The organism is Micropruina sp. (assembly GCF_047602385.1).
GTDB lineage: Bacteria > Actinomycetota > Actinomycetes > Propionibacteriales > Propionibacteriaceae > Micropruina.
In genome coordinates this window covers 516,182-973,257 of record NZ_JASGHL010000001.1, presented here as the reverse complement: position 1 = coordinate 973,257, position 457,076 = coordinate 516,182, and the positions used below count along the sequence as shown (strand labels likewise).

At 68.5% G+C, this 457,076-nt stretch carries 424 protein-coding genes, 9 tRNA genes and 4 pseudogenes (2 of these 437 running past the window's edge); 227 read left to right on the top strand and 210 right to left on the bottom strand.

Going from position 1 to position 457,076, the window contains the following annotated elements:
* Window positions 1-336, top strand: partial view of a hypothetical protein gene (locus QM711_RS04545; protein ID WP_415096673.1) — the 3' portion only. Its footprint begins 168 nt before the window's first position; 336 of the gene's 504 nt are visible here — the last part of the coding sequence; its start codon lies off the left edge, out of view; its stop codon occupies window positions 334-336.
* Window positions 337-372: 36 nt separating this feature from the next.
* Window positions 373-445: transfer RNA gene (locus QM711_RS04540), tRNA-Asn, on the top strand.
* Between the two features lie 98 nt (window positions 446-543).
* Here the strand turns inward: QM711_RS04540 and QM711_RS04535 are convergent.
* On the bottom strand, window positions 544-960 hold the full coding sequence (locus QM711_RS04535) for a DUF3806 domain-containing protein (protein ID WP_415096671.1): 417 nt from the start codon (window positions 958-960) through the stop codon (window positions 544-546).
* Between the two features lie 119 nt (window positions 961-1,079).
* Here QM711_RS04535 and QM711_RS04530 point away from each other — a divergent pair, with 119 nt between their 5' ends.
* Window positions 1,080-1,676, top strand: a complete 597-nt coding sequence (locus tag QM711_RS04530; RefSeq protein ID WP_415096669.1) for a peptidoglycan-binding protein — start codon at window positions 1,080-1,082, stop codon at window positions 1,674-1,676.
* A gap of 11 nt (window positions 1,677-1,687) precedes the next feature.
* On the opposite strand, the gene QM711_RS04525 is transcribed toward QM711_RS04530, so the two are convergent.
* From QM711_RS04525 to QM711_RS04515, 3 genes are read right to left on the bottom strand one after another with little or no spacing between them, the layout of a single operon-like run.
* A complete protein-coding gene (locus QM711_RS04525) occupies window positions 1,688-2,512 on the bottom strand; it encodes a hydrolase (protein WP_415096667.1) in 825 nt (274 codons plus the stop codon).
* Between the two features lie 11 nt (window positions 2,513-2,523).
* A complete protein-coding gene (locus QM711_RS04520; RefSeq protein ID WP_415096665.1) occupies window positions 2,524-3,192 on the bottom strand; it encodes a response regulator in 669 nt (222 codons plus the stop codon).
* Window positions 3,193-3,229: 37 nt separating this feature from the next.
* Window positions 3,230-4,426 (bottom strand): sensor histidine kinase, encoded by a 1,197-nt coding sequence (locus QM711_RS04515; RefSeq protein ID WP_415096663.1) that lies wholly within the window; start codon window positions 4,424-4,426, stop codon window positions 3,230-3,232.
* A gap of 130 nt (window positions 4,427-4,556) precedes the next feature.
* On the opposite strand from QM711_RS04515, the gene QM711_RS04510 reads away from it, so the two are divergent.
* Both QM711_RS04510 and QM711_RS04505 read left to right on the top strand, forming a co-directional pair.
* Window positions 4,557-5,258, top strand: a complete 702-nt coding sequence (locus tag QM711_RS04510) for an ABC transporter ATP-binding protein (protein WP_415096661.1) — start codon at window positions 4,557-4,559, stop codon at window positions 5,256-5,258.
* On the top strand, window positions 5,258-6,637 hold the full coding sequence (locus QM711_RS04505; RefSeq protein ID WP_415096659.1) for a hypothetical protein: 1,380 nt from the start codon (window positions 5,258-5,260) through the stop codon (window positions 6,635-6,637). Before QM711_RS04510 ends, QM711_RS04505 begins: the two co-directional genes overlap by 1 nt.
* A 120-nt stretch (window positions 6,638-6,757) precedes the next feature.
* Here the strand turns inward: QM711_RS04505 and QM711_RS04500 are convergent, their stop codons facing one another.
* Window positions 6,758-7,393 (bottom strand): DUF1345 domain-containing protein, encoded by a 636-nt coding sequence (locus tag QM711_RS04500; protein WP_415096657.1) that lies wholly within the window; start codon window positions 7,391-7,393, stop codon window positions 6,758-6,760.
* A gap of 37 nt (window positions 7,394-7,430) precedes the next feature.
* On the opposite strand from QM711_RS04500, the gene QM711_RS04495 reads away from it, so the two are divergent.
* The 3 genes from QM711_RS04495 (at window position 7,431) to QM711_RS04485 (ending at window position 10,446) form a co-directional block, all read left to right on the top strand.
* Window positions 7,431-7,925, top strand: coding sequence for a hypothetical protein (locus QM711_RS04495; protein WP_415096655.1), 495 nt, complete (start codon window positions 7,431-7,433; stop codon window positions 7,923-7,925).
* On the top strand, window positions 7,894-9,456 hold the full coding sequence (locus tag QM711_RS04490) for an MGDG synthase family glycosyltransferase (protein ID WP_415096653.1): 1,563 nt from the start codon (window positions 7,894-7,896) through the stop codon (window positions 9,454-9,456). The genes QM711_RS04495 and QM711_RS04490 overlap by 32 nt, the downstream gene beginning before the upstream one ends.
* A gap of 141 nt (window positions 9,457-9,597) precedes the next feature.
* Complete coding sequence (locus QM711_RS04485) at window positions 9,598-10,446, top strand: SDR family oxidoreductase (protein ID WP_415096651.1); 849 nt, start codon at window positions 9,598-9,600, stop codon at window positions 10,444-10,446.
* Between the two features lie 300 nt (window positions 10,447-10,746).
* Here QM711_RS04485 and QM711_RS04480 read toward each other — a convergent pair whose 3' ends face one another.
* The 4 genes from QM711_RS04480 to QM711_RS04465 all read right to left on the bottom strand — a co-directional run bounded on the left by QM711_RS04480 (window position 10,747) and on the right by QM711_RS04465 (window position 15,814).
* Window positions 10,747-12,030 (bottom strand): DJ-1/PfpI family protein, encoded by a 1,284-nt coding sequence (locus QM711_RS04480; protein WP_415096649.1) that lies wholly within the window; start codon window positions 12,028-12,030, stop codon window positions 10,747-10,749.
* A complete protein-coding gene (locus QM711_RS04475; RefSeq protein ID WP_415096647.1) occupies window positions 12,027-13,022 on the bottom strand; it encodes an alpha/beta fold hydrolase in 996 nt (331 codons plus the stop codon). Before QM711_RS04475 ends, QM711_RS04480 begins: the two co-directional genes overlap by 4 nt.
* A 93-nt stretch (window positions 13,023-13,115) precedes the next feature.
* Entirely contained in the window at window positions 13,116-13,703 is a 588-nt protein-coding gene (locus QM711_RS04470; protein WP_415096645.1) for a TetR/AcrR family transcriptional regulator, read from the bottom strand.
* A 188-nt stretch (window positions 13,704-13,891) separates the two neighbouring features.
* Entirely contained in the window at window positions 13,892-15,814 is a 1,923-nt protein-coding gene (locus tag QM711_RS04465) for a heavy metal translocating P-type ATPase (protein WP_415096890.1), read from the bottom strand.
* A gap of 469 nt (window positions 15,815-16,283) precedes the next feature.
* Between QM711_RS04465 and QM711_RS04460 the strand changes: the two genes are divergently transcribed.
* On the top strand, window positions 16,284-17,630 hold the full coding sequence (locus tag QM711_RS04460) for a DUF2254 domain-containing protein (protein ID WP_415096643.1): 1,347 nt from the start codon (window positions 16,284-16,286) through the stop codon (window positions 17,628-17,630).
* A 130-nt stretch (window positions 17,631-17,760) separates the two neighbouring features.
* Here the strand turns inward: QM711_RS04460 and QM711_RS04455 are convergent, their stop codons facing one another.
* Window positions 17,761-18,366, bottom strand: coding sequence for a DNA-3-methyladenine glycosylase I (locus tag QM711_RS04455; protein WP_415096641.1), 606 nt, complete (start codon window positions 18,364-18,366; stop codon window positions 17,761-17,763).
* Between the two features lie 349 nt (window positions 18,367-18,715).
* Between QM711_RS04455 and QM711_RS04450 the strand changes: the two genes are divergently transcribed.
* The 3 genes from QM711_RS04450 (at window position 18,716) to QM711_RS04440 (ending at window position 22,222) form a co-directional block, all read left to right on the top strand.
* Window positions 18,716-19,042 carry a hypothetical protein gene (locus QM711_RS04450; RefSeq protein WP_415096639.1) on the top strand — a complete coding sequence of 109 codons (327 nt, stop codon included), beginning with the start codon at window positions 18,716-18,718 and terminating at the stop codon, window positions 19,040-19,042.
* Between the two features lie 1,552 nt (window positions 19,043-20,594).
* Window positions 20,595-21,626: a hypothetical protein gene (locus QM711_RS04445; protein WP_415096637.1), complete on the top strand. Its 1,032-nt coding sequence runs from the start codon at window positions 20,595-20,597 to the stop codon at window positions 21,624-21,626.
* A gap of 5 nt (window positions 21,627-21,631) precedes the next feature.
* On the top strand, window positions 21,632-22,222 hold the full coding sequence (locus QM711_RS04440; protein WP_415096888.1) for an HD domain-containing protein: 591 nt from the start codon (window positions 21,632-21,634) through the stop codon (window positions 22,220-22,222).
* An 80-nt stretch (window positions 22,223-22,302) separates the two neighbouring features.
* On the opposite strand, the gene QM711_RS04435 is transcribed toward QM711_RS04440, so the two are convergent.
* Complete coding sequence (locus QM711_RS04435; RefSeq protein ID WP_415096635.1) at window positions 22,303-23,613, bottom strand: ISL3 family transposase; 1,311 nt, start codon at window positions 23,611-23,613, stop codon at window positions 22,303-22,305.
* 187 nt (window positions 23,614-23,800) lie between these two features.
* Here QM711_RS04435 and dprA point away from each other — a divergent pair, with 187 nt between their 5' ends.
* A complete protein-coding gene (dprA, locus tag QM711_RS04430; protein WP_415096633.1) occupies window positions 23,801-24,799 on the top strand; it encodes a DNA-processing protein DprA in 999 nt (332 codons plus the stop codon).
* 33 nt (window positions 24,800-24,832) lie between these two features.
* Here the strand turns inward: dprA and QM711_RS04425 are convergent, their stop codons facing one another.
* On the bottom strand, window positions 24,833-25,201 hold the full coding sequence (locus tag QM711_RS04425) for a sulfate permease (protein WP_415096631.1): 369 nt from the start codon (window positions 25,199-25,201) through the stop codon (window positions 24,833-24,835).
* Between the two features lie 64 nt (window positions 25,202-25,265).
* On the opposite strand from QM711_RS04425, the gene QM711_RS04420 reads away from it, so the two are divergent.
* The 5 genes from QM711_RS04420 (at window position 25,266) to QM711_RS04400 (ending at window position 30,684) form a co-directional block, all read left to right on the top strand.
* Window positions 25,266-26,554 (top strand): IS3 family transposase gene (locus QM711_RS04420; RefSeq protein ID WP_415096629.1). Its coding sequence is split into 2 segments (ribosomal slippage): window positions 25,266-25,539 and window positions 25,539-26,554, totalling 1,290 coding nucleotides; the frame shifts between segments, so codons are not numbered across the junction.
* A 265-nt stretch (window positions 26,555-26,819) separates the two neighbouring features.
* On the top strand, window positions 26,820-27,293 hold the full coding sequence (locus tag QM711_RS04415) for a hypothetical protein (protein ID WP_415096627.1): 474 nt from the start codon (window positions 26,820-26,822) through the stop codon (window positions 27,291-27,293).
* A gap of 507 nt (window positions 27,294-27,800) precedes the next feature.
* Window positions 27,801-29,270, top strand: coding sequence for an AAA family ATPase (locus tag QM711_RS04410; protein ID WP_415096625.1), 1,470 nt, complete (start codon window positions 27,801-27,803; stop codon window positions 29,268-29,270).
* Window positions 29,271-29,484: 214 nt separating this feature from the next.
* The gene (locus tag QM711_RS04405) at window positions 29,485-30,108 is read left to right on the top strand and encodes an HNH endonuclease (protein ID WP_415096623.1); all 624 of its coding nucleotides are present in this window, start codon (window positions 29,485-29,487) and stop codon (window positions 30,106-30,108) included.
* A 324-nt stretch (window positions 30,109-30,432) separates the two neighbouring features.
* Window positions 30,433-30,684 carry a hypothetical protein gene (locus QM711_RS04400; RefSeq protein WP_415096621.1) on the top strand — a complete coding sequence of 84 codons (252 nt, stop codon included), beginning with the start codon at window positions 30,433-30,435 and terminating at the stop codon, window positions 30,682-30,684.
* A gap of 1,331 nt (window positions 30,685-32,015) precedes the next feature.
* Here the strand turns inward: QM711_RS04400 and QM711_RS04395 are convergent.
* Window positions 32,016-33,461 (bottom strand): hypothetical protein, encoded by a 1,446-nt coding sequence (locus tag QM711_RS04395; protein WP_415096619.1) that lies wholly within the window; start codon window positions 33,459-33,461, stop codon window positions 32,016-32,018.
* The gene (locus QM711_RS04390) at window positions 33,458-34,069 is read right to left on the bottom strand and encodes a hypothetical protein (protein WP_415096617.1); all 612 of its coding nucleotides are present in this window, start codon (window positions 34,067-34,069) and stop codon (window positions 33,458-33,460) included. The genes QM711_RS04395 and QM711_RS04390 overlap by 4 nt, the downstream gene beginning before the upstream one ends.
* Window positions 34,070-34,390: 321 nt before the next feature.
* Between QM711_RS04390 and QM711_RS04385 the strand changes: the two genes are divergently transcribed.
* The 7 genes from QM711_RS04385 to QM711_RS04355 all read left to right on the top strand — a co-directional run bounded on the left by QM711_RS04385 (window position 34,391) and on the right by QM711_RS04355 (window position 40,016).
* The gene (locus tag QM711_RS04385; RefSeq protein WP_415096615.1) at window positions 34,391-34,729 is read left to right on the top strand and encodes a hypothetical protein; all 339 of its coding nucleotides are present in this window, start codon (window positions 34,391-34,393) and stop codon (window positions 34,727-34,729) included.
* A gap of 17 nt (window positions 34,730-34,746) precedes the next feature.
* Window positions 34,747-35,508, top strand: coding sequence for a hypothetical protein (locus tag QM711_RS04380; RefSeq protein ID WP_415096613.1), 762 nt, complete (start codon window positions 34,747-34,749; stop codon window positions 35,506-35,508).
* Window positions 35,509-35,943: 435 nt separating this feature from the next.
* Window positions 35,944-36,123, top strand: coding sequence for a hypothetical protein (locus QM711_RS04375; RefSeq protein WP_415096611.1), 180 nt, complete (start codon window positions 35,944-35,946; stop codon window positions 36,121-36,123).
* Window positions 36,110-37,168 carry an ArdC family protein gene (locus QM711_RS04370; protein ID WP_415096609.1) on the top strand — a complete coding sequence of 353 codons (1,059 nt, stop codon included), beginning with the start codon at window positions 36,110-36,112 and terminating at the stop codon, window positions 37,166-37,168. The genes QM711_RS04375 and QM711_RS04370 overlap by 14 nt, the downstream gene beginning before the upstream one ends.
* Window positions 37,165-37,446, top strand: coding sequence for a hypothetical protein (locus QM711_RS04365; protein ID WP_415096607.1), 282 nt, complete (start codon window positions 37,165-37,167; stop codon window positions 37,444-37,446). The genes QM711_RS04370 and QM711_RS04365 overlap by 4 nt, the downstream gene beginning before the upstream one ends.
* Entirely contained in the window at window positions 37,446-38,708 is a 1,263-nt protein-coding gene (locus tag QM711_RS04360; RefSeq protein WP_415096605.1) for a hypothetical protein, read from the top strand. The genes QM711_RS04365 and QM711_RS04360 overlap by 1 nt, the downstream gene beginning before the upstream one ends.
* A gap of 207 nt (window positions 38,709-38,915) precedes the next feature.
* Window positions 38,916-40,016, top strand: a complete 1,101-nt coding sequence (locus QM711_RS04355) for a PDDEXK nuclease domain-containing protein (RefSeq protein ID WP_415096603.1) — start codon at window positions 38,916-38,918, stop codon at window positions 40,014-40,016.
* Window positions 40,017-40,299: 283 nt separating this feature from the next.
* On the opposite strand, the gene QM711_RS04350 is transcribed toward QM711_RS04355, so the two are convergent.
* Both QM711_RS04350 and orn read right to left on the bottom strand, forming a co-directional pair.
* Window positions 40,300-40,372, bottom strand: a tRNA-His gene (locus tag QM711_RS04350).
* A gap of 255 nt (window positions 40,373-40,627) precedes the next feature.
* Window positions 40,628-41,257 (bottom strand): oligoribonuclease, encoded by a 630-nt coding sequence (gene orn, locus QM711_RS04345; protein WP_415096601.1) that lies wholly within the window; start codon window positions 41,255-41,257, stop codon window positions 40,628-40,630.
* A gap of 113 nt (window positions 41,258-41,370) precedes the next feature.
* Here orn and ppk2 (QM711_RS04340) point away from each other — a divergent pair, with 113 nt between their 5' ends.
* The gene (gene ppk2 / locus QM711_RS04340; protein ID WP_415096599.1) at window positions 41,371-42,294 is read left to right on the top strand and encodes a polyphosphate kinase 2; all 924 of its coding nucleotides are present in this window, start codon (window positions 41,371-41,373) and stop codon (window positions 42,292-42,294) included.
* 22 nt (window positions 42,295-42,316) lie between these two features.
* Here ppk2 (QM711_RS04340) and QM711_RS04335 read toward each other — a convergent pair whose 3' ends face one another.
* A complete protein-coding gene (locus QM711_RS04335) occupies window positions 42,317-42,709 on the bottom strand; it encodes a hypothetical protein (RefSeq protein ID WP_415096597.1) in 393 nt (130 codons plus the stop codon).
* A gap of 58 nt (window positions 42,710-42,767) precedes the next feature.
* Here QM711_RS04335 and QM711_RS04330 point away from each other — a divergent pair, with 58 nt between their 5' ends.
* Window positions 42,768-43,166, top strand: a complete 399-nt coding sequence (locus tag QM711_RS04330; protein WP_415096595.1) for a helix-turn-helix transcriptional regulator — start codon at window positions 42,768-42,770, stop codon at window positions 43,164-43,166.
* A gap of 21 nt (window positions 43,167-43,187) precedes the next feature.
* On the opposite strand, the gene QM711_RS04325 is transcribed toward QM711_RS04330, so the two are convergent.
* Window positions 43,188-44,375, bottom strand: a complete 1,188-nt coding sequence (locus tag QM711_RS04325) for an MFS transporter (protein WP_415096593.1) — start codon at window positions 44,373-44,375, stop codon at window positions 43,188-43,190.
* 217 nt (window positions 44,376-44,592) lie between these two features.
* Between QM711_RS04325 and QM711_RS04320 the strand changes: the two genes are divergently transcribed.
* Window positions 44,593-44,665 (top strand) — tRNA-Arg (locus tag QM711_RS04320).
* Window positions 44,666-44,680: 15 nt separating this feature from the next.
* Here the strand turns inward: QM711_RS04320 and QM711_RS04315 are convergent.
* Window positions 44,681-45,472: an ABC transporter permease gene (locus tag QM711_RS04315; RefSeq protein ID WP_415096591.1), complete on the bottom strand. Its 792-nt coding sequence runs from the start codon at window positions 45,470-45,472 to the stop codon at window positions 44,681-44,683.
* Entirely contained in the window at window positions 45,469-46,533 is a 1,065-nt protein-coding gene (locus tag QM711_RS04310; protein WP_415096589.1) for an ATP-binding cassette domain-containing protein, read from the bottom strand. The genes QM711_RS04315 and QM711_RS04310 overlap by 4 nt, the downstream gene beginning before the upstream one ends.
* A 61-nt stretch (window positions 46,534-46,594) precedes the next feature.
* Here QM711_RS04310 and QM711_RS04305 point away from each other — a divergent pair, with 61 nt between their 5' ends.
* From QM711_RS04305 to QM711_RS04295, 3 genes are all read left to right on the top strand, one after another.
* A complete protein-coding gene (locus QM711_RS04305) occupies window positions 46,595-47,596 on the top strand; it encodes a helix-turn-helix transcriptional regulator (protein ID WP_415096587.1) in 1,002 nt (333 codons plus the stop codon).
* Window positions 47,597-47,726: 130 nt separating this feature from the next.
* Window positions 47,727-48,719, top strand: coding sequence for an oxidoreductase (locus QM711_RS04300; RefSeq protein ID WP_415096585.1), 993 nt, complete (start codon window positions 47,727-47,729; stop codon window positions 48,717-48,719).
* Window positions 48,716-49,375, top strand: coding sequence for a DUF998 domain-containing protein (locus tag QM711_RS04295; protein ID WP_415096583.1), 660 nt, complete (start codon window positions 48,716-48,718; stop codon window positions 49,373-49,375). Before QM711_RS04300 ends, QM711_RS04295 begins: the two co-directional genes overlap by 4 nt.
* Window positions 49,376-49,383: 8 nt before the next feature.
* On the opposite strand, the gene QM711_RS04290 is transcribed toward QM711_RS04295, so the two are convergent.
* Window positions 49,384-49,734 (bottom strand): hypothetical protein, encoded by a 351-nt coding sequence (locus QM711_RS04290; protein WP_415096581.1) that lies wholly within the window; start codon window positions 49,732-49,734, stop codon window positions 49,384-49,386.
* Between the two features lie 76 nt (window positions 49,735-49,810).
* On the opposite strand from QM711_RS04290, the gene QM711_RS04285 reads away from it, so the two are divergent.
* The 4 genes from QM711_RS04285 (at window position 49,811) to QM711_RS04270 (ending at window position 55,296) form a co-directional block, all read left to right on the top strand.
* Window positions 49,811-51,229 (top strand): PrsW family intramembrane metalloprotease, encoded by a 1,419-nt coding sequence (locus QM711_RS04285; protein WP_415096579.1) that lies wholly within the window; start codon window positions 49,811-49,813, stop codon window positions 51,227-51,229.
* Window positions 51,230-51,237: 8 nt separating this feature from the next.
* Window positions 51,238-53,085 (top strand): ABC transporter, encoded by a 1,848-nt coding sequence (locus QM711_RS04280; protein WP_415096577.1) that lies wholly within the window; start codon window positions 51,238-51,240, stop codon window positions 53,083-53,085.
* Window positions 53,082-54,668, top strand: a complete 1,587-nt coding sequence (locus QM711_RS04275) for an ABC transporter (protein WP_415096575.1) — start codon at window positions 53,082-53,084, stop codon at window positions 54,666-54,668. Before QM711_RS04280 ends, QM711_RS04275 begins: the two co-directional genes overlap by 4 nt.
* Window positions 54,669-54,822: 154 nt before the next feature.
* Window positions 54,823-55,296 (top strand): single-stranded DNA-binding protein, encoded by a 474-nt coding sequence (locus QM711_RS04270; protein ID WP_415096573.1) that lies wholly within the window; start codon window positions 54,823-54,825, stop codon window positions 55,294-55,296.
* A gap of 10 nt (window positions 55,297-55,306) precedes the next feature.
* On the opposite strand, the gene ettA is transcribed toward QM711_RS04270, so the two are convergent.
* The 3 genes from ettA to QM711_RS04255 form a co-directional block, all read right to left on the bottom strand.
* Window positions 55,307-56,989 (bottom strand): energy-dependent translational throttle protein EttA, encoded by a 1,683-nt coding sequence (ettA, locus tag QM711_RS04265; RefSeq protein ID WP_415096571.1) that lies wholly within the window; start codon window positions 56,987-56,989, stop codon window positions 55,307-55,309.
* 90 nt (window positions 56,990-57,079) lie between these two features.
* Window positions 57,080-59,824: an FAD-binding and (Fe-S)-binding domain-containing protein gene (locus QM711_RS04260; RefSeq protein WP_415096569.1), complete on the bottom strand. Its 2,745-nt coding sequence runs from the start codon at window positions 59,822-59,824 to the stop codon at window positions 57,080-57,082.
* 4 nt (window positions 59,825-59,828) lie between these two features.
* Entirely contained in the window at window positions 59,829-60,290 is a 462-nt protein-coding gene (locus tag QM711_RS04255) for a MarR family winged helix-turn-helix transcriptional regulator (protein ID WP_415096567.1), read from the bottom strand.
* A gap of 259 nt (window positions 60,291-60,549) precedes the next feature.
* On the opposite strand from QM711_RS04255, the gene QM711_RS04250 reads away from it, so the two are divergent.
* On the top strand, window positions 60,550-62,367 hold the full coding sequence (locus QM711_RS04250) for an AMP-dependent synthetase/ligase (RefSeq protein WP_415096565.1): 1,818 nt from the start codon (window positions 60,550-60,552) through the stop codon (window positions 62,365-62,367).
* Window positions 62,364-63,230, top strand: coding sequence for an acyl-CoA thioesterase (locus QM711_RS04245; protein ID WP_415096563.1), 867 nt, complete (start codon window positions 62,364-62,366; stop codon window positions 63,228-63,230). The genes QM711_RS04250 and QM711_RS04245 overlap by 4 nt, the downstream gene beginning before the upstream one ends.
* A 93-nt stretch (window positions 63,231-63,323) precedes the next feature.
* On the opposite strand, the gene QM711_RS04240 is transcribed toward QM711_RS04245, so the two are convergent.
* A complete protein-coding gene (locus QM711_RS04240) occupies window positions 63,324-63,767 on the bottom strand; it encodes a hypothetical protein (protein ID WP_415096561.1) in 444 nt (147 codons plus the stop codon).
* Between the two features lie 61 nt (window positions 63,768-63,828).
* Window positions 63,829-65,277, bottom strand: coding sequence for an NADP-dependent phosphogluconate dehydrogenase (gene gndA, locus QM711_RS04235; RefSeq protein WP_415096560.1), 1,449 nt, complete (start codon window positions 65,275-65,277; stop codon window positions 63,829-63,831).
* 164 nt (window positions 65,278-65,441) lie between these two features.
* On the opposite strand from gndA, the gene QM711_RS04230 reads away from it, so the two are divergent.
* Both QM711_RS04230 and QM711_RS04225 read left to right on the top strand, forming a co-directional pair.
* Entirely contained in the window at window positions 65,442-66,803 is a 1,362-nt protein-coding gene (locus tag QM711_RS04230) for a mannitol dehydrogenase family protein (RefSeq protein WP_415096558.1), read from the top strand.
* Window position 66,804: 1 nt separating this feature from the next.
* Window positions 66,805-68,331 (top strand): gluconokinase, encoded by a 1,527-nt coding sequence (locus QM711_RS04225; protein ID WP_415096556.1) that lies wholly within the window; start codon window positions 66,805-66,807, stop codon window positions 68,329-68,331.
* A gap of 147 nt (window positions 68,332-68,478) precedes the next feature.
* On the opposite strand, the gene QM711_RS04220 is transcribed toward QM711_RS04225, so the two are convergent.
* From QM711_RS04220 to pyrR, 4 genes are all read right to left on the bottom strand, one after another.
* Entirely contained in the window at window positions 68,479-68,781 is a 303-nt protein-coding gene (locus tag QM711_RS04220; RefSeq protein WP_415096554.1) for a GIY-YIG nuclease family protein, read from the bottom strand.
* A gap of 102 nt (window positions 68,782-68,883) precedes the next feature.
* Window positions 68,884-70,152 (bottom strand): dihydroorotase, encoded by a 1,269-nt coding sequence (locus QM711_RS04215; RefSeq protein ID WP_415096552.1) that lies wholly within the window; start codon window positions 70,150-70,152, stop codon window positions 68,884-68,886.
* Window positions 70,149-71,090, bottom strand: a complete 942-nt coding sequence (locus tag QM711_RS04210) for an aspartate carbamoyltransferase catalytic subunit (protein ID WP_415096550.1) — start codon at window positions 71,088-71,090, stop codon at window positions 70,149-70,151. Before QM711_RS04210 ends, QM711_RS04215 begins: the two co-directional genes overlap by 4 nt.
* The gene (gene pyrR / locus QM711_RS04205; RefSeq protein WP_415096548.1) at window positions 71,090-71,635 is read right to left on the bottom strand and encodes a bifunctional pyr operon transcriptional regulator/uracil phosphoribosyltransferase PyrR; all 546 of its coding nucleotides are present in this window, start codon (window positions 71,633-71,635) and stop codon (window positions 71,090-71,092) included. Before pyrR ends, QM711_RS04210 begins: the two co-directional genes overlap by 1 nt.
* Window positions 71,636-71,878: 243 nt before the next feature.
* On the opposite strand from pyrR, the gene QM711_RS04200 reads away from it, so the two are divergent.
* On the top strand, window positions 71,879-72,988 hold the full coding sequence (locus QM711_RS04200; protein ID WP_415096546.1) for a glycerophosphodiester phosphodiesterase: 1,110 nt from the start codon (window positions 71,879-71,881) through the stop codon (window positions 72,986-72,988).
* A 103-nt stretch (window positions 72,989-73,091) separates the two neighbouring features.
* The gene (locus tag QM711_RS04195) at window positions 73,092-73,283 is read left to right on the top strand and encodes a hypothetical protein (protein WP_415096544.1); all 192 of its coding nucleotides are present in this window, start codon (window positions 73,092-73,094) and stop codon (window positions 73,281-73,283) included.
* A gap of 24 nt (window positions 73,284-73,307) precedes the next feature.
* Here the strand turns inward: QM711_RS04195 and QM711_RS04190 are convergent, their stop codons facing one another.
* From QM711_RS04190 to QM711_RS04180, 3 genes are all read right to left on the bottom strand, one after another.
* Window positions 73,308-73,514, bottom strand: coding sequence for a cold-shock protein (locus QM711_RS04190; RefSeq protein WP_415096542.1), 207 nt, complete (start codon window positions 73,512-73,514; stop codon window positions 73,308-73,310).
* Window positions 73,515-73,612: 98 nt separating this feature from the next.
* Window positions 73,613-76,246: an aminopeptidase N gene (gene pepN, locus QM711_RS04185; protein WP_415096540.1), complete on the bottom strand. Its 2,634-nt coding sequence runs from the start codon at window positions 76,244-76,246 to the stop codon at window positions 73,613-73,615.
* A gap of 70 nt (window positions 76,247-76,316) precedes the next feature.
* Window positions 76,317-77,732: an FGGY-family carbohydrate kinase gene (locus QM711_RS04180; protein ID WP_415096538.1), complete on the bottom strand. Its 1,416-nt coding sequence runs from the start codon at window positions 77,730-77,732 to the stop codon at window positions 76,317-76,319.
* Window positions 77,733-77,883: 151 nt separating this feature from the next.
* Between QM711_RS04180 and QM711_RS04175 the strand changes: the two genes are divergently transcribed.
* Genes QM711_RS04175 through QM711_RS04160 form a run of 4 tightly spaced genes read left to right on the top strand, consistent with a single transcriptional unit; the run spans window position 77,884 to window position 81,312 of the window.
* A complete protein-coding gene (locus QM711_RS04175; RefSeq protein ID WP_415096536.1) occupies window positions 77,884-78,483 on the top strand; it encodes a DsbA family protein in 600 nt (199 codons plus the stop codon).
* Between the two features lie 50 nt (window positions 78,484-78,533).
* Window positions 78,534-78,989, top strand: coding sequence for a ribose-5-phosphate isomerase (locus QM711_RS04170; RefSeq protein WP_415096534.1), 456 nt, complete (start codon window positions 78,534-78,536; stop codon window positions 78,987-78,989).
* 25 nt (window positions 78,990-79,014) lie between these two features.
* The gene (locus QM711_RS04165; RefSeq protein ID WP_415096532.1) at window positions 79,015-79,833 is read left to right on the top strand and encodes an Fpg/Nei family DNA glycosylase; all 819 of its coding nucleotides are present in this window, start codon (window positions 79,015-79,017) and stop codon (window positions 79,831-79,833) included.
* Between the two features lie 6 nt (window positions 79,834-79,839).
* A complete protein-coding gene (locus tag QM711_RS04160; protein WP_415096530.1) occupies window positions 79,840-81,312 on the top strand; it encodes a hypothetical protein in 1,473 nt (490 codons plus the stop codon).
* Here the strand turns inward: QM711_RS04160 and QM711_RS04155 are convergent.
* Together QM711_RS04155 and QM711_RS04150 are read right to left on the bottom strand one after the other, a co-directional pair.
* A complete protein-coding gene (locus QM711_RS04155) occupies window positions 81,301-82,596 on the bottom strand; it encodes a threonine/serine ThrE exporter family protein (protein WP_415096528.1) in 1,296 nt (431 codons plus the stop codon). The two genes, QM711_RS04160 and QM711_RS04155, sit on opposite strands and share 12 nt — an antisense overlap.
* Before the next feature lie 97 nt (window positions 82,597-82,693).
* On the bottom strand, window positions 82,694-84,745 hold the full coding sequence (locus tag QM711_RS04150; RefSeq protein WP_415096526.1) for an alpha/beta fold hydrolase: 2,052 nt from the start codon (window positions 84,743-84,745) through the stop codon (window positions 82,694-82,696).
* A 109-nt stretch (window positions 84,746-84,854) separates the two neighbouring features.
* Here QM711_RS04150 and QM711_RS04145 point away from each other — a divergent pair.
* From QM711_RS04145 to QM711_RS04135, 3 genes are all read left to right on the top strand, one after another.
* Window positions 84,855-84,930: transfer RNA gene (locus tag QM711_RS04145), tRNA-Pro, on the top strand.
* Between the two features lie 209 nt (window positions 84,931-85,139).
* The gene (locus tag QM711_RS04140; RefSeq protein WP_415096524.1) at window positions 85,140-86,279 is read left to right on the top strand and encodes a tyrosine-type recombinase/integrase; all 1,140 of its coding nucleotides are present in this window, start codon (window positions 85,140-85,142) and stop codon (window positions 86,277-86,279) included.
* Window positions 86,280-86,475: 196 nt separating this feature from the next.
* On the top strand, window positions 86,476-86,664 hold the full coding sequence (locus tag QM711_RS04135; RefSeq protein WP_415096522.1) for a helix-turn-helix transcriptional regulator: 189 nt from the start codon (window positions 86,476-86,478) through the stop codon (window positions 86,662-86,664).
* Between the two features lie 359 nt (window positions 86,665-87,023).
* On the opposite strand, the gene QM711_RS04130 is transcribed toward QM711_RS04135, so the two are convergent.
* Together QM711_RS04130 and QM711_RS04125 are read right to left on the bottom strand one after the other, a co-directional pair.
* On the bottom strand, window positions 87,024-88,118 hold the full coding sequence (locus QM711_RS04130) for a BsuBI/PstI family type II restriction endonuclease (protein WP_415096520.1): 1,095 nt from the start codon (window positions 88,116-88,118) through the stop codon (window positions 87,024-87,026).
* Window positions 88,115-89,581, bottom strand: coding sequence for an Eco57I restriction-modification methylase domain-containing protein (locus QM711_RS04125; RefSeq protein ID WP_415096518.1), 1,467 nt, complete (start codon window positions 89,579-89,581; stop codon window positions 88,115-88,117). Before QM711_RS04125 ends, QM711_RS04130 begins: the two co-directional genes overlap by 4 nt.
* 523 nt (window positions 89,582-90,104) lie before the next feature.
* On the opposite strand from QM711_RS04125, the gene QM711_RS04120 reads away from it, so the two are divergent.
* The gene (locus QM711_RS04120) at window positions 90,105-90,422 is read left to right on the top strand and encodes a hypothetical protein (RefSeq protein WP_415096516.1); all 318 of its coding nucleotides are present in this window, start codon (window positions 90,105-90,107) and stop codon (window positions 90,420-90,422) included.
* Window positions 90,423-90,469: 47 nt separating this feature from the next.
* On the opposite strand, the gene QM711_RS04115 is transcribed toward QM711_RS04120, so the two are convergent.
* Window positions 90,470-91,774, bottom strand: a complete 1,305-nt coding sequence (locus QM711_RS04115) for a hypothetical protein (protein WP_415096514.1) — start codon at window positions 91,772-91,774, stop codon at window positions 90,470-90,472.
* Window positions 91,771-92,058: a hypothetical protein gene (locus QM711_RS04110; protein ID WP_415096512.1), complete on the bottom strand. Its 288-nt coding sequence runs from the start codon at window positions 92,056-92,058 to the stop codon at window positions 91,771-91,773. The genes QM711_RS04115 and QM711_RS04110 overlap by 4 nt, the downstream gene beginning before the upstream one ends.
* Window positions 92,059-92,381: 323 nt before the next feature.
* Here QM711_RS04110 and QM711_RS04105 point away from each other — a divergent pair, with 323 nt between their 5' ends.
* From QM711_RS04105 to QM711_RS04045, 13 genes are all read left to right on the top strand, one after another.
* A complete protein-coding gene (locus QM711_RS04105; protein WP_415096510.1) occupies window positions 92,382-93,131 on the top strand; it encodes a hypothetical protein in 750 nt (249 codons plus the stop codon).
* 560 nt (window positions 93,132-93,691) lie between these two features.
* Window positions 93,692-94,042 carry a hypothetical protein gene (locus QM711_RS04100; RefSeq protein WP_415096508.1) on the top strand — a complete coding sequence of 117 codons (351 nt, stop codon included), beginning with the start codon at window positions 93,692-93,694 and terminating at the stop codon, window positions 94,040-94,042.
* A 125-nt stretch (window positions 94,043-94,167) separates the two neighbouring features.
* Window positions 94,168-94,845 (top strand): hypothetical protein, encoded by a 678-nt coding sequence (locus QM711_RS04095; RefSeq protein ID WP_415096506.1) that lies wholly within the window; start codon window positions 94,168-94,170, stop codon window positions 94,843-94,845.
* Between the two features lie 26 nt (window positions 94,846-94,871).
* A complete protein-coding gene (locus tag QM711_RS04090) occupies window positions 94,872-95,534 on the top strand; it encodes an SAF domain-containing protein (protein WP_415096504.1) in 663 nt (220 codons plus the stop codon).
* A 12-nt stretch (window positions 95,535-95,546) separates the two neighbouring features.
* Window positions 95,547-96,377, top strand: a complete 831-nt coding sequence (locus QM711_RS04085) for a hypothetical protein (protein WP_415096502.1) — start codon at window positions 95,547-95,549, stop codon at window positions 96,375-96,377.
* On the top strand, window positions 96,374-97,918 hold the full coding sequence (locus QM711_RS04080; RefSeq protein ID WP_415096500.1) for a CpaF family protein: 1,545 nt from the start codon (window positions 96,374-96,376) through the stop codon (window positions 97,916-97,918). Before QM711_RS04085 ends, QM711_RS04080 begins: the two co-directional genes overlap by 4 nt.
* A gap of 137 nt (window positions 97,919-98,055) precedes the next feature.
* Entirely contained in the window at window positions 98,056-98,787 is a 732-nt protein-coding gene (locus tag QM711_RS04075; protein ID WP_415096498.1) for a type II secretion system F family protein, read from the top strand.
* Complete coding sequence (locus QM711_RS04070) at window positions 98,784-99,680, top strand: type II secretion system F family protein (RefSeq protein WP_415096496.1); 897 nt, start codon at window positions 98,784-98,786, stop codon at window positions 99,678-99,680. The genes QM711_RS04075 and QM711_RS04070 overlap by 4 nt, the downstream gene beginning before the upstream one ends.
* A gap of 41 nt (window positions 99,681-99,721) precedes the next feature.
* Entirely contained in the window at window positions 99,722-99,901 is a 180-nt protein-coding gene (locus QM711_RS04065) for a hypothetical protein (RefSeq protein ID WP_415096494.1), read from the top strand.
* Between the two features lie 91 nt (window positions 99,902-99,992).
* Window positions 99,993-100,337, top strand: coding sequence for a TadE/TadG family type IV pilus assembly protein (locus tag QM711_RS04060; protein ID WP_415096492.1), 345 nt, complete (start codon window positions 99,993-99,995; stop codon window positions 100,335-100,337).
* On the top strand, window positions 100,334-100,774 hold the full coding sequence (locus QM711_RS04055) for a TadE/TadG family type IV pilus assembly protein (protein WP_415096490.1): 441 nt from the start codon (window positions 100,334-100,336) through the stop codon (window positions 100,772-100,774). The genes QM711_RS04060 and QM711_RS04055 overlap by 4 nt, the downstream gene beginning before the upstream one ends.
* Window positions 100,771-101,220 (top strand): pilus assembly protein, encoded by a 450-nt coding sequence (locus tag QM711_RS04050; RefSeq protein WP_415096488.1) that lies wholly within the window; start codon window positions 100,771-100,773, stop codon window positions 101,218-101,220. The genes QM711_RS04055 and QM711_RS04050 overlap by 4 nt, the downstream gene beginning before the upstream one ends.
* On the top strand, window positions 101,217-104,192 hold the full coding sequence (locus tag QM711_RS04045; RefSeq protein ID WP_415096486.1) for a LysM peptidoglycan-binding domain-containing protein: 2,976 nt from the start codon (window positions 101,217-101,219) through the stop codon (window positions 104,190-104,192). The genes QM711_RS04050 and QM711_RS04045 overlap by 4 nt, the downstream gene beginning before the upstream one ends.
* Before the next feature lie 21 nt (window positions 104,193-104,213).
* Here QM711_RS04045 and QM711_RS04040 read toward each other — a convergent pair whose 3' ends face one another.
* From QM711_RS04040 to QM711_RS04030, 3 genes are all read right to left on the bottom strand, one after another.
* Window positions 104,214-105,224 (bottom strand): Gfo/Idh/MocA family protein, encoded by a 1,011-nt coding sequence (locus tag QM711_RS04040; RefSeq protein ID WP_415096484.1) that lies wholly within the window; start codon window positions 105,222-105,224, stop codon window positions 104,214-104,216.
* Window positions 105,225-105,226: 2 nt separating this feature from the next.
* Window positions 105,227-105,796 (bottom strand): hypothetical protein, encoded by a 570-nt coding sequence (locus tag QM711_RS04035; protein ID WP_415096482.1) that lies wholly within the window; start codon window positions 105,794-105,796, stop codon window positions 105,227-105,229.
* A gap of 352 nt (window positions 105,797-106,148) precedes the next feature.
* Window positions 106,149-106,823, bottom strand: a complete 675-nt coding sequence (locus QM711_RS04030) for a class I SAM-dependent methyltransferase (RefSeq protein ID WP_415096480.1) — start codon at window positions 106,821-106,823, stop codon at window positions 106,149-106,151.
* Between the two features lie 710 nt (window positions 106,824-107,533).
* On the opposite strand from QM711_RS04030, the gene QM711_RS04025 reads away from it, so the two are divergent.
* From QM711_RS04025 to QM711_RS03950, 16 genes are all read left to right on the top strand, one after another.
* Window positions 107,534-108,295: a hypothetical protein gene (locus QM711_RS04025; RefSeq protein ID WP_415096478.1), complete on the top strand. Its 762-nt coding sequence runs from the start codon at window positions 107,534-107,536 to the stop codon at window positions 108,293-108,295.
* A 217-nt stretch (window positions 108,296-108,512) separates the two neighbouring features.
* On the top strand, window positions 108,513-109,373 hold the full coding sequence (locus tag QM711_RS04020; protein WP_415096476.1) for a hypothetical protein: 861 nt from the start codon (window positions 108,513-108,515) through the stop codon (window positions 109,371-109,373).
* Window positions 109,370-109,756: a hypothetical protein gene (locus QM711_RS04015; RefSeq protein WP_415096474.1), complete on the top strand. Its 387-nt coding sequence runs from the start codon at window positions 109,370-109,372 to the stop codon at window positions 109,754-109,756. Before QM711_RS04020 ends, QM711_RS04015 begins: the two co-directional genes overlap by 4 nt.
* Before the next feature lie 128 nt (window positions 109,757-109,884).
* Window positions 109,885-110,619, top strand: coding sequence for a hypothetical protein (locus QM711_RS04010; RefSeq protein ID WP_415096472.1), 735 nt, complete (start codon window positions 109,885-109,887; stop codon window positions 110,617-110,619).
* A 4-nt stretch (window positions 110,620-110,623) separates the two neighbouring features.
* The gene (locus tag QM711_RS04005; RefSeq protein ID WP_415096470.1) at window positions 110,624-112,138 is read left to right on the top strand and encodes a hypothetical protein; all 1,515 of its coding nucleotides are present in this window, start codon (window positions 110,624-110,626) and stop codon (window positions 112,136-112,138) included.
* Between the two features lie 25 nt (window positions 112,139-112,163).
* On the top strand, window positions 112,164-113,672 hold the full coding sequence (locus tag QM711_RS04000; protein ID WP_415096468.1) for an SCO6880 family protein: 1,509 nt from the start codon (window positions 112,164-112,166) through the stop codon (window positions 113,670-113,672).
* A 188-nt stretch (window positions 113,673-113,860) separates the two neighbouring features.
* Window positions 113,861-115,177, top strand: a complete 1,317-nt coding sequence (locus QM711_RS03995; protein WP_415096466.1) for an ATP-binding protein — start codon at window positions 113,861-113,863, stop codon at window positions 115,175-115,177.
* 851 nt (window positions 115,178-116,028) lie between these two features.
* A complete protein-coding gene (locus tag QM711_RS03990) occupies window positions 116,029-117,135 on the top strand; it encodes a lytic transglycosylase domain-containing protein (RefSeq protein WP_415096464.1) in 1,107 nt (368 codons plus the stop codon).
* Between the two features lie 28 nt (window positions 117,136-117,163).
* Complete coding sequence (locus tag QM711_RS03985; RefSeq protein ID WP_415096462.1) at window positions 117,164-117,655, top strand: hypothetical protein; 492 nt, start codon at window positions 117,164-117,166, stop codon at window positions 117,653-117,655.
* Between the two features lie 93 nt (window positions 117,656-117,748).
* Window positions 117,749-119,143, top strand: a complete 1,395-nt coding sequence (locus QM711_RS03980) for a hypothetical protein (protein WP_415096459.1) — start codon at window positions 117,749-117,751, stop codon at window positions 119,141-119,143.
* Window positions 119,144-119,301: 158 nt separating this feature from the next.
* Entirely contained in the window at window positions 119,302-120,387 is a 1,086-nt protein-coding gene (locus QM711_RS03975; RefSeq protein WP_415096457.1) for a DUF4192 domain-containing protein, read from the top strand.
* Window positions 120,388-120,427: 40 nt separating this feature from the next.
* Window positions 120,428-121,849 carry a type IV secretory system conjugative DNA transfer family protein gene (locus tag QM711_RS03970; protein ID WP_415096455.1) on the top strand — a complete coding sequence of 474 codons (1,422 nt, stop codon included), beginning with the start codon at window positions 120,428-120,430 and terminating at the stop codon, window positions 121,847-121,849.
* The gene (locus tag QM711_RS03965) at window positions 121,846-122,493 is read left to right on the top strand and encodes a hypothetical protein (protein WP_415096453.1); all 648 of its coding nucleotides are present in this window, start codon (window positions 121,846-121,848) and stop codon (window positions 122,491-122,493) included. The genes QM711_RS03970 and QM711_RS03965 overlap by 4 nt, the downstream gene beginning before the upstream one ends.
* 138 nt (window positions 122,494-122,631) lie before the next feature.
* The gene (locus QM711_RS03960; protein ID WP_415096451.1) at window positions 122,632-123,558 is read left to right on the top strand and encodes a DNA-processing protein DprA; all 927 of its coding nucleotides are present in this window, start codon (window positions 122,632-122,634) and stop codon (window positions 123,556-123,558) included.
* A 2-nt stretch (window positions 123,559-123,560) separates the two neighbouring features.
* Window positions 123,561-124,328: a phosphoribosyltransferase gene (locus tag QM711_RS03955; RefSeq protein WP_415096449.1), complete on the top strand. Its 768-nt coding sequence runs from the start codon at window positions 123,561-123,563 to the stop codon at window positions 124,326-124,328.
* Between the two features lie 213 nt (window positions 124,329-124,541).
* Complete coding sequence (locus QM711_RS03950; RefSeq protein ID WP_415096447.1) at window positions 124,542-125,351, top strand: NPCBM/NEW2 domain-containing protein; 810 nt, start codon at window positions 124,542-124,544, stop codon at window positions 125,349-125,351.
* 370 nt (window positions 125,352-125,721) lie between these two features.
* Here QM711_RS03950 and QM711_RS03945 read toward each other — a convergent pair whose 3' ends face one another.
* Window positions 125,722-126,159: a hypothetical protein gene (locus QM711_RS03945; protein WP_415096445.1), complete on the bottom strand. Its 438-nt coding sequence runs from the start codon at window positions 126,157-126,159 to the stop codon at window positions 125,722-125,724.
* A gap of 451 nt (window positions 126,160-126,610) precedes the next feature.
* On the opposite strand from QM711_RS03945, the gene QM711_RS03940 reads away from it, so the two are divergent.
* Complete coding sequence (locus QM711_RS03940; protein WP_415096443.1) at window positions 126,611-126,874, top strand: hypothetical protein; 264 nt, start codon at window positions 126,611-126,613, stop codon at window positions 126,872-126,874.
* Window positions 126,871-129,561 carry a hypothetical protein gene (locus QM711_RS03935; RefSeq protein ID WP_415096441.1) on the top strand — a complete coding sequence of 897 codons (2,691 nt, stop codon included), beginning with the start codon at window positions 126,871-126,873 and terminating at the stop codon, window positions 129,559-129,561. Before QM711_RS03940 ends, QM711_RS03935 begins: the two co-directional genes overlap by 4 nt.
* 115 nt (window positions 129,562-129,676) lie before the next feature.
* On the opposite strand, the gene mobF is transcribed toward QM711_RS03935, so the two are convergent.
* The gene (mobF, locus tag QM711_RS03930; protein WP_415096439.1) at window positions 129,677-135,529 is read right to left on the bottom strand and encodes a MobF family relaxase; all 5,853 of its coding nucleotides are present in this window, start codon (window positions 135,527-135,529) and stop codon (window positions 129,677-129,679) included.
* On the opposite strand from mobF, the gene QM711_RS03925 reads away from it, so the two are divergent.
* Both QM711_RS03925 and QM711_RS03920 read left to right on the top strand, forming a co-directional pair.
* Window positions 135,522-135,827, top strand: coding sequence for a hypothetical protein (locus tag QM711_RS03925; protein WP_415096437.1), 306 nt, complete (start codon window positions 135,522-135,524; stop codon window positions 135,825-135,827). The two genes, mobF and QM711_RS03925, sit on opposite strands and share 8 nt — an antisense overlap.
* 30 nt (window positions 135,828-135,857) lie before the next feature.
* Window positions 135,858-136,646 (top strand): hypothetical protein, encoded by a 789-nt coding sequence (locus QM711_RS03920; RefSeq protein ID WP_415096435.1) that lies wholly within the window; start codon window positions 135,858-135,860, stop codon window positions 136,644-136,646.
* A gap of 661 nt (window positions 136,647-137,307) precedes the next feature.
* Here the strand turns inward: QM711_RS03920 and QM711_RS03915 are convergent.
* Window positions 137,308-138,405, bottom strand: a complete 1,098-nt coding sequence (locus tag QM711_RS03915) for a LacI family DNA-binding transcriptional regulator (RefSeq protein WP_415096433.1) — start codon at window positions 138,403-138,405, stop codon at window positions 137,308-137,310.
* A gap of 180 nt (window positions 138,406-138,585) precedes the next feature.
* Between QM711_RS03915 and QM711_RS03910 the strand changes: the two genes are divergently transcribed.
* From QM711_RS03910 to QM711_RS03890, 5 genes are all read left to right on the top strand, one after another.
* Complete coding sequence (locus QM711_RS03910; protein ID WP_415096431.1) at window positions 138,586-139,602, top strand: hypothetical protein; 1,017 nt, start codon at window positions 138,586-138,588, stop codon at window positions 139,600-139,602.
* Between the two features lie 61 nt (window positions 139,603-139,663).
* Complete coding sequence (locus QM711_RS03905) at window positions 139,664-140,992, top strand: sugar ABC transporter substrate-binding protein (protein ID WP_415096429.1); 1,329 nt, start codon at window positions 139,664-139,666, stop codon at window positions 140,990-140,992.
* 150 nt (window positions 140,993-141,142) lie between these two features.
* Window positions 141,143-142,012: a carbohydrate ABC transporter permease gene (locus QM711_RS03900; RefSeq protein WP_415096427.1), complete on the top strand. Its 870-nt coding sequence runs from the start codon at window positions 141,143-141,145 to the stop codon at window positions 142,010-142,012.
* Entirely contained in the window at window positions 142,009-142,860 is an 852-nt protein-coding gene (locus QM711_RS03895) for a carbohydrate ABC transporter permease (RefSeq protein WP_415096425.1), read from the top strand. The genes QM711_RS03900 and QM711_RS03895 overlap by 4 nt, the downstream gene beginning before the upstream one ends.
* Before the next feature lie 96 nt (window positions 142,861-142,956).
* Window positions 142,957-145,119 carry an alpha-galactosidase gene (locus tag QM711_RS03890; RefSeq protein ID WP_415096423.1) on the top strand — a complete coding sequence of 721 codons (2,163 nt, stop codon included), beginning with the start codon at window positions 142,957-142,959 and terminating at the stop codon, window positions 145,117-145,119.
* A 580-nt stretch (window positions 145,120-145,699) separates the two neighbouring features.
* Here the strand turns inward: QM711_RS03890 and QM711_RS03885 are convergent.
* Entirely contained in the window at window positions 145,700-146,755 is a 1,056-nt protein-coding gene (locus tag QM711_RS03885) for an aldo/keto reductase (protein ID WP_415096421.1), read from the bottom strand.
* A 102-nt stretch (window positions 146,756-146,857) separates the two neighbouring features.
* Here QM711_RS03885 and QM711_RS03880 point away from each other — a divergent pair, with 102 nt between their 5' ends.
* Both QM711_RS03880 and QM711_RS03875 read left to right on the top strand, forming a co-directional pair.
* Window positions 146,858-147,343, top strand: a complete 486-nt coding sequence (locus QM711_RS03880; protein ID WP_415096419.1) for a winged helix-turn-helix transcriptional regulator — start codon at window positions 146,858-146,860, stop codon at window positions 147,341-147,343.
* A complete protein-coding gene (locus QM711_RS03875) occupies window positions 147,343-148,647 on the top strand; it encodes an MFS transporter (RefSeq protein WP_415096417.1) in 1,305 nt (434 codons plus the stop codon). The genes QM711_RS03880 and QM711_RS03875 overlap by 1 nt, the downstream gene beginning before the upstream one ends.
* A gap of 39 nt (window positions 148,648-148,686) precedes the next feature.
* Here QM711_RS03875 and QM711_RS03870 read toward each other — a convergent pair whose 3' ends face one another.
* Entirely contained in the window at window positions 148,687-149,289 is a 603-nt protein-coding gene (locus tag QM711_RS03870) for a TetR/AcrR family transcriptional regulator (protein WP_415096415.1), read from the bottom strand.
* Between the two features lie 168 nt (window positions 149,290-149,457).
* Between QM711_RS03870 and QM711_RS03865 the strand changes: the two genes are divergently transcribed.
* The gene (locus QM711_RS03865; protein ID WP_415096413.1) at window positions 149,458-150,534 is read left to right on the top strand and encodes an alkene reductase; all 1,077 of its coding nucleotides are present in this window, start codon (window positions 149,458-149,460) and stop codon (window positions 150,532-150,534) included.
* A 118-nt stretch (window positions 150,535-150,652) separates the two neighbouring features.
* Window positions 150,653-151,363, top strand: coding sequence for an SDR family oxidoreductase (locus QM711_RS03860; RefSeq protein ID WP_415096411.1), 711 nt, complete (start codon window positions 150,653-150,655; stop codon window positions 151,361-151,363).
* Window positions 151,364-151,490: 127 nt separating this feature from the next.
* On the opposite strand, the gene QM711_RS03855 is transcribed toward QM711_RS03860, so the two are convergent.
* Window positions 151,491-151,763 (bottom strand): hypothetical protein, encoded by a 273-nt coding sequence (locus QM711_RS03855; RefSeq protein ID WP_415096409.1) that lies wholly within the window; start codon window positions 151,761-151,763, stop codon window positions 151,491-151,493.
* 275 nt (window positions 151,764-152,038) lie between these two features.
* The gene (locus tag QM711_RS03850) at window positions 152,039-152,830 is read right to left on the bottom strand and encodes a MerR family transcriptional regulator (RefSeq protein WP_415096407.1); all 792 of its coding nucleotides are present in this window, start codon (window positions 152,828-152,830) and stop codon (window positions 152,039-152,041) included.
* Between the two features lie 219 nt (window positions 152,831-153,049).
* On the opposite strand from QM711_RS03850, the gene QM711_RS03845 reads away from it, so the two are divergent.
* Window positions 153,050-153,997, top strand: a complete 948-nt coding sequence (locus QM711_RS03845; RefSeq protein ID WP_415096405.1) for an AAA family ATPase — start codon at window positions 153,050-153,052, stop codon at window positions 153,995-153,997.
* A gap of 156 nt (window positions 153,998-154,153) precedes the next feature.
* On the opposite strand, the gene QM711_RS03840 is transcribed toward QM711_RS03845, so the two are convergent.
* Window positions 154,154-154,681, bottom strand: a complete 528-nt coding sequence (locus QM711_RS03840) for a hypothetical protein (protein WP_415096403.1) — start codon at window positions 154,679-154,681, stop codon at window positions 154,154-154,156.
* Entirely contained in the window at window positions 154,678-154,998 is a 321-nt protein-coding gene (locus tag QM711_RS03835; RefSeq protein WP_415096401.1) for a PadR family transcriptional regulator, read from the bottom strand. The genes QM711_RS03840 and QM711_RS03835 overlap by 4 nt, the downstream gene beginning before the upstream one ends.
* 637 nt (window positions 154,999-155,635) lie before the next feature.
* Here QM711_RS03835 and QM711_RS03830 point away from each other — a divergent pair.
* The 5 genes from QM711_RS03830 to QM711_RS03810 all read left to right on the top strand — a co-directional run bounded on the left by QM711_RS03830 (window position 155,636) and on the right by QM711_RS03810 (window position 159,448).
* On the top strand, window positions 155,636-155,788 hold the full coding sequence (locus QM711_RS03830; protein ID WP_415096399.1) for a hypothetical protein: 153 nt from the start codon (window positions 155,636-155,638) through the stop codon (window positions 155,786-155,788).
* A 600-nt stretch (window positions 155,789-156,388) separates the two neighbouring features.
* A complete protein-coding gene (locus QM711_RS03825) occupies window positions 156,389-157,240 on the top strand; it encodes an alpha/beta fold hydrolase (protein WP_415096397.1) in 852 nt (283 codons plus the stop codon).
* A gap of 49 nt (window positions 157,241-157,289) precedes the next feature.
* Window positions 157,290-158,285, top strand: a complete 996-nt coding sequence (locus QM711_RS03820; RefSeq protein WP_415096395.1) for an NADP-dependent oxidoreductase — start codon at window positions 157,290-157,292, stop codon at window positions 158,283-158,285.
* Between the two features lie 57 nt (window positions 158,286-158,342).
* Window positions 158,343-159,209, top strand: a complete 867-nt coding sequence (locus QM711_RS03815) for an alpha/beta fold hydrolase (RefSeq protein WP_415096393.1) — start codon at window positions 158,343-158,345, stop codon at window positions 159,207-159,209.
* Between the two features lie 26 nt (window positions 159,210-159,235).
* Window positions 159,236-159,448 carry a hypothetical protein gene (locus tag QM711_RS03810; RefSeq protein ID WP_415096391.1) on the top strand — a complete coding sequence of 71 codons (213 nt, stop codon included), beginning with the start codon at window positions 159,236-159,238 and terminating at the stop codon, window positions 159,446-159,448.
* 207 nt (window positions 159,449-159,655) lie between these two features.
* Here QM711_RS03810 and QM711_RS03805 read toward each other — a convergent pair whose 3' ends face one another.
* The 7 genes from QM711_RS03805 to QM711_RS03775 form a co-directional block, all read right to left on the bottom strand.
* Window positions 159,656-159,967 (bottom strand): histone-like nucleoid-structuring protein Lsr2, encoded by a 312-nt coding sequence (locus tag QM711_RS03805; protein WP_415096389.1) that lies wholly within the window; start codon window positions 159,965-159,967, stop codon window positions 159,656-159,658.
* A 320-nt stretch (window positions 159,968-160,287) separates the two neighbouring features.
* Window positions 160,288-160,476: a hypothetical protein gene (locus QM711_RS03800; RefSeq protein ID WP_415096387.1), complete on the bottom strand. Its 189-nt coding sequence runs from the start codon at window positions 160,474-160,476 to the stop codon at window positions 160,288-160,290.
* 72 nt (window positions 160,477-160,548) lie between these two features.
* A complete protein-coding gene (locus QM711_RS03795; protein ID WP_415096385.1) occupies window positions 160,549-160,692 on the bottom strand; it encodes a hypothetical protein in 144 nt (47 codons plus the stop codon).
* Window positions 160,693-160,727: 35 nt separating this feature from the next.
* Window positions 160,728-161,273: a hypothetical protein gene (locus QM711_RS03790; RefSeq protein WP_415096383.1), complete on the bottom strand. Its 546-nt coding sequence runs from the start codon at window positions 161,271-161,273 to the stop codon at window positions 160,728-160,730.
* Between the two features lie 40 nt (window positions 161,274-161,313).
* The gene (locus QM711_RS03785; protein ID WP_415096381.1) at window positions 161,314-162,255 is read right to left on the bottom strand and encodes a hypothetical protein; all 942 of its coding nucleotides are present in this window, start codon (window positions 162,253-162,255) and stop codon (window positions 161,314-161,316) included.
* Complete coding sequence (locus QM711_RS03780; RefSeq protein ID WP_415096379.1) at window positions 162,252-163,187, bottom strand: hypothetical protein; 936 nt, start codon at window positions 163,185-163,187, stop codon at window positions 162,252-162,254. Before QM711_RS03780 ends, QM711_RS03785 begins: the two co-directional genes overlap by 4 nt.
* An 887-nt stretch (window positions 163,188-164,074) precedes the next feature.
* Window positions 164,075-164,290 carry a type II toxin-antitoxin system Phd/YefM family antitoxin gene (locus tag QM711_RS03775; protein ID WP_415096377.1) on the bottom strand — a complete coding sequence of 72 codons (216 nt, stop codon included), beginning with the start codon at window positions 164,288-164,290 and terminating at the stop codon, window positions 164,075-164,077.
* Window positions 164,291-164,429: 139 nt separating this feature from the next.
* Here QM711_RS03775 and QM711_RS03770 point away from each other — a divergent pair, with 139 nt between their 5' ends.
* Both QM711_RS03770 and QM711_RS03765 read left to right on the top strand, forming a co-directional pair.
* Window positions 164,430-164,609 carry a helix-turn-helix domain-containing protein gene (locus QM711_RS03770; protein ID WP_415096375.1) on the top strand — a complete coding sequence of 60 codons (180 nt, stop codon included), beginning with the start codon at window positions 164,430-164,432 and terminating at the stop codon, window positions 164,607-164,609.
* Window positions 164,610-164,792: 183 nt separating this feature from the next.
* Window positions 164,793-165,986 carry an ATP-binding protein gene (locus tag QM711_RS03765; protein WP_415096373.1) on the top strand — a complete coding sequence of 398 codons (1,194 nt, stop codon included), beginning with the start codon at window positions 164,793-164,795 and terminating at the stop codon, window positions 165,984-165,986.
* A 61-nt stretch (window positions 165,987-166,047) separates the two neighbouring features.
* Here QM711_RS03765 and QM711_RS03760 read toward each other — a convergent pair whose 3' ends face one another.
* A complete protein-coding gene (locus tag QM711_RS03760; protein ID WP_415096371.1) occupies window positions 166,048-166,530 on the bottom strand; it encodes a hypothetical protein in 483 nt (160 codons plus the stop codon).
* A 450-nt stretch (window positions 166,531-166,980) separates the two neighbouring features.
* Here QM711_RS03760 and QM711_RS03755 point away from each other — a divergent pair, with 450 nt between their 5' ends.
* Window positions 166,981-167,340, top strand: a complete 360-nt coding sequence (locus QM711_RS03755; protein WP_415096369.1) for a hypothetical protein — start codon at window positions 166,981-166,983, stop codon at window positions 167,338-167,340.
* On the opposite strand, the gene QM711_RS03750 is transcribed toward QM711_RS03755, so the two are convergent.
* Window positions 167,324-167,686, bottom strand: coding sequence for a hypothetical protein (locus tag QM711_RS03750; RefSeq protein ID WP_415096367.1), 363 nt, complete (start codon window positions 167,684-167,686; stop codon window positions 167,324-167,326). The two genes, QM711_RS03755 and QM711_RS03750, sit on opposite strands and share 17 nt — an antisense overlap.
* Window positions 167,687-167,874: 188 nt before the next feature.
* Between QM711_RS03750 and QM711_RS03745 the strand changes: the two genes are divergently transcribed.
* A complete protein-coding gene (locus QM711_RS03745; RefSeq protein WP_415096365.1) occupies window positions 167,875-168,471 on the top strand; it encodes a TetR/AcrR family transcriptional regulator in 597 nt (198 codons plus the stop codon).
* Window positions 168,468-169,076, top strand: coding sequence for a class I SAM-dependent methyltransferase (locus QM711_RS03740; RefSeq protein WP_415096363.1), 609 nt, complete (start codon window positions 168,468-168,470; stop codon window positions 169,074-169,076). The genes QM711_RS03745 and QM711_RS03740 overlap by 4 nt, the downstream gene beginning before the upstream one ends.
* Before the next feature lie 181 nt (window positions 169,077-169,257).
* Here the strand turns inward: QM711_RS03740 and QM711_RS03735 are convergent, their stop codons facing one another.
* Window positions 169,258-169,584, bottom strand: a complete 327-nt coding sequence (locus tag QM711_RS03735) for a hypothetical protein (RefSeq protein WP_415096361.1) — start codon at window positions 169,582-169,584, stop codon at window positions 169,258-169,260.
* A 201-nt stretch (window positions 169,585-169,785) separates the two neighbouring features.
* On the opposite strand from QM711_RS03735, the gene QM711_RS03730 reads away from it, so the two are divergent.
* A complete protein-coding gene (locus QM711_RS03730; protein WP_415096360.1) occupies window positions 169,786-170,514 on the top strand; it encodes a DinB family protein in 729 nt (242 codons plus the stop codon).
* 3 nt (window positions 170,515-170,517) lie between these two features.
* On the opposite strand, the gene QM711_RS03725 is transcribed toward QM711_RS03730, so the two are convergent.
* Window positions 170,518-171,381, bottom strand: a complete 864-nt coding sequence (locus tag QM711_RS03725; RefSeq protein WP_415096359.1) for a GNAT family N-acetyltransferase — start codon at window positions 171,379-171,381, stop codon at window positions 170,518-170,520.
* Between the two features lie 70 nt (window positions 171,382-171,451).
* Here QM711_RS03725 and QM711_RS03720 point away from each other — a divergent pair, with 70 nt between their 5' ends.
* Window positions 171,452-171,763 carry a hypothetical protein gene (locus QM711_RS03720; protein ID WP_415096358.1) on the top strand — a complete coding sequence of 104 codons (312 nt, stop codon included), beginning with the start codon at window positions 171,452-171,454 and terminating at the stop codon, window positions 171,761-171,763.
* 112 nt (window positions 171,764-171,875) lie between these two features.
* On the opposite strand, the gene QM711_RS03715 is transcribed toward QM711_RS03720, so the two are convergent.
* The 3 genes from QM711_RS03715 to QM711_RS03705 form a co-directional block, all read right to left on the bottom strand.
* A complete protein-coding gene (locus QM711_RS03715; RefSeq protein ID WP_415096357.1) occupies window positions 171,876-172,208 on the bottom strand; it encodes a hypothetical protein in 333 nt (110 codons plus the stop codon).
* Between the two features lies 1 nt (window position 172,209).
* Window positions 172,210-172,875: an AAA family ATPase gene (locus QM711_RS03710; RefSeq protein WP_415096356.1), complete on the bottom strand. Its 666-nt coding sequence runs from the start codon at window positions 172,873-172,875 to the stop codon at window positions 172,210-172,212.
* Between the two features lie 89 nt (window positions 172,876-172,964).
* Entirely contained in the window at window positions 172,965-174,665 is a 1,701-nt protein-coding gene (locus QM711_RS03705; protein ID WP_415096355.1) for a glycoside hydrolase family 13 protein, read from the bottom strand.
* A 159-nt stretch (window positions 174,666-174,824) separates the two neighbouring features.
* Between QM711_RS03705 and QM711_RS03700 the strand changes: the two genes are divergently transcribed.
* From QM711_RS03700 to QM711_RS03690, 3 genes are all read left to right on the top strand, one after another.
* A complete protein-coding gene (locus tag QM711_RS03700) occupies window positions 174,825-175,901 on the top strand; it encodes an ATP-dependent DNA ligase (protein ID WP_415096354.1) in 1,077 nt (358 codons plus the stop codon).
* Window positions 175,902-175,971: 70 nt separating this feature from the next.
* Window positions 175,972-176,868 carry a polyphosphate kinase 2 family protein gene (locus QM711_RS03695; protein WP_415096353.1) on the top strand — a complete coding sequence of 299 codons (897 nt, stop codon included), beginning with the start codon at window positions 175,972-175,974 and terminating at the stop codon, window positions 176,866-176,868.
* A gap of 161 nt (window positions 176,869-177,029) precedes the next feature.
* Window positions 177,030-177,173 carry a GPGG-motif small membrane protein gene (locus QM711_RS03690; RefSeq protein WP_415096352.1) on the top strand — a complete coding sequence of 48 codons (144 nt, stop codon included), beginning with the start codon at window positions 177,030-177,032 and terminating at the stop codon, window positions 177,171-177,173.
* Between the two features lie 246 nt (window positions 177,174-177,419).
* Here QM711_RS03690 and QM711_RS03685 read toward each other — a convergent pair whose 3' ends face one another.
* The 3 genes from QM711_RS03685 to QM711_RS03675 all read right to left on the bottom strand — a co-directional run bounded on the left by QM711_RS03685 (window position 177,420) and on the right by QM711_RS03675 (window position 182,299).
* Window positions 177,420-178,214, bottom strand: a complete 795-nt coding sequence (locus QM711_RS03685) for a sirohydrochlorin chelatase (RefSeq protein ID WP_415096351.1) — start codon at window positions 178,212-178,214, stop codon at window positions 177,420-177,422.
* 274 nt (window positions 178,215-178,488) lie between these two features.
* On the bottom strand, window positions 178,489-182,031 hold the full coding sequence (locus QM711_RS03680) for a PKD domain-containing protein (protein WP_415096350.1): 3,543 nt from the start codon (window positions 182,029-182,031) through the stop codon (window positions 178,489-178,491).
* A gap of 196 nt (window positions 182,032-182,227) precedes the next feature.
* Window positions 182,228-182,299: transfer RNA gene (locus QM711_RS03675), tRNA-Val, on the bottom strand.
* A gap of 146 nt (window positions 182,300-182,445) precedes the next feature.
* On the opposite strand from QM711_RS03675, the gene QM711_RS03670 reads away from it, so the two are divergent.
* From QM711_RS03670 to QM711_RS03660, 3 genes are all read left to right on the top strand, one after another.
* A tRNA-Gly gene (locus QM711_RS03670) sits at window positions 182,446-182,518 on the top strand.
* 42 nt (window positions 182,519-182,560) lie between these two features.
* Window positions 182,561-182,631, top strand: a tRNA-Cys gene (locus tag QM711_RS03665).
* Window position 182,632: 1 nt separating this feature from the next.
* A tRNA-Val gene (locus QM711_RS03660) sits at window positions 182,633-182,708 on the top strand.
* Window positions 182,709-182,874: 166 nt separating this feature from the next.
* On the opposite strand, the gene QM711_RS03655 is transcribed toward QM711_RS03660, so the two are convergent.
* A complete protein-coding gene (locus QM711_RS03655) occupies window positions 182,875-185,115 on the bottom strand; it encodes a right-handed parallel beta-helix repeat-containing protein (RefSeq protein ID WP_415096349.1) in 2,241 nt (746 codons plus the stop codon).
* Between the two features lie 360 nt (window positions 185,116-185,475).
* A complete protein-coding gene (locus QM711_RS03650) occupies window positions 185,476-185,703 on the bottom strand; it encodes a hypothetical protein (RefSeq protein ID WP_415096348.1) in 228 nt (75 codons plus the stop codon).
* 416 nt (window positions 185,704-186,119) lie between these two features.
* On the opposite strand from QM711_RS03650, the gene thrS reads away from it, so the two are divergent.
* The 18 genes from thrS to QM711_RS03560 all read left to right on the top strand — a co-directional run bounded on the left by thrS (window position 186,120) and on the right by QM711_RS03560 (window position 205,319).
* Entirely contained in the window at window positions 186,120-188,141 is a 2,022-nt protein-coding gene (thrS, locus tag QM711_RS03645; protein WP_415096347.1) for a threonine--tRNA ligase, read from the top strand.
* A 119-nt stretch (window positions 188,142-188,260) separates the two neighbouring features.
* Window positions 188,261-188,803, top strand: coding sequence for an HIT family protein (locus tag QM711_RS03640; protein ID WP_415096346.1), 543 nt, complete (start codon window positions 188,261-188,263; stop codon window positions 188,801-188,803).
* 87 nt (window positions 188,804-188,890) lie between these two features.
* Complete coding sequence (locus tag QM711_RS03635) at window positions 188,891-189,529, top strand: CDP-alcohol phosphatidyltransferase family protein (RefSeq protein WP_415096345.1); 639 nt, start codon at window positions 188,891-188,893, stop codon at window positions 189,527-189,529.
* On the top strand, window positions 189,526-190,341 hold the full coding sequence (locus QM711_RS03630; protein WP_415096344.1) for a DUF881 domain-containing protein: 816 nt from the start codon (window positions 189,526-189,528) through the stop codon (window positions 190,339-190,341). The genes QM711_RS03635 and QM711_RS03630 overlap by 4 nt, the downstream gene beginning before the upstream one ends.
* A gap of 12 nt (window positions 190,342-190,353) precedes the next feature.
* On the top strand, window positions 190,354-190,686 hold the full coding sequence (locus tag QM711_RS03625) for a small basic family protein (protein WP_415096343.1): 333 nt from the start codon (window positions 190,354-190,356) through the stop codon (window positions 190,684-190,686).
* Window positions 190,679-191,434 (top strand): DUF881 domain-containing protein, encoded by a 756-nt coding sequence (locus QM711_RS03620; RefSeq protein ID WP_415096342.1) that lies wholly within the window; start codon window positions 190,679-190,681, stop codon window positions 191,432-191,434. Before QM711_RS03625 ends, QM711_RS03620 begins: the two co-directional genes overlap by 8 nt.
* A gap of 97 nt (window positions 191,435-191,531) precedes the next feature.
* Window positions 191,532-191,912, top strand: coding sequence for a glycine cleavage system protein GcvH (gene gcvH / locus QM711_RS03615; RefSeq protein ID WP_415096341.1), 381 nt, complete (start codon window positions 191,532-191,534; stop codon window positions 191,910-191,912).
* Window positions 191,913-191,994: 82 nt separating this feature from the next.
* Entirely contained in the window at window positions 191,995-192,492 is a 498-nt protein-coding gene (locus QM711_RS03610) for an FHA domain-containing protein (RefSeq protein ID WP_415096340.1), read from the top strand.
* 5 nt (window positions 192,493-192,497) lie between these two features.
* Window positions 192,498-193,196 carry a MerR family transcriptional regulator gene (locus tag QM711_RS03605; RefSeq protein WP_415096339.1) on the top strand — a complete coding sequence of 233 codons (699 nt, stop codon included), beginning with the start codon at window positions 192,498-192,500 and terminating at the stop codon, window positions 193,194-193,196.
* Window positions 193,197-193,217: 21 nt separating this feature from the next.
* Window positions 193,218-193,691, top strand: a complete 474-nt coding sequence (locus QM711_RS03600; RefSeq protein ID WP_415096338.1) for a bifunctional nuclease family protein — start codon at window positions 193,218-193,220, stop codon at window positions 193,689-193,691.
* 143 nt (window positions 193,692-193,834) lie between these two features.
* Window positions 193,835-194,422, top strand: a complete 588-nt coding sequence (locus QM711_RS03595; protein ID WP_415096337.1) for a MerR family transcriptional regulator — start codon at window positions 193,835-193,837, stop codon at window positions 194,420-194,422.
* A gap of 300 nt (window positions 194,423-194,722) precedes the next feature.
* The gene (gene gcvP, locus QM711_RS03590) at window positions 194,723-197,575 is read left to right on the top strand and encodes an aminomethyl-transferring glycine dehydrogenase (protein ID WP_415096336.1); all 2,853 of its coding nucleotides are present in this window, start codon (window positions 194,723-194,725) and stop codon (window positions 197,573-197,575) included.
* A 76-nt stretch (window positions 197,576-197,651) separates the two neighbouring features.
* Window positions 197,652-198,731 carry a YhjD/YihY/BrkB family envelope integrity protein gene (locus QM711_RS03585; RefSeq protein WP_415096335.1) on the top strand — a complete coding sequence of 360 codons (1,080 nt, stop codon included), beginning with the start codon at window positions 197,652-197,654 and terminating at the stop codon, window positions 198,729-198,731.
* Window positions 198,728-199,888: a pyridoxal phosphate-dependent aminotransferase gene (locus QM711_RS03580; protein WP_415096334.1), complete on the top strand. Its 1,161-nt coding sequence runs from the start codon at window positions 198,728-198,730 to the stop codon at window positions 199,886-199,888. The genes QM711_RS03585 and QM711_RS03580 overlap by 4 nt, the downstream gene beginning before the upstream one ends.
* Window positions 199,889-199,963: 75 nt before the next feature.
* The gene (locus tag QM711_RS03575) at window positions 199,964-200,884 is read left to right on the top strand and encodes a LysR family transcriptional regulator (protein ID WP_415096333.1); all 921 of its coding nucleotides are present in this window, start codon (window positions 199,964-199,966) and stop codon (window positions 200,882-200,884) included.
* A gap of 236 nt (window positions 200,885-201,120) precedes the next feature.
* On the top strand, window positions 201,121-202,476 hold the full coding sequence (locus QM711_RS03570; RefSeq protein ID WP_415096332.1) for an MFS transporter: 1,356 nt from the start codon (window positions 201,121-201,123) through the stop codon (window positions 202,474-202,476).
* A gap of 48 nt (window positions 202,477-202,524) precedes the next feature.
* A complete protein-coding gene (locus QM711_RS03565) occupies window positions 202,525-203,844 on the top strand; it encodes a M20 family metallo-hydrolase (protein WP_415096331.1) in 1,320 nt (439 codons plus the stop codon).
* On the top strand, window positions 203,841-205,319 hold the full coding sequence (locus tag QM711_RS03560) for an amidase (protein WP_415096330.1): 1,479 nt from the start codon (window positions 203,841-203,843) through the stop codon (window positions 205,317-205,319). The genes QM711_RS03565 and QM711_RS03560 overlap by 4 nt, the downstream gene beginning before the upstream one ends.
* 27 nt (window positions 205,320-205,346) lie before the next feature.
* Here QM711_RS03560 and ybaK read toward each other — a convergent pair whose 3' ends face one another.
* On the bottom strand, window positions 205,347-205,841 hold the full coding sequence (gene ybaK / locus QM711_RS03555) for a Cys-tRNA(Pro) deacylase (protein ID WP_415096329.1): 495 nt from the start codon (window positions 205,839-205,841) through the stop codon (window positions 205,347-205,349).
* 42 nt (window positions 205,842-205,883) lie between these two features.
* Between ybaK and QM711_RS03550 the strand changes: the two genes are divergently transcribed.
* Entirely contained in the window at window positions 205,884-207,287 is a 1,404-nt protein-coding gene (locus QM711_RS03550; RefSeq protein WP_415096328.1) for a pyridoxal-dependent decarboxylase, read from the top strand.
* 139 nt (window positions 207,288-207,426) lie between these two features.
* Here the strand turns inward: QM711_RS03550 and QM711_RS03545 are convergent, their stop codons facing one another.
* Window positions 207,427-207,798 (bottom strand): FKBP-type peptidyl-prolyl cis-trans isomerase, encoded by a 372-nt coding sequence (locus QM711_RS03545; protein WP_415096327.1) that lies wholly within the window; start codon window positions 207,796-207,798, stop codon window positions 207,427-207,429.
* A 90-nt stretch (window positions 207,799-207,888) separates the two neighbouring features.
* Between QM711_RS03545 and hisD the strand changes: the two genes are divergently transcribed.
* From hisD to QM711_RS03505, 8 genes are all read left to right on the top strand, one after another.
* The gene (gene hisD, locus QM711_RS03540; RefSeq protein ID WP_415096326.1) at window positions 207,889-209,205 is read left to right on the top strand and encodes a histidinol dehydrogenase; all 1,317 of its coding nucleotides are present in this window, start codon (window positions 207,889-207,891) and stop codon (window positions 209,203-209,205) included.
* A complete protein-coding gene (locus QM711_RS03535; RefSeq protein ID WP_415096325.1) occupies window positions 209,202-210,296 on the top strand; it encodes a histidinol-phosphate transaminase in 1,095 nt (364 codons plus the stop codon). Before hisD ends, QM711_RS03535 begins: the two co-directional genes overlap by 4 nt.
* The gene (gene hisB, locus QM711_RS03530; RefSeq protein WP_415096324.1) at window positions 210,293-210,907 is read left to right on the top strand and encodes an imidazoleglycerol-phosphate dehydratase HisB; all 615 of its coding nucleotides are present in this window, start codon (window positions 210,293-210,295) and stop codon (window positions 210,905-210,907) included. Before QM711_RS03535 ends, hisB begins: the two co-directional genes overlap by 4 nt.
* The gene (hisH, locus tag QM711_RS03525; RefSeq protein WP_415096886.1) at window positions 210,907-211,530 is read left to right on the top strand and encodes an imidazole glycerol phosphate synthase subunit HisH; all 624 of its coding nucleotides are present in this window, start codon (window positions 210,907-210,909) and stop codon (window positions 211,528-211,530) included. The genes hisB and hisH overlap by 1 nt, the downstream gene beginning before the upstream one ends.
* 329 nt (window positions 211,531-211,859) lie before the next feature.
* On the top strand, window positions 211,860-212,861 hold the full coding sequence (locus tag QM711_RS03520) for a serine hydrolase domain-containing protein (protein ID WP_415096323.1): 1,002 nt from the start codon (window positions 211,860-211,862) through the stop codon (window positions 212,859-212,861).
* Window positions 212,862-213,118: 257 nt separating this feature from the next.
* On the top strand, window positions 213,119-213,703 hold the full coding sequence (locus QM711_RS03515) for an ArsR/SmtB family transcription factor (RefSeq protein ID WP_415096322.1): 585 nt from the start codon (window positions 213,119-213,121) through the stop codon (window positions 213,701-213,703).
* Window positions 213,696-214,376 carry an SRPBCC family protein gene (locus tag QM711_RS03510; protein ID WP_415096321.1) on the top strand — a complete coding sequence of 227 codons (681 nt, stop codon included), beginning with the start codon at window positions 213,696-213,698 and terminating at the stop codon, window positions 214,374-214,376. The genes QM711_RS03515 and QM711_RS03510 overlap by 8 nt, the downstream gene beginning before the upstream one ends.
* Before the next feature lie 31 nt (window positions 214,377-214,407).
* Window positions 214,408-215,604 carry a cysteine desulfurase-like protein gene (locus QM711_RS03505; protein ID WP_415096320.1) on the top strand — a complete coding sequence of 399 codons (1,197 nt, stop codon included), beginning with the start codon at window positions 214,408-214,410 and terminating at the stop codon, window positions 215,602-215,604.
* A gap of 9 nt (window positions 215,605-215,613) precedes the next feature.
* Here QM711_RS03505 and QM711_RS03500 read toward each other — a convergent pair whose 3' ends face one another.
* Window positions 215,614-216,708, bottom strand: coding sequence for a glycosyltransferase (locus QM711_RS03500; protein WP_415096319.1), 1,095 nt, complete (start codon window positions 216,706-216,708; stop codon window positions 215,614-215,616).
* Between the two features lie 134 nt (window positions 216,709-216,842).
* Here QM711_RS03500 and priA point away from each other — a divergent pair, with 134 nt between their 5' ends.
* From priA to lgt, 4 genes are read left to right on the top strand one after another with little or no spacing between them, the layout of a single operon-like run.
* Window positions 216,843-217,568 carry a bifunctional 1-(5-phosphoribosyl)-5-((5-phosphoribosylamino)methylideneamino)imidazole-4-carboxamide isomerase/phosphoribosylanthranilate isomerase PriA gene (gene priA, locus QM711_RS03495; RefSeq protein ID WP_415096318.1) on the top strand — a complete coding sequence of 242 codons (726 nt, stop codon included), beginning with the start codon at window positions 216,843-216,845 and terminating at the stop codon, window positions 217,566-217,568.
* 54 nt (window positions 217,569-217,622) lie between these two features.
* Window positions 217,623-218,636, top strand: coding sequence for a hypothetical protein (locus QM711_RS03490; protein ID WP_415096317.1), 1,014 nt, complete (start codon window positions 217,623-217,625; stop codon window positions 218,634-218,636).
* Window positions 218,633-219,397 (top strand): YebC/PmpR family DNA-binding transcriptional regulator, encoded by a 765-nt coding sequence (locus QM711_RS03485; protein WP_415096316.1) that lies wholly within the window; start codon window positions 218,633-218,635, stop codon window positions 219,395-219,397. The genes QM711_RS03490 and QM711_RS03485 overlap by 4 nt, the downstream gene beginning before the upstream one ends.
* A gap of 4 nt (window positions 219,398-219,401) precedes the next feature.
* Window positions 219,402-220,355, top strand: coding sequence for a prolipoprotein diacylglyceryl transferase (lgt, locus tag QM711_RS03480; protein WP_415096315.1), 954 nt, complete (start codon window positions 219,402-219,404; stop codon window positions 220,353-220,355).
* Window positions 220,356-220,403: 48 nt separating this feature from the next.
* Here the strand turns inward: lgt and QM711_RS03475 are convergent, their stop codons facing one another.
* The gene (locus QM711_RS03475; protein WP_415096314.1) at window positions 220,404-221,441 is read right to left on the bottom strand and encodes a hypothetical protein; all 1,038 of its coding nucleotides are present in this window, start codon (window positions 221,439-221,441) and stop codon (window positions 220,404-220,406) included.
* 200 nt (window positions 221,442-221,641) lie between these two features.
* Here QM711_RS03475 and gltB point away from each other — a divergent pair, with 200 nt between their 5' ends.
* Genes gltB through QM711_RS03450 form a run of 5 tightly spaced genes read left to right on the top strand, consistent with a single transcriptional unit; the run spans window position 221,642 to window position 228,874 of the window.
* Window positions 221,642-226,162 carry a glutamate synthase large subunit gene (gene gltB / locus QM711_RS03470; RefSeq protein ID WP_415096313.1) on the top strand — a complete coding sequence of 1,507 codons (4,521 nt, stop codon included), beginning with the start codon at window positions 221,642-221,644 and terminating at the stop codon, window positions 226,160-226,162.
* Complete coding sequence (locus tag QM711_RS03465; protein WP_415096312.1) at window positions 226,155-227,627, top strand: glutamate synthase subunit beta; 1,473 nt, start codon at window positions 226,155-226,157, stop codon at window positions 227,625-227,627. Before gltB ends, QM711_RS03465 begins: the two co-directional genes overlap by 8 nt.
* Window positions 227,628-227,634: 7 nt before the next feature.
* Complete coding sequence (locus tag QM711_RS03460; protein WP_415096311.1) at window positions 227,635-228,210, top strand: SgcJ/EcaC family oxidoreductase; 576 nt, start codon at window positions 227,635-227,637, stop codon at window positions 228,208-228,210.
* A gap of 38 nt (window positions 228,211-228,248) precedes the next feature.
* Window positions 228,249-228,494: a type II toxin-antitoxin system Phd/YefM family antitoxin gene (locus QM711_RS03455; RefSeq protein WP_415096310.1), complete on the top strand. Its 246-nt coding sequence runs from the start codon at window positions 228,249-228,251 to the stop codon at window positions 228,492-228,494.
* Window positions 228,491-228,874 carry a type II toxin-antitoxin system VapC family toxin gene (locus QM711_RS03450; RefSeq protein WP_415096309.1) on the top strand — a complete coding sequence of 128 codons (384 nt, stop codon included), beginning with the start codon at window positions 228,491-228,493 and terminating at the stop codon, window positions 228,872-228,874. The genes QM711_RS03455 and QM711_RS03450 overlap by 4 nt, the downstream gene beginning before the upstream one ends.
* On the opposite strand, the gene QM711_RS03445 is transcribed toward QM711_RS03450, so the two are convergent.
* Genes QM711_RS03445 through rocF form a run of 3 tightly spaced genes read right to left on the bottom strand, consistent with a single transcriptional unit; the run spans window position 228,840 to window position 232,038 of the window.
* Window positions 228,840-230,204: a lyase family protein gene (locus QM711_RS03445; RefSeq protein ID WP_415096308.1), complete on the bottom strand. Its 1,365-nt coding sequence runs from the start codon at window positions 230,202-230,204 to the stop codon at window positions 228,840-228,842. The two genes, QM711_RS03450 and QM711_RS03445, sit on opposite strands and share 35 nt — an antisense overlap.
* Before the next feature lie 33 nt (window positions 230,205-230,237).
* Complete coding sequence (locus tag QM711_RS03440; RefSeq protein ID WP_415096307.1) at window positions 230,238-231,128, bottom strand: 3-methyladenine DNA glycosylase; 891 nt, start codon at window positions 231,126-231,128, stop codon at window positions 230,238-230,240.
* The gene (gene rocF / locus QM711_RS03435) at window positions 231,109-232,038 is read right to left on the bottom strand and encodes an arginase (protein WP_415096306.1); all 930 of its coding nucleotides are present in this window, start codon (window positions 232,036-232,038) and stop codon (window positions 231,109-231,111) included. The genes QM711_RS03440 and rocF overlap by 20 nt, the downstream gene beginning before the upstream one ends.
* 137 nt (window positions 232,039-232,175) lie before the next feature.
* Here rocF and QM711_RS03430 point away from each other — a divergent pair, with 137 nt between their 5' ends.
* The 4 genes from QM711_RS03430 (at window position 232,176) to QM711_RS03415 (ending at window position 236,528) form a co-directional block, all read left to right on the top strand.
* Window positions 232,176-232,700, top strand: a complete 525-nt coding sequence (locus tag QM711_RS03430) for a DUF1697 domain-containing protein (RefSeq protein WP_415096305.1) — start codon at window positions 232,176-232,178, stop codon at window positions 232,698-232,700.
* Window positions 232,701-232,734: 34 nt separating this feature from the next.
* Window positions 232,735-233,718, top strand: a complete 984-nt coding sequence (locus QM711_RS03425) for a squalene cyclase (protein ID WP_415096304.1) — start codon at window positions 232,735-232,737, stop codon at window positions 233,716-233,718.
* Window positions 233,715-234,842: a trans-sulfuration enzyme family protein gene (locus QM711_RS03420; RefSeq protein ID WP_415096303.1), complete on the top strand. Its 1,128-nt coding sequence runs from the start codon at window positions 233,715-233,717 to the stop codon at window positions 234,840-234,842. The genes QM711_RS03425 and QM711_RS03420 overlap by 4 nt, the downstream gene beginning before the upstream one ends.
* Before the next feature lie 114 nt (window positions 234,843-234,956).
* Entirely contained in the window at window positions 234,957-236,528 is a 1,572-nt protein-coding gene (locus QM711_RS03415) for a hypothetical protein (protein ID WP_415096302.1), read from the top strand.
* An 87-nt stretch (window positions 236,529-236,615) separates the two neighbouring features.
* On the opposite strand, the gene QM711_RS03410 is transcribed toward QM711_RS03415, so the two are convergent.
* The 6 genes from QM711_RS03410 to gabT are packed head-to-tail and all read right to left on the bottom strand — an operon-like array spanning window position 236,616 to window position 244,641.
* Complete coding sequence (locus QM711_RS03410) at window positions 236,616-237,983, bottom strand: NAD-dependent succinate-semialdehyde dehydrogenase (RefSeq protein WP_415096301.1); 1,368 nt, start codon at window positions 237,981-237,983, stop codon at window positions 236,616-236,618.
* A 21-nt stretch (window positions 237,984-238,004) separates the two neighbouring features.
* Window positions 238,005-239,468, bottom strand: coding sequence for an NAD-dependent succinate-semialdehyde dehydrogenase (locus tag QM711_RS03405; protein ID WP_415096300.1), 1,464 nt, complete (start codon window positions 239,466-239,468; stop codon window positions 238,005-238,007).
* Entirely contained in the window at window positions 239,465-241,009 is a 1,545-nt protein-coding gene (locus QM711_RS03400; protein WP_415096299.1) for an APC family permease, read from the bottom strand. Before QM711_RS03400 ends, QM711_RS03405 begins: the two co-directional genes overlap by 4 nt.
* Entirely contained in the window at window positions 241,006-241,893 is an 888-nt protein-coding gene (locus QM711_RS03395; protein WP_415096298.1) for a universal stress protein, read from the bottom strand. Before QM711_RS03395 ends, QM711_RS03400 begins: the two co-directional genes overlap by 4 nt.
* A complete protein-coding gene (locus QM711_RS03390; RefSeq protein WP_415096884.1) occupies window positions 241,890-243,275 on the bottom strand; it encodes a flavin monoamine oxidase family protein in 1,386 nt (461 codons plus the stop codon). Before QM711_RS03390 ends, QM711_RS03395 begins: the two co-directional genes overlap by 4 nt.
* 10 nt (window positions 243,276-243,285) lie before the next feature.
* Window positions 243,286-244,641, bottom strand: coding sequence for a 4-aminobutyrate--2-oxoglutarate transaminase (gene gabT / locus QM711_RS03385; RefSeq protein WP_415096297.1), 1,356 nt, complete (start codon window positions 244,639-244,641; stop codon window positions 243,286-243,288).
* Between the two features lie 141 nt (window positions 244,642-244,782).
* Here gabT and QM711_RS03380 point away from each other — a divergent pair, with 141 nt between their 5' ends.
* The 4 genes from QM711_RS03380 (at window position 244,783) to QM711_RS03365 (ending at window position 251,491) form a co-directional block, all read left to right on the top strand.
* Complete coding sequence (locus QM711_RS03380; RefSeq protein ID WP_415096296.1) at window positions 244,783-246,303, top strand: PucR family transcriptional regulator ligand-binding domain-containing protein; 1,521 nt, start codon at window positions 244,783-244,785, stop codon at window positions 246,301-246,303.
* 127 nt (window positions 246,304-246,430) lie between these two features.
* Window positions 246,431-249,946 carry a DNA polymerase III subunit alpha gene (gene dnaE / locus QM711_RS03375; protein ID WP_415096295.1) on the top strand — a complete coding sequence of 1,172 codons (3,516 nt, stop codon included), beginning with the start codon at window positions 246,431-246,433 and terminating at the stop codon, window positions 249,944-249,946.
* A gap of 16 nt (window positions 249,947-249,962) precedes the next feature.
* Window positions 249,963-250,610, top strand: coding sequence for a hypothetical protein (locus QM711_RS03370; protein ID WP_415096294.1), 648 nt, complete (start codon window positions 249,963-249,965; stop codon window positions 250,608-250,610).
* On the top strand, window positions 250,607-251,491 hold the full coding sequence (locus QM711_RS03365) for a CHAD domain-containing protein (protein ID WP_415096293.1): 885 nt from the start codon (window positions 250,607-250,609) through the stop codon (window positions 251,489-251,491). Before QM711_RS03370 ends, QM711_RS03365 begins: the two co-directional genes overlap by 4 nt.
* 17 nt (window positions 251,492-251,508) lie before the next feature.
* Here the strand turns inward: QM711_RS03365 and QM711_RS03360 are convergent, their stop codons facing one another.
* On the bottom strand, window positions 251,509-252,735 hold the full coding sequence (locus tag QM711_RS03360; protein WP_415096292.1) for a pyrophosphate--fructose-6-phosphate 1-phosphotransferase: 1,227 nt from the start codon (window positions 252,733-252,735) through the stop codon (window positions 251,509-251,511).
* A gap of 120 nt (window positions 252,736-252,855) precedes the next feature.
* Here QM711_RS03360 and QM711_RS03355 point away from each other — a divergent pair, with 120 nt between their 5' ends.
* The gene (locus tag QM711_RS03355) at window positions 252,856-253,257 is read left to right on the top strand and encodes a hypothetical protein (RefSeq protein ID WP_415096291.1); all 402 of its coding nucleotides are present in this window, start codon (window positions 252,856-252,858) and stop codon (window positions 253,255-253,257) included.
* Window positions 253,258-253,262: 5 nt separating this feature from the next.
* On the opposite strand, the gene QM711_RS03350 is transcribed toward QM711_RS03355, so the two are convergent.
* Entirely contained in the window at window positions 253,263-254,396 is a 1,134-nt protein-coding gene (locus QM711_RS03350; RefSeq protein WP_415096290.1) for a MalY/PatB family protein, read from the bottom strand.
* A gap of 63 nt (window positions 254,397-254,459) precedes the next feature.
* Between QM711_RS03350 and QM711_RS03345 the strand changes: the two genes are divergently transcribed.
* On the top strand, window positions 254,460-255,083 hold the full coding sequence (locus tag QM711_RS03345) for an L-threonylcarbamoyladenylate synthase (protein WP_415096289.1): 624 nt from the start codon (window positions 254,460-254,462) through the stop codon (window positions 255,081-255,083).
* Here the strand turns inward: QM711_RS03345 and QM711_RS03340 are convergent.
* The 3 genes from QM711_RS03340 to QM711_RS03330 form a co-directional block, all read right to left on the bottom strand.
* Entirely contained in the window at window positions 255,080-255,754 is a 675-nt protein-coding gene (locus QM711_RS03340) for a DNA-binding response regulator (protein ID WP_415096288.1), read from the bottom strand. The two genes, QM711_RS03345 and QM711_RS03340, sit on opposite strands and share 4 nt — an antisense overlap.
* 77 nt (window positions 255,755-255,831) lie before the next feature.
* Window positions 255,832-256,704 carry a polyphosphate kinase 2 gene (gene ppk2, locus QM711_RS03335; protein WP_415096287.1) on the bottom strand — a complete coding sequence of 291 codons (873 nt, stop codon included), beginning with the start codon at window positions 256,702-256,704 and terminating at the stop codon, window positions 255,832-255,834.
* 39 nt (window positions 256,705-256,743) lie between these two features.
* Window positions 256,744-258,207 (bottom strand): MDR family MFS transporter, encoded by a 1,464-nt coding sequence (locus QM711_RS03330; protein ID WP_415096286.1) that lies wholly within the window; start codon window positions 258,205-258,207, stop codon window positions 256,744-256,746.
* A gap of 127 nt (window positions 258,208-258,334) precedes the next feature.
* Here QM711_RS03330 and QM711_RS03325 point away from each other — a divergent pair, with 127 nt between their 5' ends.
* The 3 genes from QM711_RS03325 to QM711_RS03315 all read left to right on the top strand — a co-directional run bounded on the left by QM711_RS03325 (window position 258,335) and on the right by QM711_RS03315 (window position 260,585).
* On the top strand, window positions 258,335-258,733 hold the full coding sequence (locus tag QM711_RS03325) for a VOC family protein (RefSeq protein WP_415096285.1): 399 nt from the start codon (window positions 258,335-258,337) through the stop codon (window positions 258,731-258,733).
* Between the two features lie 179 nt (window positions 258,734-258,912).
* A complete protein-coding gene (locus tag QM711_RS03320; RefSeq protein ID WP_341727854.1) occupies window positions 258,913-259,182 on the top strand; it encodes a GlsB/YeaQ/YmgE family stress response membrane protein in 270 nt (89 codons plus the stop codon).
* A 68-nt stretch (window positions 259,183-259,250) separates the two neighbouring features.
* Complete coding sequence (locus tag QM711_RS03315) at window positions 259,251-260,585, top strand: dihydrolipoyl dehydrogenase family protein (RefSeq protein WP_415096284.1); 1,335 nt, start codon at window positions 259,251-259,253, stop codon at window positions 260,583-260,585.
* A 7-nt stretch (window positions 260,586-260,592) separates the two neighbouring features.
* On the opposite strand, the gene QM711_RS03310 is transcribed toward QM711_RS03315, so the two are convergent.
* Window positions 260,593-261,639, bottom strand: coding sequence for an ABC transporter substrate-binding protein (locus tag QM711_RS03310; protein ID WP_415096283.1), 1,047 nt, complete (start codon window positions 261,637-261,639; stop codon window positions 260,593-260,595).
* Between the two features lie 87 nt (window positions 261,640-261,726).
* On the opposite strand from QM711_RS03310, the gene QM711_RS03305 reads away from it, so the two are divergent.
* From QM711_RS03305 to QM711_RS03295, 3 genes are read left to right on the top strand one after another with little or no spacing between them, the layout of a single operon-like run.
* A complete protein-coding gene (locus tag QM711_RS03305) occupies window positions 261,727-262,746 on the top strand; it encodes a FecCD family ABC transporter permease (RefSeq protein WP_415096282.1) in 1,020 nt (339 codons plus the stop codon).
* On the top strand, window positions 262,743-263,777 hold the full coding sequence (locus QM711_RS03300) for a FecCD family ABC transporter permease (protein WP_415096281.1): 1,035 nt from the start codon (window positions 262,743-262,745) through the stop codon (window positions 263,775-263,777). The genes QM711_RS03305 and QM711_RS03300 overlap by 4 nt, the downstream gene beginning before the upstream one ends.
* A complete protein-coding gene (locus QM711_RS03295) occupies window positions 263,777-264,589 on the top strand; it encodes an ABC transporter ATP-binding protein (protein WP_415096280.1) in 813 nt (270 codons plus the stop codon). The genes QM711_RS03300 and QM711_RS03295 overlap by 1 nt, the downstream gene beginning before the upstream one ends.
* Here QM711_RS03295 and QM711_RS03290 read toward each other — a convergent pair.
* From QM711_RS03290 to QM711_RS03280, 3 genes are all read right to left on the bottom strand, one after another.
* Window positions 264,579-264,923, bottom strand: coding sequence for a tetratricopeptide repeat protein (locus tag QM711_RS03290; protein ID WP_415096279.1), 345 nt, complete (start codon window positions 264,921-264,923; stop codon window positions 264,579-264,581). The genes QM711_RS03295 and QM711_RS03290 overlap by 11 nt on opposite strands.
* A gap of 6 nt (window positions 264,924-264,929) precedes the next feature.
* The gene (locus tag QM711_RS03285) at window positions 264,930-265,946 is read right to left on the bottom strand and encodes an LLM class flavin-dependent oxidoreductase (protein ID WP_415096278.1); all 1,017 of its coding nucleotides are present in this window, start codon (window positions 265,944-265,946) and stop codon (window positions 264,930-264,932) included.
* A gap of 65 nt (window positions 265,947-266,011) precedes the next feature.
* On the bottom strand, window positions 266,012-266,209 hold the full coding sequence (locus QM711_RS03280) for a hypothetical protein (protein ID WP_415096277.1): 198 nt from the start codon (window positions 266,207-266,209) through the stop codon (window positions 266,012-266,014).
* A 41-nt stretch (window positions 266,210-266,250) separates the two neighbouring features.
* Between QM711_RS03280 and QM711_RS03275 the strand changes: the two genes are divergently transcribed.
* From QM711_RS03275 to QM711_RS03265, 3 genes are read left to right on the top strand one after another with little or no spacing between them, the layout of a single operon-like run.
* Window positions 266,251-266,403, top strand: a complete 153-nt coding sequence (locus QM711_RS03275; RefSeq protein ID WP_415096276.1) for a hypothetical protein — start codon at window positions 266,251-266,253, stop codon at window positions 266,401-266,403.
* Between the two features lie 38 nt (window positions 266,404-266,441).
* A complete protein-coding gene (locus tag QM711_RS03270; RefSeq protein WP_415096275.1) occupies window positions 266,442-266,993 on the top strand; it encodes a GNAT family N-acetyltransferase in 552 nt (183 codons plus the stop codon).
* The gene (locus QM711_RS03265) at window positions 266,990-267,604 is read left to right on the top strand and encodes a M23 family metallopeptidase (RefSeq protein ID WP_415096274.1); all 615 of its coding nucleotides are present in this window, start codon (window positions 266,990-266,992) and stop codon (window positions 267,602-267,604) included. The genes QM711_RS03270 and QM711_RS03265 overlap by 4 nt, the downstream gene beginning before the upstream one ends.
* 25 nt (window positions 267,605-267,629) lie before the next feature.
* On the opposite strand, the gene QM711_RS03260 is transcribed toward QM711_RS03265, so the two are convergent.
* From QM711_RS03260 to lpdA, 6 genes are all read right to left on the bottom strand, one after another.
* Window positions 267,630-268,058, bottom strand: a complete 429-nt coding sequence (locus tag QM711_RS03260) for a PIN domain-containing protein (RefSeq protein ID WP_415096273.1) — start codon at window positions 268,056-268,058, stop codon at window positions 267,630-267,632.
* A complete protein-coding gene (locus QM711_RS03255; protein ID WP_415096272.1) occupies window positions 268,055-268,267 on the bottom strand; it encodes a hypothetical protein in 213 nt (70 codons plus the stop codon). Before QM711_RS03255 ends, QM711_RS03260 begins: the two co-directional genes overlap by 4 nt.
* A gap of 216 nt (window positions 268,268-268,483) precedes the next feature.
* Window positions 268,484-270,004: a glucose-6-phosphate dehydrogenase gene (gene zwf / locus QM711_RS03250; protein ID WP_415096271.1), complete on the bottom strand. Its 1,521-nt coding sequence runs from the start codon at window positions 270,002-270,004 to the stop codon at window positions 268,484-268,486.
* A gap of 130 nt (window positions 270,005-270,134) precedes the next feature.
* Window positions 270,135-270,596 carry a VOC family protein gene (locus QM711_RS03245; RefSeq protein WP_415096270.1) on the bottom strand — a complete coding sequence of 154 codons (462 nt, stop codon included), beginning with the start codon at window positions 270,594-270,596 and terminating at the stop codon, window positions 270,135-270,137.
* Window positions 270,597-270,650: 54 nt separating this feature from the next.
* A complete protein-coding gene (locus QM711_RS03240; protein WP_415096269.1) occupies window positions 270,651-271,625 on the bottom strand; it encodes a hypothetical protein in 975 nt (324 codons plus the stop codon).
* Between the two features lie 59 nt (window positions 271,626-271,684).
* The gene (gene lpdA, locus QM711_RS03235) at window positions 271,685-273,082 is read right to left on the bottom strand and encodes a dihydrolipoyl dehydrogenase (protein ID WP_415096268.1); all 1,398 of its coding nucleotides are present in this window, start codon (window positions 273,080-273,082) and stop codon (window positions 271,685-271,687) included.
* A gap of 115 nt (window positions 273,083-273,197) precedes the next feature.
* Between lpdA and QM711_RS03230 the strand changes: the two genes are divergently transcribed.
* The gene (locus QM711_RS03230) at window positions 273,198-274,718 is read left to right on the top strand and encodes a helix-turn-helix domain-containing protein (RefSeq protein ID WP_415096882.1); all 1,521 of its coding nucleotides are present in this window, start codon (window positions 273,198-273,200) and stop codon (window positions 274,716-274,718) included.
* Window positions 274,719-274,721: 3 nt separating this feature from the next.
* Here the strand turns inward: QM711_RS03230 and pdxY are convergent, their stop codons facing one another.
* Both pdxY and QM711_RS03220 read right to left on the bottom strand, forming a co-directional pair.
* On the bottom strand, window positions 274,722-275,576 hold the full coding sequence (gene pdxY, locus QM711_RS03225) for a pyridoxal kinase PdxY (RefSeq protein ID WP_415096267.1): 855 nt from the start codon (window positions 275,574-275,576) through the stop codon (window positions 274,722-274,724).
* Window positions 275,577-275,636: 60 nt separating this feature from the next.
* Window positions 275,637-275,942 carry a GatB/YqeY domain-containing protein gene (locus QM711_RS03220; RefSeq protein WP_415096266.1) on the bottom strand — a complete coding sequence of 102 codons (306 nt, stop codon included), beginning with the start codon at window positions 275,940-275,942 and terminating at the stop codon, window positions 275,637-275,639.
* 46 nt (window positions 275,943-275,988) lie between these two features.
* On the opposite strand from QM711_RS03220, the gene QM711_RS03215 reads away from it, so the two are divergent.
* From QM711_RS03215 to QM711_RS03205, 3 genes are all read left to right on the top strand, one after another.
* Entirely contained in the window at window positions 275,989-276,771 is a 783-nt protein-coding gene (locus QM711_RS03215) for a glycerophosphodiester phosphodiesterase family protein (RefSeq protein ID WP_415096265.1), read from the top strand.
* Entirely contained in the window at window positions 276,771-278,120 is a 1,350-nt protein-coding gene (locus QM711_RS03210) for an MFS transporter (RefSeq protein WP_415096264.1), read from the top strand. Before QM711_RS03215 ends, QM711_RS03210 begins: the two co-directional genes overlap by 1 nt.
* Window positions 278,121-278,193: 73 nt before the next feature.
* A complete protein-coding gene (locus tag QM711_RS03205) occupies window positions 278,194-278,523 on the top strand; it encodes an RNA polymerase-binding protein RbpA (protein WP_415096263.1) in 330 nt (109 codons plus the stop codon).
* A gap of 34 nt (window positions 278,524-278,557) precedes the next feature.
* Here QM711_RS03205 and QM711_RS03200 read toward each other — a convergent pair whose 3' ends face one another.
* The 3 genes and pseudogenes from QM711_RS03200 to QM711_RS03190 all read right to left on the bottom strand — a co-directional run bounded on the left by QM711_RS03200 (window position 278,558) and on the right by QM711_RS03190 (window position 280,980).
* A complete protein-coding gene (locus QM711_RS03200; RefSeq protein WP_415096262.1) occupies window positions 278,558-279,118 on the bottom strand; it encodes an FxsA family protein in 561 nt (186 codons plus the stop codon).
* Between the two features lie 182 nt (window positions 279,119-279,300).
* Window positions 279,301-280,078 (bottom strand): annotated as a pseudogene (locus QM711_RS03195) (polyprenol monophosphomannose synthase); the annotation flags it as partial.
* Between the two features lie 44 nt (window positions 280,079-280,122).
* A complete protein-coding gene (locus QM711_RS03190) occupies window positions 280,123-280,980 on the bottom strand; it encodes an alpha/beta fold hydrolase (RefSeq protein WP_415096261.1) in 858 nt (285 codons plus the stop codon).
* A gap of 22 nt (window positions 280,981-281,002) precedes the next feature.
* Here QM711_RS03190 and QM711_RS03185 point away from each other — a divergent pair.
* Window positions 281,003-281,203 (top strand): annotated as a pseudogene (locus QM711_RS03185) (TetR family transcriptional regulator); the annotation flags it as partial.
* 381 nt (window positions 281,204-281,584) lie between these two features.
* Here QM711_RS03185 and lnt read toward each other — a convergent pair.
* Together lnt and QM711_RS03175 are read right to left on the bottom strand one after the other, a co-directional pair.
* Window positions 281,585-283,108 (bottom strand): apolipoprotein N-acyltransferase, encoded by a 1,524-nt coding sequence (gene lnt / locus QM711_RS03180; protein ID WP_415096260.1) that lies wholly within the window; start codon window positions 283,106-283,108, stop codon window positions 281,585-281,587.
* Window positions 283,109-283,133: 25 nt separating this feature from the next.
* On the bottom strand, window positions 283,134-283,571 hold the full coding sequence (locus QM711_RS03175; protein WP_415096259.1) for an Lrp/AsnC family transcriptional regulator: 438 nt from the start codon (window positions 283,569-283,571) through the stop codon (window positions 283,134-283,136).
* Window positions 283,572-283,596: 25 nt separating this feature from the next.
* Between QM711_RS03175 and QM711_RS03170 the strand changes: the two genes are divergently transcribed.
* Both QM711_RS03170 and QM711_RS03165 read left to right on the top strand, forming a co-directional pair.
* Window positions 283,597-284,511: a 5'-3' exonuclease gene (locus QM711_RS03170; protein ID WP_415096258.1), complete on the top strand. Its 915-nt coding sequence runs from the start codon at window positions 283,597-283,599 to the stop codon at window positions 284,509-284,511.
* A gap of 232 nt (window positions 284,512-284,743) precedes the next feature.
* The gene (locus QM711_RS03165; RefSeq protein ID WP_415096257.1) at window positions 284,744-285,184 is read left to right on the top strand and encodes an HNH endonuclease; all 441 of its coding nucleotides are present in this window, start codon (window positions 284,744-284,746) and stop codon (window positions 285,182-285,184) included.
* Between the two features lie 5 nt (window positions 285,185-285,189).
* Here the strand turns inward: QM711_RS03165 and metW are convergent, their stop codons facing one another.
* Genes metW through thpR form a run of 4 tightly spaced genes read right to left on the bottom strand, consistent with a single transcriptional unit; the run spans window position 285,190 to window position 288,827 of the window.
* Window positions 285,190-285,786, bottom strand: a complete 597-nt coding sequence (gene metW / locus QM711_RS03160) for a methionine biosynthesis protein MetW (RefSeq protein WP_415096256.1) — start codon at window positions 285,784-285,786, stop codon at window positions 285,190-285,192.
* Window positions 285,783-286,922 carry a homoserine O-acetyltransferase MetX gene (gene metX, locus QM711_RS03155; RefSeq protein WP_415096255.1) on the bottom strand — a complete coding sequence of 380 codons (1,140 nt, stop codon included), beginning with the start codon at window positions 286,920-286,922 and terminating at the stop codon, window positions 285,783-285,785. Before metX ends, metW begins: the two co-directional genes overlap by 4 nt.
* A 4-nt stretch (window positions 286,923-286,926) precedes the next feature.
* Window positions 286,927-288,207, bottom strand: coding sequence for an O-acetylhomoserine aminocarboxypropyltransferase/cysteine synthase family protein (locus tag QM711_RS03150; protein ID WP_415096254.1), 1,281 nt, complete (start codon window positions 288,205-288,207; stop codon window positions 286,927-286,929).
* A 53-nt stretch (window positions 288,208-288,260) separates the two neighbouring features.
* The gene (thpR, locus tag QM711_RS03145) at window positions 288,261-288,827 is read right to left on the bottom strand and encodes an RNA 2',3'-cyclic phosphodiesterase (protein ID WP_415096253.1); all 567 of its coding nucleotides are present in this window, start codon (window positions 288,825-288,827) and stop codon (window positions 288,261-288,263) included.
* Between the two features lie 72 nt (window positions 288,828-288,899).
* Between thpR and QM711_RS03140 the strand changes: the two genes are divergently transcribed.
* The 6 genes from QM711_RS03140 to QM711_RS03115 all read left to right on the top strand — a co-directional run bounded on the left by QM711_RS03140 (window position 288,900) and on the right by QM711_RS03115 (window position 294,817).
* Entirely contained in the window at window positions 288,900-289,367 is a 468-nt protein-coding gene (locus tag QM711_RS03140; RefSeq protein WP_415096252.1) for a GatB/YqeY domain-containing protein, read from the top strand.
* Window positions 289,368-289,373: 6 nt separating this feature from the next.
* A complete protein-coding gene (locus QM711_RS03135; protein ID WP_415096251.1) occupies window positions 289,374-289,565 on the top strand; it encodes a hypothetical protein in 192 nt (63 codons plus the stop codon).
* Window positions 289,566-289,641: 76 nt separating this feature from the next.
* The gene (locus QM711_RS03130; protein WP_415096250.1) at window positions 289,642-290,916 is read left to right on the top strand and encodes a hypothetical protein; all 1,275 of its coding nucleotides are present in this window, start codon (window positions 289,642-289,644) and stop codon (window positions 290,914-290,916) included.
* A gap of 23 nt (window positions 290,917-290,939) precedes the next feature.
* A complete protein-coding gene (locus tag QM711_RS03125) occupies window positions 290,940-291,617 on the top strand; it encodes a hypothetical protein (protein WP_415096249.1) in 678 nt (225 codons plus the stop codon).
* Between the two features lie 1,653 nt (window positions 291,618-293,270).
* Window positions 293,271-293,558 carry a helix-turn-helix domain-containing protein gene (locus tag QM711_RS03120; protein ID WP_415096248.1) on the top strand — a complete coding sequence of 96 codons (288 nt, stop codon included), beginning with the start codon at window positions 293,271-293,273 and terminating at the stop codon, window positions 293,556-293,558.
* A 350-nt stretch (window positions 293,559-293,908) separates the two neighbouring features.
* Window positions 293,909-294,817, top strand: coding sequence for a cation diffusion facilitator family transporter (locus tag QM711_RS03115; protein ID WP_415096247.1), 909 nt, complete (start codon window positions 293,909-293,911; stop codon window positions 294,815-294,817).
* A 19-nt stretch (window positions 294,818-294,836) separates the two neighbouring features.
* Here the strand turns inward: QM711_RS03115 and QM711_RS03110 are convergent, their stop codons facing one another.
* Genes QM711_RS03110 through QM711_RS03095 form a run of 4 tightly spaced genes read right to left on the bottom strand, consistent with a single transcriptional unit; the run spans window position 294,837 to window position 298,756 of the window.
* Window positions 294,837-295,844, bottom strand: a complete 1,008-nt coding sequence (locus QM711_RS03110) for an ABC transporter substrate-binding protein (protein ID WP_415096246.1) — start codon at window positions 295,842-295,844, stop codon at window positions 294,837-294,839.
* Window positions 295,845-295,860: 16 nt separating this feature from the next.
* Complete coding sequence (locus tag QM711_RS03105) at window positions 295,861-296,685, bottom strand: ABC transporter ATP-binding protein (protein WP_415096245.1); 825 nt, start codon at window positions 296,683-296,685, stop codon at window positions 295,861-295,863.
* Window positions 296,682-297,740, bottom strand: a complete 1,059-nt coding sequence (locus tag QM711_RS03100; RefSeq protein ID WP_415096244.1) for a FecCD family ABC transporter permease — start codon at window positions 297,738-297,740, stop codon at window positions 296,682-296,684. Before QM711_RS03100 ends, QM711_RS03105 begins: the two co-directional genes overlap by 4 nt.
* Entirely contained in the window at window positions 297,737-298,756 is a 1,020-nt protein-coding gene (locus tag QM711_RS03095; RefSeq protein ID WP_415096243.1) for a FecCD family ABC transporter permease, read from the bottom strand. The genes QM711_RS03100 and QM711_RS03095 overlap by 4 nt, the downstream gene beginning before the upstream one ends.
* Window positions 298,757-298,794: 38 nt before the next feature.
* On the opposite strand from QM711_RS03095, the gene QM711_RS03090 reads away from it, so the two are divergent.
* Window positions 298,795-299,595, top strand: a complete 801-nt coding sequence (locus tag QM711_RS03090; RefSeq protein WP_415096242.1) for a siderophore-interacting protein — start codon at window positions 298,795-298,797, stop codon at window positions 299,593-299,595.
* 4 nt (window positions 299,596-299,599) lie between these two features.
* Here QM711_RS03090 and ppgK read toward each other — a convergent pair whose 3' ends face one another.
* Window positions 299,600-300,352: a polyphosphate--glucose phosphotransferase gene (ppgK, locus tag QM711_RS03085; protein WP_415096241.1), complete on the bottom strand. Its 753-nt coding sequence runs from the start codon at window positions 300,350-300,352 to the stop codon at window positions 299,600-299,602.
* 112 nt (window positions 300,353-300,464) lie between these two features.
* Between ppgK and QM711_RS03080 the strand changes: the two genes are divergently transcribed.
* Both QM711_RS03080 and QM711_RS03075 read left to right on the top strand, forming a co-directional pair.
* Entirely contained in the window at window positions 300,465-301,865 is a 1,401-nt protein-coding gene (locus QM711_RS03080; protein WP_415096240.1) for a sugar porter family MFS transporter, read from the top strand.
* Window positions 301,866-301,904: 39 nt separating this feature from the next.
* Window positions 301,905-303,572 carry a DEAD/DEAH box helicase gene (locus tag QM711_RS03075; RefSeq protein ID WP_415096239.1) on the top strand — a complete coding sequence of 556 codons (1,668 nt, stop codon included), beginning with the start codon at window positions 301,905-301,907 and terminating at the stop codon, window positions 303,570-303,572.
* Window positions 303,573-303,585: 13 nt separating this feature from the next.
* Here the strand turns inward: QM711_RS03075 and QM711_RS03070 are convergent, their stop codons facing one another.
* Window positions 303,586-304,590 carry an alpha/beta hydrolase gene (locus QM711_RS03070; RefSeq protein ID WP_415096238.1) on the bottom strand — a complete coding sequence of 335 codons (1,005 nt, stop codon included), beginning with the start codon at window positions 304,588-304,590 and terminating at the stop codon, window positions 303,586-303,588.
* Window positions 304,591-304,710: 120 nt separating this feature from the next.
* Here QM711_RS03070 and QM711_RS03065 point away from each other — a divergent pair, with 120 nt between their 5' ends.
* Window positions 304,711-305,097, top strand: coding sequence for a PLDc N-terminal domain-containing protein (locus tag QM711_RS03065; RefSeq protein ID WP_415096237.1), 387 nt, complete (start codon window positions 304,711-304,713; stop codon window positions 305,095-305,097).
* 3 nt (window positions 305,098-305,100) lie between these two features.
* On the opposite strand, the gene QM711_RS03060 is transcribed toward QM711_RS03065, so the two are convergent.
* Window positions 305,101-305,976, bottom strand: coding sequence for a helix-turn-helix domain-containing protein (locus QM711_RS03060; protein WP_415096236.1), 876 nt, complete (start codon window positions 305,974-305,976; stop codon window positions 305,101-305,103).
* Window positions 305,977-306,069: 93 nt separating this feature from the next.
* Between QM711_RS03060 and QM711_RS03055 the strand changes: the two genes are divergently transcribed.
* Both QM711_RS03055 and QM711_RS03050 read left to right on the top strand, forming a co-directional pair.
* Window positions 306,070-306,714, top strand: coding sequence for a DsbA family oxidoreductase (locus QM711_RS03055; protein WP_415096235.1), 645 nt, complete (start codon window positions 306,070-306,072; stop codon window positions 306,712-306,714).
* 271 nt (window positions 306,715-306,985) lie between these two features.
* On the top strand, window positions 306,986-308,191 hold the full coding sequence (locus QM711_RS03050; protein WP_415096234.1) for an RtcB family protein: 1,206 nt from the start codon (window positions 306,986-306,988) through the stop codon (window positions 308,189-308,191).
* Here the strand turns inward: QM711_RS03050 and QM711_RS03045 are convergent, their stop codons facing one another.
* Together QM711_RS03045 and QM711_RS03040 are read right to left on the bottom strand one after the other, a co-directional pair.
* Window positions 308,192-308,779: a TetR/AcrR family transcriptional regulator gene (locus QM711_RS03045; RefSeq protein ID WP_415096233.1), complete on the bottom strand. Its 588-nt coding sequence runs from the start codon at window positions 308,777-308,779 to the stop codon at window positions 308,192-308,194. It abuts the gene before it with no gap.
* Complete coding sequence (locus QM711_RS03040) at window positions 308,776-311,355, bottom strand: DHA2 family efflux MFS transporter permease subunit (protein WP_415096232.1); 2,580 nt, start codon at window positions 311,353-311,355, stop codon at window positions 308,776-308,778. The genes QM711_RS03045 and QM711_RS03040 overlap by 4 nt, the downstream gene beginning before the upstream one ends.
* A gap of 206 nt (window positions 311,356-311,561) precedes the next feature.
* Here QM711_RS03040 and QM711_RS03035 point away from each other — a divergent pair, with 206 nt between their 5' ends.
* A complete protein-coding gene (locus tag QM711_RS03035; RefSeq protein ID WP_415096231.1) occupies window positions 311,562-313,010 on the top strand; it encodes an AMP-binding protein in 1,449 nt (482 codons plus the stop codon).
* Here the strand turns inward: QM711_RS03035 and QM711_RS03030 are convergent.
* Window positions 313,007-313,585, bottom strand: coding sequence for a TetR/AcrR family transcriptional regulator (locus QM711_RS03030; RefSeq protein WP_415096230.1), 579 nt, complete (start codon window positions 313,583-313,585; stop codon window positions 313,007-313,009). The two genes, QM711_RS03035 and QM711_RS03030, sit on opposite strands and share 4 nt — an antisense overlap.
* Before the next feature lie 77 nt (window positions 313,586-313,662).
* Here QM711_RS03030 and QM711_RS03025 point away from each other — a divergent pair, with 77 nt between their 5' ends.
* The 5 genes from QM711_RS03025 to QM711_RS03005 are packed head-to-tail and all read left to right on the top strand — an operon-like array spanning window position 313,663 to window position 316,382.
* Window positions 313,663-314,235, top strand: coding sequence for a dihydrofolate reductase family protein (locus QM711_RS03025; RefSeq protein ID WP_415096229.1), 573 nt, complete (start codon window positions 313,663-313,665; stop codon window positions 314,233-314,235).
* 47 nt (window positions 314,236-314,282) lie between these two features.
* Window positions 314,283-314,903 carry a dihydrofolate reductase family protein gene (locus QM711_RS03020; RefSeq protein ID WP_415096228.1) on the top strand — a complete coding sequence of 207 codons (621 nt, stop codon included), beginning with the start codon at window positions 314,283-314,285 and terminating at the stop codon, window positions 314,901-314,903.
* A gap of 2 nt (window positions 314,904-314,905) precedes the next feature.
* Window positions 314,906-315,403, top strand: coding sequence for a barstar family protein (locus QM711_RS03015; protein ID WP_415096227.1), 498 nt, complete (start codon window positions 314,906-314,908; stop codon window positions 315,401-315,403).
* Window positions 315,400-315,921 carry a hypothetical protein gene (locus QM711_RS03010; protein ID WP_415096226.1) on the top strand — a complete coding sequence of 174 codons (522 nt, stop codon included), beginning with the start codon at window positions 315,400-315,402 and terminating at the stop codon, window positions 315,919-315,921. The genes QM711_RS03015 and QM711_RS03010 overlap by 4 nt, the downstream gene beginning before the upstream one ends.
* Complete coding sequence (locus tag QM711_RS03005) at window positions 315,906-316,382, top strand: hypothetical protein (protein ID WP_415096225.1); 477 nt, start codon at window positions 315,906-315,908, stop codon at window positions 316,380-316,382. Before QM711_RS03010 ends, QM711_RS03005 begins: the two co-directional genes overlap by 16 nt.
* On the opposite strand, the gene QM711_RS03000 is transcribed toward QM711_RS03005, so the two are convergent.
* The gene (locus QM711_RS03000; RefSeq protein ID WP_415096224.1) at window positions 316,377-316,808 is read right to left on the bottom strand and encodes a type II toxin-antitoxin system VapC family toxin; all 432 of its coding nucleotides are present in this window, start codon (window positions 316,806-316,808) and stop codon (window positions 316,377-316,379) included. The genes QM711_RS03005 and QM711_RS03000 overlap by 6 nt on opposite strands.
* Complete coding sequence (locus QM711_RS02995) at window positions 316,805-317,038, bottom strand: hypothetical protein (protein WP_415096223.1); 234 nt, start codon at window positions 317,036-317,038, stop codon at window positions 316,805-316,807. The genes QM711_RS03000 and QM711_RS02995 overlap by 4 nt, the downstream gene beginning before the upstream one ends.
* Window positions 317,039-317,186: 148 nt before the next feature.
* On the opposite strand from QM711_RS02995, the gene QM711_RS02990 reads away from it, so the two are divergent.
* The 3 genes from QM711_RS02990 to QM711_RS02980 are packed head-to-tail and all read left to right on the top strand — an operon-like array spanning window position 317,187 to window position 319,934.
* Window positions 317,187-318,203 carry a helix-turn-helix domain-containing protein gene (locus QM711_RS02990; RefSeq protein ID WP_415096222.1) on the top strand — a complete coding sequence of 339 codons (1,017 nt, stop codon included), beginning with the start codon at window positions 317,187-317,189 and terminating at the stop codon, window positions 318,201-318,203.
* Between the two features lie 42 nt (window positions 318,204-318,245).
* Complete coding sequence (locus QM711_RS02985) at window positions 318,246-319,094, top strand: alpha/beta hydrolase (protein WP_415096221.1); 849 nt, start codon at window positions 318,246-318,248, stop codon at window positions 319,092-319,094.
* A gap of 15 nt (window positions 319,095-319,109) precedes the next feature.
* Window positions 319,110-319,934 carry an alpha/beta fold hydrolase gene (locus QM711_RS02980; RefSeq protein WP_415096220.1) on the top strand — a complete coding sequence of 275 codons (825 nt, stop codon included), beginning with the start codon at window positions 319,110-319,112 and terminating at the stop codon, window positions 319,932-319,934.
* 18 nt (window positions 319,935-319,952) lie between these two features.
* Here the strand turns inward: QM711_RS02980 and QM711_RS02975 are convergent, their stop codons facing one another.
* The 3 genes from QM711_RS02975 to QM711_RS02965 form a co-directional block, all read right to left on the bottom strand.
* Window positions 319,953-320,852, bottom strand: coding sequence for a zinc-binding dehydrogenase (locus QM711_RS02975; protein ID WP_415096219.1), 900 nt, complete (start codon window positions 320,850-320,852; stop codon window positions 319,953-319,955).
* A 149-nt stretch (window positions 320,853-321,001) separates the two neighbouring features.
* Window positions 321,002-323,404: a transketolase-like TK C-terminal-containing protein gene (locus tag QM711_RS02970; protein ID WP_415096218.1), complete on the bottom strand. Its 2,403-nt coding sequence runs from the start codon at window positions 323,402-323,404 to the stop codon at window positions 321,002-321,004.
* A 17-nt stretch (window positions 323,405-323,421) separates the two neighbouring features.
* Window positions 323,422-324,615 carry a trans-sulfuration enzyme family protein gene (locus QM711_RS02965; RefSeq protein WP_415096217.1) on the bottom strand — a complete coding sequence of 398 codons (1,194 nt, stop codon included), beginning with the start codon at window positions 324,613-324,615 and terminating at the stop codon, window positions 323,422-323,424.
* Between the two features lie 92 nt (window positions 324,616-324,707).
* On the opposite strand from QM711_RS02965, the gene QM711_RS02960 reads away from it, so the two are divergent.
* Complete coding sequence (locus tag QM711_RS02960) at window positions 324,708-325,247, top strand: Lrp/AsnC family transcriptional regulator (RefSeq protein ID WP_415096216.1); 540 nt, start codon at window positions 324,708-324,710, stop codon at window positions 325,245-325,247.
* Here the strand turns inward: QM711_RS02960 and QM711_RS02955 are convergent.
* Window positions 325,199-325,552: a DUF5997 family protein gene (locus QM711_RS02955; RefSeq protein WP_415096215.1), complete on the bottom strand. Its 354-nt coding sequence runs from the start codon at window positions 325,550-325,552 to the stop codon at window positions 325,199-325,201. The two genes, QM711_RS02960 and QM711_RS02955, sit on opposite strands and share 49 nt — an antisense overlap.
* A gap of 38 nt (window positions 325,553-325,590) precedes the next feature.
* Here QM711_RS02955 and QM711_RS02950 point away from each other — a divergent pair, with 38 nt between their 5' ends.
* Window positions 325,591-326,214: a LysR substrate-binding domain-containing protein gene (locus QM711_RS02950; RefSeq protein WP_415096214.1), complete on the top strand. Its 624-nt coding sequence runs from the start codon at window positions 325,591-325,593 to the stop codon at window positions 326,212-326,214.
* An 11-nt stretch (window positions 326,215-326,225) separates the two neighbouring features.
* On the opposite strand, the gene QM711_RS02945 is transcribed toward QM711_RS02950, so the two are convergent.
* The 6 genes from QM711_RS02945 to QM711_RS02920 form a co-directional block, all read right to left on the bottom strand.
* A complete protein-coding gene (locus QM711_RS02945; protein WP_415096213.1) occupies window positions 326,226-327,239 on the bottom strand; it encodes a TolB family protein in 1,014 nt (337 codons plus the stop codon).
* Between the two features lie 13 nt (window positions 327,240-327,252).
* The gene (locus QM711_RS02940; RefSeq protein ID WP_415096212.1) at window positions 327,253-327,834 is read right to left on the bottom strand and encodes a hypothetical protein; all 582 of its coding nucleotides are present in this window, start codon (window positions 327,832-327,834) and stop codon (window positions 327,253-327,255) included.
* A 107-nt stretch (window positions 327,835-327,941) separates the two neighbouring features.
* The gene (locus QM711_RS02935; RefSeq protein ID WP_415096211.1) at window positions 327,942-328,607 is read right to left on the bottom strand and encodes a response regulator transcription factor; all 666 of its coding nucleotides are present in this window, start codon (window positions 328,605-328,607) and stop codon (window positions 327,942-327,944) included.
* On the bottom strand, window positions 328,604-330,367 hold the full coding sequence (locus tag QM711_RS02930) for a sensor histidine kinase (RefSeq protein ID WP_415096210.1): 1,764 nt from the start codon (window positions 330,365-330,367) through the stop codon (window positions 328,604-328,606). The genes QM711_RS02935 and QM711_RS02930 overlap by 4 nt, the downstream gene beginning before the upstream one ends.
* Window positions 330,368-330,510: 143 nt before the next feature.
* Window positions 330,511-330,921 carry a hypothetical protein gene (locus tag QM711_RS02925; RefSeq protein ID WP_415096209.1) on the bottom strand — a complete coding sequence of 137 codons (411 nt, stop codon included), beginning with the start codon at window positions 330,919-330,921 and terminating at the stop codon, window positions 330,511-330,513.
* A 68-nt stretch (window positions 330,922-330,989) separates the two neighbouring features.
* A complete protein-coding gene (locus tag QM711_RS02920) occupies window positions 330,990-332,681 on the bottom strand; it encodes an FGGY-family carbohydrate kinase (protein ID WP_415096208.1) in 1,692 nt (563 codons plus the stop codon).
* A gap of 183 nt (window positions 332,682-332,864) precedes the next feature.
* Here QM711_RS02920 and QM711_RS02915 point away from each other — a divergent pair, with 183 nt between their 5' ends.
* Window positions 332,865-333,881 carry a LacI family DNA-binding transcriptional regulator gene (locus QM711_RS02915; protein WP_415096207.1) on the top strand — a complete coding sequence of 339 codons (1,017 nt, stop codon included), beginning with the start codon at window positions 332,865-332,867 and terminating at the stop codon, window positions 333,879-333,881.
* 110 nt (window positions 333,882-333,991) lie between these two features.
* Complete coding sequence (locus QM711_RS02910; protein ID WP_415096206.1) at window positions 333,992-335,611, top strand: alpha-amylase family glycosyl hydrolase; 1,620 nt, start codon at window positions 333,992-333,994, stop codon at window positions 335,609-335,611.
* 43 nt (window positions 335,612-335,654) lie between these two features.
* Here the strand turns inward: QM711_RS02910 and QM711_RS02905 are convergent, their stop codons facing one another.
* The 4 genes from QM711_RS02905 to QM711_RS02890 form a co-directional block, all read right to left on the bottom strand.
* Window positions 335,655-336,095, bottom strand: coding sequence for a universal stress protein (locus QM711_RS02905; RefSeq protein WP_415096205.1), 441 nt, complete (start codon window positions 336,093-336,095; stop codon window positions 335,655-335,657).
* A 44-nt stretch (window positions 336,096-336,139) separates the two neighbouring features.
* Window positions 336,140-338,044 (bottom strand): MFS transporter, encoded by a 1,905-nt coding sequence (locus QM711_RS02900; protein ID WP_415096204.1) that lies wholly within the window; start codon window positions 338,042-338,044, stop codon window positions 336,140-336,142.
* Between the two features lie 257 nt (window positions 338,045-338,301).
* Entirely contained in the window at window positions 338,302-339,291 is a 990-nt protein-coding gene (locus tag QM711_RS02895; RefSeq protein WP_415096203.1) for a Gfo/Idh/MocA family protein, read from the bottom strand.
* Between the two features lie 552 nt (window positions 339,292-339,843).
* Window positions 339,844-339,917 (bottom strand) — tRNA-Pro (locus QM711_RS02890).
* 117 nt (window positions 339,918-340,034) lie between these two features.
* On the opposite strand from QM711_RS02890, the gene QM711_RS02885 reads away from it, so the two are divergent.
* Window positions 340,035-341,201 (top strand): glycerophosphoryl diester phosphodiesterase membrane domain-containing protein, encoded by a 1,167-nt coding sequence (locus QM711_RS02885; RefSeq protein ID WP_415096202.1) that lies wholly within the window; start codon window positions 340,035-340,037, stop codon window positions 341,199-341,201.
* Here QM711_RS02885 and der read toward each other — a convergent pair whose 3' ends face one another.
* From der to QM711_RS02865, 4 genes are read right to left on the bottom strand one after another with little or no spacing between them, the layout of a single operon-like run.
* Window positions 341,202-342,539: a ribosome biogenesis GTPase Der gene (der, locus tag QM711_RS02880; RefSeq protein WP_415096201.1), complete on the bottom strand. Its 1,338-nt coding sequence runs from the start codon at window positions 342,537-342,539 to the stop codon at window positions 341,202-341,204.
* Window positions 342,536-343,240 carry a (d)CMP kinase gene (cmk, locus tag QM711_RS02875; RefSeq protein WP_415096200.1) on the bottom strand — a complete coding sequence of 235 codons (705 nt, stop codon included), beginning with the start codon at window positions 343,238-343,240 and terminating at the stop codon, window positions 342,536-342,538. The genes der and cmk overlap by 4 nt, the downstream gene beginning before the upstream one ends.
* 5 nt (window positions 343,241-343,245) lie before the next feature.
* Entirely contained in the window at window positions 343,246-344,325 is a 1,080-nt protein-coding gene (locus tag QM711_RS02870; RefSeq protein WP_415096199.1) for a prephenate dehydrogenase, read from the bottom strand.
* Window positions 344,322-344,504, bottom strand: coding sequence for a ubiquitin-like protein Pup (locus tag QM711_RS02865; RefSeq protein WP_415096198.1), 183 nt, complete (start codon window positions 344,502-344,504; stop codon window positions 344,322-344,324). Before QM711_RS02865 ends, QM711_RS02870 begins: the two co-directional genes overlap by 4 nt.
* Before the next feature lie 685 nt (window positions 344,505-345,189).
* On the opposite strand from QM711_RS02865, the gene QM711_RS02860 reads away from it, so the two are divergent.
* From QM711_RS02860 to QM711_RS02840, 5 genes are read left to right on the top strand one after another with little or no spacing between them, the layout of a single operon-like run.
* The gene (locus QM711_RS02860) at window positions 345,190-348,102 is read left to right on the top strand and encodes a hypothetical protein (protein WP_415096197.1); all 2,913 of its coding nucleotides are present in this window, start codon (window positions 345,190-345,192) and stop codon (window positions 348,100-348,102) included.
* A complete protein-coding gene (locus QM711_RS02855) occupies window positions 348,099-351,602 on the top strand; it encodes a DUF6603 domain-containing protein (RefSeq protein WP_415096196.1) in 3,504 nt (1,167 codons plus the stop codon). The genes QM711_RS02860 and QM711_RS02855 overlap by 4 nt, the downstream gene beginning before the upstream one ends.
* Window positions 351,599-354,442: a hypothetical protein gene (locus QM711_RS02850; protein ID WP_415096195.1), complete on the top strand. Its 2,844-nt coding sequence runs from the start codon at window positions 351,599-351,601 to the stop codon at window positions 354,440-354,442. The genes QM711_RS02855 and QM711_RS02850 overlap by 4 nt, the downstream gene beginning before the upstream one ends.
* Window positions 354,439-358,545, top strand: coding sequence for a hypothetical protein (locus tag QM711_RS02845; RefSeq protein ID WP_415096194.1), 4,107 nt, complete (start codon window positions 354,439-354,441; stop codon window positions 358,543-358,545). Before QM711_RS02850 ends, QM711_RS02845 begins: the two co-directional genes overlap by 4 nt.
* A 1-nt stretch (window position 358,546) precedes the next feature.
* Window positions 358,547-360,292, top strand: a complete 1,746-nt coding sequence (locus QM711_RS02840) for a hypothetical protein (RefSeq protein ID WP_415096193.1) — start codon at window positions 358,547-358,549, stop codon at window positions 360,290-360,292.
* A 162-nt stretch (window positions 360,293-360,454) separates the two neighbouring features.
* On the opposite strand, the gene QM711_RS02835 is transcribed toward QM711_RS02840, so the two are convergent.
* The 3 genes from QM711_RS02835 to QM711_RS02825 form a co-directional block, all read right to left on the bottom strand.
* Window positions 360,455-361,174 carry a DUF4386 domain-containing protein gene (locus QM711_RS02835; protein WP_415096192.1) on the bottom strand — a complete coding sequence of 240 codons (720 nt, stop codon included), beginning with the start codon at window positions 361,172-361,174 and terminating at the stop codon, window positions 360,455-360,457.
* 2 nt (window positions 361,175-361,176) lie between these two features.
* Complete coding sequence (locus QM711_RS02830) at window positions 361,177-361,446, bottom strand: hypothetical protein (protein WP_415096191.1); 270 nt, start codon at window positions 361,444-361,446, stop codon at window positions 361,177-361,179.
* 123 nt (window positions 361,447-361,569) lie between these two features.
* Window positions 361,570-364,275 carry a LuxR C-terminal-related transcriptional regulator gene (locus QM711_RS02825; protein WP_415096190.1) on the bottom strand — a complete coding sequence of 902 codons (2,706 nt, stop codon included), beginning with the start codon at window positions 364,273-364,275 and terminating at the stop codon, window positions 361,570-361,572.
* 174 nt (window positions 364,276-364,449) lie between these two features.
* Here QM711_RS02825 and QM711_RS02820 point away from each other — a divergent pair, with 174 nt between their 5' ends.
* Window positions 364,450-364,836, top strand: a complete 387-nt coding sequence (locus tag QM711_RS02820; RefSeq protein ID WP_415096189.1) for a hypothetical protein — start codon at window positions 364,450-364,452, stop codon at window positions 364,834-364,836.
* A 187-nt stretch (window positions 364,837-365,023) separates the two neighbouring features.
* Window positions 365,024-365,554, top strand: coding sequence for an acyl-CoA thioesterase (locus QM711_RS02815; protein WP_415096880.1), 531 nt, complete (start codon window positions 365,024-365,026; stop codon window positions 365,552-365,554).
* Between the two features lie 141 nt (window positions 365,555-365,695).
* On the opposite strand, the pseudogene QM711_RS02810 reads toward QM711_RS02815, so the two are convergent.
* Window positions 365,696-366,928, bottom strand: a pseudogene (locus QM711_RS02810) (proteasome accessory factor PafA2 family protein); the annotation flags it as partial.
* A gap of 23 nt (window positions 366,929-366,951) precedes the next feature.
* Between QM711_RS02810 and QM711_RS02805 the strand changes: the two are divergent.
* Window positions 366,952-367,296 (top strand): DUF3054 domain-containing protein, encoded by a 345-nt coding sequence (locus QM711_RS02805; RefSeq protein WP_415096188.1) that lies wholly within the window; start codon window positions 366,952-366,954, stop codon window positions 367,294-367,296.
* On the opposite strand, the gene QM711_RS02800 is transcribed toward QM711_RS02805, so the two are convergent.
* The 5 genes and pseudogenes from QM711_RS02800 to QM711_RS02780 all read right to left on the bottom strand — a co-directional run bounded on the left by QM711_RS02800 (window position 367,293) and on the right by QM711_RS02780 (window position 372,874).
* The gene (locus tag QM711_RS02800; protein ID WP_415096187.1) at window positions 367,293-368,540 is read right to left on the bottom strand and encodes a type II toxin-antitoxin system HipA family toxin; all 1,248 of its coding nucleotides are present in this window, start codon (window positions 368,538-368,540) and stop codon (window positions 367,293-367,295) included. The two genes, QM711_RS02805 and QM711_RS02800, sit on opposite strands and share 4 nt — an antisense overlap.
* A gap of 2 nt (window positions 368,541-368,542) precedes the next feature.
* Window positions 368,543-368,800: a helix-turn-helix domain-containing protein gene (locus QM711_RS02795; protein ID WP_415096186.1), complete on the bottom strand. Its 258-nt coding sequence runs from the start codon at window positions 368,798-368,800 to the stop codon at window positions 368,543-368,545.
* 92 nt (window positions 368,801-368,892) lie between these two features.
* Complete coding sequence (arc, locus tag QM711_RS02790) at window positions 368,893-370,482, bottom strand: proteasome ATPase (protein ID WP_415096185.1); 1,590 nt, start codon at window positions 370,480-370,482, stop codon at window positions 368,893-368,895.
* Window positions 370,483-370,484: 2 nt separating this feature from the next.
* Window positions 370,485-371,366 (bottom strand): annotated as a pseudogene (locus QM711_RS02785) (tRNA (adenine-N1)-methyltransferase); the annotation flags it as partial.
* A gap of 14 nt (window positions 371,367-371,380) precedes the next feature.
* A complete protein-coding gene (locus QM711_RS02780; RefSeq protein ID WP_415096184.1) occupies window positions 371,381-372,874 on the bottom strand; it encodes an ABC transporter substrate-binding protein in 1,494 nt (497 codons plus the stop codon).
* A 94-nt stretch (window positions 372,875-372,968) separates the two neighbouring features.
* On the opposite strand from QM711_RS02780, the gene metH reads away from it, so the two are divergent.
* The 3 genes from metH to QM711_RS02765 all read left to right on the top strand — a co-directional run bounded on the left by metH (window position 372,969) and on the right by QM711_RS02765 (window position 378,132).
* Window positions 372,969-376,754 (top strand): methionine synthase, encoded by a 3,786-nt coding sequence (gene metH, locus QM711_RS02775; RefSeq protein ID WP_415096183.1) that lies wholly within the window; start codon window positions 372,969-372,971, stop codon window positions 376,752-376,754.
* Window positions 376,755-376,906: 152 nt separating this feature from the next.
* Window positions 376,907-377,761 carry a PAC2 family protein gene (locus tag QM711_RS02770; protein WP_415096182.1) on the top strand — a complete coding sequence of 285 codons (855 nt, stop codon included), beginning with the start codon at window positions 376,907-376,909 and terminating at the stop codon, window positions 377,759-377,761.
* A gap of 5 nt (window positions 377,762-377,766) precedes the next feature.
* Window positions 377,767-378,132 carry an iron chaperone gene (locus QM711_RS02765; protein ID WP_415096181.1) on the top strand — a complete coding sequence of 122 codons (366 nt, stop codon included), beginning with the start codon at window positions 377,767-377,769 and terminating at the stop codon, window positions 378,130-378,132.
* Here the strand turns inward: QM711_RS02765 and QM711_RS02760 are convergent.
* From QM711_RS02760 to QM711_RS02730, 7 genes are all read right to left on the bottom strand, one after another.
* Window positions 378,129-378,956 carry an aminodeoxychorismate lyase gene (locus tag QM711_RS02760; protein WP_415096180.1) on the bottom strand — a complete coding sequence of 276 codons (828 nt, stop codon included), beginning with the start codon at window positions 378,954-378,956 and terminating at the stop codon, window positions 378,129-378,131. The genes QM711_RS02765 and QM711_RS02760 overlap by 4 nt on opposite strands.
* 30 nt (window positions 378,957-378,986) lie before the next feature.
* Window positions 378,987-379,652: a ribulose-phosphate 3-epimerase gene (rpe, locus tag QM711_RS02755; protein WP_415096179.1), complete on the bottom strand. Its 666-nt coding sequence runs from the start codon at window positions 379,650-379,652 to the stop codon at window positions 378,987-378,989.
* 10 nt (window positions 379,653-379,662) lie between these two features.
* Window positions 379,663-380,949 (bottom strand): RsmB/NOP family class I SAM-dependent RNA methyltransferase, encoded by a 1,287-nt coding sequence (locus QM711_RS02750; protein WP_415096878.1) that lies wholly within the window; start codon window positions 380,947-380,949, stop codon window positions 379,663-379,665.
* A 116-nt stretch (window positions 380,950-381,065) separates the two neighbouring features.
* Window positions 381,066-381,986 (bottom strand): methionyl-tRNA formyltransferase, encoded by a 921-nt coding sequence (fmt, locus tag QM711_RS02745; protein WP_415096178.1) that lies wholly within the window; start codon window positions 381,984-381,986, stop codon window positions 381,066-381,068.
* A 60-nt stretch (window positions 381,987-382,046) separates the two neighbouring features.
* Window positions 382,047-382,775: a hypothetical protein gene (locus tag QM711_RS02740; protein WP_415096177.1), complete on the bottom strand. Its 729-nt coding sequence runs from the start codon at window positions 382,773-382,775 to the stop codon at window positions 382,047-382,049.
* Window positions 382,776-382,900: 125 nt separating this feature from the next.
* A complete protein-coding gene (locus QM711_RS02735; protein ID WP_415096176.1) occupies window positions 382,901-383,485 on the bottom strand; it encodes a hypothetical protein in 585 nt (194 codons plus the stop codon).
* Between the two features lie 118 nt (window positions 383,486-383,603).
* Window positions 383,604-385,550: a primosome assembly protein PriA gene (locus QM711_RS02730; protein WP_415096175.1), complete on the bottom strand. Its 1,947-nt coding sequence runs from the start codon at window positions 385,548-385,550 to the stop codon at window positions 383,604-383,606.
* A gap of 86 nt (window positions 385,551-385,636) precedes the next feature.
* Here QM711_RS02730 and pip point away from each other — a divergent pair, with 86 nt between their 5' ends.
* The gene (pip, locus tag QM711_RS02725) at window positions 385,637-386,581 is read left to right on the top strand and encodes a prolyl aminopeptidase (RefSeq protein WP_415096174.1); all 945 of its coding nucleotides are present in this window, start codon (window positions 385,637-385,639) and stop codon (window positions 386,579-386,581) included.
* Window positions 386,582-386,728: 147 nt separating this feature from the next.
* Here the strand turns inward: pip and metK are convergent, their stop codons facing one another.
* The 11 genes from metK to QM711_RS02670 form a co-directional block, all read right to left on the bottom strand.
* A complete protein-coding gene (gene metK, locus QM711_RS02720) occupies window positions 386,729-387,919 on the bottom strand; it encodes a methionine adenosyltransferase (protein ID WP_415096173.1) in 1,191 nt (396 codons plus the stop codon).
* Entirely contained in the window at window positions 387,916-389,136 is a 1,221-nt protein-coding gene (gene coaBC / locus QM711_RS02715; protein WP_415096172.1) for a bifunctional phosphopantothenoylcysteine decarboxylase/phosphopantothenate--cysteine ligase CoaBC, read from the bottom strand. The genes metK and coaBC overlap by 4 nt, the downstream gene beginning before the upstream one ends.
* 7 nt (window positions 389,137-389,143) lie before the next feature.
* Window positions 389,144-389,482 (bottom strand): DNA-directed RNA polymerase subunit omega, encoded by a 339-nt coding sequence (rpoZ, locus tag QM711_RS02710; RefSeq protein ID WP_415096171.1) that lies wholly within the window; start codon window positions 389,480-389,482, stop codon window positions 389,144-389,146.
* A gap of 99 nt (window positions 389,483-389,581) precedes the next feature.
* Window positions 389,582-390,133, bottom strand: coding sequence for a guanylate kinase (gene gmk, locus QM711_RS02705; protein ID WP_415096170.1), 552 nt, complete (start codon window positions 390,131-390,133; stop codon window positions 389,582-389,584).
* Window positions 390,123-390,440 carry an integration host factor, actinobacterial type gene (gene mihF, locus QM711_RS02700; RefSeq protein ID WP_415096169.1) on the bottom strand — a complete coding sequence of 106 codons (318 nt, stop codon included), beginning with the start codon at window positions 390,438-390,440 and terminating at the stop codon, window positions 390,123-390,125. Before mihF ends, gmk begins: the two co-directional genes overlap by 11 nt.
* Before the next feature lie 83 nt (window positions 390,441-390,523).
* A complete protein-coding gene (gene pyrF, locus QM711_RS02695; RefSeq protein ID WP_415096168.1) occupies window positions 390,524-391,327 on the bottom strand; it encodes an orotidine-5'-phosphate decarboxylase in 804 nt (267 codons plus the stop codon).
* Window positions 391,324-392,394: a quinone-dependent dihydroorotate dehydrogenase gene (locus QM711_RS02690; protein ID WP_415096167.1), complete on the bottom strand. Its 1,071-nt coding sequence runs from the start codon at window positions 392,392-392,394 to the stop codon at window positions 391,324-391,326. The genes pyrF and QM711_RS02690 overlap by 4 nt, the downstream gene beginning before the upstream one ends.
* Complete coding sequence (carB, locus tag QM711_RS02685) at window positions 392,391-395,723, bottom strand: carbamoyl-phosphate synthase large subunit (RefSeq protein ID WP_415096166.1); 3,333 nt, start codon at window positions 395,721-395,723, stop codon at window positions 392,391-392,393. The genes QM711_RS02690 and carB overlap by 4 nt, the downstream gene beginning before the upstream one ends.
* On the bottom strand, window positions 395,723-396,910 hold the full coding sequence (gene carA, locus QM711_RS02680) for a glutamine-hydrolyzing carbamoyl-phosphate synthase small subunit (RefSeq protein ID WP_415096165.1): 1,188 nt from the start codon (window positions 396,908-396,910) through the stop codon (window positions 395,723-395,725). The genes carB and carA overlap by 1 nt, the downstream gene beginning before the upstream one ends.
* Before the next feature lie 412 nt (window positions 396,911-397,322).
* Window positions 397,323-397,499, bottom strand: coding sequence for a hypothetical protein (locus QM711_RS02675; RefSeq protein ID WP_415096164.1), 177 nt, complete (start codon window positions 397,497-397,499; stop codon window positions 397,323-397,325).
* Between the two features lie 17 nt (window positions 397,500-397,516).
* Window positions 397,517-398,197 (bottom strand): DUF433 domain-containing protein, encoded by a 681-nt coding sequence (locus tag QM711_RS02670; RefSeq protein ID WP_415096163.1) that lies wholly within the window; start codon window positions 398,195-398,197, stop codon window positions 397,517-397,519.
* A 161-nt stretch (window positions 398,198-398,358) separates the two neighbouring features.
* Here QM711_RS02670 and QM711_RS02665 point away from each other — a divergent pair, with 161 nt between their 5' ends.
* From QM711_RS02665 to QM711_RS02655, 3 genes are read left to right on the top strand one after another with little or no spacing between them, the layout of a single operon-like run.
* Window positions 398,359-398,589 (top strand): hypothetical protein, encoded by a 231-nt coding sequence (locus QM711_RS02665; RefSeq protein ID WP_415096162.1) that lies wholly within the window; start codon window positions 398,359-398,361, stop codon window positions 398,587-398,589.
* A gap of 3 nt (window positions 398,590-398,592) precedes the next feature.
* Window positions 398,593-398,997, top strand: a complete 405-nt coding sequence (locus QM711_RS02660; RefSeq protein WP_415096161.1) for a type II toxin-antitoxin system VapC family toxin — start codon at window positions 398,593-398,595, stop codon at window positions 398,995-398,997.
* A 51-nt stretch (window positions 398,998-399,048) separates the two neighbouring features.
* Window positions 399,049-400,071: a GNAT family N-acetyltransferase gene (locus QM711_RS02655; protein WP_415096160.1), complete on the top strand. Its 1,023-nt coding sequence runs from the start codon at window positions 399,049-399,051 to the stop codon at window positions 400,069-400,071.
* Window positions 400,072-400,099: 28 nt separating this feature from the next.
* On the opposite strand, the gene QM711_RS02650 is transcribed toward QM711_RS02655, so the two are convergent.
* Window positions 400,100-400,849, bottom strand: coding sequence for a hemerythrin domain-containing protein (locus QM711_RS02650; protein ID WP_415096159.1), 750 nt, complete (start codon window positions 400,847-400,849; stop codon window positions 400,100-400,102).
* Between the two features lie 52 nt (window positions 400,850-400,901).
* On the opposite strand from QM711_RS02650, the gene QM711_RS02645 reads away from it, so the two are divergent.
* Complete coding sequence (locus QM711_RS02645; protein WP_415096158.1) at window positions 400,902-401,567, top strand: TetR/AcrR family transcriptional regulator; 666 nt, start codon at window positions 400,902-400,904, stop codon at window positions 401,565-401,567.
* Here QM711_RS02645 and nusB read toward each other — a convergent pair whose 3' ends face one another.
* Both nusB and efp read right to left on the bottom strand, forming a co-directional pair.
* Window positions 401,568-402,077 (bottom strand): transcription antitermination factor NusB, encoded by a 510-nt coding sequence (nusB, locus tag QM711_RS02640; RefSeq protein WP_415096157.1) that lies wholly within the window; start codon window positions 402,075-402,077, stop codon window positions 401,568-401,570.
* 7 nt (window positions 402,078-402,084) lie between these two features.
* The gene (efp, locus tag QM711_RS02635) at window positions 402,085-402,642 is read right to left on the bottom strand and encodes an elongation factor P (protein WP_415096156.1); all 558 of its coding nucleotides are present in this window, start codon (window positions 402,640-402,642) and stop codon (window positions 402,085-402,087) included.
* 114 nt (window positions 402,643-402,756) lie between these two features.
* Between efp and QM711_RS02630 the strand changes: the two genes are divergently transcribed.
* Window positions 402,757-403,278 carry a hypothetical protein gene (locus QM711_RS02630; RefSeq protein WP_415096155.1) on the top strand — a complete coding sequence of 174 codons (522 nt, stop codon included), beginning with the start codon at window positions 402,757-402,759 and terminating at the stop codon, window positions 403,276-403,278.
* A 205-nt stretch (window positions 403,279-403,483) separates the two neighbouring features.
* Here QM711_RS02630 and QM711_RS02625 read toward each other — a convergent pair whose 3' ends face one another.
* The 11 genes from QM711_RS02625 to QM711_RS02575 form a co-directional block, all read right to left on the bottom strand.
* On the bottom strand, window positions 403,484-404,200 hold the full coding sequence (locus QM711_RS02625) for an FMN-binding negative transcriptional regulator (RefSeq protein WP_415096154.1): 717 nt from the start codon (window positions 404,198-404,200) through the stop codon (window positions 403,484-403,486).
* On the bottom strand, window positions 404,200-405,297 hold the full coding sequence (aroB, locus tag QM711_RS02620) for a 3-dehydroquinate synthase (protein WP_415096153.1): 1,098 nt from the start codon (window positions 405,295-405,297) through the stop codon (window positions 404,200-404,202). The genes QM711_RS02625 and aroB overlap by 1 nt, the downstream gene beginning before the upstream one ends.
* Window positions 405,294-405,809 (bottom strand): shikimate kinase, encoded by a 516-nt coding sequence (locus QM711_RS02615; RefSeq protein WP_415096152.1) that lies wholly within the window; start codon window positions 405,807-405,809, stop codon window positions 405,294-405,296. The genes aroB and QM711_RS02615 overlap by 4 nt, the downstream gene beginning before the upstream one ends.
* On the bottom strand, window positions 405,806-406,993 hold the full coding sequence (gene aroC / locus QM711_RS02610; RefSeq protein ID WP_415096151.1) for a chorismate synthase: 1,188 nt from the start codon (window positions 406,991-406,993) through the stop codon (window positions 405,806-405,808). Before aroC ends, QM711_RS02615 begins: the two co-directional genes overlap by 4 nt.
* 13 nt (window positions 406,994-407,006) lie before the next feature.
* The gene (locus QM711_RS02605; protein ID WP_415096150.1) at window positions 407,007-407,834 is read right to left on the bottom strand and encodes a shikimate dehydrogenase family protein; all 828 of its coding nucleotides are present in this window, start codon (window positions 407,832-407,834) and stop codon (window positions 407,007-407,009) included.
* Window positions 407,831-408,973: an endolytic transglycosylase MltG gene (mltG, locus tag QM711_RS02600; protein ID WP_415096149.1), complete on the bottom strand. Its 1,143-nt coding sequence runs from the start codon at window positions 408,971-408,973 to the stop codon at window positions 407,831-407,833. Before mltG ends, QM711_RS02605 begins: the two co-directional genes overlap by 4 nt.
* Window positions 408,974-408,994: 21 nt before the next feature.
* On the bottom strand, window positions 408,995-409,420 hold the full coding sequence (gene ruvX, locus QM711_RS02595) for a Holliday junction resolvase RuvX (protein ID WP_415096876.1): 426 nt from the start codon (window positions 409,418-409,420) through the stop codon (window positions 408,995-408,997).
* 155 nt (window positions 409,421-409,575) lie between these two features.
* Window positions 409,576-412,233: an alanine--tRNA ligase gene (gene alaS, locus QM711_RS02590; protein WP_415096148.1), complete on the bottom strand. Its 2,658-nt coding sequence runs from the start codon at window positions 412,231-412,233 to the stop codon at window positions 409,576-409,578.
* 45 nt (window positions 412,234-412,278) lie between these two features.
* On the bottom strand, window positions 412,279-412,557 hold the full coding sequence (locus QM711_RS02585) for a DUF6167 family protein (RefSeq protein ID WP_415096147.1): 279 nt from the start codon (window positions 412,555-412,557) through the stop codon (window positions 412,279-412,281).
* Complete coding sequence (locus QM711_RS02580) at window positions 412,557-412,937, bottom strand: DUF948 domain-containing protein (protein ID WP_415096146.1); 381 nt, start codon at window positions 412,935-412,937, stop codon at window positions 412,557-412,559. The genes QM711_RS02585 and QM711_RS02580 overlap by 1 nt, the downstream gene beginning before the upstream one ends.
* A 76-nt stretch (window positions 412,938-413,013) precedes the next feature.
* The gene (locus QM711_RS02575; protein WP_415096145.1) at window positions 413,014-414,378 is read right to left on the bottom strand and encodes a cryptochrome/photolyase family protein; all 1,365 of its coding nucleotides are present in this window, start codon (window positions 414,376-414,378) and stop codon (window positions 413,014-413,016) included.
* Between the two features lie 338 nt (window positions 414,379-414,716).
* Here QM711_RS02575 and QM711_RS02570 point away from each other — a divergent pair, with 338 nt between their 5' ends.
* Window positions 414,717-416,027, top strand: coding sequence for a 6-phospho-beta-glucosidase (locus QM711_RS02570; protein ID WP_415096144.1), 1,311 nt, complete (start codon window positions 414,717-414,719; stop codon window positions 416,025-416,027).
* A gap of 50 nt (window positions 416,028-416,077) precedes the next feature.
* On the opposite strand, the gene QM711_RS02565 is transcribed toward QM711_RS02570, so the two are convergent.
* Window positions 416,078-417,436 (bottom strand): replication-associated recombination protein A, encoded by a 1,359-nt coding sequence (locus QM711_RS02565; protein ID WP_415096143.1) that lies wholly within the window; start codon window positions 417,434-417,436, stop codon window positions 416,078-416,080.
* A 237-nt stretch (window positions 417,437-417,673) separates the two neighbouring features.
* Here QM711_RS02565 and QM711_RS02560 point away from each other — a divergent pair, with 237 nt between their 5' ends.
* Entirely contained in the window at window positions 417,674-418,399 is a 726-nt protein-coding gene (locus QM711_RS02560) for a PadR family transcriptional regulator (protein ID WP_415096142.1), read from the top strand.
* A gap of 195 nt (window positions 418,400-418,594) precedes the next feature.
* On the opposite strand, the gene aspS is transcribed toward QM711_RS02560, so the two are convergent.
* Window positions 418,595-420,385 (bottom strand): aspartate--tRNA ligase, encoded by a 1,791-nt coding sequence (gene aspS, locus QM711_RS02555; RefSeq protein WP_415096141.1) that lies wholly within the window; start codon window positions 420,383-420,385, stop codon window positions 418,595-418,597.
* A 188-nt stretch (window positions 420,386-420,573) separates the two neighbouring features.
* Here aspS and QM711_RS02550 point away from each other — a divergent pair, with 188 nt between their 5' ends.
* A complete protein-coding gene (locus QM711_RS02550; RefSeq protein ID WP_415096140.1) occupies window positions 420,574-421,818 on the top strand; it encodes a trans-sulfuration enzyme family protein in 1,245 nt (414 codons plus the stop codon).
* On the opposite strand, the gene QM711_RS02545 is transcribed toward QM711_RS02550, so the two are convergent.
* From QM711_RS02545 to QM711_RS02525, 5 genes are read right to left on the bottom strand one after another with little or no spacing between them, the layout of a single operon-like run.
* Window positions 421,803-422,429: an alpha-ketoglutarate-dependent dioxygenase AlkB gene (locus tag QM711_RS02545; protein ID WP_415096139.1), complete on the bottom strand. Its 627-nt coding sequence runs from the start codon at window positions 422,427-422,429 to the stop codon at window positions 421,803-421,805. The two genes, QM711_RS02550 and QM711_RS02545, sit on opposite strands and share 16 nt — an antisense overlap.
* 37 nt (window positions 422,430-422,466) lie before the next feature.
* Window positions 422,467-422,865, bottom strand: coding sequence for a VOC family protein (locus QM711_RS02540; protein ID WP_415096138.1), 399 nt, complete (start codon window positions 422,863-422,865; stop codon window positions 422,467-422,469).
* Window positions 422,816-423,721 carry a helix-turn-helix domain-containing protein gene (locus tag QM711_RS02535; RefSeq protein ID WP_415096137.1) on the bottom strand — a complete coding sequence of 302 codons (906 nt, stop codon included), beginning with the start codon at window positions 423,719-423,721 and terminating at the stop codon, window positions 422,816-422,818. Before QM711_RS02535 ends, QM711_RS02540 begins: the two co-directional genes overlap by 50 nt.
* A 39-nt stretch (window positions 423,722-423,760) precedes the next feature.
* Complete coding sequence (gene hisS / locus QM711_RS02530; RefSeq protein WP_415096136.1) at window positions 423,761-425,095, bottom strand: histidine--tRNA ligase; 1,335 nt, start codon at window positions 425,093-425,095, stop codon at window positions 423,761-423,763.
* Window positions 425,092-425,790: an MBL fold metallo-hydrolase gene (locus QM711_RS02525; protein WP_415096135.1), complete on the bottom strand. Its 699-nt coding sequence runs from the start codon at window positions 425,788-425,790 to the stop codon at window positions 425,092-425,094. Before QM711_RS02525 ends, hisS begins: the two co-directional genes overlap by 4 nt.
* A 90-nt stretch (window positions 425,791-425,880) precedes the next feature.
* Here QM711_RS02525 and QM711_RS02520 point away from each other — a divergent pair, with 90 nt between their 5' ends.
* Both QM711_RS02520 and QM711_RS02515 read left to right on the top strand, forming a co-directional pair.
* Window positions 425,881-427,122, top strand: a complete 1,242-nt coding sequence (locus QM711_RS02520; RefSeq protein ID WP_415096134.1) for a DUF349 domain-containing protein — start codon at window positions 425,881-425,883, stop codon at window positions 427,120-427,122.
* A gap of 5 nt (window positions 427,123-427,127) precedes the next feature.
* Window positions 427,128-428,114: an isochorismatase family protein gene (locus QM711_RS02515; protein WP_415096133.1), complete on the top strand. Its 987-nt coding sequence runs from the start codon at window positions 427,128-427,130 to the stop codon at window positions 428,112-428,114.
* A gap of 31 nt (window positions 428,115-428,145) precedes the next feature.
* Here QM711_RS02515 and QM711_RS02510 read toward each other — a convergent pair whose 3' ends face one another.
* From QM711_RS02510 to trpB, 11 genes are all read right to left on the bottom strand, one after another.
* Complete coding sequence (locus tag QM711_RS02510) at window positions 428,146-430,359, bottom strand: RelA/SpoT family protein (protein WP_415096873.1); 2,214 nt, start codon at window positions 430,357-430,359, stop codon at window positions 428,146-428,148.
* Between the two features lie 240 nt (window positions 430,360-430,599).
* Window positions 430,600-431,136, bottom strand: a complete 537-nt coding sequence (locus tag QM711_RS02505; RefSeq protein WP_415096132.1) for an adenine phosphoribosyltransferase — start codon at window positions 431,134-431,136, stop codon at window positions 430,600-430,602.
* Window positions 431,137-431,139: 3 nt separating this feature from the next.
* Window positions 431,140-432,363 (bottom strand): protein translocase subunit SecF, encoded by a 1,224-nt coding sequence (gene secF, locus QM711_RS02500; RefSeq protein ID WP_415096131.1) that lies wholly within the window; start codon window positions 432,361-432,363, stop codon window positions 431,140-431,142.
* Entirely contained in the window at window positions 432,363-433,946 is a 1,584-nt protein-coding gene (gene secD / locus QM711_RS02495) for a protein translocase subunit SecD (RefSeq protein WP_415096871.1), read from the bottom strand. The genes secF and secD overlap by 1 nt, the downstream gene beginning before the upstream one ends.
* Before the next feature lie 105 nt (window positions 433,947-434,051).
* Window positions 434,052-434,501, bottom strand: coding sequence for a preprotein translocase subunit YajC (gene yajC / locus QM711_RS02490; protein WP_415096130.1), 450 nt, complete (start codon window positions 434,499-434,501; stop codon window positions 434,052-434,054).
* 404 nt (window positions 434,502-434,905) lie between these two features.
* Window positions 434,906-435,922, bottom strand: coding sequence for a Holliday junction branch migration DNA helicase RuvB (gene ruvB, locus QM711_RS02485; protein ID WP_415096869.1), 1,017 nt, complete (start codon window positions 435,920-435,922; stop codon window positions 434,906-434,908).
* A gap of 35 nt (window positions 435,923-435,957) precedes the next feature.
* Window positions 435,958-436,563: a Holliday junction branch migration protein RuvA gene (gene ruvA, locus QM711_RS02480; protein ID WP_415096129.1), complete on the bottom strand. Its 606-nt coding sequence runs from the start codon at window positions 436,561-436,563 to the stop codon at window positions 435,958-435,960.
* Window positions 436,560-437,084, bottom strand: coding sequence for a crossover junction endodeoxyribonuclease RuvC (ruvC, locus tag QM711_RS02475; RefSeq protein WP_415096867.1), 525 nt, complete (start codon window positions 437,082-437,084; stop codon window positions 436,560-436,562). Before ruvC ends, ruvA begins: the two co-directional genes overlap by 4 nt.
* 99 nt (window positions 437,085-437,183) lie before the next feature.
* The gene (locus QM711_RS02470; protein ID WP_415096128.1) at window positions 437,184-437,816 is read right to left on the bottom strand and encodes an SCO family protein; all 633 of its coding nucleotides are present in this window, start codon (window positions 437,814-437,816) and stop codon (window positions 437,184-437,186) included.
* Window positions 437,813-438,634, bottom strand: coding sequence for a tryptophan synthase subunit alpha (gene trpA, locus QM711_RS02465; protein WP_415096127.1), 822 nt, complete (start codon window positions 438,632-438,634; stop codon window positions 437,813-437,815). The genes QM711_RS02470 and trpA overlap by 4 nt, the downstream gene beginning before the upstream one ends.
* Window positions 438,631-439,872, bottom strand: coding sequence for a tryptophan synthase subunit beta (trpB, locus tag QM711_RS02460; protein ID WP_415096126.1), 1,242 nt, complete (start codon window positions 439,870-439,872; stop codon window positions 438,631-438,633). The genes trpA and trpB overlap by 4 nt, the downstream gene beginning before the upstream one ends.
* Before the next feature lie 113 nt (window positions 439,873-439,985).
* On the opposite strand from trpB, the gene QM711_RS02455 reads away from it, so the two are divergent.
* On the top strand, window positions 439,986-440,417 hold the full coding sequence (locus QM711_RS02455; protein ID WP_415096125.1) for a DUF3237 family protein: 432 nt from the start codon (window positions 439,986-439,988) through the stop codon (window positions 440,415-440,417).
* On the opposite strand, the gene QM711_RS02450 is transcribed toward QM711_RS02455, so the two are convergent.
* The 6 genes from QM711_RS02450 to hisI all read right to left on the bottom strand — a co-directional run bounded on the left by QM711_RS02450 (window position 440,404) and on the right by hisI (window position 444,459).
* On the bottom strand, window positions 440,404-440,796 hold the full coding sequence (locus QM711_RS02450) for a DUF1801 domain-containing protein (protein ID WP_415096124.1): 393 nt from the start codon (window positions 440,794-440,796) through the stop codon (window positions 440,404-440,406). The genes QM711_RS02455 and QM711_RS02450 overlap by 14 nt on opposite strands.
* Before the next feature lie 182 nt (window positions 440,797-440,978).
* A complete protein-coding gene (gene trpC, locus QM711_RS02445; RefSeq protein WP_415096123.1) occupies window positions 440,979-441,809 on the bottom strand; it encodes an indole-3-glycerol phosphate synthase TrpC in 831 nt (276 codons plus the stop codon).
* A 2-nt stretch (window positions 441,810-441,811) separates the two neighbouring features.
* Window positions 441,812-442,021 (bottom strand): HGxxPAAW family protein, encoded by a 210-nt coding sequence (locus tag QM711_RS02440; RefSeq protein ID WP_415096122.1) that lies wholly within the window; start codon window positions 442,019-442,021, stop codon window positions 441,812-441,814.
* A 35-nt stretch (window positions 442,022-442,056) separates the two neighbouring features.
* Complete coding sequence (locus QM711_RS02435; protein ID WP_415096121.1) at window positions 442,057-442,581, bottom strand: hypothetical protein; 525 nt, start codon at window positions 442,579-442,581, stop codon at window positions 442,057-442,059.
* Window position 442,582: 1 nt separating this feature from the next.
* Entirely contained in the window at window positions 442,583-444,112 is a 1,530-nt protein-coding gene (locus QM711_RS02430) for an anthranilate synthase component I (RefSeq protein ID WP_415096120.1), read from the bottom strand.
* Window positions 444,109-444,459, bottom strand: a complete 351-nt coding sequence (hisI, locus tag QM711_RS02425; RefSeq protein WP_415096119.1) for a phosphoribosyl-AMP cyclohydrolase — start codon at window positions 444,457-444,459, stop codon at window positions 444,109-444,111. Before hisI ends, QM711_RS02430 begins: the two co-directional genes overlap by 4 nt.
* Before the next feature lie 38 nt (window positions 444,460-444,497).
* On the opposite strand from hisI, the gene QM711_RS02420 reads away from it, so the two are divergent.
* The gene (locus QM711_RS02420) at window positions 444,498-445,130 is read left to right on the top strand and encodes a TIGR03085 family metal-binding protein (protein ID WP_415096118.1); all 633 of its coding nucleotides are present in this window, start codon (window positions 444,498-444,500) and stop codon (window positions 445,128-445,130) included.
* Between the two features lie 1,109 nt (window positions 445,131-446,239).
* Here the strand turns inward: QM711_RS02420 and QM711_RS02415 are convergent.
* The 3 genes from QM711_RS02415 to QM711_RS02405 form a co-directional block, all read right to left on the bottom strand.
* On the bottom strand, window positions 446,240-446,680 hold the full coding sequence (locus QM711_RS02415) for a hypothetical protein (RefSeq protein WP_415096117.1): 441 nt from the start codon (window positions 446,678-446,680) through the stop codon (window positions 446,240-446,242).
* Between the two features lie 1,204 nt (window positions 446,681-447,884).
* Window positions 447,885-448,253, bottom strand: coding sequence for a hypothetical protein (locus QM711_RS02410; RefSeq protein ID WP_415096116.1), 369 nt, complete (start codon window positions 448,251-448,253; stop codon window positions 447,885-447,887).
* Window positions 448,254-448,568: 315 nt separating this feature from the next.
* Window positions 448,569-449,003: a hypothetical protein gene (locus tag QM711_RS02405; protein WP_415096115.1), complete on the bottom strand. Its 435-nt coding sequence runs from the start codon at window positions 449,001-449,003 to the stop codon at window positions 448,569-448,571.
* Between the two features lie 90 nt (window positions 449,004-449,093).
* Here QM711_RS02405 and serC point away from each other — a divergent pair, with 90 nt between their 5' ends.
* From serC to QM711_RS02385, 4 genes are all read left to right on the top strand, one after another.
* The gene (gene serC, locus QM711_RS02400; RefSeq protein WP_415096114.1) at window positions 449,094-450,173 is read left to right on the top strand and encodes a 3-phosphoserine/phosphohydroxythreonine transaminase; all 1,080 of its coding nucleotides are present in this window, start codon (window positions 449,094-449,096) and stop codon (window positions 450,171-450,173) included.
* A 15-nt stretch (window positions 450,174-450,188) separates the two neighbouring features.
* On the top strand, window positions 450,189-451,358 hold the full coding sequence (locus QM711_RS02395; protein ID WP_415096113.1) for a phosphoglycerate dehydrogenase: 1,170 nt from the start codon (window positions 450,189-450,191) through the stop codon (window positions 451,356-451,358).
* Window positions 451,359-451,430: 72 nt separating this feature from the next.
* A complete protein-coding gene (locus QM711_RS02390) occupies window positions 451,431-451,970 on the top strand; it encodes a ferritin (protein ID WP_415096112.1) in 540 nt (179 codons plus the stop codon).
* A 217-nt stretch (window positions 451,971-452,187) separates the two neighbouring features.
* Window positions 452,188-452,796 carry a hypothetical protein gene (locus QM711_RS02385; protein WP_415096111.1) on the top strand — a complete coding sequence of 203 codons (609 nt, stop codon included), beginning with the start codon at window positions 452,188-452,190 and terminating at the stop codon, window positions 452,794-452,796.
* A 129-nt stretch (window positions 452,797-452,925) separates the two neighbouring features.
* On the opposite strand, the gene QM711_RS02380 is transcribed toward QM711_RS02385, so the two are convergent.
* Window positions 452,926-453,066 (bottom strand): hypothetical protein, encoded by a 141-nt coding sequence (locus tag QM711_RS02380; RefSeq protein ID WP_415096866.1) that lies wholly within the window; start codon window positions 453,064-453,066, stop codon window positions 452,926-452,928.
* A gap of 485 nt (window positions 453,067-453,551) precedes the next feature.
* On the opposite strand from QM711_RS02380, the gene QM711_RS02375 reads away from it, so the two are divergent.
* Window positions 453,552-454,367 (top strand): inositol monophosphatase family protein, encoded by an 816-nt coding sequence (locus QM711_RS02375; protein ID WP_415096110.1) that lies wholly within the window; start codon window positions 453,552-453,554, stop codon window positions 454,365-454,367.
* Between the two features lie 194 nt (window positions 454,368-454,561).
* Here the strand turns inward: QM711_RS02375 and gatB are convergent, their stop codons facing one another.
* Window positions 454,562-456,040: an Asp-tRNA(Asn)/Glu-tRNA(Gln) amidotransferase subunit GatB gene (gene gatB, locus QM711_RS02370; RefSeq protein WP_415096109.1), complete on the bottom strand. Its 1,479-nt coding sequence runs from the start codon at window positions 456,038-456,040 to the stop codon at window positions 454,562-454,564.
* A gap of 5 nt (window positions 456,041-456,045) precedes the next feature.
* Window positions 456,046-457,076, bottom strand: the 3' portion of a protein-coding gene (gene gatA / locus QM711_RS02365) for an Asp-tRNA(Asn)/Glu-tRNA(Gln) amidotransferase subunit GatA (protein WP_415096107.1). 481 nt of this gene lie beyond the right edge of the window; only the last 1,031 of its 1,512 coding nucleotides appear in the window; its start codon lies beyond the right edge, outside the window; its stop codon occupies window positions 456,046-456,048.

Here is a 457,076-nt window from a genome sequence, read left to right as displayed (position 1 = left end):
GGCTGGCACGAGATCGCCGCCGGCGGCTGGGACGCCGAGACCGCGATGCTGCGCTGGCGGCTCGACGACGGCAGTGAACAGCACGTCCTGCTGGAGGGCCCGGGTTCGCTGCCCGAACTGTTCCGCGAGCGGGTGGACGCCAGCATCGTCGTCCGCGAGAAGGTCGAATTGCACCGGGGGCGGACGGCGACGATCGTGGCCCGACGCAGGCTGGACGGTACCCCGTCCCCGCTGCTCTGGACGGTGATCCGGCAGGGCGGCAGCTTCGACGCCGACCAGTCCGCGCACGCCGACGGTGAGCTGGCGCGGCTGCAAGCCGAATACGACATCAGCTGATCGTTCTGCTAACGTTTCTTCTCGCGTGCCACGCGATCCCCTGTAGCTCAATTGGCAGAGCGTCGGACTGTTAATCCGTAGGTTCCTGGTTCGAGTCCAGGCGGGGGAGCGGTAAAGGTCCTTGTGAGATCCGGTTTCCGGAATCCTGCGAGGACCATTTCTGTTGCCCGCCCCAGATCGGCTGCAACGATCTGGGGCGGGACTTCCTCATTCGGGATCCCGGGCCGCCATGCTCAGGGCCCAGTCGCAGAACGGCACCACCCAGTTCCGCTCGCGCTGCTCCCAGCGCTTGGCCACCGAGGACTGCGGGAACAGGGTGTAGCTGGTGCCCGGATTGTGCAGGCACAGGTCGGAGCCCAGCTCGTCGGTGACGATCCGCCACTCGAAGCCGCCCGCCGAGCGGAGATGCTCGCCGAGGACCGCCGCAACCAGGTTCACCACATCGTTGCCGATCTCGGGCGGCTGGCTCCCGCTCTCGACCGCGGCAACCGCACCGTCGAACAACCCGCCGATCGAACGCGGGTCGTCCGGTGTGGCACCCATCGCCCGTCCGCGTGTGGTCAGTTCGGTCAGCCACGCCTGTTCGGCGGCGGTCAACTCGCTGTAGGTCTGTTGTCCTTCCATGCCGTCCACCCTGGCACATCGTGGCGTTCCCACTCCGTCCGCGTGCATCAACGCGGATGCATCCGCATCGGTCAGGTGTGAGACCGCGGATGACCATCCGCACGGCAGAGGGAGGAACCATGGCGACAAGCCAGAACGGATGGACCGTTCAGAACACGAAAGCGGAGATGTGGCCCCACCCGAAGGTGGGGCCGATCCTGGGCGGCCCGGTGTGGGTGGTACTGACCGCCTTTCTGCACCGCTACGAAGCCGAGATCGAGCCGATCGGCAGATCGTCCGGCTGCTACAACAAGCGCCACATCGCCGGCAGTGCGAAGTGGAGCAACCATGCCTCGGCGACCGCGGTCGACCTGAACTGGAACCGGCATCCGGTGGGTGGGCAAGACACCGGCTACTCGGCTCAGCAGGTCAGTGCACTCACCGCGCTGCTGAAGGCGTTCCCGGTGCTGCGCTGGGGCGGGCCGGCGTTCAACGACCCGATGCACTACGAGATCAAGCCAGGGGCGTCCCGCGCCCAGGTGAGGAAGCTGGCCACCAAGCTGCTGCAGAAGCAGCTTCGGCTCCGCGGCTTCGAGTTGGACGTGGACGGCGTCCGGGGGCCGGCGACCGCCGCCGCGCTGCTGAAGTTCCAGAAGGCCCAGGGTCTCGAGGCGGACGGCGTGGACGGGCCCAAGACCTGGGCGGCGCTGCTCTCGGCCGAATCGGTTGCGGCCTGAGTGGGGACCGCTCAGATCAGGTCGTCGTGTGCGCCGCTGATCCAGGCCAGGTAGCGCTCGGCGGAGAACCGGACGATCGCGGCGGCGTCGTCGGACAGGCGTCCGGCGACGTTGTCGTAGAGCCTCCGGTAGGGGTGCCGGTCGAATCCGGCCACTATCCGGCGGACACCCAGCGGTGACATCGGGATCGCGTTGGGATAGCTGCGCAGGAAGGTCACGTTGCCGTCCGGACGCACGGCGCAGGCATCGCCGGCCAGCAGCACCCCGGCGCCGTCGGCACCGGTCCAGTGCGCGATGGTCTGGCCGGGGAAGTGGCCGCCGACCTGGCTGGCCCGGATGCCGGGCACAGGTTCGAACGGGTCGTCCCAGGTGACGATCGCCGGGTCGGCGCGCTGCACCCAGCGTGCGTCCTTGGCCGCCACATAGACCGGGACGCCGCCGAGCGCGTGGCTCCAGGCCACCTGCGAGCCGTACATATGCGGATGGCTGGCCATGATGGCTGCGACGCCGCCGAGTCCGCGCAGCAGCTCCAGCGCCGTCGGGTCGACCAGGGAGGGCACGTCGAACAACAGGTTGCCGCCCGTGCCGGTGGCCAGCAGTGCAGTCTGGCCGATGCCGATCTTCGGTTCGGGGCGGAATCCCCACAGGCCCGGCTCGAGCTCGGTGACCTCGAGCCGGTAGCCGTCGCGGACCAGGTCAACGCTGGTGGCCCAGGCCGGTCCGGACGGCAGCACGTACTGCCGCTCGTCGGTGCAGATGGCGCAGGCCGGCGGCGGTTCGGCGGCGATCGCCTGCTCGACGCCACAGGTGCGGCAAATCCATTCGGTCGCGGTCATCGCAGTTCCTTTCAGCGGACGCCGTTGAGGTAGGCGAGCACGGCCCGCACCCGGCGGTTGTCCTGGTTGGGGCCGAGATCGAGCTTGGCGAAGATGTTCGCCACGTGCTTGGCCACCGCGGCCGGGGTGATCACCAGCTGGCCGGCGATCTGCTGGTTGGCGGCCCCCTTGGCCATCAGCGACAGCACCTCCAGTTCGCGCGGGGTGAGCCGGCCCAGCCGTGGATCGGTCCGGCGGGCGTTGAGCAGCTGGGCGACCACCTCGGGGTCCATCACCACTTCGCCGGCGGCGACCAGTTCGGCCGACCGCATGAAGTCGGCCACCCGTCCGACCCGTTCCTTGAGCAGGTAGCCGACACCGCCGGCCGCGTTGGTCTCGAGCAGGGTGGCGGCGTAGGCGGGGGCCACGTACTGGCTGACGATCAGCATCGGCAGTCCGGGATGAGCCGCCCGTAACTGCACCGCCGCCCGCAGTCCGTCGTCGGTCATGGTGGGTGGCATCCGGACGTCGGTGATCACCAGATCGGGCAGGCCGTCCGGGCTGTCGGCGAGCCGGTTGCACTGGGCGATCAACTCGGGCGCGTCCCCGGCCTCGGCGGCCACGGTGTGCCCGGCGCGCTCGAGCAGGCCGACCAGGCCGGCCCGGATCAGCGCGGCATCGTCGGCCACCAGGATGCGCATTCACGTCCCTCTCGTTCGTCGATCACCGTAACGCTGTTCAGCGCCCCGGATGCGGGAAGCTGGCCCGGATGATGGTCGGGCCGCCCGCCGGACTGCTCACCCAGCAGCCGCCGCCGAAGGCCTGGACCCGCTCGATCATGCCGCTCAGACCGTGCCCGGGGCGGACCACCGCGCCACCGCGTCCGTCGTCGTAGACCTCGACCTGGAGTTGGTCGGACTGGGCCACCCGGACCGTCATCGTGGTCGCCTGGGCGTGCTTGACGGCGTTGGTGAACGCCTCGCTGACCAAGTAGTACGCGGCCAGGGCGAGCTGCTCGGGCGGTTCCCGCAGGCCGGTGATGGTGACGCTGACCGGCACCGGCTGGCGTCCGGCCAACTCGCGGACGGCGTCCGCCAGCCCACGGTCGGTGAGGATCTGCGGATGGATCCCGCGGACCGTGTCGCGCAGCGAAGTCATCGCGGCCTCCATCGACGAATGGGCCGACGCCAGCGCCTCGCGGACCGCTTCCGGACGGCCGCCCTCCAGGGCGTACTCGGCCTCGCCGAGTTTCATCCCGAGCAGCACCAGGTGTTGCTGGGCGCCGTCGTGCAGATCGCGTTCGATCCGGCGCCGTTCGGCGGCGAAGACGTCCACCAGTTCGCGGCGGGACGTGGTGAGCTGGTCGACCTGCTCGCGCAGTTCGGCCTTCGGCCGGATCAGGTCCTCGATCAGGATCGCCTGCACGCTGGCCAGCGCCCAGGCCACGTACAGCCCGGCGATCAGGATCACCAGCAACCCGAGCAGGGCCAGCAGCGCGTCGCTGGTCACCGGCTGGCCGATCCGGCTGACCAGTGCCGACGTGATCCCGAGCACCAGGGTCACCAGGAAGGCGCCGGGTAGCAGATCGACGAGCCCGAACAACACCGCGATACCCCACACCGCCAGGTTGCCCTCGCGCAGGCCGGTGGTGTCCCAGGGATGCCGGAGCGGTCCGCTCGGCAGCGGACCGGGCCGGTGCAGGCGCAACAGCCGCAGCCGGTAGGCCTCCATGTTCGCGGTGGCCCAGGCGACCAGCGGCAGCACCAGCAGCCCGAGGATGCCGGCGATCAACGCCAGCCCGCCGCCGACGATCGCGGTGGCACAGTAGGCCACCGCGCCCCAGCCGAGCGGGCTGACCAGCATCCGCAGCGGGTTCGGCGGCGGCTTCAGCCGAGAACGCACCGCCGCCTCGTGGGACGGGCTCGGTTCGGTCACGCTGCCACCCTAGAAGCGTTCGGACGCCGATGGCAGGGTGCCACGACCACCGGCCGGTAGTGCTGGCACTACCCGGCGGACACCGGGCAGCGCCCGTGAACCGGCGGCGTCCACCCGGTTGGCTGGAGTCATGACAGCGAACCAGCAGCGGCCGGCACTCCGGGCCCAGCAGATCAGCAAATCCTTCGGCGACGTCCGGGCCCTCGACCGGGTCAGCCTCGACATCCCGGCCGGCCAGTCGGTGTCGGTGATGGGGCCGTCCGGATCGGGCAAGTCGACCCTGCTGCACTGCCTGGCCGGCATCCTGCGTCCCGACGACGGCGACGTCAGCCTCGGCGACGAACCCGTCTCGCTGGCCTCGGACGCCGCTCGCAGCCGAATCCGGCTGGCCCGGATGGGTTTCGTGTTCCAGGACGGCCAACTGCTGCCCGAATTGACCGCCCTGGAGAACGTCGCGCTGCCGTTGCTGCTGCTCGGACGCCCTCGCGCCGAGGCGTTCCGGCGGGCCGGCGAGTGTCTGCAATGGCTGGGCCTGGCCGGGCTGGAGGCCCGGCGTCCGGGGCAGCTCTCCGGTGGCCAGGCGCACCGGGTGGCGATCGCCCGAGCCCTGGTCGGTCAGCCGGACGTCGTCCTCGCCGACGAGCCGACGGGTGCGCTCGACCAGGCCACCGGCGCCGAGGTGATGCGGGTGCTGACCGCCGCGGTTGCGGCCGTCGGCGCCAGCCTGGTCGTCGTCACCCATGACGCCGGGGTTGCCGAGTGGTGCCAGCGGCACGTCGAGATCGTCGACGGCCGGGTCAGCAACGACTTCTTCACCCGGAGCGCCGCCTGATGAACCAGTTCCGTGTTGCCCCGCTGCTGCTGCGCGGTCGGATCCGTTCCGGCAGCGGCCTGATCGATCTGCTCGCCGTGCTCGCGTTCACCGTCAGCAGTTGGCTGTTGCTCTCGGTGCTCGCCGGCGTGCACGCCTTCGTCGAGCGCCAACTCCACCCGCCGGCGGCGTTCCTGGCCGCGCTCGCCGGGCACCCCGAATACGGGGCGGCACAGTTGCCGGTGTGGACGCTGCTGGCGGCCTGCGCCGGCGTCCTGCTGATCGTGCCGCTGGTCACCTTGGGCGCGGCCGCCGCCCGGATGGGCGCGCTGGGACGGGACCAGCGGCTCGCCACACTGCGGCTGCTCGGCATCACCGGCGGCCAGGCGACCGGGCTGAGCGCCGCGGAGACCATGCTGGCGGCGCTGGCCGGCGGCCTGCTCGGCGTCGGCGGCTACCTGCTCACCCTGCCGGTCTGGGCGGCGATCAGCTTCCAGGCCGCACCGTTGAGCGCGGCGGAGATGCTGCTGCCGGCCTGGGCGATCGCGGCGACGATCGCCGGACTGGTGCTGCTGGCCGGTCTCAGTTCGGTGACCGGGCTGCTGCAGCTCTCCATCTCGCCGCTGGGGGTGGCTCGCCGGGCACCCCGTCCGGCGCTGCGGTTGTGGCGGCTGTTGGTGTTGCCGCTGGCGATCGTCGACTGGCTGCTCCTCGCCCCGCTGCTGAACCTGGCGCATGAGTTGGTCTATTCGGCGGTGGTGATCCTGATCGTGCTGGCCCTGTTCATGGGCGTGATCAACCTGGTCGGACCGTGGCTGCTGCAGCTGCTCGGGCTGCTCTTCACCCGCTCCGGACGGCCGCAGGTGCTGCTCGCCGGACGCCGGCTGCTGGCCGACCCGAAAGGTGCCTGGCGCTCGGTATCCGGTCTGGCCTTCGTCGGCTTCACCGGCGGTGCCCTGGTCAGCCTGCCCGATTTCAGTGCCTACAGCGACGACCCGCTGCTGCGGATCCTGGCCGAGGACGTCCGCACCGGCACCTATCTGACCCTGGGGATCGCCTTCGTGGTGGCGGCCACGTCCACCCTGCTGAACCAGGCGTCCGCCGTCCTGGACCAGCGCCGCGAACTGCGCCAGCTGGCCAACCTGGGGGTGCCCCGGCGGCTGCACGACCGCACCCGGTTGGTCGAGGTGGTCGCCCCGGCAGCGCTCAGCGCGCTCGGTTCCGGCGGCCTGGCCATCCTGTTCTTCGCCCAGTTGCCGAGCATGAACGCGACACCGATCGGGCCGATGCTGTTCGCGGCGTCCCTGCTCGCCGGGATCGCGCTGGTCTGGGCGGCGGGGGAGGCCTGCCGTCCGATGCTGCGGACCGCGCTGGCCGGCGTCGGCGTCCGGGCTGAGTGAGAGTGGACCGAAAGAACCGTCCCCTCGGTCCACCCGGTATGCCGGGGACGGTGCTTTCGGTCCAGGTGGTACGGAGGGAGGGTTCTTTCGGTCCACCGATCCGCCCCGGTTCCGGACTGCTCAACCGGACGACGAGGCGAGTTGCACGACCAGATTGATGGTGCAGGCGAGCACCACCGCACCCAGCAGATAGGAGAGCAGCGCATGCCGCAGTGCCGCCCGGCGCACCGCCCGGGTCTGCAGAGTGGTGTCCGAGACCTGGTAGGTCATGCCGAGGGTGAAAGCGAGGTAGGCGAAGTCGTGGTAGTCGGGCTGGTCGCCACCGAAATCAATGGCCTTGTTCGTCGCGTCGGCGTAGTACAGGCGTCCGTAGTGCACGGTGTAGAGGGTGTGCACCAGCACCCAGGAGCAGGCGACCACGATCGCGCCGAGGATCGACTCGACCGGCACCTGCTGACCCGACCGCGCACCCATCAGCAGGAAGGCCACCCCCGCCACGCTGGCCAGCGAAGCGAGACTGAGGATGATGACGCTGCCGCCGTGCCCGGGATCCTCCGCGGTCGCGTGCTGCCTGGTCTGGTCAGGATCGAACCGCAGTATCGCGAGCAACGTCCACCCGACATAGGTCAGCGACAAACCGATCCAGCCGGCGGCGAGGGCGGCATCGGCATTCAACACGCCCCACGACGCCGCGGTGGCGACCGCACCGACAGCGGCGGCGACGCTGGTCCGCACCCAGGCCGGTTGGAGCTTCATGCCGGTAGTCAACCACGGCCGGGCAGTACCCTGAGGCATGGACCTGAGCAGCTTCTACTCGCTGATGGCGGTCACCTGCTTCACCCTGGTGGGGTTGTGGTGGACGGTGGTCGAGCGGCACCCCGAGTGGAAGGTCGACCGCACTCGCAGACGCCTGGCCGGCGGGGTCTACCTATCCTTCCTGCTGCCCGGGCTGATGAGCATGTTCGCCCAGGTGGACACCGGCAATCCGCTGATCTGGCGCACCAGCTTCACCGCCGCCGCCCTGATCGGCATCGTCAACACCGTCCAGCTGCTCGGGGTGGACGACGCGGCGCAGCGCGGGCCATTCCGTCGGTTCCGCGGGCTGGTGGCCCTGATCTATGCGGTGATCGCGGTTATCGGACTGTTCCCGGCGGTGTCGTCGGTGGCCGACTGGACGCCGCTGCAGGCGGCAGCGCTCGCGTTGATCCTGCTTGTCGTGCTGGCGCACGGATTGGCCTGGGAGTTCATGATGGAACATGACGAGCCGAGCAATGCGGCGTCCGACTGAGTCGGAGCGGACGGGTCAGGGCATCGCCGTCCGCTGGCGGAACTGGCTGAGCCGCTCGTCCTCGCCCGAGGCGGCCGAGCAGGCTGTCCCGGCGCCCCACCGGCCCGGCGGGCTGCGCACCCTGATCCTGGCCGCCGGGGTCGGTGCGGGGCACAATCAGGCCGGCAGCGCCATTGAGGACGCGCTGGCCCGGATTCCCGACGTCGCCCAAGTGCTGCGGATCGACATTCTGGAAACCACCAACGAGGCCTTCCAGAAGCTCTACGACGACGGCTATTTCGCGTTGGTCGCCGAGGCGCCGTGGGTGGTCGGCTGGGGTTACGACAGCCAGGATTCGCCGTTCAAGCTGGCCCCGCTGGTGCAGTGGTGGGACCAGCTGAACACCACCGCCGTGGTGCGCCGGATCCGCGCCTACGACCCCGACCTGGTGATCTGCACGCATTTCCTGCCGGCCCGGCTGGTGGCGCTGATGCTCGCCCGCCGGCAGTTGCGGGCGTCGCTGAGCGTTGTCACGACCGACTACGACTTCCAGGGGCTCTGGCTCACCTCACCGTTCAACCACTTCTTCGTGGCCCGCGAGGAGGCGCACGAGCACATGGTCAGCCTCGGTGTGCCGCGGGACCGGGTGATGGCGTCCGGGATCCCGGTGCGGCCCGGGCTGGCCGACCCGGTGGACGCCGCGGCCGTCCGGAAGCGGTTCCATCTGGACCCGAGGCTGCCGGTCGTACTGATCTCGGCGGGGGCGTCCGGCGGCGGCTACACGCTGAACATCGTCCGGCAGGTGTGCCGCAGCGAGCAGGCCTTCCAGGCGGTCGTGGTGTGCGGGCGCAACGAGACCCTGCGCCGGCAGGTCGAGGACGCCGTGCGCGACTCGGCCGAGAAATTCCGGGTGCTCGGCTACACCACCGAGATGGCCGACCTGATGCGGGTCGCCAGCCTGTTCGTGGGCAAGCCGGGCGGGTTGTCGTCGTCGGAGTGCATGGCCGCCGGGCTGCCGATGGTGATCATCAACCCGATCCCCGGCCAAGAGGTCCGCAACGCCGACTTCCTGGTCGAGGAGGGCGCCGCGGTGCGCTGCAACTACGCGACCACCGTGGGCTACAAGATCGACTCACTGCTGGCCGATCCCGACCGGCTGCGGGCGATGGCGGACAACGCGCGCCGGATCGGACGCCCCCAGGCCGGCCGGACGGTGGCCAAGGGGTCGCTGGAGGTGCTCACCCAGCCGCTGTGGATCAGCCGCGAGGCGCAGAAGGCGATGCTGCAAGCCAGCGAGGAGGGCATCCCGGCGGCCGACCTGCCCGAGGAACGACGGTTGCGGACGCTGACCGATCCGGCGACCGGCGCGTCGCTGGCCGTGGTCACCCGCGCCCAGCTGCAGCCGCTCGGGGTGACCGCTTGGTCGACCTCGGTGCGGGTCACCCGCAAGTCGCTGCGGGCGCTGCTGTGGCAGCCGGACAATCTGGACGTGGTGGTCACCTGCCGCTGGCTGCTCGGCGAGGAGCGCTCCCGGCTGTTCGGTCTCGGCTGAGGAAGTGCTGGTCGTCGTTGGTCGAGCTTGTCGAGACACGTCTGGCAAGGGATTTCGACAGGCTCAACCAGTGAAACCCCGTATTGATCAGCGCTTCCCCAAGGGTTCCTCGGCTCGGCGATGGCTGCCATCATGGCGTCCATGACCCCTTCGCCGACACCTCTGGGCATCACCGGATCGACCGGCCATCTCGGTGGCCGGATCGCGCGTCGGCTGGCCGATCGTGGCGTCGGGCAGCGGCTGCTGGTCCGCGACCCGTCCCGGGCGCCCGAGTTGCCGGACACCACCGTCGCAAGGGCCGACTTCTCGGACGCCGAGGCCGTCGCCGCAGCACTGACCGGCATCGACACGGTGCTGATGGTCTCGGTGACCGAGGGCCTGGACCGGCTCGCCCAGCACCGGTCGTTCGTAGACGCCGCGGCCAAAGCCGGGGTGCGGCACCTGGTCTACATCTCCTTCTACGGAGCGGCCCCGGACGCCACCTTCACCCTGGCCCGGGACCACTACGACACCGAGCAGCACATCCGTGCCAGCGGGATGGCCTGGACCTTCCTCCGCGACAACCTCTACGCCGACCTGCTGCCCTGGCTGGCCGGCGTCGACGGGGTGATCCGCGGACCGGCCGGCGACGGACGGGCGGCCACAGTCGCCCAGGATGACATCGCCGACGCCGCGGTGGCTGTCCTGCTCGATCCCGCGGCCCACGCCGGGCAGGTGTATTCCCTGACCGGACCGGAATCCCTCACCCTGGACGAGGTCGCCGCCACCATCGCCGCGGCCACCGGACGGCAGATCAGCTACCACCGCGAAACCGTGCCGGAGGCCTACGAATCGCGAGCCGGCTACAACGCCCCGGACTGGCAGCTGGACGCCTGGGTGTCCACCTACACCGCGATCGCGTCCGGAGAACTGGCCGGCGTCACCGACGACGTCGAGCGGCTCACCGGTCACCCGGCGACCACCCTCGCCGAGGTGTTGAGTAGAACCTGATCACGCTCGCAGCGGAGATCTGAGGCCGCCCGGGTTGGACGCGCGGGTTACGTAACGTTCAAGCGGAGTGGGCTGCACCTCGTCATGGCGTGGTCGGGCGTGAGGCGACGCTCGTCCCCTGCCGGAGACCGCCGACCGATGAGCGTGGTGGGACGAGCAGCGCCCCGGGCGAGACGAGGTGCAGCCCACTCCGCGGCGCGAGACTTACCACGCGGCGGCGCGGACGCCGTGCTGCGCGGCAGTAGATGCGGTGCAGCCCACTCCGCGGCGCGAGACTTACCACGCCGGAGCGGGTCAGAATCAACTGCGCTTGGCCCGACGCCGCCGCCGAAGCAGGTACGGCAGGCTTCCCGCCGCGATGGCGACGAGTGCCCCGGCGGCGAGCAGCATCGGCGTCCGCCAGATGGCCGCGACCGACGGTGCCTGCGGGCTGACCCGGTCGAGTGGGTACTCCAGCATCTTCGCCACCGACTGCACGACGGCGGGGGAGGTGTCCCGGCTGAGCTGCTCGAAGGCGGCGTCGAACCCGCCGCGTCCGGTGTGGCTGCGCAGCTGACCGGCGACCAGCCCGGCGCGGTCCACGGACGGGTCGGCGACCGCGGTGCGCAGGGTGAGGCCGTGCCGGGTGACCACCGTCCCGGTCGACGACGTCGCGATCGCGCCCGCTGCCTGCGAGTAGCTGTACACCTCGAACAGTGCCGCCGCGTCGATCTCACCGACCCCGTCCCGGAGCTGTATGTCGATCGCCGGCCGTCCCCAGGGCAGCACCAGGTTGGCCAGCACGCCGAGATCGTCGGCGCCGAACCTCTGTGCTGGGATCGCCGTGGTCTGACCGGGCTGCCAGCCCGGGTAGTCGATCAGGCGGCCTACCCGTTCGGCTTCGGTGGCCCCGGCCAGGTCGGCGAGCACCCGCAGCGCCCCGGGGATCCCGGAGCTGACCGCCGCGGTGGTGGTGATCCGGCCGTCCTGGACGTAGCGGACGCCGTCCGTCCACCGCACCTGCGGACGGCTGCCGCGCAGCGCCCCCAGCCGCGACCAGTGCGACGTCGCCCGATGCCCGTCGAGAATCCCGGACGCGGCCAGCAGGCGGGCGCCCGCGCAGACGCCGAGCACCCGCGCGCCGCGACCGTAGGCGCCGGCCACGAAGTCGCGAGCGGCTGCCTCCTCGGTGCCGTCCGGGCGCTCCACCGCGGGCACCACAATCAGGTCGGGCGACGCAAGGGTGCCGTTGCCGACTTCGGCGAAGGTGTGGTCGGGCACGAGAGCGAGACCGCTGCCGAGGGACGCCGGAGCCGTCGAAGCAGCGACTGTGTAGACCGACACCGCCGGCGAACTCGCGAAGACCTCGAATGGGGCCAGCGCGTCGGCGGTGTCGGTACCCGAGGCGCCCAGGACGACGGCGACGGTGATCGCGGCACCGGCGGGCCGCGTGGTGCGCGGGGACCGGCCGGCGGCGTCCGGTGTGGGCGAGGCGGCGGTTGCGGAGACGATGCCAGCCGCCAGCAGGCCGGCCACGGCGACGATCGAGAGAGACCCGGCGAGGGCGGCGCGGCCCACGCCCCGGATGAGCGCCATCGTGGTCATCGCGCCGTCCGTCCGGTAGGCACCTCGCGGGCGACGAAGGCGGCGATCGAACGGCCCAGCAGCGGCGCCTGAGTCCAGTGCAGGTAGTGCTCACCGGGAACGATCCGGATCTCGTGCTGCCGGACCCCGGCCAGTTCACGTTCATGGCGGGGCAGCCAACTCGGGTCGCCGGCGACTTTGTCACCGGCGAGGAACTCGAGCACCGGGATGTCGGACGGGAACGGCCGGGCGGCGGTCCGGGTCAGGCTGGCGGCGAGATGCGCCTCTTCGTCGGCGAGTGAGCGGTTGCCGTAGTTCCAGCGCGCCAGGGTCAGCATGCGGCTCCGTTCGTCCTCGGTGTAGGCGGTGCCGGACGGCAGGATCAGCTCCGGTGCCAGCGTCAGCACCCAGCGGGGGAGCCCGGTCCAGGCGAGCAGTCCGGCGGTGGGCGTCCAGCCGACCTCGAGCGTCGAGGCCGACGCCGGCGTGGGATCGATGCCGATCAGCGCCGACACTTCGCCGGGATAGGCCTGGGCGTAGTAGCGGGCGTAGACGCCGCCGATCGAGTGGCCGGCCAGGACCACCGGAGGTCGCACCCCTACCTGCTGCAGCGCCTCGTGCAGTTCGGTGGTGATGTTCTCGACGCTGCGGTCACCGACGTCGAGGTCGCTGGCGCCGTAGCCGAACCCCTCGACCACGATCACGTCGAAGCCGCCGAGTTCGCGGATGAGCGGTGCGAAGTCGGCCGCGGGCGCCGGGGTGCCAAGGCCGCTGAGCAGCACCAGGGACGGCCCGTGCCCGCCGCTGCGGTACACGTTGACCGCTCCGGACGGCAGCGTCACCCGCTGTCCGTAGCCGCTCAACTCGGCTCGCTCGCGGTTGGTCAGCGCCAGGTGTGCCGCGGCGGAGGCGAGGGTGACGAACAGCGCAGCGGCCAGCGCCCAGCCGGCCCAGCGCACGGTGGTGCGGACGGCCAGCCGCCGGTTCGCGGCCGGTGAGGTGCGGAGTGTCATGGCGACCCCGATCTAGTTAAACCGTACTGGTCTGTACGAGATAACTAAACCATACAACTATGTACGAGATAGTCAAGACTGAACCGGTGAACGTCAGCCGGCGACCGGGCGCAGCAGCGCGCGGATGCTCTCGGTGAGGTTCGCTTCGACCTCTGGCTGGGTGATGTGGCCCGCCTGGAGTTCGCTGGCGGCGCCGTGCAGCACCGAGAAGAAGCAGCCCACCTGCCAGCTGAGTGGCTGGTCGGCGCGGAACGCGCCCTCGCGTCGACCTCGCTCCAGCAGGCCGGTGACCCGAGCGCGCGGCTTGTCGTGGCTGGCCTGCAACTCAGCGGGCATGGCGTGGCCCACGATGCCGCGCAGCGTGCTGAGTTCGGACAGCAGGTGCCAGGAGGCGGCGATCAGCGCGTCCAGCGCCTGCCAGGGATCGCCCCGCAGGTCGAGTCCGCTCAGGGTGCGTTCGATCCGCGCCATGCTGTGGTGCAGCAGCGCGCCGAGCAGGTCGTCACGGGAGGCGAAATGGCTGTACAGCGTGACTCGGCCCACCCCCGCCGCCTTGGCGATCTCGGTGAGGCTGGCCCGCGGGTCGGCCGAAAGTTGGCGTGCGGCCGCGTCCAGAATGGCGTTGCGGTTCCGGATCGAATCCGAACGCACGGCCCGCTCGCGCGGCTTGGTGGTTGCCATCAACCTCACCCCTTAGCTCGAACGTCAGTGTACGGGTTTGGGTGGGATTGCTCGGTCGATGGCTAGGCGTTCCGCGGCTTGTTCTGAAATCGACCCCAGAGTGGTGCAGGCGAAGGGGAGGTCCAAGGCGTGACCACTCGCCTCGGGCGCCCACTCTGGGGTCGATTTCGGACTGATCGCGGATACCCCTACGAACCGACGGGCTTCGGCGCCAGGTCGAGCCGGCGCAGCAGCTGCGCATTGGCCGCGACCACGATCGTGGACGCCGACATCAGCAGCGCGCCCACCGCCATCGGCATGCTGATCCCGATCGGGGCCAGCACCCCGGCGGCGAGCGGCACGGTGACCAGGTTGTAGCCGGCCGCCCACCACAGGTTCTGCCGCATGGTTCGGTAGCTGGCCCGGGACAGATCGATCACCGACAGCACCGATCGCGGGTCGTCGCCGGCCAGCACGACGCCGGCCGACCCGATGGCCACGTCGGTGCCTGCGCCGATGGCCAGCCCGACATCGGCCTGGGCCAGCGCGGGCGCGTCGTTCACCCCGTCGCCGACCATCGCGACCTTGGCCCCGGCGTTCTGCAGCCGGACGATCTCGGACGCCTTGTCCTCTGGCCGTACCTCGGCGATCACCGTGTCGATGCCGAGCTCGCGTCCGACCTGATCGGCGACCGCGCGGGCGTCCCCGGTCAGCATCACCACCGACACGCCTCGGTCGTGCAGTTCCTGAACCGCAAGCCGCGACTCGGGCCGGATCTCGTCGGCCAGGTCGAGCCGTCCGATCACCCGGCCGTCGCGCAGCACGTGCAGCACGATCGTGCCGCCGTCCGGCTGCGGCTGGTTGATGGCGGACGTCCCGGCCTCGGCCAGCAGTCGCGGACCACCCACCCGGACCGTGGAGCCGTTCACGCTGGCCGAAACGCCTAGTGCGGGCGCCGAGCGGAAGCCTGAACTCCCCGGAATCGACAGCCCACGCTGTTCCGCGGCACGGACGATCGCCCGGGCCAGCGGATGCTCGCTGTCGGACTCGGCGGCAGCGGCCAGGGCCAGCACCTCGTCCGAACTGACCCCGGCACCGGGCGCCACAGTCACCTCGACCAGCGCCGGTTCGCCCTTGGTCAGCGTCCCGGTCTTGTCGAACACCACGGTGCTGACCTCGCGCATCGACTCCAACGCCAGCCGGTCGGTGATCAGGACGCCGGCGCGCGCCGCCCGCTCGGTGGCGATCGCCACGACCAGCGGGATCGCCAAGCCCAGCGCGTGCGGGCAGGCGATCACCAGCACGGTGATGGCGCGCAGCACGGCGTCGTCCGGATAGCCGAGCGCCGCCCAGACGATCGCGGTCAGCGCCGCCGTGCCGAGCGCGAACCAGAACAGCCAGCCGGCCGCCCGGTCCGCCAGTCGCTGCGCCCGCGAACTGGACGCCTGGGCCTGCGCCACCAGTCGCTGAATGCCCGCCAAGGTGGTGTCGTCGCCGGTCGCGGTCACCTCGACCCGCAGGGATGAATCGGTGGAGACCGTGCCCGCGGCCACCCGGTCACCGACGGTGCGCCGAACCGTCCGGGACTCGCCCGTGACCATGGATTCGTCCAGCTCCGCTTCGCCGTCGACGATGCGACCGTCCGCCGGCACGCTCGCTCCGGGCCGGACCAGCACGATGTCGCCGACGGTCAACTCGGACGGCGACACGGTGACGATGTCGTCGCCGCGGACCACCTCGGCCTGATCGGGCAGCAGGGCGGCCAGCGAGTCCAGTGCGCTGGTGGTCTGGGCCAGTGAGCGCATCTCGACCCAGTGGCCGAGCAGCATGATCACGATCAGCAGCGCCAGCTCCCACCAGAACTCCAGCGAGTGATCCAGCAGGCCGAGAGTTGCACCCCAGCTGGCTCCGAACGCGACGGTGATCGCGAGGCCGACCAGCAGCATCATGCCGGGCTGGCGTCCGCGGATCTCGTCGACCGCGCCAGTCAGGAACGGACGCCCGCCAAAGATGTACATCACCGTGCCGAGAACCGGCGCGCCCCAGGCCAGCAGGCCGCCCGGAACCGGATAGCCGACCAGCATGGCGAACATGGGGGAGAGCGCCACCACCGGGACGGCGAGCGCGAGCATCACCCAGAACAGCCGCCGAAAATGCTCCGCGTGCCCGGCGTGGCCGCCATGGCCCGAGTGATCTGCGTGATCCCCGTGATCTCCGTGGTGGGAGTGATCTCCGTGGTCTGCGTTATCTCCGTGGTGCGAGTGATCTGTGTGGTGGCCGGGATCCGGATGGCTTGCGTGATCCTGCGCCGACGGCTCGTCGTAGCTGGTGCTGGGGGCCCCACCGGGGGCGGGATCGTCGGTGCGACCGGGTGTCAAGTGATTCGTCATGATGCCTCCTGTATACCCCCTAGGGGTATCTGAGACAACCGCTCTCGCGCCGGCGATATTCCGCTGAACCAGATCCGATCGTCCGGTGACCCGCCAACGACTCCGCACCCGAATGCCTGATTCGGTCGACATCGCCCATTCGCAGCGCTACCTTGTGCGACAGATCGGTGAACGCATGGGAAACCGGTGGTGAAGGAAAGGTGTCGGGCAGATGACGGTCACCGGAATGATGTCGGACCAGCGAAAAGAAACGCTGAGCGGATCGCTGTGGTTCGTCCCGCTGGTGATGACCGTGTGTGCGCTGGCGCTCGGCGCGCTGCTCGCCGAAGTCAAGCTGCCCGAGAATGGCCCGCTCAGCCCGGTGCTCTATCACGGCGGTGCCGAGGATGCCCGACGGCTGCTGTTGAGCGTCGCGACCGCGACCGTGGGCGTGTTCGCCCTTGTCGTCGGCCTCACCCTGGTGGCCCTCCAGGTCGCCGGCAACCGGTACTCGCCGCGGCTGGTTCGCTCGTTTCTGCGCGACCGGCCAACCCAGATAGTGTTCGGCCTGTTCATCGCCACTTTCGCCTACAACGCGGCCGGCCTTTACACGGTGGGAGCGCAAGACAACTACCCGCGGCTCGCGGTCACCATGGGCATCGTCCTGCTGTTCGCGTGCATCGCCGCACTGGTCTACTACGTCGATCGAGTCGCGCACAGCCTGCAAACTCATAGCCTGCTGAATTCGGTCGGAATGGCCGCCCGGCGCGCAGTGCTGGCTCAGCCGCCGGGAATCGGACGATCGGCGGGAATGTCCGGCCTGGACGGCGTGCCCTGGGATGAGCCGCCGGTCGGAGCCATCCAGTTGCTGGCGCCTCGATCGGGCTACGTGCAGCGGCTGCAGATGGATGCCCTGATGCGCGCGGCGCTGGCCGAGGACGCGGTGATCCAGCTGGTCCCGGGGATCGGTGGTCATGTGGTTCAGGGCACCCCGCTGGCGTGGGTCTGCCCGGCCAACGGCGGCGTCGTCCGGCCCGAGCCGCTGTCCCGTGCAGTGAATCGGGCGATCACCATTGGCTCCGGACGCAGCAGTCACAACGATGTGGCCCTGGGCGCGATTCAGATGGTCGACATGGCGTTGCTGTCGATGCATGTCTTCGACTACCACACCGTCGAGCAGTCCTGTGCGGAACTGGGGGTGCTGTTGGGCAGGATCGCTGGGGTGCCGCTCGGCCCCGAGGCAGTGATCGACTCGACTCGCACGATCAGGGTGCTGGTGCCCGGGCTCTACTTCCAGGACTATCTGGAACTCGCCTGTGGTGAGATCCGGCGCAAGGGCAGCTCGGAGCCGGTGGTCCTGCTCGCCCTGGTGAAGCAACTCCGCGCCGCCGGCGCGACGGCGACTCCGCAGCGGCTGGTCATGGTGCGTCGCGAGCTCAAACTCGTCCGGGCATCCGCGCGAGCAGACATTCGTGAGCCGCACGATCTCGAACGGGTGCTGCGCGAGGTCGATCGGACGTTGTTGCTGATCGGGGCCGGACAGCCCGAGCGGCCCGCCGTCCAGCTCGCGGATCAATAGGTCGTCCCAGCTGTCGACCCGGGACGTGCTGATCGACGTTGGTCGAGACTCAACGGGTTTTCGACAAGCTCAACCAGCGAAACCTCGCGTTGATCGGCACTTCCTTCCGCGTTGATCGCGATGTTGCTGACTACCTGAGAACGGGACTCCGGGTGCCGCGCGGAGCCGGAGCGCGCCAGCATCCTTGGAGGTGGTCGTCGACCATGCCGGCGGACTGCATGAGCGCGTACATCGTGGTCGGGCCGACGAACCGGAAGCCGCGCCCGCGGAGTGCCTTGCTCATCGCCACCGATTCCGGGGTGGTCGCGGGGACGTCGGCGAAGGATCGCGGCAGTGGTCGCGGCGGTGGCGCGAATGACCACAACAGAGCGTCGAGGTCACCCTCGGCCATCGCGGTGACCAGGCGAGCGTTGGAGATGGTGGCTTCGATCTTCGCCCGGTTGCGCACGATCCCGGCGTCCGCCATCAGTCGTGTGACCTCAGCGTCGCCGAACGCCGCGACCGTCGCGGGGTCGAAGCCGGCGAAGGCTGCGCGGAACCGCGGCCGCTTGCGCAGAATGGTGATCCAGGACAATCCGGCCTGGAAGCCTTCGAGGCTCAGCTTCTCGAAGAGTGCCCGGTCGCCGTGCAACGGCGTCCCCCACTCGTCGTCGTGGTAGCGCCGGTACTCCACATCGTCGCCGACCCAGCCGCAGCGCGCGCGTCCATCGGGCCCGATCCGAAGGTCGTCGATCACCGGCTCAGGATAGGACCCGCGGGCTTCGTGAGCCGCGCCCGGACAGAGCCTGGCGATGTCGACGAAGCCTCAACCCGCCATGTGCTGGACAAAAGAAACCCGCTCCGACTTAGCTGCCTAGTCGGAGCGGGTTTCGCTCAGAGTGCCTAAGTAGCACGTTCGGCAACTCCGCCTCCAAGACAAAAACCCTGGTCAACCGCCTGTTGCGAGGCGTTTACAAGGTCTCTCAACGGCCCCAGAGTAGCACTCCGAGGGATGATCGGGGCCCGTCGTGAGGACTATCGAGACGGCTCAAACTTTTCTCACCGCCTCCGAGGTGGACCAGCTTGTCGGTGACTACCTTGCTGGGATGAGTGTCAAGTCCCTGGCCGAACGGTACGGCGTCCATCGTGCCACGGTGTTCTCCCACCTCCGCCGCCGCAACGTGCCGAGCCGCCGCCCAGGGCTCGGTCCCGACGAGAAGGCGGAGGCTGTGCGCCTCGCCCGAGCGGGCGTCTCGATGCGGGCGATCAGTCGCCGGATGGGCGTTGACCGCAAGGCAATCCGCGTCGCCCTGGTTGAGGCGGGGCTTCTACCCGCGTCGGCGGCCGATCAGCAACCAGAGGAGGCGCGGCAGACCGATGACTCTACCGCTGCATCCCCCTTCGTCCCACTGCCCACGGCGCGGCCCCGCTAGGCTGTCTAGCAACATCCGGTCAGGGCGAAGTTGGGAGATGTCGAACGACGTCACAGAGAGAGGTGCCACATGGGGCGAGGACCTTCGAAGGCGTTCGACAACGACGGCTACCTACCACCTGACCGCGCGCTACCCAGTCAGCGGCCTCCAAACCTCCACGCGCGATTTAGGCGCGCAGACGCCGAGCGAGTCTTAGTTGCGGAACGTACTCGAATGGGTGCCGATGCTCGCGGGTGCCGGTCGTCACTTCGGCAGTTGGAAATTCAGACGCTCCTTCACCTTCCGTCTCCTGGTGTCGGGGATTGGCGCGACGCACGCCGGAGTTACGCTGAGGTCCGCGATGCGGTCCGGCATCGTGCGTCTCTGATCTCGGAGTTCCGAGCAGATGTGCGCACCAGGGCCGATCTGCTGCGGATCTCAGCCGAGATGCGAGTGACGCGGTCCGGTATTGAGACGACAGATGGGCGCCATATACCAGTCCAGGTGCGCCCGGTGATGGCATCGACAGGATATCTCTATCAAGCTAAGTTGCACTATCTGCTTTCCCCGAGAGCCGACATGGTTCAAGAATGGGGGCTTTTTGAAGAGAACTGTGACTATCCACTCTTGTATCTGGGATTCACTTCGACTGATCCGCGAGTTCTCTCGCTGATTGAATACTCGGGTGCCCCGCCGCTCACTCTGGCGCGAGCAGTCTCGATTGTTAATCTCCCGAAGAATGCTTTCTCATTTGCCATTGCGCAGATATCGAATCAAATGCGACTCGCTGACGACCGAGTCTCCGGTCTCGTAACTGCGGTAAATCCCTACCTCGGCTTTACAGCAGCGAGCGTCCTCGCTGGCGGCTTTCGTCCCACCGTGCTACGACCGGTGACCTATTGGTATGACGAGCACGGATCGTTCACAACGCGTCGGTTTCGAAGCGACGCTTCCAGGCGAACACGTCGAAGAATGCCACCCAACATTCAGTTCTATCGGAGTCTTGAGAAGGTCAAGGCGGTTGCCGCGGGGCCAGGCCCATGGGATTTGCCATACGTTCCCGATCGCTCAAGTAGCGTCACGGTGGAGCCAGACGGATTTCGCGCACTCGTCGAGGAGATTGCCAACACGGAGCGGCGAAGGGTGTCGCCACACTGGACGAACCGGACGAAGCATCCTGACTTCATCGGCTTGTCCCCTCAGAACGGGTCAGCTGGTCAGTGTGGTGTCACGAGTGTCCACGTCGCACGCGCGCTCCTTCACCGAATTCCGACCGTGGAAATCCGCTACTGCTATGGCGACCTAGTGTCAAGGGCCGAGGGCATTGACGGAATTCACCGTCACTGCTGGCTGCGTGCGTCCGCTGCTGGGGTTGATTTGGTCGTTGATTGCACGCCAGACCAGCCTGGTGGAGTGCCGGGACGTGATGTCCTTGTGTCGACCGACGCCGAGTTGCGGGAGATGGGTCTGCACTATGCAGCCAGGACGGTGAGAACCGTTGACGCTCTCGTTTCTGATCGTGTGTGGCCCCGATACCTTACGCTAGCCGACTCGCTAATGAATGGAGCCTGAAGTGCTGGTTCTCTACTCGTCTGATGCGCGACCACGGTACGTCAACGACATTGCGACGGCACTAGCCATGCCTAACGGGGCGCGCTTCCACTTTCGGTACCAGGCGCGATATCTTTCGCCTGAAGTTCAGCGGATGCTGGGCGAGAACTCGCTGATCGGTTCGGTCGCATTGATTTGCTTCATCGGAAATAGAAACAACACGACCGCCGAGGAGTTTCTACTTCCGGTCCGACTAGCGAAGGTCACGGCAGTCGAGAAGATAGGTGACGCCTACGTCTTTACGCTCCAGGCTTCGGGATACCCCGACCTGGGGCAATGGCCACGATCTCGTGACGAAATTGTCGAGCGCGGGTCGAGCGCCGTGCGGCAAGGCATATCGAACAACCATGACGAGTACTACGCGGCCTACTGGGACTCATCGGGTTCTCTTGGTTCGAAGTCAAGCAAAGGTACCGAAGGTTGGGCGGGAGTGACCGAACGCCTGCTTCTCCTGGAAACGTTCGCGCAGACCTACTTGTTGCGGCTTGAACTCACAGATTCCAAAGGATCACCTATGCAGGTCAGCGCTGACGAAACTGGGTGGCTATCTTTCGACCCCCGGCGCAGTTACAGGGTTCGGGCGTGGTTCTATGGAAACAGTGTCGACTTTGGAAATCGGACAATCAAGTTGGAGACCGACGGCGAAGTGCTGTCGTCTATTTCGGACCAGCGATACGTCGTTAGGTCGCGGTACGACCAAGTCGACTTCTGGTTCACCCCGAAGGCTTCGGATCAACCGAAGCGCACTCTGCTGCGAGTGGTCAGTTCGCCTGCGAGTCCGTCCGATCCGTCGGACATTCCAACGGAGGTTGAGTTGCGGTGTCTCGTAACTAGGCCGCTCGCGCCCCGAATGCTGCTGGCGCTGATCGCCGGCGCATCCGCAACCGCGGTTGCAGCCCCAGGCCTTCTTGGAGACGCGGTACCCATCGAGTGGCGGCTTCTGATCGCGGGCGTGGGCGCGCTTGGCGTCGCAGTAGCAGCAGGCTTGCGGTGAGCCTGATGACTGACTGGTCTTCGGAGGTTCGCCATCTCACTCAGATGCTCGTTGTACCGTTGATGCAGACGCAGCGTCACAACGTCGTTCCGGGCATAGAACGGCATGAGTCAGTAGCCGAGCATAGCTTCCATGTCGCTTGCACCGTTTCTCAACTATTGCGGCACTTTCCTGAGTTGGATGGATATAGAGCGTTGAGGATGGCGCTCCAGCATGACTTCGCGGAATCGATCACTGGGGACGTGTCAGTTTATGCTTCCGCTCGCGATCGAAGCCAGAAGGCATCCGAAGAGGCTGCCGCGCTTCGGACCCTGACAGACTGGTCCATAACGACAGGGGTCTGTATCGCACCCCTCGCTCAATACGTCGATCACGACTGCCGTGAGGCGGGATTTGTGTGCGCCGTTGACAAGATCGTCCCTTACTTTCTCGTCCTAGCAGGCGACGGGCACCACGCTCGTCCGTCGCTCAGTCAGTATGCGGAGACTCGCAAACGCGCTCGAGGGCGGATTACGCGCTGTTTTAATCGGCTCCTCCCGATTTTTGATGAAGTGTCGGAACTCGTTGCGGCGCGTGTAGAGTCAGAAGTTCGCTAACCCTCTGACTGTTGCGGGTGGCGAGCAACGGCTCCGGTCTTGGCGACGGCGTATGGCGATCGTTAGCAGATTTATCTGGCTCATCGCAAACGAGGGTGTAGGTGGGGTCTGAAGCCTCCGGCTTCGAGCTGGGACCGCGCGATGTAGTGCGTCAGGTTGCGGAAGCCCAGCGCGGAGCCGCGGAGGTGTTCGAGGCGGCCGTTGATGGCTTCCGTCGGGCCGTTCGAGGTGCCGGGGCGGTCGAAGAACGCGAGCACGTCGGCGGCGCGCTGCTTCAGCGTCCGGCCAAGACGACGTAGTTCCTTCAGTTGGCCGGGGACACCGGACCGTAGCGACGCGATCACTGCCTGCATCATGGTCTTCGCCTTGTTCTTGTCGGGTTCGCGGTAGGCGGCGACGATGCGCTGGTAGATGCCCCAGGTCGCCTCGACCTCGACGTGCTCCTCGACCGCGAACAGCGCTTCCAGCCGGGCGCGTTGCTTGTCGGTGAGCAGGTCCGCGCCGGTGTGCGGGGTGCGGCGGGCACCGTAGAGCGGGTCGCCGGAGCGGCCGCGATGGCCGAGGGTGTTCTGTTGCACGCGTTGCCGGCACCGGTCGACGGCGTCGCCGGCGAGGCGGACCACGTGGAACGGGTCCATGACGGGGACCGCGCCGGGCAGCTCTTCTGCGGCGGCGGTCTTGAACCCGGTGAACCCGTCCATCGCGACCACCGAGATGCCGTCCCGCCACGCCGGGGGCCTGCCGGCGAGCCAGGTCTTGAACGCGGCCTTAGAGCGTCCCTCGACCATGTCCAGCAGCCGCGCCGACCCCGTCTTATCCCGGGCGGGGGTGAGGTCGATGATCACCGTGACGTACCGATCGCCCCGACGCGTGTGCCGCCAGACGTGCTCGTCGACACCGATCACCGCGACCCCGTCGAACCGGCGCGGGTCGTCGATCAGGCGCCCGCGGCCCTCGGCGAGGATCGCGCTGTTCGCGGTGTGCCAGGACACCCCCAGCCCGGCGGCGGCGCGGGACACGGTGAGGTGATCGATCACGATCGCCTCCAGCGCCCAGCGCAGCCCGCCGCGGGAGATCTTCGCCCGAGGAGGCGCCGCCGCGCTCACGTCCTCCCGCCAGCTGCGCCCGTACCCCTCGCAGCGCCACCGGCGCACCCGGACCAGCAACGTCGTGGGCCGGTGCCCGAACGGCTCATGCGCCAGACGCCGAGCGACCGTGCCGCGAGAGATCGCCTCCGCCCCGCAGCCACGACACCATGGATCCGGCTCCGTCACGCGACACTCGATCACCGCTCGCTCCGGGTCGAGATGCTGCCCGACGGCAGTGAGGCCGAGCTCGTCGAGGCGACAGAACGTCGTCAGATCGGGGGTCGCGAAGGTAGCGTGGTGCACGTCGAGGTCTTCCGGATGGGCAGTGTGAGAACTTCCATCATCGGAAGACCTCGACCCTCATCCAGACACCGCCACGCTCACCCGCCTACACCGCCAACTGCGAAGAGCCATTTATCTGCGGAGGAAGACAAGTCCCTGCGCGGGGTGAGGCGCACCTCTTCGGCAACGACACGGGGAGGAACCGACGATGACTGGCCTGAGTGATGCCGCGAAGGACGAACGCACCGCGCGCATCGTGTTGTCCATGCTCGTTGAGCCGAACGATCCGGTGACCAGCCGACTCTTGGCTCGGGTCGGGGCGGTGGAGGTGCTCCGGCTTGCCGAGCGCAACGGTGAGGTCACTGGCCTCGACTCTGTGAATGCGCAGGTCTGGCGTGACCATTTCAACGCGTCGGAGGCGCGGAGCATCACGGAGCGGCTCAACCAGATTCAGCGGTCAGGAGTCCGAGCGCTGATCCCCGGCGACGCTCATTGGCCCGGTGCCCTCAACGACCTGGGGGACGCTGCGCCGTACGTGCTGTGGGTTCGCGGCGCATCCTCCTTCCTGTCTCGTCCGCTGCCCGACTTCGTGACGATCACCGGAGCGCGGGCGTCTACCTCGTACGGGGATCATGTGGCTCGCGAGCTCGCTGCCTCCGTCGCTGCCAATGAGCGAGTCGTCGTTGCCGGAGGTGCCTACGGGATCGAAGGAGCTGCGCATCAGGCTGCTCTCGCAGCGGGCGGCGACACGATTGCCGTCCTAGCCAACGGCGTTGACCGTCCTTACCCTGCTGGGCACCGTGACCTTCTCGACCGCGTGGCCGATGTTGGAGTGCTTGTCAGCGAGGTTCCGCCAGGTGCTGTTCCGACCCGGCATCGCTTCATCGCTCGGGCACGCTTGATGGCTGCGCTCTCGTCGACGACGGTCCTTGTCGAGGCCGGCTTCCGCTCGGGCTCGCTGGCGGTGGCGCATTGCGCCTCGGAGCTGGGTCGAGGAGTGGGAGCAGTTCCGGGGCCGGTGACGAGCGCAGCGAGTGCGGGGCCGCACAGGCTGTTGCAGACCGGCGTGGCGTCGCTTGTGACCAACGCTGCGGACCTTGCGAGTCTCGTGGAACACGAGGGCTTGCGTCCTGCGTCGGCGTTGCGAGCCGGGCTTGCCGGGGATCAGGTTCGTCGACCCGCATCCGAGCCCACGCGGACTCTGTAAGAGCCACACGTTTCGGAAAGCCGGTGCCGAAGGTCAGTGCTCGCTGCGAGCAAGTTCAGGCAGAGCTGGCGCGTCGTCACTCTCGCGCTGGCGCCGTGCGCGGCGTTCGCGAGCACGGACCTTCACGAGCATCACAAGACTCACTGGACCGAAGAGCGCCATTCTGAGCGCGCTCCATAGGCAGACCAGCACGACGAGGTGCAGCCGCCCAGGGCCACCGCTGTCGATGAGCGCGGTGCACCAGTGGGCGACGACGAGGTAGGGAACGGCCAGGAGCATCGCCGGGATGCCCCACTTGAGTCCCTGCCTGGTGCGGAGCAGATCAAGGACAATGTTGCTCGGCATGTAGCGCCGGAGGAAGTATCGGACCTCGACGCTCGCTGTCCACAGTAGGCGGATCATGATGGGCTCCTTGAACCGACCCAGGTTTGGTGCCGCATCCTTTTGAGTTGATTGGATGTTCATCATGCCGAAGAAGATTGATGCTGTGTTGCGTGAGCGCGCTGTCCGGCTCGTGCGCGAGCACCGGGCCGAGTACCCCTCGAACGCGAAGGCCATCGTGGCCGTCGCCCGCCAGGAAGGCGTCGGGGCGGAGTCGCTGCGGCGGTGGGTGGTGCAGGCCGATATCGACGCCGGTGACCGGGACGGGCAGACCAGCGAGGAACATGCCGAGATCCGCCGCCTCAAGTCGGAGAATCGGAAGCTGCGCGAGGACGTGGCGATCTTGAAAGCGGCGACGACTTTCTTCGTGGGGGAACTCGACCCCCGCAACCGTTGATCATGGGTTTCATCGATCGGATGAGGGCCGAGGGGCACGCGGTCGAGTCGATCATCCGCGTTCTGCGAGAGCAGGGCGTGAAGGTCGCCGCGCGCACCTATCGGGCGTGGCGGCAAGGCCGCATATCGATCCGGACCGTCACCGACGCGCAGGTCGTCGACGCCGTCCGTGACGCGACCTGGACCACGGTCATCGATGCCGAGGGGGTGGAGCGTCGGAAGATGACGCCGGAGGGCCTGTATGGGCGCAAGAAGATGACCGCGTTCATCCGACGCACCGCGATCGCTGACGCCTCACGCGGCGCCGTGGATCGTGCGATGCGGGCCCTGGGCCTGTCCGGGGTGACGCGTGCGAAGGCGATCCGCACGACGATCCAGGCGAAGGACGGGATCCGCGCCGGGGACTTGCTGAACCGGGACTTCACCGCCCCGCGGCCGGATCACACCTGGGTCACCGACTTCACATACGTCAGAACGTGGGCGGGCTGGGTGTATGTCGCGTTCATCCTCGACGTGTTCTCCCAACGCATCGTGGCCTGGCACGCGCAGACCACCAAGCACGTCGATCTGGTCATGATCCCGCTGCGAATGGCGCTGTGGGAACGCGACCGGCAAGGCCACCCTGTAGGCCCGAAGCAGCTCCGGCATCACAGCGATGCGGGCTCTCAATACACATCGATTGTGCTGACCGAGCACCTCGCGCTGGAGCAGATCGCACCGTCGATCGGATCGGTCGGCGACGCCTACGATAACGCCCTGATGGAGACGATCAACGGCCTCTACAAGGCCGAGTGCGTGCGTACGACGATCTTCCACGACGGCCCGTACAAGACCATCGCGGACGTCGAGTACGCGACCGCCGGCTGGGTCGACTGGTACAACAACCGCAGGCTTCACGGTAGCCTCGGAATGGTCAACCCCGACGAATACGAGGCGACCTACTACGCGGCCCTCACCAAAGAGCCGCAACCCGCATAGAAGCGGCAAAGAACCTGGGTCGGTTCAGGACCGGCGACGTGCCAATGTCTGCCGTGGCGCTTGGGGGTGAGGCCAACGGGGTTACCGGGGAGGTGGTGCAGGTGGCGCGGAGACGGGCTCGGGAGGTTGCGGCCGTCGCGGATGAGGTTGTTGGCAGAGTGGGAGGCCTGGCTGGACCATCTCGCGGTGGTCGTTCCGCGAAGCACTTCGAGCGAACTGTCAGGGCCGAGCCACACAAACCTCGGTGAACCGTCACACTGGGTGCGTGGACACCACCCTCATCGGAGTAGTCATCGGCGGGCTCATTGGGGTCGCAAGCACGCTCGTCGCGCAGATCCTGGCTAGGCGCCACAGGCGGAGCGATCTCCTTCGGGAGGCGGCGGCTAGCTTCATTCGGACCACTCATGCGAAATTCTACGCTGACCAGAGGGTCCACCTCGCGGTGTTTTCGCTAATGGATGCTAGGAGAGACGCGGATATCTCAGAAAGTGTTCTATCCGAGCGCGAGAGAGCTGAACGAGATGCGACGAAGGAGTACAATAGTTACGTTGATTCGGCGCATAATACTCTGGCTGAGATTGAGTTGCTCGAACCGCGTCTCAAGGTAGCGGGATACAAGCTTATCGAAGCCTCGCAGATCCCAGCGAACTCTGAACGAGGGACCTACTCCAGGGATCAACAGGCCTCCCTCGCAACGGCCCGGGCGAACTTCATCAAGTGCGTCCGCCGCTATATTTAGTCGCGTCTCAAATCGGTACAAAAGAGGGTGTTCGCGCGGTCCAATGTGGCGGGCGCATGGTCTGCAAGCATGCTCGCCGTAGGAGAATCTGGCGGAGGGCTGTCACGTATCGAGCCGATGGGTGGACGTAGGTTGCCTTATCGCCCGCACCCGGACAGACCGCGCTCGGAGGGTCGATGTCGCGGCAAAGGGAGCTACTGGCGCTCGCATACTGACTCAACAAGCCCGAGCGTCGTAGTCGGAGAGGCCGCCTTGGCGAGATGACACGGTCGGCTAGCGCCGTCGCGCGAGGCGTGAGCCATATGGCTCACGACCGTGCACCCCGCGGTAGGCGCCGGTTACGCGGGTTCTGGCTGGGTTCCAATATCGGCTGCGGTCGCAGGCGCGGCACCGGAAGCAACCCCAGTTGTGGGACGATGCCTCTGACGTGCAGCGCGGCAACGCACCAGCACTGAGTGCAGCAGCCCGTCTGGGTGGGTCACGTGCCGGCGGGAAGGGTGTGGACTGATGCGGGTCAGGGTCATCGGCGCAGGCGTACGGGCAGGCGACGAACCAGACTCCTTCGTGCTCGAGCATGATCGGTGGAACGACTGGTGGAAGTATCAGACCCAGTACTGGGTCACCTATGTCGACGAGCGCCGACAGAGTGTCGAAATAGGCCAGGTGAAGATCGCGCAGTACCACCAGGCCGAGGCGGCCCCGATCTTGCCTGAGACCTTCACGGGCCGGCCAGACGGTATCTTCTCGGTTGGTCAGGATGTCTCCTACTACGAGAATCTTCGCGCACTGGGCCAGGAAAGGTCGTCCTGGCTCCTCGCCACTCTGGGCGATATCGCCGTGGACACGGACGTCCGGCGGATGGTCCTCGGCCTGGACGTAACGACGCAGTCGCTCCTTCGAAATGTCCCGCTCGAGACTGTGCGTGGTCAGTTCGCCCGCATTGCTAAAGGCGGCGCCCGACTCACTGAGTACAACTTTCGCTACAAGCGAGCCGCTACCTCGGAGAAAGGTGGAGTGGAGCTGTCTTTTAAGGTCGCACCGGAGTCACGCCCGCCCTCGAACATTCATGTCATCATAGGTCGCAACGGTGCCGGCAAGAGCACGCTCCTGGGCGATATCCTGGCCGCCTTCCGCCAACGCACGAACTTGGGTGCCAAGATCGCGTCTGTGGTAAGCGTCTCGTTTAGCGCCTTCGACTCCTTCGGCACGGAGGGCCTCCGAGGGGACAGCAGTGTCAGGCCCGCCCGCTACATCGGACTCAAGAGACCGAGGATGGATCCAGACGGCCCGCAGGACCTGAAGTCCGATGTCGATCTTGCCGAAGAGCTCCGAGAATCGTTGCAGGAATGCGTGCACGGGGCCCGCAAGGAACGCCTGATCCGGGCCATTGAGATCCTGGAGAACGATCCCATCTTTGCCGAGGCGGGCCTCAGGAACATGCTGAAACGCCCCGTCGTCGAGGTTGACGCGGTCGCGGACCCATACCGCCGCCTCAGTTCGGGACACAAGATCGTCCTTCTCACTACCACCCGGCTAGTGGAGACGATTGAGGAGAAGACCTTGGTCCTCATCGATGAGCCCGAGGCGCACCTTCACCCGCCACTTCTCAGCGCTTTCGTACGAGCTCTTAGTGATCTCCTCTCCAATCGAAATGGATTGGCTATAGTGGCAACTCATTCGCCAGTTGTTCTCCAAGAGGTGCCTAGCAACTGCGTGTGGAAAGTGTCGCGGTCTGGGAGGGAGACGAGTGTGACGCGCCCCAGCTTGGAGACCTTCGGGGAGAATGTCGGAACGCTCACCCACGAAGTCTTTGGGCTTGAGGTTCGCGGAACCGGGTTCTACCAAATGCTCTCCGAGATCGCGCTGGACTCCTTCGACTACAACACAGCGCTCGCCGAGCTTGGCTACCACCTCGGCCAGGAGGGCCGAGCCATACTGCGCGCCCAAATGCTCCTCGCACGCAGACAGGAAGCCTAGGTAGAACATGTGGAGCCTGGGACCCCCTGAGCTGACTACTTGGGAAGTTGTCGAAGCGTGCTCTGCGGGCTCTTCGGCACTCAGTCGCCGCCTGCGCCTCGCGGTGCGTTCTATGGAAGCCAACTCCACTCGCCTGAAGAATGCAGCCGAGAATTGTGAGTGCTGGACACTCAGTCCGGCAGACTTCCCACTCGCAGGTGCCAGCGATGGGGACGTGAAAAAGGCATATGACAACCGTCTCGTGGCCGGTCGTGGGCGCCACCTCTACGACAAGATCCTCGTCGCGGCCCTGAGGCGCCAATGCCCCTACTGCGAGTACGGCATGGTGAGCACGCTTGATCACTTCCTGCCGAAGTCGGCTTTTGGCGCACTGGCGCTCGAGCCATGGAACCTAGTACCCGCCTGCAAGGACTGCAACCACTCGCTCGGTGCGGGAAGCGCCGACGACGCGTCGACGGAACTCATTCACCCCTTTGTTTGGGCAGACCAAGAGACTTGGCTCGCGGCAAGCATCATGGACGGCGACGAAGCAGTCGCTGAGTACCGAGTTGAGAAGCCTCTGGCATGGTCCGATGAGACCTTCAGCCGCGTTCAGTCCCACTTCTCGCGCCTCAAACTCAAGACCCGGTATGCCGAGATCTCAGCTGGCGCCATCCACGAGATCACCCATAGCCTGCAGCACCTTCGTGCCGTTGGACAGCCGGAGGTCATCGGGGTTCATCTTGCGGAGTTGGCTGATGCGCAACGCCTTGCGCGCGGACCAAACCACTGGCGAACCGCGCTTCTCGCGGCTCTGGCGGTCGACGAGTGGTACTGGCGGTCGTGGATCTGGAACTGAACGTCCTTGGCGTGTTCAAAGGCCTAGCTATCAATCGGTGGACCATCCTAGAGTTCGTCCGCCATCGCAGTGCGTGTCCTGGTTGTGCTCGCTGAGATTCTGCTGAGTGTCCAGCACCGCAAGCGCGATTGCCGCTTCGTGTCCGGCCAAGCGAACCGCATCGTACGTGTGATCGCTCTCTGGGTCACGTTGAATGCATAACCCTCATCCCGAGGCTTACCTACGTGCTCAAAAGGTGGCCCGAGGCGGGGGCGATAGCTTAGTATATGTAGTGTCCGATATCCGTTCTCGTTCGAGCACCTGCACCGCTACCCTTGCCGGCCGATGAAGTCGCAGGAGTTGCGCTTGATCGGATATCGACGCCGCTCGAGTGAGCTGCTTGCGGATGCTGCGAGGGCGATGGGCCGTATCGATCTGGCCTCCAGCGATGTGACGCCGGGACAGGTTTGGGCGGCAGTTCTGGACTATTTCCGCGTGCTGGACTTTGACGATGGCCGTCGCCGTGTGCTGGATCGCCGATCTGCAGCAACTGCGAACGTCCTTGAGAACGGCACGCGATTCAGCGGCGAGTCGTAGCCGCTTGTCACCCGCATCCCAGAGTCGACTCCTGACGATTGAGATCGCACTTGCCCGGCGTGAGGAGGCCCTCCGGATCCACCGGCAGACATGCATGCCTGAGGTGCTGTGGGCGCGGCAGCTCGCGGCGTTCGAGAGTGACTTGGCGACGACTGCTCGCGCGCGGTCGGGGACCTGAGGTCCGTCATGTTCCTCCAGACCGCGAACCGAGATCTAGATAGGGCGGACGAAAGGCTGGAGAGGCCAGGCGCTCCCCTTCCCCCGGGGGGATTATATGGCTGCGGCTGGGGCCGTGCTCGCGGCGATCGAAGCCGCGGTCGTAGAGTTTACTCTTGAAATGAGCACGGCCAGCGAGTGGCCGCGCTTCTAGGCGCTGGCAGACTCCGCGGGTCGGGCACGGAACATGGCGCTTGACCTGAGCGAGAGACAAGGGAGCAGCCGCGATAAGGGATAGAGTACGCCAGATCCGCCCAGCGGCTGTTCAGTCCGATACACAACCACGGCCGGTTGCTGCAGAACGTCCGCGCGCTAGCGATAACCATGGTCAGTTGTTCAGCCGACATCCTTGTGCATGACGCGACCTTCGCTGGCCGGGCGGCACCAGTTCGATTGATTGGGTATGTGCCCGCAGCCACGCGCTTGCTTGAGTGAAGATGCTCGCGCGTCGGTTCACGGTCGATCATTGGACCATCGCCACCGCGGCAACCACAAGAGGACGCCCGGCTCGCCTCTCGCCTCACTAACTCGTCCCGATACCGCCGAAAAGCCTCGCGGTTCCCGCACCGCGCGACCATCGGATGTCTCTTGCGAAGGACCCCAGCACGCTGGGACGTAGTTCGATGGCAGGACGTCGGCCTCTCAATCTGACAATGCCGATGCGATTCCGTCGCCCGCTAGCCAATGGACTAGCAGTTCGATATGACAGTGATGATCGAACGATCTTCGCTCCGTGCTCTCTACCTGCCTGATGTGTAGGTTAGGTGACCGGGGCTTCGGTGGGTGTGACGTAGGTGATGGTGATGCCGGCGGCTAGGAGTTGGTAGAAAGGCCTTGGCGATGGCTGCTCCGGGTCGTCGGGTGTAGTTGGAGTCATCGCAGTGCAGCATTTGTGGATCGTGCCGGCCGGTTCAGATGTGTCGGCGCGGGACCGAATATTCGATCAGGTGTGGAATGACGTCTCGACGATCCGTCCGGGGAGATCGCCACGCGCTCGTGGCAAGCACTGTACTCGACGCACGGTCGGCCGGCGCTGCGGTCAAAGTCAGAGCAGACGCCGGCTGGCACGCGCCGGTTCGCCCCGATGCATGACAACGACTGTGCGCCTGCGGCAGCTACTCGTCGAAGGGGAGCGTCTCGGGTTCGTTGTCGGGCGGATCGGTGGCGTCTCGCCGGTCGCTGATGTCGAGGAACCTGACAAGCCCGCTGCCGTCGCCTGCGGGTAAAGGTACGAGAAGCCCAATCGTGGCAGTGAGGAGATCGGCGATGAGGTTCTCCGTTCGAGTGACACCGGTACCGGTGCGCTGAGGCACGTCGACAGATACCCGGCCGCTGGGCGTGATGACCGTTGCACGGTCGACACTTGCGGAGGGGTGGGCGCTGGTCGTCGTCCGCACGAAGTCGCTGTCGGTGGTGCCATTGTCAGCACTGAGATTGATGTGGTTTCCGCCAACGCTAACGCTGACGGCGGCGACGCTGACGCTGTTAGTGCGTTCCACGAATTCATGCACAGTGAGGCCGGGCCCGGGTGGGGCGATGCGTGGTTCGAGCTCCTCCTTGGTGCGGGTGACAAACGCGTGGAATCCCGGTCCGCGTAGGGTAACCGCTGGGGGAGTTTCCCGCACGGGCAGGTCGACGCCCCAGTGGAGCGCGGGAGGTTCGTCACCGTCGATGAGGCGCATATCAAGGACAAGGCAGGCGCGTCCTCGCAACACGTCGAGGTTGCGGTTTACAAGGTGCTGGAAGTTGTCGAGCGCGGCCATGTTCGCACGGGCAAGCGTGGCGAGCTGATCGAGAGTCAATCCCCGTCCCACGCCTCGCCAGAACGCCGGCTCGGCGGTGTCCATGAACTGAAGCAGGTAACCGAGGGACAGGTCGCTGATGTCGGAGGACAGGTCCGCCTCACCGGGGTACTGATCGAGTCGGGCGCCGCCGCCCTCCCACACGGCTTGCACAACACGGGTTAGGCGTTTGGCCTGGTCAGTGGAGAAGTAGTCGCCGATGGTTGCGAGCGCGTGGCGCGTGGCGTCGACCTTGCCAGCGGTGGCGGAGTCGAAACCGGTGCGTAGGCTATCGGCGAGTCTCCCCGCCTCATTGCGGGCGAGAACGGCGCCGCGCCCCCCGTGGGCGAGGGAGTTGCGCAGCATGCGGTCTGTGGCCGCGGGCACCGGACGTTCGGTGAGTTCCTCCACGGCCGCCGGGCCGGTCAGCAGCACGTCAGCACGGCGAGCACGTTCGTCGAGATGGTTGCTCTCGACCGCCTTCGCCGGCGGGGTGGACAGTCCGAAGACGAGGGGGTCGACACGGTCCAGCTGGTCGATGTCTCTGCCGAGCTCGGGCACGTTATCGGTGAATCGGAGGAACACGGGCCGTTCGGCTCTTCCCCAGGACATGACCATGTCCGGCGCGTATGTGTGGTTGAAGTAGCTGGTCAGGGTGAGCTTGGCGGACGGGTCGAACGCGGCGAGGGCGCTGGCGACGGTCTCCTTCACCCGGTGCTCCGATTGCCTTGGGTCTCGATCGAGCAGCGCGTCCTCCACCAGCTGTTCGAGCCCATTCATGACCCCGCCGCCTTCCGCATTTCGTGGGCGTGGATGAGGCCTAAATGCTCGACCGCGGGCACAAGTGTTTCTTGCTTGTCGCTGAGGATGAGCAGCCAGAGCCGTTCCGCGACCGCCGCGCACGCCGCGTCGTCCACCGCCGCCTCTGGGTCCGTGCCTGCCGGAAAGATGCGGGCCGCGTGGGCGATGACGGCCCCGCGGACCTCGGTCGCGGTCGTAAGCGACGACCACCGGGTCGTCCCGTGCGGTGTCCACGACAACCACATGAAGTGATCGGTGTACTTGGGCTCCTGCAGATACGCTACGTAGCATTTCGCGAGAAATGCCTTGTAGTTCTGGTTGAGGCTCGATGATGTGGAGTGCTTCTTGACCTCGGCGTAAAACAACTCGCCGTCGACGCTGCCGTACCTTAGCTTCCCACCGAGGTCGAACGAGAACGACTGACCTCCCTCGGGCCAACCGAAGGTGAGCTTCTCTCGCGCGCCCTTGTCTGGGTTTACCCAGCATGCGTCGACGCGCGATGTGGACTCAAGCCACTGCTTGGCGCGACGGGCGCCGTCCCGGCCCAACTCGTGGAGGGCTTCCCCATGTATGGGCGTCTTCCCCATGAACCGGACCCTACAGGTCACCCCGCTTGCGACCGCAGCTACACGCGGGATCAGATCCACGCACCGCCCACTCATGTGGGAACCCTAAGAAGGGGCGCCGACATTTCACCGGGTCGGGTGAGGCGTTGGGCGCCGTAGTAGCGGTGATGAACCCGTGAGCACCCGGTGGGTGGTGATCTCGACGGGGTGGCGTTGAACTCTGGACCCCGCAGTGACCATTTCCGTCACCGGTGTTGGCACAGAGCTGGTCCTGTCCTGATCTCGCGCCCGGGTGGCCTAGGGAGGTGAGTAAGAACGCCGGGGACAGTTGGAGGTGGCGAGGTGGCGCAGTCGGTGCGGCAGGAGGCGCGGCGGCGGGTTCGGGAGGCTGCGGCGCTGCGGAAGCGGTCATTGGTCGAGCGGGAGGCGCGGCTGAACGACCTCGCAGTGGAGGTTGTCACCGCGGTTGCCGCGCGGGATCGGGCAGTCTCTTTGGCGGCCGAGGCCGTAGGCAAGCTGCTCGGAGAGCGGGTGCCTCTCGATGAGATCGGCCAGCGTTGCGGACTCCCGACTAAAGAGCTTGCCCGGTTGAAGCGGATCCACCTCAGTTCGGGCCTCCTCGGAGACTCCAGTCAGTCGCAAGGTGAAGCCCCCACATTCGCTCGGGGCGAGCTGCCATGAGGTGGCGATGGGTGTGGTTGCGTTCGCAGATCACCGCTGGCGTGGTGAGCGGCTTGATCTGGCTGATTGTGGATGGCCTGGCTCCTGGCCTGTTGGTCAGCCTTCTGTCGGCTGTGATCGTGACCGTCGCGGGGTGGCGCTCCGGCTTGATGGTGCGGTGCCGTTCCGGGGCCCGTAGGGCCACGGATGATGAGGCGGCGATCTTGTTGCGGGCGCTGGTCCCTGTTGCTGGCTTGCGGGGACGGAACCAGCCGCTCGTGTGGGTGGGCGATCGACTCAGCTGTGACGTCCGTGCGTTCGATGAGCGGACGCTCGTGGTGAGCGCGCGGTTGGTCGACTTGGTCCGGCACGGACGGATCGCAGACCTCGCCGTGTGTGAACTCGTTCTCCGAGCGTTCGCGCTGGCACCTGTGCGACGGTCACGGCTGGTGGCCGCGGTTCAACTGTTCTGCTTGCCGCGGGCAGCGCTGGCCTTCGTCGCGCGTCCGGCCGGCCTGCTCGCTGGCAGGTTGCGGCCGCTGGCCTGGGTGTTCGCCTTGCTGGCTGCGGGCGATCTGTATCGGCGTGGTGAGTGGTTCCCGATGGTGCTGCTGGCCCTGGTGGCGATCGCGACGGTGACGACGCCACGCTTCGACCGGGCCTGGGCGATACGCCGTCAGGCGATGGCCGAGGAGGCGGTCCGGCGGCACCTTCCCTGTCAGACCTCCGATCAGTTGCGAAGCGGTACCGACCGCGCGATCGCGGCGTCTCCGAAGTCCACCCGGGAAGGGGGTTCGTGATGAGTGTGAATCATGCCGGGCTGCGGGCCTGGGCGCAGGGCCTGTATCCGTTGGAGGCTGCGGTCGAGTTATTGGTCGGGTTTGCCGGTGGCCGGTTCGCGACACCCGGCCATCCGTGGATTCAGCCGTCTGATCAGCCTGGACGGTGGTGGCTGGACCCGTCCCGGATCAGCGACGACACGATCGGTGCCCTGTCCGGGGGTGAGCAGCGGGTGCTGCGCATGGTGTCTTCCCTGGCCGGCGGGGATCCGGTTGACCTGTCCGAGAACCTGTCTGGTCTGGATCGTCCCACGACCGGGCTGGTGCTGGCGGCGGTCGCGCACGCCGCGGGCAGCCACGAGCATGCCGACATTCGTATCGACCGGGAGCGGGGCGTGTCGGTGCTGCACGGACGGTTGCCGTCCCTTCACCCCTGGCCCATGGAAGGAGACCCCCATGACACAGAACTCGATCGAGCCGTTCCAGCCCGTCCTGCCGGACCTGCCGCTGCTGCGGGAGGAACTGTTGGCCGAGATCGAGCAGGCCGCCCGGGACGGGGCATCGGCTACTGAACTGGCCGACCTGCGCCGGCACTACGACCAATCGCGGCCCAAGGGCGACCATGAGCCGCCGTAGCCTGAACGAGCAGCAGCAGGAGGCAGCGGACCAGGCCCGCCGCGAAACGGTGGAGCACCTGCACAGGCAGTTGGCGGAGCACATCGGGTCGTTGGACAACCGGGCCGAGTGGGAGCAGTACCTCACCTTTGCCCGCAGCTTCCACCAGTACAGCTTCGGGAACCGGCTGCTGATCATGCTCCAGGCACCCGACGCGACCGCGGTCGCCGGATACCGGGCCTGGCAAGCGAAGGGCTACCAGGTGCGCCGCGGCGAGAGGGCGATCCGGGTGCTCGGTCCGGTTACGCGACGGGAGCCGGTTCTGGATGCGGCTGGGAATCCGCTGTTCGACGCTGACGGGAAGCCGCGTGAGGTGCGGCGACTGGTCGGCGTCAAGCCGGTGGCGGTGTTCGACATTGCGCAAACCGACGGACTCGCACCGCCGGAGCATCCTGTCCCGGTGTTGCTCACCGGGCAGGCGCCACCCGGGCTGTGGGACAGCCTCGCCACGCTCGTTGCCGACCATGGGTTCCGGTTGGAACGTGGCGACTGCGGGGGCGCGAACGGCCTCACCCTCTACAGCGAGCGTGTCGTCAGGGTGCGCGCCGATGTGGACGACGCGCAGGCGGTCAAGTCGCTGGCACACGAGTTGGGGCACGTCCTGATCACCCCCGACGGGGCTGACGGCGGGTGCCGCGGATTGCGGGAGGTGGAGGCCGAGTCGGTCGCCTACATGGTCACCCAAGCGCACGGGCTCGACTCGGGGCAGTACACGTTCCGCTACGTCACCGGCTGGGCCACCCAAGCCGCCAGCGACCAAACCCCGGAGCAGGTCGTCCGCGCCACCGGGCAACGTGTCATCGAGGCCGCCGATCTGATCCTCGCCCACACCCAGCCCGACGCCGTCCGAACGGCAGGGGAGGCGCAGTACGCAATGGAAGCCGACATCGCCCGAACCATCAACACAGGCTGGGCGACGACCGGCGCCGCCGACATCTCCGGGGTCACCCACGACCGGATGCGACCCCGCCGGGCGCCGGATCGTGTGCTGGCGGTCCGGCGATGACGGCCGCCCGGGTCCTTGCGCTGGCGCTCGGGCATGTCCGCAACGCCACCTGGCAACTCCTCAACGACCCGAGCGGCGATCTCGTTCTCGGCCTGGCCTGCCTGGACATCGAAGACCTGCTCAACCCCGACGACATCGACCCCGCCATCGCACCCCTCGGACGGGATGCGGCCAGGTCCCTGGCCGAGGCACGGACCCTCCTCGGTCAGATCCCGGACCAGGTGTCGCCCGCCGGCTGGGCCGCGCTGCTGGCGCTCACGGTGCGAATCGGTGCGTGATGACCGCCACCGTCGCCGACCTCCTCCGGGTGCTCGATCGACAGGTTCGAGATCTCGGGACGGCGACCGAGCGCGACACGGCCAGCGCCCACGTCGCCGGCTGGATGAGGCTCGCCACCACCACCCGGCACGCGATCGCCCTGCTACCGCTGGGTGGACGCTCCGCCCAGGTGAAAGCTGGCCTACGGACCGTCCTCGACCCACTCGTCCACGGACCGCGAGACCCGCTGACCAACCCGATGCCGGCACCCGGTCTGATCCGAACGTCCCGGACGATGGGGGCGATCGCCGACGTCCTCGCCGAACACCTCCAAGGTGGTGGCTGGGGCGACCAGATCGGGACCGAGGCGATCAAGCTCGAAACCAGTCTGCTGTCAGCAGTCCATGTGGTCGCTCGCTGGTCCCGCGCGGTCACTTCGTCCCAACGATTCCCGGGCACCACCGGCACGTTCCCGGCACAACTGTCCGACCTCATCGTCGTCACCGAACCATTCGCCCTCGTCCCCCCCGACCGGCGCTCCAGCCTGCTGGAAGGCCTCCGGCTCCCGAACCCGGCCGCGCCCGGTCTCGAAGGCGCCGTCACCCGGTGGGCCGCCGAAGCGACGCTGGTGTTGCAGGAGCGCTACCGGGTCAGCGGTTGGGCGATGCAATCCATCGCCGGCAACCTCGCCCTCCTCAGCCAAACCGCTGGCCGCGCCGCAGTCCGTGCCGGAGCGGCAGGTGACATCACCGCGGCCCAGGCCGACAACATGGCCGGCTGGTTCGTCGAAGCGGCCCGGCACTGGCGCACCGCATCCGCGTGGCCTCCGCACCTGCGCCTCGCTGGCCGAACGCCCACCCTGCGCCAACTCGGCATTAATGTGCGCGACGCCTGCGGCGCCGACCCCACCCTGCGCGAACTCGGAGCCCCCATGATGGCCGCGGCGCGGCTATCGCTGCTGCATGCCTCAGTGATGGACGAACTGGCTGCCAGACGCCAACTGTGGGTCCACACCGTCCGAACTGACTACCGCGGCGACCACATTGAAGCCTGGGTCCGCGAACCGCCCGGAGCCGCCGAAAGCTGGCCGCTGGTCCAGGCAGCCCGGTACGGCAACCAGGCTCTCGATCGTGCAATCACCGAGCTAGCCCGAACAACGCGGAGCGAGCCTCCGCTGAGCGAAGGCTGGCCACCCGACCGCTCCGTCGACGGCCTGAGTCCCCGGCGGGAGCCGGCGCTCCGTCGTCCGCCCCAGCGTCCCCAGGTAGAGGTTCGACGATGAACACCCAGACCTGGCAGCCTCGGCGCCTGAGTCCATGCGCACGCGGGAGGCCATCGATTTGCCCTCAATCCGGAATGCCGCGAGTGCGAGTTGACAAGGTTGGGTGCCGTGCTGCGGTGGCGAAGCTCCCTTCGGAATGCCAGCGGCGCTTGTCCGCGTGGGATGCCGTGCGACGCGGGTGCGGCGGGTTGAGCAGGAGGTGGGACTGTGGCTGAGTTGTCGAAGCGGGTTCCTCCGCAACCCGTGGAGGAAGTGCCGGAAGGCTACGAGCGCTGGCTGGCGGATGTTGCGGCGCGGGTGCGTTCTACCCAGGTGCGGATCGCGCGCGGAGCGAACGCGGAGATGATCCGGCTCTACTGGTCGATCGGCCGCGACATCCTGGACCGACGGGACCGTCAGGGCTGGGGCGCCAGGGTGATCGAGCGCCTCTCGTCCGATCTGCAGCGTGAGTTCCCCGGGCGGATGGGATTCTCCGTCACCAACCTGAACTACATGCGAGCCATGGTTGCGGCGTGGCCAAGTGCGGATGCGATTCCTCCACGATTCGTGGAGGAATTGCCGTGGGGCCACGTCCGTGCCCTCCTGGACGGACTGGAGGATGTGGGTGACCGGCAGTGGTACGCGCGAATGGCGATCGAGCAGGGATGGTCACGTGACGTTCTTCGGTTTCAGATCCAGAACAGACTGCGGTCGCGGGCAGGAGTCGCACCGTCGAACTTCGCCGACGTCCTGCCGCCTCAGGAGTCCGATCTGGCTCAGCAGCTGACCAAGGACCCATACCTGTTCGACGTCGCGGCGCTGACCGAACGCCTCTCCGAGCACGATCTGGAACAGTCGCTGATGGACCGTCTGCAACACACTCTTCTTGAGCTTGGACGTGGCATGGCTCTTGCCGGCCGGCAGGTGAGGCTCACAGTGGACGGGGTGGACCGGTTCGTCGATTTGCTGCTGTTCCACGTCGAGCAGTTGCGGTACGTGGTGATCGAACTCAAGATCAGCGAGTTCGAACCGGAGCACATGGGTCAACTCAGCACCTATGTCGCCATGGTCGACGACCTGGTTCGCAACAGGAAGATCCACGCGCCCACCGTGGGACTGGTTCTCTGTACCGGTAAGCGAGAGTCCACCGTCCGCTACGCGTTGGCCGGCGCTGGCTCGCCAGTGGCAGTGGCGCAGTGGCAGGCGCTTCCCACGGAGGCGCGCGCGGCATTGCCCACCGCAGAGGAACTGCAGACGGTCGTACATGCGGAACTGGCTCATCAGATGGCCGTTCTGGATCCATCGACCGCGTTCTCGGACACCGACTGAGCCTCACGGCCGCCAAGCCTCGCTGGCGCGGGGCCGAATGTGGGGGCGCGCCGCATGCCCCGCTCCATTGCTGTCACCTCCGAACGGCCGGGGTGGCGCACTGCGGGGTCAGCCGGTCGAACAGGTGCGAAGGGTCGGCACCGCCGGTGTGCGAGAAGCCGCATTGACTGCGCTCGTTGATGGGGGTTGTCCTGTGGACTCAAACAGACGCCGACGTTGCACGTATGTTGCATGAAGAAACCCGCCCTGACTGATTCACCTAGTCAGAGCGGGTTACATTCGGGGTGAGTAACGGGACTCGAACCCGCGACATCCTGGACCACAACCAGGTGCTCTACCAGCTGAGCTATACCCACCATGTCGTGACGCACGCGTCACAGCCAGGACAGTCTAGGACACCGGGCTCGCGGGGCGCCAATCGCGGGCCGGCGTCCGAGGCGTCCGTCAGATGGCGCGCGATCCGAGGTCGGACGCCGCTTGCCACGCTGCGATGGTCCCGGGATGACGCACCATTTCGCGGACTTGGGGGGTGCTGGGTCTCGACAGGCTCGACCGGCGAGGTCAGGCCCGGGAGGCGACCGGCGTTCGTCACTGGATCGCGGGTACCGGCCTCAGTCGCTCTCGTCCTGCACAGTGGTCGCGCTCAATGCACCTTGATGGACGGCAGCGATCCGGCGCAGGTCGGCGGTGGACGGGCCGGGCTGCGGCACGAAGATCGCCTCGCGGTAGTACCGGAGTTCCTCGATCGACTCGCGGATGTCGGCGAGCGCCCGGTGGTTCCCGGATTTGGCAGGGGTGTTGTAGTAGGCCCGCGGGTACCACCGCCGGGCCAGTTCCTTGATGCTGGAGACGTCCACGTTGCGGTAGTGCACGTGCGATTCGAGGGCGGGCATGTCGCGGGCGAGGAAGGCCCGGTCGGTGCCGATGGTGTTACCGGCCAGCGGCGCGGTCCGGGCGTTGGGGACCTGGCTGCGGATGTAGTCGAGCACCTGCTGTTCGGCGTCCTCGGTGGTCAGGCCGGCATCCAGCTCGTCCAGTAGGCCGGACTTGGCGTGCATCTCGCGGACGAAGTCGGTCATCTGGGCGAGCGCCGCGGCGGTGGGCTTGACCACCACGTCCACGCCGTCGCCGAGGACGTTGAGGTCCCCGTCGGTGACCAGCGCGGCCACCTCGATCAGGACGTCCCTGGTGAGGTCGAGCCCGGTCATTTCGCAATCGATCCACACCAGAAGGTCAGCCACGGCCCACACTCTAACCGTCCGGCGATGTCTGCCACGTCTGCGGCGTGGCAGACCACTGGACGGCCGCGCCGGAAGCAATAGGCTGGTGGCACGCCGACCCGGGAGGACCCCCAATGACGATGGACCTGGACGCGATCCAGCCTGATGCCGACGACAATCTTCGTGAGTTCATCGACAAATTGGTTGCCGCCGGGTACACGGTTGCCGACAGCCAGAGCGCGGATCCGGAACTGATCGATCCGGGCGGCCGGGCGGTCGAGACCTGGCGCGAGGACTACCCCTACGACGAGTTGATGAGCCGCGACGAGTATGAGCAGGAGAAGTACCTGCTGCAGGTCGAGTTGCTGAAGTTCCAGTACCACGGCCAGGACAACGGGCTGAAGCACATCATCGTCTTCGAGGGCCGCGACGCCGCCGGCAAGGGCGGCACCATCAAGCGGTTCATCGAGCATCTCAACCCCCGCGCGGCGCGGGTGGTGGCGCTGAACAAGCCGTCCAGCACCGAGTTGGGCGAGTGGTACTTCCAGCGCTACATCCGGCGCTTCCCGACCAGCGGCGAGATCGTGTTGTTCGACCGCTCCTGGTACAACCGCGGCGGAGTCGAGCGGGTGATGGGTTTCTGCAGCGACGACCAGTACGAGACCTTCATGCAGCATGCCCCGAAGTTCGAGCGGATGCTGATCGAGTCCGGCATCCACATCACCAAATTCTGGTTCTCGGTGACCCGTCGCGAGCAGCGGACGCGGTTTGCCATCCGGCAGATCGACCCGGTGCGGCGCTGGAAGCTGTCCCCGATGGACCTGGAGTCGCTGGACAAGTGGGAGGCCTACTCGGCGGCCAAGGAGGCGATGTTCGCCCGCACCGACACCAAGCACGCGCCGTGGACGACGATCCGCAGCAACGACAAGAAGCGCGCCCGGATCAACGCCATGCGGGCGTTCCTCAACCAGTTCGACTACGAAGGCAAGGACACCTCGGTGGTGCACGACCCCGATCCGCTGATCGTGCGGCGCGGCCGGGAGTCCTACGACGACTGAGCCCCGCGTTCCCCGCGGCTGCTCAGTGCGGCTCCAGCGGGGTGGTGACTGCGATCGTCCAGCCCTGGTCGTCGCCGACCAATTGGTAGGCGTTGGTCTCGATGTCCACGACGGCGCCCGCGGCGTCCAGGTTCTCCAGATCGGCGAGACCGACCCAAAGCCCGTCGCTGTCGTAGGCGGGTCGTAGGTTGGTGATCCGGACGGCCAGGATCCCGCGGGCGTGATAGGCCGGGCCGTTGGCCGCGAAGAAGGCCCGGGTCTGGTCCGCCGAGGTGACGGCTTGGCGTCCCTGCCGGGTGAGGGCCAGCGCCGGATAGGAGTAGCAGTCGGCCAGGGCGTCCAGGTCGATGACCGAGAGTGCCTGGGCGTAGCTGTCGAACAGGGCGGTGACGGTGCTGCGATCGATGGTGGTCATGCCCACCACGCTAGAGTTCAACCCCGTCGCGCCGGTGTCGGGATTGAGAGGAACCGGTATGCCTGCTCAGCGTCTCGGGGCGGCGTCCCGCGACCCGCATTTGACTCTGCGGCGGGTCGAGCGGCAGCAGCGGATCGTTGAACTCCTGGTGGCCCGCGCCGAGCGGGTCACCGTGGTTTGGCTCGCCGACCGGCTGGGTGTGGCGCAGCGCACCGTGGAACGCGACGTCGCCCGGTTGCGCGAGTCCGGCGTCCCGATCGAGTCCAGGGCCGGACGCCGGGGCGGGCTGCGCCTTGCGGCGCAGGCCGCGGTTCATCGACTCGAACTGGAGACGGCCGAGGTGGCCGCCCTGCTGGCCAGCCTGGCGGCGCTCGGGCCAACCGCCACCGACTCCGCCGCGTCCGCGACCCGCAAGCTGGCGGCCTGCCTGCGGGCCGATGTCCCGCCCCGTGGGTGACGGTCTCGCCGGCGACGCGGCTCAGCGGCCTTGGATGGACGGCTCGCGCACCCAGAGCCACAGCCAGCCGGCACCGGTCAGGCCGATGGCGCCGATCGCGAGGGCTGCGGCACCCAGCGGTGCGAGCGCCGCGATCGCGGTGATCAGCAGCGGCCCGGCCGCTTGGCCGATGCCGGTGGTGAGCCGCCAGCCGGCCAGGAACTGCGGACGGCCGACGGCGGGCGAGGCGTCCGACCCGATGGTCATCACCACGCCCGCGGAGATGCCGTTGCCGAGCCCGAGCGCCGCGGCGAACAGGGCCACCGCGACAACTGAGTGCGCCAGTGGCAGCAGCGCGAAGCACAGGCTCATGATCACCATGGACGGCACCGACACCCAGCGCCGTCCGAACCGGTCCATCACCGAACCGCCCAGGTAGAACAGCGTCATGTCGATGCCGGAGGAGAGCGCGAAGATCAGGCTGGTGGCGGCGGCGTCCAGGCCGACCTGCTCACACCACAGCGGCAGCAGGGCGTCCCGCGAGGTGCGGACCAGCATCAGCGCCGCGGCACCGACGCCGGCGGTGGCGTAGGTGTGGGCGTGCCGGCGCAGCACCTGCGCGAGCCGGACCGGCTCGTCCGGCGGGTGCTCGGGCGTGGGCAGTTCGGGCAGCGCCATCGTCACGGTGGCGGCGAGCAGGCTGGTGCCGGCGGCGACCAGGTAGGCGGCCTGCAAGCCCCAGACGGTGACCACGGCCGCACCCATCAGTGGCCCGAGCAGCGAGCCGATCCGGAACACCCCACCCAGGGTGGACAGGGCGCGAGCCCGGTATTCCAGCCCGACCGCGACAGTCAGATAGGACTGCCGAGCCAGGCTGAGCATCGCCCCGGACAGCCCGGTGACGAAGACCGCTCCGGCCAGCACCCAGGTGTTCGGCGCGAACGCGCAGACCAGCAGGCAGCCGATGTCCACCACCATCGCTCCGACCAGCGACTTCTTCTCGCCGAACCGGTCGGCGATGACCCCCGCCGGCAGTGCGCCGATCAGGGTGCCGATGCCCATCAGCGCAACCACCAGCGCTGCCTCGGCCACCGAGGCACCCAGCGCGCGAGCGGTCAGCGGCACCAGCGGCGCGATGGCGCCGAAGCCGATGAACGAGACCGCCGTCGGCAGGTAGATCACCACCGCCAGTCGGCGCCAGGACGCCCCGCCATCGCTGTTCAATGCCACCCGGGCAACCTATCCGGAGCTCGATCTGCAGCCGTAGTCGCTGAGGGTGGACCGTTCGTCGGTTTGGATGGCTCAGTCCTCGAGGCGTCGCCGGTTGGGCCTGTCGAGACCCACAACGTCACGTTGACAAGGGTTTCGACAAGCTCAACCAGCGGTGGCCGGGCCTGACCGAGGTGATCCGTGACCAGCAAGCTACGAGATACGCTGAGCTCGGCTAGCGCCCGTAGCTCAGTGGATAGAGCAGGAGCCTTCTAATCTCTTGGTCGCAGGTTCGAATCCTGCCGGGCGCGCCGGTCAGTTGCTGCTCAACTGCTCTTGCGGATCGCCCGGACGCCGATCGCCAGCCCGAGGGCCGCCAGAGCGAGAGCGGCCACCCAGCCCCAGACGACCGCGATCGCTGCGACGTCGCCGGCGAGCAGGGCGCGTTCGGCCTGCACCACCCAGTTGATCGGATTGACCGACGCGACGGCCTGCATCCAACCGGGAGCCGCGTCGAGTGGCAGCAGCATGCCGGACAGGATCAGCAGCGGGAAGATCAGGGTCTGCTGCACACCCCAGAACAGCCACTCCCGGTCCTTGGTCTTCAGCGCGAGGGTGTACGACAGGGCGCCGAGGCCGACGCCGAACACGGCGAGCAGGACCAGCCCGACCAGCAACCCGAGCGGGTGGATGGTGAACCCGAACGGCCAGGCGATCAGCACGATCAGCACCGCCTGCGCCACGATCGGCGCGATCTCCTTCAGTGCCCGTCCGATCAGTAGCGACGAGCGGGCCAGTGGCGCGACCAGGGTGCGCTCGTGCGAGCCGGTCATCATCTCGTACTGCAGGTTCGAACCGGTGGCACCGGTGCCGAACAGCACGATCATCACCAGCACGCCCGGCACGAACCATTGCAGTGTCTCGCCGACCGGCACGCCGGACGTCCCGATCAGCAGCGGCGCGAACAGGCCGAGGAAGACCAGCGGCTGGACCAGGCTGAAGATCAGCGTGAACGGGTCGCGGACTACCGGTTTCAGTTCGCGGACCAGCACATTCCAGGTGTCCCGGGCCGGGTTCGCGTGCACCGCGGTGTCGAAGCTGTCGTTCGTCGTGGTCATCGGCTGGCTCCCGTCGTCTCGGCCGTCACCGGGACGGCTCCGGACGCCTCGGCCGAGGCGTCCGTGGTGTCGTGGTCTTCGTCGGACTCGCCCTCGCCGGCCTCGCGCAGGGTGCGTCCGGTCAGGGTGAGGAATACGTCGTCCAGCGTGGGCGGCACACCCGTGGCGGTGCGCACGGCGATGCCCGCCGCGTCGAGTGCGCGGACGGCGGCCGGCAGCAGGGCGTCGCCGTCCGGCGCGGTCACGGTGACGGACGCCGGGTCGGCGGGCCGTACCGGGCGGTCGGTGAGCCGCTGGACGATCGCGACCGCCGCGGCGGCGTCCGATTCGCTGGCGAAGCCGAGGGTGATGACGTCGCCGGCGAGGTTCGCCTTCAACCTGGCGGCGGTGTCGTCGGCGATCACCCGGCCCTTGTCCATCACCATCACTCGTTCGGCGTAGCGGTCGGCCTCTTCGAGGTAGTGGGTGGTGAGGAAGATCGTGGTGCCGTGACTGCTCCGCAGGTCGAGGATGTGCTGCCACAGATTCGCCCGGCTCTGCGGGTCGAGGCCGGTGGACGGCTCGTCGAGGAACAGCAGCGGCGGAGCATGCATGAGGCCGAGGGCGACGTCGAGGCGGCGCTTCTGCCCACCGGAGAGCTGCTGCACCGAGCGGTTCGCGAAGCCGGCCAGGTCGAGCGACTCGATGAGTTCGTCGGCGCGGGCCTTCGAGGCGGCCTTCGTCATGCCGTAGAACGCGCCCTGGCTGAGCAGTTCGTCACGAGCCCGCTGGGCGAAACTGCCACTCGTCAGCTGCCCGACGTAGCCGATCCGGGCGCGCACCTCGGCGGGTTGGCCGAGGATGTCGAAACCGACGACGCTGGCCGATCCCGAGGTCGGCGGAATCAGCGTGGTCAGCATCCGCAGGCTGGTGGACTTGCCGGCGCCGTTGGGTCCGAGAAACGCGACCAGTTCGCCGCGGCCGACCGCGAAGCTCAGCTCGGTGACCGCCTCGACGGTCTTCTTGCGGACGGTGAAGTGCTTGGTCAGGCCGTGCGCTTCGATGATGGGTTCATTCGCCATGGCTCCAAGGTAGGATCGATCGCGGACAGATCATGTCCGTGATTTCGGGCAATCTTGAAGCATGTCCGACACCACCACCCGGGCGCTCGCGCTGCTGAACCTGCTCCAGACCCACCGGCACTGGCCGGGTTCCGAGCTGGCCGGACGCCTCGGCGTGACCGAACGGACGGTGCGTCGCGATGTCGAGCGGCTCCGCGAACTGGGCTACCGGATCGAGTCCACGCCCGGGGTCGCCGGCGGCTACCGGCTGGAGGCGGGCAGCGCGGTGCCGCCGCTGCTGCTCACCGACGAAGAGGCGGTGGCGATGGCGATCGGGCTGCGGGTGGCGGCGTCCCAGCGGCTGGTCAGCGGGCCCGAGACCACCGTCACCGCGCTGGCAAAGCTCGAACAGGTGCTGCCAGCGCCGTTGCGCCGCCGGGTGGAAGCGCTTGCCGAAACGGTGCAGCCGGCCGGGCTGAACGCGGGGGCGGCGGTCTCCAGCGACGTCCTCGGCGAATTGGCGCTGGCGACCCGGGACCACGAGCGGGTGCGTTTCACCTACACCGCGGCCTCCGGTGAGCGGACCCGGCGCCGGGTCGAGCCGCATGCGCTGGCGCCCGCCGAGCGGCATTGGTACCTGCTCTGCTGGGACCTGGGCAAGGACGACTGGCGCACCTTCCGGGTCGACCGGCTGGCGGACATCGAGCACACCACCGTGCTCTTCACGCCGAAGCCGCTGACCCCGGAAGAGGTCGAGGACTTCATTCTGGTGGCCCGCTCGTGGGTCCGGCAGGCGATCGAGGCGGACGCCGTGCTGACCCTGCCACTGGCCGAGATGAAGGGCCACTTCGGCCAGTGGGGCCAGGGCGCCGAGGCCGAGGACGACACCCACACCCGTTGGCCGGTGGGCGGCAGCGACTTCCGCGAGACGATGTACGGGTTGTCCTGGATCCCGGCCGGTGTCGAGTACAGCACCGACCTGGCCGAGCCGGCACGTGCCGAGCTGCGGGAGGTGCTCTCCCGGATGCTGCGGGCACTGGACGCCCCGCCGCCGCCGCCTCGACCGACAGCTACCGCTGGTTGAGCTGGTCGAAGCCCGGGGGAGCGCGCGTTCAGCTCTCGACCAGCGCGACTCACGACGCCGGTCACACTGAAACCGCGCCCTTGCGCGCGAAACCCTGGCGGCCGGGCTTGGGACGTGCTGGGCTGGGGAGATGCAGCTATTGGTCCTCGGTGGCACCGCGTTCCTCGGCGGAGAGGTGGCTCGCCAGGCGGTCGACCGGGGCTGGGCGGTCACCTGTGCGGCCCGCGGCCGCTCCGGGTCGTTTCCGGACGGCGTCCGGGCAATCACCTTAGACCGTGACACCGACCACGGACTCGGGCAGCTGGCCGGCCAGCCCTGGGACGCGGTGGTCGACCTGTCCCGCCAGCCCGGTCAGGTGCGACGGGCCGTCCGGGACCTGACGGCGCGGCACTGGGTGTTCGTGTCGACCGCCAATGTTTACGCCGACCAGGCCACCCGGGGACAGGACGAGTCCGCCGAGCTGCTACCGCCGCTGCCGTCCGCGACGATGACTCAGCCGGCCGACTACGGGCCGGCCAAGGTCGCCTGCGAGCGGATCATCGCCGGCACCGACAGTTGGACGATCGCCCGGGCCGGGCTGATCGCCGGTCCCGGGGACGGCTCGGGGCGGCTGGGCTACTGGCCATGGCGGTTCGCGCGGGACCGGACGGCGCCCGTCCTGGTCCCCGCCGATGACGACCAGCCCGTCCAGGTGATCGACGTGCGTGATCTGGCCGGGTGGTTGCTGGACTGCGCCGCCGGGCGGACCGGTGGGGTCTTCAATGCCTGTGGCACGCCGACGAACCTCGGTGCGGTGCTGGCGGCCGCTCGGAGGGTCGCCGGCCACACTGGTCCGGTCCTCAGGGCATCGGCCGGGTGGCTGGCCGCACACCGGGTGACCGCCTGGATGGGGGAGCGCAGCCTGCCGCTCTGGCTCGGCGGCGACCATGGCCTGTGGGGCTTCCAGGATCACCGCAACGATCGCGCCATCGAGGCCGGGCTGACCCTGCGGCCGCTGGCCGATACCCTGCGGGACACCATGGACTGGGAGACCGGTGAGCGTGCAGAGCCGAGGGCTGCGGGGATCGCCGACGCCGACCACGACGAGCTGGTCGCGGAACTCGGAGCCGAGGTCGATCGATGACCGGCCACCCGCCACCGGACCGGACGCCGCTGCGCTGGGCCGGACTGCTGGCCGGCCCGGTGTTCGTGGTGTCGTTCCTGATCCAGGGGGCGGTGCGGCCGGGCTATGACCCGCTGCGGCACCCGGTCAGCGCGCTCAGCCTGAGTCCGGGCGGATGGGTGCAGATGCTCACCTTCTGGGTGAGCGGCCTGCTGGTGGTGCTGTTCGCGATCGGGCTGCGCGGCGGCGGCCATGGCCGGGCGGTCCCGATCCTGATCGCTCTGGTCGGTGCCGGGCTGTTCGCGGCCGGCTTCTTCGCCTGCGATCCGATCAGCGGCTACCCGCCCGGCTCGCCCATCCCCGCGCCCCGGACCACGCACGGGATCGTCCACGACATGGTCTCCACGCCGGTGTTCACCGCGTTGCCGGCGGCGATGATCGTGCTGGCCCGCCGCTGGGCCAAGGCCGGACGCCGGGGCTGGGCCACCGCGTCCGGAGTGGCGGCGCCCGCGCTCTTCGCCTGTTTCGTGCTGGCCGCAACCGGTTTCGCCCAGAACCCGGTGCTGATGCCCTATGCCGGGCTGTGGCAACGGCTGTCGCTGATCATCGGCCTGGGCTGGCTGGCCGTCGTCGGGTTCGTGCCGCCGGCGCACCGGCGTCCGGACGCCGCCGGCTGACCTCGAAGTCAGCCGGCGGTCTCGTCCAACAGCTGCAGCAGGTCGTGGGCGGCCAGCTCGACCTTCTTGTGGTGCCATTCGGCGGCACGGTAGACACAGGCGATCAGCGCGCTGCGGTGCACCCGCCGGAAGTCGCCCACCACGAAGGCGTAGCGAGCCTTGGTCTGGTCGTTGGCGCCGGCGGTGAGTCCCAGATGCCAGGCGGCATAGTCGTCCCAGGAGTGGTTCTCGAGGTAGGTGTTCTCCCGGGCCGCATCGGGCTGCACGTCGCCCCACTCGCTGTCCAGCACGTACTGCCTGGCCTTGATCAGCTTCTCGACGTGCGCGACCGCGTCCTCGTTGAGTGTGTAGGTAGCCATGTGCGACCCTACCTCGGCTCGCCGCCGGACAGCCCGCGCGACGGGTGCGTCACACCCGCCCGGTAGTCTTGCCGGCATGTCGACGGACACCATCGCCCGGCATCGCCGGTGGCTCAACGGCATTCCGTCGCAGCCGGAGATGTCCGCTCCGCTGCCCAAGCGCATCCTGACCAATCCGTGGACCTGGATCGGCCTGGTCTTCAGCGCCGTCTACACCGCCTGCCTGTGGGCGCAGTACGCGATGATGACGGCCGACATCCCGGTTCGCGACGGCGTGGTGCCCGGGATCAATCATTCGGCGATCCGCGACGCGTTCTGGTACGCGATGCCGACCCTGATCTTCTGGATCGTGCTGTTCGTGATCGCCGACCGGTTCCGGCCGCAGCGGTTGTTGCTGTGGTACCTGACCCTCGGCTGGGGTGCGGCGGTGGCGACCTTCGTCTCCCTGCACATCAACACCTGGGCCGCCAAGCAGCTGTCGATCGGCGGCGACGGCGACCCCACCACGGGGGCCAGGGCGGCGATCTACATCGCGCCGTTCGTCGAAGAGGCGGCGAAGGCGACGGTGCTGTTCTGGATCGCGATCCTGGTGCGCTACCAGGTGGTCACCAAGCTCAACGGGATCGCGCTGGCCGGACTGTCCGCGGCGGGCTTCGCCTTCACCGAGAACATCATGTATTACGCCCGGGCGATCATGTACTCGAGCGTGCAGATCAACACCGGCGATGCCGAGTCGGCGGTGCACGAGATCGTCTGGCTGCGCGGCTTCTGGACGGCGTTCGGGCACCCGTTGTTCACCATGATGACGGGACTCGGACTGCTGGTGGCGCTGCGCACGCACAGCAAGGTGATCCGGGTGCTGGCACCGCTGATCGGCTACCTGCTGGCCGCGCTGCTGCACATGATGTTCAACTCCCAGGCCACCTTCGCCCAGGGCACCATGCGCTATGTCATCTACTTCGCGGTCGCCTTGCCGCTGGTGGCGTCGGCGACCATCTACGCCGTCCGTCAGCTGTTCGCCGAGAGCCGCAAGATCCGCGCCCGGCTCACCGACTACGTCCGGATGGGCTGGCTGCAGCCTGCTGATCCGGAGACCACCTCGCGGGTCCGGCGCCGGTCGTGGGCCTTGATGGTCGCCGCGACCCGCGGCTGGACCGTGCTTCGCGCCACCCTGAGCCTGCAGCGGACCCTGACCGAGCTGGCCTACCTGCGGGACGCCGAGGTGAAGGGTGTGATCGACGCGTCCGGGCAGGCCCGCGCCACCGAGCTGCTCTACCAGGCGCGGTCGCTGCGCGGCCTCGCCATTGACGATCCGCGCGGCCAGCGGCTGAGCCTGCCGACCCTGCGCAAGCAGCCGGCGGTGGACTATCCGCCGCCCAACTACCCCGGACCCGCCGGTCTGGGCGGGAACTGGCCCGCCGGACCAGGCTCTGCGCCACTAGGATCGCAGCAGTATTCGAGGGTGGACCCGACCTGGGGGCCGCCCCCCGGGTGAGGAGAGGCATGAGCGCTGGCCGATTGGCGAGTTCGCTCAGGCTGCTCGCGGACGCCCTCGACCACGCCCGGTTGCCGCTCGACCTTCCCGGGCGGGACGCGGCCGCCATCCTGCGCCGCGATCTGACGGCTCAACTCAGCGACTACCTGCTACCCCGGCTGGAGCGGATCGATGCCCCGCTGCTGACGGTGATCGGCGGGTCCACCGGAGCCGGCAAGTCCACCCTGGTCAACTCGATGATCGGCCGCACGGTGAGCCGTCCGGGCGTGATCCGGCCGACCACCCGCTCGCCGGTCCTGGTCCACCACCCCGACGACGCGCACTGGTTCGGGCCCGACCGCATCCTGCCCGGACTGGCTCGCAGCCTGCAGGCGGCCGACGACGTGCGGACTTTGCAGCTGGTCGCCGAGCCGTCGCTGCCGCCCGGGCTGGCCATCCTGGACGCGCCCGACATCGATTCGGTGGTGGCAGAGAACCGGGCGCTCGCGTCCCAGCTGCTGGGTGCCGCCGACTTGTGGCTGTTCGTCACCACGGCCGCCCGCTACGCCGACGCGGTCCCCTGGGAGTACCTGCGTTCGGCGGCCGACCGGAGCGCCGCGCTGGCGGTGGTGCTGCAACGGGTGCCGCCCGCCGCGATGACCGAGGTGCCCGCCCACCTGGGCCAGTTGATGGCCGACCGCGGACTGGGTGACTCACCGCTGTTCGCCGTACCCGAGACCGTCACCGACGACGAAGGACTGCTCCCGGACGCCGCCGTCGCACCGATCCGGGACTGGCTGGCGGCGTTGGCCGACGACACCCGGACGCGGGCGAGCGTGGTGCTGCAAACCCTGCAGGGCGCGATCGCGGCGCAATGCCGGACCGCTCCCGAGGTGGCCCGGGCGGTCGACGAACAGAGCGCCGCCGTCGCTCAGCTACGGGCCGACGCCGAGGCCGCCTACCGCGAGGGTGTCCGCACGGTCGGCGTTCAGACTGCCGACGGAACGCTGCTCCGCGGCGAGGTGCTGGCCCGCTGGCACGACTTCGTCGGCACCGGCGAGTTCTTCCGGGCGGTGGAGCAGAAGATCGGCTGGCTGCGCGACCGGCTACTGGCCTCGCTGCGCGGGGAACCGAAGCAGGCCGGGGACGTGAAACTCGCGGTCGAGTCGGGGATGGAGATCCTGATCCGGGAAGAGGGCGAAGCCGCCGCCGAGCGGGCGGCGACCGGATGGGAGAACGACCCTGCTGGACGGCAGCTGCTGGCCGCGGTCCCCGGCGACGCGTTGCGCCGCGGTTCGCCCGACTTCCCCGGGCAGGTGGCGCTGGCGATCCGGAACTGGCAAGCCGACGTCCTGGAGCTGGTCAGTGGCGAGGGCGGTTCGAAGAAGTCCCGGGCCAGGTTCCTGGCGCTGGGCACCAACGGGGTCGGGGTGGCCCTGATGATGGTGGTGTTCTCGGCCACCGGCGGCGTCACCGGGGTCGAGGTCGGGGTCGCCGGCGGGACCGCGGTGCTGGCTCAGCGGGTGCTCGAGGCGGTCTTCGGCGAGGACGCCGTGCGACGGCTGGCGAAGCGGGCCAAGCAGGATCTGGACGCCCGGGTGGAAGCCCTGATGGCGTCCGAACTGGCCCGCTACGAGGCCGTGCTCGACCAGGTAGGCGTCCGGGACGAGGCGGCGGACGAGATCCGGGCCGCGGTCGCGGCGGTGGACGCCGCCCGCGGAGCGGATGATCCGCTCGGCTCCGAGGTGGCCGAACTGACGGGCGCGCCGGGCTCGGCACGGCAGCTGCCGACGCGTCCGGGGCTGCCCGCGGGAGCCGCCGACGGTGACGTGGTGGAGGCGGTCGTGATCACCGACGAGGAGGGTGAGCGCCGGTGACCCGGACGCTGGCCCAGCGCGTCCGCGCGCTCGATGAGGCCGTCGAACTGAGCCGTGATCGATCGTCCGCCGAGGTGGTCGCCGACGCGACGGCAGTGCTGAAGCGCGCCGGCGAACGGGGCGCGTTCGCCGGTGACCACACGGTCGTCGCGCTGGCCGGGGCGACCGGATCGGGCAAGTCGACCTCGTTCAACGCGATCAGCGGCACCCAATTCGCCGCCACCGGCGTGCGGCGTCCGACCACGTCCACCGCGATGGCGGTGGCCTGGGGGACCGAGCTGCCCGGCGAACTGCTGGACTGGCTGGACGTGCCGCGGCGGCACCTGGTGCCTGCCCGACGCAGCGCCTTCGCGAACCTGGTGCTGCTCGACCTGCCCGACCACGACTCGACCGAGGCCGCCCACCGGATGACGGTCGACCGGCTGGTGCCGCTGGTCGACATGCTGATCTGGGTCGTCGACCCGCAGAAGTATGCTGACGCCGCGCTGCACGAGCGGTACCTGCGGCCGCTGGCGCCGTACGCCGAAGTGATGCTGGTGGTGCTCAACCAGTCCGATCGGCTGCGTTCCGACGAACTCGCCGAGGCGATGGCGGACCTGCGCCGGCTGTTGGACGCGGAGGGACTGCAGCAGGCCCGGTTGATGTCGATGTCGGCGCTGCAGGGCGACGGCGTGGCCGAGCTGCGTCGGCTGCTGGCCGAGGCGGTGTCCGACAAGGCCGCGGTGAGTGCCCGGATCGCCGCCGACGTCACCGTCGCGGCTGGACGGCTGGGCGACGAACTCGGCGCCACCACGCCGGTGCTGGACCGGCGCAGGCGCGAACCGCTGGTGCAGGCGCTGGCCGAGGCGAGCGGCGTCGTCCTCGCGGTCGACGGTGTGCGGGACGCCTGGAAGCTGCGCGGCGGCCTGGCGACCGGCTGGCCGTTCGTGAACTGGGTGGCCAGGTTCAAACCCGATCCGCTGCGGGCGCTCCGGCTCGACCAGAGCAACCGCCGGCTCGCGCCGACCGCGATCAGCCGGACCTCCCTGCCCACTGCCGGGCCGGTGCAGCGGGCTCGCCTGGACCGTGGCCTGCGTGAGCTGGTGGACGCCGCCAGCACCGGTCTGCCACGCGGTTGGGCCGCTGCGGTGAACCGGGCGGCTCGCGGTCATGAGGCGCTGCTGATGGACCGGTTGGACACCACCATCGCCGGCACCGATCTGGAACTGGACCGGGGGACCGGCTGGTGGTCGGTGGTCCGCGCCCTGCAGTGGGTACTGATGGCCGCCGTGGTGGCTGGTGGGCTGTGGACCCTGTTCATGATGTTCGCGCCGGCACTGGGTCTGGGCGGGCTGCCCACGGTGTACTGGTGGAACTGGCCGGCCCAGTTCGTGCTGCTGGCCGGTGGCGTGGTGGGCGGTCTGGTGCTGGCCGGGTTGTCGTCGCTCGGGGTCACGATCGGTGCCAGGGGCAAGGCCCGCCGGGTCGAGCGGATCCTGCACCAAGCGGTCGGAAGGGTCACCGACGCCGAACTGATCGCGCCCGTCGAAGAGGAACTCGACCGGCACCGCCGGGCGGTCGCCGCCGTAGCCAACGCCCGGTAGCAGGCTCGTGGGCCGAGCGTGTCGCGACCTTCGGCGACAGGCTTCTCCGCGGGGTCGAGACCGCGTCCGAATTCGTTCGCAGCGATTTTGAACACTTTCGGCGTCAGGTGCACACACTGATGGCGACGACACCTACAGCCTTCAGGAGGCACTCATGGACGCCACCATCACCGTCACCGGAAACGTCGGCAGCGACATCGACGTCCGCACCGACGACACCAACGAGTGGGCCTACGCCGCGTTCCGGCTGGCCTGCACCCCGCGGTTCGTCCGCAACGGCACCTGGCGCGACGGCGAGACCACCTGGCTCAACGTCAACTGCCGCAACCGGATGCTGTCGCTGAACGTGCAGGCCAGCGTGAACAAAGGCGACCCGTTGATCGTCACCGGGCGGCTCTCCACCTGGAGCTGGACGAACTCCGAGACCGGCGAGATCCGCGAGCGGCTCGTGCTCGAGGCGATCGCCGTCGGGCACGACCTCAGCCGCGGCACGACCGCCTTCCGCAAGACCGAGCGGCCCGCGCAGCAGCCGCCGGTCGACGACCCGGGGGTGTTCAAGGACCTGGAGGACTCCGGCGGCCCCGATGTTCCGGCGGGCGGCGTCCAGGGTGAGCCTGCGGCAGCCTGACCCGGGCGGATCAGTCCCGGGTGAGCCGGCGGTGCTTGCTGGCGTGCGGGCGGGCGGCATCGGCGCCGAGCCGGGCCACCTTGTTCACCTCGTAGTCGGCGAAGTTGCCCTCGTACCAGAACCAGTTCGCCTCATTGGCGTCGGTGCCCTCCCAGGCCAGGATGTGGGTCGCCACCCGGTCGAGGAACCAGCGGTCGTGGGAGATCACCACGGCGCAGCCGGGGAACTCGAGCAGGGCGTCCTCCAGCGACTGCAGGGTCTCGACGTCCAGATCGTTGGTCGGTTCGTCGAGCAGCAGCAGGTTGCCGCCCATCTTCAGCGTCAGCGCCAGGTTCAACCGGTTCCGCTCACCGCCGGACAGGACGCCGGCCAGCTTCTGCTGGTCGGGGCCCTTGAACCCGAAGGAGGCGACATAGGCACGCGACGGCATCTCGAAGCTGCCGACCTTGATGTGATCGAGCCCGTCGGAAACGACCTCCCAGACGTTCTTCGACGAGTCGATCCCGCCGCGGGACTGGTCCACGTACGAGATCTGGACGGTCTTGCCGACCTCGAGGCTGCCGGCGTCCGGTTCCTCCTCGTCGACGATCATCTTGAACAGCGTGGTCTTGCCGACGCCGTTGGGTCCGATGATCCCGACGATTCCGGCCCGGGGCAGGGTGAACGACAGATTGTCGATCAGCACCCTGTCCCCGAAGCCCTTGACCAGCTTGCTGGCATCCAGCACGTCGGAGCCGAGTCGCGGGCCGGGCGGAATGTTGATCTCGGACAGGTCGACCTGACGCCGACGTTCGGCCTCGGCGGCGAGTTCCTCGTAGCGGGCCAGCCGGGCCTTGTTCTTGGCCTGCCGAGCCTTCGGGTTGGCCCGCACCCACTCGAGTTCCTTCTCCAGGATCTTGGCGCGCTTGGCGTCCTTCTTGCCCTCGATCTGCAGCCGCTGGCGCTTGGTCTCCAGATAGGTGGAGTAGTTGCCCTCGTAGGGATGCAGCCGGCCGCGGTCGATCTCGCAGATCCACTCGGCCACGTTGTCCAGGAAGTACCGGTCGTGGGTGACGGCCAGCACGGCGCCCGGGTAGGTCTTCAGGTGTCCCTCGAGCCAGTTGACGCTCTCGGCGTCCAGGTGGTTGGTGGGCTCGTCGAGCAGCAGCAGGTCGGGCTGTTGCAGCAGCAGCTTGCACAGCGCCACCCGGCGCCGTTCACCGCCGGACAGCACGTCGACCACGGTGTCGCCGGGCGGGCACTGCAGGGCGTCCATCGCCTGGGCGAGCTGGGAGTCCAGGTCCCAGGCGTTGCGGTGCTCGATCTCGGTCTGCAGCTTGTCCATCTCGGCCAGGAGCGCGTCGAAGTCGGCGTCCGGCTCCGCCATCTCCATGCCGACCTGGTTGTAACGGTCGACCATCCCCTTGGTCTCCGCGACGGCTTCCTCGATGTTCTCGAGGACGGTCTTTCCCTCGGTGAGCGGCGGCTCCTGCAGCAGGATGCCGACCGTGGCGTCCTTCTTCAAGAAGACGTCGCCGTTGTCGGGCTGGAGCAGACCGGCCATCAGCTTGAGCATGGTCGACTTGCCGGCGCCGTTGGGTCCGACGACGCCGATCTTGGCGCCCTCGAAGAACGACATGGTGACGTTGTCGAGCACCAGCTTCTCGCCCAGCTTCTTGCGGGCGTTGTGCATGGTGAACACGAACTCGGGCATACGGAACCTCGTCGGAGAAAGAGGGATTGGAACAGATCGCCCACGAGTATATCGAGCGGACGCGGCTGCCCGGCCGCGAGCCGGCCCGGCTCAGCGCGGTGGGTCTTCCAACAGCTCGGCCAGGGTGAGGGCACGGCGTCCGGTCAGGTCGGCGAGCTGGGTCCGGCACGAGAAGCCGTCGGCGAGCACCAGGGCGTCGGACGGGGCGGCGTCCACGGCCGGCAGCAGGTGCAGCCCGGCGACCGCGACCGACACCTCGTAGTGACCGCGTTCGACGCCGAAGTTGCCGGCCAGCCCGCAGCAGCCGGTCACCGTGACGAGATCGGCACCGGTGGCGCGCAGCAGGGCGGCATCCGGCGTCCAGTCGAGGACGGCTGCGTGGTGGCAGTGCGGCTGCGCCACGATTGTGCGGCCGGCCAGCCGCGGCGGGGTCCAGCCTGGAGTCCGGCTGAGCAGTTCGGCCAGGGTGTGGGTCCCGGCGGCCACCCGCGCCACCCGGGCGTCATCGACCAGTTCGGACGCCTCGTCGCGCCACACCGCCACGCAGGACGGCTCGACGCCGACGACCGGCACCCCGGCGTCCACCAGCGGGCTGAGCAGATCGAGCGCGCGGCTGAGTCTCCTGCCCGCCGCGTCCAGCTGACCGGTGGTGATCCAGGTGAGCCCGCAACACGCGCCGGCCGGCACCAGCTCGGGGCGGTAGCCCGCGGCGGCCAACACCCGAAGAGTCGCCGCCAGCTGGCCGCCTTCGAAGCCGCGGCTGAACGAGTCGGCCCACACCGCCACCCGGCCGAGCGGCGCCGGAGCGGCCGCGGTCCGCCCCGGCGACAAGAGCGCGTCGACAGGGTCGCGACGCAGAGCCGGCAGGCTGCGCCGGGCATCCACTCCGGCCAGCCGGAGCACGGCCGTCCGCAGCAGCGGAGCGGTCAGCACCGCATCGGCGAACCGGGCCAGCCCAGGCACGGCCGCAACCAGCCGCGTCCAGCGGGGCAGCCAGCCCAGGGTGTAATGGCTCAGCGGCCGCAGCCGTCCGGCGTAGGCGCGGTCGAGCACCCGTGCCTTGTCGCGGGCCAGGTCGACCCCGGTCGGGCATTCGGTGGCGCACGCCTTGCAGGCCAGGCACAGGTCGAGCGCGGTGACCACCTCGGGTGAGCGCGGCGAATCGATCAGCGAGCCGTTGGCGAGTTCCTGCAGCACCCGGGCGCGGCCCCGGGTCGAGTCCTGCTCGCGGCGGGTGACCTGGTACGAGGGGCACATCGCATCGGCGGCGCCGGACGCCACGCAGCGGCCGACTCCGGTGCAGCGGTGCACATCGGCAATCGCCCGCGACAGTGGGTGCGGCACGGCCGCCAGCCGAAGATCGACATCGAGACGGGCCGGCTCGACCAGCACGCCCGGGTTGAGCAAGTTGTCCGGATCGAACAGCCGTTTCACGGCGGCGAAGACGGCGAGCGCGGCTGGGGAGTACATCCGTGGCAACAGTTCCGAGCGTGCCCGCCCGTCCCCGTGCTCGCCCGACATCGACCCGCCGTACGAGGCGGCCAGGTCGGCGGCCTCTTCGACGAATCGGCGGTAGCCGGCGCTGCCACCCCGGCTGCCGAGTGGGAAGTCGATCCGGCAGTGCACACAGCCCTCGCCGAAGTGTCCGTACGGCAGGCCGCGCAACCCGTGCGCGGCGAGTAGCGCCTCGAACGCACGCAGGTAGTCACCGAGCCGCTCCGGTGGCACCGCCGCGTCCTCCCAGCCGGGATGCGCGGGCTGGTCGAAGGCGACGCCGGCGAAACCCGCGGCGTCGGTCCGCAGCCGCCACCAGGCCGCCGCCTCCGTCGGGTCGGCAATGACAGCACCACGGGCGGCGGGCAGGCGGGCCAGCTCCGCCGCCGCTTCGCTCAGCGCTGCCCGGTCCTCGCCGGCCAGCTCGGCGAACAGCCATCCCTGTCCGGGGGGCAACGGCCGCGCGGGCGTGCCGCGGGCAGCCAGCACCGGAGCCACGATCCGGGCGTCCAGCCCCTCGCAGGCGCGCGGCCCGAACCGCAGCACCTGCGGCATCGCATCGGCGGCCGCGGCCAGTGAGTCGAAGCCGAGCACCACGAGCGCGGTGTGCCGGGGCGCCCGGGCCAGCCGGACCGCCGCTCGCCGCACCACGGCCAGGGTGCCTTCGGAGCCGACCAGGAAACGGGCGACGTCGAAGCCCTTCTCGGGCAGCAGGTGCTCCAGCGAGTAGCCCGACACCTGCCGGGGGAAGCGACCGAATTCGGTCCGGATCACTCCCAGATTGGCGGCGACCAGTTCGCGCAAGGCCCGCAGGGTGGCCGATGGGTGGTCTCCGCCGTCCGTGCCTGCCGGCAGCTCGATGCGTTCGCCGGTTCCGGTGATCACGTCCAGCCCGGCGACCATGTCGCTGGTCCGGCCGTAGCCGAGCGCCCGCGGGCCGCACGCGTTGTTGCCGATCATGCCGCCGACGGTGCACCGCGACGCTGTGGAGGGATCCGGGCCGAGCAGCCAGCCGTGTGGCAGGCCGGCCAGGGTCAGCTCGGCGTGCACCACACCCGGCTGGACGACGGCGAGTCCGGACGCCGCGTCCAGCGACTCGATCCGGTTCAGCCGCCGGGTGTCGATGACCAGGCCGGGGCCGACCGCGTTGCCCGCGCACGACGTCCCGGCGCCGCGCATGGTGATCGGCAGCCGTTGCGCGAGGGCGGTGTCGACGGCGGCGTCCAGGCCGTCCAGGTCGGGCGGCACGAAGACGGCCTGGGGGACGACCCGGTACAGCGAGGCGTCCGAAGAGTAGAGCGCGCGGCTCAGCGTGGATCGATCAAAGGCGGGGCGGCCCACCCGCTCAGTCTGCCACCTGCAGGACGGCGGACATCGCCCGGCCAAGCGCCTCGTAATCGGCGGGTTCGACGGCGTCGACCAGGGCCAGCCGCACCGAGGCCACATGATTCGGTGCGGCCGACTTCAGCAGGGTCAGCCCGGCCGCGGTCAGCACTGCGATCACCCCGCGGCGATCGTTGGCGCAGCTCTTGCGCAGGATCAGACCCTTGGCCTCCATCCGGGCCACCGTGTGGGTCAGCCGAGAGCGGGACTGCCGAACTCGCTCGGCCAGTTCCGACATGCGCATTTCGAGCTGGTCGGCTTCGGAAAGATTCACCAGGATCTCGTATTCGCCCAGGTCGAGGCCGAACGGGCGCAACTCCGCGTCGAGCCGCTCGTTGATCCTGCTCACCCCGGCCAGATAGGCACGCCAGATCACCTGCTGCTCGGCGGTCAGCCACTGCACGGGCTCGGGAGTCGCGGTCACCGGGCAATCGTAACACTGCTCGTTGAACCGTAAACCGAAATCGCGGGGATCGCCGGGATCTGCCCTTTGACTAGGGAGGATCCGATCCTTGTCGAAGGCTCAGAGGTGCCGGTCCCCGATCGGGTCCGGTGCCTGTGGCCAGGTTCCGGCTGCGCGGTCACTCGATGGCAGGCTGCGGCTCGGCGGGCCGTGCCGGTAGGGGTTCCGCCCTAGAATGGCGGAAATTCGGCAACGAGGCCGTGCTGAGACGGGAGTGACAGTGAACGCCAAGGCAGAAGCCATCCTGAACGGAAAACCCACATCGGTCGGCGCGCTGCTGGACTGGCGAGTCGCGCAGACCCCCGACACCGAGGCCTTCCGCTACCCCGACGGCAATGACGTCTGGCAATCGCTCACCTGGTCGCAAACCCACGCGCGGGTTGAGGAGATCGCCGCTGGGCTGCTTTCCTTCGGCCTCGGGCCCGAGGACCGGGTCGCCATCGCTGCCACCACGCGGCTGGAGTGGATCCTGGCCGACCTGGCGATCGGTGCGATCGGCGCCGCGACCACCACCATCTACCCCAACACCGCCCCCGACGACTTCCAGTACATAGTCGGGCACTCGGCCTCCCGGGTGCTGATCGCCGAGAATGCCGAGCAGGCCGCAAAGCTCGACACCACCGAGCCCGGCGTTCGAGCGGTGGTGTTGATCGACGGCGAGGGCGACGGCGAGCGCACCCTGTCCTGGGGTCAGCTGATCGGCCGTGGCAAGCAGCGACTCGACGACGAGCCGGGCTGCGTCGCTTCCGCTCGGGAGGGGGTCGGCCTGGACAGCCTCGCCACCTTGATCTACACCTCCGGCACAACCGGACGTCCCAAGGGAGTCGAACTCACCCAGCGCAACTGGATCTACGAAGGCTTCGCCGTCGATGAGTTGGATTTGATCGACTTCAACGACCTGCAATACCTGTGGCTGCCCTTGTCGCACGTCTTCGGGAAGTGTCTGCTGGCGATTCAGCTGGCGATCGGGTTCGCCTCGGCGGTGGACGGCCGGGTCGACCGGATCGTGGCGAACCTGGGGTCCACCCGGCCCACCTTCATGTGCGGGGCGCCGCGGATCTTCGAGAAGGTCCGGGCGACCGTGCTGTCGTCGAATTCGACCGGCGTGAAAGGCGCCATCGCGCGCTGGGCGTTCTCCGTCGGCAAGGCAACCCATGACCATCGACTGGCCGGCCGGGCGCTGCCGCCGCTGCTCGGGCTGCAATACCGGGTGGCCGACAAGCTCGTCTTCCACAAATTGCGCGAACGGCTGGGCGGCCGGATGCGGTTCATGGTGTCGGGGTCGGCAAAACTCAACGTCAAGGTCCAAGGGTGGTTCTACTCCGCCGGCCTGATCATCGTCGAGGGCTACGGGCTGACCGAGACCACCGCGTTCTCGTTCGTGAACCTGCCCCGCGAGCCGCTGTTCGGCAGTGTCGGCAAGGTCGCGCCGGGCTCGCAGGTGCGGATCGCCGAGGACGGCGAGGTGCTGCTGCAGGGCCCCGGGGTGATGCGCGGCTATCACGCCGCGGACGAGTTGACCGCGGAGGCGATCGTCGATGGCTGGTTCCACACCGGCGACATCGGCGAGTTGGACGCCGACGGAAACCTCACCCTGACCGACCGCAAGAAGGACCTGATGAAGACCTCCGGCGGCAAGTACGTGGCGCCGCAGAAAGTGGAGGGTGCGCTCATCGCGGCCATCCCGTTCGTCAGCCAGGCGGTCGCCGTCGGGGACGGGCGCAAATACGTGACGGCCCTGCTGACCCTGGACGCCGACAACCTCAAGCGCTGGGCCGCGGTGAACGGCATGGCGGACGCCGACTACGCCCAGGTGGCTGCCAGCGACCAGGCCCAGCAAGCCGTGCAGGCGTTCGTGGACCGCGCCAATGCGAGCCTGGAGCGCTGGGAGACGGTGAAGAAGTTCGTCATCCTGCCCCAGGAGTTCAGCGTGGACTCGGGTGAGGTGACACCCAGCATGAAGATCCGCCGGGCTGCCATCGCCAAACGCTACGCCGACGAGATCGACTCGATGTACGAGCGCGAGCCCGACGAGTGAGCCCCGCCGCGGTCATCCCGGTTCCGCTGCGCTGGGTCGATCTCGACGCCCAGGGTCATGTCAACAACGCGGTCATCGCCGACTACCTGCAGGAGGCCCGCGTCCGCTTCCTACTTGGAGGCGACAACGCCGCGTTGCTCGGCCACGGGACCCTCGTGGTCGGGCATCAAGTCGAGTATCTCGCCCCGGTGGAGTTCCGCAACGAGCCCGTCGAGGTGCGGCTCTGGGTCGGTGAGGTCGGCGCGTCCCGGTTCACCATCGGCTACGAGGTGGTCCAGGGCGGCGTGGTCGCCGCGCGTGCTCGCACCCTGCTGTGCATCTTCGACTTCGACGCCGGCCGTCCGCGCCGGATGACCGCCGAGGAACGCGGCTGGTTCCTGGCCCAGGCCAGCCCGTTGCAGACGCTTCGGCCGCTGGGCCGGTGGCGGCCCGGAGAGAGCGCCCACTGCGCGCCGCTGACCGTCCGCTGGACCGACCTGGACGCTTACGGGCACGTCAACAACGTCCGCTTCTTCGACTTCGTGGCTGAGGCCAGGGTGCAGATGTCGAGTTCGGCGGATCCCGCGGGCAACCGGATGTCGGCGGCGGCGCAAGCGGGCTACCTGTGGATGGTGGTGCGCCAGGACGTCGACTACCTGGCCCAGCTCGACCACCGGCTGGAGCCGTACCAGACCCGGGTCGCGGTCGCCGACATGGGGCGCACGTCCATGACCCTGGTCGCCGAAGTCATCGACCCGCTCGCGGGCACGGTGCACGCCCGAGCCACCACCGTGCTGGTCTGCGGCGACCGGACCGGCCGTCCGGTCCCGGTGCCGGACGAACTTCGGCATGGAATGGAACTCTGGCCGGCCGTTCCCGCCTGACCGCATGGCCGGCGGAGCCTCAGGCGAGAGAGCAGGCCGCGGTCTTCATCACCAGCAGACCCAGGACGTCCGGGTTGCCGTTGACGGCCTTGTTCACGGCAGATACGAGATCCTGGGCCAGTGCCCGCTGCCCGACCGTCGGGTTTGTTCCGGCTGCCGCCTGGATGGCGTTTTCTTGGTGAGCAGGCCCCAGCTCAGACTCTTCTTCTCCGCGAGAACGTCACTGAGAATCGAGCCTGCCAGATCGCAGGCCGCACCACGTGCCTGCGCCGGGATCGACTCATAGCGGGCGCGCAGCGTCTGGGTATTGACCACCGGCTTCGTCCGCCAGCCCCGGCCCACCTCGTCGGCCGAACTCCCGGTCCTGCTGGCTTCCCAGCTCGCCAGTCTTTCCACGTCGTCCCGCGATGCGGCGGTCGCGCGGGCGACATCGTCCACCCAGCCGCTGAGCCGAGCGCCCGTGCCGGCACACCCCGCCAGGGCGAGTGCCCCGACGGTTGCGAGCGCGATCACGGCGCCGCGAATTCCCCCGACCATGCGCGCACGCTAGCGAACACGGGCGCGGATGGACAGGGCCGCAATCGTGCGAGGCGCGCCGTCAGTGGGTGTCTTCGGCCTCGATCTCGGAGCGGTCTCCCGACCACAGGGTGTGGAAGGTGCCCTCCTTGTCGATCCGTCGATAGGTGTGCGAGCCGAAGAAGTCGCGCAGTCCTTGGGTGAGTGCCGCGTTGGTGCGGTCGGCGCGGACCAGGTCGTAGTAGGACAACGCCGAGCTGAAGCCGGGGATCGGGACGCCGGCCTCGGCCGCCCGGGCCACCACCCGGCGCCAGGCGCCGTTGCTGGCACCGAGTTCGGCGCTGATCGAAGGTGCCTCGAGCAGGGTCTCCAGGTTGCCGGCGGCGTACTCGTTGGAGATCCGGTCCAGCAGCTTGGCGCGGATGATGCAACCGGCGCGCCAGATCCGGGCGCAGGCGGCCACGTCGATGTCCCAGCCGTACTCCTGGCCCGCCACCTTGATCAGGTGCAGGCCTTGGGCGTAGGCGATCACCTTGGCGCACCACAGCGCCTGCCGGACGTCGGCGATGAACGCCTCCCGGTCCTCGGCCGCGATCGCGCCGTCGGGGCCCTGCAGCGCGGCCTGTGCGGCTGCCCGCAGCGAGGGGCTGCTGGACGCGGCCCGGGCGAACACCGCTTCCGCGATCGCGGCGACCGGGACGCCCAGGTTGAGCGACTCCTGCACCGTCCAGGTGCCGGTGCCCTTCATGCCGGCGGCGTCCACGATGACATCGATCAGCGGCTTGCCGGTCGCGGCGTCCACCTGCCGCAGCACCTCCGCCGTGATCTCGATCAGATAGGAGTCGAGGTCGCCGGTGTTCCACTGGGCGAACACATCGGCCGCCTCCGCGGCGGACAGGCCGGCGGCCTTGAGCAGGTCGTAGGCCTCGCCGATGAACTGCATGTCGGCGTACTCGATGCCGTTGTGCACCATCTTGACGAAATGGCCGGCGCCGTCGGTGCCGATCCAGGTGCAGCACGGCTCGCCCTCGTACTGGGCCGAGATCTTCTCCAGGATCGGGCCGATGTGGGCGTAGGAGTCCTTCGGCCCGCCCGGCATCATCGCCGGCCCGAGCAGCGCGCCGGTCTCGCCGCCGGAGATGCCGCAGCCGATGAAGTTGAAACCCAGTTCGGAGAGCTTCTTCTCCCGGCGCCGGGTGTCCGGGAAGTAGGTGTTGCCGCCGTCCACGACGATGTCGCCCTGGTCGAGATGGGGCAGCAGCGAGTCGATGGTGGCGTCCGTGGCAGGCCCGGCCTTCACCATCATGATGATCCGGCGTGGCTTCTCCAGCGAGTCGACGAACTCTTCGACGCTCTCCGAGCCGACGAACTCCGCCTCGGGGTGAGCGGTCAGCACCGCCTCGGTCTTGGCGTAGGTGCGATTGAAGATTGCGGTCTTGAAGCCTTTGCTGGCGAAGTTCCGGGCCAGGTTGGAGCCCATCACCGCCATGCCCACGACGCCGATCTGCGCGCTGCCCGTCTTGTCGCTCATCTGTTTCCTCACTGTCGGGAGTCCTCAGCGAATCATTCCACCAGAACGGCCGCCACGCGTGGGAGAACCAGACGCCGCCCGTGGACACGAGCCCGCAAGTCCTGGGCAGATCCGCTGCACCGTCGTCTAGGCTCATACTCCGGCCAACAGAAAGGCAGGGCACCGTGGCCCGTCGACTCTCGCGCGACCAGGACGGCCGCCCCGCGGCCCCGGTGCGGATCGTCCACCTGGGGCTGGGCAACTTCTTCCGGGCCCATCAGGCCTGGTACACCGAGGGCGCCAGCGACGCCGATCAGTGGGGGATCGCGGCGTTCTCGGGTGGTTCACTTGGCATCGGGGCAGAACTGGCCCGGCAGGAGAACCTGTACACCCTGGTCAGCGTCGGACCCGAGCACAACGACTACCAGGTGATCGGCTCCGTCACGGCGACCCACAGCGGCACCGATGTTGACGCCCTGCTGACCTATCTCGCTGATCCACAGCTGAGCGTGGTCACGATGACCATCACCGAAGCCGGCTATCTGCGCAACGAGCACGGTCGGCTGGATCTCGAACACCCGGACGTCGCGGCCGACACCGTCGCGCTTGAGGCCGGCAACCTGCATGCGGTGCGGACGGCCCCCGGCAAGCTGATCGCCGGTCTGGCCGAACGTCGGCGGGCGAACGCGGGGCCGATCACGCTGGTCTGCTGCGACACGATGCCCGACAACGGCACCGTGGTGTCGGTGGTGTTGGGCGACCTGGCGCGCCGTGCCGTCCCCGATCTGGTCGACTATCTGGACGACGAGGTCGGATTCATCACCACCCTGGTCGACCGGACCACGCCGCGCGCCACCGACGCCGTCCGCCAGGCCGTCCTGGACGAGCAGGGCGTCGACGACCAGGCAGCACTGGCCACCGAGCCGTTCAGCGAATGGGTGCTGTCCGGTGACTTCAAGGGGCCGCGTCCGGCCTGGGAGAGCGCGGGCGCCGAGCTCGTCGACGACATCGCCCCGTACGAACTGCGCCGACTCTGGCTGTTGAACGGGGCCCGTTCGCTGATGGCCTACGGGGCCACGATCAGAGGACACCAGACGGTCGCCGAGGCCATCGCGGACCCGGTCGTCAAAGGCTGGGTCGAGGAATGGTGGGACGTCGCGCAACGACAGCTCTCGCTCGGTACCGACGCCCTCGACGGCTACCGCGCGGCGCTGCTGGAGCGATTCGGCAACGCCCGGATGCGGGACCAGCTGAACCGGATCGCGGCCGACGGCGCGCAGAAGATCCCCGTGCGGATCGTGGCCGCCCTGGTCGCCGACCGGAAGGCCGGCAATAGCCCGCTGGGAGCTGAACGGGCGGTGGCTGCCTGGACGCTGCATCTGCGGGGGCTCGGTGCGCCGTTCAACGACGCACGCGGCGACACCGTGCGGGCGTTCGGCCAAGGCACGCTGGAGCATTCGGTGGACCGGGTCTGCGAGTTCCTGGAGATCACCGACCGCGACTCCCGCGCCAGCATTCTGGCGCTGGCTACCCGGATGGCGGCCTGAGGTGGGAGCCGCGCCTGCCGATGCCCGGGTGGTGATCGGCCTCGATGTCGGCACCACGGCCGCCAAGGTCTCGGCCTTCGCGCTGGGCGGTGACTGGCGGGTGAGCGTCGGCAACGAGTATCCGCTGCAGCAGCCGCAACCCGGCTGGGAGGTGCAGGAACCCGAGGTGATGTGGCGGGCGCTGCGCGAGGGCCTGGCCGAGATCGCGGGCGAGGTCGGCGCGGCGTCCGTGGTCGGCGTCGGAGTGTCGACCGCACTGCACGGACTGATCGGCCTGGACGCGGAGTACCGCCCGCTCACCCCGCTGCTGACCTGGGCCGACTCGCGGGCCGCCGAACAGGCGATGCGGCTGCGGGACACCGAACTGGGACGCCGCCTGCACCGGACGTCGGGGACGCCCGTGCACTCGATGTCGCACCTCACCAAGCTGCTCTGGTTCGCCGAGCACGACCCGGAAACGGCTTCGGCGGTGCGCTGGTGGGTGGGGCTGAAGGACTACATCCTGTGGCAACTGACCGGCGAGCTGGTCACCGAGGTCTCGCATGCCTCAGGCACCGGGTTGCTCGACCTGAGTACGCGGGACTGGAACGAAGAAGCGCTTCAGGTGACCGGGGTGAGGCGCGAGCAACTGCCGCCGGTGCGGCCGACCACCGAGGCGTTTCCGCTACTGCCGGCGCTGGCCGCTGCGGTCGGGCTGCCCGAAGGCACCCGGGTCGTGCTGGGTGCCGGCGACGGTCCGCTGGGCAACCTCGGGGTGGGGGCTCTGGAGCCCGGCGTGGTCGGGCTGTCGCTCGGTACCTCCGGCGCGGTGCGGATGGTCACCGATCGCCCCTACGTCGACGAGGCCGGCAAGCTGTTCTGCTACAACCTGGCCAACGATGCCTGGGTGATCGGCGGGGCGATCAGCAACGGCGGCATCGTGGTGCGCTGGGGCGGGGATGTGTTCGGCGCCGACTTCGCCGACGAGCCCGGCGGCAACCCGGACGGCATGCTGCTCGACCTGGCCCGCGACGTCCCGATCGGAGCCGAAGGGCTGATCGCGCTGCCGTTCCTGATGGCCGAGCGGGCACCGCTGTGGAACCCGACGATTCCGGGCGCCTTCCTTGGCGTCCGGCGTAGTCATACCCGGGAATACTTCGTCCGGGCGGCGGTCGAGGGGGTCGCCCTGATGCTCTCCACGATCGTCGACGAACTCGACCGGGTCAGCCCGGTGAGGCAGATCCGCGCCACTGGGGGAGTGTTCCGGTCGACGGTGTGGCGCGAGGTTCTCGCCGCGGCACTCGGCAAGCCGTTGGTGGTCACCGACGGAGCGGACGGCACCGCGCTCGGCGCGGCGGCGCTGGCCCTGTACGGCCTGGGCGAGGCGGCGTCCCTGCGCGATGCGCTGATCGCGCTGGGCGCAGACCCCGACGCCGGGTCCGACGAACTGATTCCCGACCCCGACGATGTCGCTGCCTACCGAGCCGTCCGCGCCGGAATCCCGGCGCTGCTGGCCCGCTACGACGAGGTCCGAAACCTGTTCTCCTAAGCCTGATTTTCGCTGGTCGAGCTTGTCGAGACCCCGAGCTTGTCCAATGACCGTTGGTCGAGCTTGTCGAGACCTCCATGTCGGGCGACCTGGTTTCGGCAAGCTCAACCACCGCCGGTCGAGCTTGTCGAGACCCATTCGCAAAGCCTACTTCGGTTCAGGGCGTCCCGTACGTCCTCGTGCCAACTCAGGAAGGTCGCTGAACCGCCCTTCGATCAGGGCAATCCGCTTGGCCCGTCCCCAACCTTGGACCTGCTGTTCCATCTGAGACGCCTCGCCCACGTTGTCGAACTCAGCTGCCCAGACCATTCGCGCCGGGAGCCGGCCAGAACGCCGTGTGTATGCAGCGCCGTCGCCGCGTTGGTGCGGTTCGAGGCGCCGATCGAGGTCGGTCGTGCTACCCACGTAGAAGGATCCGTCCGCGCATTCAAGGATGTATGTCCACGCCACTCTGACAGTCTGCGTCGGATAGGCGCGCCTGCGGAGGTTATCCACAAGGCACTTCGCTCCGGTGGCGAGAGGTCTCGACAAGCTCGACCAGCGAGGCGTGTTTCAGCGGCGGTAGGTGAGGCGTCCGGCCCAGACGGTCGCGATGACCGGGTCGGGCAGGTCGCGGCCGTGGTAGGGGTTGTTGCGCGACTTGGACGCCGACGCGTCGCGATCGACGACGGCGCGTGCGGACGGGTCGACCAGGACCAGGTTCGCCGGCTCACCGACGACGATCGGACGGCCCTGGGTCGCCGTCCGGGACAGCCGGGCCGGGGCGTAGGACATCCGCTCCACCAGGGTCGGCCAATCCAGGCGTCCGGTGTTGATCATCACCTCGAGCACCACCGCCAGGGACTGCTCGAGGCCGAGCATGCCGGGCAGCGCGATGTCGAAGGGGTGGTCCTTGTCCTGGCGGGCGTGCGGCGCGTGATCGGTGCCGACCATGTCGATGGTGCCGTCGGCGAGCGCCTCGCGGACCGCCTCGATGTGCTCGTCGGTGCGCAGCGGCGGGTTCACCTTGAAGGTGGTGTCGTAGCTCTCCACCTCGCGGGTGGCCAGGTACAGGTGGTGCGGGGTGACCTCGGCGGTCACGTTCACGCCGCGCGCCTTCGCCCAGCGGATCACCTCGACGCCCTCGGCGGTGGAGACGTGGCAGATGTGCAGCCGGCCGCCGGCGAGCTGCGCCAGCTCCACGTCGCGGGCGATGATCGCCGACTCGGCCTGGGCCGGCCAGCCGGGCAGACCCAGCCGTCCGGAGATCTCGGATTCGTGGCAGCAGGCGCCGGTGCCGGCCAGCCGGGTGTCCTGGGCGTGCTGGGCGATCACCCCGTCGAACGTCTTCGCGTAGGTGAGCGCCCGGCGCATCACCAGCGAGTCCATCACGCATTTGCCGTCGTCGGAGAACATCCGGACGCCGGCGGCCGAACGGCTCATCAGGCCCATCTCGGACAGCTCGTCGCCGGCCAGGCCCTTGGTCACCGAGCCGACCACGATCACCTCGGCGCTCGCGGTGCGCCCGGCCAGCGCTTTCAGGTACTCGGCCGCCTCGGCGGAATCGGTCACCGGATCCAGGTTCGCCATCGCATGGACGGCGGTATAGCCACCGCGGGCGGCGGCCAGGGTGCCGGTGGCGATGGTCTCGGCGTCCTCGCGTCCGGGCTCCCGCAGGTGAGTGTGCGAATCGACCAGGCCGGGCAGCGCAAGAAGGCCGTCGGCGTCGATCCGTTCGGCGTCCGTCACGTCGGCGGCCGGCACGAACACCCCGTCGCGCACACCCAGGTCACCGGTCGTGCCGTCGGCCAGGGCGGCGCCGGTGATCAGCAGGTCTCTCATTCGGGGCTTCCTCCCAGCAGGTGGTACAGCACGCTCATCCGCACCGAGACCCCGGCGGTGACCTGGTCGAGGATCAGCGAGTTGGCGGCGTCGGCGGCCTCCGACGAGATCTCCAGGCCGCGGTTCATCGGACCCGGGTGACAGATCGCGGCACCGGGCCGCAGCCGGGCCAGTCGCTCCGGGGTGAGCCCGTACAGCTCGGTGTATTCCCTAGCCGTGGGGAAGAAGCCGCCGTGCATCCGTTCCCGCTGCACCCGCAGCATCATCACCGCATCGGACGCCTCGAGCGCCGCATCCAGGTCGTCGGTCACCTCGCAACCCCAGTGCTCGACACCGGTCGGCAGCAGCGTCGGGGGAGCGACCAGGATCACCTTCGAGCCCAGGGTGCGTTGCAGCAGCACGTTGGAACGGACCACCCGGCTGTGCAGCAGATCGCCGACGATGGCGATCGTCTTGCCCTCGAAGTCGCTGTCAGCGGCCGATTCTCCAAGCTTCCTGAAGTGCCGCCGCATGGCGAAGGCGTCCAGCAGCGCCTGGGTGGGGTGCTCGTGGGTGCCGTCGCCGGCGTTGATCACGTGCGCCTTCACCCAGCCGGCCGCCTGGGCGACCGCGCCGGAGGAGCCGTGCCGGATCACGAAGCAATCGGTGCCCATCGCGTCCAAGGTGAGCATGGTGTCCCGCAGCGACTCGCCTTTGGAGGTCGACGAGCCCTTGCCGGTGACGTTGATGGTGTCGGCGGACATCCACTTGCCGGCCATCTCGAAGCTGGTCCGGGTGCGGGTGGAGTCCTCGAAGAACATATTGATCACGGTGCGTCCGCGCAGCGTGGGCAGTTTCTTGATCGCCCGGCCCTGAATGGTGTGCAGCTCTTCGGCGACGTTCAGGATCGAGGTGATCTCGGCCAGGCTCAGGTCGCCGGCGCTCAACAGGTGTCGCATCAGACCTCCATCAGGCTGATCGTGACCGAGTCCGCCTCGTCGATCTCGGCGAGCCGGACGTTCACCCGCGCGTCGGGCGGGACCTGGACCTGTTTGCCGACGTGATCGGCCTGGATCGGCAGCTGCCGGTGTCCGCGGTCGATCAGCACTGCCAGCTGGACGATCCGGGGGCGTCCGACATCCTTCAGCGCGTCCAGTGAGGCGGCGATGGTGCGTCCGGTGAACAAGACGTCGTCGACCAGCACCACGGTCTGGTCGTCGACGGAGCGGGGGATCGAGGTGCGGCCGACCGCACGGGTGGGTTGTCGGCGCAGATCGTCGCGGTACATGGTGACGTCGAGTTCGCCGACACCGACCTCGACGCCTTCGATGCTGCGGATCGCGTCGGCCAGCCGGCGGGCGAGCAGCACGCCGCGGGTCGGGATGCCGAGCAACACCAGATCGTCGCTGCCGGCGTTGGCTTCGACGATCTCATGGGCCATCCGGGCCACGGCGCGTGCGATGTGATGGCCGTCCCACGTGATGTGGGCGGGTTTCTTGGTCACGCAGAAGCTCCTGCTAGGCAATCTGGGCTGGGCCAGCGGTCAACGTCGGACAACCGGACCGGAGTCACTCTATCGAGAGTTGCCCGGACCGTGACCGGCGGCCGTGCTCAACGGCCCGATCTGTTCACCGGAAAGGGGTTGCCGATGTCCGGCGGGGGATGGCTGGATGGACACGCCGGGCTGTGCCCGGTGACGCCCCGGAGCACCCCAGCGCGCGGCGTCCGTTCGAGCAAAGGAGCCCGCATGTTCCCGTTTCGCAGCACGTTGGTGGCTCTCGCCACCGGCCTTGTCGCGACCGGTCTGATCACCAGTCCGGCGTCGCCGGCATCGGCCGCTGACCGCGCCAAACATCACCAGGATGCGGTGGTGATCGCCCATCGCGGGGCGTCCGGCTACCGTCCCGAGCACACCCTGGCCGGATACCGCCTGGCGGTGCAGCAGTGTGCCGACTACATCGAGCCCGACGTGGTGACCACGAAGGACGGCGTCCTGGTCGATCGCCATGAACCGGAGATCGGCGGCACCACCGATGTGGCCGATCACCCCGAGTTCGCCGGACGCAAGACCACCAAGCTGCTCGACGGCAAGCCGGTGACCGGCTGGTTCACCGAGGACTTCACGCTGGCCGAGTTGCGAACCCTGCGTGCGGTCGAGCGGCTTCCCGACCTCCGCCCGCAGAACACCGCCTACAACGGCCGCTACCAGGTGCCCACGCTGAACGAGGTGCTCAAATTCGCGGCGAAGGCGCGGACCTGCTCGGGTAAGCGGGTGGGGGTGATTCCCGAGATCAAGCACTCGACCTACTTCCGGCAGCAGGGTTTCGACCTGGAGCCGAAGGTGGTTCGGTTGCTGCACCGTTACGGCTTCGACAGCCGACGCGACCCGGCCGTCATCCAGAGCTTCGAAGTCGGCAATCTCCAGCGGCTCAGCCGGATGACCCGGGTGCGGCTGGTCCAGCTGATCGATTGCTCCGGGGGCCCCTATGACCGGACCGCTGCCGGACGTCCGATCAGCTACGCCGAGCTGGTCACGCCGCGCGGGCTGCGGGCGATCAGTCGCTACGCCGATCAGGTCGGGCTCTGCAAGGACGTGATGATTCCGCGTCGGGCCGATGGCACCCTGGGCGCACCGACACCGGTGATCCGGGACGCCCACCGCGCCGGGCTGACCGTGGTCGGCTGGACCTTCCGACGAGAGAACAACTTCCTGCCCACCGAGTTCCGCAGCAGCAGCGATCCGGCCGGCATCGGCAACCTGGTGGGTGAGATCCGGACGTTCTTGCGTGCCGGCATGGATCAGTTCTTCACCGACAATCCCGATCTCGGGGTGGCAGCCGCTCGCTCCCGGCGCTGAACCGGCCCAGGTCGTCCGGGCGGGGGGACTCGTCCGGACGGCGGCCGCCGTTCCAGCGGGTCAGGTCGTGACGTGGCTGGCTTGGTGCAATACCCTGTGACCCATGTTCGGACTGATCCCGCTCAAGACCCTGCCGGGCTGGCCCGAGGCCACCGACCCCACGGTCATCGAATCGTTGACCGTGCTGCTGGGCATCCCGGTGGCGCTGGCACTGGTCATCCTGGTGCTCGGGATGGCACCCAGCTGGTTCGGTGCCGATCGCAGCGAGAAGGCGGTCGCCCGCAAGGACGGCTGACGCCGCCGCGCCGGTCGGCGAAGGTCAGTTCAGGACGGTGATGTTCGCCGCCTGCATGCCCTTCGGGCCCTGCTGGGTGTCGAACGAGACCCGGTCGCCCTCGTTGAGCGAGCGGAAGCCGGTGGCCTTGATGGCCGAGAAGTGGGCGAAGATGTCGGCCGAACCGTCGTCGGGCGCGATGAAGCCGAAGCCCTTGTCGCTGTTGAACCACTTGACGATACCGGTGGCCATGGTGCTTCTCCTTCTGTCGGACAGCGGCGGATCCGCGGTCACGCAACATTCCTGTGCAGCTGAATGGAGCGTCTGCGTGACGCCGAACAACCGACGGCTCAGGCTATCACCCGGGCGCCGCCGGATTGATCGGAATCCGGCTGGCGAAGCGTCCCGCCGGCCCGGCCGGGCTCGGCGTCGCCGGAGGCCGCCTCGCGGCACCGCAGCGCCCGGACCACGTCGTCGCGTCGTTCGCTGACCATCCGTCGCACCGAGTCGGTCAGCTCGGTCTCAGCCATCCATTCATCGATCCGGGCCACCAGCGCATGGTCACCGAAGGGACGCGGGAAGAGCAGTTCCCCGACGTTCTTGCGGATCGCCAGTGACCGCTGGCCCCAGCCGTTGCGCTGCGCCGCGATGTCGCCCATCACCTCGAACCAGGCATCCACATAGGGCTTCAGCACGACCTCCTGATCGGGTGCCCAGAAGTAGGCGCAGATCTGGGTGTGGGTGGCGTTGGTTACCGAGGCGTCCTCGATCGCCAGCCGCCAGGCTTCCGCCTTCCCCTCGTCGTCGGGACGCGCGGCACGTGCCCCGGCGGCCTTCTCGGCACCGGTGGCGGTGTTGTCGCGGGCCAGTTCGGCGGCGATGTCCGCGTCGTCCAGACCGCCGAGCTGGGCGAGCTGGGTGACGAATCGCCAGCGCAGATCGGTGTCGACGATCAAGCCCGCCGGGACTTCCTCGCCGGCCAGCCAGGCTCGCAGCAGGTCGGCGCCGGCCGGTGTGGTCAGTGAGGTGGCCAGCGCGCGGACCAACGCGAGTTGGTGGTCGGAGCCGGGTTCGGCGTCCTTGAGCAGCCGGACCAGCCCGGCCGTCCACCGGGAGGCGACGCCGGGGCGCTGATGGGTCGGCGTGTAGTAGCGGACGGCGGTCTCGGCCTGGGCGAGCACGGCGGTGACCGCGGTCAGGTCGGTCTCGACGGCGACCCCGCGAACCACCAGGTCGACGTAGTCGGACGCGGTCAGCTGGGCGTCGCGGCACATATCCCAGGTGGCACCCCACAGCAGTGCTCGGGCGACCGGGTCGCGGAACTCATGGATCCGGTCGACCACGACGTCCAGCCCGAGGTCGATCCGGATCTTCGCGTACGACAGGTCGCCGTCGTTGAGCAGCACCACCGCCGGCGCCGGGACGCCGACCAGTGCCGGCACCTCGGTGCGTTCGCCGTCGATGTCGAGTTCGACGCGGTGCACCCGCTCGATGCCTTCGTCGGTCGGGTCGTAGCAGCCGATTCCGATCCGGTGCCGGCGCAGCGTCGGCCACTGATCGGTGGCGTGCTGGACGACGGCGAACCGGGTGAACCGGCCGCGCTCGTCCAGTTCGAAATCGCTGGTCAGCGTGTTGACCCCGGCGGTCTGCAGCCATTGACCGGTGAAGAAGGCGAGGTCGCGTCCGGACGACTCCTCGAGCGCCCGCAGCAGGTCGGAGAGCTGGGTGTTGCCCCAGGCGTGCCGGGCGAAGTAGGTCCGCACTCCGGCCAGGAACGGTTCGATGCCGACGAACGCGACCAGCTGGCGCAGCGCGGAGGCACCCTTGGCGTAGGTGATGCCGTCGAAGTTGAGTTCGACCGCCTCGAGATCGACCATGTCGGCGGCGATCGGGTGGGTGGACGGCAGCTGATCCTGCCGGTAGGCCCAGGTCTTGCGCTGGTTGCAGAAGGTGGCCCACGGGTCCTCACCGCCGTGAACCTTGCGGATCTCGTCCTGGGCGAAATGGGAGGCCCACTCGGCGAACGACTCGTTGAGCCACAGGTCGTCCCACCAGGTCATGGTGACCAGGTCGCCGAACCACATGTGGGCGAGTTCATGCAGGATCGTGTTGTCCCGGCTCTCGTAGGACGCCGAGGTCACCCGGGAGCGGTACAGGTACTCGTCGCGAATGGTGACGCAGCCGGCGTTCTCCATCGCGCCGGCGTTGAACTCGGGCACGAACACCTGGGCGTAGTCGGTGAACGGGTAGGGCTCGCCGAAATGCTCCTCGAACACGTCGAAGCCGCGGGCGGTGGTGGCGAACAGCCGGTCGGCGTCCAGGTAGGGAACCATCGAGGCGCGACAGGACAGCGAGAACGGGATCTCGGCCTCGCGTCCGGCATAACTGGAGCGCACGGTATGGAAGTCGCCGGCGACCAGCGCGGTGATGTAGGTGGAGACCTGCGGGGTCGCCGCGAACTCCCAGCGGCCGAGGTCGCCGGTGACCACCGGCTGCACCTCGGGTGAGTTCGACAGCACCGTCCAGTGCGCCGGGGCGATCACCGCGAACTCGAAGGATGCCTTCAGGTCGGGCTGGTCGAAGCAGGCGTAGACGCGCCGGGCGTCCGCAACCTCAAGCTGGGTGTAGCAGTAGACGCGGGAGTCGGCCGGGTCGACGAAGCGGTGCAGCCCCTCACCGGTGTTGCTGTACCGGCAGACCGCGGTGACGGCTAGCGCGTGCTCGCCCTCGGCGACCTCGAAAGCGAGGCGTTCGCCGTTGAACCCGGCGGTGTCGAGCGCGACGCCGTCCAGGGTGGCATCGATGATCGAGTCGGCGATCAGGTCGACGAATGTGCTGCCCCCGGCCGAACGGAAGGCGATCGTGGAGGTCGAGGTGAAGGTGACCGGCGAGCCGGTGAGGTCGACCGTGACCTGGTAGCGGGAGGTGGTCAGCAGTCGCGAGCGTGCATGGGCTTCGTCGCGGGTGATGTTCGCCGGGTACATGGTCCTCCAGGTTGCGAGTCGCGCCAGTCGGTCACAGTACTCCAGCTGACCGACAGCATTCCGGGTGGCTTCACGTGCCGTGCCGCAATGCGTGCGCCGAGGCGATGAATGCGGGCATCCGGTCGTGGTAGCGAGCCTGCTCCGGTGGCAGCGGGGCGACCGGGTCGGCGGCCAGCGGACGCGGATCGTCGAGACCGGCGCGCTGCAGGGCGAGTAGCGCGGCTCCGGTGGCCACCGGTTCATCGGCGGTGGTCAGCGTCGTCGGGACGTCGGCGAGGGTGGCCTTGATCCGTGGCCACAACGGGGTCCGGCGCAGCGGGTGGCCGCTGAGCGTGAGTCGCGCGAGCGGGCGTCCAGCCAGTTGCGCCTGGGTTTCCAGCACCCACTGGGCCTGATAGCCGAGCGCCTCGATCGCGGCCAGGCCGAGGTGTGCGGGGTCGCCGACGGTGCGGAACCGAGCCTTCGGGTCGGGGTCGGGGCACTGGCGTCCGGACGGGTAGGGCAACAGCCAGGAGTCGGTGGCCAGGGTTGCTTCGTCGGCGTCCGCGAGCAAAGCGGAGACGTCGCCGCTGGTGTGCCGGTCGGCGAGCCACTGCAGGAACCCGCCGGCGGATCCGGTACCGGCCAGCAGGGCCTCGGTGTCGCCGTCCGTGGTGCGGACCACACTCATCCCGTGGGCGCGGACCGACGGCCGGTCGCTCACCCCGCCGACCAAGTGCAGCATCGCCTCCGCGGTACCCACCGAGTCGGCCACCTGCCCCACCGTCCGGACGCCGGACGCCCACGCCGCCACCTGATGATCGTGGCCGGCGACCACCACCGGCGTCCCGGGCCGCAGGCCGGGGACGGCTGCGTGGCGGCGGAGCCTGGACGGCGGATCGTGGGGGAGCCCGACCCGCGGCAGCAGCGCCGGATCGAGGCAGACCTCGGTCAGGATCTCGGGGTCGAAGGTCCTGGTGAGCGGCTGACCGCCGGCCGGCAGCCGGTATGCCAAGGTACGGCCGGCCAGGGTGTGGTCGGTGCGCAGTTCGCCGGTCAGGGCCAGGTGCACCGCATCTGCGACGCCGGCCCAATGCCGCATCGCGGCGAAGGTATCCGGGTGTTGTGCTCGCAGCCACAACCAGGTGGCGAGCGCCGGCTTCGGCCCGGGCCGGACGCCGGTGGCGGAGAACAGCGCGTCAGCCCCGATCCGGCCGGCAACTGCCTGGATCTCGGTGTCGTCGCGGGCGTCCCGCCAGGACAGCAGCGGGGTGAGCGCCCTGCCGTCGGCGCCAAGCGGATAGCCGGATTCGGCCATCGACGCAATGCCGATCACGTCCACGGGCCCGGCCTTTGACGCGGCCGTGAGGCCAGTGACAACCGTAGCCAGCAGCTCATCGAGCCGATCGGGCGTTGGCTTGCTGATGACGACGGTGCTCACCCCGTGCTGCACCCGAACCACTTTGGTGTTGCTGGTCCCGATGTCGATTCCGACGGCCGCCGTCATGTGACCCATCGTCCCGCGCGGCCGTGGAGGTGGCCAGAGGTTGACCGGCCAGGCGGAGTCAGTTGAGTACCCAACAGGCAGCGCTCAGGCGGGCCTGCCAGCAAGCGAGCGAGTGACGATGGTGTCGTCGGCCGCCACTACCGTGGGGCGCATGACGCAACGTGTGGACATGTGGTTCGACTCGGCCTGCCCTTGGGCATGGATGACCTCCCGCTGGCTCCTCGAGGTCGAGAAAGTCCGCGATGTCGAGGTGTACTTCCATGTGATGAGCCTTTCGGTGCTCAACGAGGGCCGCGATCTGGACGAGGGTTACAGCCGGCTGATGGTTCGGGCCCGGCCGCCGGCCCGGGTGGCCCTGGCGGTGCAACGTGAGCACCCCGAGAAGCTGCGGGACTTCTACACCGCGATGGGCACGCTGGTGCATCCGGGTGGACGGGAGCTGTCCGACGAGGCGACCGCTGAGGCCCTGGCCCAGGCGGGCCTCCCGGCGTCGCTGGTCGAGGCCGGCCACACCGATGCCGCCGACGACGACCTCGAGCGCTCGCATCACGAGGGGATGGACCCAGTGGGCAACGAGGTGGGCACTCCGGTGGTCCACATCAACGGGATGGCGCTGTTCGGTCCGGTCATCTCACCGGCGCCTAAGGGCGAGCAGGCGGGTGACCTGTTCGACGGCTTCGTCAAGCTGACCGCCTACCCGGGGTTCTTCGAGGCCAAGCGCACCCGCACCGTCGGACCGATCTTCGACTGAGTCGGACGCTCGATCGTCACCCGGCTAGGGCGTTCGGCTATCTTGACGGGATGCGCGTACACATCGCGGCCGACCACGCGGCCTACGACCTGAAAGAGTTCCTGATCAAGGAGCTCTCCGGCGCCGGCTACGAGCTGGTCGACCACGGCGCGCATTCCTACGACGCCACCGACGACTACCCGGTCTACATAGTCCCGTGCGCAGAGGCGGTTGCCGCCGACCCCGACAGCCTCGGCATTGTTCTCGGCGGCTCCGGCAATGGGGAACAGATCGCGGCCAACAAGGTCAAGGGCGTGCGGGCCGGGCTGGCCTACAACACGACCACGGCCCGGCTGGCCCGCGAGCACAACGACGCCCGGATCGTCGCCCTCGGCGGCCGGATGCAGTCGCTGAGCGAGGCGCTGGAGATGGTCAAGGTGTTCCTGGCGACGCCGTTCTCGGGGGATCCCAGGCACGCCCGCCGGCTCGCCATGCTGGACGAGTACGAAGCACGCCACAGTCGCTGACCGGCGTCCGCGCGGAGAGGGGCCAATGCCCGAGGGACATGTGATCCACCGGCTCGCCGAGGGGCTGACCGAACGCTTCGGCGAGCACGAGGTGCGGGTGAGCAGCCCGCAGGGCCGGTTCGCCGACGAGGCCGCCGTCCTGGACGGCAGCGTGCTGACCGGCGCCGAGGCGTACGGCAAGCACCTGTTCGTCGACTTCGGTCCCGACCGGGTGGTGCACATTCACCTGGGCCTGATCGGCAAGCTCTGGTTGCTGGACGGCCCGCCGACCTCGCCCGCCGGCCCGGACACACTGCGGCTGCTGATCGCGCGCGGCGTCCACCGGGCCGAGTTGCGGGGTCCGCAGTGGTGCCGGCTGATCTCCGATGAGACGCGCGCCGAGGTAATGGCCGCGGCCGGCGACGACCCGATCCGGCCCGAATGCACCGGTGAGAAGGCCTGGGCGAAGATCACCCGCTCGGGCCGCAGCATCGCGTCCCTGCTGATGGACCAGGCGGTCACCGCGGGAGTCGGCAACATCTATCGCGCCGAGGTGCTGTTCCGGCATCGGATCAACCCGTTCAAGGAGGGCCGGACGATCTCGCGCCGCACCTGGAACGCGGTCTGGGCCGACCTGGTGGTGTTGCTGCGGCTCGGGGTCAAGGACGGCCGGATCGACACCGTCCGCGATGAGCATCTGCCGGAGGCGATGGGACGCGCACCCCGGGTCGACCGGCACGGCGGCGAGGTGTACGTCTACCGCCGCGCCGGGCTGCCCTGTCTGGTCTGCGCCACCCCGGTGCGCACCCAGGTGTTCGAGAGCCGCAATCTGTACTGGTGCCCACGCTGCCAGCGACGGCGCTGACCTCCGATGATGCGCTGGGGTGCGTTCGCGATCCGGGTCCGCGACGACGGCACCGGTTTCGACCTGCTGCACGGCGCGGACGTGTGGGCCCAGTTCGACCTCGACCACCTGCAGCCGACCGGCCGGTTCACCGACGACGCTGACGAGGTCGAGCACGGCTTCACCCTTGGCGGCGCCACGTGTGCGGTCCGGCACGCCGTGGGCGACGCCTGGACGGTGCGCTGGGCGTTGCGCGCCGGCGACCCGGTGCGCGGGGACGGTTCTCTCGGTCCAGTTCCGGTACGTGGGGACGGTTCTTTCGGTCCATCCACGGCGGAGTCGCGGGAGCGGCCGCGACTGCGAATGCGCCCCGGACCAGGCTGTGCGGTTTGGGTCTGGGCGGCCGGCGCTGAGGGTCTGATCGCGATCGCGCCGTCCCGACGCGGCGCGCCGGTCGTGGGCCTGCGGCTCACCCAGGGCTGGCTGAAGGACGCCGGCGACGGCTTCGCGCTGGCGCCGCCGGATCTCACCCTGACCCCCGGACGCCGCTGGGTCGGCACCCTGCGCGCTGATCTCTACCCCAGCATGGACGCCTTCGGGGCTCGGCTGCCCGGGTGGCTCGCGCCGCTCGAGCTCAGCGTCGGTGAGCCTTGGGAGTTCCGCGAACCCGATCACGCGCTGGTGGTCTCACCGCCGGCAAGTGCACGCCCCGACGGGGACGCCGTCCAGGTATTCGGCGATGCCGGACGCGCCGCCGTGACGGTGCATTCGCCGCGCGGACTGACCGCGCTCACCGTCTCGTTCGCACCGATGCTCGACACCGCGCTGGCAGCCGGGGCGTCCGCGGTGTTGCGCGGCGTGGTGCCGACGACGCCGGCCGGGGCGTTCGTGGTTGCCGAGGCACTCGGCCGGGCGCTGATCAGCGAACCGTCGGCAGCGGAGCGACTGCTCGACGCCTTCGACTGGAGTCAGGACACCGATCTGCTGGCGATCGCCACCGGCATCGTCCGCGGTCAGCGCTCCGGCAACGTCCGGATGGTGCGAGCGGCGCTGCGCAAGCTGGGCATGGTGCATCCGCAGCCCGGCTACGGCCGGGTCGTGATGGCGGCGTGGCTGGCCGGTCTCGCGCTGGGGGAGGATTCGAGCCAGGAGGCGCTCGCTCTGCTCTCGCGTCCGAGCCACTCGCCCTGGGTCGCGCTGGAACTGAACGTGCTCAACCTGCGCAGCCACGAGGTGTCCGGCGGCTCATTCCACGGTTTGATCAACGCGCTCGGCGGCGACCTGCCCGGTGAACCCGTCGGTCTGGACGCCGTCCGCCAGGCGCAACTGATCGGGCTGCTGCAGCTGTGCCCGGACGAGTGGCCGATGTCCCGGGCCGCGGACGGCTGCGCCACGAAGAACTCGCGCCGGCTGCTGGCCGCGGCCTCGGCGTCCGGGTTCTCCGACGCCGACGACCTGGCGGTGCTGGCCTGGCTGGCGCTCGGTCAATCACTGGTGTGAGCGGGTGAAGGTCCATTCGGGGTCGGTGAGCATCCGGGCTCCGGAGAGGCCGGCCACCATCGCCACCACGACGAGAGCGGTGGAGACCCCCGACTCGATCGCGGCATTGATATCGGTCCGGTCGAAATAGATCAGCGTCCGCAGCGCGGACGATCCGGGAATGACCACCAACAGCGTCGGCACGGTCATGATGATCTTGGTCATCGAGAACCAGCGGGCGGCAAGACCGCAGCCGAGACCCATCACGACACACGCGGCGAAGGTTGCGACATGCGGCTTCACGCCGTTGTCGAGAAGCAGTTGGCGGACCAGGTTCCCGCTGATCGCGACCACCCCGGACGCCACCGCTGTCCACAGCGGCGCGTTGAACATGGTCGCCCAGCCGAACACCGCCAGGAAACTGGCTGCCACGATCGCACCCCAGACCAGCACCGGCGGTCCGTCGAGGCGGGCCACCGGATCGGGGGAGATGCCGGTGACCGAGGCCACCAGCCAGACCCCGATGGCGATGGCCAGCACGACCATGGCGGCATACGTCATCCGTGGCACGCCGGTGTCGAGGTCGAGCCGGGTCAGGTCGAGGCCGGCGGTGACCATCGGGAAGCCGGGAATCAGGAAGATCGACGCGCAGACGAAGCCGGCGGCGAAGCGGTCACTGGGTGTGCCGGTGGCGAGCGTGATGAGTTGGGCGACGCCGACGTACAGAGCGGACGCGAGCGCGGCGGACGTGAGCACGACGGCCAACTGGTTGACCTGCAGCCGGGTGAGCAGACGATGCAGGCCGTAGGCGATCGCCGAGGCGGGCAGCACCGCCAGGACCTCCCGCCAGCCCCCGTTGGCAAGGATCCCGACCGACGCACAGGCGACGGCGACCAGTGTCACCAACAGCCAGGCCGGGTAACAGAGCGGACGCTGTTCGATCCGGTCGAGTCGCTGCTCGATCTGCTCGGCAGATGCATGGGCGGGCAGGTCGTGGCTGAGCTGATGCAGCCGGGCGATCCGCTCGGCGTTGACACCCGGACGGGTCTCGCCCAGGTGGGTGCGGTAGACCCCCCGGCGTCCCACGGTGAGCACGATCTGAGTGAAAGTGACCTGGGCATCGAGTTGTTGAATGCCTACGGACCGGGCCACCGCAGCCATCACCTCGCGCACCCGCAACCCGCTGGTGCCGGCGCCGAGCATCAGGACGCCGGCGCGCAGCACCACCCGGGAACGGCGGACCAGGTCAGTCGGTTCGAGGCGGTCCTCGTCCGTCGCCTGGTGGTCGGTCGGTTGCTCCACCATGCCTCCACGCTATGGCCACCCGCGGTCGAGGCTCCGAATGATCACGGTTCGAGTTCTGGGTCGCCGAACCAGACTTCGAGCGGTCGGCGGAGCTTCGTCAGCCGAGCAACTCCGGATACGCCCGGGCCTCACCCAGCACCTGCTCGGCCAGGAACGCCGACACCGTGCCGTACCAGATCGCCGCATGCTGCGGACTGAGCACCCAGTGGTTCTCGTCGGGAAAGTAGAGGAAGCGGTGCGGGGTGCGGCCGTCGGCGTCCAGGGCGAGTTGCGAGCGGCTGAGCAGTTCCCACCACAGCCGCAGCCCCTCGCCGATCGGCACCCGGTAGTCGCGGTCGCCGTGCACCACCAGCATCGGCGTCCGGATCTGCTCGACGAAGGCGTGCGGCGAATGCTCCCGCTGCATCGTCTCGCCGACCTCGCGTTCCCAGTAGAAGGCGTAGTCGGTGGTGGGTCCGAACTGATCGAGGGACCACAAAGAGGCGTGCGTCACGATGGCCCGGAAGCGGTCGGTGTGACCGGCCACCCAGTTGGCCATGTATCCGCCGAACGAGCCGCCCATCGCAGCGGTGCGGGACGCGTCGATGTCGTCGCGAGCGACGGCGGCGTCGGTGATCGCCATCAGGTCGGTGAACGGCTCCGCACCCCAACGCGCCCAGCCGCGAGCGATGAACGCCTCGCCGTAGCCGGTCGACAGCGCCGGGTCCGGCAACAGCACGGCATAGCCCTGAGCCACCATCAGCCACGGACACCAGCGCCAGCTCCAGGCGTTCCAGGACCCCAGCGGGCCGCCGTGGACCCACAGCAGCAGCGGGACGGGGTGGTCGGACGCGGCGTCCGCGGGCAGCGCGAGCCAGCCGCGGACTGTGCTGCCGTCGGCGACGGTGGTGGTGATCTCGGTGAGCCTGCCGGGCAGGTCCGGGGCCGCTGCCGGATTCCGCAGCAGTTCGGACGCGACCGGGGCGCCGGTGGCGCGGGCGGCGTCCAGGTCGATGCGCACCACCTCGGACGGCGCCAGGTACGAACTGCGCAGCGCATAGACCCAGCGGCCGTCGCGGGAGACCTGCGGGTCGGTGAAGCTGGCATCGTCGCTGGTCAGCTGGGTCACGGAATCGGCATTGAGGTCGAGCAGGAACACCGGACCGCGTCCGTTGTCGTCCGCGGTCAGGATGACGCCGCTGCCGTCCGGCAGCCAGGCCTGACCGGTGGGCCAGCGGTCCCAGTCGGCCGCGACCCGATGGCTGTCGCCGCTGTCGAGATCGAGCAGATGCAGCTCCTGGCGGGCCGACCGCTCGGGACTGGCCAGCGGAGCCCGGGTGAACAGCAGCCGGGTGCCGTCGGGCGAGATGAGCGGGGCGCACGCGTCGGCGTCCGGATCGTCGAGGAGAGTGGTGGCGGCGCCGTCGGCCAACTCGATGCGCACCAGACGCTCGCGGGTGTGCCCGGCGGTGCTGGTGCGCGCCTCGGTCAGCACGGCGAAGCTGCCGTCCGCAGACAGGTCGAAATCCTCCAGGTGTCGAGCGGTGGCGGTCGGCGTGAGATCGACCAGGGCGAGTCGCGCAGAACTGTCGGCCGCGTCCGCTTCTGGCAGGTCGGCGGCCATCAGATGGACGGCGCCCGGCCCCAGATCCTGGTCCCAGTGCCGAATCGGGTAGCCACTGTGCAGGATCGCGCTGACCGACCGGTCCTTGCGTTCCTTGCGGCGGCGGTCGTCGTCGGCTTCGTCGGTGGACGCATCCAGGCGTGCAGCGGCGACGAGCAGCTGGTCGCCGTGGGTGAGCAACCTGCCGTAGCCGCCGAGGCGGTTCCCGACCAGGCGGGCCTCGCCTCCGGCGTCCGGCAGCAGCCAGAGCGCTGCGGGCACCTCTTCGTCCTCGTCGGCGTCCGGGTCGGGACGCGCGGAGGTGAACAGCAGCTCGCCCGAGTCGGTGAAGGTCGCGGACGCCTCACCCTTGCGCGACCGGGTCAGCCGGCGGGCGGGTTCGACTCCGGCCGGATCGACCTGCCACAGCGCGCTGCGGTACTGGGTCCGCTTGGCGTTGAGCGTGGACACCGTCGTGACCAGCCGCGTCCCATCGGGGGAAAGGGCGAGTCCGGAACAACGGGGAAGTGCGAGGTAGGCATCAATGTCGTGGAAGGGGGTCGCCATCCACCGACCCTAATACGACTACAGGCCGGACGCCCCGCGCCGGCGGTTTCCCTCCGGTCGTCGCGCTGTCCTACACTCGACGAGGTCGTCCGCGCGAGCGGTGACCGAACGGGGCGTAGCGTAGTGGCTAGCGCGCCTGCTTTGGGAGCAGGAGATCGCAGGTTCGAGTCCTGTCGCCCCGACCATTTCCGCAACCCCGAATGCACTAGGCTTTACGCCTCCGCCACTAGGGCTTTCGTGTTCGGGTCGATGTGGTCACAACTGGCCAGATGTTGCCAGATTGGGGCCTAGTTAGGCCCCAGATAGCCCCCACGTTTCCGTTCTTGGGGCCTACGAGCGTCCGGGGCCGATGCGTCTGCTCCTTACGGGGGTAGGCGACCGGAGGAGAGTGGCAATGGAACGAGGGCGGCGCACGTTCGGGACGATCGAACGCCGGCGCGGAGCTTTCAGAGCCCGGTACTTCGGCCCGGACCGGGTCCGCTATGAGGCGCCGCGTGCCTTCACCGCACGTCTTGATGCCGAGCACTGGCTGGCGGAAACCCAACGCGAGATCTCCCGAGGGAACTGGAAGCCCCCGCAGCCCGTCCAACCTGGTGGTGCCGACCTGGAGACCCTGGCCGGCTACGCCCGACACTGCCTGGCCGAGCGTGATCTGACACCGCGAACCCGCGAAGAGTACGACAAGCTGTTAGAGAACCTGATCCTGCCCACGCTGGGCAAGCTGCAGCTAGGGCGCATCCAGCCTGACCGTGTCCGGCGGTGGTACTCGACCGTGCTGTCCGGAGATCGACCAACTCAACGCAAGCACGCGTACGCGCTGTTGCGATCGATCTTGCGGGAGGCTGAGGACGAAGGCCTGATCGATCGCAACCCATGTCGAGTGCGCAACGCCGGCCGGGTGAAAAGGACTCGGGACATCGAGCCGGCGACACCTGATGAGTTGGAGCGGGTGCTTGAGCTGCCTCTACGGCAGGCCTTGCCGGTGCTGCTGGCGGGATGGTGCGGGCTGCGGGCGGGTGAGGTGCGTGCACTGCGCCGTCGCGACCTTGACCTCGGCAAGGGTGTCGTCAGGGTGCGGCAGGCGGTGACCCGCACCAAGGGACAGATTCATGTGGGTCAGCCCAAGACCCCGGCGTCGGTTCGCGAGGTGGGTATTCCACCGCACCTACTGCCATACCTTGAGAAGCACATTCGGACTCTGCCGATGACAGGTCGCGAAGGCTTCCTCTTCCCCGGGCGGAATGGAACCTCACCGATGTCCGAGAAGGCGCTGCGATACGCGTACCACCAGGCTCGTACAGCCATGGGCCGTCCGGACCTGACCTTTCACGACATGCGCCACAGCGCAGCTTCCCTAGCTGGGATGACCGGGGCCACGACGGCCGAACTCAAGGCCATGATGGGACACTCCACAGCGAGCATGGTCGAGCGCTATCAACACGCGACCCAGGCGGCTCGCGCCCGGCTTGCCCGAAACATGAGCAAACTCGCAACAGATGCGCGGAGTCAACGGAAGCGCAGCCGAAACCGCTAGCCGCAGGGGTTGCCGGGCTCCGCCGACTCTTGGCGTGCGGATCGCCCCACGCTGGTGCGCTTCTCCCTGCAGGAGTCTCCGCGGGATCGGCATCGGCCTGCTCCGAGTTGGTCGGTTGGGTGCGCGATGCACCACGATCGCAGTTCCGTCCGGGCTATCTCAAGCGGGCTGCATACGGAAGTAAAGGAGGACGGACATGGCACAGCAGTACGAGACGCTCACGCAGGCCGCCGAGCGGACCGGTATCAGCCAGCGAACCTTGCGTCGGCGGATCGCCGCTGGCGACCTGCCTGCCTTCGTATCTGGCCGCCGGATCCTGAGAGTCCGCCCGCAGGATGTTGATGAGCTGCTTCGACCGCTGTTCACGTGCGGTCGTACGGCATAGATGAAGCGTGCGCCCGCCAATGTCAACCCGCTCATGTCCGCGGCGCTGCTGAACAAGCCGGCGGAGGTTCCCGCATGGGCGGAGGAAGATCGAGGCCGAGTGTCACGAAGTTGGCGTGACCGGGAATATGGATTCGGGGCATCTTCGAGCCGGTCCATGAGTGCGGAGATCATCGTAGATCGGCGGCAATGCGCCAACGGGGCGCTCCCTGGTTCACGAGGACGTTGGCCGACAGTCTCGTGCACCTTGTGCGCGCCTTTCTCTGCCGTGCACGCGACGGCGCCACTGCCGTAGTCTTCCGTGCTGACGGTGACCTTGGCCGCATCGCTCGGGGCCTAGCGAGTGTCGGCTGGCATGGGCTATGGGGACCGAGGGTGCACGGACGGCCAGTAGAGATCCCATCTGAGTGCGTGGTCGGGTTCGTCTACGAACCAGGCAAGGGTGCCGGCGCCAAGATCCTTCAAGCGCCGGCGAGCAGGCGCGGCTCCCCGCGATTGGAACGCGGTCAGAAACCGGCAGTCGTCTGTGTCGATTCCTTGTCCTTCCGCCCAGGTCAGCAGATCTCGGCGCCGGCTGTCGGTGATCGGTCCATCGCTTGCCACAGCCTCAATGATCCAGAACTCCACAGGGTCGGCGCCCAAGTCTGCGATGAGGGCATCAGGCAGGATGTTGTTTACGTCGAGTGAGAGCCCAATGGACGTGAGCACGGCGTGATCGCTTACAAGAAGCTTCGCCCCAGGCTCGCTGATGGTTAGGACTACAGGCTGCTGTAGAGCTCGGGGTGCCCAAACCTCCACCACATTCTTGATGATGAGCGAAGAAAGACCCGGTTCGAGAGTCCGGACTGTGCCATCAGGGAGTACGACCTGAACCGCCTGACGGGCCTTGTGAAGAAGGTGGGCTTGCTGTGCTCTGAGTCGCTGGCCTGGAGCCATATGCCTCGCGATCCAGGCATCAACGGCTGTGTTCAGGGCATCACCTTGCAGCCCAGGGTCGAATAAATCAGCGAAGTGCTGCTCGAGTGCCCAGGTCGGTTTGCTTGAGGAGGTTGGCAGACCGGCCAGGCGTCGCATTGCTCCGAGCTCGTTCCATTTCTTAAAGGTCTCGTCGCGAAGTGTCTCTCGGCTGGTGTCTCGATACTTGGGCTCATGATGCTCGCCCCACTCAGTGAGCAGAGACTGGAGCGCAGCCTGCCCCTTCAATGCAGACCTGCGCCACGCCGCCCGGTCGGCATCGGTCGTGTGAAATGCGAGAACCGATTCCTGTTGCCACAGCACGGTGGTAGGTCGCGCCCAGACTGTGGGTGCTTCGTCGTCGACGACCGCCCCGGCATATATCAGCGCGGAGATTGCCCATCCTGCCTGAGCGCTGGACAGAACCGTGTCGAAAGCGGAACGTGGAAACAATGCAGCAAGTCGGCGCTCGGCCTCGGCTGGATCGATGAGAGGTCTCATCGCACGGAGCCTCTGTAGTGGTCGGCAACCGCCCGCTCGAGATCGTGTCCGTTCAACTTCTCCCATCGAGCCAGCGTGTCGGTATCAGGCAGTGGTAGTGATTCGAGCTCGAACGCGGATAGCGCGACTGACCCGGAAATGCATCGCGCGACGGCATCCATGGTCTTTGTGGCGAGTAGATCGGCCAAGAGGCGCTGGGAGATCATCGGCCGGCCTGCCGGACGTAGAACGTTGACGTGGTTCTCGATCACTACCCTGCCGCCCCAAGCCTTCAACGTGGGCTCGTCAAGGTTTGCAGACACCAGGCGTCTCTGCTGTTCAGGTGCGGTGGTGCGCTGAACCAGGATGGCGGGCTCCGCGAGTGCCAAAACTCGCTGGTCGCTTTGGGAATTTAGGCGAATGGTGCGCAGGTTCTGGCGGAGCTCGGTGGGTTTGACTACACCACTGACGAGATCTGAGGCCCAAACAACCGGAACACCGCCGTCGGGGGCCAAATCTTCTTTTCGTCGATTCCAGACAAGGGGCCCTGTCGATGCTCGCCATCCGGCATCGCGAATCGTCAGAGGCATGCTTCGTGCTGAGACGGCGATAGCGGCTAGGTCGGAGCGCCGTGGAATGAGCCAGGGCTTGGCACCCAACGGTGTGTCGACGGTGGCTATTTCGGTCCGGCTGAAGCCAAGGCTGGCAACCGTGGTGCGTCGGGTTCGCCTGCGACCGAAGACGGCAAGGCAGGTTTCTTGCAGCACGGAGGTAAATACTCCGGAGCGTTCCTCAACGAATGTCACAGACTGCAGCCTGAGACGGGAGGAGAGCCGGCCACGCAAGGGCGCAAAGTATCGCCCTGACGTGAAAGAGGTTGGGACGAGAGCACCCATCACGCCCGCGGGGTCCAGCTGATCGTCGGCGGCTGCCATGAATATCCCGTAGAGGTTGGCGTGACCGTAAAGGACATCGCTGAACCGTTCGCGATCTGCCTCGCTCAATCGGACCCGGCCATACGGTGGGTTCATCACGATCGCGCTGGCCGGGGAGCTTGGCGTCGCTAGGCCATCACCAGTTCGGGCCAGCGCAGGGATCGGACGTCGGTTAGCTTGAGGAACCTTCGCCAGTAGCGGCATGAGCTCGGCTGCCATGACCACGTTCGCGACCCACACTGCCGCGGGGTCTGTGTCAACTCCTTCAATCAAGCTGGGCAGGCCGGCCAGAACCATCCGCGGATCGACGTCGCGGCTCCCGTGCAGATGTTCCCGCAAGGCAGGGAGCAGCAGCGCGCCGGCGCCGCAGGCAGGGTCTCGCACAAGGCCACCCAAGGGTTGAGGTGCGCGGCCATGGCCGAGCGCAGTACGCGTCATCCGCCACAATTGATCCGCCAAGTGCCAGGGCGTGTAGTGCCGTCCATGCCTTGCCCTTGTGGCCGGAGATAGCGCGGAGACGTATGCCTGCCCGACCTCCTCGGCAGTCATCGGCCCCCACTTCTCTTCAAGTGGGGGAAGGTGGGGGATCGGCGCTGGTGGCAGAGAGTCGATCGCCTGTGCGACATCCACCCACTTCCCAGTCAGTCCGTACCGTGCAGCACGGGCCGACCACCAGGCCGGGATCGCCGCGATCACCGCCGTAGCCGTCGGAGTCAACTCCGCGGCGGGATCTGCGGACGCAATCTCACGTCGCGATCCCCGTGGACCGAGTTCACGGGCGTGAATCGGATCGGCTGTGGGGACCATGGTCTGAACATAGCTTGTGCTGCCCCCATTCATGTGAACGCTCGGCGGGGAGCTTTTGAAGGTCGCGCTAGGTCGGTCGGCAAGGTCGCATCATGGGTCTGCTTCACTCGTGGGACCAGGTCGTCGCGCCCCGCCCGAGCTGGGCGCGAGCCGCCCGTGCCCGTCGGGGGCATGCCCGACAGCTCGAAGGCTGTCCCTCGGACTGGCGGTGGCGACGGAGTGCGCTGCTAATATCGAACATGTATTCGATTCAAGGAGGTGTGCAGTGTCGCCTGTTTCAAGGACTGCGCCCGAGGGTCCGACCGTTGCCGCCCGCAGGCTGCCGTCGCTGACTGAGCGATCGCGCTGGGAGGTTGTCTACGGCTGCGAAGCAACGGGCTGGGCAGTGATCGGCTGGGTCGAGGAACGAGCGCTTGGCCGTGCCAAGAGCAGGTTCTACTTCGCCACGGGTATTCATCCCGTCACAGGGAAGCACTACCGACTCGAAGGCAGCACAGACTTCGATGAGCGTGTGAACGTCGTAGGTGACTTCCATATCGATCCGATGACCAGTCGTCAGCACCTCGGCCTGGACGGCCGGTAGTCACTCCGGCTTCCGTGTTACGGAACCTAGCTGGGGCGCCGCTGCGCCTATGGAGCGAAGTGCGGTGTCGGTCGGTGCCCGCTGAGAGTCGCCGGCTCAGCCAGAGACAGAGAATCGCGTGAGAAGGCGCGGGTGGTCTCCCACGTTGGGGCGGGGCGCGACTCGGGACTCACGTGCTGGAGTTGCTCGTGGAGGTGCCAACTCTGATTCCTTGCTTCGACCACCGCGTGGGTTGCCTGCGTCGAGAGAGATGCCATTGGGGCAACGGTTGGTATTGAAGCTGGCGTCGGCAGCCAGTGCAGTCCAGTGAGTTGATCATTGAGGCTGAGGTATCCAGACGGTATGTCCCTTCTCTCAATCCACAGGCTGGGTTGGCCTTTGACCAGCGCGGCACAACGCTCGGTGTGGGCTTGCGCGGCCGCGTACGCGTGATTGAGGAGACGGCCGACGAGGCCGAGCCTTTGGGCAGGCTCGTGCGTCAGGTGGGCGGGGGTGCTGGCGAGCTGCTCTGGCTGCAGGATGCTGGCGAGTGTCGAGCGTAGCTGTCGGGAGATCATCCTGAGTTCCGAGCTGCGTCCGCCAAGGCGAAGCGACTGCGGCCAGTCGGCGGCCTGCACCCATAGTTGAGCGGCGACCCTACTCGGAGGGGCAGCCGTTGGATTGAGTGCGGACTCAATACGGGCGGCGGCGGTGGAGATCAGCGCGATGTCTATCGCCACGGTCTGGATGGCGAGGCTGGTCACTGCCGTGTCGCTGCTGATGGTGCGCGTGGCGCTGAGCCGCCATGCGCTGGCAACGCCATCGACTGTTGGTTCGCCGACGCACGGAGGCTTCCAGTGGTGCAGGTAGCTGTCGCCTCTCGCGACTGCGTCGTGGGTGGCGAACTGCGCAATCCTGGCCAAGTCTCGAGCGAGGCGAGCCGTGCCCGGCGCGTCGGGCGCGCGGGTTCTGAGTGACAGGTTTGCGAGCCGGGCCAAGACTGACTTGATGTCATCCGCGACGGCCTGGCCCGCGCGGTCGACGACAGGCAGGTCGGGGCGTGGTGCCGTGCCGAGTAGGTCAGCGAGCACACCCAACGTTTCGGCGACCTCGCTCAGTTGTCGGTGGCGGGAGAGGGGAGGAGGTAGTGGGAGGCCGCCGCCACGCCTTGCCCGGTCGTGCGAGAGCGGCTTCAGCTCGACCTCGCTCGCCGGCGTGCGAAGGTGACCGAAGCACCGAAGAGCAGCATCAGCCACCGGTGCCCACGCCCGGGCAAGCTCATGCCACGCCGGATCCGGTCCGTGGCAGCTCTGGGCGTAGGAGTCGCTCTGGCGCTGAAGGCGGTGGAGGAGATCCGCCACGGTGCCAGTCATCGATGTGAGGTTCGAGCCAGCTCCGACAGCCGCGTGCCGAGACGGGTCAGGAAAGGGTCCTCGTCGCGCTGTAGCTCATCGGCAGCCTGGTGGATGAGGGCGCGGTGGTCGGTGTCCAGGCTGGACATGGGGGAGTTGAGTGCGCCCTCCTCCAGTTGGCCTTCGAGTTCGACTAGTCGACTCGCCGCGAGCAGTGCTCGGTCCGAGCGTGCTGCGTGGCGCAAGCACTCCCGCCGAAGCTGCGCGATCTTCCCGGCCATCGCCAGATGGTCTGTCTGGAACACGGCTATCCCTTCCACGTGGTCACTGCTTCCCTATGCGTCCTGCAGCGATGTACCTGGACGCGCTTACGCGGGCGACGTGGGGACATCGGTTTGCGTCGGCAGGGGACATCGGCCATGGGGTCCCCGCGCCGGACCGCTAGCGGCCGATCTAGGTCCTGTGGCGACGCCGGGTTGGCGGACATGGGGGACATGTCCATGGCAAGGGGTTACACGGAATCTGTGGACAACTTCTTGCTCCGTCGTCGCAGTTCTGGGGACATCTGCGGTGACACCTGATCAGTGGGCTTTCGTGAGCTGAACAGCTACGAAAGGACGGCCCCGACATGAGCGTGCAAGACGCACTCGGTATCAGCCCAGACGCGGTTGACCGGATCATCCGAGACCGCTGGCCCGCATGGGCAGCGGCCCATCCGAAGCTCCCCTCCCAGGTCGACTCGTGTGCACAACTCCATCGATGGATCCGATCCAGCGCCTCCTGCGACGCCGATGATGTGTTGCGGATCATGGCGATGAGGGCGCACATTGATGACTACGACGATCGGGACGCAGCCGCAGTTCTTGCGTTCGTCATGCTTCCGGCCGCCGCACTGATTGCTCACAAGCTGCGTTCGATGGACCGCGAAATCGACGCCCATGTAGCAGCGCACCTGTGGATCCAGGCAAGGACGACGCCCTGGCGATCCCGTGGACGAATCGCCATCGGCCTGCGCTGGCGGGTCTGGCGCTACGTCGTCCAAGAGCTGTCACCGCCCGAGGGCATCGACGGTGTAGTGCCAGACATCGCCAGCCTGGTGAGGCCGCAGTCGGACGATCAGCGCTGCCCGGACGACGAAATCTCGGACCTCGTCACCGTCGCGCGTCGCAGTGGTGATCTGACAAACGACGACATCCTGCTCCTGATGGCCGTCCTGGACGCTTCCTCGGCAGCGGTTCCGGACAAGGCGCGGGGTGCGGCGCTCCTCGGCGATCGGGTGTCGGATGCGGTCGCGCCTCTGCACGGCACGAGCCCACGCAGCGTTCGACGGCGAACCCGGTCATGCATCGAGACGCTCCGCAGACTCGCCTCCGCCTGAGGCCGACGACTGTCGATAAAGTGGCGGTATCAGTTTGTGAGATCCACGGCGAGTCGACTTGACAAGCATATTGTCGACGGAACCTAGTCCAAGGTGGTTGCGCTCCGTGAGGCTCGCTTGAAGAGCGAGCAAGGACCTCGGCGGTGACCGCCCCAATCAGGAGGCAGCCGATGTTGATGCCATCCACGCAGCGCGGCAGGCGAGGGTCGCCCGCCAGGCTGCGCCGCCCATCCCTGCTGCAGACGCTGTCCGGATCTCGTGGGCCGACGTCCATAAGGCACTGAGGAGGCAAAGTGGGCGTTCACCGACGGATCATTTGCGCGGCACTCGCCCTGTGCGTCTGCCTGGCCTCCGGATGCTCGCCGACACCCTCGCCCTCGAGTGGTCCCACAGCCTCTGGCTCAGGGTCGGAGACCACCAACCCAGGTGCATCCACGCCCGCTCCCAGTCCGTCGTCCACCTTGAGCGCGAATCAAGTCGCTGCGGTCGCCGCGCTGAATGGATACACGCGCGTCTCCAACGAGATCGGCGCAGATCCGTCCAAGTTCTCCGCAGCGGAAATGACGAAGACCCTCAGTAGGTACGTCGGCGGAGACATGCTGGAGGCGAGCACGAGCGATTTCATGCGCTTGAGGGGCCAGCGGTACCGCGTGCTGGGGCTGATCAGGCTCAAGTCCACCGAGGTTGGCCGGGAGCACGACACCGGGGATTCGCGGGGCATCGAGGTGGTTGTGACGGCTTGTCAGGATCAGACCGAGGTTCGAGTGGTGGATAGGACCGGCAATGTCGTCGAGGCGGAACAGCGCGGCATCCCGGACTTCCTCCTGCGTCAGTACACCGTCCTGAAGCCTGAAGGGACGACCCAGTGGCGGATCTATGGAATGGAGACCGTCAAGGGGGCGTGCGGATGATTGTGTTCCGCAGGGGCGCACTGGCTGGCGTCCTATGTGCCTCCCTCGCCTTGGGGATGCCCACGGCGGCTCGTGCGGATGACAACACGGGCTGCGGGCAACGTACGGAGGCCTGCAAGATCGTGGTGAAGATCAAGAAGATCGTCGGCGGCTCTAGCAAGCCGGCCAAGAAGGTCGAGGGCGGCGGGTCGGAGAAGTCGTCGTTGCCGACCTGTGAGGATCTGAATCGTCGCGGGGGTTTGACCGCGCCGCCGCCTGGTGCGGATCGTGCTGAGTGGGTCCAGGTTTCATGCATTGAGGGCGGGCTCCCTATCACCCTTTGGGCGCGGCGGACCCAGGCCCAGGTGGATCCCAGTCAGATTGCTCAAACGTTGCTTGCCCGGCTGCAGCTCCGGCGCATCTCAATCGGGATGACGCCGAAAGGGCCGGATGCGATGGCGCTGGTGGGCCTTCCGGTGTGGCTTTGGGTGGCCGACCCGACGCGGACAAGCTGGGGGCCGGCCACGATCTCTGCGGGCGGAGTCACATTGACTGCCCGTGTCGACTCCGTGACCTGGTCGCTGGGAGACGGGACCGTGTTGTCGTGTGGCAAGGGATCGGTGTGGAAGCGAGGGATGGGCGCCAAGCCGTCTCCAACGTGCGGCCATACCTACACCAGGCGGGGTGTTTACCCGGTGTCTGCCACGACGCATTGGGTGGCGCGATGGTCAGGACATGGCCAGGCCGGGACTGTCCGGCTTGATCTGGTCAGTTCGCGGCGGTTGGAAGTCGGCGAGGTTCAGGTGAATGGGACCGGCGGATGAAGCACGCAGTAGGTGAAGGGCGGGTCATGAGCACGATGACCGAAACGACAGATCAGTCGACGAACACGACCCCGCCGGCCGTCGTGGCCGGCGCAGTGAAGCTCCGACGGCGACCACTGCTCATGGTCGTGGCAGCGGCCCTGATCGTGGCTGGCGGCGGGCTCGGTGCGCTGCTGTGGTCGTCGGCCACCACGAATGCCGAGGTGGTCATAGTGCGGGCCAGCGTTGAACGTGGCGAGGTCATTGCCGCGGAGGATCTGGCGACAGTGCGGGTCACGCTGGATCCCGCGCTCCAAACGGTGCCGGGCAGTGGACTGCCCGACGTCGTGGGCAAGCGGGCGGCCGCCGACCTAAGTGTCGGCACGCTCCTTGCGCCAAGCCAAGTCACCGACATGGTTGTGCCGGCGACAGGCGAGTCGATGGTGGGCATCGCGGTCGCACCGGGCCTGCTGCCGTCGGAGCCTCTTCGACCTGGTGACGCGGTCCGTTTGGTCCAGACACCCGGTGCGGGTGGCGAGGTCACGGGCAAGGCGGCGCCGTTCGCGATCGACGCCACCGTTGTCAGCGTGACTCAAGGCGATGCCCAGACGATCGTGAATGTCGTGCTGCCGTCGACGAAGGCGCCGGATCTCGCAGCTCGTGCCGCGACCGGAAAGATCGCCGTCGTCCTCGACTCGCGGGTGCGTTGAGGGAGGCCACCGATGGCACTGATCAGTCTCGTTTCAGCAGCGGGATCCCCCGGGGTCACGGCGACCGCTTTGGGTCTGGCGCTGACGTGGCCGCGCCCGGTGTTGCTGGTCGAGGCGGATCCCACCGGCGGGTCGGGAATCCTGGCTGGCTACTTCCGCGGCTTGCGCGATCACCCGGGTCTGGTGGATCTCGTGATGGCGGACCGCAGCGGTCTGCTCGCCGACACATTGCCGCGGATCCTGTTACGAGTCGACGGGACTGATGTGTCGATCCTGGTGGGATCCAAGTCACATGATCAGGCGCCCGGTCTGAGCCGGTTGTGGGAGCCACTGATGGGCCTGCTGCTGGAGTTGAGCGCATCCGGTCAGGACGTCGTCGTGGACGCCGGTCGTCTCGGGCTGGTGTCTTGGCCGCGTCCACTGGTGGCGCACAGCGATCTAACCCTGTTGGTGAGCCGCTCGAATCTGGTGAGCCTGGTGGCCGCCCGCTCATGGGCCGCGACGCTTGCTGACGATGTACTGCCTGGCCATGAGGTTCGGCTACTGCTGGTTGGGGAGCGCCGCTGCTACAGCGCTGGTGAGGCATCCCGGACGCTCGGTGTACCGATGCTGGCTTCGGTTGATTGGGATCCGGCCCGGGCGTCGGTGTTCAGCGAGGGTGCTGAGAAGCCACGGCCACGTTTCGGCGGGGAGTCGGCGGCGGATCGTGCCTTCAACCACTCCGGGTACATGGCCAGTCTCCGGGCCGTTGGCGAAGCCATCCGCAAGGTCACAACCCGCTCCAAGAGGGACGCCGTGCTGCAAGGAATGATCGCGACGCGGACCGGAAGGGGAATCTCATGACCGACAGCGATCGTCGCGGGGACCCCCTCGACCTGCCGATCTTCGGCTCTCCCGCTGTAGCGCCGGATGCGGCCGGGCGACTGCGATCAAGCTTCCAGTTCGATCCCGACACGGCCGTCGCTGACAGAGTCGCCCATCCTGTCCAGCCGCCCTCTCCTCGCAGCTCAGCAGTCTTGACCAAGCCGGCCACCCTGGTGCGGACAGGCCCGGAGACGGTGGGTGTTGACTGGCAGCTTGTCGCGAGGATGCGCGTCGAGGTGGCTCGGCGGCTGGCGGATCAAATGGGTGATGCCCGGTGGTCGGCGGCCGATCAGGAGTCGGAGGGCTGGGCCATTATCCGCCGGCTGCTGGAGGAGCAGGCCGCTGACGCCTTGGCCAAGTCGGCTCAGCCTCGCGGTTTGGCCGAGCAGGAGGTACTGGGCAAGGCGGTGTTCGACGCGCTGTTCGCGCTCGGCCGGCTGCAGCCCCTGATCGACCACGACCAGATCGAGAACATCCTGATTAGCGGCTGCGACAAAGTGATCGTGGAATACGCTGATGGCACTTTGGAGCGGATGAGTCCGGTCGCGGACAGCGACGAGGAACTGGCCGAGTTCCTGGCATTCTTGGCGGCGCGGGCGGATAATCCGCGCTCGTTCACGATGTCACAGCCATCGTTGCATCTCACGCTCCCGGACGGTTCTCGGTTGGCAGCTGCCCGCGACACAGCCGGCATTTCGGTGGTGATCCGCCGGCATCGCGTTCGCCAGGTCACGCTGAACGACCTAGTCACGTGGGGCACCTTGTCACCCACGATGGCCTCATTCCTCAGGGCTGCCGTTCGTGCCCGACTCTCCATCGTGATCAGTGGAGCCCAAGGCGCAGGAAAGACCACCCTGCTTCGGGCTCTCTGTGCCGAGATTGATCCATGGGAGGTACTGGGGACCTTCGAATCCGAATACGAGCTCTTTCTTCACGAGATGCCACAGCACCACATGGTTTTTGCTTGGGAGTCGAGGGAGGGGTCAGGGGAGTGGGGACCGAGTGGCAAGCTGGCCGGATCTCGCTGCATGGCTGAGCAGATCATCGACAGCTTCCGGTTCCGGCTGGATCGCCAGATTGTCGGTGAGGTTCGCGGAAGCGAAGTCTGGAGTGTCGTCAAGCTGATGGAGTCCGGTTCGGGGTCGATCAGCACCACTCACGCCGCGAATGCTCATCGTGCCATCAGCAAGCTGATCACCTGCGCGATGGAGGCTCAGGTAGGTCACGAACTGGCCGCCGCCAAGCTCGGCGAAACCATCGATCTGGTGGTGCACCTTGCCTGCGTTGTGGTTCCCGGTGGCAGGCACGGGGCGCCGCGAAAGCACCGGTATGTGGAGGAGATCCTGCATGTTTCTCCGGGGGAACAGCCCCGCGGTTATGCGATCAACACCGTATTCGCACCCGTATCCGGGCATTGTGCGGTTGCTCGTACGCGCCCCGATGAGTTGATGGGCAGGCTTGTCGAGAGCGGGTTTGACGCGGCCCTGTTTGAGGCCGAGTTGGCGGGGGCCGCGGCATGAGTCCGGCTACTCTGTTCGCCGCAGTCGCCGGAGTCCTGGTTACCGGCGGGATCCTGCTGGGCGTCTGGGCGTGGCAACCGCGCCCAGAGCGGCCCGCCCGGCCCCCTCGCCAGGGTCGGCTGTCGAGATGGTGGCAGGTGTCTCGTGCGCGGCGGCTGACGATCCTGGCCGCTGCGCTGGTGGGACTCCTGGTCGCGCTGACAACCGGCTGGATGGTTGCTGTGGTGGCCTTACCTGCTGCAGCGCTGGGGCTACCCACGATCCTGATGGCTTCCGGGGAGGGTCGGTCGCTGGCTCGACTCGGGGCGATCGCGGACTGGACGCGGAACCTGGCAGGCATTATCACGGCTGGTCAGAAGCTGGAGGGTGCGATCACCGCGAGCGTGCGATCCACGCCGGAGGAGATCCGGCCTGAGGTGGGCCGCTTGGCCGCACGGCTGCGGGCACGGTGGTCGACGGAGTCCGCGTTGCGTGCCTTCGCAGACGACTTGCACGATGTCACCGGCGACCTGGTGGCGTCGGCGCTGATCCTGGCCTCGGCGAAGCGAGGCGATGGGCTGTCGCTCATCCTGACCGGACTGGGCGAGTCTGTTTCGGACGCGGTCCGGACGCGGCGGCAACTGGAGGCGGATCGGGCCAAGCCTCGTGCCGCGGCCCGTGCGATCAGTCTGATCTCGGTTGTGGCGCTGGTGTTGCTGTCGCTGAGCGGTGAGTACCTCGCACCTTATGGAACCTCTGCTGGCCAACTCGTTCTGGCCGCCCTGCTGTCCCTCTACGCGGCGAATTTGGCCTGGCTGCGCCGGATGTCTCGTCCCGATCGGGGTCATCGCCTGCTGGGTGCGGAAGCTCGAGCAGGGGCTGGGTCATGACCGCGCTGCAGCTGTGGATGGTGGCCGGCGTGCTGGCGACGGCAGGTGTGGCCTGCCTGGTGTGGTACCTGGCCCCAGCCGAACCAGACTTGGCTGATGTCATGGGCAGGCTGTCACCGCGACGCCCGATGGCTCTCGAACGGCGCACTGATCGCAATGTGCTGAGCCTCATCGAGCGGGTCGGCTTGTGGATCGTCGAGCGTGCCCCAACCGGCTGGCTTAAGGTTTCGGAACAAGACCTGGCCCTGCTGGGTCGCCCGATCCACGTGTTCTACGCGGAAAAGCTGTTGATCGTCGCAGCTGCCGTGGTTGCGATCCCGTTGGCGACATCGACGCTGCTGCTGGTCGGGGTGCCCGTGTATGTCCCGGTCGTGCTCACTTCCGTGGCGGGCTGTCTCGCCTGGTTCTGGCCGAACCAGACTCTAAGAGACAACGCGGCAGCGGCCCGCGCAGAGTTCACTGCCGCCCTGGGGAGCTACGTCGATCTAGTGGCACTGGAGCGCAAGTCGGGCGGTTCCGGCATCCGTCAGGCGCTGGAGGATGCGGCCCGCGTCGGTGATTCGTGGCCATTCCGGCGGATCGCGGACGCGTTGACCCGGAGTCGGCTCGCGGGTGTCGGCGCCTGGGACGCGCTGAGCGAACTGGCCACCGAACTCAACCTCCCTGACTTGGACGAGGTCGCCGACCTGATGCGCCTTGCCGGAGAAGAGAGCACACAGGTCTACGACTCGCTCCGCACCCGATCACGTGAACTGCGCGCCGCGCAACTCACCAGCGAACTGGCCAAGGCCAACGCCGCCGACGAGCGGATGGCGTTCCCGATAGTGGCCATGACGGTGACCTTCACGGTGATCGTCATAGCCCCTGCACTGTTCCGGCTGGTCACCGGATAGCTCGACAGGCGGAATGGAAAGCGCTCAGAGGAGGAAAGACAATGATTGAGTACATCACCGCATGGATCGTCACGCACATCCCTAAGGCCCGCGATGAGCGGGGCCTCTCCCAGTCCACGGAAAACGCCCTGCTCGTGGTAGGAGTCGTCGCCGTCGTCGGCACTCTCATTACCCTGGTCACCATCTTCATCAAGGCCAAGATCGACGCCGGGCTGAAGTAGCGAACAGATGGTGACGCCTGTGCAGCGGTCCCCTTCTCCGACGCGAGCCGAGAGGCCCGTCGGGGAACGACCATCGCGGGGCGAGCGTGGCGTGGCGTCGGTGCAGATGGCGTTCATCTTCCCCGTGCTGCTCGGCGTGATCTGGTCAGCGATGAGCATCGGCCTCTACGTGTATGGGCGCGCCATCGCACTGAACTCTGCGGCAGCTGGGGCATCCGCGGCGGCAATGAGAAATGGGACCGTCGGAGACTGCAGTGCCGTGGCCCACCGCCTGAGGGACAAGCTGGGCGACGCACTCACCCAGGTAACGGTCACCTGCACCCGTAATGCCACGACCGCCACGGCGACCGTTACGGGCCACAGCCTGAGCCTGGTGCCTGGCTGGTCACCCCTGGTGAGCCAGACCGCCTCCGCACCGGTGGAGAGGCTGACATGAACAGCACAAAGGGCCGGGACGAGCGAGGCTTGGCAGCCTCGGTCGAGTTGGCATGCTACGCCCCACTACTAGTCCTGTTCATCGCGGCGATCATCGTGGCCGGCCGGATCGTGCTTGCCCGCCAGTCAGTGGAGGCGGCAGCGGCAGACGCTGCACGGTCAGCCTCGATCGCCCGTGGCGCCGCCGAGGCGCGCACCGCTGCCACTCGGGCGGCGCTCACGAGCCTGGCCAACCAATCCCTGTCCTGTGAAGCCACCACGGTTGACGCCGACGTCACGGGCTTCTCTGTTCCGGTCGGAACCCGCGCAGCTGTTCACGTCCAGGTCACCTGTGACGTGCGCCTGGCGGACCTCTCCATGCCGGGCATTCCAGGCGGCCCCATCCGCGTCCAAGCACGGATGACCTCGCCCCTAGATACCTACCGGGAACGGCGATGAGCACCGACGTGGGCAACAGGCATTCTCGCGACGAGCGCGGACTGGCGGTCAGCGTGTGGGTGGCGCTCATCGTGCCGCTGGTGATGCTGTTCATGGGCATCGCTGTCGACCTGTCTGGACAGGTGGGGGCAATACGGGAAGCTGACGCGGTGGCCGCGCAGGCCGCTCGGGTTGCTGGTCAACAGATCGATGCCGATGCCTACATGGCTGACGGGCGCAAGGTGAGAGTGGATCCCGCCCGCGCCCGTGCAGCAGCTCGCCGATACATCGAAAGCAGCGGCATGACTGGCAACGTCCGCATCGAATCCACCAGCCGTCTGATGGTGACCACTACGGCCACTTACCGACCCCGATTCCTCTCCATTCTCGGCGTCGGGGGCTTGCAGGTGCACGGGGAAGCCTTCGTCACCATCATCCGGACCCTCGACGGGCAGGAGCGACGATGATCAACAGAGTGCGCGGGCTGCTCGCCGTGTTGGGACTAGCCGCAATCCTCGCTGGCCTACCGTGGCTGCTCCTCGCGGTCCATCACATCGGCTCCCCACGGCTCGGATGGACCCTGCAAGGACTCCGCGACGCTCTGCTCAGCCCCGACGACGGCACTCTGGCATTCACGCTCCTCAAGATCGTCGGCTGGATCGTCTGGGCGATCCTGACCGTCGCAATCGCAGTGGAACTGTGGGCCCAGCTCCGACGACATCCAGCACCCCGACTGCGCGGGCTGAGGCTGCCACAGCGCCTCGCCCGCCAGATGGTCGGGGCGGCCGTCGCACTCTTCGTCGCCGCCACCCCCCTCACCGCCGGCCCGCCAGGACTTGCGGGACCAGCAACACCTGCGCAGGTCCAGGAATCGGCATCGCACGGGCACCCCGGCATCCAGCGACACAATCAGCCCCACCTGGCCAGAGGGTCCGTCACGACCTACACGGTCAAGAAGGGGGACACGCTCAGTGCGATCGCCCTGGCGAAGACCGGACGGGCCGCCAACTACCCGAGGATCTTCGACGCATCCACCTCCATCCGCCAACCCGGCGGCCGCCAACTGACCGACCCGGACGAAATCGACATCGGCTGGACACTGAAGATTCCCAGGCTCGACAACAAGGGCAAGTCCCGCGACACCTCACAGCGACCGCACGACCCGAATCCGAAGGGTGACACGGCCGCTCCCGTCAAGACTCCGGCCCCGGCATCGCCCACCCCGTCACCGATCCATGCCACCCCCACCCCTGTCGGCACGACTCGTGCATCAGAGCCCAGCGTCGCTCCGCCAGCTGGCTCCACAACGTCCGCCAGCGACGCCTCCCCGGGCTGGCTGCTGACCGGGCTCGCCGGTGCGGGAGGGCTGCTTGCCGGGGCTGCCTGGTTGGCGATGCGTCGTCGACGCGCCAGCCAATTTCGCGCCCGCAGACCCGGTCGCGGCATCGTCCACCCCGAGCCGCGGCTAGCGCCGGTGGAGAAGACCGTGGCACGCGAAGGCGCACCCACCGCTGCCCTCGTGCTGTTCATCGACGAGGTACTGCGCCGATTGGCCAGCCACTTCACCGAATCAGGTGGCGAAGTACCCAGCTTGGTCGGAGTCGACGCAGCACCGGAACGACTCACCCTGCGATTCCGTCACGGCACTGATCTTCCGGAACCCTGCCTTTGCCTGGACGACGCCGACCGACAGATATGGCAGGTAGACCGTGACGCTGATCTTGCCCGGCTCGGGAACCTGGAGGCAGATGGGGCCGCACCGTGGCCACAGCTGGTCACCCTAGGTTCCGACGGCGTGGGTTGGCGACTGATCAACCTCGAGTCAGTAGGCGTCCTGAGCCTCACCGGAGATCCCCTCTACGTGGAGGACCTCGCGCGGTACCTGGTCAGCGAACTGGCCATTTCACCCTGGGCCCGCGATGTCGAAATCGACTGCCTCGCGGTGTGCAACGAACTACCCGGACTGGCGCCTGCCCGGATCCACTTCCATACGGAACCCGGCGCCATCGACAACGTCATCGCGGCCGCAGTGGCGACAGCCGACCGGCTCGCTGAGGCCTCCACAGACAACCTGGAAACCGCCAGGGTCAACTACGCCGGCGACGACCTATGGGACAGCCGCGTCCTCATAGTGGCCACCAGCGATAGCGAGCATCTCAACACCCTGAACCGCCTCGTGACCGACCAACTAGGCCGCACCGCCACCTCGGTGATTCTCGCAGCGCCCGACGCAAAGCCAGTCGGCCTGGAACTCCGCCTCACCGCCGAGGGCCGCCTCCAGGTACCTTCCCTGAAACTCGATCTCATCGCTAACGGACTGACACAGGCGGAGGCCCGAGGGTGTGTCGCCATCCTCACCGCCGGTGAGACGCAGGATGACGCCGACATCCCCGTTGCGACGGAAACCAGCGCCGGCCAGGAATGGGCCGGACTATGCAACCAAGCGGGTGCAATCCTCACCGAGCTGACGGTCCCACGTGGCAGCGCGGCCCCCGACAGCAGCAGCATCTTGCCAGCGGCCGATGAAACCTATCTGGCGGTCACCGCCAACACCGTCGACGACCTGGCAGCACTCGCTCCGCAGGTGCTGCCCCAGACCCGTGCCCGGATCGAGGCTGCCGATCCGAACCTCGACGCCGATCTGGACCAATGGTGGGCCGACTCCTGCGACCGGCCACGTCTGCGGACCCTCGGAACACTCAAAGTGAGACTTGGGCGCAGCGGCAACGCCGTCAAAGCGGCTTCCCGTATCGGCCTCTGCACCGAGATGGTTGCATACCTCCACAGCAGACCCAGGGGCGTAACCACCACCGAGGTAGCCGACGCACTAGGAGTCAGCATCGCCCGTGTCCGCAAGGATGCCTCCGTGGTCCGCGGCTGGCTCGGCATCAACCCCACCACCGGCGAACCGTTCCTCCCACCCGCCACCAAGAAGACATCCGACCAGGGAACCGGGCTCTACCTGATCGAAGATCTCCTCTGCGACGAAGACCTCTTCCGACGACTCCGAATGCGCGGTGAATCCCGAGGAGCAGACGGACTCGAAGACCTACGCCTCGCACTCCGACTCGTTGCCGGCACCCCCTACGACGGCATCCGTGCCAAGGGCGGAGCCTGGCTCGCCGAAAGCCGGATCGACCAACACCTACTCTGCGCCATCGTCGATGTCGCTCACACCGTGTCGACCATCACCCTCGAACAAGGCGACCTGCAACAGGCAAGGGCCGCGGCGGAGTTGGCCGCCCTGGCAGCACCCGACGAGGTAACCCCTCAGCTGGACCTTGCCGCGATCGCCAACCAGGAAGGAGACGCCGCAGCAGCAGCCAAGATCGCCCGAGCCGCAATCTCCGGCCGCGTTACCGGGGCGGAGCCAACCGACCCGCCAGACCGCGCAGAAGCCATCCTGCGCGCCCACCGCTGGTTGGAGCGGGCCTGCTAGATGTGCGGGACACTCCGGGGACTAAGTCCCACCAAGTACATCATCGATAAGCTGCAGACCACGGATTGCCCGCTCTAGCGAATCTTGCAATATTCCAGATTCTGATGGTGTGCGAATAACTCTGGCAAATTCGGACAGTTCGTCTCGATAGCCCGCGATCCACTCCGGCGAATGGATTGTGGAAGGACGCCAGACGCGTAGTTCCCGCCCCGTGGCAGTCGATGATTCAAACTCAACAGAAGCTAGGCCGTCGATCCCAATGCGTGCGCCGCTTGATCCCAGTGTCGACCCCTGCAATGCGAACCGCGGCGCGCCGTTTCCTGCGAGTAGGGTTACCTGACAGTTCCCGGAGCTAAGGAGTAGAGCCGCCGTTGCGATCCCCTCCACCTCAGAGACTGTTCCAGCGACGAGTTCGATGTCGAGCCCGAGCAAGAATAGGACGATATCTAGCGCGTGGGTTAGGTGGGAAAGCAGGAAAGACCGCCGGGGGTCACCCAAGGACCATCGATCTCCACGGGGCTTGCTCGCCAAGAAATTGATCGATAGCGCCACAGGTTCGCCGAAATCGGGACTTTGTATCCACTGTTTGGCGCGCCGTAGGGCCGGCGAGAATGAAAAGTTGTGCCCAACTCCGATCACTGATCCCCGAGTCGCCAGCTCATGGAAGGACTTCGCCACTGCCGATGACACGGCCAGTGGCTTCTCGAAGAACATGGGCATTCCATGGCGGGCGCACTCGGCGAGGACTTCGGAATTTACCTGCGGTGTCGCCGCAACGACTACGCCATCCAGACCAGGGTACAAGACTAGTCGATTAAGAGACCCGACAAACTCAATAGCCGGATAACTCTGGGCCAAGTCTCTCTCTAGTGGGGCATAGGCAGCGACAACGGTCCCAAGATCGGTGCCTGCAATAGCCGGAAGAATCGATTCTCGGACGTGTGGCCCGAACCCGACCAGCCCGATTCGTGCTGGTCGCGCGCGGTGTTGATGGTCTTCAAGTGGTCGTGATAAGTCGACTCTTGTTGGCACGGCTATCCCCCGGACGAGTCTTTCCCGCTGTCGATTCGATGCAGCTGCGACACCCAGTCATCGATTGTCGGGTAGATCTTTGGATCTAGGCCGAACGCTGGGCCCGTGAACTCGCCTGCAATGGGAACCGTCTTCGTATTGCCGCCATTTGCGCTAATCGTGCGGCGTCTCTGTGTCGTATATGTCGAGAGCAAGAGATGGTCTTCGTCGAAGCGGACTGAGCATATCCAGCGCAAATCTTCCACGGGGAATGTCTTGATGGTACCCTTTCCTCCTGCGGCCTCGTTGAGGTCTTCAGCACGCTTAGTCGTGTCTTCGATCTCGCGACGTTGCTCCGCTTCGGATTTGCCAGTTCTCGCGCGGATTACTTCAAGATTCGCTTCAAGTTTCTTCTTTAGCTCGGTGTTCTGAGTAGCTTCTGGAAGCATGGGGACAAATAGGCGGAGCGTGCCTCCACGTTTGAAGAAACTGATCCATGCCTGGGCGCGCGGAGTGTCAGCCCAGCCTTCCTGCAAGGAATCGTCAGGATGCTTGGCGGATTTTGACACAAAGAGTCCGTCCCAGCCGTGCACGTTTACTTCGATGCGATCCGAGCGGCGTATCGCGCGGTTCCAATTAAAGTCCTCGACGCGAGGGTATTCGTCGACATTGCGAACATAATTGGCCGCTATGAGGAATGCTACAATGGTCCAAACAGCAGTTGCGCTGAGGGAAATGGCAAACGCAGACCAGAATCCCCAAGAGCTCCCCTCGGGGTGCCCTGTGGCCCCAACATACCCTTCATATAATCGCCAGGCGCCGAGGCTAACTAGGACTCCGAGGAACGTGAGGCCAGCCAGCATTACCCAGTGTCGTTCAAGGAGGCCGTTGAGTCGCCTACCGAACTTGAGAAGTCTCCTATTCAACGCGCTATCTCATCGCGCGTTATGAGAGGTGTGGAGTGGGGTGTACCGGCTCTGCGACAACATTAATCCAGCGCTTTCCGTTTCTAGGGTCAACATTCTGCCATTCAACAATTGTGCTCAGTTTCGCCCGCTGCAGCATGGAATGCCATCCATCTAGCGTCCACCTGGTACGGAATCGCTTCGGGGCTCCGTCGTAATCGCGTTTCTCCTCGTAGCCCTCCACGGCCGCATCGTGGATTGTCGTGGCCAGATAGATAATGCCGGCTTCGGTGAGCAGTTTTTTCATGAATTGAACAATGGAGGTGGCTTCAGCACTGGGGAAGAGGTGTATGAAGGCCTTTGCGAAGACCAAATCGTACTTCGTGTCATCGTTCAGAACTCGAATATCGGTACATTGGAGGTGACTCATGGGGGAATTCTGAGCGGAGATTCGCAGCATTTCTGGGGAAATGTCGACGCCAGTGGTTCGACTTCCCCTGTCGTGGAACATCTGGAGGTTAACCCCTGCCCCGCAGCCGACGTCCAACACACTGGGAGGGCGCGGAGCGCGCCAGCGCCAGATCCCGAGCACCCGATTCACAATGGGCAGGTCATTTCGTGCATCGCTCGCTGCGCGAGAGCCGTACTGACGTGCAACCAGCTCGTACGCGTGCCGGTTGACCTCGACGATCTGTGCTCCCGCGGTTGACACCATTCCCATCCTCTGTGAACTCAGGCTAAGGATAGCCATACGCTGCCCCGCTCGTGTGCCCACGGCGCTCGGCTCGGACGAGGACCGCGGGGTCCGGACCAGCATAAGCGCGACACGCTGCCCCCGACCGCCCACTCCCACCGCGGGCCGTTCGGTGATGCGGCGCGAACGCCGGGTGGGACTCGTCACTCAAGCGCTTCGGGTTCGTGGGTTGCGGTGCGTCACACATCGCAGCCTGTGAGATGGTGACGATTGTCGTTATGCAGGCCCCCCGCTGAGCTCAGTGTCCATTGCAAACCACATCACCGGTCGGCGGCGAGCGGCCGGACACTACCTCGTTGGGGTGGGCCACGGGGCACCAGATCCGACTCCCACAGCACTGGCCTTGCGGTGCTGGATCGGCGCACCCCAGGAAGCGCCGATCCGCCCGAGCGCAGACGGTGAAGATCGGACCTAGGCTGGACCAGTCCTGGACTTTGGCGTTATGTAGGCTGACGCCGTGCCAGTGGGACCAGGCGAACAACGGCGCACCGGCGGCGGTCGCAGGTGGTGGCTTCCGATCGCATTGACCGCGGCTGCGCTGGGGCTCTTTGTATGGTCGTATCAGGTCCAGTTGACCGATCCTTGGTGGAGTTCAACGCTTGGCAATATCGCCGGGACCACACTTCTTCTGGTGCCGGCTGATCTGGCTTCTCGGAGCTTTTCGTTCCCAGGTGGCCGCCACCCAGCTGGTTGCCGAGACCGCCCAGGCCCGCGCGGACGTCGCGCTGCATACTGCTGAACACACTGCCGAGTCGCTTGCTGAGATCGAGAACAGGCTGGTGGCAAGCCAGACAGCCGAGCTCGATCGGGAGATCGCGACTTACCAGGACGTGCTCTCGAACGCGTCTAGGGACGCGCTTGTGACCGCCCTTCGACGCGCAACGGAGCGTGGATTGATCACTCCAAACGGAGTGCGGGTCCCGGTGTGGTGGACGACCCTGCACTACAGGTTCGTGGTTGATGGCAAGGAAGGACCTCTTATCGTTCGGCTAGAACATGACGACCAGAGTGAGATCACTCAACTCGCATGGGCTGACGAGGAGGACGCCGAGACTTTTTATGGGCGCTTGGTGTTAGCGGTCAGAAATGCCGGTCAGGACCTCGGGACCGGACTTAACCTGCCGACAGAGTCTGTCTCGCGGGTGGTTGAGATGCTTGCCGACGTGACCCGGCTACGTTCCCAAGAACCCCTCGGCCTACGAGACACGTTGCGGGCGATCATCGAAAGAAGGGACGGCTGGTACTTCACAGAGAGCCTGGTCGTGCCGGCTGATCACCTCGATTACACGATCCAGGTGTCGCGACTGGGTGAACCAGATTGGGAAGAGCACCTGCACCGTAAGGGCTGGAATAACAACCCCGTCGAGGCGATCGAGTTCGCCCGGCGCATGTATGGAATCCCGCGCCGTTCGGGCACCTCAGGAACAATCTGATCTAATCCGAGGAAGAGCTCGATCTGCCCTGCGCCTGGCTGTACCGAGGCTATGGCGTCGGGCAGCTTGACTGCGCGAGATGACGCAGCGCGATATGGACCTGCTTCATCTGAACCACTGAGACGTCACCGATGGACTACGGCCACCTCAATCGAGAAGTGTTGTCCGGTCTCCGCGGCTGCCCTGCTTAGGGAAGTCGTAGGCAGTCAACGAGGCGGTGGACAGGCATGAGGGCGAGATCGATCTTGCGGCAAACCTTCACTACGGCGCTGAAGATGAAGCAGCAGGGAGCGTCCGCGTGACTCGGCCGGTGGCGGTCGAGGAGCTGCTTCAGGCGTACCGGGCGTTGATGGCTGGTCAGTTCCGCAAGCAAACCTCGTTGCAGCCAGCAGCTGGCGGTGATTCCGCCTCATGGCCTGGCCGGAACGGACGGGTGATCCTCGTCGCTGGCTGTATGCCCTCTGCTGGGGTGTCAACGGTGGCGCTGGCATTGGCGAGCCACGCCGGTGACGCCCGTGTCGTGGAGTGCTGCACGGTCGCCTCGTCGGGGCTGTGCGCGACGGCCTGTGCGGAACTGGGCAGCGTGGATGGCTGGGTTCAGGGCTCGCGGGACACGCTGCTGATTGAGCGGCGCGGGGACCGGATCGCAAGCGTCGGACGGCTCCCTGCGCCGGCTGCGACTGACCGGTCCTGGACGGTGCTGGACTCGTCGTGGGACCTCGGTGTGCTTGCCACCGATCCGGGATGGCTCGGAGACCTGGCCCGCACATTGCCAGAGGTGGTCCTGGTCACCCGGGCGACCGTGCCCGGCATGCGACGCCTCGACATCGCGCTGACCACCCTTGGAGCAGAGCGCGCTCTCGTGGCGGCGGTGGGCGCGGACCGGCGTCGTTGGCCCAAGCCGGTCGACGCGGCAATGAGCCCCGTGACTCGGCAACTCCAGGCGGAAGACCGCCTGTTCTCGATCCCCTCGGTTCCGACGTTGAGCGTCGCCGGTCTCACTCCCGACCCGTTGCCGAAGTCCGTGATGGCGGCGGTCGCTGATCTGTTCACAGCGTTGAAAGGTGCACGTGCATGATGCTGGCCACAATCTCGGCGGCGACCTCGCTGGCGCTGCATCACGCAACCGCGGGTACGGGGCTCTTGGCCGGTCTGCCGTTTGCTGATCCCGATGACGACAAGAAGGGTGTCATTGGCACCGTGTGCCCCAAGGCGCCGCCCGGTGCTCAGGCGCCGGTGAACGACATCCTCGGCAACATCTTGTGGGGTGTCGGCGTGCTGTTCTGGGTTGGGGTGGTCGTCACGATCGGAGCGATCGTGGCTGGCCGCGTGTTCAACATGCCCCACGCCTCCAAGGTCGGCGTGATCGGTCTCATCATCATCTTCGTGGCGGCGATCGGCTACCAGGTTGCCCCGGGGATCGTTGGCGCGATCCTCGGCAACGGCTGCATCAGCGGCTGAGGCGACCAGCCATGTTCGACGAGCTTCGACGGCGCCGGGACCAGCGCCAGCAGGCCCGCAAAGCACGCCAGGCTGAGCCATGGGGTCGACCTCGTCTCCTGGCGATGCTGGTGGGCGCGGGACTAGCGATGGCCGCCATGGTGGTCGGCCTGGGATTGATCGCCTGGTACATCTGGACTGACACGCCGGGGACCGCCGCCGGTGGCGTGGCGGCATCGACGCCGGCGGCGCCGCAAGACGTGGCGAGTGTCCGGGATCGGATCGCGGCCGCCCCCATGATGAGCGTTGGTCGTGAGGCTGCGTTCACCCCTGACCCTGCCGCGGAGCCGGCGGCACCGATCCGCGTCCCGCAAGCCCGGACCGATTTAGGTCCGGCCGATGTACCTACCGGCTTTCCCCAGACTCCGGAGGGCGCGGTCGGCCAGTTGGCTGCGATCGAGCGTGTGGTGCTGGAGACGATGAGCCTTCCGCTCGCGCAGGAGGTTTACCAGGCGTGGGTACGGCGGGGCGGACCGAGTTTCGGGCAGTGGGAGATGACCCGCAATGTGCAGGCGTTCTTGACCGCCGCGCGGCAGGGCGGCGGGGAGAAGGACATCTCCACGCTGGTCAGCGCCACCCCGGCTGCAGCCATGGTGAAAGGTACCGACGGGCCGGGCTGGGTGGTGGTGTGCGTCCTGATGGACATCCGCGCGGCGGTCACGGTCGAGGCCCGTATGGGGTATGGCCACTGCGCTCGTATGGAGTGGATCGGTGGACGGTGGCAGATCAGCACCGGGGCCGTGCCCGCCCCAGCCCCCTCGACCTGGCCGGGTTCACGGCTTGCGGTGCAGGCCGGTTGGCTCACCTGGACCGAACGCGGGTGACCTCGTGGGATTCTGGGACGACTTCGGTGACGGGCTGGGCGACTTTAACCCGTTCGACACGCTCGGTTCCGCAGCAGCCAAGATCGTGGCTGACGGCTGGATCGCGGCCTGGCTGAGCATCTGGAATGCAGGGCTGTGGCTGCTGCGTCTGGTGCTGTCGTGGAGCGACGCCTGGCTCACCCCGGACCTGAGCGCCAACGGTCCCGGCCATGACCTGTATCAAGTCACCTTCTGGATCGCCGGCGTGCTGCTGCTGATCATGGTCATGGTCCAACTTGGCATTGCCGCCTTCCGCCGCGACGGCAAGGGGCTGGCCCGGGCAGGCATCGGGCTGGGCCAGTTCGCGGTGATCGTGGGTGGCTGGATCGGCTACACGGTCGGCGTCACAGCCGCCTTCAGCGGCCTGACCAGGGCCACGATGGAATCGCTGATGGGCGTCACCAGCTGGCGCGACTGGGACCTCTTCACGCCCGTCGAGGCCAAGACGGTCACCGAGGGTGCAGTGGCGGTTCTGCTCGGCTTCCTTGGCCTGCTGGTCTTGCTGGCCGCCATCGGACACCTCGTGATCCTGCTGATCCGCGCGGCCACTTTGATGGTGCTGGTCGCCACCGGCCCGATCGCCGCCGCCGGACTGGCCTACGACGGCACCCGGGTCTGGTTCTGGAAAACGTTCCGGTGGTTCCACGCTGCGGCCGCGACACCGCTGATCGTGGTTCTGGTGAGCGGGGCGGGAATGAAGTTCGCCGAAGGTGTCGTCGCCGGGAAGGCCGGTTCGGTGGAACAGACGATCGGCACCGCGGTCCCCGCGATCGTGCTGATCTGCGTGGCGATCGTGTCCCCATTGGCGTTGTTCAAGCTACTGGCCTTCACCGACCCCGGCACCGCCTCCGGTGCCGCGATGCGGGCCGGCTTGGCATCCCTGGGCGGCATGCAAGGTCTCCTTGGCGGCAACCCGACTGCCGGCGTCACCGCCGGCGGGGGCGACACGACTGGGTCGGATGGCTCGGCTCGGACAGCGGGCGAGGCGAGCGCTGATGAGGTCACCACCTCGAAGGCAGCCAGCGCGGCGCAAATGGGCTCCAGTTTGCTCGGCCCTGCCGGCATGGCCTTTGCTGCCGGCCTGGGGGCCCTCATGAAGGTCGGATCGGTCGGAGCTTCCGTGATGGCCGACGTCACCAACCAGGAGGGCGTCGGACACAACAGCTACCAGCCCGACTACCTCGGCGGCGGACGCGACGGTGCCGCACGCGCCAACCGGGAAGCCAACGGCGACAACACCAATGAGCCCGACCCGGACACCGAGACACCTGACTCGCCACCGCCCGACCCTGGACCGCCACCCCCTCCGAACCCGCCACCCGCGCCTGCGCCTGCGCCGACACCCGGGCCGGATGGCGCGCCGGGACTCCCAGCCGGCAGTGGCTCACCCGCCGGTGGCGCCGGCGGGTCTGGTGGCAGTGGTGGTGCCGGTGCCGCGGCAGGAACGGAGGCGGCTGAGGCCGCCGTGGTGGTGCTGTGACGACGAGCGTTGAGGAGGTCTGGTGATGGCGGCGGTGTTCAGCGACTACACCCGCGACCGAGTGGGTCTGTTCTTCGGAGTCACCGGGCTGCAGCTCGGGCTGGTCGTGGCCGGCTCCCTTCCGGTGATCTGGGCCATGAATCGGGAACGCTGGTCACTGCTGTTCATGCTGGCGGTGTCGTGGGCGGTGTGGACGGCCCTGGTGGTGATCCCGATCCGGGGACGCTCCGCAACGGGTTGGCTACTGGCGACGCTGGCGTTCGCCGCAGGCACGGTACTGGGTTGGACCAGTTGGCGCTCACGGGCGTCGCGGGGGCGTGCCGGGAAGATCAACGAGCCTGACCTACCCGGTGTATTGACCGGAGTCAGGGTCCATGACGGACCCCCGCAGGGTGTCACCAACACTCGGGTTGCTCTCATCCAGGATCACGCTGCCCGCACCTGGGCAGTGACGGCGGCCCTGGTTCATCCCGGTCTGGCGCTGGCCGACCATCTCGAGCGCGACGCGCTGGGCAAGGGACTCACCGAGCTGCTCAACGCTTGCGCCCGCACCGAGCTGATCAGCGAGGTTGCCTTCATGGTGCGTTCGGTGCCTGACGACGGCGCCGAACGCGAACGGTGGATGGCATCCCATATCCGGCCGGACGCGCCGCTGCTGTCACGCATCGTGAACACAGAGTTGGCGGCAAGCCTCAGCAGCGCCAGCATCCGCACCGAGGCGTTCGTCACGCTAGTGGTGCCGGAATCCCGACTGGCGAAGGAAGCCAAGGAGTTCGGCGGCAACGTCGACGGTCGCGCCAGGGCGATGCACATGCTGATGAGTGAGGTGTCCAGCCATCTACTCACCGGCATGCGGGCAGTGAGCGTGGACTGGCTGACCTCACCCGAACTGGCAGCTGCCGTGCGTACGGGTTTCGCGCCGGCGGATCGGGCCGGCATCGTGGAGGCGCTGGCTGCCCGGGAAGCCGACGGCGGCGTCAACGCCGATGTCCCCTGGTCGCAGGCAGGCTCTGCCGGCGCGCAGCTGGCGGCTCGCCACTATCGCCACGATGCCTGGTGGTCGATCGCCTCCACCCTGCAGCTGCCGGCCAAAGGCGCCCAGATGGGTGCGCTGGCGCCGGTGCTGCGACCCACTGAACCCGGTGAGCGTCGCTCCATGGTTGTCGTCTATCCGATCGTGCCGGCATCGCGGGCCGACAGGCAGACCATGAGCGGCGAGTGGAAGGCCGACATCGCTGAAACCCTACGGATCCAGGCGAAGATCAAGCCGCGCGCCAAGGAGCGGGTGGATGCCGCGCAAACCCGAAGCCTGGACGCGAAACTGGCCACCGGTCACGCGTTGCTGCGGCCCTACGCGGTGGCGTGCGTGACGGTGCCGCTCACGGCCGACATCGCCGAACACGGCCGCCGACTCGACGGGTCAATCCGACGTTCGGGCTTCGCGCCGCTGCGACTCGACCCAGTCCACGACGCCGGCTTCGCAGTTGCGAATCTGCCGCTCGGTGTCGGGCTGGACCATCGGGGCCGATCATGAGCCGCGCCACCCGCACCGGCCGGGGCGTGGAGCGGTTGATGACCGACTTCGGCCACGAGCTGCCCCGACGACCCGGCCCGGCCACCCAGCCTTCGCAGCCACACCTGTTCACCCCCATGCCAGCACGAGGACGACCTGCCCGCGAGCAGGGCTGGAGCCCGGCCTCGGCCCCAGTTTCGGTGTGGCGAATGACCAGCGATCAGGCTCCCGTGCTGTGGCCCTTCATCACGGGCAGGGCGCTGCCGGCCTCGGGCGCGCAGATGGGTATCGACATGCTGTCGGGGACCAGCTTCTTCGCCGATCCCAACGGCTGGGTGCTGGACGAGGCCATCCCGGTCAGCAACCCGAACATGTTCTTCTACGGCGCTCCCGGCATGGGCAAGTCAGGAACTGTCAAAGGATTCGCATCGAGAATGATCTCCTTCGGCTATCGGATCCTGGTGCTTGGTGACGCCAAAGATGAGTACGAGGCGCTGTGCCGGGCCTTCGACGTGGAGCCGATCGCGATCGGCCAGGGCCTGACTGCACGGGTCAATCCGCTGGAGTTTGGCCCATTGAAGCACGGCTGGGAGGGTCTGGCGGCTGAGGAGGCCCGCAAACGTGCAGCGATCGTGTTCAGCCGCTGGCTGACACTGATCCGCGGCTTGGTCGGCTCACAAAGGATCGGCCAGACTCCGGTCCCGTTCGGGCCGAGCGAAGAGGCTGTGGTGGAGGCGGCCCTGCGTCGCCTCACGGGCTACAGCGACGGTAGAACCACTCTCACTGAGACCACCATCCCGCTGCTGTGGCACCTGCTCGCCAACCCATCCCGGGAACTCGTCGAAGAATGCCGCTACGGCTCGGAGCGCCAGTTCCTCGACCAGACCCGGCTGCTTCGTGACGCCCTCGGCAAACTCGTCGGCGGCACCCTCAAAGGCCTTTTCGACGATTACACGACCATCAACTTGGATTGGACCGCACCCATCCAATCTCTGTCGCTGTCCCGCCTGGAAGGACTGGGCGACGAAGCGACCGGAATGGCACTGCTCGTACTCAACAGTTGGGGGCGCGCCATGCGCGAACTCGCCCCCGCCGGGGACATGCGGATAGTGATCCGCGATGAGGCGTGGAAAGTGATGCGGCTGGGCGTGGACGCAGTGAAGAGCCTGGACGCAGACTTCCGGCTCTCGCGCCGTGACGGGGACGTGCAGGTGGCAGTTGCGCACAAGCCCGATGACACCAGCAGTGTGGGCGATGTCGGATCGCAAGCAGCGCAGATCGCGAAAGATCTCGTCCATCTCGCCGACACCAAAGTCCTGCACGGCCAGGACCGGGAGATCGGCCACCAACTCGGTGACCTGCTCGGCCTGAACGACATCGTCGTCGACTGGGTCACGGGCTGGTGCCGACAGTCGCCCGGCCGGGCCGTCTGGCTGGTCGGCGATCTGGTGTTCCGGGTCCGAACCATCCTGCATCCGATCGAGAAGCAGCTCGCGTGGACCAACACAGCCCTGGAAAGGGCCTGACATGACACGGCTCGCCGAGTCGAGACCCGGCGTCGGTCGCCAGCCAGATCTAGCGGATGGAGCAAGCGTGTTAAGCGAACAGTTCTGGAAAGGCGAGGCCTACCCGGGGGCCGGGGAAACGATGCGGGAGGTGGTCCTCAGCCCCACCCTGCATGCCGCCGCCGTTCGCAGCGACGACCGAATCTGCGGAGCGGTTGTCGCACCGACTCAGGGTTCGTTAGGGCTGTCGCTGATGCCCAAGCCGCCGGGGGAGTGGCAGTGGACCGGCGTTGACAGAGCGGAGGTTGAGTTGATCAGGCAGCCCTCCGGCGAGGTGCGATGCGATCTGCTTCCGACAGGCCGAGATGATGTCCGTCAGCCGGTGGGTGACGCTGGGGCTGCGGACGCGCTGGGGTTGGATCTGCGCACCTGGTTGTCGGTACGTGCAATTGTCGAGACCGGACTGAGCGCTGCTGCGGCGATGACATATCGGGCAGCCGAGCGCGCAGTGGACTATCCCCCTCGGGTCAATCCCCAGGACGTTGCACGCAGGTTCGCCGAACTGACGGACCGAGCCGCCCCGCATTGGGAAGTCGTGAGCAGTCAAACCGACAGTCGACCCAGGTCCCCCTCACTCGCCGCACCGCGCGGCTGGCCGCTCGGCCCTTCCCTCTAGACCTGGTCGTGCTGATCGAGATGACGATTCAGAGGAACCCGCGCCGGCTGAGGAGAGCCTCGGTCCAGACACCGAGCGGCGCGATGCCTACCCGTACTACGGAGCTGCACCCAATGCGGTTGGCCGGGTCGATCAGCCTGGCACGCGGCCGGTGGCCCGGCGGATTTCGAGCGCACGGGAATGGCGGTGAGCGGCCGTGAAGGGACTGTGCGTACTGCTGGGGCTGGTGCTGATCACGATCGTGGCTGTCCCGGTCGGGCTGGTCATGTTCACCGCCGTCCTGCTAGCTCCGGCGATCACCGAGCAGATCCGGCTCGACCCCTGCTCCGCCTACGACACCACCACACTCCAGTCGGCCACCACAACACACCTCGCGACCGGCCGAAGCCGGACCATCGCCACGTTCGAACTGCCGCCGTGGGGGACACCCCGGCACCAATCACTCCGAAGCCCGGCCCGGGCGATCCCTGGACCAGTCAAGAAGCTGTACCTTGCCGCCGCCACCCGCTATCGAATCCCCTGGCAACTGCTGGCTGCGATCGGCATGGCCGAGACCCGCCACGGCCGTGCCAAGGCCGTCAGCTCGGCCGGCGCGAGGGGGCTGATGCAGTTCATGGCGGCAACCTTCGCCCAGTACGGCGTCGACGGCAATCACGACGGCCGCATCCAGATCAACAACGATGCCGACAGCGTCTTCTCAGCTGCACGATATCTGGTCGCCTCCGGCGTACGGAACGGTCAGGCCGGCGTCATCCGGGCGCTATGGGCCTACAACAGGTCCACCACCTATCGCAACGACGTCTTGTACTACGCCCACAGCTACACCGGCACCGGTGGCGGCGTGGTGAGCCTCAGCGATGACAGCGAGACCTGTCTACCTTCCGGTGACGGTGTTCCGGGGTTCAGCGGCGGCGACTGCCCTCGATCTGGCTCGCCGGCCGAGCGCGGTCTACTGCCGAGCGCGCTGCACGGCCTGCGGTGCGTGAAGGCAGCCTTCCCGGCCATCGTGTCGATGGGTGGCAAGGGCGGACGCCCGATCGGAACCTCCGACCATCCCAAAGGTCTCGCCGTGGACTTCATGATCCCGCGATGGAGCACCAGCAGCGGGCGTGCGTTCGGCTGGAAAGTGGCCCGCTGGGTTACCGCTCACGCCAAGCAACTGCGCGTGAAGTACGTCATCTGGGATCGGCGCAAGTGGAACCCGGCCGTGAACACGACCTGGCGGCCCTACCGCCACCCCCTGGGCAACACCAACCCGACGCTGAGCCATCGCGACCACGTCCACGTCAGCTTCCACCGCTGACGGGGTAGCGATCAGAAGGAGGATCATCATGCTGCAGACGAACCGCCGCCGGGACCCCTACCCATACACCTGGGAGATCCCCGTAGGCATAGCCACCGCTGTTTTGCTGCTGCTCATCCTGGCCGTGCACACCGGTAGAGGACTGGCCTGCTGGTTCGCCGGCGCTGGCTGGGCATGGCCCTCGAGCAGAACCCTGTTCACCAGCCTGCCCGATCTGCTCACGGGCAATGCCGGCGCTGGCCTGGCCGACCCGACGCACGCATCGCTGGTGTCGTCGACCGTCCTGATGGGCTGGATCCTCACCGTTCAGATCGTCACCTTCGCCGTCGGGATCGCCGCAACCGGCTGGATCCTGCGCCGTTGGGGGCCACACCGGATGAAGGGAATGGCAAGCCCAGCCGAGGCAGAACAACTGCTCGGAATCAGCCAGCTCCGCAAAGCCGCTGCAGTCATCCGGCCCGACCTCTACACACCAACTCGGAAAGGCCGCGGCCATGACGGCTACCACCCGGCACCCTGACGTCCGCCCGCGAACTCAACGGCGACGAGCAGCTGCCACGACCAATGCTGGGCGCGGCCATCGAGCTGTCCCAACGGCGACGTCAGGCCGGTCGTGACCGAACACGACCACATCGACGGCTACCGGGAGTGGTTCCTGTCCGGCGAGGAGTTGGACGCGACGAGGACCAAGATCGCCGCGCTGAACCGGCGCGCCGTAGGGCGCGGCTTCACCGGCCGGATCAAGGTGGAGGCGCGGCCCGCCACCCGCTCCCACGTGCCTGCTCAGGGTGCCCCCACGGTCACCGAGCATGGGTTCGCGGTCACGATCAGCGGTGAACCACCCTGCTACAGCGGATGGCGCTTCATCGCGGCCGCCGACGTCATTCCGCAACGACCCGCCACCGCAGCGGACCAACCAGCCGGTGCGGCAGCCGACAGCCCCGGCATCGCGGCCGGCGCGGCGCGGGTCGTGCTGCGCTACGCACCCGGTGCGGACCCGATAGACAACGCGACGGTCCGGCCGGGGGAGTGCGACCACTGCCACACCGTGCGGGCGCGCGGAACCACTATCCTGGTGCAGCACGAGCGGAGCGGTGAACTCCGACAGGTCGGCCGGTCCTGCTTGAAGGACTTCCTCGGGCACACCGCGTTGCCTGTGTTCATCGACGCGGACCAGATCGCCGATCAGGTTGAGCGCAGCATGCGCGGAGCGCAGCAGGCCGCAGCCTGGGATCTGCACTCCGTGCTCACCTACGCCTGGGCCACCGTTGAAACCTACGGCTGGGCACCCGCCTCCAGTCCACACTCAACGCGCGATCTTGTAGCAGAGGCCCTTGCTGGCGGACCACGCAGTACGGAGGTGTTGGCCAGTATCAGGGCAAAGCTGCCCGAGGGGGAGCAGATGGCGCCCCGAATCGTGACCGATTTGGTCAACGGGCTGGAGGGGCGCGGCGGCTACGAAGCCAACCTGCTCAGCATCCTCAACGCCGGCGTCGTGGACCGACGCAAACACCTCGGACTGGCCGTCAGCACCATCACGGCCTGGCACCGGATATCGCAAGCCAACGCACGTTCGGCCAAGCCAGAACCCTCCCGCACCATCGGCTACGCCGGCGAGATCGGAGCCGCGATCACCCTGTCGGGCACGATCACCACCGCGATGTGGATCGACGGCTACCACCGCAACTCCCCACCGCAACGGCTCATCATCCTCGACTGCGGCGACGCCGTGGCCAAGATGATCACCGCAGCCGGATGGGCAGACGACATCGACCGCGGCGAGCCCCTCACCGTCACCGCCACGGTCAAGGCCCACACCGACTACGACGGCGTTCCCCAGACCGTGCTCGTCCGCCCCAAACGCCTGGACCATCCACAGGTTGCCGACCCGCGCCCAGCTCCGGCCGGCCCCGTCTGGGAGCAGGTGCGGCAAGTGCCGCCTCAAGCCCGGTTTCAAACGGCTCCATTGGCGTCTGGCCCGCCGCCAACGCCGGACCTAGCCGTCTAGCCACCCACCCGAGAGGACCAACCGCTATGGCAACCCCCATCAACAATCAGCCGAGCCGGTCACCGGTCACCTCCCGCCACGAGGAACTACCTGGTGGACGACGGCCATCGCCGCACGACTTCGCCATCCGCGCCGACCTTCGTCGCAAGGAGGACACCATGAGTGAACAGACACCGCCGCAGCTACACGCCCGGACCCTGGGCGATCTGGCCGAACTCGTGCCGTATCTGGTCGGCTTCGAACCTCGGGACTCCCTCGTCGCGCTGGTCATCGACCGCGGCCACGTTGCGGTCACGGCCAGGGCCGATCTCGCCGACGCCGGCCAGCCCGGAGGTATCGAGACCATCTTGGGACGCCTACTCGCGCGCTATCCCCAAACACCCGGTATCTACCTGATGGCCTACACCGACAACGCTCAGTCCGGCTGGGACCTCCTACAACGGGGACAACAGCACCTGGGAATGAAGTGGGCGAACTCGATGCTGATCAACGGGGACACCTGGTACGCACCAGGCGGCGCCACCGGCGCAGTGAACCGCAGCGGTCCGCTCGCCGCAGAGGCGACCTTCCACGGCCTACAGCGACGCGACAGCCGCAGGGCGGTTGCCGCCGACCTTGCCAGCCCACCAGACACCCCAGCAATGCTCGCCCAGCTGGAGGCCGCTACCGACGCCCTGGCCGACCTGCCGCAAACCGCGGACATCGCCACCCTGATCGACCGATCGCAAGCCCTGGTGAACAGCCACCTCAGCCACCCCGAACGACTGACCACCCCTGACGCCATCGAGATGGCGATCCTGACCCTCCACAACGACGTCCGCGACGCCGCGCTACTGTCGATCACCACCACCAACGCCGAACAGCACAGCAAGCTGTGGACCACAGTCGTGCAGCGCACACCAGCCGTCACCGCCGAGGCCCCGTTGTTCCTCGCAGGCATGGCGTCATGGATCAACGGCGACGGAGCCCGCGCCGCCGTCGCCCTGCAACGTCTCGAAGCCGAACCACGACCGCTACTGATCGGCTCTCAACGCAGGCTCGCCGAGATCATCGACAACGTCATCCCACCCCAGGTGTGGGACATCGCGCGACACCGAGGACTCCTCGGCGCCCACCCTGCCGCGCGTGCAGCCGCCATCCGCACCGCAGGGAGCTGGGAGACCGTCACCCCACCGCAGCCCACCGACAGGCCCGACCCACGTCGCCACAGCCAGGCTCCGCGGCGACTCGGGCCATCCATCTAGACACTGACAACGACTGCCCGTGCGGCGAAGGAGAGATGAGATGTACCGGCGCACCAAGATTGACCCGACCGCGATCGGCTGGCCGATCGGACGCGCAGCCGAGCCACGCGCCGGTCAGCTGTGGTGCCGGTGGGACCGCACGACCGGGGTGATCGGACCACAGGGCAGTGGCAAGACCCTCGATCTGTTGACCCCGGCACTGCTTGCTGCCCCCGGCGCGGCGCTAACTACCCTGACCAAGACCGAAGACCTGCTGCTCTCGATCACGGCCCGCGGCAGGGGTGGTCGTGCGACACCGGTCCTGGATCCGTTCAGCCAAGCCGATGGCGTTCCGGAGTTGCTGTGGGATCCGGTCCAAGGCGGCGCTGATCCGATGGTCGCGGAACGGCGTGGCCGAGCCTTCACCGCCGGCACGATCAAGACCTCAGGTCAGGACGACGGGGCGGCACGGTTCTATGCTGCGGAGGCGGCCAAGGTCTTGCAGTGCTACTTCCACGCCGCCGCACTTGCCGGCTACCGGCTGGACCGGCTGATCGGCTGGGCGAAGGCGCCGTTGGCCACTCACGAACCTGCCGAAATCCTGCTCAATCATCCCGCCGCGGCACCCGCCTGGCACGGCCTGCTCCAAGGAGCACTGACCGGCGATCATCGCACCGCCAGCAACACCATCACCACCGTGCAGCAGGCACTCAGCCTCTTCTTCCAACCCCAGATCCTGCGCCGCTGTGTGCCTGGACCCGGCCGTCCCGCCACCGACATCGCCCAAGTCATCCGCGACCGAGGCACCTTCTACCTGCTCGGCCGAGAAGACCCCTATGCCTCCGCGTCACCGCTGATGACCGCCCTGACGGAACACATCCTCGACACTGCGCTCACGATCGCCAACGACAGTTCGTACGGAAAGCTCTGTCCTCCGATGCTGGCCTGCCTGGACGAGCTCCCCTCCACGGCACCCCTGCCGAGCCTGCGAACCCGCATGGCCAATGAGCGCGCTCTCGGTATCTCATTCATCTATGCGGCGCAGACCTGGGCACAACTGACGTCGACCTTCGGACTCGCCGAAGCTCGCAGCTTGCTCGGCTTGACCAACGTCCTGGTCGTCCTCGGGGGATCAAAGGACATCGAGTTCAACAGGGAACTCTCCGACCTCGTCGGCACCACCCGAATCAACCGCACCACCTGGCAACAGGGCGGAAGTGGCGGCCGATCCAGCCATGGCGAAGACATGGTGATCATGCGACCCGAAGAGATCCGCCGACTACCGGAAGGCCACGCCCTGGTGCTGGCGGAGAACGGCAAGCCGATCCTGGCCAAACTGAGCCGCTGCATCGACGGCAAAACCGGCCAGGTGCTTCTCCAACAGCAGCGACGGGCCCGCCACAATCTCCAACGGCATCGCACCGCCGTCGTGGACCCCGAAGCCCGCGCAATCGCCGCCCAAGCAGGCAGCGACACCCCATGACCGACGACCAGGACAACCTCGCTCTGCCGTTCCCGTGGCCAGACACGCCGGCCCTGATCACCGCCTACAACACCCTGGTAGCCGCTGCCCACGCCGACGACGCCACCAAACAGGCCATCGGCAGCCCCGCCACACTGCCGCGACCATGGGATCCACCGACCTGCACCGACCGCAGACTCCGCGCGGAACTATGGACCTGGCTCGACAAAGTCGTCACATGGTTCAACCACGAGTACGTCTGGGACCACACCGGCGCTGGACTCATCCCCGCCTGCTGGCCCCGCCATCCCCACCTCGTCCACGAGATCGCCGTCCTCGCCGACCAACGCCGACGGGCCGGCCTCGACCTCACCAGCGGCAGCCTCGAAGAATGGCACCGCTACAGCGTCCCCAACTTCATCGACCGACTCAAAGCCCGCACCGGAAGCCTGTGCGACGAACACCACGCGGAATGGCCCGCCGCCGGCCGCTACCGACGTCACACCAGCCGGACAGCCAGCGACGACCGGACACGCCTCTACACCGACGACGTCAACAACCTGCCCAGCAACCACCGACCCGAACCTTCGCCGTCCCGACCGAGACTGCAACTCGTGGACGACGACGGCGTCCCAATCGACCCCTACACCGGAGAGATCCTCTGACATGCACCACCGGGGCCCGGCCCCACCGGTTCCCCCGCTGGCATCCACGGAGCAGCAATGATCTGGCCCAGATCGACACGCTCGCCTAGCATGGCCACAATCCCCACGAACAGCATCACTCGAACATATGATCGAATTATGGCGGAGGGAGGGCAACCAATGAACAGCGCACGGGACCAGCAGGCGGCCCTTCTCGCCCTCACCATCCACAAACCCAGGGGACGCAGTGCGCGGGAACTGGTCAACGAGGTGGTCTGGTCAGGCGACGCCATCGGCCTGTGGAATGAACTTCGAGGCGTAGACCTGTTCGGCGTCAGCGATGAACTGCGTGCGGCCCGTCAGGAAGTAGACGGCTGGATCTCAGCTGGCTACCAGTTCGTCTCGATCCTGGACGCCGGCTACCCGGGTCACTTGCGAGGCGTCTACGACGCACCACCATTCCTGTTCTACCGAGGCGACCTGTCGCGAGCGACCGACGGTGTCTCGATCGTCGGCTCACGCGACGCCTCACCGCAGGCATGCCAACGCGCCGCACGCATCGCCGAACTGCTCGCGCAACGCGGACTGCCCGTCATCTCCGGACTCGCACGCGGCATCGACTCCGCCGCCCACGAAGCCACCATCGACGCCCGCGGCGTCCCAGTGGGCGTGATCGCCACCGGTATCGCCGCGCCCTACACGCCTGCCGCCAGCCGACCACTCCACGAGAGGGTCGCCAAGACCGGCGTCCTGGTATCGCAGTTCATGCCGACCGCCCCCGCGCAGAAACACACCTTCCTCATGCGCAACGCAACGATGAGCGGACTCGGGCTGGCCACCATCGTCGTAGAAGCCGGTGAACACAGCGGTGCCCGGGCGCAAGCGAGAATGGCCATGGAACATGGGCGCCCCGTTCTTCTCACGGACTCAGTGATCGCGAACACGCAATGGGGACGCGAACTGGCCGACGGACGCCGCTCCAACGTGTACCCGGTAGCCGGCCTGCAAGACGTGTCGAACGCGCTTGACCGCATTGTCTGGATGACCAGCGACGACGTGCTCGCCCAGGTCATCCCAGCCGGCTGAACATGAACGACCCCACCCCGATCGATCCGACGGCTCTGCTCCAAGGGCTCGCGGGGACCTACCTGCGGAACCCGCGACGTACCACGGGCGCCTGCGCCGCCTGCTGCGGGGGGGTCAACCCGGAATACATGCTGTGTTACCCATGCGAAGCCTTCCGCCAACAAGGACGCCTGTCGAACGCGGCAGGGTTCTGTATCTACGCTGCACAGGGCACTCAGGCTGGCCAGCTGATGTACGGATACAAGGCGCCCTATCCCGCACGTGAGCACGTCGTTGTGATGTCGCTGCTCCTCCAACTGGCTCTGAACAACCACGCCCAGTGTCCGAGCCGGCTCGTCGGTCAGCGCGTCACCCACTGGGCGGCCGTTCCCTCAACCAGAGGCCGAATCGCCCCCCACCCGCTTCGAGGCATGGTGGCTGCGATCCGCCCCGAACCCGAGGTGGTCTTGACTCACGTTGAGGGTGTTCAGCCCGTTCGGCAGCGGGTCGTGCCCGGTCTCTTCCGATCGGGGGCTTCTCTGGCGGACGGCAGCCATGTCTTGCTCGTCGACGACACCTGGGCATCAGGCGGTACACCCCTCAGTGCTGTTCACGCACTGCGAGAAGCTGGCGCCTCATGGGTCTCCATCATCGCCGTCGCACGCTGGCTCAGTTTCGACTTCATGCGTGCACCGACGTCCGGGCCAACTCTCGACCTCCACCGGAGTCTGCTCTCACAGGTCGTCTACGACCTCAGTGCCTGTCCATTCACAGGGAGCGTTTGCCCTTGAGAAGGAGGGTATCGCCTTAACCGCCAGGATCGGTCCAGCATGGCGTGTCCAGATCCCCGGGCTGAGGACGTGGACGGCTGCTCTTCGGACCAGTATGCGGCCCGAGCAACAGCTGACCTCGGATGACCGGCCCAGCTGGAGTCTAGGTCGACACGCCCTGGGAACCTACTGCGGCAGGCAACGTGTTGGAGCAAGGTCTGCTTGAATCACCACGTGGGAAAGTTGCTGGGCTACATCGTCCTAGCCCTGCTGGGTGTCGTCCTGGCGATCCTGGGTGCGGTACTACACGACCGGCTGAAGGTGTCCGGGCGAATCTCCCTAGGCGTGGGCGGGACCATCGTGGCCCTCGTCTTCGGGTACGCGGTTGTCCAGGTCTGGATGGACGACATCTCGGCTTCCCCGAGCGTCGGCCCCTCAGCAACCGCTCCTGTTAGCGCGTCGGCGGAGCCCTCCGAAGGGGAGGAATCGCCGAGTCCCGAAGCTTCCACCAGCGAGCCTCCTATCCCCAGTGCCAGTCCCGCGCCATCCACTCCTCGAGAAGAATCTGAATCCGCGCCTGCGGCCACGATCTACTACCTGGCTGACATCTATCCAGTGGCAACTGAGAAGGAGAACAGACCTGGTCGCTGCACGGGGGGCTGCACAGGGTTCGGGCCGAGATCCGCGCGGATAGGGACGAACGTCTATCCCAAGAGCTATGTGATGGGCAACGATGGCGATGGACGCCGGAGCGTTGCCACGTGGAATACAGCGCGCAACTGCAGTCGACTGGAGATGACCGTCGGCGTGGACAACTCCACCGTCACACGAAGCCGGTTCACCTTCACCATAAGTAGGGATGGAGAGCCGCCGAAGGAGCTGGCCACGACCGGACTCGCGGATCCCTACAAGGTCAGTGCAGAACTCGACGGTGTTACACAGATCCAGATCGCCGCATACGTCTCTGGGGCTGAGGCGGAGGGCGTCAAGATGGTTCTCGGAGACGCTGTGTTAACGTGCTTTCCCGGTAGCCTGGACCGATAGGCCCGGTATCCTAATTCCTGCCGGTCTCAAGACACCGGAGGGTCGATCGCTGTGCGCGGTCCATGCGCAGCTTCATGAGGCGGGGCCTCCCGTGGCAGCTCTTCCTGATGCGGCCTCCTCTTTAGGCCGAGACTGCGTAACGATTCCTTGTTGCTGGACTTGGGGAGCAGCCCAGATTTCAGCATCGTCTTTCGAACGCGCTTGCTGTTGTCATCGTCATCGACCCTAGGAGGTTCCGCATTTGCGATTGACACTACGGCGGGGTCAGCAGCGACTTGCGGGCGCAACTTGAGCAGCAGACGTGCCATATCCACCTCAACGTCGCTAACGATCACGGGAGGGTCAAGTTGGAGAGATGATTCGTCCTCGGTCATGCCGTCTCCTCACTGTGTAGCTGCAGGGTGACGATGGGTAGCCGGGTACCGGCAACCTGAATGGCCGAGGGTTCATGACCTGAGTGCAGTTCAACTTGCAGCCGTGCTGGCTCGAGATGGACCGCGAGTGAGGCGGCCACGAACTCGGTCAGTGCTTCATCGCCCTTTACGGCGGAACAGAGCGCGTTCAGCTGTGCGATGCCGAGGCGTTGGCGATCTGGCGATGGATCAATCAGAAGGTTCAGAGCGTCTCTTGCCGCAGCCCAGTGCTCTTGCCGTCGTGCCTCATCGGTTGCCCACTTCTCGTGTCTACGATTCTCAGCAGCTCGGCCGCGGCGATCGAACCAGGCTCCCACGAGTCCGCCCACGCCCAGAACACCTGTGAAGGCGACGAGTGCAGCTGCGTACAGCAGGGTGACTGTCGCTGGATCCACGGACTCAGTATGGGGCGGCTAGCTAGCTTGTGTCGCGCAACCTCAGGATGCATCCCAACTCAGGCAGCTTGTGCTGGCGTCGGACCGCTCAGTGCCGGGATGAGAGGCGGGCCCGGATTGAGCCGGTGTGCCGTGGTACGACCTGAACGTTGTTCGGCCGTGGAGTGACCAGCTGATCGTGGTGGTGGCAGGCATCTGCCAGCGGCCGCGTTACCTACTCTCGGCGACGACGGCGTCTGAGTCGGGTGTGCTCAGGTGCTTCGCCGGATGCTAGATCCGGGGGTCAGTTCCAATCGACGAGGCCCGCGGGGGTGCCCGTCGGATCTGTCCGAATCGTGTAGGTGCATCGGCATTTGTGGTTAGAAGCGAGGTGGACATCCGGAGACCCACGCTTTCCACAGCGGCGACTGAGAGGGACCCGATGCCAAGCTCACCTCCTACGGTGAGGGCCATGCCCATCGCCGCCGAACGCGCCTACGCCATCATTGAGCACCACCTCCAGGATCTGCTGACGCAGCACAACCCAGAAGTGGATGTCGTTGGGGACCTTTTGGAGATCCACAGCCTCCTGCTGCTGGCAGGGGTTGCCGATCCGCACCGCGCTGCACCGGGCACCCTGCGGGAAGCAGCAACGCTGATCGTGGCCGACGAAACCCTCGGCATCGGGCGTCTCGCGATCGCCGCTCTCGTGGATCGGTTGGCGTCGAGGCGGTGACCACGCTGGATCGGCTCCTGCGGCAGGCGGAGGTTGCCGCCGGCCAGTTGTCGAGTGGCGCCAGCCGCAACCTTGACGCTGCCATGACTCGCGGCGCCGAGCGCTCTGCTGCCTGGCCACGCCTGGCCGCCCATGGCAACCGACTACTCGAAGCGATCGGCCGGCATAGTCCCACGCTGAGTCGACTTACCCTGGCTACGCCGGTACCTGTGCCGGCCAGCCCGCAGCTGCTGCGTCTTGCCGACCTGTTTGGCGCCGCCGCCGACCTCCTTCACAGCTCGCCGGAGGTGGTCAGTAGCGCCGCACCGATTGAGTGGAGCCGCCAACACCTCCTCGACGGGCATCCCGAGGTCGAAGCGATTTCCGCCGCGGTGTACGCGCCACTGGCGCGGGCCGCGGCCTGGACTCTTGAACCGCTTCATGTGGTGGCTGTCGATGCTCTGTGGAGCAGCGATGTGCTCCAGTTTGGACCGATCCCGATGAGCCTCGATGAGCTGCTCAGCGAGGTTGCCGATGTCGCGTTCTCAACCCATCGTGGATTGACCAGAATGGGTAACCTCACGGCGCCCGGTGACCCGTTGCAGCACCACCTCAGCGCATGGGAGCGCGCCGCCCACGAGGCTCTCAGGCACGAGCCGCACCGACATACCCTGCGCCTGATCTCCTACACACTGGCAGCGCTCAGTGCGGCCGCCGCTCACGGCATTGACAGCCAGACCGACGGCACGTCCCGGGGCGCTGCGGATCGACTTCGTGCGGCCGCAACCACCAGCTTGCGGGCCAGCCGCTGGCCTGACCATGTGCGCCTAGAAGGCCAGGTTGACCGAAGCCTCGCTCTGGCCAGTCACGACCTGCGCAACCAGCTCGTATCACTTCGGTCGCCTGCCGGCTGGCCACCACCTGGGGACAACAGCGGTGCGGCGATTCAGCTTCTACTCAATGCCGCAGCAAGAGTCGCGCACCACCACCACGACGTCATGCACACCATTCCGGTCTGGATCAACAGCCGACACTTGACCGTAGGCAACCACACGCCGGCGTCTACCCGTCGAAAACAACGCGGTGATCCTGACCAGGCCGTGAGGGTCACGCTGGAGGATCGGCGGCAGGGCCGCTGGATTCAGTTGACACCGACTATCCCTCACCCTGAACTGGAGAAGCTCCGCGCCGACAGCAAGCGGGTCGCCGAACTCATCGACAGCGCGCGCCACACCCCGCCCACCAGAACGCCGGACGCCGCCCGCCGCCCCCCAGCGGCAGCCAGAAGCGGGCAGCACGGCCCTGGCCAGCCATTGGCGTCCGCACGGCAGCTTTGCTCCGCGCTCGACTTCAGCCCGCCGACCGGAGCGGGCCAGGCCGTGCGCCAATCCGCTCAGCGCGCCGCGGGCTGGCATCAACTCGCGCAGGTGGGGAATCGCCTGCTGGCCGCCCTAGGCCGCCCGAGCCCCGCGCTCGCCAGCATCAGCGACTCGACACCGCTACCGCTGCCGGTCGACCCCTCCATCCGACAGATCACGGCAGCCATCACAGCGGCGGCCGACCACACCCGTGAACCCGATCCAGTGCTCCACGCCGAGGCCACGGAGATCCTCAAGCGCGTAGCCGAATGGACACTCACCCCGTATCGGCGCTTCGGCTCAGATCCCGGTGTGGTGGCCAGCTCCCTACAGCGGCTCTTGGCGGAGGTGGCGGTGCACGGTCCTCCGCTCAGCAGTTCGGCCGACCCGATCGCCGCCGCCATTCAAGCCTGGCAGAGCGCCGGGCGAGCGGCGCTCGAGAGCAGTCCTTCAGCCTCGACGATGAGTCACCTCTCCGCCGACCTGACCCAGGCAATCACCGCTTTGTCCGACGCCACCATCGCCCTCGGAGAAGCAGGCACAGTCCCAGCCGATGCCGTCGAGGCAATGCTGGGCCACCTGACTACCGCCCGCCGCGCCAGCCATGTCGCCGCAGAATGGCCGGCCCACCTCCGAACGGGTGACAAGCAGGAGGACCCCGAATTGCTGGCACTCCCTGACAAGCTGCGGAGCGGACTACAGCCGACCAGTCGATGGGCAACAGCCCGCAGCGGCCTCCTCGGCGAAAGCTGGCTGCTCGTGGTAGCCAGCAGCGATCTCGCCGTTCGACTCGCGCAGGTTGTCGCAACCCAGCCCATCAGAGCAAGCGGAGAACATTCACGTCGGCAGCCGGGGCGTGAACAGCCCGGTGTGGCGAGCCGGTCGCGGAGGACCGCGCTCGAGATGGACGCTCAACTGATCGAGACAGCCCGCCTGCACCCCGAATACACCAACCGTGAACTCGCGCGGCTGCTCGGCTACAGCTCGCCCGGCCAGGTGAGTTTCCGACTCAATGAAGCGCGAGCGGAGGGGCTTCTACCCCGTAGCGCTCGCGCCAAGTACACCGTCATCGGAGCGGGCCGGGCCGAGTACGACCGGCTGGTCAGCGCCACCCGCGACTTGGCAGCCAGTCTGGTCCTTGTACACGGACTGCTCGCTCGCACCCCACAGCTCTCCTCGCCCGATCCCGGTGCTCGACGACCAGCTGCGAGACCGAGTCACTCGACCGATCGGCCCGAAGACATGCTGCGGTTCGCGACATCGCGATGGGAAGTTGTTCAGCCACCGAATCGGCGTTTCGACGTGCCGGCGCGCTCCGGGCTCACCGGACCGCGCACGATCGTGCCTTGAGGGGCGGCCCTGTTCAATCGTGCTAGGTGAGCGACGTCTTGGCCCGCCCATGGGAAGATTCGGGTGGACCCGCGGCTCTCCTTGGGTGTGGGCTTGGCTGTCGCGAGGAACTGTCTTACGGGTTACGCGGAGTGGTGCGACGGCCAGGATCAGCCAGCTGGTGAGGTTGGGCAGCGTCAGGTCCTGGTGCCTGAGCAGTGGTCGCTCTGGTGCCGGGTCGCATGTTCGTCGCGTCGCGCCAGGTCGTCGCTGATCCGACACTCAGGAGACGGCCCCGTGCAGCTTGGCTGCTGGGGTGCGCCCGGTTCACGGCTTGGCGCGGATCACGGTTCCAAGCTCGCACCATTGGGGCGAGGGCGGCACGCACGATCACCGCGGGGACATCCGCTCGATCGCCAATGTGTTCGGTGCCGCTGGTCCAGCGCCCGCCGGGCTGCGCGGCGAGCACCCGCACCGCGTCGATGATCGCCTCGCTGCCGTCGAGGTGGTCAAGCCGTTCATCGATAAGGGTCTCGGCAAGCGGACGCGCACGGGAGAGTGCGTCCCTGAGCTTCTGCACATGGTTGGTGGCGACCAGGTCGGCCGGGTCGGAACCGTCAGGCAGTTGGGCGTGGAGCGGGTCGAACCCGTATAGGGCGAGCAGCCAGTATTCCTTTTCGGCGGCGATCTGGCCGGCGACATCGGCGTCGGTGGCGACGATCGGCGCTTGGCCGTGGCGATACAACTGGGCGACCTGTGCTTCGGTGAGGCTAGTCCCGAGCGCGGCCGTGCCGACGAATGCTCCGGCGCCGGTGAGGGTGACGGCCCATGCGTCCATCGGTCCTTCGACGATGACAGGAGTGGCATCGCTGTTGAGCGGGCCGGCGATGAAGAGTTGCTCGCTCTTGCTGTACAGCGGCGTGGTCGGAGTGTTGAGGTACTTGGGCCCGCGCCGGTCGTTGTCGGCGTGACGGGGGTTGCGTCGTGCAACGAAACCGAGCACTCGGCCGTCGTGCAGGATGGGGAGTGTGAGGCGGTCGCGGAACCGGTCAATCAGGCGTCCGGTGGAGGCAACGAGGGCAACCCCGGCGGTCACCATCTCGGTGTCGGTGACGCCAAGGCGACGAAGGTGGCTGACCAAGCCTGTCCACGAGTCGGGCGCGTAGCCGGCGCCCATGTCGGAGAGTGCGCCGCGGTGGCCGGGGAATCGCTCGGCGAGGTAGGGGAGCGCCCAGCTGCTGGTCAGCTGCTGTTCGAAGTAGGCGGCGGTGAGGGTATTGACTTCGGCGATCCGCGGCGGTGGCACAGGGCTGGCCGCGATGGCATCGGTGCGCGCCATCATGCGGGCGACATCAGCGTCGGTGGGCTCGGGCGGACCCAGGGTGGCTCGCACCATCACTTCCAGGGCCAGCACGGCGTCGTCGGTTGGTCCGTCCCAATCGGGTCCATTGTCGGACGGGCTGGGCACCGGCCCATCGATGTCGCTTGTTCGAGCGGGACGCTCTTGGGCAGTGTCGGGCTGAGGTGGTTCCCATCCCTCGTGCATGTCGGTTGGCGGCTCGCGAGTGGGGTCGGGTGGTTCATCCTCGGTGTCGTAGCTGTCGGTGAACGTACTCAGTCGCCAGAGCCAGGCTTGGCACAGGTCGGTGTGGCCGTCCGCGGTCGCGGGGCTCGCTTCGTCGACGAGGTAGCTCAACGTCCAGCCTCGATGTAGACCCCGTTCGATCGTGGTGGCAAGGGAAGGCCACCAGGGGCTGATCTGCAGTTCGCGGGCGGTGGCTTCCCCGACCTGGGCGGTGACGACTTCTAGCCACGCGTTCGTCTCTCGGTTGTCGACGGTGCCGGCGAGCGTGGTGCTCAGGTTTCTCGCGATGCGCCACCACAGGGCCGCGGCCGCGTGGTCATCGGGTAGCGGACCTGCCGCGACGGCCGTGGTCAGGAGGGCCCGGGCGTCGTTGCCGCCGGATGCGAGTCGGGAGAGCCGAGCAGCCAGAATCGGTGCGAAGTCGTCACTGGGAAGGGTGGGGGAGATGGCCTTCAGGGTGCCGCCCCACTCGGTGAGTGCAGCGGATTGGCAGGTCGCCAGGCGGGCGAGGAGTTGTCGCTGCCAGCGCAGTTCGGCCATGCCGTGCTGGGGTTCTCCCGTGGGTCGAAGGTCGGCGGGGTCGACCTGGTTGGCGGCCCGCCAGACCTCCACGTCTTCGATCAACTCGGCCGACGGACGGCCGGCGAGGCCACCAGCCCAGGCCGGCATTGAGGCTGCTCCGTTGGCTGCGTCGCGTACCTGGTCGGCGAGTTCGTCCACCAGGGCGAAGCGTGCGGTGAGGTACTTACCCCACATCTCGTGGCCGGCCAAGTGGCGCGGGATTCCGGGCAGCCAGGGTAGCGGTCCGCGTCGCTTGCCCCATTCGGTCTCGGCGACGCGCGAGGCCAAGACGGAGCAGGGATCGCGGGTGTCCTGAAGGGGTTCGTTCGATGCGGCGGCGAGCGCATCGAACGGATCGCGGCCGTCGGCGGCGACCGCGAGGAGTTGCGCCCGCAGCGCCGGCCAGGTGCCGGCCTGGCTGACTCGTGGCAGCACCTTGTCGATGTCGTGTTCGAGTCGCTCGATGCCGGCGGGGCCGATCAGGTGGCCGGCGGCGAATCCGATCGCGTCGCTGTAGCGGGCGGCCGCGTTACCGAGCAGGACCCTGGGGGTGTTGGCTTCGCGTAGCGCGGTGGTCGCGGAGACGGGTGAGTCGTCGCGGGCGAGGATGCGTTCGAGCAGGTCGGTGGGGGAGGGCGGGTTGATCGTGTCCGGGTGGATCAGGCTGTGGGGATCGCCGTCGCCGACTGCGACGAGGTAGGCGTGGTTCGCCTCGCGACCGCGGGTGAGCATGGTGTAGGCCTGCTGGCGGGACTCTTTCCCGGACAACAGACCGTGCATGGTGTCGGCTGTGACTCCTTGGGCGGTGTGGGTCGTGGTCGCGTAGCCGAGTTCCACCGAGTCGCTCACGTAGGTGGACGGGAGGATCACGTGTCGGCCGGTGCGGTTGTGGCGGGCGTGGATCGAGCCGTCAGCGCCCGCGGTGGTGACGTTCCATCGGTCGCCGTTCTTGACCCAGTCGGTTGCTGATGTCCGTAGCGCCCGGTTGTTGCGGCGGGTGATGATCGTGTCTCCGGCGGAGGCGTGGTTGCCGTCGGACAGCAGCACCGACCGGTCGGGCGGCGCGGCATGGTTGAGACGTGCGTCGCGGGCGCGCTGGTTGAGTTCGCCGGACAGTTCTCGGGTCGGGGCGAGCATGATGGAGTCGATTCCGCTGGCGATGTCGGCCGACCAGGCGGTGAACAGATCGTCGACCATGGTGCTTTCGTTGCCTACGTGTACGCGTCCCTGGTCGAGGTAGAAGCCCAGCGCGGAAGTCTGACCCTGCCGCAGCGCCAGAGATGCTGATCCTTCGACCCAGTCCGAGAAGCGGACCAACTCGCTGAGCCGGAGCGCCCCGTGGGTTGCCTGGATGTCGCGGAGGATTCCGCCGGCCCCGATCGCGGCGAGCTGTTGATCATCGCCGATGAGTCGGACGCTGCCGCCCCGCCGCACGACGTGATCGACAACGGCCTCGAGAGCAAGGGTGTCGGCCATTCCGGCTTCGTCGACGATCACCAGAGTGTCGGGCCCGATCGAGGCTACCCAGTCATGCTCCTCGCCTTTGGCGAGAGCCCATACAAGCTTGGCCAACGTCTCGGTGCCTCCAACGGCCAGCTGCTCGCCCAGTTCTGCAGCGCTGGCTGCTGATGGCGCCAGACCCAGCACGGTGCCACCGTCGGCGATCCATGCGCGGGAAAGCGCCGACATGGCGGTGGTCTTCCCCGCGCCGGCTGGCGCAATGGCGAGCTGCAGTCGTGCGCCACTGCCGGCCATTTCCCGCACCAGCAACACCTGTCCCGCGTTGAGTGGACGCCCGTTTGCCTCAGCCTCCAGGAGAGCCAGATCCACTGCCGTTGCGGGTGCTTTCCTGCCGTCCGAGCGCCCCGCGGCGGCCAGCAGGCGAGCTTCGGCGTTCAGCACGGTGGGGGAGGTGAACAACTGCGCCCCGGCGACGGTATAGACGCTCGCTCCGTCGGAACGACGCAGGGGTTTCGGCTCGGAGGGCTCGGCAGGATCAGCGCACCTCGTCAGCGGCTTGCACAGTTCCACAGCACGACCAACGAGGTCCGAAACGAACCGATCGACGTTCTGCACGGGGATCTCGACCGCTCGCGCTGCTCGCAACGCTTCCGCGCGAAGGTGCCATGTCTGCCAGGTGGATCGTCGTTGTTGCACCTGGTCGACGACGATGCGGGCGGCCCGTTCCATCCACTCCGGATCCGGCATGCGTGTACAGGCGTTCGCCCGATGGAGGGTCGCGTTCACCATCGCGGTGATCGCTTCGTTGCTGCCCAGTACGTGCACAGCTTGGGTGCGCCAGGTGGCCCGCTGCTCGGCCAGGCTTCGAGGTGGATGTTTGCCCTGACGTGTTTCGAGGGTTGCCTCTTGTGCGAGTGCGATGGCCTCCGCCGGCGTCGGTGGACGGCCATGATGCTGTTGGAACTGGGTTGCCAACTCCTGTTGCCGTGCCTCGATACTGCGCCGTCTGCTCGACCACCGATCCGTGAGTTCCGGATTGACTCCGACCACTTCTCGTACCGGATTCTTGCCTGGATCTTGCCCGGCCCGCGCTGCGAAGCGCAGCCCGAGGGACGCGGCCAGGTGTCGTTCCAGCGCGGTGTTGTACACCTCGGACGCGGTGACGGCAGCCTTGTGCAGAACACGGCCGTCGATGGACAACCACCGTCCGTCCTCCACCGTTTGGACCTTGTTCGCTGCGGCGATGTGTGAGTGCAGATCCGGATCGCCGGCACGGCTATCGCGGTGGACGAACGCCGCCGCCACAAGACCTCTGACCTCGACCTGTCGTACACCGTCGCGCCCAGTGCGAGTGAACAAGGCATGCTGCTCGATGAAAGCCAGGGCATCATCGACCGCGGCGTGGTGGGCCTTCTCGATCTGCGCCGCCAGCCGTGGCTCCGCGAGCGCCCATAGGGCAGAAACGGATTTCACGGGTGAGAATGTGAGATCCCATCCCGCTACTGCCGTGGTCTGCTGCCGCGACAGCTTCGCGATCCAGCCCGACAGCTCGCGCTGATCGAGTGGTGCGCGACCAAGCTCTTTGCGGAACATCTCCAGGCTGACCTCGGTGCGGATCCGGGCACGGTCCTCGGTCGCCGCTGCGGCACTCCGGGGCAGGCCCCGCTGCTTGTTGAGCGCTTCGACCCGGCGCGCGACCTCGATCCTGAACGGGCTCACATCGTCGTTGAAGACCTTGAACGGCCTGCCCAATCTGGCCACCGCCAGGTAGTCGACCTCGTTCAGCCCAGGACCCGCAAGCGCCTCCTGCCGCTCCCTGGCCAACGGGTGATGACCGGATCCAAACAGCGCCTGCATCTGCTCCGCGGTGACCACATCACCCACGGACAGCCCTTCGATGCCAGCCATCCCAGAACCCAGCCAGCGGCCAGGAGCCTCCCCCTTCTCGCTGTAGTACGAGGCCAAGGCAGCGTGACCCTTCTCCGTCGAATCCTGCACCGCAACCTGACGTGTCAGATAGTCGTAGCCGGAGCCGGCGGTGATCCGGTGCAGGCTCATCGTCACAACCACAAATGCCGCGACACAGGCCGATTTCCGGACCAAGGCGACCACTCCGCCCTGGTGTTCGAACAGCCGATGAGGCCGGCAGACTCGTGGCGCTTGAACGTCAGCGACGGCGCGGCCGATCAGCTCCCGGCGCCGGGGCAGGCGAGCTTGATGCAAGAGGTGTGTGGGACTTCGAACATGGCGAAATCTGGGCGAGAGAAGTCCAGCGGACATTGGGGGGGCGGCAGGCTGGGCTGGACGTGCTGGCCGGCTTCTGGCTTGGGCTGGGATTAAGGAGGTGAAGGGTCCGTAGGAAGGGTGACTACCAATGGCCAAGCAGGGAGTCCGTCAAGCAGCACGACGCCAAGTGCAGGAAGCATTGGCGATCAAACAGAAGGAGCAGGTCGCGCAGGACCGGCGTCACGGTGTCCTCGCCGTGAGGCTGATAGCGGCGCTCATCGAACGGGACGCGGCGATCGCCAGGTCGGAGGCCGCAGCGGCCGAGGCGATCCGATCGCTCGTCGATGACGGACTCAGGCTGTCCGAGGTCGGCGAATTGTGCGGAGGATCCCTGGCTGTGAAGGAACTCCGACGGCTAGCCAAGCTGATGCCTCCTGAGCCGGCGGACGGCTGAGCGATGGCTGGATGGCGTAGTGCGTGGGCATTGGCACAGATCACAGGCGTCGTATTCAGCACGTGCCTCTGGCTCGTGGTTGGCGCGCTTTGGCCGGTTACCGCCGCCGTCCTGGCCATGGGCTGCGGCGCCCTCGTCGCCGGTCGGTGGACCGCCGCAGGCCTGTGGTGGAGGTTCGGTGCGCGGCCAGCGCGCGACTGGGAGCGGGACCGGTTGCTGGCAGCCTTGGTCCCGATTGTCGCGCTGCGCGGGCGTCGCCAGCCGACCATCTGGATTGGGCGTTATGCCTCTGCCAGCACGGTCGTCATGGCGGGCGGAAACCTCATCGTCGGAGAGCGGGTACTTGGTCACCTGATGTGCGGTGACCTTGATGAGCAACAGGCGTGCGCCCTCGCATGCCACGCACTTGGACGCCAAGACGTCTACAGCTCAGCGATCATCGCCGCCGTCGACGCGTACTGCACCCCTTGGAACCTCCTTGCGCTCATCGTCCGAGAGATCCGCCCACGATTGCGGCGCGTCCCGCTGCTGTCGTTCGCGTGGCGGATCCGATGGTTGACCTTCGGAGTGGCGCTCGTCGACTCTGCCCACCACGGCAGGTGGCTGGCTTTCGTCGGTGTGGCACTGATCGCGACATCGACTTGGAGCACCGGATACCTCCAGACCCAGTGGTATGCCACGAGGTTGCGTCTCGGTGACCGAAGGGTAGTGGCGGAGGGCTACGGGCCGGCTCTTGCCGGGCTGCTTCAGCGAGCACCTACGGCCGCATCAGATGTCCAACGGATCCACACCCTCACCACCATCGGAACCAGCTCATGACGCAGGGAGGCACTGTGTCCGGGCGGTTGATGGGGGCGGCCGGCATGCTCGAAGCGATCAACGCCGTCCTGCCCAAAGCGCGCACGTGCCTATTCGGTCTGCCCTCGCTCGAGAAAATTCTTCTAGACTCCGGCCATGGCAACCGACGACGGCTGGCTCGACACAGATGACGTTCAGGTCAGGGCGGAGGCGAATGGAGAAGTGCGGTGTTTCGAGTCACCTCAGACCGCCTTCGACTGGGTCGAGGCGCAGGCGGAAGCGGGGGCGCTGACAGCTCAGTCTCAGGTAAGTGGTGACTCACCAGGTCGGAGCTGGGTGTGGCGAGACGTCGGCGGGGTCGTGCGGTTCGTTGCATATCGCCGCAGCGGCGCTATCTAGGGTATCTGTATCGCGTGCCTAGGTGTGCCTCCAGCGGGACAGTGGACCAGTGCAGATCCAAACGTCGGTTGCTTGGAGAGCGCAATCGAGCATCGGAGTCGCCCCTCTCCCTGCCGAGATGGGGAGTCCCTGAGCGGTTCACGACGGTCTCGCTGAGAGTAGTACGAGGTGTGTTGGCACGCGCTCGTGAACGATGTCGTCTCGAGCTCGGTCTGTCCTGCGGGCGGTACACTACAGCCGACCCGCGACACTTCGCCGGGCAGCCTTGACGCTGGTTGTGGGATCAACGAGCGGATCGCTCATCGTCGTTGGCATGGGTGAGGCGGAGGTCAAGCTGCGCCGGGATCGTGACCGAGTTCCGCACCCGGATGGGCATGTCCACCAGCTGCTGTCCGTGGACACGGTCACGTTGGAGCAAGAGCTGAACGGCCTGGGCACCCATGGCCTCGAAGGGAATGGCGGCTGTGGTCAGCGGGGGGTCGAGATAGACGGCGATGTCGTCGTCGTCGAATGAGATGACTGCGACGTCGCCGCCCGGGCGGATGCCAGCCTCGGTGAGCGCCCGGTAGGCGCCGAATGCGAGCCGGTCGTTGAGGCAGATCAGGGCACCGGGCCGAATGCCGTTGTCGAGGAGATCACGCACGCCGCGATGGCCGTTGTTCACCGACCAGGGTTGGCAGGGTATTTGGGCGACAGGCACCACGCCGGCCGAGTGGAGCGTGTCCCAGATGCCGTTCAAGCGCCGCCGTACGGCGAAGGTGAGCCACTCGTCGTCAGGCTGATCCAGGGAGCGTCCGAGGATGACGACGTTGCTCGTGTGCCCGGCGTCCAGGAGGAGCTGGACGATCGCCGCGGCGCCGGCGTACTCGTCTGCGATCACGGCGCCCGCGACATCGTCGGACACGGCGTTGAGCATTACTACTGGTGTCCCGCCTGTGGCCCGCACTGGGATCGAGAGACTCTGGGGGCGGGTGGCGGCGTAGATGATGCCGTCCACTTGGCGGTCGGTGAGAGCACTGAACGCTTCTTCGGCGGCTCCGCTCTGGCCGTCGGTCTCCGCGATCAACAGCACGTGTCCGTGCTTCTTCGCTTCCTGCGACGCCCCGCGAATGAGTCCGCTGGCGAGGCGGTCCGTGGTGACGAGGTCTGAGATGAACCCGAGCACATGGGACTTCTGCGTGCTCAACGCGCGGGCCGTCAGATTCGGGCGATACCCCAGCTCGTCGGCAGCGGCTCGTATCCGGCGAGCGGCGTCCTCCGAGACCCGCGTGCCCTCGCGTCGGTTCATGATCAGCGACACGGCGGTGGGGGACACTCCGGCCCGTTCGGCGACGTCCGCCATCGTCACCCGCTTCGGAGCCGCCCGCTCCCGATCCTTCACGGCGACATCGTAGACCGAGTTCTGCTAAAGCGCTTGACGAAGCCGTGCTAAAGCGCATAACTTCTTAAGTCAAGCGTGTTAGCAGATGCGCTCCCCGGCAGGTTCAACCCTTAACGAAGAGGATCCAGTGACCCACATTGGCGTTGCCTGTCTCAGGCTCACCCACCGGGGCGTGCCGGGATGCTGAAGATCGAAGGGTCGTGGGTGTGGGACTTCTGGATCGCGGACGACGGCGACCTGTTCCATCTGTTCTTCCTGCATGCCCCGACCTCCTTGTGCGACGAGACGCGGCGGCATCGGGCGGCACGCATAGGCCACGCCGTGTCGACGGATCTGCACCGGTGGGAGTTGCGGGATGCCCCGTTCGGCCCGGGTCTTCCTGGGCAGTTCGACGAGACCGCGACCTGGACCGGGAGTGTGATTCGGGACAGCGCGGGCATGTGGTGGATGTTCTACACCGGAGCACGGTTCCTGTCGTCGGAGCCGGACCAAGCCAACATCGAGACGATCGGTGCAGCGGTCTCCACCGACCTCGACAGCTGGACCAAGCTGGATAGCCCGCTGGTCTCGGCCGATCCCCGCTGGTACGAGCGGTGGGGGACGGGGGCGTGGAAAGAAGAGTCCTGGCGTGATCCGTGGGTGTTTCCCGATCCTCGCGGTGACGGGTACCGGATGCTCTTGACCGCCCGCGCCAACCACGGATCAGTCGATGCACGCGGGGTGGTCGGCCATGCCCGATCCCGCGACCTCCGTCGTTGGGAGGTGCTGCCGCCGTTGAGTGCTCCGGGGGCCGGGTTCGCGCATGTGGAAGTGCCGCAACTGGTGGATGTCGACGGCTCCTGGGTGTTGCTGTTCGCCTGCTCCCCCGACGCGATGACCGCCGCTCACGCCTCCCGTTTCGCCGACGCCGGCACCTGGGTGCTTCTGGTCGATGACCCGGCCGCTCCCTTCGATCTGTCCGCCGCCCGTCCACTGACCGGCAGCAATCTGTATTCGGGTCGGCTGGTGCAACAGCGCGACGGCTCCTGGGTGCTTCTGGCCTTCGAGAGTTCCCGGACGGGCGGCAGCTTCAGCAGCGCCATCTGCGATCCCATTCCGTTCACCATCGCCGACGGCGAACCGCGGCTGGGCGCAAGCCGCCCGGCCACCGCCGCCGGCCCTGAGACATCACCGTGTGCCGCAGGCGCGCACGGCTGAGCTGCACCACCAGCAGCCTGCACCTGGTGCCCGACGACGGGCACACGAGAGAAGGAGAGTCATGAAGATCACACGTATTGCGCGCCGCGGCATGGCCGCCGCGGCCGCCGTGGTCGCGACGGCGACGCTCGCGGCGGGCTGTTCCGCCGGAGGCGGTGCCGGGTCCAACGCTGGCGACGGAACCGGCCAGATCTCGGTCTGGGCGTTGCAGGGGCAAGACGGCGAGAACGCTGCGCTGCAGGCCGCCGTCGATGGGTTCAACAAATCCCAGGACAAGATCACCGCGAGCCTGCGACTGATCGCCTCGGATACCTACACCACAACCATCACGACCACGCCGAAGGACCAGCTGCCCGACGTGCTGCAGATCGACGGCCCGACACTCGCGAGCTATGTCTTCAACGGCAAGGTCTCGCCGCTCAAGGATTACGTCTCTCAGGCGGCCATCGACAATGCCACCGCCGGATCGATCGCGGAAGGCACCGTCAACGGCGAACTGTACGCGCTCGCGCAGTTCGACTCCGCGATGGGCCTGTACGGCAACAAGAAGCTGCTGGACGCGGCCAAGGTGAACTACCCGACCTCGATCAAGGAGGCGTGGACGGCGGATCAGTTCGCTGCTGCGCTCAAGACGCTGGCGGCGGAGAATCGCTCGGGCAAGGCCCTGGACCTGAACGAGGCAGGCCTGGCCGGCGAGTGGGGAACCTACGCCTTCGCACCGTTCGTCTGGTCCGCCGGAGGGAACCTGCTAAAGAACAACACCGCGGTCGGCGCGCTGGACTCGCCCGAGAGCGTGAAGGCCCTGACCCAGGTGGCCAGCTGGAGGCCATTCGTGGATTCCAACGCCGACTCCAACGCGTTCCCGCAGGGTCGTGTCGCACTGGGCATCGGCGGCCACTGGAACTACCCCGCCTACAGCAAAGCCCTCGGCGACGATCTGCTGGTGATGCCCCTGCCCAACTTCGGAACCGGAGCGAAGGCCGGCGCCGGCTCCCTCACCTGGGGCATCGGAGGGGGCACCGACAACGGCAAGGCCGCAGGTGCATTCCTGAGCTACCTGCTCAACGACGCCAACGTCACGGCGATGACCAAGGCCAACGGCGCCCCGCCCGCCACGAAGTCGGCGCTCGCGTCGGACGCCCTCTACATGAAGGGCGGGCCGCTGGCGCTGTTCGCCGATCAGCTGGCCAACTCCTGCCCCTCGGAGAACATCACTGCCACCTGTGTCGCGGTCTACCGCCCCGTCACAGCGGGCTACCCCACCGTCACCTCGCAGTTCTCCAGCGCCCTCTCCGCGATCTGGGGCGGCGCGGACCCCGCTCGGGCTCTGGGCGACGCCGCCAAGTCGATCGACCAGAACTTCGCCGACAACGACGGATACCGGCAGTAGCAGGCCGCCTGTGGGCGTCCGATCTCGGACGCCCACATCCACCGGAAAGGAGTCATCATGGCTAGCCCTGCATCAACATCTGTCCCTACTGAGAAGTCACCGCGCCTTCGGAAGAAGGTTCGATGGCGTGACACCAGAGATGGTGTTCTCATGTCCTTGCCTGCGGTCATCGGCCTCATCGCTTTCGTCGCCGTTCCATTCGTCGCAGCGATCGTCCTCTCGCTGTACAACGTGCAGGCAGACCTCGCCCGTGAGCCACGGTTCTGGGGGCTCACCCACTACGTCCGCCTGTTCACCGACCCGATCCTGTCGGGCACCTTCCTGCGGTCGCTACTGAACAACTTCGTCTTCGCACTCGTTGTGATCCCGGTCCAGACGGGCCTCGCCCTCCTGCTGGCGGTGCTGCTGAACCGAAAGCTGCGAGGCGTGCGCTTCTTCCGCACGTTCTTCTTCATGCCGGTGGTGTTTCCCATGGCGCTGGTGGCCGTGATCTGGCGGCTCATCCTCGATCGTGGCCAGGACGGTCTTCTGAACGCCTCGGTCAGCTTCGTCACCGGCGGGCTCGTCCCACCACAGGATTGGCTCGGCTCCTCCGCCACCGCGCTGGGTTCGGTCATCCTGTTGTCGATCTGGCAAGGCGTCGGGTTCCAAATGGTCATCATCCTCGCCGCACTCCAGGAGATCCCGGAGGAACGCTACGAGGCCGCCCGGATGGACCGGGCGAACGGCTGGCAACAGTTCCTCAACGTCACCGTGCCCGGTATCCGCAACACGCTCATCTTCGTGACCTTGCTGACCACAATCCTGGCCTTCCGTGTGTACGACCAGGTCTACATCCTGATCCGCACTGCGGGAGCGAACGAGGAAGCGACCCAGACGCTCCTCTACACCGCCACCAACGCGATCTTCTCGGAGAACAATCTTGGACGCGCATCGGCGATCTCGGTCGTGCTGTTCTTGATCATCGTCATCATCACCCTGATCCAACGACGGCTGCTGAGGCAAGGGAGCGAAGGATGAGAACCACCAACAAGGGCCTGCGCACCGCCGCAGCCATCCGCGACTACACCATCATGACCGTCGCGGCGATCCTGATCATCTCGCCGATCTACTACCTGCTGATCGGCAGCCTGAAACCGTCCGCCGAAGTGCTCAACGGGTTCGCAGGGTTCCTCCCGACGAACCTGTCCCTGGACAACTACGCTGCCGTTCTCACGTCGCTGAACTCAGACGCAACCGGATACTTCTGGCAGTTCATGTTCAACTCCATTGCGATCTCCGTGGTAGTCGTCGGCGTAGGCCTCCTGGTGAACTCGCTGGCCGGGTACGCGTTCTCGCGTCTGGAATGGGCCGGCCGGGACAAGGTGTTCATCCTGATCATCCTGCTGGTGATCGTCCCGTTCGAGTCCGTGGCGATCCCGCTGATGGCATTGATGCAGGGCCAGCGTGACACACTGTTCGTGCAGATGATCCCTTTCATCGCCAACGCGTTCTCCGTGTTCCTCTTCTACACGTTCTTCCTCAACCTCCCCAAGAGCGTCGAGGAAGCAGCCCGGCTGGACGGCCTGGGCTCATGGGGGACGTTCTTCCGGATCGTCGTCCCGAACTCCAAACCAGTGTTCGCGACCGTCGCGATCCTGACCTTCCTCAGCTCGTGGGGCCAGTTCCTTTGGCCCTCGCTGGTCACATCCGACCCCTCGGTGCGACCGCTGCCACTGCAGATGAGCGTGTTCTCCGATCGGGAACCGGTCGACTGGGGCCAGGTCTTCGCGTTCGGAACACTACTGGTTCTACCGATCCTGATCGTGTTCCTCATCTTCCAGCGCTACTTCGTCCAATCCGTCGCAGGCTCCGCCGTCAAGGGCTGACCTGCCTTCACCACAAAGTCGGGGCCGGATCGGATGTCCACACGTCCGCTCCGGTCCCGACTGGCCGCTCCACCCGCAGCGAGGAGATACGAGCCCATGGCCCAGTTCACGCCCACTGATGACCGCGTGGTCCACCTCCGCAGCGGCGGCACAAGCGTGGTCATCGACACCATCACCCCATACGGGCCCGCGATCGTGCACTGGGGTGCCGAACTGCCGGGGTCGACCGCCGACACGCTACTCAGCCTTGCCATGGGCGCTGAGCCACAACGCGTCACCGGCAACCTCGATGACACACCCCGTGTCGCTGTACTGCCGACCGCTTCCAGTGGCTGGCCCGGCACCCCCGGAATCGAAGCGCACCGCGCCGACGGATCGGGATTCAGCGTTCTGCTCGACCTGATCAAGGTAGAAGCGAGCGACAGCACGGCCAGGCTTACTCTCAGGGATTCGGAGTCCGGCATCGCCGTGCACGCAGAACTCGATGTAGACGTGAGCGGCGTGTTCACCCAGCACCTCACCCTCACCAACTCCGGCGAAACACCCCTCTTGGTCGATCGACTGCAGGCGACGTTCCCGATCCCGATCGACTCGACCGAGATCCTCGACACGACCGGGCGGCATCTCCGCGAACGCACCCCCCAACGAAGGGCCCTCACCTACGGCACCCACCTGCGAGAGTCTCGTCGCGGCCGACCGGGTGCCGACGCCACCCTGCTGTTAGCCGCGGGTACTCCCGGGTTCGGCTTCGAAGCCGGCATCGTTCACGGCATCCACGTCGCCTGGAGCGGAAACCACCGTGTCCTCGCCGAGAAGGTCGTCACCGGCGAGGCGTTCCTAGCCGGCGGCGAGCTGCTCCTCCCCGGGGAAGTCACCCTCGAGGCCGGACAGACCATCAGCACACCACCGGTGATGGGCTCCTGGGGGACGGGGCTCGACCAGCTGTCACACCGCTTCCACGCACGATGGCGTGCCCGGCCACAACATCCGCGTCGCGCGCGCCCGGTCACCCTGAACACCTGGGAGGCCGTCTATTTCGACCACGATCTCGACCGATTGACGGCCCTCGCGGACGCCGCCGCAGACGTCGGCGTGGAGCGATTCGTGCTGGACGACGGCTGGTTCCAAGGACGCCGCGACGACACGGCGGGCCTGGGCGACTGGTATGTAGACGAGACCGTCTGGCCGGACGGACTCGCTCCGCTCATCGACCACGTCACACGCTGCGGGATGGAGTTCGGCCTGTGGGTCGAACCCGAGATGGTCAACCCCAACAGCGACCTCGCCCGCCGACACCCGGACTGGCTCCTGCGCGCACGAACTCACGATCCTGCCCTCGGACGGAACCAGCAACTGATCGACCTCGCCCACCCCGACGCGTACGCCTACATCGCCGAACGACTGCACGACCTGCTAGCCACCCACGACATCACCTACCTGAAGTGGGACCACAACCGCGACCTCGTCGACGCAGGGAACGGCCCCGGCGGACAGGCACACGTCCACGCTCACACCCACGCCCTCTACCGATTGCTGGACGAACTGAAGGCGGCACACCCAGGCCTAGAGATCGAGAGTTGCGCCTCCGGCGGCGCTCGCGTCGACCTCGGCATCCTCGACCGCACCGACCGGATATGGGTCTCCGACAACCTCGACCCCATCGAGCGGCTCGGCAACCAGCGATACACCGCCCTGGTCGTTCCCCCCGAAATGATGGGCGCCCACCTCACGAGCCCGACCGTGCACACCACAAGGCGCACGGTCGATGTCGGGTTCAGTGCCGCAATCGCACTCTTCGGGCACTTCGGCATCGAGTGCGATCTCACCCGAACCGACCCCGGCATGCGCGAACAGATCGCCGAATGGGTCGCCTTTGCGAAGGAAATCCGTCCACTCGTCGCCAACGGCCGCACCATGAACGCCGACCTTGCCGACCCCTCGCTCGACGTCCGAGGAATGATCGGCCCGGACCAGCGCACGGCCGTCTTCACGATCACACAGATCGGCATGAGCACCGCCTACCCCACCGGACGAATCCGGCTCCCAGGACTCCACCCTTCCACGCCGTACCGCATCGAACCGGTTCTGTTGGCAGATGCGAGCGGCGCCGCACTTACGCCCTCCCGCTGGCTCCAGCGACAGACAATGCTCACCGGGCTCGAACTCGCAACCATCGGCATCAGGCCCCTCACCACGCACCCCCAACAAGCCGTGGTGCTGCGCTTGACCGCCGACTCGGGTCACTCCGCCCCGTTGTGAACCCTTCGCGTACCGACACGCGACCCACAAGCCACTCTCTCGCAACAGGCCAAGACCGGAGCGAGGAGACAGCGGTCCTGGTCGCGGATGTCGGCGTCGGCGGACGCGACGCTCGCCTCATCTGGTGATCCAGTCGTGGGCGGTGACCGGGCCGGTGTCGGCGATGATCGGGCGCAGGAAAGGACACCTTGATCTCCAGGCTGGCGTAGCCGATGTCGGCGGGGAATGTGGTGTGCACGAAGCACCCGCAGGCGGAGTCCAGCATGGCGGCGAAGAACCCGCCCTGCACGGACCCGATCGGGTTGTGGTGCGACTCGTCCGCGACGGGCGGTCATCACGCTGTCCCCGTCCGCGACGAGCCCTGCACGGACCCGATCGGGTTGTGGTGCGACTCGTCCCGCGACGGGCGGTCATCACGCTGTCCCCGTCCGCGACGCCCACGACTTCAATCGCGATGCGACTGCGCAAAGGTGCTCCAGTCGGGGACGCGCGAAGATTGTGCGCTTGTCCTTCCGGTATCGGAGCTTGCGCGGGATCGATCCGGGCTCGCGGTGGTCCGTAGGTCAGTGTCACTAGTGCCTCACGCCAGCGGCACCGCGGGCGCGTCGAACACGGCCGCCTGTCCGCCCTGGAGGCCGTTGAGCGCCTTCGCGTTGGCCTGGTGCGGGATGCCCAGTTCGATCCGGCTGACCTCGTCGAGGCGGTCGTACTGCTCGGCGGTGAGGTCGAGGGTGAGCGCGGCGAGGTAGTCCTCGAGCTGCGACAGACGACGGGGCCCGATGATCGGCACTCCAGGGGTGGCGAGGCGGCGTGCCCGTTCCCGCACCCATGCGGTGGCGACCTGGGCGGGGGTGCGGTCCACCTGCTCGGCGGTCTCGATCACGGCGTCGACGATCGCGGTGGTCTGCGCGTCGGTCTCGATGTGCACGAGGGTGCCCCAGTCGCTCAGCCGCCCTTCCCGGCTCTGCCGGTATTTGCCGGTAAGCAGGCCGCCGCCGAGGGGGGACCACAGCGTGACGCCCAGGCCGAGGGCCTCGGCCATCGGCAGCAGCTCCCGTTCGGCGGCCCGCTCGACCAGGCTGTACTCGACCTGGATGCCCGCGACGGGTGCCCACCCCGACACGTCCGCGAGCAGGGAGGCCCGCGAGACGCGCCAGGCGGGGAAGTTGGAGAACGCGGCGTAGAGGATCTTGCCGTGGGACACCAGGTCGTCGAGTCCCCGCAGCAGCTCCTCGACGGGGGTGAGGGCGTCCGGGTAGTGCACCCAGAGCACGTCGATGTAGTCCGTGTCGAGACGGGCGAGGCTGTCCTCGACGGAGAGCCGCAGGTTCTTGCGGGCGTTGCCGGTGCGGGACAGCGTCCGCTCCGGGTTCGCGCCGACGGCGAACTTGGTCGCGAGCACCAGGTCGTCCCGGTCGGCGTGGATGAACTCCCCGACGAGTTGCTCGGACTGGCCGGCCTGGTAGCTGTCGGCGGTGTCGATGAAGTTCCCGCCCGCCTCGACGAAGCGGTCGAAGATGGCCTTAGCCTCGTCCCGCTCCGTTCCCGCGCCCCAACCCGTGCCGAAGTTCCCCGTGCCCAGGGCGTACTCGCTGACCCGCAAACCGGTGCGGCGTCCGAACGTCGTGTAGCGCATGCCAGTCCTGTCCGTCGTGGGCGCGGTGCAGCCCGAGGTCTGTGGTTCCGTCGAGCTTACCGGCCCTGGCTTGGTTGTTCCAATTCAGGGTAGGATCGGGCCATGCCTCGATCATCACCGACCCTTGTTCGCGCGATCGAGAACCCGTGCGCGATCATCCGGAGCCTCGGCGTGCTCACCGACACGTGGACCTTCCTGCTCGTCCGGGAGGCCCTGCTGGGCACGCAGACGTTCGCGCAGTTCCGTGACTCCCTCGGCATCGCCTCCGATGTGCTCACCGCCCGGCTCGCCTCGCTGGTCGAGCACGGCGTGATGGAAAGGACGCCGTATCAGGAGCCGGGGCAACGGACCCGGGATGCCTATCACCTCACTCCGGCGGGCGAGGATCTCAAGACGGTGCTCGTGGCGATGCAGCAGTGGGGGCACGCGCACGTCCCGCAGGACCCCGAGCTGCGCGTCGTGCCGCTGACCGTCGAGGGGCACCGGCGAGTGCGCGCCGAGCTCGTCGACCCCGCCGGGCGGGTCGTCGCCCCCGAGGCGGTGCGGTTCATGCGCACCGCGCCCCGGCCGGCCCCGATGGAGGCCTGATGGCGATCTCCGGCGACCCGCTGCAGACCGGCCAGGACAGGCGTTCGCGAGCCAGGCGGGTGCATCCGGCATGGCTGATTGCCGCGGTCGCGTTCCTGGCCCTCGTCGCGGCGGCGGGGTTCCGGGCTGCGCCGTCGGCCCTGATCGAGCCGCTGCAGTCGGAGTTCGGCTGGTCGACGTCCGCGATCTCGGTGTCGGTGACGGTGAACCTGCTGCTGTTCGGCCTCACCGCCCCGTTCGCGGCGGCGCTGATCCAGCGCTTCGGGGTCCGCCGCATCACCACCGTCGCGCTCTCCCTGGTCGCCGCGGGGGCCGCGCTGTCGGTGCTCTCGACCGCGCCGTGGATGCTGACTCTCACATGGGGCGTGCTGATCGGGCTCGGGACCGGGTCGATGGCGCTCGTGTTCGCCGCCTCGATCGCCGACACCTGGTTCCTGGAGCGCCGGGGCCTGGTGGTCGGCATCCTCACCGCGGGGTCGGCCACCGGCCAGCTCGTCTTCCTGCCCCTGGTCGCGGTCGTCGCCGAATCGAGCGGCTGGCGGTGGGCGACCCTCGCGGTCGCGACCGCGGCCTTTCTGATGGTGCCGGTCGTGGCGGGCTTCCTCCGCGATCGGCCCGAGCACCTCGGCGTGACGCCCTTCGGCGCGCCGGACGGCTGGCAGCCGCCGCAACGGTCGTCGGGCAACCCCGCGCGCGCGGCGCTGGCGGCGCTGCGGGACGCGAGCCGGTCCCGCACGTTCTGGGCGCTGGTCGCGGGGTTCGCGATCTGCGGGGCCACCACCAACGGGCTCGTCGGCACGCACTTCATCCCCAGCGCTCACGACCACGGCATGCCGCAGACGACGGCCGCGGGCCTGCTTGCGCTCGTGGGGGTCTTCGACATCGTGGGCACGATCGGTTCCGGGTGGCTGACCGACCGGGTCAACCCGCGCATTCTCCTGGGCGTCTACTACATCGGCCGTGGCATCGGTCTCGCGGTCCTGCCGTTGCTGCTGGACGCGACGGTCAACCCGCCGATGCTGGTGTTCATCATCGTGTACGGCCTCGACTGGGTTGCCACCGTGCCGCCCACGGTTGCCCTCTGCCGCGAGGCCTTCGGCGACCGGGGCCCGCTGGTGTTCGGCTGGGTGTTCGCCGCGCATCAGCTCGGCGCGGCCGTGGCCGCGCTCACCGCCGGGCTGATCCGCGACCACACCGGGCAGTACACCCTCGCCTGGTTCGGCGCGGCCGGGCTGTGCGCGGTGGCCGCCGTCATCTCGGTGGCGATCCGTCGCCCGGGCACCCGCCCGCAGGCCCAGGCATGACGGTCTCTCCTGCCGGCGGGAGGGGGAACACTGGGCGGGTCAGCGGGGGAGGATCGCCGCTACCTGGGCTCGGACGGCGTCGACGATCCGGTCGACGTCGCTGTCGAGGTGCTCGCTGGAGGCCATCGTGAGGAACACGATCGCCGAGACCACCCGCGCGAGCGTCGCGGCCCGCGCCTCATCGACCCGAAGATGCCGGGCCAGGATGCCGGCGATCGCCTCCTCCGTCTGGGCGACGGTGGCGAGGGCGTCGGCGTGATGCGGCTCCGTGGGGTCGCCGAAGACCATCTCCCGCAGGTAGGTCCGGCCGTTGTCGACCTGCACCCGGTTGCACGCCACCACCGGCTCCAGCAGTGCGAGGACCGCGCCGAGGGCGGTGGTCTCCGTCGCGGCCGCGGCCCGGCCACGCTCCAGGGCGGTGGCGTAGTGCGCGTTCTGCACCAGCAGCAGCAGTTCGCCCTTGGTCTTCGCATACAGGAACAAGGTGCCGGTGCCGATGTCGGCCGCGTCGGCGATCTGCTGAGTGGTGACCTCGTCGACGCCGTGCGCGGCGAACAGCTCGCCGGCGGCGGCGGTGATGCGCTCGAGCTTGGCCCGCTTGTTCCGCTCGCGCCGGCCGGGCGGAGGGGTCGCGACGGGCATGGGGTCTCCTCCCGGAATAAACAGTGACTAGCCTCAGTTTTGAGTATAGTCACTGTCGTGGTGGGCTCGGATGTGTCTGTGCTTATCCTCCCACGCCGGTGCGGGACCACCCGGTCGTGCGCCTGAGGCAGTGGCGTCTCGTTCATGTGGAAAGGAATCGCACCCGCTATGACCTCTTCATCCCTGTGGCAGCCGTTCACCCTCGGCCGGCTCGAGCTCGAGCACCGTCTCGCCCTGGCACCCATGACCCGCAACCGCGCGCGCCCGGACGGCACACCGGGCGATCTCGCCGCGGAGTATTACGGCCAGCGGGCCTCGCTGGGACTGGTGATCACCGAGGGCACGCAGCCATCGGAGGACGGCCAGGGCTACCTGGCCACCCCCGGCATCTACACGGCCGAGCACGTCGCCGGCTGGAGCAGGGTCGCCAACACGGTGCACGAGAACGGCGGGCACCTGTTCATCCAGCTGATGCACGTCGGCCGCATCTCCCACCCGGACAACACCCCGCACCACCGTCAGCCGGTCGCGCCGTCCGCGATCTCGGCCGGGCAGGAAATGGTCACCGCAGACGGCCCGAAGGCGACGCCGGTGCCGCGCGAGCTGTCCACAGCGGAGATCCAGGACCTGATCGGGGAGTTCCGCCACGCCGCGGCATCGGCGATCGCGGCCGGCGCGGACGGGGTGGAGATCCACGCCGCCAACGGATACCTGCTGCACCAGTTCCTCGCCCCCAGCGCCAACCGGCGCACCGATTCTTACGGCGGGTCGATCCAGAACCGCGCCCGGTTCGTCATCGAGGTCGCCCGGGCTGTCGCCGACGAGATCGGTGCAGACCGCACCGGCATCCGCATCTCGCCGGCGTTCCCGCTCGGTGGTCTCGACGAGGGCGGCACCAACGCCGTGCGCGCCCAGTACCGGTACCTGGTCGGCGAGCTCGCGACGCTGGACCTGGCCTACCTGCACGTGCACCACCTCGGCGACGACGAGCTGCTCGCCTCCTTCCGCGACACGTGGCCGACTGCGCTTCTGGTGGTCCGGTACGGTCGCGACCGGGACGGCATCGCCGTCGACATAGACCAGGGCCTGGCCGACATCGCCCCGCTCGGCCGGCTCGCGCTCGCGAACCCCGACATCGTCGAGCGGCTGCGCACCGGCGCGCCGCTCAACGACCTCGACCCGGCGACCCTGTACACCGGCGGCGCACGCGGCTACACCGACTACCCCGCCCTTGCCAGCGCCTGACCTCCCGCACGTGACCGGGCCAGGCAGACAAGACGGACCAGGCAAGCCAGGACCCGACGCCCGGCCCGGTCGCTCCACTCCCACTTCCATCAGCACGACGCAAAGGACACCTCACCTCATGACCTCTCTCGATGGAGCCGTCGTTCTCGTCACCGGCGCGAACGGCGGCATCGGCGGCCACTTCGTCCGCGAAGCGCTCGCCCGCGGCGCGGCCAAGGTCTACGCCACCGCCCGCTGCCCCCGCGCCTGGGACGACGAGCGGATCGTGCCGCTGGCCCTCGACGTCACCGACCCCGCCTCGATCCGGGCCGCCGTCGACCAGGCGTCCGACGTGACCGTGCTCATCAACAACGCCGGGGCCTCCCCGTCGACGCCCGGCATCCTCACCCACACCGACAAGGAGATCCGCGCCAATGTGGAGACCAACTTCCTGGGCCCGCTCTTCCTCGCCCGCGCCTTCGCGCCCGTCCTCTCAGCCAGGGGCGGCAGCACCGCGATCATCGACCTCCACTCCGCGCTGTCCTGGTACGCCGTGGCCGGCATCTACTCCGCCACCAAGGCGGCTCTCTGGTCGGCGACCAACTCGCTGCGCCTAGAGCTGCAGCCCGCGGGCGTGCAGGTCGTCGGCGTGCACGTCGGCTACGTCGACACCCCGATGGCCGCCCACAGCACCGACCCGAAGCTCGACCCCGCCGACCTCGTCACCCAGGTGTTCGACACGCTCGAGGCCGGCGGCTACGAGGTCCTCGCCGACGACACCTCCGTGCAGCTCAAGGCCGGATTGTCCGCACCATTCGAGGCCGTCTACCCCCAGCTCGCCACCAAGTAGAGCCGGTCGGGGAGGCCGCCGAGCGCCGGTTGCGACGGCCTCGCCCGCCGCCGCGAAGGCCAGGACGACCAGCCAGCAGCGCGGCTCTGGTGCGAGGCACGGTGGCGGCCGACAGTGCGACAACCGCCTACACCAGCGGGGTGAGCAGGGCGGGCCGGGCACCGATCCCTTCCATGAGAGAGGCTGTCATGCCGTTGATCGCGCCGAGCGGGTTCGTGCCGGTGACGTCGGGGACCACGCCGAGCGGCAGGTACTGCGCCGGGTTCGGAGTGCCGAGGACGAGCATTGACCGGACGGGCGACGCTCTCGACCGCCACGGCGGCACGCCGAGCGCGAGGACCGTCGCGACGGGACTGCGCACCAGCAGCCCGACGGCGAAGCCGATCGCGGTGTAGAGCACGAGCGCGCGCTAAGGGCAATCACATCGCCGACCGTTGCCGGACGCTCGCCGAACTCGCTGAACAGGAACGCCGACCCGGATCGGACGAGAATCATAGTCACGCAGTCATAGGCGACAGGGGCAGTGGGTGCGTGGAACGTTCTCGTCCGCGCGAGGATAGGAGTGAACTGCCGCGCGCCGCCGCTGAGCCAGTGTTGATGGGCGACGGGCGACGCGGTGGACATCTTTCCCAGATCCGCCGTCGAAAGCCCTGAGTCGGCGCAACCTCCGCATCCTCAGCTGTCGTCCTGGGCGACCCGTGCCTGTTCCAGATAGGCGTAGAGCGCGGTCATCTGCTCGGCCGGCCAGGGCAGGTTCCGGAAGATGTCGCCGCTATGGTCCTGCCCCAGCTGTCGGATCGCGTTCTGCATCAGCTCGCGCTGCTCATAGGTGATGTCTTCGGGCTGGAAGGGCACGCCGATCGTGTCCCACTGATGCAGGAGCTCCTGCACCTGCGGTTGGTCGACCGGGGTGCCGTCCTGGATGTGGCTCAGCAACTGCTCGACCAGTCCTGCCCAGCGGGTCTTCGTCTCCTCCACCGCCTCCGAGCCCAGGGCCTCGCGGCGGCGAGCCAGCTGCTGAAGCTGCTCTTCGCTGAAGTAGTTTTCCATCACAGAGATCATCTCCAAGGTCGTCATGAATGTGTCCGGACCGGGCATCGACCCCGCCTCCAGCCGTTGCAGCAGCCCACGGACCTGCTGGATGAGCCGCTCAACCGTGTCCGCCTGGGCGGTCAGCAAGCCCAGCTGCGCCACGAGCAGGCCGTGCATGCCCGCCAGATCCTCCGATGAGGCCCCCAGCACGCCCTTGATCTGCTCCAGGGGCACCCCGAGCGCACGCAGCGCACACACGCGATACAGCCGCCGCACGTCCTCGGCCGCATAGCGGCGGTGGCCGGAGGCGGTGCGCTCGCTTGGCCGCAGCAGACCCATCTCGTCGTAGTGGCGCAGCGTGCGCACGGTTACCCCAGTTGCCTGGGCCAGCTCCCCGATGCTCCATCGGTGCTTGGCGTCGTCATTGCCGATCACGACACCAACGCTAGAACCTCTCGTTACGTGAGGTGCAAGCCCTGCACTAACAGCAATGGTCAGAAGCCAGGAGCGTCGCGTTCCGGCTCCGTCCCACCTGCAAGCAGCGCGTGAAACGCATGTGTCGCCTGACTTGGCACCACGCCGTTGCCGAGCGCGGTGAGTTGTAGACGATGGGCTACAGGCTCCACGACCGCGAGGCGATCGTCGGGGCTCGTCGTGGATGCCGCCGAGGCCGGATCGCTGCGCCTCACGCCGCCCGAGCTCGCGTCCTCCCCAGCCGCGTTCCAGCGGCGGGACGGACCAGCGTTCCGACCCCGCCACTCGACGGTGTTCTCCTCCGAGGTCCTGCTGGCGGCCGACGACCGCCTCCTCGAGCGCGCCCGCACCACCACCGGCCCGACCGTGCCGCTGGGGACCGTCGAGAGGATCACGGGCAAGCCCGACCGCGAGGGCCGGGTCCTCGGCGACGACCAGGCCGGCGCGCTCGCCTCGGTCGCCGTCTCCAGCCGCGTGGTCGACGTGCTCGTGGGGCCGGCCGGCGCCGGCAAGACCACGGCCATGTCGGCGCTGCGGCGGGCGTGGGAGGCCGAGCACGGCCGCGGCTCCGTCGTCGGGCTGGAACCCTCGGCGGTCGCGGCGCAGGTCCTCGCCGATGACCTCGGGATCAAGACCGAGAACACCCCGAAGTGGTGGGACACCCACCAGCGCACCGGGGCCACGTTCCGCAAGGGCCAGCTCGTCATCGTCGATGAGGCGTCCCTGGTCGGCTCCCTCTCCCTGGACCACATCACCGGCCTCGCGGCCGAGGCCGGGGCGAAAGTCCTGTTGGTGGGCGACTACGCGCAACTCCAGTCCCCGGCCGCGTCCGGGGCGTTCGCGATGCTCGTGCACGACCGTCACGACGCCCCCCGAGCTGGTCGACATCCACCGCCTCGTCAACTGGTCGACATCCACCGCCTCGTCAATGAGTGCGAGGAGGCCGCCTCCCGCGGGCTCCGGCACGGGGGCACCGAGACGATCGACACCTACCTGGAGCACGGCCGCATCGCCGAGGGCGAGACGGACGCGATGATCGACGCCGCCTACCGCGCCTGCGCACCGACACCCTCGCGGGCAAGACGGCCGTGCTGGTCGCGGATTCCAACGAATCGGTGCTGGCGCTGAACGAGCCGGCCAGAGCAGACCTGATCTGCTCGTCGTCGGTGATCTCCAACCGCGTGCAGAACGCCTGGTTCGCGACCCTGCTCGGTCGTCGGACTGTTCCGCGACCTGACCGGGCTAGCGGTTCCGGCGGTCTGTTCAGTGCTGCGCGGACGCCGGTTAATCGCAAGTCTTGCTGGCGATCGCGTCACAGGTCATGTCGTGCCCGAGCGCGACTGAGAGCAGGACGAAACCAGCCAGCAGCATGCCGCCGATCGCCAGATTGGAAGCCAGCCACCATCCGTTCGCACGTGGGCGGAGGAGGGGAAGCAGCGCGACGACCGCACCGACCAGGACCAGGCCAAGAAGGGACCACAGGATGGCCCATTCATAGGGGCCGGTGTGCTGGCCGGGCCGGATCCAGGAGAACACCGGGTCGACCCGGAACACGACCACGTGGTTCATCACGAGGAGCGGCACCGTGGATAGGAGGGCGAGCAGCGTCATGAGCAGCGGTCGCTCGAGGATCGGTCGTGTGGTCATGGCGTGCTCCTTGAGGGCTCCGAGGGCGGTGTCGAGGATTGGCCGGACCGTACTGCCACCCTCCGTCGCCAGGTCCGCGAAGTCGCGTTCCATGGATTCGGCAAAGCGGGTCCTGAACTCGCGCGGGTAACGCCGGACGAGCCAGCTGTGCAGGCGGATGCTCACGATGTCGCCGGCCTGGGTGTGGTCAGCGACACCACCGCACGATAGCGCTCAAGTTCAGTGTTCAGGGCGACGGTGCCTTGTGAGGTGATCGCGTAGTAGACGCGGCGTGGATCGTCCGCGCCAGCAGGCGGCGCGGCCTCGCGGACCAGCCCGGTGTCGATCATGCGCTTGAGGGACCCATAGAGAGTGCCCGGGCCTATCTTCACGCGTCCGTCAGAGTCGACCGCGACGTGCTTCATGATCGCGTAGCCGTGGGCCTCGCCGTGCGCGAGCACCATCAGGATGTGGAGCACTGCGGGGGTGAGTGGGGAGGCCATGCGATCCACGATATATCCGTAACGGATATATGTCGAGGACGCTTGCTCCAGCGACGCGAACGAAGCCGGCCCGACGAGTTGGCGTTCAACCGGGGCGGGTCGCGTCGCTGGGTCGAGAGGTCACGCCCGTCAATGCCTAGGGATGGCAAGCCGGTGTGCGGGCTTGTTCGCATAGCGTCCACTTCATCGTCAGTCAGCGGTGTTCGGCCGCCTCTCCTTGGCTCCGTGGCGACATCAATGAGTGGGCATCCGGCTGTCCGGCGGGCTCCACGGGCACCGTCAGACCCTGATTCCACGTGGAAACCAGCCGCTCGATCCGCTGTCGCCTGTTCCCATAGCGTTCGACTGAGTCCACAAAACCCCAGGTCAGAGGCCGGTTCCCGTCGAGGGAGGCGGCCTTTCTCCATGTCCGGCGACCTTCGCAGTCGGCCTGAAAGTGGCAGCGAAACGGTCAACGATGGTAGCGATGAGTGTTGGGTCGAGTGCGCCCGGGGATTCGACTGCTCAGTCGCCAGGCCATGGAGTTCTTCCTCTACGCCGACTACTTCCAGCGGCACACCGAGATGCTCATTCGCGCGCCATCGGTCCTGCAGATCCACGCCAGGCCGATCCGGAGGGCGAGACTCGCCCAGAAGACGTGCTGAGCGCCGCGCTCGATCGCGCCGACGTCTTCACGCTGGTCTTCGTCGACTCGATCGTCAACGCGCTCCGTGAGTACAAGCGCCGCCAGGAACTCGACGACTTCCTCGCCGCGCTGCGCGAGCGCGCGGGGGCGCAGACCGCGGTGTAGCTCCGCCGTCGGACGAGAGCCCGCGTGCCTCCCGAGGTGGGTGGGCTCCCTCTTTCTCAGGCTCAGCTCTTGTCGAGGGCCGAGCATCGCGATGATGGTCGCCTTGATCACCTGATGCCGGTCGCCGCCAGCCGTTCGAGAGGGGATCGCGCACCAGCGGCTCCGACTCTGATACTGGCACGAAGAGCGCAGTTCGTCCGGGTCTCGGACTAGGCCTCAGCATCGCCGAGGCGCACGGTGGATCTCTGCGTCTCACCGCCCGCCCCGAAGGTGGCCTCGTCGCGACCGTGACGTTGCCGATCGTGCGCTCCCTAGCCACGGCTCCGCGCTAGGCGAACACCGTCGTCGCCGCGGCGGCGGCGAGCCCTGGCTCCGCGACGACGAGCAGGGCAAGGACGGGGCCGGCGCAGCCCTGGCGTCATCTCGTGCGCCGCTGGCCCGGCTGGGATGCCATCGCGATCGTCCGGGGGAAGATTACTGAGTAGACTCAAAAGTGAGTATGCTCGGGTCGAATGGCCGGGGAGCCCGGCCGCCGGCCGGCAGCCGGGCGACGAAGGGACCGCGATGACAGGGACGCAGCACGGACCGGGCAGCCTGCCCGTGAGCTTCGCCGACGCCCGGACCCGCACGGTCGTGGCGGCGGGCGCGGAGCTCGTGTACCGCGAGCTCGGGGCCGACAATGACGGCGACGGCGATGGAGACGGCGGCGTGCCGCTGGTGGGGCTAACGCACCTCGGCGCGAACCTGGACAGCTGGGACCCCGAGCTCGTGGACCCGCTCGCGCAGGACCGGCGGGTGATCCTGCTCGGCTACCGCGGCGTGGGCGCATCCACGGGGACGGTCCGGGACCGGTTCGAGGACATGGCCGCTGACGCGATCGCGGCGCTCGGTGCCCTGGGACTGTCCCGGGTGGACCTGTTCGGCCTGTCGATGGGCGGCATGGTCGCCCAGGAGATTCTTCGCCAGGCCCCGGGCCTCGCGGAGCGCGTGATCCTCGCCGGCACGGGTCCCCAGGGCGGTCCCGGGCTCACCGCCATGACCGGTGTCACCCTCCGCACCGTCCTGCGCGCGGGCGTCACGTTCGCCGACCCGACCACGCTGCTGTTCTTCACCCTCACGCCCACCGGCAGGCGGGCCGCGACGACCTACCGGGCCCGGCTGACGCGGCGCAGCACAGGACGCGACAAGCCCGTCGCCCCCGGGGTGTTCCGCGCCCAGCTGGAGGCGGTGAGCCGGTGGGGGCATCAGCAGCAGGCGTCGAGCATGTTCGCCGGTCCGGTGCTCATCGTGCACGGCGACAGCGACCGCATGGTCCCGCCCGCCAACGCCGACGCGCTGCGGGAGAGGTATCCGGGCGCAGAGGTGCACGTCTACACGGACTCCGGGCACGGCGTCGCCTTCCAGAACCGTCACAGCGTCACGGACACCGCGACCCGGTTCCTGCGGCGCTGACCATGACCACAGATTCACACACAGAGAGAAGATCATCACGCGAGCGTTTGTGTTCGACCGGTACAAGCAGCCCGTCCACGAGGCCGACGTCCCCGAGCCTGTCGTCGGCGACCAGGACGTCCTGATCCGGGTGGATGCCGCCGGGCTGAACCACCTCGACGAGCGGCTCCGGGCGGGCGAGTTCAAGGCGATCCTGCCCTACGAGCCGCCGGTCACACTCGGGCACGATCTGGCCGGCACCGTCATCCGCACCGGCCGGAGCGTCACCGGGTTCACGGCCGGCGACCGGGTGTACTCCCGTCCCCGGGACTTCCGGATCGGGACGTTCGCCGAGCGTATCGCGGTCGACCAGGCCGACATCGCCCAGGCCCCGGCCTCGATCAGCACCATCGAGGCCGCGTCGCTGCCGCTGGTGGCGCTCACCGCGTGGCAGGCGCTCGTGGACAAGGCCAGCGTGCAGCCCAGGCAGAAGGTGCTCGTCCACGCCGGGGCCGGCGGGGTCGGGACGATCGCGATCCAGCTCGCCAAGCACCTCGGCGCGCACGTGGCCACCACCGTCTCGGGCAGGAACGCCGACATCGTCCGCGAGCTCGGCGCGGACGTGGTCATCGACTACCGCACCCAGGACTTCGCGACCGAGCTGTCCGGCTACGACATCGTGCTGGACCCGCTCGGCGGGGAGAACCTGGCCAGGTCGCTGCGCGTCCTGCGCCGCGGCGGCAAGGCCGTGGGGATCTCCGGGCCGCCGACACCTGAGTTCGCGAAGGCGGCGGGACTGAACCCCTTCCTGCGCCTGGCGATCGCGGCGCTGAGCCGCCGGATCCGCGCGCAGGCGAAGAAGCTGGGCGTGTCGTACGAGTTCCTGCTCATGCGCGCCTCCGGCGACCAGCTGCGGCAGATCGCCGAGCTCGTCAACGCCGGGGCCGTCCGGCCCGTCGTCGGTGCCACGTTCGGCTTCGACCGGACCGTGCAGGCCCTGGAGTCGCTCGGCACGAGCAGCATCCGTGGCAAGGCCGTCATCGACATCACCGGCGGGACCGAGTAGCCCCGGACCGCTGCGCGCCAGCAGCACCCTCCCACCATCTACGATCAGGAGCCTCTCATGAACGCCAGCAGCACCCCCGAACCCGTCATCACCGCCTACGCCCACACCGTGGCCAAGACGGTCACCGTGGGCGGGGACACCTTCGCCTACCGCGAGCTCGGCCCGACGGAGGAGATCCCCGTGGTCTTCTTCGTGCACCTCGCCGCGACCTTGGATAACTGGGACCCGCGCATCGTGGACGCGATCGCGAGGACCCGTCACGTGATCGCCTTCGACCAACTCGGCGTCGGCGCTTCCAGCGGCCAGGTGCCCGGCACGCTCGAAGAGGCAGCCGACGACGCCTACCGGTTCATCACCAAGGGCCTCGGCTACGACACGATCGACGTCTTCTCCTTCTCGATGGGCGGCATGATCGCCCAGGACCTCGTCGTGAAGCACCCCGAGCTGGTCCGCAAGCTGGTCCTGACCGGCACCGGCCCGCGCGGCGGGAAGGATATCGACAGGGTCGTGGGCACCACCTACTTGGACATCGTCCGCGCGGTGCTCACCCGCTCCGACCCGAAGGAGATCCTCTTCTTCAACCGCGACGCCGCGGGCAAGAAGGCCGCGAAGGCGTTCGTCGAGCGCCTCGCGGAGCGTACCGCAGGCCGCGACGAGCCCATCACCACCAAGGCGTTCAGGCGGCAGCTCAAGGCCATCCAGCGCTACGGCCGCTCCGCCCCGTCGGACCTGTCGGTCATCACCCAGCCGACCCTGATCGCCAACGGCGACAACGACCGCATGGTGCCCTCCGTCCTATCCGAGGACCTGCACCGGCGAATCAAGGGCTCCGAGCTGATCATCTACCCCGGCTCCGGACACGGCGGCATCTTCCAGTACTGGGACAAGTTCGCCCCCGTCGCCGCGGCTTTCTTCAACAACTAATCCCCCCACCATCACAAGGAGTCGCCATGACCGGCATTGCGCCCGCCAAGCCGTCCGTCTCCAAGCACTTCACCTCCTCGATCTTGCTGCGGATGCGCACCGACAAGCCCCGCCAGGAGGGCATGGACCGGTGGAAGGGCCTGCACTCGGGCATCCATCGCTGCGACCCCGGGAACTACTGGCGAGACTTCTCGTGCGCTGCCGCCTTCGAAGCGCGCTCCGTCGAGGAAGTCGGGTAGCGCCCGGCACAGGAAGCGGGTGCGCGTTGGGGCACGACCTGCTCTCTGGGACAACAGCGCGGTTGATCTGACCCTGGGTGGTGAGGTGATCTTCCAGTTTCGAAGGCCTGCTTGACGGATCTCGGGCGAGGGTGTGCTTCCACTGACGTCGAGGGCGGAGAGCGTGCTCTGGCCTTCGACTGGCAGCGTCGTCGTCGCATCGTGAAGCTATCGTGCGGCGCTGTATGCCTCTCTGACGGCCTTGCTGATGCGGCCGCGGTCGGAGGCCTCGAAGCCGTTCTCACGCGCCCAGCGGCGAATGGCGTCGAGTTGCTCCTTGTCCGCTCGGGCAGGCCCGCTGCCGCGCTGGCGGCGCTGCCCGCCTACGCGACGGCCAGCACTGATGTATGTGCTGAGCGCGTCACGGAGGGCTACGGCGTTAGCCGAACTGAGGTCGATCTCGTAGCTTGCCCCGTCGACTGCAGATGTCACCGTCTCATCTGCGACGGTGCCGTCGAGGTCGTCAGTCTGGGTTACCACTGTCTCGCGCGCCGTGTGTGAAGCTCCTGTCGCTGGTTGCTGGCTTGGCGAACTAGCCGGTAGACGAGCCTGCGGGACTGCCCTCGGGATCCCGGTCGGGCCCCTCTGGGACCTAAGGGTTGGTCATGGGCCGTGGTATCCGAGTCAGCTCCTCATTGCGCCCGGGGCCGGATCATTGTGTGGCACTCCCCAGCCGAAGTGCGCGTGGGATGCCCATGCGAGTGGGTCGGTGCCCCCTGTCTCGACAGCTTGTCTGAGCCTGGTTGTCGCTAGGTGGAGGGTGCTGAGAACAGTTGTGTGGATCGTGGCCGGTGAGTTGCTCAGTTCTTGATAAGGGCGGTCACGACCGAGTCCGCTGACTGGTCGCGTAGCGGCATGGTGGCGGCGATGACCTCGGGGTAGCCGGCTTGTTGTGCCGCGCTGGCCACGTGGAGTGCTTCGTGGGTGACTGAAGGTGCCCTGCCAGCGGAGTCACAGGTCAGGATGACCGGGAGTTCGCCGTCGGCCACTACGCCAGTCTGCGGGTTGGGCCGAGGGTGAATGTGCCATCGCGCCAGCCGGAACACGCCATGGATGGTCGCTCAGACCGGGAACTCTCCCAGGAGCACTGCGGCGCGGTCGTTGTCGATGGTTTCGACCGAGGCGGTGAAGACCGTGCCCGGCGGGATCGGGTCGTTGGGGCTCCCTGTTGATTCGGTGCTCAGGAACTCGTACAGGTCAGCCATGTCCCAAGCGTAGTGGTGCCTTCCGACGAGATGCGTCAACTCGCGGCGACGAACACGGGGACGTAGATGAGAGCAGCAAGTACGGCGAGAGTCGCTGCTGAGCGAAGAACCGTCAGCCGTGTGCGGACGGTCTCTTCGCCGATCGCGACGACCGACAGGTAGCCCAGGGCGAGCGGCCCCTTGATCGGTGGGTCTTGATTGGCGGCAAGTCTTGCGTCGGTGCGTCCGAGATCAGCGCGTCCGGCAAGGAGGCTGGCGGCACCGGCGGCTGCGAGGAAGGCGCAGGCGGCGGCGACCGCCCAGATAGACGCGAGCCACCAGGGTCCAGACCACGCGGGCTGGCCCGAAGCTGCGAGCAGCGCCACCTCCGCGAGGCCTAGCGTCAGCAGAGTTCCAGCCCTGTCGCGAACGCTGTCGAGATCGTGAAGCTGCCGGTCCAGTTGCCGGCGACCCTCGTCGATGAGCAGGTCGAGGTCGTCATCGGTGTGTTCGCTGAGGTCGCGGTCGAAGGGCGTCGGCTCGCCGAAGGTCGGAAGCTCTGTGCCGGGGCGCAGGAGGCCGAAGGCATAGGCCAGATACACGCGAGCTTCTGCGAAGCGCCCTTTCACGACTGACACGCCCCTAGCCTTCCATGAGCCAGCCGGCCAGAGCTTCCGCTACAGGTGCACTGACACCCTCGGGCAGGAAGAGCCACTGACCACCAGGATTGAGATCGATGAAATGCGCAGCACCTTCAGCGTCGATGATCCAGTCCTGGCTGGAGTAGCCGACACGCATCATGGCTGCGATGGCGACCGCGTCAGAACAGACGGCACCCCAATCGGAGGTGCTCTCGAAGCTCATGTGGGCGCGCTTGCTGGAGCGCCAATCCAATGGCGTGTCGGCCGCCGCGAGTTGCGCGCACCATGCGCGGTCGCCAACGGTCACGATGCGCAGATGCAGGCGGGCGTTGATGACTTCCTGCGCCAGGAAAGGAGACCCAAGAAGACTGCCTTCGGGTAGGTCCGCCGCAACCACCTTTGTCGCCCACGCGACAAAGTCCTGGCCAGCGGACGCGAAGTTTCCTGGGCCGAGTGGCTTCAGCACAGCCGTCGCGCCGATGAAGTCGACGTCCTCTCGCGAGGTCACAATGCACCATCGAGGTACACCGATGTGGATGCCCGCCGCGCACTGATACTGAGTGATCTTGTTCTCAGCGGCGAAGACGGAACTCGGGTCTGAGAGCCAGCGCACTCGGCAATCTCGAACCAACGCACCCAATAGCGCAATGCGCGCCGACAACCGAGCAGCGGGGAGACTGCCAATCTCAATTCCATCATCATGCCCCGCCGGCGCAAGGCGCCGCAGCCACCCTCGACAGCCGGTTCGTATAGCGACACCGCGCCCGGCGAGATCGCGCAGGACAGTCCGTGTGCTAGAGAGTTCGATGACCGTGTCGTCCATAGTGGTCGCGTCGACGATGACCGTGCCGGGCCTTCGAAGATGCTGCACCACCGATTCGACGTGAAGATCGCTTTGGCTTCCGATGATCAGCCTCTCGGCGGAAGGCAAGTCCACACTCATTTGACTCCAAGGCGTTCCGCTTCGGCAGCGAATCGTTCGGCACGGTGCCGGACGGTGGAGTCGTGGAGGTCAACCCAGAATGCAGCACCATCTTCGCCCTCAGAGTAGAAACCAACGTCGCGGAGCAGTGCCTCTGTGACGTGCGAGGTGGCGAGGGCATGAGCAAGGGCGGATTCCCCTGTCCAAGGTTCAGTCGCCGAGGGAACGTCACGGTAGTAGCCGAGAAAGAGCTCCCACTGCGGGGCGATCAGTTCGTCCCACGTCGCGCGAGGGCCGGGCAGAAGCTCGCTGGCTTCGAATGAGGAGTGGTGTGCGTGCCGTGCTGCGAGACAAGCGATCACCTTCGTGATCCGGTCCATCGAGGCGAGGACAAGGTCTCGAAGGTGGCCGGCGTCGGCTGACGCTGGGTCATAGAGCGCGCTGAGGATCGCTCCATCCAGGTGATGGAGCGATCCCTGGATGCCGTTTAGGGTGCAGTCGTACTCCACCGGGTACCCGGCTTTGTACACCGCAGCCTCGGCGCGGTGCTCATCTGTCGCGTTGGACGTCATGTAGGTCAGCACTCGGCGCCACCAGTCGGGCTCTGCGTCGGTGACCATCGACCAAATCACCTCGCCCCCACTGCGGGCGATGAGAACATGACCGCACTCGTGAGCCATCACTCGTTCGGTCAACGCCGGTGGACGTTCCTCCAGCAGCTTCCGGTTCGCCACGACGACGACCTCGCCGGCAGTTGTGGTCAGCGTTCGAGCAGCAACGGTTCCGGATCCACGGTCATCGGTGTAGGAGTACTCCATTGTCAGGCGCCGGACCTCACCCGCGAAGTCGTCGGTGTATATGACCGGGACGTCGGTGTTGAGGGCCCGCGCTCCATTCTCAATCGCCCGAAGACGCGCAGCGTCAACGGCGGGGCCTTCGACGATGATCTCCACAAAGGAAGCCTATTGGAGGAGTCTCACATCAAACACGATGGAGGAGTCAGACATCACTCATGCGTGCGGATCACGGCCCGGCAACCAAGTCTTCTACGTCGACGTGGTGGACGACGTCGGCCGGGCAGGCGGCATCGAGGGACCGGGTCGGGGGGCGCGAGGAAGCGACGCTTGGTCGGTGTTGCTGGGATGAGCCTTCCAAGCTCGTTCTCGACCCCAGTTGATCCAGCACGTTGCGATCGTGCATGGCAGAGGCATCACCGCGCTTAGTGCTGGGGCGACAGGCTCGCTGACTCGGATTCTAGCCCCAGGGAAGCCCCCAGGACGGATTCGCAATCGACGAACACTCTCATAAAGCGTTGTCAGGGGTCGGTCTGCTGGGCTAGCGCCGCAGGTTCGAGTCCTGTCGCCCCGACAATTTGTGCCCCAGGCTGGGGCTAGGCATTATGCCTTGCTGACTAGGCCAAACACCGCAGGGGCGACAGGCGACATGCACCCAGAAGAGGCCATGTCAAGACCTCTGGTGCCCCAGCTAAGCCCCAACTGGGGCTAGTTTGGGGCAAGCGAAACCCCTAGTCAGAGCGATATGCCGATTCTCGGGTTTCCTGCCGGTCGCGGTAGCTAAGGGCGTCCTCGTCGCGCAGGCGCAACAGCACATGTCCCGCCTCGTGTCTGGCGAGGTGTCTTCCGGACTTGATAGCGGCTTCCACGAGGCCGTCGAGATCGTCGTAGTCGCCCGGAGGATCAACGAACAACTCTGCGCCCAGGTGAGAATCGTGCCCACAGCTCCGATCCATTCCGTCATGGAATGATCATGGCACCGACCTACGACAGGCGGATGGGGCTACCTCGGAGCGTGTGCCTTCGGGCGATGGGCGAGACTTGGGCTACCGCTGCACATCGTGTTGCCAGTTGGCGTCGTCGGGGCCACTGAACAGGTCGGCGATCTCTTCCCAGCGCCTCCAGTGCGCGGGTTTCGAGGGTAGGAGACGCGCGCTCGGTAGGCCTGAGACCGTGATGGTGAACTCCTCCCCGGCGCGGGCGCGTCGCACCAGTTCGGAGGCGTTCTGGCGCAACTCCGTCATTTCTACGTTCGCGCTCATGGCAGCGAGGATAGAACGTCCCTGATCAAGGGGCGTGGCCAGGCAGGCGGTGGAAGGTGGCAGATCCTCACCTCTCTTGGTCCTCCGTGTCCGGATCGGGCACCTTCTGAGGCTTAAGGGGCTGCGGAAGGAGATCACCATGGAACTGCAGCGCTACGAGTCTCTGGCCCAGGCGGCGGAACGGACGGGGATCAGCCGGAAGACCGTGCGACGCCGGATCGCGTCCGGCCAACTGCCGGTCTTCTCGAGCGGACGGCGCATCCTCCGAGTCCGTCCCGAGGACGTCGACGCGATGCTGCGTCCGTTCTGGCTCGGCTGAGTCGAGCACTGCTGATCTCGCTGCGGCATCGCCTGGATCTCCTGACGGTCGGACAAACCTTCAAGTTCAGCACCTCAAATCCGCAAGTTTCATTGCTCAGATCTGCAAGTTCTCGGGTAGCGTTGAGTCATGACACCACCGGAGCCGTACCCCCGGCACGCCGCCGTCACAGTCCGCGAGGCGATGGGTGACACGCCGATCACGATCATCCAGGGCGCCCGTCAGGTGGGCAAGAGCACGCTGGCCGCGATCGTGGCCGCCGAAGCGCCTGAGGTGGTCTCGGTGACTTTGGACGACCCCGTCGTGCTTGCCGTTGCCGAGTCCGACCCGGTGTTCTTCGTGGAGCAGGCCGGCCAGGGCTTGCTCGTCATCGACGAAGCCCAGCGCGCGCCCGGGCTGATCCTGCCATTGAAGGCCAGCGTTGATAGGGATCGACGGCCCGGCCGCTTTCTTCTGACTGGGTCTGCCGATCTCCTCCAGGTCAAAGGAGTTGGCGATTCCCTCGCCGGACGCGCAGAGACCATCGAACTGCTGCCGTTGAGCCAGGGGGAACTGTCCCGTCGTGCGACACCGGAGGACTTCGTCGCCTGGATCATGGCCGGGACGGACTCGGGCACGTTCTCCGCCATCGAGCCGGACACGATCGTGCGCGGGGGTTACCCCGAAGCAGTCCAGCGGACCCCGAACCGGGCCGCACGATGGTTCGACGCCTACATTGAGCGGCTGGCCGACCACGACGCTCGCGACCTCCAGCAAGGGGGCTACGCCGACCACATGCGAACCCTGCTGCGTCCGATCGCCGCTGGCGGGCAGGCGGAGATCGTCAAGGCCAAACTCGCTCGCACGATCGGCGTCTCCGAGAACAGCGTGGATGCGTACCTTCGGCTCGCCTCGACAATGCGGCTTCTGGTCCTCCTTCCTCCATGGACGAGGTCGCCGCGCGGTCGCATCGCGCGCCGTCCCAAGGTCGCCCTGAACGACACTGGCTTGTCCGCCCATCTCACGGGCTTCACCAGCGCCGCAGCCGGCACTGTGGGGGGACGCGAGTACTTCGGAGCCCTTGCCGAGCAGTGCGTCGCGCTGGAGTTGCGAAAGCAGTCCGCCTGGACTCAGCAGCCGTTCCAGCTGTACCACTACCGTGACCTCGACGGCTTGGAAGTCGACATCGTCGCCGAGCTCCCGGACGGTCAACTGCTGGCTATTGGGGTGAAGAGCACTCGAACGGTCACCGAGCAGTCCTGGTCGGCGCTGGAGCGCTTCCGCAACCGATACCCAGACCGGAAGACCACGGGGGTCGTGCTTCACGGGGGTACTCAGGTCGCACACCTTCACGGCTGGCTGCATGTGCTGCCGATGCGGAGCCTCTGGGATCACTGAACCTCGCCGAGCGCGTCGCAAACGCCGAGGCGACCTGACCGACCCGGGTGGGGGAGTCTGTTCAGCGGTGCGAGCTGTCCACACGCTTGAGGTAGTGGTCGACCAGGTTCCGCATGGGATCGTCGATGGTCGGCAGATCGCGGTTGTAGAGCAACCCGGTGGCGAGCTGCATGGTCAACTCGTCGAGGAGGGTGACCCACTCGGAGACGTCCCGTTTGTGCGATCGCCGCGGCGACGCGGTGGCCTCGTCTACGGTCTCGGGGGAGACGGAGCGCGCCGTCCGGATCATTGCGTCCGAGAGGATCTGGCGGTCTTCAGCGGGGGCGCTCAACCCCTCTTCCTCGATCTGGGTGAGCACGCCCATGAGTAGCTCGGGCCGGCTCGCGACCGTCGCAATGACGGTGTCGTGATCAAGGTTCCGCTCGATCTCCTGGCGCCGTTCCTTCTCCCAATCGCTGAGCCGGGCGACGGGTGAAACGACCTTCACGACCTCTGGTTTGACTCCGACGATCTCGTTCCCGCGGCGCTCGATGGACGCCTCCACCCGGCATCGCGCCGAGCACCAGATCGGACGGCGGCCGCGTCCCTTGTAGGTCACCGGAGCGCCACACCGTGGGCACCTGAACGTCTTCGCGGGATCGCGGATCACCTCTCGCATGCGAAGCTCCTAGTGGGACGGATGTTGCATTTCATACTAACGAAATGCCGAAGTGCATGCCAGAGGTGTGTGCTGCTTCTTGATGCGGCATCTTCCGGTGTTCGCTCGGTGACTGGTGACATCGTTTTGGGGCGGCGTCGATCGCGGTCTTGGCGGTTGCCGGGTCTGCTCGGTGGTGGGTGTGCGGACCCAGGGGGTTCGGTGTCCTGTAGAGACCGAGGAGACCCTGCGACCTTGTCTGTTCCGACGGCCTGAGGCGCGAGGTGGGGACGGGTCGGCGGCCGGTGAACGAACCTGGCCGAGCTGCTGCCGGGGCAGCGGGCCCGAAGGAGGAGAGTGTCCGTCATGAACTTGCGCCACCGTGGCACGCAAACTGCATCGGGCCAACCGTCGAGGGTGTTCGGGGCCGCACTGTCCGCTGCAGTCCTGCTGGTCGGCTGCTCCTTACCATCGCCGGCGCCATCGGCCGCAGAGGCCCCGACGACCGTGTCGGCGCGGCCGACCTCCGCAACCCCGTCGGCCAGCTCCACCACGTCCCCCGCAGAGACAGCCCAGCCGCTCACCTTCACCGTCGAGTGCGACGGAACCGAGCTGGACGATTACCACGAGTTTTGGTCCCTGACGAAGGAGCTCGACCTTTCCCTGGTGTTCACTATTCGTTCGGACATCCTGACCTTCTTCAGTTCGAGGGTGTGACGTGGGGAGGCTGACGCAGCGCGGCGACCGCGAGAAGCACGAGCGGCACCTGGCCGGCCGCATAGAGGACATGGACCAGGTAGTGGCTCAGCGACTGTTCCGGTACGAACGGCAGCACCGACAACGGCAGGACGGTGACCACCCCGCCGATCACCAGGTTGAGCAGGGCCCAGCCGAGGATCGTTGCCTGCACCCCGCGCGACCTCGGACGGCGCCAATAGGCCGCCAACAGGGCGAGGTCGACGAGCAGCGGGCCGCTGTTCTCGATGTCAACAGGGGTCAGTGGCAGCTCCAACAGGTTGTGGGCGAGCATGGCCAGCCACGACACGGCGAACCCGAGTGCCATCCGGCCCGGAGTCGGCCCCGTCGAGGAGCGCGTTCGCGAGTAGCCGGATGTTGGCTGGCGGCTGTTCGTCGACATGGCAGTTCCTTTCCTTGACGTCCTGCGGCCACCAGAATACGATGAACGACATATTCAGTCAATAGGTCATTCAATCAAATGTGTTGGGTGCCAGCGAGGAGCGATGGGAGAACATGACGCCGCGGCGCTACTCGATGGAGGTCAGGGCCGAGCAGGCAGCGCGCACTCGGGAACGGATCATGGACGCCGCGTTGGCGAGCTATCGCGAACGGGGCATCGCCGCCACGAGCCTGCAGGCCGTCGCACGCAAGGCCAATGTCTCGGCCGCGACCATCCTGAACCACTTCGGATCGGCAGACGAACTCGCACGGGTCCTGGTCGCGCAGCTCACCGACGAGATCCAGATCCCCGACGACCGCGAGTGGCCCGAACACGGACGCCCCCAGCGAGTCCGGCGCCTGGTCCGCGAAATGTTCGCGTTCTACGAACGCAGCGCACCCTGGTTCGAGATCTTCCGGTCCGAGCTAGGCCACGACCCGGTCCTGCGCGAGGGCGAGGGGGCCTTCTGGGAAGCGATCGGTGCGCTCTACGCCCGAGTCTTCGCCGAAGCTCTCGGTGAAGATCGCGTCCGCGGCGCCGCCTTCGGCCTGACCCACCCTGCGACCTTCACCGCCCTGCTGAGTGCGGGCTTGTCACTCGAGGACGCGAGCGAGTTGGTCGCCGATGCGCTCGTCCGGATTTTGCCGAACGGCAAAGGAGTCGCACAGTGAGACTGCTGTACCACCTGTGGTACCGGCACGGCACCCCGCCCTGGGTCGGCGGACCACGACAGGAACTTGTCAGGCTCGTCACCGACGGCACCCTGACCCCGGGCAGCGCGCTCGATCTCGGCTGCGGCGTCGGCGACAACGCGATCTTCCTCGCCCAGCACGGGTTCACCGTCACCGGAGTCGACTTCGCGGACGCGGCCATCGAACGGGCCCGGGCCAAGGCCCATGACGACGGCGTCGACGTCTCCTTCATCGTCGACGACGTCACACACCTTCGCCAGGTCAGCGGCCCGTTCGACCTTCTCGTCGACTACGGCACCCTCGACGACCTCGACGACCGCGGTCGAGACGCCTACGTCCACGAGGTCGTGGCGCTGACCCGGCCCGGGACCCGCATCCTCCTATGGTGCTTCGAATGGACACTGTCACCCTGGGAACGCGTCACCACCGCGATCCTCCCGTTCGGCGGCCTCGCGCTCGCCCCCGGCGAGGTCACGGCCCGCTTCGGAAATCAGTTCGAGATCAACCACATCGCCGGGGAGCAACACCTCAGGGGCTGGCCCCGAGGCTGGGCCGCCTACCTCATGACCAGGCGCAGCGCTTGAGTCGGCCGCCCAGGCATGCCTTGGTCAGCTAACCCAAGCCGGCGCTGGTCGCCGCTCAGAACGATTCGCACAAGATCCGCCCGAGAAGTTTGCCCGGGCAACGGGGGTTTCCTGCGACCACACTGTGAACCACTCCCGGGGCTCCGTGGTGAGTGAGTTGTCTCTCTGCCCCGCATAGAGGCTAGGTCGGTACCGCCCGGCCAGTCTCGACGCCGAACTTCTCTCTCATGAAACGCCAAAACAGTGGGACGGCTTCGGCGGCCGGCCGGTCGACCCGTTCGAGGCGTCCTGACGAGGACAGATGCTCGATTCGCACCGTGCCGTTCGGCAGGAAGGGCACGTGCGGAGCCAGCACCGTGACCGGCGTCCAGTGCTCGGCAACGGGTTTTGGCACGACCAGCAAGTCATGCATCGAAGTGAAGCCCGCGAGCGTTGTGCTTGCGCCAGCCTCCAGAACGCTCGTCACGATGTCTGCCAGGTATTGGAACTCGGGCTGACGATCGGCCATGCTCGCGAAGTGCCTGTCGATCGCGTGCCAGGGGCGGTCCAGGAGAAGTCGTGCACGTCGGAAGCATGACACGACTGACGCGTCGCCCCGGAGAAGTCAGCGCCGCCGTATCGCCTCGTCCAGACTCAGGGAGTGTGGCTCGAGCAGATGCACTGACGCATCTCTACAAGAAACGTCAGCGGCGACTGTGATGATGAAGCCATGACGACCTATACCGGTACCAAGGAGTTCGAAGGCGCGACCTTCGTCAAGGCCAGCTTCAAGGGTGCGACCCTGCGATTCTCCGATGTCAGCGGTGTGACGATGCGCAGCGTCGACGTGGGCGGGCTCGACATCGACAGCCACGACCTGTTCTTCGGCAGCCTCTATGTCAACGGGGTGGACGTGGTGCCGCTGGTCGACGCCGAGCTCAACCGGCAATTCCCCGGACGCGAACTGCAGAAGGCCCAGACGCCCGAGGGTCTGCGCGAGGGCTGGGTGGCGGTGCAGGACGCGTGGCGGGCGACGGTGGCGGACACTCCGCGTGACCTGGTGGACGCCCATGTCGAGGGTGAGTGGTCCTTGGCGCAAACTCTGCGGCACCTCGTTCTGGCGACTGACGCGTGGCTTCGCGGCGGCATCCTCAGCATGCAGCAGCCGTTCCACGAGATCGGTCAGATCTTCACCGGCGCCGCCGAGATGGGCTTCGACATGTCCATCTTCCGTGAGGACACACCGACCTACGACGAGATCCTCGCCGTGCGCGGCGAGCGGCAGCAGCTGGTGACCGACTTCCTCGCCACCGCCACACCCGAGTTGCTCGCCGAAGAACGCGAGGACCCCTGGGGTGGCGGCTGGCAGCCCACTGTGGGCGACTGCATTCGGGTGATCCTCGAGGAGGAGTGGGCGCACCTGCGCTACATCAGGCGAGATCTCGCACTGCTCCGTTAACGCTTAGGCGTTCCGAGTCCGGTCGAGCCGTTCGGGAAGCTGCTGGAATCCGGCGGCCCGATAGGTCGCGATGGCTCCGGTGAGCGAACTCGGCGTGCAGACCATGGCGCCGGTGGAGCCCATCTTCTTGAGTTCGGACGCCGCGGCCACGCAGATCGCGGTGCCGTGGCCGCGTCCGCGTCGATCGGCCCGGACGCCCATCGGCTCCAGCAGGCCGGGCCGTCCACGGCCGGCCGACCAGATCGTCACACCCGCGACCGGATTATCGTGTTCGTCGTAGCCGAGCAGGCATCGCGCGTCGCCGAACGGCAGCCCGGACGCCATCGTGTGCCAAGCCTCGTCGGTGAACCGCGAACTTCCCCACGCCGAGCGGTGGACGGCTGTGAACGCCGGCACCAGCCCGGGACCCACGACTTCGACGCGCAGCCCCACCGGCGCCAGGTCGCTGAGGTCATGCCGCAACGGCGTCCACGATTCGCCGAGCTGCCAGCCGACCTCGATCAGCAGATCCTGGAGGCGGGTGCCGTCCGGCGCTTCGATGGAGGCACTTCCGGACGGCAGCACACCCCGCTCCGGCTCGGAGGCGTCGGTGGCCAGTCGCAGGGCCAGCTCCTCGTCGCGCCAGTGCTCCGGCGCGACGGTCACCCGCAGCGCCCCGGGTCCGTCCAGAAGGCCGAGCGCGAGCAGTTGGCCGCCGCGGCTCCAGGTCCGTAGCGCGGCAGCCGTCGCGTCCGGCCCGAAGCGCAGGTGCCAGCCGAGGTCGCCCGGGTGCAGCTGGATCGGTGCGGAGTTCCGCTGCAACCCGCGAAGGGCATCGACCACGGCGCCGAGGCGGTCCACGCTCGGAGTACTCAGTTCGATTGCCATGGTGCGATCAAACACCAACTCTCTCCGGCGATGGGCCATCCGCGAGGCGAAGGCAGCCTACGATCTGGTGGTGACCTGGCTCAGCGACTATCGGTTCTCGCCGGCGTTCCACGACCTCCGCGACCAGAACGGCGCCCGTGCGGGCACCTTGGCGGCGGAACTCGAGCGCGAGCTGGGCCCCGGCCATCAGCTGGCGACCGAAGATTGGCGGGTGATCGCCGAGGCCATACCGCAGGACGAGATCGTGCTTGAACTGGACGGTGAAGGCGCCGCGCTCGTGCACCTCACCTGGAAGGGGACGACCGAGATCGCCCCGCACCCCCTCACCACGATCGTCAGCAGCCGCGCGCAGTTCGACGCATTGGTGCAGGACCGCTATTGACCGAAGCGCTGCTCGACGAAGCCAACGCCGGCTGAGCGTGCCGACACCCCTTGGCCGGACCACAGGGTTCAGGTCTCAACGAGCTCGACCAAACGAAAGCTCAGCGCGATTCCTAGTTGCCAGTGGGTCGGGAACGAGGGTCGTCGAGGCGGGTCCGAAGCACGCCGCCCCAGTAATCGGGGGCCGATTCCAGCGCAGCGGGAACGGGCCAGCCCGGTGCGGACTCAAGCACATGGATCAGGGTCCAGGCCATCCCGAAGGCATCGGACTCGTCCGCAGGAAGCAAGCCCGCCAGGACTGTCACCTCGTCGTCGCTGAGCGGTTGGGAGATCTGCCCGGCCAGCTCTTCCCATCGCCCAAGCGTCGTCGGATCCGCCGCGGTCTCGGTCGGCAGCGGACCGAGCGCCGCCAAAGCCGTCACCATCGGACGCAGTTCGCCACTCATGTCACGAGTGCAGCGCAGTAACCGATTCCAACGCAACCGACGTTCGTCGGCTGGCACACACTTGCCGCAGCACCTCCGCGGCGTTTGCGCGGTCGACGAGCAGCACCGAGCCGTCGTCGGTGCCTCTCGACCCGCCGGCCAAGCTCGGGCGGAGTCGCTGCCAGTTCTGCCAATGCTCGTCGAAGGAGCGGACGACCCGGCCGCGACGCCGCTGACCCTCCTGTGCGGACGTCCGGTCGACATCGATGTAGAGCTCGGTCACCCGCCAGCCGGCCCGGCGGGCGAGTGCAATCAGGGTCCGCCGACGTCCGAACCGGGTGCCGGGGTCGTGCAGCACCAGCCGTCCGGACGAGGACGGCCCGACCAGCAGCTGCGCGACCGTCCGCACGGCATGCGCGGTGTGCACAAGCCAGCGGTAGCGACGGTAGGGAACCGAGGCCGGGAGCCGTTGACGCAGCCAGCCGCTGACCTGCTCCGGATCGACCACGCGCACCCCGCCGAGCCCCGCCGTTGCCCGCGCGATGGCGGTGCTCTTGCCGGCACCCGGCACCCCGCCGACGATGATCAGCGCACCGGATTGGGCGGCTGCCAGGCCGACCCGCGAGGGCGTCGGCGATCCTTCGGACGGCGCCAGCTCGCGGCGCTCGGGCGGTTCGTACCGGAGCATCCCTCCAGATCAGCCGCTCATTCGCTGATTTCTCGCGCCAACTCGCCCTTTCAGGGTGAGTCCGGGGGAACCCCCAGGCTCGGGACCAGTCAGTTGCGGAGCCAGACCGTGGTCTCACCCGGAAGCTGATCACCGGCGAGCGAGCCGCTGGTCAGCAGCACCTCGCCCTCCGGCAGCGCCACCGGTTCGGTGCCGAAGTTGGTCACCGCCGTCCAGCCGTTCGGACGCCGGAACGCCAGCACGCTCGGAGACACCTGCGTCCAGTCCAGGCTCTCGGCGCATTCCAGCTCGTGCCGCAGGCTGAGCGCCCGACGGTACAGGTTGAGCGTCGAGGCCGGATCGTCCGACTCGGCATCCACGGCGTAGCCGGCGAACCAATCCGGCTGCGGCAGGTGCGCGGTACCCGCGCCGAAGCCGAACGACGAGCCGGTGGACGTCCAGGGCAGCGGGACGCGGCAGCCGTCGCGTCCGATCTCCACCCCTCGGTTGCGGAAGAACGCCGGGTCCTGCCGGTCCTCGTCCGGGATCTGGCCGACCTCCTGCAGGCCCAGTTCCTCGCCCTGGTACAAGTACGCCGAACCCGGCAGCGCCAGCATGAACAGGGTGGCGGCCCGTGCCCGGCGCGGGCCCTGGGCCGAGTCCACCGCGTCCGGCTCGCCGCCGTCCAGCAGCCACTGCTTGCCGTCGTTGCCGCCGGCGGCCGATTCGGCCCCGGGAGCGCCCGCGCCGACGACGCCGGCCGGCAGTCCGTAGCGGGTGGCGTGCCGCACCACGTCGTGGTTGGAGAAGACCCAGGTGGTCGAGCCGCCCAGTTCGGCGGTCGCCGTCAGATTGCGATCGATGACCTCGTGAAAGTCGGCCGCCGAGAACTCGGCCCGAAGCAGGTCGAAGTTGAAGGTCTGGCCGAGGCCCTCAGGGGAGGAGTAGCGGGCCTGCCGGTGCGGCAGCACCCAGGCCTCCGCGACCGCAGTGCGCGGCGGGTCGTACTCGTTGAACACCGCACGCCACTCGGCGTAGACATCCTGCACCTCGTCGCGGTCCCACAGCGGGTGCTGGCCGTCCTCGAACTGGTCCACGCCGTCCATCACCAGGACGATGTCGTCGAACCCGGCGTCCAGGTTCTTCTTCAGCCCGTGCGCCACGTCGACCCGGAAGCCGTCCACGCCCCGGTCACTCCAGAACCGCAGCGTGGTCAGGAAGTCGGCATGCACGTCGGGGTGGTCCCAGTTGAAGTCGGGCTGCTCCTTGGCGAACAGGTGCAGATACCACTGCCCGGGGGTGCCGTCCGGTTCGACGACCCGTTCCCAGGCGCCGCCGCCGAAGATCGACACCAGGTCGGTCGGCGGAAGCTCGCCGTTCTCACCCTTGCCGTCGCGGAAGATGTAGCGCTCGCGCTCGGCCGAGCCCTTGCCCGCGGCGACCGCGGCCTTGAACCATTCGTGCAGGTCGGAGGAGTGGTTGGGCACGATGTCGACGACCACCTTGATCCCTGCCGCGTGCAGTGCGGCCACCATCTCGTCGAAATCGTCGAGGGTGCCGATCTTCGGGTCGACGTCGCGGTAGTCGTCCACGTCGTAGCCGCCGTCGGCCAGCGCCGAAGGATAGAACGGGCTCAGCCAGACGGCGTCCACACCGAGTTCGGCGAGGTAGGGCACCCGCGAGGTGATCCCCGACAGGTCGCCGATGCCGTCGCCGTTGGCATCGGCGAAACTGCGCGGATAGATCTGGTAGACGACGGCCTGGCGCCACCATTCGGGCGCGTTGAAGACATCGTGCGAAGAGAGCGACATTGGTCTGCCTCGTCCTTCCTGGACGCTTGTGGGTGGTGCGGCGGCGAGGGCGCCGGCCGGAGACGGGAGCTGATTCGATGATCGGATCAAGTCGGCGTTGGATCAGCCTAACAGCACGGTGACGAGCGTCACACCGGCCCGGACTGCACAATGTCTTTCATGCAGCTACCCGTGATGCCACCGGTGAAGCCGATGCTCGCCAAGTCCGTGCCGACCATTCCGACCGGTGCGCTGAGCTATGAGCCGAAGTGGGACGGCTTCCGTTCGATCATATTCCGGGACGGCGACGAGGTGGAGATCGGCTCGCGCAACGAGCGCCCGATGACCCGCTACTTTCCCGAGATCGTGGAGGCCGTCAAAGCCAACCTGCCGGAGCGCTGTGTGCTTGATGGCGAACTGATCGTGGTGATGGGGGACCGGCTGGAGTTCGAGGTGCTGCAGCAGCGCATCCACCCGGCCGCCAGCAGGGTGAAACTACTGTCCGGGCAGACGCCGGCCAGCTTCGTCGCCTTTGACCTGCTCGCCCTGGGTGACGTGGACTACACCGAGCAACCCTTCGAAGAGCGCCGCGCAGCGCTGGAGCAGGCCCTTGCCGATGCGGAGGCGCCGATCCACCTCACCCCGATCACCCGCGACCCGGCGCTCGCCGAGCAGTGGTTCGCCCAGTTCGAGGGCGCCGGGCTGGACGGGGTGGTCGCCAAGCCACTCAACGGCAGTTACCAGCCGGACAAGCGCACCATGTTCAAGATCAAGCACCAGCGGACGGCCGACTGCGTGGTCGCCGGCTACCGCGTCCACAAGACCGGGGACGACGTCATCGGCTCGCTGCTGCTGGGGCTGTACAACGCCGCCGGCGAGTTGGCATCGGTCGGGGTGATCGGCGCCTTTCCGCTCGCCCGCCGCAAGGAGCTGTTCGCCGAGTTGCAGCCGCTGGTGACCACCTTCGACGAGCACCCCTGGGCCTGGGCGCGGCAGGAGCAGGGCGCCCGCACACCCCGGAACTCCGAGTACAGCCGCTGGAACAACGGCAAGGACCTCTCCTTCGTGCCGCTGCGGCCCGAGCTCGTGGTCGAGGTGCGCTACGAGCACATGGAGGGCGTCCGGTTCCGGCACACCGCCCAGTTCAACCGCTGGCGTCCGGACCGGGAGCCCCGCTCCTGCACCTACGAGCAACTCGAAGAGCCGGTGAAGTACGACCTGGCCGACATTCTCGCGACCCGTTCGGACGCCGGCTGAGCGGCGTCCGGAGCCGGGGAGTATGGCGATTCGCCTAGTGCGACCGACGCCGGTGCGCCAGACTACGGTGATGGCAGCCAAGAAGAAGTCGACGAAGACCAAAGCGTCGGCGACCAAGCCGACCGAGCCGCTCAGCGCGCTGCTGCGACTGCCGAGCGGGCCGGTCGACCTGAGCGCGATCGACACTGCCGCCACCCCCGGGTACCCCGGTGCCGGCAAGGCGGACGCCCCGGCGCTCACCGAGGCGCTGACCCCGGAGCTCTCCGAACTCCAGGAGCGGCTGTACGCGAACGGCCGGTCAGAGGTCGAGGGTGCGCCGAGCGTGCTGGTGCTGCTGCAGGGCATGGACACCTCCGGCAAGGGCGGGGTGATCCGGCACGCCATGGGCCTGGTCGACCCGCAGGGCATTCAGCTGACCTCGTTCAAGGTTCCTACCCCGGAGGAGCGCAAGCACCACTACCTGTGGCGGATCAGGCGGGCGCTGCCGAAGCCGGGCATGATCGGCATCTTCGACCGCTCGCAGTACGAGGACGTGCTCGTCGTCCGGGTGGAGCAGCTGGTGCCGGTGAGCGAGTGGAACGGCCGCTACGACGAGATCAACGACTTCGAGAAGAAGGCGGCCGAGGCCGGCACCACGATCATCAAGTGCTTCCTGCATGTGTCGTTCGCCGAGCAGAAAGAGCGGCTCACCGCGCGGCTGGCGAGTCCCGCCAAGTACTGGAAGTACAACCCGAGGGACGTCGACGCCCGCGCGAAATGGCCCGCCTACCAGGAGGCGTACACCGACGCGCTGGAGCGCTGCAACACCGACCACGCGCCGTGGTTCGTCATTCCGGCGGACCGCAAGTGGTACCGGAACTGGGCGGTCGCGCAACTGCTGCGGGAACACCTGATCGGGCTCGACCTGTCCTGGCCGGAGGCCACCTTCGATGTGGCGGCCGAGAAGGCTCGGGTCGCGAAGTCGTGAGCCGTGATCGGACGACGATCCGCCTCCGCGGTTGGCGACTCACCCTTTACAAGGTAGTCACAGCGTCTTTTCCGGCGTAGGCATGGGGAAGGGAGCGACCGCTCCCGGCGATTCGTCGCGGCAGCCCATCCGGTCGCCCGGCGTGGACTCAGGAGGTACTCATGACAACGGTGTTGTGGATCATCGCCGCGGTACTCGTCATCTCGGGGATCATGGCCATCGTGCGCAAGCAGTTGCTCTGGGGCATCGTGCTGATCGTGGTCGGGCTGCTGGTCGGTCCCGGCGGGGTCAGCATCTTCCACTGACAAGTGACCAGCGGACGCTGGCCGAGCTTGTCGAGGCTTCGGACGACCGGGCCTCGACAAGCTCAACCAGGGAAGCGCTGATCAATCATGTCCCGGCTGCGGCGCACCCGACGAGCGATCGACGACGCCCTTCTCTTGCGCCGGATGGCCCGATGCGCCCACACGATCTGGGCGCCGTCGCTCATCTCGCCGGGCACGTCCTCGCTCGGAACAGCATTGATCAGCGCGTCCTAGGGAGCGCGTCGATCAGGCGATGGTGAGATGCCGTGCGGGTACCTCGTCCTCGATGTCGTCGAAGCCGAAGTCGAGCAGGTCCATGGCGGCGAACGCGTACCGGGCCAGGATCAGGTCCATCACCTCATGCGCGGAGCCGAGCGGTTCGCTGACCGAGACGGCTCCGCAGCGCAGCGCCAGGTCGGACTGGGTGTGGAACAACTCGGTGGCGGTCAGGAAGAAGGAGCCGACAGCGATGTGCCGGCGGCCCTGGGCGCGCAAGCCCTGGATCGCCTGGGAAACCGACGGACCCGAGCCGTCCGCCACCGCGGTGAGGCAGGGCAGCCGGTGATGGGTGGACCACTGCCGGGCGCGCCGGGCGAGCAGGGCGTTGCCCCGCACGTCGCCACTGCGAGCGGACGAAAGCACCAGGCCGTCCAGTTCGAGCACCCGGTGCGTGGCCAGCGAGGCACGCAGCCGCTGATCGAGCACGGTCAGCAGGCTGACCTCGGGGCCGACCGGACGCGAGACGCTCACCCGCAGGTCCGGGTACAGGTTGCGCAGCTTCACCGACTGGCCGATCACCCGTTCGTCCGGGTCGATTGCGTGGGTCAGTTGCAGCGGCACCAGAACCACTTCGGTGATGCCCTGCTTGATCAGCTGGGAGACCACCTGAGCGGTCGACGGGGAGCAGTGATCGAGGAAGGAACAGTGCACCGACAAGCCCGGTCGCATCCCCTGGAGACCCTGCCTCAAGGAATGCGCGACTTGGGCGACCTGGGCATCGGTGCTGCCCATTCCCACCATCACCAAGGCTGGAGCGGTCATGTTGTGCCTCTCTCGCGTCACATGTCCTGCGGCTCCATTGCCGGCGCTTTTTCGTAGCACCAACATCTCTCGCGGCTTGTAGCAGATGCAAATCGAATGACCGATATATGAGACGGTCGTCTCAATCCGCGGAAGTTCCCGCGTTACACACCGGCGGCCGCCCGTGCCGATCGGCCGAAGGTCTACCGAGCGCGACCACTCGTACCAAGTCGAGACCGAACCCGCGCGAGGGCCCCGCCACGACGGTCGTGGACGGGGCCCTCGTCGGACTGTCTCAGGGTCGAGCGCCGGCCCAGAGATCGTCGAACGAGGTACTGACCGGCGCGTTGGTGGCCGAACCGGACAGGTATGTGGACAGCCCGATCCAGCCCGGAGCTTGCAGCGCGGCAGTCGAGTCGGTGACCGAACCGGTCCATCCGGCCGGTTCAGCGGTTCCCACAGCCCAGACCTTGGCCCGAAGGGTGGTCGGTGAGCTGCCGAATCCCTGCACCTTGAGGTTGAGTCGGTCACCCGGTGCCACCGTGAGCCCTGCCACGGCCTGGGTCAGCAAGGTGGTGTCGCTCCCGCCCGCGGTGCGAGCCAGGATCAACGACACGGTGCCGTTGGCGAGATACCGGACATCCGCTCGGTAGGAACCACCAGCAGTGACGCGCGGACGGGCAGTGACGTAGATGCCGCCTCCGGTTGCCGCCTTGTCGACCCCGATCGTCATACGCAGTTCGGTGTCCGAGGAGGTCACCCCCGTCAGCGCCACCGCCGGTCCGCTGCCGGCGCTGCCGATCCTGAGGGTGCCCTGGCCGTTGCCGACCGCGAAGTTCGACGCGCTGCCGCTACGCACCCAGGCACCGCCGATGTCGGCATTGCCCCAACCGTTGGTCACCGTGCGGCTGAAGGCGTCCGCCGCGAACGGTGTGCCGGCAGCCGCCACGCTGATCTGCCTGGTGACGGCCCGGCTGGCTCCGTCGTCATCGGTCACGGTCAAAGTGACCGCGTAGTTCCCGCTGCTCGGGTAGTCATGGGACGTGGTGGCGCCGGAACCCGTGGTGCCGTCACCGAAGGCCCAGTGATAGTCGGCGATGGTCCCGTCCGAGTCGTTGGAGCCGGTCCCGTCGAAGTCCACCGACAGCCCGTCCACCGTCTCGGTGAATGCCGCTGTCGGCGGCACCGTCACGCTCACCTGCCGGGTGAGACTGTGGGTGGCGCCGTCGTCGTCGGTCACGGTCAGCGTCACCGGGTAGGTGCCGGCCTGCGCGTAGTCGTGCGACGCGGTCACCCCGGTGCCGGTCGCGCCGTCGCCGAACGTCCACCGGTAGTCGGTGACCGTGCCGTCGGGATCTCGGGAATCGGTGGCATCCACGGTCACCTTCAACTGGTCGGCGTGGGTCGAGAAGGCCGCCACCGGACTCACGTTCGGCGTCGGTGCGCCTGATCCGGCCGCGTAGTGTGCGGCGATCTCCGGCGCCGTGAGCGCGTGCTTGTAGACCGCCACCTCGTCGATCCGGCCGGTGAAGAAGCCACTGAGCGGCGCCGACGGCCAGCCGTTCACGGTGTCGCCACCGATTCGCCAATAGCCGAGGGAGAGATGCTCGGCGGTGACCACGTCCGGATTGACGCCCACCTGAGCCCCGTCCACGTACAGCTTCAGGCCTTCGTTGGACAGCGTGCCGACAACATGGTGCCAGGCACCGTCGTTGTAGGCGCTGGTGCTGCTGGCGACCAGCCGCTGATTGGTCGGCCGGGTGCCGAAGTGGATCCGACCCAGATTGTCCATGTACAACTGCCGGTCGTGCTTCTGCGAGTTGCGGTCGGTCCGGTTGCTCCAGCCCACGATCCTGCCGCCGGTCACACTCGTGGTGTTGAACCAGGCCTCGATACTGAAGACATCGGGAGGGCTGTGCTGCACCAGCGTCGTCTGCCAGCCGGTGTTGGTCCCGCTGAAAGCTGACGAGGTGTCGTTGTCGCCGCTGATCGCGCCGGGCAACCCGCGGGTGACGCCGGACTGCGCCGTCGACGGCATGAAACCGACCCGGTCGGCGGACAAGGCGACACCCGACGGCTCGCCGAGGCGCCAGTAGTTGGTCGGCTGACTGGCGTAGACGGCCTTGACGTAGGCGCTGTCCGATCCCGAACCGGCAACCGTCACCGGCGTCCAGGGTGAGTTGGCGGTGTTTCCGAACGGGTCGGTCACGGAGACTCGGTACTGGTGGCTGGAGCCCGGAGCCAGGCCGGTGTCGGTGAATCCCATCGTCACGGTCTCCCAGCGGCGGAATCGCTGAGTGACGGAGTGGCGGAGGTTGGCGACGATCTGGCTGTCGCGGTACACCCGGTAGGTGAGGTTCTCGTTGTCATCGTCATTGTTGGCCATCCAGTTGATTCGGACTGAACCGGCTTCGGTCGACGTGACGTTGAGTGGATAGGTCGTGTTGGACAGCTTGGGACCAGACAGATTCGGCGCCTTGTCGCGGATGGCGAACCGCGAGATGCCCTGCTGGTTCCGGTTGTTGATCCGGGTGAATTCGCCGGCCAGGACGACATAATCGCTGGTCCCGGTGACCGTCCACGGGCCTTGGAACTGACCGGTGTAGCTACCCGCGTTGAAACTGGGATACCAGCCAAGCATCTCCGGCGCGGGCTGCCCGGCGAAGTTGTAGTACCGGCCTTGATCCGGCTCCCAGGTCAGTGTGCGGGTCGGCTCCGTGGTCATCGCGATCGCTCGGTAGTACGGATAGTCGCCGACTCCTCCGGCCCCCTGCCGGACGCCGTCGAGATTTTCGCAGTAGTGGGTGTGGCCCGCGGTGTAGAGCACTTTGCCGATCACTTCCACGTCGTAGGTGTCGCCGTGGCAGTCGTTGATGAATCGCACGTCCCCGCCGTCCCAGGAAGCCGCGAAGACGCCTTCCATCGTTCCGCCGCCGCGTCCAAAGGTCCAGCCGGAGCCATAGACGTACGTGCCGTCAGTGGTGAAGGCGTCGATCGCCCCATCGGTGGTGCCGTTCCGGACGATCGAGTTGACTGCCATCGGCAGGTTGGAGCCGGTCACGGCGTCGACCATCCCCAGGCCGTAGCCGGGATTGTTCGAACCGTTGAGGGCGGTGAAGGATCCGCCGACGGCCACCTTGGTGCCTTGCGGGTTGACTAGGACGGCCGCGACGCCGCCACCTCCGGTGGCTTGTGGGGCCCAGTCCAATAGCTGGCCGGTCGTAGTGAACGCGGCCAGGAATGGGCGGCGGGCGTTGCCCACGCTGGAGAAGTTGCCCCCCACGTAGACGGTGCTGTTCGTGGCGGACAGCGACCGCACGGAGCCGCCCACCGGCGGCGCGAACGTGCCGATCAAAGCGCCGTTGGCCGTGTTGAAGGCGGCGACCCGGCTGCGCGCCTGGCCGGCCACCGAGGTGAACTCGCCCCCGATGTAGAGCCGGGACCTGTCCGGTGAGACCGCCACGGCCAGGATCTGGCCATTGACGGACGGGCTGAACGGCAACAGTTGACCGCTGCTGACATCGAACGACATGAGATTCGTTCGCGGCACTGTGTTCTGCCCAGGAGCGGCCCCATAGGGTCGCGCGTTGCCAAAGCTGCCGGCGATGTACACGGTGTCGTTCACCATTGCCGAAGCCCAGGCGACGCCGTCGATCTGGGGCGTGGGCAACAGGTCGTTGGAGACCGTTACCGGCGTCTTCGGATCATTCGGATCCGCCGGCGCGGTATCCGCTCGTGCCTGGTTGCCGGCCGCGCCGGCCAGGCCGGTGAGGAGCAGTGTGGCGGTGAGCGTCCCGACCAATAGTCGGAACGGCGTCCTGGAAGCCCGTGCGGGCATGCTGATTGATGGCACTTGTTCCCCCGAACAAGATCGCGGCGTCTCCTCCCGTGGCGACGCCATTTGGGCGAACTGTAGGGCGTCTGGCCGACCCGGTCGAGTGCCATGCACGTGCGGCCTCGGTTGCACGGGGCCAGAGGTTGTGGAGTAGCACTCAGAGAGGGCAGTGCGGTTCCCGGATCGGGATCGGCTGCGGTGGGCGATACTGGGTTCGAACCAGTGACCTCTTCGGTGTGAACGAAGCGCGCTACCACTGCGCCAATCGCCCGCGACTGGCAACGATAGCCGATCCGGACCGCGGTTCGCACATCGCGGGGTGCAGGGTGTCCAGCGGCGCGCTCGGTTTGCTGACTCTGAGTCAAGGTTGTTAAGGTTGCATCCGCACCGGGGAGCCCGCAAGGGTCCGGATCGCATGCGGACGTGGCTCAGTTGGTAGAGCATCACCTTGCCAAGGTGAGGGTCGCGGGTTCGAATCCCGTCGTCCGCTCGGAGTTGGTCTCGTACCTACCACAGCGAGGCCGGTTCTCGCGGTGGAGTGGCCGAGAGGCGAGGCAACGGACTGCAAATCCGTGTACACGGGTTCAAATCCCGTCTCCACCTCGGGCGGTTGGCGCAGTTGGTAGCGCGCTTCCCTGACACGGAAGAGGTCATCAGTTCAAGTCTGGTACCGCCCACCATCACTAAACCCGGCCCTGAGGCCGGGTTTAGTGTGTATTGGGGATGGCCCGACGATCCGATGCCGAGCGTGGCGCACTCCTGGGCAGGTCGACTGCCAGACTCGCGTACTCCATCGGCCAGTTGGTGGCAGACCTCACCAGCCCTCAGCCTGCTATTGACGAGCGCTCAGAATCTGCCGACTACCTTGGCGCCCACTGGACGACGGATCGCGGCGGCGACGTCGGCTGGAAGCGGCAACGCAATGGCATCAGACTCGGACTTCACGGCGGACGTCAGGTTCAGGTCGTCATCGGTGATACTCGCGCCGACGTACTCGCGCCCGCGATCCTCCTGCCCAGTCGCGGACGTGAATGCCGATAGTGTGGTAAATACCTCCGGGTCGACAATGGTGCCGCGCGACCACACCGTCAGCCATCGGGTCTGATGGCGAGTCGCCCGGCCATACACATTGCCGTTCGCCGTGACCTGCATCTGCTTGGCAGTGTGTTTGCGACTGTAGTCTTCCACGCACAACAGGCAGTTGCCGACGCCGGACGGATTCGCAATAACGTTGTTGGCAACCTCGACCGGGCCGAGCGTCCACGGCATATCGCGATTGGGCCAAGGCTGCCGGGGGTCGACGGCTTGGTCGTCGCGGTTGACGTTGCGACGCGTGTCCTGCACCAGATTGATGGCGCGGCCCCCGCCAACGAAGGTGTTGTTCCATATTTTGACGTCGCTGGTGTTGTTGACTTCGACACCGAACTCCGCATTGTCCACGAACGTGTTGTCGCCGACGATTGCCTTTGCAGAGATCTCGAGGAACAAGCCGGTGGTGGCGTTGCCGCTGAATCTGTTCAATCTGAACACCGAGTCGTACACCGACATGTCCTCCCAGAAGCCATAGGCGTAGTTGTCGGCGAACTCCGACCCGACGACCTGGACGCCTCGGGTGTGGCCGACCTTGACCCCTCCGGCGTTGGGGGCGGCGTTGAAGTGTTCGTCGTTGTTCTTGGTGGCCAACACCCGCTCGAAGGCAATGTGGTCCGCGAATCGCGCGTGGATCCCGAGCATGCCTGCCCCGCTGACTGTGACCTGCCGAAGCGTCGCGTTCTCGCGCAGCACGGACAGGCCAGTGGTCGCCGAGTCGGTGATGGTGACGTTCTCCAGGGTGGCTCCGGGGCCTTCGACGGTGACTGCGCCCATGTGAAACACCGATGGCGAGTAGCGGCGGATGCCGATGCCGCGGATGGTCACGTCTTCGGCCCGGATGCTCAATGCCTTGTGCCGGGTGCTGGCGGCGATCATCTGACCGTTGGGGTTCGTCCCCAGGTAAAGCCGGGAGGTGGCTTCATCGAGGTAGAAGGTGTCTTTGGCAAGCAGCGATCTCGACTTGACCTGCGCCAGCGGCATGCCGTTGATGAAAACCTGGTCGGGATGTGCCGCCATCGGGTAGGCCGAGTCATTCACGAATCGCCAGCCCGGCTCGGTGTTGTCGGGAACCCCCTGGGTGTAGGTGGGGGAGTGGTCGAACCGCGTCGTCCAGTCGTCCTTGCGCCAGTTGTCGCCGTCGGCCGACCACCCATCGATATCGGTGGAGCCGTCCAGCCACACGGCTTCGCGTGGGTACGCCTGCAGCGTCACCCGCTTGCTGATGGTCAGAGTCTCGCGATAGGTCCCCCCGCGCACGACGACGGTCCCGCCCGCTGGAGCGAGCGCCAGGCCCCGCCCGATCGTCCGCACCGGGGCTGCTGCCGTGCCGGCATCGGCGTCGTTGCCGGCGGCCGAAACGTAGGTTGCGCCGGTCGGTGCGGAGTAGAAGGAGTCGCCGGGGGCCAGCGCGCCCGGCGCGTCCCTGTGATTGGCGGCTTTGCCGGCCGCGACCCGAAATGCCTCCCCTTCGAGTTGCCAGCCAGCCGCTGTCATCTCCCGGTCGTCCCCGATGATGGCCAGCCGGTGGAGCCCGTTCTTTGTATAGCTGAACACCGGCCGGGTGTCGTCGGATCCCGACGCGAATGCGTAGAATCGGACGCCCTGATCGACATACCCGGAATTCTTTGCTGCCGCCAGACGTGCGCTTCCGGCGAGCGCTTCGGTGAAGTCGCCGGTGCTGGCGTCATACAGCCGATGCACGGCGGTGAGTCCGGCGGCACGCGTCTTCGAGACTCGGAATGGGCTGCCGAGATCCTGGGTGAAGCCATACTTGACGGCGCCGTCTGCCTCATCGCTCCATACCGTGGCGAGGGTCGTGCCCCTAGCGGGGTTGCCGCGCAGGTAGATCGGGTCGTCGAGTGCGTCGACGGGGTTGGCGGCGCCGGGAACACCGGCGCTGCTGATGGCGATGAACACGATGAGTGCGGCGATGGCAATGCGAATGGGGTTCGTAGGGACCGGTGCAATGGACGCGACTTTCTCAGCGCTGGCCATGAGTGGAGCCTTCGTGTATTGGGGGGTGGGTATTCAGATGTCGTGTCAGAGAGAGTGACCCGGAAGGGATCTGGATGAGCAGGTTCCCAGCGTCGGAGCAGTCTTTCGACACCGTCATTATTCCCGTTCTGCGCGGACAAGAAAACCGACCAACACTAAACGCACGCCGGGCACCCGGACAGGCAGTCGCACCATCGTCCGGACGCCGTCACCGGCGGACTGGAGCCGGCGGGAGGTATGCAAATAGGACGCTGAGAGGTGCGGAAGAATCCGGTGCGAGCCGAGCAGCGCCGGACTCGTTCCGGACGCGCCTCGCCAGTAGCTTGCGTTCGAATGGACGCAACCCGTCCAGCATGTCGATCAGGACGCCGACTCGAGCGCGGGCCGGTTGTAGTCGACGCCGCGTTGTGTGCTCAGCCGGGTGGCCTCGGGCACCAGCGCCGGCACGGACGCGAAGTGGTAGAGGGCCAAGGCCTGGTCGACCCCCGCCGCGGCCACGGCCCGCGCCGAGACGCCGGTGATTCCCGGGCCGGCGAGCAGGTCGATGGTGGCGGCCAGCAGTCGCTGCCGCGTCTCGGATGCCGCCATGCCGGCGGCATCCTGCGGGTGGCGACTCGGCAACTGCACAGACAAACACAGCTCAAGTCACCCGCAGGGGGGACCGATCGAAGTAGCCACCTCACCCCGGTGTTCCTAAGGTCACTAGCGGGGGAGATCAACTGCCGTCCGGCCCGGGGGGAGACCGGCTGGGGGTGGCTGATCCAGCGACGGGAGAAAGCGCTCCAGCAAGGAGCTTCACCTTCCTGACTGTGATTGATGCCGGGTTCCGCACGGGGGATCGGAACCCGGCATCAGTGCGACCCGGCTCAACCATCACACACCGCGCGCCGGGCGTGCGGGTGATCGGGTCATCTTCGGGGCGAGCGGTCCGAGGCGAATGCGGCAGAATAGGCCGAGCGTTCGCGGGCATATCCCGCACCCTCTCTGCCGAAAGGACCGTCACCGTGTCTGTCTCCGTCTCCGTATTCCGCAACGACTCTCGCGAGGTGCGGACGGTGGAGACCACGACCACCGGCCTGGATCTGTTCGGCACCGACCGAACTGTGGTGGCGATGCGGGTCAATGGAGAACTGCGCGACCTCTCCCGGCCCCTGGCCGACGGCGATGAGATCGAGCCGGTCGCGATCGATTCGCCGGACGGGCTGAACATCCTGCGTCACTCCACCGGCCACGTCACGGCGCAGGCCGTCCAGTCGCTCTATCCCGGCACCACGCTCGGAATCGGACCGTTCATCACCGACGGCTACTACTACGACTTCGACACCACGCGTCCGTTCACGCCTGAGGACGTCGCCGCCATCGAGAAGCAGATGGGCCAGATCGTCCGCGAGCGGCAGAAGTTCGTCCGCCGGGTTGTCGCCGAGGACGAGGCGCGTTCCGAACTGGCCGGCGAGCCGTACAAGCTGGAACTGATCGGCATCAAGGGCAACGCCGGCTCGACCGAGGGTGCCTCGGTCGAGGTTGGCGGCGGCGAGCTGACCATCTACGACAACGTCCGGCGCGACGGATCGGTGGCCTGGAAGGACCTGTGCCGCGGTCCGCACGTGCCGCACACGGGCTACTTGAACGCCTACGCGCTGATGCGGACGTCCGCCGCCTACTGGCGCGGTGACCAGCGCAACGCCCAGCTGCAGCGGGTCTACGGCACCTCCTGGCCGACCCGCGACGACCTGAAGGCGTACAAATTCCGGCTTGAGGAGGCGGCCAAGCGCGACCACCGCAAGCTGGGCGCTGAACTCGACCTGTTCAGCTTCCCGGACGAGATCGGCTCCGGCCTGCCGGTGTTCCACCCGAACGGCGCCATCGTCCGGATGGAGATGGAGGACTACTCCCGGCGCCGGCACGTCGAGGCCGGCTATCAGTTCGCCTACAGTCCGCACCTCACCAAGGCGCACCTGTTCGAGACCTCCGGGCACCTCGACTGGTACGCCGACGGGATGTACCCCCCGATGCACCTCGACGAGGAGCTGGACGCCGACGGTAACGTCCGCCGGCAGGGCCAGGACTACTACATGAAGCCGATGAACTGCCCGATGCACTGCCTGATCTTCCGCTCCCGCGGCCGGTCGTACCGGGAGTTGCCGCTGCGGCTGTTCGAGTTCGGCACGGTGTATCGCTACGAGAAGTCCGGCGTGGTGCACGGCCTGACCAGGGCCCGCGGCTTCACCCAGGACGACGCGCACATCTACGCCACCAAGGAGCAGTTGGCCGATGAGCTGACCAGCCTGCTCCGCTTCGTCCTGGATCTGCTCGCCGACTACGGGCTGGAGGACTTCTATCTGGAGCTGTCCACCCGGAATCCGGAGAAGTCGATCGGCGACGACGAGACCTGGGAGATGGCGACCAACACCCTGCGCGAGGTCGCCGAGGCGTCCGGGCTGGAGCTGGTCCCGGATCCTGGCGGCGCGGCGTTCTACGGGCCGAAGATCTCCGTCCAGGCCCGCGACGCGATCGGCCGCACCTGGCAGATCTCGACCATTCAGCTGGACTTTTTCGAGCCGGAGCGCTTCGAACTCGAGTACACCGCTCCGGATGGCAGCCGGCAGCGTCCGGTGATGATCCACCGGGCCCTGTTCGGCTCGATCGAGCGGTTCTTCGGCGTGCTGCTGGAGCACTACGCAGGCGCGTTCCCGGCCTGGCTGGCGCCGGTCCAGGTGATCGGCCTGCCGGTCGCCGAGGAGTTCAACGACTACCTGGCCGGTGTGCTCGATCAGCTGTCTCAGCGTGGCATTCGGGTCGAACTGGACGCGTCCGACGACCGGTTCGGCAAGAAGATCCGCAACGCGTCCAAATCGAAGGCGCCGTTCGTGCTGATCGCCGGCGAGGCCGACCGCGACGCCGGCGCGGTGTCGTTCCGCTTCCGGGACGGTTCGCAGCGCAACGGCGTCCCGATCGACGAGGCGGTGCGGACCGTCGTCGACTATGTGGCATCCCGCGCCAACGCCGATCCGACCGCCGAAAGCTGAGCGTCATGGCGTCCCATTCCGAGGGACAACGGACCGAAAGAACCGTCCCCTCGGTCCACAACCCGGGCGAAGTGGACCGCGGGGACGGTTCTTTCGGTCCACTTTCGGCGGACCTCGTCGTGGAGACCCCCGGCGAGCGCCCCGGGGTGCCGGACGCCTTCGAGCGGCTGTGGACGCCGCACCGGATGGTCTACATCGGGGGCGAGAACAAGCCCGCCGATTCGACCGCGAAGCAGTGCCCGTTCTGCCGGGCACCCGGACGCGAGGACGACGAGGGCCTGATCGTGCATCGCGGTGCCGTCGCGTACGCCGTCCTCAACCTGTACCCGTATTCGCCCGGCCACCTGCTGATCTGCCCCTACCGGCATGTCTCGGACTACACCGACGCCACGCCGCAGGAGGTCGCCGAGATCGCCGCGTTGACCCGCCGCGCGATGACCGTGATCCGGTCGGTCAGCCGTCCGGCCGGTTTCAACCTGGGCATCAACCAGGGCGAGGTGGCCGGCGCCGGGATCGCTGCGCACCTGCACCAGCATGTGGTGCCGCGGTGGTCCGGCGACGCCAACTTCCTGCCGATCATCGCCCAGACCAAAGCAGTACCCCAGCTGCTCGCAGACACACGCACGCTTCTCGCGGACGCCTGGGCGACCACCGCCGGTTGAGCCTGTCCAAAACCAAGGCGAGGTCTCGACAGGCTCGACCACCGGCGGCTCGACAGGCCGGCCGGCGGCCATCGCTAGTCTGGGTCCGTGTCATCCGGCGAGCCCTACGACACCGAACGGATCCTCACCCTGCCGAATGTGCTGAGCTTCGTTCGGCTGCTCGGCGTGCCGCTGTTCCTGTGGCTGCTGCTGGCCCGGCAGTACGACCTGCTGGCGGTGGTGGCGCTGGCGTTCCTCGGCGCCACCGACTGGGTGGACGGCTACATCGCCCGGAAGTGGAATCAGCGCTCCAAGCTCGGCCAGGTGCTCGACCCGCTGGCGGATCGGCTGTACATCCTGGCGACGCTGATCGGGTTGGCGATCCGCGAGATCATCCCGTGGTGGATGGTGATCGTCCTGTTGTCCCGCGACGCGTTGATGGCGGCGGTGGTGTTCCCGCTGTTGCGCCGCCGCGGGTTCATCACCCTGCCGGTCCACTTCCTGGGCAAGACCGCGACCTTCTGCCTGCTGTACGCGTTCCCGATGGTGCTGCTGGGCGCCGACACCGAGCCGTGGGCGCTGGCCTTCCGGATCATCGGCTGGGCGTTCGCGCTCTGGGGCGCCGGGCTGTACTGGTGCGCCGGGCTGATGTACCTGGGCCAGACCCTGGACGTGCTGCGTCGATTCCCACCGGTCGGCAAGGGTGATCGGCCCTCGACCACAGCTGCGGTGACCGGCGCCGGATGAGCACCGACCAGCGCCCGGTCAGCACCCGCGGGCGGCGGGTGGACGCCAGCATGGATCTGCTCACCAACCTGTACCGCGACGCCCTCGATCTCGGCTATCACGCGGTGAAAGGGCGCCGGCGTCGACGCTGGTGGCTGATCGGACCGGCTGCGCTGGTGATCGGGCTGATGATCGGCACCTCGGTCGCGGACGGCCTCCGGGCGGCTCCGGCCGAGCAGGTGGAACGCGACCAACTGGTGCAGCGCGTCCAGGAGGCGGCTGCCAGCACCGACGCGCTGGCCGCCCGGACGGCGGAGTTGCGCGAGCAGAATCGCCGGCTTTCGCGGGACGCGGTGGCCAGGGATCCGGCCGCGGCCGAAGCGCAGCGGCAACTCGACCTGCTGGCGCCGGCCACCGGCATGCAGGCGGTGACCGGGCCCGGAGTCGTGCTGACCGCCGACGATGCCGACGACACCGGGCGTCGAGGCGGCAAAGTCGTCGACATCGACATCCGGCAGGCGGTGAACGGGCTGTGGCGTTCCGGCGCCGAGGCGATCGCGGTGAACGGTCATCGGTTGTCGTCCCGGACAGCGATCCGCAGCGCGGGGGATGCCATCACCGTCGACTATCGCTCGCTGACCCGGCCCTATCGGGTCGAGGCGATCGGGGACCCGGCCGCCCTGCTGCGGGACTTTCCGGGCACCCCCGGCGGGGCGTGGTGGGCCTACCTCAAGCAGAACTACGGCATTCGGTACGACCTCGCCTCGGCGGGTAGTCTGCGGCTCGACGCCGACCCCGGTCTGGGCGTCCGCAACGCCGAACGGGTGCCGTGAGGGGGTGATGCCATGTTTGCCATCGTCGGCCTGATCATCGGGATCGCCTTGGGCATTTTTCTGGAACCGACTCTGCCGGCCGGCCTGCAGCCCTACCTGCCGATCGCGATCGTCGCGGCACTGGACGCGCTGTTCGGGGGGTTCCGGGCGTACCTGGAGCGCGTGTTCGACGACAAGGTCTTCGTGGTCTCGTTCACGTCGAACGTGCTGATCGCCGCACTGATCGTCTGGATCGGGGACCAGATCGGCGTCGGGGCGCAGCTGTCCACCGCCGTGGTGGTGGTGCTCGGCATCCGGATCTTCACCAACGCCGCCGCGATCCGACGGGCACTGTTCCATGCCTGAACCGCGCGACTCCGAGACGCCCCCGCCGGCCCCGATCGGCTGGCGCGAACTGCTGCGCGACTTCGTCAAACCGGGCCGGGCCCAGGTGATCTTCGCGGCCATCCTGCTGGTCTGCGGGCTCGGCGTGGCGATGCAGGTGCGCAGCCAGAACTCCGAGACCGACTACTCGACCCTGCGACGGGCTGATCTCGTCCAGTTGCTGGACGACCTGACCGGGCAGAGCCGGACGCTGGAAGCCGAGATCGCGGACCTGGAGGCCACCCAGCGCCGGCTGCAGAGCGGTGTGGACTCCGAGCGGGTCGCCCGCGAAGAGGCGCAGCGCCGGCTCGACGTGCTGGCGATCCTCGGCGGGACGGCGCCGGCGGAAGGACCCGGCGTCCGGATCACCATCAACGACCCGCAACGCAAGGTGACCGCGGAGCTGCTGCTGAACACCGTCGAAGAGATGCGCGACGCGGGCGCCGAGGTGATCGCGATCAACGGCACGGTGCGGGTGATCGCCGCCACCTGGTTCGGCGCCGGAGCCGACGGTGCGCTGTTGGTCAACGGCGAACCGATCGGCCGGCCGATCACCCTTGAGGTGATCGGCGAGTCGCATGCGCTCACTGAGGCGGCGCGATTCAGCGGCGGACTGGTCAGCGAGGTCGAGGGTTCCCGGATCGGCGGGACGGTGAGCATCGTCAGCGACCAGGTGCGGATCACCGCCGTGGTCGCACCGGTTCCGAGCCGCTTCGCCAAGCCGGCCTGACCCGGCCTCGGCCGGACCCGCGCGCCGGGTCGGGAACTGGGTAGTGTGTGCGCTGGATGGCTTCATCCCCCACGTCCGCCCCGGCAAGGAGTCCGCTGTGTATCCCGAGGATCTGAAGTACACCGACAAGCACGAGTGGGTACGGACCGGCAACGGCTCCACCGTTCGGGTCGGCATTACCTCGTTCGCCGCAGACGCTCTGGGCGACGTGGTGTACGTGTCCCTGCCCCAGGTGGGCGAGGAAGTGGCCAAGGACGACGCCTGCGTCGAGGTGGAGTCCACCAAGAGCGTCTCGGACGTGTTCTCGCCCGCCTCCGGGGTGATCACCTCGGTGAACGAACTGCTGAACAGCGCTCCCGAGACGATCAACTCCGATCCTTACGGGGACGGTTGGATGTTCGAGATCGAGGTCAGCGATGCCTCCGAACTGGAGGACGCGCTGGACGCCGACGCGTACGCCGAACTGGCCGAGGAGTAGCGAACTGTCAACCTCTGGCTTAGCCTGACGTTGTGCATCTTTCACCTAGCCATCGCGGCGTTCGCACAGAAAGGCCTGGACGATGATCAAGTGCCCCGCCTGCGGACACGAAAACGCTGACACCAGCAATTTCTGCGCCAACTGCGGCTCACCGCTGGCCAAGGGGGTCGTCAGCGGTGACACCACGCGAGTGGCCGCGGTGGACGCCGCCGTCGTCGACGACCCGATCGCCGAGGACCTCAGCCCTGAGGATCTGCGGGCGATCTCGATGCTGCCGGCGGACTCGGCGCTACTGATCGTGCGTCAGGGGCCGGCTGCCGGAGCGCGCTTCCTGATCAACTCCGACACCACCACCGCGGGCCGGCACCCGCGTTGCGACATCTTCCTCGACGACATCACCGTGTCCCGCAACCACGCGCGGCTGGTGCGCCGCGACGGCCACGTCTGGGTCGAGGACGAGAACAGCCTGAACGGCACGTACGTCAACAAATCGCTGATCGACGCCCCGACCGCGCTGCGCCGCGGGGACGAGGTCCAGATCGGCAAATTCCGGATGCTGTTCTTCACCCACCCGGGGTGACGCCGATGGCTTACGGACTGCGCAGCATCGGTCAGGTTCTTGCGGTACTCAAGGGCGACTTCCCCGACATCTCGATCTCGAAGATCCGGTTCCTGGAGAGCGAGGGACTGATCTCGCCCGAGCGGGCGCCGTCCGGCTACCGGCGCTACGCCGAGTCCGACATCGTCCGGCTGCGCTACATCCTCGCAGTCCAGAAGTCGCACTACTTGCCGCTCAAGGTGATCCGGGAGCACCTCGAAGCAATGGACCGAGGCGAGGAACCGCCGCGGCTCGAGCCGCTCACCGGGGCCGCGGCGGCGACCGAGATTCCGTCGGTCAGTGCCGGCGGCAACGGCCAGCAACGTAGCGCGAAGCGGCCGATCCGGATCACCCGGCGCGAGCTGCTCGAGCTCAGCGGACTGTCAGAGGCGAATCTGGCCGAACTGGAACGCCACGCTCTGGTCAACCCGCGCCGCGGCACCGTCTACTACGGGCGGGACGCCCTCACCATCGCGGTGGCCGCCCGCAAGCTGGCCGCCTACGGCATGGACGCCCGCCACCTGCGTGTGGTGAAGCAGGCCGCCGAACGAGAGGTCGGCCTGATCGAGCAGGCCATCACGCCGCACCTGCGCCGCAGCCAGTCGCCGCAACAGCTGGCCAAGGAAGTCATGCAGCTGGTCATGCACGCGCACGCGGCGATCATGCGATCGACGATGCCCCAGTAGTTGGACACAGCAGGTGGAGCGATGCGTGAGTTGACGGTGGTCGAGGTCAGGCTGGCGGACGATCCGGGTTCGCCGCTGCTGATCCTTCGCGAGGTCGAGGGCCGCCGACAACTGGCGATCTGGCTGACCGCCGCCGCGGCGTCCGGGATCCTGGCGGCGCTGGAGGCGCCCGACCCCGATCACCCGTCCAGCCATGAGTTGATGATCTCGCTGATCGACAGCCTCGGTGGCGAGTTGTCGGTGGCGCACATCGTCGGGCATCAGGAGGGCGTCTTCTACGCCGAGCTGATCGTCGACGGCCGGCCGGTGAACGCGCGTCCCTCCGACGCCATCGCGGTGGCGTTGCGGGCCGGCGTCCCGATCAAGATCGCCGAGGGAGTATTGGACGCCGTCGGCGTGATTCCCGAGTCGAGTGAGAGCGAACCACCTAGTGAAGAGCAGGTTGAGCAGTTCCGGCAGTTCCTCGACTCGGTGAACCCGGACGACTTCGAGTAGTCCGCCGCAACCCTGAGGTTCAGGTGGAGGGTTGGTAGCCTGGGGCGATCAGTGGCGGCGTGTCGTTGACCGTCTGCGTGGCGCGGATTTAGCGTCGTGGAGGAAGACATACCCGGCGGTGTCGCCGGGCGGCACCCACAGCAGTGAAGGCGGACGACGTGAACGGTCTGGACGAGGCGGCGGAACAGCCCGTGGACGCGCAGGATCTGCTGTTCGACGGTGACTTCGCCCCGCTGCCGGAGGACGTCGGTTTCCGTGGCCCGATCGCCTGCCGGGCCGCCGAGATCACCTACCGGCAGCTCGACTACTGGGCCCGGACCGGCCTGGTCGTTCCCCAGGTGCGCGACGCCAGCGGCTCCGGTACCCAGCGGCTGTACGGCTTCCGAGACATCCTGCTGCTGAAGGTGATCAAGCGGCTGATCGACGCCGGCATCTCGCTGCAGCAGATCCGCACCGCCATCGATCACTTGCGGGCGCGCGGCGTCCAGGACCTCACCGAAGTGACGCTGATGAGCGACGGGGTCTCGGTCTACGAATGCACCTCCGACGACGAGGTGATCGACCTGCTGCGCGGCGGCCAGGGCATGTTCGGGATCGCGCTCGGCGGGGTCTGGCGTGACATCGAGGGCAGCCTGTCGACGTTGCCCAGCGAGCGCGCCGAGCACGAGCAGGAGGCCGCTGCGGCGTCCGACGAACTGTCGCGGCGTCGCCGGGCTCGCGCCGCCGGCTGAGCGCTCGCCGAACTCCTCGGGACTCGACGCCCCGATCGCGTGACCGCGGGGACGGTTCTCTTGGTCACCGGGGACGGTTCTTCTGGTCACCTCGTTCCCCGATAAAGCCCGTTGTCCAGAGGGTTTCCGGTGACCGAAGGAACCGTCCCTGGTGACCGTAAGAACCGTCCCTGGTGACCGTAAGAACCGTCCCCGGTGACCGGGAGAACCGTCCCCGGTGGTCGGGAGGCAGCGCGCTGAGGGCTTGGGATAGTTTGGATCCGGCGTCGTCGGACGCCGAGCGGACCGCAGGGAGCGTGGATGGTTGCCTTCACCAGTCGTCATATCGGGGCTGTCGGGGAGGACCGGGCCAGGTTGCTGGAGGCTGTGGGTTACGAGTCGCTGGACGCCCTGAGCGCCGCTGCGGTGCCGTCCGGCATCGCCCTGGACGCCCCGCTGGATCTGCCGCCGGCCCTGGACGAGGCGGCGGCAGCCGCCGAACTGGCCGCCTTCGCCGCCGCCAATCGGCCGCGCCGGGCGATGATCGGGCTGGGCTATCACGGCACCATCACCCCGGGGGTGATCCGCCGGAATGTGCTGGAGAACCCGTCCTGGTACACCGCCTACACCCCGTACCAGCCGGAGATCAGCCAGGGCCGGCTTGAGGCGTTGCTCAACTTCCAGACCATGGTCAGCGACCTGACCGGCCTGCCGACCGCGGGGGCCAGCCTGCTGGACGAGGCGACGGCGGTGGCTGAGGCGATGGCGCTGGCCCGCCGGGTGACCCGCAAGGGTTCGGTGTTCCTGGTGGACGCCCAGGTGCTGCCGCAGACGCTGGCGGTGGTCCGCACCCGCGCCCTGGCCACCGGCATCGAGGTCGTGGTGGTCGACGGCGATCTGGTTGAGGCGCTGCAGACCCATGAGGCGTTCGCGGTCGTGGTGCAGGTGCCGGGCGCGGACGGCGGCGTCCGGCCAATCGACGAACTGCGGGCCATCGCCGCGACCGCGCACGACAACAACGCGCAGGTGATCGCCGCCGCCGACCTGCTGGCGCTCACCCTGCTCGCGGCGCCGGGGGAGTGGGGCGCCGACATCGCGGTGGGCAGCACCCAGCGGTTCGGCGTCCCGCTGTTCTACGGCGGCCCGCACGCGGCGTACCTGGCGGTCCGGGAAGGCCTGGAGCGCCAGCTGCCCGGACGCCTGGTCGGGCTCTCCAAGGACGCCGACGGCACCCCCGCGCTGCGGCTTGCCTTGCAGACCCGCGAACAGCACATTCGGCGCGACCGGGCCACGTCCAACATCTGTACCGCGCAGGTGCTGCTGGCGGTCGTGGCGTCGATGTATGCGGTCTACCACGGCCCGGACGGCCTGCGGGCGATCGCCGAAGGCGTCCATGATAAGGCGCGACGGCTTGCCGCCGCACTCTCGCAGGCCGGTGAACCGAGCGCCATCTCGTTCTTCGACACGCTGACCATCCGGGTGCCCGGACGCGCCGAGCAGATTGTCACCGCTGCCGCGGAAGGCGGCGTCCACCTGCGCCTGGTCGATGCCGACCGGGTCGGCATCAGCGTCGGCGAGGACGCCACCGAGGCCGATCTCGCAGCGGTGGCCGACGCGTTCGGGGCCGCCGAGCCAGGGGAGAACCGGCTCGGTGACCTGGCCGGTCACGACCGGGCCGTCGACTACCTGACGCACCCGGTGTTCCACAGCCGGCACAGCGAGACCGAGATGCTGCGCTACCTGCGGGCACTGTCCGACCGCGACTTCGCGCTCGACCGCGGCATGATCCCGCTCGGCTCGTGCACGATGAAGCTGAACCCGACCACCTCGATGGAGGCCATCGGACTGCCCGGCTTCGCCAACCTGCACCCGTTCGCGCCGGCGTCCGACGCCCAGGGCTACCTGGCGATGATCGAACGGCTGTGCGACGCGCTGGCCGAGATCACCGGCTACGACCGGGTCTCTGTGCAGCCCAACGCCGGTAGTCAGGGCGAGTTCGCCGGGTTGATGGCGATCCGCTCCTATCATCTGGCCAACGGGGACGCGCAGCGCACCGTGTGCCTGATCCCGGCCTCCGCGCACGGCACCAATGCGGCGTCCGCGGTGATGGCAGGCATGAAGGTGGTGGTGGTGAAGACCGCCGAGGACGGCTCGGTCGACCTGGCCGATCTGCGGGCCAAGGTCGACGCCCATGCCGACACGCTGGCCGCGATCATGGTGACCTACCCGTCCACCCACGGCGTCTACGAGGACACCATCGGCGAGCTCTGCGGCCTGGTGCACGAGGCCGGCGGACAGGTCTACGTCGACGGCGCCAACCTGAACGCCCTGCTCGGCCTGGCCAAGCCGGGGAAGTTCGGCTCCGACGTGAGCCACCTCAACCTGCACAAGACCTTCGCCATCCCGCACGGCGGCGGCGGTCCCGGTGTCGGCCCGGTCGCCGTGCGCGAACATCTGGCGCCCTACCTGCCGTCCCACCCGCTGCTGGCGCAGGCTGGGCCGGCGGCGTCCTACGGTCCGGTCAGCGCGGCCCCGTTCGGGTCGGCCGGCGTGCTGCCGATCAGCTACGCGTTCATCGCCATGCTGGGTGCGGACGGCCTGCGCGAGTCGGGCCAGTCGGCGGTGCTGGCGGCCAACTACATCGCCAGCCGGCTCGATGGCCACTACCCGATCCTGTACACCGGCGCTCACGGACTGGTCGCGCACGAGTGCATCGTCGACCTGCGTCCGCTCACCAAGGCCACCGGCGTCACCGTGGACGACGTCGCCAAACGGCTGATCGACTACGGGTTCCACGCCCCGACGATGAGTTTCCCGGTGGCCGGCACGCTGATGATCGAGCCGACCGAGTCCGAGTCGAAGGCCGAACTGGACCGGTTCTGCGACGCGATGATCGCGATCCGGGCCGAGGCGGACGCGGTGGCTGCGGGGGAGTGGCCGACTGATGACAATCCGCTGCACAATGCCCCGCACACCCAGGCCCGGGTGACCGCCGACGACTGGACCCATCCGTACCCGCGCACCATCGCCGCGCACCCGGGCGGGTTGACGCTGGGCAGCGTCGGCACCGGTGCCACCGACAAGTACTGGCCGGCCAGCGCCCGGATCGACGGCGTCTTCGGCGACCGGAACCTGGTCTGCTCGTGCCCACCGGTGAGCAGCTACCAGGACTGACCCGCCCGGAACGGTGTGCGCCCTGCCGATGCCGCGCGGCTAGGCTGAACACGCCCGCTCGACGAGAGGACGACCCATGCCGCCGTGGCTCGAGAAGCTGAAGGAGAAGCCCTGGATCGCGCACCTGCTGCGCATGCAGGAGCGGTTCACGGCCCGCCTGGGCAACCAGTTCGCGGGAGCGATCACCTATTTCTCGGTGCTGTCCATCGTGCCGGTGCTGATGTTCGCATTCTCGGTACTCGGCATGGTGCTGACCGTATTCCGCCCCGACCTGTTGGACGCCGTCCGCGGCCTGATCAACCAGGAGTTCAAGAACGCTCCGCTGGGGGATCAGGTGATCGGGATCATGGAGAACGCGCTGCGCAACTGGGCCACCCTGAGCATCGTCGCCATCGGCGTCTTCGCCTGGTCGGGCGCCAACTGGGTGGCCAACCTGAAGAGTGCCATCCGGGCGCAATTGCGGCCCACCCTCGATGTGGCCGAGAAGAAGTCGAACATCGTCGTGGAGACGCTGACCAACCTCGGCATCCTGGTCACCCTGCTGGTGACCATCCTGGCCATGTTCGCGCTCTCGACGGTGGCCACGGTGCTCGCCGGAACGATCATCGAGTGGCTTCATCTGCCGGCCAGCATCCTGACCACGCTGGCGCTGCGTCTGGTGCCGATGCTGGCGAACGTCGCGGTGGGTTTCGGTCTGTTCGCGTTCCTCTATCGGGTGTCCTACCAGCAGCCGATCCCGCGGCGGATCTGGCTCACCGGAGCACTGATCGGATCGATCGGACTCGCCGTCCTGCAGGTCGCCGCAACCACCATCGCCGGCATGTTCTCGGGCAACGCCGCCGCCACCGTGTTCGGGCCGATCATCGTCGCGATGCTGTTCCTGAACCTATTCGCCACGCTGATTCTGATGATCGCGGCCTGGATGGCCAGTTACGAGCCGGAACCGGTCTACAGCTCGCCGCTGGCCCAGGACGTCGCCGATCCGCCGGCCGAGTTGGACGATCCGCTGCCCACCGTGCGGCGGGCGGTCGCGGAACGGGCGATGCGGGTCGGCCTGGGCACCGGCTGGGTCCTCGGGGCCGCGACCGGGGTCGGTCTCGGTGCGGTGGTGGCCGGCGTGCTGGCCTGGTTCCGCCGTGTGCTGCGCCGGTCATGACTCCGCGTCGGGCGTCGTCGCGTGGTGCGGTCGAACCCTTCCATGTGATGGAGGTGCTCAAGGCGGTCGCGGCCAGGCGGCTGAGCCACGACGACGTCGTCCTGCTCTGTGTCGGGCAGCCGTCCACGCCGGCACCGGAGCCGGTGCTGGCGGCAGCCGAGCGGGCACTGCGAGCCGGCACCCTCGGCTACACCGAGGCCATCGGAACCCTGGTCCTTCGTCGGGCGATCGCCGACCACTACCGGGCCCAGTACGGCATCGGCATCGACCCCGACCAGATCGTGGTGACCACCGGGTCCTCAGGCGGCTTCCTGCTGACCCTGCTGGCCGCGTTCGATCCGGGCGATCTGGTGGCGGTGACGCGTCCGGGCTACCCGGCCTACCGCAACGACGTGCTGGCCGCCGGCTGCCGGCTGCTGGAACTCGCCTGCGGCGCCGAAACCCGTTACCAGCCGACGGTGGCGATGCTGGAGGCGCTGCCCGAGAAGCCGTCCGGGCTGGTGCTGGCCAGCCCGGCCAACCCCACCGGCACCATCATCGACGCCGGCGAGTTGGCCGCGCTCAGCCGATGGTGCGCGGCCAATGACGTCCTGCTGATCAGCGACGAGATCTACCACGGGATCTCGTTCGGACGTCCGACGCACTCAGCCTGGGAGTCTGGCCAGCAGTCGGTGGTGCTCGGCTCGCTGAGCAAGTACCAGTCGATGACCGGCTGGCGGATCGGCTGGCTGCTGCTGCCGGAGCCGTTGCGGCGTCCGGTCGAGTTGCTGCAGGGCAACCTGGCCATCTGCGCACCGGCCATCTCGCAGGCAGCCGGGGTCGCGGCCTTCGGTCCGGACGCCCGGGCCGAACTCGACGGCCACGTCCGGCGGTACGCGGCCAACCGCGACATCCTGCTGGCGCGGCTGCCCGAGCTGGGGATCGCCAGCTTCGCGCCGCCGGACGGCGCCTTCTACGCGTGGTGCGACATCGGCCATCTCACCCGGGACTCGCAGGCCTGGTGCGCGGACGTCCTCGCCGCGACCGGTGTGGCGCTGGCGCCGGGCATCGACTTCGACCCGGTGGACGGGCACCGGTTCATGCGGCTGTCGTTCTGCGGGACGGCTCAGGACCTCGCCGCGGGCATCGACCGGTTGGTCGCTCATCTGTCGCGCTGATCGCGACGCCGAGCCGCCGCGCTACGCTCGGGCGATGGTCGGGACAAGTCTTGCCGGCCAGTCCCGAGGAGTACGGTGCCAGAGTCTCGATTCACCCTCACGCAGCTGCGCTACTTCACCGAAGTGGCCCACGCGGGAAGCATGACCGAGGCCGCGCGGCGGCTGCATCTGTCCCAACCCGCGCTCTCGTCGGCGATCAACCAGCTCGAGCACGATCTGGGTGTCCAGCTGTTCGACCGGGTGCCGAGACGCGGGGTCCGGCTGACTTCGGCGGGTCGCCAGTTCCACCTGGACGCCGTGTCGCTGCTTTCCCACGCCGAGGGGGTGCGGGAGCGGGTGAGCAACTTCTCCGGATCGCTCACCGGTATGCTTCGCGTCGGTGTCTACCAGCCGCTGGCGCCGTTCCGCACACCAACCCTGATCCAGGCGTTCGCGCGCAGGCATCCGGGAATCGGGATCGTGCTGCTCGAGGCCGACCACGACCGGCTCGTGGCGATGCTCGACGAGCACGAGATCGACGTGGCGCTCGCCTACGACATCGCACCATTCGAGCGGCACTTCGCCGAGCCGCTCGAACTGGTGCCGCCGCACATGATCGTTGCCCCGGAGCATCCGTTGGCGAGCTCCACCGGCCCGGTGAGCCTGCGCCGGTTCGCCAACGACCCGCTCGTCCTGTTCGATCTGCCGCACACCGCGCACTACTACCTCGGCCTGTACCGCTCGGTCGGTGTCGAGCCCGAAATCCGGTATCGCATCGAAGGCTTCGAGACGGTTCGCGGACTCGTCGGACGCGGCTTCGGCGTCGCCCTGCTGAATCAGCGCATCGGTCACGACTTGACCTACGGCGGCGGGCGGGTGCGCGAACTCGAGCTCGAAGAGGACCTTCCCGGCCTCACCCTGATGCTCGTCCGCCACCGCGACGACGAGTCGCAGCGGGTCCGAGCCTTCGCGGAAGTCTGCCGCGCCCACTTCGCCGTGCCGGATCCGCCGATCTGACCGGAACGCGTTACACGGGAATATGCTTCCGGAAGGTATAAGCACGAACTATTGAAAGTGATCCATTCGTCACACGTCGACGCTGCCTGGCGGGTGCTGGAAACACGGGCGCCGCCCAACGAAACCCGAGCGTAACAAAGAGCGTCGAGCGAGCGGCGCGGTGCGAGTCGGCCGACCTGGCTCACGCTGAGATTTGCATTGACCAAAGCTATTCCGGGTATCTAGATTCTGGCGCCATGACTCGTAGCAATGACCAGGACGCCCCGGCTCCGACGGCCTCCACCCTCAGCGGCAGCCCCGCCGGCATCACCCCGATGCAGCGGCGAGTCCTGCTGGGCGGAAGCATCGGACAGTTCATCGAGTTCTACGACTTCGCCCTTTACGGCGTTTCGGCCGTGATGCTCTCGAAGCTCTTCTTCCCCTCCGACAACCCCCTCACCGGCCTCCTGGTGTTGTTCGCGACCTTCGGTGTCGCGTTCTTCATCCGGCCGCTCGGCGGGCTCTTCTTCGGTGCGCTGGGCGACCGGATCGGGCGTCGCAACGTGCTGGTGGTGACCCTGCTGACGATCGGCCTGGCAACCTTCGGCATCGGCCTGCTGCCCGGCTTCGCGGCGATCGGCCCGGCCGCACCGGTCATCCTGGTCGTGCTCCGGCTTCTGCAGGGATTCTCGGCCGGCGGCGAGTCGGCCGGTGCGCCCTCGTTCGTCTTCGAGCACGCGCCGATCCATCGGCGCGGGCTGTTCGTGAACATCACCCTGGCCGCCACCGCGCTGCCCTCGGTCTGCGCCGCCTTCCTGGTCCTGTTCCTGTCCACCTCGATGAGCGAGCAGGCGTTCGAGTCGTGGGGTTGGCGCATCCCGTTCCTGATCGCGCTGCCGCTGGCGCTGGTGGGTCTGTGGATTCGTGCGCAAACCGAGGAGTCGCCGGCGTTCAAGGAGATGATGGCCGAGGCGGAGACCGACGCGACTGAGGTCGGCACGCACACCACCATCGGCGAGGCCTTCCGGAAGAACTGGCTGCAGATGATCCAGGTCGTCTTCGTGATGGGCCTGACCGCGATGGGTTTCTACTTCCTGTCGGGCTACTTCATCGCCTACGTGTCCACCACCGGCGGCCTGAGCCGCGACCAGGCGCTGCTGCTCAACGGTGCGGCGATGATCGCCTACACGGTCCTGCTGCCGGTGGCCGGCGCGATCGGTGACCGGGTCGGCCGCCGGCCGATGATGATCGGCGGCGCGGTGGCGATTGCCGTCCTGGCCATTCCGGCGTTCTGGCTGGTCACCAGCGGCAGCGTCCTGCTCGCCCTGCTCGGTCAGCTGATCTTCGTGGTGGCGATCTGCTTCTACGGCGGAGGCTGCTACACGTTCTTCATCGAGGTGTTCGACACCAGGAACCGGTTCACCTCGGCAGCGTTCAGCTACAACCTCGGCTACGCGCTGCTGGGCGGCACCGCTCCGTTCATCGGCACGGCAATGGTCAACGCGACGAAGGTGCCCTACTCGCCGGCCTTCTATGTGATCGGCATCGCAGTGCTCACCCTGGTCGTGATGGCCGCCACCAAAGTTCCCGAGACTCGCGGCTGGACCAAGTAGCGGCATGGTTTCGTGGAACCCCGACCTCTCAGCGCGAAGGACGTCGAGATGACCGACCGGCTTGCCCAACTCCGCGATGATCTGGAACGTGCCTTCCTGAGGGACTTTCATCAGGTCGCGACCATCGGAGCCACCGATCGAGGCGGAGTCGAGCGGCAGGCCGCGACCGATGCCGACCGGCAGACCCGCGACTGGTTCAGCGCATTCGCGCGAGCCCGGGGGTGGGCGGTCGAGGTGGACGGTATCGGCAACCTGTTCGCGACCCTTGAGTTCGTGCCCGGTGCGCCCGCCATCCTGAGCGGATCGCACCTCGACTCGCAGCCGCGCGGCGGTCGTTTCGACGGTGCCTACGGGGTGTTGGCGGCCCTGCACGCGGCCGCCGAACTGGAGCGCCGGGTTGCGGAGGGCGAGCTGACGCCCAGGTACAACCTGGTCGTGGTGGACTGGTTCAACGAGGAGGGCAGCCGGTTCCCGCCGTCCATCATGGGCAGCTCGGTGTATGCCGGCCTGCTGGACCGCGAGCAGATCCTCGGGGTGCGCGACCTCGCCGGCACCACGGTGCGGGACGCGCTGGAGGCGATCGGCTATCTCGGGACGTCCGGGGGTCCGGGCGAGCTCGCCGGCTACGCCGAGGTGCACATCGAGCAGGGCCGGATCCTGGAGCGCGAGGGGATCGCGCTCGGCGCGGTCGACTCGAGCTGGTACACCCAGAAGATCGAGATCGACGTGATCGGCGAGCAGTCCCACACCGGCGCCACCGCGATGGCGGACCGGCGCGACGCGCTGGTCGGTGCCGCGCGGGTCACTTTGCTGGTGCGCGACATCTGCAACGAGTACCCGGCCGAGTCACTGGTCTCGTCGGTGGGTCAGATCACCGTCGAGCCGAACTCGCCCATCGTGGTGAACAGCCGCGTCCATCTGGTCGCCGATCTGCGCGCGAACGATCCCGCAATCGTCCGGAGTGCCCGGGACGCGCTGATGGCCCGATTCCAGCAGGTCGCGGACGAGGAGCGGCTGGAGATCGTCGCGCGGGACTTCGACATCCGTCCCAACCGCTACTACCCCCAGGAAGGCGTCGCACTGCAACAGCGCGTCGCCGATCGGCTGGGCCTGAGCATCCGCCGGATGCAGACCATGGCCGGGCACGACTCCGTCGCCATGAACACGATCACGCCGTCGGTGATGATGTTCGTCCCCTCGGTCGACGGGGTGTCGCACTGCGAGCGGGAGTTCACCTCCGACGGCGACCTGGTGAACGGCCTGATCGCGCTCACCGAGGTGATCGCGGAGTTGCTGACCGGCGTCCTGGACGGCGTCGCCTACCCGGGTGTCCCTTCCACCAGCACGAACGAGAGCAGACTGCGTTGACCGATCGACCGCTTCACACCCTGGGCGCGATCGAGGCCCTGCGTGCCTTCCGGACGCGGCAACTCTCGCCGGTGGAACTCTTCGATGCCCTGACCGAGCGCATCGAGCGGCTCGACCAGGCCGATCCGGAAGGCTGCGGCCCGATCAACGCGGTGGTGCAGACGCTCGGCGACGGGCGGTCGGCCGCCCGATCGGCCGAGCGGCGCTACCTCGACGGGGTCGACGAACCACTCGGCGCGGGTGGGTCGGCGTTGCTCGGCCTGCCGGTCGCCACCAAGGAGAAGCACGGGATCGCCGGGCAGCCGCTGAGCCAGGGCCTGTCCGCGCTGCGCGACGAACTGGCGAAGGATGACCATCCGGTGATCGCGCGGGTCCGCGCCGCCGGCGGAGTCGTGCACGCCCGCACCGCCTCGCCCGAGTTCAGCTGCGCCACGGTCACCCACTCGCCGTTGTGGGGCGTCACCCGTAACCCCTGGAACCGTCGATTGTCTCCGGGCGGCTCCTCGGGCGGCGCGGGCGCGGCGCTCGCCGCCGGGTATGCGCCGCTGGCCACGGCGTCCGACATCGCGGGCTCGACCCGCATCCCGGCAGCCTTCAACGGCGTGGTCGGCTACAAGGCTCCGTACGGCCGGGTTCCGGGCATGCCGCCGCTGTCGGCCGACTGGTACCGGGGTGACGGGCCGATGGCCCGATCGGTGGCCGATACGGCGCTGCTGTACAACGTGCTCAGCGGCGTCCATCCCGGCGACCACGGCACCGTACCCGGTGAAGGAGCCGTACCGATCGATTACCCGGACGCCGCCGACTGGCTCGCCGGCAGGCGCATCGCGCTGTCGGTGCAACTCGGCGACTATCCGGTGAACCCGGACGCGCAGGCCGCCATCCAGCGCATGGCGGCCGTGCTCGGCGCGGCGGGGGCCGACGTCGTGCAGGTCGAATTGCCCTGGACGAGCGCCGGAATCCGCGATCTGACGATGGCTCACTTCGGTCACATCCTCGGCCCGGCGATGGCCGAGCTGACGAGTGGGATGGACGGCTTGGCCGACTACACCCGGCGTTTCATCGTCGATGCCGCGGCGGCCGCCGAGCGGATGAGCCTGATCGACACCCTCGCCGGGGAAAGTCGGCTGCAGGCCGAACTCGCGGCGGCCATGGGTGGAGCCGATGTGCTGATCGCCCCGGTCAATGCCGTGGACGGCCTGGTCGCCGACGCCAGCTACCTCGACGGAATCACCGTCGCCGGTCCCGATGGCGGCGATCTGCACCTCACGCACTACTGGCAGGCGCACCTGACGGTGCCGTTCAACGTGAACAACCGCTGCCCGGTGCTGTCGGTGCCGATCGGGTTCGGCGCCAACCGCCTGCCGGTCGGCATGCAGATCGTCGGCCACCCCTATGCCGAGAGCACCGTCTTTCGCGCAGGCGCCGCGGTCGAGGCCTTGCAGCCCTGGCCGCTGCTGGCCCCGGTGGGGTGAGGGTTCGCCGCCGAGCCGCCGGGTGACTCAGCGAGCGATGTCGGCCCAGGTCGCGCGGGTGAGGGCGGCCAGGTCGGAGGGCGCGAGTTCGACCTGTAGCCCACGCTTGCCGGCCGAGACGAGGATCGTGTCGAACAGCTGAGCGGTCTCGTCCAGAACAGTCGGCAGCAGGGTCTTCTGGGCGATCGGCGAGATACCGCCGACCACATAGCCCGAGCTGCGGGTCGCCTCGGCGGGCTTGGCCAGCACCGCCTTCTTGGCGCCCAGCGACGCGGCGAACGCCTTCAGGTCGAGTTGGGTGGCGACCGGCACGACGCCGACCGCGAGCGGCGGGCGTCCGGTCCCCACGCCGATCACCAGGGTCTTGAAGATGCGCAGCTCGTCCACGCCCAACTCGCGGGCGGCTTCGGCGCCGAAGTCCCGGCTGTCGTCGTGGTGGGTGTAGGCGTGCAGGCTGAACGAAATGCCCGCCGCGGTCAGCGCGTCCGTCGCCGGAGTGCCGCCCGGGAGTCTGCCGCTCACCCGTTCACCGTAGTGGACGCGCCGCCGCAGTAGGTTGTGATCGTGGATGCAGCGGAGTTCCGAGCCCATGGTCACCGGCTGATCGATTGGATCATCGACTACCACCAGCAGGTTGCGAGTCTGCCGGTACAGGCCCAGGTGGCGCCGGGGGAGACCGCCGCCAAGCTGCCCGAGCATCCGGGCGCCCCGGACGGCTTCGACGCCCTGCTCGTCGACCTCGACCGGGTGGTGGTTCCCGGCTTGACCAACTGGCAGCACCCGGGCTTCTTCGCCTGGTTCCCGGCCAACACCGGCTATCCGGCGATCCTCGCCGAGCTGGTCTCGGCCGGCCTCGGCGTCCAGGGGATGAGCTGGGCGAGCAGCCCGGCGGTCACCGAGGTGGAGACCCGGATGATGGACTGGATGGCCGAGTTGCTGGGGCTGCCGGACGGCTTTCGCTCCGCCAGCGCGTCCGGCGGCGGGGTGATCCAGGGGTCGGCGAGCGAAGCCACCCTGACCTCGATCCTGGCCGCCCGGTACCGGGCCACGGGCGGGTCGGTGAACGCCGACTCCGACACCACCAAGCTGGTCGCCTACGCCACCGGACAAGCACATTCGTCCATCGAGAAGGGGCTGCGGATCGCCGGCATCGGCACCGATCATGTGCGCGTCGTGCCGCACGACGCGAACTTCGCGATGCGTCCTGACGCCCTGGCTGAGGCGATCGCCGCCGACCGCGCGGCCGGTTTGGTGCCGTTCTGGGTGTGCGCCACCGTCGGCACCACGAACTCGCTGGCCGTGGACCCGGTGCGCGCGGTCGGCGAGATCGCCCGGCAGGAGGGGCTGTGGCTGCATGTGGACGCTGCGATGGCTGGGATCGCCACCCTGTGCCCCGAACTGCGCTGGCTCAACGACGGCCTCGAGCTGGCCGACAGCTACGGCACCAACCCGCACAAGTGGATGGGTGTCACCTTCGATTGCAACCTGTTCTACACCGCCGACCGGGCCAGCCTGCTCGGCGCGTTGAGCATCCTGCCCGAGTATCTGCGGACGGCGGCCGCCGAGACCGGCGCGGTGATCGACTACCGGGACTGGCAGGTCCCTCTGGGCCGCCGCTTCCGGGCGCTGAAGCTCTGGTTCACCCTGCGCACCGACGGCGTCGGCCCGGCCCAGGCGATGATCCGGGACCACCTGGCCTGGACGTCCGAACTGGCCGCCTGGGTGGCCGCCGACGAGCGCTTCGAGATCCTTGCGCCGCACCCGCTCAACCTGCTGTGCCTGGCGCTACGGGCCGGTGACGACGCCACCACGGCACTGATCGAGCGAGCCAACGCCACCGGCACGGCGATGTTCACCCGGACCGTCCTCGGCGACCGGGTGGCGCTGCGGTTCTCGATCGGTGCCCGCAGCACCACCCTCGATGGCGTCCGCTCCGCCTGGCGTTTGCTCCAAGACCTCGCCAACTAACGGGGACGGTTCTCTTGGCCACCGGGGACGGTTCTCTTGGTCACCCTGGTCACCAGAAGTGTCCGGAAGTGTCCGGAAGAACCGTCCCCGGTGACCAAAAGAACCGTCCCCGGTGACCGGAAGAACCGTCCCCGAAATTTCAGCGGACGGCGAGAAGGTCCACCACGAAGATCAGGGTCTCGCCCGGGGCGATGACACCGCCGGCGCCGCGATCGCCGTAGCCGAGGTGCGGCGGGATGACCAGTTGCCGGCGTCCGCCCACCTTCATGCCCTGGACGCCGCGGTCCCAACCCGCGATCACCTGGCCGACGCCGAGCCGGAAGCTGAGCGGTTCGCGACGGTTGTAGGACGCGTCGAATTCCTCGCCGCTGGAGTGCGCGACGCCGACGTAGTGCACCACGACGGTGTTGCCGGCCGCCGCCTCGGCGCCGTCGCCGACGGTGATGTCGGTGATGGTCAGGTCGTCGGGGGCGTCCCCGGGGAAATCGACTTCGGGCTTCTCGTTGGTCATGGGCATCAGCCTTGCACAGCCGGACCAGCCGGCGTCCGCCCGCACCACCGGCGTGAACGTACGGCGACGCACTTCCGTAGAATCACAGCCGTGATCCGCACCCTTGACCTGCGCGGGCAGGCCGCCGACTACCGCACCGTCGTTCCTCGGGCACCGATGGACGTCGAGCATGCGGTCGAGCTGGTCCGGCCGATCTGCGACGCGGTGGCCGAACGTGGCGCGGACGCCCTGCGCGAGTTCTCCGCCCGCTTCGACGGCTGTGAGCCGGCCGACCTGCGGGTGCCCGCCCAGGCCATCGCGGACGCCGAGGCCGGGATCACCCCCGAACTGCGCACGGCGCTGACCGAGTCGATCCGGCGCCGGCGCACCGTCGCCGAGGTCGAGGCGCGGGCCGAGCTCCTGCGCGCCGAGCCGGCCCCGGGGGCGGTGGTCGAATCCCGCGCGGTGCCGGTGGACCGGGTCGGGCTGTACGTCCCGGGCGGGTTGGCGCCGCTGGCGTCCTCGGTGCTGATGAACGTGATCCCCGCACAGGTCGCCGGGGTGCCGTCGATCGCGGTCGCGTCCCCGCCGCAGGCCGAGTTCGGCGGGCTGCCGCACCCGACCATCCTGGCCGTCTGTGCGCTGCTCGGCGTGGACGAGGTGTACGCCGTCGGCGGGGCGCAGGCGATCGCCATGTTCGCCCACGGCGTCCCCGGCCTGTGCGAGCCGGTGCAGCTGGTGACCGGACCGGGCAACATCTACGTGGTGGCGGCCAAGCGGCTGCTGCGTGGCAAGGTCGGCATCGACGCCGAGGCCGGCCCGACCGAGATCGCCATCCTCGCCGACGACAGCGCCAACCCGCGCTTCGTCGCGGCCGACCTGATCTCGCAGGCCGAACACGACCCGCTGGCCGGGGCCGTCCTGGTCACAGATTCGGTCGAGCTGGCGGACGCGGTGCACGCCGAACTCGCACCGCAGGTCGACTCCACCCGGCATGCCGAGCGGATCCGGACGGCGCTGGCCGGCGAGCAGTCGGCGATCGTGCTGGTCGACGATCTCGACCAGGGTCTGGACGTGGTGAACGCCTACGCCGCCGAGCACCTGGAAATCCACACCCGGGACGCCCGGGCGGTTGCCGGCCGCGTCCGCAACGCCGGAGCGATCTTCGTCGGACCCTGGGCGCCGGTCTCGCTCGGCGACTACAGCGCCGGCAGCACCCACGTGCTGCCGACCGCCGGCTGTGCCTGCCATTCGTCCGGCCTGAACGTGAACAGCTTCCTCAAGCACGTCCACGTGATCGACTACTCCCGCGACGCGCTGCTGGCGGTGGCGGACGTGGTGGAGACCTTCGCCGCCGCCGAGAATCTCCCCGCCCATGGCGCCGCGGTCACCGTTCGCCGTTGTCAGCTCGACGAAGGAAGCCGATGAAACCGAACCCGACGCTGGCCGAGTTGCCGCTGCGTCCCGAGTTGGTCGGCGAAGAGCCCTACGGCGCGCCCCAGCTCGACGTGCCGGTGTGCCTGAACGTCAATGAGAACCCGTTCCCGCCCAGCGCCGAGATCGCCGCCGACATGGCCGCCGCGATCACCGCCGGTGCGACCGGCATGAACCGCTACCCCGATCGCGAGGCGACCGGCCTGCGCACCGCGCTGGCGGCGTACCTGGGCCACGGGCTCACCATCGAGAACATCTGGGCCGCCAACGGCTCCAACGAGGTGATGACCCACGTGCTGGGTGCCTTCGGCGGTCCCGGCCGCACGGTGCTCAGCTTCACCCCGACGTACTCGATGTACCCCGAGTACGCCCGCAACACCCACACGCGCTACGTCACGGCGCCGCGTCACGACGACTACACCGTGGACGCCGAACTGGTGCTGTCCGCGATCAAGGACGCAGGGGCCGATGTGGTGATCATCACCACGCCGAACAACCCCACCGGCACGCCGACCGCGCTGCAGGTGATCGCCGAAGTGCTGGCCCACACGGACGCCATCGTGGTGGTCGACGAGGCGTACCAGGAGTTCTCCCGGCACCCCGAACAGACCGCGCTCACCCTGCTGCCGCGATTCGGCAACCTGATCGTCAGCCGCACCATGAGCAAGGCGTTCGCTCTGGCCGGCGGCCGGATCGGTTACCTCGCCGCAGCGCCTGCCATCGTGGACGCCTGCCGGATCGTCCGGCTGCCGTACCACCTGTCGGCGCAGACCCAGATCATCGCCGAGACCGCGCTGAAGCACGCCGACTTCCTGCTCTCCCAGGTCGACCAGCTGCGCCGCACCCGCGACGAGATGCTCCTCCGGCTGCCCGAGATCGGTGTCGAGGTGATCGACTCGGACGCCAACTTCTGCCTGTTCGGCCCGTTCGCCGACCGGCATGATGTCTGGCAGCGGTTGCTGGACCGCGGCGTCCTTGTCCGCGAGACCGGACCCAAAGGTTGGCTACGGGTTTCTGCCGGCACGCCCGACGAAACCGAGACGTTCTACACGGCCCTGGCCGAAGTACTGGAGGAGATCCGATGACGGCACGCACCGCGGTGGTGGAGCGCAGCACCAGTGAGTCGAGCGTTCGGGTGGCGGTGAACCTGGACGGCACCGGCGCCTCGACGATCAGCACCGGCGTCGGCTTCTACGACCACATGCTGACCGCGCTGTCCAAGCACTCGCTGATCGACCTCGAAGTCAGCACCACCGGCGACCTGCACATCGACGGCCACCACAGTGTGGAGGACACCGCCATCGCGCTCGGCCACGCGGTCAAGCAGGCGCTCGGCGACAAGCGCGGCATCGTCCGGTTCGGTGACGCCACCGTGCCGCTGGACGAAGCCCTCGCGCACGCCGTCGTCGATGTCGCCGGGCGCCCGTACGTGGTCTGCGCGGGCGAGCCCGACGGGCAGATCTACGCGCTGATCGGCGGCTCCGGCGTGCCCTACGCCGGCTCGATGACCTACCACCTGATGGAGTCGTTCGCGATCAACGCCGGCATCTGCCTGCACCTGCGGCTGCTCGCCGGACGCGATCCGCACCACATCGTGGAGGCGCAGTTCAAGGCCGTGGCCCGGGCGCTGCGGATCGCGGTCGCGATCGACCCGCGGGTCGCGGACGCGATCCCGTCCACCAAGGGCTCGCTGTGATCGACCCGCGCGTGGTCGTCCTCGACTACGGCTCGGGCAACCTGCACTCGGCAACCCTGGCATTGCGGGCCGCCGGTGCTGATGTCGTGCTCACCGCGGACGCCGATGCGGCGTTGGCGGCGGACGGCCTGGTGGTGCCCGGCGTGGGTGCGTTCGCGGCCTGCATGGACGGCCTGGTCGCGGTCGGCGGGCCGGCGATCATCCGGGAACGGCTCGCGCAACGGCGTCCGGTGCTGGGCATCTGCGTCGGTCATCAGGTGCTGTTCGGCCACGGTGTCGAGCACGGTCTGGACGCCGTCGGCGTCGGCGTCCTGCCCGGCGTGGTGGAGCGGCTGACCAGCGCCCGGCTACCGCATATGGGCTGGAACACGGTCGACGCCCCGGCCCATTCGACGCTGTTCAGCGGGTTGGCGGGGGAGCGGTTCTACTTCGTGCACTCCTACGGCGTGCGCTCGTCCGACGACCTTCCTCAGGCCGCGACGGTGACCTGGGCCGAGCACGACGGCGACCGTTTCGTCGCGGCCGTCGAGTACGGGTCGCTGTCCAGCACCCAATTCCACCCTGAGAAGTCAGGCCAGGCGGGCGCGCGGTTGCTGCGCAACTGGATCGCCACGCTCGGCTGAGACTGGGCGTGGACCGCCCGGACAGTTCCCCTCGCTCCACGCACCGACTGTCCCTTCGGCGCGCCTCGCATCTCGGGGACGGTTCTTTTCGCATGTCGGGGACGGTTCTTCTCGTTCGAAAATCGCACATTGGGAACCGTCCCCAACGTGCGAGTTTCGAACGAGAAGAACCGTCCCCCCGATGCGACACACACCACGTCTCGGAGAACCGTCCCCGGGTGTTCGGAATCCGAACGAAAAGAACCGTCCCCGAGTGTTCGGAATTCGAACGAGTAGAACCGTCCCCGAACTTCGGTGGGCATCCGGACGGCGCCCGGGCACACTGAGGCATGGAACTCGACACCGACGCCCTGCTCGCCGCAGTCACCGAGAACGACTTCACCGGAGTGATCCGGGTCGAGGCAGGGGAGGAATGCCTGTTCGAGCAGGCATTCGGAATGGCCGACCGGGCCCATGGCATCCCCAACACCGCCGACACCCAGTTCGGCATGGCCAGCGGATCTAAGACGTTCACCGCGCTGGCGGTGTTGTCCCTGGTCGCTGAGGGCACGATGGCGCTGGACGACTCGGTCCGCCGCTGGCTCGGCAGTGACCTGCCGCAGATCGACGATGCCGTCACCGTGCGGCACCTGCTCGGCCACCGATCCGGGGTGGGCGAGTATCTGGACGACGATGCCGACGCCGACGAGTACCTGATGCCCGGCAGCATGCACAGCTACGCCTCGCCCGAGGACTTCGTGCCGCTGCTGGACGTGCCGATGCTCGCGGCACCCGGCAGTGGATTCGAGTACAGCAACGGCGGTTTCGTGCTGCTCGGGCTGCTCGCCCAGCGGGCGTCCGGCGTCCGGTACCAGGAGCTGGTGCGCGAGCGGGTGCTGCGCCCGGCCGGACTCCAGCACACCGACTTCCTGCGATCCGACGAACTGCCCGGCTCGGCCGCCGTCGGCTACCTCTACCCCGACAGCCTGCGCACCAACATCTTCCACCTGCCGATCGAGGGCAGCGCGGACGGCGGCGCCTACCTCACCGTCGGCGACGCCCGGACGTTCTGGCTGGCGCTGGCCACCGGCGCGATCGTGCCGTCCGAACTGGTCGACGAGATGACCACGCCGGTTCCCGACCATGATCCGGAATGGCCGTACGGCTTGGGGTTATGGCTGCCGAGACCGGGCGGAGTATGGGCAATGGTCGGCGCGGACGCCGGGGTCGAGATGAAGAGCGAACACGTCCCCGCCCATGACCTGACCTGGACGGTGCTGGCCAACGAGTCGGACAAGGCCGGCCCGATGATGAAGCACCTGCGGCTGTGGCGCGAGGCCGCGCTTGAGTGAACCAGCGGCGAAATCGCGGGGCGTGCGGCGGTCGAAGTTGGTACGAAAGAACCGTCCCCGGTGACCAGGAGAACCGTCCCCGGTGACCAGGAGAACCGTCCCCGGTGACCAGGAGAACCGTCCCCGGTGACCAAGAGAACCGTCCCCGGTGACCACCCCGGTGACCAGGAGAACCGTCCCCGGTGACCACCCCGGTGACCAGGAGAACCGTCCCCGGTCTATTGACAAAAAGTATTGTCAAATAGCACGCTGAGGCCATGCCGGCAGCAGCGATCGAACTCCTGGACCAGGACGGTCAGGTTAAGGCCGCACTGGCGCCGATCCGCCGCCGGCTGCTGGAGCTGCTGCGGCAGCCGGCGTCCGCCACTGAACTCGCCAAGCAGACCGGACTCACGCGGCAGAAACTGAACTACCACCTGCGGGTGCTCGAGCGGGCCGGGCTGGTCGAACTGGTCGAGACCCGGCAGCGCCGCGGCTGCGTCGAGCGGGTGCTGCGGGCGACCGCCGCCGAGCTGGTGGTCGATCCGCGGATCCTGGCGCGGGGGGAGCGGGTCCGCTCGCGCGACCGGTACGCCGCCGAGCACCTGATCGGCGCGGCGTCGGACGTCGTCCGGTCGGTTTCCCGATTGCGGGCCGGCGCGGACGCCGCCGGAAAGCGGCTGCTGACCTTCACCATCGAGGCCGACGTGACGTTCGCGCAGCCCGCCGACGTCCACGCTTTCACCGACGCACTCGCCGCCGCGGTCGCCGAACTGGCCGCTGAACATGGCTCCGACCAGGGGCAACGCTTCCGCCTGGTGTTGGGCGGACATCCGAGTAGAGGAGACGATTCCGATGACTGAGCACGGACCGATCATTGAGGTGACGATCGCCGCACCCGTGGAGGTGGTCTGGCCGAGCCTGCGGGACCCGGCGCTGATCCGGCGTTGGCACGGCTGGCACTGCGCCGAACTCGACGACGAGATCACCATGATTTTCGGAACCGATCAGGCCGACGACGACACCCATACCCTGACCGCCAACGGCGGGGACGTGTTCGAGGTGCAGGCCGTCGACGGCGGCGTCCGGGTCCGGGTCACCCGTGCTCCGTATGATCCGGACGTGCCCTGGGCCGCCTACTACGACGACGTCACCGAGGGCTGGACGTCGTTCCTGCAGCAACTGCGGTTCATGCATGAGCAGCATCCGGACGAGGACCGGCGGACCATCTTCCTGATGGGACGCGGCGCGCCGGGAGCCGTCGAGCGCCTGTTCGCCGCGCTGCCCACGTCCGTGGGCGCCGACTGGTACACCGCCGAGCGGCAGCGCGGCGTGCTGCTGCCGGAACTCGGTCCCGGCCTGCTGCTCGCGGTGGCCAAGGACGCCGTGCGCGACGACACCGGCGCCGAGATCTCCGACGCGTCCGCGATCGTCACCTGTTACGGCCTCGACGACGCGCAGTTCGCCGCCGAGCAGGAGCGCTGGACGGCGTGGTGGCGCCAGGCCTACCCGGAGGCGCCGCCGGCTCAGGTGTGAGGCTGCGGCGCGGACCCCTACACTCGCCAGCATGTCCCTCGACGTCGCCGCCCTGCGCACCCATTTCCCGTCCCTGACAACGGGTGTCGCCCACTTCGACGGTCCGGGCGGCACCCAGACGCCGGTCCAGGTGGGCGAGGCCATCGCCCGCACGCTGACCGGTCCGCTGTCGAACCGGGGGACGACCACCCGGGCCGAGCGGAACGCCGAGGACGCTGTCGCCGAGTTCCGGACGGCGTTCGCCGACCTGCTCGGATCGCGACCTGAAGGCATCGTGCACGGCCGCAGCGCCACCCAGCTCACCTACGACTTCTCCCGCGCGCTGGCGAAGTCGTGGCGCCCCGGCGACGAGATCGTGCTGAGCCAGCTCGACCATGACTGCAACGTCCGGCCCTGGATCCAGGCCGCCGAGCGGGCCGACGTGGGCGTCCGGTGGCTGCGGCTCGACCCGGCCAGCGCCGAACTCGACCTCGGCGACCTGGACCAGGTGATCAACGAACGCACCCGGCTGGTCGCAGTCACTGCGGCGTCCAACCTGCTCGGCACCAAGCCGCCGCTGGCCCGGATCGCCGCGCACGCCCACGCGGTCGGCGCGCTGGTCTACGTTGACGGCGTCCACTACGCCGCGCACGCGGCGGTCGACCGGGACGAGCTGGGTGCCGACTTCTTCGCCTGCTCGCCGTACAAATTCCTCGGCCCGCACTGCGGCGTGTTGGCCGCCGACCCGGAACTGCTCGAGGTGCTGCTGCCGGACAAGCTGAAACCCTCCACCAACGACGTGCCTGAGCGGTTCGAGCTGGGCACGCTGCCGTACGAGACGCTCGCCGGCGCCACCGCCGCGGTCGACTTCCTGGCCGGCCTCGCCCCGGCGTCCGGTAGCCGGCGCGAACGCCTGGTCGCCGCCCACCACCTGATCGACGCCCATGAGTCGCGCCTGCGCGGCCGCATCGAGGACGGCCTCGCCGGTTTCGGATCTCGAGTCACCCTGCACTCGAAGGCGGCCGACCGGACGCCGACGCTGTTCCTCACCTTCGCCGACCACGACAGCGCCGATGCATCTGACTTCTTGGCCGGGCGCGACATCGCCGCACCGGCCGGCACCTTCTACGCCTACGAACCGGCCACGGCGATCGGTGTCGCGAGGGGCTTGCGAGTCGGACTGGCGCCCTACAACACCGAGGCCGAGGTCGACCGGCTGCTGGACGGCTTGGCCGCCTTTCTCCGCTGACTCCGCCGGTCAGGCATCGACCCGCTCGACGAGCTGGGCAACGACGCGCTCGGGATCAGGCATCGAGGCCATCTCGGCCCGGATCGCCTCGACCCGGGCGCGCACCCCCGGATCGCCGAGAACGTGTGCCAGCGCGGCGTCGACGGCGTCCGCCGGCGCGTCGTTGGCGACAGCGACCCCCGCCCCGAGCGCGGTGAGCCGGTCGGCGTTGACGAACTGGTCCGCACCCTGCGGCGTCAGAACCTGCCGGACGCCCGCGGCCAGACAGGCCAGCAGCGTCCCGGTGCCGCCATGATGGATGGCGACGTCAGCCTGCTGCAGCACCGCGGCCTGGTCGACGAACCGCTCCACCCGCACCGACGCCGGCAACTCGCCCAGTGCCGCGGGCTCGCCCTGCGGGCCGGCTGCGACCAGCACCCGCTCGCAGACCCCGGCCGCCGCCAGGATCGAGCGCCGCAACGCCTCGATCGCCCCGAAGGACACCGTTCCCAGGGTGACGTACCCACGCGGGCCGGAGGTGGGACCGGCCAGCCAGTCGGCTCCCGCGGCGGCCGCGCCCGACCATGCCATCGATCGGATCGGCAGGTGTTCGATGCCCGGGGGGAGGGTCCACAGCGACCAGCTGGGCGGCGACGGATCGATCACCACCCGCGGCTGCAGGTGTGTTTCCGGCTGCAGGATCGTCAGCCAGCCCGCGGCCTGCATCCCGATGTTGAACGAGATCGCCGGCACGCCCTCGGCGGCCGCGGCCATGGCGGCGCCGAGGTGCGAACTCTCGTGGACGAGCAGGTCCGGGCGTCCCTGGGCTTCCCACATCCCACGGAGCAGCGGCTCGGTGTGGCGAGGCATCACCACACCGAACATCGCCCGGGGAAACCAGAACGGATCGGTTCGGTCGCCGGCCGCCGCAACGGCCTCCCGCTCGGCGACGCCCAGGGTCAGGCCGGCCGGCACCCCGGCCACCACCGGCACCGGAAGCCGGCCGGCGAAGTCGTCCCCGCAGATGAAGAGGACGTCGTGGCCGGCCCCCTGCGCGGCCGCGGCCAGCGGCACCATCGGGAAGACATGGCCGTAGGCGGGGATCGCCGCGAAGTGGATCCGCATGGCCGATTCTCACCGGTGCGGATGCGGGCTGGCGAGTGCGCACAACTACCACCTGCGGCGCCGGGTTTCGTCGCGTCCTCAGCGCCCGACCCCCGATCGTCCGGCCGCCCGGATCGACGCTAAGGTCGAGCCTCGTGACCGCACTGACCTTGTTCCCCGCCGTCGACGTCCAGAACGGCCAAGCCGTCCAGCTGACCCAGGGGGTGGCCGGCTCGGAGAAGGTGTTCGGCGACCCGCTCACCGCGGCCCTGCGCTGGCAGGACGCCGGTGCCGAGTGGCTGCACCTGGTCGATCTGGACGCCGCCTTCGGACGCGGCTCGAACGCCGAACTGATCGCCGCGATCACCGACCGGCTCAGCCTCAACGTGGAGCTCTCCGGGGGCCTGCGCGACGACGCCAGTTTGCAGCGGGCGCTGGCGACCGGCTGCCGGCGGGTCAACATCGGCACCGCCGCGCTGGAGAACCCGGACTGGTGCGAGCGCGCCATCGCCGAACACGGCGACCGGATCGGCATCGCGATCGACGTCAAGGGCACTCGCCTGGCGGCACGCGGCTGGGTCCGTGAGGGCGGCGACTGGGCCGAAGCGGTGGACCGGCTCTCGGCCGCCGGCTGCCAGGCTTTCGTGGTGACCGACGTCAAGTCCGACGGCATGCTCACCGGCCCGAACCTCGACCTGCTCCGCGCGGTCTGCGCGCGCACCGACGCCGAGGTGATCGCCTCCGGCGGCATCGCCGGACTGGACGACCTGGCAGCGCTGCGCGAACTGGTGCCGCTCGGGGTCACCGGGGCGATCATCGGCACCGCCCTGTACGTCGGCAACTTCACCCTTGAGGATGCGTTGGCCGTCGCCGGCAAGTAAGCACACTGTTCCAGGCGTTCTACTAGATTGGGGTTTTGGAAGACGGAGGCGACGATGCCGATACCGGCCAAGAGCCACGGTTGCACCTGGCACTGGCTCTCCCAACGGGACATCCCCGAGATCGCCGGTCTGATCGCAGCCGAGGAACACTTCGGCGACGCCACTCATCACCACGACCTGCCCGCCTTGGAGGCCGCCGTCGCGGACGACGCGGTCCGCGAGTCGCAGACCGGTGTCGTCCTGCGCAAACCGAGCGGCACGCTGATCGCCTATGCCTGGATCCGGCTCCCGGGCGTCGGCGAGCCACCGCACCGGCTGCGCTTGCACGGCGGCTGTCACCCGGCGTGGCGGGACGACGGCGTCCAGGGCACGCTGCTGCGGTGGCAGGTGGAACGTGCCCAGGAATGGCATCTCGAGCAGACCGACCTCGGCACGCCCGAGTTGTCGATGATGATCTCCAGCGGCAACCTGTTCCTCGCCGAGACCCTCTCGGCGTGCGGATTCCGGCCCCAGAAGTGGTACCACGCGATGCGTCGCGGCCTGCAGGAACCGATTCCGGACGGCCCCGCACCGCTGCCCGGCGTCCGGCTCGAACCGTTCGGGGGGCAGTGGAGCGAGCCGGTCCGGCAGCTCCACAACGCGACCCTCGGCGACCCCGACGAGGCGATCGATCCCGGCGGCTGGACCTGGGGGCTGGCCGGCGCGGGCGTGCGGGACGACTGGTCCTGGGTCGCCGTGGTCGGCGATCAGCCGGTCGGCTGGGCGCTGAACGCGGACACCTACCTGGCGGGCCACCGCGTCGGTTGGACCGAGTATCTCGGGGCGTGCCCGCAATGGCGCAACCGCGGCATCTTTCACCTGTTGCTGCAGCGCAGCCGGGACTCGTTCCTCCAGGCCGGCCTGAACACCGCGGGAATCGGCATCGACACCGAATCCGGGCAGGGTGCCCGTCCCTATCTCGGACTCGGTTACACCGGCGTGGACTCGATGGTCTGGTACGTGTGCCGTCCGCGGGTCGATACAATCGGGGCCGCGCAGACGGACGAGCAGCAGATGGGACGTAGATGAGCGGGCACTCCAAATGGGCCACCACCAAGCACAAGAAGGCGGCGATCGACGCCAAGCGGGGCAAGCTCTTCGCGAACCTGATCAAGAAGATCGAGGTGGCAGCGCGGGTCGGCGGCGGTGACCCCGGTGGGAACCCCACCCTCTACGACGCCATCCAGAAGGCCAAGAAGAACTCGGTCCCCAACGACAACATCGACCGTGCGGTGAAGCGGGGCTCGGGCATCGGCGGCGAGACCGTCGACTACACCGAGATCATGTACGAGGCCTACGGCCCGGGCGGGGTCGCGATCCTGATCGAGTGCCTCACCGACAACCGGAACCGGTCGGCGTCCGATGTGAAGGTGGCGGTCACCCGCAACGGCGGCACGATGGCCGACGTCGGCTCGGTGTCGCGGATCTTCGACCGCAAGGGCATCGTCGAGGTGGCCAAGACCCAGGGCGGCAAGGAACTCGACGAGGACGACCTGCTCGAAGCCACGCTGGACGCCGATCCCGAGGACGTCTCGGACGAGGGCGAGACCTTCAAGGTGATCTCCGATCCCAGCGCCGTGGTCGACGTCCGCAAGGCCGTCCAGGACGCCGGCCTGGACTACGAGTCGGCCGAGGTGCAGTTCGTGCCGCAGTACACCCAGGCGATCGACGCCAAGGACGCGGCCGAGAAGCTGTTCAAGCTGCTCGACGCGATCGAGGACGTGGACGACGTCCAGACCGTCTACTCCAACGAAGACGTCCCCGAAGCGGTGCTGGCCGAACTGGAGTGACCCGATGGGGCAGGATGGGCGGGTGCTGTTCTCCATCCCGTCCCCGCCGGTCAGCGGCTGGCAGCTCGGTCCGTTCTTCCTGCACATCTACGCGCTCTGCCTGATCGCCGGCATGATCGCCGCCTGGATGATCGGCAACCGACGCTGGCAGGCCCGCGGCGGCAAGCCCGAACAGTTCGAAACCATCGTGCTGGTGGCGATCCCGGCGGGAATTGTCGGCGCCCGGATCTACCACGTGCTGACCCACCTCGGCGACTACTTCGCGCCCGGCATCGACCCGTGGAGTGCGCTGCGGATCTGGGAGGGCGGCATCGCCATCTACGGGGCGATCGGCGGCGGCGCGCTGGCCGCCTGGCTGATGTGTCGCCGCTACGGCGTCCGATTCGCGGCGCTGGCCGACTCGCTGGCGCCGGGCATCGCGGTCGGGCAGGCGCTGGGCCGGTTCGGCAACTGGTTCAACCAGGAGCTCTACGGGTTGCCCACCGACCTGCCGTGGGGACTGGAGATCGACCCTTCCCACCGGGTGCCCGGTTTCGAGCAGTATGCGACCTTCCACCCCACCTTCGCCTACGAATCGTTGTGGAACGTGCTGGTCGCGGTCACCCTGATCTGGGCGGACCGGCGCTTCCGGCTCGGACACGGCAAGGTGTTCGCCCTGTACATCGCGCTGTACGGCTTCGGCCGGTTCTTCACCGAGGGCATCCGGCTGGACTTCTCCTACGACACCTTCGGCCCGATCCGGTTCAACCAGGCGGTCGCCGCGCTGATCTGCCTGGCCGGTGTGGCCGTGCTGGTCTGGTTGGTGAAGAACCGGCCCGGACGCGAGAACGGCGTCGAATTCACCGCTGCGGCGAGCCCGGACGCCGATTCCGCCGAACCCAGCGATGATGCCGACGGCACCCAGGACGACGACGTCGAGACCCCGGCCCTCAACGGCAAGGATCCCGCGGACAGCTGAAGGCGGGGGAGAGGTCTCGACAAGCTCGACCAACGGGTGGGCACCGGCTCAGCGCCGGATCTGGCCTTCCTGGTAATCGTCGGGGTTCAGTCCGGCGGCACGGAAATCGTTGGCGTCGGCCGAACCGGAGGCACCCACCCAGCGCCGGTTGCGTTCGTCGACGAAGTAGCGGTCGGCCCCGGCGTCCACCTGCACGTCGTCGCCCGACGCGGTGCGCACCGTCTCCTCCTCGCGCATCGCGTTGATCCACGAGTGCTGGGCGTCCAGCCCGGGCGAGTCGGCTGTGCCGCCCGAAGGCTGGTTGAGCCGGTTCAGGAACGACGCGGTGCTCGCCTCTCCCATTGCGACCCGCTGCTCGTGGATCGCCGTGTTGGCCGCACCGGCGGCGACGATGTCGCCCATCCGCTGGTTGTGCATCGTGGTGTTGAGGTTCATCCAGGCCGCGCTCTGCTGGGCGTTGATCGCCTGCTGGTTGGCGAACAGCTGATTCTCGGCGGCCCGCCATTGCGGGCTGGTCCGTTCCGAATACATCGCCTTCAGTAGCAGCGCCCGGTCGGGCTCGCCGCCCCCGGTCACGAACAGGACGCAGACGTCCGCCATCCAACTGGGGCCGAACGAGTTCGTCGACACAAAGCCGAGGGCCTCGACGGTGCGGCCCTGGTCGGTGAAGCCGAAGCGCGCCGAGGCTGCGGTGCACCGCAGCCGAACTCCGGCCTCCGCGGCCCGTTGATGCGTGGCCTGAACCAACTCGGGCTCGGGCTGGACGGCGCCGGCGCGAAACCCGGGGGCCGCGCCGAAGCGCTGACTCAGGTATTGCGGCAGGAACGCCTCCGCGTCGACATACCCGGCCAACTGGTGGACACCGGGCTGGATGAACATGCCCGAGGACGGCTCGTAGAAGTCGGGCAGGTCGGGGTCGTGCAAGCTGAGCCGCAACGAGCCGTCGGGAGAGACTGCCCGAACCACTCGCCGCTGCGCCGGGCCGACCCGCAGCAACCGGACGTCGTGGCTCCAGCCCGCCGGCAGGTCCACCGTGAAGGAGGCTTCGTTGACATCGGCGACGGACCGCCATTCTGTGGCTGTCATGGCCTCAGGCTAGGGTTAGCACCCTGCGGAGTCGAGGGCCCGGCCCCCGACATCCGCCGGTCCATGATGCAAGCAGGCTTCACGCGGCGAATCGTAGGCTTTGTAAGCTGCGCAGCGCGCACAGCGTCGACGTCGGGTGGCGGACGCGGAGGCGTGCCCTCCGGCACCCGAGCTTCGCCCCGGAGGATGAGGAGAACGCCATGACTGGAACGTCGATGCCCCACCGGCCGCGCCAGGGACTGTATGACCCCGCCTTCGAGCATGACGCCTGCGGCGTCGCCTTCATCGCCAAGCTCAGCGGTGAGGCCAGCCACGACATCGTGGCAAAAGGCCTGACCGCGCTGGAGAACCTGGACCACCGCGGCGCCACCGGTGCTGACGCCGCCGCCGGCGACGGAGCCGGCATGCTGCTGCAGATCCCGGACGCCTTCTTCCGTGCCGTCGCCGACTTCGAGCTGCCCCAGGCGGGCGGCTACGCGATGGGCATGGCATTCCTGCCGACCTCTCCGGTCAAGCGGGCCGGCGCCAAGCGCGCGATCGAGTACATCGCGGTCGAGGAAGGCCTGGACGTCGTCGGCTGGCGTCCGGTGCCCACGCAGGACGGCACCCTGAGCCCGATCTCGCGAGAGGCGATGCCGGTCTTCGAGCAGCTGTTCGTCAGCTCTCCCGGCGGGGAACAAGGCATCGAGCTGGACCGGCTGGCGTACCCGTTGCGGCAGCGTGCCCGCAACGAGACCGGGGTGTACTTCGCCTCGCTGTCGGCCCGGACAACCGTGTACAAGGGCATGCTCACCACCCAGCAACTGGCCGAGGTCTTTCCCGATCTGACCGACGAGCGGATGGCGTCGGCGCTGGCCCTGGTGCATTCCCGGTTCTCCACCAACACCTTCCCGGCCTGGGAACTGTCCCACCCGTACCGGCTGATCGCGCACAACGGCGAGATCAACACGGTCAAGGGCAACCGCAACTGGATGCGGGCCCGCGAGGCGTTGCTGGCCAGCGACCGGATTCCCGGCAACCTGGAGCGGATCTTCCCGATCTGCACCCCGGGCGGCTCCGACTCGGCGTCGTTCGACGAAGTGCTCGAGCTGCTGCATCTGGGTGGTCGCTCGCTGCCGCATGCGGTGATGATGATGATCCCCGAGCCGTGGGAGAACAACGCGGAGATGGACCCGGACCGCCGGGCGTTCTACTCCTTCCATTCCTCGCTGATGGAGCCCTGGGACGGCCCCGCGGCCGTCTGCTTCACCGACGGCTCGCTGATCGGCGCCACCCTGGACCGCAACGGTCTGCGTCCGGGCCGCTACTGGGTCACCGACGACGGGTTGGTGGTGTTCGCCTCGGAGTCCGGCGTCCTCGATCTGCCACAGAGCTCGGTGGTCGCCAAGGGCCGGCTGCAGCCGGGCCGGATGCTGCTGGTCGACCTGGCCGAGCACCGGCTGATCGACGACGACGAGATCAAGTCGTCCCTGGCCGCCGAGCATCCCTACGGCGAGTGGGTCGAGCAGGGCCGGGTCGATCTCGACGACCTGCCCGAACGGCAGCACGTGGTGCACAGCGCCGCCTCGGTGCTGCGCCGGCAGCAAGTCTTCGGCTACACCCACGAGGAGCTGAAGCTGCTGCTGGCTCCGATGGCCAACAGCGGTGCCGAGCCGATCGGATCGATGGGCACCGACACCCCGCTGGCGGTGCTCAGCGAGCGTCCCCGGTTGCTGTTCGACTATTTCGCGCAGCTGTTCGCCCAGGTCACCAACCCGCCGCTGGACGCGATCCGCGAAGAGCTGGTCACCTCGCTGAGTTCGACCTTCGGCCCCGAGGGCAACCTGCTGCAGCCCGGACCGGACTCCTGCAAGCACATCGTGATCGGCTATCCGGTGCTCGACTCCGACCAGCTGGCCAAGCTGGTCCGGATCAACCGCGACGGGCTGATGCCCGCCTACGACACTCACGTCGTCCGCGGCCTGTACCCGGTCGAGGAAGGTGCGCTGGGGCTGAAGCTGCAACTGGACGAGCTCTGCCGCGAGGTCACCGCGTCCATCGAGCGCGGCTGCCGGACGATCGTGCTGTCCGACCGGCACTCCAACGCCGACCTGGCGCCTATCCCGTCCCTGCTGCTCACCGCGGCCGTGCACCACCACCTGGTGCGCGAGAAGAAGCGCAGCCAGGTCGGCCTGATCGTCGAGGCCGGCGACGTCCGCGAGGTGCACCACCTGGCCCTGCTGATCGGCTACGGCGCCGCCGCGGTGAACCCGTACCTGGCGTTCGAGTCGGCCGAGGACCTGGCCCGCCGCGAGTGGCTGGTCAAAGTCGAGCCCGAGAAGGCGGTCGCGAACGTCCGCAAGGCGCTCGGCAAGGGCGTGCTGAAGGTGATGTCCAAGATGGGCGTCTCGACCATCGCGTCCTACACCGGCGCGCAGATCTTCGAGGCGCTGGGGCTGAGCTCCGACTTCGTGGACGCCTATTTCACCGGCACCCCGAGCCGGGTCGAGGGGATCGGCCTGGACGAGATCGCCCGCGGCATCGCCGCCCGGCACGCCCAGGCCTACCCGCCGGACCGGATCACCCTGCCGCACCGCACCCTGAACGTCGGCGGCGAGTACCAGTGGCGCCGCGAGGGCGAGCCGCACCTGTTCGACCCCGAGACGGTGTTCCGGCTGCAGCACGCCACCCGGTCGAAGCGTTACGACATCTTCAAGGCCTACACCGAGCGGGTGAACGACCAGGCCGAGCGGCTGATGACACTGCGCGGGCTGCTCGAGTTCGCGTCCGATCGCAGGCCGGTGCCGATCGATCAGGTTGAGCCGGTCAGCGAGATCGTCAAGCGGTTCTCCACCGGCGCGATGTCCTACGGCTCGATCTCCCGCGAGGCGCACGAGACGCTGGCGGTGGCGATGAACCGGATCGGCGCCAAGTCGAACACCGGCGAGGGCGGCGAGGACGTCGACCGGCTCTACGATCCGCAGCGGCGCTCCGCGATCAAGCAGGTGGCGTCCGGACGGTTCGGGGTGACGTCGGACTACCTGACCAACGCCACCGACATCCAGATCAAGATGGCCCAGGGCGCCAAGCCCGGCGAGGGTGGCCAACTGCCCGGCCAGAAGGTCTACCCGTGGGTGGCCAGTACCCGGCATTCGACGCCGGGCGTGGGCCTGATCAGCCCGCCGCCGCACCACGACATCTATTCGATCGAGGACCTGAAGCAGCTGATCCACGACCTGAAGTGCGCCAACCCGGTCGCCCGGGTACACGTCAAGCTGGTCGCCGAGGTCGGGGTCGGCACCGTCGCGGCCGGCGTCTCCAAGGCCAAGGCCGACGTGGTGCTGATCTCCGGCCACGACGGCGGTACCGGCGCGGCGCCGCTGACCTCGCTCAAGCACGCCGGCGGACCGTGGGAGCTGGGCCTGGCCGAGACCCAGCAGACCCTGCTGATCAACGGCCTGCGGGACCGGATCGTGGTGCAGGTGGACGGCCAGCTGAAGACCGGCCGCGACGTGGTGATCGGCGCCCTGCTGGGCGCGGAGGAGTTCGGCTTCGCCACCGCGCCGCTGGTGGTCTCGGGCTGCATCATGATGCGGGTCTGCCACTTGGACACCTGCCCGGTCGGGGTCGCCACCCAGAACCCGGAGTTGCGGGCGAAGTTCAGCGGCAAGCCCGAGTTCGTGGTCAACTTCTTCGAGTTCATCGCCGAGGAGGTCCGCGAGATCCTCGCCTCGCTGGGTTTCCGCTCGATTCAGGAGGCGATCGGCCACGTCGAGGTGCTGCAGGCCCGCCGGGCGATCGAGCACTGGAAGGCGAAGGGCCTCGATCTTGAGCCGATCCTGCACTGGGTGGACACCGACGGTCCGCTGCACCGGATCACCGGCCAGGACCATGGCCTGGAAGCCAAACTCGACACGCAGCTGATCGCGCTGGCCGAGCCGGCGCTGGTCCGCGGCGAACTGGTCCGGGCCGATCTCACGGTGCGCAACGTGGACCGCACGGTCGGCACCATCCTGGGCCACGAGGTGACCAAGGCGACCCGGGGCAAGGGTCTGCCCGAGAACACCATCGACCTCACCCTGCGCGGCACCGCCGGCCAGAGCTTCGGTGCCTTCCTGCCGGCCGGCGTCACACTGCGGCTGGTCGGCGATACCAACGACTACTTCGGCAAGGGGCTTTCCGGCGGACGGCTGACGGTGCGTCCGGCCGAGGACGCCGCCTTCGTCGCCGAGGAGCACATCATCGCCGGCAACGTGATCGGCTACGGCGCCACCTCGGGTGAGCTGTTCATCCGGGGCAAGGTCGGCGAGCGGTTCTGCGTCCGCAACTCGGGGGCGACCGCCGTCGTGGAGGGCGTCGGCGATCATGGCTGCGAGTACATGACCGGGGGCGAAGCGGTGATCCTGGGCGGCACCGGCCGGAACTTCGCGGCCGGCATGTCCGGCGGCGTGGCCTACGTGCTCGATCTGGACGCCGGACGGCTGAACACCGAGATGGCCGATCCGCTGGAGCCCACCGAGGCCGACCTGGCCCGGATCCGGCAGTTGCTCGGCAAGCACCTGGAGGAGACCGGGTCCGCGGTGGCCGAGCGGCTGCTCGCCGTCGAAGACCTCGGCGCCCGCTTCACCACCGTGCTGCCGCGCGACTACGCCCGCGTCCTGGCGGCGCGGGCGCAAGCCGAACAGGCCGGACTGGACGAGGTGGCGACCACCGCGATGATGATGGAGGCCGCGCATGGCTGACCCCAAGGGTTTCATGACCACCCCGCGGGAGGTCGCCGGGCGGCGTCCGGTGGCCGAGCGGGTGCTGGACTGGAACGAGGTCTATCCGGACTCGCCGGGCAAGGCGGTGCTGCCGATCATCACCAAGCAGGCCGGCCGCTGCATGGACTGCGGCATCCCGTTCTGCCATCAGGGCTGCCCGCTGGGCAACCTGATCCCGGAGTGGAACGACCTGGTCTGGCGCGACGACTGGCGCGGAGCGACCGACCGGCTGCACGCCACCAACAACTTCCCCGAGTTCACCGGACGGCTGTGCCCGGCACCCTGCGAGACGGCCTGCGTGGTCGGCATCAACCGCGAGCCGGTGACGATCAAGAACGTCGAGGTGGCGATCATCGACCGGGCCTGGAGCGACCGGCGGGTGACCGCGGTCACCCCGGAGTGGCACACCGGCAAGACGGTGGCGGTGATCGGGTCCGGGCCGGCCGGCCTGGCCGCCGCGCAGCAGCTCACCCGGGCCGGGCACACCGTGGTGGTGTACGAGCGGGCCGACGCCATCGGCGGCCTGCTGCGCTACGGCATCCCCGAGTTCAAGATGGAGAAGGCCGTGCTGGAGCGCCGGCTGCGCCAGATGCGGCTGGAGGGCACCGTGTTCAAGACCGGACGCCGGATCGGCTCCGACGGCGATCTGTCCGGTGAGCAGTTGCTGGACCGGTTCGACGCCGTGGTGCTGGCCATCGGGTCGACGGTGGCGCGCGACCTGCCGGTGCCCGGCCGCGAGCTCAGCGGCATTCACCAGGCGATGGAGTTCCTGCCGCAGGCCAACCGCGCCGCGCTCGGCCAGGGGGTGCCCGACCAGATCACGGCGACCGGCAAGCACGTGGTGATCATCGGTGGCGGCGACACCGGCGCCGACTGCCTAGGCACCTCGATCCGGCAGGGGGCGGCCTCGGTCACCCAGCTGGAGATTCTGCCGATGCCGCCCGAGCAGCGGCCGGCGAATCAGCCCTGGCCGACCTATCCGATGACCTTCCGGATCTCCTCGGCCCACGAGGAGGCCGGCGAGCGGGTGTATGCGGTCTCGACCAGCGAGTTCGTCGGCGACGCCGACGGCCGGGTGGCGAAGCTGCGGCTGTCCGAGGTGGCGTTCAGCAACGGCCGGTTCGAGCCGGTGCCCGGCACCGAACGGGAGCTGCCGGCCGAGCTGGTGCTGCTGGCGATGGGCTTCGTGGGACCCGAGAAGCCCGGGCTGGTGGAGCAGCTGGGCGTCGACCTGGACCCGCGCGGAAACATCGCCCGGGACGCCACCTACGCCACCTCGGTGCCCGGGGTGTTCGTGGCTGGTGACGCCGGCCGCGGCCAGTCACTGATCGTCTGGGCGATCGCCGAGGGGCGCTCCTGCGCCAACGGCGTGGACGCCTATCTGCAGGGCACGTCCCGGCTGCCCAAGCCGATCCTGCCCACCGAGCGTCCGATGATGGTGTGAGGAAGTCATGGCGAAACTGAAGAAGCTGCTCAAGCGGGCCCGCGAGCTGAGCTATCTGCCGTTCCCGGCCGGGACGCCGATGGACCCGCCGCTGAGGGTGCCGACGGACCTGATCACGGAGTTCGTCCGAGCCTGGGACGACAAGGACGCCGAGGCGATCGGACGGCTCTTCGTCGACGACGCCGACTTCGTCAACGTGGTCGGCCTGCATTGGACCGGACGACGCTCGATCGTCAAGGCGCAGCGCTTCGGCTTCACCCACGCCTTCCCCAGCGCGAAGCTCGAACTGCTGGACGTGAGCCAGCGCCTGCTCGGTGACGACGCGGCCGTGGTGATTGCCCGCTGGCAGGTCTCCGGGCAGGTGGACCCCGACGGCGAGCCGGTGGATCCGCGACGCGGGGTGCTGAGTGCCACCCTGGTCAAGCTGGCCGACGGGACGTGGCTGGGGGTCAGCTGTCAGAACACCGACATCGCTCCGGCCGCGGACACCAACATCTCCCGTGGCGGCACGGTCAGCGCGGCCAGCTACATCAAGGGCCCGACCCCCGCCGAGGTGGCCGCGTCCGAACTCGTGGACGACTGAGTCTGGTCTGGTCTGGTTGAGCCAGGTACGCTGGCGCGATGGCGACCGTCAACATCCAGGAAGCGAAGACGCACCTCTCGCGTCTGGTCGAACGTGCCCAGGCGGGTGAACGCATCACCATCGCCAGGGCGGGACGGCCGCTGGTGGAGTTGGTGGCGATCCGGCGTTCCGACATCGTGTTCGGCGGCGGCAGCGGACAGGTGGTCATCGATGACGCGGCCTTCGAGGCGTCAGATGCCGAGGTACGGGCGCTATGGAGTGGAGACCTGGAGGTCGACGGGTGATCCTGCTCGACACCCAGGTGGCACTGTGGCTGCTGTTCGCGCCGGAGCGGATCGGCGACCGCGCCAGACAGGCGATCTCGGACGCCGATACGGTTGGGTTCTCGGCGGTCTCGATCGCCGAGATCACGATCAAGAAGATGCTGGGCCGCCTGGATGTGCCCGACGACGTCGCCCGACAACTGGAGCGATCCGGACTGACCCTGATCGCTTTGGACGCCGACCACGCGGCCGCGGTCGCCGGGTTTCCCGAGCTGCTTCGGCATGATCCGTTCGACCGGTTGCTGCTTGCCCAGGCGTCGGTCGAACGCGCCTCGCTGATCACTGCCGACCGGGTCCTGCTGAGCCTCAACCTGCCGCAGGTGATGGACGCCCGCCGCTAGCCTCGGGGACCCGGGCGGCGGTCTGCCGGGCCAACTCGGCGCTCAGCCCGACATGCCGGGCCGGGTCGAGCAGCGCCTGAATCTCGGCATCGCTGAGCGTCGCCGCCACCGCAGGTTCCCGGGCCAGGACGGCGGCGAAGTCGTCGCCGTTGAGCGCCGACTCCCGGGCGGCGTGGTGGACGACGGCGTGCGCTCGTTGCCGTCCGAGCACCTCGGCCAGCCGCATCATCACCGCCTCAGCGCTGATCAGGCCACCGGTCAGGTCGAGATTCGCCCGCATCCGCTCGGGGTGGATCTCGAGTCCGGCGAGCAGTCGCTCCAGCCGGTCCAGGATGTCGTCCAGCAGGGTGGCGGAGCCTTCGATCGCACGGTCCATCATGGCCGACCGGGCGCCGTCGACCTCGTGGGCCTGCACGGTCGCCTCCAGTGCCAGCGGCACCAACGCCCGAGCCTGCGCCGCCGCGGTGACGATGCCCATCGACAGCTTCGCGTTGCGCTTCTGCGGCATCGTCGAACTGCCCACATCGGTGGCCGCCAGCGACTCGGAGACCTCGCCGAACTCGGACGCCATCAGCCGGATCACCTCCTCGGCGATGGATTGCGCGGTGGCAGCCACCATGCCCAGCAGGCACACCCACTCCGCGAGATGGTCGACCATCGCCCGCGACGGAATGGGCATCGGCGCCAGACCCAACTGCTCGGCGAACCGCTGCTGGACGTCCGGGCCGGCCGTACCGAAGGTGGCGAAGGTACCGGCCGCGCCGCCCAGCATCGCCACGAACAGCCGCGGCTCGGCCTGTTGCAGTCGCGCCAGGTGCCGTCCGATCAGGTCGGCCCAGACCGCAGCCTTGTAGCCGAAGGTGATCGGGACGGCGTGCTGACCGTGGGTCCGGCCGGCCATCAGGGTCTCCGCGTGGGTATCGGCGAGGTCAGCGAGGGCAACGAGCACCCGGCGCAGCCGATTCACCAGGATGCGGTGCGCGCGGGCGACGCCGACCGTGTCGCCGGACTGTTGAATGTTCTGCGTGGTGGCACCCCAGTGCACCCAGCCACCGTGCTCGGCCCCGACGGCTTCGGCGAGCGCGTTGACCAGCGGCACCATCACATGTCCAGCCGCCGCTTCGGCGGCGAGCAGGGCGTCGTAGTCGAGTAGGTCCAGGCGGGCGACGGACATGATGGCCTCCGCGGCCGCCCCAGGGACCAGCCCGGCGTCTGCTTCCGCCCGGGCGAGCGCTGCCTCGACGTCCAGCCAGCGTTGGCGCTTGGCCCGCGGAGTGAACAGTTCGGCGACCGTGCAATGCAACTTCGAATCATCCAGCGCCGTTCCCACGGGGTTAATCATCCGGTCGAATGATCTCGCCGGTCAACTGGACGTGGCCGGTTCGAGCACCGCGTCGCAGACCGTGATCAACCGCCGGCGCAGCGCATTGGCCCGGTCGCCGAAATCCCGCTGCGCCTGGATGTATTCGGACTTGCCGGCGGCGGTTTCGATGGCGACCGGCGGGTATCCCCAGCCGGTCAGGTCGTAGGGCGAGGCGCGCATGTCGAGCACGCGGATCTCCCGCGCGAGCGCGAAGCAGTCGGCGATCAGGTCGGCCGAGGTGAACGGCGCCAGCTTGTGCGCCCACTTGTAGACGTCCATCTGGGCGTGCAGGCAGCCGGGTTGCTCGTTGTCGACCCGGTCGGCCAGGGTGGGCCGGCGGGTGTTCAGTTCCACCGCCGCGGGGGTGAAGAAGCGGTAGGCGTCGTAGTGGGTGCAGGTGATCCGGTGGCTCTCGACGACGGCGTCGGTGCCGTCCGGGCCGAGCCGCAGCGGCAGCTGGGTGTGCCGCAGCTGGTCCGGACGGCTGCAGTAGACCATCGCCCACTCGTGCAGCCCGAAACAGCCCAGTCGCGCCGGACGGCTCTCGGTGGCGGCCAGCAGGCCGCGGATCCAGCGCAGCTGCTCGGCGCGGCGTCCGGCCAGCGCGGGATCGACGAAGGCACGGTCGCCGTCCACCCAGAAACCACGGACGGCGGTGAACCCGGCCACGTCGCCGCGCAGCACGACCCCCCAGCCCGGATGCCAGCTCCGCAATGCTTTGGGGGAGTACGAGTAGTACTCCCAGAGGAAGTCCTCGACCGGGTGTCGCTGGTTGCGCGATCGACGCTCGAGGTGCGGATCGGTCCAGGCGCGCACCCTGGCCGCGTGGCGCTCAGCGAGCGGGCGCCACGCGGATTCGGCGAGCTCGGCCTCAGTCGATGGCGCTCGCATGCAGCCTCAGCAGGGTGCTCTTGCCGAACAGGGATTCGACCAGGTCGACGGCCAGCTCGGCGGTCGCGTTGCGGACGTCGAGCGCCGGGTTCACCTCGACCAGGTCGATGGAGGCCAGCTGGCCGGTGTCGGCCAGCATCTCCATGCACAGCGACACCTCGCGGTAGGTGGGGCCGCCGACCACCGGCGTACCGACCCCGGGGGCGATCGCCGGATCGACGAAGTCCAGGTCGAGGGACAGATGCACGTGAGTATTGTCGTCCACCCCGTCCAGTGCGCGCTGCATGGTCGCCCGCATGCCGATCTCGTCCAGGTAGCGCATGTCGAACACCTCGATGCCCTGCTCGCGGAGGAACCGCTTCTCGCCCGGGTCGACGCTGCGCAGGCCGATCTGCCGGATCTCGTCCGGCGCCATCGCCGGGAAGTGCTCGCCGATCCGGGTCAACTGGTCGGGGCCGTGCCCGGTCAGGCAGGCGACGGGCATCCCGTGGATGTTGCCCGAAGGGGTCAGTTCGGCGGTGTTGAAGTCGGCGTGGGCGTCCACCCAGATCACCCGGAGCTTCCTGCCCACCCGCCGGCAGTGATCGGCGACGGCGGCGATCGAGCCGATGCCCAGACAGTGGTCGCCGCCCAGCACGATCGGCGTCCGGCCGTCGGCGAGTTCGGTGGTCATCGCGTCGTACAGCGCCCGGTTCCACTCGACCACCTCGGGCAGATGGCGGTAGCCGTCGACCGGCGCCTGCTGCGGATTGTCCGGGCCAGTCAGATCGCCGACATCACGGACGTCGCAGCCGAACGCCTCCAATGCCTGCGCGATACCCGCCACCCTGAGTCCCTGCGGACCCATCCGGCCGCCGATGGTGGACGCGCCGATGTCCGTGGGTACGCCGATCAGGCTGACTCTGCGCATATTTCGTTCCTTTCGCCGATTTCTACGGCAAGAATGCTGGCATGAGGGCAGGTATGCGGCAAGTGTTCCGTTGAGGGATGGGCGCCTGTGAGAGTGGGCCCCGTGCGCGACGCGCCGTTCTCGCCCATGATGGGGCGATGGCGACGAAGCGTTGGGCGGGACTGCTGCGGGCGGTCAACGTCGGGGGCCGCAAGCTGGCGATGGCCGATCTGCGCCGGGTCGCGGACGAGGCCGGGTTCACCGAAGTGAAGACACTGCTGGCGTCCGGCAACGTGGTGTTCAGCGCATCCGGCGCTCAGGCGGCGGTCCGGGAACAGCTGGAGAAGGCGATCAAGGAGCACGCCGGCTTCGCCGTCGAGGTGCTGCTGCGGTCCAAGTCCCAGCTGCAGACACTGCTCGACGACAACCCGTTCGCCGACGGCAAGGGCTCGCAGGTCCTGATCTGCTTCCTGGACGCCGCCGCACCGGCCGGGCTCGCTGAGCGGCTCGAGAAGGTGGCGGTTCATGAGCGCATCCAGATCGCCGGGACCGAGGTCTGGCTGGACTGCGTGGACGGCATCGGCACGTCCAAGCTGGCGGCGAGGCTGCCCAGCCTGGTCAAGCCGCGGATCGTGACCGCCCGGAACGTCAACACGGTGACCAAGCTCGTCGATCTGCTCTGAGGCTCGCCGAGCGACCGGGCACTAGAGTGCCGCCATGTCCGATCCGATCAACCCGATCGACTGGCTCCTGGCCACTGATCCGGCCCTGCGCTGGCAGGTGGAACGCGACCTCGCCGGCGCCGACGAAACAGTGTGGAAAGCGACCCGGGCCCGAGTCACCACCCAGGGCTTGGGAGCGCGCCTGCTCGCACTCCAGGACGCCGACGGACAGTGGGCGGGCGGGGCATACTTTCCGGCGTCCGGTCACCCCACGGCGTGGCGCGAGGGCCAGCAGGGTCAGCCCTGGACGGCGACCACCTGGACGCTGAAGATGCTCCGCGAGTGGGGTGTGGACGCGTCCGTGCTGGCCGGGACCGCGGAGAAGCTGGCCCGGAACTCGCGTTGGGAGTACGACGACCTGCCGTACTGGGGCGGCGAGGTGGACTGCTGCATCAACGGCTACACGCTGGCCACCGGCACCTGGCTGGGTGCCGACGTGACCGGCCTGCTCGCCTGGTTCGCCGAGCATCAGCTGAGCGACGGCGGCTGGAACTGCGAGTGGGAGAACGGCTCGGTCCGTTCGTCGGTGCACTCGACGCTGCATGTTCTGGAGGCGCTGCGTTACCGGCAGGCACACTTCGGCGACGACGAGGGGCTCGCGGCGCTGCGGCGTCCGGCCGAGGAGTACCTGCTCAGCCGCCGGTTGCTGTACCGCCTCTCCACCGGCGAGCCGATCGGCGACTGGGTGGGCTCATTCGGCTACCCGTTCCGGTGGAAGTACACCGCGCTGAGCGCCCTGGACCACTTCCGGCGCGCCGCCGCCCTGGACGGCACCGGTCCTGATCCGCGGCTGGCCGAGGCGGTCGGACTGGTACGTTCCAAGCGGCAACCGGACGGCAGCTGGCGCCAGGACGTCCACCACCGCGGGCAGGAGTGGTTCGCAGTGGATGTCCCGGTGGGGGAGCCGTCACCGTGGCTGACCCTGTACGCCACCCGCGTGCTGCGCTGGTGGGACGCCGAGGAGAGGACGACAGCATGAGCGGCGATTGGTCTGCGGATACCTGGGCGGTGATCGCCGGACGCCCGGCGCACCAGACCGGGGCACCGGTCAGCCCACCGATCGAGTTGACCTCGACCTACCTGTCCAGCGGACCGCTCGGCGCCACCGATATCGGCGTCTACGGCCGCAGCAACAACGCGACCTGGCGCGCGCTGGAGGACGCGATCGGCGTCCTCGAGCACGGCACGGCGCTGTGCTTCGCCTCCGGGATGGCGGCCGGCGCGGCGCTGTTCGACCTGATCGAACCAGGTGGCCGGCTGGTGATGGCGGACAGCGCCTACAACACCATGCTGGCGCTGGCCCGGCAGCTGGCCGCCGCCGGCCGGATCTCGCTCAGCACCGTCGACATCGCCGACACCGACGCCGTGCTGGCCGCCCTGCCCGGCGCCGATTGGCTGATCCTGGAGTCGCCGACCAATCCGCTGCTGCAGGTCGCCGACCTGGTCACCCTCGCCGAGGGTGCCGCGGCGTCCGGCGTCCGGATCGGCGTCGACAACACCTTCGCCACCCCGCTGCTGCAGAATCCGCTCGATCTGGGCGCCTCGGTGGTGCTGCATTCGGCGACCAAGTACCTCTCCGGTCACTCCGACGTCGTTGCCGGGGCGCTGGTGACCCGCGACGAGGAGTTGCTGAACCGGCTGCAGTCGTATCGCACCATGCAGGGGTCGATTCTCGGCCCGATGGAGGCCTGGCTGGTGTTGCGGGGCCTGCGGACGCTGTCGGTCCGGCTAGAGCGCCAGCAGGCCACCGCCGGGGTGCTCGCCGAGCGGCTGAACGCGCATCCGGCGATTGACCGGGTGCGCTATCCGGGGCTGGTCGACGACCCCGGTCACGACCTGGCCCGCCGGCAGATGCGCGGCTTCGGCGCCATGCTCGCACTGGAGCCGGTCGGGGGGATCGACGCCGCCGAGCGCCTGGTGCACGGAGTGCAGCTGTGGGTGCCGGCGACCAGCCTGGGCGGGGTGGAGTCGCTGCTGGAGCGGCGGCGGCGGATCGCGTCCGAGCCGGAGACCGTGCCGGACTCGCTGGTCCGGCTGTCGGTCGGACTTGAGGACGTCGAGGACCTCTGGGCGGATCTGGACCAGGCGCTGGCGCAGGTGTGAGTGATGCTCGGAAGCGATTGGCGTGACATGTCGAATCGCTTGGGTGCGGCCATATTCGCGGGTCGTGGCGCTGCGTCGTCCGGGATGGACGATGGTCGCCCGCCGGCGACTCTCGTGGGTCACACGGTTGAGCGTGAGCTGAACGCGCGGGACGGAGTCATCGAGCTGGCCGAGGACTGGGAGGCGGCTTTCCGCGACGACTGGGGAGAGAATCGCGGACCCGTCCGGGTCCAGCGTGGCCGGGTGGGCCTGGTCTGCACCGGAGATGATCACCCGCCCGAGGTGGAGCTGAGGGCATACGACGCCCCGCCGGCGCCGGTCGATCGCGGGCCCAGCGCGCCGATGGAGACCCTGGGCAGCTGGCGGACGACCTTCCGGCGACGCACTGTCGAGGTGTGGGGCGGTGACCTGGAAAGCGGGGACGCCGAACTGTTGCGGCTCCCGCATTCGAGGGGATGCCAGTACGTGCTGCGGGTCTCGGTCGACCGCCGGGAGGGTGGCGAGCGCTTTCTGGTCGAGTTCTGGCCCGACCCGTTCGCGGCGCGGCTGCCCAGCAGCTGGGCGTTGTCCTTCGAGGAGCCGGTAAGGCCGCCTGGGTACCGCGAGTTGTGGTCGAGCGACGAAGCGGACGAGCCGGCCGGACTCTACGGTCGGGTCGTCGAAGAGCGGATCGGCGCCGGCTACGGACCGATCGAGATAGCCGGTGTCCGGGCGGCCCTGCGCGACGCCTGGGGACGCGACCGCGGCCGGGTCCGGGTTCAGCCGGGACGGATCGGACTGGTATCGGCCGCCCACGATCATCGGCCGGAAATCCAGCTGAGCGCCTACACGTCCGAACCGCCGCCATCGGAGCCGACAGCCGAAGGGACAACCGTGCCGCTCGGCACCTGGCCGGTGCGCTTCAAGCGTCGCACGCTCGAATTCTGGAGCGACGCGGTCTATCAGGCCCGAGGACCGCGACTGCGGCTGCCCAAGACACCGGACGGCAGGTACTGGCTGCGGGTCGTGGCCAGCTATCCGGACCTGGGTGGCGCCACCCTGGCGGAGCGGCTTCGCGAACACCGCCAGGTCGGTGAGCCGCTCACCGGATGGGAGCGGTTCATCGTCGATCTCTGGCCGGCGTCCGTACCGAGTGGCTCCCGGCGGGGCGGTGGCGGTTCGGCGCGGGTTCGGCCCGATGCTCCGTCCGCTGATTCGGTCAGCCCGGTCGCCCGGCTCATCGAACGCAAGGTGGACGCCAGCTATCGGACCATCGTGATCGCCACCGACGACGCAAGCTACGCCGACGAAGAGCCCGAGCAGTACGGCCCGGTGCGCATTCAGCTCGGCCGGATCGATCTCGAGTCGGCGGCGGACCTGCATGCGCCCGAGGTTCAGGTCAGCGCCTATCTCGCGGAACCGCCCCCGGTGGAGAGTCCCGGCGAGGTCCTGATGGAGACCTTGGGCGTCTGGCCGATCACCCTCGACGACCGAGACCTGCGGGTATGGAGCATCGACGGCCTGCCCGGGAAGAAGACGGTGACGCTGCCCGAGGCGGCCGGCGGGCGCTACCTGGTGCGGGTAGCCGTCGGCTACCGGAGCACCCGCGGACTGTCCCTGGACGACTACGCCACCGAGCATTACGACCGCACCGGCAAGGTCGTGCGCGGCATCGAGGTATTCGTCGTCGACCTCTGGCCAGCCTGACCACCGCCGACCAAAAGGGCCCTCCCTAACTATCTCTGCCCTCCCACAGGTGGGAGGGCAGAGATAGTTAGGGAGGGGTTCTTGGGGTCAGGCGCCGACCCGGATCAGCTTCTTGTTGACGAACTCGTCGGCGGCCAGCAGGCCCAGCTCGCGTCCGGTGCCGCTGCGCTTGACACCGCCGAACGGCAGCGCCGGCTCGTCAGCCAGCACCAGGTTCACGTACACCATGCCGGCTTCGATCTTGTTCGCGACCCGCTCGGCCTGTTCGGCGTCGGTGGTGAACACGTACGAGCCGAGGCCGAACGGGGTGGCGTTGGCGACCTGGACGGCCTCGTCCTCGTCGGCGACCCGGTAGACCACGCCGACCGGGCCGAAGAACTCCTCGCGGTAGGCGTCCATCTCGGGGGTGACGCCGGTCAGCACCGTCGCCGGGAAGAACGCGCCGTCCCGGTCGCCGCCGACCACCCGGGTTGCGCCCTGGGCGAGAGCGGCGTCCACCTGCTTCTCCAGCCGTTCGGCGGCGGCCAACGAGGACAGCGGGCCGAGCACGGTGTCCTCGGCGAACGGGTCGCCAAGCGTCGCTGCCGCCATCCCGGCGGCGAACTTCTCCAGGAACGCGTCGTAGAGGCCGTCCACCACGATGAACCGCTTCGCCGCGTTGCAGGACTGGCCGGTGTTGTCCAGCCGGGCGTCGACGGCGGCCTGCGCGGTGGCGTCCAGGTCGTCGGTGCTGAGCAGGATGAACGGGTCGGAGCCGCCGAGTTCGAGGGCGACCTTCTTCAGGTTGCGGCCGGCGACCTCGGCGACCGCCGCGCCGGCCCGCTCCGAGCCGGTGACCGACACGCCTTGGACCCGCGGGTCGGCGATGACGGCGGCGGCCTGGTCGTTGGTCAGCCGCAGGTCGGCGTAGGCGCCGTCCGGGAAGCCCGCGTCGGCGTAGATGGACGCGATCGCGGCCGCCGACTCGGGGCACTGCGGGGCGTGCTTGAGCAGGATGGTGTTGCCGACCGCCAGGTTCGGCGCCGCGAACCGGGCCACCTGGTAGTAGGGGAAGTTCCACGGCATGATGCCGAGCAGCACGCCCAGCGGCGAGCGGCGGATCAGCGCGGTGCCGTCGCCGTCGATCGACAGCGGCTGATCGGCGGTGAAGTCGTCGACGTGGTCGGCGTTGTACTCGGTGATGTCGGCGGCGAAATCGACCTCGCCGAGCGCCGCCTCCAACGGCTTGCCCATCTCCCGGACGATGATCGCGGCCAGCTCGTCGCGGCGCTCGCGGTGCAGCCGGGCCACCGCCCGCAACGCCTCGGCCCGCTCGGCGGGGGTGGAGTTGCGTCCCCAGTCGCGGTAGGCGGCGTCCGCGGCGGCGAGGGCGGCTTCGACCTCGGCGTCGGTCGAGCCTGGATAACGGGCCAGGGTCTCCCCGGTGGCCGGGTTGACGACGGTGTAGTCGCTCATGGAACGTCCCTTCGTTCCCGCTCAGTCGGCGGGGATCAGCGTGTACTTGGTGGACAGGTATTCGTGGATGCCTTCGAGGCCGCCCTCGCGGCCGATGCCGGACTGCTTGACCCCGCCGAACGGGGCCGCCGCGTTGGAGACCACCCCGACGTTGAGGCCCAGCATGCCGGTCTCCAACCGGTCGATCAGCCGGTGGCCGCGGGCCAGGTCGCGGGTGAAGGCGTAGGACACCAGGCCGAAGTCGGTGTCGTTGGCCAGCCGGACGGCCTCGTCCTCGTCGGCGAAGGTGGCGATCGCCAGCACCGGCCCGAAGATCTCCTCGCGCAGGATCGCGCTGCCGTCTTGGACGCCGGCGACCACCGTCGGCTCGAAGAAGGTGCCGGGGCCGTCCACGGCGGTGCCTCCGGTGAGCAATGTGGCGCCCCGGTTGACGGCGTCCTGAACCAGTTCGTCGGCCTTCGCGACCGCCCGGTCGTCGATCAGCGGTCCGATCTGGACGCCGTCCTCGGTACCGCGGCCGACCTTCAGCTCGGCGACCCGGGCGGTGATCCGGCGGGCGAACTCGTCCGCGACCGACTCGTGCACCAAGAACCGGTTGGCGGCCGTGCAGGCCTGGCCGATGTTGCGGAATTTGGCCAGCATCGCACCCTCGACCGCCTTGTCGAGGTCGGCGTCCTCGAAGACCAGGAACGGCGCATTGCCACCCAACTCCATCGACACCCGCAGGACGCGGTCCGCGGCCTGGGCGAGCAGGCGGCGTCCGACCTCGGTGGAGCCGGTGAACGACAGCTTCCGCAGCCGCGGGTCGGTGATCAGCGGACCGGAGGTGTCCGACGACCGGCTGGTGGTGTAGACGTTCACCACCCCGGCGGGAAGCCCCGCCTCGACCAGCAGCTTCGCGAAGTAGAGCGTGGTCAGCGGGGTCAGTTCGGCCGGCTTGATCACCACGGTGCAGCCGGCCGCCAGCGCGGGCGCGATCTTGCGGGTGGCCATCGCCAGCGGGAAGTTCCACGGGGTGACGAACAGGCACGGCCCGACCGGGCGCTGCGAGACGATCATCCGTCCGGTGCCTTCGGGGTTCAGTCCGTAGCGGCCGGAGATCCGCACCGCCTCTTCGCTGAACCAGCGCAGGAACTCGCCGCCGTAGGTCACCTCGCCGCGGGCCTCGGCCAGCGGCTTGCCCATCTCCAGGGTCATCAGCAGGGCCAGGTCGTCGGCGTGCTCGCGGACCAGGTCGAACGCTCCGCGCAGAATGTCGCTGCGCCGGCGCGGCGCGGTGGCCGCCCAGGACTCCTGCGCGGCGACGGCGGCGTCCAAGGCCCGCAGCGCGTCGCCGGGCGAGGCGTCGGCGATCCCGATCAGCACCTGGCCGGTGGCCGGGTCGCGCACCGGCAACGTCCGGCCGCCCTCGGCATCGACCCATTCGCCACCGATGAACAACCCGGTCGGCACTTGGGCGAGCAGTTCGGTCTCGTTGTTGGTCATCGACGTACCTTTCGCAGGCTCTCGGGGGCGTCCATCGACAGGGTCTGGCCGCGGAAGAACGCCGGACGCTTGATCGACTGCCAGATCATCACGACCACCCCCACCAGGATCACCGCCACGCCGAGGATGAAGACCAGGCCGATGCCGCCGACGTTCGATCCGCTGCCGTAGGCCGGATCCATCGAGTCCTTGAGCGTGGTGAAGAACAGCACCAGCAGGATCACCCCGCCGATCAGCGGGCAGAACAGGGTGAAGAAGAACAACCGGGCCGAGTCGAACCACTGCTTGCGGAAGTACCACACGCAGGCGAATGCGGTCAGCCCGTAGTAGAAGCAGATCATCATGCCCAGCGCGGTGATCGTGTCCCACAGCGCGTCCTCGCTGAGCACCCGCATCACCACGTAGAACCCCGAAGCGACGATCGACGAGGCGATGGTCGCGTAGCCGGGGGTGAAGAAGCGCGGGCTGACCGCGGCGAACTTCGGCGACAAGGCGCCGTAGTGGCCCATCGCGAGCAGCGTCCGGGCCGGCGACACGAAGGTCGACTGCAGCGAGGACGCCGAACTGGTCAGCACCGCCAGCGAGACCAGGAAGGCCAGCGGTCCCAGGATCGGCCCGGACAGGTGGAAGAACACGTTCTCCTGGATCTCGACGTTGCCCAGGCCGAGTTCGCCGTCGCCGACGCCGGAGTACATGATCATCGCCACCGCGAGCAGCAGGTAGAGGCTGACGATGGTGAACACGGTGACGGTGGCGGCACGTCCGGGCGTCTTCTCCGGGTCCTTGGTCTCCTCGTTCATGGTGAGGGTGACGTCCCAGCCCCAGAAGATGAAGATCGACAGCGACAAGCCGGCCGCGAAGGTGCTGAACGAACTCAGTTCGAACGGGTTGAACCAGGAGAACTGGAAGGCCGTGTAGTCGAAAGCGCCCCCGTTGACTGCCTGGACGATCGTGGTGATCGCGAAGAACAGCAGCACGATCATCTGGAAGCTGACCAGGAAGTACTGCAGCTTCTGGGTGGTCTGCATGTCGCGGTAGGAGATGGTGGTGGCGCCCAGCATGAACAGCAGGCAGACCACGATGTTGATCCAGGTGACACCGGCGAGGTCGGCGATGGATTCGTTTCCGGTCAGCTGCGAGATCAGCAGGAACAGGAACTCCACCGCGATGCCGGCCAGGTTCGACAGCACCAGGATCGTCGCCGCCACCAGGCCCCAGCCCGCCATCCAGCCGATCCACGGGCCGAAAGCCCGGGTGGCCCAGGTGAACGAGGTGCCCGAATCGGGCATCTCGCGGTTGAGTTCGCGGTAGCCGAAGGCGACCAGCAACATCGGCAGGAAACCGACCAGGATCACCGCCGGCACCTGCAGGCCGACCACGGACGCGGTGGGTCCGACCGCCGCGGTGAACGTGTAGGCCGGCGCGATGCACGAGATGCCGATCACGACGGCACCGATCAGTCCGACGCTGCCGGCACTGAGGCCCTTCTGGGAAAGTCCGTGGTCGGCGGAGTCGGGGGTGGTGGAAGTCTCGTTGGTCATGCGCCGGCTCCTTCGTGGTGGCGGTCACGGGGCACGACGACCACCGGGACGGGGACTTCGTGGAGCATCTTGGCGACGGTGGAGCCGAGGAACAGCCGGCGCGGCTGGGCCAGCCGGCCCGATCCCGCCAGCAGCATCTCGCCGGGCTGCCAGTCCAGGTCGGCGACCGCGGCTTCGATGCTGTCGCCGTCCGCGACGACCACCTCGGCGACCATGCCTTCGGGCAGCACGGTGTTGGTCGCGGCGAGCACCTCGCTCGCCTGCGTCGAGTGGGCCAGCCGGCTCGCGGCGGTGTCGGCCGAGGCCGGCAGGTCGACCGCCAGCAGCGACAGCAACCGGATCGGCACCCCGGTGGCGGACGCCAGCGCCGCCGCGTCCGCCGCCACCGTGTCGCCGGTCGGACGCGGGCTGACCGCGACGGTGAGCCGGGTGATCGGAGTGTCGGCGGCCAGCTTGCGGGCGCCGCGCGGCACCAGCACGACCGGAACATCGGAGGAGTAGACAAGCTCGGTGCTGGTCGTGCCCAGCCGGTGCCGGCCGCGCAGGCCGCCGCCCCCGGCACCGACCACGATGTGGCTCGCGCCGCGCTCATGGGCCAGTTCGATCAGTCCTTCGGCGAAGGAGTCGGCCGGACGGATCTGCGGCCGCGCGGTGACGCTGCCGGGGAGCTGGCCGATCGCCTCGGCGAGCCATTGCTCCGCCAGGGCGTGCAGGTGCCGCTCGTAGGCGGCGTCCGGGGGAGTGATGACGCTGCGGCCCTGGGCGGGCAGAACGACGGCGACCTCCAGCGAAGCCGAGGTGGCGGCGGCCAGCCGGGCGGCGAACGCGACGGCGTCCCGGCCTCGTTTGGTGGCGGTGTAGCCGACGACGATGGGTGGGTTCATGCGTGGTTCTCCTGAAGGATCTGCTGGGCGGCCAGGCGACCCATCCGGATGGCGCCGTCGACGTGCTGGTAGCCGGCCCCGGCCAGGTCGCTGCAGGCGAACCGGATCGGGCCGACCGGGCTGCGCAGCTCGGCGCCGTAGCGGTGCAGGCCGCCGAGGTCGAAGCTGGCGGCGTAGGCGCCGCGCGTCCACTCCTCGCTGCCCCAGTCGCTCTCGTAGTAGACGACCGGGTCGAGGGCTTGCGGCCCGTAGTAGTGCGAGAGCGATTCCAGGATGCGCTGCTTGCGCTCCTCGGCGCTCAGCCGGAACAGGTCGTCGGCGTTCCGGTCGGAGACGAAGCCGACCAGGGTGCCGCGCTCGTCGCCGTGGTTGGTGTTGTCGTAGGCCTCATGAGAGAGCTCATAGGGGCTGAACGCGGTGCCGGAGAGGCCTTGCTCACGCCAGAACGGACGTTCGTAGACGGCGTGCACCTTGATCACGAAACCCATCGAGAGGTGCTGGTGCATCTGGTGCTGCAGCCGCGGCAGCGGCGGCACGAACGAGATCCGCGGGTAGAGCACCGGTGCCAGCGCCAGGATCGCCCGCCGGGCATGCACGGTGATGCCCTCGGCGATCGCCGTCACTCCCGTGTCACCCCATTCCAGGGTGCGCACCGGCCGGCCCAGGAACACGTCATCGCCCAGCCGTTCGGCCAGCGCCAGCGGCACCCGCTGAAGCCCGCCGACGACCCGTTTGTCCAGGATGAAATCGGCATCGACCAGGTGCGAGTAGCTGCCCGCCGAGGCCGCCATCAGCAGGGACTGCAGCAGCGAGAAGGCGTGGGTGGGCTTGGTCAGCATGGCCGGGCCGGTCGCGAACGCGAGGTTCCGGACGGCTTCGTCGTCGTCGCTCTGCGCCCGCAGCCAGGCCTCCCAGGAGATCGAATCCCATTCGGCCGCTTGCGGATGTGCCCACGGCCGGTCGGGGTCGATCTCGGCGACCATCGCGTCCAGGCGTTCGGTGAGCTCGGCGATCACCCGTGCGGTGTCGGGACCCACCGGGAAGACGTCGCCGGTGAACCGGACCAGGGCGCCGTCCGGGCCGATGTAGATCGAATCGCCCTCGCGGTAGCGTGCGTAGGTCTCCAGACCCAGTTCGTCGATGGTTTCGATCAGGGCGTCCTGGTCGGGGGAGACCCACTGGCCACCGAGCTCGAGCATGGCGCCGTCGATGACGTCGGTCCACAGCCGGCCGCCGATCCGGTCGCGGGCTTCCAGCACGGCCACCGACGCTCCGGCCTTGGTCAGCTCGTTGGCCGCTGTCAGGCCGGCGACGCCGGCTCCGACGATGACGACGTCACGGGTGATCTCACTCAATTGCGCGGTTCTCCTTCTTCGTTGAATCTCTTGCGGATCAGTTCGCGGCGAGCGCGGCGGCGACGATGTCGAGGCCCTCGTGCAGCAGTTCGTCCGAGATGGTCAGCGGCGGCAGGAACCGGATCACGTTGCCGTAAGTGCCGCAGGTCAGCACGATCACGCCCTCGGCGATCGCGGCCCGGGCGACGGCGGCGGTCAGGGCGGCGTCCGGAGCCTGGGTGACCGGGTCGGCGAACTCCATCGCCATCATCGCGCCGTGCCCGCGGACGTCGCCGATCCGTGGATCGGACGCCTGCAACTCGGTCAGCCGGGAACGCAGCAGCGTCCCGATCTCGAGGGCGCGCTCCAGCAGCCCCTCGGTCTCGAAGGCCTCGATCGCGGCCAGCGCCGCGGCACAGGCGACCGGGTTGCCGCCGTAGGTGCCGCCCAGTCCGCCGGTGTGCGGGGCGTCCATGATCTCGGCGCGGCCGGTCACCCCGGCCAGCGGCATGCCGCCGGCGATGCCCTTCGCGGTGGCGACCAGGTCGGGGACGATGCCGAACAGCTCGCTGGCGAACATCACCCCGGTGCGACCGAACCCGGACTGCACCTCGTCGGCGACGAAGACCACACCGTTGGCCCGGCACCAGTCCACGATCGCCGGCAGGAAGCCGTCGGCCGGCACGATGAAGCCGCCCTCGCCCTGGATCGGTTCGATGATCACCGCGGCGAGGTTGTCGGCGCCGATCTGCTTCTCCATCAGCGAGATCGCTCGGGACGCCGCCTCGGCACCGGTCAGGCCGTCCCGGTACGGGTACGACATCGGCGCCCGGTAGATCTCGGCGGCGAACGGGCCGAAGCCGCTCTTGTAGGGCATCGACTTCGCGGTCAGCCCCATGGTCAGGTTGGTGCGGCCGTGGTAGGCGTGATCGAAAGCCACCACAGCCTGCCGCCCGGTGAATTTGCGGGCGATCTTGACCGCGTTCTCGACCGCCTCGGCACCCGAGTTGAACAACGCGCTGCGCTTCTCGAAATCACCCGGGGTCAGCCGGTTGAGCGCCTCGGCGACCGCGACGTAGCCCTCGTACGGCGAGATCATGAAGCAGGTGTGGGTGAACTGCGCGGCCTGTGCGGCGATCGCCGCGACGACCTTGGGGTGTGCGTTGCCGAGGGTGGTGACCGCGATGCCGGAACCCAGGTCGATCAGCGAGTTGCCGTCGGCGTCGACGACCACGCCGCCGCCGGCGGCGACCGCCTCGATGGGCACGGTGTGTCCGACCCCGGCGGCGACCGCGGCCGCCTTGCGGGCCAGCAGCTGCTCAGAACGGGGTCCTGGAATCGAGGTGACGAGGCGGCGGCGCTGCTCCAGCGTGGGCCCGCCGAGCGAGACAGGGGTGTCGAGTCCGAGAGACATGGCGGGAGCCTACGGTTCGTACTTTCGGTGCCGATACTCGCCGCGGTGTATATGATCCTGCTGTCTCTATACGTGACGTACAGGATATGGAGTCTCGCCGGTTGAGCGTGCCGAGACGCCGAGCGCGACGAGGGGGTGGTCATGGCTGCTAGACCAGAACCCACCCTGCGTGCCCTGCTCACTCGCCGTGAGCTGAGTCTGCGCCTGGCCGGGTCCGAGGCGGAGCTGGCCCCCGGCGCCCTGGACGCACCGCTGCGCTGGGTGCACGGCTCCGATCTGGCGGATCCGACGCCGTTCCTGACCGACGACCTGCTGCTGCTCACCACCGGCACCCAGTTCGACGATGCCGGCGGCCCGGAACCGTATCGGGACTACGTCGCCCGGCTGGCGCGCCGCGGCGTCCGGGGCCTCGGGTTCGGCACCGAGGTCGTCCGGCACGGCATCCCGGCCGCGCTGGCCGAAGCCTGTGCAGCCGAACGGATGCCGTTGTTCGAGGTGCCCTACCGGACACCGTTCATCGCGCTGGCGCAGGCGAACGCCGAGGCGGTCGCGGCGCAGGCCTATGCCCGGCGCAGCTGGGCGCTCGCCGCCCAACGGGCCATCTCGCTGGCCGCACTGCAGCCCGACGGCCTGGGTGCGACCTTGGCCGAACTCGGCCGCCAGCTCGGGGCGTGGGTCGGCCTGTTCGACGCCGCGGGCGCGCTGGTCCGCGATCACCCGGCCGGCGGCCTCGCCGCCGAAGCGCTCACCGGCGTCACCGGAGAGGTCGGTGCGATGCTGCGCCGCGGCGTCCGCGCCGGGTCGTCGCTGGAGTCTGCCGGGCAGCGTTTCACCCTGCAGACGCTCGGACGGGGCGGCCAGCTGCGCGGTGCGATCGCCATCGCGGCGACCGGCCTGGACGCCGAGGGCCGCGGCGTCCTGACCTCGGTGATCGCGATGGCCGGCCTCGCCCTGGAGCAGACGGTCGGGCTCAACCAGGCCCGCGAGGCGCTGCGTGGGGGACTGGTGCGCAGCCTGCTCAGCGACGATCCCAGCGTGGCCGCGCCCGTCGTCGGCGAGCTCTGGACGCCGCTGCCGGCGGCACCCATCGTGGTGGCGGTCGCCAGCCTGCCCGCGACCCGCGCCCAGGTCGCGTCCGACTGGCTGGAGGGGCAGAGCGGCTCGGTCTTCCACGGTCAGGGACCGGACGGGCTGGTGATCGTCGTCGGCGTCGCGGATCAACCGCTGCTGGACGAGTTCGCCGCGCTGTTCGAGGCCGGCGTCGGCGTCTCGCGGCCGAGCGACTACCAGGATTTCTCCGGAGCCCATGCCCAGGCGGTGGCCGCGCGCGCCCGTGGCGGCGCCGGCCGGGTCACCCGGTTCACCGAACTCGCCGGGGACGGCGTGCTCGCCCAACTGTCCGGCACCGACGCGACCGCCATCGCCGAAGCGCAGCTGGCCCCGCTGCGCGAGCACGACCGGCGGCACGGGACCGCGCTGCTGCACACGGTGCGGGTCTGGCTCGAGTGCGACGCCCGGATCGAGACCGCGGCGCAGGCCCTCGGCGTCCATCGGCACACCGTGCGGACCCGGGTCGCGCAGGCCCAGCAGCTGCTCGGCGTCGACCTGGCCGGCTTCCCGGCGCGTGCCGAGCTGTGGGCCGCCCTGGTCGCGACCAGGTGAAGGTCGCCTCGCCCGGCGAGTGTCGTCGGGAACCGTCGGCGGCCGGGGTTAGGGTGGGTCTCTCCGCTGGACTTTCCCCTGGCGATCCGCCCGGTCCACACCCGACTCATGGAGGTCGAAACCGCCGATGGCCGATGGGTTCGTGCATCTGCACTGCCATTCCGAGTACTCGATGCTGGACGGCGCGGCGCGGCTGAAAGACCTGGTCAAGGGCTGTGAGCAGATGGGCATGCCGGCCCTGGCGGTCACCGACCATGGCAACCTGTTCGGCGCCTACGAGTGGTACAAGGCGGCCAAAGGCTCCGCGGTGAAGCCGATCATCGGCCTCGAGGCGTACCTCACCCCCAAGACGCACCGCAGCGAGCGCAAGCGCGTCCAATTCGGCGACGGCACCGGCGACGACGTGGCGTCCAAGGGCGCCTACACCCACATGACCATGTGGGCGTCCAGTCCGGAGGGGATGCACAACCTGTTCCGGCTCAGCTCGCGCAGCTCGAAGGAGGGCTTCTTCTACAAGCCGCGCGCCGACCGCGAACTGCTCCACGAGTACCACTCGGGCATCCTGGCCACCACCGGCTGCCCCTCGGGTGAGGTGCAGACCTACCTGCGACTCGGCCAGTACGACCGCGCGGTCGAATCGGCCGCCGAGTTCCGCGACATCTTCGGCGCCGGCAACTTCTACTGCGAGCTGATGGACCACGGCCTCGACATCGAACGCCGGGTCCGGCACGACCTGCTCCGGCTGGCCAAGGACCTCAAGCTGCCGCTGGTCGCCACCAACGACCTGCACTACGTGCACGCCGGCGACGCCGAGGCCCACGACACCCTGCTGTGCGTGTCGTCGGGCTCGAACCGGGACACCCCGAACCGGTTCAAATTCGACGGCAACGGCTACTACCTGAAGAGCCCCGCCGAGATGCGCGAGATCTGGCGGGAACTGCCCGAGGCCTGCGACAACACGCTGGCCATCGCCGAGCGCTGCGAGACCCATTTCGACGAGGGCACCGGCACCTACATGGCCCGCTTCCCGGTACCGGCCGGGGAGACCGAGGAGTCCTGGTTCGTCAAAGAGGTCCGCCGCGGACTGGAGTTCCGCTTCCCCGAAGGCGTTCCTGACTACGCAATTCAACAGGCCGAGTTCGAGACCGGGGTCATCGCTGGAAAAGGCTATTCGGGATACTTCCTGGTGGTCGCCGACTTCATCAACTGGGCGAAGAACAACGGCATCCGGGTCGGTCCGGGCCGCGGCTCCGGCGCCGGTTCGATGTGCGCCTACGCGCTGCGGATCACCGACCTCGACCCGGTTCCGCACGGACTGATCTTCGAACGCTTCCTGAACCCCGAACGTCCATCGATGCCCGACTTCGACATCGACTTCGACGAGCGTCGCCGCGGCGAGGTGATCCGCTACGTCACCGAGAAGTATGGCGACGACCACGTCTGCCAGATCGTCACCTACGGCACCATCAAGGCCAAGCAGGCGATCAAGGACGCCGGACGGGTGCTGGGCAAGCCGTTCGGCCTGGGCGAGCGGATCACCAAGGCCTACACCCCGCCGGTGATGGGCAAGGACGTCCCGCTGCCCGAGGTATTCAACCCGCAACACGCCCGCTATGCCGAGGGCGGCGAGTTCAGGACGCTGTACGAGTCCGAGCCCGAGGTCAAAGAGGTCGTCGACACCGCGATGGGCATCGAGGGCCTGAAGCGGCAGTGGGGCGTCCATGCCGCCGGGGTGATCATGTCGTCGGCCCCCTTGCTCGACGTCATCCCGGTGATGAAGCGGGAGTCGGACGGCCAGATCATCACCCAGTTCGACTACCCGAGCTGTGAGTCGCTGGGCCTGGTCAAGATGGACTTCCTCGGCCTGCGCAACCTGACCATCCTGGACGACGCGATCGCCAACGTGAAGGCGAACCAGGGCATCGACATCGACCTGGACGAGCTCAGCAAGACCCTCACCGACCCGTCGACCTACCAGCTGCTGGCCACCGGCGACACCCTCGGCATCTTCCAGCTGGACGGCGGCGGCATGCGGGTGCTGCTGCGGCAGATGCAGCCGGACAGCTTCGAGGACATCTCGGCCGCGTTGGCGCTGTACCGGCCGGGCCCGATGGGGGCGAACAGCCACACCAACTACGCGCTGCGCAAGACCGGCAAGCAGCCGATCACCGCGATCCACCCCGAGCTGGCCGAGCCGCTCGCCGAGATCCTCGACCTCACCTACGGCCTGATCGTCTACCAGGAGCAGGTCCAGCAGATCGCGGTGAAGGTGGCCAACTACACCCTCGGCGCCGCCGACGAGCTGCGCCGGGCGATGGGCAAGAAGAAGAAGGAGGTGCTCGAGGCCGAGTTCGTCAACTTCGAAGGGGGGATGCAGGCCAACGGCTTCTCCGCTTCGGCGATCAAGGCCCTCTGGGACATCCTGGTGCCGTTCTCCGACTACGCGTTCAACAAGGCCCACACCGCCGCCTACGGGCTGATCTCGTACTGGACGGCGTACCTGAAGGCCAACTACCCGGCCGAGTACATGGCGGCGCTGCTCCAGTCGGTGAAGGACGACAAGGACAAATCGGCGATCTACCTGGCCGAGTGCCGCCGGATGGGCATCAAGGTGCTGCCGCCCGACGTCAACGAATCCGACGGCATGTTCACCCCGGTCGGCAGCGACATCCGCTACGGGCTGGGCGCCATCCGCAACGTCGGCGACAACGTGGTGAAGGGCATCGTCGAGGGCCGCGAGAGCAACGGCAAGGCGTCCGACTTCAACGAATTCCTGGACAACGTGCCGCTGGTGGTGTGCAACAAGCGGGTGATCGAGTCGCTGATCAAGGCCGGCGCGTTCGACTCGCTCGGGCACACCCGGCGCGCCCTGATGGAGTGCTACGAGCAGAAGGTCGACGAGGTGATCGACCTGAAGCGGAACCAGGCCAACGGCCAGGACGACCTGTTCGGCGACTTCGGCGGGGGAGAGGCACTGGTCAGTTCGCCGGTGCCCGCAGTCGAGGAGTGGGACAAGCGGATCCGGCTGGCTTTCGAGCGCGAGATGCTCGGCCTGTACGTGTCCGACCACCCGCTGCTTGGGCTGGAGCACGTGCTGCTCGCCAACCGCGACCACTCGATCGGCCAGATCGTCGCCGAGGACGGCCCGCGCGACATCCAGACCACCATCGCCGGGATGATCACCCAGGTCACCCGCAAGCAGACCAAGAACGGCGACCTGTGGGCGATCCTGTCCGTGGAGGACCTGGACGCCTCGGTGGAGGTGCTGCTGTTCCCCAAGGCGTACAACCTGGTCGCCCTGCAGCTGGCCACCGACACCATCGTCCGGATCAAGGGCCGGGTGGTCGGCAAGGACGAGGGCGTCGAGATCCGCGGCACCGACGTGAGCTTCCCGGACGTCTCCGAAGGCCCGTCCGGGCCGGTGGTGATCTCGCTACCGGCGGCCCGCTGCACGCCGGCGGTCGTCCAGCAGTTGCGCACCGTGCTGACCAGCCACCCGGGCGCCACCGAGGTGCGGGTACGGCTGACCACCTCGAACCGGACCACGGTCTGGAAGCTGGAAGAGACCCTGCGGGTGATGCCGTCGCCGCCGCTGATGGCCGACCTCAAGGCATTGCTGGGCCCGTCGTGTGTGAGCACATGAGCACTAGGCTTACCGGGTGAGCACCCCGCCGTCCCCGACCGCCGAGGATTCGGTGACTCCGGCTCGTCGTGACGACCGCACCGCGGCCCTGATCCTGGCGGGCATCGCCGCGGTGGCCGGGATCGCCGGCGCGGTGTTGTGGCGGCTGGTGGTCCGGCCACCCGCCTACATCGTCCAAGCCGATGGCTCCGCCACCGTCAGCGAGCGGGCACTCACCGAGTTCTTCGCCGGGGACGCCTGGTACGCCGTGATCGGCGCCGTCGTCGGGGCCGGGCTGGGTGTGGCGACCTGGCGGCGGTTCAAGGCGATCGGCTGGCCCTGCGCGTTCCTGGCCGCCGGGCTGGGACTGCTGGCCGGCGTGGTCTGCTGGCAGCTGGGCGAGGTGCTCGGCGGGCAGGCCTTCGATCAGCGGCTCGCCCTGGCCAAGCCGGGGGACACGGTGCCGATCGCGCTCGCCCTGCGCTCGCCGTCCGCCCTGGCGGTGTGGGCGTTCGCCGCGGTCACCCCGATCCTGCTCGGCTCGGCGCTCGGCCCCGACGACGAGGCGATGCCACGGCAGCCCCGGCGACGCAGCCGGCTGGCCAAGGCCGAGCAGACCGAGCCCCGTGAGGTGGTCGACGACCTGGGCGTCGTCCGCACCGAAGAGACAGCGAGCAATCAATGAGCACCGCCGCCGGCATCGTCATCGACTATCTGCGTACCCAGGCCGAGGTGATCGCCTCCCGGGCCGACGACGTGGCCGCCGATGCCCCGGACGCCGTCCACCGCAGTCGGGTGGCCACCCGCCGTTCGCGCAGCGCGCTGCGGACGTTCGCCTCGTTGTTCAAGCGCAAGCAGGTGCGCGCGCTGCGCGCCGAACTGGCCTGGCACGCCGACCACCTGGGCGGTCCCCGGGACGCCGAGGTGCTCAAGGAGCGGCTGCTGACCGCGCTCGACACCCTGCCCGGCGACGATGAAGCCGGCCCGGTCGCCGAGCGACTGTCGGCGGCCCTGGACGAGAGCCATGCCCGCGCCCACGCTGCGCTGGTGGAATCGATGCAGACCGAGCGCTACCCGCAGCTGCGCGATCGGCTGGCCCGATTCGTCGACGACCCGCCGGTTCGCGGCTCGGCCCGCGCAGCGGGAGTCGACGCCCTGCCCGGGCTGCTGGAGCGGGCTGTCAGACGGGTCGGCAGGCTGACCGAGCGAGCGGCGGAGACCGACGACGATCCGCACCGCTGGCATGAGGTGCGCAAGGCCGCCAAGGCGGCGCGGTACTGCTCCGAAGCCCTGATCCCGGCGTTCGGCGACCCTGCGAAGACGCTGGCCGAAGCGTGGGAAGAAGTCACCGAGGCGCTCGGCGAGTTCCAGGACACCGTGGTGGCCGAGGCCTACCTGGCCACTGCGGCGGTCCACGCCAGCGAGGCCGGCGAGTCCCCGTCCGGCTACCTGGCGCTGATCGCGCTGGAACTCCGCCAGCGTGACGAAGCCCTGCAGCGTGGCCGCTCAGCGCTCGCGGCCGCGCGTGCGGTGCCGTTGCCCGAGCGTTCAGCCGCGACCGGCTGAACGCTCGGTGCCGCGGCTCAGTGCTCGGCGGGCGGGGCGGCGACCGGCTCCGGCTGGCCGATCTCGGACAACAGGTCGAGGTACCAGTCCTGCTCGATGTCGAACGGCTTGCCGCCCTTGATCCGGTCGAACGCGATCGCGGTCAGCACGTCGCCGTTCTCCTCGTCGTGGCCGATCACGCCGGGCTCGCCGCGCAGGGCCGAGTCGACGGCCAGGTCGGTCATCGAGCGGATCAGGTCCAGGTCGTAGGAGTTCGCGGCCGCTGAGCGGGAGTAGTAGCCGGACTTCTGGACCAGGATCTTCTGCGCGCCGAGCATCTCGGCGAACTGCTTGGCGAACCAGGCGCCGGGGTTGATCCGCTCCAGCCGGATGTGCCCGAAGGCGTCCCGGGCCACCTCTTCGCCGGCCTTCTCCATTTCGGCCACGATGCTCTCCACGCCGGCGCCCTCGGAGATGAACATGGTCACGTTGCCCACCGTGTCCATCACTTCCTTGAGCCGAGCGGCCTCGGCCTGCAGGTCGATCACGGCTTCCGGCACGAACACGGCGTGGACGTCCCAAGCCTTGGCGTCGAGGCCGATCTCGGGCAGCCACTCGGCCGTGCTGAGCCATTCCCGGTACTTGCGGGCGGTCGCGGCGGTCAGCCAGCCACAGTTGCGGCCCATCACCTCGTGGACGATCAGGATCCGGGTCCCGGCGTTGTGCTCGGCGAGCACGTTGCGGGCGAACCGGGCGCCCATCTCGGCCGCGGTGTCGGCCCCGAGCGACTGCCGGATCGGCACCACGTCGTTGTCGATCGTCTTCGGCAGCCCGACCACGGTGAGCCCGTAGTCGTTGCTGGCCAGGTACGCGGCCAGGTCGGCCGCGGTGGTGTTGGTGTCGTCGCCGCCGATGGTGTGCAGCACGTCCACCCCGTCGGCGACCAGGCGGTCGGCGGCCACCTTGAGCGGGTCGTCCCCCTCGGCGACCAGCCCGCGCTTGACCAGGTCCTTGGCGTTGGTCAGCTTGACCCGCGAGTTGCCGATCGGCGATCCGCCGTAGAGATGCAGCAGGTGGGCCTTGGCACGGACCTCCGGCGTCACCTCAAGGTAGTCGCCGGTGAGCAGGCCCTGGTAGCCGTACTTGTAGGCGATGATCTCAACGTCGGGCGCGACCTCGGTGTACCGTCCGATCAGGCCTCCGATGGCCGAGGACAGGCACGGGGCGAAACCACCGGCGGTGAGCAGGGCGACCTTCTGAACCATGAGTGTGGGCCTTTCTGGCAGACGAGACGTGCTCGTCAGCCTAGTGGCCGGTCGCCCCAGCCGGTCCGCAAAGCTGTGGACAACTCACCACCCGGCCATCCGGCGGGGCAGACTGAGCGGATGAAGCGGACCGGACGCGGCGAACGAGGCCTGGCGCTGTCGGCGTTCGTGGTCGTCGCCGTGCTGGCGATGCTGCTGATCGCCGGCCTCGTGGTGGACGGTGGCCGCAAGACCGCCGCGGACCGCCGGGCCGAGCTGACCGCCGCGGCGGCCGCCCGGGCTGCCGTCGATGCGACGGCGCCGCAGCGGCAGGCCGGTCGCCGCCCGGAGCCGGCAGTCGCCGTTGCCGCCGCCCGGCAGGTGATCGCCGGCGAGCCTGGTCTGCGCGGCGAGGTGCGGCTGGCCGGCGACGGCAGCGTCGAGGTGACCACGGTCAGCACCGTCGACACCGTGCTGCTCAGCCTGATCGGGATCTCTCGCCTCGAGGCGCACGGCAGCGCCTCGGCCCAGCTCTTCGACTGAGTCAGTCAGGCGGCCAGGCGAAGCGAGGCCGCCATCCGCTCGACGGCGCGGGTGATCATGGTGGGCGAGGCAGCCAGGTTGATCCGGACCCACTGGCGGTGCTCCGGCGAGAAATTCCGGCCCGGTGAGAACGCCACCCGGCCTGCGGTCAGGAAGTGGGCATACGGATCCTCCAGCCCGAGCCGGGTGCAGTCCACCCAGGCCAGATAGGTGCCCGGCTCGGCGCGGTAGCGGGCACCGGGAAGCAGCGCGTGCAGCAGGTCGGTGAGCAGCCGCTTGTGGGCGGCGATCTCGGCGCTGGCCTGGTCGACCCAGTCCTGGCCGTGCCGCAGCGCGGCGGTGTGGGCGATCGCGCCGAGGTGCCCGGTCGACTGCAGAGCCAGCGGCGGCAGCCGGCGCACCGCCCCGTCCGCCTCGGAACCGGCGATGTACAGCCCGGCTTTGAAAGCGGCCAGGTTCCACGACTTTCCCGCCGAGGTGACCACCACCGCACGCTGAGCGGCCGGCACCGCCAGCGTCGGCACGAACGTCGTCCCGGGATCGATCAGCCAGGCGTGGATCTCGTCCACCACCAGTTGGACGCCGTGCGCCACACAGAGCTCGGCCACCGCCGTCAGTTCCTGGGCCGTGTGCACCGTCCCGGTCGGATTGTGCGGCGAGCAGAGCAGGAACGCCGTCACGTCCGGTTCGGCGAAGGCCGCGGCCAGGGCGTCCAGGTCGAGGCGCCCCTCAGCCGTCAACGCAACCGGGACGGTGTGCCGCCGGTAGCCGTTGGTGACTTGCCAGAACGGGGGATAGACCGGCGTGGTGATGACGATGCCGTCGCCGGGATTCGTGGTCGCCTCCAGAACGCACAGCACGGCGTTCATCACGTCGCCGCCTCGACGCACCTGTTGCGCGGCGAGGTCCAGGCCCCAGCGGGCTGCCGCGCTGGCCCGGTAGGCATCGGCATAGTCGTCGCCGAACGGATAGCCGGTGTCACCGTGGTCCAGGGCGGCGTCCAAGCTGGCCCGGACGGCGGGCAGCATCGCCGAATCCATCTCCGCGACCCACAGCGGCAGCACGTCCGCGTCGTAGGTCTGCCACTTGAGGCTGCGTCGTTGTCGCAATTCGGCCTCGGTCAGCGAGAAGATCGTCATGGCTGCATTCTGGCGGCTGATTCGGCTGCCCGCCGGCAGGTCTCGACAGGAAGGCTCCCCCCGATGGCCCGCTACTTCGACGTCCACCCCGCAAACCCGCAACCTCGTGCCCTGGCGCAGGTGGCGGCGATCCTGCGCGAGGGGGGACTGGTCGCCTACCCCACCGACTCCGGCTACGCGCTCGGCTGCCTGCTCGGCAACCGCTCCGGCCTGGACCGGATCCGTGACCTGCGGCAACTCGACGCCAAGCACAACTTCACCCTGGTCTGCAGCGAGTTCGCCCAGCTCGGCCAGTACGTCCAGATGAGCAACGATGTCTTCCGGGCGATCAAGGCTGCCACCCCGGGCGGCTACACCTTCATCCTCACCGCCACCAGAGAGGCGCCGAAGGTGATGCTGCAGCCGAAGCGGAAGACCGTCGGCGTCCGGCTGCCGCAGCATGTGACCGCGCTCGCCCTGCTGCACGAGCTGGGCGAACCGCTGATGTCGAGTACCTTGCTGCTGCCCGGCCAGTCCGAACCGATGGCGGACGGCTGGACCGTCAACGACGAGGTCGGGCATGCCCTCGACGCGGTGCTCGACTCGGGTGACTGCGGGAGCGAGCCGACCAGCGTGATCGACCTCACCGGAGACGAGATCGTGGTGATCCGGCGCGGCGCCGGCGACCTCAGTCTGTTCGAGGCCTAGCCGGTCTCGGGGTCGGGTTCGACGTCGGCGGGGTCGAGCCGGACGTAGTCGGTGGAGAAGCCGTGCCGCATCCCCCAGGCGACGGCCTGGGAGCGGCGGGCCACCCCGATCTTGCGGTACGCCGAGCGGATGTAACTCTTGACCGAGTTGGGGCTGAGATACATGCCCTGGGCGATCTCCGCGTTCGGCAGCCCATGGGTGATCAGCGCCAAGACCTCGCTCTCGCGGTAGGAGAGCCCTTCCTCGCGTCCGGGCCAGTCGCCACCGCTCGGGCTTACCGCCTTCGGCGCCGGACTGACCACCACCCGGCCGGCGTGGACCTCTTCGATCGCGGCCACCAGGGCGCGCGCCGGCAAGGTCTTGGAGAGATACCCCGAGACGCCCTGCTGGCGAGCCCGTTCGATCAGCGCCGGCTGGAAGTTCCAGGTGTAGATCACGGTGCGGCCGACCAACGGGTTGCGCAGCACCGCCTCGATTCGCGGGCTGTCCGCGGGGAGGTTCCCGAAACTGTCGAACAGCGCGATATCGACTCGCTCGCGGACCTCGCGTCCGGCGATGAGTTTCACCACCTGCACGCGATCGGCGTAGTTGGCGAACATGTGAAGTAGACCGGTGACAACGACCTCGTAGTCGTTGATCAGCGCGACCCTGACCGGCGGCTTGCTATGCACGCGGTCAGTATCGCATCGAAGGCGCGCCCTGGAGCAGGGCGCGCCTTCGAGCCGTCCAGAACCCTCGGACCTGCGGGTCAGCCCTCGTGGGTCTCTTCGTCGTGGTGATCGTCATCCTCGGGGTCCACGTACTTGGCCGCCTTGGCCTTCCGCTCGAGCCCGACGGTCACGTCCGGCACCTCGGACTGCAGGCCGCGATCGGTGCGCTGGTAGCCGGTGGACGGCGGACGCTTGGGCAGCTTCAACGTCGGCCGCTCCACCTTCTCATACGGAATGGACGCCAGCAGATGCGCGATCATGTTGATCCGCGCCCGCTTCTTGTCCTCCGACTCCACCACATTCCACCGTGCCTCCGGAATATCGGTGTGCACGAACATCTCATCCTTGGCCCGCGAGTAGTCCTCCCACCGGGTCAACGATTCGAGATCCGTCGGCGACAACTTCCACTGCCGCATCGGATCGGTCAACCGCGACTTGAACCGCTTCTCCTGCATCTTGTCCGACACCGAGAACCAGTACTTACGAAGAATGATCCCGTCCTCGATCAGCATCCGCTCGAAGATCGGACACTGCCGCAGGAAGCGCCGATGCTCCGCGGTGCTGCAGTACCCCATCACCCGCTCCACACCGGCCCGGTTGTACCACGACCGATCGAACAACTTGATCTGACCAGCCGACGGCAGATGCTGGATATACCGCTGGAAATACCACTGCGACTGCTGCCGCTCCGTCGGAGCCGGCAACGCCACCACCTGCGCGATCCGCGGACTCAAATACTCCGTGATCCGCTTGATCGCACCACCCTTACCCGCAGCATCACGCCCCTCGAACACCACCACCAGCCGCTTACCCTCGGTACGCAGCCATTCCTGCATCTCCACCAGTTCCGACTGCAACCGCAGCAACTCTGCCTCGTAGAGCTCGTTATCCAACTTTGGAAGTTTCGCCATGGGCGTATCGTGCCGTATCCGGCCGCGGCCCACCAGCACTCAATCCAAATCGCGTTCGGTTCCGTGCGAAGCCTCGGCCTCGGGCTCGGGCGTCCGCAGGAAGGCGATGGCCACGATGGCCAGCAGCCAGACCGCTCCGGCACCGATGAAGGCCAGGTGCGAGCCGTACAGAAGGCTCGCCTCGACCCCGGCCCCGGTCTGTCGCCGAGCCTCGGACTGGGTGGCGAAGACCGTCACGAACACGGCGGTGCCCAGGGCTCCGGCGAGCTGCTGCACGGTGCCCACGATCGCCGAGCCGTGGGTGTAGAGCTGCCGGGGGAGCGAGCCCAGGGCGATGGTGAACAACGGGGTGAACATGAAGGCGAAGGACGCACTCATCGCCATGTGGCAGACCAGCACCAGCCACCACGGGGTGTCCGGCGCGATGGTCGACAGCACCCAGAACACGCCGGCCACCAGCACCGAGGCGGGCAGCATCAGCGGCCGGGCGCCGACCCGGTCGTAGAGCCGTCCGACGATCGGGCCGAGCACACCCATCAGCAGGCCGCCGGGAAGCAGGATCAGCCCCACGCTCAGCGCGGGCAGGTGCAGGGCGCGCTGCAACAGCAGCGGCAGCATGATGATGGTGCCGAACAGCGCCATCATCGCCAGTGCCATCACCACGACGCTGATCGTGAACGCACCGTGCCGGAAGGCGCGCAGGTCGAGCAGGGCGCGGTCGCTGCGGGCCAGCAGCAGCTGCCGCCAGAGGAAGGCGATCAGGGCGGCGATGGCGATCGAGAACACCGTGGCCAGTTCGGCCGCCGGGGCACCGGTGTCGCCGATCAGGCTGAGCCCGTAGACCAGGCCGCCGAAGCCGAGCACGGTGAGCGGGATCGAGAGCACGTCGAGAGGGACCCGGACCGGCTCATTGACGTTGGCGATTCGCAGCGCCCCGCCGATCAGCATGGCCAGGCCGATCGGCACCATCAACGCGAAGACGCCGCGCCAGCTGCTGAACTGCAGCACCACCCCGGCCAGGGTCGGGCCGAGCGCGGGCGCCACGGAGATGACCAGTGAGATGTTGCCCATCACGGCCCCGCGATGCGCGGGGGGCACCAGCTGCATGATCGTGGTCATCAGCAGCGGCATCATGATCGCCGTTCCGCTCGCTTGGACGATCCGTCCGGCCAGCACCAGTGCGAAGGTCGGGGCGACTGCGCAGACCAGCGTGCCGGCGGTGAACAGGCTCATCGCAAGGATGAACGCGGCGCGGGTCGGGATCCGTTCGAGCAGCCACCCGGTGATCGGGATGACCACTGCCATGGTCAGCATGAAGGCGGTGGTCAGCCACTGCACCGTGCGCTCGTCGACGTGCAGGTCGGTCATCACCGAGGTGAGGGCGACGTTCAGCGCAGTCTCGTTGAGGATCACCACGAAGGTCGCCACCAGCAGGATGGTGATCACGGACCGGTCCTTGGCCGCCAGCCAAGGCGCCTCGGTCACCCGCTCGGTCTTGCTCATCTCCACCTTCCCGTTGACAGCCGAGCAACCCTACGTGGTGCGGAGTGCGCCACCAAATCGGCGGCGCGCGGCCGATCGGTCAGGATCGGAGAAGTCACCCGGACGTCCGGTGTCTAGCCTCTGAGTCATGACAATTGGTGTTTCCCGCTGTTTCGTCGCGGCGACCGAGACCGAACCAGCGCTCAGCTTCTACCGGGACCTGCTCGAGCTGGAGGTGATCAACGACGTGGCCAACGGCGAGCACCGCTGGATCACCCTGGCGGCACCGGGGCAGTCGGATTTCTCGATCGTGCTGAGCAACTACCTCGCCGACGCGCCGTCCGACACTGAGGTGCTCCGGGGATTGCTGGCCAAAGGAGCGCTGAGCGCGGCGCACTTCCGCACCGACGACCTGGACGGCCTCTTCGCCCGGCTGAGCCAGGCCGGCGTCGAGGTGCTGGAGCAGCCGACCGATCAGTTCTGGGGAGTGCGCGACTGCGCGGTGCGGGACCCGTCCGGCAATGTGGTCAGGATCGACCAGGCCTGACCGGCCAGGTTGTCCCGGAGATCTGCTGAGCCAACGCGCCCCACGCGGATCGGCTTCGCGCAGGCCCCCACCCCAAAGGGTCGATTCGGCAGATCCAGGGAGCAGCCAGGGACCGGTCTGGGATCTGCCCGCCTACAGTTGACGGTACGTGAACTGCAACGAGACAAGGAGGAACAGCAATGTTGAGTTGGGGATTCCTGGGCTGGATCATCCTCGGCGGCATCGCCGGATGGATTGCCAGCAAGATCATGAAGACGGACGCCTCGATGGGCATCCTGATGAACATCATCGTCGGCATCGTCGGTGGCCTGCTGGGTGGATGGATCCTGAGCGCGTTCAACGTGAACGTCGCGGGCGGCGGGCTGATCTTCAGCATGCTGACCGCGATCGGCGGCGCGGTGTTGCTGCTGTGGCTGATCGGCCTGGTCAGCGGCAGACGTCGAGCCTGACCCAGACGACAAGGGCCGGCACCCCCGAGGGGGTTGCCGGCCCTTTCGCACGCGGCGACGATGGTGCGATGACAGACAGCTACGACCTGATCGTCCTCGGCGCCGGACCGGTCGGGGAGAACGTGGCACAGTACTTCGTCCGCGGCGCAGGATTGACCGCGGCGCTGGTCGAGGCGGAGTTGATCGGCGGGGAATGCTCCTACTACGCCTGCATGCCGAGCAAAGCCCTGTTACGCCCGGTCAACGTGGCGGCGCTCACCCACGACCTGCGCGGCGTGGTGCCGACCAGCATCGACAACGCGGGGGTGCTGGCCCGGCGCGACTACTGGGTGAGTCACTACGACGACTCCGGTCAGGCGTCCTGGGCCGCGTCCGCCGGCATCGACGTGGTCCGCGGCGTGGGCCGGGTCAGCGGTGAGCGCCAGGTGCAGGTGGGGGACCGGACGCTCACCGCACGGCACGCCGTCGTCGTCGCCACCGGCAGCCGGCCGGCCATCCCCGCCGAGTTGGCCGGCGTCCGGCCCTGGACGAATCGGGACGCCACCGGTGTCGTCGAGGTGCCCGCTCGGCTGGCGATCGTCGGTGGTGGGGTGGTTGCCTGCGAAGCGGCCACCTGGATGGCGGCATTGGGCAGCCGGGTGACGATGCTGGTCCGGCACCGGCTGCTGGACCGGCTGGAGCCGTTCGCCGCCGAGTTGGTCGGCGAGGCGCTGGTCCGAGCCGGGGTCGAGGTGCGCCTCGGCGTATCCGTCGATGCCGCCGACCGGCCCGGGGCCGGCGACCGGCAGCTCGGCCGCCCGCACGGCGGCCCCGTCCGGCTCAGCGTGGCCGGCGAGGTCCTGGAGTTCGATGAAGTGCTGGTCGCCGCCGGACGGGTACCGGACACCTCCGCCGTGCCGTCCGGAGACCGTCCCGGGTGGCTGCACCTGGTCGGCGATGCCTCGGGTGAACCGGCGCTGACCCACTGGGGAAAGTACCGGGCCCGGCAACTGGGCACCCGGTTGCGCGCCGAGGCGCTGGGCCGTCCGGTTCCCGACCAGCCGGACGGCGTCCCGGTGCCCCAGGTGATCTTCACCGATCCCGAGGTCGCGACCGTCGGTGCCACGCTGGCCCAGGCGCTGGCCGACGATCCGGCTGCCCGCGCCCTCGAGGTCTCGATCGACTCGGCCTCGGGTGCGGCGCTGCTGGTCGACCATCCCCGTGGTTCGGCGCGGCTGGTGGTCGGCGGCGGTGACCGAGTGCTGGGCGCGACCTTCGTCGGCACTGACGTGGCCGAACTATTGCATGCCGCCACCGTCGCGATCGTCGGCGGGCTGACGCTGCAGCAGCTCTGGCACGCGGTACCCAGCTATCCCACGGCCAGCGAGGTCTGGCTCAGGCTGCTGGAGCAGAGCCTCGAGTGAACCGCGTTCAGCGCGAGGCGAACGCCCCGGCGAGCATCGGCACCAGCTTGTCCACCACGTACGGCAGGCTGAGTGGCGAGGCGAAGTAGATGGCGCCGGCCAGCTCCCCGCCGGTGTAGATCGAGCGTCCCGCCTGCACCGCGGTAAGCGATTTGAAGCCGGGCACCTTCTCCAGGACCACCCGGTCGGCGTCCTTCTCGGTCGCCCAGATCAGCACGTCGGCGGCATTGAGGACGCTGATCTTCTCCACCGGAATGTAGGCCTGCTCGCCCTTCTTCACGTAGGCGTCGAGCTCAGCGGGCACGGTCAGGCCCAGGTCGGTGAGGAACTCGGTGCTCAGGCCGTTCTGGTAGGCGATCAGGTTTCCGTCGTAGACCGCGTTCTGCAGGAAGATCGCCTTCTTGCCGGCGAATCCGGGGTTGGCCGCCGCCGCGTCGGCGAACTTCTTCTTCACCGCAGCGGCGAGCTGCTTGCCCTCGGCGACCTTGCCGACTGCCTGGGCGATCGGAGCCAGCAGATCGGGCCAGGGGGAGAACCAGGCCGCGTCGGCCTTGGCGTGCGGAATGGTGGGAGCGATCTTGGAGAGCTTGTCGTAGTCGCCGCGCTCCATGCCCGCATTGGGCCCGATCAGCAGGTCGGGTTTGAGCTGGGCGATCTTGGTGAACTGGAAACCGTCGGCGTTCTTCAGCACGGTGGGCTGCCCCGATCCGAGTGCTGCGCGCGCCCAGGGCCAGGTGGCGTACGGCTGATCGCCGTACCAGTCGGTGACTCCGACCGGGATCACCCCGAGGGCCAGCAGAAAGTCGTGCTCGGTCACCCCGACCGAGACCACCCGGGTGGGTTGGGCGTTGATCGTGGTCTGTCCGAAGGCATGGATCACGGTGGTCGGGAAGCTGGCGTCCGCGGTACTCGGCGTGCCGGCCGCGCTGGGGGAGGCGGGCGTCGAGGGCGTGCTGCCGCAGCCCACCAGGGCCCCGCCGGCAATCCCGAGACTCGCCAGCCCAAGGCTCCGGCGGCTCACCAGGCGGCCCCACAGTGCATCGTCGTGATTCATTCGTTCGCCCTTCGCATCGTTGCTCGACCCGGCTCACAGTAGTCGGACTTAGGCTAGGCAATCCAAACTTTCTCGTACTGTAGGCGGGTGGCGCGTACCTCCGGACGGGTCGGCGGTACCGCGCTGACCGGGCTGACCATCGGGCTCGCCGTGGCCGGGCTGCTGGCGGCCTGCCTGGCCAGTCTGGCGATCGGGGCGAACCCGCTCAGCCCCGGGCAGGTCTGGGCCGGGTTGCTGGGACACGATCAAGAGGCAATCGACGTCGTCCGCGGCGGACGGCTGCCGCGCACGGTGCTCGGGCTGCTGGTCGGCTCGGCGCTCGGCGCGGCCGGCGCGGTGATGCAGTCGATCACCCGCAACCCGTTGGCCGACCCGCAGCTGCTGGGGGTGAACGGCGGAGCCGCGGCCGCGGTGGTCACTGCGATCAGCGTCTTCGGGATCACCCACCCCGCCGGCTACATCTGGTTCGCGCTCCTCGGCGCGGCCGGTGCGGCGATCGTCGTCTACCTGCTGGGGTCCGGACGCCGCAGCACCGCCAACCCGGTTCGGATGCTGCTGGCCGGCACCGCCGTCCAAGCGCTGCTGCAGTCCTACGTGGTGGCGGCGATGCTCACCGACCCGACCGCGTACTACTCCTTCCGCTACTGGGACATCGGCGCGCTGACCGGGCGCACGTTGGACGAGGTGGGCCCGGTGGTGGCGTTCCTGGTCGCCGGACTGGTCGGGATGCTGGCACTGGCCGGGCCGCTCAACGCGCTCTCGCTGGGCGAGGAGGCGGGCCGGGCGCTCGGCGCCAACCTGCTCGCCACCCGGCTGCTGAGCGCCCTGGTGATCGTGCTGTTGTGCGGCTCCGCGACAGCGGCGGTCGGTCCGATCGCGTTCGTCGGACTGGCCGTCCCGCATCTGGCCCGGCTCACCGTCGGGGTCGACCACAAGGCGATGCTGCCGGCGTCCGCGCTCTTGGGCGCACTGCTGCTGATCGTCGCCGATGTGGCCGGCCGGGTGATCGCCTGGCCGCAGGAGGTCGGGGTCGGCATCGTCACCGGAGTGGTCGGGGCACCCGTGCTGATCTGGCTGGTCCGGGCTCGACGGGTGGGACGGCTATGACCGCGCCAACCACGGTCCGGATCGGCCGGTGGCGGGTGCTCGCGTCCGCCCGCGGTGCCCTGGTGCCGCTCGGCCTGCTCGGCTGCGCGCTCACGATCGTGTTCGCCACGCTGGGCAGCGGGCCGCTGCCGGTCTCGCCGGCCGAGCTGATCGACACCGTGCTCCGCCGCACCGACGAGTTCGACTTCGTGGTCTGGGAGATCGGGCTGCCGCGAGCCTGCGTCGCCGTCCTGGTCGGCGCCGGACTGGGTGCCGCCGGAGCGTTGGTCCAGGCCCTGACCAGGAACCCGCTGGGCAGCCCGGACGTGATCGGCTTCGACTCCGGCGCCGCCGTGGGCGCGCTGCTGGCGATGCTGGTGATCGGTCTCGGTGAGCGCCAGCAGGCCGCCGCGTTCGCCATTGCCGGCGGCGCCGTGGCCGCGGCGGCGGTCTTCGTGCTGTCCTCCGGCGCCCGCGACGTGGGATACCGGATCATCCTGATCGGCATCGGTATCGGCGCCCTGTTGGACTCGGTGTCGGCCTACCTGCTGACCCGCAGCACGGTGCGGGAATCGATGAACGCCACCCGCTGGCTGGTGGGCAGCCTGAACAGCAGCGACTGGGTGGACGTCGCGGTAGCCGGGGCGGGCCTGCTGATCCTGCTGCCCGCCGCCCTGGTGGTCGGCCGGCAACTCCGGGTGGTGCTGCTGGGGCCCGAGGTGGCGTCCGCCCTCGGGGTCAGGCTGGGCCTGGTCACCGCGGCCACCCTGACCGTCTCGGTCGGGCTGTCGGCGGTGGCGGTGATGGCCGCCGGGCCGATCTCGTTCGTGGCGCTGGCCGCGCCGCAGCTGGCCTTGCGGATGGTCGGCGGACGCCGTGCGCCGGTGGTATTGGCCTCCGCGGCGATGGGCGCGACGCTGTTGGCGGCGTCGGACCTGATCGGGTCGCGAGCGTTCGGGGACACCGACCTGCCGGTCGGCGTGATCACCGGCGGGGTCGGCGGGATCTACCTCGCGTGGCTGTTGTCGCGCGAGTGGCGAAGGAGAGCGTGATGAGGATCGAGACGTCCCGGCTGGTCGCCGAGGGGCTGGAGCTGCGCTACGACGATCGGGTGGTGGTCAGCGGCCTGGATCTGGCCGTCCCGGACCGCCGGTTCAGTGTGATCGTCGGTCCGAACGCGTGCGGCAAGTCGACCCTGCTGCGCGGCTTGGCCCGGATCCTGAAACCGCACGCCGGGACGGTCCTGCTGGACGGCCGCGCGATCACTTCGATGCCGGCCAAGGCGGTGGCGCGCACCCTGGGCATGCTGCCGCAGTCAGCGGTCGCGCCGGAGACCATCACGGTGCAGGACCTGGTCGGCCGCGGCCGGTTCCCGCATCAGAGCCTGCTGCGGCAATGGTCGGAGGCCGACCAGGTCGCTGTCGAGCAGGCGATGGCTGCTGCCGGCGTCACCGAACTGGCCGACCGACCGGTGGACGAGCTGTCCGGCGGACAGCGGCAGCGGGCCTGGCTGGCGATGGTGCTCGCCCAGCAGACCGACCTGCTGCTGCTCGACGAGCCCACCACCTTTCTCGACATCACCCACCAGCTGGACGTGCTGGATCTGTGCGCCGACCTGCGCGCCGACGGATACACCATCGTCGCGGTGCTGCACGACCTGAATCACGCCTGCCGCTACGCCGATCACCTGATCGCGATGGTCGACGGCCGGATCGTGGCCGCCGGCACCCCGGCCGACGTGGTCACCCCGGAACTGGTCGCGGAGGTCTTCGGCCTGGCCTGCACGGTGATCCCGGACCCGGCGACGGCGACGCCGATGGTCGTCCCCGCCGACCGGGCCGGGCGTCGGTCGGTCAGGCCATAGCGCGGTGCGCCGCTCCGTGTCGCTCGTCACCGGTCAGGGCGACCAGAACACGCCGGACGCCGGCCGCCTCCTCATGCCGGCTCTGCCGCTCCAGCACCCGGGCCAGTAGCAGGGTGATGTACTCGTTGGTCGGATCGGCGGCCAGGATCGTCCGGGCCTGTTCCTCGGCGGGCTTCAGCGCGGCTCGCAGATAGTACGCGCGGGCCAGGTACTCGCGTGCGTCGGTGTGGCCGGGCTGAGCCTGCAGGATCCGGGTCAACCGGTCGATCGCACCGGCGTAGTCGCGGGTGTTGAAGGCGAGCAGCGCCGCCTCCCAGTCGTAGATGGTGGTCATTCGGTGTCACTCCTTCCAACCCAGGTCGCGGGCCACCGCGACCAGGTTCTCGAACAGGTGGGCGTTGTAGTCCACCCCCAACATGGACGGCAGCGCGAACAGCACGTAGTCGGCTTCTCGCACCGCCTCGTCGGCTCGCAGGTCCGCAGCCACCTGCTCCGGCGGGCCGGCGAACGTCGGCCCCGAGCGCGCGGTGGTGCCGTCCAGGACGCCGACCCCCTCCCCGCCGCTGCGGGCGCCGAAGTAGGCCCGGTCCTCGGCGGTGGTGATCGGGAACGCGCTCCGGGTGACCGCAGTCAGCCCGCCGAGGGTGTGCCCGGCGGCGGCGAACGCCGTCCGGTAGTCGCGCACCTGGTCCGCCTGTTGCAGGTGGAACGGACGGCCGTCGTCGGCCAGCAGCAGGGTGGACGACAGCAGGTTGTAGCCGTGCTCCCCGGCCCACACCCCGGTGGCGTGGCTGCCGGCGCCCCACCAGATCCGGCCGGGCAGGCCGGGGGAGAGCGGCTGGACCGCGAGGTCGGGCCCGGTACCGGACGCGACGGCACGCTGTGAGCGGGCCACCGGATCACCGGCGATCGCCCGCCGGAACAACTCCGCGCGGTCCCTGGTCACCCCGGCCCAGTCCTGGCCGTCGGCCAGCCGGTAGCCGAAGGCGGCCTGGCCGTCCGTCGCCGGCTCGGGCGAGCCGCGGCTGATGCCGAGCTGCAGGCGTCCGGACGCGATCAGATCGGTGGCCGCCGCCTCCTCGGCCAGGTACAGCGGGTTCTCGTAGCGGAGATCGATCACGCCGGTGCCCACGTCGATCCTGGACGTCCGCGCCGCCATCGCCGACAGCAGGGGGAAGGGCGCCGACAGGCTGTGATCGAAGTGGTGGACCCGCAGCCAGGCGCCGTCCATTCCCGCCGCCTCGGCCGCGGCCGCCAGTTCGATGTGATCGCGCAGTGCGTCGGCGGCGCTGCGGACACGGGAGCCGGCGACGTCCCGGTAGTGCCCGAACGACAGAAAGCCGATCTTCTTGGTCACGCGTTCCTCCCGAGTGGTAGTTGCAGATTCAACAACCATGTCAGGGCACGGAGTATTCCTTCGGGTCACTTGGTCAGCTTCGCCCGGTGCGCGGCGTAGCGCGGCTTACCGATCCATCGCCACAGCAGCCGGACCGGTGCCGGCAGGTTCTTGCGCAGCCACTGCTCGCCGCCGTCGGGTTGCGCGGCCAGGATGGCACCGAGCTGATTCCAGAGCTGGCCCTTGGGGGTTGCCCGGCGTCCGTGTTCACCGAACCAGGCCACCTCGGCCTCTGGGCGTGCAGTCCGGTCGAGAGCAGCGCCAGTTGTTGACCGACGACCTCGGCGTGCGCAGCGTCGCCTTCGCGGACGCCGGCGACCAGAGCAGGACCCTCGCCGAAGCCGACCCGGAAGAGCCGGTGAATCTCGATCATCCCGCTGGCATCGCAGGTAACGGCGGACGACATGGCGCAACGTAACCATCAACCCGGCGCCGCGAACAAGACACAATGCCGCTATGTCGCCCGCGCCCGTGTTGACCGCTTTGGAGACAGCACGCCTGCGGTTGCGCCCTCAGCAGCCCGAGGACGCCGCTGTCGTCCATCAGTTGTGGTGCGAGCGGGATGCCCGGGTCCCGGCGCACCGGCGGATCGACGCCACGGGGCGTCCGAACGTCGACGACATCGCCGCGCACATCCGCGAGCACCGCGACGATCCGACGATGCAGTTGCTCACCGTGTGCCAGCAGGGGAGCGGTGACGTGATCGGCTACTGCGGGCTTCTGCTCACCGAGCACGGCGGCGACGGAGAACCCGAACTCGCCTTCGAACTGCTGCGCGCGGTGCACAATCGCGGCTACGCCACCGAGGCGGGCAGGGCCGTCACAGAATGGACGGACGCCGTAGGTCACCACCGGCTTTGGGCGTCGGTGTGGGACTGGAATCTGGCCTCCCGACGCGTCCTGGAGAAGCTCGGCTTCCGTGATTCCGGCCGGCCTTACCTGCAGACCAGGCATGGGCGCACGCTACTGACGGTCCGCGAGCACGTCCGATCAGGGAGGCTCGGATGACGGGGGTCGATGTCGGCTTTCCGTTCACCGGGCGGTGGCTGGTCCAGAACAGTCCCGCCGACCGGGTGCCGAGCCACGGCACCACCCGGTTCGCCACCTCGTATGCGATCGACTTCGTTCCGGTCGGAGCGGACGGGCGCACGGCGCCGATCACGACGGCGTCACTGTTCCGGCCGGAGCCGGCCGACCGCTTTCCGGGCTTCGGACGTCCGATCGTTGCGCCGGCGGACGGCACCGTGGTGGCCATCCATGACCCCGAGGCCGACCACCCCGCCTACCGAGGCCTGCCGTCGGTCTGGTACGCGTTGACGCAGGCCCGGCGAGCGAGCGGCGGCTGGCTGGCGCTGGCCGGCAACCACGTGCTGATCGAGACGTCCGGCATCGTGCTCGCGCTCTGCCACCTGCAGCAGGGCAGCGTCACGGTCCGGCCGGGTGGGCACGTCCGTCGCGGTGACCTGCTCGGACGGTGCGGAAACTCCGGCAACAGCACCGAACCGCATGTCCACCTGCAGGCGATCAGCACCGCCGACATAGCACGCGCAACGGCCGTCCCGCTCACCTTCGACGGACGGCTGCCGCGCAACGGTGACATCGTCGTGATGCCGAACTGACGCGTCGGTCAACGGCTGAACAAGCTCAGACGTCGTAGGGCAACAGCCGGAAGGCCGCGTCGGACGTCATCGGACTCAGCGCGCGAAAATGGCGTTGATCGAGTGTAAGCAAGATATTCGTGCGATAAGTGGCGGCCAGCACGACATTGGCCGCGTCCGCCACGCCGACGTACTCGGAGCCGAAACGCTGACCAACTTTGACCGCGAGTGCGTGATCCTCAACCCGCCAGGGCGCCAGGTGATAGGCGCCTACCAGTAGATCGTGGTGGAATCGGCCAGCCGCTGCGGACCCCAGCCGAGTAGCCAACATGTAGTCGACTTCGGCGACGACGAACGGCGAAACGATCAGATCCCAGGATCCATCCGACACTAGTCGGGCGAGGGCGGGATGTTCGGCGTAGCCTTCATCGAAGAGCGCCAGAATCGCGCTCGTGTCAACAATGGCGGCAGTCACTGTCCGAAGCCCGAGGCGAGCGCACTGTCGATTTCCTCAGCGCTCAGCGCAGCGGTCGACCTGAATCCGCCGATCGACGGCCTCGGCCGCTCAGCTTGCTCGTCGAGAAGGCGCTCAATTTCCTGGCCCAGGGTCAGTCCGTGAGCAGCGGCACGAGCCTTGAGCCGATCGCGGACGGAGTACGGCACCTTGATCGTGGTTTGGGTCATACCCGCGAGTATACCGGCGGCGCCTGGGGAAGAGCCATGAGGTCCCCGTGTTCACGGTGCGTCGCTTGCCACGCCGGGCGTGCTTGCTGCCGCGGTGGTCGTCTCGATTGAGCCAGCGCACGAAGTTGCGGATGTGCTCTGGTTGCTTGTGCCGCGCATCAGTGTCGTTTCGTTCTGACATAATGTTGCTTATCGGACACATCGCCGAGGAGGGTGTCAGCGGCTCTTCTCACGCCATTGCCGCTCAAATGGCAGCCGCCAGGCGTGCGGTGCGATCAGGTGATGGATCGCGTTCGGCCCCCACGAGCCCGGGGCGTAGAACTTGACCTCCGGTGGGTCGTCCAGCAACGGCATCGAACGCTCCCACAGCGACTCGATGCCCTCGGCCGTGGTGAACAGCGTGTGATCGCCGCGCATCGCGTCCAGGATCAGCCGCTCGTAGGCTTCGAGGACGTCGCCGGCACGCGAGGTCTCCTGGGTCGAGAACTGCATCGAGAGCTTCTCGAGCTTCATCCCGGGACCGGGCCGCTTGCCGTAGAAGGACAGCGACACCTTCGCCTCGTCGGCGAGGTCGAACGTCAGGTGGTCCGGCCCCTGGGTGCCGATGCCGGAGCCTGCGGGGAACATCGACTTGGGAGCCTCCTTGAAGGCGATCGAGATGATCCGCATGCCCTCTTCCATCCTCTTGCCGGTGCGCAGATAGAACGGCACGCCCGCCCAGCGCCAGTTGTCTATTTCGACTTTGAGCGCGATGAAGGTCTCGGTGTCGGATTCGGGGTGCACGCCGTCCTCATCCCGGTAGCCCGAGTACTGGCCGCGCACGACGTTGGAGAGTTGGATCGGCTGAAGTGACCGGAAGACCTTGTTCTTCTCCTCCGAGATGGCCCGCGGCTCGAGCGCCGTCGGCGGCTCCATAGCCACGAACGCCATCACTTGGAACAGGTGGGTGACAACCATGTCCTTATGGGCGCCGGTCGGCTCATAGAACGCCGCGCGGGCGTCGAGTCCGAGTGACTCTGGGATGTCGATCTGGACATGATCGATGAAATTGCGGTTCCAGATCGGCTCGAAAAGGCCGTTGGCGAAACGGAAGGCCAGAATGTTCTGCGCCGCCTCTTTGCCGAGGAAGTGGTCGATGCGGAAGATCTGCTCCTCCTCGAAGGTCTTGTGCACCTCAGCGTTGAGCGCGATCGCTGACTCCAGGTCCTCGCCGAACGGCTTCTCCATGACGACTCTGGACCTGTCGACGAGACCGGCTTGGTCGAGCATGGTGATCACCGCGGTCGCCGCCCTCGGCGGCACGCTGAGGTAATGCAGAAGGCGGACGCCCTCGCCGAGCTCGGCCTCGGCCTCGCGCACCTTCGCCTCCAACGCCGCGGGTCCCGCGCTACTCGGAACGTAGGACAGCAGCGGGGCGAACTGGTCCCACTGCTCCGGCGTCAGCTTGCGGTTGCCGACCAGCTCGATCGAGTCGCGCGCGAACTGGCGGAACTGCTCCTCGCTGAGTTCGTCGAGTGAGGTTCCGATGACTCGAAGGCCCCCGGTGAGCCCGGAGACCGCGAGATACGCCAGACCGCAGAGCAGCTTGCGGCGGGAAAGGTCGCCGGTGGCGCCGAACAACACCACGACGTGGGGTGCGGACTCGGATCGGTCGCGCCGGGGACGTCCTCTACCGCTGGGATAGGCGATCGATTGGGCAGGCAGACTCCGAGTTGGATCGGCGTCGACGTGGGTCATCTGGTCCTCCTGGGGCCGCGGTGGTGCGCTCATCGTCACACCGCGGCCCGCGCCATCGGAATCGCCCCGGACGCCGACACTCATATTGTGTTGAGCTTGTCACCTGCCCGCCATTTCCTCGCGCGACCGGTCAATCCAGGCAGAATTCATTGTCTTCCGGATCGCGCATCACGATGAACCAGTCGCCCAGACCGGGCTGCGGCTCGAACACCTGGACCTTGGCCGCGCCCAGCCCGACCAGCCGCTCACACTCGACCTCGAGTGCAGCCAGCCGCGCCTCGCCCTGTAAGCCGGGCGCGGCCCGGACGTCGAGATGCAGCCGGTTCTTGCTCTGCTTGGGCTCGGGAACCTGCTGGAAGAAGATCCGCGGGCCGCGGCCGCCCGGATCCACCAGCGCCGAACTGGAGTTGCGATTTTCGATCGGCACCTTCATCCGCTCCAGGAACTCGTCCCAGGCGTCCAGCGGGTCCTCGCCCGCAGCCAACTCGACGCCGGGCGGTGCCGGGTGGACGTAGCCCAACGCATCGCGCCAGAAGGTCGACAGTGACTTGGGGTCGTGGCAGTCAAAGGTCACCTGGAACTCGAAGGTCATGCCGGCCAGCGTAGAACACAGTTTCGATTATGACCAGGCCCCAGGACGTGGTCTTCACTCGAACAGGATGTACTCCGGCTGTGGCTTGAGCCGCAGGACCTCGGTCGCGGTCATCAGCCGCTTGCCGGTCTTGACGTCCTCGGAGTAGAACAATTTGAACCCGGCATGGACGTAGGACGGTCGCGTCCGCATCACGCCGCGGAAGGTGGCGATCTTCGCCCCCGGCGAGCCGATGCCGTCCACCGCGTTGATGTAGACCACCTGCGGGTGGGGCTTCAGCTGCTTGGGCTTGGCCACGATGCTGACGTGCAGCTGATGGAACAGCAGCACCTTCTCGGGCAGATTGTGGGCGATCGTCAGTTCGGACAGGTAGCGCGCGACATCGTCGAGCTCCTTGCCGGAGGTGCTGCCGAACACCCGTCCCGGCACTTGGCCCTTTCCGACCGCCCACTCGGGGTCGAGGGCCACGCCCACGTTGGGATATTTGAGCCACTTCTCGAAGTACCTCACCTCGTCGATGAAGTCGGCGCGACCGGGCTGGATGTTGAGCAACAGCAACGCCTTGTGCTTCGTCGCCGCGTCGTGCCAGCGCTTGATCACCGACTCCGGGGCGCGGCTGCGGTACATGCCGTCCCTGCCGGGAGACCCGTGCACGGTGACGGCGATCAGCTCCATCACCGGCAGCAGTTCGCGTCCACCCGTCCAGGCCTTGCCCCGCTGCTCGATCTCGCGCATCCGGCCGTCCAGGTCACCGGTGCCGAGCCGACCCTGGCCGGGCGCGCCAGGGTAGCCGGAGTAGCCGAACAACCGGTAGTGCGGAAACAACTCGCGGCCGCCGCGCGGCAACTCGACGGCCGGACTCGCCGATGGCGACGACGACGGTTCGGTCGGCGAGGCCGACGGTGTCGCACTCCCCTGGCTCGGCGACGCCGAACTGGTCGGTGAGGTCGGCGCGGCCGGTGGCACGCTGCCGCACGCGGTCAGCAACAGGGCAGCAGCCGAAGCGGCGGCACGGCGGTAGGAAGGCATTGACCCATTGTCTGCGCCGGATCCCCGTCGGGCACCCACCCGCCCCGGTGGTTTCCGGATCAGAAGTTGATCATGTGGCCGGCGATGCCCTCCACCGACTCCTTCAAGGTCTCCGACAGGGTCGGGTGGGCGTGAATATTGCGGCCCACCTCTTCGGCGGTCAGGTCCCACATCTGCGCCAGCGTCAGCTCGGGCAGCAGCTCAGTCACATCGGGTCCGATCATGTGGGCGCCGAGGATCTCGTTGTGCTCGGCATCGGCCACCACCTTCACGAAGCCGGTCGCATCGCCAAGGCCGTGCGCCTTGCCATTGGCGGTGAACGGGAATTTGGCCACCTTCACGTCGTAGCCGCGCTCCTTGGCCTGCTCCTCGGTGTAGCCGAACGAACCGATCTGCGGCTGGCAGTAGGTCGCTCGCGGGATCATGTCGTAGTTGATCGGCATGGTCTCGGCCCCGGTGATCGTCTCGGCGGCGACCACGCCCTGGGCCTCCGCGGTGTGCGCCAGCGCCAGCTTCATCGTGACGTCGCCGATCGCGTAGATGCCCGGGACGTTGGTGCGCATGTAGTCGTCGATCTTGATCGCGCCGCGCTCGGTCAGTTCGACGCCCAGCTTCTCCAGGCCGTAGCCCTGGGTGCGCGGGGCGAAGCCGATCGACTGCAGCACCCGGTCGGCCTCGAGCACCCGGCTGTCGCCGCCCTTGGCCGGGCTGACCGTCACCTTGACGCCGGAACCGGTGTCCTCGATGGCCTCGACCTTGGTCGAGGTGAGCACGTCGATGCCGAGCTTCTTGTAGGCCTTGGCCAGCTCGCGGGAGATCTCCGGATCCTCCAGCGGCACCATCCGGTCGAGGAACTCGACGATGGTGACCTTGACCCCGTAGTTGGCGAGTACGTAGGCGAACTCGGTGCCGATCGCGCCCGAGCCGCAGATGATGATGGAGGCCGGCAGATTGTCGGCCAGGATCTGCTCTTCGTAGGTGAAGACGCGAGCGCTGCGCGAGGTGCCGGGAATCATCCGGGTGGTCGAACCGGTGGCGATGATGCAGTTGTCGAAGGTGACCGTCTCGGTGCCGGAGTCGGTCTTCACCTCGATCGTCTTCGCGTCGACGAAGGTGCCCCAGCCGTTGAACTCGGTGATCTTGTTCTTCTTCATCAGGTAGTGGATGCCGCCGACCATGCGGTTCGACACCTCACGGCTGCGCGAGAACGCCTTGCCGAAGTTGAAGGTGACCTCGCCCTCAATGCCGAACAGTTCCTTCTCGTGGGTGAAGATGTGCGCCAGCTCGGCGTTTCGCAGCAACGATTTGGTCGGGATGCAGCCCACGTTGAGGCAGACGCCGCCCCACCACTGCTTCTCGATGATGGCCACTTTCTGGCCAAGCTGTGCGGCGCGGATGGCGGCCACATACCCGCCCGGGCCCGCTCCCAGGACAACGACGTCGAAGTGTGCGCTCATGGGGAGCACCCTAGTGGACGCCATCCACAGTTTTCAGCCCACCGGCGCCACGATGATCACCCTTGTCGCCGACCGGTCGGGATCGGCCGCCGATCGCATGGCCTATGCTTCCCGGGTGGCAGAGCTATCCCCCACCGGCATCGGCTTCCTGATCCGGGACGCCCGTAGGCAGCGCGGACTCTCCCAACAGGAGCTGGCCGCCGAGTTGGGCACCTCGACCGACATCATCGGCGACCTCGAAGCCGGTCAACGGCAACTGTCCGTCGACCTGGTCAACCGGATCGCCGAGGCACTGGAACAGCCCCAGTCGAGCAGCGGCGCGCTGCACCTGCGGATCCGCGGCGAGACCACCCTCAGCGGATCGATCGAGGTCCGGTCGTCCAAGAACGCGGCCGTCGCGCTGCTGTGCGCCTCCCTGCTGAACCGCGGCCGCACCGTGTTGCGTGGCATCGCGCAGATCGAAGAGGTGAACCGGATCCTCGAGGTGTTGACCAGCGTCGGGGTGCGCGCGCTCTGGTCGCCCGATCGCAGCGAACTCGAGCTGATCCGTCCCGAACGGCTCGATCTCAGCAGCATGGACGTCGAGGCCGCCCGCCGGACTCGCTCGATCATCATGTTCCTCGGTCCGCTGCTGCATGAGGAGAAGTTCTTCGAACTCCCCTATGCCGGCGGCTGCAATCTCGGCACCCGAACTGTCACCCCGCACCTGCAGGCGTTGCGGCACTTCGGCCTCGACATCAAGGCCACCGAGGGCTCCTACCACGCCACCGTCAGCCCGATCGACCCGCAGGCGCACCTGTCGATCACTCTCACCGAGCGCGGCGACACGGTCACCGAGAACGTCTTGATGGCGGCCGCCCGGCACCCCGGCGAAACCGTCATCCGCAATGCCAGCAGCAACTACATGGTGCAGGACCTGTGCTTCTTCCTGCGCCAGCTCGGTGTCCAGGTCGACGGCATCGGCTCCACCACCCTGCGGGTCCGCGGCCTGCCGGTGATCGACACCGACATCGCGTTCGCGCCGTCCGAGGACCCGATCGAAGCGATGAGCCTGCTCACCGCCGCCATCGTGACCGGCTCCGAGCTCACCGTCCAGCGGTGCCCGATCGAGTTCCTGGAGATCGAGCTCGAGATCCTGGCCGAGATGGGTCAGTCGCTGGACTTGTCGCCCGAGTACCCGGCGGAGAACGGCAACACCCGGCTGGTCGACATCACCGTGCACCCATCGGAGTTGCACGCCAGTGCGGACAAGATCCATCCGATGCCGTTCCCGGGGCTGAACATCGACAACCTGCCGTTCTTCGCCGTCATCGCGGCGGTGGCGCAGGGTCGCACGATGATCCACGACTGGGTGTACGAGAACCGGGCGATCCACCTGGTGGAGCTCACCAAGCTGGGCGCCAACGTCCAACTGCTCGATCCGCACCGGATCATCGTCACCGGCCCCACCCGGTGGCGCGGCCAGGAGGTCATCTCTCCCCCGGCGCTACGGCCGGCGGTCTGTCTGCTGCTGGCCGCCCTCGCGGCCCGTGGCACCAGCGTGCTGCGCGACGTCTACGTGATCAACCGCGGCTACGAGGACCTGCCCAACCGGCTCAACACCCTCGGCGCCCACATCGAGGTCTTCCGGGACTGAGCCTCAGCGCACCTGGTGGACGTCGAAGTGGTAGGTCGGGGTGACGATCTCGTCCTGGGCGGCCACCAGCTGCAACTCGGGCAGCCCGGAGTCCGCGGTCTGCTTCAGCACCGAGTAGACGATGTCGGCGGTCGCGCCGACGGCCTGGGACGCCGACTGGGTGCGTAGCCAGTGCGCCAGGAACATCGCCGCGGTCAGGTCGCCGGAGCCGGTGAAGGTGCGGTCCAGCCGCGGGGTGGTCACCTGCCAGGCGCCCTCCCCGGTCACCGCCAGCATGGTCAGCGAGTCGTCCTCGGTGGCGTCGGTCACCACCGACGTGACCAGTACGGTCTCCGGGCCCACGGAGCGCAGTGCATGCGCGGCGTCCAGCACCTGATCAAGGGTGCGGGTCTCGCGGCCGGTGAGGAAGTCCAGCTCGAAATGGTTGGGGGTGACGATCTGCGCCTTGGGGACGACCCGGTCGCGCATGAACTCGGGGATCCCGGGCCGGACGAAGAAGCCGCGGCCGACGTCGCCCATCACCGGATCGCAGCAGTAGATCGCCCGCGGGCTGCGTTCCTTGACCAGCTCCACCGCATCGAGCACCACGGCGCCGACCGCTTCGGCCCCCTGGTAGCCCGAGAGCACGGCGTCCACCCTGGGCAGCACGCCGCGGTCATCGATCCCCTGGACGACCTCGGCGACGTCCTCGGCGGCCAGCAGCGGGCCGCGCCACTCGCCGTACCCGGTGTGGTTGGAGAAGTGCACGGTCAGCACCGGCCAGACCTCGATGCCGGAGCGCATCAGCGGGAATGTGGCCGCGCTGTTGCCGACATGGCCGTAGGCGACCGAGGACTGGATGGAGAGGATTGTTGTCACGAGGCCCTATTGTGTCGCAGACAGTCGTACGGCGGAAACACTCTCAGATTGCCCTCAGTCTCAGCACAGGAACGCGTCCAGCGCCGCCGCCTCGGCCTCCAGCCGGCTGGCCCGGTCGTGCTCGCCCCGGCCGCGGTACTCCGCCGCCGCGGCCAACCGCTCATCACGCTCGGCGCTGACGATCTCCAGGCTGTGCTCCTCGTCGAGTTCTGGGCGTCCGGGCTCGGTCGTGCCGACCGCCTCGGCGTTCTCGATCGCGGCCAGCGTCGACCTGATCGCGTCGCGCGCCGGTGTGTCGCGCGCATTCATCGCTCCCGGCAGCGCGTCCCGCAGGGCCTGACGGATGGGTGCAGAAGTCTCCGACATGTCCCGATTATGGCCCTGGTCGCCGCCGGTCGCCCATACTGAGCCCGTGCAGGCCGGCGACTACCGCTACTTCGACACGCGCTTCGCCGCGATGGCGCACCGGGGCGGCTACCTGACCGACGCCGACCGCCCCCGCGAGAACACCATGTACGCCTTCCGCCGGGCGGTCGAGCGTGGCTACCGCTACCTGGAGACCGACGCCCATGCCTCCGCCGACGGCGTGCTGTTCTCCTTCCACGACCACACCCTGGACCGGGTCACCGACGCCACCGGTGTCCCGGAACAACTGCCCTGGGACGCCCTGCGCGAAGTCCGCGTCGCCGGACTCGACCCGATCCCCAGTTTCGACGAGCTGTTCGAGACGCTGCCCCAGGCGAGGTTCAACATCGACCTCAAGGTGCCGCAGGCGATCGCCCCGCTGGTCCGGGCGATCGATGCCCACAACGCCCACGACCGGGTCTGCGTCGGCTCCTTCTCGTCGGCCCGGATCCGGGCGTTCCGGCGACTGGCTCAGGGACGCGTCGCGACCGCGGTCGGTCCGCTCGGCGTCGCCTGGCAGGCCTACGCCCCGCTCGGACGCCGGATCGCCCGCTCACCGGGGGTGGTGTTGCAGATCCCGGCCCGCGCCTGGCGCGACCGGGTTCCGGTGCTCACCAGGGGACTGATCCGGACGGCGCACGCCGCCGGCCGCGCCGTCCAGGTCTGGACCGTCAACGACCGCGCCGAGATGGAGCGACTCCTCGACCTGGGGGTGGACGGCCTGGTCAGCGACCGGATCGAATTGCTTGCCGAGGTCTTGGCCGAGCGCGGCCTGTGGGAAGGGAACTGATGCGCAGCACCGGACAGCAGCGGGCCTGGTACTGGTACGACTGGGCCAACTCGGCCTACGTGACCACCACCTCCACGGTGATCCTGGGCCCCTACCTGACCAGCCTGGCCACCAATGCGGCCTGCCCCGACCTGGCGGCCGGTGCTGTCTGCACCACCCCGGTGTCGTTGTTCGGCATCGGGGTGCTGCCGGGTGCGGTGCACCCGTTCCTGGTCACCATCTCGACCATTCTCACCACGATCGCGCTGCTGCTGATCGGCGTCATCGCCGACCGTTCCCGGCATCCGCAGTGGTGGCTGGGCGGCCTGGCCTGGGTGGGCGCTGCCGCGGCATCGGCGATGTTCCTGCTCAGCGGCACCAACTGGCAGCTGGGTGCGGTGCTGATGATCGTGGCGAATCTTTGCATCGGGTCGTCCCAGGTGATCTACGACGGCATCCTGGTGCGGATCGCGTCCCCCGACGACCGCGATCGGGTCTCCAGCCGGGGCTGGGCGCTGGGCTACCTGGGCGGCGGGCTGCTGCTGGCGCTGAACCTGGTGGTGATGACCGCCTACGAGCCGCTCGGCATCAGCTACGGCATGGCGATCCGGCTCAGCCTGCTGTCGGCCGGGCTGTGGTGGGGGCTGTTCACCATCATCCCGGTGCTGGGGCTACGGGCGCTGCCGCCCCGTGCTCTGGCGGACGTCGCCGACTCCCCCGCCGCGCGACGCAACCCGCTGCGCCAGTTGGCCGACACCTTCATCGACCTGCGGCGTTATCCGCAGACGATGCTGTTCCTGCTCGCCTACCTGTTCTTCAACGACGGCATCCAGACGGTGATCGGACAGTCCAGCCTCTACGCGCAACTCGAGTTGGGCATGTCCACCTCGAACGTGATGATCACCTTCCTGCTCACCCAGTTCGTCGCCTTCGGCGGTGCCCTGTTGTTCGGACGCGTCGCGGCCCGGCTGGGCGCCAAGCGGACCGTGCTGATCGGCATCGCGATCTGGTTCGGGGTGGTCTCGGTCGCCTTCTTCCTGCCCGCCGGAGTCTTCGGTGCACTGCTGGCGCTGGGCGCCGCGATCGGGCTGGTGATGGGCGGCACCCAGGCGTTGAGCCGGTCGATGTATTCCCAGCTGGTGCCCAAGGGACGCGAGTCGGAGTACTTCAGCTTCTATCAGGCGATGGAGCGCGGGACCAGTTGGCTGGGCACGCTGAGCTTCGCGCTGGTCTTCCAGTTCAGCCAGTCCTATCGCCTGGCCATCCTCACCTTGGTGCTGTTCTTCCTTGTCGGGGGCATATTGCTGAGCCGGGTCGATATGCGCCGGGGAATTCAGCAGGCAGGGAACGAGTTGCCCAAAGTCTTGTGAAGCGCTTGGGGTGACCCGGTAGCGTGGAGGCGGTCGGGCCGCTCGCCGGGTCGCCCGGCCGGAGGGAGAAGTTATGGCTGAGCGATCATTGCGCGGGTCGGGTCTGGGCTCGAAGAGCTTCGCCGACGGCGCCGGCGTCGAGTTCGCCGCCCGTCAGGAGACCGGCTTCGACTGCCCCAAGGGTCACCACTTCAGCGTCACCTTCGCCGAAGAGGCCGATCTGCCGACCGAGTGGGAGTGCCCCCGGTGCGGCGCGGTTGCGCGCCGTTCGGACGGCGTCGAACCCGAGGTCAAAGAGGTCAAGCCGCCACGCACCCACTGGGACATGCTCCGCGAGCGCCGCTCCATCGAGGAGCTGGAGGAGCTGCTCGCCGAACGGCTGGGCGAGATTCGCGGAAACTGACGCCGTGACGTACTGATCACCAGCGGTGCTCGGGTTAGGGTTCGATCTCGCCCTTGATGACGGTGGGATCGGACGCCTGGCCCGGCGGGTTCGGCGCGCTATCGCGAAGTGGTTGGTCGGGTACGGTCTCACCGCGAATCACCGTGTCGCCCTCCATCTTCGCCCGCATCACCTTCAGGTCGATCCCGGAGCGGGCCGCTCGCCGCGTGATGAACAGCCCCAGCAGGCCGCGGGCCAGCGGACGGGTGAAGGGCAGCAGGAAGATCAGCCCGAAGACATCGGTGAAGAACCCGGGCAGCATCACCAGGACGCCGCCGACCACGATCAGCGCCGGGTCGAGCAGTTCACCGCCGGGCAGACGTCCGGAGGCGACCGACTCGTTGAGTGCCCGCCAGGCCTTGGCGCCCTCGCGGCGCATCAGCCAGCCGCCGAGAAGCGCCTGCAGCACCAGGATGCCGATCGTGGGCAGGACCCCGATCAGCTGACCGACACTGACCAGCAGCCAGACCTCGATGATCGGGACGGTCAGGAAGAACAGCAGCACCAGCGGGGCGAGCCAGGGCCGCCGGCCGCGCACGGGCTGCGGGGTGGTCATTTGCCGGCGTCCGGCTTGTCGTCGGTGAGCTTCGTCGATTCGCGACGGATCGTGCTGCTCAGCTCGGCCACCGCGGCGCTGGCCCGCTGGGCGTACTTCTCGACCTCGGGGCCGAGTCGTTCGGCGGCGTCCGCGGCCAGCTTGCTCACCTCGTGGCTCAGCCGCTGCGCCTCGGCGACCACCTTCTCGGTGACCTCGCCGGCCACCTTTGGGGCCTCATCGCGAGCGAACCCCAGCCACTGTTTCGCCTGCTGGCTGCGGTGCTTCAGGCCCCAGCGGGTGGTCAGCAGCATTGCCTCGACAGCGATGCCCCCGCTCATCTTGGAGTCGCCGCGTTCGCGCTCGATGAACTCGATCGGGACCTCCGTGACGCGGAAGCCGCGCTCGATCGCCCGCCGGGCGAGGTCGATCTGGAAGGCGTACCCGGCCGACTCGATGGTGTCCAGGTCGATCCCGCGCAGGGTGTCGGCGCGGAACGCGGAGAAGCCCCCGGTGACATCGCGGACCGGCACGCCCAGCATCATCCGCGACCACAGTGAACCGCCGACCGAGATCGCCTTGCGATGCCAGGGCCAGTTCTTCACCGAACCGCCCTTCACCCAGCGCGAACCCTTCACCATGTCGGCGTCCTTGAGTGCACGCAGCATGCTGGGCAGCTGCTCCGGTTGGTGGGAACCGTCGGCGTCGTGCTCGACCAGGACGCCGTAGCCGCGCTCGAGTCCCCAGGCGAAGCCGGCCAGGTAGGTCGCACCCAGCCCTTCCTTGGCCACCCGGTGCAGGACGTGCACCTGGTCGTCGCCGGCCACCAGATCGTCGGCGATCCGGCCGGTGCCGTCCGGGGAGTTGTCGTCCGCGATCAGCACGTCGGCGTCCGGCACCGCGGTCCGCAGCCGTTGCACGATCGGGATGATGTTTCTCGGCCTCGTTGTAGGTGGGAATGATGACGAGCACCTTGCCCAGTTCGGCCCACTCGGGGGACGGGGTGGCGTTGCTCGCGGTTTCAGTCACGGGTTCTCCTGGTTCGATACAGAGGCTCCATTCTGCCGCACCCAGAAACGGTCCAGCTCTGCGGCGAGCTCGGCGGGTCGCTCCAAAGGAACCAGGGTGCGGGCGCCGGCGATGGTGACCGCTCGGGCGTCCGGGACGGCTGCGGCCGCGCGTCGGGCGTCTTCGGGCGACCAGTCCCCGCGGTCGTCGCCGGCCACGAACAGGGTCGGCACGCCGATCCGGGGCAGGGCCGCGCTGACGTCCACCCGGTCGACGATGAACGAACGCAGCGCCAGCGAGAGGCTGCGCCGGGTCGGGCGCGCCAGGCTGGCCCGGACCACACCGGCGATCCGCGGGTCGGCAGCCGAGGCATCGGTGAGCAATGCCCCGAAGATGGCACTCCGCACCGGTCCGACCGGCCCGAAAGTGCGCAGCAGTGGTCCGAGCAGCGCGACCTGGCGGCGCAGCGCCGCCGGGACCGGCTCGGGCGGTGCGCTGATCGCCACGAAACTGCGCAACACCCTGGGCTGACTAGCTAGTTCGTAGCCGACATGGCCGCCGAAGGCGTTGCCCACCCAGTCCACCGGGCCGGCGTCCAGGCCCAGCGACGGCAGCTGCTCGAGCAGATCGGACGCCGCCGCGGCCGCCTCGGCGATGCTGCTGCGCCGGGTGAGGGGCTCGCTGCGGCCCAGGCCCGGTCCGTCCACCAGCACCAAGGTGCGGCCGGTGATCAGCTCTGCCAGGTCGTCCCAGGTGTGGCTGTCGACGAACATCGACGGCCAGAGCACGGTCACCGGTCCCTCCCCCAGTACCCGGACGGCCAGCCGGCCCAGCCGGGTCGGGACGAGGTGATCTCGTTGCGCGGTAGCGGACACGGTCGCTCCATTTCGAGTTAGCATGACTGACATGAATAAGCGACGGTACCGCATGACAGAGCGCGCCGCCACCGTGGAACGGACGACGGACCGCATCCTCGACGCGGCGCTGCGGCATTACGCCGTCACGCCCTACGTCGATCTCCGCCTGGACGACCTGGCCGCCGACGCCGAGGTCACGGTGCAGACCCTGGTCCGCCGGTTCGGCGGGAAGGCCGGGCTGATCGTCGCGCTGGTCGAACGCGAACTCGGCCGGCTCGCCGCTGCTCGTGCCGCCAGTCGCGGCGCCGCCGTGCCCGAGCTGCTGGGCGAACTGGTGGCCCACTACGAACGGTATGGCGATCTGATCCTGAAGCTGTACGGCGAGGCACCGCTGGTCCCGGGCCTCGCCGAACGCGCCGCCGAGGCGCGCGCTTTCCATGTCGACTGGTGTCGGCAGCGGTTCGGCGCGCTGGTGGCCCCGGCGTCCGGACCGGAGACGGACCGCCGGATCGCTGCCGCCGTGGCGGTGTGTGACGCGACCACCTGGCGCATCCTGCGCCGGGACGGCAAACTCGAACCCGCTGAGGTCGAACTCACCCTGCGGGAACTGCTGGCCGCCGCCCTAGGCGCGCCGCCGGACCCGCACGAGAACGCCGGCCAGGGTGAGCGCGGTCACCGCGATGATCACCGTTTCCAGGACCCCGGAGAATCGGACGGCCGGCGTCTCGCCGGCGCGCAGCGGCAGCTCGACCACGCCGGAGGCGGGCTGGAACTCGGGCACGGTGAAGGCGACACTGCCGTCCGGGCGGATCAGCCCTGAGGTGCCGGTGGTGGTGACCACCAGGATCTCGCGGCGCAGTTCGGCGGCGCGGGCTCGGGTGATGGTGAACTGCTGCGCGACCTGGCGGGTGCCGACGTACATCGCGTTGCTGCTCTGCACCACGTTGAGCTGCGCTCCCCCGCGAACCGTGTCGTGCACGGTGGAGTCGTAGGCCAACTCGTAGCAGATGATGTCGCCGACCTGGATGGTCCGCCCGGGCAGGTCCACCGGCAGCACGCCGGGTCCGGTGCCGGGGATCGACTGGGCGCCCACGTAACTCACCACCGGAAACAGCGGCTCGAGGAACGACCGCAGCGGCACCCACTCACCGAACGGCACCAGATTGCGTTTGTCGTAGCGGGCGCCCGGCCCGAGGCCCGGGTACCAGACGATGGCGGACGTCTGTCGCTGGTAGGCCGCCGGGTTCTCGGTGATGGTGCCGATCATTATCGGGACGCCGACCGCACCGACCGCGGTGCCCACCGCGGCACCGGTCTGGACGTCCCGGAAGGGATCCATGTCGGTGCCGTTCTCCGGCCAGACCACGAAGTCCGGCTTGGGCAGGTTGCCCGCGGCGACCTTGGCGGCCAGTCGCTGGGTCTCGGCGAGGTGGTTGTAGGTCAGGGTGCGGGGGGCTCCGAGGCCGTAGATGCCGCCGCCCGGCGCGTTGCCCTGTACGTATCCGACCCGCACGCTGCCCTGCTCGACGCCGGCCGGCACCAGCAGCCCGCCCAGTCCGCTGGCCAGCACCGCGAGCGCGGCCAGCGCACCGAGCAGGCGACGCCGCCCGGTCTCGGCGAGAACCGCCCAGGCCAGCAGCTGAGCGACCAGGGCGAGCGCGAACCCGGCACCGGGGACACCGACCAGCGGCAGCAGGCCGGCCAGCGGCGAATCGACGGTGGTGTACCCGAGCCGCAGCCAGGGGAAGCCACCGAACGGCACGTTGCCGATCAGGTACTCGATCGAGACCCAGCAGCCGGCCGCCAGCACCGGCCAGAACCGGACCCGTCCGGCCAGCCGCAGCAGGACGCCCAGCAGCGCCAGGTAGCAGGCCTCCAGCGCGGCGAGCCCGACCATTGCCCCGACGAAGATCACGCTCATCCAGGTGATGCCGGTCAGGTACCAGGCCAGTCCGAAACAGAACCCGGTGCCCGCGGCCTGCCACCAGCTCGGCGCGGGCAGTGCGAGCAGGGTCAGTGCGGCCACGGCCACGATGAGAACCGGCCACCAGCCGGTGGGAGCGAAACCGAGGGTTGCCGTGGCGCCGGCCAGAACCGCCAGCGAACTACGTGCCCACCACGGCAGTGCGCGCAGGCGGTCGGTCACGAGCCGCAATGCTACCCAGTGGGCACTACAGCACGGCGCGGCCGCGGAACGGCACCGAGAGCACCAGGGTGGTGTGGGTGGAGGCGCCGGCGGCGAGCCGGATCTGGCCGAGCAGGGTCTCCAGCGCGGCCGGGGTCTCGACCTGCACGATCAAGATGTAGCTGGCGTCGCCGGCCACCGAGTAGCAGGACACCACATTGGGCAGTGGGGCGAGGCGCTCGGGAATCTGCTCGTCGGTGGCCGGGTCGGTGCCGTTGAGCGCGATGAAGGCGGTGAGGGCGAGACCGAGCGCCTCGGCACTGAGTTCGGCCCGGTAGCCGGTGATCAGGCCGCGTTGCTCCAGCCTGCGGACCCGCTGCTGCGCCGCCGAGGTCGACAGGCCGGTTTCGCGTCCGATGTCGGTGTAGGACATCCGGCCATCCTTCGACAGCAGCGCGAGAATCTGGCGGTCCGTGCTCTCCATGGGCTAATCGTGTCACGATATGCGGATGGAACCGGCATTTTTGCAGCTTTACGACACCGCTTCGCTGTATTTCCGGGCTTTTTTCGGTCTGCCCACCTCGTTGCGCGCGGCCGACGGACAGCCGGTCAACGCCGTCCGGGGGCTGCTCGACTTCATGGCCCGGTTCATCACCGACTACCGGCCCACCCACGCCGCCGCCTGCTGGGACAACGACTGGCGTCCGGCGTGGCGGGTCGACCTGGTGCCCAGCTACAAGGCGCATCGCGTGCTGTCCGGCACGGTCGAGGTGGTGCCGGACGAGCTCAGTCCACAGGTGCCACTGATCCGCGCGGTGCTGGACGCGCTGGGCATCCCGATCGTCGGCGCGGACGGCTACGAGGCCGACGATGTGATCGGCACCCTGGCCTCCACCGCGTCCGGCCCGGTGGACGTGATCACCGGCGACCGGGACCTGTTCCAGTTGATCGACGACAGCCGCCAGATCCGGGTGCTGTCGGTGGTGAAGGGCGTGCGCAACCATGAGCGGGTGACCGACGAGGCCTTGCGGCAGCGCTACGGCATCGACGGCGCCGGCTATGCCGACTTCGCCACCCTGCGCGGCGACGCCTCGGACGGCCTGCCCGGGGTGGCCGGGATCGGTGAGAAGACCGCTGCCCGGCTGATCGCCGACTACGGCGATCTGGAAGGGGTCCTGGGGGCGGCGTCGGCGAAGCGGCTCTCCCCCGCACTCACCAACCGGCTGGCGGCCGGCGTCGACTACCTCGCCGGGGCCCGCGAGGTGGTCCGGGTGCGCCGCGACCTGCCGCTGGGACTCGGCCCGGACGACCTGCTGCTGCCCACCGAGCCGGTGCAGCCGGAACTCTTCGCAGAACTGGCCGAGTTGCTTAGTCTGGGCGGCCCCGCGGAGCGCATCGTTGCCGCTCTCGCGCTCAATCGGTGACTCACTCGTGTCGCCTACCGCTGTTTCCGGAGTCGGGTTAGGCTGGGGCCGTCCTCAGCCGATGGAGGGTTGCCATGAGCAGTCTGCGCGCACGCGTCGAACCGCTCGCCGGCGTCCGGATAGCCCCTGAGGAGAGTCTGCTACCAGTCCTTGGTGCTGCCACCGTTCCGCGCTTGCGCGGGACGGTTTTTCTTTTGTCGCCCGACGCCCGCATCGGGGAGGGAGTTCGCGGATGGCCGTCCTGATCCTCAACACCGACAACACCGCGTTGCACACCGTCTCGCTGCAGCACGCAATCGGCATGCTGCTGCGGAAGGTGGCGGTGATCGAGTCCGCACACACCGATCTGGTCTTCGGCGGCTACCCGCAACCGCAGGTGCTGCGGCTGGTCCGCTACGTCAAGACCACGTTCCTGTACGGGCGGGCACCGGGCTGGACCAAGCGCGGGGTGCTGAAACGGGACGGCCACCGCTGCGGCTACTGCGGGGACCGGGCAGCCACCGTCGACCACATCGTGCCGATCTCCAGGGGTGGCCGGAACACCTGGAAGAACACCGTCGCCGCGTGTCACGGCTGCAATTCCCGGAAAGCCAACCGGACGCCCGCCGAGGCCGGAATGCCGCTGCGGACGAAGGCCTACGCCCCCAGCCGAATCCAGCTGATGGCTGCCTGAATGAGCTAGCCCCGGCCGAGTACGTAGACGGCGGCACCCGCCCGAAGGTTCGCCGCGCGCAGCCGCTTGCCCAGCGGTTCGCCGGCCAATGACAGATTGATCCGTTGCTCGATCTCGAGTCCGAGGCGAGCGAACAGGTCCTCCAGGTCGACCAGGGTGGTGAACCGCAGGTTGGGGGTGTCGTACCACGAGTACGGCAACTCCCGCGACATCGGCATCCGGCCGCGCAGCAGCATCAGCCGGTGCTGCAGCAGGCCGAAGTTCGGCACCGAGACGATCAGTCGCCCGGCGATCCGGATCATCTCGCGCAGCACCACCTCGGGACGGCGGATGGTCTGGATCGTCCGGGACAGCACGACGGTGTCATAGGACGCCGCGGCGAACAGCCCCAGGTCGGCGTCCAGGTCGAGCTCCATCACCGGGACGCCGGACGAGATCGCGGCCAGCACCTTGTCGGGATCGATCTCGACCCCGGTGCCGGTACAGCCGTGCTCGGTGATCAGGTGGTTCAACAGGGAGCCGTCGCCGCAGCCCAGGTCGAGCACCCGGGTGGCGTCGGGCACCAGGTGGGCGATCAGGTTCAGGTCGGGACGCAGGTTCATCGCAGCCCCTCGCTCAGCGTCCGGTCGAACCAGGCCCGCAACGTCTGGTGATAGCGGGCGACCGGCAACAGGAAGGAGTCATGCCCGGAACTGGCCGGGATCTCCCGGAAGGTGACCGGTTGCCGGGCGTGCTCGAGGTGCCGGACGATCCGGCGGGAGTGATGGGTGCTGAACCGCCAGTCGGTGTCGAACGACAGCACCAGGAATTTCACCGGGTCGGCCTCGATGGCGTCGGTGGAGTTCGGACGGCTGAACGGGTCGAAGTAGTCCATCACCCGGGACAGGTACAGGTACGACAACGCGTCGAACCGGTCGATGAACACCCGGCCCTGGTGGTCGAGGTAGCTCTCCACGGCGAAGTCGATGCCGAATCCGGGCTTGTCGCGTTCCGGGTGCGGGGTGCGGCCGAACTTCTCGCTGAACGCGTCCTCGCTGAGATAGGTGATGTGCGCCATCATCCGCGCGGTGCGCAGGCCGAGCCGCGGCACCAGCCCGGTCTCGGCGTAGCGTCCGTCGTTGAAGTCGGGGTCGTCCATGATGGCCCGCCGGGCCACCGCCGAGAAGGCGATGTTCTGGGCGTTCAACCGCGACGACGCGGCGATGACGGCGGCGTTCGCGATCTGTTCGGGGTGGAGCAGGGACCACTCCAGCACCTGCATGCCGCCGAGTGAGCCGCCCAGTGCGATCAGCAGCCGCTCGATGCCCAGGTGCGCGAGCAGCGCCCGGTGCACGGCGACGAAGTCGGCCATGTCGAGCAGCGGGAAGTCCAGCCCGTAGGCGCGTCCGGTGGCCGGGTCGGTCGAGGCCGGCCCGGTCGTGCCCTGGCAGCCGCCGAGCAGGTTGGCGCAGATGACGAAGAACCGGTTGGTGTCCAGCGGCTTCCCGGGACCGATCAGGTTGTCCCACCAGCCGGGTCGTCGGGCGCCCGGGTGGAAGCCGGCGGCATGGGCGTCACCGGTCAGCGCATGGCAGATGAAGACCGCGTTGTCGCGGCCGGGTGCCAGCGTGCCGTAGGTCTCGTAGGCCACGTCGACCGGTCCCAACGCCGACCCCCCGGAGAGGATCAGTGGGTCGTCGTCGGTGAACAGCCGGACGTGGTGGGTCTCGACCAGGCCGAGAGAGCCGTTGTCGGTCATGCCGTCAGAACTGTGCCAGTGCCTGGTCGAGGTCGGCGATCAGGTCATCGATGTTCTCGATGCCGACGGAGAGCCGGACCATCTCCGGTGCGACGCCGGCCGCGGCCAGCTCGTCCTCGGTGAGTTGGCTGTGCGTGGTGGACGCGTTGTGGATGACCAGGGATTTGGCATCCCCGATGTTGGCCAGGTGGCTGAACAGCTGCAGCGACTCGACAAACGTCGACCCGCCCTCGCGTCCGGCCTTCAGCCCGAACGAGACGATGCCGGACGCCCCGCGCGGCAGGATCCGCTGCGTGGTGGCGTGCCATTGCGACGACTTCAGCCCCGGGTAGTTCACCCACGCGACCGCCGGGTGGTTCTCCAGGTACTCGGCGACGGCGAGCGCGTTGCTGCTGTGCCGCTCCATCCGCAGATGCAGGGTCTCCAGGCCCTGCAGGAACAGCCACGAGTTCAGCGGCGCGACCGCGGCACCGGTGTTGCGCAGCAGCACCGTCCGGGCCCGGATGATGTAGGCGAGGTTGCCCACCGCCTCGGTCCAGACCACCTCGTGGTAGGCGTGGTCGGGCTTGGTGAGTCCGGGGAACCGGTCGGCGTGGGCCGTCCAGTCGAAGTTGCCGGAATCGACGATCACGCCGCCGATCGAGGTGCCGTGGCCGCCGATGTACTTGGTGGCGGCGTGCACCGCGACGTCGACGCCGTGCTCGAACACCCGGCACAGGTACGGCGTCGGCACCGTGTTGTCGACGATGAACGGCAGCCCGTGGGCGTGCGCGGCGGCCGACCAGGCGTCCAGGTCGACCACGTTGACCAGCGGGTTGCCGACGGTCTCGCCGAAGACCAGCTTGGTCCGCTCGTCGACGTACTGGGCCAGCTCCTCGGGCTTCTCTGGGTCGACGAAGCGCACTTCGATGCCGAACTGCGGCAGGGTGTGCGCGAACAGCGCGTAGGTGCCGCCGTAGAGGGTGGAGAGCGCGACGATGTTGTCGCCCGCGTAGGTCAGGTTCAGTACCGCATAGGTGATCGCCGACGCTCCGGACGCCGTGGCCAGCGCGCCGACCCCGCCTTCGAGTGCCGCCATTCGGGTCTCGAAGACACTCTGAGTCGGGTTCATGATGCGGGTGTAGATGTTGCCCGGCACCTTCAACGCGAACAGGTCGGCGGCGTGCTCGGTGTTGTCGAACACGTAGGAAGTGGTCTGGTAGATCGGCACCGCACGGGCGTTGGTCGCCGGATCGGCGTCCTCCTGGCCAGCATGCACGGCCAGCGTCTCGGGCTGGTAGGTCATCGTGGGCTCACCCTTCAGTGGACAACCCGGTCAGCGTAGCGGCTGCGCCCGGCTCACTCCGACGCCGGACGAGTACCGGAAGCGACAGTGCGGAGCACCTCGTGCTGGGCGCCGGAACGCCGCAGTTGAGAGCGGACCAGATGGAACGCGGTGACCTCGAAGGCAGCCGGGGGGAAGCTGTCCACGATGCGCAACCAGCGGGTCAGCTCGCCTGGCTGCCGTCGCCGGGCCACGGTCAGGTGGGGCAGGTGTTTGGCGTTGTCGGACGGCACCCCGACACGGTCGGCAGCGGTCCGGACGCGGCGGCTGAGCGCGCTCAACTGAGCCGAGCCGTCCGTCACGCCGCGGTACAGCACGCGTCCGGCGGCCGGGTTCGGGAAGGCGCCCGCGCCGTCCAGGACGAGCCGGAACGGGTCCACCCGGACGTCGTCGAGGGCGTCGGCCAGAGCGTCCACCCGGTCGTCGCGGACGTCGCCGAAGAAGGCCAGGGTGAGGTGCCAGGTCTCGCGGGATTGCCACCGCAGTTCAGGATCGGCGTCGCGGCGGGGCTCGACGAAGACGTCCAGGGCATCGAGGACGGCTGCCGGTGGCACGACCGCCACGAACAGGCGCATTGTCATCGCCGCGAATTGTAGGGCGGTTGCGGCCCGGTGCCACAATGAGTCGTTCAGGTTCACCGTGGAAGGACACTCATGGCAGCGATCAAGGACCGCCTCAAGCAGGAACTGGTGGCGGCGCTGAAGGCGCACGACGACGTCCGCAAGTCGACCGTCCGGATGGCGCTGGCAGCGATCGCCAACGAGGAGGTGGCCGGAAAGACGGCGAAGGAGCTGACCGAGGCCGAGGAGCAGGCGGTGCTGACCCGCGAGGTCTCCAAGCGGAAGGACTCCGCGGAGGCGTACACCGGCGGGAACCGTCCGGAACTGGCCGAAAAGGAGCTCGCCGAGGCCGCCATCCTGGCGGAGTTCCTGCCCGAACAGCTCACCGAGGCCCAACTCGCCGCCATCGTCGACGAGGAGGTCGCCGCGGTCGCCGCCACCCTGGGCGCCCAGCCGACCATGCGCCAGATGGGTCTGGTGATGAAGGCCGTCACCCCGCGGATCACCGGTCGCGGCGACGGCAAGACCGTCGCCGCGCTGGTGAAGGCCGCCCTCGGGTAAACGATCGTGGCCAAGAACCCGCCGGGCGTCACCGAAGCGCCAAGTCGTCGGCTGCCGTGGAGCGTCCGATTTGCGGTGCTGCTGGTCATCGCCGGGTTCGTGCTGGCCTGGAACCACTTCCCGGGATCGTCTCCTACCACGCGCGGCGGCGAGCTGGTCAGCCGCGCGCGGAGCGCCGACCAGCCGGCCGGACGTTAGGGCTGGCTCAGTTTGGTTCCTCCTCGCCTATGAAACTCGCTTGCCATCGCTTGTTCGAAAACCTATAATCGAACACATGATCCAGAGTCTCGCGGCGGGCGGCACCGCTGTCGAGCGCCTGCGCTACTCGATGGAGCTGCGGCGAAAGGCCGACGCAGAAGAGATGCGGGCGCTGGCCGATCTCACCGTTGAGCACTCCTGGACGACGACCGACGAATACGACGTGGTCGGCGAGCATCCGGTCCGGCTCGGCGCCGACGGCAGCCGGCTGGTCGGCGAGTTCCTGCCGATGGAGGTCGCGGCGATCAAGGGCATCTCGGTGACGGCGGCGACCTGGTTGCTTCGAGATGTGCTCAATCTGCAGGCGCGCCACCCGAATCTGTGGCGCGCGGTCCAGGCTGGAAACGTCGCGCCGTTCAAGGGTTTCCGGATCGCCCAGCTGGCTGCCCGGTACGAGTTGACCCAGGAGCAGACCCTCGCCGTCGACGCGAAACTGGCCGGCAAGATCGACCGGGTCAGCTGGGCGCGGCTGCAGCGCCTCACCCGCGGCCTGATCGGCCAGCTCGCCGCGGACAAGATCGCCGCCGCCTCGCGGGCCGCTCGGGAGGCCCGGTTCGTGCGCAGCGATCCGTGCGATGAGGCAGTGGTGACCGAGGTGTGGGCGAGGCTCGACACCGCCGATGCCCAACAGCTCGAAGCGAGCATCCAGGCGATCGCGAAAGCTCTTGGCAGCCAGGGCGACACCGACAATCTCGACCTGCGCCGAGCGAAGGCGCTCGGCATCCTCGCCACCCCGGCTCGAGCCCAAGCTCTCCTCGAAGGCTCCGACGACTCCCGCTATCTACCGCGCACCAAGGTGTACCTGCACCTCACACCCGACGGCCCGGTGGCGCGCAGTGAGACCCTCGGGCCGCTCGCCCGCGCCCAACTCGCGGAGCTGTTCGGCACCCACCGGATCACCGTCACCCCCGTTCTGCACGCCGACGCCGGCCAGGCCGTGGACTGCTACGAGATACCCGAGCGGACCCGCGAGGCAGTCGTACTACGCGACGTGTGCGAGGTCTTTCCCTACTCCTCGCGGACGGCTCGCCGTCTCGATCTCGACCACACGCAGCCCTACCGGGCCGGAGCAGCCGGACAGACCCGGCCCGACAATCTCGGGCCGCTCACACGCCGCGTCCACCGCGCCAAGACCGCGGGACGGTGGCGGCTGCGACAACCGCGAGGCGGAGTCTTTTGGTGGAAGTCCCCCACCGGACAGCAGTACCGGGTCTCGCCCGACGGCACCTGCGATCTGCGCGGCTGGTCACCACTGGAACGAAAGGTCAGCTGGCTACTCGACAGCGGCTAGCAGGCGTGCCGTAGTGTTCGGCCATGAAACGCCTGCTGACGCTGATGTCGCTGATGGTTTTGAGCGCCTGCACGATCGGCCAACCCGCCGCGACCCCGGTGCCGTCGGCGTCCCCGACCATCACCGAGGCGTCACCCAGCCCGTCGCCGGAGCCGACTGAGACGTCCACCACGTCGGCGTCGCCGTCGGAGTCCCCATCTGAGTCTCCGTCCGGCTCACCCGAGCCGAGCCCGCAACCGACAGACGCACCGTCCGGCGACCCGAGCGCAACACCCACCCCGTCGCCGTCGCCGGGCTCGGCGGGTACCTTCCGGGCGCCGGGCGAAGTGCTTGACCTCGGCGGCGAGGTGACCATCACCGTGCTGGACAGCAGGCGCGCCAAGGTCGCCGGCCACCGTGGCAACCAGGTGTTGACGATGGTCAAGAGCTGCAACGTGTCGGCGGCCGCCGGCATCGAACTGAGCTGGGACACCTGGGTGCTCCTCGGGCCCGACAGCGAGGAGTACCCGGCGAGCACCACCCGCGGCAACTCCGAACCGGCGCCCGTCTACCCCAACAGCAGCGGCCGGCTCTACAAGCCCGGGCAGTGCGCCAAGGGCTGGATCGTCTTCGACGTGCCCAACGGCGTGAAGCTGTCCGGCGTCCGCTACATGAACAGCAACGGTGACTCCGGGCAGTGGCGGCTGAACGCGAACATCTGAGGTCGAGGCCCGGCGCCTCCCAGATCGGCGCGAGCTTGACGAGCATTGACGGCGCCGGAGTAGATCGGACTAGTCCAGATGCCGTGATGCCTCTCGCCGCTCTGGGTGAGGGCCTCGCTCTCGGATGGCGCTTCCTGAGCGACAGCACAGCAACTGCGAACGCACCGACTCCAATCGGTTGCCCAGTCAAGACGCCCGCCCAGCGACGAGACCGAGTTTGGCCCGTGCCCTAGTCCAGTTCGCGGCTCGACCTTGACCATCGCGACAAGGCGACTGGTCCTCAACTGGCCCACGAAGCTAGACGATGCGCCGCCAGGCAAGCGGATCGACGATCGCTCAGAGCCAAAGTGACGCTACGTGTGGTGCAACCAAATGCGACAGCGCGTTCCTAGAGTCGATAGCCCTGAGCGTCGATGCGTCGCAGAGTCAAATCAATTTCCCGCCATGTCCGTTCAAAATCCTCAAGATATGACTGCTCTTTGGCTCTGGCGCCGAAAGTCGCGAGACAGACAATCGCAACGGCCACGACCGTCTCGTCGTCCTCGTCGAAGAGCCGGAACTCGATTGTCGAACTCTTGGGTGTTCGACCTCGGCCGCCAATAATTCCGGCAGAGAAGTCCGGCCCCCGCAACTCGGGCGACTTTCGAGTCGACGAGTTCGCGATGCGCTCGTCTGGAGGATACAGCCTTCCCCCGCCCTGGCGAGAGACTGTGGCGCGTAGTGTTGCTTCAGCCGCGGTTATTGGATACTGCACGTCGTACCATCTTGCCGGCATTCCACTCCTTAGATTGATCTAGAGTCCGATGTTGTGTTTCTCGTCCAGCGGGGTTCGCCGGGTTTGGCTCCACCACCCTCGATAGCAGCGTGCTCGAGCCCGCGTGAAACCGCGATTTGTGAGCCCCTGTGCTACGGCCACCCACGAGGAACCGATGTATCGACGTATTGCCCTATACGTTCACGTCCCTAGCGGCGATCCGGCGCGGATCGTGGCGACGCCTTACCATGAATCATGCATGATAGCCACTACCGATAGGAAAGTCACATGACTGCATCATATTTCTGCTGTAACATCTGAACTGTGACTAGAAATTGGCAAAGGGAGCCATCGATAGGAGGAACGTCGGTGGGCGCATTATTCATCTTAGAGGGCGCCTGCCGCGCTTAGACGTCGCCTCGTCGAAGCGATAGCGTTCATTTGCCGACAAGCTGCTGCGGCCCTTGAGTGCGGCCTTGAGTAATACCGCGTCGTCGTCAGAGTATGCTCTGTCTAGGATCGAATTTAGTTCGGAAGCGAAAGGTTGGTGGCCGCTAGACTGGATCTTCTCCAGTTCGCCAATATCATTCGAAGAGAGTGAAGCCACCCTGCGGGCGCGGCTAAGTAGCCTCTTTCGGTCTGAGTCATCCATCTAAATTTACCTCCATCTAGTCTGGCAGATCGGACGTCTTCCGCCGTTGGGGAGTAGGTTCTGACCCCCTCGTGATGGTCGACGCTCCCCACCGTTGCGAACCCTTGTGCGACATCAAAGTCCCGCGACTCCCTCAAGCATCCGCGTGAGTCGAGCGACTAGGAGAGGGATATATCCCACTCCCAACCGCGCGTCACTCTACTGGGCTGAGGGTGTGAAGGCGGACAAATCCCACCAACGAACTCACGTGTCGGCCGCGAGCGGGCCGCCGGGGCTGCATCCGGCGCCCGACCTGAACTGGACGGCGTGGCGAGCCCACGTCAAAGAGCTCAAGTCGGCCGCGGGCCTGTCGATCAACGACCTGGCGGGCCGCTCCGGCCTGGACCGTTCGACGGTGCTTGAGCTACTGGGCGGACGGCGCGGAGTGGGCAGTGCCCGGGTGGACACGCTGTGGGCGCTCGCCTGGGCGTTGGAGGTCGACGATTTCGCCAGTTTCCTGGCGCCTCTGACGACCGACCGCGGCAGCACTCACTAGCGGGGCGTTCAGTTCCCCGGCCGCAGCTTAGGTGACGGATGTCCGAGGCGTCCGGCGCAGATCGTCCAGCGACGCCGCGCCCTGCCTTAGCCACCTTCGCCCAGGCGGGCTACCGGAGCGGAAGAAAGATCAGCCACAGAGTTCCCAGGAGTGCGAACAACAGGATGCCGCCGCGGAACAGGACGGATGGATGCACGGGCAGAGTCACGTTCACTCCCGGGTTGAGAACCGTTTCCCGGTACGAGACTCACCGGCGTCGGCCTGATACCACTTGCCGCCAGGTATTTAGGAAACGTCTGGCATGCATAATCGGTGGGCTGAACTAGGCTGACCGCACGAAGGAGGCAGACATGGCGGGGCACTCCCACGACCACGGCCGTCCGCACGCCGGCGCCGTCCACCGGTGGCGGCTGCAGGCCGCGCTGGCGCTGACCGGCACCTTTTTCGTGGTCGAACTCGTCGCCGGCATCTGGTCGGGGTCGCTCACCGTGCTGTCCGACGCCGGCCACATGGCCGCGGACACCGTGGGATTGGCGGTGGCGCTGACCGCTTCACACTGGGCGACCCGTCCCGACAGCACCGGACGACGCACCTACGGCCGCTATCGCGCCGAGATCTTCGCTGCCGGAATCAGCGTGCTGCTGATGATCGGGGTGTGCGGCTACGTGTTGGTCAACGCCGTGCAGCGGTTCGGCTCTCCGGTCGAGGTACCCGCCGGCGTCCTGATGGTCGTCGGCGTGGTCGGCCTGCTGGTCAACCTGGTTGCGCTGGCGCTGCTGCGCGGCGGATCGGCGGAGAACCTGAACGTCAAGGGCGCCTACCTTGAGGTGCTGGCCGATGCGCTCGGCTCGGTCGGTGTGCTCACCGCCGGATTGCTCACCTGGCTGACCGGATCGCTGCTGTGGGACCCGATCCTGGCTCTCGCGCTGGCCGGGTTCGTCGGCGTCCGGGCGGTGCGGCTGGGACGCGAGGTGCTGGGCGTCCTCGGCCAGTCGGCCCCGGCCGGCATCGACCCGGCCGACGCGCAGCACCGGCTGGCGGCGGTCGACGGCGTGGACGAGGTGCACGACCTGCACCTGTGGACGCTGACCTCGGGCATGAACGTCGCCACCGCGCACCTGGTCAGCGCCCGCGACGCCGACCCCGCCGCCGTCCTGGTGGCCGCCAGCGAGGTGCTGCGCGAGGACTTCGGGATCGACCACGCCACCCTGCAGGTGGAGCCCTCGGGCTCGGACGCCTGCCAGGGCACCGCCTGGTAGGCGATGCCCCGGCTGCTGGTCAGACCTTCTTCGACTGGGTCAGCCAGGCGGCCAGCTGATCCATCGACTTGGCCTGCGCCGAGTAGTCCATGGACGTGTAGGCGTTGGGGAACACCTGGCCGGCGCGCAGCGCCGGATGCTTGGCGAAAGTGGCCTGCTTGTTCAGGTCATCAACCTGATACCCCTCGACCGAGAGCAGGATCACGTCGCCGGTCATGGCTTTTCCGGCGTTCTCCCAGCTGTAGATGTCCCAGTAGTAGGGACCGTCGGGCTTGAGTTCGGTCAGCTTCACCCCGAGGCTCTTGTACAGCTCGGTCTGCGGCTCGTCCTCGGGCTTCACCAGGTACACGCCATCGGCGTCGGCGTACATCGTGGTGATCTCCAAGCCGGAGGCGGCGGCTTCCCGGAGTTTGCCGGCGGCCGCGTCGAAGCTGGCTTTGGCTGCGTCCACTTTGGCCTGCTCGGCGCCGAGGGCGACCGCGAGCCTGGCATTGCTGGCGATCACGTCGAGACCCTTTCCGCCCACCTTCACCGCCGCCACCGGGGCGAGTTCGAGCACCTTCTTCTGCTGCTCCAGGTCCTTCAGGCCGTAGTAGGCGGCCTTGGGATCGATGGTCCCCTCCCGGTCGCTGGGATACACGGCGGTGACGATCAGGTCCGGCTGGGCTTCGGCCAGCCCCTCAAGGTCGATCTCACCGTAGGAGTTGCCGAGGATCTTGACCGCGGACAGGTCGTAGCCGGCGAAACGCGGGTCCTTCTTCACGTCGACCCGGCCGAACACGGCGACCGGCTGCACTCCGTAGGAGAGCAGCGACAGCACCTGGTCGGCGAATCCGGCGATCCGCTCGGGCTTGCGGTCGAGGGTGATGGTCTTGCCGGTGTCGTCGGTATAGCTCCATCCGGCCGGAGCCGATGTCGAGGCCGGCGCGGACGCGGTCGGTGCGCCGGCTCCGCTGCTGCAGGCTGCCAGCACCAGCACGCCCAGTAAGACGCCCACAAACGGGCGCAACTTCCTGATCAGGTTCATGCTGACAAAGGTTAGCCTAACCTAACTGTGCCGGAGGGGCCGTCCGTTGCGGCTCGATCGGGTCGAGTGGCACCACCAGCGGCCGTCCGGACGCCGGATCGGGAATGACCAGGGCATCAAGCCCGAAGGCGGTGGCGAGCACCTCGGGGGTGATCACCTGCCAGGGTGCCCCGTCGGCGAGCACGCCGCCGTCGTGCAGCACGATCAGCCGATCCGAGAACCGTGCGGCCAGCGAGAGATCGTGCAGCACCATCACGATCGTGCTGCCCCGCTCGGCGTTGATCTGCCGCACCAGCCGGAGCACGTCCAGCTGGTGGCTCAGGTCCAGGAAGGTGGTCGGTTCGTCGAGCAGGATCACCGGGGCGTCCTGGGCCAGCACGAGGGCGATCCAGGCCCGCTGCAACTGGCCGCCGGACAGCGCACCCACGTCCCGGTCGGCCAGCGCGGTCATCGACGTGGACGCGAGCGCCTCCGCCACCTTCGCGGCGTCGGCGGCGCTCCACGGTCGAAGCAGGGTCTGATGCGGGTGCCGGCCGCGCATCACCAGGTCTGCGACGGTGGTGGCGGCCGGCGTCAGCGGCTTCTGCGGCAGGATCGCCAGCCGGCGGGCCACCGCCCGCGGCGACAGGGCGCGGATCGGGTTGCCCTCGAGCTCGATCGTGCCGGACGAGGGCGCCAGCAGTCGTCCGAAGGCCTTCAGCAGGGTCGACTTCCCGCACCCGTTGGCGCCGATCAAGGTGGTCACCGAACCGGGCTCGATCCGGAGGCTCAGGTCACGGAAGACGAGGTGATCGTCGTAGCCGAGGGTGACCTGATCGGCCAGCAGCGCAGGAATGGTCATCGACGCTCCTTACGGTTGTGACGGGTGATCAGCCAGATCAGGTAGGGCGCCCCGACGATCGCGGTCACCACGCCGACCGGGATCTCGGTGCCGAAGGCGACCCGTGCACCGACGTCCGCGAGCACGACCAGTGCCGCTCCGACCAGGGCGGACGCGATCAGCGGCGGACGCGGAGAGCGGGCCAGCCGGCGGGCCACCTGGGGCGCCACGAAGGCAACGAACTCCACTGGTCCGGCGGCGGAGACCGCGGCGCTGGTGAGCACCACGGCGATCACGATCACCACCAGTCGATGGCGCTGGACCGCGACCCCCAAACCGGTGGAGAAGTCGTCGCCGAGCTGCCCGAGTCCCAACGGCGCCGACTGGCTGAGTGCCACCGGGAGGAGCACCGCCAGCACCGCCAGCATCGGCCAGACGCTCGCCCAGGACACCCCTGACAGGCTGCCGACCAGCCATTGGGTGGCTGCCGTCGCCTGCGTGAGCTGGGCCCGGACCAGGAGGAAGTTGGTCAGCCCGCCCAGGATCGCGGTGACGCCGATGCCGACCAGGATCAGCCGGAAGCTGTCCACTCCCTGCCGCCAGGAGAGCCCATACACCACCGCGGCAGCCAGCAGCCCACCGATCGTCGCCACCGCCGGTATGCCGAGCCCGAGCAGTGAAGCACCGACCGAGTAGCCGCCGCCACCGATCACGATCGCCACCACCGCACCGGCGGCGGCCCCCGAGGTGACGCCGAGAATGTCCGGAGTGGCGAGTGGATTGCGCGAGAAGGTCTGGGTGAGCGCACCGGCCAGCCCCAGGCACAGACCGACCGCGATGCCCGCCGCAACCCGCGGCAGCCGCAACTCGAAGACGATGAACTGGAAGGCGCGGCTGCCCGAGCCGAGCAACGTCGACCAGACGTCGCCGACGCCCATCCGCGACGATCCGGCGACGATCCCGAAAGTGAACAGTCCCAGCACCAGTACCGCGCAGCCCAGGGTCACCCAGAACACCCGGGCTCGCCAGGGTACGGCGAGAATACCCAGCTCGACGCCCTGCCGGCGGTTCGTCACAGCGCCGCCAGCTTGGTGCGGCGCACGATGGCGATGAACGCGACCCCGCCCAGGGTGGCCAGCACGACGCCGACCGGAACCTCGGCCTGACCACCGCCGATCAGGCGTCCGACGGTGTCGCAGACCAGCAAGGTGATGGCCCCGACCAGGCCGGAGGCCGGCAACAGCCGGAAGTGGTTGCCGCCCACCATCCGCCGCGCCGCGTGCGGCGCGGTCAGGCCGATGAAGCCGATCGGTCCGGCCAGCGCCACAGCCGCGGCGGTGGTCAGAGTGATCGCCGAGAGGCCGACCAGCCGCGCCCGCCACAGGGTCTCCCCCAGCCCCTGGGCGAGTTCGGTACCGAGGGTCAGGCTGTTCAGCGACCGGGCGTTGACGAAGGCGAGCGCGAAACCGGCCAGGACCAGGAGCAGAGCGGGGGCGACGGCGTCCAGCGCCCGTCCGCCGAGCGAGCCGACCACCCAGACCCGGAAAACCTCCAGCGATCCGGCGTTGGTCAGCACCAGGAACGAGATCACCGCATTGAGCAGTGCGGTGACCGCAGTGCCCGCGATCGCCAGTGGTACCGGGTTGGCCAGGTCGCGGCTCAGCGTGGCGATCCCGAACACCACAACACTTGCGATCAGCGCGCCGGCGATGGCCAGGACGAGCGAGGCCGTCATCGAGTTGTGGCCCAGAAGGTAGGCGCCGAGCACCACTGCGAGGCCGGCGCCACTGGAGACGCCGAACAGCCCGGGATCGGCCAGCGGATTGCCGGTCTGTCCCTGCATCAGGGCTCCGGCCACCCCCAGGCAACTGCCGACCAGGAGGCCGAGCAGGGTGCGGGGCACCCGGGACCCCCAGATCACGGCGTCCATATCGGTGCCGGGATCGATCAACGCCCGGATGACCGCCACCGGGTCGACGGCATTGCTGCCCAGAGCAAGGCTGCCGAGCATTGCCAGCAGCAGGGCCAGGCCGAGCGCGGCCCACGCGTCCACCCGCACCCGTCGGCTGACGACGAGCGTCGAGGACGACATATGGTTAGCCTAACCTAACCAAAACCAGAGGACCTGCCATGGCCACCAACCCCCGTCTGATGCCGGAGGATCCGGCGATGTTCACCGCCTCGGTGGTGCGCACCGAACGGATCTCGCCCTCCTTCCAACGGGTGACGATCGCCTCCGACGAGCTGGCGAGGTTCGACTGGCAAGGCCTCGACCACTGGTTCCGGCTGTTCTTCCCGCTCGCGGCCCAGACCGAACTGCGGCTGCCGGACGTCCAGGGGCGGCTGTGGTGGAAGTCGTATCTGGCGATCCCCGACGAGCATCGCCCGCATTGCAGCAACTACACCGTGGCCGGCTACCGGCACCTCGGCGATCACGCTGAACTGGACATCGACGTCGTGCTGCACTGGCATCAGGGCTCGCTGTCGGGTGTCGCGGCCTGGTCGGTCGCCGCCGCGCCGGGCAGCCCGGTGGGCATTCTCGACCAGGGCGTGCTGTTCGATCCGCCCCAGGACACCAGCGACTACCTGCTGGTGGCCGACGAGAGCGGGCTGCCGGCTGTGCGAGGCATCCTGCGTGACCTGCCGGCCGATGCGGTGGGCACCGCGATCATCGAGGTGCCCGCGCACGGCGACGTGATCGAGGTGGACGCCCCGGACGGCGTCGCCGTGCATTGGGTGCCGCGCGAGGCGTCCGGTGAACTGGCCGGGGCCGCGGCACTGCGGGCACTGCGGGCGGTCGAGGCGCCCGACCAGGCGTCCTATGCCTTCGTCGTCGGTGAGTCCGGCCTGGCAACCGAGGGACGCCGGACGCTCCATCGCGCCGGCCTGCCGAAGTCGCGGATCACTTTCTCCGGGTTCTGGAAGGCTTGACGGCTCAGCCGTTCACCGCGATCCAGGCCGCACCCACGATGCCCGCCCGGTTCTGCAGCTGGGCGGCCACGATCGGCGTCCGCAACTTCAGCTTCGGCAGGAATTTGTGGCCCTTCTTGCTCACCCCGCCACCGACCACCAGCAGGTCCGGCGTGAACAGGAACTCGACGGTCTCGTAGTAGCGCTGCAGCCGCGGCACGTACTCGTCGTAGCTGAGGCCCTCCTTGGTGCGAATACTGGCCGCGGCCCGCTTCTCGGCGTCGTAGCCGTCGATCTCCAGATGGCCGAGCTCCGAGTTGGGGATCAGGACGCCGTTGTAGACGATGGCGCTGCCGATGCCGGTGCCCAGGGTGGTCACGATGACGAGCCCTTCGGCGTCCTTGGCCGCGCCGTACTTGACCTCGGCGATGCCGGCGGCGTCGGCGTCGTTGACCAACACCACCGGACGGCCCAGGTGTTCGGCGAGGATCTTCTCGGCCGGCGCGTCGATCCAGGACGCGTCCACGTTGGCCGCGGACAGCGTGGTGCCGTGCTGAACCACGGCGGGAAAGGTGATGCCGACCGGACCGTCGCCCAGATCGGCCGAGAAGTGGTCGACGATCTGCGCGACCACCTCGGCGACGTTGTCCGGCGTGGACTTCGCCGGGGTCTCGATCCGGAACCTCTCACCGACGAAATCCCCTGCCGCAAGATCGACGAGAGCACCCTTGATCCCGGTCCCGCCGATGTCGATACCCAAGACATGTTGTGGTTTCATGTGGCGAATACTAACCAGATCCCCTACGTTCAGGACTAGATCACCGGGCGGGTTCTCGCCCAGCGGTCCATGAACCCAACGAAGGGAGACATCGATGTCTGGATCGAACTCTGTGACAACTCCGAAGGGGTCCGGCGTCGTCCGGATCGCTTCGGTGGCCGCCCTCGGCGGTCTGCTCTTCGGCTACGACTCCGCGGTCATCAACGGTGCCGTAAGCGCGATCGAGAAGCACTTCGAGGTGGCCCCCGGGCCGCTGGGCTTCGCCGTCGCGGCCGCCCTGATCGGCGCCGCCGCCGGTGCCTTCACCGGGGGCCGGATCGCCGATCGGATCGGCCGGCTGCGGGTGATGCAGATCGCGGCCGTGCTGTTCTTCATATCGGCCATCGGATGTGGCCTGGCGAACAGCCTTGCCCTGTTCGTCGTCTTCCGGGTCGTCGGCGGCGTCGCCGTCGGTATCGCCTCGGTGATCGCACCGGCCTACATCGCCGAGATCTCACCGCCGCACATCCGCGGCCGGCTGGGCTCGCTGCAGCAGCTGGCGATCGTCAGCGGCATCTTCGTCTCGCTGTTGATCGACTACCTGCTGGCGCATGCGGCGGGCGGCTCGTCCAACATGCTGTGGCTCGGGCTCGAGGCGTGGCGCTGGATGTTCATCATGATGTTCATCCCGGCCATCGCCTACGGCGTGCTGTCGCTGACGATTCCGGAGTCGCCGCGCTTCCTGGTGGCCCAGGGGGACCCGGCAGCCGCCCAGCGGATCCTGGTCAAGGTGCTGGGCGTCGGTGCCGGCGAGACCGTCCAGAAGATCCAGGACTCGCTCAAGCGCGAGCACAAGCCGTCGATGGCGGATCTCAAATCGCCCAAGGGCGGCTGGTACCCGATCGTCTGGGTGGGCGTCGGGCTGGCGGTCTTCCAGCAGTTCGTCGGCATCAACGTGATCTTCTACTACTCCAACATCCTGTGGGAGGCGGTCGGCTTCGACGAGTCCAGCTCGTTCATCATCACGGTGCTGACCTCGGTCACCAACATCGTCACGACGCTGATCGCGATCGCTGCGGTCGACCGGGCCGGACGGCGTCCGCTGCTGATCATCGGCTCGATCGGGATGGCGGTGGCGCTGGGTGCGATGGCCTTCATCTTCGGCACGGCGCCCGTGGTCAACGGCGTCCCGCAGCTGGGCTCGATGGGTCCGGTGGCGCTGGCCGCGGCCAACATCTTCGTCATCGCCTTCGGCATGTCGTGGGGGCCGGTGATGTGGATCATGCTCGGCGAGATGTTCCCGAACATGTACCGCGGTGCCGCGCTGTCGGTGGCCGGCTTCGCCCAGTGGACGGCGAACTGGGTGGTCACCGTCACCTTTCCGAGCCTGAAGGACCTCTCTCTCGGGCTGGCGTACGGCGTGTATGCCCTGTTCGCACTGCTGTCGTTGTTCTTCGTGCTGCGGTTCGTTCACGAGACCAAGGGCCTGGCGCTGGAGGACATGGACGACGGATTCGTGCCCGGCGGGCACTGACCGGCCGGAGTCTGGGATCGGGTGCACTACGGTCAGGGGGTGTCCTCCACTGATTCCACGGTCCCAGACTCCGCCACGACCGGTTTCGACGATCTCGGCCTGGACGACCGGCTGCTCCGCACCGTGCACCAGCTCGGCTACGAGAACCCGACGCCGATCCAGGCCGCGACCATTCCGCTGCTGTTGAGCGGGCGCGACGTCGTGGGGCTGGCCCAGACCGGCACCGGGAAAACCGCCGCCTTCGCACTGCCGGCCCTGCAGCTGGTCGACCCCAAGCGGGGCCGGGCGCCGCAGGCGCTGGTGCTGGCGCCCACCCGGGAGCTGGCGGTGCAGGTCTGCGAGGCGTTCCAGTCGTACGCGTCCGCGCTGCCGGGCATCCATGTCCTGCCGGTCTACGGCGGGCAGGGCTACGGTGTCCAGCTGAGCGCGTTGGCCCGCGGCGTCCAGGTCGTGGTGGGCACGCCGGGGCGGATCATGGACCATCTCGACAAGGGCACCCTCGACCTGTCGGAGTTGCGACTGCTGGTGCTCGACGAGGCCGACGAGATGCTCAGCATGGGCTTCGCCGAGGACGTCGAAACCATCCTGTCGGCGGCTCCCGCCGAGAAGCAGGTGGCGCTGTTCTCAGCCACCATGCCGCCGGCGATCCGGCGGCTGTCCAGCACCTATCTGCGCGATCCGGAAGAGATCATCCTGCGTGGCCGCACCGCCACCGCGACCAACGTGCGGCACCGGCATCTGATGGTGTCCTATCCGCAAAAGGTGGACGCCCTCACCCGGATTCTCGAAACGGAGAATTTCGAGGGCATGATCGTCTTCGTCCGGACCAAGAACGAGACCGAAACTCTGGCCGAGAAGTTGCAGGCCCGTGGATTCTCGGCGTCCGCGATCAATGGCGATATGGCGCAGCCGCAACGCGAACGAACGATCGGCCAACTCAAGTCCGGCAAGCTCGACATTCTGGTGGCCACCGACGTCGCCGCGCGCGGGTTGGACGTGGACCGAATCAGCCATGTGGTGAATTTCGACATTCCGACCGACACCGAATCCTATGTGCACCGGATCGGACGCACCGGGCGGGCCGGCCGCAGCGGCGAGGCGATCTCGTTCGTCACCCCGCGCGAGCGGCACCTGCTGGCCAGCATCCAGCGGGCCACCCGGCAGACGCTGGAACCGATGCCGATCCCGACCGCCGACGACGTCAACGCCACCCGGCTGAGCCGGTTCGACGACGCCATCACCGAGGCCCTCGGCTCCGAGCGGCTGGAGCTGTTCCGGCAGGTGGTCGCGCACTACGTCAACGAGTACGACGTACCCGAACTGGACGTCGCGGCCGCGCTGGCCCTGCGCGCCCAGGGCGACGAGCCGCTGCTGCTCGACCCAGACCGGGAGGTCCGCCCGACACGTCCGCAGCGGGAGGTCTCCGGCGGCCCCGCGCTGGCCACTTACCGGATCGCGGTCGGCAAGCGGCACCGGGTGACGCCACGGCACATCGTCGGGGCGTTGGCCAACGAGGGCGGTCTGCGTCGCGCCGATTTCGGGCACATCGACATCCGGCCCGACCATTCACTGGTCGAACTGCCGGCGTCCCTGCCCCGCGAGGTCTGGGACGCGCTGCGCGACACCCGCATCTCGGGCAAGCTGATCGAACTCGCACCCGCGTCGGCGCGTCCGAAGAAGAACAAGGGACGCCGCCGGTTCGACTGAGCCGGCGGCTCGCTCAGCCGGCGGCGACCAGCGGCGGCACCAGCACCCCGGTTGCCGCCGGCTCGCCGATGCCGAGTCCGGCCCGCAGGATCGCGGTGACCTGCTCGGTCGTTCCCGCCGCCGGCGACCAGGGATCGACGAAGTCGTGCGTCCAATGCAGTTCCGGGTCGATGTGCGCCTCGCCGAAGTAGCCGGCCGAGCCCGCGAACACCTCGGTCGCGAAGTCCGCCGCGGCGTCCTGACGAACGGCGAGGTCGCACTGGTTGGTGACGACGACGACCCGCTCCAACTGGTGCTCGACAGCGACCGTGCCGTCGAACAACGACTCGGACAGGTGCAGGAACGGCACCACACCCGGCAGCGGGAAGCCCGGATACGCATACGGGCTGTTGTTGTCGGTGAGGGCGTCCTTGACCCGTGGATCCCACCACATGTACATCCGCGGGACGATCCGCGGGAACTTGACGCACAGCCGCACCGCGGGCATCGGGAAGCCCTTCGGCGCCACCAGCGGCGCCATGATCAGCGCCCGGCTCACCTCGTCACGCGTCGCGGCGGCCCAGGCCGCCATGATGCCGCCGGCTGACAGCCCGACCACCCAGACCTCCTCGCCCAGCCCGGCCGCGATGTCGATGCAGGCGTCCGCATGAGCGACGAGCTCGGCCTCGGTGAGCGTCGACAGCTCGCGATTCAACAGGTCGGGCAGGCCATGGTGCGGCATCCGCGGGAGCAGGACGCGGTAGCCGGCGTCCCGCAGCTGCTGGGCGACGGCGATGAACTGCGAGGGGGCATTGGTGAAGCCGTGCCAGATCACGACGGTGACCGGCGCCGCGGCGTCCGGCTCCAGCAACCGGGTCCGGGTGGCCTCCGGGAGCTCGGCATCCGCGACGGTCAACGTCGCCAGCCGGGCCAGGGCGGCCCGGCGATCAGCCGCCGGATCGCTGGAGGGCGCGGTAGGCGCCGCGACCGCCAGCCGCCGCCGGTACCAGGCCGGTCGGGTGCGAGGACGCTCAGTCACCATTCCGCTCCTTTCCGGATCGTATCCATAATCGGTTCCGGTCACTTCTTACCATGCGCGTGGCTAGGCTGTCCGCACAGTTCGCCGACATCGGCGATCCCCCGAAGAAGGAACTCATCCATGCCTGAATTCTGGTCCAATCTCGGCAGCATCGTGTGGTACACGCTGACCCTGATCATCTTCATTTCCTACTTGTTCGCTCTGTTCTCGATCGTCGGGGACGTGATGCGTGATCGTTCCCTGAGCGGTGGCATCAAGGCGGTCTGGATAATCTGCCTGATCTTCTTCCCTTTCCTCACCGCGTTGATTTACCTGATCGTCCGCGGCGGCGGAATGGCCGAGCGATCGCTGGCCCAGGCCCAGCAGAGCAAGGCCGCCGCCGAGGAGTACATCCGCTCGGTGGCCGGTAGCCCGTCGGACGAGATCGCCCGGGCCAAGTCGCTGCTGGACGCCGGCACGATCAGCGATGCGGAGTACGAGAAGCTGAAGGCCAAGGCGCTCAGCTGACGGTCAGCGGTCCTCGGAGAACCGGACGGCGGCGCGGAGCTGGGCGGCGATTGTCGAGCCGATGTTCAGCGGCCAGCGGTGCATCGCGTACTCAGTGGCCTCATCGACGCCGAGTTGACGGGTCGAGTTCCCGGTCCGTACCCACAGCTCGGGTGCGGCGTTGCGTCCCGGTCGCAGGTAGACCGCGCGCGGGGACGGGCGGCAGCTGAGCCGGCAGACCAGCACCCCGCCGTCCGCCTCCGGCTCCGCGCCGAGCAAGGTGCCGAAGTCGACCTCCACCATGGCCGCGGCGTTCTGCCCGAGCGACGTGGTCAGGTGGTCGCGCAGCCACAGTTCGAAGCGGTCGGCGTCCGGCGCCTTGAGGGTGGCGAAGTCGGCGGCCAGCCCCAGCGGTCTGCCGAAGTCGTCCACCCCGATCACCAGCGAGCCGCCGTCGGCGTTGAGGAAGGCGCAGATCGTCTTGGCGACCACCAGTTCCATCCGGTCGTCGCGCTTGCCGGTGTGCAGGTTGACCCGGGCGGTCGACTTGAACTCGACCAGCGCCGACTCCCCCGCGACGACCAATTCGGCGAGCGTCGCTCGCTGCGGCCGCTGGAAGTGCGCGGCGATCGCCGCGTAGCCGGCGATCCCGGCGACCGACAGACCGAGCACAATCGCGATGGTCAGCAGATGCCACAGCGGCAGTTCCGGCCAGAGCGAGCCGGTGAGCAGCAGCCCAGCGGCGGTGCCGAGCATCGATATCACGATCCCCGCCGAACGGCTGAGCCGCGCCCGGTCGCGCAACAACCAGCGCGCGAGTTCGCTGAACAGCCAGGCGGCGAGCACTGTCAGGACGACCGACAAGCCGACCGCCCACACCGGCACGGATTCCGGTACCACGATTCGCACATCTCCTCCTGAGCCGGTCCACCGGCGCCTGCACTCTACTGTCCGGCTGGAATGTTCCGGCGATACCCGAGGTTGTGCCCAGACGTGGCGAATGCAGGCGACGAACCCGTGCTGGTCGAGGTGTGGAGCGATCTGGTGTGCCCATGGTGCTACCTGGGCACGCACCGGTTACAGGCCGCTGTCGCCCGGCGTCCGGACGCGGCACGGTTCGAGGTGCGGATACGGTCCTTTGAACTCGATCCGCGTGCGCAGCAGGATCCGGAACACATTCTCGAGCATCTGGCGACCAAGTACGGAGGTTCGCCCGAGCAGGTCCGCGCGATGGAGGCGCGGGTGGCTGCGTTGGCCACCGCCGACGGTCTGCCGTTCAGCACCGAGCGACTTACCGCGAGCACCTTCGATGTGCACCGTTTGCAGCACTACGCCGCTGAGCAGGGCCTCGGCACCGTGCTGTTCACCGCCGTCCAGGACGGCTACTTCGCCGGCACGCTAAACCCGTTCGACCACGACCAACTGGTTGAGGCGGCGGTCGCCGTCGGTCTCGAGGCCGGCCGCGTCCGGACGGTGCTCGGCGGCGATGCCTACACCGAAGCCGTCCGCGCCGACGAGGACGAGGGTCGTGCGCTGGGCGCCACCGGTGTCCCGTTCGTGGTCTACGGACGCCGCTACGCCACCGCCGGCGCCCAGGGCGTTGACGGCTTCGCAGAGGTGCTGGCTCGACTTGCCTGATTACCCCGTCCGAGGCTAGCCTGCAGGGCTGGCCTCACGAGAGGGACTCACATGTTCGGCCCGGACAACGCGATCAAGCGACCGCAGCGGATGCTGCCCGTCACCGGTTTCGCGTACCGCCGGCCGGGTACGAGTGGGCCCCCGACCTGATCCGCGGAGAATTTCTCCGCGTCCGGATCGGACGTCACGCCGCCCACTCGCCTGCCGAGCCGGGCGGCTTTTTCGTACCCGCCGCACATCCACCGAACGCCAACCAGAAGGAAGCACGATCATGAACGAGTTCCCCGTCGCACTGCCCGGCGCGGCGAACGACAACACCTTGATGTGGGCGCAGCCGCACGACATCGAGCCCGCCGCCCTGGATCAGTTGCGGAACATCTCCCGGCTGCCCTGGGTCGATCGCGTCCGGGTGATGCCGGACGTGCACCTCGGCAAGGGCGCCACCGTGGGATCGGTGATCGCGATGCGGGACGCCGTCAGCCCCAGCGCGGTCGGCGTCGACATCGGTTGCGGGATGGCCGCCGTCCGGAGCAGCCTGACGCTCGCCGACCTGCCCGACGACCTGCACGGCCTGCGGCTGGCGATCGAGGACGCCGTCCCGGTCGGCTATCGGGGCAACGACGGCGAGGCGGCCGTGCTGCGGACCGACGCCCGGCTGCGCGGCCGGTTCGACACGCTGGTCGGCCGGTTCGGCGACCTGCGGGCTGCTCGGATCGATGACCGGCGGTCCCGGGCGCTGTCGCAGTGCGGCTCGCTGGGTGGCGGCAACCACTTCATCGAGCTGTGCGTCGCCGAGGGTGACGAGCGGCTGTGGCTGACCCTGCACTCGGGCAGCCGCAACATCGGCAAGGAGCTGGCCGAGCGGCACATCGCGACCGCGAAGACCCTGGAGCACAACCTGGGCCTGCCCGATCGCGACCTGGCGGTGTTCCTGGCCGGGACGTCCGAGATGGACGCGTACCTGCACGACCTGTGGTGGGCGCAGGACTACGCGATGCTCTCGCGGACCCTGATGCTGGCCACCGTGCAGGGCGTCTTCGCGCGCTGGCACGCGGGTGCGGTCGCCTTCGACGACCCGATTCTGTGTCATCACAACTATGTGGCGCGGGAGAGCTACGACGGCGTCGAGCTGATCGTCACCCGGAAGGGCGCGATCCGGGCGTCCCGGGGTGACCTGGGCCTGATCCCCGGCTCGATGGGGACCGGCAGCTACGTCGTCCGGGGCCTCGGCAACGAGGCGTCGCTGAACTCGGCCAGCCACGGGGCCGGACGCCGGATGTCCCGGACCCGGGCGAAGCGGACGTTCAGCACCGACGACCTGGCAGCCCAGACCGCCGGCGTGGAGTGCCGCAAGGACGCCGGCGTGGTCGACGAGATCCCCGGTGCCTACAAGGACATCGACCAGGTGATCGCCGCCCAGGTGGACCTGGTGGAGGTGGTCGCCCGGCTGCAGACCCTGCTCTGCGTGAAGGGCTGATCAGTCGGGGAGTTCGGCGGTCAGGTCGCGGACGAGGCGCAGCTCGGCGAGCAGCCGGTCCCGGGTCTGCAGGCTGCCGTCGGGACGCGCCATCGCCGCGCTGACCGCCGATACCGTCACCATGAAGGCCGCCCGCGCGGTCCGCGGGTCGCCCATCCGCTGCTCCAGCAGCTCCAGCAACGGACGTAGCCGGGTCACCGTCTGCTTCCAGAAGTCGATGCCCAGTTCCGGCTGCTCCTTCAGCAGCGACTTCACCTGGGGGAAGTCGGTCGGCAGCTCCACGCTGGCCGCGACCAGATCGCAGACATCGGTGAGCAGATGACTGCCGGCGGCCAGGAAGGCGTTGCGCTGGTCGTCGGTGAACTCGGCGACCAGCAGGTCGAAGGCGGCGGCGATCTTGGTCGGGTAGTAGTTGAAGAAGGTCCGTGGCGAGATGCCCACCTCGGCACAGATCTCGTCAACCGTCACCCCGCCCGGACCGCGCTCCACCACCAGGCGCAACGCCGTGTGGTGGATCGCGGTCCGGGTGGCCAGCTTCTTGCGTTCCCGCAGCGAACCGCAGGCCTGCTCGGCGACGGGGTCGGTCACAGTTCCGACCTCTCCTGCATCGCCGAGCGGGTCCGCAGCGGCGGGACGCGATAGAACAGCGCGACCACGAAGGCGAGCAGCATCACGCCCAGCCCGACCCAGTACAGGCTGACCACCGAGGTGTTGAAGCCGAGCATGAACGGCCTGGTCAGCCGCTGGTCGGCGCCGGTCAGGAACGAGGTGTCGCTGGCACCGGTGTCGGTCTTGACCTGCTCGGTGTCGCCGCTCTTGATCTGGTCGAGCAGCTTCGGGACGATCTGGTCGACGATCGCCCGCCGTTGCGCCGGGTCGGCGTAGTCCACCGCCAGCCGGCCGTCGATCACGCTCAGGTTCTTCTCCTTCGCGACCTTCTCCAGTGCCTTGCGGCGAGCCTCGGGCGCGAGCTTGGCCACTTGCTTGTCGATCGCCTTCTCCACCGTGGACAGCTTCCGGGCACCCGCGCTCAGCTTGGCACTGCCGTTGGCGGCCGATCCGGTGCCGGTGGTCAGCTGCCCGCCCTTGGTGGCCGCAGTGGTGGCGCCGTCGGCCAGGGCTGCGATCCCGGTGGAGACCTTCTTGGCACCACCGGCCAGCTGTGCGACGCCAGTGGCGATCCCGGGCTTGTCGCCGGCCCCGTTCAGGTAGCCGTTGGTGGTGCCGACGCTGGTGGCCAGCGTGGTGAGGGCGGCGTCCACCTTCTGCTGATCGACATCGACCGTGGCGCAGGCGGCGGAGTCGCCGCCGTCGCAGGACTTCCGGTCGGCGGTCAGGGTGGCCAGTGCCGTCCGCAGCGAAGCCAGGTCGGAGGTCGCCTTCTTGGCTTGGGCGCCGGCAACCGTCGACGCAGCGCCGAGCTGGCCCAGGCCGTCCGCCAGCCTGGCTTCCGCGGCAGACAGCTGCTTGGCCCCGGTGCCGATCTTGCCGACACCGCCGACGAACGCGCCGGTGCCGTCGGCCAGCTTGCCCAGGCCGGTGCTCAGCTTGGACGCACCGTCCGCCAGCTTGCCGGCACCCTTGGCGGCGCCTTTGTGCACCGCCGCGGCCACCTTTTCGCGCAGCTTGGCGTCGACCGTCTTGTTCACCTTGTCGGTCGCCTTGTCCAGGTTCTCGTCGATGGAGTCCTTGACCTTGTCGACGATCGGGTTCCACATCCGGTCCATGATGGCAGCATTGTTCGGCGCGGACGCCACGGCCGGGTCGAGCGCGGCGTCCAATGCTGCCGTCACAGTCTGCTCATCGCTCAGCGAGGCGGTGATGTTGAGCGGCAGCAGGCTGAACAGCATCGACAGCATGACCGCCGTGCCCAGGGTGCCGCCGATCTGCCGGAAGAAGGTGGCCGAGCTGGTCGCGACCCCGATGTCGCGGGCGGGCGACGCTGCCTGGACGGCCATGGTCAGGGTCTGCATCAGCTGGCCCAGGCCCAGGCCGATCACGAACATCGCCACCATCAGGTACCACAGCGGCTTGTCGATGGTGATGAACGCCAGGATCAGGAAGCCGGCGGCGGTGGTCGCCGTGCCCGAGATCGGGAAGATCGCGTACTTGCCGGTGCGGGCGACGATCTGTCCGCTACCGATCGAGGCGAGCATCAGGCCGGCCATCATCGGCAGGGTGGCGAAGCCCGACTCGGTGGGAGTCAGGCCGGTGACGATCTGCAGGTAGAGCGGAATGGTCATCATCGCGCCGAACATGCCGAAGCCGACCAGCACGCTGAGCACGATCGCGCCCGAGAAGCCTTTGGCGCCGAACAGGCTCAGCGGAATGATCGCGTCCGCGCCGAGCCGGCGCTCGACGATCAGGAAGGCGACCAGGCCGACCAGGCTGAGCCCGTAGCAGGTCAGTGCGGCAGGCGACGTCCAGCCCCACTCGCGGCCCTGTTCGGCGACCAGCAGCATCGGGGCCAGCGTGCCGACCACCAGCCCGGCGCCCCACCAGTCCACCCGCGGCTGGGCGTGCGGAGTGTGCGGCAGGTGCAGGAAGGCGATCACCATCACGACGGCGACGATGCCCACCGGCACGTTGACCAGGAACACCCAGCGCCAGCCGGTGATCCACAGGATCTGCTCGGCACCGGCGAACAGCCCGCCGACCAGCGGACCGATCACCGACGCGATGCCGAAGGTGGCCAGGAAGAAGCCCTGGTACTTGGCCCGCTCGCGGGGCGCCAGCATGTCGCCGATGATGGCCAGCGGCAGCGACATCAGGCCGCCGGCACCGAGGCCCTGGAAGGCCCGGAAGGCGGCCAGCATCGGCATTGAAGTGGCGAAGCTGGACAGCGCCGAGCCGACCACGAAGATGGTGATGCTCAGGATGAACAGCGGACGGCGTCCGAACAGGTCGGACAGCTTGCCGTAGAGCGGTGTCGTGACGGTGGCGGCGATCAGGTAGGCGGTGGTCACCCAGGCCTGCTGGTCGAGGCCGTTGAGGTCGTCGCCGATGGTCCGGATCGCGGTCCCGACGATGGTCTGATCGAGGGCGCTGAGGAACATGCCCGCCATCAGCGCATAGATGACCAGGGTGATCTGGCGATGACTCATGATCGGCTCCGTCGCGGTCTGGGACGCGCTCGGGGCCTCGGTGCTGACGGCTGTCGCCATCATTCCTCCTTGCATGGGAAACGCCGCTGGGTGCAGCGGCGCGATCGCTACAGTACCGCAACTTTGCAGACATGCAATATTGCATGGCAGAAGCGCGTCGAGCTGACGGAAACGCGATCGGCTCTCACGTGTAGCAACCCCGTAACAGGCGCTGGGTCTACTGGGCGCATGACACCCCCCTGTCCGCGGCACGGGTGGTGAGCGGAGTGCGCCGCTCCATCTCGCGGATCGTCGCCGATCGCGCGCTCGCGGCACCGGACGCTGTCGTGGTGGTCGCCGAAGACCGCACCCTGACCGCCCGGCAGCTCGACGACGCCGCAACCGGGATGGCGCATGACCTGGTCCGGGCCGGCGTCAGGCATGACGATCTGGTCACCGTGACGCTGCCGAACGGTGCCGACTTCATCATCGCCTGCGCCGCGGTCTGGCGGGCCGGAGCAACCCCCCAGCCACTGTCGCCGCTGCTCACCGATGCCGACCGGACAGCCGTTGAGTCGGCGGCGCGTCCGCGCGCGGCGATCGGCGCCTCGCCCCGCGGCGCGGGCATCGCCTGGATTGCGACCGTGCAGGCGGCGGCCGGGTCGGGGTCGCTACCCGACCTGGCGGCATCGTCGTGGATGGCCGCGGCCACCTCGGGCTCGACAGGGGTGCCCAAAGTGGTCCGGGCCACGGCGTCCGCCCGGTTCGAGCCGGTCGTCCGAGCCGTTCCGCTGCTGCCGGCTTCGGCCGTCCAGCTGGTCGCCGCACCGATGACCCACGCCACCGTCTTCAGCCACACGTTCGGCGGACTGATCGCGGGGCACCGGCTGGTGATTCAGCGGCGCTTCGACGAGCAGGACTGGCTCGGCGCCGTCCAGGCCCACAGCGCCACCTGGGCGATGCTGCTGCCGAGCATGATGCATCGCCTGCTGCGGCTGCCGGCGGCGCGTCGCGGACGGGAGCGGCTGGCCGGGCTGGAGACGATCCTGCATCTGGGCGCCCGGTGCGCGCCCGACCTGAAGCGGGCCTTCCTGGAGTGGGCGGGTCCCGAACGAGTGCTCGAGGTGTACACCGGCGCCGAGTCGAACGGGCTGACGATGATCCGCGGCGACGAGTGGCTGGACCACCCCGGCAGCGTCGGACGTCCCGTGCACGGCACCGAGATCCAGACCCGGACGCCGCGCGGGCTCGCCGGGCCCGGGCAGCCCGGCGCGGTGTGGCTGCGTCGCGGTGCGACGCCCGCCTACAGCTATCTGGGGACGCAGTCGGCGCGGGAGTCGTCCGGCTGGGACACTCTGGGCGACGTCGGCTGGATCGACGAGCGGGGCTACCTCTACCTGATCGACCGGATCGACGAAGTGATCCACCGCGGTGGCGAGCGGATCCACCCGATCGAGGTCGAGCGGGTGCTGGAGTCACATCCGGCGGTGCGCAGCGCCGTGGCGTTCGGCCTGCCCGACGAGGAGTGGGGGCAGCGGGTGGCTGCGGTCGTCGACATCGCCCGCTCAGCGCTCTCCCCCGCTGAACTGCGCACCTGGGCGCTGAGCCGGCTGGGTGCCCGGGGCGCCGGCCGTGGTCCGGCTGGTCCGCAAGCCGGTCCGCAACGATGCCGGAAAGACCTCGCGCCGGGAGTGGGCGAGGCGGTTCGGCGCGGTGGTGCACTGAGCCGCAGCTAGCTCGGATCGGGTGGCAGCAGCCGGTTCACCAGCACGTCCACCGCCTCGTCGGCGGCCACCCGCTCGTCGATCGGGACGGTGAGCTGATCGAGGATCAACCCGTCGAGGGCGTAGTGGAACAGGATGATCTCCCAGCGCCCGCCGGGCAGCCCGGCCCGGGTGTTGAAGGCGACGTCGGCGTCCAGCCCGGCGCGCTGCCATTGCGCGACCGTGGCCGCCACCGCCGGCCGCCGGGCGGCCTCCAGCCGCAGTTCGAACAGGGCCAGCGTGGCGTCGGGGTCGCCGGTCAGCCGGTGCACGATGTCGCGCAGGTAGGCGGCGAACAGCTCGCGTCCGGGTGGACGCCGGGCCAGTCCGGCATGCACGTCCGGGTCGGGAGTGAGCCGTTCGCCGATCCGGGCCAGGATCGCCTCGACGATCTCGTCGCGGGTGGCGAAGTAGTTGGACGCGGTGCCTCGCGGCACGTCCGCCTCGGTGTCGATCGCCCGGTGGGTGAGTCCGCGCGATCCCTGGCGAGCCAGCACGCGGACGGCGGCGTCGGCCAGCTGGATCCGGCGTTCGGAGTTGCGCACCATCCGTCCACCCTATCGACAACCACGACGGTTGTCGTGGTAACGTTCAATCACGACAACTGTAGTGATAGGAGCAGGCGATGCGTGAACTGGTCTACTACGTCGCGGTGTCCATCGACGGCTTCGTCGCCGACCCCGACGGCGGCTACGACGCGTTCCTGGCCGAGGGCGACCACATGGAGGTCCTGGCCGGCGAGTTCGCCGACGCAGTGCCCGCGCATGTGCTGGCCGCGCTCGGCAGGTCGGCACCGGGCACCCGGTTCGACACCGTCATCCAGGGCTGGAACAGCTACGCGATCGCCTACTCGGTCGGCATCGAGCGGCCGTACGCGCACCTGCGCGAGTACGTGGCGACCCGGACGCGGCGTCCGTCGGTCGACGGGGTGACGTTCACCGACGACGCCCTGACCACCGTCCGCGCACTCAAGCGCGAGGACGGCGCGGCGATCTACCTGTGCGGCGGCGGCCAGCTGGCCGGCGCCCTGCTACCCGAGATCGACCGGCTGATCCTGAAGCGGAACCCGGTGGTGCTGGGTTCGGGCATTCCGCTGTTCGGCTCGGCGCCGGCGGCCAACCGCCCGTTCCGGCTGGTCGACACCCGGCGGTTCGGCTCCGGGGTGCTGATCGAGGAGTACGAGCGGGTGTCGGGGTAGGTGCGTACGATCGGTTCCGTTCTGTGCTCCCGGCGGAAGGAATCGCGATGGCCCGGCTCCGCGTCCACAACTTCTCGATCTCCCTGGACGGCTTCGGCACCGGCGAGGACTTGTCCCTCGAGGCACCGTTCGGGCACGCCGGCGAGCGGCTGCACCAATGGATGTTCGGCACCCGCTGGTGGGGCGAAGGCGGCGGCGAGGGGGTCGATGACGCCTTCGCCAGGCAATTCGCTCCGGGCATCGGCGCCGAGATCATGGGTGCCGGCAAATTCGGCTACCCGGGTTGGCAGGACGACGCCGACTGGCAGGGCTGGTGGGGTTCGAACCCGCCGTTCCACACCCCGGTGTTCGTGCTCACCCACCGGCCGCGGCCGTCCATCGAGATGGAGGGTGGCACCACCTTCCATTTCCTGAACGCCTCCCCGGCCGAGGCGCTGGATGCCGCCCGCGAGGCGGCCGACGGTCAGGACGTGCGGCTCGGCGGCGGCGTGACCACCGTGCGCGAGTTCGTCGCCGCCGGGTTGGTGGACCACCTGCACATCGTGGTGGCCCCGATCCTGCTCGGCCGCGGCGTCCGGCTCTGGGACGGCCTGGAGATCCTCGACGACTACCGGATCGAAGCCACCTCGTCGGCGGCCGGTGTCACCCACCTGACCTTCACCCGGTAGCGATGGACAACCGACTCCTCACCGACCCGTACGTCACGATGTTCTGGCGGCCCGCGCTGCTGACCGAGGCGGCGGACGGCCTCCGCGGACTTGGCTACGACGTCCGGGCGACCGACGCGGGGAGCTGGCGCGAGCCGTCCGGCATGCACGACGCGCTCGCCCGCCTACTCGACTTTCCCGGCTACTACGGACGCAACCTGGACGCGCTGAACGACTGCCTCAGCGACGTCGCCGCCGGCAGCTACGGCAGCGATCCCGAGGCGCGCGGGCTGGCGCTGCTGCTGTGGCACTACGACGCCTTCACCCATCGCCACCCGAAGGCCGCCTTCGCCCTGCTCGACATCTTCGCCGTCCAGGCCCGCGGTGCCGCACTGGCTGGCCGTCCGATGGTCTGCCTGGTCCAGTCCGACGATCCCGAGCTGAGCTTTCCGCCGGTTGGCGCACGTCCGGTCGGCTGGAACGATGCCGAATGGCTGCATAGTCGTAGGCTGCCGTCGTGACCTCCGGCATGCTCCTGCTGACCGCCGCCCGGGCCAACCCCACCGAGCTGCCCGCCGTCGCCGGACTGGACGGCGCCGAGGTCCGCGCGGCTCTGGTGGCGGCATTGTTGTCCCACTGCTGCCCGGGCGACGCGGCACTCATCCGAGCCCTGACCCGTGCGGAGATCGACCACGTCAGTGCCCGACGGGGCGGGTGCGGCGACGTGCTGCTGGCCTGTTGCTGGCTGCTGTTCGTGCTCGGCGAGCCCGCCGACAGCGGGCTGGTCTGGGCGGCGAAGAGCATCGACTTCGACACCCACTCCTACATCGACAGTGCGCTGCTCGTCCCCCAGGGCGTTGAGGCGACGGCGGCGTGGGCGCGAGCACACGGCCAGGAGCAGTTGGCGAGCCATGTCGAAGGGCACTTAACCGAGGACGTCGACGAAGCCATCTCCGACTGGCGGACGTCGGCGTTCTTCGCCCGGGTACCTCCGGCGAGCGCGCCGGCGAAGGAGTTGGCGGCATGGATCCGACAGTAGGGACGCCTGAGCGGGAGCGGCCGATCGAGCAGCATCGGCGTCCGGAGGGTGTGGACGACGCCACCGTGGCGGCGGTCGGCAAGTTGTCGGAGGCGCTGGAGAAGGTGGAGGACGCCCGCGGTCACCTGTACGCCTTCCACCGGCTCTGCGGATCGGCCGACCTGACCCTCGGCGATGCCGTCGAAGAGTTGCGGGCGGCCGGGCACGGCGAGTTGGCCGACCTGCTGCGGCGCGAGTTGATCGGTCGCAACATCATCGAGGGGCGGTGGAGTTTCCAGGTCGTCGAGGAGTACGACGACACCTACTGGTCGGTGTTCCGGAACCTTGAGGCCCGCGTCCGGGACGAGTTGCTGGCCGGCCGGCGGCACATCTTCGAGGCCGAGATGAAAGAGGACCGCCGCTCGCACGGCGTCCGGCACCACGAATCCGTGCCCGACGACGGCGGCCCGCAGGGATCATGACAGCGGGTTGACCACCTTCAGCTGCGGGAACCAGGAGAAGTCGCGGTCGGCGCTCCACAGCGCGTCCACCCCGTGGGCGAGGCAGATGGCCGCGATCCGGGCGTCGTGGACGCGTGCACCGGTCGCGGTCCCCGACGCCAGCAGCTCACTCAGCAGCGGCAGCTGGTCCGCGCCCTCGCCGAGCAGGTGAACCCCGGGCGCGCCGGTCAACGCCTCGGCCGCGGCCAGCGCGTCCGGCATCGGGGTGGCCGGCTGGTAGATCCGGCGATGCGTGACGATCGCCAGGAACTCGTGCAGCACCGGCCACGGGACGCCCACCGCCGAGCGGCCGGTGATCGCCCGGTGCAGTGCCCGCTGGGCGGCGGCGTGGTGCGGAGAGTCCGCGCGGTGGGCGTAGACCAGGATGTTGGTGTCGAGCGCGATCATCCGGGCAGGCCGTAGGAGCGCGCGACGACCGATTCCGGCGACAACTCCGCCACCAGCCCGGAGCCTGCGAAGGTCGGGAAGACGAAGTCGACCCGCGGCGTCTCCCGGCCGACCCGCAGTTCGTGGCGCAGTCCGCTGATCACCAGTTCGCGCAGCGTCGTGCCCGTCTCGCGTGCGAGTCGGCGGGCCTCGTCGGCCAGTGCATCGGGTAGCTCGATGGTCGTCTTCATCTCGCCACGATAAGCGACCCGTACACCCGTATCAACCGATACGGAGATACGGTCCGGCAACCGAGGGATGAGCCGCACCTCTTGCGTTCGTCCCGACGGCGTGATGGCGTAGGACGTGGCAGTCGCGGAGCCATCTGGAGGAGCGACCATGCGCGTGTTCAGCCTTGCCGGAGTACCCGCTGGTGCACGAGTCGAGCTGTTGCGGGACGCGTTCGGCTCGTACCCGATTCCGATGCGGCTGGAGTTGAGCCGGGCGGACGCGCCGATGGCGGAGTTCCATCGCGTCCAGACGGCGTTCGGCGTGGTGGAAGGGTTCCGGGTGAGCGGCGCTACCGGCATCGTCCGACGCGGGCCTGCCGCCGACAGCGCGCTGCCCGAGCAGGTGACGATCCACCTGGAGCGCTCCGGACACGTGGTACTCGAGCAGGATGGACGCTCCGCGGCGCCGCGTCCGGGCGACCTCGTCCTCAGCACCAACACTCTGCCGTTCGCCACCCGTCAGGAATGGGAGTCCGCGCAGCACACCGTCAGCATCGAGATCGCCGACCTCGGACTCGACCCGGGCGTGGTCGCCGGGGCCACCGCGCTCGCGCTGTCGGCCCGCGATCCGCTGCTTCAGGTGATCGCCGCGTTCCTCGGCTCGACTGCGCGCGCGGCACTCGATCAGCGGACGTCGATGGACGCGTTGGCACCGGTCACCCGGGAGATGGTGCGGGTGCTGATCGCGACGGTGCTGCGCGACGAGAACCGGCTGCGCTCCGCTCTCGCGCTGTCGCTGGCCGAGCGGCTGATGCTGTTCATCGATCTGCACCTGGCCGATCCGGAGCTGTCGGCGGCGATGATCGCCCGCGCGCATGCGATCTCGGTGCGCTACCTCTATGTGGTGCTGCGGAGCCGAGGGGTCTCGCTCGGCGACCACATCCGCGGGCGACGGATCACCCGAGCGCGCCAGCTGCTCGCCGATCCGGTGCTCGGCAACCGTCCCCTCGCCGAGATCGCCCGGCTGTCCGGGTTCGCCGACTACTCGACGTTCGCCCGCACGTTGCGGGCGACGCTGGGAGTCTCACCCCGCGAGTTGCGGGCGGATCTCGCTCCGGCGTCGGTGCACGGATCGCCCACCGAAGTGCGTCCGATGCCGAGGACAGCGCCGGCGGCCGGTTCCTAGCCTTCGAAGTAGCGACGGACAGACACGAAGAGGAGACCGGAGATGTCGGACGTGGTGCAGTGGGAACGCGAGGAGGTCGCCGCCGCGAACGCGAGCGGCAAACCGGTGGTGGTGTTCGTGCACGGGCTGTGGCTGTTGTCGAGCAGCTGGACGCCGTGGCGCGAACTGTTCGAGGCGTCCGGGTACGCGACGATCGCGCCCGGCTGGCCGGACGATCCGCCGAGTGTCGAAGTGGCCCGGGCCGATCCGGACGTGTTCGCGCACAAGATGGTCCAGCAGGTCACCGACCACTACCTGGCGGCGATCTCCGAGCTGACCGCGAGGCCCGCGGTGGTCGGCCACTCGTTCGGTGGCCTGATCGCCCAGAAGATCGCCGGCGAGGGCGCGTCCGTGGCCACGGTCACCATCGACAACGCACCGTTCCGCGGCGTGCTGCCGCTGCCGGCGTCCTCGCTGAAGTCGGCCGCGCCGGTGCTGGGCAACCCGGCCAACCGCAATCGCGCGATCGCGCTCACCTTCGAACAGTTCTGCTTCGGCTGGGCGAACAATCTGGACGAGGCCGAGGCGCGCCAGCTGTACGAGGACTACCACGTCGCCGCGTCCGGGGTGCCGTTGTTCCAGGCTGCCGTGGCCAACTTCAACCCGTTCCACAACGAGGTGACCGTGAACGTGAAGAATCCCGATCGCGGCCCACTGCTGGTCATCGCCGGCGCGAACGACACCACGGTGCCGCTGGCGATCACCCGCGCCACCTATCGACAGCAGGCGAAGAACCCAGGCGTCACCGAGATCGTCGAGATCGCCGACCGCGGCCATTCGCTGACCATCGATCACGGCTGGCCCGAGGTTGCCCGGGTCGCGCTCGACTTCATCCGCCGATTCCACCACTGACCGAAAGGCGCCCTGATGCCGTTTCTCACCACCGCCGACGGGACCGAGATCTACTACACCGAGCAGGGTTCGGGCCGGCCGATCGTGCTCAGCCACGGGTGGCCGCTGAGTTCGGACGCCTGGCAGGTCGAGCTGAAGATCTTCGCCGACGCCGGTTACCGGGTCATCGCGCACGACCGGCGCGGCCACGGACGCTCGTCGAAGACCTACCAGGGCAACGACATGACGACGTATGCGAAGGATCTCGCCGAACTCGTCGAGCACCTCGATCTGGAGGACGTGGTAGTGATCGGCCATTCCACCGGCGGTGGGGAGGTGGTCCGCTACGCCGCCCAGTTCGGCGCGCACCGGGTCGCGAAGGTGGTGACCGTCGGTGCCGTGCCGCCGATCATGGTGCGCTCCGCGGACAATCCCGACGGGACGCCGATCGAGGTCTTCGACGACATTCGCGCCGGTGTGCTCCGCGACCGTTCGCAGTTCTACCGGGAGTTGGCCGTCTCGTTCTACGGCTTCAACCGCGACCGTGCCCAGGTGTCACAAGGCGCCGTCGACGACTTCTGGCGGCAGGGCATGCTGGTCAATCTCGCCGCCGCCTACGACTGCGTCAAGGCATTCAGCGAGACCGACCAGACCGACGACCTGAGGGCGCTCAAGGTGCCGATCCTGATCGCGCACGGCGACGACGACCAGATCGTGCCCATCGCCGCGGCGGCCGAGAAGTCCATCAACCTGGTCAGCGACGGCGTGCTCAAGGTCTATCCGGGCGCACCGCACGGCGTGTTCGGCAGCTACCAGGAGCAGCTGGACGCCGACATCCTGGAGTTCATCGAGGCCGGCTGACCGCTCAGACCTGATCGCTCAGAGCGTGGCCACGGTGATGCCCGGGGACAAGGCCGGGGCGTCCATCGCCATCAGTTCGACCCCGGCCCGGGACAGGTCCACCACCCGCCCGACCAGCCGTCCCGGGTCGACGCGTCCGGTGCCGATCAACTCCAGCATCGCCGGATAGTCCGCGGCCGGCATCCCGTGGCTGCCGACGACCTGGAGTTCCCGGGCCACCACGGCGCCCCACGGCACTGCCGCGGTTGACTGGTCGCCGAGCATCAGCCCCACCTGGACGTGCCGGCCACGCGGGCGCAGGCTGCGGACGGCAACATCGACGATCGCGCCCGAGCCGAGGGCGTCCATCGTGACGTGCGCTCCCCCGCCGGTCAGCGCCTGTAGGGCCGCCGGGTCGGCCCGGTCGAGGGTGACCTCAGCCCCCAGCTCGGACGCCCACCGGCGCGCCGCCTCGGACGGGTCGATCGCGATCACCCGGGCACCCGCGGACGCGCCGAGCAGGACAGCCGACAGCCCGACCCCGCCACAGCCGAAGACCACCAGCCAGTCCCCCGACGCCAGCCGGCTCTGCGCGGTCAACGCGTGATAGGCGGTGGCGAACCGGCAGCCGAGGCCGGCAGCGGTGACGAAATCCACCGCGTCCGGGAGCCGGACCAGGTTGAAGTCGGCTGCCCGGACGGCGACCAGCTCGGCGAACGATCCCGGATGGGTGAAGCCCGGCTGGGACTGGTCGGGGCAGACCTGGGCCTGCCCGGAGCGGCACCAGGTGCAGCGCCCGCAGCCGTTCACGAACGGCGCGGTGACCCGGTCACCCACGTTGAAGCGCGTCACCCCTGAGCCGACCGCCGCCACCGCGCCGGCGAATTCGTGGCCGGGAATGTTCGGCCAGCGGCACCGGGTCGTGGCCGCGCCAGGCATGCCAGTCGGACCGGCACACGCCCGTGGCGTGGACCGCCACCAGCGCGCCGCCGGAGGGACACTCCGGTTCGGGCACGTCAGTCAGCCTGGGGGCCGCTCCGACCTGGTCGTAGACGATTGCGCGCACCGCAGCGTTCTACCAGTTGGCGTCAGCGGCCGCACAGGTCCAGCGCTGCCGAGGCGATGGTTTCGGCGTCAATCCCGTGCAGCCGGTAGGCGTCGGTGACGCTGGCGCCCTGACCGAACGCGGTGACGCCGAGAGTGTGGGTGCGGTCGCCACGGACGCCGGCCAGGAACGCAAGGGTGTGCGGGTGAGCGTCCATCACGGTGACCAGCGGGGCCGGGTGGTCAGCCGGGAAGAGCCGTTCCAGAATGCCTGAGCGGGTGCTGGCGGTGACCCGGGTGCGAGCCCGCAGGGCCTGGAACAGCAGTCCCGGACTGCTCACGCAGACCACACCGACGCGGACGCCGAGCCGTCCCAGCCGATCGGCCGCGGCACACACCTCGGTCATGATCGCACCGGCACCGACCAGGGTCACCTGGTCATCGGACGCGGGGCGTGTGCTCAACCGGTAGCCGCCGGCCAGCACGTCGGCACGACGGCGTTCCCGCAGCAACGGGTCGTCCGGGATCCTGGCCAGCGACTGATCGACCGGCCGGGTGGACAGCCGGAAGTAGGCCGAGCAGCCGTCCGGGCCGTTGAGATCCCGGATCGCCTGCAGCATCGTCCACTCCAGATCCTGGGCGAACGCGGGCTCCCAGCTGGTCAGCCCGGGGATCTCCATGGTCACCGACGGCGTGTTGATGGACTGGTGGGCACCGCCTTCGGGTGCCAGGGTGACCCCGGACGGCGTCCCGATCACGATCGAGCGGCCGCCCGCGTACAGGCCGAACGTCCACGGCTCCAGCGCCCGGTTGATGAACGGGTCGTAGAGCGTCGCGATCGGGAGCAGCGGCTGACCCCAGCGGGCGCCGGTCAGGCCGAGCTCGGCGGCCAGGCCGACCAGGTTGACTTCGGCGATGCCGAGTTCGATGTGCTGGCCACCGGCGTTCTCGTGCCACTTCAGCAGCCGTTCCCGGTCGTCGCTGAACCAGTCCTGCCGGCCGGCCAGCGACCACACGCCGGTCTTGTTGATCCAGCCGCCGAGGTTCGTCGAACTCGCCACGTCGGGGCTGGCGGTGACCACCCGGGCGGCGACCTCTGGGGCGGCGCGACGCAGGTCGGAGAGGAAGTGGCCCAGGGTGGCCTGCGTGGAGGCGACCGCCTTGTGCCGCCACTCGAACTCGCGCGGCACGTCCGCCACGGCGGCCTGCCGGATCGGCTCGCGGGTGAGCCGGACGGCTGCGTCGGCACAGATCCGTGCTGCCTCGGTGCCGGGCTCGAATCGTGCCCAGGGCGCGTCCAGCGACATCCCGGACGCCTCGGCGAGGTCCTGCATCTGCGCCAGGGTGAGTTGGGCGGCGTGGTTGCTGGGGTGGCCTTCGAGGGCGAGGCCGCGTCCCTTGATGGTGTAGGCGAAGATCACCGTCGGGCGGCGGTCGTCGATCTCCGCGAAGGTGGAGCGCAGCTCCTCCAGATCGTGTCCGCCCAAGTCACGGACGAGTTCGGCGAGCTCGAAGTCGTCGTGGCCGGCGAGCAGCGCTTCGAGGGTGGCGGCGTCCTCCGCGGACATGCCGGCCAGCAGCCGGCGGCGCACCTCGTCGGGGTGCGCCCGCAGCAGGCGCTGGTACTCCTCGTTCGGCATTCGGCGCATCCGGGCCTCGAACACCTCCCCTCCGGACGCCGCGAACGCGGCCCGCAGCCGCCGTCCCCAGGTGCAGCTGAGCACCTGCCAGTCGGCGGCGGCGAACATGCCCCGCAGCCGTTCGATCTGGACGTCGGGAATCACCCGGTCGAGCGACTGCCGGTTCAGGTCGACGATCCAGACCACCTCGCCGAGCTGGCGGACCTCGGGATCGATGATCGCCTCCCAGACCGCGCCCTCGTCCATTTCGGCGTCGCCCAGCAGCGAGATGAACCGGCCGGCCGGCGGAGTCTCCGGAAAGCGGTCGGACAAGTACCGATGCGCCAACGCAGCCCAGATCGGGGCGGTCGCTCCGATGCCGACCGAGCCGGTGGAGAAGTCGACGGTGTCGGGATCCTTCGCCCGCGACGGGTACGGCTGCAGGCCGCCGAGCGAGCGCAGCGTCGGCAGGTACGACTCGTCGAGTTCGCCGAGCAGGTAGTTGATCGCGTGCAGCACGGGCGAAGCGTGCGGTTTGACCGAGACCCGGTCCAGCGCAGTGAGTTCGGAGAACCACAGCGCGGTCATGATTCCGACCATGGACGCCGACGAGGCCTGGTGTCCGCCGACCTTGACGCCGTCGGGGTTGCGCCGGCCGCGGTTGGCTGCGTCGATCATCGCGGTGGCCAGCCAGAGCACCCGCTGGGAGATCTCGCTCAGCGCGGACTCGCCGGACGACGCGGTCAGCGGACGGGAGTTCGCGCTCGGTGGATTCAGCTGGGTGGACGTCTCGAACTGGCCCAGTTCGTCGTCTCGGTGGTCGGTCACGGCGACGTCCCTTTCGGTCAGTTCGGGTGCAGCCCGCAGGCGAGGTCGGCGATCAGGTCGTCGGCGCTCTCCAGCCCGATCGACATCCGGACCAGGCCCGAATCCGGTTTGGCGTCGGCGGTCACCGGCCGATGGGTCAGCGCGGCGGGGCTCTCGATCAGCGAGTCGACGCCGCCGAGAGAGACCGCGTGGGTGAAGAGCCGCACCCGCGAGGTGAGCCGTTCGGCCGCCGCGAAGCCGCCGGCCAGCCGGATCGAGACCATCGCCCCGGTGCCGCGCAATTGGCTGCCGATCAGGCCGGACGGGTCCCCGTGCAGACCCGGGTAGAAGACCTCCGCGACCCCTGCGTGGCCGGTGAGCCACTGGGCGACCTGGATCGCTGTCTCCTGCTGGGCGTGCACCCGGAGCGGCATCGTGGCAAGGCCGCGGTGCAGCAGGTAGCCGGCCAGCGGGTGCAGAATCGCGCCGGTGATCGCCCGGATCGGACGGATCCGCTCGGCCAGCTCGTCCGAACAGGCCAGGACGCCGCCCATCACGTCGCCATGGCCGCCGATGTACTTGGTGGCGCTGTGCAGCGCCAAGGCGGCACCGTGGTCGAGCGGGTTCTGCAGCACGGGGGTGGCGAAGGTGTTGTCGACCAGCACCGGCACCGCACCGGCCTGCTCGGCCACCGCACGGATGTCGACCAACTCCAAGGTCGGGTTCGCCGGCGTCTCCATCACCACCAGGGCGGTGTCGGAGCGCACCGACGCGGCGACCTGGTCCGGACGACAGAAGGTCACCGCGGTGCCGAGCAGTCCGGTGGCGAGCAGGTGATCGGTACCGCCGTACAGCGGCCGCACACCGATCACGTGGCGCCGCCCGGTCGTTCCCGTGAAGGCGAGCAGGGCGGCAGAGAACGCCGCCATCCCGGTGGCGAAGGCCACCGCCGCCTCGGCATGCTCCAACTCGGCGAGCGCGGACTCGAAGCGCGCCACCGTCGGGTTCCACAGCCGTCCATAGACCGAGCCGCCCTCGGACGGCGGTCCGCCGGTTGCCAGCGCCTCATAGGATTCGCCGCCCTGCTCGATGCCGGGCAGCGGGTTGGTGGTCGAGAGTCGATCGGGAGTGCGTGTACCCCGAGCGCGGTCAGGTCGTCGCGACCGGCGTGTACGGCGATGGTGCGGAGGTCCCGTGGTCTCGTCCCCATGGCCCGGATCTTGCTGAATCATGCGCGCCGATGCCACGGTTGTTGCTGATAGGACGACAGCGAGCATATCTGATTGTTCGGTCAGCTAATCAGGGGCCGGAAGGAGCCGGGATCATGGTGAATCCGCAACACCGGGGTATCGAGCTCGACCGGCTCGATTTCGACCTGATCCGGGTGCTCAGCGACGATCCCGGCCTGACCGTCAAAGCGATCGCCGGCGGCCTGGGGATCGCGGAGTCCACCTGCGCCTACCGCTTGCGCAGGCTGCGTGAGGCGCGGGTGATCCGGCCGGCGCGGCTCGATCTCGACCATGCCCAGCTCGGCTACACGCTGCGGGCGGTCGTCATGGTGTTCCTCACCAATCACTCCCGCGAAACCGTCGACCGGTTCATGGCGAGCATGGTGCATGCGCCGAACGTGCTGCAGGTGGTCAACCTGACCGGCCGCTACGACTTCATGCTCACCCTCGCCGTGGCCGACGCCGAAGAGCTGCGCACCCTGGTGCTCGACCACGTCACCGTGCACCCTTCGGTGCGTGGGACCGAGAACCCACATCGTGTTCGACATGCGCGACGGGACGTGGATACCGCCGCGTCCCAGCTGAGCTACTGCTTGGAGCGCTGGCGAGCCTTCTCGGCGACCACCTCGCGGTAGCTCTCCCGTTCGTGCACCAGCCAGTCCGGCGGGTCGGCGATCAGGGCGCCGATCTGGCCGGCGTCCAGGGCTTCGGTGATGCCGGCCCGCGCCAGGCCCGACCGCGAGACGCCCAGTTTCCGGGCCACCACGTCCCGCGGGAAGGGGCCGTTGCGCTGCAGCTCGGTCAGCCACAGCGGTGGGTCGGCGCGCAGGGCGTCCAGGTCGGCGCGGCTGATCGGCGAGTTGCGGAACGCCTCCGGGGCGGCGGGCAGGTAGATGCCGAGCTTGGCGGCGGCGGTCACCGGCTTCATGGTCTGACTCACCGGGCCAGCGTATCGGCGCCCCGCGATACCCTGCCCGGGTGACGACTCCCCCAGCCGCCGACCGCCTCACGGTCGGGTTCGTCCCGGGCGTCACGTTGACCAAGTGGACGACCGTCTGGGCCGAGCGGTTCCGGCGGGCGCCGCTGCGAAGCGTCGAGATCGCCCAGGCCGATCAGCGGGCGGCACTCGATCAGGGTCTGGTCGACCTGTGCTTCGTCCGGCTGCCGATCGACACCGCCGGGCTGCATGTCATTCCGCTGTACGAAGAGGCCCCGGTGGTGTGGGTGTCCAAGGAGCACCCGATCGCCGCCTTCGACGAGGTCACGCTGGCCGACCTCGCAGACGAGACTGTGCTCACCGAGGCGGACGCCGAAAGCATCAACCAGGTGGCGCTCGAGATCGCGGTGCTTAGGGTGCCGATGTCGATCGCCCGCACCCACAGCCGGCGCGACCTGACCTACCGTCCGGTCAGCGACGCGTCCGGCACCACCATCGGGCTCGCCTGGCGGGCTGAGGACCCGCACCCGCTCACCGAGGAGTTCATCGGAGTCGTCCGCGGTCGCACCGCGAACAGTTCCCGGACCCGGCAGGAACGGACGCGACAGGAGCGGACGGCCGCCGCACCGCGCACCGGACGAGCGCGTCCCGGTCGCCGGCGCTGAACAGCCGACGCTCAGTGTCGGCGAGGCACCCCCCACGACGGCTCGACATCACCGATCGGCCGACCCGACGGACCGCTGTCATTGTTGGCCGTCAGGTTGCGTACGGCACCGCCGTCCGCGCGCACGGAGTAGATCTCGCCATCGTTGAGGTCTCCCCACCAGAAGGCGATCTGGGACCCGTCGGGCGACCAGCTGGGGAACCGCTCGCGGCTGGGCGTGCCGTCAGGGCCGGTCAGGCGCTCGGTGAGATCGACGGCTGGGTTTCCTGTGCTTTCGGGTCGCGGCCGCATCACGTAGATGTCGAGGTTGGCGGCCCGACGGTTGCTGTGGAAGGCGAGCATCGACCCATCCGGAGAGTAGGCGGCTCCGTACTCGTTCACCCCGGCCGTCGAGGTCAGCCTCACCGCGTGGGAGCCGTCGATCCGGCGACGATACAGATCCCCGTCATGGCCGTAGACGATGTGTCGTCCGTCCGGTGAAACGGCAGGCTGTCCGTCGAAAACAGGTGTCTCGCCGGGCGCCTCCTGGGTGAGGTTGCGGGCAGGCTGGAAGCTGTACAGACCGACCGAGAAGACGTCGCCGTCCCCATCGATCGGGTCCTCTCCGCCGTAGACGATCGAGCGACCGTCGGGCGTCCAGGCGAACTTGCCACCAGTGGGCGCCGGATCGCTCACTACGCCACGTGCGGGCCCGCACGTCCAGTCGCCGGCGGCGTAGCTCAGCCGGCACACACTGATCCCGGTTGCCGACAGATACGCCAGGTAGCGTCCGTCCGGCGAGAGCACCGGAAACTGCTCCGCCACTCGGTTGTTGGTGAGTCGTGACGTGTGACCGGTGCTGGGGTCCAGCAGGTACACCTCATCGATCATCTGGTCCGACGACGGACTGTCGCGATCGCTGACGAAGACGATTCCGCTCGCGCGGGTAGGAGCAGCGTCGGCCGCGGGCGAGGCGGGCGGGACCGTAAGCGCCAGGGCGAGCAGGGCGGCGGCGGCGGCACGGTGGATCGTACGAGTTCTGGTCATGATGCCCTCCGAGTCAGCAGTCGCCCCACGCGGGGTCGCAATGGCCGATGACGACGAAGCCGGCCGGGGCCAATCCGCCGGCGGTGGTCGTGCCGAAGAGGTTGATCACGTCGGCGTAGCGCGGCTTGGCCGCGGAGGTGGCGAAGGTCGTGGTCAGGCTCGGGATCGTCTGGCCGCACCATTCGCTCGGCAGGCAGGACGGGCCGCCCGACACCCGCACCTGCGAGCCCGTCACCGCTTCGACGACGACGCTGCGCAGCACCACCCTGGTGTTCAAGCCGTACAGGTTCCGCTTGACCCCGAAGATGTAGCCCGGGCAGTAGGACAGCCCGGCGTAGCTGAGGGGAGCCGCGCCGTTCGCGCACTGTGCGGCGCTCGGGCTCGTGGTGGGACGCGGAGTGCTGCTCGGACGCGGTCTCGCTGACGTCGTGGGTCTCGCCCGCTCGGCACGTCCTTGTTGAAGCACGCTGACTTGCGCCGGACTCGATCCCGGTTCGCTCTGCGGGAACGCTGCGACGGGAGACCCCAGGGTGAGTGCGGTGACCGCGCAAGCGACGGCACCGATGCGGAGATGAGTGAGAGGAAAGGCGGACATGGTGGGCTCCTCGGGGCAGGTGGCCGATCGACGGTGCAGTAAGCATGCGTCGGATGAGGGACGGCGCGCATCAGCGAAATCAGTGACTTGAGGTCACCCGGTCGACCTCAGTCCGGCGATCCGCCCCGCCTGAAGCGCCGGGCCGCGAGGTAGGTCACCACCGCCTGCACGCGCCGGTTGTCTTCCGGCCCACCGGGCAGCGCGAGCCGCGTGAAGATGTGCCGCACATGGGTGGCGACGGTGTGCAGGCTGAGCCTGAGCCGGTCGGCGATGCCCTTGTCGGAGAGCCCTTCGGCCATCAGGCGCAGCACGTCGAACTCACGGGCGGTGAGGTCGAGTAGTCCGGCACCGGACTCGACCAAAGCATGCGCGATCGCTGGGTCGACCACCGTTCCGCCCCCGGCGATCCGCACCAGGGCCTGGTCGAGCACCTCTGCTTGCAGAATCGCGTCCTTGAGCAGGTAACCAACCCGGACGGGTGCCCGTTCCAGCAGCCAGGCCGCATACTCGCCGACCACGTACTGGGAGAGCACCAGAACGCCGACTTGTGGATGACCCCGACGAAGGGTGCTGGCAAGCCGCAAACCCTCATCGGTGAACGTCGGGGGCATCCGAATGTCGAGGATTACCACCGCCGGCTGATGGTGACGCACCATCGCCAGCACCCGGTCGGGGGCGTCGAGAGCGGCGACCACCTGATGACCCGCACGCGCGAGCATGGTGCTCACGCCCTCACGGATCAGCAAACTGTCATCGACCACGATCAGCTTCACGGCGCCCACCCCTCGGGCTTGACCGGAAGTTCCATAGTCACCCGCGTGCCCCTTCCCGGTTCGCTCTCCAGGAGGAGCTGTCCCCCCGCCGACGCCAGGCGATCCCGGATGCCCATCAACCCGTGACCGCCCGGGTCGGCACCACCGACCCCGTCGTCCTCCACGATCGTCACCAAGCGGTTGTCGTCCTGGGTGACGACGACCAACACCCGTGTCGCGTCCGCATGCTTGAGAGCGTTCGTCACCGCCTCGGCAGCCGCAAAGTAGGCCGCCGCTTCAATCGGCGCCGACGGCCGGGCCACCGCCCCACTCGGAGCCTTGACCACCACTGAGCCTCCGACCCGCTGCGCCAGTCCGCGCAGCGCGGGAACGAGGCCGAGATCGGTGAGCACAGCGGGGTGGATGCCGGCGGCCAGGGCCCGGAGTTCGGCGACCGCACCGCTCACCTGCTCCTTCGCCGCGTTGAGCGCCTCAGTGTCGGCGGGCTGGCCGGACAGCCGGTCGAGCGCCACTCCGATGGCGAGGATCCGCTGCTGCGCGCCATCGTGCAGATCACGCTCGAGTTGCACCCTGGCGTCATTGGCGGCCTGGACGATCCTGCTGCGAGAGCGCTGCACCTCGATCAGCTGAGCACGCACCTCGGCCTGCAGCCGTACGTTCTCGAGGAGCAGGCGTGCGGTCGAGCCGGCGGCGGTCAGCAGGGCGGGCTCGTCGGCGAGCGAGCGGTCATGGGTCACGATGGCGAGCGGGCACTCCGGCGCGCCCACCACGGTCACCTCCGTGGTGGGTCCCGACGTGGGTTCGGCGACGGGCCGTCCGCGTGAATCGACGAAGCCGGCGCCGAGAGGGAAGGCGATCCGCAGCCCCGGATCGCCCACCGCGCTTCCCATCGCCGCCTCGAGGTCGAGTTCCCGCGAGGCCGCCGAGGCCACAATGAAGTCGCCGATCCGGCGGTAGGCCAGTCGCTCCCGCACCAGCCCGACCATCAGCCCTAGCGGGACGCCGAACAGTGCGGAAAGTTGAGTCCATCTGGCCAGCGGCTGCGCCGCCCACGGCGATTGTCCGGCCAGGCCGCCGACGGCAGCAAGGGCGGCGTACAACGCAATCGACGCACCCATCGCGGCGTAGGGCAATCGCAGCAGATGCTGCTGCCGGCTTCCCGCTGCGCGATATTGCCGGGCCAGCTGCCAACCGAAGCCCAGCGCCAGACCGAACCCTGCCAACGCGGTCACCGCCGACCACGATGCGGCGACAGGGCTCGGAAGGCCGACGTAGGTGAGCGAACGGACGCATTGCGCACAGTCACTGTGATGTCGGTTCAGCGCCCACAGCACCGCATCGACCAGACCCAGGCCGTAGCCGGCCTGAACCAGCCGTCGAGCCGCCGTGCCAGACAGGTCTCCGCTGGGGTATGCCAGCAGCAGGTGGCCGGCCACCGGTGCCTGGAGCGGCACCAGAATGACTGTCGCGGTCTCGGCCAGACGGGCCGGAAACGTGTCGCCGATCAGGCCGAATGAGCCGGCGACGTCGGCGCTCAGCACCAGGGCCAGGGTCAGAATGCGATTGGCGAGATGAAATCTTCCGACGCCGATCGCGATACCACCGACGACTATCCAACTCAGCGCGAACGCGACCTCACCCGCGACCTCATCAAAGGCGGCGCGGTGCGGTGTGACCGCCGTCGTCCACGTGCTCAGCGCCAGGCAGCCAAGCGAGGCGCCGAGCAGTAGCCATCTCAGCGGAGGATTCTTGACGGTCATCGACCGGGGTAAGGCAGAGCGGCCGTCCGGCAAAGCGGATGGTCGGCGACGATCAGCGGCCGTCCATGATGCATATCTGATCCTGACAGCTCGCGCGCCGACGCACACTAGCTGAACGGGTGGGGGCCGTCCCGGGACGTCAGCTATCGGCGTGGGGACAGCACTTTCGTAGGCTTGGCGTCCAAGCCGTGCGAATACAACTCGACCCTCGTCCAAGGCGCGGGTGCCTTTGCAAAGACCGGCTCCAGTACTTTCCACATCGTCTCTGCATCGTGGCCGGCGAAATGGAGCTCGTAGCCATGCTGCCCGACATCGTTGCCGTCGATAACGCCGGCACCTGCGGCAACCAGGGCACGATCAGCGGCCAACTCGGTGTCCAGAAGCGCCTTCATCAGGTCGCCGTCGAAGAGTTCCGGGCGATTCTCGAACATCACCACAACCCACGCCTGGCCCTCCACCGTGCCGCCATCGTCTTCTTCGTCGACGGTGACCCAGGTGCTGACAGCACATCCGGCAAGCACGGTGAGAACAGCGATGGCCAGTGCGGCGATCACTGGGAGGTTGCCAACCAGAGGGCGTCGGATCGCCACCACGCCTCGTGCGGAGCTGCTTCGCAGCCCTCCTACGACGAATCGCTATTCGCCCGGGCGTCCACAAGGTCGGTCAATTCGTGCTGCAGATCGTGGACGGCGGGGTACAACCTGCCGTAGAGGCGGACCAGAGGCACGTACAGCTCGTGGATCTCGGGCCGCGGATGCACCGTCTCCTTCTCGTGCACCATTGCATCGGCTGCGGCCTGAACTGATGCGTAAACCCCGGCCGCGGCGGCGGCCAGCACGCAGGAGCCAAGCGCCACGGCATCCCCGACCTCGGTCAGCACCATCGGCACTCCGGTCACGTCGGCATGCATCTGAACCCAGTCCCGTGATCTCGTCGCGCCTCCGCAAATCACGATCTCACTCGGCCGGTAACCGGAGGCAGCAAGGTACTTCAAGTTCAGTGATACCCCGTAGCAGACCGCCTCCTGCAACGCCCGGTACACATGGTGAGGACGATGCGACAGGGACAAGCCGAGCATGACGCCCCGGGCGCGCGAATCCGAATAGGGCGTGCGGTTGCCCTGGAAGTACTCGTTGACGATAAGTCCCTCCGAGCCGGGCGGCAGATCCTTCGAGCGCTCGTTGAGCAAGTCGTAAGGACTCACCCCCAACTGGTCAGCCTCGACCAGCACGTCCTTCGCGAAGTAGTCCTTGAACCAGTTCACAACTGAACCGGTCGAGACTCCGGAGGCTTCCACCAGGTAGAGGCCCGGCACGACGGCGTCGGTGAACGCGCCCCAGAACCCGGTTCCGCTGATCGGCCGGTCGGCTTGGCCAAGCATCACATGCGACGATCCGGTGGTCAGCGACATCCGGCCCGGTTTCATCACATTGAGACCAATCATTCCGTGCTCACCGTCGATGCCGCCCTGAGCCACCGGAGTCCCTTCTCGCAGGCCGAGCGCCTCGGCGGCTGACGCGGTCAGGTTGCCCAGATGGGTGCCTATCGGGTTGACAGCAGTGGGCAGCTTGTCGAATGCGTCGCCGCAGCCAACCACGTCGTACACCTGGTGCAGAAAGCCGCCCTTAGTGCGGTCGTGGTACATACGGATCGACGCCGAGCAGGTGTTGTTGGCGAACTCGCCGGTCAGCTGCGCGCCCAGCCAGTCCGGCGCGTCCAGCAACCATCGGGTCCGGGAGTACAGCTCGGGCTCGTTCTCCTTCAGCCACGCCATCTTGAACGGCGCCCATTCGGCACTGCTCGGCTGAGTTCCGCCGGCGTTGTAACGACGAACCTCGCTGTCCAGGATGTCGGCCCGCGCAGCCTGCGTGGTGGCGCGAACATCCATCCACATGATCGCGTGACGCAAAGCTCGGCCATCGGCGTCCACCGGCACCAACGAGTACGAGGTGGCGTCATAGCCGATGCCCACGACCTGCTCGGCCCTGATAGCGGCACCCTCCAATGCCTTCCGGCACGACCTCACCAGCGCGTTCCACCAGTCATCGGGCGACTGCTCAGCCCACCCCGGACGCGGACGGTGCGTCTCGTAGGCAGTCGCGGCGAACGTGAGCGGCCGGCCATCGGTGGTGAAGATCCCCACTCGGCAACTCTCCGTGCCGTAATCGATCCCGAGCAGATAGCTCGCAGACATCGGTGCCTCCATTCCCCTATCCGGCCAGCACTCCGCACACGTTTCGTAGGGCGGTGGAACAGCCTCCAGACAGCTGCGTCGATCGGATCGCCACCATGAGAACCGCCAGAACAGTTCCATCGACACACACTCCATCGACGCGCATCGACGACTCGCCACCATACAGCTGGCACGGCACCCAAGCCAGAGCCGGACCAAGCACAGCACCACACTGACGAGACCGCCAGCTGCACGATTCCAGCCAAACCGCCCTCCACCACTGAGATACTCTCAGCGCTGAGAACCGCAGAGGGGGGAGGTGTCGTGGTCACCAGGAAGGACGTTGCCGCACGGGCAGGCGTCTCGCCCAGCACAGTCTCCTACGTGATCAGCGGAAATCGCCCAATCTCACCCGAGACCCGAAAACGAGTGCAGCGGGTCATGCAAGAACTCAAATACACCCCGAACGCGATCGCCCAATCCCTAGCGGGCTCCCGAAAAGGAATAATCGCGCTGCACTTCCCGGCAGACCACCGCGGACTGAACACGACCGAGTTCGAGTACCTGACCGCCGTTGCCCAACGCGCGAGAGAACACGGCTATCACGCTCTGCTGTGGTCCGATCCGGTAGCCGACGTGGACGCTCTGCAAACCATGGTCGCCTCGCAGATGGTCGACGGGCTGATCCTGCTGGAAGTGTTCACCCAAGACCCCCGCATCCCGATGCTGAGAACCAGCGGCGCACCATTCAGCCTGATCGGGCGACCTTCCGACACCGACGGACTGACCTGGGTCGACGACGATTTCGATTCGCTTGCGACCCAAGCCACCGACCATCTCGCGAACCTGGGTCACCGCGATGTGCTGTATCTGGCCCCGCCCCTGGACGACACCGAACGCGGACACGGAGCCGCGGTTCGCACCCGTGTGGCGCTCGAAACCGCCGCAGCACGTCGAGGTCTCACGCTGACCCGGTTCCATGCGGCCCGCACCACCCGGGGCGGCCTGGACGCCTTCGCCCACCTCACATCACTATCCCCACGACCGACCGCCGTCCTCGCCTTCAACGAGTTGGCAGTGTCCGGACTCCTGCGAGCTGCGGCGACCACCGGAGTAACGATCCCCGGCGACCTGAGCGTCGTCGCACTCAGCCATGCCGACGTCGCGGCCGAAATGATGACTCCGCCACTGACCACAGTCTCCCCGTCCGCGACCGAACTCGCATTTCGCGCCGTCGACGCCCTCGCCGAACTGATCGCCGAACGCGACCGCGCGGCGCGCGGCGCGCTGGTCCAACCGCGGCTGACGATACGCGCCAGCTGCGGCCGCGCACCGGCCTGATCCTGGTGCACGCACGCACCTATCTGACAGAATCGGTACGGCGGCGACGCGCGTCGATGCACGGGGTGTCGACGCCGCCGAACACCTCTCGCAGACCGAAACCTGGAGCCATGTCGACCTCAACTCCCGACGTAACCAGCACGGCCGCATCCTGGCTGGCGGACAGTGTCATCTACGAGATCTACCCACAGTCCTTCATGGACTCCAACAGCGACGGAATCGGCGATCTGCCAGGAGTGATCGCCCGGCTCGACTACCTGGCCTGGCTGGGCATCGACACGATCTGGTTCAACCCCTGCTTCGCCTCACCGTTCCGCGACGCCGGCTACGACGTTTCCGACTACCTCACCATCGCGCCACGCTACGGCACCAACGACGACATGATCGCCTTGATCGGTGCAGCCAAGACCCGAGGCATCCGCGTCCTGCTCGACCTGGTGGCCGGGCACACGTCCATCGACCATCCATGGTTCCTCGCCTCCAGCAACGATCCGACCGATGACCGCTACGTGTGGGCCGCCACCCCCGGCGACGCAATGGTGCCCAGCCCGGGCAGCCGCTCCGGCTGGTACCTGAAGAACTTCTTCCCGGAGCAGCCAGCACTCAACTTCGGCTACGCCCGGCTCGACCCGAACGAGCCGTGGCGACAACCCCCCGACGCCCCCGGCCCACGCCACAACCGTGAAGCGCTGCGCGAGATCATCCGCTTCTGGCTCGACCGGGGAGTCGCAGGATTCCGCGTCGATATGGCCTTCTCCCTGATCAAGGACGACCCTGGCCTGCTGCAGACCACCGCACTATGGCGCGAGATCGCCGACTGGATGCACAGCACCTACCCAGACAGCGTGCTGCTACCGGAAAGCGACGAAGCCCGGACCGCCACCGCCGGAGTCCGCGGCGGCTTTGATGCAGATTTCGCGCTGGTCATCCACCCCGAACACAGCGCACTGTTCAACGACGGCGTGGCCGGGGTACTGCCCTGGCAGGAAGACACCGAGCCCAGCTACTTCGATCCCGGCATCACCGAGGAGCAAGGCGTCGCTGCACTGCGCCGGTTCCTCGCGATGTGGAAGTCACGACTCGCAGAGGCCGGTGAGGATCGGCTGCTGGTGCTGCCCAGCGCCGATCACGACTTCACCCGACTGGCCAGCGCCGGCCGCACACAGGATCAGCTGGCCGCCGCCTTCACCTTCCTGCTCACCTGGGGCACAATCCCCTCGATCTACTACGGCGACGAAATCGGCATGCGCTACGTCACCGGCCTGGAGTCGAAGGAAGGCAGCCGCTGGAATCCCCGGTTCGACCGCGCCGGCTGCCGCACCCCGATGCAATGGGACGACGCGCTGCCGAACTCGGGATTCTCCACCGCGCCGGCCCAGGATCTCTACCTGCCGCAGGATCCGGCGGCGAACCGCCCGACCGTCGCTGCCCAGGCCGACAACCCCGCGTCTCTGCTCGCTACCGTGCGCGACCTGATCGCGCTGCGCCGAAGCGTGCCAGCGCTGCGCACTTCAGCACCCCGCACAGTGCTCGCCGCCGGCTATCCATTCATCTACCTGCGCGGCGACTCCCACCTGGTGTTGATCAACCCACGTCCCAAAGATTCAAGGATCACGTTGCCGGCGCTCCGAGGCCGCAACGCCCGGCTGCTGACCGGAGCCGGGCTCACCCTGCACGACGACGACATCGAGATTCGCGGCACCGCCCACGGCATCATCGAACTGCTGTAGTCCGGTGAGCCGTGGGCGGGGCCCGTCCACACCTCGAGGCGAGTCAGCGCACGATCACCACCGTGCATGCGGCGTGCACCGCAACATGCTGACTCACCGAACCCAGCATGAGACCGGCGAACCCCCCGAGCCCGCGCGTCCCGACGACCAGCATTTCGGCGCTCGCAGACGCGTCGATCAGCAGCTTGGCGGTGTTGCCCTCCCGGACTACCGGTAGGACCACGATCGGCGGGTCTTCGCCGAGCACGTCCCCGATCGCGGCCAGCAGCTGCCTCTGCGCTACGTCGGCCGACTGGGACGCGTCTTCGCGCACGGCGTAGGTCCCCGACGGCCCGGTCGGTGGGGGTGCGCTCGCCAACCACGCCTTGAGGACGACCAGGTCACAACCGTGCTTACCCGCCGCATCCGCCGCCCAGCGCAGCGCAGCCAAACTGGGCTCGGAGCCATCGACTCCCACAACGATCTTCTTTTCGTTCGAGGACATGACATCTACTCTCTACATATCTAAATGACACATGGTTGGGAGATCTAGCCGCCGCTCGCAGCACCTGGAACAACGCGATGCGACCCGCCGCTGGGCGACGTCTGCACGATCATCACGTTGCACACGGCATTCCTGACGACCTCACGCGGAATCGAACCCAATGCCTCACCGTCGGCAGCTCCGACGCCACGGTTACCAACGACGATCAGATTGTCCGGATTGTCTCCGGCCACCTCCAGCAGGGCCTGGGCAGGAGTTCCCGCGACGATCCGCCGCTCGATCAGCTTGAAACGCTCCTTGGTGAGCTCCTGCACCGATCGCTCGACCGCAGCCTGGGCTGCACGCTCGCCATAGAGCTCCTCGTGTTCGTCGCCACCCCGCGGCCGCTGACCCGATGGCGCACCATCGGCGTTGAAGGCGGAGACCACGACAAGACGCGCCTCCGCGGCCGACGCGATACCAGCCGCGTGCCCGACAGTGGCCAACGACGCCGGGGTACCGTCCGAACCAACGATCACCCGGTTATAGACCGAGGTCATCCGGCGGGGCGAACCGAGCGGCATCAGCGACGATTCATCGCTCGCCTTCGGGGGGTTGACCCAGGTGGCCGCCAGTCCCGCGAGCACGAACATGACACCGATGAAGACGCCCGCCTTCGTCGGGTCGGAGCCGAGTAGGTGCGCATAGATCGACCCGAAAGTGACGGTCTCGATCAATTGCGGCACCACGATCATCATGTTGAGAATGCCGAGGTACACACCGATCCGGGCCGCCGGGACCATGCTGGTAACCATCACGAACGGCAACGAGCACACGCTGGCCCACGCGATGCCCAAGCCGATCATCGGAATGAACATCAGATACTTGTCATGCACGAACGGGAAGAACGATAAGCCGACACCAGCGATGAGCAGCGCGACCGCATGGACGTTCTTGGCACCGAATCGTTTCGCGAGCGGGATCATCACGATCGCAGCACCCATCGCGACCAGCGCGTACCATCCATTGATCAGGCCCGTCCAGCCGACGGCCTCCAGGTAGGCCGGGGTCTCGTTGTACCCGTGCACTCCAGTATTTACTCCGAACGCGGAGTTGCCGATGATCAGCGAACCGAACTGCCACCACACGAACAGCCCGTACCACTGGAAGGCATAGACCAAGCCGATCTTGTGCATGCCCAGCGGCATCTCGCGGACCGCGTGGAAGATCTCCCCGAACACAGCGCCCGGGTGCTTCGGAAGCGAGCGAATGTGGGCGATCTCCTCATCCGACGGCTTGATCTCCTTGGTCTTCGCCGCCGAGATGGCCACGCTCAGCAATAAGAAGAAGGCGCCCACCCAGAACGTCGCCGGCACCCAATGCGGCACTCCGGCAGCGTTCGTGCCGGTGATCATCTGCTGGAAGATGAACAACGAGACGTTGGCGACTACCGCCCCACCACCGATCAGCACCCCCTGCAACAGGTATCCGGTCGTGCGCTGCGACAGCCGCAGCTTGTCCGAGATCAACGCCCGATAAGGCTCCATACCCGTGTTGGCGCCCGCGTCGAGCAGCCACAGCAACAGCACCGCCATCCACAGCGCCGACACGAACGGGAACAGGAACAGCATCAGGGCCGCCAGCACCACACCCGACACGAAGAACGGCTTACGACGTCCCCAGCGAGTCCAGGTCCGGTCGCTCAGGACGCCGATGATGGGCTGAATCACCAGGCCGGTAATGGGACCGGCGAGGTTGAGCAGCGGCAGATCCTCAGGGTTGGCGCCGATGATCGCGAACAGCGGACTGATCGCCGTCTGCTGCAGACCCATCGCATAGTTCACCCCGAAGAACCCGAGGTTCATCAGCAGGATCGTCTTGTTGTCGAGCAGCGGCTTGTGCAGTTCGGACGGATCGGACTGCGCATCGATGCGGTCCTGCGCCGAGATGGCTTCTTCCTTGAGCGTCATTGCTCCCCTACTTCATCCCGAGTTACAGGGGACTCCCGCACTCGACTCCAGTGAAGCACGTCTATCGACGCGCATCGACGACGCGCGTCGATTCGCAGACGCTAGCACAGCGGACCCCGGCGATGTACAGCCAGGATCGAGTCAATCCCGAACGACGATCGAGCACGCAAACGAGCGCCCGACGGGAGGCGGAGAATTCTCCGAGTCGAGGACTCTCCTACCTTCACCGAGCATCACTCTTGCAAGCCAAGCGATGACTAACCGAAGGTCACACCCTGCCGTTCGCGGTGGCCCGCGAGAACGGCATCAATGACGCGCGCGGTTCGCAGGGCGGTGTCTCCGGTGCTGATCGGGTGGTCAGTTCGTCCGCTGAGAACGTCAACGATGTGCTGGATCAGCGGCAGTTGCACGACCTCCGGGTACGGCGCATCGAGGTAGGTCGTGATCCCTGCCCGAGTGAGCGCCAGGGGCTCGACGCCGAAGCTGGACAGGGTGAGGGTGGCCCGGGTTCCGACGACCTCGATACGGTCGATGGCTTCGCTGGCTGCGAAGTCCCACATGCCTGCACCAATCACACCCGAGGCAAAGCTGAATGCAGCGACAGCGGAAGTCTCCACTGCCGGAGAGGTGGGCAATGGGTGCGCGGCGTCGCCGGAAATGGTGGTGATCGGGCCGAACGCGTGGTCCAGCCAGTCGAAGGTGTGCGAGGCGAGATCCACGAAGTAGCCGCCTCCGGAAACCCGAGGATCCAGCCGCCATTGGTGCAGCTCGGACGTGGGTGGCGCCGGCCGCTGGTAGCGCACCGATACCGACCGCAGCTCGCCCAATTGCCCATCGGTGATGAGGCGCCGCGCGGTCTCGAAGCGTGGCATCGCTCGCCGGTAGTAGGCCACGAACAGCGCGACGCCGCGGCCATCATTGGCCTGTGCACAGGCCTCGATCATCGTCTGGCATTCGGCCGAGGTCCGAGCCATCGGCTTCTCGACGTACACCGGTTTCCCGGCCCGAGCGACCCGTCGGACATAGTCGCAATGGGAGTTCGGTGGGGTGGCGACATACACCGCGTCCACTTCAGGATCGGCAATCAAAGCATCCGCATCGGCATACCAATGACGAACCTGATGGCGTGCCGCAAAATCACGGGCCAACGCGGCGTCCCGACGCATGACCGCGACCAGCTCGGAACCATCCGCCCGTTGGAAACCCGGCCCGCTCTTATGCTCGACGACGTCGCCCGCTCCGATCACCCCCCCAACGAACCTTCTTCACGACTGAACCCCTCTTCAATGAGAAACCGCCGACCTATGACCCCGACTTCAGCCCTAGCTCGACTCCAAACCGGAGAATCGCCTGCACCCGGGACCTACTGATATGCATCGCGCGGCCACCTCGCCGGGGCTGGCCCCGCCCCCGTCGAACTCCACTAGAGCTTGATTACGTACCTCAATCAACCTGTCCAGCCTTGGCCTGCTTCGCCCGCACACCCGACGCCAACGCAGCCACCGACCCCAAATCAGACCCGCCAACCACCCTGCAGCGGACGATCCTCCCACAGCCAGACGGGCAGACCCACCGCGCCCGGCAGCCAGCGCAATTTTCCGGCACCATCCCGATCCGGATCGCGCGCAGCCGCATCGCTCGTGACATGAGCGAAAACGATTCCTATGGACGCGGGCCGACCAGATTTCATGGCCCGTGCTCACCGCCGGCCCCACATTCGCAGAAGCTAGTAATGCGTGGGAGAGGCATCAGACGAACTGGTCTCTCTCGACCACCCCTTCATCAGGGTGAATAACCCGTCGGGCTGACAGGATTTGAACCTGCGACCCCTTGACCCCCAGTCAAGTGCGCTACCAAGCTGCGCCACAGCCCGTTCAACTACCGGAGCCGTGGCCCCGACGGCTCACCCTACACGGAACGAGTGGCCGCCCTCAAAGCGAGTCTGCGCGCCGCCCGCTGTCCGGGCCGGCCGGACCGTAGACTGCTGCGCGTGATCAACCCCACTCCCATGCTGCGTCCCAGCCCGATGGATATTTCCGGGCTCTTCTCCGGTTCGTTCGAGGCCCTGAAGCGGCGCTTCCTGCTCTTCGTCCTGCTGACCTTGGTGCCGTCGTTGCTGATGGTGGTGGTGCTGATTGCCGCCGCCGTCATCGGTGGCGGAGCCGCGGCCACCGGTAGCCGCAACGGCATCATGTCAGCCCTGGTCCTGGTGACAGTCGTGATCGGTGCCGGTGGCTTGATCGCCGGACTTGCCCAGCTGAAGATGACCGGCATGATGTCCCTGGCCGCCTACGAGATCGCCCAGGGCCAGCGGCCCGACTTCGGTGGACTGATGGCGCGCACCAAGGGCTTCCTGCCGCGGATGCTGCCGGTGATCGCAATCTTCTTCGGTGCGGTGATCGCCTTCTATGCGTTGCTCGCCGCGATGATGTGGGGAGTGCTCAGCAGCAGTTCGAGCAGTGCTTCCTCTGATGCGATCTACGGTGTCCTCGGCTTGATGCTGCTGCTGATCGTGGTCGGCATTCCGCTGGCGATCTTCCTGGGCACCAAGCTGATCTACATCACCCAAGGGGTGGCGCTCGAGCAGCTCGGCGGCATCGAAGCAATGAAGCGCTCGTGGACGCTCACCAAAGGCAGCTTCTGGCGAACTCTCGGTTACGCGCTGTTGCCGCAACTCGCGATCGCGGCCGTCCTGTGGGTGGTCAGCACGATCACCCAGCTCGCGGGCGGCAGCTTCATCGACACCATGCCGAGCACGCCCACCGCGGCCGAGTTGATGACCTATCTGATGGGTCTCATTCCGTTGTACGCAGTTTCGTATCTGCTGCAGGTGGCCGTTCAGCTGGTCACCACGCCATTCATGCAGATCTACTACACCTACATGTTCGTCGATCAGGTGCGCCGCAGCGAGCTGCCCACGCAGTACGGCTACGGGCAGCCCGGCTACGCACCGCAGTACCCGGGCCAGCCGGCGCCTGGCCCGAGTCAGCAATACCCGCCGGCTCAGCCGTACCCCGGTCAGCAGCAGTACCCGCCGGCTCAGCCGTACCCCGGCCAGCAGCAGTACCCCGGCCAGCAGCAATATCCGGGCCAGCAGTATCCGCCGCAGCCTGGGCAGCCAGGTTCCTCGCAGAACCAGTGGCCCGGCCAGCGGTAGCTACTTCTTGCGCTTCTCCCGCGCGCGCACCTCGATCTGGACGGGGGTGCCGGCGAAGCCGAATTCTTCGCGTAGCCGGCGCCGCAGGAACCGGATGTAGCCCGGGTCCAGCTGTCCGGAGGTGAACAGGGCGAACGTCGGCGGGGCGGTGTGCGCCTGGGTGCCGAACAGGATCCGGGACTGCTTGCCGCCGCGCACCGGGTGCGGGTGGGCGGCGGTGATCCGGCCCAGGAACGCGTTGAGCTTGCCGGTCGACACCCGGGTCTCCCAGCCCTCTAGCGCGGTTTCGATGGCCTTCGACAGCCGGTCGACGCCGCGTCCGGTCAGTGCCGATATGTTCACCGAGGGTGCCCAGGAGAACGCCTGGATGTCCTGCTCGATCTCGCGGTTGAGGTAGTGCCGGCGCTCCTCGTCGGTCAGATCCCACTTGTTGTAGGCGATCACCAGCGCCTTGCCAGCCTCTTCGGCCATGGTGATCACCCGCAGATCCTGGTCGGCGATCGGCTCGGACGCGTCGATCACCACCACGCACACCTCGGCCCGTTCGATCGCGGACGCCGTCCGCAGTGAGGCGTAGTACTCGTGTCCGGACGCCTCCTTGACCCGGCGACGGATGCCGGCGGTGTCGATGAAGCGGTAGACGATGCCGGCGACCTCGACCAGTTCGTCGACCGGGTCGACGGTGGTGCCGGCGACGTTGTCGACCACCGAACGCTGCTGGTGGGCGAGCTTGTTCAGCAGTGACGACTTGCCGACGTTCGGACGTCCCACGATCGCCACCCGGCGCGGGCCGCCGATGGTCTCCTCAGACTCCCGCGGGGCTTCCGGAAGGGCCGCCATCAGGGCGTCGAGCAGGTCGCCGGAACCGCGTCCGTGCAGGGCGGAGACCGGGTGCGGCTCCCCCAGCCCGAGGTTCCACATCATCGCCGCCTCGGCCTCGTTGCGGGCGTCGTCCACCTTGTTGGCGGCCAGCACCACCGGCTTGCGGCTGCGCCTCAGGACCTGGACGACGGCCTCGTCGACGTCCTGGATGCCGACGGAGGCGTCCACGACGAACAAGACCGTGTCGGCGGCGGCGATGGCCAGTTCCGCCTGTTCGGCGATCTGCGCCGCCAGCCCCTTGGCGTCCGGTGCCCAGCCGCCGGTGTCGACGATGACGAACTCGCGCCCGTTCCAGGACGCGTCGTAGGAGACCCGGTCGCGGGTCACCCCGGGGATGTCCTGGACGACGGCCTCCCGGCGTCCGATGATCCGGTTGACCAGCATCGACTTGCCGACGTTGGGGCGTCCGACGACGGCCACCACTGGCTTGATCAGTTCTTCGGCGCTTTCGGTCATGGTGTTTCCTTGTCATCGCCGGTTGAACGTGTCGAAGCCGCCCGTTCCGCCAGTTCCACCACCGCGTCGATCACCTGCTCCAGCGAGAGCAGGCTGCCGTCCAGGCTGATCACCCCGTCCGCGGCGGTGGAGAAGTTCACCAGGGTGGAGTCGTCGGCGTCGCGGCGCAGGATCTGGTCGCGCAGCGCGGCGTCGTCGATCTGGCCGTCGTGGTCGAGTCTGCGGCGGGCCATCCGGACCGCCGGATCGGCGCTGAGCAGCAGCCGGACGTCGGCGTCCGGGGCCACGACGGTGGTGATGTCGCGGCCCTCGGCGACGATCCCGTTCGGCGCGGCCTCGATGATTGCCCGCTGACGAGCGACCAGGTTCTCCCGGCAAGCCGGGATCACCGCCACCGTGGAGACGTTGCTGGAGATCCGCTGCGAGCGGATCTCCTCAGTGACGTCGCGGCCGTTCACCCGTACCCGTTGATCGGTGGGATCGGTGGAGATTTGGATGTCGGCGCGCACCACGGCGGCGGTGACGGCGGCGGTGTCAGTGCCGTCGACGCCGGCGTCCAGGTAGGCGACGGTGACCGCGCGGTACATCGCGCCGGTGTCCAGGTAGGCCAGCCCGAGCCGGGTCGCCACCCCGCGGGCGGTGCTCGACTTGCCCGAGCCGCTGGCTCCATCGATGGCGATCACTAGGGGTTTTGTCATCATCGTCCTCACAACGACTCGGAGTAGCGCAGCGTCCAGCCGGCTGCGGTCATGGCGTTCTCGAGGCCGGCCCGGGCAGCTTTGGTCACACCGACCGCGAGATAGCCGATCTCGCGTTCGGGGTCGTGGTCGATGCGGATGTCTTCGACGTTCACGCCGGCCGCCTCGACATCGGCGAACAGCCGGGCCAGCGCGCCGGGGGTGTCGGGAATTGCCACAATAACCTCCGCATAAGCGGCCTCACCGGTGCCGTGCTTACCCGGCAGTTCCCGGACGCCGCGGCGTCCGTCGGCGAGGAAGCGGCGCAGGGCGTCCTCGTCGCCCCAACCGTCGAGCAATTCGTTCAGGGTGTCCCGGACGGCCTCAAGTTCGGCACGTACCGCGTCCGCGTTGGCGCTGATGATCTGCGTCCACAGCCGTGGGTCGGACGCGGCCACTCGCGTCACGTCGCGCACACCCTGGCCGGCGAGCCGCAGGTGCTCGTCCGGGACGTCGTTGAGCCGGGTGGCGGTCAGGCTGCTCATCAGCTGCGGCAGGTGGGACACCTGGGCGACAGCCTCGTCGTGGTGGGTGGCGCCCATGGAGACGATCCGGGCGCCGCAGTTGCGGGCCAACGCATGCACGGTGAGCACCGCTTTCGCCCGGGACGTGTCGTGCGGGGTGATCACCCAGGTGCGATCGACGAAGAGATCCGGGCGTGAGGTCAGCGGTCCCACGCGCTGGGAACCGGCCATCGGGTGCGAGCCGACGTAGCGGGCAAGGTTGAGCCCGCGTCCGCGCAACTCGGCCAGCACTGTGCCCTTCACCGAGCCGACATCGGTGACGGTCGCCTTCGGGTAAGTGCGCAGGGCCTTCTCGATCGTGTCCGCAAGCCGCGCCGGTGGGACGGCAACGACGACGAGCCTGACCGTGGCCGGGTCGATCGGATCGGTGGTGCCAGCGCCGCGTGAGGCTGCGACCTTGGCATGGGAAGAGAGCCGGTCGATCAGGTGCACCTCGACGCCGGCCTTGACCAGGGCGGCACCGACCGAAGCCCCGACCAGCCCGGTTCCGATCACCACCGCTGGGGTCAGGGTTGGTTCGTTCACTGGCCGCCCTTCTGCACGAAGGAGCGCACATACTCCTCGGCATCGCTCTCGAGCACCGAATCGATCTCGTCGAGCAGAGCGTCGTAGTCGACCGCCGGCTTGGTGGTCGCCGGGGTCACCTCGACCTGCGGCTCCTCAGCGCGCGCGGTACCGCGCTGACGCTGGATGCGCTCGGTCATGGTTCCTCCTGTTCGATCCGACAGCCTATCGCGCTAGCTACGAAGGGTTCACCGGACCGCGGGGACGGTTCTCTTGGTCACTGGGGACGGTTCCTTTGGTCACCGGGGACGGTTCTCCCGGTCACCGGGGACGGTTCTCCCGGTCACCGGGGACGGTTCTCCCGGTCACCGGGGACGGTTCCTTTGGTCACTGGGGACGGGTTCCTTTGGTCACTGGGGACGGGTTCCTTTGGTCACTGGGGACGGGTTCCCGCGGGCACTGGATCGTGGACAGGGGACCCGGACGCCCCCATCCCGAGCCAGCGGCGATCTCGACATCACCGTCCGATGGAGGGAAAGCTGTCCGATTTCGTGTCAAGACCCGAAATCGGGCCGCTTTGCACCCATCGGCGAGCGATCTCGACATCGCCGCGCTCGCGGGCTGGTCCGGTGACCAAGGGAACCGTCCCCGGTGACCGGGAGAACCGTCCCCGGTGACCGGGAGAACCGTCCCCGGTGACCGGGAGAACCGTCCCCGGTGACCGGGAGAACCGTCCCCGGTGACCAAGAGAACCGTCCCCGGTAACCGGGAGAACCGTCCCCGCGTACCGGGTCGGGTCGCCATACGCACTTGTACCCAGGGACTTGGCCGGAGGCCGGGGCGTAGGGTCCGAAGCGATTCCGCCCCGGGGAACAGGCAGCACTGATGGAACTTCCGTTGCTTCTGGCGGGTCCGATTCTGCGTAGGGTCGACCCGGGGCTGGTCAGCGTCTGGACGGCGTTCAGCAGCCCGGCGGAAGTGACCTTGGAGGTGTTCGAGGGACGGGTCGCGTACGACACCACCAATGCGCCGTTCGTCTCCAGCGCGGATCCGCCCGACCCGAACGCGCCGGCGCCGTTTCCGGGCGCGGAGGCGATCCGGGTCGGCGAGCATCTCTACCTGAGCATGGTCTCCGCCCGCATCCCTCCTGCGTCGGGGAAGACCTTTCAGCCCGACCGGCTGTACTCCTACAACCTGTGGATCGAGGCGGACGGCGGCACCAACACCCTGCAGTCGCTGAAGCTGCTGGAGACCCGCCAGGTCAGCGGCACGACCGCTGGGCCGCTCGGTTACGCCGACCGGATGCTGCCCAGTTTCGCCCTGCCGCCCAGCAGCCTGGACGACCTGCAGATCGGCTACGGCTCATGCCGGCGTCCGGGCTACGACGACGGGGACGCCCTGGCCTGGATGGACGCCTACCTGGCCGAACGGGTCGGCGACCCGCGGGGGCGGCTGCATCAGCTGTTCCTCGGCGGCGACCAGATCTATGCCGACGACGTCGAGGACGTGCTGATGCAACGCGTCGTCGAACTGGGCGTCGAGCTGATCGGAACCGCTCCCGCGGCCGCCCCGCTGCCCGGTGAGCCGGCCCGGACGCCGATCGAGCGGATCGCCGTCAACCAGGTCCGGTTGCGCACCGGCACGCCCGACCCCGAGAACCCGGATGCCGCCTACGCCCCGCAGCCCGCCGCCGACACCGCCGCCAACCCGCTGCCCGCCGGACCGCCCTGGTTCGGTGTCGGCAACCGGCTGTTCCTGACCAAGAACAGCGCCCAGCTGACCAGCGAGGACGGCAAGAACCACCTGATCTCGATGGGCGAGTTCGCCGCGGCCTACCTGCTCTACTGGTCGCCGGCCTGCTGGGGTCTGACGATTCCCGGCGCGACGATGCTGCCGGCCACACCCAACGCGGACCCGGTCCCGGTCAAATGGCTCGACGTGCTCACCGACACCCAGTCGGTGAGCCTGCCCGAGGCGGGTTATCCCGCCCGCGTGCCGCAGTACACCTTCACCGACGCCGAGGTGCGCAAGGAAGAGATCGCCAAGGAGGCCGAGCGGCGCCGGAAGCTGACCGACGCCGAGCGGGCCGACGAGGACCAGAAGCGCGCCAAGGCCAAGGCGGAAGAGGCCATCAAGAAGCCGAAGGTGAGCCGCCGCAACCACCGGGTGCACCGGCAGTTCCTGGCCAGCCTGTGGCGGGCGCAGCGGCTGCTCGCCAACGTGCCGACCTACATGATCCTCGACGACCACGACGTCACCGACGACTACTTCCTCACCCCGATGTGGCGGCACCGGGTGCTCGGCACCGCCTTGGGCCAGAGCATCCTGACCAACGCGATGACGGCCTACGCGCTGTTCCAGGACTGGGGCAACGACCCGCGCCGTTACGACCTCACCTCTACCGAGCGTCCCGACCTCAAGGGGGAACTGCCCAGCGACCTGCTGGTCCAGGCCACCAAGTTGTTCCCCGAGGGCGCGACCAAGGGCCCGGAGGCGGACGTGTTCACCGAGCTGGCGGTCATGCTGGGCCACAACCTGGACAACGCCCCGTTGCCGGACGGACGCTTCCTCCCGGTGAAGCCGCCGATCAGCTGGCACTTCATGATCGACGGCCCCAAGCATCGGGTGGTGGCGCTCGACAACCGCACCCGGCGCAGCTACGTCAGCGAGATCGGGCCGCCCGGCAACGTGTCGAAGGAAGCCCTCGACGAGCAGATCCCCAAGCCTCCGCTGCCGGACGGCGTCGAGGTGCTGGTGGTGGTCGCGCCGCTGCAGGTGATCGGCCCGCCGGTGCTCGACGAGGTGGTCAGCCGCGCCATCTACCGGATCTTCGACGCCGCGCACATGGAGAAGTTGGCCGAGGACCGCACCTCCGGCTCCCGGTTGATGCCGGGCACCAACCCGGACGCGCTGGAGACCTGGGCGCTGGACGAGGACACCTTCGAGTACCTGCTGTCCCGGCTGGCCGAGCACGGCCGGGTGGTGTTGTTGTCCGGCGACGTGCACAATGCGGCGTCCAATCTGATGAGCTACTGGCGGGGCGCCAGCACCAGCCCGGCACGGATCGCCCAGTTCACCTCGAGCGGCTTCAAGAACGTGATGCCGGTCTACCTGCAGGCCCTCGACGCCAAGGCCATGTTGCTGCAACAAATGCTCCGCGCCCGGCTCGGCGTCGAGCGGCTCGGCTGGACCAGGCCGGCGGAGAATCTGGTGCTGCTGCCGTCCGGACGCACCGAGGACGACCTGGTCGCCCTCACCCGCGCGAAGCTGCAACGCAGCCCGGTGCTGCTGCCCACCCACGGCTGGATCGACGACAACCCGCCGGGCGAAACCGACGAGGCCAAGACGTCCCGGCTGAACCCGGCCAACCTGCCCCAGTGGCGCTGGCGGGTCACTCCCCTGCTCGACGTCCGGCCGGACGCCGAACGGCCCAGCCCGATCCGGGCGTTCCCGCTCGACGAGGCCCAGATCGAGACCCAGGCGGCCGACCCGGCAACCACGTTCGCCGCGCTGCGCGCGGTCGCGGTGCGCCATCAGCACGCCCTGGAACGGATGCGGAACACCAAGCAGATGATGTTCCGCTCCAACTTCGGCATCTGCCGCTTCGAGAGCGACGGCGACGCGCTCACCGCGATCGGCGAGGTGTACACCGAGGCGGTCGATCCCGACACCCAGCTGCCGGTGATGGGGCCGTACATGGTGCACCGGGCGCCGCTCGGCCCGTTGACCGAAGAGCCGCCCGAGCATCTGCGCCGGTTCGCGATCGAGCCCGTGCCGATCCCGGAGCCGACGTCATGAGCGCCTCGTCCGTGCTGCGCAGCATCGCCGGCGAGGTGCTCGACTTCATCGTCTTCGTCGGCGAACTGCTCGGCGGCACCAGTTCGAAGCAGGCCCGGGATGCGATCCTGCGGGATCTCGGCGCACAGCCCGGAACCGGCACGCTGACCCTTCCCGAGGCGCCGCTGGCCTCGATCAAGGCCTACCGCGACGCGGTGGACGCCGACCTGCAGGCCGACATCCAGGCCGCCGGCGACATCGCGCTGCTGCTCGGCGCGATCATCGACCAGGTCGAGTCCTGGAGCGACACCGACTGGTCGGGCCGCACCGACACCTTCATCAACAGCCTGTTCGACCTGCTCGGCCGCAGCTACGTCCGGCAGCGTTGGCCCAAGCTGTTCCTGATCGTCGAATCGCTGAGCATCGCCTGGGAATTGACCGGCTCGCTGGGCCCCGGCGACCAGGCATTGCCGCACCGGTCCGGCGGCGAGTATCACGCCGGCCGCTTCTTCAATGCCTTCGCCACCGTGTTGTGGTTCGTCTGCGACCCCGGCCGCACCCTCAACGAACTGGACGGCACCCGCGAGGGGGCGACCGTCATCGACGACACCGCGCGCGACAAGGGCTTCCTGGTCGTCGACGGACTGATCCGCGGGCTGATGGCTGCGATCGCCACCATCGACCAGACCAAGGACGAGTTCAGCGAGAACATCCTCAGCGACGTCATCGTCGGCTGGGACGGCCCCGGGCTCGACATCGATTCCGACCAGCGGCCCACCGCCGCCGACCTGCTGGCCAGCCGGATGGTGTCCTTCTCGCTGCGTCATCAGGCCGACTCGGTCGCCGAAGAACTGAAGGTCAGCTGGCAGTACCTGCCGCGCCGGCTGGGCACCCCGGGGCGTCCCCGGCAGCTGTTCCTGGCGCTCGGCGGTGCGCTGACCATCGACCAGGTGCTGAACCCGAACCGCGGCAAGGGCCGCCCGGAGTGGCGGTTCCGGGCCGGCGTGAAGAGCGATGCCGGCGCCGCCCTGCTGATCGGCGGCGACGACATCGAGGCCAGCTCCGAGGCGTCCGGGCTGGAGGCGTCGTTCGGTTACGTCGCCACGCCCGACCCGAGCGGCGTCAGCTACTACCTGCCGCGCGACAAGGGCATTCGCGTCGAGCTGGGCGGAATCGCGTTCCGGCTCACGCTGTCGGCGAGCGGTGCCCGCATCCTGGCGGTCTTCGACAACTGCGCGCTGGTGGTGGACGGCGCCAGTGCCGACAGCCTGATGCGCAAGCTGCTCGGCGGCAAGCCGTACCGCACGATGTTCGGGTTCAGCCTGGGCTACGACTCGAACCTGGGTTTCATCCGCGAGATCCACCGGGTCTCCGGAGCGGACGCCACCGGCGCCACCGTGCCGTTCGACTCCGCGGGCCCGGCCGGGCCGTCCGATCTCGACCTGACCCTGCCGCTGGGTGGCGGCGACCTCTTCGGCAGCGGGATCAACCTGCTCGAGGTGGTGATCCGGCTGGCCGGGCGCACCGCCGACGCCCCCGCTACCGGCTGGGCGGTCGCCGCCGGCGCCCTGATCACCTTCAGTGCCACCTGGGGCCCGGTGTACCTGCGGGTCGACCAGCTGGGGTTGCTGTTCCAGGCCGACACCATGACGCTACAGAAGGACCGCAACCTCAAGGTGATCGACGCCCACGTGGACGCCTCGCTGCCCACCGGCATCGCGCTCAACATCGAGACCGGCCCGATCAGCGGCGGCGGCGCGGTCCATCGCGACCCGGCCACCGGCGACTACTACGGCGCGGTGGTGCTGCGGATCGCCAGCCGGGTGACCCTGACCTGTCTCGGCCTGGTCTCCACCCGCGACGCCCAGGGCAACCCGCTGACCTCGTTCATCCTGATCGGCACCGTGGAGCACCTCGGCCTCACCGCCGGCTTCATCACCCTGGACGGCCTCGGCGTGCTGTACGCCGCCGACCGCACCCTGGACGTGCCCGCCGTCCGTGCCGCGCTGCCGTCCGGCAAGCTGAAATACCTGCTCTTCCCGGCCGATCCGATCAAGACGCTGCCCGAGATGGTGGCCGGGCTGCGCACCTTCTTCCCGCCCCGGGAGGGCACTCATATCTACGGGCTGCTGGTGAAGCTCACCTTCGGCAGCGCGTCGAACCCGCTGCTGCGGGCCGACCTGGCGCTGATGCTGGAGCGGGACAGCAGCACCGACTCGTCCCGGCTGCTGGTGCTCGGCCGGGTCAGTTCAGTGCTGCCGCAGCAGAAGGCTGCCCTGCTCACCCTCAACCTGGACGTGGTCGGCGAGTACGACTTCTCCACCGGGTTCGCCGCCCTGGACGCGGTGCTGTACGAGTCGAAGCTGTTCGGCCGGTTCGCGCTGACCGGTGCCGCCGCTTTCCGGCGGGCTCCCGGACTCGGGTTCGCGCTGGCCGTCGGCGGTTTCAACCCGCGGTTCAGTCCTCCCGCCAACTTCCCGGCGGTGCCCCGGGTGACCGTCGCCCTGACCACCGGCGACAACCCGAAGCTGATCGTCGAGGCCTACCTGGCGATCACTCCGAACACTCTGCAGTTCGGTGCCACCGCCTCGCTCTACGCGGCCGCCTACGGTTTCTCGATCGAGGGCTACATCGGTTTCGACGTGCTGGTCCAGTTCTGGCCGCCGCACTTCATTGCCGACTTCAAGGCCGGCGTCCAACTCAAACGGGGCAGCCGCAGCCTGTTCAAGGTGGACGTCCGCGGCACCCTGGAGGGTCCGCTGCCGCTGCGGGTGGCCGGCAAGGCGACCTTCGGCATCCTGTGGTGGGACTACACGGTGTCGTTCGACAAGACCCTGATCGGCGGCAGCAACGCGGTGGTCAGCGAGGCTCTGGACGTGCTGAACGAGCTTGTCGGCCGGCTGAACGACCCGCTCAGCTGGCGCGCCGTGTTGCCGCCCACCGCCGGCGAACTGGTCGGCGTCCGCACCGACCCGGCCGCCGGCGGGCTCTGGCTGCACCCGCTGGGCCGGTTAGTGGTGCAGCAGGGGTTCGTGCCGCTCAACGTCGTCCGCGACATCGACCGGGTCGGCGCGTTCGTGCCGGCCCGGGAGCGCCGGTTCGCGATCACCGCCGGCCGGGTGGGCGAGACGGTGATCACCACCTTCGACCAGCTGGTACACGACGAGTTCCCGGACAGCCAGTTCTTCGAGCAGACCGACGCCGAGCGGCTGTCGAGCCCCGGCATGGTGACCCGGCAAGCCGGGGTGAGCTTCGGTAATGACGGCTACGCCACCGACGCGTCCGCCGGTGTCGCGGCCCCGTTCAGGTACACCGAGATTCTGATCGGCCCGGACGGCACACCGGTCGTGCAACCTCAGCCCAAGCCGGCGGCACCGGACCACGTCGCGGCCGGGCTGCGGATGAGTGCGGCGGCCCGGGCGCTGACCCGCACGTCGGTTGCCGGCCGCTATGCCCGCGGGCCGCGTCCGGACGCGCCCCGGCTGACGGCCTCGGGACTGGTGGCGGGGGCGGTGCCATGAGCCAGCCGGCCCTGACCTTCCTGCCCTGGGTCCGCCGGGGAGGCGCTCTGGCGCTGCCGCCCGATCTGCGCACCGGGCATCCCGCCAGTCACGTCGGCACCACGGTGGGGGTCACCGTCAACAACGGCCCGAGTGCGTCGGTGCCGGTGCAACTGCTCGGGCCGGGCGTCGTCACCGGGGTTTCGCCGCAGCAGGTGATCCGCTCCGACCCGGCGCCGAACACCAGCACCTTCGAGTCGAACTACCTGGTGCTGGTCGAGTTCGACGACCCGGGGCTGCCGTGGCTGTTCACCCCGGCGTCGGCGTCCGGTGGGAAGCTGCGGCCCTGGCTGTGCCTAGTCGTGGTGCGCGAACAGCCCGGGGTGCGGCTCGGACCGGCCGGACGCGGCGCCCTTCCGGTGCTGACCATCGGCGGTCCGGCCAAACCCGAGAAGGAACTGCCCGACCTGGCCGACTCGTGGGCCTGGGCGCACGCCCAGGTGGCGCTGGACGGTGCGGCCGACGCGGCCGGGGTGGCGGCGGCGCTGGCCGGCGACCCGGCCCGCAACCTGTCCCGCCTCGTCTGCGGACGGCTGCTGGACGAACAGACGTCGTATCTGGCCTGCGTGGTGCCCACCTTCGAGGCCGGACGCCGGGCGGGCCTGGGCGACGATCCGGGCACCGCCGAAGGACCCGCCTGGACCCTCGCCGACGGCATGCCGGCCGTCGAGTTGCCGGTCTATCACCACTGGCGATTCGCGACCGGGCCGGCCGGCGACTTCCAGTCGCTGGCGCTGGCGATCCGCGGGCGTCCGGTCGGCGACGGGTTCGGCACCCGACCGGTCGACCTGTCCACCGCCGGGCTCGGATTGACCGGCACCGACGACGCCCAGGAGCTGCTCGGCGGCGCCCTGCTGGCCCTTGACACCCCCGCCAACCGGTGGACCGATCCCGGTCTGGCTACCAGGTTCGCCTCCGCGTTGGGTGCTGTGCTGAACACGCCGGACGCCGCCCCGTCGGCCGAACCGGTGCTCGCCCCGCCGCGCTACGGCTCGGCCTACCGGACGCCGGCCACCCTGGACGCCGCGGCCAGCACCCGCTGGTACGAGCAGCTGAACACCGATCCGATCGCCCGGGTGGCCGCCGCGCTCGGCACGCTGGTGATTCAGCGGCAGCAGGAGACCCTGGTCGCGGCGGCCTGGGATCAGTCCGCCGACCTGCGGCCGGCTACCCGGCTGGTCGGCCTGGCCGGCCTCGGGTTCGCGGTCGCCGCCAGTCTGCATCGACGGCATGTGGCGCCGTTGACCGCCGAATCCGGACTGTTCGTGCTGGCCCCGCTCCGCGCCCGGCTGATGGCGGCGCCCCCGATGACCGGCGGCAAGAGCTTCGCCGCGCAATGGTCCAAGGCCCAGTTGCCGCCCGCGGCCGTCGGGTCTGCCGTCCGGCGGGTGACCCGGGTGCGCGGACCCGCGCTGCGGACGGCCGAACGCGCCGCCGAGTCGGGTGGCACGCCGCTGCCGAAGCTGAACTGGCTGGGCCGGATGGTGCCGGCGTCCCGGATCGAGCGGGACTTCGAGGCACCCACCGGACCGCTGACCTTCGATGCGGTCGCCCCCAGTCTGCCCACGCCGCAGACCCTGACCTGGGCCGCGCTGACCTCGGACGCCGTGGCAAACATGCCGCCCCGGCCCGGCTTCGCGTTGTCGGCCACGCCGGCGCCGGCCGGACCGCGTCCGTTCCCCCTGCCCGGCGAGATCGTGGCCGGTGACTTCACCGGCCTCCCGGTGTTCCGGCCGTCGCTGCGCACCGGGGAGGACGGCGGCGAGCCCACCCCGATCAGCCGTCGCCGGCCGGGCGATCCCGGTGACCCGCCCGACCTGCCCGATCCGGTCGATCCCGATCCCGTCGATCCTCGCCCGCATCCGCGTCCCCCGCGGGTGGACACGGCTGCGGCGGCACTGTTCCGGCAGGTAGCCGGGGCGCACCTCGCGGCTTTCATGGACACCCCGCCGCAGCAGCCGTCCGGCCTGGGCACCATCGCGGTCGGCACGCTGTTCGACGAGGCGAAGCAACTCACCGCGCCAGTCCGCACCTTCGCCGCAGCGGTCGACGGACTGTTCAACGGCACTCCCCCGGCGTCGCCGTCCACGTCGGAAGCGCCCCTGCCAGACCTCAGTTTCGTGCCGCGCTTCGCCACCCCGATGGCGCTGGCCCTGGTCGAGTTGGGGCAGCAGTGGCTGTTGCCAGGGCTGGACGGCGTCCCGGCCAACACGGCGGTGGCATTGCGTACCAACGGCGCCTTCGTCGAGGCGTTCCTGGTCGGGCTGAATCATGAGTTCGGCCGCGAACTGCTGTGGCGCGAGTTCCCGTCGCCGCTCACCGCGACCTTCTTCGACCGCTTCTGGGACGCCGCCGTCGCCCCCACCGAGCCGCCCGACATCCCGCAGTTGGACCAGTGGAACGACCGGGCGCTGGGTGCGCCGACACTGCGGCCGGAACGGTTCGTCCTGCTGCTGCGCAGCGAGCTGATCCGGCGCTTCCCGGACGCCGTGGTGACCGCGTCCAAGCCGGGCACGGACCCGCCGGAGACCCGGCTGCCGGTGTTCCGCGGCTCCCTCGACCCCGACCTCAGCTACTTCGGTTTCGCCATCCCGCTGGCGCAGGCCGACCACTACTCGATCAGCATCGCCGAGCAGCCGGGTGCGCCGCGGTTCGGGTTCGAAGTCGGCGAGGCACCACCAGGCGTCAGCCACGCCCCGGCCGGCGACGCGACCGCCGCCCAGTTGGCCGGACGGCTGCGCCAACTGCCCGCCCGGATCACCATTCCGATCACGGTGCTGATGCGGGAGCAGGAGCCATGACCGATCCGCTGAACCTGGGTCCGCTGACCGCCGACGCCCTGCGCACCGACCCGCGGCTCGGTGCCGTGCTGGGCGGGGCGACCCACCCGCTCGCCCTGCTGCCGGTGCGGCTGGAGACCCGTTACACCGGCGCCGAGCTGCTGGTGCGGATCTATCCCGACCAGCTGCAGGTGGACGCCCACGATCCCCGGATTTCGGCCGCCGAACAGGCCGCTGGCCAGGAGTTTTGGCGCAGCCAGTGGCGCACCGGCGGCAATAGTGACCGGCAGCAGCGGCTCTGGGCGGCGCTCGCCGAGCGGTTCGGTCCCGGACGCGCGGGCTGGATCGCCCGGGCCACCCGTCCGACCAACCCGGCGGCACGGCCGAGCGCGGAGGTCGGCGACGAGGCACCACTCGGGGCCGAGCCGACGTTCGGCTCGCTGGCCGTCACCGAGGAGCGCAGCACCCCGGTGGCACGGTTGCTGCCCCGGCAATGGACGGTGACGGCGTACGCGGGTGGCGCGGTGATCGCGGCGGCGACCGGGCAGCCGATCACGATCGACCCGGCGGTCGGCCCGGATCTGGCCGCGCCGCTGGTCGCGGACGCCGACGATCACGAGGTGGCCGCAGTCGACGCCGGGATGAACTGGCTGGTCGACTTCAAGGCGGCCGAGAAGCTCGGCATGGCGCTGCGGTTGCCGATCACCGGTGGTGTCGACCTGCTGGTCGCCTGCGGTGTGCGTGACGAGGATGCTGCGGCCGGGGCTACCGGGCTCGCCGCCCTGCTCGACGCACAGCGCTACTCCGCCGGACTCGCCTTCCTGGCCCCGGATGCCACCACGAACAATGCCGAGGCGGCGCCGTCCGGGTGGTCGAGCACCGATCCCGGTGGCTGGACGCCGCAGGCGGTGGCGCCGGCGCCCGGGTCGTTCGGGGCGACGGCGTCCGCGCTGCTCGGGGTGGGCGACGCGCAGTTCTTCGGCGGCCTGCCGCACGCCGAGCACGACGAACCGCTGGTGGCCGGTGCGATGAGCCGGGCGCTGTGGCCGGCGACCTGGGGGTACTGGCTCACCCAGTTCGTCGGGGTGGACGCCGCCACCAACGAGTGGGCGCGCGACTTCGCCGGACGCTTCGTCCGCCCGGACGGCCCGCTGCCGGCGCTGCGGATCGGACGACAGCCGTACGGGGTGCTGCCGGTCACCTCGCTGGGACGCTTCGGCGGAGACGACGCGCGACTCACCCGGCTGGCGCGGGCAATGGCCGGGCTGCGCGATCAGGGTTGGCGTCCGGCGGTCGGCCGGGCACCCCGGATCGGACGCGGCAGCGATGTCGCCGCCGACCTGGTGGACGTGCTGCGGCTGGAGGGCCGCTCCGACGACCTGAGGGTGCGGCGCAGCATGGGCGCCCGGTTCGCCGACAACCTGGCCCGGTTCCTGGCCCGCGAGCTGACCGACAGCGGCTTCTGGAACGCCGCCCGCGACCGGGATCTGCCGATCGCCCGGGCCGCGGGGTTGGGGCTGATCCCGGGCGCGCTGGTCGTGCACGAGCCTGACGGGCGTCCGGTCACCCTGCCGCTGGTCCGCGCGGAAGGCGAAGCCGAGGCTTTGCGCGCCCTGCTGGCCGCCGATCCGGACGCGCTGGCCACCTCGTCCGATCCGCCGGCCTCGATGCTCGAAGCGCTGGTGCGGCACGGGTTGCTGCGTGAGCACGCCGATGCGGCCTCCCGTCTGCTGGGGCTGTCGGCGACCGACGCCGAACTCTACGGCTTCGGCGACGACGTCACCGGCTGGTCGGCCCGGCGGGCTACAACGTTGCCGAGCGGTGGCACCGTTCGCGATCGACTGGCCGACCGGTCGCCGGCGAGTCCGCTGGCCGGCTTCCGGGCCGCCGTCGAGGCGGTGGCGTCGGCGTCGGCGTCCGGGGCCGCGGCGGAGCGGCAGTTGCTGGGCTGGCTGGACGCCGCAACCCATCGCCTGGACGCCTGGGTCACCAGCTTGGCGACGGCCCGGCTGAGCCAGCTGCGGGAGACTGCGCCGTCCGGCGTGCTGGTCGGCGGCTATGGCTGGGTCGAGGGGCTGCAGCCCGCGGCGTCCACCCCGGTCGCGCAGCCGCCCGCCGGCGAACCGGCGCCGCTGCGGTACGCCGACGGCGACCCCGGGTTCATCCATGCCCCCTCGGTGCATCAGGCGCAGGTGGCGGCGATGCTGCGCAACGCGCACCTGTCGCACGGCGGCGGCGAGCAGGACCCGTTCGCGGTCAGCCTGACCTCGGAGCGGATCCGGCTGGCCCGCTGGGTGTTCGACGGCGTCCGGGCCGGGCGCACGGTCGGTGCGGTGCTCGGTTACCTGGTCGAGCGCGACCTGCACGAGCGCAATCTTGACTTCGCCATCAACGACGCACGCGAAGTCGCGCCGCTGCCCGGTCAGGAGGATCTGCCAGTTTCTGCCCGCCGGCTGGACGGCCTGCGGCTGCACGAGTTGTGGCTGGGTAGCGAGGACCATGCCGTCGACCACCTGGTGTCGATGACCCGGACGCCCACCGACGACGAGCGCAACCGGGCGATCGCCGTGCTGCGGGCGCTCAACGCCGCGGTGGACGCCTGCGCCGACGCGCTGCAAGCCGAACAGGCGCACCAGTTCGCCCGCGGTGACCTGGCCCGTTCGGTGAGCAGCGTCGGCGACGTGGATCGTGGCCTGACTCCGCCGCCCGATCTCGACTTCCTGGCCACCCCGCGGACCGGGGCCGCGGTCACCCACCGGATGCTGATCCTGTTCGATCCGGACGCTCGGCCGGCCCCCGGCTGGTCCGGACCGCCTGCGTCGGCGCGGGCGTCCGCCGAGCCCGGATTGGACGCCTGGCTAGGGTCGATGCTCGGCTCGGCGGCCGGACGCACGGTGACCCTGGCCGCCGATCCCCCGGTGTCGGTGCCATGGTCAGACCTGGGGTTGGCGGCGTCCGACTTCGTGCAGCTGGCGAGTACCGAGGGCGGACTGCGCGAACTGGCCGCCCGGGCCGCTTTGGCGTCCGGGCTCGTGGTGGAGACCGCGCAGCTGGTGCCGGACGCCGACCTGCTGGCGCTGCTCGAGTTGGGTCGTTCGCTGGCGGCCCTGGCGACCGCGGCGAAACCGCTGGACGGTGCGGGCCTCCAGCCGCCGCATACCGATCCGATCGGTGGGGTGGACGCGGCAGACCTGCGCAGCCGAGCGACCCGAGCCCGGCAACGCGTCGAGTCTGTGGTGGGGGCGATCGATGCGGCACTGGCCGGCGCCGACCCCGACGCCCTGCGGGCAGCCGTGGTCGCGTCCTGGACGCTGGGCGTCGGCGAGGCGGGACTGCCCTCGGCACAGTCCGGGTGGGACGCCGCGGCCGCCCGGGTGCGTGCCGATCTGAGCCTCCGGCTGGCCTCCGCGCCGGCGGCGTCCGGCGACGTCGACGGCCTGCTGACCGAACTGCGAGCGCTGCTCGGGCCCGGGTTCGTCGCAGTGCCGCGGTTCGTCCCGCCCGGCGTCGAGCAGGTGGTTGCTGCCCGCGACGACGCGGCGCTGACCGGTGGCGATCCGCTGGCGTCCGAGGTCTGGCTGACCCGGATGGAACGGGTCCGCGAGCCGCTGGCCCGGGCCGGGATCGCGTTGCGCGAGGCTGAGGCCCTGGGCGGACGGCCGTTGCAGCTCGCCGTCGCACAGGTGCCCTATGCACCCGGGGACACCTGGAATGCGCTGCCGGCAAGCCGTTATGTGGACGGCGCCAGTTCGCTGCTGCTGATCGGCGGCGACCTGCTGGCGCCGGGCCGGGTGCTGTCCGGGTTGCTGGTGGACGAGTGGGCCGAGGTGGTGCCGTCCGACACCCAGACCACGGGTGTCGCATTCCGCTACGACCCGCCGGAGGCGATGGCGCCGCAGGCGATCCTGTTGGCCGTGCCGCCGGTGCCCGGTGAGGCGTGGACGGTCGGCAGCCTCAACCAGGTGCTGATCGAGACCCTCGAGTTGGCGCACCTGCGGGCGGTGCCACCCGAGGCGCTGGGGGCGGTGCGGCAGTACCTGCCGGCGTCGGTGCTGGCGTTCAACACCGAGGCCGACGTGCCGTCCACCAATCCACACGCGTTCACTCCGCCGGCGGGAGGCTGAGATGGCGTCGATCACCAGCTACTTCCGGCTCGAACCGGACCCGCTGCGTCCGGACGTCACGGTCGGCGCGACCGCACCGGTGCACGATCCGTTGTGGCTGCTGGCCCGGCAATGGCAACTCGGCGAGTTCGCGGCGCAGGACGGCGGCACCCCGGTGCTGGCCCGCTGGCGGGGCGTCGCGGCGGAGCCCACCCGGTTCGTCGCCGGCCCGATCCCGCCCAACACCGCCATGCAGGCGCCCACCTTCGCCGCCCTGGCCGCACCGTTGGAGACGCTGATCGAGAAGGCCGGAGCGCCGCTGCCGTCGGCGGCCGCGACCTTGGCCGGGTTGCGGCTCGGCGTCGACACCGGACGGCTCTTCCTCCGCCTGCTGGCCGGCCAGACGGTGTCCCACGACTATGCGCCGGCGCTGCTGCGGGCGTTCGCCGTCCCGGTCTACGGCGAGGACGTGTTGGGCGACGCGGACGCCGCCACCGCCGCCACCGCCGGCTACGCCCGGCTGCACGGCGGCCGCAGCCTGGATGGACGCCGGTTGCGCGCCGAACTCACCGGGCGTCCACAACCCCGGATCGACGAACCCATCGCGCCTGGTGACGTCGCCGAGGTGCGTGCCGCCTGCGCAGATTGGCTGCGCCTGGTGGCGGAGCTGTTCGACGACGTGGACCCAGCCGCCGAATGCTGGCAGCCGGCGCGGTTCGAGCACACGGCGTCCATCTCGGCGCGGCTGGGCGACAGCCCGTTCGACGAGACCACGCTGACCGCGCACCGCTACGACAGCGACGTGCTCGACTGGTACGAGTTCGACGTCAACGGCGAGGTGAACCTGGGCACGAAACCCGCCGAAGCCGGCCCCGCCGTCGTCCGCACGGTGATGCCGGCCCCGGTCACCGCGCCCGGGTTGCCCGCCCGCCGGTTCTGGGAGTTCGAGGACGGCAACCTCAACCTGGCCGCCCTCCAACCGGCCGAAACCGACCTGGCCCAGGTGCTGCTCATCGAAACCCTCTCCGGCTACGGCAACGACTGGTTCGTGATCGGCGTCGACCTGCCGGTCGGCTGCCTGGTGCGGGCGACGTCCCTGGTGGTCACCGACACCTTCGGCGTCCGGACCCTGCTGCGACACCTCGGCGATCCCAACGCGGCCTCCGCGCGCGGCTGGAGCGTGTTCCAGCACGCCATGCCGTTCGACGCGAACGAACCCGAGGGCGCGACCATCCGCAACCTGCTGTACGTCGCACCGCGGCTGGCGAAACCCCTGGTCGGACCGGTGGTGGAGCAGGTGCTGCTGGCCCGCGACGAGCAGGCGAACCTGGCCTGGGCGATCGAGCAGACGGTGGAGTCGCCGCTGCAGGCCGGGCTGCCGCTGAGTTCGGCGCGCCCACCCGATCCGCCCGGCGATCCCGATCCGGCGCCCGACTACCACCTGGCCCAGGCCCCGCCGCCGCACTGGATCCCGCTGCTGCCGGTGCGCCCCGGCCCCACCGAGCAGATCGTCCTCGCCCGTGGTTCGGTGCTCGACCTCGACGGCCGCCGCCTCGTCCACAGTGTCACCGAGATCCTCGGCGGGGGCCCGGACGGCGCCCTGCTGATCCCCGAGGAAGAGGTGCCCACCGGAGGTGTCCTCGTCCAGCGCAGCTACCAGGCCGCCCGCTGGATCGACGGCACCCTGCACGTCTGGGCGGCCCACCGCACCAAGGCCAGCCCCTCGGTGCCGCCCAGCGGCGTCCGCTACGACTACCTCCTCGAATAGCGGGGACGGTTCTTTTCATTCGAAATCCGCATGCTCGGGGACGGTTCTCCCGGTGCGAATTTCGCACGAAGAACCTTCCCCCGCATGCGAAACTCGAACGAAAAGAACCGACCCCGGGATGCGAGATTCGCACGCAGGGGACGGTTCTTTCGGTCCAGTCGATCAGGCTGTCGCTGCGACCGTCCGGAATCCCTTGACGGTGAGGTAGATACCCACCGACAGCTCCCAGGCGGCGACCGGCAAGGTGACGAGCATCGTCCACAGACCCGTCTGGGTGTTCAGGCCGAAGAAGGTCAGTAGGTTCGCGGCGAGCAGGAGCGGTGCGCCGATCAGGCCCATCAGCGGGATGCCGCGCGGTACCAGGCCCGAGCGGAAGAGCAGGGTGGCGAACATCAGCGCGTTGAAGGAGGCCATGAATCCGGGGCCGAACAGGAACGTCCAGTCACGCATGATGACCAGGGCGTGACCGGTCACGGTCAGGGACGCGGGGTCCAGGCCGCCGTCCGCACCGTGCTGGCGGAGCACCACGACACTCAACAGTGCGATGACGCCGACCAGGATCACCCCGGCCTCCATGAGTCGGGTGGTGACGAATCCGAGCGCGAGAGCCTGGCTTACCCGCTTGGTCACCGGGTACACGGCGACCGCACTGCCGACGCACGCCAGCGCGTTGGTGACGTCGAGCAGGCACGCCCACAGGATCTGATTGTCGGAGCCGGCAGACAGAATGTATCCGGGGTCGTTGAGGATCGGGCTCAGCATCAGCAACGCCGGGATCGAGGACACGAAGGTGAGCAGGTAGAACAGTCCACCGGCGCGTGCGTAGGCACGGTCGCCTCGGGCGATAGCAGGGTCGGCATGGACCGTCGTGGCGATGAGCATGGTCAATCTCCGTTCTGGGTGTGGTGAGTGGCGTCGGGGCCGACTTCGACCGGAATCACGGCCAGCAGGGGTATGCCGAGGTCGCGAAGGGCGGCGAGCAGGCCATGCAGTTCGGCCTGGTCACGGATCGCGCCCTCCACGACGGTGACGCCGTCATCCCCGGTCTCGACGCTCAGAGCGTCCAGCCAGGCCAGACCGTGCCGGTCGAGCCGGCCTCGCAGCAGCAGCCGGTACCGATCACCTGTCCACTGGGCGGGATTCCCTGCGTCCACGGTCGTCTCCCTCGGTGAGGGGGTGCGGCTCTCGGTGTCCGCCCCGATGACGAGCACGCTAGGAACGCAGGTGACGACGTGGCGTCCCCACACCTGATGAGAGGGGTGATGATTCCCGGGCGGCTACTCGATCGAGCGGAACAGTCCCAGGTGATGTGCGCGGCGGACGGCGGCGCGCCGGTTGTTGACTCCCAGCTTGGTGTAGATCCGCTGGGTGTGGGTGCGCACAGTGCTCAGCGACACATGCAGGACGCGGGCGATCGCCGGCCCGTCCAGGTCGGAGCGAAGCATCCGGAGCACCGCCAGTTCGCGCTCGGTGAGGGGATCCAGAAGTCCGGACGCCCCCGACGCAGCGTGCTCCCCCGGCACAGCGCCACCCGCACCGGACGACGCTCCCCGGCGGCGTGCGGCGCGCTCCAGCAGCGTGTCGCGCAAACGGAGAGCGAACGGCCACTCGGGTCGGCGTCTGGCCAACGACTCGATCACCGGTGCCACGCCGGTGCCGAAGCGGGCGAATACCGCCACGGCGCCTTCGGGTTCGGCAAGGCTGATCGCCCGGACGACGGCGTCCAGCGCACGAGGGGTGTCGCCGGCGTCCCAACTCGCGCCGGCCTGCAGAGTGAGCACCTCGATGACGCTGGCCTGCCGGCCGCCGTCCTCGGCTGCGGCGAGCAGGCGTTGCAGCAATCCGTCCGCCGGCGCCCGTCCGGCGCCGCTCGGATCTGCGAGCAGCGCGCCGGCCAGGGTCAGGTGCTCGTACTCGCGCAGGTAATCCAGCGGATCGTCGGCCGCCACGCCGGCCCGCCGGATCAGGGCCAGGCCCGCGCTCCAATCCCCGGACGCGGTGAGCAGCCGCGCCCGCAACGCCGGGATCGGGCGCAACTGCGGCGAAAAATCGCCCAGATACACGCGTTCCGCCTCGTCCAGCAGGCTCAACGCCGCATCGAGATCTCCTTGGTCGGCGGTGAGTTCGGCGAGCAGGACGCGCCACCGGTGCGGGTGCTGCGGCAGGCCCGCCGCCTCGCCGAGCCGGTCGGCCTCGCCCAGTTGCTGCATGGCGGTTGCCGGGTCGCCCTGTTCGTAGGCCACCCGAGCGAGGCCCACGTGCATGTCGGCGCAGCCTCGGAGTTCCTCCGGGCCGGCGAAGGCGAGGGCACCCGCGAACCTGGCGCGGGCGTCGTGCAGCCGTCCCTCGGCGAAGGCCAGGTCGCCGAGCGCCAGGCTGCAGCCCAATGCGTCCGCGAGATGACCCGCTCGGCGCAGGTGCCGGACAGCCACCTCGTAGTCAGCATGAGCTCGGCCGAGGTCGCCGCGACGCCAAACAGCCAGCCCGGTGAGCGCGGACGTGGCGCCGATCGCCAGCAGGTCGTCCGGACGGGTCAGCGTCCGCGCCCGGTCGGCGTGCGCGATGGCCCGGTCCAGGTCGCCACCGATGAGGGCGAGCGCGGCCCGGTAGGTGGCGATCTCGGCGGGAAGCCGCGCGAGCAGTGCAGGGTCGCCCGGCGGAAGGGCCGGGCCGGCCAAGGTGGCGGTGACTTCTTCGAGCCGTCGCTCGATGTCGCCGAACTCGTTTCCCGCCATCAACGCACCGATCATCGTCACGGCGAGCACCGGACGTCTCACCACCACCTGGTCGGGCAACTCCCCCACGAGGCGCCGGATCACCGCCTCTTGCCGAGTCCGCCGTAGCTCGCCGGCCCCGCCCTCGATCAGTTCCGCGGCGGCGTCGGTCTCCCCCGCCGCGAGCGCATGGTGGACGGCACCCTCGACGTCGCCCTCCTGCTCGAACCACGCCCGCGCCCTTCGATGCAACAGCGGTACATCGTCGGGTTGCTCGTCGCGCAGCCGGACGGCCAGCGCCCCGGCGAACAGCTGGTGGTAGCGGAACCAGTGCTGGCGGTCGTCCAGGGGAATCAGGAAAAGGTTCCTTCGCGCTATGTCGCGCAGCATCGTCCGTCCGCCGGGGTCCCCGGTGACGGCGTCGCACAGATCGCCGGTGAGCCGTTCCAGCACCGAGGTGCGCAGCAGGAACCGGCGGACCGCTGCCGGCTGCCGATCGAGCACCTCGTCGACGAGGTAGTCGACAACGAACCGGTCATCGCCCGCGAAGGACCGGACGAAGCCCGCCCGGTCCGCGCGGCCACGCAGCGAGAGGGCAGCGAGTTGGAGCGCCGCCACCCAGCCCTCGGTACGGTCCTGCAGCGCGTCGACCTCCGACTCGGCGAGCCCGAGGTCGTGCACCTGATTGAGGAACGAACCGGCCTCGGCCCGGGTGAACCGCAGGTCGGCCTGCCTGATCTCGAGCAGCTCGCCACCGGCGCGCAACCGGGCCAGCGGCAGCACCGGGTCGGCGCGGGTGCAGATGATCATCCGCACCTGCGGTGGCAGATGATCGAGCAGGAACGTCATGCCGGGGCGGACGCCCGGGCCATCACACCTGTGGTAGTCATCCAGCACGATGGTCACGTCGGCGGCCAGCACGCTGAGTTCGTTCAGCAGCGTCGTCAGAACGTTTTCGATCTCGGCGCCCGTGCGGTGCAGGGCGAGCGCGGCGGACCCGCAGCCCGGCGAGGCTCGGTCCAGTGCGAGCAGCAAATAGGTCCAGAACGAGCCGGCGTCCCGGTCGCGCTCGTCGAGCGACACCCAGGCGACCCGAGCTGACGCCTCCCGGGCGGAGAGCGCCAGGGTGATTCCGGTGGTCTTGCCGAAGCCGGGCGGCGCCGCGACCACGGTGAGCCGGACCGGCTCGCCCCCGACCACCAGTTCGTCCAGCTCCGGCCGAAGAACGGCGCCGCGGCGCGGCCGGGGCACCCGGAGCTTGGTCTCCATGACAGCGGCCAAACCGACCCTCCCCACCGGATCCGACCCGGGACAGCGTAGTCCCGCCGACCACCGGCTCGCTGGCCCGGCTAACCGACCTGCCGGGGGCGCGCGAGCGCTGGGCGCGACCTGCTGCACTGCCCCTACTGCCACGGCTACGAAGTCCGCGACCAGCGTCTGGCCGTGCCCGGAGCGTCGCCCGAGGCGATCACCCATGCGCTGCTGATGCGTCAATGGACGCCTGACGTGATCCTCTTCCCCAACGCCGGCACTGTGACGGCGGCGCAACGCGAGCAGCTTGTCGCCCGGGGCATCGTCGTCCGCGACGAGCCGGTCAGCGGACTGGTCATCGAGGACGACAGGCTGCGCGGTGTCGCGTTGGCGTCCGGAGCCGTGGTCGAACGGGACGCCGTCTTCGTCCGTCCAGGGTTCGTGGCGAACGACACGCTGCTCACCGACCTCGGCTGTGCGCTCGCGCCCACCGGCTGGGTCGCGACCGACCCGGCGGGCGACCAGCGTCCCCCGGGGTGTGGGCAGCCGGCAACGCGGCGAACCCGCAGGCACAGGTGATCACCGCCGCCGGCGAGGGATCGGCAGCGGCGATCGCCATCAACAACGACCTGTCCGAGGAGGACACCCGAAAAGCCGTCGGCAGCTTCCGGCTCGGCCTGCCCATCCCGTGCTGCTCAGCACCCTCGCCGTGCCGATCGTCAGCTACGGGATCAAGCCGCGACTCCAGCGTGCGCGAAGCCGGCTGATGACCTGCCGCGGAACTGAGTGCTTCCACGCCGACGCCGGCTCTACAGTTGCACTCGTGTCGACGGACGAACCCACGCCCCGGACCCTCTCGCTGACCGTGTTGATGACGCCGGAGACGGCGAACTTCTCCGGCAACGTGCACGGCGGCCATCTGCTCAAGGTGCTCGACCAGGTGGCCTACTCGTGCGCCAGCCGGTTCGCCCGGCACTACTGCGTGACCGCGGCGGTGGACCGGGTGTGGTTCCGCCGGGCGGTCCATGTCGGTGAGCTGGTCACCTTTCTCGCCTCGGTCAACTACACCGGCCGGACGTCGATCGAGGTCGGCATCCGGGTCGAGGCCGAGGACATCCTGACCGGCGTACGGCGGCACACCACCAGTTGCTATTTCGTGATGGTGGCCCTCGACGAGCAGGGTAAAGCGATGCCGGTGCCCCAGTTCGAGCCGGCCACCGATCTCGAGAAGGCGCGCTGGGCCAATGCCGAGCAGCGCCGGGAACAACGGCTGGCGGGACGCGACCAAAGCCGTTAGCCGGCCCGTCAGATTCCCGCGATAAACCGGTCCAACCCGCCGGCGTCGGCCACCGCGTCCGCGGTGTAGCCGAGCGGGTCCGCCAACCGGAGCCGACGGCGTCCACCTCGCGTCTTGCAGCAGCGCCCAGGACCAATCCATGCCCAGCACATCGGACGTCCGCTCGGCCACCAGCCGGCCACGCAGGTGGGCCCGGGTGTCCGTCGGCGGTTCCGCAGCGGCTCGCTCGACGTCTGCGTCCGCGGTCAGCCGCGGCATCCGGCCGGCACGAACCAGCGCCGCGTAGGGACTCTTCCGATCATCCAGGTCGGCCCAGGCCAGATCGAGCTGAGCCAGCCGCGGATGGTCCCAGGCGAACCTGTCACGGTGCCTGAAGCGCTGCATGAGGGTGAGCTTGGCGACCCAGTCCAGCTCCACACAGCTCGACGGATCCGCGGCCAGCCGCTCCAGGGTCCGGGCCCACATCGCGATCACTTCAGGGTCGGCACAACCCGCAGCCTCTACTTGAGCGTGATACTCACGCTGCACCTCGACCGCGGTCAACCGGCGTCCGTCGGTCAACTCCAGCAACTCGCCGCAGCCGACATCACGGCTGACAGCACGGATCGCACCGAGCGGATCCGCCAGCATCGGCGGCCGCAGCTTCCCGGACTCGATCGCCGCGAGCACAGCGGAAGTCGTGCCCAGCTTCAGGAGCGTGGACGTCTCCGACCGGTTGGCGTCCCCGGCGATGACATGCAGCCGGCGCCACCGGCGGGCGTCGGCGTGCGGCTCGTCCCGGGTGTTCACGAGCGGACGCCGAATGGTGGTTTCCAGGCCGGTGATCGCCTCGAAGAAGTCCGCGCGCTGCGACAACTGGAACCCCGGTGCGTCACTGGCCTGGCCGAGACCCACCCGCCCGGCTCCGGTGAACACCACCCGGGTGACGACGAAGGCCAGGAACCCTTCGACGACCCGCTCCCATGGGGTCGACCGGCTGAGCAGGTAGTTCTCGTGGTAGCCGTACGAGGCGCCCTTGCCGTCGGTGTTGTTCTTGAACACCCGCACCTGCGTCCCCAACCGCTCGCCGGCCGCGACCGCCGCTCGCGCTACCAGCAAGTCGCCGGCCAGATCGGCAAGCAGCGCGGCCCGCGGGCTGGTCACCTCCGGCGTGGAGTACTCCGGGTGCGCGTGGTCGACGTAGAGCCGCGCGCCGTTGCCGAGGAAGCGGTTGTGAGCGTCCTCGACCGGGATCGGGTCGCCAGGATCGGCGCGAGTGAGCGTCGCCGGACCGTCGTGGGCGTCGACGACCGCCGCCGACAGCAGCGTCGGGTGCAGATCCGGACGTCCCGGTGCCAGAATGCCGTACTCGGTTTCGGTCCCCAGCAGCGGCATGTCCTCATCGTAGGGTTGGGCCCATGAAGTGGTGGACGGCGCTGGGTCTCGATCTGCTGGTGGTACTCGTGTTTGCCACGATCGGACGGCTCTCGCACGCCGAAGGTGCTGACCCCGTAGGGATCGGGCTGACCGCGTGGCCGTTCGTGGTCGCACTGGTCGGCACCACCGTCGCCCTGCTCGGCATGAAGCGGCCCACCGAGCAGTTTCTGAACGGCGTCATCGTCTGGGCGGGCACCCTCGGCTTCGGCATGTGGATTCGCGCCAACGCCGGGGACGGCGTCCAGCCCAGCTTCGTCGTCGTCGCCGGCGTCTTCCTGGCAATCACGATGCTCGGCTGGCGACTCCTCGCTCGACGCCGGCTCTAGACGTCAGCCTCGGTCAGGTAGCCGGCCAGGCGATCCAGGTAGCGCGCCGGCAAGTCGTTGGTACTCGCCAGCGGTGTCGCGGCAACGGCGGTGGCGAGGGCATCGGGGAGTTGGCGGGCGAGTTCGCGGACTCGCAGCCACACCTGCTCGGGATCCAGGCCTGCTCGGCGAGCCAGCCGATCCCAGTGCGGACGGTGGACCTGGCCGAACCGACGCTCACCACCGATCGCCATCGCGAGCGTCCGCAGGCCAGAACCGGGTTCGGCATCATAAGGCAGGCTGCTGGCCAGGTCGTACAGCGGTGCCAGGGTCGAGCCGTGCCTGCCGAGCAGAATGGAGTAGTTCTTCGCGTGCCCGTCGGAAGCACCCACCAAATAGTTGAAGGCCAGTGCGTCGACGAAGCGCTGCACGCTGCCGACCGGGTCGCCGCATCCCTTGAGCAGATCAATGATGTGAGCGGCGCCCGGACCGCCGTCCTGCTCATACTTGCGGCCTCGGGCGACCGACAAGGCCATGCAGAGATCTTCCTGGTGAGCTCGGACGATCCGGCCGTTCCGGTCCTGGCGGTCGAAACGAGTCACGATCACGGCGGGCTCGCCGTCGAACTCCGCGTACTCGGTGCGCGCGGTCGGAAGCCCGAGATTCCGCGCGGCGGTCATGGTCAGGTGCTCGTTGAGTCCCTGGGCGCGGAACCCGGTCACCCCGGGCTTGACGATGTGCGTCGTCGCCTCATCACCGAGGGCCTCGTTCCAGCCGGACGCCCAGCGAAGCGCGAGTTTCGACTGCGCGCCGCCGAGACTCCATCGCTCGCCCGGCACCGTCCACGCGGACGGCTCGGCACGCAGTTCCCGAAGCCGGTCACCGAGCGCTCGCTCGTCGATGGGCACGAGTTGACCGGTGCGTTCGTCCAGCGCCGCACGGCTACTCAGCTGAACGGCACCAGGCGTGTCGAGACCCATCTGGCCGAGCAGCGCGAACGGGTTGCGGGACGAGACGCCGAACGCTGCGGCCCACCGGTCACGGACCGCCTGATCATCCGGGAGCAGGCCGTCCAGCCACGGGAAGACGAGCCGCTGCCGGTAGCGGCCGTCGGTCAGCGGCATGGCGCTCGACAGCGGAACCGCTGCCGGATCGGCGAGATAGTCCGAGTCGTATTCGAAGGTGAGCTGCGGGTCCTGGGTGAACACGCCCACCCGGCGGCCGTGGATGAACGCGAACAGCTGGCGCTGACTTCGGGTCGGCATGGTCACCCCCCGAAGTAGGAATCGATGTCGACCGCATCGTGCTGCGGCGAATCGCTCAGCAGCAGCGCTGCGTCCAATGCCCGGACGACAGCGATCACCCCGCCGAACTCGGCCCGTGGATGTCCATGCTCAATGCGCGACACCAGCTGCCGGGTGACCCCGGCACGCGCCGCCACCTCACCCTGAGTCAGGCCCATCGACTCACGTCGCAGCCGGAGCCTGGCTCCGAAGTCCTGGGTCGATCGCGAACCGCGCTGCATGAAGTGGCAGCGTACGCTTACATCGGGAAACGTTCTAGTACCGTAACAAGGCCTCGCCCGACGAACTCCGGCGCTCCCCCCCGTACCACTCGCTACGGGTTCACCTGACGGGCTCCGCGCAGGGTGCGCATGAAGGTGATCCGTTCGCCCTTGCGCCCGGAGATCCGGGCCCAGTCGTCGGGATTGGTGGTGTTCGGCAGATCCTCGTTCTCGGTGATCTCGTCGGCGCAGGCGCCGAGCAGATGCTCGAGCCGGACGCCGTCCGCGCCGCCGGCGAGCAGGTCCTTGATCGCGGACTTCTTGGCCCGTCCGACGATGTTGGCCAGCATCGCCCCGGAGACGAAGTCCTTCACGTAGAGCACCTCGCGGTCGCCGGAGGCGTAGGTGACCTCCAGGAACCGGTTGTCGTCACTCGCCGCGTAGAGCACCTCAACGGTGGCATCGATCAGCGCGCCGACCTCGGTCCCCTCGGCCAGCGGCACCGTGTCGGTCAGGTATTTGCCCAGAATCTCGGACGCCGCCGCGGCGTCCGGGCGGTCGAGCTTGATCTTCACGTCCAGCCGTCCGGGCCGCAGGATCGCCGGGTCGATCAGATCCTCGCGGTTGGTGGCGCCGATGATGATCACGTTCGACAGGCCCTCGACGCCGTCGATCTCGCTGAGCAGCTGCGGCACGACCGTCGATTCCATGTCGGAGCTGACGCCGCTGCCGCGGGTGCGGAACAGCGAGTCCATCTCGTCGAAGAACACGATCACCGGACGCCCATCGGCGGCGTGCTCACGGGCGGTAGCGAAGATCACCCGGATCTGCCGCTCGGTCTCACCGACGTACTTGTTCAGCAGCTCAGGACCCTTGATGTTCAGGAAGTGGCTGCCGACCCCGCCGCCGACCTGCTCGGCCAGTGAGTTGGCGACGGCTTTCGCGATCATCGTCTTGCCACAACCCGGCGGCCCGTAGAGCAGCACGCCCTTGGGCGCCGGCAGTTGATAGCGCGCGTACAGGTCGCGGTGCAGGAACGGCAGTTCCACGGCGTCCCGGATCTGCTCGATCTGGCCGCCCAGCCCGCCGATGTCGGCGTAGTCGACGTCCGGCACCTCGTCGAGCAGCAGGTCGTTGACCTCGGTCCGCTCCACCACCCACAGCGCGACGCCGGCCCGCCGGTCGGCGGCCACACTCTGCCCGGGCTGGGCGCCGGACGCCCCGGGCGCGGCGCTCAGCAGGTGCTCGTCGTCCCCGCCGCCGGCGACCAGCAGCCGTCCATCGGCCAGCACATCCTTGACCACCACCACGTCGAGCTGGGCGGGTGAAGGACCGAGCCCGACCAGCATCATCGCCTCGTTCAGCAGCACCGGAACCCCAGCTGCCAGCGCTTCGACGGCAACCTCCGGGGCAACGGCCACCCGCAGCACCCGGCCGCCCACCGACACATCGGCGATCCCGGCCTCCGCAACGCCGAGGACGACCCCATGTGCCTGCGGTGGGTTCGACAGCGCCTCCAACTGGTCGCGCAGGGCGACCAGTGATTCGCGGGCCTCGCGGAGAGTGGTGTTCAGCTTCTCGTTGGTCAGGGCGAGGGCACGCGCGTCCGCCCGGGCGTTGGCCAGCCGGCGTTCGGCGAGTTCGGCCGCCCGCCCACGCGCCTCAGCCAGCTCCTTGGCCTGGGCGAGCGGATCGGAGGCCACGCTCACTCCCCCGCCTCCTCGATGGTGACCCCGGGCGGACGCGGACCGCTGTAGTCGGGGCCGTACGCCCCGGGTGCCGGACGCCGCCGGCGCAGCGGCGCGGTGACCCCGGGAGCCAGCCGCCGGGTGAAGACCAGGAAGCCGGTGTGCCCGGTGGTGGCGTGCCCCGGGCGGATGGCCAGCCCCTCGGCATGCCATTGCCGAACCGACAACTCGCTGGCCGCCGGCTCGGTGAACCCGCCGTGCGCCCGCAGGGTGTCCATGGTGCGGCCCAGTTGGGTGGCGGTGGCGACGTAGCAGCACAGCATGCCGCCGGCCGCCAGCACCTGCGCGACCGCGTCGACGCACTCCCACGGCGCCAGCATGTCGAGAATCGCCCGATCGATCTCTTCGGGCCCGATCGTCTCGACCAGGTCGCCCACCCGCACCTCCCAGGCCGGGTGCGGGGCGCCGAAGAAAGTCTCCACATTGCGCTTCGCGATCGCGGCGAAGTCGGCCCGGCGCTCGTAGGAATAGAGCCGTCCGGCCGGGCCGATGGTGCGCAACAGGTGCATCGACAGCGAACCGGAGCCCACCCCCGCCTCCAGCACCCGGGCGCCGGGGAAGATGTCGGTCTGCACCAGGATCTGGGCGGCGTCCTTGGGGTAGATGACGGCCGCACCCCGCGGCATGGTGACGGTGAACTCCTCCAACAGCGGGCGGAACGCCACATAGGCGACGCCGCCCGCGGAGACCACCACGTTGCCGTCCGGACCATCGATCAGGGCGTCATGGCTGATCCCGCCCTTGGTGGTGTGGAAGGTACCGCCAGTGGCCAGCAGAACCGAGTGCCGGCGTCCCTTCGGATCGGTCAGGGTGACCCGTTCGCCGGCCCGCAACGGTCCGGTATGCACCCCGTTCAGTTCCGCCATCGTGCTCCCCACAAGGCCAATTGCCATCCCGGTCCGAACGCTTCGCCGACCAGGTCGACGCGTTGCCGGACGAACAACACCCCGTCGGTCTCGGCGATCGGGACGACGGTGGCGTCCGCCGCCGCCTGCTTCTGAATCTCTCCCAGCGCGGGTAGCTGAACCTCGTCACGGCTGGACGACCGGACCCGCTCTTCGAGTGTGGCGAGCTTGCCGGCGCTGCCGGGCAGCGGGCTCTTCAGATAGTCCTGCAACCACCCCAGCGGCGAGTTCACCAGTGGCGCGCTGTCGCGCAACTCGAGGTCGGCCCGCTCGGATTCGGTGACCACCTGGACCGTGATGCCGAGCCGCTGCTGCAGTTGGTCGCGAACCTCGTTCGCCAGGTCCGCCATCGCAGGCGAGGTGTTGGTGAACCGCAGGGTCAGCTTGATCCCGCGGGGCAGGGTCGGCATCTTCGGCGTCCCGCCCAGCGCGAACGCGTCGGTGTGTCCCTCGATCGTGCTCGGCATCAACGAACTGGCGGTCCGGTCCTCCTGCAGGGCGAGCGACACCGCACGGCGCAGGGCGGCATCCGATCGTCGCTGGCTGCTGGGCAGCCAGACCAGCCGCTGCAGAACCACCCGGAAGAGTCCCCACCGGAAGAAGCCGGGCTCGCGGTGGTCGTTCTGGGCCTGCCGGCTCCGATCCATCAACCGGTCGATCGCCGCCGGGCTGAGGGTTCGCCAGACGATCTCGGCCTGCCCGTCCGCGATCGCCTGTTCCGCGGTCGGCGAATCCGCCCACGCGATCCGAATGCGGGGCATGTCGGTGTTCAGCGCCCCGCGGTAGCGCTGATACTTGGTGATGGTCAGCCCGCGGGCGTCCCACCCTTCCAACTGGTAGGGCCCACTGCCGATCGCCGGCTGGTTGACCGGGCGCACTTTGTCCGCGTCGTAGGCCGCCTCGTCCACAATGGACGCCGCCGGCACCGCCAGACCGTAACCGAACTGATTGTCGGGGTATTTCAGCCGGAACCGGACCGTCCACGCGTCCGGGGTCTCGATGCTGGACAACGCGCCCAGCAGGGACATTCGCCCGGGCGCCAGACGCAACGCTCGCAGGATGCTGAATTTGACGTCGGAACTGGTGAGCGGGCGTCCGCTGGTGAACAGGACATCCTTCGGCAAAGTGCACTCGAAAATGCGTTCGGCCACGAAAATGCATTCCTTGGCCAGATCAGGCTTCAGCAACTGGCTGCCCGGCTGCACCAGCATCAGTCGCTGGAACAGGTCGAGGGACACCATGGTGTCGGAGTCGTTGCGTCCCGCGGCTGGATCGGTCGTGGTGGCCTTCTGTGCGGTCAGCACGGTGAACGGACGCTCGGGGGCGGTCGCACTGGACGATCCGGACGGCAGCGGGGCGGGCGTCTGCAGGCAGCCGGCGGTGCCGACGGCCACGCACAACGCGGTCACGGCGGACAGCAGTGAGCGGGCGATCGAGGGCACGGACCCAAGGGTAGGGCCTCCGGCGCCCGCGGGCCGACGCCCTCGGTCGCCGCCCGCGACGACGGGCGTACACTTCCTAGCCGATAGGAAGGAAATGCGCCCCGTGGGCAATAGCTCCGATACCCTGACGCCGCCCAGTCCGCCGGTCTCCAGTCCAGAGCTGCGGCCGGACGCGTCGGCGACCCTGCGCGCTGCGCTGGCTACTCGGATGCACTTCCTGGACGGCGCGATGGGCACCGTCATCCAGCGTTTCAACCTGGACGAGGCCGATTACCGGGGCGAACGCTTTGCCGACTGGCCCAGCGACGTGAAGGGCAACAACGACCTGCTGTCGCTCACCCAGCCCGAGTTGATCGCGTCCATCCATCGCGACTACCTGGACGCCGGCGCCGATTTCGTCGAGACCAACACCTTCAATGCGCAGCGGATTTCGATGGCCGACTACGGCATGCAGGCGCTGGCGTATGAGCTGAACCTGGCCTCGGCGCGGCTGGCCCGGACGGCCTGCGATCGAGCCACCGCGGCCGACCCCACCCGTCCGCGCTACGTGGTGGGTGCGCTCGGCCCGACCAACCGGACGGCGTCGATCTCGCCGGACGTCAACGACCCGGGCGCCCGCAACGTCAGCTACGCCGAACTGGTCGAGGCCTACCTGGAGCAGGCCGACGGCCTCGTCGACGGCGGCGCCGACCTCCTGCTGATCGAGACCGTCTTCGACACCCTGAACGCGAAAGCGGCGATCTTCGCGCTGGAGACCCTGTTCGAGCAGCGTGGACGGCGTTGGCCACTGATCATCTCGGGCACCATCACCGACGCCTCCGGCCGCACCCTGTCCGGCCAGGTCACCGAGGCCTTCTACACCAGCATCCGGCACGCCCGCCCCCTTGCGGTCGGGCTGAACTGTGCGCTCGGTGCGGCCGAGATGCGTCCGTACGTCGCCGAGTTGTCCCGGATCGCCGACTGCTACGTCTCGTGCTATCCCAATGCCGGGCTGCCGAATGCCTTCGGCGAATACGACCAGACCCCTGAAGAGATGGCTGCGATCGTCGGCGGCTTCGCCGCCGACGGCCTGGTCAACATCCTCGGCGGCTGCTGCGGCACCACGCCGGAACATGTCGAAGCGATCGTGCAGGCCACCCGGGACGCCGCCCCGCGAACCCCGGCCGTGCCCGCGCCGGCGATGCGGCTGGCCGGACTGGAACCACTCACCATCACCCCGGAGTCGCTGTTCGTCAACGTCGGCGAGCGCACCAACATCACCGGTTCGGCCCGGTTCCGGCGGCTGATCCGCGAGGGCGACTACGGCACCGCTCTCGACGTGGCCCGGCAGCAGGTGGAGAACGGTGCCCAGATCATCGACATCAACATGGACGAGGGCATGATCGACGGCATCGCCGCCATGGACCGGTTCTGCAAGCTGATCAGCTCCGAGCCGGACATCTGCCGGGTGCCGGTCATGGTCGACTCGTCCAAGTGGGACGTCATCGAGGCCGGGCTGCGCTGCCTGCAGGGCAAGCCGATCGTCAACTCGATCTCGATGAAGTCCGGTGTCGAGGAGTTCGTCGAACACGCCCGGCTGTGCCGCAAGTACGGTGCCGCGATCGTGGTGATGGCCTTCGACACCGACGGCCAGGCGGACACCCTGGAACGCCGCAAAGAGATCTGTGCCGAGGCCTACCGCATTCTGGTCGACGAGGTGGGCTTCCCGGCCCACGACATTATCTTCGACCCGAACATCTTCGCGATCGGCACCGGCATCGAGGAGCACGCCAATTACGGTGTCGACTTCATCGAGGCCACCCGCTGGATCAAGCAGAACCTGTCCGGCGCACTCATTTCGGGCGGCGTGTCGAACGTGTCGTTCTCGTTCCGCGGCAACAATCCGGTGCGCGAGGCGATTCACGCGGTGTTCCTCTACCACGCCATCGCCGCCGGCATGGACATGGGCATCGTCAACGCCGGAGCGCTGGTGGTCTACGACGAGATCGATCCACGGCTGCGGGAGCGGATCGAGGACGTGGTGCTGAACCGCCGTCCGGACGCCACCGAGCGGCTGCTCGAGATCGCCGCCGACTTCAACGTCGCCGGGGCTGCGGTCGAGGAGACCGTGCAGGAGTGGCGCACGCTGCCCGTCCGGGAGCGGATCACCCATGCCCTGGTGAAGGGCATCGACGAGCACGTCGTCGCCGACACCGAAGAGATGCGGGTCGAACTGGCGGCGTCCGGGGGGCGTCCGCTGGATGTGATCGAGGGTCCGCTGATGGACGGCATGGGGGTCGTCGGCGACCTGTTCGGCGCCGGCCGGATGTTCCTGCCGCAGGTGGTGAAGTCGGCCCGGGTGATGAAGAAGGCGGTCGCGCACCTGGTGCCGTTCATCGAGGCCGAGAAGAAGCCCGGGGACGCCGCCTACACCAATGGCCGGATCGTGATGGCCACGGTCAAGGGCGATGTGCACGACATCGGCAAGAACATCGTCGGCGTGGTGCTGCAGTGCAACAACTACGAGGTGATCGACCTCGGCGTCATGGTGCCGGCGCAGAAGATCCTGGCCACCGCCGACGAGGTGGGCGCCGACATGATCGGGTTGTCCGGGCTGATCACCCCGTCCCTGGACGAGATGTCGAACTTCGCCGCCGAGTTGCAGCGGCTCGGGTTGAAGCTGCCGCTGCTGATCGGCGGGGCGACTACCTCTCGTGCCCACACCGCGGTGAAGATCGCGCCGCGCTACGAGGGTCCGGTGGTGTGGGTGAAGGACGCCTCGCGCTCGGTGCCGACCGCGGCGGCGCTGCTGTCGGACGAGAAGCGTCCCGACTTCATGGCCGAGGTGTTCCGCGACTACGAGTCGATCCGGGAACGGCATGCGGCCAAACGCAACGACCGGCCGTTGATCCCCTATGCCGAGGCGCTCACCGAGCGGACGCCGATCGACTGGAGCGGCTACCTGCCGCCGCGTCCGAGGATGCTCGACGAGGCGCCGGTGCGGGAGTTCATCGAGTACCCGCTGGCGGAGCTGCGCGACTACATCGACTGGCAGCCGTTCTTCAACGCCTGGGAGCTCAAGGGCCGCTACCCCGACATCCTGAACAACCCGGCCTCCGGTGAAGCGGCCCGCAAGCTGTGGGCCGATGCCCAGACCATGCTCGATCAGGTGGTTGCCGAGGGCTGGCTGAAGGCGAACGGTGTGATCGGCTTCTTCCCGGCGTCCGCGGTGGATGACGATCTGGAGCTGTACACCGACGAAACGCGTAGTGACGTGCGATTGCGGCTGCACCATCTGCGGCAGCAGGGGCACCACCGAGAGGGCGTCCCGAACCGGTCGCTGGCCGACTATGTGGCGCCGAAGTCGACCGGGCTGCCGGACTGGGTGGGCGCCTTCGCGGTCACCGGCGGGCTCGGTGCGGCTGAGCGGGTGAAGGCGTTCAAGGACGCCATGGACGACTACAGCGCGATCTTGCTGGAGTCATTGGCGGACCGGCTCGCCGAGGCGTTCGCGGAACGACTGCATGAGCGGGTGCGGCGCGAGTTCTGGGGCTACGTGCCCGAGGAGGCCCTGGACAACGACGCATTGATCGCCGAACAGTACCGCGGCATCCGGCCGGCCCCCGGCTACCCGGCCTGCCCAGACCACACCGAGAAGCAGACCCTGTGGGAACTGCTGGACGTCGAGCGCCGCACCGGCATCGAACTCACCGAATCGATGGCGATGTGGCCCGGTGCCGCCGTCTCCGGCTGGTACTTCTCGCACCCGGACAGCCGCTACTTCGTGGTCGGACGTCTCGCCCGCGACCAGGTCGAAAGCTACGCCGAACGCAAGGGCTGGACGCTGGCGCACGCCGAGAAATGGTTGTCGCCGAATCTGGGCTATGACCCGGAGGAGTGATCACCGTCAGATTGGGCACCGCTAGCGGTGCCCGATCTGACGCCCTTCTCATCCACCGCCCGTCGCTTCGGTCGCGCCGACCCGAAACGGGCTGTGACCACGCCGTTGGGGTTCGTCACGAGCCGGCCGAGGCTCTGAGTAGCATGGCCGCTATGGCTCAGGTTAAGTCGTTGAAGAACCTGCGACGGCCGGCTGTGGTGGCCGCCTTCGGTGGTTGGAACGACGCCGGGGACGCGGCGAGCGGCGTGATCGACCATCTGGCGGAGATCACCTCGGCGAAGCTGGCGTTCGCCATGGATCCCGACGACTACTACGACTTCCAGGTGAACCGGCCGACCATCGCCACCACGTCCGGCGGCGAGCGAACCCTGCGCTGGCCGACCACCGAGGTGCTGGTCGCCCCGTTGCCGGAGCGGGATCTGGTGCTGATCGGCGGCCCGGAGCCGAACTTCCACTGGCGCGGGTATTGCGCCGCGCTGATCTCGGCAATCCGGACGGTGAATCCCGAGATCGTGGTGCTGCTGGGGGCGATGCTGACCGACGCGCCGCACTCGCGTCCGGTGCCGGTCAGCGCCAGCACGAGTACAGCGGAGGCGTCCGCCGCTCTCGGTTTGGAACTGTCCGACTATGAGGGGCCGAGTGGCATCCTGAGCGTGCTGGCGGCGGACTGTGCCGTTCTCGGTCTGCCGGCCGCGTCGCTGTGGGCGTCGGTGCCGCACTACGTCGCCGAGCCTCCGAACCCGAAGGCCACCCTGGCGCTGCTGGACCGCCTCGAGGACCTGCTGGACACCCCGCTCGACACCGGCGACCTCTCCGACCAGGCAACACAGTGGGAAAGCCAGGTGAACGAACTGGCGTCCGAGGACAGCGACATCTCCGCCTATATCAGCGCCCTTGAGGAACGTCGCGACGAGGCGCAGCCCGAACCCCAAGGGGACGCGATCGCGGCCGAGATCCAGCGCTACCTGCGACGGCGCCGCAACCCGCCGGCGTCCGGGATACGGTGAACGCCATGGGCACCGTCGACGACTACCTGGAGCAACTCGACCCCGCCGACCGCGCCGCCGTCGGGCATGTCTACGACGTGGTGCGTGCCACTGTCCCCGACGTCGAGCAGGGCACGAGCTACGGCATGCCGGCGCTGCTCCATCGCGGCAAGGCGTTGATCTCGGTGATGCGCACCAGGAAGCACATCGGCGTCTACCCCTACAGCGGACGCGTCCCGGCCGTCGTCGCCGAATCGTTCGCCGACCTGGACTTCGACAAGGGCACGATCCGCTTCCAGCCGGAGCAGCCGCTCGCTGATGACGCGATACGGGCGATCGTGGCGGCTCGCGTCGCAGAGATCGAGAATCCGGCGCTGCGGCGACGCTCCTAGCCGCCGAAGCCGCCCCAGTCGGTCATCCGACGATGCCAATCGGGGTCAACGGCAAGCTCCTCCCCGTCCAGTCGGACGACCGGGCACACTCCTCGGATCGAGGACGCCATCCAGACCCCGTCGGCGGTGAACAGTTCCTCGGTGCGGATCAGCTCGTGTCGTGCGGGGACGCCGTCGGCGGCGGCACCGGCCAGGATCTGGCGCGCGGTCACCGAGTCGAGAATGCCGGTCGCGCCGGGCGGCGTGGTGGTCAGCAGGCCGTCCCGCAGCATCAGGACCGCCGAGGTCGGACCCTCCAGCGCGTAGCCGTCGCTGCTGACGAACAGAGCATCGTCGTCGCCGTGCCTGGCGGCCTGCCTCTTGGCGGCCGCGTTGACCGCATAGGACAGCAGCTTCGCTCCGCCAAGCAGCCAGGGGGCGTCGGCGAAGGCATCGCTGGCGTAGCCGCGGCTCATGGTGCGGACGGCGATGCCGGCACGCGCCCTGGCCATCGCCGCCAGGTCGAGTTCGGTGATGGTCAGAAAGCCGGTCGGGACGCCCGGTGTCGACTCTGGGCCTCTGGTCAGCACCAGTTTCAGGACCGCTTCCGGGGCCGGCTCCCAGGCTGCGACCGCGTCCGCGATCAGGGCGCGCCAGCCATCGGCGTCGAAGGGCAGGTCGAGGGTGACCGCCGACCCGGCGAAGCGGAGCAGGTGGGCGTCCAGGTTCTCGACCACGGCGTCCGGACCTCCGCCGATCACGCGCATGGCGTCGAAGCAGCCATCGCCCCTGACCAGGCCGACATCGTCGGCGGTCGCGATCGGGTCGGCCAGCCGGCACCACACCCTGGCCGAGGACGGCGACCAGCTGCCTGGTCAATGCGCGCACGCCGCGATCGCCTGCTCACGCAGGGCGACCACCATCGCGTCCGGATCGTCCGCGCTGTACACCGCGGAGCCGGCGACGAAGGTGTCGGCACCCGCCGCGGCGCACCGTTCGATGGTCTCGACGGACACGCCGCCGTCCACCTGCAGCCAGATGTCCCCGCCGGTGGCCTCGATCAGTGCCCTGGTGCGGCGGATCTTCGGCAGCACCAAGTCGAGGAACTTCTGGCCACCGAATCCGGGTTCGACGGTCATCAACAGCACCATGTCCAGTTCCCCCAGCATGTCGGCGTACGGCTCGATCGGGGTGGCGGGACGCAGCGCCATGGACGCCCGTGCCCCCAGCGACCGCAACTCGCGGGCCAGCTTGATCGGCGCATTCGATGACTCGGCGTGGAAGGTCACCGACTCGCAGCCGGCGTCGGCGAAGGCGGGCGCCCACCGATCGACCTCGGCGATCATCAGATGGATGTCGAGAAAGGCCGTCGTCCCGGCTCTGATGCACTCAATGACCGGCAGGCCAATGGTCAGGTTGGGCACGAAATGGTTGTCCATCACGTCGATGTGCACACCGTCGGCACTGGGGATCCGGGCGATCTCACCGGTGAGATCGGCCAGGTCGGCGTTCAGGATGCTGGGCGTGATCCGCATCGTCATGACTGCGACCCTATTGGGTCGGCGCAGCCTTACGTAGCAAGGCCAGGAACATGGCGTCGGTGCCGTGCCGGTGCGGCCACAGCTGCAGGTAGGGGCCGCGACCGGCGTCCGGAATGCTCGGCAGGACGGCAGGCGCGTCCAGGATCTCCACCCCCGTAGCCGCCTCGACGACCTCGCTGGTCTCGCGGCGGTGCGGGGAACAGGTGGCGTAGGCGATGACACCGCCCGGTGCGGCCGCGTTGATCGCCGAGGCCAGGAGTTCGTGCTGCAGCGGCACCAACACGTCCAGGTCGGCGGGCTTGCGCCGCCACCGGGCCTCCGGACGCCGGCGCAGCGCGCCCAGGCCGGTGCAGGGGGCGTCCAGCAGCACGCGGGCGAACCGGTTCGCGGGCCAGGCCGGACGGGCACCGTCGGCGGCGATGACGATCGGCCCAGGCTCGTCATACCTGGCCAGCGCTCGGCCGACCAATGCGGCTCGATGGGGCTGAAGCTCGCTGGCCACGAGACGTTCACCCTTGTCACGCGCCAGTCCGGCGAGCAGGGCAGCCTTTCCCCCGGGGCCGGCGCACAGGTCGAGCCAAGGTCCAGCCGGAGCCTCCACGAGGGTGAGTGCCCAGGCCACCAGTTGCGAACCCTCGTCCTGGACGCCGGCCCGGCCCTGGTTCACCGCGGCCAGATCGGCAGGGTTGCCGGACGCCGTCGCCCCGAACGGCGACCAGCGCAGTGGGCGTCCACCCAACTCGCTGACCTCGGCAAGCCCCGGCCGAACCACCAGATGCGGGATCGGCGGCTCATTGTTCGCCGCCAGCAGCGCCGGGATCTCGGACCCGGGAAGCAGGTCCGCATAGGCATCGATGATCCACTGTGGGTGCCGGGCCAGCAGGGCGTCCGCATCGGTGCGTTCCCTGCGCAGCCGGGCGGCCCAGGCGTCGGCGTCCAGTGCCGAGATCTTGCGCAGGATGGCATTCACCACCCCGGTCACCCGTTGGGAGAGCACCACGCGAGCAAGGTCGACGGTCGCGGCTACGGCGGCATGGCTGGGAACCCGGAGCTCGAGCAGTTGGTGCGCGCCGAGCCGCAACAGGTCGACGACGGCAGGCTGCAGGGTACGCAGCGGGCGTCCGCCGGCCGAGGCGATGATGGCGTCGTACAGCCCGAGCGCCCGGCAACTCCCGGCGACGAGTTCGGTGGCGAAGGCGGCGTCGCGAGCCGACAGACCCGCGGTCTGTTCAGCCAAAGCCAGATTTGCGTAGGCGTCATCGGCCGTGATGGCACGCAGGGTGCGGTAGGCGGCCACCCTGGCCGGGTCGGAGCCAGTTCTGCGACTCTTGTCGCCGCGCTTCGGCGACGGCCGGCGATAGTGATCCGGTTTGGGCTGGTCTGATCCGGCCCGATCCGGATCCTTGTGTGCGTTCACTCAAAGGTCCCCGGGTCCGCGCCGAGCCCGCGGCCCCAATCGGCTGCCGCCATCGCTCGCTTGCCGGCCGGCTGGACCCGAGTCAGCTCCAGCACTCCGCGCCCCGTTCCGACGTTGACGGTGCGGCGTCCAGCGTCAATGGCTCCGGGCGCGAGCACCGTGCCGGCCTGCGCACGACCCAGCCAAACCTTGAACCGTTCGCCCCGGTACGTGGTCCAGGCGACTGGGTTGGGGCTGCAGGCCCGGACCTGGCGGTCGATCTCGACGGCGCTCCGCGTCCAGTCGATCCGGGCGTCGGCGACGGTCAGCTTGGGGGCAAGCGTGACACCCTCGTCCGGCTGCGGAGTGCGGAGCGCGGTGCCGGCCGCCATGGCGTCGAGCACCTCGATGAGCAACTGTGCACCGCGCTCGGCGAGACGTCCAAGCACGTCGCCAGAAGTCTCTGCGTCACCGATCTCCGAGGTCTCCTGCCGGTAGAGGTCTCCTGCATCCAGGGCAGGAACCAGGTCGAAGATCGAGATCCCGGTTTCGGTGTCGCCGGCGAGGATGGCGCGCTGGACGGGCGCGGCGCCCCGCCAGGCGGGCAGTACGGAGAAGTGCACGTTGATCCAGCCGTGCGGGGGGATGGCCAGCACTTCGGCCGGCACCAAAGACCCGTAAGCAACCACCGGGCAGCAGTCCGGCGCCAGGTTCCGCAACCGGTCGGCGAAGTCCGTGTCGCGTGTAGTGGCCGGCTTCAGCGTCTCGATGCCACGCTCGGACGCCCACCTCGCCACCGGGCTCGGGATCAACCGCTTGCTGCGACCTTGCGGAGCGTCGGGACGGGTGACTACTGCCACGAGTTCGTGGTGTGACGCCGCGATGGCGTCGAGGGAAGGCAAGGCAACCTCGGGGGTGCCGGCGAATACGAGTCGCACCGCGTCAGCCTACGGGCTCGGGCTGTTACGACTGCCATCGCAGGCTCCCGTGGCCGGGTGTCAGCGGTTGAGGGCGACGAGCTCGCCGATCGGGATCGTGGCAGTGGCGTCGTTGTAGGCCGGTATCACGCCCGAGAAGCCCGCGACCGACCAGCTGACGTCCCAGTCGGCGACCGCCCGGACGGTGTACTTCCCCTTCGGCAGCGACGGCTGGGTATAGACGTGGCCGCAATCGGGTGACGGCGCGCCAGGCTTCACGGCTGATGAGTACGTGGACATCGAGGTGCACGTGATCGAGCTGCCGTCACCCATGTGGAACGTGGTGGATCGCAATCGAGCTGACATCCGGAAAGTGAACCCGCTCGCGCTTGCCGAGGTCGACACTGATGTGGGGCCATCGGTCCACAGCCACACCGGGAAGCCGACCGCGAGCATCTTCCACTCATTGTTGTTGGGGTCCGGCCCGAAGTTCGGTGTCGGCGTCGGGAGACGTACCTCAGTGACCAAGTTGACGGCCATGGCCTGGGCAAGTGGTCCGGTCAGCGTACCAGCGTTGGCCAGGTCGTCGACGCCAAAGCACAACGAGGGATCTGCCCTCCGGACGCACGAATCGATCGCAGCCTCACGATCCGTCTGTGACAGCTTCTTCTCGCTGGTGCTCTCGCCCTGCCAGGATACGTTTCCGCTTTGCGCCCTGGACCGACGACCAGCAATATTCATAGATCCGTTCGCCCTTCCCTTTTGCGCCGTGATCTTGACTACGGGTCGCTTCTTCTTTTTCTTCTTCACCGTACTTACCTGAGGAATAAACCGGACGGTAGAACTCGCAGTTGCGATCGGAGTTGCGCAGGTTCCGTCAACCACCACCAGCCCGATAGATATTCCCGCCACTAGGGCTGGCCTCACAAACCATCTCAGCACGACTTCACTACCTCCGACGAAACATCCCAGAGACGCAGTTCTTCCTTAATTAACTTCGCGACCACGTACTCTTTAAACAATATGCCGTCTCGAATCGGCTTCCCACCACGTTCGAACTTGAGCGAACGAGAATCCATGCATGCCACAATGCCGGTACTTCCAGCTGCGGGCGCAGTTCCGGAGTGCGGGCCAATGCTAACGATGATGATCTCGCCAGCAACCGCTCGAATGTGTGCCGACTTGATGTCTTGAAAGATGCCGAGGACACTTCCTTGGAACTCTCCCGCAGTTGTCGCAAGCATCTCTTTTGTCGGCTTGTCCGTGCCACCAGCCCGATACAGTCTGGTGCTCTCCTTCGTCCACCGGCGATACAGCGCGATCGCCTCTTCCGTGAGCCGGTTCTGCTTCTCCGTCTTCTCAACCTCTTCCGGCGAACAGGCTCGCGGCGTCCCACCCGTCGGGGAACACACCGGGCTGGGAGTTGGAGTCGGCGGCGCCGCAGATGTTGTCGTCGATGACGACGACGAACTCGGCGATGGCGCGACTGGCTGCGTGCACCCCGCGAGCAGCAGCAGCATGACTAGCAGATACCTCATCCGGTCCCCTCCCAGCGATCGGTGCGCCGAGTCTCGCACGAACCGCGAACCTGTGGGAGGTTATCCACAGGCCGACTAAGAATTCGTGGCGGTCACACGCTCACAGCACCGCAGGGTCGACCCGTACCCGCAACAATCCGTCCTCTTTGTGTGCTGTTCGGCGCACCTGCACGGCTTTCGCGGCCGCCACCAGCGCCCTACCCGAAGCCAGTGCTGCCCGGACTGTGGCCCGCACCTCGTCATCGGCCACCGGCACCGGTCCGAGCGGCACCGCTCCCGTCTCAGCCTGAAGTATGCGGACGGCGTCCTCGACCGCCTGACCACTGCCCTCCACGCTGATCAGGCGGCTCATCGGTGGGAACCCGGCCTCACCCCGGTCCGCCAGTTCGCGCACGGCGAAGCCCACCGGGTCGAGCCGGACCAATGCCTGGATCGCCCGCGCGGACGCCGGTCCGGCGATCACCACGCTGCCGTCGTCGGACGCCCCCCGCACCAGCGCCACCGCCGCCAACCATCGCCGCAGTGCCTCTTCGCCTGCCCGCAGGTCGGCACGGGCCAGCAGCAACTCCGCATCGAGCAGCACCGCCGCGGCGTAGCCACCCTCCGCGATCGGCTCGACCCCGGGGGTGGCCAGCACGAGCGCCGGTTCGGCACCCACCCGATCGACCCGATGGTCACCACTCGATTGCACCACCGGTGTCTGCGGAAATGCTCGGCCGAGTTCTTCGGCTGTCCGCACCACCCCGACCCGGGGCGCCCGCAACTCAGTGCTGCCGCATTCGGCACATCGCCACTCAGGTCGGACGCCGCACACCCGGCACACTGGGGCCGCCCCGCGATCGCCGCGCTCCCCCGCCAGTGGGTGCCCACAGGCCGCACACCGCGCAACTGTGCGACATCGCCCGCACGCCAAACCGGCGAGATAGCCGGCGCGAGGGACCTGCACGAGCACCGGTCCACGGGCAAGGCCAGCCCGAATGGCCGTGAAGACCTCGTGCGGCAGGCGGGAATGCGCCGCCGGGCCGCGTCCGCTCGATGGTGCCCCGTCGTCGGTGGCGCGGACGACGGCGCACGCCTCACGCCGCGCAGCAGACGGCAGCTCGACGGGGACCAGCCAGTCCCGATCGACCATCGCCTGGGTCTCGACGCTCCTGGCGTACCCGACGTACAGCAGTCCGCAGTGTTGCCGCGTGGCCCGCAGCGCGGCAACCACGCGGGCGTGCGGGTAGGGTGCCCGCGGCTCGGCCCACGAATCGTCGCCGTCGTCGAACAGGGCGATCAAGCCGAGATCCAGCACCGGTGCGAAGGCGGCCGCCCGGGTGCCGAGGACCAGCCGGACCTGCCCACGGGCAGCCGCCAGGAACGCGCGATACCGGGCCGCCGGACCCTTCTCCGCGGTGAGCGTCACGAAGCTGCCGCGTCCGAATGACTCAGCGCATCGCGCCTCGAGCCTGGCCAGATCGGCGGCGTCCGGAACCAGCAGCAGGACGCCGCGTCCACCCGTCAGGGTCGCCGACGCGGCCTCGACCATGGCCTCGATCCAGTTGCCGAGCGGACGCGCCACCGGCGCGAGGCACAGTGTCGCCCGCGGGGCCACCTCGGTGGCCAGTGCCCGTAGCAGCGCTGCCCCGCGCGGGTACTCGCACAGCACCACCGCCGCTCGGTCGGGCGTCCGGAGCGGCGGGTAGTCCGGCGGCTCGGCGGTCTCAGTCATGCCGTGGCGCGGCGGCACCGCAAGCCGGACGACGTCGGCGAAGGTGCCCGCGTAGTGGTCGGCGACGTCCCGGACGACGCCCGCGATCTCGGGGTGCAGCACGCGCTCGGCGGAGACCACCTTGAGCAGCGGAGAGAGTTCGCGGTCCGCGTCCGATGCCGTCACGACGTCGAGCACGTAGCCGTCGCGCTGGCGTCCGGCGAAGCGCACCTTCACCCGGCAGCCGGGCACCGCCGTCGCCGCGAGGTCATCGGGAATGGCGTAGTCAAAAGGCCGATCAAGATGCGGCAGCGGCATGTCCACCGCCACCCTTGCGACCCTCGGCTCAACCACGACCTCGATGCTAGAGGTCCCCACCGACGTTTTCGTCGTGCGGTGTCGGTCGCCCGCGGGCCGGCGCTACCGGATAGCCTGCCCAGATGCTTCATTCCCCGATTGAGCCTTTCCGGTCAGGACTGCTCACGATGGCGGACGGCAGCCAGCTGTACTGGGAGGCCAGTGGCAATCCCGACGGCGCACCGCTGGTGTGGCTGCATGGCGGTCCGGGAACAGGGCTGCACGGCGGCGGGTACCGACGCACCGCGAACCCGAACGACTGGCTGATTGTCGGACTGGATCAGCGCGGCTGCGGCCGCAGCCGGCCACTCGCCACCGAACCGGTATTCGACCGATCAGCGCTGACCACGCGGACCCTTATCGCCGATCTCGAGGAACTGCGCGAGCACCTGGGTATCGAGCGCTGGCTGGTCACCGGCGGCTCCTGGGGCTCCACTTTGGCGCTCGCCTACGCGCAGGAGCATCCCGAGCGGACCACCGGCCTGATGCTGGCCGCGGTCACCACCACCAGCCGCGCCGAGGTCGAGTGGACCACCGAATCGGTAGGACGCGTCTTCCCGCGGGAGTGGGAGGCGTACGCCGCCGCCTCCGGACGCCGGCCCGGCCAGCGGGTGGTCGACGCCTATCTCGAGCGGATCACGGATCCCGACCCAGAGGTGCGCCGAGCGGCGGCAGCTGCCTGGTGTGCCTGGGAGGACGTGCACGTGTCGCTGGATCCTCGACACGAGCCGTACTTCACGACGTTGTCGGCCGACCAGCAGGAACTACTGGCCATCCAGATCACGCACCTCTGGGCCAACCATGGCTTCCTCGGCGATCACGGCATTCTCGATCGCATCGAGACCATCGCCCATCTGCCGGCGGTGTTGATCCACGGCCGACTCGACGTCAGCGGACCACTCGTCACCGCGTGGGAGCTGCATCGGCGCTGGCCGTCCAGCAGCCTCGTGGTGGTCGATGAGGGTCATGGCGGCGCGACGACGTCCGAGGCGATGGCTCAGGCGCTGATCGAGCTCATGCCCGCTTGATCCAGCTAGATCCCGGACCACTGGTGACCAGGGGAACCGTCCCCGGTGACCAAAGGAACCGTCCCCAGTGACCAGGAGAACCGTCCCCAGTGACCAAAAGAACCGTCCCCGGTGACCAGAAGAACCGTCCCCGGGGAGCGTGCAGGGCTATCCGCGGACGGCGTTCGCCAGTGCGCCCGCGCGGTCGGTGCGTTCCCAGGTGAACTCGGGGAGTTCGCGTCCGAAGTGGCCGTAGTTGGTGGTCTTGGAGTAGATCGGGCGCAGTAGGTCCAGGTCGCGGATCAGCGCCGCCGGGCGCAGGTCGAAGACCTCCAGGACGGCGGCGGTGATCTGGTCCAGGGGGACCTGTTCGGTGCCGAAGCAGTCGGTGTAGAAGCCGACCGGGTGGGCGCGTCCGATGGCATAGGCGACCTGCACCTCGCAGCGGGTCGCCAAACCGGCCGCGACCACGTTCTTGGCCACCCAGCGCATCGCGTAGGCGGCCGACCGGTCGACCTTGGACGGGTCCTTGCCCGAGAACGCGCCGCCGCCGTGCCGGGCCATGCCGCCGTAGGTGTCCACGATGATCTTCCGGCCGGTGAGCCCGGCATCGCCCATCGGGCCGCCGATGACGAACTTGCCGGTCGGGTTGATGTGCACCTTCAACCCGTCGGTGGACACCTCGTACCCGGCCAGCACCGGCTCGATCACCTCGTGCAGGATGCCGGGGCGGATGTCGCGGTCGTAGGACGCCGCACCGGTGTGCTGCGACGACACCACGATGGCGTCCACGGCCACCGGCCGGTCGCCGTCGTAGGCGATGGTGACCTGGGTCTTGCCGTCGGGCAGCAGGAAGGGCAGCACCCGGTCCCGCCGCACCGCAGTCAGCCGCTCGGCGAGCCGGTGCGCGATGTCGATCGGCAGCGGCATCATGGTCGGTGTGTCGGTGCAGGCGTAGCCGAACATCAGGCCCTGGTCGCCGGCGCCCTGGGCGTCCAGTACGTCACCGGAGCCACCCTCGCGGTGCTCGCCGGCATCGTCCACGCCCTGGGCGATGTCCGGTGACTGCGCGCCGAGAGACACCAGGACGCCGCAGGACGCCCCGTCGAACGATTTGTCCGAGGAGTCGTAGCCGATCTGCAGGATACGTTCCCGGGCCAGCTTGGCAATGTCCACATACCCGCTGGTGCTGACTTCGCCGGCCACCACCACGGTGCCGGTGGTGACCAGGGTCTCCACGGCGACCCGGCTCTCCGCGTCCTGGGTGAGCAGGGCGTCCAGGACGGCGTCCGAGACCGAGTCGGCCAGCTTGTCGGGGTGGCCTTCGGTGACCGACTCCGAGGTGAACAGGCGGCTCATCGGTTGCTCTTTCTGCTAGTGGCGACGGCATCGAGGACGCCGTGCGAGACGAGATTCTTGTCCCCGGCAACAGTACCGACAACGCCGTCGGCGTCGATGATCGCGACCGTGTTGTCAGCCGCCCCGAACACCGCTCCCCCGCTGACGTCGTTCAGCACCAGCAGGTCGCAGCCCTTGCGGGCCAGCTTGGCGCGGCCCAGTTCCATCAGTTCGGACGCCGACCCCGCGGTCTCGGCGGCGAAGCCGACGATCACCTGGCCCGGACGCCGCTGCCGGACCAGGCCGGCCAGCACGTCCGTGGTCTGGGCGAACGTCACGGTCAGCCCGGCGTCCCCCTGCTTCTTCAGCTTGCCCGCGCTGGGCGTGGCCGGGGTGAAATCGGCGGGTGCGGCGGCCATGATCAGCACGTCGGACGTGGTCGCAGCCTCGGCCATTGCCTCGGCCAGGTCGGCGGTCGAGACCACCTCGACCAGTTCGGCCCCTCCGGGCACGGTCGCGGTGACCGCACCCGCGACGACCCGGACCTCAGCGCCGCGCAGCAGCGCGGCCCGGGCCAGCGCCATCCCCATCCGTCCCGACGACGCGTTGCCCAGATAGCGGACCGGGTCGAGCGCCTCACGAGTGCCGCCGGCGCTCACGGTCACCCGGACGCCGGCCAGGTCCCGGTCACGCGCCGCAGCCACGACCGAGGGATCGAGCAGGGACAGCGCCACCTGTTCGATCTCGGACGGCTCGGGCAGCCGTCCCGGCCCAGTGTCGGCGCCGGTGAGGCGTCCGGAGTCGGGGTCGAGGACGACCACGCCGCGGGCACGCAGCGTCGCCACGTTGGCTTGGGTCGCCGGGTGCAGCCACATCTCGGTGTGCATCGCGGGTGCCATCAACACCGGGCAGGTCGCGGTCAGCAGCACATTGGTGAGCAGGTCGTCGGCCCGCCCGGACGCCGCCCGGGCCAGCAGGTCGGCGGTCGCCGGCGCGACGACGACCAACTCGGCCGCCCGGCCCAGCGCCACGTGCGGCACGGCATGGGCGTCCGCCCACACCTGGGTGTGCACCGGACGCCCGGACAGTGCCGCCCAGGTGGTCTCGCCGACGAACTCGAGCGCGCTCGGAGTCGGCACGACCGTGACCGCGTGGCCGGCCTCGGCGAACCGCCGCAGCAGCAGACACGCCTTGTACGCGGCGATTCCGCCGGCAACCCCGAGCAGGATCCGGCTCATCGGCGAATCAGGCCAGGTCGTCGCTGAACGGGCCGAGGTCGTTGAACTGCGGGTCGGCCTCGGCCTCGGCGCGGGCTGCAGCCTCGGCCTCGGGGTCGATCTCGGTGCACTCCAGGACGCTGGCGTTCACCTCGCGCAGCGCGATGGACAGCGGCTTCTCCTGGACGCCGGTGTCGACCAGCGGGCCGACGTTCTCGAGCAGGCCCTCGCCGAGCTGGCTGTAGTAGGCGTTGATCTGCCGAGCCCGCTTGGCGGCGAACAGCACCAGGCGGTACTTGGAGTCGACCTTCTCAAGCAGTTCGTCGATCGGCGGATTGATGATGCCTTCGGGGGCATGTGTGCTCAAAGGATGACCTCACGGTTGGTGCGGCGCGACCGGTCCGGTTCTGAAGGTCCGGGCGCCTGCGGGTGGTTCGGCTTGCGAGCATGCCAGGGTGGGCACAAATCACAAGCCCAATAAGTCTACCAACTCATCGACGGCCCTGCCCACATCGTCGTTGACCACGATGTGATCGAACTCGTCGGCGGCGGCCAACTCGCCCCTCGCGGTGTGCAGTCGACGCTCCCGCTGTTCGGCGTTCTCGGTGCCGCGTCCCACCAGCCGAGCGACCAGTTCGTCCCAGTCCGGCGGCGCGATGAACACCAAACGCGCTTGTGGAAGCCTGGCCCGAACCTGCCGCGCGCCCTGCAGATCGATCTCCAGGATCACCCGCTCGCCGCGATCCATGGCGCCAAGGACGGCCCCGGCCGGGGTCCCGTAGCGGTCGCGGCCATGCACCACCGCCCACTCCAGCAGGTCGTCGGCGGCGAGTAGTTCATCGAACGCGGCGTTGCTGAGGAACCAGTAGTGCTGGCCGTCCACCTCGCCGGGACGAGGGGCACGGGTCGTCGCCGACACCGACACCCAGACTTCGGGGTGACGCTCTTTGAGCGCACGAACGACGGTGCCCTTCCCTACCGCCGTCGGACCGGAGATGACAGTGACGTCACCGCTCACCGAACTCGGCCTTCAGGCCGGCAAGCTGATGCCGTCCGAGTCCGCGAATCCGCCGGTTGGCGGCGATGTCGTAGCGCTCCATCACCAGTGAGGCGCGCTTGTCACCGACCCGGGGCAGTGCCTTCAGCAGATCGATCACCTTGACGTGGGCCAGCACTTCGTTGGAGCCCGCCTCGTCGAGGGCCTGCGCCAGATTCAGCTCGCCCGAGCGGACCCGGGCTTTCAACGCCGCACGTGCTCGGCGTGCTTCGGTTGCGGCCGCCCGTGCTGCCTGCAGCTGCTCCGTCGTCAGTTGGGGTATCGCCACGGTGCCCTCCGGATGTCTTGGTGCCGCACAATTTACCGCCCAAGGCCCTTGCTGAAAACCCTCGCGATCAGGGGATTTACGACTCAGAGCAGGGCCTGCACCCGGTCCGCGAGCGCGGCGGCGTCCGGTCCGGCCCTCAGCACGTCACGGCTCACCGCCGGCAGCACATTGCTCAGCGCGGCGCCGAACAGTGCGGGCAGGTCATCGATCCGGCCGCCCTGGAATCCGATCCCCGGGACCAGGATGGAGCCGTTGAATGCAGTGACATCACAGCCGAGATCTTCGTGGGTGCCGCCGACCACCAGTCCGATGGCGTTCTGCCCGGTCTCGCTGTTCAGCCGCGCGGCGGCGTCGATGATCTCCTGGGCGACCGGGTTGCCGGTCGCCGCGGACGCCAATTGCACCTGGCCGCCTTCGGGATTGGACGTCCGGGCCAGCACGTAGACGCCGCGTCCGTAGCGGTGGGCCCGGTCGAAGGCCGGCTGCAGCGAACCGAATCCCAGGTAGGGCGAAACCGTGATCGCGTCGGCGGCCAGCGGTGAGCCGTCGGCCAGGTAGGCCTCGGCGTAGGCGTCCATGGTGGAACCGATGTCGCCGCGCTTGACGTCCAGGATGCTCAGCGCGCCGGCGCCGGCGATGTCGGCCAGGGTTCGTTCCAGGACGGCGATGCCGGCTGAGCCGTGGATCTCGAAGAAGGCCGACTGGGGCTTGAACACTGCCACGTCGGTACCGACGGCCTCGACCACCCGGCGGGCGAACGCCTCGACCCCGGCGGCGTCCACGCCCAGTCCCCAGGCCTTCAGCAGCCCGGGGTGCGGGTCGATCCCGACGCAGAGCGCGCCCCGCTGGCCGACGGCCGCGGTCAGCCGCTCGTGGTAGCTGGTCATGCATTCCTCCTGGTCAGCGCGTTGATCTGGGCCGCGAGCGCGGGTCCGGCATAGACGAATCCGGTGTACAGCTGCACCAGCGGTGCGCCCAGATCGAACATCGCGGACGCGTCGTCGGCGGTCATGATGCCGCCGGCGGCGATCACCGGCAGGTCGGTGTGCGCCACCAGATAGCCGACCACGTCGCGGGCCCGAACGGTCAGCGGCGCCCCGGACAGCCCTCCCGCCTGGTCGGCCAGGTGCTGATCGGCGGGGGTGATGCCGTCGCGCGACAGCGTGGTGTTGGTGGCGATCAGGCCGGCCACGCCGGCGTCCGTGGCCGCGGCGAGTACCTCGTCGATCTGCGGCTCGGTCAGGTCGGGAGCGATCTTGACGAACAGCGGCGCCCGTCCGGCCGCCCGCTCGACCAATGCCTTCAGCAGGGTGAGCAGCGCTCCCCCGTCCTGCAGGCTGCGCAGCCCGGGCGTGTTCGGGCTGGACACGTTGATCGCCACGTAGTCGGCGTGCGGAATGACCAGGTCGAGCGAGGTCAGGTAGTCGTCGACGGCGTCCTCGACGGCCACGATCTTGGTCTTGCCGATCGAGATGCCGATCGGGATGCCGGCCCCGTCGTTGTTGCGGTAGACCCCCAGCAGCGACAGTTCGTGATGCAGCCGGGCGGCGCCGGCGTTGTTGAAGCCCATCCGGTTGATCAGCGCCTTGGACTTTCGCAGCCGGAAGACTCGCGGCCGGTCGTTGCCGGGCTGGGCCTGCGCGGTGAGGGTGCCGAGTTCGGCGAAGCCGAAACCCATCGCCTGCCAGGCCAGGACGGCGCGGCCGTCCTTGTCCATGCCCGCGGCGAGCCCGGCGCGTCCGGGGAAATCGATCCCCGCGACGGTGACCGGCGCACCCCGGCTACCGGCCAGCAGCCGGGCGGCCGACACGAACCCCGGCGACCGGCTGAGCCGGGCCAGGGTGTCGATCATCTGCTCATGGACACCCTCGGGGTCGCCATGGTGCGAGCGGAACAGCAGCGGCCGGACGACGCCGCGATAGCCGGCGCCGACCAGGCTCACCCGCGGGTTCATCGCTGCGCGGCCTCCAGTTCGCTGCGCATATCGGCGCTCCAGTCCTGCAGCGGGCGGACCGTGAGCCCGCCGCGGCGCAGCGCCTCGATCCCCTGCACCGCCGCCGACAACCCCTGCACGGTGGTGACGCAGGGCACGTCGCAGAGGATGGCCGCGGAGCGGATCTGCCAGCCGTCCCGGCGCGGGTCGCCGCCCTCGGACACGCCCAAGGGCGTGTTGAAGATCAGGCTGATCTCACCGTCCATGATCGCCTGGACGACAGTCTTGGTTCCGTCGGCGCCGGGGCCCTGGGTCTCCTTGCGGAGCACCGTCACCTCGACGTCGTTGCGGCGCAGCACCTGCGCCGTCCCCTCGGTGGCGTAAACCTTGAAACCCAAGTCGGCTAGGCGTTTCACCGGGAAGATGGCGTGCCGCTTGTCCCGGTTGGCGACCGACACGAACACCGAGCCCTCGGTCGGCACGTCGCCGTAGGAGGCGGTCTGGCTCTTCGCGAACGCGACCCCGAAGGTGAGGTCGAGACCCATCACCTCGCCGGTCGACTTCATCTCGGGGCCGAGCAGGCTGTCCACCCAGGCGCCGTCGGCGGTGCGGAACCGGTTGAACGGCATCACCGCCTCCTTCACCGCCAGCGGCGCCGATGCCAGCGGGGCCGTCCCGTCCCGGTCGGCGCGCAGCGTGCCGTCGGTGCGCAGTTCGGCGATGGTGGCGCCCAGCATGATCCGGGACGCCGCCTTGGCCAGCGGGGTCGCGGTCGCCTTGGAGACGAACGGCACCGTCCGGGACGCCCGCGGGTTCGCCTCCAGCACGTACAGCACGTCACCGAGCAGCGCGAACTGGATATTGATCAGGCCCCGGACGCCGACGCCGCGGGCGATGGACTCGGTGGCGACCCGGATCCGGTCGATCGTCTCGCTGCCCAGGGTGATCGGCGGCAGCGAGCAGGCCGAGTCGCCGGAGTGGATGCCGGCCTCCTCGATGTGCTCCATCACGCCACCCAGGTACAGCTCGGTGCCGTCGAACAGGGCGTCCACATCGATCTCGATGGCGTCGTCGAGGAAGCGGTCGACCAGCACCGGCGAGTTGGGCGTGATGTGGGTGGCGCGCTCGATGTAGCCGACCAGCGAGTCGTCGTCGTAGACGATCTCCATGCCGCGTCCGCCCAGCACGTACGAGGGCCGGACCAGCACCGGGTAGCCGATGTCGTGGGCGATCTCGAGCGCGTCGTCGGCCGAGGTGGCCATGCCGTAAGCCGGCGCGGTCAGCTTGTTGTCGGCCAGGATCCGGCCGAACGCGCCGCGCTCCTCGGCCAGGTGGATCGCCTCCGGCGAGGTGCCGACGATCGGGACGCCGGCGTCCTTCAGCGCCTGGGCCAGCTTGAGCGGGGTCTGCCCGCCGAGCTGGACGATGACGCCGGCGACCGGGCCGGCCAGCGACTCGGCGTGGTAGACCTCGAGCACGTCCTCCAGGGTGAGCGGCTCGAAGTAGAGCCGGTCCGAGGTGTCGTAGTCGGTGGAGACCGTCTCCGGGTTGCAGTTGACCATCACCGTCTCGTAGCCGTGCTGCGACAGGGTGAGGGCGGCATGGACGCACGAGTAGTCGAACTCGATGCCCTGTCCGATCCGGTTCGGACCGGAGCCGAGGATCAGCACCGCCGGCTTGGTCCGCGGCGCGACTTCGGTCTCCTCGTCGTAGGAGGAGTAGTGGTACGGCGTTTTCGCGGCGAACTCGGCGGCGCAGGTGTCGACGGTCTTGAACACCGGACGCACCCCCAGCGCCCAACGGACCCCACGGACCACGTCGGTGCTGAGGTGCCGCAGCCGGGCGATCTGCTCGTCGGAAATGCCGTGCCGCTTGGCCAGCCGCAGCACGTCGGCGGTCAGCTCCGGCGACGCCCGGACGTGCTCGGCGACCTCGGCGATCAGCTGCAGTTGGTCCAGGAACCAGGGGTCGATCTTGGTGGCGTCGAACAGCTGCTGCGCGGTGGCGCCGGCCCGGAACGCCTTCATCACCAGGCCGAGCCGGCCGTCGTGCGGACGCGAGGCGGCGGTCAGCAGCTCGTCGACCGACTGGGTGATCTCGCCGGTGAAGTCGAAGGTCGACTTCGGGTCCTCCAGGGAGCGCAGCGCCTTGCCGAGCGCCTCGGTGAAGTTGCGGCCGATCGCCATCGCCTCGCCGACGCTCTTCATGTGCGTGGTGAGGGTGTTCTCGGCGGTCGGGAACTTCTCGAAGGCGAACCGCGGGCACTTCACCACCACGTAGTCGAGGGTGGGTTCGAAGGACGCCGGGGTCTCGGCGGTGATGTCGTTGGGAATCTCGTCCAGGGTGTAGCCGACCGCGACCTTGGCGGCGATCTTGGCGATCGGGAAACCGGTCGCCTTGGACGCCAGCGCGCTCGACCGGGAGACGCGGGGGTTCATCTCGATCACGATCATCCGGCCGTTGTCGGGGTTGATCGCGAACTGGATGTTGCAGCCGCCGGTGTCGACGCCGACCGCCCGGATCACGCCGATGCCGACGTCGCGCATCGCCTGGTACTCGCGGTCGGTGAGCGTCATCGCCGGGGCGACGGTGATCGAGTCGCCGGTGTGCACCCCCATCGGGTCGAGGTTCTCGATGGAGCAGACGATGACGACGTTGTCCGCCTTGTCGCGCATCACCTCGAGCTCGTACTCCTTCCAGCCCAGGATCGACTCCTCGATCAGCACCTCGGTGACCGGGGACGCCGACAGGCCGGTGCCGGCGATCCGGCGCAGCTCGTCCTCGTCGTGGGCGAAGCCCGAACCGACGCCGCCCATGGTGAAGGACGGCCGTACCACCAGCGGGTAGCCCAGGTCGACGGCGGCGGTCAGCACGTCGTCCATCGAGTGGCAGATGTGGCTGCGCGCCACCTCCGGGTTGGTGCCGGGGATGTCGAGCGCCTGGACGATCTCCTTGAACTTCTCCCGGTCCTCGCCCTTCTGGATCGCCTCGAACGAGGCGCCGATCAGTTCGACGCCGTACCTCTCCAGCACCCCGTTGTCGTGCAACGCGACGGCCGCGTTCAGCGCGGTCTGCCCGCCCAGGGTGGCGAGCAGGGCGTCCGGACGCTCGGCGGCGATCACCTTCTCCAGAAACTCGGGCTGGATCGGCTCGATGTAGGTGGCGTCGGCGAACTCGGGGTCGGTCATGATCGTGGCCGGGTTGGAGTTCACCAGGATCACCCGGTAGCCCTCCTCGCGCAGCACCCGGCAGGCCTGGGTGCCCGAATAGTCGAACTCGCAGGCCTGGCCGATCACGATCGGGCCGGAGCCGACGACGAGGATCGACGAGATGTCGGTCCGCTTGGGCATCAGTTCTCCTGATCGGTGGTGCTCGTGGTGGGGCTGGGCAGTTCGCGGCGTCGGCTCATCACGTCGACGAAGCGGTCGAACAGGTAGGCCGAATCGTGCGGGCCGGCGGCGGCCTCCGGGTGGTACTGGACCGAGAAGGCCAGCAGGTTGTCGGCGTCGTCGGTGAGCTCGAGGCCCTCCACGACATCGTCGTTGAGGCAGATGTGACTGACCCGGGCGTTGCCCCAGCGGGTTTCGGTCGGCTTGTCCAGCGGCGCGTCGACGGCGAAGCCGTGGTTCTGGGCGGTGATCTCAACCTTCCCGGTGCGCAGGTCCTTGACCGGCTGGTTGATCCCGCGGTGACCGTATTTCAGCTTGTAGGTGCCGAAACCGAGGGCGCGTCCGAAGATCTGGTTGCCGAAACAGATGCCGAAGTACGGGATGCCGGCATCGAGCACGCCTTGCAGCAGGGTCATCGGGGCGTCGGCGGTGGCCGGGTCGCCGGGACCGTTGGAGAAGAAGACGCCGTCCGGGTTCAGGGTGGTGAGTTCGTCCAGGCTGACGGTGGCCGGCAGCACGTGCACCTCGATGCCGCGCTCGGCCATCCGGGTCGGCGTCATGTCCTTGATGCCCAGGTCGATCGCGGCGACCGTGAACCGCTTCTCGCCGACCGGGGCGACCACCTCGGCCTGCGGCAGGGTGACGTCGGCGACCAGGTCGGAGCCGGCCATCGCCGGGACCTCACGCACCTTGCTCAGCAGCTTGGTGGGGTCGAGTTCGGTGGTGGAGATGCCGACCCGCATAGCGCCCCGCTCGCGCAGGTGCCGGGTCAGTGCCCGGGTGTCGATCTCGGCGATGCCGACCACGCCCTGGTTACGCAGTTCGTCGTCCAGAGAGCGGTTCGAGCGCCAGTTGGACCGCACCCGGGAAAGGTCCCGGACGACGTAGCCGGCGACCCAGATCCGGGACGATTCGTCGTCCTCGTCGTTCCAGCCGGTGTTGCCGATGTGCGGTGCGGTGGCGACCACGACCTGGCGGTGATAGCTGGGGTCGGTCAGCGTCTCCTGGTAGCCGGACATCCCGGTGGAGAACACCGCCTCACCGAACGCCTCGCCGGACGCGCCGAAGGACACGCCGCGGAAGGATCGTCCATCTTCGAGAACTAACAAGGCCGGGGTCTGTTCGTGATCGAAGAAGCCTGAAGGCATGGAAGTCCTTTCCCCGCCGGGGCGGGCTCAAACTCACGAGAGACTATCAAAGCCGGACGGTGACGCTGACCGCCGAGGTGGGCATGGACGGCGTCCAGGCATGTCGCGCCGCCCCCACGAGTTCGCCGACTGGCGCTCGGTGGAACGCTTGTTCCGGTTCATCGGGGTGTCAGCTAGCCGTCGGTCGTCGTGGAGGGTGGCCGAAGGTTCAGCGGCCTCAGGCCGGATTGGTTGAGTGCCAGTGCCCAGGGACCGCCACCACGCTTGACGATCTCCCGGGCGAGCCGCGGCTCGTGCTTCAGGAACAGGGCCAGCTGCTCCCGCGGGCCGAGGTCAAGCTTGGCTCCTATCCAGACCGATCTGATGCCATGCTCGTGGTAGCCCGCAGTTCCGCCGGACGGGTGCGAATCCGTCAGTCTCTGGTCACGACAACGAGCCCCCGGACACCGATGATGGGCATCCATTCCAGATCGGCCGTGCCCAACGGAACCTCAGGCAGGTCTTCGTGTCCGGGGTAGAGCACATCGTCGCGTCCGCTCCGACGGAGCAACTTGCCCATGCCGAGGGTGTTCTCGTCTGTGAAGTACACCGCCGGGTCCTGCTCGATCAGGCGGCGCGATCGCTACCGGCAATCAGCTCGAACCGGATCGCCTCGTCCACCTGCTCCGCCGTGAGGTCATAGAGATCGGCCAGGTCTTCCCGGATGGTGCCGGCACGGAAGTCCTCCGCCAGAGAGTCGGTGCGCACACTGCGAATCGCCGGCTGTCCGAAGGCGCGACTCGGATCCATGACGACATCGGGGGTGCGTGTGTCTGGCCGGAAGCGGGACACGATGTCGTCGTCGTATTCGACGGCCGTATGGAAGCGTTGGGCCGGATCGGCCAGGACGAGTTGTCCGTTGCGGACGACCACGAGTTGGAGCTGGCGTTCCAGGCCGACCTCCTCCTGAACAACCCGCACCAGCTCCCTGCCTTCCACATCGAGGAGGGTGCGGGCGTGGGCCAGCGGGTAGCGGCCGAACTCGGTCCGGAGACGCTCGATCGCCGGGCGGAGCCGCTGAACGGGAACCTTCCGACTACGGAATTCCGCTAGCAGCCTGGCCTCGACCATCTCGCCCCAGGTCACATCTTCCGACCCGGTCGGCTCCTCCCGAAGCACGGGATCGTAGAACCTGCCGGCGCGACGGCAACCGTCCAGCCAACGACGCGCGGTGCCCGAATGCAGCCCCACGAGACGATCCACGTCCCGGTAGGAGTAAATCGCCCGGTCAAGCAGCGCGGAGACCATGCCGCCATCCTCGCACGGTAGTCATCACACTGCGAGAGGGCGTGGACCCGAGCTTCGCGGCCACCTTCGACCGAGCAAGCCCCTGCGGCGCTCGCAGAGTCCATCTTTGCCCATCGGCCAACGTGCATGCACTTATCATGAACAACAGCTACGCTGCCTGCATGAGCAGGGAGATCATCCAGGTCCGGGACGTCCCTTCCGAAGACCTTCAAGCCATCCGGGCCCACGCAACCTCTCGGAACATGTCGTTGTCCAGCTACCTGCGCGAGCTGATCCATGCTGACGCCTCCCGTCCGACCATGGACGAAGTCCTGGCCCGAGTCGCCGGCCGGGCGAGCATCGAGGCCGACGGCGATCAGATCAGGGCCTTCATCGACGGCGACCGGCGCTGACGCATGACGGTCGTCGACGCTTCGATCGTCGTCCGGCTGCTGCAGAATCGGACCGGCGACGCCGCCCTTCGCGAGCGGTTCCGCCGGCAGCGAGAGGTTCATGCGCCGACGCTCATTGACGCGGAGGTGACCTCGGCGATCCGCGGGCTGCTGATGACCTCGAAGCCCGCGATCACAATCACCGCCGAGCGCGCCGAGCAGATGCTCGATGACTTCGCTGCCCTGCCGATGGTGCGCTACCCGATGCAGCCTTTTCAGCATCGGGTGCTGACACTTCGTGACAACTTCAGCGCCTACGACGCGTTCTATGTCGCCCTGGCCGAATCGCTCGACATGCCACTGCTCACCGGCGACCAGAAGTTCGAGCGCGCTCCCGCCGGATCGATTGTGATCGAGACCTGGCGATAGCCACCCGGCTCGGAGCACTGAACGGGACCTTGCCGGATAAGGTCATGAGCCATGACGGAGACATCCAGCACCGACGACGCTCGCGCGTCCGTCCCCGATCCTGTGCTGCCCGAAGGAATCGGCATCCGCGCGTCCGGTGCGGACGACGTCCCCGCGATGTTCGCGCTGCTCAGCGCCGAACAGCTGGCGTCTGCCGGCGAGAGTTCGCTCAGCCAGGACGAGGTGGCCGACTGGTTCGAGACTCCGCGTGGCCGCGAACGCAACGACGTCCGGATCCTTGAGCGGGACGGCGCTACCGTCGCGGTGTGGCAGTTGTTCCGCAACTTCGACGACAAGTACTGGGCGCAGGTGGCGGTGGACCGCGGGTTGCCGTCCGGACTGGTCGACGAGCTGTGGCGCGCCGGACTGGACTGGACGGAGCGGCTGACCCTCGCGATCGCCGCCGGTCTCGGCGTCACCGCGCCGCGGCTGGATCTGTGGGTGAACGAGCACGATGCGCTCACCCGCAAGCACGCCGAGGCGTCCGGCTTCCAGCAGATGCGGGCCTTCATCGAGATGCAGATCGACCTCGCCGGGTATGCCGCGCCAGCTCCGACGGCCGGGGTGACCGTCCGGCAGGCCGAGATCCCGGACGCGGACAGCCCCGACCTGGAGATCATGTACCGGCTGATCACCGAGTCGTTCCGTGACCACTACGACTTTCAGCTGCGGACCTTCGACGATTGGCGGGAGTCCCGGTCGTCCGATGCGCTCCTCGACCGCTCCCACTGGTACGTCGCCGAGATCGACGGCGAGCCGGTCGGCGGGCTGATCGGTGACAACTCCTACCTCGAGGCCGACGACGCGGGGTACATCGCCAACCTCGGGGTGCTGCGCCAGGGACGCGGACGCGGCGTCGCCAAGGCGCTGCTGCACACCAGCTTCGCCCGCTATGCAGCGGACGGGCGGGCCGCCGTCAAGCTGCATGTGGACGCCGAGAGCCCGACCGGCGCCACCCACCTGTACGAGGCGGTCGGCATGTACCGGCGACTGGTCGGCTTCGACTTCCACAAGCGGCTCGGCTCGGGCGACTGACCGCGCCACGGCCGGGCGTATGGCCTTGTCAGCCGCCGTCCGCGGACAGATGGCGGAATGCCTTGGCGTGGCGTTTGAGAAACCCGCCGCGGGTGATCACCAGCAGTAGCCGGATCAGGAAACCGCCGTGGGCGAAGGCCAGGTCGAACTGCTCCGCAGGCATCTCGTGGGCGCTCCAGGGGACGGCGAAACGGAGGTCGGACAGTCCGTACTCCTTCCCCGCATCGGTCTGCGCGGACTGCCACAGCTCCACCGGAAGGTGGGCCTGCATCAACGGCAGCGCCCCGACTTCTTCATTGGCCAGGTGCGTCCGGATTGCGTCGTCGGCACGCCCGAAGCTCGCGACCAGCAGCGTCCGCACCGACTCGCTCGGCTCGGTACGGATCCGGCTGAAGGCGTCCGCCACCCGGACGACCAGATCCTCGATGGCGAGATGGTCGGCGGCCATCGCGTCCAGCGCACGGTGCCCGGGGTGGTCAGCCGCCAGCCGGCGAGCGATCTCGGGCCAGATGCCCCGGTCCTCGACCCGGGTGTGGTGATGCAGCGCGGTGGTCAGCTGGGACCAACGGTCAGCCAGCGCCGCCCAGCTGTCGGCGTCGGCCAGCGGCGTCCGGACGAGCGCGGCGGCGAAATCGCGCAGGTCCCGCCGGACGGCATGGTGAATCACGTAGATGGCGCTCAGGTCCAGCTCGCCTTCGGCGGTGTGGGCCTGGCCGAGCCGGGGTTGCCGGACGTGCCGGGCGGCAGCGGTGCCGATCGTCGGAGTGCCCTGTTCCATGAGTTCCTCCTGGAGAATATATTGAGTCCATTCAGTATGGATTGGATCCAGTATGACTGCACCTAATGATCAGAGCAAGGGCAGGCGACAGTACGCGTCGGTCGTGCGGGCACGGCAGGCCGAACAGACCAGGGCGGCGATCGTCTCCGCGGCGTCCGATTGCTTCGCCGAGCGGGGGTACCGCGGGACGACGATGAAGGACATCGCGACCCGGGCCGGCGTCGCGGTCGAGACCGTCTACGCCCACGGCAACAAGGCGTCGTTGCTCACCGCCGCCGTCGACAGCGTCCGCGCCGGGGACGCCGACGCGGAGCATCTGGTGGAGCGATCGGACATGCGCGCGGTCCTTGAGGCGGCCTCGCCCCGGGCTGCGCTGCGGCAGTTGGCCACGCTGATCGCCGACAGCCTGCCCGCTGCTCTGCCGGTGCTGGCCGCCTTTCGTCAGGCCGCGGACTCCGATCCCAAGATCGCCGAGGCCTACGAGGCCTACGAAGGCAAGCGTTGGCTCGACCTGCGGCCGATCACCGATGCCTTGACCCCCGGACTGCGCGCCGGCGTCAGCGTCGATGAAGCCGCCGATACCGTGTGGTCACTGCTCGACCCGACCGCAGCGGAAGGCCTCGTCCGGCGTCGCGGCTGGACCGTCGCCCAGTGGGCGGAGTGGGTGGTCACCGCGCTGGAGCGGATGCTGCTCGACGACTCGGCCGGACGCCGCTGATCAGCCCGCGGTGATCCGTTCGCGGGCACGAGCCAGAACGCCGTTGAGGAACGTGGCGGAGGCATCGGTGGAGAGCTCCTGAGCGAGGCTGACCGCCTGTTCGAGGGCGACCTCGGCGGAGGTGGTGCCGTCCAGCATCTCCCACAATGCGACCCGGGCCAGGCAGCGGTCGACGCGCGGCATCCGCTCCATCGTCCAGCCCGCCGCCAGGCAGCCGGCGATCAAGGCGTCGATCTCGGCCTGGCGAGCAGCGACACCCTCGACCAGGGCGACGGTGAACGGACGCACCGGCGGGTCGGCCTCGGCGATGTGCAGCGCCAGCGGGCCGGCGGCGTCCACACCGCGCAGGTCGGCCTCGAACAGGATGTCCAGGGCTCGCTTGCGGGCCTTGGTGCGCGACGATCCGCGTCCGGGCAGGCTGGACGGACGGGTCTCGATCAGTTCGGCGACGGTGCCGTCCGGGGTGGTGATCCGCTTGCGCGGGGTGGTTACCGCAGGGTCGGCTGCCATCGGGTGGTCAGACCCGGCCGAGGTAGCCGCCGTCGCGGGTGTCGACCTTGACCCGCTCGCCGGTGGTGATGAACAGCGGCACCTGGATCTTCAGGCCGGTCTCGACGGTGGCCGGCTTGGTGCCGCCGGTGGAGCGGTCGCCCTGCAGGCCGGGCTCGGTGTAGGTGATCTCGAGCTCGACCGAAGCCGGCAGGTCGACGTACAGCGGGTTGCCCTCGTGCAGCGCGACGGTGGCGTTCTGGTTCTCCAGCAGATAGTTCTTGGCGTCGCCGATGGTCTCGTCGCTGATCGTCAGCTGGTCGTAGGTGGCGGTGTCCATGAACACGTACCCGTCGCCATCGTGGTAGAGGTACTGCATCTCGCGGCGGTCGACGTTGGCGGTGTCCACCTTGGTGTCCGAGTTGAACGTGCGGTCGACGACCTTGCCGCTCAGCACATGCTTGAGCTTGGTGCGCACCACGGTGTTGCCCTTGCCCGGCTTGTGGTGCTGGAACCACAGCACCTGCCAGAGCTGACCGTCGAGGTCGAGCACCATGCCGTTCTTCAGATCATTGGTGGAAGCCACGTTCAAACCCTTCGTTCACCGATTGTGAGCCGACCGCACAGTCTACGGCGAGCGCTCCGACGGCACCAAACGCCGGCGAGGAAGTGTGGCGTGCCTTCCGCGTAGCCTGGCCCGATGGCGCTGCTCCCACCGCTTCTGCTCACCGGAGGCCCGGCGTCCGGCAAGACCACCACGGCACGACTCCTGGCGAGCATGACTCCACACTGCGCGGCTCTCGATGTGGATGATCTGCGCCAGCTGATCATCGGTGGCCATCTGGCCCCTTGGCAAGGTGCCGAGGGTCGCGCCCAGCATCTGCTCGGCGTCCGCAACGCCGCTGCGCTGGCCGCGAACCTGCGCGATCAAGGATTCGACGTCATCATCAGCGACGTCGTCGACCCTGATCTGCTGGAGCACTATCGTGCCCTCATCGGTGGGGTGATCGTGATCCGCTTGGCCGTCGATGGATCGGCCGCACGGGCACGGGCGGCGTCCCGTCCTCGCTACCTCAGCGATGACCGGTTCGAGGCGTTACATGAGCAGCAGCGCCGGCTACTCGGCGTCGACCTCGAGGTCGCGGTATCCGCGCTGTCCATCGAGGAACAGGTCCGGACGGTCCGGGACGCCTGGGTGCGACTCGCTGAACAACCCGCGTGAGTGGGTGAACGGCTGACGTCCGGGTGTGACGAGCCATCGGCCCGGTGACCAAGAGAACCGTCCCCGGTGACCAAGAGAACCGTCCCCGGTGACCGGAAGAACCGTCCCCGGTGACCGGAAGAACCGTCCCCGGTGACCGGAAGAACCGTCCCCGGTGACCGGAAGAACCGTCCCCGGTGACCGGGAGAACCGTCCCCGCGTACCGCTAGCGGGGGGTGGGGGCGTCGATGATGCGGCCGGCGGAGAGGCTGTCGGGGCCGGGGCGGTGGCGGGCGGCGACATCGGCGACCAGGGCGGCCCGGCGTTCGGCGGGCGGCAGGCCGAACTCCTCGACCAGGGCGGCGCTGTCATCGGCACCCGCATCGTGCAGGCCGTCGATGACACCGCGGACGTCCTCGGGCGTCCGGTTCTGGCTGAGCTTGGCCTTGGCCTCGATCCGGGTGATCGCCAGCTGCAGGCCGACGATCGCTCGGAGTTGGCCTGCGACGTAGTCGACGGGCATGTCGGCGACACCGATCCGGTCCTCGTGGGCGGCCATCAGCCGTTCGGCGGCCATCGACGTCCACGCGAAGTCGTCGTGGGCGATCAGTTCGCCGTAGATGTGCAACGTCACGTAGTCCCAAGTGGGGACGTACTTCCCGGACGCGGTGGCGCTGGGGTACCACAGCGACGAGATGTAGTCGGTGGCCGGGGTGACGATGAACAGCGACTCGCCGCTGGCCGGCTCGCGCCACTGGGCGTTCGGACGCGCCACGTGCAGCACCAGGCTGCCCTGCTCGCCCAGCTCCGGATCGAAGAGGTACGGCAGGTGGGTGGCCAGCAGCCCGGACGGCCCATGCGTGATCAGGTCGCCCACCCCGGGTTCGGCCAGGATCCTCGCCTGCAGATCCGGTGGCATGGCGAAGTGACGCGGGGTGTACATCAGGCCGAGCTCCCGGTGCGGCCCAGGGCCTCGAAGCTCTCCTGGAGCAGGTCCTCGTCCGGGCTCTCCAGGATGGCCGGTTTGGCGAGCCCGTCCAGGATGACGAAACGGAGGGTGTCCGCGCGGGTCTTCTTGTCCAGGTTCATCGCCTCGCGCAGCTGCCGCCAGGCAGCTGCCGGGTAGTCGGTGGGCAGCCCGATGGCTCGCAGAATGCCGGCGTGCCGGCCAGCCGTGTCGTCGTCGAGCCGGCCCAGCCGGCGGCTCAACTCGGCGACGAACGCCATGCCGACGCTGATCGCCTCGCCGTGCCGCCAGCGATAGCCCTGGTGCCGTTCGATGGCGTGACCCAGGGTGTGGCCGTAGTTGAGCATCTCGCGTCCGATGTCGCGACCCACCGACGTCCGCTCGCGCAGGTCGCTGCCGACCACCGCGGCCTTGACCTCGATCGCTCGCTTGATCAGGGCGCAGATCACCTCGGCGTCCGGGTCGAGGGCCGCGACCGGATCGTCCTCAATGATGGTCAGGATCGCCGGGTCGGCGATGAAGCCCGCCTTGACCACCTCGGCCATTCCCGCCCTGATCTCCGCCGCCGGCAGCTGCGAGAGGAAGGAGAGGTCGCACAATACGGTGTACGGCTCGTAGAACGACCCGACCAGGTTCTTCCCGGCACCCAGGTTGATCCCGGTCTTGCCGCCGACAGCCGCGTCCACCATGCCGAGCACTGTGGTCGGGATCGAGACATACCGGACGCCGCGCAGCCAGGTCGCGGCCACGAAGCCGGCCAGGTCGGTGGTCGCGCCGCCGCCCAGACCGACGATGGCGTCCGAGCGGGTGAAGCCGGCTGCGGCCAGGGCGTCCCAGCACCGCTGCAGCGTCTCGCCGGTCTTGGCGTCCTCGGCGGCGGGCACCTCGATCAGCAGCGCCTGGACGTCGCAGCGCGCGGCAAGCTCCTCGGCCCTGGGCCGCAGTACCGGCGGATGGATCAATGCCACCCGGCTCTGACCAGCCAGGTATTCGGGCAGAAAGTCCAGCGCGCCCGCACCCACCACGACCTGGTAGGGGCTTTCCGCCGTCACGTCAATGGCGGAGATCCTCACCTGTCCTCCTCGGGCAATTTGCTGACGATGTAGTCCACCACGGCCGGCACCTCCGTGCGATCGGTGTCCACGGTGATGGTCGCCAGCCGCTGGTAGACGGCCTGGCGTTCGGCCATCTGCTGGATCAGTCGTCCCCGGATGTTGCCCAGCACCAGTCCCCCGGCCTGGTTCAGGCCGAGCCGCCGAGTGGCCTGGGTGGCCGAGACCTGCAGCCACACCACATGCCGTCCGGTCAGCGCGGCCGCGACCTCGGCGTCCAGGACGGCGCCGCCGCCGAGCGCGACCACGCCCGCCCCGGTCAGTGCCGCCAGGCTGTGTTGTCGTTCCAGTGCCCGGAAGCCGTCCTCACCCTGGTCGGCGAAGACCTCCCGCAGGGGGGCCTGAAAGCGTTCCTCGATGACCGTGTCCACATCGGCGAACGGCAGGGTGAGGAGGTCGGCGAGCCAGCGTCCCACCGTGCTCTTGCCCGCGCCCGGGGCGCCGATGACAGCGATGCCGCGGGCCGCCGTCACCTCAGTCCTCGCTGGGCCAGCCGCTCGGTGTAACCGGCCAGGTTGCGGGCCGTCTCGGCCACCGAGTCCCCGCCGAATTTCTCCAGGACGGCTTCGGCCAGCACCAGCGACACCATCGCCTCGGCCACCACCCCGGCGGCCGGGACGGCGCATACGTCGGAGCGCTGATGGTGCGCGACGGCCGGCTCACCGGTGGCCACGTCGATCGTGCGCAAGGCCCGCGGAATCGTGGCGATCGGCTTCATCGCGGCCCGCACCCGCAGCGGTTCGCCGTTGCTCATGCCGCCTTCGGTGCCGCCGGAGCGGTTGCGCAGCCGGACCACGCCACCGGGCCCCGGCTCCATCTCGTCGTGGGCCAGGCTGCCGCGGGTCCGGGCCAGGTCGAAGCCGTCGCCGACTTCGACCCCCTTGATCGCCTGGATGCCCATCAACGCCCCGGCCAGCTTCGAATCGAGCCGGCGGTCGCCCTGACTGTGCGAACCCAGGCCGGCCGGCAGGCCGTGAGCGACAACTTCGACCACCCCGCCGAGGGTGTCGCCGGCCTTCTGACAAGCGGCGATCTCTTCTTGCATGGCCGCGCTTGCATCGGCGTCCAGGCAGCGGACGGGGTCGGCGTCGATCGCGTCCTGATCGTCGAGGGTCGGCACCCCGGTGCCGGCTGAGCGCACCGGTCCGAGTTCGACGACATGGCTGACGATGGTGATGCCGCAGGCCTGCCGCAGGAAGTTGCTGGCCACCCGGCCGAGTGCGACCCGGGCCGCGGTCTCCCGGGCGGAGGCGCGTTCGAGGATCGGACGGGCCTCGTCCCAGTCGTATTTCTGCATGCCGGCCAGATCGGCATGGCCGGGACGCGGCCGGGTCAGCGGGGCGTTGCGGGCCTGCGCAGCCAGCAGCTCGGCGTCCACGGCGTCCGGGGCCATCACGGTCTGCCACTTGGGCCACTCGGTGTTGCCGATCATGATCGCGATCGGGGAACCCAGCGTCTCGCCGTGCCGCACCCCGGTCAGCAGGGTCACCTCGTCGGCCTCGAATTTCATCCGGGCGCCACGGCCCGCGCCCAGCCGGCGGCGGGCGAGTGCTTCGGCGATGTCGGCGGTCGCCACCTGGACGTGGGCGGGAATTCCTTCGATGGTCGCCACCAGGGCGCGGCCATGGGACTCACCGGCGGTCAGGTAGCGCAGCATGATTGCGAGTCTGTCACGACGCGACGGCGACGCCCGCCGCTGCCCGCACGGCAGACAGCAGCACCTCGGCCGGGACGTCCTGACCGGTCATCAGCCGCACCTGGTAGCGGGCCTGATGGGCCAGCATGTCCAGCCCGCTGACCACCACCCGCCCGGCGGATGCCGCGCGGGCGGCGAGCGGGGTCGGCCACGGGTGGTAGATCACGTCGAACACTCCGCGCAGCGCCGGGCAGTGCTCGACCTCCAGGCTGTCCAGCCGACCGGCGAGTGCCACCGAGGGGGCGGTCGAGACCAGGATCTCACTGGCCGGGTCCAGCGGCGCGCCGAGGGAGCGGGGCTGCACCTCGACGTCCAACTGTCCCTCTGCCCAGTCGCGGAAGGCGGCGAGCCGTCCGTGGTCGCGTCCCTGCACCTCGATCAGCCGGACGCCGGAGCGCACCAGGGCGACCAGCGCCGAGCGGGCGGTGGCGCCGTTGCCGATCAGGGTGGCGACCCGCGGCGTCCGCAGGCCCGCGGCGTGGAGGGCATCGGCCAGCCCGGCGATGTCGGTGTTGTAGACCCGGCGCTGCCCGCCCAGCACCACCGTGTTCGCCACCCCGGTGAGCAGCACATCGGCGTCCGGGATGCCACAGGCCGCGGCCTGCTCCTTCAGTGGCATGGTCACGCTCAGACCCCGCCAGGAGTCGTCCAGGCCGTCGACGAACGCGGCGAACTCGGCCGGCTGCAACTCGACCCGGCCATACTCCCAGTCCAGGCCCAGCCAGTCGTAGGCCGCGGCGTGGATGACCGGGGACAGCGAATGGGAGATGGGCGATCCCAGGACGGCGGCTCTCGGGGTCACGAACACTTCTTCCGGTTCTCCGCGCTCGCCAGGCACCACTGCTGAAGCTTCGCAGTGGCGGCGTTGTGCTCAGCCAGCGTCTCGGAGAACACGGTCTCGCCGGTGTCCAGATTGATCGGGACGAAGTAGAGCCACTTGCCGTCGGCAGGGCTGAGCGCGGCCTCCAGGGCCTTCCGGGCAGGGGCGGTGATCGGTCCGGGCGGGAGGCCCTTGTGCTTGTAGGTGTTGTAGGGCGAGTTGCTCTGCCGCTCCTTCGGGGTCGTCCACACCGTCCCGGTCTTGTTCACCGCGAAGGCGACGGTGGCGTCCGATTGCAGCAGCATGCCCTTCTCGAGCCGGTTGTAGAAGACCCGGGCAACCTTGGCGCGGTCCTCGTCGCGGCCCACCTCGCGCTCGATGATGCTCGCCATCACCAGGACCTGATACGGCTTGTAGCCGAGCGCAGCAGCGCGCTCCTCGAAGCCCAGGTCTTGCACCGTCTTCTTGAACTCGGTGATCGGCAACTTCAGGATCGACCCGGCAGTCGGCTTCAGCGGCAGGTTGTAGGTGTCGGGGAAGATGAAGCCCTCATTGCTCTTGCCGATCCAGCTGGGCAGTCCGAGCGCGGCACGGTTCTTCAGCGCGGCCTGGAAGTCCCGCTCGGAGACCCTGGTGGATTCGGCCAGCGAGGTCAGCACCTCGGACAGCCGCAGGCCTTCGCGGATTTGGAACTGGTTCTTGATCTGATTGGCCGGGTCGAGCAGCATCTGCAACGCGGTCTTGGCCGGGATCTGGGTGCGCAGCTTGTACAGCCCGTACTGGATCTTCCGGACGTTCGGGTCGGACGCCGCCACCCGCTCGAACGCTTTGCCGGTGCGGATCACGTCGGCTGCCAGCAGGATGTCGGCGATCTTCTTGGTGGACGAGCCCTGCGGGATCTCGACCACCACGTCGGCGACCCCCGCGGGATCGATGTAGTCCTCGGCGGTGCGGTAGCCCAGCCAGGCGTCGTGCACCTTCCCGTACACGAACCAACCGCCGCCGAGCAGCACAGCGAGCGAGAGGAACACCGCGATCGCGCCCCGGACCCGGTACCAGACCTCCTTCGGCAGCCAGCGGCCGGTCTCCGGATCGCGCAGTTCGCGGAAGAGGTTCGCCATAACGTCAGTGTCCTTTGTTCATCACGCCGGTTCGCCGGGCGCCCGGCCGGTTGCTCGTTCCACGGCCAGCGCCTGTTCCAAGACTGCCACGGCGGCCGCCTGGTCGATGACGGCGCGCTGGCGCCGGGTGTTCCGGCCGGCCGCCCGCAGCCGGCGGGAGGCGTCCACGGTGGTGAGCCGTTCGTCGGCGAACCGCCAGCCGATGCCGGGATGAGCGGCGACCAGCGGTGCCAGCTGTTCCCGGATGTGGCCTGCTGCGATGCCTTCGCCGCCGGCCAGGGTCCGGGGCAGCCCGACGATCACCTCGATCGGTTCGTAGTCGGCCAGCAGTTGCGTCAGCCGGCGTCCGGCTTCATGGGTTTGGACGGTCTCGACCGGGTAGGCCAAGGTTCCGTCGGCGTCGCAGGCGGCGACCCCGATCCGCGCCTTGCCCCAGTCGAGGGCCATCCGGACGCCGCGCCGGAAGGTCGGCCGCTGGTCGAGCTTGTCGAGACCCCCAGACCCCCGCTGGTCGAGCTTGTCGAGACCCTCGTGAGTGGTTTCGACAGGCTCAACCAACGGTGCTTGAGGCTCGACCGGTTGCGCCGGCGACGACTCGCGACTCAAAGGGCCGCCACCGCGTCACGGACGGCACGGACGGCGTCCGACGCCGCGGCGCCGTTGGAGCCGCCGCCCTGAGCGAAGTCGTCCTTGCCGCCGCCACGACCACCGAGCTGGGTCGCACCGACGCCGACCAGGGCACCGGCCTTGGCGCCGCGCGCTCGAGCCGCCTCATTGGTGGCCACCGCGATCACCGGCTTGGCGCCGGTGCCGCCGACCAGGGCGACCACGGCCGCATCCGAGCCGAGCGCGGAGCGGATGTCGAGCGCCATGGTGCGCAGGTCTCCCCCACCGACGCCGTCCACCTGCTCTGCGACCACCCGGATGCCACCGGCAACCGTGACCGCCTTCTCGGTGAGCTTGGCCGCGCCGGCCAGCAGTTCGCGCGTCCGGTAGGTCTCGATCTGCTTCTCCGCCGCCTTCAGCTGGGCCAGCAGCTTCTCGACCCGGTCGGTGAGCTGCTCGGGCTGGGTCTTCAGGGTGTCCGACAGGGTCGCCACCAGGGCCCGCTCGGCGGCGAACTTCTCGAACGCCTCGGTGCTGACCAGGGCCTCGACCCGGCGGATGCCGGAGCCGACCGACTGCTCGCCGAGCAGGTTGACCAGCCCGATCTGCGAGGTGCGCGCCACATGGGTGCCACCGCACAGCTCACGCGACCACGGGCCGGCCAGCTCGACCATCCGGACCACGTTGCCGTACTTCTCGCCGAACATCGCCTGCGCGCCGAGCGCCTTCGCCTCGTCCAGCGGCAGCTGGCGGTCGGTGACCGCGAAGTCGTCGCGGATCGCCGCGTTCACGACGCCTTCGAGTTCGCTGCGCAACGCCGGCGACAACGCCTGGCTGGCGTTGAAGTCGAAGCGCAGGTAGCCGGGCTTGTTGTACGAGCCGGCCTGATGGGTGCCCTGGCCGAGCAGCTGCCGCAGCGCCGCGTTCACGATGTGCGTCGAGGTGTGCGCCTGGCAGGCCGCGAACCGGGCCGGGCCGTCCACCTGGGCCAGCACCTGCGCACCGGTGGCGAGTTCGCCCTCGTTGACCAGCACCTTGTGTACCACCAGGCCCTGGATCGGACGCTGCACGTCGAGCACGTCGAGCGCCAGGCCGTTGCCGGTCAGCACCCCCTGGTCGGCGTCCTGGCCGCCGGCCTCGGCGTAGAACGGGGTCTCGTCGAGCACCACCTCGACCACGTCACCGGGCCGCGCGCTCTGCACCAGTTCGCCGTCCGCCACGATGCCGCGGACCCGGGAGTCGACGCTGAGGTCGGTGAAGCCCAGGAACGGGGTCTCGCCGGGTGCCCGCAGGGTGCGGTAGGCCTCGGTGTTGACCGTGCCGCCCTTCTTGGCCCGGGCGTCCGCCTTGGCCCGGTCCTTCTGCTCCTGCATCAGCACGCGGAACCGGTCGGAGTCGACCTCCAGGCCGGCCTCCGTCGCCATCTCCAGCGTCAGGTCGATCGGGAAGCCGTAGGTGTCGTGCAGCTGGAACGCCTTGTCACCGCCAAGTACGCGGGTGTCGCTGCGCTTGGTCTCGGCAACCGCCAGGTCGAAGATCTGGGTGCCGGCCGCGAGCGTGCGGCGGAACGCCTCCTCCTCGCCGTAGGCGACCTGGGAGACCCGCTGCCACTGGCCGGTGACCTCGGGGTAGGACTGCTCCATCAGCCCCTTCGACAGCGGCAGCAACTCAGGCAGCACCGGGTCGTTGACGCCGAGCAGCCGCATCGAGCGAATCGAGCGGCGCAGCAGCCGGCGCAGCACATAGCCGCGCGCCTCGTTGCCGGGGGTGACGCCGTCGGTCATCAGCATCAGCGCGGAACGGACGTGGTCGCCGACCACCCGCAACCGGACGTCCGCCTCACGGTCGGCGCCGTAACGGGTGCCGGCCAGTTCGGCCGCGGCGGTGATCACCGGGAAGATCTCGTCGATCTCGTACATGTTCGCCACGCCCTGCAGCAGGTACGCGGTCCGCTCCAGGCCCATGCCGGTGTCGATGTTCTTGCTCGGCAGCGGACCCAGAACGTCGAAGTCGTCCTTGGCGCGGACGGACGACAGCTCCTCGGTCTGGAACACCAGGTTCCAGATCTCCAGGAAGCGGTCCTCGTCGACGATCGGGCCGCCGTCCGGTCCAAACTCAGGGCCGCGGTCGATGTAGATCTCGCTGCACGGGCCGCCCGGTCCGGGGACGCCCATGTGCCAGTAATTGTCCTTGAGCCCGCGGCGCTGGATGCGTTCGTCGGGGACGCCGACCCCGCGCCACATGCCCGCGGCCTCGTCGTCGTCGAGGTAGACGGTGACCCAGACCTTGTCGGGATCGAAACCGTAGTTGCCGTCCGCCTGGCTGCCGGTGACCAACTCCCAGGCGTACTCGATGGCGCCGGCCTTGAAGTAATCGCCGAAGGAGAAGTTGCCGTTCATCTGGAAGAACGTGCCATGCCGGGTGGTCTTGCCGACCTCTTCGATGTCGAGGGTGCGGACACACTTCTGCACGCTGACGGCGCGGGCGTACGGGGGGTCCTCGGCGCCGGTGAAGTAGGGCTTGAAGGGCACCATGCCGGCGTTGACGAAGAGCAGGGTGGGGTCGTTGTAAACCAGCGGCGTCGAGGGCACCTCGACATGGCCGTTGCGCACGAAGTAGTCGATGTAGCGACGCCGGACCTCGGCGGTTTTCATGAGTGTTGTCCGATCGGATCTGCCGGCTCGATGGGCCGGCGTTGGTCAGGTGCGGTTGCTCTCCTGGACGGGAAGGCCCTCCGGTGTGGAAGGAGTGGACCCGTCCAGGCCGAGAGCCTCGCGCAGTTCGTGTTCTCGCTCGTCCATCGCGGAGGTCATCGTGTGCAGGAAGTCGTCGACCCAGCCGCGGGCGTTGCCGGCGGTCCTCTCGACCTGCTCGGTGATCCCCTTCGGCGTGAAGCGCTCGTAGTACTCGCGTCCCTTGAGCACCAGCCAGACGGTGACCCCGGCGCCGACCGCGAACCAGAACAGTCCGCGTCCCATCACTTGGCCGCTTTCCGCTTGCCTTTGATGGCCTGCCGCACGCCGTGGGTGAACGCCGCGGTCTTCACCAGCGGGCCACCCAGGGTGGCCGAGAACAGCGTGGACAGCTGGGCGGCGTTCTCGCTGACCACGACGGCGTGCCGGCTGACCCGGGAGACGTCCTCGGTGACCAGGCTCAGCTTGCCGAGCTCGTCGTTGGTGGCGGTCACGGTGCCTTTCAGCTCGTGCAGGATCGGTACCGAGCTGTGTCCGACGTCGCGGACGGTGAGCCGCAGTTCCTCCAGCACGCGACCGAGCTTGAGCAACGGAACAGCGCAGAAGGCCACCAGTGCGACGGCGGCGATGGCCGCGATCAGGCCGGCGATCTCTCCAACGGACATGGGCGTTCCTCACGGTTGCGACGGTGACCAACGCAGCCTAACGCACCCGCCGCGGGACCATCCCACCCGGTGGGGTTCAGTGCGCGCTGCGGGACGCCGCCAGCCGCTCCAAGGCGATGGCGCGCTGCTCGGCGTGGTCGACGATCCGCTCCGGATAGCCGTGCGCGTAGCCGTCCGACGCCTTCCACGGTTCGTGGACGGCGGCGCCGGCCAGGTGCCGCAGTTGTGGCACCCAGCGGCGGACATAGTCGCCGGCCGGGTCGAACTTCGTGCCTTGGCCGACCGGGTTGAAGATCCGGAAGTAGGGCGCCGCGTCGGTGCCGGTACCGGCCACCCACTGCCAGCCGTGGTTGTTGGATGCCGGATCGCCGTCGATCAGGTGGTCGAGGAAGTGCCGGGCGCCGACCGGCCACCAGACGTGCAGGTCCTTGACCAGGAAGCTTGCGGTCACCATCCGGACCCGGTTGTGCATCCAGCCAGTGGCGAGCAGCTGCCGCATGCCGGCGTCCACCAGCGGGTAGCCGGTCTGTCCCGCGCGCCAGGCGTCCACCAGCTCGGAGTCGTCGTCGTAGGCGAGCGCGGACAACTCGGGCCGAAGGTCGTGCCACAGCGAATCCGGATGGTGATGGACGACATCGGCGTAGAACTCGCGCCAGGCCAACTCGGTGCCGAAGGCGTCGGCACCGCGTGGTGAGCGTCCGGGAAGGTCGGCGAGCAGCGTGCGCGGGTGCAGCACGCCGAACTTCAAGTAAGGCGAGAGTTGGGAGGTGCCGGCAAGGTCGGGTCGGTCGCGATCGGTGGCGTAGTGGGCGAGACCCTCGTCCAGGAAGGCGTGCCAGCGTTCGAGTGCCGCCTTCTCGCCGGCCGTGGGCAGGTCGGGCAGCTCCTCGGCGCCCGCGGCGGCGTCCAGAGTTTCCCAGGCGGTGTCGTCCGATTCGGCCGCGCGGAGGCGCAGTCCCTTGGGCTCGGCGGCCGGGTGCCGCCAGCCGTGCTCGCGCCAGGCCCGCGCGAACGGGGTGAACACCCGGTACGGGTTGCCCTGCTGATTGCGGACGCGTCCGGGCGTCACGGCGTAGGGGCTGCCGGTCTCCACCCAGGCGACATCGTTACTTGCCAGAGCCGCTTGGACGCGGGAGTCGCGGGCGGCGCCGTCCGGTTCGGTCTCGGTGGAGACATGGACCGAAACCGCGCCCACCTGCTCAGCCACCTCGGGCACGACCTCCTCGGGCTTGCCGCGGCGCAGGCACAGCCGTCCGTCGTAGGCCTCGTCGAGGGCCCGCAGGGTGTGCGCCAGCCAGGCTTGCCGTGGGCGCCCGGCATCGTCGAAGAACGCCGGGTCGAGGACGAACAGCGGAACCACAGGCCCGTCGGCGTGCGCCGCGACCAATGCGGGATGGTCCGCCCGGCGCAGATCACGGCGGAGCCACAGGATGCTGGTCATAGTCGGCATGCTGCCACGGTGGGCCGCGAACGACCCTGCCCCGTTGGGGTGGGGACGGTTCCCTCGGTCACCGGGGACGGTTCTCCTGGTCACCAGGGACGGTTCTCTCGGTCACCAGGGACGGTTCTCTTAGTCACTGGGGACGGTTCTCCTGGTCACCGGCTGTCCAACTGATGGCTGGCACGCGGGCTTTCAGCGCGAATCGGGTGACCGGAAGAACCGTCCCCAGTGACTAAGAGAACCGTCCCCAGTGACCGAGAGAACCGTCCCCAGTGACCGGAAGAACCGTCCCCAGTGACCGGAAGAACCGTCCCTGGAAGACGGCCTAGGCTGAGCGGGTGAAGCTGACCATCGTCGGGGGCGGCGGATTCCGGGTGCCGCTGGTGCATGCGGCCCTGCTGGCCGACGACCTGATCGACCACGTCGCACTGCTGGACGTCGATCCGGGACGGCTGGGCGTGATCGACCGGGTATTGACCGCTCAGGCCGGGGGTTCGTCCCGGCTGCGGCACACCGTGCACACCGATCCTGCCCAGGCGTTGGACGGCGCCGACTTCGTCTTCTCCGCGCTTCGTGCCGGCGGGACGGCAGCGCGAGTCCTCGATGAACGGATCGCCGCCGGCCACGGGCTGATCGGCCAGGAAACCGTCGGAGCGGGCGGGATCGCCTACGCGCTACGGAGCATCCCGGCCTCGCTGAGCCTGGCCCGCGTCGTCGCGAAGGTCGCACCGCAGGCCTGGTTGATCAACTTCACCAATCCGGCCGGCATGGTCACCGAGGCGCTCACCGCGGTCCATCCGCGCGTCGTGGGCATCTGCGATTCGCCGGTCGCGCTGGCCCGCCGAGCGGCGTCCGCGCTCGGCCTCGATCCGGCGTCCACCCGGCCGGACTACGTCGGGCTCAACCATCTGGGCTGGCTCCGCGGATTGGTCGCGGACGGCGCCGACCGACTGCCGGAGCTGCTCGGCGACCCGGCCCTGCTCGCCACCGTCGAAGAAGGACGGCTGTTCGGTCCCCAGCTGGTCGGCGACCTGGGCGCGCTGCCGAACGAGTACCTGCACTGGTTCTATTTCCGCCGCGAGGGCGGCACCGGCGGTGGCCGCGGCGCCTTCCTGGCCGCACAGCAGGACCGCTTCTACCGCGACTGCCCCACCGCTCCGGACGCCGCACTGGCCGCCTGGGACGCCGTCCGCCGCGAGCGCGAAGAGACTTACGGCGCGGCAAACCGGGAGGCGGCCGGCGGCTTCGAGCGAGCCGATGCCGACCTGGTCTCCGGCGGGTACGAAGGAGTCGCGCTGGCGATCATGCGGGCCATTGGACGCGACGAGCCGGCCAGCCTGATCCTCAACCTGCTCAACGCAGGACGGCTGTCCGAACTGCCGAACGATGCCGTGATCGAGGCGCCCTGCCGGGTGGACGGACGCGGCCTGCACCCGCTGCCCCTGGCCCCGCTGCCCCGCTATGCCCGAGGTCTGGTCACCACCGTCAAGCAGGTGGAGCGCTGGACGATCGAGGCTGCCATCACCGGATCGGCGCGGGCGGCCCGGCTGGCGCTCACCCATCATCCACTGGTCGACTCGGCCACCATCGCCGCCGACCTGCTGACCGAGTACCGGGCCGCGCTCCCCCAGCTGGGCTACCTGCGCTGACGCTCCCTTTGACTTCCCGGGTCGGACGGGGTCGGGTGGGGCCGGCCGGACTACTCCGTGGGACGGCCGAGCAACTCGTCCAGGGTTGCCATCCGTTCGGCCATCCCGGCCTCGTTCCCGTGATCGGTCGGCAGGTAGTAACGCGCGTCCAGCAACTCGTCCGGCAGGTACTGCTGGGCGGCCACCCCGTGCGGATGGTCGTGGGCGTATTTGTAGCCCTTGCCATGGCCCAGCGACTTGGCCCCGGCGTAGTGCGCGTCGCGCAGGTGCGCGGGCACCTGGCCGATCCGTCCGGCGCGGACATCGGCCAGGGCCGCGTCCACGGCGACCACGACGGCGTTCGACTTCGGCGCGGTGGCACACGCGATCACCGCCTGGGCGAGGTTGATCCGGGCCTCCGGCATGCCGATCAGCTGGACGGCCTGCGCGGCGGCGACGCAGGTCTGCAACACCGAGGGCGCGGCCATCCCGACGTCCTCGCTGGCCAGGATCACCAGCCGTCGGGCGATGAACCGTGGGTCTTCGCCGGCCTCGAGCATGCGGGCCAGGTAGTGCAGTGCGGCTTGCACATCCGAGCCCCGCATCGACTTGATGAACGCGCTGATCACGTCGTAGTGCTGGTCGCCGTCCTTGTCATAGCGGACGGCGGCGCGGTCCACGGCGCGGCTGATCGCCTCCGGCGTGATCGTCTCCGAGCCTTCGGAGGCCGCCCCGGCAGCCGACTCCTCCAGATAGGTCAGCGCGCGCCGGGCGTCCCCACCGGCCAGCCGGAGCAGGTCGGCGCGGGCTTCGTCGGTCAGCGCCAGCGCGCCGGCCAGCCCGCGTTCGTCGGCCAGGGCCCGGTCGATCAGGACGCCGAGGTCGGCATCGGTGAGCGGCTTCAGGGTGAGCAACAGCGAACGGGAGAGCAGCGGCGCAATGACCGAGAAGGACGGATTCTCGGTGGTGGCCGCGATCAGCGTGACCAGCCGGTTCTCCACCGCGGGCAGCAGTACGTCCTGCTGGGCCTTGGAGAACCTGTGCACCTCGTCGACGAACAACACAGTGGGGCGGCCGCGGGCCAATTCGCGACGGGCCGTGTCCAGTTCGGCGCGAACCTCCCGGACGCCCGCGGTGACCGCGCTCAACTCGACGAACCGCCGGCTCGCCGATTGCGACACCACCGCGGCGATGGTGGTCTTGCCGACCCCCGGCGGTCCCCACAGGAACACCGACATCGCGGCGTCCCCCTCGGCCAGCCGACGCAGCGGCGATCCCGGACCGAGCAGATGCTGCTGACCGACGATCTCATCGACCATCCGGGGTCGCATCCGGACTGCCAGGGGGGCGTCCGCGGACGGGGTGCTGAGCGATCCCCCGGGTCGCCCGGACGCGGTCGCCGGGTCGATGTTGCCGAAAAGGTCTTCCACCGCGCCGAGTCTAGGAGTGGATGCCGACAGTCTGTGCGCGCGCCCGCCGGCGGCATCCCGACCCTCGCCTGGTCACCGCTGGTTGAGCGTGTCGAAGCCCGCATGGTCAGGCCCCCGGCGTCCTGGGTCTCGACTGGCTCGACCGACGAAGTCGGCACTGCCGGGTACTGAGACTTGCATCACGAACACTCACGATATATCGTTGACGCAACGAGACACACACGGAAGGAGCCACTCATGTGGAACCAGGATTTTGAGCCGCGGGACTTCCGCGGCGGACACGATGATCGACGGCCCCGGCGCGGCCCCCGCGGCGAGGGTCACAACCGGGGCGGCCAGCCGTTCGGCGGAGACCCGCTGTTCGGCCCACGGGGTCCCTTCGGACCGACCGGGCCGTTCGGACCCCAAGGCCCGTTCGGTGGCGGCGGTCCCTTCGGCCCGCGCGGTCCGTTCGGCGGACGCGGGCGGGGGCGCGCCCGGCGCGGCGACGTCCGGCACGCGGTGCTGGCCCTGCTGGCCGAGGAGCCGATGAACGGCTACCAGATGATCCAGAGCATGGTGGAACGCACCGGCGGCGGCTGGAAGCCGTCCCCCGGCGCCATCTACCCAGCACTGGCCCAGCTGGAGGACGAAGGCCTGATCGAGCCGTTCGACAACAACGGTGCCAAGGCCTACCGCCTGACCGAGGCTGGCCAGAACGTGGCGGCGGGGATCGACCCCAAGCCGTGGGACGCGTTCAACGCCGACAACGCCCCGGAGCACCCCGAGGTGCTGCGCGGCATGTGGAAGGAGTTCAGTTCGCTGGCGATGGCCGCCCAGGAGCTCACCCGCTCCGGCAGCCGAGCGCAACAGCAGCAAGCCGCGCAGATTCTCGCCGAGACCCGGCGCAGCCTGTACGGCCTGCTGGCCAGCGATGGCGACGAGGACGACCAGGATCTGGCCAACCCCGACGACCTGCGCTGACCCGCGGAGGCGGTGCCCGGGTACCGCGCCAAACACGCCGAGGGGCCGTCCGAGAGATCGGACGGCCCCTCGTGGCATTGCGGACGACGACGGAACCCGTTGATCGAGCTTGACGAGATCTTCCGATGGGTCTCGACAAGCTCGACCAGCGGGGGCCTCAGCCGGGTCTCGACAAGCTCGACCAGCGGCGGCTGGTCAGGCCTGAGGCGCGGCGACCTTGGCTGCCGGCGGCTTGGCGTCCACTCCGGCCTCCTTGCGCTGCTCCGCCGCGATCGGCGCCGGGGCGCCGGTCAGCGGGTCGTAGCCGCCGCCGCTCTTCGGGAAGGCGATCACGTCGCGGATCGACTCCGAGCCGGACAGCAGGGCCACGATCCGGTCCCAGCCGAAGGCGATACCGCCGTGCGGCGGGGCGCCGAACTTGAACGCGTCCAGCAGGAAGCCGAACTTCTCCTGCGACTCATCCTCGGTCAGCCCCATCACGGCGAACACCCGCTCCTGGATGTCGCGGCGGTGGATACGGATCGAGCCGCCGCCGATCTCGTTGCCGTTGCAGATCATGTCGTAGGCCCAGGCCAGCGCGTTGCCGGGGTCGCTGTCGAAGCCGTCCAGGTCCTTCGGTGAGGTGAAGGCGTGGTGCACGGCCGTCCAGGCGCCCGCACCGACCGCCACGTCACCCTCCGCGACGGCGTCGCCGGTGGGCTTGAACAGCGGCGCGTCCACCACCCACAGGAACGACCAGCTGCCCTCGGCGATCAGGTCGCAGCGCTTCGCGATCTCGTTACGGGCCGCACCCAGCAGCGCCTGCGAGGACGACCTCGCGCCGGCGGCGAAGAAGATGCAGTCACCCGGGTTCGCCCCCACTGCCGACGCCAGCCCGGCGCGCTCGGCCTCGGTGATGTTCTTGCTGACCGGACCGCCGAGAGTGCCGTCGTCGCCGATCGTCACGTAGGCCAGCCCACGGGCGCCGCGCTGCTTGGCCCACTCCTGCCAGGCGTCGAAGGTGCGCCGCGGCTGGGACGCCCCACCGGGCATCACGACGGCACCGACGTAGGGCGCCTGGAAGACCCGGAACGGGGTGTCGGCGAAGAACGCGGTGAGCTCAGTCAGCTTCACCTCGAAGCGAAGGTCGGGCTTGTCGGAGCCGTAGGAGTCCATCGCCTCGGCGTAGGTGAGCCGCGCGAACGGCGCGTCCAACTCGACCCCGATCAGCGACCAGATCTCCTTGGCGAGCGCCTCGCCGAGGGCGATCACGTCCTCCTGGTCGACGAACGACATCTCGATGTCGAGCTGGGTGAACTCGGGCTGCCGGTCGGCGCGGAAGTCCTCGTCCCGGTAGCAGCGGGCGATCTGGTAGTAGCGCTCCATGCCGGCCACCATCAGCAGCTGCTTGAACAGCTGCGGGGACTGCGGCAGCGCGTACCACGAGCCGGGCGCGAGCCGGGCCGGCACGATGAAGTCGCGGGCACCCTCGGGCGTCGAGCGGGTCATCGTCGGGGTTTCGATCTCGACGAACTCGCGAGCGTCGAGCACCCGGCGGGCCGCGGCGTTCACCTTCGACCGCAGCCGGATCGCCCGGGCCGGGGCCGGACGGCGCAGGTCGAGGTAGCGGTACTTGAGCCGGGCCTCCTCGCCGACGCTGACCCGCTCGTCGATCTGGAACGGCAACGGCGCGGACGGGTTGAGCACGTCCAGCTCGCGGATCGCGACCTCGATCTCACCGGTCGGCAGGTCCGGGTTGGCGTTGCCCTCGGGGCGCGCCTCGACCTCGCCGATCACCTGGATGCAGTACTCGTTGCGCAGTTCGTGGGCGCCGGACGCGGCCAGCACCTCGTCCCGGACGACGACCTGGACGACGCCCGAGGCGTCCCGAAGATCGATGAAGGCGACACCACCATGATCGCGACGCCGGCCCACCCAGCCGGCGAGAGTGACGGTCGCTCCGATGTCGGAGGCGCGCAAGGTTCCAGCGGTATGGGTCCGCAGCATGACGATGTTCCTTTCTCGGCCCCGCATAGACGGTGCGGGTGCGTCCGTTCGATCCTATGGCGGCAGCCGCGGGCGAGTCGAAACGAGCACGTTCGCGATAGGAATGACCCATGCCGGACACCACCGAGAGCGGCGCTGCTGACGATCGCCCGCCGACTGATCTCTCACCCGTCCACCCAGGAGCCCCGATGACCCACTCCCCCGACAGGCACGACCCGGCGTCGGTCGGCTTCGGCACCTGGGCGGTACACGGCGGCAACAGCATCGATGCCGGCACCGGCGCGATCCGGACCCCGCTGGTGATGGCGAACTCGTACCGGCTGCCGGACGACCCGGCGTCGATGGACTGGTCGGCCACCGACCAGCTCACCTACACCCGCAACGGCGGGGTGAACCAGCACGCACTGGAACGCAAGCTGGCCGCGATGGACGGCGGTGAGGCGTCCGTCTGCTTCGCCTCCGGCGTCGCGGCGCTGCACGGGGTGTTCTTCGCGCTGCTGAAGTCCCGTGACCACGTGATCGTCTCGGACGTCAGCTACGAGGCGGTCTGGCGGTTGTTCGCCGAACTGCTGCCGCAGCGCTACGGCATCGAGGCCACGTTTGCCGACGTCGCCGACCTGGACGGCGTCCGCGCCGCGGTGCGTCCGAACACCAAGCTGGTGCACATCGAGACGATCGCCAACCCGACCACGAAGGTGGCCGACGTCCGAGCCGTGGCCGACATCGCCCATCAGGCGGGCGCGGTCCTGAGCGTGGACGGCACCTTCACTCCCCCGCCGCTCTACCGTCCGATCGACGATGGCGCCGATCTGGTGATCCACTCGTTGACCAAGTTCATCAATGGTCACGGTGACGCGATGGGCGGTGTGGTGACCGGGCGCGCCGACCTGGTCGACCGGATCCGGCACGACGCCCTGGTGGATGTCGGCGGGGCGATCTCACCGTTCAACGCCTGGCTGATCGCCCGCGGCTCGGTGACGCTTCCGTTGCGGTTGCGGCAACAACTCGCCTCGGCGGAGAGGATCGCGGCCTTCCTGGCCGCCGATCCGCGGATCGCCTACATCGAGTACCCGGGGCTTCCAGGCCATCCGCAGCACGACCTGGCCACCCGTCAGTTCGGCGGCCGCGGCTACGGCGGCATGCTCGCCTTCGCGGTCGACGGCGACCCGGACACCCAGAACCGGTTCGTCGCCCAGCTGCGGGTGATCACCTCGGCCTTCTCGCTGGGCCACGATGAGAGCTTGATCGTGCACGTCGGCCCTGACACCCGCGGCGGCAGCGAGGGCTACCCGCCGGGCTTCCGGACCTACGGGCATCTGCGCTTGTCGGTCGGCCTGGAGGATGCGGACGACCTGATCGCCGACCTCGCCGGGGCCCTGGACCGGACCGAGATCACCGGCTCGCGGACGTCCGATCGTCAAAACACGTTGTAGGGACGGAATTGCACGCTGATCCTCGGGCCGACCGCCTTGGCGGTCTTCAGGATTGCGTGCTCCCAGGTGCGCTGGCATGAGCCACCCATCACGATCAGGTCGCCGTGGCCGAGCGGGTAGGAACAGTGCAGGCGTCCACCCAGCGGCCGCAGCGACAGCTGCCGCGGCGACCCGAACGAGACGATCGCGACCATGGTGTCCTCGCTGCGGCTGCGCCCGATCCGGTCGCCGTGCCAGGCCACCGAGTCGCGGCCGTCGCGGTAATAGCAGCATCCGGCGGTGACGAACTCCTCGCCCAGCTCGTCGGCGTAGTGGCGATTGAGCTCCTCGCGGGCCCGGCTCAACACCGGATCGGGCAATGGGTCATCGACTCCGTACATGCACAGCAGCCGCGGAACGTCGACCGTGCGGTCGTACATCTCGCGCCGCTCGGCGTGCCACGGGATGGATTCGACCAGCCGGGGAAAAGCCTCGTCGGCGCCCCGGATCCACCCCGGCGCCAGGTCGACCCAGGCTCCCCTGCTCAGGCCGACGCGCTGGAGGCGTCCAGCAAGCGGCGGAACCCCGACCTCCGCGGCATCGAACAGACCCGCCTGAAACTCCACCGCCATGAGGCGATACTAGCCTATTATCAAACACCCGTACGAATCATGGCTGCTCGCCGCCGTAGGTGCCGAAGCACCACTGGTTGCCGTCCGGGTCCTCGAACAGCACGTTGAACGAGCCGTAGTCGGTCTCGTAGCCGGGCCGGACGACGTTGGCGCCACCCTCCTCGGCGCGGGCCAGGACCTGGGCCGGATCGGCGGTGACGACGTAGAGCGAGCCCGCGCCGGCCACCCGCTCGGCCCGGGCGTCCCCGGGACCGACGCTGCCGATCATCAAACCGCCGCCCTCAGGCCAATCCAGCTGTGAGTGCTCGACGACGGGGCCCTCGGCGGGCTGGACGAAGGTCGCGGTGAATCCCAATCCGGTCAGGAACTCGATCAGCCGGCGAGCGTCATGGCTGACCAGGCACGGCCAGATCGTGGTGCGCGATGGAGTAGTCATCCGCCAAGTCTGCACCGGCTGCGCCGGCCGCGTCTTGAACGAATGGGAGCACTTCGGCGCGCAGCCACTCCGACGGCGTGCAGCCGGCGAGGTCACGCCAGTCGCGGGCCAGATGGGCCTGGTCGGAGTAGCCGCAGCGCGCCGCCACGTCCGCCAACCGCTCGGTGGGCCACCGTTTCAGCCGGACGACCGCGCTCTGGAGCCGGGCGATCCGCTGGACGGTCTTCGGGGACAGCCCGAACTCGGCCACGAAACGCCCGCCGAGATGCCGGCGGCTCCACCCGACCTGCTCGGCGACGTCGGCCACCGTCGTTCCGGGAATCCCCACTGACAGCCGGCTCCACGCCTGGCTGAGATCATCCGATTCCGCTCGTCGACGCGCGGACGCCAGCCGGCGCAGCAGCATTTCGTCGAGGACGGCGGCCCGTCCGCTCCAGCTGTCCGCGGTGCGCAGCCGCTCCAGCAGCTCGCGTCCGTCCGAGCCCCACAGCTCGTCCAACTCGACCACGCCAGCGGCCAGCTCTGCGGCCGGACATCCGAACAGGGCGCGGCTTCCGTCCGGCGTGACGGCGAGGTGGAACCCGACCTGGGTGCCGCCATGCACGATCGCGACCGGCCCGGCATGCAGGCCGCCGACGCAAGCGGACATCGCGACCCGCGTGCGGCCGTCCATCGATACGACCAGAGGACCCTCCAGCGGCAGGACGAGCGTGATGCTGCACGACGGCAGCCCGACGTGTTCACTCGGCGGGAATCCACGCTGCTCGTAGGCTGCGCCGGACAGGTACGGGCGCAGCGCCGCCGGCGGCCGGTACATCGCCGCCCGCTGGACCCGCTCGTGCCCCTGTGCGGTCACCTGGCCACGGTAGCCCCCGGTCACGCACGGACGGGCGGCTCAGCCCGCCCGGACCGCCGGGACGAGGTCCACCGCGGGCGGCTGCCACAGATCCGGGTCCGCGGCGACCTGCTCGCCGGAGCGGATGTCCTTCACCTCGCCGCTGGAGAACCAGACGAACGGAATGCCGCGCCGGTCGGCGTAGCGGATCTGCTTGCCGAACCGGTCCGCCTTCGGCGCCACCTCGGTGGGGATGCCGCGGGCGCGGAGCCGGGCAGCCACGGCGTCCGCCGCACCGCGGGTCTGCTCGGAATCGACCGCGACCAGCACACAGGTGGGAACACTCCGCGACGCCGTCAGCAGTCCCTTGGCAAGCAGCGGGACCAGGATCCGCGTCACCCCGATCGACAACCCCACGCCTGGGTAGGTGGTGCGGCCGTCGGAGGCGAGCGAGTCGTAGCGCCCGCCCGAGCAGATCGAGCCGAGGTGTTCGAAGCCGGCCAGCTCGGTCTCGTAGACGGTGCCGGTGTAGTAGTCGAGCCCGCGGGCGATCTTCAGGTCGGCGACGATCCGTCCGGGCGCCGCCTGCGCACCTGCCCGGACGACAGCGGCCAGCTGAGCCAGACCTTCGTCCAGCAACTCACTCTGGACGCCCAGCGCGCGCACCCGTTCGACGAACGACTCGTCGGGCGCGGAGATGGTGGCCAGCTGCAGGCAGCGTTCGGCGACCTCGACGCTCAGCCCGAGTTCGCCGGTCAGTAGCTCGCGGACGGCGTCCGGGCCGATCTTGTCCAGCTTGTCCACCCGCTGCAGCACGGCCAGGTGGTCGTCGATGCCGAGCCCCCGGTAGAAGCCCTCGGCGAGCCGGCGGTTGTTCACCCGCATCAGCACCGGCGGCAGGCCGAACTCGGTGTGCAGCCGCTCCAGCGCCTCGAGGATCACCCGGGCCACCTCGACATCGTGATGGTCGGCCAGCACGGCCTGACCGACCACGTCGATGTCGGCCTGCAGGAACTCGCGGTAGCGCCCCTCCTGCGGCCGCTCGCCGCGCCACACCTTCTGGATCTGGTAGCGGCGGAACGGGAAGTTCAGGTGCCCGGAGTTCTCCAGCACGTAGCGGGCGAACGGCACGGTCAGGTCGAAGTGCAGGCCGAGTTCGTCGGCGTCCGCTCCCCCGCCGTGGCGCTCGGCCTGCAGCCGGCGCACGACGTAGATCTCCTTGTCGATCTCGCCCTTGCGGGCCAGTTGCGCCATCGGCTCTACCGCACGGGTCTCGATCGAGCCGAAGCCGTACAGCTCGAAGGTCTCGGCCAGTGAAGCCAGGACGCGCTGCTCGACGATCCGCTGGGCGGGCAGGAATTCGGGAAAGCCGCTCAGCGGCTTGGGACGGCTCATCGGGTGCGGGCACCACCTAAATAGTCGACGTGCAGGTACGGGTTGGTGGCCCGCTCCCGGGCCATCACGGTCTGCTGCCCGTGACCGGGCAGGATCGCGGCGGTGTCGGGCAGGTCGAGCACCGGGCCGCGCAGGGTGTCCAGCATGACGGCATGGTCGCCGCCGGGCAGATCCGTCCGGCCGATGGACCCGGCGAACAGCACATCGCCCGAGAACACCACGGTGTCGAGCTGATCGTGACCGGTCAGGGGTGTGCGCAGCATCACGCAGCCGGGCCGGTGGCCCGGTGCGTGCACCACCTCAAAGGTCAGCCCGGCCAGATCAAGGCCGGTTTCGAAGAGTCGCAGGTCGGACGGCTCGGCCAGCGGTTCGTCGCCCAGCACGGACGCCAGCAGCGCGGCGCTGCCCGGACCCAGCCCGGCCGCCGGGTCGGTGAGCAGTTCGCGGTCGTCGGCGTGAATCCAGGCCGGGACGCCCCACTCGTCCGCGACCCGGGTGGCCGAGGCGACGTGATCGATGTGGCCGTGGGTGAGTAGCACCCCGACGGGGGTGAGGCCATGCTCGGCAACCGCGGCCCGGACGCCGGGGAAGGCGTCCACCCCGGGGTCGACGATCACGCACTCGCTGCCCGCCGCAGCGGCCGCGAGATAGCAATTCGCCTGCCACGGACCAGCGGGAAAGGAGGCCAGGAACACCCCGTCAGCCTAGTGGACCGAGCCCCGCGGGCCGGTGCGGCCCGGGCGGGCCCGATCCCAAACCCGGCAGGCATACGGCAAGATGTCCCCATGACTTCTACCAGCCCGGCCGACTTCGGTCGAGTCGACTCCGACGGTACTGTCTACGTCCGCACCACCGAGGGCGAACGCAGCGTCGGACAGATCCCGGACGTGTCCGCGGCAGAGGCCCTGGCCTTCTATACGCGACGGTTCGAGGCGCTCGATCTCGAGGTGAACCTGTTGGAGCGGCGGATCGCCTCCGGTGCGCTGTCCCCGGACGAGGCCCGTGGCAGCATCAATACTGTTCGGTCGAACGTGACCGGCGCGAACGCGGTGGGCGACCTGGACGCCCTGCTGTCCCGGCTGGACGCGCTGGCGCCGGTGCTGGCCCAGGCCAACGAGGCCCGCCGGGCCGAGCGGGCCCGGCAGGCCGAGGAGACCAAGGCCACCAAGGAAGGCATGGTCGCTGAGGCCGAACGGCTCGCCGAGGGCAACGACTGGCGCGGCGGCGTCAACCGGTTCCGCAGCCTGCTGGACGAGTGGAAGGCGCTGCCCCGGATCGACCGGGCCACCGACGACGCGCTGTGGCACCGGTTCTCCACCGCCCGGACCACCTATACCCGTCGCCGCAAGGCCCAGTTCGCCGAGCAGGCCGAACGCCGCGACGGCGCCCGGCGGACCAAGGAGCAGATCATCGCCGAGGCGCGAGCCCTGGCCGATTCGACCGAGTGGGGTCCGACGTCGGGCGCCTTCCGCGACCTGATGGCGCGGTGGAAGGCGGCCGGTGCCGCCCCCCGCGACGTGGACGACGCGCTGTGGGCGGAGTTCCGCGGGCTGCAGGACCAGTTCTTCAACGCGCGGCAGGCGACGCTGTCGGAGCAGGACGCTGAGTTCCGGACGAACCTGGAAGCGAAGGAGTCGCTGCTGGCCAGCGCCGAAGCCGAGATCGTCCCGGTGCGTGACCTGGCGGCGTCGCGGGCCGCGTTCCGGACCTTCCTGGACGCCTACAACGCGCACGGGAAGGTGCCGCGCGAGTCGATCCGCGGTCTGGACAACCGCGTCCGGGCGCTGGAGTCGGCGGTCCGCGCCGCCGAGGACGCCGAGTGGAAACGCACCGACCCCGAGGCCCGTGCGCGCGCCGAGGAGACGGTGGCGATGCTCAGCAACGAGATCGACAAGTTGAGCGAGAAGATCGTCAAAGCGGAGGCCCGTGGCGATAACCGTGCCGCTGACAAGGCCCGGGACTCGATCGCCACCTACCAGACCTGGCTCGATCAGGCCCGCGAGACGCTGGCCGACTTCTCCCGCTGAGTCCGGTGAGCCACCGCGTCTTCTCCTACGGGACGCTGCGCCAGGCAGACGTCCAGCAGTCGCTGTTCGGGCGCCAGGTTCCCACGGTGGCCGACACCCTGCCCGGCTACCGGATCGGCTGGCTGACCATCACCGACCCGGACGTGATCGCCACCAGCGGCTCGGACCGGCACCCGATCCTGCGTCCCGGTTCGGCCGCGGACGTCGTTCCCGGCGCCTACCTCGAGCTCGACGACGACGAGCTCGCTGAGGCCGACGCCTACGAGGTCGACGACTACGTCCGCACCGCCGTCACCCTGGGCTCGGGGACGCCGGCCTGGGTCTACCTCGCCGGGGAAGTGGCGGAACCGGAGAGCGTCCCGGACTACACCGCGCCGCACTGGCAGCGGTCCGCCCTGCTGATCATCGACGCCCAGCAGGACTTCCTCGATGACGGTGCCGCGCCGATCGCGGGGACGTCGGCGATCCTGCCCGAGCTGGCCGGCCTGGCCGAGGCGTTTCGCGAGGCCGGGCGACCGATCCTGCACGTCGTCCGGCTGTACCGGCCGGGCGACTCCGACATCGACCCGCCGCGCCGGGCCGCGATCGAAGCAGGTGCCGCGATGGCCGCGCCCGGCAGCCCCGGATCGCAGATCGCAGCGGTGCTGCTGCCCGGACCCGTCGAGCTCGAACCGGACGTGCTGCTTTCTGGCGGCCTGCAGCGGCTGTCGCCCGGTGAGGCGATCGTGTTCAAGCCGCGCTGGAGCGCGTTCTATCGCACCGGCGTCGAGGAGTGGCTGCACGACAACGGCTGCGACACCGTCGTGGTGGCCGGCTGCAATCTGCCGAACTGCCCGCGGGCGACCTTGTTCGACGCCAGTGCGCGCGACTTCCGCGCAGTCCTGGTCACCGACGCCGTCTCGCAGGTTTCCACCGAGCGGGTGGCCGATCTGGTCGCGATCGGTGTCCACGCGTTGTCGGCCGTCGACGTCGTCGCCGCGCTCCACGGCTGACCCGCCCGCGGACCGGCCAGGCGGTCCGTGCTCAGCTCTTCACGCGGTGCGCGTCATACACCCCCGGAATGCGCTTCAGCGCATTCGTCAACGACGCCAAGTGGGTCGCGTCGGGGGTTTCGAATTGCAGTCGCATGACGAACACCCGGTCCTTATCGGTGGTCGCGGACATGGACAGGATGTTCGAGTGGTGCTCGGTCATCACCCGGCTCACGTCGGAGAGCATGCCCGCCCGGTCGAGGCCTTCGACATGCACGGCCACCAGGAAACTGGAGTCGGCGGACGGGGTCGACCAGCTCACCTGGACCAGCCGGTCAGGCTTCTGGCGGAGATTGTCGGCGTTGGTGCAGTCGGCGCGGTGCACCGAGACGCCTTCCTCACGGGTGATGAAGCCGATGATGTCGTCGCCGGGCACCGGCATGCAGCACTTGGCGAGCTTCACCCGCAGGTCGGCGTGACCCTCGACCGCGACGCCGAGGTCGTTGGTCCGCCGGGATCTGCGCCGTCGTGACGCCGTCGTGATCGCCGGATGGTCCTCGACGCTGGCCTCGGCCGCTTCTTCGGCGCCGCCTTCGGCAGCGATCAGCCGCTCGACGACGTTCTGCGCCCCGACGGTGCCCTCGCCGATCGCCGCATAGAGCGCGTTGGCGTCCGTTACCCGGAAGTGCTGGGCCAGCCCGGCCAGATGCTCGGCCGACAGCAGCCGGTGCACCGGCAGCCCGGTGCGGCGCAGCTGCTTGGCCAGGGCCTCCTTGCCCTGCTCGATCGACTCCTCGCGACGTTCGCGCATGAAGTACTGCCGGATCTTGGTCCGGGCGCGCGGGCTGGCGACGAAACTCAGCCAGTCGCGGCTCGGGCCGGAATTCGGTGACTTGGATGTCAGCACCTCCACCTGGTCACCGTTGTTCAACACGTACTCCAGCGGCACCAGGCGCTGATTCACCCGGGCGCCGATGCAGTGGTGGCCGACCTCGGTGTGCACCGAGTAGGCGAAGTCGACCGGAGTCGAGCCCGCCGGCAACGACATGACGTCGCCCTTGGGGGTGAAGACGAAAACTTCGTTGGTGTTGATCTCGAAGCGCAAGGTATCGAGGAACTCTCCGGGATCCTCGGTCTCGCGCTGCCATTCGGTGATCTGCCGTACCCAGGCCAGGTCGTTCCCGGCGGCGCCTTTGCCTTCTTTGTACTTCCAGTGCGCCGCCACGCCGTATTCGGCCTGCCGGTGCATCTCGTGGGTGCGGATCTGGAACTCCACCGATTTGCTGTCCGGTCCCAACACCGTGGTGTGCAGCGACTGGTAGAGGTTGAACTTCGGGTTGGCGATGTAGTCCTTGAACCGGCCCGGCAGCGGGATCCAGCGGGAATGCAGGACGCCTAGTGCGCCGTAACAGTCGCGGCTGGCCTCGACCAGGATCCGCAGCCCGACCAGGTCGTAGATCTCGAAGAAGTCGCGCTCGCGGACCACCATCTTCTGGTAGATCGAGTAATAGTGCTTGGGCCGTCCGTAGACGGTGGCTTTGATCTTGGCCTCGGCCAGGTCGTCACGGACCTGATCGATCACCTGGCGCAGGTAGTTCTCGCGCAGCGGTGCTCGTTCGGCCACCATCCGGACGATCTCGTCGTAGATCTTGGGGTGCAGGGTGGCGAACGCGAGGTCTTCCAGTTCCCATTTGATGGCGTTCATACCGAGCCGGTGGGCCAGCGGGGCGAAGATCTCCAGGGTCTCGTTGGCGGTCACCACCTGCTTGTCCTGGCGGACGAAGCCCAGAGTCCGCATATTGTGCAGGCGGTCGGCGAGCTTGATGACCAGGACGCGGATGTCGCGGCTCATCGCCAGCACCATCTTGCGTAACGTTTCGGCCTTGGCGGAATCACCGTAGGTGACCTTGTCGAGCTTGGTCACCCCGTCGACCATCGTCGCCACTTCGGAGCCGAAGTCGGCGGTGAGCTGCGCCATCGTGTACGAGGTGTCCTCGACCGTGTCGTGCAGCAGGGCGGCACAGAGCGTCGTCTCGGTCAGCCCCAGCTCGGCGAGGATGGTCGCCACCGCCAGCGGATGGGTGATGTAGGGATCGCCGCTATTGCGGAACTGGCCCGAGTGATAGTGCTCCGCCGTCCGGTACGCGCGCTCGATCATGGTCAGTTCGGCACGCGGGTGGTTGGCCCGCAGGGTCTTGACCAGTGGGTCCAGCACGGCCGCCTGGCTGTTCTTTGGTGCGCCCAGCCGGGCCAGGGCGTGCCGCATCCGCATCCGCGGCTGATCGGGTGGACTCACCGGACGCGTCAGCGCGCGGGGCTCCCCGGGCAGCCCGTCGCCCGTCCCATACGGACCATGGATGCTCTCGCTCAACGGCTCCCCTTCGGCAGGCCTGCATCATACTGCTCGCCTGGCGGCAGCATGCCCCACCGATTCGGCCCCGGCACCTGGACCGACGGGACAGTTCCCTCGGTCGCGGCGGTGGTACGAAAAGACCCTCCCCGCGGGTCAGACAGTGACGACGGCGGAGTACCCGATGCCCAGCTCGGCCAGCTTCTCGGCGCCGGGAAGTGATCCCAACTCCATCAGGACGCCGACGTGGACGAGTTCGGCGCCGAGCCGGTGAACCAGCGCGGCGGTGGCGCCGACGGTTCCTCCGGTGGCCAGCACGTCGTCGATCACCAGCACCCGGGCGCCGGGTAGGACGGCGTCGGTCTTGATGGTGAGCGTCTCGTGGCCGTATTCGAGGGCGAACTGCTCCGAGTACAGGTTGCCGGGCAGCTTTCCGGGCTTGCGGACGGGGACGAACCCGGCGCCCAGCTCGAGCGCGACCGGGGCGGCCAGGATGAACCCGCGCGCCTCCATGCCCACCACGATGTCGATCCGCTCGGGGGCCAGCGCGACCAGCTCGGACACCGCCGCCCGCAGGCCGGCGGGCGAGGCCAGCAGCGGGGTGATGTCCTTGAAGGTGACGCCCGGCTTGGGGAAGTCCGGAATGTCACGGATCAGGTCCAGGATCAGCTGCTTGTCGTCACTGCCGGCCATTGGTCACCTCTTTCGCTTCGCTCGAGTGCTGCGTTGGGGTTGCTGCCGGCCCTGCCGGGCCAGGTCGTTGGCGCTGACCAGTCCGAGCCGATCGGTCTCGACCGGCTCGACCTCGGCCAGTTGCGCGTCGCCGTCGTGCATCACCACTGCCTTGCTGGTGGTGGCCGGCGGCGCCTGATGGCTGGCGTGCCGCTGCGCCCGGCGGGCCAACCGTTCGCGGTGCTCGCGCATCTCGGGCTCGGCCTCCTTCAGCTGAGCCAGCAGCGGTGCGGCGATGAAGATCGACGAGTAGGCGCCGGCGATCATGCCGACCAGCAGCGCCAGGCCGAGGTCCTTCAGCGGACCGGTGCCGAGGATGAAGACGCCGGTGAAGGTCAGCGCCGCCACCGGCAGGACGCCGAGGATGGTGGTGTTGATCGACCGGATCAGCACCTGGTTGACCGCGGCGTTGGCGGCCTCGGAGTAGGTGACCCGGCTGTTCTTCAGGTCGGCGACGTTCTCGCGCACCTTGTCGAAGACGACCACCGTGTCGTACAGGGAGTAGCCCAGGATGGTCAGCACGCCGATCAGCGTGGCCGGCGTCACGGAGAACCCGACCAGCGCATACACGCCGACGGTCACCACCAGGTCGTGCAGCAAGGCCACGATCGCCGCAATGGCCATCTTGTAGTTGCGGAAGTACCCCCAGATCAGCAGCGAGACCAGCACCAGGAAGACCGCCAGCGCGATCAGGCCCTGCTGGGTGATCATCGTCCCCCAGGACGCGCCGATGAGGCTGTAGGTGACCTCGTCGACGCTGATCCCGCCGACCGCCTGAGCGATCGTGGCCTTGATCTGGGTGACCTCGTCCACGCTGAGCGTGCGGGTCTGGACCCGCACCTGACCGTTGCCGATCGTGGTCACGCTGACATCGTCGTTGTCGGGCAACCGAAGTGCCTCGACGGCCGTCCGGACGTGATCGGTGGTCTGCGCGTTGACGCTGACCGGTGCGGTGAAGTCGGCCCCGCCCTTGAACTCGATGCCCAGGTTGAGGCCCAGGATGGCGATCGCCAGCGCCGAGATGACCAGCAGCGCACCGGAGAAGGTGTACCAGCGCTTGCGCTTGCCGACGAAGTCGTACTCGATCTCGCCGGTGTACAGCCGGTGGGCGAAGCTCGCCTTCTTGGTCGGCGCGTCCTTGCCCTTGCCCTCGTCGACCGGGGCCTCGGGGGTGCTCGTGCTGCTCATCACGCCTCCTTGCTGGCTGCGGCCGCCGCGACCGGTTTCGCGACCGGACGCCGCCGATGCAGCGGCGGCTGGTGCTTGGCGCCCAGGTGCTCGGGTTCGAAGCCGGAGAACTTGCGGCCTTGGCCGAAGTACTTGGTCCTGCCCAACAGCGACACCAGCGGCTTGGTGAACCAGAAGACCACAGCGAGGTCGATCAGGGTCGTGAGCCCGAGGGTGAAGGCGAAGCCCTTCACCGCGCCGATGGCCAGGATGAACAGCACGATCGCCGACAACAGCGACACCCCGTCCGCGACCAGGATGGTCTGTCGGGACCGTACCCAGCCCACCTCGATCGCCGTCCGCAACGTCCGTCCGTCACGCACCTCGTCGCGTATTCGCTCGAAGTAGATGATGAACGAGTCCGCGGTCACGCCGATCGCCACGATCAGGCCGGCCACGCCGGGCAGGTTGAGGGCGAAGCCCATCGCCTGGCCGAGCAGCACGATGAACGCGTAGGTGATGCCGAAGGCGATCACCAGGCTGCTCACCACCACCAGGGACAACGCCCGGTAGTAGAGCACGCTGTAGGCGACCACCAGGACCAGGCCGATGATGCCCGCGATGATGCCCGCTTCGAGTTGTTCGCCGCCGAGCTTGGCTGACACGGTGTCGACGCTGGACACGTCGAAGGCCAGCGGCAGCGCACCGTACTTGAGCACGTTGGCCAGCTCGGTGGCGCTCTGCTGGTTCATCGACCCGGAGATCTCCGCCTTGCCGCCAGGGATCGCCTTGCTCACATAGGGGTCGGTGATCACGGTGCCGTCCAGCACGATCGCGAACTGGTTCTGCGGGCTGGTCCGGGTCGAGATGGCTTTGGTCACCGTCTCGAAGGTGGCCGCGGCGGTGCTGTTGAACTCCAGCGCCACCGCCCAGCTCACCGAGTTCTGCGGAATGCCGGCGGACGCCTGCACCAGGTCCTTGCCGGAGATCGCGGCCGGCGACAGCAGGAATTTCGCTGTCCCGGTCTTGTCGCAGGTGATCAGCGGCTGATCGGAGACGTCCGGGAACGGGTCGCCGCACTGGTAGTTGGTGAAGTCGCTCTGGTCGCGCTGGGACGGCTGCCAGTCGAGCACCTGCTGGGTGGTCAGCGGCGTGGGACCCGGCTGCGTCGGTCGCGGGCTCGGCACCGGCGTCGGCAGATTCGGCAGCGGCCGCGGGTTGGTGCTGGGGGAGGTGGAGGGCGCCGGGCTCTGCGCCGACTCGGTCGGCTCAGCCGTGGGCTGGGTGGACGGGTCCGGCGTGACCGCCTCTTTGGTGTAGACCAGCCGGAAGTACAGCTGCGCGGTCTGGCCGACCATCCGGACCAGCTCGTCCTGCTGGACGTTGGGGACGGCGACGATGATCTGCCGGTCGCCCGAGGTGGTCACCTCGGTCTCGCCGACGCCGATCGAGTCCACCCGCTGCTGAATGATGGTCCGGGCCAGTTCCAGACTCTCGGGGTCGACCGAGCCCTGGCCGGTGGTGTTGCTGGCGGTAAGCGTGATCGTCGTACCGCCGCGCAGGTCGAGACCCAGCTTCGGCGTCCAGACCCCGCCCAACGCCATCAGTCCGACCAGCCCGATGCTGAAGGCCAGGAAGACGATCAGCGTTCGCAGGGGATGACTGAGGTGCTTACTTGTCGTTGCCACGGCTCGCTCTGACCTCGCGGGTCACTTCTTGGTGCTGGACTGATCGGTCGGGTCGTCGTCGGTGGTGCGCACGTCGGACGGCTTCGGGTCGATGAAGTCGGACGGCTGGATGTTGTCGAACGGCGACGGCTCGGCAGCCTCGAACGCCGGCTCGGCCGGGGCGTCGTCGCTGACCTGATCGTCGTCGGAGTACTCGAACTCGTCGTCCTCGGGCTTCAGCGTCTTGACCACGGCCTGCTTGATGACGGTCATCTCGATGCCCGGAGCGATCTCGATGATCGCCTGGCGCTCGCCCAGATGCCGGATGGTGCCGAACACGCCCGAGGACAGCATGACCCGGGTTCCGGGCTGCAGGGAGTTGGTCATCTCTTGCTGCTGCTTGGCCCGCTTCTGCTGCGGCCTGATCAGCAGGAAGTAGAAGGCGGCGCCCATCAGCACCAGCATCAGGACGGTGCTACCCATGTCACCCATGTGGATTTTCTTTCGTTAGACGTCAGATAGTGGCTCAGCCACCGACGCCTCACTCTAGCCGAGGCGTCCGGATTGCCCGATTCCGACCAGCCGTGGCCGTCCGATCGCGCGTGTCGAAAACCACTCTGGTCGAACTTGCGGTTGGTCGAGCTTGTCGAGACCCTTACGACGAGCGGCGTCCGTGGTCCAGTCCGCTGCCGGCGGTCGGAGGGTGTCGGCGTCCCTGCCCGCTTCCGCTCCCCCTGCTCGCCGCTTCGGCTGACGTCCCGACCAGGGGGCTCGCTCCAACGCCCACCCAACGCCCATGGACGCCGACACCCTCCGACCGCCTTGACATTGCGTCGGCACTCGTTCGGTCTCACCGAGCTGGCAAGCCTTTGATCACGCGGCCACTGCGGCGCTGGTCAGTCGTTGGTGCCGAAGAGATCCGGGGCGGCGGAGTTGGGCATGGTGAGGCCGAGGTGTGCCCAGCCGCGGGCGGTCGCGACTCGACCACGGGGCGTCCGCATCAGGAAGCCCTGCCGGACCAGGAACGGTTCGGCGACCTCCTCGACGGTCTCCCGTTCCTCGCCCACCGCCATCGCCAGGGTGGAGATGCCGACCGGGCCGCCGCCGAAGCGTTCGCACAGCGCGGACAACACCGAACGGTCGAGCCGATCGAGGCCGAGCTCGTCCACCTCGTACAACTCCAGTGCCGCCCGGGCGACGGCGACGCTGAGCCGTCCGTCGGCGCGCACCTGGGCGTAGTCGCGGACTCGGCGCAGCAGCCGGTTGGCGATCCGCGGGGTGCCCCGCGAGCGGGACGCGATCACCTCGTCGGTACCAGTCTCCAGGCTGATGCCGAGCAGTCCCGCCGAGCGCCGGACGATGGAGCGCAGCGCGTCAGTGTCGTAGAAGTCGAGTTGGGCGGTGAAGCCGAAGCGGTCGCGCAGCGGGCCTGGCAGCAGGCCGGCGCGGGTGGTGGCGCCGACCAGGGTGAACCGCGGGATCTCCAGCGGAATCGCGGTGGCACCAGGGCCTTTGCCGACCACCACGTCGACCCGGAAGTCCTCCATGGCCAGGTACAACATCTCTTCGGCCGGACGCGACATCCGGTGGATCTCGTCGAGGAAGAACACCTCGCCCTCGGTCAGTCCGGACAGGATCGCGGCCAGGTCACCGGCGTGCTGGATCGCCGGGCCGGACGAGATCCGGATCGGTGAGGACAGCTCGGCGGCGATGATCATCGCCAGGGTCGTCTTGCCGAGCCCCGGCGGCCCCGACAGTAGGACGTGGTCGGGCACCGAGCCGCGGTGCCGGGCGGCGTCCAGGACCAGGCCGAGCTGGTCGCTGACCCGGGGCTGGCCGGCGAACTCGGCCAGGCTGCCGGGCCGCAGCGCAGATTCGGCCTGCGCTTCCCCGTCGTGGGCGTGCGGGTCCATCACCTCGTCGGATTCGTCGCTCACCGTGTCGGCCCTCACTTGGCCAGGCTCCGGAGCGCGGCCCGCATCAGCACCGCCACCGGCGTGGCGGGGTCGTCGTCGACCAGCGGTGCGACCGTGTCGCAGGCCTTGTCGGCGTCGCGGGCCGACCAGCCCAGCCCCTCCAGACCGCCCTTGACCTGGTCGCGCCAGTGCGCCTGCGCCGCGGCGGTGGACGTCGCCGCGCTGGTCACCGCGGCGAGCGCGTTGATCTTGTCCTTGAGTTCGATCACCAGCCGCTGGGCACCCTTCACGCCGATGCCTGGCACCTTGGTGAGTGCCGGGATGTTCTCGGACGCGATCGCGGCCCGTAGGGCGTCCGGACTGAGCACCGAGACGACCGCCTGAGCGAGCTTGGGGCCGATCCCGCTGGCCGATTGGACGAGTTCGAAGCAGTCCCGCTCGTCGGCGTCGACGAAGCCGTAGAGGGTGAGCGAGTCCTCGCGGACCACCAGGGACGTGGCCAGCGTCGCGGGTTGGCCGATCCGTACCGCGGACGCCGTCGCCGGGGTGCACTGGGCCCGGACCCCGAACCCGTTCAGGTCGAGGATCACCCAGGTGGCGCCGGCGGCGACCACCGTGCCGCTGAGTTGGGCGATCATGCGCCCCTCCGGTGCTGACGTCGTTCGGCCTCGACCGCGGCCGCCAGCCGGGCCTGTCCGGCACCGCGCCACAGCTGGCAGACCGCGAGCGCGACCGCGTCGGCCGCGTCGGCGGGTTTGGGCGCTTCCGCGAGCCGGAGCACCCGGGTCACCATCGCTCCGATCTGGGACTTGTCGGCCCGGCCGGAGCCGGTGATCGCGGCCTTGACCTCGCTCGGCGTGTGCTGCCGGACCGGAATCCGGTGCCGGGCGGCGACCAGCAGGGCGATCCCCGCCGCCTGCGCGGTTCCGATCACCGTCATCGTGTTGTGCTGGCTGAACACCCGCTCGACCGCGACCACGTCGGGCCGATGCCGTCCGATCCACTCTTCCAAGCCGGCCTCAATGGCCAGCAGCCGCAGCGGCAGCTCGGCGTCGGTCGGGGTGCGGATCACGCCGGCCTCGACCAGCGCCGGCGTGCGGCCGACTACGCCGTCCACCACCCCGATGCCGCAGCGGGTCAGGCCCGGGTCGACCCCCAGAACACGCATTCCGATGAACTCCCCGGTCAGCCGAACAGATGTTCGGATATTAGCAATACCCGGCCGTCGGAGCGGGAACCCGCCGGGCGTGCCGCTTGATCAACGCTGGGTGGCGGCGAAGCGGTCGAAGTCGTCCTTGTAGGTGCCGATGGCGGTGCCCTGGGTCCATACCAGCCGGCCCTTCCGGGCCGCGTCGAAGCCGATCACCTGGGTCGAGTGGGTCACTTCGTAGCCGCCGTCCGGGGTCTTGGTGGTGCCCTCGATCACCACGCCCATGGTGGCGGCGACCTTCTTGATCTCGTCCAGGGACGCGGTCAGGCCGATGAAGGTGGGGTCGAACCGGGCCAGGTACGCCTTCAGCACGTCGGGGGTGTCCCGGGCCGGGTCGGTGGTGATCAGCAGCACCTGGATCTTGCCGCGGGTCTCGGCGCTCACCCGGTTCAGTGCGCTGGCCAGGTCGGACAGCGTGGTCTTGCAGATGTCCGGGCAGTTCGTGTAGCCGAAGAACACCACCACGACCGGCTTGTCGCTGCCGGTGCGGAGCTGGAACTTCTGCCCGGTCGAGTCGGTCAGCGTCGCGTCCGGCATGGTGTACGGCTGCGTCAACTCGGCGCCGCCGTAGGTCTTCGCGGGGGGGCTGCCGACCGGACGCACGTCAGCGGCCGGCGAGCCGCAGGCCGCCAGTGCGACCGTGGCCACGCCGGCGACGACCATCCGAGCCAGCCGCCTCATCGCCGGACGCCGGCCGCCAGGTCGGAGAGCAGCGCGGTCAGTCCGGTCAGGTCACCCGGTGTGCCGGCCTCGTCGGCGGCCAGCATCTCCTTCACGAACGCCGACCCGACGATCGCGGCGTCGGCGAAGCTCACCACGTCGGCCGCTTGGTCGCCGGTGGAGATGCCGAGGCCGACACCGACCAGGGTGTCCGGGGCGAGGGCGCGGATCCGGGCCACCAGTTCCGGCGCGGCTGAGGACGTCTGGGTGCGGGTGCCGGTGACCCCCATCACCGCGGTTGCGTACATCCAGCCTCGGCAGGCGTTCGCGGTGGCGACGATCCGCTCATCGGTGGACGACGGCGAGACCAGGAAGATCCGGTCCAGCCCGTGCGCCTCGGAGGCCTCGAACCAGTCGGACGCCTCGTCCGGCACCAGGTCGGGAGTGATCAGGCCCGCTCCCCCGGCGGCGGCCAGGTCGCGGGCGAAGGCGTCCACCCCGTAGCGGTCGACCAGGTTCCAGTAGGTCATCACCACCGGCGTGGTGCCGGTGTTCGCCACGGTTTCGACGGCGGCGAAGACGTCGCGGGTCCGGACGCCGCGCTCCAGTGCCCGGGTGCCGGCCCGCTGGATCACCACGCCGTCCATCACCGGATCGGAGTACGGCATCCCGATCTCGATCAGGTCGGCGCCCGGCTGATCGCCCTCGCCGCACAGCGCGCGCAGCACGTCCAGCGAGCCGGCCACGTCGGGATAGCCGACCGGGTAGTAGGCGACCAGCGCTTTGCGACCCTCGTCGATGGCGCGCTGGAACGCCTGCCCCGAGATGCCCGCGCTCACTTGTCCCCTCCGACGCTGGCGTCGGCCGAGCCGTCCAGGCCGAACCACTTGATCGCCGTGTCGACGTCCTTGTCGCCGCGTCCGGACACGCAGACCACGATGATCGGCTGCGCGTCGGGATACTTGGCGGCGACCCGTTTGCCCAGCCGGATCGTTCCGGCCAGGGCGTGCGCGGACTCGATGGCCGGCATGATGCCCTCGGTCCGGGTCAGCAGTTGCAGGGCCTCCATCGCCTCGGCGTCGGTGACCGGCTCGTAGCTCGCCCGTCCGGTCTTCGCCAGCCAGGAGTGCTCGGGACCGACGCCCGGGTAGTCCAGGCCCGCCGAGATCGAGTGCGACTCCAGGGTCTGGCCGTCCTCGTTCTGCAGAATGTAGGTGCGCATGCCGTGCAGCACGCCCACCGAACCGCCGTAGATGGCGGACGCGTGCCGTCCGGTCTCGACGCCGTCGCCGCCGGCCTCGAAGCCATACAGCGCGACGGTCGGGTCGTCGATGAAGTCGGCGAACATGCCCATCGCGTTCGAGCCGCCGCCGACGCAGGCGGTGACCGCGTCGGGCAGCCGTCCGTAGCGCTCCAGCACCTGTGCCTTGGCCTCGGTGGAGATCACCCGCTGCAGCTCGCGGACCATCTTCGGGAACGGGTGCGGGCCGGCCACCGTACCGATCAGGTAGTGCGTGTCGTCGACCCTGGCGACCCACTCACGCATGGCGTCGTTCATCGCGTCTTTCAGCGTCTGACTACCGGATTCGACGGCGATCACCTCGGCGCCGAGCAGCTGCATCCGGGCGACGTTGAGCGCCTGTCGGTCGGTGTCGACCTTGCCCATGTACACCCGGCATTCCAGTCCGAGCAGGGCGGCGGCGGTCGCGGTGGCGACGCCGTGCTGGCCGGCCCCGGTTTCGGCGATCACCCGGGTCTTGCCCATCCGCTTGGTCAGCAGCGCCTGGCCGAGCACGTTGTTGATCTTGTGCGAGCCGGTGTGGTTCAGGTCCTCGCGCTTGAGCAGCACGATCGCGTTGCCGCAGTGTTCGGCGAACCGCTTGGCCTCGGTCAGCGGCGTGGGGCGTCCGGAGTAGTCGCGGCGCAGATCGTCCAACTCGCGCCAGAAGGTCTCGTCACCCATCGCCTTGTCGAACTCAGCCTCCAGTTGGGCGAGTGCGGCGTACAGCGCTTCGGGGACGTACTTGCCCCCGAAGATGTCGTAATGCCCCGCGGCATCGGGTAGCGACACGATCAATCCTGTTCTCGTTGGGTGCGGACGCCCCACTCTACGCACGCGGGTCCGACAAAATCGGAACCTCTCGACGCGCGACCTCCCCACGGTCCTCCCGGACTTCTACCATCGTGGGCATGAAGCTGGAGGGTCTATGCACCCTGGAGATCGCCTATGTCGGCCCGTTCCATCTGGCTCGCCCGTACGGGAACGAGTCCGGCCTCGGCTGGGGTCGCGGCGAGGGCACGGCCTCCGGCGATCGGCTGTCCGGACGCGTGGAGTGGTCCAACCATCCCGCTCGCCGCGGGGACGGCGCGATGCTGCCGAACACGCGTGGGGTGATCGTCACCGACGGCGGCGCGACCGTGCTGTTCGAGCTGACCGGACGGACCGTGTTCGTCGATAGTGCCGGCGAGCAGGTCGGCCGGCAGGTGATGATGATGCTGCTCGAGAGCGAGGACGACGACTACCGCTGGCTGAACGACGCGGTCGCGATCTGCGAGGGACGGATCGATCCGGTGCGGACGTCCGCGCGGATCGAGGTCTATCTCTGCATCACCGAGTTCTGACGATCCGGCGCCAGCCGCCGGCCCGGTTGTTCGCGATGATAGCCCGGAACAGCGCGAGCAACGCGTCCTCGTCGAGTCGCGAGTCTGCGTACAACTGAATCGAGCGGGCCGTGGCGTTGCCGTGACCCTGGTTGATCAGCCCGGCGGGATCGGGGGCGATCGGGTCGTAGATGAACACGTTGAGGTGGTCCTTGGTGCCCATCAGTGCGCAGATATTTCCCTGCAAGACGAAGTACGGCAGCCGGGTTCGCTTGATCGTCTCCTCCACCTCGGCATCGGCGTCATGAACCAGGGCACGGACGCGCACCGCCAGTTCGGCCTGCCAGGGCGGCAGCGTGGCCAGGTAGTCGTCCACCCGCGGGTCGGTGTGCGAAGTCATCGGCAACCTCCAAGCGTCATCTCCAGGTCGAGTGTGCGGTGTCCGTCAATCCCTGCGGTGGCCCGACCACCTGCCCAATCGTGGTCGCAGGCTTCCGAACGAACCAGCTCGAACGGCGCTCATCAACGAAGTGACCAAGAGAACCGTCCCCAGCATGCGAATCTCGAACGTCGGGGACGGTTCTAAAAGTTCGAAACTCGAACGAGAAGAACCGTCCCCGGGCGTTCGCCTAGGAGCCGGCCAGCGATGAAGTCGGCGACCGCGCGGTGCGGATCGCCGTGTTTGACCAGGGCCTCGCCGACGAGGATCACGTCTGCGCCGGCGTCGGATACCCGTCGGACGTCGGAGACCGTCAGGATGCCGGATTCGGCCACCTTGACCACGTCGTCCGGGATCAGCCCGACCAGCTTTTCGAACTGGGCGAGGTCGACCTCGAGGGTCTGCAGGTTGCGGTTGTTCACCCCGATCAGGGACGCCCCGGCGGCCGTCGCACGACGGGTCTCCTCGGCGGTGTGCACCTCGACGAGTGCGGTCAGACCGAGCATCTTCGCGGTCGCCATCAGGTCCGCCAGTTCTTGGTCGGTTAGTGAGGCCACGATCAGCAGTGCCAGATCGGCTCCCGCGGCGCGGGCCTCCCACAGCTGATAGTCGGTGACGATGAAGTCCTTCCGGAGCAGCGGGGTGTCCACCGCGGCCCGGACGGCCTCCAGGTCGGCCAGCGATCCGCCGAACCGGCGGCGTTCGGTGAGCACCGAGATCGCGGACGCCCCGCCTGCGGCGTATTCAACGGCTAGCGCGGCCGGGTCGGGGATGTCGGCCAGCGCACCCTTGCTGGGGCTGGCCCTTTTCACTTCGGCGATCACCGCCAGCGGCCACGCCCGGAAGGCGGGCATCGGGTCGCGGGGGGCGTCCATCCCGGCGACGACGGCGGCAAGTTCGTCCAGGCTGCGGCGGGCACGACGCTGCTCGAGATCCTCGCGGACACCGGCGACGATCTCGTCGAGAACTCCCATACTCAGGCCTGGCCCATGCCCATCTTGCTCATGATTCCGCCGACCACGGCGCCGAGCAGGATGATCGCGACTGACACCCAGACCAGCAGCCAGTTGGGGCCCATCAGGAAGGCGGCGGTGCCGAGCAGGAAGCCGACGCCGGAAACCGCGCTGCCGGCCCACGCCGCCGGCGTGCGACCGTGGTGGTAATGCTTGCCGCTGCTGCTGGCCATGAGCCGCTCCTGCCGTGTTCGCTGAACTAGGGGCCCTATTCTGTCGGGTCCGGACGCCGTTCGCCAGCGCCGCCACGCTCGGGTTCGGAGGTCGGGTCGTCCCCGGCGTCCAACGCCTTCCAGGCGTCCATCGCCGGATCCGGGGTCGCGGACGTCTGCCGCGCCGGCGGCGGACCGGCGAACTGAGCCAGCGCGGCCGCCACCGCCAGGAGGGCCGCGCCGCCGAGATAGCACCAGCGCCAGGGGGTCGCCGCCAGGGTCAGCGCGTCGCCCAGGGTGCTGCCCGGCAGCGCCGGCACGGTGGCTGTGATCGCGACCGCGATACTGCCGGCACCGAGAAGCGCGACCAGCGCCAGCACCAGCCGCCTGGACCAGCCCCGGAGCCAGCCGCCGAGGAAAGTGCCGGCGGCCGCGGCCAGCATCAACGCCAACGCCGAGCCTGAGGTCGCCTGTCCGCCGGTGACCGAGGCGCGCTCCCCCGCCGACCACCAGGGCTGGGTGGCGCTGAGCAGGGCGAACGCACAGCCGAGCCAGAGTCCAACCGTCGCGAGCCGGCGCACGTCAGCTCCGGTCGAGGCGGCGCACCCGGTGCGCACCCTCGACGGCGCGGATCACCGCCGCGGCCTTGTTCCGGACCTCGAGCTCCTCGTTGTGCGGAATCGAGTCGGCGACGATGCCCGCCCCGGCCTGGACGTGGGCCACACCGCCGGTCAGCACCGCCGTCCGGATCGCGATCGCGACATCGGAGTTGCCGGCGAAGTCGAAATACCCGACCCCACCGCCGTACAGGCCCCGGCGAGACACCTCCAGTCCGTCGATGATCTCCATCGCCCGCACCTTCGGCGCCCCCGACAGCGTACCGGCCGGGAAGCAGGACAGCGTGACGTCGAGCGCCGTCCGGCCGGGCGACAACTCGCCGATCACCGCGGCCTCCAGATGCATGATGTGGCTGTAGCGGCGCACCTTCATGAACTCGACCACCTCGACCGATCCCGGACGGCACACCCGGCCCAGGTCGTTGCGGCCCAGGTCGACCAGCATCAGGTGCTCGGCCCGCTCCTTGGGGTCGGCCAGCAGTTCGGCCTCCATCGCGGCGTCCTCCGCCGCCGAGCCTCCGCGGGGCCGGGAACCGGCGATCGGATGGGTCTCGGCGTTGCCGTTGCTGACGGTGACCAGCGCCTCGGGGCTGGAGCCGACCACGGCCAGACCGGGCAGCCGCAGCAGGTAGAGGTACGGACTCGGGTTGGTGCGCCGAAGGATCCGGTACACGTCGAGCGGGTCGGCGTCGGTGTCGATGTCGAAGCGCTGGCTGGGCACGATCTGGAAGGCTTCACCGGCCTTGATCTCCTCCACCGCCGCGACCACCGCCGTCTCATACTCCTGGGGTGTGCGCTGCCGTCGGATCTGTGGCGGTTCGGACGCCGGATCGACCACAGCGACCGCGGGAGCCAGCGGCTCGGTCAGTTGTGCCGCCATCGCGAGGACGCGGTCGCGGGCGTCCGCCCAGGCCTCGTCGGCGCGCTCAGCGGAATCGTCGAAGTTGAACGCGTTCGCCAGCAGCCACACCTCGCCGGTGTGGTGGTCGAGGATGGCCATGTCGCTGACCATCATCATCACCAGCTCGGGCAGCTTGAGATCGTCGGTGTTGCCGTCGGGCAGCACCTCGAGCCGCCGGACGACGTCGTAGGCCAGGTAGCCGACCATTCCCGAGGTGAGCGGCGGCAGGGTGTCGTCGGCTGGGGTGTGCAGGATCCGCAGGGTTTCGGCGAGCACCTGCAGCGGATCGCCGCCGGTCGGCAGGCCTTCCAGGGGGCGTCCGGTCCAGTGCGCCTCGCCATCGGATTCGGTCAACGTGGCCACCGAATGGACGCCGACGAACGACCACCGCGACCACATCCCGTTGTCGGCCGATTCGAGCAGGAAGGTGTGGTCGCGATCGCCGCACAGCCGGTGGTAGAGCCCGACGGCAGTCAGATCGTCGGCCAGCAGCCGGGTGTGGACCGAGATCACCCGCCGTGCGCGGGCCATCTCCAGGAACTCCTCCAGGTCGGGGGTCACCGGCAGGTCGGGGGTCACGTGCAGGCTGGTCATCGGCCCTCCTCGGCCAGCAGGGTTCGGTCGGTGAAACAGCTTGTGGTGCCGGTATGGCAGGCCGGGCCGGTCTGGTCGACCAGCACCAGCAGGGTGTCGCCGTCGCAGTCCAGCGATACCTGACGGACGTGCTGGGTGTGGCCCGAGGACTCGCCCTTCACCCAGTACTCGCGGCGGCTGCGCGACCAGTAGGTGCCGCGCCGGGTTGCCAGCGTGCGGGCCAGTGCCTCGTCGTCCATCCAGGCCAGCATCAGCACCTCGTGCGAGGTGGCGTCCTGAACGACGGCAGGCACCAACTGGTCGGGGTTGCGCTTGAGCCGCGCGGCGACGGCGGGGTCGAGACTCACCCGGTCATTGTGTCAGGGCGTCCCACTAGGCTGAGCCAATGCCGTCCGTCGTGAACGACCGAGCCAGGGCCGAACGTGCCCACACCTGCGATGCCCTGCTGGCGGTCGGGCCGACCGCACCGACCCTGTGCGAGGGCTGGACGGCGTCCGATCTGGCCGCACATCTCTACATCCGTGACAACGAGCCGAGCAACGCCATCGGCGCGCTGGTGCCAATGTTCGCCGACCGCCTCGACTCCCGGATGACCGAGCTGAAGAGCGGCGACTACGCCGACCTGGTCGAGAAGGTCCGCCGCGGGCCGTCCAAGTGGTCGCTGTTCGCCGTCCCTGCTGTGGACGCCGTCGCCAACGGTGTGGAGTTCCTGATCCACGGCATGGACGTCCGGCGCGCCAACGACCTGCCCGAACCGGACCGCGACGAGGAGTTCCAATCCTGGGCCTGGTCCCAACTCGCCCGGGTCGGCAAGCTGACCCTGGGCCGGCCGCCGGTCGCGCTAGCGCTGGAATGGTCCAGACGCCCCGAGCGAGTGGTCCGGGTGGGCAGCGGCAACCGGGTGGTCAGCGTGATCGGCGAACCGACCGAACTGCTGCTCTATGCCTTCGGACGCCGAACCGCGGCCGACGTCCGCTATGTCGGGCTGGAATCGGCCGTCGATGAAGCGCGCCGCTGACCCCACCAGCGACAGATCCCGCTCAGGCCGTCACCGAGCGACACCAAAGCGCTACGTGCAGCATTAGGACAGCCAGGAGCGCCGCAAACGTCAGCGCCACGCGAGCCCAGGCGATCAGGATGCCCACGCCGAATATTCCCACAAACATCCGAAGGCGATAGCCGACATGGCCGAAAGACCGGGCGGCTCGTCGCTGTCGGCCGAGAGCCCTGAGTCCAGCACGACCAGAAAGTTGAGTCTTCGCCCCACCACAATTGAGTCTAGCCAGTCGCGGGACCAGCCCGGAATGTGAAAGATCACGAGCTTTCGTATGCATCCATACTTCGGGAGCCGAGCACCTCTCGAGGCTTCAAGGTCTGTCCATGCCAGTATCGCGAGCGCACGCGAAGCGACGGGCATCGCACTTAACGGAAGAAGCCCCCGCGAGAGCCGTGATCGCCACTACAGCAATGTTGGGAGTGAGGCTTTCCGACATGGTTTGTCACCAGGAGCCAACCACGACGGTACCTCAGCGCGCACACCAGAGGACGACGCAACCGAAGACCAGAACGAACCGCCCCCCATCCCGCTGCCAAGTCATCGACTAATACACTCGTCGAGGGAAGCTTACACAACCACAAGCGCATATCCCGAAAGACAGACGGCTATCGGCCAAATTCAGAGACAGTCCGAGGAAATCGACCCAGGTCAACCACGCACTCTCGCACGCCAGTTAGCTAGGCTGCGATAAGTACGGGCACTAATTCGGAGTACGCTTCTCAAATAGCAACGTTCAACAAAGAGTTTGCTTCGCGACTTCAGATTCCCCGAGGTGGCTCATCGGAATCGACCTGCGGATCATAGACGACTAGCCCGAAGCCCCCTGCAACATACGCAAGATCCTCTAAAGACGACCTCACTTCACCCAACAGCAACGAGGCCATCAGCACCCCACCCGTTGTCCGTTTAGGTGGCCAGGTTGCGAAAGGGCTCTCCTCACGGCGAGCGATCTCTCAATGCACGAATAGACAAGTTTTGGAATGAGTCCGGAGGCGGGGTCACGATATCATCGCCGGCCAGATCCATATCGCCGACGCACCCCGAGCGTTGATAGATATAGAGGTCCCGGCTCAAACCAGCCTCGCCAGGAAAGTAGATACGATGAACGGAATACCAAATTCTACAACCTTGCGCAACTGGATGTCATCCATCACGTACACTTGCTCACCGCCACCTTCAAGCATCCAGCGAAGGCGACTGCCGGAGATCCGGAGGCTTGACGTTGCCGCGCTGCTCTGAAGGATGTGCCTGTCGACCTCGTAGTCAAGGCGGATCGGCCGCCCACCAGCTCCCCTGACACGGATGGACTTCGAGTAGTCTGAAGTTTCCATAATAGGAACAACCCAATCGCTCGAATCGTTGCGATACCAGAGAATGTTACGGCGCCTCGGCCCGTCTGCCACCCATGCATGATAACCCGCCATCATCCGTTGATCGACCCAGACCACCCTCTTCTCAAATTCGTCTGTGGTGGCTCGGACGAGTTCTCCCATATAGGCCTCACGTACCATGCTTTCGACCTCTTATCTAAATCCACTTGAGTCGCATCGTTCGCACCTTGATCATGCTCGGCGTGGGCTTCGCCCCGACTCCTGGCTGAACCTGATCGAGGTCTGTTCGGCATCATCGAACGCCAAGCCATCAACCGCGGAACCTTCACCTCTGCCCGCGACCCTACCAACGAGTTCCGGGCGTTCATCAACGGCTAGAACCGACGTGAGCACCCTTTCATCTGCACCAAACCCCGACCAGATCCTCACCAGCATCAACCACAACGTAACACGTCACATCGATGACCAACCGGCTCTAGGAGAACCCGCCCGCCAGTAGACCCGGGGCGTTCACCACAGCCTGTTCCGCGCTCCACGTTGCCGTTGACCTCAAGACATGGAAGGCTACCGGCGTTGTCGAGCTCCGCGTCTATTGCCCGGGGCATTTCACCTGAGAGGATCGGATTCGAAGTCATCGAATTCAAGGGGCTCTATGCGGACTCGGCGTGCAGCCAACCTGATCCCCTGGCGAAGCGCCCTCATCGCGGTCAGGTCAGGATCGACATCCGCTATCTCGTCCGCCTTGAAGACAAGAAACGCGTAACAGTCACCCCGGCGAAAGACGGCCTCGGATTGATAGTCTCCACCGGGTGCGTCCACCTCGATATGAATATATAGACGACCCCGCCCTTGTGCACGCCACCACTCACCAATGATCGGCGCATACCGATGGAGCCTCAGCCACGCCTGGCGTAGACCCTTGGGCGCCAAGTCGGGTGAGTTACCCACGTCTCGGCTCATCCGGGCGTAAGATTCCATTTGAAATCCTCGGCTTTATTTCGAACACGACGGGGATAAAGGAGAATCGCCAACGCAAGCACCAACCAGCACCAAAGAAGAGACAAACTCAAACGATGGTGCAGCCAACAATCCATCAATCAGCGCGACAACGGTGACACGCGAATCAAACCAGACCAGCCCCAACCACGCAACCCCAAGCCGATAAATTCCCAGAACTTGCCGGCGCTGAGGAGCCGTCCCACAGGCGGCGACCCAGTGTCACTCGCCCGATCTGAGCACTGTCAGTCGGCGCACAGACCAGCAGCTCCCGAACGCGGCCAGCACTCCGGTCAGGTCGGCGAGCACGTCGAAGAGGTGTGTCCTTCCGTCCGGACGGTGGGACACACCTTAATACCGGCCAGTATCGGCCGCAAACGTAAATACGTCACCGCGATAAGCCGCTAGAGGCATCGAGTTCAAGCGGCTGAATGCGAACCCGCCGGGCGGCCAAGTCGATTCCTTCTTGCAGCGCGTTGATCGCAGTCGCTCTTGGGTCTTCCTGAGCAAAGACATCAGCCTTGATCACCACAAACACATACATGTCACCCCGAATAGAGGACGCCTTCGACCTATATTCACCATGTGGCTCATCCACCTCAACGAGAATATACAGCGGTCCACGTCCGTGATTTTGCCACCAGTCTCCGATGGTCAATTCAAATCGAGCAAGAGAGTTCCACTCCCGTTCGAACTCTGGCGTGGCGAGTTCTGGATAGAGACTCAGATCACGGGTTATATGCGCCACCCTCTTCATGGTGATTCGTCCCTTCTGAAGCCTTCAGATGTATTTCCGGATGTCTATTTGCATGAGAACCACTGACCTCGTGGGCAAAATCCGCGATGAGTGACTGAACCGAATCCCCACACGCCATGCGCCAATACAGACAACCAACCAGCACAAAAGCAGAGACCAGCTCAAACGGGGGTGCAAGCCAACAATCCATCAACCACACGCGACAACGGTGACACGCGAAGCAAACCAGACCACCACCCAACCACGCAACCCCAAACCCAAAAAATTCTCAAAATCGCTGGCGCTGAGGACCGTCCTACAGACGGCGACCCAGTGTCACTCGCCCGCGGATCTGAGGACTGTCGGGCGGCGCACAAACCAGCAGAACCCGAACGCCGCCAGCACCCCGGTTAGGTCGGCCAGCGCGTCCAACGGGTCGCCATCGCGTCCGGGCAGCCACACCGACTGCACGATCTCGCTGATCACGGCGTGGGCGGCGAACAACGCGAGCGGCCACCAGCGCCGGGCGATCAGCACCGCCAGCGACGTGGGGATCGCGAAACCGAGGAAGTGCAGCACCTTGTCGGAGTTGGGGAACCATTCGACCGCACCAGGCTCACCGGGAGCGTAGAGGCCGTAGAAATGGGCCAGCAGGGCGACGACCAGAGCCGTCCACAACCCGATGCCGAGCCAGCGCCGACCCGCGGACCGATCGACTGCTGCCGCGGGCGAAATCGCGGTATCGGCGATCGGGGAGTCACTGGTGTGCACCGAGCAAGTCTGCCAGCCGTGAGCCAGCGCGCGCTGACCGAAATTCCGGCCATGGCGAGGACCGCTGCGCAACGCTGAAAGAATCAGCCCATGCGCGTCTACAACTTCTCCGCCGGTCCCGCGATGCTGCCCGAGCCCGTCCTGCAACAGGCCAAGGACGAGTTGCTGGACTGGAACGGCTCCGGCATGTCGGTGATGGAAGTCTCGCACCGCAGCAAGGAGTTCATCGCCTGCGCCGAGCACGCCGAAGCCACCCTGCGCGCCATCATGGGCATCCCGGAGAACTACCAGGTGCTGTTCCTGCAGGGCGGTGCCTACGGGCAGTTCGCCGCCGTCCCGCTCAACCTGGCCGCCGACGGCGCGCCGGCCGACTACCTGAGCACCGGCGACTGGTCGGCCAAAGCGGTCGTCGAAGCCAAGAAGTACGTGACGCCGCGGGTGATCGCCGACGAGAAGGCCGGCAACTACACCCGGGTGCCGGCCCAGGGCTCCTACCAGGTCGGCGCCGACGCCGCCTATCTGCACTACACCCCGAACGAGACCATCCGCGGGGTCGAGTTCGGCTACGTGCCGGACGCCGGCGACGTCCCGCTGGTGGCCGACCTGAGCTCGACGATCCTTTCCCGGCCGGTGGACGTGTCACGGTTCGGGCTGATCTATGCCGGCGCGCAGAAGAACATGGGGCCGTCCGGCATGTGCGTGGTGATCGTCCGCGACGACCTGCTGGAGCGGGCGCGTCCGACTACCCCCGCGGTGTGGAGCTATGCCCAGATGGCGGCCAACGGCTCGATGCTGAACACCCCGCCCACCTTCGGCTGGTACCTGCTCGGCCTCGTCTACGACTGGGTGCAGGCCCAGGGCGGGCTGCCGGCGATGGAGCAGCGGAACAAGGCCAAGGCCGACGCGCTGTACGGGTTCCTCGACGCGTCCGACTTCTACAGCAACCCGGTCCAGCCGGACAGTCGCTCGTGGATGAACGTGCCGTTCCTGATCGCCAAGCCCGAACTCGAGAAGACCTTCGTCGCCGAGGCGGCGCAGGCCGGTCTCACCAACCTCGCCGGCCACCGCAGCGTGGGTGGCATGCGGGCCAGCATCTACAACGCCATGCCGCTGGAAGGCGTCCTGGCCCTCATCGACTTCATGAAGGAGTTCGAGCGCAGCAACGGCTGACGCCTCGCCATCACCATGCCTTTTCGCATTCGCACCCTGAACGCAATCAGTCAGGCCGGACTTTCCCGGCTGCCCGGCGACCGTTACCTGGTCGGCCATGACGTCACCCAGCCGGACGCGCTGCTGCTGCGCTCCACCAGCCTGCACAATCAGCCGGTCGAGCCGTCGGTGCTGGCGGTGGCACGCGCCGGCGCCGGCACGAACAACATTCCGATCCCCGCCTACTCGGCGCTCGGCATCCCCGTGTTCAACACCCCCGGGGCCAACGCCAATGCGGTGAAAGAGCTTGTCGTGGCCGGATTGTTCCTGGCCGCGCGGAACATCGTGGACGCCGCAGCATTCGCCCACCGGCTCGACGGCGATCACGCCACCATGGACAAGCTGGTCGAGGCGGGCAAGAAGAACTACGTCGGGTTCGAACTGCCCGGGCGCACCCTCGGCGTGATCGGTCTGGGCGCCATTGGCGTCGAGGTCGCCAACGTGGCGTTGTCGCTGGGCATGAACGTCCTCGGGTACGACCCGGGGATCACCGTGCAACATGCCTGGGCGCTGTCGTCCCAGGTCGAACACGTCACGTCCCTCAACGACGTGCTCAAGCGCTCGGACATCGTCACTGTGCACGTCCCCCTGGTCGCGGCCACCAAGGGGCTGATCGGCGCCGAGCAGTTCGCCGCGATGAAATCGTCCGCGGTGCTGCTCAACTTCGCCCGTGGCCCGATCGTGGACGAGCCGAGCCTGCTCGCCGCTCTCGAGAGCAACCAGATCCGCGGCTACGTGTGCGACTTCCCCACCCCGACGCTGAACAAGCGGCCCCGGGTGGTCACCCTGCCGCATCTGGGGGCGTCCACCAATGAGGCCGAGGAGAACTGCGCCCGGATGGCGGCCGACCAGCTGCGCTGGTACCTCGAGGACGGCACGATCCAGAACTCGGTGAACTTCCCGGATGCCCGGCTGCCGCGCGGTGCGAACACCCACCGGTTGGCGATCGCCAACAGCAACGTGCCGAACATGGTGGGCCAGATCTCCACCATGCTGGCCGACGCCGGACTGAACATCTCCGACCTGCTGAACAAGTCCAGAGGCGACCTCGCCTACACCTTGGTGGACGTCGAGGGCACCGTGCCCGCAGGGCTGCTGGAGCGGATCCGCAGCATCGGCGGGGTGCTCTCCGCGCGGCTGTTGTGAGGCTTGGCGGAACCCCCTTAGGCAAGGCTTTCCTGCCTTGTCAACGCACGTTCGCTGAGTAGCGTGAGCGGCATGAACGCGACCGATTCCAGCTTCATGGGGCTGCTGCAGGCCCAAGTTCGCAACGAGTTCTCCGCAAGCCAGCAGTACATCGCGGTGGCGGTGTGGTTCGACGCCAAGGACCTACCCCAGTTGGCCGCGCACTTCTACCGCCAGTCGGTGGAAGAGCGCAACCACGCGATGATGCTGGTCCAATACCTCCTCGACCGCGACGTGCATCCGCTGATCAGAGGCCTGGACGACCCGCTGACCGACTTCGACTCGGTGACCGCCCCGATCGCGCTGGCACTGCGCCAGGAGAAGGAGGTCACCGGCCAGATCGAGGCCCTCTTCCGAGCCGCCAGAGCCGAGGAGGACGCCCTCGGCGAGCAGTTCATGCTGTGGTTCCTCAAGGAACAGGTCGAAGAGGTGTCGTCGATGTCCACGCTGCTAGCGGTCGCCGAACGCGCCGGCGACAACTGGTTCCATCTGGAGGAGTTTCTGGCCCGCGAGGCGGTCGGCGATTCCGGCCAGGACGCCTCCGCACCCGAGGCGGCCGGCGGAGCGTTGTAGCCCGCGGTCACTGGGGACGGTTCTCCCGGTCACCGGGGACGGTTCTTTCGGTCACCGGGGACGGTTCTTTCGGTCACCGGGGACGGTTCCCTTGGTCACCGGCTCGGACAGAGTCGGCCGGAGTCGGGAGATTGACAACACCCGCGGTCGGTCGGGCAACACTCCAGACAACACCGCCTGGGCAGGATGACGACGTCCTGTCCTGAAAGGTGCCGCCATGGAGTCCTTGATCGCCCTGCCCACTCATCACGAGCCCACCAAGAAGCCGAACCGTCACGGTCAGCCGTGGGTGATGTCCGACTACGAGCTGATGGTTCAAGGGGTGCGCGACGGGCTGGAGTTGCCGTCGCTCGCGTCCCGGATCGGCCGGGCAGAGAACGTGCTGCTGCCACGACTGCGCCGACTGCTGCCGGCGGCACAGCGCGAGTGCTACCCGGAGTTGGTGCTGGACGCCTTGCGCACGGCGCTGGCCGACGACACCTACGACTGGCGCCACGAGATGCTGTTGTCGCCGCCGATCATCCGCAATGAGATCGTCCGCTCCGGGCTGGACGGCCTCAGCGACGACCAGGTGGTCACCGTCGCCTACGCGTTGCTGGTCAGCGGTGGCGCCGAGGAATCCGCGCTGTTCGATCAGCTCTCCGAACGTCTCGCCTCCGACCGCCTGACGGACCGCTTGATCGAGATGCGGGCATGGCGAGCGGCCCGCTCGTCCCCATTCTCGATCGACGAGGACGCTGCCTGGGCGCACGCCAGCTACTGGGTGCGCGGTCGCGGCGGATATCGCAACTGGCACCACCGGCCCATGATCGAGCCCAGCTGGTAGGCGCCGGCTCGACGCCGATCAGGCGTAGTCGGCCAGCCAGGCACGGGGTGACCGGCCGACCCGCTGGTGAACACGCGGGAGAACGAACTGCTGGTGTACCCCAGTTCCGCGGCCACCTGGCTGATGGGCTTATCGCGGCGGAGCAGCCGTTGGGCGACCATGATTCCGCCAGCTGGTCAGGTAGTCGTGCGGCGTGCTGCCCACCACGTCGCTGAACAGGGCGGCGAACGCGCTGCGTGACATCTGCGCCGTCCGGCTCAACTCGGTCAGCGTCCAGCCATGCCGGGATCGGCGTGACCGCGGCCAGCGCTCGGGCGATCCTCGGGTCGGCCATGCCGCTCAGCAGACCGGGCGGCAACCCGAGCCGATCGGAGTTGTCGAGCAGCCAGCGCAACAGCTTGATCAGGGTGATCTCGAACAGCCGGTCGACGACGTGCCGATGGCCGCACCGGAACCACATCAGCATCGCGTTGGACGTCCCGGTCGACTTCCCCGCCGTCCCACTCTCGTCGGACGCCTGATCGCCCCCCGTTGGTCGTTGCGCTCACGGGGGACGGTTCTCGAGAGTTCGAATTTCGAACGTTGGGGGACGGTTCTACGCCGCGAGCCGTTCCCAAACGCGAGTTCGGGTCGGCCAGAACCGTTCCTGGGTCGAGGACCGGCCGAGTCGTGGAGGTGCCCACCTATGCGTGCCGCGAAAGTCGCGGTGAGCGAACGCTATGGTGTCCGGGACATTGGGTGGCCAAGGGAAATCTGTGCCCGCGATTCCGACCGACGACATCATTCCGGCGCTTGCTGCGATCGCCGACGAGGTGATCCTGCCTCGTTTTCAGGCACTTCACGACGGCGAGGTGGAAGAGAAGTCGCCCGGCGAACTGGTGACGATCGCCGATCGCGAGGCCGAGGTGCGGGTGGCGGACGTCCTGCGTGGCCTGCGTCCGGACGCCACGGTGATCGGCGAGGAAGCAGCGGCGGCCGACCCCGGCCTGCTCAATGCCCTGAAGACGGACGGCGCCTGCTGGCTGATCGATCCGCTGGACGGGACGCAGAACTTCGTGAACGGCCGTCCGGAGTTCGCGGTCATGGTTGCGTTGGTCGAAGCCGGACACACCGTCGCCTCCTGGATGTGGTCCCCGCTCGACCGGGTCGGATACGTGGCGGAGCGAGGTGCTGGCGCGTTCCGCAACGGCGTCCGGCAACACATCCCGCCCGCCCCGAACACAGTCAGCGAACTTCGTGGCGCGGTCCTCGGCAAGTTCCTGACTCCGCGGCAGCGGACGTCAACCGCGGAGGCGGCAACCCGGTTCCGGAAGATCGGGCCCGGACAATACTGCGCCGGCGTCGAATATCCGCTGATCGTGGCCGGATCGCAGGAGTTCGTCCGATTCCATCGCCTGCTGCCCTGGGATCACGCGCCGGGAACGCTCTATATGGAGGAAGCCGGCGGTTACATCCGGCGCTGGGACGGCACACCGTACTCACCGGGCACAAACGGAACCGGCCTCCTGGCGGCAACGGACGAAACGGTCTGGCGCCTGGTCCGAGGCGAGCTTGGCCGAGCACTGGATTGAGTTCTCCCTCTCCGGTGACCAAGAGAACCGTCCCCGGCGACCAAGAGAACCGTCCCCGGTGACCGAAAGAACCGTCCCCAGTGACCGAAAGAACCGTCCCCGGCGACCGAAAGAACCGTCCCCAGTGACCAAGAGAACCGTCCCCAGTGACCGAAAGAACCGTCCCCAGTGACCGAAAGAACCGTCCCCGGAGGTTAGCTGAGGCGTTCCAGGATCAGCTCGCGGACGCGTCCGGCATCGGCCTGACCACGCATCGCCTTCATCACCGCACCGATCAGCGCGCCGGCGGCCTGGACCTTGCCGTCACGGATGCGCTGCGCCACGTCCGGGTTGGCGCCGATCGCGGCGTCCACCGCCGCGGTGAGGGCACCGTCGTCGGACACCACGGCCAGGCCGCGCGCTTCGACCACCTCGGACGGCGAGCCCTCGCCGGCCAGGACACCGTCGATCACCTGGCGGGCCAGCTTGTCGTTGATCGTGCCGGCCTCGATCAGGGCCTGCAGTTCAGCCACCTGGCCAGGGGTGATGCCGACGTCCTCGAGCTCGACCCCGGCGGCATTGGCGCGCCGGGCCAACTCCCCCGACCACCATTTGCGGGCGGCCGACGGCGCGGCGCCGGCGTCCACGGTCTCGGCGATCAGGTCCAGCGAACCCGTGCCCAGCACGTCCCGCATCTCCAACTCGGTGAAACCCCACGCCGCGACCAGCCGGCGCCGTCGCTGTGCCGGCGGCTCGGGCAGGGTCAGCCGCAACTCCTCCACCCACTCCGGCGCCGGCGCCACCGGCACCAGGTCGGGCTCAGGAAAGTATCGATAGTCCTCGGCCTGCTCCTTGGAGCGTCCCGGCGAGGTCGAGCCGTCGTCCTCATGCCAGTGCCGGGTCTCCTGATGGACGCGTCCGCCCGAAGCGAGCACCTCACCCTGCCGCTGGATCTCGTAGGTCAGCGCCCGCTCCACCGAGCGCAGCGAGTTCACGTTCTTGGTCTCGGTGCGGGTGCCCAGCACGTCCGAACCGGACGGCGCCAGCGACACGTTCGCGTCGCAGCGCAGCGACCCCTGCTCCATCCGGACGTCCGAGACACCGAGGGCGCGCAACAGTTCGCGCAACTGGGTCATGTACGCCCGGGCCACCCTCGGCGCGGCCGCCCCAGTGCCCAGCACCGGCTTGGTGACGATCTCCATCAGCGGGACGCCGGCCCGGTTGTAGTCGAGCAGCGAGTATTCGGCGCCCTGGATCCGTCCGGTCGATCCCCCCACGTGGGTGAGCTTGCCGGCGTCCTCCTCCATATGGACCCGCTCGATCTCGATCCGGTAGGTCACGTCGTCGACCTCGACCTCCGTCCAACCGTCGAAGCAGATCGGCTCGTCGTACTGCGAGGTCTGGAAGTTCTTCGGCATGTCGGGATAGAAGTAGTTCTTCCGGGCGAACCGGCACCACTTCGCGATCGAACAGTTCAGCGCCAGGCCGATCCGGATCACCGATTCGACCGCCTTGGCGTTCACCACTGGCAGCGCGCCGGGCAGGCCGAGGCAGACCGGACAGGTCTGGGTGTTCGGCGCCGCGCCGAAGGCCGTCGAGCAGCCGCAGAACATCTTGGACGCCGTGTTCAGCTCGACATGCACCTCCAGCCCTAACGCGGGGTCATAGTCGGCCAGCACGTCCTCGTAGGCCATCAGAGTCACAGCGCTCCCCCGTTCTCGCGCGCCCAGAGCTGGTCGGTGAGCAACCCGCCCCAGCGGCCGGCGAGTTCCCGCTCCAGTGCGGCGCCCACCCGGTACACCCGATCGTCGGCGAGCACCGGCGCCATCACCTGGAAACCGACCGGCAAGCCGTCCTCGGGTGCCAGCCCGCACGGGAAGGAGCCCGAGGCGTTGCCGGCCATATTGGACGGAATGGTGCACAGGTCGGCCGCGTACATGGCCAGCGGGTCATCGCTGCGCTCGCCGATCCGGAACGCCGTCGACGGGGTGGACGGCGACACCAGCACGTCCACGGTCTCGAACGCCGCCTCGAAGTCGCGGGCGATCAGCGTCCGAGCCTTCTGCGCCGAACCGTAGTAGGCGTCGTAGTAGCCCGAGCTCAACGCATAGGTGCCGATGATGATCCGCCGCTTCACCTCGGCACCGAAGCCGGTGCCACGAGTGCGGGCCATCACTTCCTCGGCGCCCGCCGAGCCGTCGTCCCCGACCCGCAAGCCGTAACGCATGGCGTCGAAGCGGGCCAGGTTCGAAGACACCTCGCTGGGCATGATCAGGTAGTAGGCGCCCAGGGCGTAGCCGAAGTTGGGGCAGGACACCTCGACGATCTCGGCACCTGCGTCCTCGAGGGCTGCCAGCGCTTCACGGAAGCACTGTTCGACACCGGGTGCGTAGCCCTCGCCACCCAGTTCCTTCACCACGCCCAGCTTCATGCCGCGGACGTCGGCCCGCCGGGCGGCGGCGACCACGTCCGGCACCGGCGCGTCGATCGAGGTCGAGTCCATCGGGTCCCAGCCGGCGATCACCTGATGCAGCAGCGCGGTGTCGAGCACGGTGCGGCCACACGGACCCGGCTGATCCAGGCTGGACGCCATCGCGATCACCCCGTACCGGGAGGTGCCCCCGTAGGTGGGCTTCACCCCGACCGTTCCGGTGACCGACGCCGGCTGCCGGATCGAGCCGCCGGTGTCGGTGCCGAGCGCCAGCGGCACCTCGAAGGCGGCCAGCGCGG

What these genes read in the sequence shown, in the direction of transcription:
- QM711_RS04535 (WP_415096671.1), bottom strand. Translation starts at nt 960, where the DNA reads ATGGAAGGACAACAGACCTACAGCGAGTTGACCGCCGCCGAACAGGCG.
- QM711_RS04530 (WP_415096669.1), top strand. Translation starts at nt 1,080, where the DNA reads ATGGCGACAAGCCAGAACGGATGGACCGTTCAGAACACGAAAGCGGAG.
- QM711_RS04525 (WP_415096667.1), bottom strand. Translation starts at nt 2,512, where the DNA reads ATGACCGCGACCGAATGGATTTGCCGCACCTGTGGCGTCGAGCAGGCG.
- QM711_RS04520 (WP_415096665.1), bottom strand. Translation starts at nt 3,192, where the DNA reads ATGCGCATCCTGGTGGCCGACGATGCCGCGCTGATCCGGGCCGGCCTG.
- QM711_RS04510 (WP_415096661.1), top strand. Translation starts at nt 4,557, where the DNA reads ATGACAGCGAACCAGCAGCGGCCGGCACTCCGGGCCCAGCAGATCAGC.
- QM711_RS04505 (WP_415096659.1), top strand. Translation starts at nt 5,258, where the DNA reads ATGAACCAGTTCCGTGTTGCCCCGCTGCTGCTGCGCGGTCGGATCCGT.
- QM711_RS04500 (WP_415096657.1), bottom strand. Translation starts at nt 7,393, where the DNA reads ATGAAGCTCCAACCGGCCTGGGTGCGGACCAGCGTCGCCGCCGCTGTC.
- QM711_RS04495 (WP_415096655.1), top strand. Translation starts at nt 7,431, where the DNA reads ATGGACCTGAGCAGCTTCTACTCGCTGATGGCGGTCACCTGCTTCACC.
- QM711_RS04490 (WP_415096653.1), top strand. Translation starts at nt 7,894, where the DNA reads ATGACGAGCCGAGCAATGCGGCGTCCGACTGAGTCGGAGCGGACGGGT.
- QM711_RS04485 (WP_415096651.1), top strand. Translation starts at nt 9,598, where the DNA reads ATGACCCCTTCGCCGACACCTCTGGGCATCACCGGATCGACCGGCCAT.
- QM711_RS04480 (WP_415096649.1), bottom strand. Translation starts at nt 12,030, where the DNA reads ATGACCACGATGGCGCTCATCCGGGGCGTGGGCCGCGCCGCCCTCGCC.
- QM711_RS04475 (WP_415096647.1), bottom strand. Translation starts at nt 13,022, where the DNA reads ATGACACTCCGCACCTCACCGGCCGCGAACCGGCGGCTGGCCGTCCGC.
- QM711_RS04470 (WP_415096645.1), bottom strand. Translation starts at nt 13,703, where the DNA reads ATGGCAACCACCAAGCCGCGCGAGCGGGCCGTGCGTTCGGATTCGATC.
- QM711_RS04465 (WP_415096890.1), bottom strand. Translation starts at nt 15,814, where the DNA reads ATGCTCGCGCTCGCCGTCCCGGTGGTGGCGCTCTCCCCCATGTTCGCC.
- QM711_RS04460 (WP_415096643.1), top strand. Translation starts at nt 16,284, where the DNA reads ATGACGGTCACCGGAATGATGTCGGACCAGCGAAAAGAAACGCTGAGC.
- QM711_RS04450 (WP_415096639.1), top strand. Translation starts at nt 18,716, where the DNA reads ATGAGTGTCAAGTCCCTGGCCGAACGGTACGGCGTCCATCGTGCCACG.
- QM711_RS04440 (WP_415096888.1), top strand. Translation starts at nt 21,632, where the DNA reads ATGACTGACTGGTCTTCGGAGGTTCGCCATCTCACTCAGATGCTCGTT.
- dprA (WP_415096633.1), top strand. Translation starts at nt 23,801, where the DNA reads ATGACTGGCCTGAGTGATGCCGCGAAGGACGAACGCACCGCGCGCATC.
- QM711_RS04425 (WP_415096631.1), bottom strand. Translation starts at nt 25,201, where the DNA reads ATGATCCGCCTACTGTGGACAGCGAGCGTCGAGGTCCGATACTTCCTC.
- QM711_RS04410 (WP_415096625.1), top strand. Translation starts at nt 27,801, where the DNA reads ATGCGGGTCAGGGTCATCGGCGCAGGCGTACGGGCAGGCGACGAACCA.
- QM711_RS04400 (WP_415096621.1), top strand. Translation starts at nt 30,433, where the DNA reads ATGAAGTCGCAGGAGTTGCGCTTGATCGGATATCGACGCCGCTCGAGT.
- QM711_RS04395 (WP_415096619.1), bottom strand. Translation starts at nt 33,461, where the DNA reads ATGAATGGGCTCGAACAGCTGGTGGAGGACGCGCTGCTCGATCGAGAC.
- QM711_RS04390 (WP_415096617.1), bottom strand. Translation starts at nt 34,069, where the DNA reads ATGGGGAAGACGCCCATACATGGGGAAGCCCTCCACGAGTTGGGCCGG.
- QM711_RS04375 (WP_415096611.1), top strand. Translation starts at nt 35,944, where the DNA reads ATGACACAGAACTCGATCGAGCCGTTCCAGCCCGTCCTGCCGGACCTG.
- QM711_RS04370 (WP_415096609.1), top strand. Translation starts at nt 36,110, where the DNA reads ATGAGCCGCCGTAGCCTGAACGAGCAGCAGCAGGAGGCAGCGGACCAG.
- QM711_RS04365 (WP_415096607.1), top strand. Translation starts at nt 37,165, where the DNA reads ATGACGGCCGCCCGGGTCCTTGCGCTGGCGCTCGGGCATGTCCGCAAC.
- QM711_RS04360 (WP_415096605.1), top strand. Translation starts at nt 37,446, where the DNA reads ATGACCGCCACCGTCGCCGACCTCCTCCGGGTGCTCGATCGACAGGTT.
- ppk2 (WP_415096599.1), top strand. Translation starts at nt 41,371, where the DNA reads ATGACGATGGACCTGGACGCGATCCAGCCTGATGCCGACGACAATCTT.
- QM711_RS04335 (WP_415096597.1), bottom strand. Translation starts at nt 42,709, where the DNA reads ATGACCACCATCGATCGCAGCACCGTCACCGCCCTGTTCGACAGCTAC.
- QM711_RS04330 (WP_415096595.1), top strand. Translation starts at nt 42,768, where the DNA reads ATGCCTGCTCAGCGTCTCGGGGCGGCGTCCCGCGACCCGCATTTGACT.
- QM711_RS04315 (WP_415096591.1), bottom strand. Translation starts at nt 45,472, where the DNA reads ATGACCACGACGAACGACAGCTTCGACACCGCGGTGCACGCGAACCCG.
- QM711_RS04310 (WP_415096589.1), bottom strand. Translation starts at nt 46,533, where the DNA reads ATGGCGAATGAACCCATCATCGAAGCGCACGGCCTGACCAAGCACTTC.
- QM711_RS04305 (WP_415096587.1), top strand. Translation starts at nt 46,595, where the DNA reads ATGTCCGACACCACCACCCGGGCGCTCGCGCTGCTGAACCTGCTCCAG.
- QM711_RS04300 (WP_415096585.1), top strand. Translation starts at nt 47,727, where the DNA reads ATGCAGCTATTGGTCCTCGGTGGCACCGCGTTCCTCGGCGGAGAGGTG.
- QM711_RS04295 (WP_415096583.1), top strand. Translation starts at nt 48,716, where the DNA reads ATGACCGGCCACCCGCCACCGGACCGGACGCCGCTGCGCTGGGCCGGA.
- QM711_RS04290 (WP_415096581.1), bottom strand. Translation starts at nt 49,734, where the DNA reads ATGGCTACCTACACACTCAACGAGGACGCGGTCGCGCACGTCGAGAAG.
- QM711_RS04285 (WP_415096579.1), top strand. Translation starts at nt 49,811, where the DNA reads ATGTCGACGGACACCATCGCCCGGCATCGCCGGTGGCTCAACGGCATT.
- QM711_RS04280 (WP_415096577.1), top strand. Translation starts at nt 51,238, where the DNA reads ATGAGCGCTGGCCGATTGGCGAGTTCGCTCAGGCTGCTCGCGGACGCC.
- QM711_RS04270 (WP_415096573.1), top strand. Translation starts at nt 54,823, where the DNA reads ATGGACGCCACCATCACCGTCACCGGAAACGTCGGCAGCGACATCGAC.
- ettA (WP_415096571.1), bottom strand. Translation starts at nt 56,989, where the DNA reads ATGCCCGAGTTCGTGTTCACCATGCACAACGCCCGCAAGAAGCTGGGC.
- QM711_RS04240 (WP_415096561.1), bottom strand. Translation starts at nt 63,767, where the DNA reads ATGGTCGGGGGAATTCGCGGCGCCGTGATCGCGCTCGCAACCGTCGGG.
- gndA (WP_415096560.1), bottom strand. Translation starts at nt 65,277, where the DNA reads ATGAGCGACAAGACGGGCAGCGCGCAGATCGGCGTCGTGGGCATGGCG.
- QM711_RS04215 (WP_415096552.1), bottom strand. Translation starts at nt 70,152, where the DNA reads ATGAGAGACCTGCTGATCACCGGCGCCGCCCTGGCCGACGGCACGACC.
- QM711_RS04210 (WP_415096550.1), bottom strand. Translation starts at nt 71,090, where the DNA reads ATGCGACACCTGTTGAGCGCCGGCGACCTGAGCCTGGCCGAGATCACC.
- QM711_RS04200 (WP_415096546.1), top strand. Translation starts at nt 71,879, where the DNA reads ATGTTCCCGTTTCGCAGCACGTTGGTGGCTCTCGCCACCGGCCTTGTC.
- QM711_RS04195 (WP_415096544.1), top strand. Translation starts at nt 73,092, where the DNA reads ATGTTCGGACTGATCCCGCTCAAGACCCTGCCGGGCTGGCCCGAGGCC.
- QM711_RS04190 (WP_415096542.1), bottom strand. Translation starts at nt 73,514, where the DNA reads ATGGCCACCGGTATCGTCAAGTGGTTCAACAGCGACAAGGGCTTCGGC.
- pepN (WP_415096540.1), bottom strand. Translation starts at nt 76,246, where the DNA reads ATGTACCCGGCGAACATCACCCGCGACGAAGCCCATGCACGCTCGCGA.
- QM711_RS04180 (WP_415096538.1), bottom strand. Translation starts at nt 77,732, where the DNA reads ATGACGGCGGCCGTCGGAATCGACATCGGGACCAGCAACACCAAAGTG.
- QM711_RS04175 (WP_415096536.1), top strand. Translation starts at nt 77,884, where the DNA reads ATGACGCAACGTGTGGACATGTGGTTCGACTCGGCCTGCCCTTGGGCA.
- QM711_RS04170 (WP_415096534.1), top strand. Translation starts at nt 78,534, where the DNA reads ATGCGCGTACACATCGCGGCCGACCACGCGGCCTACGACCTGAAAGAG.
- QM711_RS04165 (WP_415096532.1), top strand. Translation starts at nt 79,015, where the DNA reads ATGCCCGAGGGACATGTGATCCACCGGCTCGCCGAGGGGCTGACCGAA.
- QM711_RS04160 (WP_415096530.1), top strand. Translation starts at nt 79,840, where the DNA reads ATGATGCGCTGGGGTGCGTTCGCGATCCGGGTCCGCGACGACGGCACC.
- QM711_RS04155 (WP_415096528.1), bottom strand. Translation starts at nt 82,596, where the DNA reads ATGGTGGAGCAACCGACCGACCACCAGGCGACGGACGAGGACCGCCTC.
- QM711_RS04150 (WP_415096526.1), bottom strand. Translation starts at nt 84,745, where the DNA reads ATGGCGACCCCCTTCCACGACATTGATGCCTACCTCGCACTTCCCCGT.
- QM711_RS04140 (WP_415096524.1), top strand. Translation starts at nt 85,140, where the DNA reads ATGGAACGAGGGCGGCGCACGTTCGGGACGATCGAACGCCGGCGCGGA.
- QM711_RS04135 (WP_415096522.1), top strand. Translation starts at nt 86,476, where the DNA reads ATGGCACAGCAGTACGAGACGCTCACGCAGGCCGCCGAGCGGACCGGT.
- QM711_RS04130 (WP_415096520.1), bottom strand. Translation starts at nt 88,118, where the DNA reads ATGAGACCTCTCATCGATCCAGCCGAGGCCGAGCGCCGACTTGCTGCA.
- QM711_RS04125 (WP_415096518.1), bottom strand. Translation starts at nt 89,581, where the DNA reads ATGACTGCCGAGGAGGTCGGGCAGGCATACGTCTCCGCGCTATCTCCG.
- QM711_RS04115 (WP_415096514.1), bottom strand. Translation starts at nt 91,774, where the DNA reads ATGACTGGCACCGTGGCGGATCTCCTCCACCGCCTTCAGCGCCAGAGC.
- QM711_RS04105 (WP_415096510.1), top strand. Translation starts at nt 92,382, where the DNA reads ATGAGCGTGCAAGACGCACTCGGTATCAGCCCAGACGCGGTTGACCGG.
- QM711_RS04100 (WP_415096508.1), top strand. Translation starts at nt 93,692, where the DNA reads ATGACGAAGACCCTCAGTAGGTACGTCGGCGGAGACATGCTGGAGGCG.
- QM711_RS04090 (WP_415096504.1), top strand. Translation starts at nt 94,872, where the DNA reads ATGAGCACGATGACCGAAACGACAGATCAGTCGACGAACACGACCCCG.
- QM711_RS04085 (WP_415096502.1), top strand. Translation starts at nt 95,547, where the DNA reads ATGGCACTGATCAGTCTCGTTTCAGCAGCGGGATCCCCCGGGGTCACG.
- QM711_RS04080 (WP_415096500.1), top strand. Translation starts at nt 96,374, where the DNA reads ATGACCGACAGCGATCGTCGCGGGGACCCCCTCGACCTGCCGATCTTC.
- QM711_RS04070 (WP_415096496.1), top strand. Translation starts at nt 98,784, where the DNA reads ATGACCGCGCTGCAGCTGTGGATGGTGGCCGGCGTGCTGGCGACGGCA.
- QM711_RS04065 (WP_415096494.1), top strand. Translation starts at nt 99,722, where the DNA reads ATGATTGAGTACATCACCGCATGGATCGTCACGCACATCCCTAAGGCC.
- QM711_RS04055 (WP_415096490.1), top strand. Translation starts at nt 100,334, where the DNA reads ATGAACAGCACAAAGGGCCGGGACGAGCGAGGCTTGGCAGCCTCGGTC.
- QM711_RS04050 (WP_415096488.1), top strand. Translation starts at nt 100,771, where the DNA reads ATGAGCACCGACGTGGGCAACAGGCATTCTCGCGACGAGCGCGGACTG.
- QM711_RS04045 (WP_415096486.1), top strand. Translation starts at nt 101,217, where the DNA reads ATGATCAACAGAGTGCGCGGGCTGCTCGCCGTGTTGGGACTAGCCGCA.
- QM711_RS04030 (WP_415096480.1), bottom strand. Translation starts at nt 106,823, where the DNA reads ATGGTGTCAACCGCGGGAGCACAGATCGTCGAGGTCAACCGGCACGCG.
- QM711_RS04015 (WP_415096474.1), top strand. Translation starts at nt 109,370, where the DNA reads ATGATGCTGGCCACAATCTCGGCGGCGACCTCGCTGGCGCTGCATCAC.
- QM711_RS04010 (WP_415096472.1), top strand. Translation starts at nt 109,885, where the DNA reads ATGGCCGCCATGGTGGTCGGCCTGGGATTGATCGCCTGGTACATCTGG.
- QM711_RS04000 (WP_415096468.1), top strand. Translation starts at nt 112,164, where the DNA reads ATGGCGGCGGTGTTCAGCGACTACACCCGCGACCGAGTGGGTCTGTTC.
- QM711_RS03995 (WP_415096466.1), top strand. Translation starts at nt 113,861, where the DNA reads ATGACCAGCGATCAGGCTCCCGTGCTGTGGCCCTTCATCACGGGCAGG.
- QM711_RS03985 (WP_415096462.1), top strand. Translation starts at nt 117,164, where the DNA reads ATGCTGCAGACGAACCGCCGCCGGGACCCCTACCCATACACCTGGGAG.
- QM711_RS03975 (WP_415096457.1), top strand. Translation starts at nt 119,302, where the DNA reads ATGAGTGAACAGACACCGCCGCAGCTACACGCCCGGACCCTGGGCGAT.
- QM711_RS03970 (WP_415096455.1), top strand. Translation starts at nt 120,428, where the DNA reads ATGTACCGGCGCACCAAGATTGACCCGACCGCGATCGGCTGGCCGATC.
- QM711_RS03965 (WP_415096453.1), top strand. Translation starts at nt 121,846, where the DNA reads ATGACCGACGACCAGGACAACCTCGCTCTGCCGTTCCCGTGGCCAGAC.
- QM711_RS03960 (WP_415096451.1), top strand. Translation starts at nt 122,632, where the DNA reads ATGGCGGAGGGAGGGCAACCAATGAACAGCGCACGGGACCAGCAGGCG.
- QM711_RS03955 (WP_415096449.1), top strand. Translation starts at nt 123,561, where the DNA reads ATGAACGACCCCACCCCGATCGATCCGACGGCTCTGCTCCAAGGGCTC.
- QM711_RS03940 (WP_415096443.1), top strand. Translation starts at nt 126,611, where the DNA reads ATGCCCATCGCCGCCGAACGCGCCTACGCCATCATTGAGCACCACCTC.
- QM711_RS03925 (WP_415096437.1), top strand. Translation starts at nt 135,522, where the DNA reads ATGGCCAAGCAGGGAGTCCGTCAAGCAGCACGACGCCAAGTGCAGGAA.
- QM711_RS03910 (WP_415096431.1), top strand. Translation starts at nt 138,586, where the DNA reads ATGCTGAAGATCGAAGGGTCGTGGGTGTGGGACTTCTGGATCGCGGAC.
- QM711_RS03905 (WP_415096429.1), top strand. Translation starts at nt 139,664, where the DNA reads ATGAAGATCACACGTATTGCGCGCCGCGGCATGGCCGCCGCGGCCGCC.
- QM711_RS03900 (WP_415096427.1), top strand. Translation starts at nt 141,143, where the DNA reads ATGTCCTTGCCTGCGGTCATCGGCCTCATCGCTTTCGTCGCCGTTCCA.
- QM711_RS03895 (WP_415096425.1), top strand. Translation starts at nt 142,009, where the DNA reads ATGAGAACCACCAACAAGGGCCTGCGCACCGCCGCAGCCATCCGCGAC.
- QM711_RS03890 (WP_415096423.1), top strand. Translation starts at nt 142,957, where the DNA reads ATGGCCCAGTTCACGCCCACTGATGACCGCGTGGTCCACCTCCGCAGC.
- QM711_RS03885 (WP_415096421.1), bottom strand. Translation starts at nt 146,755, where the DNA reads ATGCGCTACACGACGTTCGGACGCCGCACCGGTTTGCGGGTCAGCGAG.
- QM711_RS03880 (WP_415096419.1), top strand. Translation starts at nt 146,858, where the DNA reads ATGCCTCGATCATCACCGACCCTTGTTCGCGCGATCGAGAACCCGTGC.
- QM711_RS03875 (WP_415096417.1), top strand. Translation starts at nt 147,343, where the DNA reads ATGGCGATCTCCGGCGACCCGCTGCAGACCGGCCAGGACAGGCGTTCG.
- QM711_RS03870 (WP_415096415.1), bottom strand. Translation starts at nt 149,289, where the DNA reads ATGCCCGTCGCGACCCCTCCGCCCGGCCGGCGCGAGCGGAACAAGCGG.
- QM711_RS03865 (WP_415096413.1), top strand. Translation starts at nt 149,458, where the DNA reads ATGACCTCTTCATCCCTGTGGCAGCCGTTCACCCTCGGCCGGCTCGAG.
- QM711_RS03860 (WP_415096411.1), top strand. Translation starts at nt 150,653, where the DNA reads ATGACCTCTCTCGATGGAGCCGTCGTTCTCGTCACCGGCGCGAACGGC.
- QM711_RS03835 (WP_415096401.1), bottom strand. Translation starts at nt 154,998, where the DNA reads ATGGCCTCCCCACTCACCCCCGCAGTGCTCCACATCCTGATGGTGCTC.
- QM711_RS03815 (WP_415096393.1), top strand. Translation starts at nt 158,343, where the DNA reads ATGAACGCCAGCAGCACCCCCGAACCCGTCATCACCGCCTACGCCCAC.
- QM711_RS03810 (WP_415096391.1), top strand. Translation starts at nt 159,236, where the DNA reads ATGACCGGCATTGCGCCCGCCAAGCCGTCCGTCTCCAAGCACTTCACC.
- QM711_RS03795 (WP_415096385.1), bottom strand. Translation starts at nt 160,692, where the DNA reads ATGGCTGACCTGTACGAGTTCCTGAGCACCGAATCAACAGGGAGCCCC.
- QM711_RS03785 (WP_415096381.1), bottom strand. Translation starts at nt 162,255, where the DNA reads ATGAGTGTGGACTTGCCTTCCGCCGAGAGGCTGATCATCGGAAGCCAA.
- QM711_RS03775 (WP_415096377.1), bottom strand. Translation starts at nt 164,290, where the DNA reads ATGAGCGCGAACGTAGAAATGACGGAGTTGCGCCAGAACGCCTCCGAA.
- QM711_RS03770 (WP_415096375.1), top strand. Translation starts at nt 164,430, where the DNA reads ATGGAACTGCAGCGCTACGAGTCTCTGGCCCAGGCGGCGGAACGGACG.
- QM711_RS03765 (WP_415096373.1), top strand. Translation starts at nt 164,793, where the DNA reads ATGGGTGACACGCCGATCACGATCATCCAGGGCGCCCGTCAGGTGGGC.
- QM711_RS03750 (WP_415096367.1), bottom strand. Translation starts at nt 167,686, where the DNA reads ATGGCACTCGGGTTCGCCGTGTCGTGGCTGGCCATGCTCGCCCACAAC.
- QM711_RS03745 (WP_415096365.1), top strand. Translation starts at nt 167,875, where the DNA reads ATGACGCCGCGGCGCTACTCGATGGAGGTCAGGGCCGAGCAGGCAGCG.
- QM711_RS03735 (WP_415096361.1), bottom strand. Translation starts at nt 169,584, where the DNA reads ATGGCCGATCGTCAGCCCGAGTTCCAATACCTGGCAGACATCGTGACG.
- QM711_RS03730 (WP_415096360.1), top strand. Translation starts at nt 169,786, where the DNA reads ATGACGACCTATACCGGTACCAAGGAGTTCGAAGGCGCGACCTTCGTC.
- QM711_RS03725 (WP_415096359.1), bottom strand. Translation starts at nt 171,381, where the DNA reads ATGGCAATCGAACTGAGTACTCCGAGCGTGGACCGCCTCGGCGCCGTG.
- QM711_RS03715 (WP_415096357.1), bottom strand. Translation starts at nt 172,208, where the DNA reads ATGAGTGGCGAACTGCGTCCGATGGTGACGGCTTTGGCGGCGCTCGGT.
- QM711_RS03710 (WP_415096356.1), bottom strand. Translation starts at nt 172,875, where the DNA reads ATGCTCCGGTACGAACCGCCCGAGCGCCGCGAGCTGGCGCCGTCCGAA.
- QM711_RS03705 (WP_415096355.1), bottom strand. Translation starts at nt 174,665, where the DNA reads ATGTCGCTCTCTTCGCACGATGTCTTCAACGCGCCCGAATGGTGGCGC.
- QM711_RS03700 (WP_415096354.1), top strand. Translation starts at nt 174,825, where the DNA reads ATGCAGCTACCCGTGATGCCACCGGTGAAGCCGATGCTCGCCAAGTCC.
- QM711_RS03695 (WP_415096353.1), top strand. Translation starts at nt 175,972, where the DNA reads ATGGCAGCCAAGAAGAAGTCGACGAAGACCAAAGCGTCGGCGACCAAG.
- QM711_RS03690 (WP_415096352.1), top strand. Translation starts at nt 177,030, where the DNA reads ATGACAACGGTGTTGTGGATCATCGCCGCGGTACTCGTCATCTCGGGG.
- QM711_RS03685 (WP_415096351.1), bottom strand. Translation starts at nt 178,214, where the DNA reads ATGACCGCTCCAGCCTTGGTGATGGTGGGAATGGGCAGCACCGATGCC.
- QM711_RS03680 (WP_415096350.1), bottom strand. Translation starts at nt 182,031, where the DNA reads ATGCCCGCACGGGCTTCCAGGACGCCGTTCCGACTATTGGTCGGGACG.
- QM711_RS03655 (WP_415096349.1), bottom strand. Translation starts at nt 185,115, where the DNA reads ATGGCCAGCGCTGAGAAAGTCGCGTCCATTGCACCGGTCCCTACGAAC.
- QM711_RS03650 (WP_415096348.1), bottom strand. Translation starts at nt 185,703, where the DNA reads ATGGCGGCATCCGAGACGCGGCAGCGACTGCTGGCCGCCACCATCGAC.
- QM711_RS03630 (WP_415096344.1), top strand. Translation starts at nt 189,526, where the DNA reads ATGAGCACCGACCAGCGCCCGGTCAGCACCCGCGGGCGGCGGGTGGAC.
- QM711_RS03625 (WP_415096343.1), top strand. Translation starts at nt 190,354, where the DNA reads ATGTTTGCCATCGTCGGCCTGATCATCGGGATCGCCTTGGGCATTTTT.
- QM711_RS03620 (WP_415096342.1), top strand. Translation starts at nt 190,679, where the DNA reads ATGCCTGAACCGCGCGACTCCGAGACGCCCCCGCCGGCCCCGATCGGC.
- QM711_RS03610 (WP_415096340.1), top strand. Translation starts at nt 191,995, where the DNA reads ATGATCAAGTGCCCCGCCTGCGGACACGAAAACGCTGACACCAGCAAT.
- QM711_RS03605 (WP_415096339.1), top strand. Translation starts at nt 192,498, where the DNA reads ATGGCTTACGGACTGCGCAGCATCGGTCAGGTTCTTGCGGTACTCAAG.
- QM711_RS03600 (WP_415096338.1), top strand. Translation starts at nt 193,218, where the DNA reads ATGCGTGAGTTGACGGTGGTCGAGGTCAGGCTGGCGGACGATCCGGGT.
- gcvP (WP_415096336.1), top strand. Translation starts at nt 194,723, where the DNA reads ATGGTTGCCTTCACCAGTCGTCATATCGGGGCTGTCGGGGAGGACCGG.
- QM711_RS03585 (WP_415096335.1), top strand. Translation starts at nt 197,652, where the DNA reads ATGCCGCCGTGGCTCGAGAAGCTGAAGGAGAAGCCCTGGATCGCGCAC.
- QM711_RS03580 (WP_415096334.1), top strand. Translation starts at nt 198,728, where the DNA reads ATGACTCCGCGTCGGGCGTCGTCGCGTGGTGCGGTCGAACCCTTCCAT.
- QM711_RS03570 (WP_415096332.1), top strand. Translation starts at nt 201,121, where the DNA reads ATGACTCGTAGCAATGACCAGGACGCCCCGGCTCCGACGGCCTCCACC.
- QM711_RS03565 (WP_415096331.1), top strand. Translation starts at nt 202,525, where the DNA reads ATGACCGACCGGCTTGCCCAACTCCGCGATGATCTGGAACGTGCCTTC.
- QM711_RS03545 (WP_415096327.1), bottom strand. Translation starts at nt 207,798, where the DNA reads ATGACCAACGAGAAGCCCGAAGTCGATTTCCCCGGGGACGCCCCCGAC.
- QM711_RS03535 (WP_415096325.1), top strand. Translation starts at nt 209,202, where the DNA reads ATGAAACCGAACCCGACGCTGGCCGAGTTGCCGCTGCGTCCCGAGTTG.
- hisB (WP_415096324.1), top strand. Translation starts at nt 210,293, where the DNA reads ATGACGGCACGCACCGCGGTGGTGGAGCGCAGCACCAGTGAGTCGAGC.
- QM711_RS03520 (WP_415096323.1), top strand. Translation starts at nt 211,860, where the DNA reads ATGGAACTCGACACCGACGCCCTGCTCGCCGCAGTCACCGAGAACGAC.
- QM711_RS03515 (WP_415096322.1), top strand. Translation starts at nt 213,119, where the DNA reads ATGCCGGCAGCAGCGATCGAACTCCTGGACCAGGACGGTCAGGTTAAG.
- QM711_RS03510 (WP_415096321.1), top strand. Translation starts at nt 213,696, where the DNA reads ATGACTGAGCACGGACCGATCATTGAGGTGACGATCGCCGCACCCGTG.
- QM711_RS03505 (WP_415096320.1), top strand. Translation starts at nt 214,408, where the DNA reads ATGTCCCTCGACGTCGCCGCCCTGCGCACCCATTTCCCGTCCCTGACA.
- QM711_RS03500 (WP_415096319.1), bottom strand. Translation starts at nt 216,708, where the DNA reads ATGCGGATCCACTTCGCGGCGATCCCCGCCTACGGCCATGTCTTCCCG.
- QM711_RS03490 (WP_415096317.1), top strand. Translation starts at nt 217,623, where the DNA reads ATGCCGATACCGGCCAAGAGCCACGGTTGCACCTGGCACTGGCTCTCC.
- QM711_RS03485 (WP_415096316.1), top strand. Translation starts at nt 218,633, where the DNA reads ATGAGCGGGCACTCCAAATGGGCCACCACCAAGCACAAGAAGGCGGCG.
- lgt (WP_415096315.1), top strand. Translation starts at nt 219,402, where the DNA reads ATGGGGCAGGATGGGCGGGTGCTGTTCTCCATCCCGTCCCCGCCGGTC.
- QM711_RS03475 (WP_415096314.1), bottom strand. Translation starts at nt 221,441, where the DNA reads ATGACAGCCACAGAATGGCGGTCCGTCGCCGATGTCAACGAAGCCTCC.
- gltB (WP_415096313.1), top strand. Translation starts at nt 221,642, where the DNA reads ATGACTGGAACGTCGATGCCCCACCGGCCGCGCCAGGGACTGTATGAC.
- QM711_RS03465 (WP_415096312.1), top strand. Translation starts at nt 226,155, where the DNA reads ATGGCTGACCCCAAGGGTTTCATGACCACCCCGCGGGAGGTCGCCGGG.
- QM711_RS03460 (WP_415096311.1), top strand. Translation starts at nt 227,635, where the DNA reads ATGGCGAAACTGAAGAAGCTGCTCAAGCGGGCCCGCGAGCTGAGCTAT.
- QM711_RS03455 (WP_415096310.1), top strand. Translation starts at nt 228,249, where the DNA reads ATGGCGACCGTCAACATCCAGGAAGCGAAGACGCACCTCTCGCGTCTG.
- QM711_RS03440 (WP_415096307.1), bottom strand. Translation starts at nt 231,128, where the DNA reads ATGCGAGCGCCATCGACTGAGGCCGAGCTCGCCGAATCCGCGTGGCGC.
- rocF (WP_415096306.1), bottom strand. Translation starts at nt 232,038, where the DNA reads ATGCGCAGAGTCAGCCTGATCGGCGTACCCACGGACATCGGCGCGTCC.
- QM711_RS03430 (WP_415096305.1), top strand. Translation starts at nt 232,176, where the DNA reads ATGGCGACGAAGCGTTGGGCGGGACTGCTGCGGGCGGTCAACGTCGGG.
- QM711_RS03425 (WP_415096304.1), top strand. Translation starts at nt 232,735, where the DNA reads ATGTCCGATCCGATCAACCCGATCGACTGGCTCCTGGCCACTGATCCG.
- QM711_RS03420 (WP_415096303.1), top strand. Translation starts at nt 233,715, where the DNA reads ATGAGCGGCGATTGGTCTGCGGATACCTGGGCGGTGATCGCCGGACGC.
- QM711_RS03410 (WP_415096301.1), bottom strand. Translation starts at nt 237,983, where the DNA reads ATGAGCGACTACACCGTCGTCAACCCGGCCACCGGGGAGACCCTGGCC.
- QM711_RS03405 (WP_415096300.1), bottom strand. Translation starts at nt 239,468, where the DNA reads ATGACCAACAACGAGACCGAACTGCTCGCCCAAGTGCCGACCGGGTTG.
- QM711_RS03400 (WP_415096299.1), bottom strand. Translation starts at nt 241,009, where the DNA reads ATGACCAACGAGACTTCCACCACCCCCGACTCCGCCGACCACGGACTT.
- QM711_RS03395 (WP_415096298.1), bottom strand. Translation starts at nt 241,893, where the DNA reads ATGAACCCACCCATCGTCGTCGGCTACACCGCCACCAAACGAGGCCGG.
- gabT (WP_415096297.1), bottom strand. Translation starts at nt 244,641, where the DNA reads ATGTCTCTCGGACTCGACACCCCTGTCTCGCTCGGCGGGCCCACGCTG.
- QM711_RS03380 (WP_415096296.1), top strand. Translation starts at nt 244,783, where the DNA reads ATGGCTGCTAGACCAGAACCCACCCTGCGTGCCCTGCTCACTCGCCGT.
- dnaE (WP_415096295.1), top strand. Translation starts at nt 246,431, where the DNA reads ATGGCCGATGGGTTCGTGCATCTGCACTGCCATTCCGAGTACTCGATG.
- QM711_RS03365 (WP_415096293.1), top strand. Translation starts at nt 250,607, where the DNA reads ATGAGCACCGCCGCCGGCATCGTCATCGACTATCTGCGTACCCAGGCC.
- QM711_RS03360 (WP_415096292.1), bottom strand. Translation starts at nt 252,735, where the DNA reads ATGGTTCAGAAGGTCGCCCTGCTCACCGCCGGTGGTTTCGCCCCGTGC.
- QM711_RS03355 (WP_415096291.1), top strand. Translation starts at nt 252,856, where the DNA reads ATGAAGCGGACCGGACGCGGCGAACGAGGCCTGGCGCTGTCGGCGTTC.
- QM711_RS03350 (WP_415096290.1), bottom strand. Translation starts at nt 254,396, where the DNA reads ATGACGATCTTCTCGCTGACCGAGGCCGAATTGCGACAACGACGCAGC.
- QM711_RS03345 (WP_415096289.1), top strand. Translation starts at nt 254,460, where the DNA reads ATGGCCCGCTACTTCGACGTCCACCCCGCAAACCCGCAACCTCGTGCC.
- ppk2 (WP_415096287.1), bottom strand. Translation starts at nt 256,704, where the DNA reads ATGGCGAAACTTCCAAAGTTGGATAACGAGCTCTACGAGGCAGAGTTG.
- QM711_RS03330 (WP_415096286.1), bottom strand. Translation starts at nt 258,207, where the DNA reads ATGAGCAAGACCGAGCGGGTGACCGAGGCGCCTTGGCTGGCGGCCAAG.
- QM711_RS03325 (WP_415096285.1), top strand. Translation starts at nt 258,335, where the DNA reads ATGACAATTGGTGTTTCCCGCTGTTTCGTCGCGGCGACCGAGACCGAA.
- QM711_RS03320 (WP_341727854.1), top strand. Translation starts at nt 258,913, where the DNA reads ATGTTGAGTTGGGGATTCCTGGGCTGGATCATCCTCGGCGGCATCGCC.
- QM711_RS03315 (WP_415096284.1), top strand. Translation starts at nt 259,251, where the DNA reads ATGACAGACAGCTACGACCTGATCGTCCTCGGCGCCGGACCGGTCGGG.
- QM711_RS03310 (WP_415096283.1), bottom strand. Translation starts at nt 261,639, where the DNA reads ATGAATCACGACGATGCACTGTGGGGCCGCCTGGTGAGCCGCCGGAGC.
- QM711_RS03300 (WP_415096281.1), top strand. Translation starts at nt 262,743, where the DNA reads ATGACCGCGCCAACCACGGTCCGGATCGGCCGGTGGCGGGTGCTCGCG.
- QM711_RS03295 (WP_415096280.1), top strand. Translation starts at nt 263,777, where the DNA reads ATGAGGATCGAGACGTCCCGGCTGGTCGCCGAGGGGCTGGAGCTGCGC.
- QM711_RS03290 (WP_415096279.1), bottom strand. Translation starts at nt 264,923, where the DNA reads ATGACCACCATCTACGACTGGGAGGCGGCGCTGCTCGCCTTCAACACC.
- QM711_RS03270 (WP_415096275.1), top strand. Translation starts at nt 266,442, where the DNA reads ATGTCGCCCGCGCCCGTGTTGACCGCTTTGGAGACAGCACGCCTGCGG.
- QM711_RS03265 (WP_415096274.1), top strand. Translation starts at nt 266,990, where the DNA reads ATGACGGGGGTCGATGTCGGCTTTCCGTTCACCGGGCGGTGGCTGGTC.
- QM711_RS03255 (WP_415096272.1), bottom strand. Translation starts at nt 268,267, where the DNA reads ATGACCCAAACCACGATCAAGGTGCCGTACTCCGTCCGCGATCGGCTC.
- zwf (WP_415096271.1), bottom strand. Translation starts at nt 270,004, where the DNA reads ATGACCCACGTCGACGCCGATCCAACTCGGAGTCTGCCTGCCCAATCG.
- QM711_RS03245 (WP_415096270.1), bottom strand. Translation starts at nt 270,596, where the DNA reads ATGACCTTCGAGTTCCAGGTGACCTTTGACTGCCACGACCCCAAGTCA.
- QM711_RS03240 (WP_415096269.1), bottom strand. Translation starts at nt 271,625, where the DNA reads ATGCCTTCCTACCGCCGTGCCGCCGCTTCGGCTGCTGCCCTGTTGCTG.
- lpdA (WP_415096268.1), bottom strand. Translation starts at nt 273,082, where the DNA reads ATGAGCGCACACTTCGACGTCGTTGTCCTGGGAGCGGGCCCGGGCGGG.
- QM711_RS03220 (WP_415096266.1), bottom strand. Translation starts at nt 275,942, where the DNA reads ATGTCGGAGACTTCTGCACCCATCCGTCAGGCCCTGCGGGACGCGCTG.
- QM711_RS03210 (WP_415096264.1), top strand. Translation starts at nt 276,771, where the DNA reads ATGCGCAGCACCGGACAGCAGCGGGCCTGGTACTGGTACGACTGGGCC.
- QM711_RS03205 (WP_415096263.1), top strand. Translation starts at nt 278,194, where the DNA reads ATGGCTGAGCGATCATTGCGCGGGTCGGGTCTGGGCTCGAAGAGCTTC.
- QM711_RS03200 (WP_415096262.1), bottom strand. Translation starts at nt 279,118, where the DNA reads ATGACCACCCCGCAGCCCGTGCGCGGCCGGCGGCCCTGGCTCGCCCCG.
- QM711_RS03175 (WP_415096259.1), bottom strand. Translation starts at nt 283,571, where the DNA reads ATGGAGAGCACGGACCGCCAGATTCTCGCGCTGCTGTCGAAGGATGGC.
- QM711_RS03170 (WP_415096258.1), top strand. Translation starts at nt 283,597, where the DNA reads ATGGAACCGGCATTTTTGCAGCTTTACGACACCGCTTCGCTGTATTTC.
- QM711_RS03165 (WP_415096257.1), top strand. Translation starts at nt 284,744, where the DNA reads ATGGCCGTCCTGATCCTCAACACCGACAACACCGCGTTGCACACCGTC.
- metW (WP_415096256.1), bottom strand. Translation starts at nt 285,786, where the DNA reads ATGAACCTGCGTCCCGACCTGAACCTGATCGCCCACCTGGTGCCCGAC.
- metX (WP_415096255.1), bottom strand. Translation starts at nt 286,922, where the DNA reads ATGACCGACAACGGCTCTCTCGGCCTGGTCGAGACCCACCACGTCCGG.
- QM711_RS03150 (WP_415096254.1), bottom strand. Translation starts at nt 288,207, where the DNA reads ATGACCTACCAGCCCGAGACGCTGGCCGTGCATGCTGGCCAGGAGGAC.
- thpR (WP_415096253.1), bottom strand. Translation starts at nt 288,827, where the DNA reads ATGACAATGCGCCTGTTCGTGGCGGTCGTGCCACCGGCAGCCGTCCTC.
- QM711_RS03140 (WP_415096252.1), top strand. Translation starts at nt 288,900, where the DNA reads ATGGCAGCGATCAAGGACCGCCTCAAGCAGGAACTGGTGGCGGCGCTG.
- QM711_RS03130 (WP_415096250.1), top strand. Translation starts at nt 289,642, where the DNA reads ATGATCCAGAGTCTCGCGGCGGGCGGCACCGCTGTCGAGCGCCTGCGC.
- QM711_RS03125 (WP_415096249.1), top strand. Translation starts at nt 290,940, where the DNA reads ATGAAACGCCTGCTGACGCTGATGTCGCTGATGGTTTTGAGCGCCTGC.
- QM711_RS03115 (WP_415096247.1), top strand. Translation starts at nt 293,909, where the DNA reads ATGGCGGGGCACTCCCACGACCACGGCCGTCCGCACGCCGGCGCCGTC.
- QM711_RS03110 (WP_415096246.1), bottom strand. Translation starts at nt 295,844, where the DNA reads ATGAACCTGATCAGGAAGTTGCGCCCGTTTGTGGGCGTCTTACTGGGC.
- QM711_RS03105 (WP_415096245.1), bottom strand. Translation starts at nt 296,685, where the DNA reads ATGACCATTCCTGCGCTGCTGGCCGATCAGGTCACCCTCGGCTACGAC.
- QM711_RS03095 (WP_415096243.1), bottom strand. Translation starts at nt 298,756, where the DNA reads ATGTCGTCCTCGACGCTCGTCGTCAGCCGACGGGTGCGGGTGGACGCG.
- QM711_RS03090 (WP_415096242.1), top strand. Translation starts at nt 298,795, where the DNA reads ATGGCCACCAACCCCCGTCTGATGCCGGAGGATCCGGCGATGTTCACC.
- ppgK (WP_415096241.1), bottom strand. Translation starts at nt 300,352, where the DNA reads ATGAAACCACAACATGTCTTGGGTATCGACATCGGCGGGACCGGGATC.
- QM711_RS03065 (WP_415096237.1), top strand. Translation starts at nt 304,711, where the DNA reads ATGCCTGAATTCTGGTCCAATCTCGGCAGCATCGTGTGGTACACGCTG.
- QM711_RS03050 (WP_415096234.1), top strand. Translation starts at nt 306,986, where the DNA reads ATGAACGAGTTCCCCGTCGCACTGCCCGGCGCGGCGAACGACAACACC.
- QM711_RS03040 (WP_415096232.1), bottom strand. Translation starts at nt 311,355, where the DNA reads ATGGCGACAGCCGTCAGCACCGAGGCCCCGAGCGCGTCCCAGACCGCG.
- QM711_RS03030 (WP_415096230.1), bottom strand. Translation starts at nt 313,585, where the DNA reads ATGGTGCGCAACTCCGAACGCCGGATCCAGCTGGCCGACGCCGCCGTC.
- QM711_RS03025 (WP_415096229.1), top strand. Translation starts at nt 313,663, where the DNA reads ATGCGTGAACTGGTCTACTACGTCGCGGTGTCCATCGACGGCTTCGTC.
- QM711_RS03020 (WP_415096228.1), top strand. Translation starts at nt 314,283, where the DNA reads ATGGCCCGGCTCCGCGTCCACAACTTCTCGATCTCCCTGGACGGCTTC.
- QM711_RS03015 (WP_415096227.1), top strand. Translation starts at nt 314,906, where the DNA reads ATGGACAACCGACTCCTCACCGACCCGTACGTCACGATGTTCTGGCGG.
- QM711_RS03005 (WP_415096225.1), top strand. Translation starts at nt 315,906, where the DNA reads ATGGATCCGACAGTAGGGACGCCTGAGCGGGAGCGGCCGATCGAGCAG.
- QM711_RS03000 (WP_415096224.1), bottom strand. Translation starts at nt 316,808, where the DNA reads ATGATCGCGCTCGACACCAACATCCTGGTCTACGCCCACCGCGCGGAC.
- QM711_RS02995 (WP_415096223.1), bottom strand. Translation starts at nt 317,038, where the DNA reads ATGAAGACGACCATCGAGCTACCCGATGCACTGGCCGACGAGGCCCGC.
- QM711_RS02990 (WP_415096222.1), top strand. Translation starts at nt 317,187, where the DNA reads ATGCGCGTGTTCAGCCTTGCCGGAGTACCCGCTGGTGCACGAGTCGAG.
- QM711_RS02985 (WP_415096221.1), top strand. Translation starts at nt 318,246, where the DNA reads ATGTCGGACGTGGTGCAGTGGGAACGCGAGGAGGTCGCCGCCGCGAAC.
- QM711_RS02980 (WP_415096220.1), top strand. Translation starts at nt 319,110, where the DNA reads ATGCCGTTTCTCACCACCGCCGACGGGACCGAGATCTACTACACCGAG.
- QM711_RS02975 (WP_415096219.1), bottom strand. Translation starts at nt 320,852, where the DNA reads ATGCCTGGCGCGGCCACGACCCGGTGCCGCTGGCCGAACATTCCCGGC.
- QM711_RS02965 (WP_415096217.1), bottom strand. Translation starts at nt 324,615, where the DNA reads ATGATTCAGCAAGATCCGGGCCATGGGGACGAGACCACGGGACCTCCG.
- QM711_RS02960 (WP_415096216.1), top strand. Translation starts at nt 324,708, where the DNA reads ATGGTGAATCCGCAACACCGGGGTATCGAGCTCGACCGGCTCGATTTC.
- QM711_RS02945 (WP_415096213.1), bottom strand. Translation starts at nt 327,239, where the DNA reads ATGACCAGAACTCGTACGATCCACCGTGCCGCCGCCGCCGCCCTGCTC.
- QM711_RS02940 (WP_415096212.1), bottom strand. Translation starts at nt 327,834, where the DNA reads ATGTCCGCCTTTCCTCTCACTCATCTCCGCATCGGTGCCGTCGCTTGC.
- QM711_RS02930 (WP_415096210.1), bottom strand. Translation starts at nt 330,367, where the DNA reads ATGACCGTCAAGAATCCTCCGCTGAGATGGCTACTGCTCGGCGCCTCG.
- QM711_RS02920 (WP_415096208.1), bottom strand. Translation starts at nt 332,681, where the DNA reads ATGGAACTGTTCTGGCGGTTCTCATGGTGGCGATCCGATCGACGCAGC.
- QM711_RS02910 (WP_415096206.1), top strand. Translation starts at nt 333,992, where the DNA reads ATGTCGACCTCAACTCCCGACGTAACCAGCACGGCCGCATCCTGGCTG.
- QM711_RS02905 (WP_415096205.1), bottom strand. Translation starts at nt 336,095, where the DNA reads ATGTCCTCGAACGAAAAGAAGATCGTTGTGGGAGTCGATGGCTCCGAG.
- QM711_RS02900 (WP_415096204.1), bottom strand. Translation starts at nt 338,044, where the DNA reads ATGACGCTCAAGGAAGAAGCCATCTCGGCGCAGGACCGCATCGATGCG.
- der (WP_415096201.1), bottom strand. Translation starts at nt 342,539, where the DNA reads ATGACCGAAAGCGCCGAAGAACTGATCAAGCCAGTGGTGGCCGTCGTC.
- cmk (WP_415096200.1), bottom strand. Translation starts at nt 343,240, where the DNA reads ATGATGACAAAACCCCTAGTGATCGCCATCGATGGAGCCAGCGGCTCG.
- QM711_RS02865 (WP_415096198.1), bottom strand. Translation starts at nt 344,504, where the DNA reads ATGACCGAGCGCATCCAGCGTCAGCGCGGTACCGCGCGCGCTGAGGAG.
- QM711_RS02860 (WP_415096197.1), top strand. Translation starts at nt 345,190, where the DNA reads ATGGAACTTCCGTTGCTTCTGGCGGGTCCGATTCTGCGTAGGGTCGAC.
- QM711_RS02855 (WP_415096196.1), top strand. Translation starts at nt 348,099, where the DNA reads ATGAGCGCCTCGTCCGTGCTGCGCAGCATCGCCGGCGAGGTGCTCGAC.
- QM711_RS02850 (WP_415096195.1), top strand. Translation starts at nt 351,599, where the DNA reads ATGAGCCAGCCGGCCCTGACCTTCCTGCCCTGGGTCCGCCGGGGAGGC.
- QM711_RS02845 (WP_415096194.1), top strand. Translation starts at nt 354,439, where the DNA reads ATGACCGATCCGCTGAACCTGGGTCCGCTGACCGCCGACGCCCTGCGC.
- QM711_RS02840 (WP_415096193.1), top strand. Translation starts at nt 358,547, where the DNA reads ATGGCGTCGATCACCAGCTACTTCCGGCTCGAACCGGACCCGCTGCGT.
- QM711_RS02835 (WP_415096192.1), bottom strand. Translation starts at nt 361,174, where the DNA reads ATGCTCATCGCCACGACGGTCCATGCCGACCCTGCTATCGCCCGAGGC.
- QM711_RS02825 (WP_415096190.1), bottom strand. Translation starts at nt 364,275, where the DNA reads ATGGAGACCAAGCTCCGGGTGCCCCGGCCGCGCCGCGGCGCCGTTCTT.
- QM711_RS02815 (WP_415096880.1), top strand. Translation starts at nt 365,024, where the DNA reads ATGACCTGCCGCGGAACTGAGTGCTTCCACGCCGACGCCGGCTCTACA.
- QM711_RS02805 (WP_415096188.1), top strand. Translation starts at nt 366,952, where the DNA reads ATGAAGTGGTGGACGGCGCTGGGTCTCGATCTGCTGGTGGTACTCGTG.
- QM711_RS02800 (WP_415096187.1), bottom strand. Translation starts at nt 368,540, where the DNA reads ATGCCGACCCGAAGTCAGCGCCAGCTGTTCGCGTTCATCCACGGCCGC.
- QM711_RS02795 (WP_415096186.1), bottom strand. Translation starts at nt 368,800, where the DNA reads ATGCAGCGCGGTTCGCGATCGACCCAGGACTTCGGAGCCAGGCTCCGG.
- metH (WP_415096183.1), top strand. Translation starts at nt 372,969, where the DNA reads ATGCGCCCCGTGGGCAATAGCTCCGATACCCTGACGCCGCCCAGTCCG.
- QM711_RS02770 (WP_415096182.1), top strand. Translation starts at nt 376,907, where the DNA reads ATGGCTCAGGTTAAGTCGTTGAAGAACCTGCGACGGCCGGCTGTGGTG.
- QM711_RS02765 (WP_415096181.1), top strand. Translation starts at nt 377,767, where the DNA reads ATGGGCACCGTCGACGACTACCTGGAGCAACTCGACCCCGCCGACCGC.
- rpe (WP_415096179.1), bottom strand. Translation starts at nt 379,652, where the DNA reads ATGACGATGCGGATCACGCCCAGCATCCTGAACGCCGACCTGGCCGAT.
- QM711_RS02735 (WP_415096176.1), bottom strand. Translation starts at nt 383,485, where the DNA reads ATGCTGCTGCTGCTCGCGGGGTGCACGCAGCCAGTCGCGCCATCGCCG.
- pip (WP_415096174.1), top strand. Translation starts at nt 385,637, where the DNA reads ATGCTTCATTCCCCGATTGAGCCTTTCCGGTCAGGACTGCTCACGATG.
- metK (WP_415096173.1), bottom strand. Translation starts at nt 387,919, where the DNA reads ATGAGCCGCCTGTTCACCTCGGAGTCGGTCACCGAAGGCCACCCCGAC.
- coaBC (WP_415096172.1), bottom strand. Translation starts at nt 389,136, where the DNA reads ATGAGCCGGATCCTGCTCGGGGTTGCCGGCGGAATCGCCGCGTACAAG.
- pyrF (WP_415096168.1), bottom strand. Translation starts at nt 391,327, where the DNA reads ATGACCAGCTACCACGAGCGGCTGACCGCGGCCGTCGGCCAGCGGGGC.
- QM711_RS02690 (WP_415096167.1), bottom strand. Translation starts at nt 392,394, where the DNA reads ATGAACCCGCGGGTGAGCCTGGTCGGCGCCGGCTATCGCGGCGTCGTC.
- carB (WP_415096166.1), bottom strand. Translation starts at nt 395,723, where the DNA reads ATGCCCAAGCGGACCGACATCTCGTCGATCCTCGTCGTCGGCTCCGGC.
- carA (WP_415096165.1), bottom strand. Translation starts at nt 396,910, where the DNA reads ATGCCTTCAGGCTTCTTCGATCACGAACAGACCCCGGCCTTGTTAGTT.
- QM711_RS02670 (WP_415096163.1), bottom strand. Translation starts at nt 398,197, where the DNA reads ATGGTCTCCGCGCTGCTTGACCGGGCGATTTACTCCTACCGGGACGTG.
- QM711_RS02665 (WP_415096162.1), top strand. Translation starts at nt 398,359, where the DNA reads ATGAGCAGGGAGATCATCCAGGTCCGGGACGTCCCTTCCGAAGACCTT.
- QM711_RS02660 (WP_415096161.1), top strand. Translation starts at nt 398,593, where the DNA reads ATGACGGTCGTCGACGCTTCGATCGTCGTCCGGCTGCTGCAGAATCGG.
- QM711_RS02655 (WP_415096160.1), top strand. Translation starts at nt 399,049, where the DNA reads ATGACGGAGACATCCAGCACCGACGACGCTCGCGCGTCCGTCCCCGAT.
- QM711_RS02650 (WP_415096159.1), bottom strand. Translation starts at nt 400,849, where the DNA reads ATGGAACAGGGCACTCCGACGATCGGCACCGCTGCCGCCCGGCACGTC.
- QM711_RS02645 (WP_415096158.1), top strand. Translation starts at nt 400,902, where the DNA reads ATGACTGCACCTAATGATCAGAGCAAGGGCAGGCGACAGTACGCGTCG.
- nusB (WP_415096157.1), bottom strand. Translation starts at nt 402,077, where the DNA reads ATGGCAGCCGACCCTGCGGTAACCACCCCGCGCAAGCGGATCACCACC.
- QM711_RS02630 (WP_415096155.1), top strand. Translation starts at nt 402,757, where the DNA reads ATGGCGCTGCTCCCACCGCTTCTGCTCACCGGAGGCCCGGCGTCCGGC.
- QM711_RS02625 (WP_415096154.1), bottom strand. Translation starts at nt 404,200, where the DNA reads ATGTACACCCCGCGTCACTTCGCCATGCCACCGGATCTGCAGGCGAGG.
- aroC (WP_415096151.1), bottom strand. Translation starts at nt 406,993, where the DNA reads ATGCTGCGCTACCTGACCGCCGGTGAGTCCCATGGCCGCGCCCTGGTG.
- mltG (WP_415096149.1), bottom strand. Translation starts at nt 408,973, where the DNA reads ATGGCGAACCTCTTCCGCGAACTGCGCGATCCGGAGACCGGCCGCTGG.
- ruvX (WP_415096876.1), bottom strand. Translation starts at nt 409,420, where the DNA reads ATGGCCCTCGACTGGGGCAAGGCGCGGATCGGGGTCGCCGCCTGCGAC.
- alaS (WP_415096148.1), bottom strand. Translation starts at nt 412,233, where the DNA reads ATGAAAACCGCCGAGGTCCGGCGTCGCTACATCGACTACTTCGTGCGC.
- QM711_RS02585 (WP_415096147.1), bottom strand. Translation starts at nt 412,557, where the DNA reads ATGGGACGCGGACTGTTCTGGTTCGCGGTCGGCGCCGGGGTCACCGTC.
- QM711_RS02580 (WP_415096146.1), bottom strand. Translation starts at nt 412,937, where the DNA reads ATGTCCGTTGGAGAGATCGCCGGCCTGATCGCGGCCATCGCCGCCGTC.
- QM711_RS02575 (WP_415096145.1), bottom strand. Translation starts at nt 414,378, where the DNA reads ATGACCAGCATCCTGTGGCTCCGCCGTGATCTGCGCCGGGCGGACCAT.
- QM711_RS02560 (WP_415096142.1), top strand. Translation starts at nt 417,674, where the DNA reads ATGTGGAACCAGGATTTTGAGCCGCGGGACTTCCGCGGCGGACACGAT.
- aspS (WP_415096141.1), bottom strand. Translation starts at nt 420,385, where the DNA reads ATGCTGCGGACCCATACCGCTGGAACCTTGCGCGCCTCCGACATCGGA.
- QM711_RS02550 (WP_415096140.1), top strand. Translation starts at nt 420,574, where the DNA reads ATGACCCACTCCCCCGACAGGCACGACCCGGCGTCGGTCGGCTTCGGC.
- QM711_RS02545 (WP_415096139.1), bottom strand. Translation starts at nt 422,429, where the DNA reads ATGGCGGTGGAGTTTCAGGCGGGTCTGTTCGATGCCGCGGAGGTCGGG.
- QM711_RS02540 (WP_415096138.1), bottom strand. Translation starts at nt 422,865, where the DNA reads ATGACTACTCCATCGCGCACCACGATCTGGCCGTGCCTGGTCAGCCAT.
- hisS (WP_415096136.1), bottom strand. Translation starts at nt 425,095, where the DNA reads ATGAGCCGTCCCAAGCCGCTGAGCGGCTTTCCCGAATTCCTGCCCGCC.
- QM711_RS02520 (WP_415096134.1), top strand. Translation starts at nt 425,881, where the DNA reads ATGACTTCTACCAGCCCGGCCGACTTCGGTCGAGTCGACTCCGACGGT.
- QM711_RS02510 (WP_415096873.1), bottom strand. Translation starts at nt 430,359, where the DNA reads ATGCGGCACGCCCTGGCCCGGCTGGGCGCACCAAAGAACAGCCAGGCG.
- QM711_RS02505 (WP_415096132.1), bottom strand. Translation starts at nt 431,136, where the DNA reads ATGGCCGGCAGTGACGACAAGCAGCTGATCCTGGACCTGATCCGTGAC.
- secF (WP_415096131.1), bottom strand. Translation starts at nt 432,363, where the DNA reads ATGAGCAGCACGAGCACCCCCGAGGCCCCGGTCGACGAGGGCAAGGGC.
- secD (WP_415096871.1), bottom strand. Translation starts at nt 433,946, where the DNA reads ATGGCGTTGGGCGGGGTCTGGACGCCGAAGCTGGGTCTCGACCTGCGC.
- yajC (WP_415096130.1), bottom strand. Translation starts at nt 434,501, where the DNA reads ATGGGTGACATGGGTAGCACCGTCCTGATGCTGGTGCTGATGGGCGCC.
- ruvB (WP_415096869.1), bottom strand. Translation starts at nt 435,922, where the DNA reads ATGGACCCGCACGCCCACGACGGGGAAGCGCAGGCCGAATCTGCGCTG.
- ruvA (WP_415096129.1), bottom strand. Translation starts at nt 436,563, where the DNA reads ATGATCGCCCAACTCAGCGGCACGGTGGTCGCCGCCGGCGCCACCTGG.
- QM711_RS02470 (WP_415096128.1), bottom strand. Translation starts at nt 437,816, where the DNA reads ATGAGGCGGCTGGCTCGGATGGTCGTCGCCGGCGTGGCCACGGTCGCA.
- QM711_RS02455 (WP_415096125.1), top strand. Translation starts at nt 439,986, where the DNA reads ATGAAGCTGGAGGGTCTATGCACCCTGGAGATCGCCTATGTCGGCCCG.
- QM711_RS02450 (WP_415096124.1), bottom strand. Translation starts at nt 440,796, where the DNA reads ATGACTTCGCACACCGACCCGCGGGTGGACGACTACCTGGCCACGCTG.
- trpC (WP_415096123.1), bottom strand. Translation starts at nt 441,809, where the DNA reads ATGGGAGTTCTCGACGAGATCGTCGCCGGTGTCCGCGAGGATCTCGAG.
- QM711_RS02440 (WP_415096122.1), bottom strand. Translation starts at nt 442,021, where the DNA reads ATGGCCAGCAGCAGCGGCAAGCATTACCACCACGGTCGCACGCCGGCG.
- QM711_RS02430 (WP_415096120.1), bottom strand. Translation starts at nt 444,112, where the DNA reads ATGACCAGCCTGCACGTGACCCCCGACCTGCCGGTGACCCCCGACCTG.
- QM711_RS02420 (WP_415096118.1), top strand. Translation starts at nt 444,498, where the DNA reads ATGCCGTCCGTCGTGAACGACCGAGCCAGGGCCGAACGTGCCCACACC.
- QM711_RS02415 (WP_415096117.1), bottom strand. Translation starts at nt 446,680, where the DNA reads ATGGTACGTGAGGCCTATATGGGAGAACTCGTCCGAGCCACCACAGAC.
- QM711_RS02410 (WP_415096116.1), bottom strand. Translation starts at nt 448,253, where the DNA reads ATGAAGAGGGTGGCGCATATAACCCGTGATCTGAGTCTCTATCCAGAA.
- serC (WP_415096114.1), top strand. Translation starts at nt 449,094, where the DNA reads ATGCGCGTCTACAACTTCTCCGCCGGTCCCGCGATGCTGCCCGAGCCC.
- QM711_RS02395 (WP_415096113.1), top strand. Translation starts at nt 450,189, where the DNA reads ATGCCTTTTCGCATTCGCACCCTGAACGCAATCAGTCAGGCCGGACTT.
- QM711_RS02390 (WP_415096112.1), top strand. Translation starts at nt 451,431, where the DNA reads ATGAACGCGACCGATTCCAGCTTCATGGGGCTGCTGCAGGCCCAAGTT.
- QM711_RS02385 (WP_415096111.1), top strand. Translation starts at nt 452,188, where the DNA reads ATGGAGTCCTTGATCGCCCTGCCCACTCATCACGAGCCCACCAAGAAG.
- gatB (WP_415096109.1), bottom strand. Translation starts at nt 456,040, where the DNA reads ATGGCCTACGAGGACGTGCTGGCCGACTATGACCCCGCGTTAGGGCTG.